A 454259-nucleotide genomic window follows, 5' to 3' on the forward strand; every position below is an offset into this window, starting at 1 on the left:
CGCTCGCCCGGCAGGAACCATGTGGGCAGCGCGCCCAGTTCGCCGGGCACATCGACGTCGGCGCATTCCAGGCCGAGCGCGTCGGAGGGGTTGCCGAGGTACACCTGCGGGGTGAGCCACACGTGTGTGCCGCGCCCGAGGGTGCCGTGGGTGACCCGCTCCAGGCGCCGGACGACGGTGTCCGCCTCGTGCGGCACGTCGTCGAGCACCGGGCCGACGACGGCGTGGCAGCCGCGGCCCGTCAGCCCGTACCGGCCCGGCCGCAGCGCGGACAGGCTGCGGGTGAGGGTGATCCGGTCGGCGGTGGTGGCGTGCACCGTCAGCCGCCCGTCGCCCGGCAACGGCCGGTCGGGGGCGGGCCGCAGGGCGACGTCGCTGGCGTACCGGCCGGCCGCGAGCGCGGCCGCACCGGTACCGATCACAGTGGTGACGGCCGCTGCCGCCGCGGTACCCAGGCGCACCCTCCCCAGTCTGGGGAGGGCAGCGGCCCGTGGCCAGTGGGCCCGCGCGCCCGAGTGACGGAACGGCCCGGCCGTGACCGGAGGGGCGGCGCGCCGCCCCTCCGTCGCGCGGGGTCAGCTCCGCTGTCCGTATCCCCGCAGCCGTTCGGCCACCTCGGCCAGCTGGCCCTCGGAGAGCAGGGACGGCGTGCGTCCGGGGACGGAGGAGGCGGTCAGCCAGAGCCGGCACATCCATTCCAGCTGCGCCGTGCGGTCGTACGCCTGGTCGAGGGTGTCGCCGTAGGTGAGCGTCCCGTGGTTCTGCAGCAGCACGCCCGTGCGGTCGCGCAGCGCGTGCAGCATGTTGTCGGCCAACTCCTGGCTGCCGTACGTCGCGTAGGGGGCGACCCGGACGGTACCCCCGAGGGCCGCGGTCATGTAGTGCACCGGCGGGAGCTCCGGGACCAGTGTGGACACCGCGGTGGCGTGCACCGCGTGGGTGTGGACGACAGCGGTGGCGCCGGTGTGGCGGTACACCGCGAGGTGCATCGGCAGCTCGCTCGTCGGCCTCAGCCCACCGGCCACCTGCCGCCCGTCCGCCGGGTCCACCGCCACCAGGTCGTCCGGGCCCAGCCGGTCGTACGGGACGCCGCTGGGCGTGACGAGCACGAGCCCGCCGGCGCGCACCGACACATTGCCCGACGTGCCGACCACCAGTCCGTCCGTCACCGTGCGCCGCGCGGCGGCCACCAGCGCCGCCCACGCCTCCGCCACCTCTTCCGCCGGTCCCGGCCCGCGATCCGTCATGCCGCCCCGCTCCCTCCTGGAACCCCCGCGCTGCGCACCGTACCGGGGGTACCCCGCGCAGCCGCCGCACTGTAAGGCGGACCATTCCCCTTCGGTATCCCCCAAAGCGGAGCATTTCGGCTTTGGCCAGTGATTGGCCGGAGCTGATCCGGCATCTCGGGATCTTCCCCTAGCCTCTGGATGATTTGTCATGCACGTCGCCATCCGGGGGGAATCATGGCTCGTGACCGCAAACCGACCTCCACTACCCGTACCAGCGACCCCGCACCCAGCGATCCGACACCCGGTGCGCCGCGCCGGCGGCGCCGTCCGGCCTCCGTCGCCGCCGCATCGGCCCTCGCGCTGGCCGCGCTGGCCGGCACGGCGCTGACCGGGCTCGCCAGCGCGAGCCCCGCCGCGGCGGCCGGCGTGCCGCACGGCCACGACGTCTCCTCGCACCAGAAGGAGGTCGACTGGGACAAGGCCCGCGCGAAGGGCGCGCGCTTCGTCTACGTCAAGGCCAGCGAGTCGACCGACTACACCAATCCCTACTTCGGCCAGCAGTACGACGGCGCCCGCGGGGCCGGCCTGCTGCGCGGCGCGTACCACTTCGCGGTGCCCAACCAGTCCTCCGGCGCGGCCCAGGCCCGGTACTTCCTGCGCAACGGCGGCGGCTGGACGGCGGACGGCTGGACGCTGCCGCCGGCCCTGGACATCGAGCACAACCCGTACAGCAAGAAGCACAAGTGCTACGGCGTGAGCAAGAAGAAGATGGTCGCCTGGATCTGGGACTTCAGCGACGAGATCAAGCGGCAGACCGGGCGCCGGCCGGTGATCTACACGACCACCCGCTGGTGGAACACCTGCACCGGCGGCAGCGGCGCCTTCGCGCAGAGCCATCCGCTGTGGCTGGCATCCTGGCACGGCAGGCCCGGGAAGCTGCCGCAAGGATGGTCCTTCCTGAGCATCTGGCAGTACTCGAACAAGGGCGCGCTGCCGGGCGATCAGAACGCCTGGAACGGCTCCTACGGACAGCTCCGCAGGTTCGCCGGCGGCTAGGCCGGAGCCGTGCCACAAGCACCTCAAAGGCACCACGGAATGAACCTCGAGTGACGGGTGAGACGCCTCCGCACGAAAACGGCGGGGGCGTCACCACCAGGCCCGTTGGTGTTCATCTCCCGTTCACCCACCCTCCGTACGGTCGCTCGCGTCACTGACCATCGAACTGATTGCCTGGGTGAATGGAACACATCACGCTTCTCATCGGGATCGTGATCGTCACGGCCTTGGTGTTCGACTTCACGAACGGCTTCCACGACACGGCCAACGCCATGGCCACCACCATCTCCACCGGGGCGCTGAAGCCCAAGACAGCGGTGGCGATGTCGGCGGTACTGAATCTCGTCGGCGCGTTCCTCTCCGTGGAGGTCGCCAAGACCATTTCCGGCGGAATCATCGACGAAGGCGCCGGCATCAGGCCAGAGGTGATCTTCGCCGGGCTCGTCGGTGCCATCGTCTGGAACCTCCTGACCTGGCTCGCCGGTCTCCCCTCCAGCTCCTCGCACGCCCTCTTCGGAGGCCTGATCGGCGCGACCCTGGTGTCCGTCGGCACGAGCGGGGTCAACGGGGACGCCGTCGTGATGAAGGTCCTCATCCCGGCCGTGGCCGCGCCGATCGTCGCGGGCCTCGCCGCGACCTTCGCCACCCGGCTCACCTACCGGCTGGCCCGCAACCGCGCCGAGCAGGACACCGCCAAGGGCTACCGCGCCGGGCAGATCGCCTCGGCCGCCCTGGTCTCCCTCGCCCACGGCACCAACGACGCCCAGAAGACGATGGGCGTCATCACCCTCGCGCTGATCACCGGCGGCGCGCTCGCCCCGCAGGCCGACCCGCCGATGTGGGTCATCGCCTCGGCCGGCCTCGCCATCGCCCTCGGCACGTACCTGGGCGGCTGGCGGATCATCCGCACGATGGGCAAGGGCATCACCGACATCCAGCCGCCGCAGGGCTTCGCCGCCCAGACCGGCGCCGCCGTCACGATCCTGGCCTCCTCGCACCTCGGCTTCGCGCTCTCCACCACCCAGGTCTGCTCCGGCTCGGTCATGGGCTCGGGCCTGGGCAAGAAGGGCGGCGTCGTGCGCTGGTCGACCGCGGGCCGCATGGTGATCGCCTGGGGTCTGACCCTGCCGGCCGCCGGCCTGGTCGCCGCGGGCGCCGCCTTCCTGGCGGGCCAGGGCACCTGGGGCGTCACCACCGTCGCCGTGCTGGGCCTCGCGATCTGCGGTGCCATCTGGGCCGCCTCGCGGCGCAAGCCGGTGGACCACAGCAACGTCAACGACGTGGAGCCCATCGAGCCGGCCGGTGTCGTCACCACCGCGCTCCAGACGGTCTCCCCGCCGCCCGCGGGCGCGACCACGGCCGGAGCCGGCACCATCGACGGCATCCCGGCGCAGTCCGCCAAGCGCTCCCCCGCCACCACAGCCGTCCGCTGACCGCGGCCGCTCGCGTTAAGGAAACGACGCCATGAACATCGACTGGGCTGCACTCGGCCAGGTCTTCGGCACCACGCTCGTGGTGACCGTCGGCATGGTGGGCCTGTTCACCCTGGGCATCGTGGGGACGTCCCGCAAGACCGCGCAGGAGGGCGAGGCGGGCGCCACCGCGGTCGCCGCCGGCGGCTCCTCGGCCGTCGCCCGCGCCGGCGGGTACGCCTGCTTCGCGCTCTGCCTCGCGGCCGTCGGCTACGGCATCTTCCTGATCGTCGCCGGCTGACCCCGCACCGCGCCCAAGGCGCCCGGCGCCGCGTACTCCGCGGCCGCCGGGCGCCTTTGCGTGTCCCCGTCCTGTGGTGTCGGCCACATGGTCTGCCATACGCCTGCGTCGCAGGTCAAGGGTGAGTTGACGGCATTCGCGGCACGTGGTGGACTGCCCGGTGCCATTCGGCGACAGATGAGGAAGTCCGGTGAGAATCCGGCGCGGTCCCGCCACTGTCACCGGGGAGCGCTCCTCCAGGAGAAGCCACGGCCCGCCACAGGCACGGGCTGGAAGGCCGGGGGAAGCGTCGATCCGGGAGCCAGGAGACTCTCGTCGCCGGTCACGTCGAGCCAGGGCGCGGACCCTGAGTGAGGACACACGCCATGCCGGGCTCCGAGCCGAGACCCCTGCCCTCCGCCGTACGCCCGGCACGCGACCGCGGCCGGCCGTTCCGCCGAGGCACGACGGCGGGCTGATCCGACGATGCGTGCCGGACACGCCACCTATGCGTGCGGCGCGGCTCTGGGCTTTCTCGGCGACCTGGCCGTGGGCGATCCCCGCCGCGGTCACCCGGTGGCCGCCTTCGGGCGGGCAGCGGCCGCCGTGGAGCGCGGGCTGTGGCGCGACCACCGCGGATACGGCGCGGCGCACACCGCGCTGTGCGCCGGTGGAGCTGCCCTGGGCGCCGCCCTGCTCTCCCGCTCCGTACGCCGCTGCGCCCCCGCCCGCATCGCGCTGACCGCCGCCGCCACCTGGGCCGTGCTGGGCGGTACGACGCTGGGCCGCGAAGCGCGCGCCATCGGCGGCGCGCTGGAGGCCGGCGACCTCGACGTGGCACGCGAGCGGCTGCCGCACCTGTGCGGCCGCGACCCGCAGTCGCTGGACGGGCCGCAGATGGCCCGCGCCGTCGTGGAGTCCGTCGCCGAGAACACCTCCGACGCGGTCGTGGGCGCGCTGGTCTGGGGCGCCGTCGGCGGCGTGCCGGGCCTGGTCGCCTTCCGCGCGGTGAACACGCTGGACGCGATGGTGGGGCACAAGTCCGACCGCTACCGCCGGTACGGCTGGGCCTCTGCCCGGCTGGACGACGTGGCGGGCTGGCCGGGAGCACGGCTGACCGCCCTGCTGGCCACCGCCGCCGGGCCCGACCCGCGCGGCGCGTGGCGCGCCTGGCGGGCCGACGGCAAGCGGCACCCGAGCCCCAACGCGGGCCCGGTGGAGGCGTCGTTCGCCGGGGCGCTGGGCGTACGGCTGGGCGGCACGCTGGCGTACGCGGGGCGGGTCGAGCACCGCCCGGTGCTCAACGGCGGTGCCCGCGCGGTCGAGGGGGCCGACATCGCGCGTGCGGTGCGCCTCTCGCGCCGGGTGAGCGCGCTGGCGCTGGCGACGACGGTCGGGGCGCGGATCGCCGTGGGCGCGGTGCGCGCGGCACGAAGGACGAGGAGGCCGCGGTGAGCGGAGCGCGGGAAAGGCTCGGCGGCGGACTGCTGGTCGCGGGGACGACGTCGGACGCGGGCAAGAGCGTGGTGACGGCGGGCATCTGCCGCTGGCTGGCGCGCAAGGGCGTCAAGGTGGCGCCCTTCAAGGCCCAGAACATGTCGCTCAATTCGTATGTGACGCGCGAGGGCGCGGAGATCGGGCGGGCGCAGGCCATGCAGGCCGCGGCGGCCCGGGTCGAGCCGACCGCGCTGATGAACCCGGTGCTGCTCAAGCCCGGCAGCGACCGCAGCAGCCAGGTCGTGCTGCTGGGCAAGCCGGTGGGCGAGCTGAGCGCGCGGGGGTACCACCAGGGGCGGCAGGAGAAGCTGCTCGGCACGGTCACCGACTGCCTGACCGAGCTGCGCCGTACGCACGACGCGGTGATCTGCGAGGGCGCGGGCAGCCCGGCGGAGATCAACCTGCGCCGGACCGACATCGTGAACATGGGCCTCGCGCGCGCCGCGGGCCTCCCCGTGGTCGTCGTCGGCGACATCGACCGGGGCGGCGTCTTCGCGTCCTTCTTCGGTACCACCGCGCTGCTCTCCGAGGCCGATCAGGCACACCTCGCGGGGTACGTGGTGAACAAGTTCCGCGGCGACGTGACGCTGCTGGAGCCGGGGCTGGACATGCTCAGGAAGCTGAGCGGCCGGCCGGCGCTGGGCGTGCTGCCCTTCCGGCACGGGCTCGGCATCGACGAGGAGGACGGCCTGCGGGTGTCGCTCCGCGGCGCGGTGCGCGAGAGCACGGTCGCGGCGCCGCACGGCGACGACATCCTGCGGGTCGCCGTCGCGGCCGTGCCCCTGATGTCCAACTTCACCGACGTGGACGCGCTCGCCGCCGAACCGGGCGTCGTGGTGCGCTTCGTGGACCGCCCCGAGGAGCTGGCCGACGCCGACCTCGTCGTGCTGCCCGGCACCCGCGGGACCGTACGGGCGCTGCGGTGGCTGCGCGAGCGCGGGCTCGCCGACGCCATCGTGCGCCGGGCCGCCGAGGGCCGCCCGGTACTGGGCATCTGCGGCGGCTTCCAGATGCTCGCCGAGCACATCGAGGACGAGGTGGAGTCGCGGGCCGGCGCGGTCGACGCGCTCGGACTGCTGCCCGTACGCGTACGGTTCGCGGCGGAGAAGACCCTGGCCAGGCCCGAGGGCGAGGCGCTGGGCGAGCCGGTGGCGGGGTACGAGATCCACCACGGCGTCGCCGAGGTCCGCGAGGGCGACGAGCCCTTCCTGGACGGCTGCCGCGTCGGCTCCGTATGGGGCACGCACTGGCACGGCTCCCTGGAGAGCGACGGCTTCCGGCGCGCGTTCCTGCGCCGGGTGGCGGCGGATGCGGGGCGCGCGTTCGTGCCCGCGCCGGACACCTGCTTCGACGCGCTGCGCGAGGAACAGCTCGACGCGCTGGGCGACCTGATCGAGGAACACGCGGACACGGAGGCGCTGCTGCGCCTGATCGAGAACGGCGTCCCGAAGGACCTGCCGTTCGTACCACCGGGGGCGCCATGACCGACGACCGATTCCCGTATGCAGACCCGAAGCCACTCGAAGGAGTGATCAGCACGTGAGCACCCGGTACCCGTTCACCGCCGTCGTCGGCATGGACGACCTGCGGCTGGCGCTGCTGCTCAACGCCGTCAGCCCGGCGGTGGGCGGCGTCCTGGTACGCGGCGAGAAGGGCACCGCCAAGTCGACGGCGGTGCGTGCGCTGGCCGACCTGCTGCCCGGCGTCCCGGTCGTCCCCGGCTGCCGGTTCAGCTGCGACCCCGCGGCGCCGGACCCGCAGTGCCCCGACGGGCCGCACGACGCCGGCCCCGCCGAGTCCCGCGCGGCCCGCATGGTCGAACTCCCCGTGGGCGCCTCGGAGGACCGTCTCGTGGGCGCCCTCGACATCGAGCGGGCGCTGTCGGAAGGCGTCAAGGCGTTCGAGCCCGGCCTGCTCGCCGACGCGCACCGCGGCATCCTCTACGTCGACGAGGTCAACCTCCTCCACGACCACCTGATCGACCTGCTGCTGGACGCCGCGGCCATGGGCTCCTCGTACGTGGAGCGCGAGGGCGTCTCCGTGCGGCACGCGGCGCGCTTCCTGCTGGTCGGCACGATGAACCCCGAAGAGGGCGAGCTGCGGCCGCAGTTGCTGGACCGCTTCGGCCTGACCGTGGAGGTCGCCGCCTCCCGCGAGCCCGACCAGCGGGTCGAGGTCGTCCGGCGGCGGCTGGCGTACGACGCCGACCCGGTCGGCTTCGCGGCGCGCTGGGCCGCCGAGGAGGAGGCGCTGCGGCAGCGGATCGCCACGGCCCGCGCGCTGCTCCCGGACGTCGTGCTCGGCGACGCTGCGCTCCGCCAGATCTCGGCGACCTGCGCGGCGTTCGAGGTGGACGGCATGCGCGCCGACATCGTGATGGCCCGTACCGCGACGGCGCTCGCCGCCTGGGCGGGCCGGGACGAGGTCGCCGAGGAGGACGTGCGGCAGGCCGCGCTCCTCGCGCTGCCGCACCGGCGCCGCCGCAACCCCTTCGACGCCCCCGGCCTCGACGAGGACAAGCTCGACCAGACCCTGGAGGAGTACGGCCCGCGGGACGACGAGCCGGACCCCGAGCCGGAGGGTCCGGACGACGGTCCGGACGGGCCGGACGGCGGAGGCCCCGACGGGGGCGGCGGGCAGCCGCCGCAGGACGGCCCGGACGACGCGCCGCGGCCGTCGGGTGCGGACGCGGGCCCCGAGCAGCCGTCCGTACCGGACCAGCGCTCCGAGGGCGGTCGTGAGGAGCAGCCCGCGCAGCCTCAGGGCGAGGCTTCTCCGGAGCCCTCCGAGGGCGGCGCGGCTCCGGAGAAGCCCGCCGTCGGCGCCACCGAGCCGTTCAAGACCAAGCGGCTGGACGTGCCGGGGCTCGGCGAGGGCGCCGACGGCCGGCGCTCCCGGGCCCGTACCGCGCACGGCCGCACCACCGGTTCCCGCCGTCCGCAGGGCGCGCTGGGCAAGCTGCACCTGGCCGCCACCGTGCAGGCCGCGGCGCCGCACCAGAAGCGGCGCGGGCGCAGCGGTACGGGGCTCGTCGTCCGCCGGGACGATCTGCGGGAGGCGGTGCGCGAGGGCCGCGAGGGCAACCTCGTGCTGTTCGTCGTGGACGCCTCCGGCTCGATGGCCGCGCGGAAGCGGATGACGGCGGTGAAGGGCGCGGTGCTGTCGCTGCTGCTGGACGCGTACCAGCGGCGCGACAAGGTCGGCATGATCACCTTCCGGGGCGCGGACGCCGCGCTCGCGCTGCCGCCCACGTCCTCGGTCGAGGCGGGCGCGGCCCGGCTGGAGCAGTTGCCGACCGGCGGCCGGACGCCGCTGGCCGCGGGCCTGCTGAAGGCCCATGAGGTGCTGCGGGTGGAGCGCATGCGGGACGCCTCGCGCCGCCCGCTGGTGGTCGTGGTCACCGACGGCCGGGCGACCGGCGGCGTGGAGCCGCGGCCGCGCGCTTCGAAGGCCGCGCGGCTGCTGGCCTCCGAGGGCGTCGCCTCGGTGGTCGTGGACTGCGAGGCGGGCCCCGTCCGCCTCGGTCTGGCCGGGGAGCTGGCCCGCGATCTGCAGGGCACCGCCGTCACCCTCGACGAACTGCGCGCGGACAGCGTCTCCGCGCTCGTACGCAACGTCACCGACACCACCCACCGGAGGGCCGCCTGATGCCGCAGGGACAGCCGACCGTCGTACCGAACGACGGCCTCACCACCCGCCAGCGCCGCAACCGCCCGCTCGTCTTCGTCCACACCGGAACCGGCAAGGGCAAGTCCACCGCCGCGTTCGGCCTCGCGCTGCGGGCCTGGAACCAGGGCTGGCCGGTCGGGGTGTTCCAGTTCGTGAAGTCCGCCAAGTGGAAGGTCGGCGAGGAGCGTGCGCTGCGCGTCCTCGGGGAGACCGGCGAGGGCGGCACGGTGGCCTGGCACAAGATGGGCGAGGGCTGGTCGTGGGTCCAGCGCGACATCGAGTCCAGCGAGGAGGCGGCCCGCGAGGGCTGGGAGCAGGTCAAGCGGGACCTGGCGGCCGAGACGTACAAGCTGTACGTGCTGGACGAGTTCGCGTACCCGATGCACTGGGGCTGGATCGACACCGACGAGGTGATCGAGGTGCTGCGGAACCGTCCCGGCACCCAGCATGTGGTGATCACCGGCCGGAACGCGCCGGAGAAGCTGGTGGACTTCGCCGACCTGGTCACCGACATGACCAAGGTGAAGCACCCGATGGACGCGGGCCAGAAGGGCCAGCGGGGCATTGAGTGGTGAGTACCCGGTGGTGACCGGAGACGAGTGCCCGGTGGCGACCGGGGAGACGAGCACGTGGTGAACATCCCGCGCCTGGTGATCGCCGCGCCCTCCTCGGGCGCCGGCAAGACCACCGTCGCCACCGGTCTGATGGCGGCGTTCCGCGAGGCCGGTCTCGCGGTGTCCCCGCACAAGGTGGGCCCGGACTACATCGATCCGGGCTACCACGCGCTGGCCACGGGGCGCCCGGGCCGCAACCTCGACGCGTACCTGTGCGGTCCGGAGCGGGTCGAGCCGCTGTTCCTGCACGGCGCGGCGGGCGCTGACCTGGCGCTCGTCGAGGGCGTCATGGGCATGTTCGACGGCGCGTCCGGCATGGGCGAGCTGGGGTCGACGGCGCAGGTGGCGAAGTTGCTGCGGGCGCCGGTCGTGCTGGTCGTGGACGCGTCCTCGCAGTCCCGGTCGGTGGCGGCGCTGGTGCACGGCTTCGCGTCCTGGGACCCGGAGGTACGGCTCGCCGGGGTGATCCTCAACAAGGTGGGGTCCGACCGGCACGAGGCGCTGCTGCGCGAGGCGCTGGGCGGCGCGGGCGTGCCGGTGCTGGGCTGTCTGCGGCGCGCGCCGCGGGTCAATACGCCCGCCCGGCACCTGGGCCTGGTCCCGGTCGCGGAGCGGGCCCCGGAGGCGGTGGACTCGGTGGCCGCGCTCGCGGAGCAGATCCGGGCGGGCTGCGACCTTCAGGGCCTGCTGACGCTGGCGCACAGCGCGCCGGAGCTGACCGGGCCCGCCTGGGCGCCGCGGGCCCCGGAGACGCCCGCCCCGGGCCGCCCGGTCGTCGCGGTGGCGGGCGGCGCGGCGTTCACGTTCTCGTACGCCGAGCACGCCGAGCTGCTGACCGCCGCCGGCGCCGAGGTGGTCACCTTCGACCCGCTGCGGGACGAGAAGCTGCCCACGGGCACCTCGGGGCTGGTGATCGGCGGCGGCTTCCCCGAGGTGTACGCGCCGGAGCTGTCGGCGAACGAGCCGCTGCGCACGGCGGTCGCCCGGCTGGCGGCCGCGGGCGCGCCGGTCGCCGCGGAGTGCGCGGGCCTGCTGTACCTGTCCCGGTCGCTGGACGGGAAGCCGATGTGCGGCGTGCTGCCGGCGGACGGGCGGATGTCGGAGCGGCTGACGCTGGGCTACCGGGAGGCGGTGGCGGTCGGCGACAGCGCGCTGGCGGCGGCCGGTACGCGGGTACGCGGCCACGAGTTCCACCGCACGGTCCTGGAGCCGGGCACGGGCGAGAGCCCTGCGTGGGGTTTCGTGCGCCCCGAGCGGCGTACCGAGGGCTTCGTCCGGGACGGCGTGCACGCCTCGTACCTGCATGTGCACTGGGCCGCCGAGCCGTCGCTCGCGCACCGGTTCGCGGCGAGCGCCGCGGCGTGGGCGGCGAGCGCCCGGTGAGCGCCGCGGCGTCCGGCTGCCGGGCCTCAGCCCGACACGCCGACCACCAGCCACATGAAGCCCACGCCCGCGGCCGTGCAGGCCAGCGTCGAGAGCGCCGGGTGGTCGTGGTGGGCCTCGGGCAGGATGTCGGAGGTCGCGAGGTACAGCAGGACGCCGCCGAAGAAACCCAGGTAGAAACCGAGCGGTTGCTCCGGCAGGGTGACCAGGAGGGTCGCCGCGGCGCCCACCAGGGGGGCCAGCGCGTCCGCGCAGAGCAGCAGCAGGGCCTTGCGCCGGGCGTTCCCGTAGAGGCTGGCGATGGTGTACGTGTTGAAGCCGTCGGCGAAGTCGTGGGCGATCACGGCGACCGCGACGGCCACCGCCATCTCGCTGCCGACCTGGTAGGCCGCGCCGATCGCGAAGCCGTCCATCAGACTGTGCACGACCATCGCGGCGGCGGCCGTCAGCCCCACCTGCGGCACCCGTTCCTCCGGGTCCATGCCGTGCGCCGCCTTCCGTACGGCCAGCAGGCGTTCGGCGGCGTGCGCGGCGAGGAAGCCGAGCACGAAGCAGAGCAGCGCCGCGGGCACCCCGAGGAGCTGCACACCGGCCGCTTCGAGGGCCTCCGGCAGCAGGTCGAGGCCGACGACGCCGAGCATCAGTCCGCCGGCGAGGCCGAGGATGAGGTGGCGGCGGTCGGTGACCCGGTGAGCGACCCAGCCCCCGATGAGGGTCATCAGGAACGCGCCGACCGCGATGACCACTGGCACTGTGCCGCCCCTCTCGCCGACGGTTCCGGACCGGTACCGCTGGCGGTACCCGTGTCCCCTGCTTACTGATCCCCGGCCGGTCCCGCATGTCCTGTTCCGCTGTCCTCCCCTTTGCCCTCCCCCGCCGAAAGGACTCCTCATGACCGACGGGGCCGCCGGCGACGGGCGGGCGCCTGACCTGGTGGTGGGGGTCGGCGCGCGGCCCGGGGTGCCGGCGGCGGAGGTGACGGCGCTGATCGCGGACGTGCTCGCGGCGGCCGGGCTGGCCCCTGCCGCCGTGTGCGCGCTGGCCACCGTGGACGTCAGGGCCGGGGAGCCGGGGCTGCGGGCCGCCGCGGCGCTGCTGGGGGTACCGCTGCGGGCGTTCCCGGCCGAGGTGCTGGCGGCCGTGCCGGTGCCTCACCCGTCCGAGGCGGTGCGGGCCGCCACGGGGACGCCGGCCGTCGCGGAGGCCGCCGCGCTGGCCGCAGCGGGCCCCGGTGCCACGCTGGCCGTCCCCAAGCGGAAGGCCGCGCCCCCGGCCGGGGGCGCTTCCCGCGCCACCTGCGCGGTCGCCCGCCGGGCCGTGATGCCCCCGGCCCGTTCGCAGACGCACGTACGCACGCACGAGGAGACGACGCCGTGACCACCCCTCCCGACCTGCGCCACCACGGGGACGCCGAGATCCGCGGCGCGGCGGACCTGACCGACCTCGCCGTCAACGTCCGTACCGGCACCCCGCCGGCCTGGCTCAAGGCCCGCATCGCCGCCTCGCTGGACGGGCTGGCCGCCTACCCGGACGGCCGGGCCGCGCGCGCGGCGGTCGCGGCGCGGCACGGGCTGCCGCCTTCCCGGGTGCTGCTCACGGCCGGTGCGGCCGAGGCGTTCGTGCTGCTCGCGCGGGCCGTACGGGCCGAGCGGCCGGTCGTGGTGCACCCGCAGTTCACCGAGCCGGAGGCGGCGCTGCGGGACGCCGGGCACGAGGTGCACCGCGTGCTGCTGTCCGAGGGGGACGGCTTCCGGCTGGCTCCGGAGGCGGTGCCGGAGGACGCGGACCTGGTCGTGATCGGCAATCCGACCAACCCCACCTCCGTGCTGCACCCCGGGGAGGCCGTCGCGACGCTGGCCAGGCCCGGGCGCACGCTGGTGGTGGACGAGGCGTTCATGGACGCGGTGCCGGGCGAGGCGGAGTCCCTCGTCTCCCGTACGGACCTGCCGGGCCTGGTGGTGCTGCGCAGCCTGACCAAGACCTGGGGGCTGGCCGGGCTGCGCATCGGATACGTGCTGGCGGGCCCGGAGATCATCGAGTCGCTGGAGCGGGTCCAGCCGCTGTGGCCGGTCTCCTCGCCCGCGCTGACCGCGGCGGAGGCCTGCTGCGGGCCGGAGGCGCTCGCGGAGGCGGAGGCGGCGGCCGCGGACATCGCTACCGACCGCGCGTACCTGATCGCCCGGCTGGGCGGCTTCCCGGCGGTCACGGTGGCGGAGCCGGCCGCCGGGCCGTTCGTGCTGATCCGGCTGCCGGACGCGGCGGCCGTACGGGAGCGGCTGCGGCAGCTGGGCTTCGCGGTCCGGCGCGGCGACACGTTCCCGGGCCTGGGGACCGACTGGCTGCGGCTGGCGGTCCGGGACCGGGACACCACCGACCGCTTCGTGACGGCGCTGGCCAAGGCGGTCTGAGCGCCGGCCGGAGGCGGTCTGAGCGCCGGTCGAAGGCGGCCCGGTGGCGCGTCCACCATCCGGAACCCCGTTGCCCGCTACACGTAAGGTCGCCGTAAGGTGCGGCCGTGACGAACGAGCAGACGAACCAGAAGCCAGCGGCAGCCCCTCCTCAGGAGACCGGCGACCTCCCCGCGTCCGACCGCGCCGCGCGGCGCGCCGTCACGCTCTTCCCGCTGCTCGTGATCGTGGCCGGGCTGATCGGCCTGTTCTGGCCGTCCCACTTCACCGGCTGGGCCCCGGCCGTGCCGTGGCTGCTCGGCGTCGTGATGTTCTCCATGGGCCTCACGCTCACCGTCCCGGACTTCGCCGCGGTCGCCAAGCGGCCGTGGGCGGTCGGCCTGGGCCTGGTGGCGCACTACGTGATCATGCCGGGACTGGGCTGGCTGGTGGCCACCGTGCTGGACCTGCCGCCCGCGCTGGCGGCCGGCGTGATCCTGGTGGGCTGCGCCCCGAGCGGCACGGCCTCCAACGTCGTGACGTACCTGGCGCGCGGCGACGTCGCCCTGTCGGTGTCGGTGGCCACGGTCTCGACCGTGGTCGCGCCGTTCGTGACGCCGCCGCTGACCTACCTGCTCGCCGGACAGTTCATGCACGTGGACGCCGGGGTGATGGTGACCGACATCCTCAAGACCGTGCTGCTGCCGGTCTTCGCCGGCCTGCTGGTCCGGCTGGTCGCCGGCCGCTTCATCGACCGGCTGCTCCGGGCGCTGCCCTGGCTCTCGGCGCTGACCATCGCGGTGATCGTGCTGGTCGTGGTGGCGGGCAGCGCGGCCCAGATCAAGGACGCGGCCGCGCTGGTGCTGCTCGCCGTGGTGCTGCACAACGGGCTGGGCCTGGCGCTGGGCTACGGGGCGGGCTCGCTGGCCCGACTGGGCCGCCCGGCGAGCCGCGCGATGGCCTTCGAGGTCGGCATGCAGAACTCCGGCCTGGCGGCCTCCCTGGCCACGGCCCACTTCAGCCCCGCCGCCGCCCTCCCCGCAGCGGTCTTCTCGGTCTGGCACAACATCTCGGGCGCGGTGGTCGCGGCCTGGATGGCACGGAGCGCCCGGAGGCACGGCGCGTAAGCGCCCGTCCTCAGGGGCGCGGGGAACTGCGCGCCCGGCCACGACGGCGCCGCGCCGGGCCACCGGGCAACGCCCCAGCGGCGCTCAGCTCACCACCTTCCCCCGCAGCACCACCCTCCGCGGCGTACCGAGCACGCGTACGTCTTCCCGAGGATCCGCCTCGTACACCACCAGGTCGGCGGACGCGCCCTCGGTGAGCCCGGGACGCCCCAGCCACTCCCGAGCGCCCCACGCGGTCGCCGAGAGCGCCTCCAGGGGCGGGATACCGGCCTTGACCAGCTCCGCCACCTCCTGGGCGACGAGACCGTGCGCGAGCGCCCCGCCCGCGTCCGTACCGACGTACACCGGCACCCCGGCGTCGTACGCCGCCCGTACGGTGTCGTAGCGGCGCTCGTGCAGCCGTCGCATGTGGTCGGCCCAGCGCGGGTACTTCCGCTCGCCGCCGGCCGCCAGCTGCGGGAAGGTCGCGATGTTCACGAGCGTCGGCACGATCGCGACGCCGCGCTCGGCGAAGAGCGGAATGGTCTCCTCGGTGAGGCCCGTCGCATGCTCGATGCAGTCGATGCCGGCCTCCACGAGAGGCGCGAGGGACTCCTCGGCGAAGCAGTGGGCCGTGACGCGTGCCCCCAGCCGGTGCGCCTCGGCGATCGCGGCGGCCACCGCGCCGGGCGGCCAGCAGGACGACAGGTCGCCGGTCTCGCGGTCGATCCAGTCGCCGACGAGCTTGACCCAGCCGTCGCCCCGCCGCGCCTCCTGGGCGACGTACGCCACCAGGTCCTCGGGCTCGATCTCGTGCGCGTAGTTGCGGATGTAGCGGCGGGTGCGCGCGATGTGACGCCCGGCGCGGATGATCCGCGGCAGGTCCTCCCGGTCGTCGATCCACCGGGTGTCAGCGGGCGAACCGGCGTCCCTGATGAGCAGCGTGCCCGCCTCGCGGTCGGTGAGCGCCTGCTTCTCGCTGGTCGCCTCGTCGACCGCGCCGTGCGCGTCCAGGCCCACGTGGCAGTGGGCGTCGACCAGGCCCGGCAGCGCCCATCCCTCGATGGTGTCGATCTCCCGTGATCCGGCCGGTCGGGTGAACGTGACACGCCCGCCGACGACCCAGAGGTCCTCGCGTACGTCGTCGGGCCCGGCCAGGACCCTCCCCTTGATGTGCAGCACCGCGCTATCGGTCATGCACGCACTGTACGAGCCGGGCCCCGCGGCCTGGACGGGGCGGCCCCGGCAGAAGAATCACGGAAACCCCATGGCGCTCCGGGGTTTTCTTGCTGTACACCTGTTACCGGAGAATTTCCAATTCTTCAGGCGCGCAGCTTCCCGTATTCTTCTGCCCGCTTTTCCGCAGCTCAAACGCGTCGATTCAGGTGACCCGCAAGGCCCGTAATTCGGACGGATCTCGCGGCCGTTACGCACATGTGACCGACCACACAAGCTGGTCGCTTTGCCCCATATTTTCCGGGCAAACCGAGACATCCCAGAGGTCCGTCGTGCGCCCGTGCGCCCCCGCGCGATAACACAGAACCCCCCGCCTCCGTAACCCCAACCCGCGATGCATTTTCCAATTTCCCTCGGTAAATTTAATTCCCATGACCGCCGCACAAGCAGACCTTGCACGTGCCCGAAGCGAATTCAGAGAAATGCCGGAGGGCTTCAAGCTCGACGCCCCGCGAGTGGAGGACGGGGCGGCCATCTGGCGCATAGCCCGGGACTCCGGAACGCTGGACCTCAACTCGTCCTACAGCTACCTGCTGTGGTGTCGTGACTTCGCCGCCACCTCCGTCGTCGCCCGCGACACGGAGGGCGAGTCGGCCGCCTTCATCACCGGCTACATCCGGCCCGCCCGCCCCGAGACCCTCGTCGTCTGGCAGGTCGCCGTCGACGACGCGCACCGGGGCCGCGGACTGGCCGCAGCTCTCCTGGACGGCCTCGCCGGCCGTGTCGCGCAGGAGCAGGGCGTCACTCGCCTCGAGACCACGATCTCACCGGACAACGCCGCGTCGAACCGGCTGTTCGCCTCCTTCGCCGAGCGCCACAGGGCCTCCGTGGAGCGCGAGGTCCTCTTCGACGCCGGGCTGTTCCCCGAGGAGGGCCACGAGCCCGAGGTGCTGCACCGCATCGGTCCCCTCGCCCCGCCTGCTCAGCGCTGAGCACACCCCAAGACTTCCCCCTCCCTGTCACACCCCACATCTCCCAGGAGCATGCTGTGACCATCACCCAGCCGGACCTGAGCGTCTTCGAGACCGTCGAATCCGAGGTGCGGAGCTACTGCCGCGGCTGGCCCACCGTCTTCGACCGGGCGCAGGGCAGCCGCATGTACGACGAGGACGGTCACGCGTACCTCGACTTCTTCGCCGGCGCCGGGTCGCTGAACTACGGCCACAACAACCCGGTACTCAAACGGGCCCTGATCGACTACATCGAGCGGGACGGCGTCACCCACGGCCTGGACATGTCCACCACGGCCAAGCGGGCGTTCCTGGAGTCCTTCCAGAACATCATCCTGCGCCCGCGTGACCTGCCCTACAAGGTCATGTTCCCGGGCCCGACGGGCACCAACGCGGTCGAGGCCGCGCTGAAGCTCGCCCGCAAGGTCAAGGGCCGCGAGTCGATCGTGTCCTTCACCAACGCCTTCCACGGCATGTCGCTGGGCTCGCTCGCGGTCACCGGCAACGCCTTCAAGCGCGCCGGCGCCGGCATCCCGCTGGTCCACGGCACCCCGATGCCGTTCGACCACTACCTCGACGGCCGCTACCCGGACTTCCTCTGGTTCGAGCGGCTGCTGGAGGACCAGGGCTCCGGCCTGAACACCCCCGCCGCCGTGATCGTCGAGACGGTCCAGGGCGAGGGCGGCATCAACGTCGCCCGTCCCGAGTGGCTGCGCGCCCTGGCCGACCTGTGCGAGCGCCGCGACATGCTGCTCATCGTCGACGACATCCAGATGGGCTGCGGCCGTACGGGGGCCTTCTTCTCCTTCGAGGAGGCGGGCATCGTGCCGGACATCGTCACCGTCTCCAAGTCCATCAGCGGTTACGGCCTGCCGCTGGCGCTCACGATGTTCAAGCCGGAGCTGGATGTCTGGGAGCCGGGCGAGCACAACGGCACCTTCCGCGGCAACAACCCGGCCTTCGTGACCGCCGCCGCGACCCTGGACACCTACTGGGCCGACGGCCAGATGGAGAAGCAGACCATCGCCCGCGGTGAGATCATCGAATCGCACCTGCGCGCCATCGCCGAGGAGCACCCGCGGGCCGGCGTGGACTACCGCGGCCGCGGCATGGTCTGGGGCATGGAGTTCGCCGACAAGACCCTGGCGAACAAGATCTCCAAGCGGGCCTTCGAGCTGGGCCTGCTCATCGAGACTTCGGGTCCGGAGAGCGAGGTCGTCAAGCTGCTGCCGGCGCTCACCACGACCCCCGAGGAACTGGACGAGGGTCTCCGCATCCTCGCCCGCGCGGTCCGCGACTGCGCCTGACAGGCGTGATGGGGCCGGCCGGCGTAACCGGCCGGCCCTCTTTCGGACCTCACCACCCGCAGAAAAGAAAGGCACAAACCACGTGATCGTTCGCTCGTTCAAGGACATCGAGGGCACCGACCGCCACGTCAAGTCCGCTTCGGGGACCTGGGAGAGCAAGCGCATCGTGCTCGCCAAGGAGCGCGTCGGTTTCTCGCTGCACGAGACCATCCTTTACGCGGGCACCGAGACCGACATGTGGTACGCGAACCACATCGAGGCCGTACTGTGCGTAGAGGGCGAGGCAGAGCTCGAGAACCGGGAGACCGGCGAGAAGCACTGGATCGAGCCCGGCACGATGTACCTGCTCAACGGCCACGAGAAGCACACCCTGCGGCCGAAGACGGACTTCCGTTGCGTGTGCGTCTTCAATCCGCCGGTCACCGGTCGCGAGGACCACGACGAGAACGGCGTGTACCCGCTGCTCACCGAGCCCGAGGCGAGCTGACGCCGCTGGAATCAGGCCCGCTGCCCCGTCCGGCAGTTGAGGAAGGCACGTACGAGAGGAGAGGAAGGCAACACCATGACCACCGCACCCGAGCGCATCGCCGACCTGTACCCGACCCGTGGGACCACCGAGGTGATCACCCCGCGGCAGGACCCGGTGGTGTGGTCGCAGCCCGGCACGGCAGGCCCGTTCCAGCCGGCCGAGCTGAGCGACTTCGAACGCGACGGCTTCTTCGCCATCGAGGAACTCATCACGGCGGACGAGGTCGCGGTGTACCGCGCCGAACTGGACCGGCTCACCCATGACCCCGAGGTCAAGGCCGACCCGCGCTCGATCGTCGAGGCGAAGTCGGACAAGGTCCGGTCCGTATTCGAGGTGCACAAGATCAGCGAGGTGTTCGCCAAGCTGGTCTCCGACCCGCGCGTAGTGGGACGCGCCCGTCAGATCCTCGGCTCGGACGTCTACGTCCACCAGTCGCGGATCAACGTCAAGCCGGGCTTCGGTGCGTCCGGGTTCTACTGGCACTCGGACTTCGAGACCTGGCACGCCGAGGACGGCCTGCCGAACATGCGCACGGTGTCCGTCTCGATCGCGCTGACCGAGAACTACGACACCAACGGCGGCCTGATGATCATGCCGGGGTCGCACAAGTACTTCCTGGGGTGCTCGGGCGAGACGCCCGTGGACAACTACAAGAAGTCGCTGCAGATGCAGGACGCGGGCACGCCCTCGGACGAGGCGCTGACCAAGCTCGCCGGCCAGTACGGCATCAAGCTGTTCACCGGCAGGGCCGGCTCGGCGACGTGGTTCGACTGCAACGCCATGCACGGTTCCGGCGACAACATCACGCCGTACCCGCGCAGCAACGTCTTCATCGTCTTCAACAGCGTGGAGAACACCGCCGTGGAGCCGTTCGCGGCCCCGGTGCGGCGCCCGGAGTACATCGGCGCCCGGGACTTCACCCCGGTCAAGTGACGCACGACCCCGTGGTGTCCTCTCCCTCGTGAGCAGGAGCCCGGTTCCGGGCCGGGGGGTCTTGGGTTCCGCCCAGGGGTCCCCGGCTCACAACCAGGCCAGTGACGCGGCCGTCGCCAGCACGTGCTGAGCGGCGGCCGCGTCGCCTGCCTGGCCCCGGCTCACCTCCTGCGGGGTGAGCCGGCCGCCCACCAGCAGGCAGAGGTCGACCGCGTCCAGCACCAGCTCGGCGGCGACCGGCTCGGCGGCCGGGCCCAGCACCCAGTCGCCGCCCGCCGCGCCCTCCACCCCCAGCAGCACGGGCCGGGTGCCGTCCCCCAGCGCCAGGTCCACGATCCGCACCGCGAGCGCCACCAGTCGCCGCAGGTGCACGGGCGGTGGCGGAGGCACGGTCAGCCCCAGCGCCCGCCCGATGTCCCGGGTGTGGATCCACGTCTCGAACGCCCGAATGACGTAATGGTCGGCGACCGGCAGCCGCTTCCCCATCAGCGCCGTGGGCAGCGCGGCCGGCTCCTCCTCCCGGGCCTCCGGCAGGTCCAGCAGGCCGTGCGCCTGGGTCCGCCACGCCTCGGCCGTCTCGGCCGGCGGCCGGGTGTGCTCGTACGCCACCACCTCCTGCGTACGCGCCGCCCAGCGCACCTCCCACGGCGCCGCGTCCCCGGTGCCGCCCGCCTCGGCCCGCGTCACCGGCAGCATCCCCAGCCGCTCGGCCAGCGGCTCGTCCGCCGCGATCAGGTGCGCGACCGTGCCCTGCACGTCCCAGTCGTGCACCACCGGCGTGCCCCAGCGCGCCGGCTCGCCGTCCAGCTCGCGCAGCAGCGCCTCCAGGCTCGCCACCGCGGCGGCGTACGGGGCGGCGTGGGCGGCCGGCGCGTCGTGCCCCGTGCGCGCCGCCCGGGCCGCCGCCATCAGCCGCCCGCGGCCGACCTTGTCGGCGCCCCGGCGGGTGCCCTTGGCCGGCGCGGCGGGCGGCCCGTCCAGCCGGTGCACCGCCTCCCGCAGCCGCACCAGCTCCTCCGCGCACTCCGCGCAGTCCTCGACGTGCGCGCGGATGCGTTCCGCGTCGCCGGACATCACGGCGTCCAGCGCCCAGGCGGCGAGCAGCTCGGCGATCTCGGGGTGCTCCTCCGCGGGATCCCAGCCCATCAGGTGCCCTTCTCGACGGCCGGATCCGGCGGGTCGGCCAGCCGGTCGGCGAGGCTGCGCAGCGCCACGCGGAGCCTGGTCTTGGCGGTGCCCTCGGGAATGCCCAGTTCCACCGCGGCCTGGCGGTAGGTGCGCCCGGCGAAGTACGCCAGGTGGAGCACCTGGCGCTGGGCCAGCGGGAGTTCGGCGAGCGCGGTGTGCGGCAGCAGCGCGACGCCGGCCGGGAGGGCCCGCTCCTCGGCGTCGCACATCCGGTCCACGGCCCGCCGGTGGGCCCGCATGCTGAGCCAGGCCCGCAGCGAGCCGCGTGCGGGGTCGAACGTGTAGGGGCGGGCCCACAGCTGGGTGAGGATCTCCTGGACGACCTCCTCCGCGGCGTTCGTGCTGCGCGTGACGCGGCGGGCCACGGCGTGTGCCAGCCCGCCGAAGGCGTCGTACACCTCCCCGAGAGCGGACTCGTCGCCGTACACCAGTCGCCGGTGCAGGTCCTCGTCGCGCGGCGGAGTTGATGTACTTGCAGCTCTCCGGTCCACCGGCACCACCTCGTGAGGTCGTGCTGCCATTCCTAGCCGCCCGCGCCGCCGCGCGGTAGCCGTCCGCCCGGCCGAATTGCCCGGCGCGCCCCGGAGGCTAGCCTGACCTGGCGCCGTCCCGGCAGGGAACAAGCGGACACACCCGAACGACTCGAACCGAGGGAGCGCCATGACCGTCGACCGCCGCCCGGGGGTCGTCCTGACCGATCACGTCCTGCGGGTCCCGCTGGACCACGCGGCGCCCGACGGCGAACGGATCGAGGTGTTCGCACGGGAGGCGGTGGCCGCGGGCCGGGAGCGGGAGCGGCTGCCGTGGCTGCTGTATCTGCGCGGCGGCCCGGGGCTCGCGACGCCCCGTCCGCTCGCCCGCGGCTCCTGGCTGAACCGCGCGCTGCGCGACTACCGCGTGCTGCTCCTGGACCAGCGGGGCACGGGGCGTTCCACGCCCGCGACCCGGCAGACCCTCGCGCGCCGCGGCTCCCCTCAGGAACAGGCCGACTACCTCGCCCACTTCCGCGCCGACTCGATCGTCCGGGACGCCGAGCTGTTCCGCCGCCGTCTGATCGGTGAGGAGCGGTGGAGCGTACTGGGGCAGAGTTTCGGCGGCTTCTGCACGGTCCACTACCTCTCGTACGCCCCCGAGGGGCTGCGCGAGGCGTTCGTGACCGGCGGCCTGCCGGGCCTGGACGTGAGCGCCCGGGACGTCTACCGGGCGGCGTATCCGCGTATCGCGCGCAAGAACGCGGCCCATTACGCGCGTTATCCGCAGGACGTGGCGTCGGTCCTGCGGATCGCCGCGCACCTGCGGGAGCGGGAGGTGCGGCTGCCGGGCGGCGGGCTGCTGACGGCGGAGGCGTTCCAGGGGCTCGGGATGATGCTGGGCGCCGGCAGCGGCTCGTACGCGCTGCACGACATCCTGGACGAGGCGTGGGTGACCGGGGTGTCCGGGCCCGAGCTGTCGGACGCGTTCCTGGAGCGGGTGCGGGCGCGGCTGTCGTTCGCCGAGGCCCCGATGTTCGCCGTGCTGCACGAGTCGATCTACGGCCAGCGGTCGGTGGACGCGAAGGGCACGGGCTGGGCGGCCGAGGCGGTGCGCGGCGAGTTCCCGCGGTTCGACGTGGACCGGGCGCTGGCGGACGGCGGTCCGCTGCACTTCACGGGCGAGACGATCTACCCCTGGCTCTTCGACACCGACCCGGCGCTGCGGCCGCTGAAGGACACCGCCCACGCGCTGGCCGAGCGCACCGACTGGCCCGACCTCTACGACGCGGAGCGGCTGGCGGCGTGCGAGGTGCCGGTCGTGGCGGCGGTGTACGCGGACGACATGTACGTGGACGCCGGGCACTCGCTGCGTACCGCGGAGCGCATCCGCGGCCTGCGGGCGTGGGTGACCAACGAGTGGGAGCACGACGGGCTGACCGTCAGCGACGGCGCGGTCCTGGACCGGCTGCTGCGCATGGTGCGCGGCGAGGTCTGAGGGCCGGCCGGCGCGGGACCGGGCGGATGGCCGTAGGGCGCGGCCACCCGCCCGGGGTTTCACGGGGAGTCAGCCGGTCAGCGCCGGGTAGTCCACGTAGCCGCTGTCGTCGCCGCCGTAGAAGCTCTCGCGCACCGGCTCGTTGAACGGGCCGCCGGCCGCGAGGCGCGCGGGCAGGTCGGGGTTGGCGAGGAAGAGCCGGCCGTACGCCAGCAGGTCGGCCTCGCCCTCCTCGATCAGGGACAGCGCCTCGGGGCCGGCGGAACCGCCGTCGGTGGCGGGGTTCAGCACGAACGTGCCGCCGAAGCGCTTCCGCAGCCGGGCCAGCAGCTCGGCGTCCCGTACGTCGCAGGCGTGCAGGTAGGCCAGGCCGAGCGGGGCGATCTCCTCGACCAGCGCGGTGTAGGTGGCCTCCGGCTCGGGCGCCGTCATGCCGTTGAAGGGGTTGCCGGGCGAGATGCGCAGGGCGGTGCGGCGGGCGCCGATCGCCGCCGCGACGGCCCGGACGACCTCGACGGCGAACCGGGCGCGGGCCTCGTCCGAGCCGCCCCACTCGTCGGTGCGCAGGTTGCTCCCGGGCGAGAGGAACTGGTGGATCAGATAGCCGTTGGCGCCGTGGATCTCCACGCCGTCGAAGCCGGCCTCGATGGCGTTGCGCGCCGCGGTCGCGAAGTCCGCGATCGTCTCGCGGATCTCGTCGCCGGACAGTTCGCGCGGGACGACGCAGTCCTTCATGCCGTCCTCGGTGAAGACCTGCTGTTCGGCGGCGACGGCCGAGGGCGCGACCGGTATCAGACCGTCCGGCAGCACGGTGGGGTGGCCGATCCGGCCGCCGTGCCACAGCTGAGCGAAGATCGTGCCGCCCGCGGCGTGCACGGAGTCGGTGACCTCGCGCCAGCCCGCGATCTGCTCGGGGGTGTGCAGCCCGGGGGTGAGCGGGTAGCCGCGGCCCACCACGTTCGGCTGGGTGGCCTCGGTAATGATCAGGCCGGCCGAGGCACGCTGCGTGTAGTAGCGGACCATGGACGGGGTGGGGACGCCGTCGGCGGTGGCGCGGTTGCGCGTCATCGGTGCCATGACGAGACGGTTGGCGAGCGGCAGCCCGGCCAGGTCGACGGGGTCGAAAGCAGTGGTCAAGAGTTCCCCTTCACGAGGTCCGGTGGTTCACCGGACCCAACGTCCACCGCCGCCACGGCATTCCCGCTCCCCCGTCACCGTGTCAACTCCGGGGCAGATCGAGCCGCTTGAGGAGCGCCAGCAGCCGGTCGACGTCGTCCGCCGTGTTGTACAGGTGGAATCCGGCCCGCAGCTTCCCGGCCCGGACGGCCACCAGGACCCCTTCCCGGGCCAGCGGTTCGTGCGCCTCGGCCAGGGCGGGGACGGTGACGATCGCCGACCCGGGCGCGGGCAGCGGCGCGTACCCCAGTTCGGCGAGCCCGGCGCGGTACCGCTCGGCCAGCGCGGTGTCGTGGGCGTGTACCGCGGCCACCCCGACCTCTTCGAGGAGCGCGAGGGAGCACTGGGCACCGACGTGGACGAGGTGGCCGTGCGGCTCGTCGTACCGGCGGGCGTCCTCGGCCAGGCGTGCGACCGGACCGTAGTTGGCCTCGCCCGGGTCGGCACCGGCCACCCAGCCCGCGTGGAAGGCGGGCGGCTGCGGCGCGTCCTCGGCCACCACCAGGAACGAGGTGCCGCGCGGGCACAGCAGCCACTTGTACGCGCCGCACACGGCGTAGTCGTACTGCCCGGCGTCCAGCGGCAGCCAGCCCGCGGCCTGCGTCATGTCCAGCAGGGTGCGGGCACCGTGCGTACGGGCCGCCTCCCGGACGGCCGCGAGGTCGGCGATCCGGCCGTCCAGCGCCTGCACCGCGCTGCAGCCGACCAGCGCGGTGCCCGGCCGCACGGCGTCGGCCAGCCCCTCCAGCGGTGCGGTGCGCAGGCGCAGCCCGGCGCGGACGGCGAAGGGATTGACCAGCGAGCTGAAGTCGCCCTCGGGGAGCAGCACTTCGGCGCCTTCGGGCAGCGAGGCGGCGATCAGCGCGGTGGACACGGCGACCGAGCTGCCGATGGCGACCCGGTCCGGGGCGGCGCCCACCAGCCGGGCGAAGGAGGCCCGGGCGGCGGCGGCCGGGCCGAAGTAGTCCCGGCCCATCGAGCCGTACGAGGCGGACGCCACGGCCTCGTCCCGCAGTGCGTCGATGGTCCTGGCGGGCAGCAGGCCGCTGCCCGGAGTGTTCAGGTACGTCGTCTCGGGCGCGAACTCCGCGCCGGCCAGTCGCTCCATCCGCCCACTGTGATCGCCCGCGGTCCGGCCGTCCATCCCGCCTCGCCTTGGAGGCTCCCCAAGGACGCCTTGGGGGTGCCGTCCGGAGGAGGCCGCCCGATGGCCGTCGCGGCGCGGCAGGAGGGTTCACTTTTGCCCAACCATGGTCGGTTTTCCGCTGTCCTCGCCCGCCCGCCGATGCACTTGCCGTGCATTCGGCCGTCAGCGCCGCCACGCCCCGGTACGGTCCGCACATGAGGACGCCGCAGGAACGTCTCGGCTCATGGGAGACAGCCGGGGCCGCCACCACCGACAGCCACCCCTTCGACCCCGCGGTCCTGTGCGCGCAGCTGGCGCCGGGCGCACGGATCCTGGACCACGGCTGCGGCCACGGCAGGCGGGTCGCGGAGCTGGTGCGGCTGGGGTATGCGGCCGAAGGCGTGGACGGCGCGCGGACGCCGGTCGAGCACGGGCGGCGGGAGCACCCCGGGCTGCGGCTCACGCACTGTCCCCGGCTGCCGCTGCCCTTCGAAACGGGCCGCTACGCGGCGGCGCTGCTCTTCGGAGTGCTCACCGGCATGCCGGAGGACGCGGAGCAGCGGGCGGTCCTCGGGGAGCTGGCACGCGTGGTGCGCCCCGGCGGGCTGCTGCATCTCAGTGACGTGCCGCTGCAGACCGATCCGCGCTCACGGGCCCGGTACGCCGCGTACGAGGACGAGTTCGGGGCGTACGGGGTGTTCCGCACCGAGGACGGCGCGGTGGTCCGGCACCACGAGCCGGAGCAGCTGCGGCGGCTGCTCCGGATGCACGGCTTCGCCGTGGCCGAGGAGCGCACCGCCGTTGTCGGTGCGCTGCACGGTCATTCCGTACGCCGGGTGCAGCTCATCGCGCGCCGGGAGTCAGCGTGAGCAGCAGGCCGAGGTGCGTGGCATCGGGGGCGGGGCGGCGGGTGTCGTCCGGCAGCCAGCCGTGCCGGGCGTAGAAGTCCCGAGCCCGGCGGTTGTGCCAGTACACCTGGAGACGGGCGGTGGCGTGGCCCGCGGTACGCCAGGCGGTGACGCAGGCATCGTGCAGCGCGGTGCCGACGCCGCTGCGCCAGTGGGCGGGGTCGACGTGCAGCTGGTGCAGTACGACGCCGTCCGGCAGCGCTCCCTCCTCGCGGCGGAAGGACGCGACGCCCACGGCCGTACCGGCGCGTTCCGCGCACAGCACGGTGCCGTCCGGCCGCTCGACGGCCGCGGCCCATGCCTCGCGCCACCGGGCCTGCTCCGCCGGGTCGTCCAGGAGCGCGTCGGGCAGCCGCCCCCGGTAGTAGGAAGCGCGGGCCCGGCCGTGCAGCGCGAGGATCGAGTCCAGGTCCCCCGGCACGGCGGCCCGGACGGTGAGATCCGGGCCGCTCGCGGTGTGGGGCACGGCCGTCACGCCTCGCGCACGCCGTCGACCCGGCGCGGCAGTCCCAGCGGGTTCTCCTCGCGCAGCTCGGGCGGCAGCAGCGCGGGCGGGGTGTCCTGGTAGGCCACCGGGCGCAGCCAGCGCTCGATGGCCGTGCCGCCCACGGAGGTGGAGGTGGACGTGGTCGCCGGGTACGGGCCGCCGTGGTGCTGGGCGGGGGCCACGGCGACGCCGGTGGGCCAGCCGTTGACCACGACGCGGCCGGCGAGCGCGGTGACCTCGGCGAGCAGCTCGCCGCCCCGGCCCTCGCCCGCGCCCTCGGCGCCGGAGAGCTGGAGGGTGGCGGTGAGGTTGCCGGGCAGCCGGCCGAGGACGGCGGTCGCCTCGGCCTCGTCGGCGTACCGCGCGACGACGGTCACCGGGCCGAAGCACTCCTCCAGGAGCAGGTCGTGCGGGCCCTCTGCGGCCAGCCGGGCCGCGGGGAGGGTGAGGAAGCCGGCGGACACGGTGTGCTCGCCGCCCGCGCCGGGCGTCACCGGCGCTTCCACCTCGGGGAGTTCGGCGCGCGCCTGCACGCCCGCGAGGAAGGCGTCCCGCATCCGGTGGTCGAGCAGCACGCCGGCTTCGGTGTCGCTGACCTTGGCGGTCAGCTCCTTGACGAGCCCGTCACCGGCCGCGCCCTCGGGGACCAGCACCAGGCCGGGCTTCACGCAGAACTGCCCGACGCCCAGCGTCATCGCGCCGGCCAGGCCCGCGCCGATCTGCTCGGGGCGCTCCTCGGCGGCCTCGCGGGTGACCACGACGGGGTTGAGGCTGCCCAGCTCGCCGTGGAAGGGGATCGGCTGCGGGCGGGCCGCCGCCGCGTCGTAGAGCGCGCGGCCGCCGCGTACGGAGCCGGTGAAGCCGGCGGCGGAGACCAGCGGGTGGCGGACCAGCTCGACGCCCGCGTCGAAGCCGTGCACCAGGCCGACCACGGCCTCGGGCAGGCCGGACTCGGTGGCGGCACGGCGCAGCAGGGCCGCGCACAGCTCGGAGGTCGCGGGGTGGTCGGGGTGGGCCTTGACGACGACCGGGCAGCCGGCGGCCAGGGCGCTGGCGGTGTCGCCGCCAGGCACCGAGAAGGCGAGCGGGAAGTTGGAGGCCGAGTAGACGGCGACCACGCCGAGCGGGATCTTGTAGCGCCGCAGGTCGGGGCGGGGCGGGGCGAGCTGCGGGTCCGCGTGGTCGATGTGCACGTCCAGGAAGGCGCCCTCGTCCACGATGTCCGCGAAGGCGCGCAACTGGTAGGTGGTGCGGGCCAGTTCACCGGTGAGCCGGCCGGGGCCGAGCGCGGTCTCCGCGTCGGCGGCCTCGATGACCGACTCGCCCGCCTGGTCCAGCAGATCCGCGGCGCGGCGCAGGAAGGCGGCACGTACGGTCCGGTCGGCGAGGGAGCCGCGTGCCTCGTGCGCGGCGCGTACGGTCGCGTCCACCTCCTCGGCTGTGGCCTCGGCCGCAACCTCCTCCCGCTGCTTCCCGCTGCGGGGGTCGACGCTCCAGACTGGTGCTGCCACCGTGCATTCCTCCCGGGCCGAGTACTTGCTGCACACCGGGACTTGTTCGATATACTGAACTCCGTCCCGGAGTGTGAACACCGGTGACTCTATGACTGTCCGAACTGAGGGGTCAAGGGCGATGGCGGCTGCCGAGACCGGGGGATCACAGGTCAAGTCCGCAGTGCGGACGGTCGAACTGCTGGAGTACTTCGCGGGCCGTCCCGGGATGCACAGCCTCGCCTCCGTGCAGGAGGCCGTGGGGTATCCGAAGTCCAGTCTCTACATGCTGCTGCGCACGCTCGTCGACCTCGGCTGGGTCGAGACGGACGCCACCGGCACGCGGTACGGCATCGGGGTGCGTGCCCTGCTCGTCGGCACGTCCTACATCGACGGCGACGAGGTCGTGGCCGCAGCGCGGCCGACGCTGGACCGGCTCTCGGACGACACCACCGAGACCATCCACCTCGCCCGCCTGGACGGCACCAACGTCGTCTACCTGGCCACGCGTCAGTCGCAGCACTACCTCCGCCCGTTCACCCGGGTCGGCCGCCGGCTGCCCGCGCACTCCACCTCGCTGGGCAAGGCGCTGCTCGCGACCCACTCCGACGAGCAGGTCCGCAAGATGCTCCCCGAGACGCTGCCCCCGCTCACCGAGCACACCACCACCGACCGCGAGCGGCTGATCGAGGAGCTGCACACGGTGCGGGAGCAGGGGTACGCGGTCGACCGCGAGGAGAACACCCTCGGGCTGCGCTGCTTCGGCGTGGCGATCCCGTACCGCACGCCGGCCCGCGACGCCATCAGCTGCTCCGTGCCGGTCGCCCGGCTCACCCCGGCGCACGAGCAGATGATCAAGGACGCCCTCTTCGACGCGCGCGACCGCCTGACACTGGCGACGCGCCGCCTCTAGGAAGCTACGGCGCGGCACTTCCGGGGGCCGGTGACGCGGCACTTCCGGGGAACGGCGCGGCCGACCCCCTCAGGCGCCGGAGCCGCTCAGCTCCGTGAGCGCCGTACGTACCGCCTCCAGGTCCACGTCCGAGGCCAGCCCCGCGTGGTACAGCCGCAGTTCATCGGCGCCGGACGCGGCCGCGTGTGCGGCGTCGGCGGCGAGCGTCTCCGGACTGCCGCCCATCCCCCGCACCACCGTGAAGTTCGCCGCCCGAACGCCGCGCCCCTCGAACGGCGCCAGCGCGGCGGCCCGTCCCGTCGCGCTCCCCGTGCACGGCACGACCACGCCGTCCGCGTAGGAGAAGACCTGCCGGGGGGAGACACCCGCGTTCGCGCCGCAGCGGTGCGGGGCCGGGTCGGCGTGCAGCAGGACGCGGAAGTCCGGCCCTGCGGCGGCCCGTACGGCGGCCACGGCCGCGCGCCGCAGCTCCCCGGCGGCCCGGTTCCGCCAGTCGGCGACGGTGTGCGCGTACTCCTCGCCCAGCGCCTCGACGACCTCGGCCCACTCCCCCTCGCGGTCCCCCGCTCCCTCACCGCCGTGGCCCGCCCACACCGGCTCCAGGGCGCGCACCACGGCGCGCCGCAGTCCCTCGGGGTCGGCGCCCAGCGCCGCGTACCCGTTGCGGCACTCGCCGCAGAAGCACAGCGACATCAGGTACTGCGCAGCGCCGCTCAAGGAGGCGCCGCCGATCTTGTCGTGTCCGTGCAGGTGCGCGAGGCCGTACCAGCCGCACGACTCCAGCTCGGTGCCGCGGGTGTGCGGCCGCACGGCGGCCTCGGCGGCCAGTGTCACCAGATACTCGTGCACCTCGGGACGGGCGATACAGGGGGCCCAGGGGTAGGCGTCCCCGTAGGCGTTGCGGACGACGGACTCCGGGTGCTCGGCGCCCAGCCGGGAGTTGTGCGCGAGCACCACCCAGGAGTGCACCTCCAGACCCGCGTCCGTGAGCGCGCGGGCGGCCTCCGCGTACGGGTCGGACTCCGGGAGCCAGTCCTGCGTGTACGGGCGCAGCGCGCGGCCCGCCCAGCGCTCGGGAGCGGACGGGTAGAGGACGGCGGAGTGCCGGGCGGTGACGACGCGGTGCCGGGGGTGGCGCGGGGTGAGGGCCCGGGTGGAGTGGTAGGCGGAGGCGAGGGTGACCTGCGCGACCCCGAGCCCGGCGATCCGGCGCGCGGCGTCCGGGTCCCCGACGACGTCCCAGGGGTAGAGGAAGGCGGCGGCGCGCATCGTGCTCCCTTCGAAGAACCACGTCCGGAACACGCCCGGAACCACGTCTTCAGAAACGTATCCATGGCCAGTGTCCATATGAGTGAACGCGATGACGCTAAGACAGCCCGTCTGGCGGGTCAAGAGCCGTTCCACGTCCACCATCTTGACCACGGCAGCGCGCTTCTTTACGTTGACCGCCATGACCGCACCCCGCACCGTTCTGCTGACCGGCGCCGCCGGCGGCCTCGGCACCCTGATGCGAGAACTGCTGCCCCCGTACGGCTACCGGCTGCGGCTCTTCGACAGGCTGCCCATCGAGGGCGAGCCGGACGCGATCGTCGCCGACCTCGCCGACCGGGACGCGCTGCGCAAGGCCGTGGAGGGCGTCGACGCGGTGATCCACCTGGCCGGCATCTCCCTGGAGTCCACCTTCGAGAAGATCCTGGCCGCGAACATCGAGGGCACGTACCACCTCTACGAAGCGGCCCGCGAGGCAGGCGTGCGGCGGATCGTCTTCGCCTCCTCCAACCACGCCGTGGGCTTCACCCCGCGCCCCGAGGACGGTTCCGGCGCCATCCCGCTGAACACCCCGCGCCGCCCCGACACCTTCTACGGGCTGTCCAAGGGCTTCGGGGAGGACCTGGCGTCGCTCTACTGGGACCTGCACGGCATCGAGACCGTCTCCGTGCGCATCGGCTCCTGCTTCCCGCGGCCCACGTCGGTGCGCATGCTGTCGATCTGGATGAGCCCCGCCGACGGCGCCCGGCTGCTGCACGCGGCGGTCACCGCGAAGGACGTCGGCCACACCGTCGTCTACGGCTCCTCCGCCAACACCCGGCTGTGGTGGGACCTCTCCAGCGCCCGCGCCCTCGGATACGAGCCGCGGGACGACTCCGAGGTGTACGCCGCCGAACTCCTCGCCGAGCAGGGCCCCCTGGACCCGGACAACCCCGAACACGCGCACCTCGGCGGCGCCTTCTGCACGGACCCGCCGGTCTGGCCGCACTGAACACCGGCCGGCGTACGGCCGGCACGCGGCCGACGTGCACCGATGGTGGTATACGGCACGGAACTCCGGGCAGCCTCCTCGCGTCCTTGAAGACGTAACAACCCCTTGCAGGAACGAGGAACACCATCATGGGCATCGTCAGCTGGCTCGTACTGGGGCTGATCGCCGGCGTCATCGCCAAGATCCTGCTGCCCGGACGGGACCCGGGCGGCCTGGTCGGCACGACGCTGACCGGCATCGTGGGCTCGTTCGTCGGCGGCTGGCTCTCCACCAAGCTCCTCGACCGTCCGATACCGAAGGACTTCTTCGAGCCGTCCATGTGGATCGCCTCCATCGCCGGCGCCCTGGTCCTGCTGATCATCTACCGGCTGCTCTTCGGCAACTCCCGCGAACGGCACTGACGGCGGGCGACCGAAGCCCTTCCGCGGCGGGCGGCAGATGAGCGAGCGCACGGTCGGCACATGATCGAGTGGGTAATGGAACCGTAAAGCGGTGCCGGTCGTTACCCACAACATGACCGCTATGACTCCCGGCTCGAACCTCCCGCTCTCCGCAGCGCGGGTGGCGGTGGACGTCACCGCGCCCGTGCGGCTGGACGTCTCGGGCCTGCTGCTGACCGCCGACGGCAAGGTGCGCTCGGACGACGACTTCGTCTTCTACAACCAACCGAGCGGCCCCGGCGTGACCCACACCGCGGGCGGGGGCGGCAGCGGCGACACCATCACGGTGGACACCGCCGCCGTGCCGGCCGGCATCGAGAAGATCGTCGTCACGGCCAGCCTGGACGCGCCGGGCGCCACCTTCGCGGGCACGGAGCCGACGGCCACGGTGCGCAGCGCCGACGACGGCAGCGTGATCGCCACGTTCACCCCGCCCCAGCTGGGCGCCGAGACCGCCCTCGTGGTCGTCGAGGTCTACCGCCGCAACGGTGCCTGGAAGGTCCGCGCGGTCGGCCAGGGCTACGCCAACGGCCTGGCCGGCATCGCCACGGACTTCGGCGTCTCCGTCGAGGAACCCGCGGCGCCCGCCGCGGCCCCCGCGCTGCAGCAGCCCGCCACGCCGCCCGCGCCGCCGCAGCCGGGTGCGCCGGCCGCCGGCCAGTGGGGCCCGCCCACCGGCTCCCCCGCCCCGCTCGCCCCGCCGACCGCCGTCCCCGGCGCGCCGGGCTCCATGGGCACGCCCACGCCGCCGCCCGCGGCCCCGCCGGCCCCGGCCCCCGGCGCCGGGAAGATCAACCTCGACAAGGGCCGCGTCAGCCTCCAGAAGAACCAGACCGTGTCCCTGGTCAAGGGCGGCCGGCCGCTGCTGTCCTCGGTCCGGATGGGCCTCGGCTGGGAGCCCGCCTTCCGCGGCAAGAGCGTCGACCTGGACGCCTCGGTCATCGCGTACGGCCCGGACCGCAAGAAGATCGACAACTGCTTCTTCGGCAAGCTCACGATCCTCAACGGCGCGATCCAGCACTCCGGGGACAACCTCACCGGCGAGGGCGCGGGCGACGACGAGGCGATCACGGTCCACCTCGGCGGCCTCCCCCCGGAGGTCACCGGCCTGGTCTTCACGGTGAACAGCTTCTCCGGCCAGAAGTTCACCGACGTCGCCAAGGCCTACTGCCGTCTGCTGGACGCCCAGTCCGGCGAGGAACTGGTCCGCTTCGACCTGACCGGCTCGGAGAAGCGCACGGGCGTCCTGATGGCCAAGCTCATCCGCCAGTACAGCGGCGAATGGGAAATGACAGCCCTCGGCGACTACGTCGACTCCCGCACGGTCCGCGGCATGGTCAAGCCGGGCGCGCAGGCGCTCTGACGGACGCGCCGGGGCGGCGGACATCCCGTCACCCCGGCGCGGCTCGCCGGTCCGCTACGCCTCCACGCCGAGCAGCCGCTCCGCCCGGAGACCGGCGACCAGGGCCGCCTCTCCGACCGCGTGCGCCAGGTACTGAACAGCCGTACGCAGCTCCGCCACGGACGCCGCCGGGTCACCGGCCAGGGCCCGCCCCCCAGGAGGCGTCGGCCTCCGCCGCGACGAGCATCTCGGCCTCCATGAGGTCGGCCAGATGATTCACGATGCCGTCCCCCGGCGGGACGTAGGCCGCCCGGCCTTCTTCGGTCCAGGGCAATCGTCGTAGGGTCTCCATGTCGGCACTCCTTTGCAGTGTCGGCCACGCCCCGGGGCCGGGTCCGATCCGGCCGCCGGGGTTTCTCACGCCCAGACTACGCACACTGTGCGCGCTGTGCACAGTGTGCACAGTGTGCGCCCCATAGCGCGGAGCGCACGGTGTGCGCAGACACTGGAGCACGTGGAAATCGTCTACGAGTACGTCCGTGTCGCTGAGGATCTCGCCCGTCAGATCGAGGCCGGGGAGATCCCGAGGGGCGGCCGCATGCCGAACGAGCGGGAGCTGGCTGAGGTCTACCGCGTCTCCGCCGGTACGGTCCGCCGCGCTGTCCAGGAGCTGCGCGCTCGGGGGCTGGTGGCGACCCTCGCCGGGAAGGGCACGTTCGTCATCGCCGGAGCGGATGACGAGTCATGAGCGAGATGCCGCGCTATCGGTACGAAGAGCTGGCCGACCGGATCCAGGAGGAGGTCCGGTCGGGCAAGCTGGCGAAGGGCGCCGCCCTGCCCGCTGAACGCCGGATGACGGAGGTCTACGGGGTCAGCATCGGCACCGTGCGCCGCGCCGTCGCGCTGCTCCGGGACCGCGGCGTGGCGGCGACACTGCCCGCGAAGGGCACGTTCGTGCTCGGCCCCGGCAGCTAGGTCACTGGCCGAGACCCGCCACCGCCGCCAGTCTCCGGTAGGAGTCCAGCTGGGCGGCACGGTCGTACGTGCTGGTGGTGACCAGCAGTTCGTCGGCGGAGGTCGCGTCGAGCAGTTCCGCGAGGGCCGTGCGGACCTCTGCCTCCGTGCCGTGGATCTGGCCGCGCAGGGCCGCCTCGTAGAAGTCCCGCTCCTTCGCGGTCATGGCCGGCTCCCGGGCGAGCACGTCCTCGACCGGCTCCAGTGGCGGGAAGACGCCGCGCGTCCGGGAGTACGCCATCGCCCAGGCCTCCGGGAGCAGCAGCCGGCGGGCCTGCTCCGTGGTGGCGGCCACCGCGACGGTCGCGGAGACGACGACGTACGGGCGGTCCCACAGCGCCGAGGGCCGGAACCCGGCGCGGTAGCGCCCAATCGCGCGCAGCAGCGCGTCGCGGCCGCGGACTTCGCCGATCACCAGGGCCAGTCCGGCGTCCGCCGCGATCTCCGCGCCGGAGCCCGTGGCCAGTACGAAGGCGGGCACGGTCAGGCCCTCGGCAGGCCGCGCGTGCACCTGCGGGTGGGCGGTCTGGGTGCCGGTGAAATAGCCGGTCAGCTCGGCGAGCTGCGCGCCGAAGTCCTCGGCGGCGTCCTTCTCCGTCCCCAGCGCCCGCCGGATGCCGTCGGTGAAGCCGACCGAGCGGCCCAGGCCCATGTCGATCCGGCCGGGGAAGAGCGAGGCGAGCACGCCGAACTGCTCGGCGACGACCAGCGGCCGGTGGTTGGGCAGCATCACCCCGCCCGTGCCGACGCGGATGCGGTCGGTCGCGGCGGCGACGGCAGCGGCGAGCACGGTGGGCGCGGAACCGGCCACGCCGGGCACGCTGTGGTGCTCCGACACCCAGAAGCGGTGATAGCCGAGCCGCTCCGCCTCCCGGGCGAAGCGCACCGTCTCCTGGAGGGCTTCGGCCTCCGGCCGTCCCACTCTGGTGCGGGAGCGGTCCAGGACCGAGAATCGTGGGGCCGCTGTCGTGGAGTTCACCTTCCGTACAACGTTCTGGGGCGCACGGGATTCCACACCGGTCTCCCAGACCCCGCCGAGCAGCGAGGAGCCCCGGATGCCCGCCGACCAGCCGCCCACCGTCCCCTCCGTGGACGAGATCTACGGGGAGTTCGACCTCAGCACCGTCCCCGCGTTCGCCGGCGGGTTCATCAACTTCGGCTACTGGGCGGACGCGCCGTCCGGCCGCCCGCTGACCGAGGCCGACCGGATCGCCACGGAGCAGGCGCTGTACCGGCTGGTGCTGCGCGAGCTCGGCCGTACCGAGGGGCGGGACGCCGTCGAGGTCGGTTGCGGGCTGGGCCTCGGCTCGGCGCTCGCGCTGAACGAGTACGGCTTCGGCTCGGTCGTCGGCCTGGACGTCCACCCCGACCAGGTCGAACGGGCCCGTCGGCGGAACGCCGACGCGCGGGCCGCGCACCCGGACCGGCTGGACTACCGGCGCGGCGCGGCCCAGCGGATGCCGCTGCCGGACGCCTCGGTGGACTGCCTGTTCTCGGTCGAGGCGGCCCAGCACTTCCCCGACATGCCGGGCTTCGCGCGCGAGGCGGCGCGAGTGCTGCGCGCGGGCGGCCGGCTGGCGCTGACGACGTTCTTCGCCACCGGCCAGCAGGCCGCCCGCGCGCTGCCCGGACTGCTGCCCACCTACGCCGACGGCCTCGACCTCGCTCACGTGGCGGACGAGGTGGCCGCCGAGCTGGCGGCGGCCGGGCTGTCGGACGTGCGGATCCGGGCGATCGGGGAGTCGGTGTGGGCCGCGTACGACCGGTATCTCGCTCAGGTGCCCGAGCTGCGTGAGCTGTGGCCGCGCCGGTTCCTGACCGCGTACGAGAAGGGGCTGCTGGACTACTACGTGCTCACCGCGGTCCGGCCGGGCTCTGTCTGATCCGGCCGGGCTCCCCCTGAAACCTGATTCCGACCGGGCTCCCCCTGGGACCGGCCGGTTCCCCCGATCCGGCCGGTCCCGCGGAGCGTCAGCGCCCCGTCAGCCCTGCCGCCGCCAGGGGCCGGTGATCGCGAGCATGATCCCCGGGTCCTGGATGTTGGCGAACAGCGTCTGCCCGTCGGGCGAGAAGACCGGGCCGGTGAACTCGCTGTACTCCGGCTCCTCGGCGGTGCCGATGTTCAGCTCGTTGCGCGCGACCGGGTAGGTGCGGCCGTCCTCGGTGGCGCCGAAAAGGTGCTGCACGCCCTCGCCGTCCTCGGCGATGATCAGTCCGCCGTACGGCGAGACGCTGATGTTGTCCGGGCCGTCCAGGGCGCCTTCCTTCGAAGGGTCGGCGTTGACGCCGAAGCGGACCTTCAGGGTCAGCGTGCGGCGGGCGGGGTTGTAGAACCACACCTGGCCGTCGTGCTGGACCGGGCTCTCCTCACGGGCGTAGGACGACACGACGTACGCGCCGCCGTCCGCCCACCACATGCCCTCCAGCTTGCGGGCGCGGGTGACCTCACCGTCCTTGAACTGCTTGCGGACGGAGGTCGTACGGGCGTCGCGGTCCGGGACCTCGACCCAGTCCACGCCGTACACGGTGCCGGGCTCGGTGGCCCGGGAGAGGTCGTCGACGAACCGGCCGCCGGAGTCGAAGCACTTGAACGCGGCGAGCACACCCGCGTCGTCGGCGAGGGTGCGCAGCTGCCCGCGGCCGTGCCGGAAGCCCTGCGGCGGGGTCCAGCGGTAGAGCAGGCCGTTGGGGGTGTCGGCGTCCTCGGTGAGGAAGACGTGGCCGCGCTTGGGGTCGACGACGACGGCCTCGTGCGGGTAGCGGCCGAACGCCTTGACCGGCCTGGGGTCGCGGGCCGCCCGGTGGTCGCGCGGGTCGACCTCGAAGACGTAACCGTGGTCCTTGGTCATGCCGTTCTGGCCGGCCTTGTCCTCGGTCTCCTCGCCGCTCAGCCAGGTGCCCCAGGGAGTGCGTCCGCCGGCGCAGTTGGTGGAGGTACCGGCGACGCCGACCCACTCGCTGACGTGCTCGCCGTCCTTGGAGACCTCGACGACGGTGCAGCCGCCCGCCGCCGCCGGGTCGTAGACCAGGCCCTCGGCGAGCGGGACCGGGTGCTCCGCCTTGCTGCGCGCCCCCTTGATCTCGTGATTGTTCACGAGCAGGGTCGCGCCGCGCGAGCCCTCGAAGGTGGCCGTGCCGTCGTGCTTGGCGGGCGTGTATTCGCCGCTCTCCAGCTTGGTCACGCCGGTACGGGTGATGATCTTGTAGCTGAAGCCGGCGGGCAGCGCGAGGATGCCCTCCGGATCGGCGATCAGCGGGCCGTAGCCGAGCTGCCGCTTCCCGTCGTCACCGGCGGCCTGTCCGGCCTCCTCGCCGATGGCCCCGGGGGCCGTGGCCAGCACCCCGACGCTGCCGGCGAGCGCCACTCCGGCGCCGGTGTACGTCGCGCGCTTGGCGAAGTCCCTGCGGGTGAGGGGCATGGTCATCTCCTGGCTGGCTGGATTCTTTCCGCGCTTCCGCGCGACAGGCTGGCGGGCCCGCCCGAATTCCAGTTGAACGGGGCACGACGTCCAGGAAGCGTTTTTCCCGGCGCTACGTCCCCGTGGCGAGGACGGAAACGGCCCGCCGCCCCTGCACGTGCGCACGGGCGACGGGCCTTTCCTGCCGGGGAACCGGCGGCTAGCCGTCCTTCTTGGAGCGCGCCTTGAAGGCCGCCTTGCGGGCCTCCTTCGCCGCCTTCTTGTCCGGGTGGAGCCGGCCCATGGCCTCCAGGACGTCGGCGGTCGCCGGGTGGTCCACCCGCCAGACCGCGTCGAAGAAGCCCGCGTGCTGGCCCACGAGTCCCTCGATCAGGTCCCGCAGCTCGGCCGTGTCCTCGTCGGCGGTGCCCAGCTGCGCGGCGAGGGTGTCCACGGTGAGCCAGAAGATCATGTCCTGGGACGGCTCGGGGATGCCGGGCGCGCCGTGCTCGGCCAGCCACACCCGGGCCAGCCCGCCCAGCTGCCGGTCGTCGAGCACCTCGCGCAGCGCGGGCTCGGCCTCCGCTCCGACCAGCGACAGCGTCTGCTGGCAGGCGAGCCGGCGCTGCGGCGCCCGCTCGTCGTCGCCGCGCGCGGCGGACAGCAGGTCGCGCGCCGCGGAGAGGGCGTCGCGGGCCGCGAGCCACTGCTCGGACTCGGCCTGCGCGAGGTTCTCCGGGTAGCCGGGCAGGGCGGCGAGCAGCACGTCGGCGCCCTTGTCGGCGAGGTCACCGACGGCGGGCGCCTCGACGCCCGCGTCCAGCATCCGCGCCCGGACCGCGTACATGCCCAGCGGGGTGAGGCGGACCATGCCGTACCGGCTGACGTCCTCCTCCTCCAGCGGCTCGGCGATGGGGGTCCCCCCTGAACCGGAGCCTGTCGAAGGTTCTTGGGGGAGAACGGTCTCGCCCTCCTCGTCCAGCTCCTCGATGAGCGCCTGGTCCACCGGCTGGTACGCGACCAGCCCGATCGGCTCCAGGACCCGGAACTGGTCGTCCAGGCGCATCATCGCCTCGGAGACCTCTTCGAGGATGTCGTCGGTGGGCTCGTCCATGTCGGCCGGGACGATCATCGAGGCGGCGAGGGCCGGCAGCGGGACGCTCTGCTCGGGGTCCTCGGCCAGCGCGCAGAGCATGTAGAGGTTGCCGAGGATGCCGTCCAGCAGCTCGGCCTCGTCCTCCGGATTCCAGTCGATGGAGTCCAGGTCCAGCTCGCCGCCCTCGGCGATCTGCTCGACGATGTCACTGAGGTCGGGCGCGGCCGCGTCGGCCAGCACGGTCTCCATGCCGCCGAGCCAGATCGCCAGCACGTCCTGCGGGCTGCCGCCGGTCAGCAGGCGCAGCTCCTCGCCGGGCGCCGCGGTGCCGGCCGGGGCGCCGTCGGGCAGGTCCTCGTCCTCGCCGGCCTGCTCCTCGATCTCGACCAGGCCGGTGTCCACGGCCAGCTGCCAGGCCTCGGCGGCGTAGCCGGTGCCGTCCTCGTCGACGGCCAGGCCGAGGTGGGCCGCGGCCTCGGCGAGCTGCTCGTCGAGGAGGTCACCGCCGACGCCGACCGGTACCTCGCGCTCGGCCCAGCGGGCGAGCTTCGCCGCCCGGGCGAAGAGGGGCGCGCTCAGTGCGTCCCTGGCCAGCTCCGCTTCGGGGTGCAGCCGCACCGGGGGAAGGGTGGGGCGCTCGTCGGACATCTACGGTTCAGCTCCTCGGGCGGACTACAGCTGGTGCGCCGCCCAGCGTAGACGGAATCGTGACCATCCCGGGCGGTTCACCGCCCCGTCCGCCGGTGTCCACCGGACGAGCCTTGACAACTTCCGTGCGCACACAAGAGATTGACGCGCGTAGCGGACCGTCCTCCGATACGTCGTTCCTCCCTCGTTTCCCCACGCTCCCGGAGGCCACCATGCCGTCCCGCCGTACGCTCCGCAGGCCGCTCACGCTCTCCGCGGCGGTCGCCGCCGCCCTCGCCGCAGGGCTGCTCGCGGTCCCGCAGTCCGCCTCGGCCGCGGACGCCAGGATCCACGACATCCAGGGCTCCACCCGGATATCCCCGCTGGCCGGGAAGCAGGTCACGGGCGTGCCGGGCGTGGTCACCGCCGTACGGTCCTTCGGCTCCGCACGCGGCTTCTGGCTGCAGGACCCGCGCCCGGACCGCGATGCCGCCACCAGCGAGGCGATCTTCGTCTTCACCGGCAAGGAGACCCCGGACGTCGCCGTGGGCGACGCGGTGGAGGTGGCCGGCACGGTCAGCGAGTACTACCCCGGCGGCAAGGACTCGGGGCTCCAGTCCGTCACCGAGATCACTGGCGCGAAGTGGACGGTGACCTCGGCGAAGAATCGTCTCCCCGCGGCCTTCCGGCTGACCCCTTCGTCCGTGCCGAATCGATACGCCCCGGACCACGGCGGCAAGGACATCGAGCCGCTGAAGCTGCGGCCCGGCTCCTACGCGCTGGACCGCTACGAGTCGCTGGAGGGCATGCGGGTCGCCGTCTCCGACGCGCCGGTCGTCGGCCCCACGACGTCGTACCACGAGCTGTGGGTGACCGCCGAGCCCAAGCACCGGCGCACCGCACGCGGCGGCACGCTCTACAGCTCGTACGCCGATCCGAACGCGGGCCGGCTGAAGGTCACCTCGCTGATCCCGTTCGCCGAGCGGCCCTTCCCCGTGGCGGACGTCGGTGACGCACTGAAGGGCACCACGGCCGGGCCGCTGGACTACGACAACTTCGGCGGCTACACGATCGAGGCCACGGACCTGGGCGAGCTCGCCGACCGCGGGCCGGAGCGCGAGACGACCCGCAAGCAGTCGGCGGACGAGCTGTCGGTGGCCACGTACAACGTCGAGAACCTCTCGCCGAAGACCGCGCAGGCCAAGTTCGACCGGCTGGCCGAGGCGCTGGTGAAGAACCTCGCCTCGCCCGACGTCGTCGCCCTGGAGGAGGTCCAGGACGACAACGGGGCGACGAACGACGGGGTGGTGTCGGCGGGCGCCACGCTCAAGAAGCTCACCGACGCCATCGCGAAGGCCGGCGGCCCCGCGTACAAGTGGGCGCAGATCGACCCGGCCGACGACCAGGACGGCGGCCAGCCGGGCGGCAACATCCGCGTCGCCTTCCTCTACGACCCCGGCCGGGTCTCCTTCGCCGACATCCCCGGCGGTGACGCGACGACCCCGGTGAAGGTCGAGAAGAAGGACGGCCGCGCCGCCCTCTCCGCCTCCCCCGGCCGCATCGACCCGGGCAACGCGGCGTGGAAGGACAGCCGCAAGCCGCTCGCGGGCCAGTTCTCCTTCCGCGGCAAGCCGGTCTTCGTGGTCGCCAACCACTTCAACTCCAAGGGCGGCGACCAGGGCCTGGACAGCCGCTTCCAGCCGCCGGCCCGCACCTCCGAGACCCAGCGCACCGCGCAGGCCGAGGCCGTGCACGGCTTCGTGACCGACGTCCTCGCCGCCGACCCGAAGGCGGCCGTGATCGTCGCGGGCGACCTGAACGACTACCAGTTCTCCCCGGCGCTCAAGAAGCTCACCGCGGGCGGCGTCCTCACCGACCAGGTGAACCGGCTCCCGAAGGCCGAGCGCTACGGCTACGTCTACAACGGCAATTCCCAGGCCCTGGACCACATGCTCACCAGCCCGGCCCTGGCCCGCGCCGACTACGACATCGTCCACCTCAACGCCGAGTTCGCCGACCAGGCCAGCGACCACGACCCGCAGGTGCTGCGCGTGAAGCCGTAGCGGCCACCTTGTAGCGCAGCAATGCTTAACGGTTGCGCCAGTACGACTAAGTAGACCTGAAATAGCGGTGGGGCCACACCGCCGTGCACGAGCCCTGTGGCCCCACCGCCCTTCGGCCGCCCCGCGGCAGCGATGATCACCCCGTTCACCGCCGACCACGCCCTCGACACGGACGGCGCCCAGCGGCCGGCCGTCCGGCCGACCGACGAGGGCTGCGACGCGGGCGACCCCGCCGGGGCCACCCGCCGCCACCTGCGCCGCGTACCGCTCATCGAAGCGATGATGGCCACGGGGACGCCCGGCACCGTCACCGCCAAGACCCTTCTGGCCACGCTCGGCCTTCCGGGCGGCCCGCCCGGCCACCTCTGCTGCCCGCGGACCCCGCGCTCACATCGCAGCCGGCGGAGGTCCTGCGAGCGGTCCGGGAGCGGTAGCCCCGTACCCGTCCTGGCCCGGGGCCGCCGCATCCGTCCCGTCCGGCGCGTCCGACACGAGATCCCGTACCAGCAGCGTCGCGCCCGCGACCGCGCCCGGCATCAGGACGACGGCGATGAACGGGACGAGGAAGAGCAGGACGAGCGGGGTGCCGAAGCCGACGGCGAGCGCCTTGCGGCCGCGCAGCAGGCGCATCCGCTCCCGTACGGGGACGCCGCGGCGCTGCAGGGCGACGGAGGTCAGCTCGACGGTGAGGAAGAAGCCGGAGACACAGAAGCCGATGGCCGGGATCACGGTCTGGCCGATGACCGGCACGAAGCCGAGAACGAAGAAGAGCAGGCCGAATCCGGCGGCGCGCAGCAGGACGTACACACTGTCCTTGACCGCGATCCACACCTCCCGCCACAGCGACAGGTCCGGGCCCTCCGGGCACTCCCCCTCGGACTCCTCCACCTTCTCCGACAGCGACTCGTAGAACGGGTCGCCGATCACCAGCGTGACGGCGGTGAAGGTGAGGACCGACAGCAGCAGGCCGCCCGCGACGAGCAGCGCGACGAACAGTCCCCGCAGCAGCCCCTGCCAGGGCGAACCCCAGCCGTCGGCGAACGGGGTCGCCCGGGCCGCGATGTTGTCCGCCCAGAAGAAGAAGACGGTCAGCGCGACCGCGTACAGCACGAGGGTGACCAGCGCGGGCAGCAGCCCGAACCCCCACCACCGGCCGTGCCGCGCGACCCAGCGCTGCCCCTTGCCCCAGTAACCCAGCCCCGCCACAAGATCACGCATACGGTCACCCTATCGGGGCAGCGCGGCACGTCCCAGCCGTACGGGGACGGCCCGTGCGCCCCGGACGGAATCCGGGGCGCACGGGCCGTTCCGCGGTGCCGTGGACGTGCGGCTCAGTTGTGGTGCAGCACGTCGTTCAGGCCGCCCCACTCCGCGTTGTTCGGGCGGGCCTCCACCACGCCGGTGGTGGAGTTGCGGCGGAAGAGGATGTTGTCGGCGCCGGACAGCTCGGCGGCCTTGACGATCTGCCCGTCGGGCATCGTCACGCGGGTACCGGCGGTGATGTAGAGCCCCGCCTCGACCACGCACTCGTTGCCCAGCGCGATGCCGACACCGGCCTCGGCGCCGACCAGGCTGCGCTCGCCGATGCGGATGCGCTCCTTGCCGCCGCCGGAGAGGGTGCCCATGGTGGACGCGCCGCCGCCGATGTCGGAGCCGTCGCCGACCACGACGCCCTGGCTGATGCGGCCCTCGACCATGGAGGTGCCCAGCGTGCCGGCGTTGAAGTTGACGAAGCCCTCGTGCATGACGGTGGTGCCGGCCGCGAGGTGCGCGCCCAGGCGGACCCGGTCGGCGTCGGCGATGCGGACGCCGGACGGGGCGACGTAGTCGGTCATCCGCGGGAACTTGTCGACACCGAAGACGGCGAGGTGCAGGCCCTCGGCGCGGGCGTTCAGCCGCACGGTCTCCAGCTTGTCCACGGCCACCGGGCCGAGCGAGGTCCACGCGACGTTGGCGAGCAGACCGAACAGGCCGTCGAGGTTCTGGCCGTTGGGCCGCACCAGACGGTGGCTGAGCAGGTGCAGACGGAGGTAACCGTCGTGCGCGTCCAGCGGCTTGTCGTCCAGGGAGGAGATGACCGTGCGCACGGCCACGATCTCCACGCCGCGGCGGGCGTCGGGGCCGAGCGCCTTGGGCGCGGCCTCGCCGAGGAGTTCGGCGGCGCGCTCGGCGGTCAGCCGCTCGGTGCCGGCCGGACCGGGCTCGGCGACGAGCTCGGGCGCCGGGAACCAGGTGTCCAGGACGGTGCCGTCGGTGGTGACGGTGGCGAGTCCGGCGGCGACGGCGCCGGTCGTACGTGCGGAGGCTGCTGCTTCGGTCATGCGGAAAACCTAACCGGCGCGGCCCCGGCCTGGCGAACCGGTCTCAGCCGTCAGACGTGCGAGGACTCGGCGCCGGCTCCTCGCCGACCACCCGCGCCACCTCGGCCCGTACCGCGTCCCGGTCGAACGGCCGACCGGTGAGCAGCAGCTGCAGCAGCATGCCGTCGATGAGGGCGCTGAGCGTGCGGGCGGTGCCGGGGTCGGTGTACCGGGAGAGCACGTCCAGCGTGCTGTCCAGCCACTCGGCGGCCACCGGGCTCAGCGCGGGCCGCCGCAGCGCCGCGAGGTACAGCTCGTACTCCATCCGCACCCGCCCGCCCGTCGCCCGGCCACCGCCCCCGGCGGACGCGCTGCGCGCGGCATCGCTGTCGCGGCTCTCGTCCATGTACGCAGCGAGCAGGTCGGCGATGCGGTCCGCGAGCGGCGCGTCCCGGTCCAGGTACTCCGTCCAGCCCTCGACCGTGGTGCCCGCCTCGCCGCAGACCTGCCGCAGCGCGGCCACCAGCAGGTCGTCCAGGGACGCGAAGTGGTACGTGGTCGAGCCCAGCGGCACGTCCGCCGCGCGGGCCACCACGCGGTGGGTGAGTGCCCCGATGCCCTGCTCCTCGGCCACCCGGATCGCCGCGTCGATGATCCGCTGCCGCCGCTCGGGGTCGTAGCGCCGGGGCATCAGTGCGCCGCCCCGCCGAGGTTCAGCATGACCACGCCGCCGATGATCAGCGCGATGCCGATCAGCCGTGCCGCGTTGGCCGCCTCCCCGAGGAACAGCATCCCGATGGCGGCGATCACGGCGGTCCCGGCCCCGGACCAGATCGCGTACGTGGTGCCCACGCTCATCGTCTTCAGCGTCTGCGCGAGCAGCACGAAGGCGACGAGGTACCCCACCGCGGTGCCGAGCGAGGGCCACAGCTTCGTGAACCCCTCGCTGTACTTCATCGCGGTGGTGGCGAGCACCTCCACCAGTATCGCCGCGCCGAGCGTCACATAAGCCATACGTACAAGCGTACACAACGATGCGTACGGCCGTACACAAAGAGAGGTCCGCACCGGTTCAGTCCAGCAGCGTCCGCTTCGGCCGCAGGACGCAGAACTCGTTGCCCTCCGGGTCGGCGAGCACGGTCCAGGTGACGTTCGTGCCCTGCCCGACGTCCACGCGGCGGGCGCCGAGCCCGATGATCCGCTCGACCTCCGCCTCCTGGTCGTCCGGGGTGAGGTCGAGGTGGAGACGGTTCTTGCCGGCCTTCGCCTCGGGAACGGGGAGGAAGACGATGCCCGGCAGCGCCTCCGCATTCGCCCCGATGATCACCTCGTCCGGCTCCTCGAAGACGATCTGCCAGTCCAGGACGTCCGCCCAGAAGCGGGCCATCAGCGGAAGATCATGGGCGTCGACGGCGATCTGGTACAGAGAAGAGGCCATGCCCGCCAGTGTGCCTGGCGGGCATGGCCTCTTCACGCAATGGCGACGGTGGTTCTCAGACGTTGAACCCCAGCGCGCGCAGCTGCTCGCGGCCGTCGTCGGTGATCTTGTCGGGGCCCCACGGCGGCATCCAGACCCAGTTGATCTTCAGCTCGTTGACGATGCCGTCCGTGGCGGACTTCGCCTGGTCCTCGATGACGTCGGTCAGCGGGCAGGCCGCCGAGGTGAGCGTCATGTCGATGGTGGCGATGTTGGCGTCGTCGATGTGGATGCCGTAGATCAGGCCGAGGTTGACCACGTCGATGCCCAGCTCGGGGTCGACGACGTCGTACAGGGCCTCGCGGACCTCTTCCTCGGTGGCCGGCTTCAGGGCGGCTGCCCCGGCCGGCGCCTCCGTGGCGCTTGCGTTCTCGGTCATGCGGTCTTCGCCTCCTCGGAGAGGGCCTTGGCGGTCGCGTCCTTCCACGCCATCCAGGACAGGAGGGCGCACTTGACGCGGGCGGGGTACTTCGAGACGCCGGCGAACGCGACGGCGTCCTCCAGCACCTCCTCCATGGCGTCGTCGGGCTCGATCTGGCCCTTGGACTGCATCAGCTCCAGGAAGGTCTCCTGGATCTTCTGCGCCTCGCCGAGCTCCTTCCCGACCAGGAGTTCATTGAGGACGGACGCGGAGGCCTGGCTGATCGAGCAGCCCTGGCCTTCGTACGACACGTCTTCAATGGTCGCGCCGTCCAGGCGGACGCGCAGGGTGATCTCGTCACCGCAGGTCGGGTTGACGTGGTGCACCTCGGCGTCGCCGTCCCGCAAGCCCCGGCCGTGCGGGTGCTTGTAGTGGTCCAGGATGACGTCCTGGTACATGGAATCCAGCTTCACGGGTCAGTCAGTCCTCGTCCTCATCCGAAGAAATTACGGACGTGCTCCAGGCCCTCGACCAGAGCGTCGACCTCGGCCGGCGTGGAGTACAGATAGAACGACGCTCGTGTCGTCGCAGGAATTCCGTACCGCAGGCAGACCGGGCGGGCGCAGTGGTGGCCGACCCGGACCGCGATGCCCTGCTCGTCGAGCACCTGTCCCACGTCGTGGGGGTGGATGTCACCGAGCGTGAAGGAGATCGCGGCGCCCCGGTCCTCGGCCGTGGTGGGGCCGATGATCCGCAGGTCGGGGACCTCCAGCAGCCGCTTGACCGCGTACTCGGTGAGCGCGTGCTCGTGCGCGGCGATGTTCTCCATGCCGATGGAGTTGAGGTAGTCCACCGCCGCGCCGAGGCCGACGGCCTGGGCGATCGGGGGCGTACCGGCCTCGAACTTGTGCGGCGCCGGGGCGTAGGTGGAGGAGTTCATCGAGACGGTCTCGATCATCTCGCCGCCGCCGAGGAACGGCGGCAGGTCCTCCAGCAGCTCCTGGCGGCCCCACAGCACGCCGATGCCGGTCGGGCCGCACATCTTGTGGCCGGTGAAGGCCACGAAGTCGGCCTGGAGCGCCTGGACGTCCAGCGGCATGTGCGGCGCGGCCTGCGAGGCGTCGAAGCAGACCAGCGCGCCGACCTCCTGGGCCTTGCGGACGATGGTCTCGACCGGGTTGACCGTGCCCATGAGGTTGGAGACCAGGGTCAGGGAGACGACCTTGGTCTTCTCCGTGATGATCTCGTCGATGTCGGAGAGGTCGAGCCGGCCGTCCTCGGTCAGCCCGAACCACTTCAGCTTCGCGCCCGTGCGCTGCGAGAGCAGCTGCCACGGCACGATGTTGGAGTGGTGCTCCATCTCCGTGATGACGATCTCGGTCTCGTGGTCCACGCGGTAGGGCTCGTCGGCCCAGCCCAGCATGTTCGCGACGAGGTTGAGCGACTCCGAGGCATTCTTGGTGAAGATCACCTCGTCGCGGCTCGGTGCGTTGATGAACTCGGCGACCTTGTCGCGAGCGCCTTCGTACAGCGCCGTGGCCTCCTCGGCGAGCACATGCACGCCGCGATGGACATTGGCGTTGTAGCGTTCGTAGTACTCGCTCAGCACGTCGATGACCTGGCTGGGCGTCTGCGAGGTCGCGGCGCTGTCCAGGTAGACGAGCTTCTTCCCCTCGTGAACCTCGCGGCCCAGAATCGGGAAGTCCTTACGGATCGCCTCTGTGTCGAGGAGGCCCGGCAGCTGTGTCACGCGGTTGCGCCACCCTTCACGTACGCCTCGTAGCCCTCGGCCTCCAGCTTGTCCGCCAGCTCCGGGCCACCGGACTCGGCGATCCGGCCGTTGGCGAACACGTGGACGTGGTCGGGCTTGATGTAACGGAGGATCCGCGTGTAGTGGGTGATCAGCAGGGTGCCGACCTCACCACCCTCACGGACCCGGTTCACGCCCTCGGAGACGATGCGCAGCGCGTCGACATCCAGGCCGGAGTCGGTCTCGTCGAGGATCGCGATCTTCGGCTTGAGCAGCTCCAGCTGGAGGATCTCGTGGCGCTTCTTCTCACCGCCGGAGAAGCCCTCGTTGACGTTGCGCTCGGCGAACGCCGGGTCCATGCTGAGGCGCTCCATGGCCTCCTTGACCTCCTTGACCCACGTCCGCAGCTTGGGAGCCTCGCCGCGGATCGCGGTGGCGGAGGTGCGCAGGAAGTTGGAGACGGAGACACCGGGGACCTCGACCGGGTACTGCATGGCGAGGAAGACGCCGGCACGGGCGCGCTCGTCGACGGACATCTCCAGGACGTCCTCGCCGTCGAGGGTGACGGTGCCGCCGGTGATCGTGTACTTGGGGTGACCCGCGAGCGAGTACGCGAGGGTGGACTTGCCGGAGCCGTTGGGGCCCATGATGGCGTGCGTCTCGCCCTGCTTCACGGTCAGGTCGACGCCCTTCAGGATCTCGCGCGGGCCGTTCTCGGCCTCGACGGAGACGTGCAGGTCGTGAATCTCAAGCGTTGCCATGGGGAACTCAGGACTCCTGGGTGACGGAGACGAGCACGTCGTCCCCTTCGATCTTTACGGGGTATACGGGGACGGGCTGCGTCGCGGGAAGGCCGGACGGCTTGCCGGTGCGGAGGTCGAAGCTGGAGCCGTGCAGCCAGCATTCGATGGAGCAGTCCTCCACCTCGCCCTCCGAGAGGGAGACGTTCGCGTGCGAGCAGATGTCGTTGATCGCGAACACCTCGCCCTCGGTACGGACGACCGAGACAGGGGTGCCGTCGAGCTCGACCCGCTTGGGCGTGTCGTCTTCGAGCTCGCTCAGCCCACAGGCTCGTACGAAGGTGGCGGTCATGCTACGGACGCCTCCAGCTCTTCATCGATCTTGGCGATGAGGCGCTCCTCGACGTCCGGCAGGCCGATCTGCTGGACCAGCTCGGCGAAGAAGCCGCGGACCACCAGACGGCGGGCCTCCTCGGCCGGGATGCCGCGCGCCATCAGGTAGAACAGCTGCTCGTCGTCGAAGCGGCCGGTCGCCGAGGCGTGGCCGGCGCCGACGATCTCGCCGGTCTCGATCTCCAGGTTCGGCACCGAGTCCACCCGCGCGCCGTCGGTGAGGACGAGGTTGCGGTTGAGCTCGTAGGTGTCCGTGCCGGTCGCCGCGGCGCGGATGAGCACGTCACCGATCCAGACGGCGTGCGCGTCCTCGCCCTGGAGGGCGCCCTTGTAGACGACGTTGGAGCGGCAGTTGGCCGCCTCGTGGTCGACGAAGAGGCGGTGCTCCTGGTGCTGGCCGTTGTCGGTGAAGTACAGACCGTAGAACTCGGCCTCGCCGCCGGGCGCTGCGTACGTCACGCGGGGGTTCAGCCGGACCAGGTCGCCGCCGAAGGTGACGACCACGGACTTGAAGGAGGCGTCCCGGCCGACCAGGGCGTTGTGCTGGCCGGCGTGGACCGCGGTGTCGTCCCAGTCCTGGACGGAGACGACGGTGAGCTTCGCGCCGTCGCCGAGGAGGTAGTCGACGTTGGCGGCGAGGGTGGCGTCACCGGTGTGGTCGATGACGACGACGGCCTCGGCGAAGGCTCCCAGCTCGATGACCTGGTGGCCGTAGGCGACCCCGCCCTCGCCGTGGACGGCGATGCGGATGGGCTCGCCGAGCACGGTCTCCTTGGGCACGGAGACCACGGAGGCCTTCTCGAAGGAGCTGTAGGCCTGCGCGGCGATGCGGTCGATGGGCTTGCCGGCCTTGCCGACCCGCGCGTCGTCCCGGTCCACGGCCTCGACCGTCACGCCCTCCGGCGCGTTGATCTCGACCGAGACGCCGCCGGTGGCGGTGGCGGTGCCGTCGTGGAGGCCCTTCAGTCGCTCCAGCGGCGTGAACCGCCACTCCTCCTCGCGGCCGTGCGGCACCGGGAAGTCCGCCACGTCGTAGGACGGCGGGGCGCTCATCCGGGTGGCGACGGTGGACTCGGCGGCCACCGCGATCGAACCGGCGGTGGAGGAGCCTGCCGGGATGTTCTGAGCCTCAGCCATGGCTGTCGTAGTGCTCACTTTCTGGGTCAAGAAGTTTGCTGCGGACGGGAGGGGCCGGGCTGCCCGGCCCCCCGGGGACGGTCGGTCAGCCGACCGAGCCCTCCATCTGCAGCTCGATCAGCCGGTTGAGCTCCAGCGCGTACTCCATGGGCAGCTCGCGGGCGATCGGCTCGACGAAGCCGCGCACGATCATCGCCATGGCCTCGTCCTCGGAGAGGCCGCGCGCCATCAGGTAGAAGAGCTGGTCGTCGCTGACCTTGGAGACGGTCGCCTCGTGGCCCATGGACACGTCGTCCTCGCGGACGTCCACGTAGGGGTAGGTGTCCGAGCGGGAGACGGTGTCCACCAGCAGGGCGTCGCAGAGCACGTTGGACTTGGAGCCCGCGGCGCCCTCGCCGATCTCGACCAGACCGCGGTAGGAGGTCCGGCCGCCGCCTCGCGCCACCGACTTGGAGACGATGTTGGAGGAGGTGTTCGGCGCCATGTGGACCATCTTGGAGCCGGCGTCCTGGTGCTGGCCCTCGCCCGCGAAGGCGATGGACAGGGTCTCGCCCTTGGCGTGCTCGCCCATCAGGTAGACGGCCGGGTACTTCATCGTCACCTTGGAGCCGAGGTTGCCGTCGACCCACTCCATGGTCGCGCCCTCGTAGGCCACGGCACGCTTGGTGACCAGGTTGTAGACGTTGTTCGACCAGTTCTGGATCGTCGTGTAGCGGCAGCGGCCGCCCTTCTTGACGATGATCTCCACGACGGCGGAGTGCAGCGAGTCCGACTTGTAGATCGGCGCGGTGCAGCCCTCGACGTAGTGGACGTAGGCGTCCTCGTCGACGATGATCAGCGTCCGCTCGAACTGGCCCATGTTCTCGGTGTTGATCCGGAAGTAGGCCTGCAGCGGGATGTCGACGTGCACGCCCGGGGGCACGTAGATGAACGAGCCGCCGGACCACACCGCGGTGTTCAGCGAGGCGAACTTGTTGTCGCCCGCGGGGATCACCGTGCCGAAGTACTCCTTGAAGAGCTCCGGGTGCTCCTTGAGCGCGGTGTCGGTGTCCAGGAACAGGACGCCCTGCTCCTCCAGGTCCTCACGGATCTGGTGGTAGACGACCTCGGACTCGTACTGCGCGGCGACACCGGCGACGAGGCGCTGCTTCTCCGCCTCCGGGATGCCGAGCTTGTCGTACGTGTTCTTGATGTCCTCGGGCAGGTCCTCCCAGCTGGCGGCCTGCTGCTCCGTGGAACGCACGAAGTACTTGATGTTGTCGAAGTCGATGCCGGAGAGGTCCGAGCCCCAGTTCGGCATGGGCTTCTTGTCGAACAGCTTCAGGCCCTTGAGGCGAAGCTTGAGCATCCACTCCGGCTCGTTCTTCTTCGCCGAGATGTCGCGGACGACCTCCTCGGAGAGGCCGCGCTTGGCGGACGCGCCGGCGACGTCGGAGTCGGCCCAGCCGTATTCGTAGTTGCCCAGACCCTCGAGCTCAGGGTGAGCAGTCTCCGTAGGGAGCGTCATGCGGGGTTCCTCCCGGCCGTACTTGCAGATGCGGTGGTGGTCTTTGTGATGCGGTGATCGGCCTTGCCGGTGGCCTTCGGCGTGCGCGGCGGGCCCTGGGCCTTGGGGGCGCCCTGGGCGGTCGCCTTCGGTACGAAGGTCGTGCAGACCCCGTCGCCGTGGGCGATGGTGGCAAGACGCTGCACATGGGTCCCGAGCAGGCGCGAGAAGACCTCGGTCTCCGCCTCGCACAGCTGAGGGAACTGCTCGGCCACATGGGCGACCGGACAGTGGTGCTGGCAGAGCTGTTCACCTTGCTGCAGATGGGGGGCGCTGCGCGCCGTAGCAGCGTACCCGTCCGCGGTCAATGCCTTCGCCAGGGCCGTCGTGCGCTCCTCGGGGGGCGCGGCCTCGATGGCCGTGCGGTACTCCGCCGCCTGCGCCTCCAACCGGGCGCGGGCGAATTCCGCGACCGCGGCCTCGCCGCGCTCACCGCCGCCCGCGGCCTGCGCGATCCAGCGCAGGGCGTCGGAGGCCAGGCTGTCGTACGCCTGGTCGAAGGCGTCCCGGCCGCAGTCCGTCAGCGCGAACGCCTTGGCGGGGCGGCCCCGGGAACGCGTGCCGTACACCCGCTTCTCGCGGGGCTCCACGACACCCTCGGCCACGAGGGCGTCGAGATGGCGGCGTACGGCGGCCTGCGTCAGCTCCAACCGCTGCGCCAGCTCGGCAGCGGTGGACGGGCCGTGGTCCAGGATGGAGCGGGCGACGCGATTGCGCGTGCCGTGCGCTTCCTCCTGGCCGGTGACCTGCGCAGAAGCTGAGGTCACCGGCCCGGCGGCCGGGGTGGCCGCGGGCTCCTGTCGATCCTCGCTCGCGTATTTCACAACGCCATTGTTGCGTAATTCTTCAGACCAGGACAAGCCTCGCCCGAGCCTTCGCGTGGTGGCCTCTATCACTTAGGTATGCCTAACTGCAAGGCCGCATCGCGCCGGGACGCGGGAGCCCCCGTGGGAGCGGCGGGGCGCCCCTTCGTAGACTGCCGGTCATGCGCAGCACCTCCCCGGGGGACGCCCCCCGGACCCACGGGCGAGAGCCTGCCGTCGAGGTCACGGGCCTGGTCAAGCGGTACGGCGCCAAGACCGCCGTGGACGGCCTCGACCTCACCGTCGCCCGCGGCGGCATCACCGCCGTCCTCGGCCCGAACGGCGCCGGAAAGACCACCACCGTCGAGACCTGCGAGGGTTACCGCCGCCCCGACGCCGGCACCGTCCGCGTCCTGGGCCTGGACCCCGTCGCCGACGCCGCCGCGCTGCGCCCCCGTATCGGCGTGATGCTCCAGTCGGGGGGCGTGTACCCGGGTGCCCGCGCCGAGGAAATGCTGCGGCACACCGCCTCGCTGCACGCCCACCCCGTCGACGTCGACCTCCTGATCGAGCGACTGGGCCTGGGCTCCTGCGGCCGTACGAACTACCGGCGGCTCTCCGGCGGCCAGCAGCAGCGCCTGGCGCTCGCGATGGCCGTCGTCGGCCGCCCCGAGCTGGTCTTCCTGGACGAGCCGACCGCGGGCCTGGACCCGCAGGCCCGGCACGCCACGTGGGACCTCGTGCGCGAGCTGCGTACGGACGGCGTCAGCGTGGTGCTGACCACGCACTTCATGGACGAGGCCGAGCAGCTCGCCGACGACGTCGCGATCATCGACGGGGGCAAGGTCATCGCCCAGGGCAGTCCAGAGACGCTGTGCAAGGGCGGCGCGGAGAACACGCTGCGCTTCACCGGGCGGCCCGGCCTGGACCTCGCCTCGCTCCTCAAGGCGCTGCCCGCGGAGTCCGCGGCGGCCGAGCTGACGCCCGGCGCGTACCGGGTCACCGGCACGATCGACCCGCAGCTGCTCGCCACCGTCACCTCCTGGTGCGCGCAGAACGGCGTCATGCCGGACCGCATAGCGGTGGAGCGGCACACCCTGGAGGACGTCTTCTTGGAGCTCACGGGGAAGGAGCTGCGCGCATGAGTACGACCGCCTCGACGGGGGTCTTCGCCCCGAAGCCGGGCGCTGCGCCGCTCCCCCGGATGATCCGCGCCCAGGCCCTCCTCGAAACGAAGATGCTGCTGCGCAACGGGGAGCAGCTGCTGCTCACCGTCATCATCCCGACGCTGCTCCTGGTGCTGTTCTCCGCCGTCGACATCGTCGACACAGGATCGGGAAAGTCCGTGGACTTCCTGGCCCCCGGCATCCTCGCGCTGGCCGTGATGTCCACCGCCTTCACCGGGCAGGCCATCGCCACCGGCTTCGAGCGGCGCTACGGCGTGCTCAAGCGGCTGGGCGCCTCTCCGCTGCCCCGCTGGGGGCTGATGACCGCCAAGACCTGCTCCGTGCTGGTCACGGAGGTCCTCCAGATCGTGCTGCTCACCGTGGTCGCCTTCGCGCTCGGCTGGTCCCCGCACGGCAACCCCGTATGGGTCGTGCTGCTGCTGGTCCTCGGTACGGCGGCCTTCTCCGGCCTCGGCCTGCTCATGGCCGGCACGCTCAAGGCCGAGGCCACGCTCGCCGCGGCCAACCTGGTCTTCCTGCTCCTGCTGGTCGGCGGCGGCGTCATCGTGCCGCTGGAGAAGTTCCCCGGCGCGGTGCAGTCCGTGCTCCAGCTGCTGCCGATCTCGGCGCTCTCGGACGGGCTGCGCGACGTCCTCCAGCACGGCGCGGGGCTCCCCCTGGCCGACCTCGGCATCCTCGCCGTGTGGACGGTGCTCGGGCTGGGCGCGGCGGCGAAGCTCTTCCGCTGGGAGTGACCCGTAGGCCACGCGGAGTACGAGGTACGCACCGTTTCGCACCCCTCGTGGCCGTGTCCCCCCGGGGAGCCGACTCCCCCGGCCCCCCTCGTGAAAAGACGCACAAGCCGCCGCCTACGATGAGCCCGTGCCGAATTCGCTGAACCCCCTAGAGCAGATCGCCCGCCGCTGGCAGCCGTCCGCGGCCTTCGTGCGACGTGCCGCGCTCGCCACGGTCGTCATGGCCGTCGTCATCGTCGTGACCGGCGGCGCGGTCCGGCTGACCCAGTCGGGTCTGGGCTGCTCCACCTGGCCCCAGTGCACTCCCGGCAGCCTGACGCCGACCCACGAGATGGGCATCAACGGCCTGATCGAGTTCGGGAACCGGCTGCTCACCTACGTGCTGTGCGCGGTCGTCGGCCTCTTCATCATCGCCGCCCGCGCCCGCCACCCCCGGCGCCGCTCCCTCACCCGCCTGGGCTGGGCCCAGTTCTGGGTCGTCATGGGCAACGCCGTGGTCGGCGGCATCACCGTGCTGACCGGTCTGAACCCGTACATCGTCAGCGGACACTTCCTGGTGTCGACCGTGCTGCTCACAGTCGCGGTGATCACGTGGCGGCGAGCTTCCGAGGGCGATGACGCGCCGCGCGACCTGGTCGCCAGGCCGGTCCGGCAGCTCTCCTGGCTGCTGGTGCTGGCCACCGCGGCGCTCACCCTGATCGGCACGGTGGTCACCGGCGCCGGCCCGCACGCGGGCGACGCGCGCAAGGTGCACCGCATCCCGCTGGACTGGCAGGAGATCACCCAGCTGCACGTGGACTTCGTGTACATCGTGGTCGGCCTGAGCGTCGCCCTGTGGTTCACGCTCCGTGCGGTCAAGGCGCCCGCGGCGCCGCGGCGGATGCTCCTGGAGCTCTTCGCCTGTCTCGCCTTCCAGGGCGTCATCGGCTACGTCCAGTACTTCCTGCACCTGCCGGAGCTGGTCGTCGGCATCCACATGTTCGGCTCCACGCTGGTGTGGATCTGCGTCCTGCGGGTCTTCCTCTCGCTGCGCGAGCGCGGCCCGCTGCCCACCGTTCCGGCGCCTGCCGGGGACCAGGAGCCGGTCGGGGCCGCCAAGGCCACCACGGCGGCCTGAGGCCCCGTCCCGCACGTACGGCAAAGCCCGCCGGCCATGGTCATCGGACCGTGGCCGGCGGGCTTCTGCGTGCTCCGGGCCGGCGCGGCTCCTGCGTACGAGGGCCCGCGGCACCGGGTCAGTCGTTCGACGGTCCGCCCAGCTGGATGCCCGCCATCCGCGACCACTCGTAGCGGCCGGTGCGCACCTTGGCGGCCAGGTCGCCGTCGAAGTCGTCGTGGAGGGTGATCCCGGCCTGCTCCGCGGCCTTCTGGGCGGCCGCGTGCGAGCGCGCCACGAGGTTGCCCCACTCGCCGTTGGCGCCGACCAGGGCGACACGGGTACGGCCGCGGCCGATGTGCGCCAGCTGGCCCTCGGCGCTGCCGCCGTGGCTCTTGGCGAAGGCCTGCATCTCCCGGGCGAGCCTGGCGGCCTGCTTCTCGGAGCGCTTGTCCAGCCGCTCGTCGCGCTTGTCCGGCTGCTCGTCCGCCTGCGTGGTGTCTGCCATGAGCCGCATGCTACCCGTCGGTAATAGAACGTGGAAGAGGCCGCCGCCGAACGGCCTCACGGCCACCGGCGCACGGCCTCCACGGGAGTGCGAGGGTCAGAAGCGCAGGAACGGGTCCACCGCGACCGCCACGAAGAGCAGCGACACGTAGGTGATCGACCAGTGGAAGAGCCGCATTTCCTTGAGCTTGGCGCCGGTGATCTCGGCCTTGGCGCGGGCCTGCAGGCCGTGCGCCTCCTTCAGCCAGAAGGCGCCGCACAGGACGGCCACGATCGTGTAGAACCAGCCCGTGTAGCCCAGCGGCTGCAGCAGCAGCGACACGGCGACCATCACCCAGCTGTACGCAACGATCTGCCGCGCGACCACCTTGTTGGAGGCGAGGACGGGGAGCATCGGCACGCCCACGCGCGCGTAGTCGTCCTTCACCTTCATGGACAGCGGCCAGTAGTGCGGCGGCGTCCAGAAGAACATCACCATGAAGAGGATGACCGGGGCCCAGGACATCGAGTTGGTCACCGAGGACCAGCCGATGAGGACCGGCAGGCAGCCGGCGATGCCGCCCCAGACGATGTTCTGGGAGGTGCGGCGCTTCAGGATCATCGTGTAGACGACCACATAGAACAGCAGTGCGCCGAGCGAGAGCCAGGCCGAGAGCCAGTTGACGGTCAGTCCGAAAAGCAGCGTGGAGACGACCGCGAGCGAGATGCCGAAGACCAGGCACTCGCGCGGGCTGACCATGCCGGTGACCAGCGGACGCTGCGACGTGCGCTCCATGAGCGCGTCGATGTCCCGGTCGATGTACATGTTCAGCGCATTGGCGCCGCCCGCGGAGAGGTACCCGCCGATGCAGGTGAGAAGCACCAGCGTCAGGTCGGGAACGCCCTGTTCGGCAAGGAACATCACCGGCACTGTGGTGATGAGCAGCAGCTCGATGATCCGCGGCTTGGTCAGTGCCACGAATGCCATGACCCGGGCCCCGAACGGCCGGTTCACGGGACCGGGATTCCCGGGGCTCCGAGAGAGCGCCCCCGCAGGACGGGATTCGACGGCCGTCACGCACACCCCTGGAAAGTAACTTCTGCGGCTCGTTCACCGCGGAGAGAAAGGCCAGCAAGCTCAGCCGGGCGATGAAGGCCCGGTGAAGACTTGCGCGTACCACGCCACTCTAGACGTTGCGGGTAGCGCGATCTTCGCGGGGGTGGGGTCGTGTTGGCACCGCCCCGGCCGGAAGGAAGGGCACCCGAGTGCCCGGACACGCGGACGATCAGCGGGCGAAAGGGGTCGCCGGACGGCACTCTGAAAGCAGGGCCGACACCCCCTGTCTCCTGGGCGTTCACCTGCTCATTCGGGCGCTCGTTCGGGGTTCTGAAAACTCATGTGTTGCAGGTGACGCCGACCGGGGTTCCGGCGGAAAATTGCGCCTCCCGCGCAGGTAGGCTCGACAGCGTCCGAGGGCATTTCCGACCCCCGGCATTCGACATGTGGAGAGGAGCCCTGACCCAGGGTGAGCACCAAGCCGACCACCACAGGTCTTGAGTGGACCGAAATGGACCAGCGGGCCGTCGATACCGTCCGCGTTCTGGCAGCAGATGCCGTGCAGAAGGTCGGTAACGGCCACCCGGGCACGGCCATGAGCCTCGCTCCTGCCGCCTACACCCTTTTCCAGAAGGTCATGCGGCACGACCCCGCCGACGCGGAGTGGACCGGCCGCGACCGGTTCGTGCTGTCCGCCGGGCACTCGTCCCTGACCCTCTACATCCAGCTGTACCTGGCCGGCTTCGGCCTGGAGCTGGACGACCTCAAGGCCTTCCGCACCTGGGGCTCGAAGACCCCCGGCCACCCGGAGTACGGCCACACCACGGGTGTCGAGACCACCACCGGCCCGCTGGGCCAGGGCGTGGCCAACGCGGTGGGCATGGCGATGGCCGCCCGGTACGAGCGTGGCCTGTTCGACCCGGAGGCGGCCGCCGGCACCTCGCCGTTCGACCACTACATCTACGCGATCGCCGGTGACGGCTGCCTTCAGGAGGGCATCTCCGCCGAGGCGTCGTCGATGGCCGGGCACCAGAAGCTCGGCAACCTGATCCTGCTGTGGGACGACAACCACATCTCGATCGAGGGCGACACCGAGACCGCGATCTCCGAGGACACCGAGAAGCGCTACGAGGCCTACGGCTGGCACGTCCAGCGCGTGGAGCCCAAGGCCGACGGCGACCTGGACCCCGAGGCGCTGTACGCGGCGATCGAGGCGGCCAAGGCCGTGACGGACCGTCCGTCCTTCATCGCGATGCGCTCGATCATCGCCTGGCCGGCCCCCAACGCCCAGAACACCGAGGCCGCGCACGGCTCGGCGCTGGGTGCCGAGGAGGTCGCCGCCACCAAGCGCGTCCTGGGCTTCGACCCCGAGAAGGACTTCGAGGTCTCCGACGAGGTCCTGGCGCACACCCGTGCGGCGCTGGATCGCGGCCGTGACGCGAAGGCCGAGTGGGAGAAGGCGTTCGGCGAGTGGCGTACCGCCAACCCCGAGCACGCCGCCACGTTCGACCGCGTCCGCGCCGGCGAGCTGCCCGAGGGCTGGGAGCAGCACCTGCCCGTCTTCGAGACCGGCAAGGCGGTGGCCACCCGTGCCGCCTCCGGCAAGGTCCTGCAGGCGCTGGGCGCCGTCGTCCCCGAGCTGTGGGGCGGCTCCGCCGACCTGGCGGGCTCGAACAACACCACCATCGACAAGAACTCCTCGTTCCTGCCGGTGGGCAACCCGCTGCCGGAGGCGGACCCGTACGGGCGTACGATCCACTTCGGTATCCGTGAGCACTCCATGGCCGCGGAGATGAACGGCATCGCGCTGCACGGCAACACCCGCATCTACGGCGGCACCTTCCTGGTGTTCTCCGACTACATGCGCAACGCCGTCCGTCTGTCGGCCCTGATGCACCTGCCGGTCACGTACGTGTGGACGCACGACTCGATCGGTCTGGGCGAGGACGGCCCGACCCACCAGCCGGTGGAGCACCTGGCCTCGCTGCGCGCCATCCCGGGCCTGAACGTGGTCCGGCCGGCCGACGCCAACGAGACGGCGCTGGCCTGGGGCGAGATCAACAAGCGCTGGACCAAGGAGTTCGGCAAGGGCGCCCCGCACGGTCTGGCGCTGACCCGCCAGGGCGTGCCGACGTACGAGCCGAACGCCGAGGGTGTCGCCAAGGGCGGCTACGTCCTGTTCGACGCCGAGGGCGGCGAGCCGCAGGCCGTGCTGATCGCCACCGGCTCCGAGGTGCACCTCGCGGTCGAGGCGCGCGAGCAGCTGCAGGCCGCGGGCGTCCCGACCCGGGTCGTCTCGATGCCGTGCGTGGAGTGGTTCGAGGAGCAGGACCAGGCGTACAAGGACTCCGTCCTGCCGCCGGCCGTCAAGGCCCGTGTCGCCGTCGAGGCCGGCATCGGTCTGACCTGGCACAAGTACGTGGGCGACGCCGGCCGCATCGTGTCGCTGGAGCACTTCGGCGCCTCCGCCGACGGCAAGGTCCTCTTCCGCGAGTTCGGCTTCACGCCCGAGAACGTGGCCGCCGCCGCGCGGGAATCGATCGACGCCGCCGCGCGCTGACGTCCATAGACGACAAGTAGGAGATGCAATTCCCATGACAGACGCACTCAAGCGCCTTTCCGACGAAGGCGTTGCGATCTGGCTGGACGACCTGTCGCGCAAGCGCATCACGTCCGGCAACCTCGCCGAGCTGATCGACCAGAGCCACGTGGTGGGTGTCACCACCAACCCGTCGATCTTCCAGAAGGCGATCTCCTCGGGTGAGGGCTACGAGCAGCAGGTCTCCGACCTCGCGGCCCGCAAGGTCACCGTCGAGGAAGCCATCCGCATGATCACCACCGCGGACGTCCGGGACGCGGCCGACATCCTGCGGCCGGTCTTCGACGCCACCGACGGCCAGGACGGCCGGGTCTCCATCGAGGTCGACCCCCGTCTGGCCCACAACACCAAGGCGACCGTCGCCGAGGCCAAGCAGCTGGCGTGGCTGGTGGACCGCCCGAACACGCTCATCAAGATCCCGGCGACCAAGGCGGGCCTGCCCGCGATCACCGAGGTCATCGGCAAGGGCATCAGCGTCAACGTCACGCTGATCTTCTCGCTGGAGCGCTACCGCGAGGTCATGGACGCCTACCTGGCCGGCCTGGAGAAGGCCAAGTCGCTGGGTCTGGAGCTGGACAAGATCCACTCCGTGGCGTCCTTCTTCGTGTCCCGCGTGGACACCGAGATCGACAAGCGCCTGGACGGCGTCGGCTCCGACGAGGCCAAGGCCCTCAAGGGCAAGGCCGCGCTCGCCAACGCCCGCCTGGCGTACCAGGCGTACGAGGAGGTCTTCTCCTCGGACCGCTGGGCCGCCCTGGAGAAGGCCGGCGCCAACAAGCAGCGTCCGCTGTGGGCCTCCACCGGTGTGAAGGACCCCGAGCTCAAGGACACGCTGTACGTCGAGCAGCTGGTCGCGCCGAACACGGTCAACACCATGCCGGAGGCCACCCTGGAGGCCACCGCCGACCACGGCGACATCACGGGTGACACCGTGAGCGGCGGGTACGAGCAGGCACAGGCCGACATCGACGCGCTCGCGAAGTTCGGCGTCTCGTACGACGACGTCGTGCAGGTGCTGGAGGACGAGGGCGTCGACAAGTTCGAGAAGTCCTGGGAAGACCTGCTCAAGTCGACCGAGGCGGAGCTGAAGCGCCTCGCTCCTTCGGAGGGCTGAGACTCTTGTCAAGCAGCAATCCGCTGCGTGACGCCGCGGACCGACGGCTCCCGCGTATCGCGGGGCCGTCGGGCCTCGTCATCTTCGGCGTCACGGGCGATTTGTCACGTAAAAAGTTGATGCCGGCGGTTTATGACCTGGCCAATCGTGGCCTGCTGCCGCCGGGCTTCTCGCTCATCGGCTTCGCCCGCCGCGACTGGGAGAACGAGGACTTCGCCCAGGTCGTGCACGACGCGGTCAAGGAACACTCGCGGACCCCGTTCCGCGAGGAGGTCTGGCAGCAGCTCAGCCAGGGCATGCGCTTCGTCCAGGGAACCTTCGACGACGACCAGGCCTTCGAGACGCTCAAGTCCACGATCCAGGACCTGGACAAGGCCCAGGGCACCGGCGGCAACTTCGCGTTCTACCTCTCGGTGCCGCCGAAGTTCTTCCCCAAGGTCGTCCAGCAGCTCAAGCACCACGGGCTGGCGGACCAGAAGGCCGACTCCTGGCGCCGCGCGGTCATCGAGAAGCCGTTCGGCCACGACCTGGAGAGCGCGCGGGAGCTCAACCGCATCGTGCACGAGGTGTTCCCGCCGGAAGAGGTCTTCCGGATCGACCACTACCTCGGCAAGGAGACGGTCCAGAACATCCTGGCGCTGCGCTTCGCCAACACGATGTTCGAGCCGCTGTGGAACCGCTCCTACGTGGACCACGTACAGATCACGATGGCCGAGGACATCGGCATCGGCGGCCGGGCCGGCTACTACGACGGCATCGGCGCAGCCCGTGACGTGATCCAGAACCACCTCCTCCAGCTGCTCGCGCTGACCGCCATGGAGGAGCCCGCCTCCTTCGACGCGGACGCGCTGGTCGCGGAGAAGGCCAAGGTCCTCGGCGCGGTCAAGCTCCCCAGGGACCTGGGCAAGGAGACCGTACGGGCGCAGTACGCGGAAGGCTGGCAGGGCGGCGAGAAGGCCGTCGGCTACCTCCAGGAGGACGGCATCGACCCCAAGTCGAAGACCGACACCTACGCCGCGGTCAAGCTGGGCATCGACAACCGCCGCTGGGCGGGCGTGCCCTTCTACCTGCGTACCGGCAAGCGCCTGGGCCGCCGCGTCACCGAGATCGCGGTCGTCTTCCAGCGCGCCCCGCACTCCCCCTTCGACCACACCGCCACCGAGGAGCTGGGGCAGAACGCCCTGGTCATCCGGGTACAGCCGGACGAGGGCGTCACCGTGCGGTTCGGCTCGAAGGTGCCGGGCACCTCGATGGAGGTGCGGGACGTCTCGATGGACTTCGCGTACGGCGAGTCCTTCACGGAGTCCAGCCCCGAGGCGTACGAGCGCCTGATCCTCGATGTCCTCCTCGGCGACGCCAACCTCTTCCCGCGCACGGAGGAGGTCGAGCTGTCCTGGAAGATCCTCGACCCGATCGAGCAGTACTGGGACACGCACGGCAAGCCCGCGCAGTACCCGGCGGGTACCTGGGGCCCCGTCGAGGCGGACGAAATGCTCGCACGAGACGGACGGAGCTGGCGTCGGCCATGAAGATCGATCTCACCGAAACCACGGCCAGCAAGATCAACAAGGCGCTGGTCCAGGGCCGCCGGGCCATCGGTACCCCCGCCGTCGGCATGGTGCTCACCCTCGTCATCGTCACCGACGAGGAGAACGCCTACGACGCGCTCAAGGCCGCCAACGACGCCTCGCGCGAGCACCCCTCGCGCACCCTGGTCGTCATCAAGCGCGTCAGCCGCTCGCCGCGGGGCCGCGCCCAGGCCCGCCTCGATGCCGAGGTACGGGTCGGCGCGGACGCCGGCACCGGCGAGACGGTCGTGCTGCGGCTGTACGGCGAGGTCATCGACCACGCCCAGTCGGTCGTGCTGCCCCTGCTGCTGCCGGACGCCCCCGTGGTGGTCTGGTGGCCGGTCGGCGGCCCGACGGAGCCGGCCGCCGACCCGCTCGGGACGCTCGCCCAGCGCCGTGTCACCGACACCTACGCCGCCGAGCAGCCCGTCCAGGAGCTGGCCGCGCGCGCCGAGAAGTACACCCCCGGCGACACCGACCTGGCCTGGACCCGCATCACGCCCTGGCGTTCGATGCTGGCCGCCGCGCTCGACCAGCAGCCGAGCGAGGTCACCTCGGTCACGGTCGAGGGCGAGGAGTACAACCCCAGCTGCGAGCTGCTCGCCATGTGGCTCGCCGACCGGCTGCACGTCCCCGTCCAGCGGACCCTCTCGGCCGGCCCCGGCCTGACGGCCGTCCGGATGGAGACCAAGAGCGGCCCGATCGTGCTGGACCGCGCCGACGGCGCGCTCGCCACGCTGTGCATGTCCGGCCAGCCGGACCGTGCGGTGGCGCTGCAGCGGCGGGAGACCGCCGAGCTGCTCGCCGAGGAGCTGCGCCGGCTCGACCCGGACGACACCTACGCGTCCGCGCTGAAGTACGGCGTGGAGCGGCTGGGTGCGTACAAGGACGGGCTCCCGGGCGAATCGGCGAAGACCGCCGAGGACGCCGAGCGGGAGGCCGAGGCGCAGGCCGCCGAGGAAGCCCCCAAGGGCAAGGCAGCGGCGAAGAAGGCGCCCGCGAAGAAGGCGGCCGCCAAGTGAGCGCGCCGCAGGTCGTCGTCCACCGCGACAAGGAGCTGATGGCGAAGGCCGCGGCCGCCCGGCTGATCACGAAGATCGTGGACGCCCAGGCGGCGCGCGGCTCGGCCTCCGTCGTCCTGACCGGCGGCCGCAACGGCAACGGGCTGCTCGCGGCCCTCGCCGAGGCGCCGGCCCGGGACGCGGTCGACTGGTCCCGGCTGGACCTGTGGTGGGGCGACGAGCGGTTCCTGCCCGAGGGCGACCCGGAACGCAACCACACCCAGGCCCGCGAGGCGCTGCTGGACAGCGTCCCGCTGGACCCGGCGCGGGTGCACGTGATGGCGCCGTCCGACGGCGGGTACGGCAACGACGCGGACGCCGCGGCCGAGGCGTACGCCGCCGAACTGGCCGCAGCCGCGGGCCCGGAGGACCACGGTCCCGTCCCGTCCTTCGACGTCCTTCTCCTGGGCGTCGGCCCGGACACCCACGTCGCCTCGCTCTTCCCCGAGCACCCGGCGGCGCGGGAGACCGAGCGGACGGTGGTCGGCGTGCACGGCGCGCCCAAGCCGCCGCCCACCCGGATCTCGCTGACCCTGCCCGCCATCCGCGCGGCACGCGAGGTCTGGCTGCTCGCCGCGGGTGAGGACAAGGCGAACGCGGCCGCGATGGCCCTCTCCGGCGCGGGCGAGATACAGGCCCCCGCCGCGGGCGCGTACGGCCGCAGCCGCACGCTCTGGCTCCTGGACGAGGCAGCCGCCTCCCAGCTGCCGCGGGACCTGTACCCGCCGGCCTCTGCCTGAGCCGTCACCGCGAGGGGCCCGCACCGGACACCGGTGCGGGCCCCTCGCGTCGTCGGTCCCGGGCTGCGCGTACGGTCGGTCCCGGGCTACGCGTACGGATTCGGGGCCGGGCCCCGCCGCGGCGGGTGCCCGGCCCGGGGCGGTGCCCCGGGATGGTCCCGCAGCCGTATGCCGTGGAAGCGCCGCAGCCGGCGCATCTCCAGCAGGGCGATCAGGGTGACCAGGACGGGCGCGCCCAGGATGAAGACGGTGCCGAGCCGCGCCCCGAGGCCGTGCAGATCGCCGGTGGCCAGGTCGGGCAGCGCCATCAGCCACGAGGTGACGGCCGCCAGGACCGGCGGCAGGCAGCGGTGGACGGCACCGGTGCCGAAGAAGTTGCCGTTCACCCGCAGGGCGGCCTGGATCATGAAGCCCAGCAGCCAGAGGACCACCGGGAGCAGCACCACGACGCCGCCCTGCTGCGTGAAGTACACACACAGCAGGACCGTGCCGGCCAGCGCCCCCACGAACCCCACCAGCAGCTTCAGGCAGCCCAGAAGCGTGTGCCGCAGCGGCCGCAACGGCCCGCCGCGCCGCCAGACCAGCAGCATCACGCCGACCGTCAGCGGGGTGATGAGCAACAGGACCAGGCCGGCGACCGCGATGTTCTCCACGGCCTGGGTGAGGTCGAAGTCGTGGGCCACGAAGGTGTAGACACCGAACGACACGAGCAGGCCGGCGAGGACACGGATGCGCTTGAGCCGCTCCACGGCCGGGTCGTCCGCCTCCGGCACCCACTCCGGATGGAAGAGCCGCCAGGCCGCGTGCTTGGGGTCGGCCATCCCCCACCGGGACCGATGCCGCCCGCTTCCTCCGCCCCACAGCCAGCGCCACAGCATGCGCGTATCCCCCGAACGAACGCGGTACCGATGATCGTCCGGGGGATATTAGCCGACAGCCTGCGCACCGTACGGCGAACGGCGGCTCAGCAGGTCACTGCTGCCGCTCCCGTTCCTGGCGCACCATGGCGTTGGCCAGGTGCGCCGGGTCCTGGAGGTCGCCCACCGCGACGCCCTCGACGTCCTCGTCGAGGGTGTTGTACGGGCCGAGACCGGCCTCCTTGTCGCCCTGCTCCACCTCGAGGTGGCGGGCGGCCACCTCCTGCTGCTTGGCCGCCGGCTGGGCCGCCAGCCACTCGCGGTTCTCCGGCGTCAGCAGGTTCAGAAAGCTCAAGAGCGCGTCCTCGTGCACCGGGATCAACGCCCCCGCATCGTGCGGTAGGTGGCCACGAGCGACTTCGTCGAGGCGTCCAGCCCCTCGACCTCGGCGCCCTCGGTGAGCGCCGGCTCCACGCGCTTGGCGAGGACCTTGCCGAGCTCCACGCCCCACTGGTCGAAGGAGTCGATGTTCCAGACGGCGCCCTGGACGAACACCTTGTGCTCGTAGAGGGCGATCAGCTGGCCCAGCACCGACGGGCTGAGCTCCTTGGCCAGGATGGTGGTGGAGGGGCGGTTGCCCTTGAACGTCTTGTGCGTCACCAGCTCCTCCGGCACGCCCTCGGCGCGCACCTCCTCCGGCGTCTTGCCGAAGGCCAGCGCCTGGCCCTGCGCGAAGAGGTTGGCCATCAGCAGGTCGTGCTGGGCGACCAGGCGGGGCTGGAGGTCGTCCACGGGCTGCGCGAAGCCGATGAAGTCGGCCGGGATCATCTTCGTGCCCTGGTGCAGCAGCTGGTAGTACGCGTGCTGGCCGTTGGTGCCCGGCGTGCCCCAGACCACCGGGCCGGTCTGCCAGCTCACCTCGTCGCCGTCACGGCCCACATACTTGCCGTTGGACTCCATGTCCAGCTGCTGGAGGTAGGCGGTGAACTTGGAGAGGTAGTGGCTGTACGGCAGCACCGCGTGCGACTGCGCGTCCCAGAAGTTGCCGTACCAGACGCCCAGCAGGCCGAGCAGCAGCGGTGCGTTCTCCTCGGGCGGCGCGCACCGGAAGTGCTCGTCGACCAGGTGGAAGCCGGCCAGCATCTCGCGGAAGTGCTCCGGGCCGATCGCGAGCATCAACGACAGGCCGATGGCCGAGTCGTACGAATAGCGGCCGCCGACCCAGTCCCAGAACTCGAACATGTTGGCCGTGTCGATGCCGAACTCGGCGACCTTCTCGGCGTTGGTGGACAACGCCACGAAGTGCTTGGCAACAGCTTCGTCGCCCGCGTTCAGACCCCTCAGCAGCCACTCGCGGGCCGACTTCGCGTTGGTGATCGTCTCGATGGTGGTGAAGGTCTTCGAGGCGATGATGAACAGCGTCTCGGCCGGGTCCAGGTCGCGCACGGCCTCGTGCAGGTCCGCGCCGTCGACGTTGGAGACGAAGCGGAACGTCATCTCGCGGTCGGTGTACGCGCGCAGCGCCTCGTACGCCATGGCCGGGCCCAGGTCGGAGCCGCCGATGCCGACGTTGACGACGTTCTTGATGCGCTTGCCGGTGTGGCCCTTCCAGTCACCGTTGCGGATCCGGTCGGTGAACACCTGCATCTTGCGCAGCACGGCGTGCACGGCGGGGACGACGTTCTCCCCGTCGACCTTGACGACCGCGGACTCCGGCGCGCGCAGCGCGGTGTGCAGCACCGCGCGGTTCTCGGTGATATTGATCTTCTCGCCGCGGAACATGGCGTCCCGCAGCTCGGTGACCTTCGTCGCGGCGGCCAGCTCACGCAGCAGCAGCAGCGTCTCGTCGGTCACCAGGTGCTTCGAATAATCCAGGTGCAGGTCGCCGACCTGGAGCGTGTAGCGCTCCGCGCGGCCCGGGTCCTGGTCGAACAGCTCGCGCAGATGCGTGCTCGCGAGTTGTTCGCGGTGCTTGCCCAGGGCCGCCCACTCGGACGTCTGGTCGAGCCTGCTGCGGCCATCTGCGTTCATCTCGGACATCAGCCTTCTTTGGTCTCGTATCGGCCCCGCCACCCTCCAACCTAATTGATCAGGGGAGGAGATGAGATGTCCGCCCGCGGTCGATCGGCTGACGCCCGTGTGTCCGTACCGGATTCACCTGCGAGGCCACTCCAACAGCGGAACGCGACCGGCCCGGCAGGAAGGCCAGAACCTTCCGGCCGGGCCGGTAACCACTCTTCTCTTCGTCCGTACCGCCGCGCGCGAGGCGTCGTCAGATCTCGCCGCGGAGCTTGGCGAGTGCCTCCGCGAGAATCGCCTCACCGTCCGCGTCCGTGCGGCGCTCCCGTACGTACGCCAGGTGCGTCTTGTACGGCTCGGTGCGCGGCGGGTCCGGCGGGTTGTCCCGGTCCTTGCCTGCGGGGAAGCCACAGCGCGGGCAGTCCCAGGTGTCAGGAATCTGCGCGTCGCCGGCGAAGCTGGGCTGTGTCTCGTGCCCGTTGGAGCACCAGAAGGAGATGCGGATGCGCGGCGCGGACTCGCCCCGCTCGGCCTCCCCCATCGGCCCCGCCCCGACCCGACTTCCTCGGATCGCGTTGCCACTTGCCACGGTCGTAACTCCCTGCGTCATGGTGCTGCGAAGCATCGACGGGATTCTTCGCTGCGGAGCGCCCCAGTCTACGTAAGGCCCAACGCGCGTCCAGTGACAGGAGTTACCCGGCCACGGAAGGACGCCGCACTCATGATAAGCCGCGCCCCCGACGGTATGTCAGTTGTCCAGCTTCATCAGGATGCCGAGAACGACGATGCAGGCGAACCAGAGGAGGCCCACGACGATGGTGATGCGGTCGAGGTTCCGCTCGGCCACGGAGGAGCCGCCGACCGAGGACTGCATGCCGCCACCGAACATGTCGGACAGGCCGCCGCCCTTCCCCTTGTGCATGAGCACCAGCATCATCAGCAGCGCGCTGAAGACGATGAGGGCGATCGAGAATCCCATGACCACGGCTGGACCAACTCTCTAGGACTGACGGACGGGAAGTGCGGTTGTGATGCGGAGGGGGCCGGGTCGGCATCGTGTGACACCGGTCCCGGCCCCGACAGCCTACGACGGGCCGGGCCCGCCGTCATAGCCGCTGCTCACAGTGGTACGGAGCGCGGCCGTGACCGTTACTGGTCGCGGAATCGAACGATCTTGACGAACTCGTCCGGGTCCAGCGCCGCACCGCCGATCAGGGCGCCGTCGACGTCCGGCTGCGCCATGATCGCGGCGACATTACCGGACTTCACCGAGCCGCCGTACTGGATCCGCACCTTGTCGGCGAGCTCCTGGCTGTACAGCTCCGCGAGGCGGCCGCGGATCGCACCGCAGACCTCCTGCGCGTCCTCGGGCGTGGCGACCTCGCCGGTGCCGATGGCCCACACCGGCTCGTAGGCGATGACGATCGTCTCGGCCTGCTCGGCCGGGACGCCCTCGAGGGCGCCGTCGACCTGGGCGAGGGTGTGCGCGACCTGATTGCCGGCCTTGCGGACGTCCAGGCCCTCACCGACGCAGAGGATCGGGGTGATGCCGTTCTTGAAGGCGGCCTTGACCTTGGCGTTGCAGACGGCCTCGTCCTCGCCGTGGTACTGGCGGCGCTCGCTGTGGCCGACGGCCACGTACGCGCACTTCAGCTTGGCGAGCATGGAACCGGAGATCTCACCGGTGTAGGCACCGGAGTCGTGCGCCGAGACGTCCTGGGCGCCGTACTTGATCTTCAGCTTGTCGCCGTCGACCAGCGACTGCACCGACCGCAGGTCGGTGAAGGGCGGCAGGACCGCGACCTCGACGGCCTCGTAGTCCTTGTCGGCGAGTGCGAAGGCGAGCTTCTGGACGTGGGCGATGGCCTCCAGGTGGTTGAGGTTCATCTTCCAGTTGCCCGCCATCAGCGGGGTGCGTTCCGTCACGGTTCTTCAGTCCTCCAGAGCGGCGAGGCCGGGGAGCGTCTTGCCTTCGAGGTATTCGAGGCTGGCGCCGCCACCGGTCGAGATGTGGCCGAAAGCATTCTCGTCGAAACCGAGCAGACGTACGGCAGCGGCCGAGTCACCGCCGCCGACGACCGTGAACGCGTCCGAGTCGAGCAGGCCCTTCGCGACGGCCTTGGTGCCGTTCGCGTAGTCGGGGTGTTCGAAGACGCCCATCGGGCCGTTCCAGAAGACGGTGGCCGCGTCCTTGAGCTTCTCGGCGTACAGCTCACGGGTCTTCGGGCCGATGTCCAGGCCCTCCTGGTCCGCCGGGATGGCGTCGGCGGCGACCACGGTGGGGTTGGCCGGGGCCTTGGTCTTCAGGTCCGGGAATTCGGCGGAGACCAGCACGTCGACGGGGAGGACGAACTCCACGCCGCGCTCGTCGGCGCGCTTCATGTACTCCTGGACCGCCGGGATCTGGTCCTCCTGGAGGAGCGAGATGCCGACCTCGTGGCCCTGGGCCTTGAGGAAGGTGTACGCCATGCCGCCGCCGATGAGGATGCGGTCGGCCTTCTCCAGCAGGTGGTCGATGACACCGAGCTTGTCGGAGACCTTGGCACCGCCGAGCACCACCGCGTAGGGGCGCTTGACGTCCTCGGTGAGCTTCTTCAGAACGGTGACCTCGGCGGCGATCAGGTCGCCCGCGGCGTGCGGCAGACGGGCCGGCAGGTCGTACACCGAGGCGTGCTTGCGGTGCACGGCGCCGAAGCCGTCGCCCACGTAGAGGTCGGCGAGGGCGGCCAGCTCGTCGGCGAACGCGCCGCGCTCGGCGTCGTCCTTGCTGGTCTCGCCCGCGTTGAAGCGGAGGTTCTCCAGGACGGCCACCTCGCCGTCGCCCAGGCCCGCGACAGTGGCCTTCGCGGACTCGCCGACCGTGTCGGTGGCGAACGCGACGGGCCGTCCGAGCAGTTCGCCCAGCCGCTCCGCCGCCGGGGCGAGCGAGAAGGTCGGGTCCGGTGCGCCCTTGGGGCGGCCCAGGTGCGAGGCCACGACCACCTTGGCGCCCGCCTGCGCGAGCTTGGCGATGGTCGGCTGCACGGCGCGGATGCGGCCGTCGTCGGTGATGGTGGTGCCGTCCAGCGGCACATTCAGGTCGGCGCGGACGAAGACCCGCTTTCCCGCTACCTGAAGGTCGTCGATCGTCTTCATGGTGACTCCGTGGCTCTGTTCGGAAAGTCAGTCATAGCACGGGGCCCGTACGACGCTTCATCGCGTCGTACGAGCCCCGTCCTCACATCTCGCTGGTGCTGCCCTGCGGGTCAGGCAGGGATCAGAGCTGGCCGCCGACGAAGACGGTCAGGTCGACCAGACGGTTGGAGTAGCCCCACTCGTTGTCGTACCAGCCGACGATCTTGACCTGCTTGCCCTGGGCCATGGTGAGGCCGGAGTCGAAGGTGCAGGACGCCGGGGTGTTCACGATGTCCGAGGAGACGATCGGGTCCTCGGTGTACTCCAGGATGCCCTTCAGCTGGCCCTCGGAGGCCTTCTGGAAGGCGGCGTTGATCTCGTCGGCGGTGACCTCGCGGTCCAGCTCCAGGACGAGGTCGGTGACCGAGCCGGTGGGCACGGGCACGCGCATGGCGATGCCGTCCAGCTTGCCCTTGAGCTGCGGGAGGACCAGCGCGGTGGCCTTGGCGGCACCGGTGGAGGTCGGGATGATGTTCTCCGCGGCGGCGCGGGCGCGGCGCAGGTCCTTGTGCGGGAAGTCCAGGATGCGCTGGTCGTTGGTGTACGCGTGGACCGTGGTCATCATGCCCTTGACGATGCCGAAGTTCTCGTCGAGAACCTTGGCCATCGGCGCCACACAGTTGGTGGTGCAGGAGGCGTTGGAGATGACGTGGTGGTTGGCCGCGTCGTACTTGTCCTGGTTGACGCCCATCACGATGGTGATGTCCTCGTCCTTGGCCGGAGCCGAGATGAGGACCTTCTTCGCGCCACCGGCGATGTGCTTCTCGGCGTCGGCCTTCTTGGTGAAGATGCCGGTCGACTCGATCACGATGTCGACGCCGAGGTCGCCCCAGGGGATGTCCGCAGGGTTGCGCTCGGACAGCACCTTGATGGTGTGGCCGTCGACGGTGATGGTGTCCTCGGTGTGCGACACCTCGGCCTTGAGGCGGCCCAGGATGGTGTCGTACTTCAGGAGGTGCGCGGTGGTCGCGGTGTCACCCAGGTCGTTGACAGCCACGATCTCGATGTCCGCACCCTGCTCCAGCAGCGCGCGGAAGTAGTTACGACCGATGCGGCCAAAGCCGTTGATGCCTACGCGGATCGTCACGAAACCGATCTCCTCGTTGGTACGGCGGTTTGTGCACCGCCGAGCTGTATGGGATGTCCCCGACCGCCTCCGACCCTACCCCCTGTACGAGACGTACGTGACATTGACATGGGGCCCTCCTTCTGCTCAGGTGAGCACCCCTGAGCCCCTCTGACGCCCTTGTGCACGGGCCCCACGTCAGTACGCATGCGCCCCCGGCACCCAGTGCGGGTATCGGGGGCGTGTACTGACAAGTAGCGATCCGGTTCAGCCGACCATGCCCTCCGCGAGGTCGTCGGCGAGATTGGATTCCGTACCCGGAATGCCGAGATCCTGTGCGCGCTTGTCGGCCATCGCGAGCAGCCGGCGGATCCGGCCGGCGACCGCGTCCTTGGTGAGCGGCGGGTCGGCGAGCGCGCCCAGCTCCTCCAGGGAGGCCTGCTTGTGCTCCATGCGCAGCCGGCCCGCGGCCGCGAGGTGCTCCGGCACCTCCTCGCCGAGGATCTCCAGCGCGCGCTGCACACGGGCGCCGGCGGCGACCGCGGCCCGCGCCGAGCGGCGGAGGTTGGCGTCATCGAAGTTGGCGAGGCGGTTGGCCGTGGCCCGCACCTCGCGTCGCATTCTGCGCTCTTCCCAGGCCAGTACCGATTCGTGCGCGCCGAGCCGCGTCAACAGCGCGCCGATCGCGTCACCGTCACGGACCACCACCCGGTCCACGCCGCGCACCTCACGGGCCTTGGCCCCGATGCCGAGCCGGCGGGCCGCGCCGACCAGCGCGAGCGCCGCCTCCGGGCCGGGACAGGTCACCTCCAGGGAGGAGGAGCGGCCGGGCTCGGTGAGCGAGCCGTGGGCCAGGAACGCGCCGCGCCAGGCGGCCTCCGCGTCGCAGGTGGCCCCCGAGACCACCTGCGGGGGCAGGCCGCGGATGGGACGGCCGCGGCCGTCCACCAGGCCGGTCTGGCGCGCGAGCTGGTCGCCGCCGGCCACCACCCGGACGACGTAGCGGCTGCCGCGGCGCAGTCCGCCGGGCGCCATCACCACGAGGTCCGAGGAGTGCCCGAAGATCTCCAGGATGTCCTTCCGGAGCCGCCGGGCCGCGATGCCCGTGTCCAGCTCCGCCTCGATCACGATCCGCCCGCTGACCAGGTGCAACCCGCCCGCGAACCGAAGGATCGACGAGACCTCCGACTTCCGGCAGCAGGTCCGGGTGACGGGGAGCCGGGAGATTTCGTCCTTCACCGCTGCCGTCATCGCCATGGGCCGATCCTTCCATGCATCCGAAAAATACGGTCGTACGCGGCCGCCAGCAGCTCGGGGTCGTGCCGAGGAGAACCGCCCCCGGGCATTCCCTGGGAGGCTTCGCCTTGAGCGGCCACGGCCGCCAGCTCGACCTCGCTGCCGAAGAGCTCCTTGGCCACTCCGGACAGGCTTTCCCGGTCGGGCACGGCGTCCTGATCGGCCAGCACCACGTCGAAGGCGAGTTTAGGGGCGTGTCGGGCCAAAACCTCCAAATGACGCTGCGGGGAAAACCCGTCCGTTTCCCCCGGCTGGGGTGCGAGGTTCAACGAGAGAACCTTACGTGCCTTGGTCTCCTCCAGCGCCTCGCGCAGCTGCGGCACCAGGAGGTGCGGGATCACGGAGGAGAACCAGGACCCGGGGCCGAGCACCACCCAGTCCGCGTCCCGGACCGCCTCGACGACCTCCGGGACGGCCGGCGGGGCCTCGGGAACGACGTGTACGGACTGCACCTCGCCGCGGGTGAGGGCGACCGTGGCCTGGCCGCGGACGGTGGAGATCTCGTCCGGACGGCTTTCGTGATGGCCCTTGACCAGGGCCTGGAGCTCCAGCGGCACGGCGGACATCGGGAGCACCCGGCCGTGCGCGCCCAGCAGCTTGCCGACCAGGTCCAGCGCCTGGACGTGATCGCCCAGCTGTTCCCACAGGGCGACGATCAGGAGATTTCCCACAGCGTGGTCGTGCAGCTCGCCGCCGCTCTGGAAGCGGTGCTGGATCACCCGGGCCCAGGTCTGGCCCCAGTCGTCGTCGCCGCACAGGGCCGCGAGGGCCTTGCGCAGGTCGCCCGGCGGCAGGACGCCCAGCTCGTCGCGGAGCCGGCCGCTGGAGCCGCCGTCGTCGGCGACGGTGACCACGGCGGTCAGATCGCGCGTGATGCGGCGCAGTGCGGCAAGCGAGGCGGACAGGCCCATGCCGCCGCCCAGGGCGACGACCTTCGGAGTGGCGCCCTTCGGCGAGCTGCCCCGTACGAGCCGGCGTACGCGGCGCATTCGGGGCGCGCGGCTGGTCACTCGCGCCCCATGTCCCGGTGGACGACGACCGTCTCGACTCCTTCGGAGACCAGGCGGCGGGCGAGCTTCTCCGACATGGCGACGCTGCGGTGCTTGCCGCCCGTGCAGCCGACCGCGATGGTCACGTACCGCTTGCCCTCGCGGCGGTACCCCTCGGCGACGATGCGCAGCAACTCGGCGTAGCCGTCCAGGAACTCCTTGGCGCCGGGCTGGCTGAAGACGTAGTTGGACACCTCTTCGTTCAGGCCGGTGTACGGGCGCAGCTCCGGGACCCAGTGCGGGTTCGGAATGAAGCGGCAGTCCACCACGAGATCGGCGTCGACCGGCAGGCCGTACTTGAAGCCGAAGGACATCACCGTGGCCCGCAGCTCGGGGACCTCCTCGCCGGCGAACTGGGCGTCCATCTTGGCGCGCAGCTCGTGGACGTTCAGGCTGGAGGTGTCGATCACCAGGTCGGCGTCGCCACGCAGCTCGCGCAGCAGGTCGCGCTCGGCCGCGATGCCGTCGACGATGCGGCCGTCGCCCTGCAGCGGGTGCGGGCGGCGGACCGACTCGAAGCGGCGGACCAGGGCCTCGTCGGAGGACTCCAGGAAAACGATCCGGCGCTTGACGTGCGCGGCGTCCAGCGCGGCCAGGGACTCCTTGAGGTTGTCGAAGAAGCGCCGGCCGCGGACGTCGACGACCACCGCGATACGGGCGACGTTGCCCTGGGAGCGGGCGCCGAGGTCGACCATCGGCGGAATGAGCTCCGGCGGGATGTTGTCGACCACGAACCAGCCCAGGTCCTCCAGGCACTTCGCCGCCGTGCTCCGCCCGGCCCCCGACATCCCGGAGATGATCACCAGCTCGGGGATCGCGGGGCTGCGGTCCTGGTCGTCGCGGATCGGCGCCGCACCCATCTGCGCGCCTTCTCTCTCGGTCTGCTGCTCGGGGCTGCTGTCGCTCATCGTTCCTGTCCCTGTTCTGAAGGCAACGCGGCCTGCGGTGCCCCCTCATCTTCAATGATCTCTCCGGTGGCGGTGTTGACCGCCGGGGCGGCCGGAGCGGCCTGGGCCAGGGTCGCCGCGACGGTCTCGGCGGTCTTGCGGCCGACGCCGGGCACCTCGCAGATCTCCTCGATCGTCGCGGCCCTGAGTTTCTTCAGGGAGCCGAAGTGCTTCAGGAGGGCCTGGCGGCGACTCTCGCCGAGGCCGGGCACGGTGTCCAGGGGGCCCGCCGTGAGTCGCTTGCCGCGCTTGTTGCGCTGATAGGCGATGGCGAAGCGGTGCGCCTCGTCGCGGACGCGCTGGAGGATGTACAGCCCCTCGCTCGTACGGGGCAGAACGACCGGGTCCTCCTCGCCGGGCACCCAGACCTCCTCCAGGCGCTTGGCCAGCCCGCAGACCGCGACGTCGTCGATGCCCAGCTCGTCCAGCGCCCGCTGCGCCGCCGCGACCTGCGGCCGGCCGCCGTCGACGACGACGAGCTGCGGCGGGTACGCGAACCGCTTGGGGCGGCCCTCCTCGTCCTTCGGACCCGTCGAGGGCCCGTCGAGGCCGCCCGTCTCCGGGGCGGGCCCGGAGAGGTCCGCCGGTCCCGGCGCGGGTCCGGAGACCGGTCCGGCGGCGTCCGGTCCGGTCTCCTCCTCCCATTCGCCGGTCTTCTGCTTCTCCGCCAGGTACCGCTTGAAGCGGCGGGAGATCACCTCGTGCATCGACCGGACGTCGTCCTGGCCCTGGAAGGTCTTGATCTGGAAGCGTCTGTACTCGCTCTTGCGGGCCAGCCCGTCCTCGAAGACGACCATGGAGGCCACCACGTCGTCGCCCTGGAGGTGGGAGATGTCGAAGCACTCGATGCGCAGCGGCACCGAGTCCAGCTCCAGCGCCTCGGCGATCTCCTCCAGCGCCCGGGAGCGGGTCGTCAGGTCGGAGGCGCGCTTGGTCTTGTGCAGCGCCAGCGCCTGCTGGGCGTTGCGCTCGACCGTGGCCATCAGGTCCTTCTTGTCGCCGCGCTGCGGGATGCGCAGCGAGACGTTCGACCCGCGGCGCTCGGTCAGCCACTGCTGTACCGGCTCTACGGGGTCGGGCAGCGCCGGGACCAGGACCTCCTTGGGCACGGCGTCGCCGCGCTCCTCCCCGTAGAGCTGCTGGAGGGCGTGCTCCACGAGGGCCCCGCTGTCGACGTTCTCGACCTTGTCGGTGACCCAGCCGCGCTGGCCGCGCACCCGGCCGCCGCGCACGTGGAAGATCTGGACCGCGGCCTCCAGCTCGTCCTCGGCGAGGGCGATGAGGTCGGCGTCGGTGGCGTCGGCGAGCACGACGGCGCTCTTCTCCATGGCGCGCTTGAGCGCCTCTATGTCGTCGCGCAGCCGGGCCGCCCGCTCGTACTCCATCTCCTCGGCGGCCTCGCCCATCAGCCGCTCCAGGCGGCGGATGTACGCGCCGGTGCGGCCGGCCATGAAGTCGCAGAACTCGTCGGCCAGTTCGCGGTGCTCCTCGGCGGAGACCCGGTCCACGCACGGGGCCGAGCACTTGCCGATGTACCCCAGCAGGCAGGGGCGGCCGATCTGGCGGGAGCGCTTGAAGACGCCGGCGGAGCAGGTCCGGACGGGGAAGACCCGCAGCATCAGGTCGACGGTCTCGCGGATGGCCCAGGCGTGCGCGTACGGACCGAAGTAGCGCACGCCCTTCTTCTTGGCGCCGCGCATGACCTGGACCCGCGGGAACTCCTCGTTGAGGGTGACCGCGAGGTACGGATAGCTCTTGTCGTCGCGGTACTTGACGTTGAACCGCGGGTCGAACTCCTTGATCCAGCTGTACTCCAGCTGGAGCGCCTCGACCTCGGTGGAGACGACGGTCCACTCCACGGCCGCGGCGGTGGTGACCATCGTGCGCGTGCGCGGGTGGAGATTCGCGAGGTCCTGGAAGTAGTTCGACAGGCGCTGACGCAGGCTTTTGGCCTTGCCTACGTAGATCACCCGCCGGTGCTCGTCCCGGAACTTGTAGACCCCCGGCGAGTCGGGGATCTGTCCCGGCTTGGGTCGATAGCTGCTGGGGTCTGCCATGTCCGCCACCCTACTGGTGACCACTGACAACCCGGGCACAGGCGAGGACACCGGCCGGCACGCCTGGCAGGCCCCGGCCCGCGGCGGAACGCGTCGCCGGGGGCCGGGGCCGGTGTGGGGGGTGGCGCTGTGGAGCCGCCCACGGAAGCCGCTGGGAGCGGCTGCGCAGGCCGTGGATCAGCGGCGCAGGCTGCGGGAGACGAGCGCGCCGCCGACCGCCAGCACGAGCACGGTGCCGAGGGCGGTCAGCACCGCCACCAGCGGCCCGCTGCCCTCGGAGGCGGCCGCCGCGACCGGCTGGGCGGCCTGCCCGGCGGCCGGGCGGTCCGCCGCGGCGCCGGAGGGCCGGGCGGCCGCTCCGTAACCGCCGGCCTCGCCGCGCCGGTCGTACGCCGAGCCGGGCAGCTTGTCGCCGTAGGCCGCGCGCACCCGCTTCCCGTACGCGGCGACCGTCGTCCCGGCCGTGCCGACCGCCCGCCGCGCGTCCGCGTCCAGCGGCCGGATGCGGTCCCCGCGCAGGACATACCAGGCGTCGATCTGCGGCTCGCGGAAGAGCGTGCCGCCCGCGGCCCCGGCCTTGGCCGCGTACGTCGTCTCGTCCGCGCCGGTGGCGATGTTCACCACCCGCCAGTCCTCCGCGCCCTTGGGACGTACGGTCCACACCGACGCCTCCTGGCCGTCGGCGGAGACGGCCTTGCTGGCGAGGAAGTCGAGCTTCGCCACGGGGGCGCCGGAGCGGCCGCGCACGAAGTCCGGCGAGAGCACGTAGACGGGCACGGTGGCGCCCTCGATGCGCGGCGCCGCCGCCTTGACGCCCACCTTGCCGTCGCGGGCGAAGAAGCGGGCGAGGGTCTTCAGTGTGTCCGGCGCGGTCGCCGCCTCGTGGGCGGCCGCCACGCTCGCCGCGGCCGGCTTCCCGGGCGGCGCGGGGGTCTCGGCCGCCGACGCGGCCTGCGGGGCGAGCGCGGCGAGCGCGGTGGTCAGCGCCGCGGTGACGGCGCCCCGCTTCACGTTCCTGTGCGTCATCGCCTCAGGCTCCGATCCGGTAGAGGGAGTGCGTCCAGGAGAACTCGCTGCCGTTGACGTAGTAGCGGTAATCGCCCCAGTTGTAGCGGTTGTTGTCCGGCCAGGGGTCGCCCCAGTACACCCAGTTGTTGGCGGTGTCGAAGCCGTGGAGGACGTGCATGTGACCGCCTCCGGAGGACCACTGGATGCGGGTCTCCACGGGCCTGTTGGCGTTGATCTCGCTCTGCACGGTGCTGTAGTTCAGGTAGCCGCTGACGTAGCTGCCGGGGTTGACCCCGGCCCAGTCGAGGCCGTTCTGCACGTCCCCCAGGGTCGCCTGGCTGTTGGGACAGGTGGTCCCCTGCTGCCGCCCGAAGGAGGCGTTGCAGAACTGGTTCTGGCTGTAGTTGCGGCCGAACCAGGTGGCGATGGTGTTGCCGGAGGCCGCCCAGCACCAGTTGCTGTTCTGCTGGGCCTGCATCGTGATGTTCAGCTTCTTGCTGCCGAGGGCGGTGTCGGGGGCGGCCGTCGCCGTCGCGGCGGGGAAGCCGGTGAGGACGGCGGCGACGGCCGCGATCAGGGGCCATCTGCGGCGCGTTGCGCGGGTACGGCACGAGCGTGTGCCGCGGGACGGTCGGTGCATGGCGGTCCTCCCGAGGGGGGTGGGAAGAGGGAGAGGAACGCATCCGGATGATGCTGAGGAGCATCGGGTGTTGTCCGGGGCAGGTCAACACGCTTCAATGCGAGATGACGCGGGGGTGTGGACGGACGGTCCCTGGTGTGAACGTCCCCTGCCCGGCGATCTGCGAGGAACGGACAGCGCCAGCGGGACGTGTGAACTCCGGTTGTGAACGTTCACCCCGCGCACCGGAGGGTTGGCAATGGCACAGGACACCGCCGCATCGGACGTGCTGGCACAGGTGCTGCGCACCGGGCCGTTCCACCTGGCCCTGCGGGCCGCACTGGCCGAACGCGGCCTGGCCCTGCACCGCGTGCAGTACAAGCTCGCGCAGCGCGGCATCAAGGTCGGCGTCACCAGCCTCAGTTACTGGCAGCAGGGCGCCCGCCGCCCGCAGCGCCCCGAGTCGCTGCGCGCGGTGACCGCCCTGGAGGAGGTGCTGGAGCTGCCGGCCGGCTCCCTGACCCGGCTCCTGGAGTCCCAGACCCCGGTGTTCCCGGACGTGGAGCGGCCCACGGGCCGGTCGTACCGCACCCTGACCGAGGCCTCCGACGTGGTGCGCAAGCTCCTCGCCGACCTGGGAGCGCCCACGGACGGCGGGCTGCACACCGTGGGGCAGTCGGAGCGGGTGCGCATAGGGGCGCGGCGCGAGCTGCTGGACCGCGAGTCGCAGCACGTGGTGCGCGCGCACCGGGACGGCATCGACCGGTACGTCGCCATCCACTGCGGTGACGAGGGCGCCGATCCGGCGCGGATGGCGGTGCGGGCCACGGAGAACTGCCGGGTGGGCCGGGTGCGGTACGACCCCGAGGCGCCGCTCGTGGTCGCCGAGCTGCTCTTCGACACCCGGCTGCGGGCCGGCGAGACGTACGTCTTCTCCTACGGGTTCCACGACGGGACCGCGGGCGAGAGCACGGAGTACCTGCGCGGCTTCCCGTTCCCCGGCGGGCAGTACGTCCTGCAGATCCGCTTCGACGAGGCGGCGCTCCCCGTGCGCTGCGGCCGCTTCGCCCAGGCCACGATGGCCGCGCCCCGCACGGCCCGCCAGGACCTGACCCTCACGGGACAGCACCGCGCCGTCCACCTGGTCGACCAGTCGGTACGCCCGGGCCTGCTCGGCATCGAATGGGACTGGGGCTGAGCCCTACGGGGCGTGGAGGCGCAGTCCTTCGGGACGCGGAGGCGCAGCCCTTCAGGGGTGGCGGAAAGGCAGCCCTACGGGGGCGCCGAAGCGCAGCCCTACGAGCCCGCGATCAGCTTGCCGCCCTTGACCTTGACCGGGATCTCCTCCAGCGGCGTGGTCGCCGGCCCGTGCACGGGCTTGCCCGTGGCCACGTCGAACCGGCTCCCGTGCAGCGGGCAGGTCGCCACTTCCTTGTCGAGCCTGTTCAGTACCGCGCCGGCGTGCGTGCACACCGAGCTGAAGCACTTGAACTGTCCCTCGGCCGGCTGCGAGACGACCAGCTTCTCCTCGGGGTAGAGCTTGGCGCCGCCGACCGGTATCTCGGCGGCAGCGCCCAGCTCCGTCTCCTGCGTGGGCGCCTTCGGGGCCGAGCCCGACCCCGAACCGCCCGCGGAGCACGCGGCGGCGCCCACGCAGGCGATGCCCGCGAGCGCGGCCCCTCGCAGCACGGTACGGCGGTGGAGGGGCTCGCTCATGGTCATGACTCCTGCGTTCCGGGGGCGGGATGCTGTCCCCGGGGTGCGCGCCCCCTCGCGGGACGCGCGCGCTCTCAGGGGCCGACGCTGCTTCCCGACGATACCGGGACGGAATCCGTGCCCCCGGCCGGGTCCGCCGGATCGCTCGCCGTCCTCCGCAGCAGGTCCTGTTCGATCTCCTCCAGGCTGCGCCCCCTGGTCTCCGGGAGCAGCTTCCGCACGAACACGAAGGCGAGGAACGTCATCACCGCGAAGAAGAGGAAGTTGGCACCCGCCCCGAAGGTGTCTAGGAGCGAGGGGAACACCAGCGCGACCGCCATGTTGAACAGCCAGTTGAAGATCACGCACAGGCCGACCGCCGCCGCCCGCAGCCGCATCGGGAACAGCTCGGGCAGCATCACCCACTGCACCGGCCCCCAGGAGACGGCGAACGACGCGATGTAGAGGCCGATCCCGAAGAGCGTGAGGACGGACAGCAGCGCGCCGTACCCGAGTCCGCTGAGGTTCGTGACGGCCAGCAGCACCATCGCGGCGCACATGCCCAGCGCGCCCCACAGGAGCAGCGGCTTACGCCCCTTGCGGTCGATCAGCCGCATCGCGGGCAGCGTCATCAGCATGTTCAGCGCGCCGACGCCCATCGTGGCGATGATCGCGCCGCTGTCCCCGAAGCCGACGTTGGTCAGCAGCCGGGGCGCGTAGTAAATGATCGTGTTGATGCCGACGAAGTTCTGGAAGAACACCAGCAGCATCCCGACCACGAACACCGGCCGCAGCTTCGGCGACAGCAGGTGCCGGAAGGTCAGGCTCTCGGTCTGCTCGCGCTCGGTCCGTACCGTCTCCTCGATCTCGGCCAGTTCGGCCCGGGCCGCCTCGCCCTCCCCCCGCAGCTGGAACAGCACCCGTCGCGCCTCGTCGCCACGCCCCTTGCCGACGAGCCAGCGCGGGCTCTCCGGCTGCGTGATGATGCCGACCGCCAGCACCGCGGCCGGCACGACGCCGAGCCCGATCATCCAGCGCCAGGCGCCGGAGTCGTGGAAGACGTAGTCGGTGACGTACGCGAGGAAGATGCCGACCGTGACCAGCAGCTGCATCAGTGAGGCCAGCCCGCCGCGTACGTGCTTGGGCGCCAGCTCGGTCAGGTACAGCGGCACGACGACGGATGCGATGCCGACGCCGATGCCGAGGACGAAGCGGAAGGCGATCAGCGCCCAGACGTGCGTGGCGAGCGCCGCGCCGAGCGTGCCCAGGATGAAGACCCCGGAGGCGGCGAGGATCAGCCGCCGGCGGCCCCAGGAGTCCGACAGCCGCCCGGACAGGCCGGCGCCCAGCATCGCGCCGACCAGCAGCCCGGAGACGACCATGCCTTCCAGCAGCGGGGTCATCGGGATGTCCCGCTTGATGTAGAGCAGCGCCCCGGAGATCACGCCGGTGTCGTAGCCCCACAGGATGCCGCCGAGGGCGCCGAAGACCCAGATCAGCCCGTTCTTGAGGCGAGAGGCCCGCTGTGTCGCGGGGGCCGCGGTTGCCATCTGCTTCACCCCTCGTCCGGCGCGATGTGGATCTTGCGGCCGGTGCCGGCCTTGAAGCGGGCGACGGCTTCGTCGAAGTCCTCCAGCCCGAACACGTCGCTGACCAGCGGATCCAGGTCGAGCCCTGAGGCGAGCACATCGATGGCGGGCTGGAAGCTGTTGTGCACGGCCATCGAGCCGATGATGTCGATCTCGCTGTTGTAGACGAGGTACGGCGAGAACGCGGCCTTCCGGGACGGGTCCGCCACGCCGAACTGCAGGAACGTACCGCCCTTGCGCACGCGGCCGAGCCCGTCCTCGATGGCGGGCACGGCGCCGGTCGCGTCCACGACCACCTCGAAGCCCGGCCTCTTGCCGCGCCCGAGCTTGTCCGCGCTGGTCACGGCCGCGTCCAGGCCGAACGACTCGGCGAACTCCAGCCGCTCCTCGTTCAGGTCGACCACCGAGACGGAGGCGGCGCCCGCCGTCCGTACGAGCGCGGCCATCATCAGGCCCATCGTGCCCGCGCCGTAGATCAGGTAGTGCTCGCCGGGGCGGCGCGGCAGCCGGTTCAGCCCGTGCACCGCGCAGGACAGCGGCTCGATCAGGCCGGCCGCGGCCTCGGAGAAGGACGCCGGGATCACGTAGCAGCAGCGCGTCGGGACGGCCACCTGCTCGGCGAAGCCGCCCGCCTGCGTGACGCCGATCGCCCGGTAGTCCTCGCAGAGGTTCCCGCGGCCGATCCGGCAGTAGTGGCAGGCGCCGCACGGCATGTTGGGGTCCACGGCCACCCGGTCGCCGACGGCCGGTACGGCGACGCCCTCGCCGACCGCGATCACCTCGCCGGTCAGCTCGTGCCCGGGGACCACCGGGTACGTCACCGGCGGCAGCTCGCCGCCGAGGATGTGCATGTCCGTCCCGCACAGGCCGCACGAGGAGACGCGGACGACGACCTCGCCGGGTTCAGGCCGGGGGTCCGGCACGTCGGCCGGGGCGGCTCGCCCCGGCTCGGTGACCACGACAGCGCGCATATCGCGCCTCCACTTCGTTGTGCTGCGGCTTCTGGGTACTGCGGCTGGTGCTGGTGCGGCTGCGCCGCTTCCCGCCCCGAGGCTCCGCGCGGGGGCTCCGTCGCGCCTCGGTTCCGTGGGGCTTCGCCGGCCCTCGGTTGCCGGGAGGCTAGCTCGCACGTAAACGCTTACGCAAGCGTTTACGGCACGCTTCCCATGCGTTACGGTTTCCCCACAATCACGCATGCCGTCGGTCACGTCGGCCACGTCGGGGAGGACGGCACCGTATGGCGACCATGGTGGATGTCGCACGCCGCGCGGGCGTCTCCGTGGCGACGGTCTCGCACGTCCTGAACGAGACCCGGCCCGTCCGCCCCGACACCCGCAAGTCCGTGCTGGAAGCGATCGACGAGCTGGGGTACACCCACAACACGCTCGCCCGCTCCCTCGTGACCTCGCGCACCCGCTCCATCGGCCTCGCGGTCTCCGCGATCAGCAACCCGTACTTCACCGAGATCCTCCAGGGCGTCGAGGCCGGCGCGCTGGAGGCCGGATACAGCCTGCTGATCGCCGACCCGCACGACGACCCCGCGCACGAGCGCAAGGTCGTCCAGCTGCTGCACGAGCGCCGCGTGGACGGCATGATCGTCGCCCCGTCCGCCGAACCCGCCGCGCTCGTCGAGTACGTCACCAAGCGCGAGGTCCCCACGGTCTTCCTGGACCGGCTGGTCGGCGACGCGTACGACCAGGTGTGCGCCGAGAGCACGGGCCCCGTGCGGCAACTGGTCGAGCACCTGGCCGACCTGGGCCACACCCGTATCGGCCTGGTCGCGGGCCTCCCCGGCCTGAGCACGACCACCGAACGCGTCGCGGGCTACCGCGAGGGGCTGCGCTCCCGCGGCCTGCCGTTCGCGCCGGAACTGCTCGCGGGCGGCAACTCCGAGGCGGAGGGCGCCGAGGACGCCACCCGGCACCTCCTCGCCGCCCCCGAACCGCCCACCGCCGTGATCACCGCCAACAACGTCATGACCATCGGCGCTCTGAAGGCCCTCGGCGAGCTGGGCATCCGGGTGCCGCACGACATCGCGCTCGCCTGCTTCGACGACTTCTCATGGGCGGACCTCTTCTCCCCCCGGCTCACCGCGATCTCCCAGCCCAGCCGCGAGATCGGCGCCGCCGCCGTCGACCTCCTCCTGGACCGCCTCCGGACCCCGGACCGCCCGCCCCGCACCGTCCGCCTCCCCTGCACCTTCATCCACCGCACCTCCTGCGGCTGCGGGGAGTGAGCCGCAAGTGCGAGCCACGGAGGGGAACAGTGGTGGGGTGACTCACGCGGGGATGCGCCGTGCGGCATCCACCCCCGTACCCCGACTCCCCCGCACACCGCGGACCGCCCCCGCGGCCGCACCTCGGATCGTCCGCGTACAGCGGGCCGTTCCCGCACCCCGGACCGCCCCCGGAAAGGACCTCTCGTGATCGTCGTCGCCGGCGAAGCCCTCATCGACCTCGTCCCCACGAGCGCCGCGGACGGCGAGCCCGCCCCCGCGGACAGCGCGGCGGCGCTGCCCGCGCTGTCGCCGCGCCGGGGCGGCGGCCCGTACAACACCGCGGTCGCCCTCGGACGGCTCGGCTCGCCGGCCGCCTTCTGCTCGCGGATCTCCACCGACTCCTTCGGCGCGTCCCTCCTGGACGGCCTGCGGTCGGCGGGCGTCGACACCGCGCTGGTCCAGCGGGGCACGGAGCCCACCACGCTCGCGCTGGCCGACATCAGCCCCGACGGCTCGGCCGGCTACGGCTTCTACGTCGACGGCACCGCCGACCGCCTCTTCACCCTGCCGCCCGCCCTCCCCGACGGCGTACGCGCCCTCTCCCTGGGCACCTGCTCCCTCGTCCTGGAACCGGGCGCCAGTGCGTACGAGGCGCTGATGCGACGCGAGGCGGACCGCGGGGTGTTCACCGCGCTGGACCCGAACATCCGTGCCGGCCTGATCCCCGACCCGGACGCCTACCGCGTCCGCTTCCGCTCCTGGCTCCCGCACGTCGCGCTGCTCAAGCTCTCCGAGGAGGACGCGCACTGGCTGGCCGGTGCCGACGACCTGCCGGAGGAGGCGGCTGCCGACGCGGTGGCCGGTGCGGTGAAGGAGTGGCTGGCCGCAGGGCCGGCGGCCGTCGTACTCACCCGGGGCGGCGACGGCCTGACCGTCGCGACCGCCTCCGGCGAGGTCTCCGTACCGGGCGAACGCGTCGACGTCGTGGACACGATCGGCGCGGGCGACACGGTCAACGCGGCGCTCCTGCACCGGCTGGACGCGCACCACGCCCTCTCCCCCGCCGCGCTCGCGGCGCTGGGCGAGGACTCCTGGCGCGACATCCTCGGCTACGCCGCGCGGGCCGCGGCCGTCACCTGTTCCCGCCCCGGCGCGGAACCCCCGTACGCCGCAGAACTGGCCTGAGCGGCCGCCGACCGGTCGACAGGCCCGGGGTGTGTCCCGATCACCCCAGGCAGTCGCCCCGGCGGCTCACCCCAGGAAGGCGGCCCAGCGGCTCACGCGGGGCAGTCGCCCCGACGGCGGGTGCCCCGGCCGCTCGCCGGGCTCACGCCAGCGACAGGAACAGCTTCTCCAGCTTGGCGCGCATCTCGTCGCGCTCCATCTCCGGCCCCGTTCCGTCGTCCGTCAGGCAGTGCTCCAGGCCCGTGGCGATGATCGCGAAACCGGCCCGGTCCAGGGCGCGGGAGGCCGCGGCGAGCTGTGTGACGACCTCTTCGCAGGACCGGCCCTGCTCGATCATCCCTATGACCCCGGAGATCTGCCCCTGGGCCCGGCGCAGCCGGTTGACCGCGCCCTTCAGTTCTTCTGCTGGCAGCTCCACGGCCGTTCCTTTCCACGAATACCCCCGCGGGTATGGTAGCGCTGGTCCTTGCACCCGCATTCCCGGTACGTCTGCGAGAGGACCCCCATGGCCACCCCCGCCGCTCCCCTGTCGGTCGAAGAGCTCCGCCCCCGCCTTCCGGAGCTGACGCTCATCGACGTCCGCACGCCCGGGGAGTACGCCTCGGGACACATCCCCGGCGCGCTCAACGTCCCCCTCGACCAGCTCGACCGCGCCGTACCGGTCCTGCGCTCGGTCACCGCGCGGGGGCCGCTCGCCGTGGTCTGCGCGGGCGGCAACCGTTCCGCCACCGCCTGCGACCTGCTCGCCGACGCCGGGGTCACGGCCGCCTCGGTGACCGGCGGCACGAGCGCCTGGGCCGCCGTCGGCCAGCCCCTGGAACGCCCGGCCGAGGGCCGCGCCGTCTGGCCCATGGAGCGCCAGGTACGGCTGGCCGCCGGATCGATCGTGCTGGCCGGTGTACTCGCCGACCGCGTCCTGCCGGGTGCGAAGTACCTCTCCGCCGCCATCGGCGCCGGCCTGGTCTTCTCCGCCGTCACCGACACCTGCGGCATGGCGAGGGCCCTGGCCAAGCTCCCCCACAACCGCCGCCCCGCCACCACCCCGTCCCTCGCAGCCACCCTCCAGACCATGGAGAACTGACCCCACGGCCCTCACGGCCGCGGCCGTGAGGGCCGGCACTGCGTGGGTGACGGCCGTGGGCGGGCACGGCGCGCCCCACCGCCTCCGTCGTGACGGCCTAAGAGGTGGTCATAGGGGCGGCCATCAGTGCAGCCAACTGTCACTGCCCCTCGTCCGCCCCGGCGCCGCCGGGCCCGGCTCCCCCACCAGGCCCGGCCACGCCCTCCGCCTCACCCCGCGGCCTTCCCCTTCGCGCGGGTCGTCTTCGGCTTGACCGCCTTGGTCACCGTCTTCTTCTTGGGGGACTTCTCCGCGGCCACCGTCTTCTTGGCCGCGGCCTTCTTCGCCGCAGTCTTCTTGGCCGGCGCCTTCGCCGCGGCGGACGTGGACTTCTTCGCCACCGCGCGCTTGGCCGCCGTCTTCTTCGACGGGGTGGCGTCGCTGACCCGGTCGCCGAGGATGTCCCGCAGGAACTTGCCGGTGTGGCTGGCCGGGACCGCCGCGACCTGCTCCGGCGTGCCCTCGGCGACGACGAGGCCACCGCCGCTGCCGCCCTCCGGGCCCATGTCCACGAGCCAGTCGGCCGTCTTGATCACATCGAGGTTGTGCTCGATGACGATCACGGAGTTGCCCTTGTCGACCAGGCCGGACAGCACGCGGATCAGCTTGCTGATGTCCTCGAAGTGCAGACCGGTCGTCGGCTCGTCCAGGACGTAGACCGTGCGGCCCGTCGAACGCTTCTGCAGCTCCGACGCCAGCTTCACGCGCTGCGCCTCACCGCCGGAGAGCGTCGGCGCGGGCTGCCCGAGCCGGACGTACCCGAGGCCGACCTCGTGGAGCGTCTTCAGGTGCCGCGAGATGGTCGGCACGGCCTCGAAGAAGTCCAGCGCCTCCTCGATCGGCATGTCCAGCACCTCGGCGATGGACTTGCCCTTGTAGTGCACCTCCAGCGTCTCGCGGTTGTACCGCGCCCCGTGGCACACCTCGCACGGGACGTAGACGTCCGGCAGGAAGTTCATCTCGATCTTGATCGTGCCGTCGCCGGAGCAGTTCTCGCAGCGGCCGCCCTTGACGTTGAAGGAGAACCGGCCCGGCAGATAGCCGCGCACCTTCGCCTCCATCGTCTCCGCGAACAGCTTGCGGACGTGGTCGAAGACGCCGGTGTACGTCGCCGGGTTCGACCGCGGCGTACGGCCGATGGGCGACTGGTCCACGTGCACGACCTTGTCGACCAGGTCGTCGCCCTCGACCCGGGTGTGCCGGCCGGGCACCGACTTGGCGCCGTTCAGCTCGCGCGCCAGGTGGGTGTAGAGGATGTCGTTGACCAGCGTCGACTTGCCGGATCCGGAGACGCCCGTGACGGCGGTCAGCACGCCCAGCGGGAAGGAGACGTCGATGTCCTGGAGGTTGTTCTCCTTCGCCCCGTGCACCGTCAGGCGGCGCTCGGGGTCGACGGGCCGGCGCACGTCCGGCGTCGGGATGACCTTCTTGCCGGCGAGGTACTGCCCGGTCATCGACTCCTCGTTGGCCAGCAGCTCCTTCAACGGGCCGCTGTGCACGACCTTGCCGCCGTGCTCACCGGCGCCGGGGCCGATGTCCACCACCCAGTCCGAGGTCTTGATGGTGTCCTCGTCGTGCTCGACGACGATCAGGGTGTTGCCGAGGTCCCGCAGCCGGACCAGCGTCTCGATGAGGCGGTGGTTGTCCCGCTGGTGCAGGCCGATCGACGGCTCGTCGAGCACGTACAGCACGCCGACCAGCCCGGAACCGATCTGGGTGGCGAGCCGGATGCGCTGGGCCTCGCCGCCGGACAGGGTGCCGGCCGCGCGGTTCAGCGAGAGGTAGTCCAGGCCGACGTCGACCAGGAACCGCAGCCGCTCGTTGACCTCCTTGAGCACCCGCTCGGCGATCTTCTTCTGGCGGGCGTCCAGCTTCATGTCGCGCAGGAAGTCGGCGCAGTCGCTGATCGACATGGCCGCGACGTCGGCGATGGACTTGCCCTGCACGCTGACGGCCAGCACGATCGGCTTCAGGCGCGTGCCCTCACAGGTCGGGCAGGGCACCTCGCGCATATAGCCCTCGAAGCGCTCACGGCTGGAGTCGCTCTCCGCCTCGGAGTGCCGCCGCCGCACGAACGGCAGGGCGCCCTCGAACGGCGTGGTGTACGCCCGCTCCCGGCCGTAGCGGTTGCGGTAGCGCACCTCGATACGGGTCCGGTGCCCGTTGAGCAGGGCCTTCTTGGCGCGCTGCGGCAGCCCGGCCCACGGGATGTCGGTACGGAAGCCGAGCGCGTCGGCGAGCGCGTCGATCAGCCGGCCGAAGTACTCCCTGTTGTGGCCGTGCGACCAGGGGTGGATGGCACCCTCGTCGAGCGACTTGTCCTCGTCCGGGACGATCAGCTCGGGGTCGACCTCCATGCGCGTACCGATACCGGTGCACTCGGGGCAGGCGCCGAACGGCGAGTTGAAGGAGAAGGAGCGCGGCTCCAGCTCCTCGAACGACAGGTCGTCGTACGGGCAGTAGAGGTGCTCCGAGTACATCCGCTCGCGCTGCGGATCGTCGGCGTCGAGGTCCACGAAGTCGAGGATGACCATGCCGCCGGAGAGGCCGAGCGCGGTCTCGACGGAGTCGGTCAGCCGCCGCTTGGCGCTGTCCTTGACGGTGAGGCGGTCGACGACCACCTCGATCGTGTGCTTCTCCTGCTTCTTGAGCTTGGGCGGCTCGGAGAGCTGGATCGTCTCGCCGTCGACCCGGGCCCGGCTGTACCCCTTGGTCTGCAAGTCGGAGAAGAGGTCGACGAACTCGCCCTTGCGCTCGCGTACCAGCGGCGACAGGACCTGGAAGCGGCTGCCCTCGGGCAGCTCCAGCACCTTGTCCACGATGGCCTGCGGCGACTGGCGGGCGATCGGGCGGCCGCACTCGGGGCAGTGCGGCTTGCCGATGCGGGCGAACAGCAGGCGGAGGTAGTCGTAGACCTCGGTGATCGTGCCGACCGTCGAGCGCGGGTTGCGCGACGTCGACTTCTGGTCGATGGAGACCGCCGGGGAGAGGCCCTCGATGAAGTCCACATCGGGCTTGTCCATCTGCCCGAGGAACTGCCGGGCGTACGAGGACAGCGACTCGACGTAGCGCCGCTGGCCCTCGGCGAAGATCGTGTCGAACGCGAGCGAGGACTTGCCCGACCCGGAGAGACCCGTGAACACGATGAGGGAGTCACGGGGGAGGTCGAGCGAGACGTTGCGGAGGTTGTGCTCGCGAGCGCCACGGACGATGAGACGGTCTGTCACGCCGGTCGGCACCTTTCGTGAGAGGGGCGGGGTGCCGCGCACCCCCGCCCCAGGGTATGGGGGCCGCCGCGGCAATGTCTGTTCAGAGTCGGTTCGATGCCACACACGAGCCTATAGCACGTGCATTCGATTTATGGTGTCCGCCGGTCGGGTTCACCCGAAGGTGTGGCCGGACGGCGGGCCACTGACGCAAAGGCGCCGGTGGCCCGGCACGCGAGCGCCGGACAGCCTGCTGCACGGTGGTTTCGACCGCCTGGCGGCGCCGTGCCGAGAACCTGCTCACGGACGCGCCGGGCGGCAGAGTCCACCGCGTCATTCACCGTACTGCCGGGGTCTGACAACGCCTGGTCCCGAACCGCTCGCACGGCTTCTGACCTGCACCTACCCGTTCGAGGGACCGAACCCGTCGGGTGCCGGCCCCGCACCGCCCCGATCCGGACGGCCTCCTCCCACAACACCGCGGCCGCCCGATCCCTTCCGCCGTGGCGCGTGCCCCGGCACTCGTGCGCTCCCGGCTGGCGACGCGCGCCGACTCCCGCAGGCACGGTGGCGGCGCTAGCTTCGGTTCATGACCGACATCGCACAGGAATTCGCGTACGACGCGGCAGCCGTCCACGCCGCCACCGACCGCCTGCTGGTCTCCGTCGGCAAGCTCGACGACGAGGCCGTCGGCGAGCCCTCCCTGCTGCCCGACTGGACCCGCGGCCATGTGCTCGCCCACCTCGCGCGCAACGCCGACGCGCTCGTCAACCTCCTCACATGGGCGCGTACGGGCACGCCCACGCCCATGTACGCCTCCCCCGCCGCCCGCGACGCCGACATCGAGCGGGACGCCGACCGCCCGCTCACGGCCCACCTGGAGGACCTGCGGTCAGCCGCCGAGCGCTGGGAGGCGGCCTGCCAGGCCCTCGGCCCGGAGCGCTTGGCGTACGAGGTGGAGATGCGGAACGGCGTCGTCGAGCGGGCCGGGCGGCTGCCCTTCCGCCGCCTCGCCGAGGTCGAGCTGCACCACGTGGACCTCGGCGTCGGCTACACCATCGACCACCTGGCCCCGGAGTACCTGGACGCCGAGCTGGCCTTCCTCGCGGAGCAGCGGCTGAAGGGCCGCTCCGAGGTCGCCGCGCTGGAGCTGCGCGCGGACGACGGCCGGAGCTGGCGTACCGGCCGCGCGGACGGCGCCCCGCTCACCGTCAGCGGCTCCCCGGCCGCGCTCGTCGGCTGGCTCACCGGCCGTACCGCGGGCACCGACCTCGCCACCGACGGGGCTGCCCTTCCGGAGCTGCCGGAACGCTGATCCCGGTACCGAGCCGGGCGCGGTCGCACGGGCCGTACGCACCCGCTGCTTCCCCGGGCCCGGCCAGTAGGCTGCGGGCATGGCGTACACCGGAGCAGTCAAGGTCGGCGGACCCGCCGACGTACACGAGCTGACCGACCTGATCATCTCCAAGATCGCGGTCGGTCCGATGAACAACAACGCCTACCTGCTGCGCTGTCGCGCAACCGATGAGCAGGTGCTGATCGACGCCGCGGCGGAGCCGGACACGCTCCTCGGGCTGATCGGCGAGGGCGGCATCTCCTCGGTCATCACCACGCACCAGCACGGCGACCACTGGGGAGCGCTCGGCGAGGTCGTCGAGCGGACCGGCGCACGGACCTTCGCCGGCCGCGACGACGCCGCGGGCATCCCCGTACCGACGGACGTACTTGTCGACGACGGCGACACCCTCAGCGTCGGACGGGTCACGCTCACCGCCCGTCATCTGAAGGGCCACACGCCGGGCAGCATCGCCCTGGTCTACGACGACCCGCACGGCCACCCGCACGTCTTCACGGGCGACTGCCTCTTCCCCGGCGGGGTCGGCAACACCCACGGCGACGCCGCGCACTTCACCAGCCTCATCGACGACGTGGAGAGCAAGCTCTTCGCGCAGCTGGCGGACGAGACCTGGGTCTACCCGGGCCACGGCGCGGACACCACCCTCGGCGCCGAGCGCCCGCACCTCGCGGAGTGGCGCGAGCGCGGCTGGTAGAGCCGGCGAGAACGACGACGCGCGGTGTGCGGGCGGGGGCCCGCACACCGCGCGTGTGCGTTCGGCGTCAGGCGCCTATCGACTTCTTCTCGTCGTCCTGCGCACCGGCGGCCGCCTCGGCCTGCGCCTGCTTCTTCGAGGCCCGCAGGCTGGTGATCGTCGTGATGATCAGCACGGCGCAGATGACGCCCAGCGAGACCGGGATGCTGATCTCCGGGACGTGCACCCCCGACTCGTGCAGCGCGTGCAGCACCAGCTTCACGCCGATGAAGCCGAGGATGATCGACAGGCCGTACGAGAGGTGGACCAGCTTCTTCAGCAGTCCGCCGATGAGGAAGTACAGCTGCCGCAGACCCATCAGGGCGAAGGCGTTGGCGGTGAAGACGATGTACGGGTCCTGGGTGAGACCGAAGATCGCGGGGATCGAGTCCAGCGCGAAGAGGACGTCGGTGGTGCCGATCGCCAGCATGACGATCAGCATCGGCGTCATCAGGCGCTTGCCGTTCTCCACGATGAACAGCTTCGTGCCGTGGTACTTGTCGGTCGACGGGAAGCGCCGCTCGACCATCTTCAGGAAGCGGTTCTCCTCGAACTCCTCGTCCTGCTCCTCGGCCCGCGCCTCCTGGATGAGCTTCCAGGCCGTCCAGATGAGGAAGGCGCCGAAGATGTAGAAGACCCAGGAGAAGTTGGCGATGATCGCCGCGCCGGCGCCGATGAACACGGCCCGCAGTACGAGTGCGATCAGCACGCCGATCATCAGCACCCGTTGCTGGTATATCGACGGCACCGCGAACTTCGCCATGATCAGGACGAAGACGAAGAGGTTGTCGACGCTCAGCGACTTCTCGGTGATGAAGCCTGCGAAGAACTCACCGGCCGGCTGGCCGCCGGCGAAGAGGAGAAGTCCGAGCCCGAAGAGGGCAGCGAGCGCGATCCACACGCCGGTCCAGATGCCGGCTTCCTTGATCGATACATCGTGCGGCTTGCGGCCGCCGATGAAGAAGTCGGCGGCGATGAGGGCACACAGACCGAGAATGGTCAGCAGCCACATGGTCAGGGAAACGTCCACTGCACTCCTCCGGCAGGTTCGTAACAACACCACAGCGTCGTCGCTGCCGGAGGTCTCTTCCGCCCCGGGATCGCGCGCCGTGCTCCGCGACACCGATGGGGCCGACGCCCCGGGATCTCCATTCGATCCGTGATGACGGGTACGTCGCAGCAGGGAATACTCCCCTCCGCACCATCGAGAGTAAAGGAACCCCATGAATAAGTAAAGAGATATGCAAAACCGCAGTTCGGAAGCGGTTCAAGGGGACGTCCCGCCTTCCTCTCGACATGTCGGTAGGCGCACGGGCCGCGCCCGTACGCCTACCGTTCTGCCCGTTTCGCCGCCTACTTCAGCCCTGCCTCCCTCATCTGGCGCAGCTCCTTCTTGAGCTCCCCCACCTCGTCACGCAGCCGGGCGGCGACCTCGAACTGCAGCTCCGCCGCGGCGGCCCGCATCCGCTCCGTCATCTCCTCGATCATCTCGGCGAGCTCGGCGGCGGGCCGGTCCGTCGGGGTGGCGGCGGCCTTCTTCTTGCCGCTCTTGCCGCCCTTCTCCGCCGCGCCGCCCAGGTCGGGCACCGGTGCCTTGCCCTTGCCGTCGGCGCCCTTGCGATAGCCCGTACCGAGCAGCTCCTGGGTGTCGACCTCCTCGCGCGCGATCGTCGCGACGATGTCGTTGATCTTCTTGCGGAGCGGCTGCGGGTCGATGCCGTGCTCCTTGTTGTACGCGAGCTGCTTCTCGCGGCGCCGGTTGGTCTCGTCGATGGCCTTGGCCATCGCCGGGGTGACCTTGTCGGCGTACATGTGCACCTGACCGGAGACGTTGCGCGCCGCACGGCCGATCGTCTGGATCAGGGACGTGCCCGACCGCAGGAAGCCCTCCTTGTCGGCGTCGAGGATCGCCACCAGGGAGACCTCGGGCAGGTCCAGGCCCTCCCGGAGGAGGTTGATGCCGACCAGCACGTCGTACTCGCCGGCCCGCAGCTCGCGCAGCAGCTCCACGCGGCGCAGCGTGTCCACGTCGCTGTGGAGGTAGCGCACCTGGATGCCGAGCTCCAGGAAGTAGTCCGTGAGGTCCTCGGCCATCTTCTTGGTGAGCGTGGTGACCAGGACGCGCTCGTCCTTCTCGGTGCGCGTACGGATCTCGTGGACCAGGTCGTCGATCTGCCCTTCGGTGGGCTTGACCACGACCTCGGGGTCGACCAGGCCGGTCGGGCGGATGATCTGCTCCACGTGGCCGTCGCCCCGCGAGAGCTCGTACTGGCCGGGCGTCGCGGAGAGGTAGACGGCCTGCCCGATCCGCTCCTGGAACTCCTCCCACTTCAGCGGGCGGTTGTCCAGCGCCGAGGGCAGCCGGAAGCCGTGGTCGACCAGGGTCCGCTTACGGGAGGCGTCGCCCTCGTACATGGCACCGATCTGCGGCACCGTGACGTGCGACTCGTCGATGACCAGCAGGAAGTCCTCGGGGAAGTAGTCGAGGAGGGTGTTCGGCGCGGTGCCCGGCTCGCGGCCGTCGATGTGCAGCGAGTAGTTCTCGATGCCGGAGCAGGTGCCGATCTGGCGCATCATCTCGATGTCGTACGTCGTACGCATCCGGAGCCGCTGGGCCTCCAGCAGCTTGCCCTGCTTCTCCATCTTGGCGAGCTGGTCGGTGAGCTCGGCCTCGATGCCGGCGATGGCCTTCTCCATGCGCTCGGGGCCCGCCACGTAGTGGCTCGCGGGGAAGACGTACAGCTGCTGGTCGTCGCTGATGACCTCGCCGGTGAGCGGGTGGAGCGTCGACAGCGCCTCGATCTCGTCGCCGAACATCTCGATGCGGACGGCGAGCTCCTCGTAGACCGGGAAGATCTCGATGGTGTCGCCGCGCACCCGGAAGGTGCCGCGCGTGAAGGACACGTCGTTGCGGGTGTACTGGATGTCGACGAAGCGGCGCAGCAGCTGGTCGCGGTCGATCTCCTCGCCGACCTTCAGGGGGACCATCCGGTCGACGTACTCCTGGGGCGTGCCCAGGCCGTAGATGCAGGACACGGACGAGACCACGATCACGTCCCGCCGGGTGAGCAGCGAATTGGTCGCGGAGTGGCGCAGCCGCTCGACCTCTTCGTTGATCGAGGAGTCCTTCTCGATGTACGTGTCGGACTGCGGGACGTACGCCTCGGGCTGGTAGTAGTCGTAGTACGAGACGAAGTACTCGACGGCGTTGTTCGGCAGCAGCTCACGGAATTCGTTGGCGAGCTGGGCCGCGAGGGTCTTGTTGGGCGCCATGACGAGGGTCGGGCGCTGCAGCTTCTCGATCATCCACGCGGTCGTCGCCGACTTGCCGGTGCCGGTCGCGCCCAGCAGGACGACGTCCTTCTCACCGCCGCGGATGCGCTGCTCCAGCTCGGCAATGGCCGCCGGCTGGTCGCCGCTGGGCTGATACGGGCTGACGACCTCGAAAGGCGCCACCGTACGTTCGATGTGGGAAACGGGCCGCATGTCACCCACCGTACGGCCCCCCACTGACAACCGGCGGCCGTGACGCCGGCGGCGACGGACCGGAAGCGCCCGGACACCCCGCGTCACGGCACCCGCTCCCGCCCCCACGGACCGGCCACCACCTCCGACCCCTATTCGAGGCAACGGCGGCGCGTAAGGAACGAACCAGCCAAACCCGCCGATCGATGAAAAGGCGACGATCTGCCACCGGGTGCCGTCGAACGCCGGTCAACCGGCGGTTTCCCGGCTCGGGCCAGGACTCCCGTTGCGCGGCCAGGCCACACGAATCCACCCCGGACGGTCCCAAACCCAGGACACACGACACTTCTCGTTCAATTTATGTCCATCTCTGACCTATCTTCCAGTACACCCCCGCTGGGAACCTGCCGCCGACCACCCCCCGCCGACGACGATTCCGAGGAGCCCGTATGCACATTCGGCCTGTTGCCGCCGTTACCGGCGCGCTCGTGGGGCTGACGGCGTTCAGCCTCCCCGCTGCCGCCGCCCAGGCCGCCGACCACCACGACAGACCGGTCACCGTCGCACACCGAGGAGCCTCGGCGTACGCCCCCGAGAACACCATCGCCGCGGTCGACGCGGCGCACCGCATGGGCATCGACTGGGTGGAGAACGACGTCCAGCGCACCAAGGACGGCAAGTTGGTCGTCATGCACGACACGACCCTCAACCGCACCACGAACGTCGAGGAGCTGTACCCGAACCGCTCTCCGTGGAAGGTCGCCGACTTCACCCTCGGGGAGATCCGGAAGCTGGACGCCGGAAGCTGGTTCGACGCGAAGTTCAAGGGCCAGCGGGTTCCCACGCTGGAGCGCTACATGGACGCGGTCACCCGCAACCACCAGAAGCTGCTCCTGGAGCTGAAGTCCCCGGAGCTCTACCCGGGCATCGAGGCGCAGACCATCCGTGAGCTGCGGCGCGAGGGCTGGACCGACCGGCAGCACGTGAAGCGCCGGCTGATCATCCAGAGCTTCAACGGTGACTCGGTCAAGAAGGTGCACGAGCTGCGGCCGGACATCAAGACGGGCTTCCTCGGCACCCCGGCCGTCGCCGACCTGCCCAAGTACGCGCAGTTCGCCGACCAGATCAACCCGAGCCACACGACCCTGAGCATGGCCTACGTCGCGGCCGTGCACGCCTTCGAGGGGCCGCACGGGCGCCCGCTGGAGGTCTACACCTGGACCGTCAACGACGCGGCCACGGCCAAGAAGGTCGCGGGCTGGGGCGTGGACGGCATCATCACCAACAAGCCGGACGTCGTCCGGGACGCCGTGAAGAGCGCCGGATTCCAGGTCCCGGCCGCATAGGGCCCGGACCTCGCACCGGGGCCGCAGGCCCGTGCCGTCGGGAGCGGTGGCAGCATCTCCGCTCCCCACGGCACTTGTCGGTGGGCGGCCCTAGGCTGAGGCCGTGACGATTTCCGAGGAACGCGAAATCCCCGCAACGGCGGCTGCCGAAGCGACCGCCGCCGAGCCCGCCGGCACGGCCACGACACCCGCGCGAGACGGTGCGCAGACCCCGGCCCGGCCACCGCGCGCATGGGCCTGGCGCATGCTGGACACCCCCATCGGACCGCTCCTGCTCGCCGGGACCGACACGGGCCTGGCCATGGTCGTCTTCCACGCCGACGAGCGGGCCCGGGCCAGGTCGCTCGCCCGGCTGCGCGGCGCGTTCGGCCCCGAGCCGGTCGCCGCGATACCGGCGGTGGACACGGCCGCCGCGGAGCTCGTGGCGTACTTCGCCGGTGAGCTGCGGGACTTCACGGTCCCGCTGGACTGGTCGCTGTCCTCGGGGTTCAACGAACGGGTGCTCCGCGAGCTGGCCGCCCACGTCCCGTACGGCACGGTCGTCGGCTATCAGGACCTGGCGGACCGGGTCGGGGAGCGCGGTGCCGCGCGTGCCGTCGGCGTCGCGATGGGTTCCAATCCGCTGCCGGTCGTCGTGCCGTGCCACCGCGTCGTCGAGAGCGGCGGCGGACTGGGCGGCTTCGGCGGGGGTCTGGAGACGAAGCGGCAGCTCCTGGCGCTGGAGGGGGTGCTCCCGCAGCCGCTGTTCTGAGCCGTCCGCCGCATGCGTCCCGCCCGGCTCCCGCTCCTTTCACGAAAGGCCCCGCTCATGTCCCGCCAGGTCGCCCTCCTCCGCGGCATCAATGTCGGAGGGCACAAGAAGTTCCCCATGGCGCAGCAGCGCGCGCTCATGGCGGAGCTGGGCTTCCGGGACGTCACCGTCCTCCTCCAGACCGGCAACATCGTCTTCGCCGACCCCGGCACCCCGCCGGGGGAGACGGCGCGCACCCTGGAGGCCGGGTTCGCGGCCGCCCTGGGCTTCTCCGTACCGGTCATGGTCCGCACCCGCGACGACATCGCCGCAGCCGTGGCGGCCAACCCGTTCCCGGAGGCCGCGGCGGAGCCCAAGACGCTGCACCTGACGTTCCTGTCGGAGCCGCCCTCCGACACGGCCCCGCTGGACGCCCTGGACCCGGCCGGGTATGCGCCCGACACGTTCCGGCTGGTCGGCCGCGACCTGTACCTCTGGTGCCCGGGCGGCATCGGCCGTTCCCAGCTGGCCGCGGCCGTCACCGCGGCGAGCGTCAAGCTGGGCGTCACGGCCACCGCCCGCAACTGGAACACGGTTCTCAGGGTTTTGGGGGCGGCGGAGGGCGGGTGAGGCCCAGGGCGGCTGAGGCCCAGGGGCCTCCGCTGCCGGCGGCATCGGTCGTATCGACGGGATCCACCGAGCCGTAGTCGCTCAGCGCCAGCCGTACCGCTCCCGCAGCCGGTTCACGACCAGGTTGAAGCGGCCGCGGTCCAGCGCGCAGGCCTCGCGCCGCATCCCCTCCGGATGCACCCGCAGCACCCTGTCCAGATCGACCCACGAGGGCCGTCCGGCGCGGTCCCAGGGCCCGGCGCCGATCGCCACCCACTCGTGGTCGTCGTGCCGCTTGCTGGACAGCTGCACGGCGAGCAGCGTGCCCGCCGGTTCCCGGGCGACGACCAGCACGGGCCGGTCCTTGCCGCGCCCGTCGTTCTCCTCGTACGGCACCCAGGTCCACACGATCTCGCCGGGGTCCGGATCGCCGTCGTGATCCGGCGCGTACAGCGTCCGGACCGCGCCGACCGTCCGAGGGTGCGCCTCCGCGGTCGCCGTCCGCCCGGCACTGCCCGGCAGCACCGTCTGTTCGCCCACTTCATCCATTGCCATGGGCTTCACGGTATCGGCCAGTGGATCAAGGAAAGGTGAGGGCTGCGGCTGAGCGCGGGTTCGGGCGCCGGGCCGCGCGGGTTCGGGCGCCGGTTACGGGAAGGCGCGGGCTCGTACGCCGGGTCCCGCGCGGGCTCACGCGCTCCCGCTACCGCCCGCCGATGCCGCCCCACGCGGGGCGCCGCGGGTCGTCGGCCCGTACGACCACGTCGGCCACCTCCCGGGGCGCGACCTCCGCCTCGTACCGTTCGAACGCCGGCAGCGTCCACCGCTCGCTCTCCTCCGTACGCCGCTTCAGCGCGCCCTCGGAGAGCCCCAGATGCACGGTCAGGTCGAACGGGAACCACTGTCCGAGCAGCAGCGGGCCGTGCAGCAGCAGGACGCCGCCGGGCGGCAGCCGGACGTACGGGCTGCGCGTCGCCCGGTCGCGCTCGGGGTCCCACAGGTCCGGGAGGACTCGGCCGCTGCCCTCGGGCTCCAGCGGGTTGAACACCTCCCGCCAAAGTGCCTGCCGGTCGAACCACTCGTCGTAGTACGCGTCCGGATCATGCCGCCCGTACTCCAGCCGCAGCGACGCCGGCCGCAGGAACCCATGGACGCTGTTCGTCTGCACGGACCGGCCGCGCAGCCGCAGCGCGTCGGTGAGCCGCCCGGCCAGCTCACCGGGGCGCGCCGCCGGGGCCGCGTCGATGCCCACGCGCAGCCACGGGCTGCCGTCGTGGGCCGTCCTGCCCGCCGCCTCTTCCGCGAGCGCTTCGGTCAGCCGTTCCCATGTGATCGCTTCCAGCCGCACCCGGCCATTCTGCAGGAGCGGCCGGCCGGGAGGGCACGTCGTTGACCTCCCGCCCCGCTTAGTTGATCATGACGTGGGAGTCTCTCCGGCCGCACGGACAGCCGGCCGGAGGGGCTCCCACCCCTCCCTTCACTCCCCCGCCCCCGCCTCCACGCCCTTCCTCACTCCGGCGGGTTCTCCAGCAGCCGCCGGGCCACGGCGAGCGGATCTGCGGGCTTCCGGAGCGGCGCCCGGCTGCGATGGGTCGGCGCGCGTTCGACGACGGTCGTCCCGGTCTCGGCTTCGAGGGCCGGGGCGTAACCGGCCGCCCGCAGCGCCTCCAGCGTGGGTCCGGGCTCCCGCGCACTGACCAGCACGGTCGGCGCGATGGCCCGCAGCCCCAGGTCACGCAGCGCCCGATGGGCGGTCAACTCCGCCACGAGGGCCGTGTCGTCGGAACGGATGCAGCAGCCGGCGCGTACGACCCGTACGCGCCCGTGCGTGCGCGCCGTGTCCTTGATCAGGTACGTGAGCGGATGCGGCAGCGGCCCCGTGGCGGACACCGCGGTGAGCTCCTCGATCAGCGCGTCCGCCGTGCGGCCCGCGTCCAGTGCCCGCCGGACGGACGCGCCGCTGAACCGCCACGCGGTGGCGCTGTCCTCGGACTCGCGGTCGGCGGCGAGCGCGAGCAGCCCGGACAGCGCGGTGGACGGCGGGCCGGGCACGACGGCCGTCAGGTCCCCCTGGAAGAGAGCCTGTTCGAGCGGGGGCGGAAGCAGCGACCGTAGGGCCGCGCGCAGCGGAGCCGGATCGACATCCGTCTCCGTACGCAGCAGGGCCCGGCCGAGCGGGGTGAGCGTCCCGTACGCGACGAGCCCGAGGAAGGCGGCCTCGTCGAGGGTGTGCGCTGCGCGTTCCAGGATCAGCGGTTCGTCGGCGACGGCCAGCGGGCGGTGCCAGGCCGTGACCGCGACCAGCGGCCGCAGCGCCTCCAGCGACGGGGCGTCCGGTGCCGGGATCGGCACCCCGGGCTCGCCCTCGGCAGCGCAGGTGGCGAGCGCGGCGAGCAGTCCGTGGCGCAGGGCGGGCGCACGGCGGTCGTCGCCGCGCTCCAGAGCCGTCGGGGTCTCCCCGAACGGCGTCCACGTCGCGATCGCCCAGTGCCCGGTCCACGCGGTGAGCACGGGCAGCAGCCGCTCGCCGGGCGGCAGCGCGAGCCAGTCGTCGTAACCGCTGGTGGGCAGCGCCACGGTCCCGGTGGGCGTGCGGGTCAGCGCGAGCAGATCGGCCGCGAGCAGCAGGTCGAGGAGGAGCCGGGTACGCGGCTCGGAGGTGCCGGCCGCCTTCGCCAGCCGCTTGATCTCCCGTACGGCGGGCCCGCCCGACTTGCGCAGCGCCGCCGGCTGCACTGCGAGCGCCGCGAGCAGCCGCTCCGCCGCCGCGGCAAGCCCGGCAGCCGCAGCCTGCGACTCCCCGGTCAGCACGCGCTCCTCGACCGGCGCAGGACGCGCACCCGCACTCGCACCCGTGCCCGCCTCCGCTGCCCCCTCAGCATCCATCCAAGCGTTCGCCCCGTAGTGAGGCGCAGCCTCGAAGACACCCATCTCATGTCCGCCGATCAACTGCGCCGTACGCGGCGGCACCACGACCCGGCCGTCCTCCGTCGGCGCGGCGAGCGCCACCTCGTACAGCCCCTCCAGCGCCGCCCCGATGGCCTCCCGGTCCGCGTCGCCCCCGTGCCCGGCCGCCGCCAGCGCCGCGTACACGTCCGCCACCGGCACCGGCTCCGCCGCGAGATCCGGAAAGGCCAGGCGGTGCGCCATCAGGGACTGGTAACCGGCCCCCGGCTCGGGCGCGGCCGGCCCGTGCGCGGCCTCCCGGGCCCGCTCCTGACTGAGCCGCGCGGTCACGGCCAGCACGTGCAGCCCCGGCTTGTCGAGCCCGAGCACCACTTGGTGGAGCGTCTCGTACGACCACAGAGCGGCAGCCAGCTCCCGGAGCCGCCCCGCAGCCGGCCGACGCGACAGCGGCTCGGCATGCCGGGCAAGAAGCACAGCAAGCCCCTCGGGCGTCCGCCGCGCCAGGGCACTGGTGAGTGTGTCTAGGCCTTCCACGGGGTGACCTTAACGGGCACCGAAGGGGGGCCTGGAAATCCGGGCCGGGTCAGTGCACGCGACACGGGGCTCCCGCCGCTACGGCTGCCGGGCGACCACCGTCATGGGGACATGGTCGGGGTGGACCATCGCGGACGTGGCCTTGCGGGGGGTATGGCCCGGGACCGGGCTGAGCGTGTAGCGCTGGAGGATGGTGGCGATGGCGATGATGGCCTCGGTCCAGCTGAAGCTGTCGCCTATGCACATCCGGTTGCCCTGCCCGAAGGGGAAGAAGGCCTCGCGCGGGATGTCGTCGCGCGCCCACCGGCCGGGATCGAATGTGTCGGGGTCGGCGTACAGCTCCGGGTGCCGGTGCACGGCGTACAGAGAGAACGCGACCTCCGCGTCCGCGGGGATACGGTAGACGTCCTCGGTGCCGTCGGGGCGGGTGTCCTGCAGTTCGACCGGCTCGGTGGTCCGGCGCATCAGCAGCGTGACGCCGTACAGGCGGATCACCTCGTCCAGCACCCGCCGGACGGCGGTCAGCCGGGGGACGTGCTCGATGGTCACCGGCCCGTCGCCGACCACCGCGTCGACTTCGGCCAGCAGTTCCTTCTCCACCTCCGGGTGCTGCCCCAATTCGTGAAAGGTCCAGCTCAGCGTGGACGCGGTGGTCTCGGTTCCGGCGAAGAGGATCGTGACGAGCTCGTCGCGCACCTCCGCGTCCGTCAGGGCCTGGCCGGTGTCCGCATCGCGCGTGGCCAGCAGGACCGACAGCAGATCGGGCTGATCGGCGTCGGTGGTGCGGCGGGTGTCGGCGATCACTTGGTCGATCACTTCGCGCATGGCGCGCGCAGCCGCGTCGAACTCCCGGTTGGGCCGGATCGGCAGCCGGTCCAGGAACGCCGGTGAGGCGGCCCGGAGCAGCATGTTCTTCAGGATGACCGGAAGGTTCGCACGTACCGCCTCCACGGCCGGCCGGCCGAGATCGGCGGAGAACATCACCTCGGCCAGGGTGCGGATCGTGAACTCGCCCATGACCTGTTCCAGGGCGAGCTGTTGCCCCGGTGCCCAGGAGTCGACCAACGCGCGCGCTCGGTCGCTCATCACCTCCGCGTACCCCGCGATCCGGGACCGGTGGAACGCGGGCTGCATCAGGCGCCGGTGGCTGCGGTGGACCTCGCCGCTCGCCGTGGCCAGCCCCTTGCCCACGAGCGGCTCCACGCGAGTGTACAGCCGTCCCTTGACGGTCTTGGAGGCGTGTGTGGTGAGCAGGGAACGGATCAGGCGGGCGCTGGTGGGGACGTAGACGGGCATGGTGCCCAGGCTGATACGGACGACCGGGCCGGTCTGCGGCAGTGCCTGGAGGAACGGCAGTGGCCCTCGGGCGAGACGCAGGGCATGCCCGATCAGGGGCAGGCCGCCGGGGGCGCGGGGGATGTCGCGTACGACGGTCACGGGAGGCCTTTCGTCAGGCGGACGACACGGGCAGGGACAACACGGGGCGGGCGACGACCGACAGCGGTCGTCGCGCGGTAGGTCATGTGAGGTCAATGCCTGGGCGGCCCGGGTCCCACCTCCGGGTGGCCGTCGCGAGTCCGGTGACCCGGGTCGCACGTCCGGTGGGCGGAGCCACGGTGGAGCTGCTCGTCGGGGGCGTCACGGGCGTCAGCGTCGACTTGGTCGAGCGGTGCGTCTCGGTCGCGGCAGTCGTCGGCGGGGGTCGGGGTGCCGTCCGGTGGGGCTGTGAGCGGACTCATGGAGCGGGCCCTCCTGATGCGGTTCGGTCACTCCCCCGGGGTGCTCCGCATGCACCCAGCGTGATCAACTGGATGGCATGGTATGCGCCACTCCGTAGCGATCAATACGACTGATCTCACGCTTGCGAACCGCCGGAGCTGGGCAGGCCGCCCCGTGAGGAAAGGGCACTGACCGGCGGTTTTCCTCCCCAATCAGTACGACCCCGCACCCACGGACGAGTCCGGGAGGCACGGGGCCGACGCGCGATCGTTGGCTGAGTGGTGACCGTCGGACGAGGGATCGTCAGGCGGTGCTGGCCCACACATCGGACGAGGGGGTGGGGGCGGGAGCGGAGGCGCCGTGGGGGACCGGGCAGCCACCCGCCGCACCCAGGGCGGCACCCGCCCTGCGGGCAGTACCTCGCGTGGAGCCCAGCGCCACCCGCGGGCGTGCCTGGAACTCGACCGGCAGCCGGCTCAGCCGCTTGGAAAGCAGCACGTGGTGCCAGTCGAGCTCCGCCTGCGGCACCGCCAGCCGCAGGTCGGGCAGCAGGGCCATCAGGGTGTCGATGCCGGTGTCGGCGATGGCCCGCCCCAGGTCGTCCCCCGGGCAGCGGTGCGGCCCGGCGCTGAACGCCAGGTGAGAGCGGTTGCCGTGCACCGGGACGGACAGGTCCGGCCGGATCTCGGGGTCGACATTGGCGGCGCCGGGGCACAGCAGCAGCATGTCGCCCCCCTCGATGCGCCAGCCGCCCAGCTGGGTGTCGCCGGTCGCCCAGCGGCCGGGGACGGTGGACAGGGGCGGCTCGTCCCACAGCACGCCGTCCAGCGCGTCGGGCAGCGTCATCTGACCGCCCGCCAGGTGCGCACGGAAGCGGCCGTCGGTCAGCACTCGCTCCAACGTGTTCGCGATCAGGTTCGCCGTGGTCTCGTTCGCGGCGATCAGCGTCAGCCGCAGGTGGCTGAGGAGCTCCGAATCCTGGAGCCGCGACTCGTGCGCGATCAGCCGGCTGGCGAAGTCCCGCCCGGGGCGGGCCTTCTTGGTCGCGATCAGCCGCACCAGCGTCTGCTTGATCAGCTCGTTGGAGGCGACCGCCGTGTCACTGCCCCGGATCAGGTCGCGGGCGGCGTCGGCGAGCCGCGGCCCCTCCGCCTCGTCCAGACCGAGCAGCCGGGTCATCACGAGCATGGGCAGCCGCTCCGCGTACTCGCTGATCAGGTCCGCGTGCCCCCGCTCGATGACGAGGTTGACCAACTGCTCGGTGTAGCGCTTCACGTAGCGGCGGATGCCGGCCCGGTTCTCCGCCGCCAGGCCCGCGACGATCGCCGCCCGGGTGCGCTCGTGCTCCTCGCCGTCACTGAAGACGACGCTGGGCTCCCATTCGACCATCGGCCGCAGCGGCCAGTCGGCCGGCACCTGGCCCGCGCGCAGGAGGTTCCATCGCCGCGAGTCACGGCTGAAGCGGGAAGGGGTACGCGCCACATCCAGGTTCGCGCGATGGCCGAGCACGAGCCACACCGGCAGATCCCCGGGCAGCATGACCGGCGATACCTGGCCGTCCCGGGCGCGGAGCCGCGCGAACAGTTCCTGGGGGCGGGCGGCCTCGGGGCCGTACAGGCGGGGCAGCCCGTCCGAGCCGTCCACGGCGGGTCGGCCAGTGTAGGAGCGCAGGCTGAACGCTGCGCGGGCGTGCTGGGGGATGGTCACGGTCACTCCGGGGAGGTCAGAAGCTGGGGCGGAAAGGGCGCCGACACGGCGTCTGAGGGCTTGTGTGAGAACCGGATGGGCCCGGCGGGACGCTACGGCCGGAGTCAGCTCCACAGCCCGCGCCCCTCCCCAGGTGACACCGATATGAGCCGCCGGACACGAACGGCGCACGCATGATCCATTGCGTCAGGCTAACAGCCCCTGCCTGGCCGCCCGTTCACTCGCTCGGCCGGGGCTGCACGGTGGCCGTCGGGCGTGGGGCTGCGCGGTGGCCGTCGCCCGACGACCATGCGGTGGCCGCTGGGCGGGCGCTCGGCGGGCGGCTGCCGGGTCGGGGCCGCGGCGGTGGTTGCCGGGGCAGCGCTCGGCCGGTGGTAGCCGGGGCGGTGCTCGGCCCGGTGGCCGCCGGGGTGGTGCTCGGTCGGTAGCCGCCCGGGGGTCATTGCTGAGGCTGCGTCAAGTGCAGCGGGTGGGCGGAAGGTCCATGGGGAACGGACAGACCCGCGGGGAGCGAACAGGCCAGCCGGGGGCGGACAATCCCCCTATTCCGTCGCCAGCAGCAGGGGTGAGGGCACCCACGGGGTCGGCGTCGGCGCGCCCGGTGGGCCACCAGTCCTCCGTCCCGGGGTCGGATTCGTACGGGTACCAGCGGCCGTCGCGGCCGAAGCGGAGCTGTATGCCGCGGTCGGCGTCGGTCAGGTGGTTGTGCCGGGGCCGCAGCGTGGGGAGGTCCGCTGCCGACAGGGCGCTGCGGGCGCGGTCGAAGTCACCGGCCGGCGGTTCCCATGTCGACTCCAGGAGGTCGAGGCCTTCGGAGCCGCCCTGCCGCCAGGCGGCCACGGCCCGCGCGACCTCGTTCACCGGCCGGCCGGTGGCCTCGGCGACGCCGCGGTAGATCTCCCGGGTGCTGGCGGTCAGCCCGGAGGTGGGGTGCGCCCCCGCGACCAGCCGGATCGCGTCCTCCCAGAGAGTACGGGCGGGGAACGGCGAGAGTGCGTCCTCCCGAGAGGCGATACCGGTCTGCCTCGGGGCGGCGACGGCAGCCTGCGCGGCGGCCAGACAGGCGCGGGCCCGGGCGGCGGCGTCGGCGGCCAGCAGTTCGACGGCGGCCGGGTCGATGGCGGGGTCGTCGGCCGTCGGCAGCACCGGAGGCCGACCGGTGTGCTCCGGTACGGACAACGGGGGCGGCAGCGGCGGAAGTTCCCGTGCGTGCAGCGCGGCACGAGCCGGGACCGCGGGAAGCGTCGCGCGCGCCGCTCGTTCGGTGCCGGCGCTGTGCGTGGCATTGCGCCGCGAGAGCTCGTCGAGCAGCTCACGCTCGCCACGTCCGCGCATGAGGAGCAGCACGAACGGATCGGCGTCCAGCAAGCGCGCGGCCTGGAAGCACAGAGCCGCGGCGTGCTTGCAGGGATGCCCGCGGTCGGGGCACGAACAGCGCGGTACGAGGTCCCCAGGGCCCGGCAGCAACCGGACGCCCGCCTCCTCCTCACGCTCGGCCAGCGCGCGCGGCAGCGTCCTGCCCAGCAGCGCCGCGAGGTGAGCGGGCCGCGCGGCAACGTCGTCGAGGAAGGCTTCCCACACGGCGTCCGGGAAGGGCCGCAGGCGGAGTTCGGCCCGGTAGGGGTAGGGCCGGCTGCCCGTCACGGGCGCGGAGATGCGCCCGGGGGCCACGGTGATCCGACCCACATGCCCGCCGCTCGCGTAGTCCCGCCCCCGGGCAAGCCGCGCCGTGTCGAGCGCCGTGCTCTCCAGCGCGTCGAGCCACGCCCGGCCCCACCAGGTCTCGGCGAACTCCTCCCCGTCCGCACCGCCGACCGCCACCGCAGGAAACACCCGGGCCCGCCCCGCAACCCGACCCGCCGCTGCGGCTTCCTCCTCCGCGGCACTCGCAGCGCCTCGTTCGCCCTCGTCTTTGCCCTCGCCTTCGCTTGCGCCTCCCAGGGCGTCCCCTACGCGCCGGAGGCCCGCTTGCGCGAGCTTCGGAGCTGATCGTGGCGCCCGCCGCGCGGACTTCGAGGCTTCCTCGAAGCGGCTCACCTCGGAGCGACTCGCCTCGGAGCGGATCGCCTCAGCATGCGGCGCGTCGAGGTGCCCTTTCGCGTTCGCCGCGGCGGGGCGGCTTCCCTTCGTGCTGCGGGTGTCCTCCGTACCGAAGGACTGCTGTTCCTGCTCCTCTGTGCCGGGGCGCCTGTCCTCGGATGTGCCGGGGCGCCTGTCCGCGGAAGGGTTCGCACCGGCGGAGTCCGCTCCGGAGCGCTCCCCGTGGCCCCGCTCCTCACGGCCACGGTCCTCGTAACCCCGCTCCTCATGGCCACGGTCCTCATCGGGACGTGTCCTGGTCCGCCCAGGGCGGGCCACCGCTTGGCGGGCGCGTTCCGCGGCTGCGCTCCGGCGCACGGCCTTCTGCTCCGCGCCGTTCTCGGCGGCCTCCGCGTCCTGCTGCGGCTCCCGGGCGGGTGGCCGGGAGGCTTCTTCCCGGGCGCGCCTCGCTTCGGGGGCCGCCCGCTTAAGGGCTTGCCGGGCTTCCTCCGCTGCGCGACTCCGGCCCGTGCCCGCTTCGCCGCTGGTTCCAGCCGACGACAGCCCGTCGCCCGCTTCGTCCTCGGCGTTCGGGCCCGCTTCCCCGGCCTCGCGAGCGGGGCTGTTCCGCGGCCCCTCCCCCGTACGCCGCACCGCCCGTCGCGCGCGCTCGGCCGCCTCGCTCCGCCGCCCGGCCCCGGGCGCCCGCCCACTGCCGCTCTCCCCAGCCGCGTCGGCCGCATGGGCCGGGTCGACCAGGTCGCTCTGCGGCGTACGGTCGTCCCCCGCGTGTGGCTCACCCGCACCGCGACCGGTGCCGTCCTCTTCGCACGCGGCGCCGTCCGCTTCGAGGGCAGCGTCTTCGTCCGGCCCCGGCCGCCCGTCGGCCTCCCGAGCACGGATCGCCTCCGCCGCGGCCTCACGCGCCCGCGCCATGGCCCGCCCACGCTCCAGCTCCCGACGGACCTTCTCCAGCCCCTCACCCATGGCGACCGACGCCGACTCCTCCTCGTGCGCGCCGTACTGCCCGTCCGCGTCGTACTGCACGTGCTCGCCGTACTGCCCATGCACGTCACGCTGTCCGTGCTCGTCGTGGTCGTGACCGGTCATGCCGTCCTCCTCAGCGTGACGAGGTCGGCGAGCTCCGCGTCGGTGAGTTCGGTCAGTGCCGCCTCGCCTCCGGTGAGCACGGCCTCGGCCAAGGAACGTTTAGCTGTGAGCAGTTCGGCGATCCGGTCCTCCACCGTGCCCTCCGTGACCAGCCGGTGGACCTGGACGGGCTGCGTCTGCCCGATCCGGTAGGCGCGGTCGGTCGCCTGCTCCTCCACGGCCGGGTTCCACCAGCGGTCGTAATGGATCACATGGCCGGCCCGGGTGAGGTTCAGGCCCGTGCCCGCCGCCTTCAGCGACAGCAGGAAGACCGGCACTTCCCCGGCCTGGAAGCGGTCCACCATCACCTCTCGCTGGGCTACCGGCGTTCCACCGTGCAGCAACTGCGTGGGGACGCCACGGGCACCGAGGTGCTCTTCGAGGAGGCGCCCCATCTCCACGTACTGCGTGAAGATCAGCACCGAACCGTCCTCCGCGAGGATGGTGTCCAGCAGTTCGTCGAGCAGTTCGAGCTTTCCGGAGCGCGCGGTGAGGCCCGGCGCCGTCTCCTTCAGGTACTGCGCAGGGTGGTTGCAGATCTGTTTGAGCACGGTGAGCAGCCTCATCACCAGTCCGCGCCGCGCCATGCCGTCGGCTGCCTCGATGCGCGCGAGCGTCTCGCGGACCGCCGCTTCGTAGAGCGCCACCTGCTCGCGGCCGAGTGGCACCGGATGGTCGGTCTCCGTCTTCGGCGGCAGTTCGGGTGCGATGCCGGGGTCGGATTTCTTCCGCCGGAGGATGAAGGGCCGGACGAGCCGGGCCAGGCGTTCCGCGGCCCCCGGCACCTCGCCGCCCTCGATGTCGCGGGCGTGCAGGGCCCGGAAGGTCTTGAGCGGCCCGAGCAGTCCCGGGGTGGTCCAGTCGAGCAGCGCCCACAGCTCGGAGAGGTTGTTCTCCACGGGTGTGCCGGTGAGGGCCACCCGTGCGGGCGCCTTGATCGTGCGCAGCGCTTTGGCCGTGGACGACTGCGGGTTCTTCACGTGCTGCGCCTCGTCGGCGACGACCAGCCCCCAGGAACACTCGGCCAGCCTCTTCGCGCTGCTGCGCATCGTGCCGTACGTGGTGAGGACGAAGCCGCCCTTCTGCAGGTCCGCCAGGCTGCGGCCCGTCCCGTGGAAACGCCGTACGGGCACGCCGGGCGCGAACCGTTCGATCTCCCGCTGCCAGTTCCCGAGCAGCGAGGCCGGGCAGACCACGAGGGTCGGGTCGGGGTGGTCGCGGTGAAGGTGCAGGGCGATGGTGGTGACGGTCTTGCCCAGCCCCATGTCGTCGGCGAGACAGCCGCCGAGCCCGAGGGCGGTCATGCGGTCCAGCCACGCCAGGCCACGGAGCTGGTAGTCCCGGAGGGTGGCCTGGAGCCCGGCGGGCTTCTCCAGGGGCGCGACGTCGGTGGTGAGGCGCGTGCGCAGGCCGGCGAGCGCTCCGAGCGGTACGACCTCGACGCGCTCCCCGTCGACATCGGTCTCGCCGGCGAGCGTCACGGCGAGCGCTTCGGTCGGATCGAGGTACCCGAGCTCGCGCTTGCGGGCCTTGCGTACGAGTGCGGGATCCACCAGTACCCACTGGTCGCGCAGCCGTACGAGGGGGCGGTGCGCCTCGGCGAGCACGTTCATCTCCGCGTCGCTCAACGGGACTCCGCCGAGGGCCATCTGCCATTCGAAGCTCAGCAGTCGCTCGGCATCGAAGAACCCGAACCCGTCGGCCGCCGATCCCGGGGACGGCCGTAGGACAGCGCTCGCGGTCAGCCCCCGGGCCAGCTCCTTCGGCCAGTGGACGGCGACGCCTGCGGCCTTTAGGCGCGGCGCAGCGTCTCCCAGCAGTTCGTACAGCTCTTCTTCGTCGAGTGACAGCACATCGGGCACGTCACGGTCGAGCAGCCGGCCGAGCGGTGGCCAAACGCGAGCAGCCCGGCGCAGGGCGAGCAGCGTGTCCACCTGCGCGCGTGGCCCGAACCCGTCGGGCGCCTCCCCTTCCCACAGCTGCCGGGCGTCGGCGACCAGCGTCGGATCGGTGAGATGGCTGACCTGCAGCACAGCAGCCGCCGCCCCGGCCCTGCCACTTGTCTCCGCCGTTTCCCCCGCTGCTTCGGCCGCTTCCAATGCATCCGGACTCTGCCGCGCCTGCGACGTCTCCGGTGCTTCGGCCTCCGCCGACATGTCGAACAGTTCGTGCGCTGCCAGATCCAGGCGCAGGGAGATCCGTACGCCGCTGTCCACACCCGCCGCGACCTCCGCGGCCCAGTCCCGCGCTCCGGGCAGCCGCTGCGGCTCCGCCGCGGCGAACGGGGCGCCCGCCACGTCCGCCGCTGCCGGCGTGCGCGGCAGGGCGTCGACGACGGCATCGATAAAGGCACGGACCAGTGCGTTCGGTGCGTGCAGTTGGAGGGGCTTGCTGTCCGGCACGGGGACGGCGTACGCCTCGACAGGCATGGCGGCGGCGATCGCCCGCACCTGCGCGGCGTCCTCGGCGTCCAGCGGGCCGGCTCGCCAGGCATCCACATCACCGGCGGTGAGTCCCGGGAGCATCCGGCCGCGCGCCGCGAGGTGCAGCGCCTGCAAAGCCGCGGCGCCCCAGCAGGCGGATGCGGGATGCGCCGCCGGGTCGTGACGCGCCTGAACGAGCAGTGGCAGAGCTTCGGCGACGGTCAGCCGCAGCGCGGGAACCGTACGGCTACGCACGGAGTTGCCGTGCCGCCGCACGACCTTCAGGTCCGTCCTCTCCGCCGCACCGGCGGGCTCGGGCAGCGGCAGACCGTCCGGACTCCAGAAAGCGATCTTCCCGGCCCGCGGCGGCTCGTCGGGCAGGAACACAGCGGCGTACCGAGCCGCGTCCGGCGACGCCACGGCCGATGCGGATGATGCGGCGTCGGTGGACCAGGGCTCCCCGGCCTCGTCCCGCGCGCTCATCTCCCACCGTCTTGCCATGCCGTTCCGTTCGTGTCGTGCTCCGTCTCGTGAGTCTACGGTCGCCTCCATTTGATCCCCCCTTGCCTCCGCCGGGCGACCGCGGCGGCGATGCCGCGACCCAGCGTGAAATCCATGGAAGCAGATGGCACTGACAATGCCCGACGATCTCCCCGCCGCCGAGTTATCCACAGGCATAACCGCTGGTCAAGAAATTTTCCCCCACACCCCACCGCGATCCGCTAACGTTCCCATGTCGATAACTCTCCGTAGTTATCGACGTGCGGCGAGCAGGCATTCAGCCCCCGGCCGAAGCTTGCTCGCCGCCGATGACCGCCCCACTAGATCACGCAGGAGCAGACGCATGTCCGACCAGTCCCACGCACTCACCACGACCACGCCCCGCACCCTCACCGCCTCCTCTGCGCCCGGAACCTCACCCCCTCCCCGCACCCCACGCAACCGGAGCCGGCCGCCCGACGCGCAGCCTGACCATGGCCGGGGAGAAGCCACTCACCACTCCCCCACCGGCGAGCAGCTGGCCGCCGCCGACGCCTTCCACGCGGGCGATCATCTAGCGATCCAGGCCGGAGCGGGCACGGGCAAGACGGCAACCCTGGCCATGCTCGCCCGCAGCACCCGCCGCCCCGGCCGATACCTGGCCTTCAACAAGGCCATCGCGCAGGACGCAGCCCGGCGCTTCCCCGCTCACGTCACGTGCAGTACGGCGCACTCACTGGCGTACGAGGCCGTCGGCCATCGGTTCCAACGGCGGATGAGCGCACCACGCCAGGCAGGCTGGCGAACCGGCGCCGCTCTGGGCATCGACCCAAAATTCTGGCTCCGCCTCGGCACACGAGCACTGACCAGCAAGGCCCTCTCGTACTCCGTCCTGGGCACCGTCACCGGCTACTGCCGCTCCGCCGCCCCGACGCTCACCGCCGCTCACGTGCCACGACTGCGCGGTGCCGAGTCGGACGCACTGCACGACCAGCTGGCGCAGATCGTCCTCCCGTACGCCCGCAAGGCATGGGCCGATCTGCAGGATCCGGACCGAGGTGCCGTCCGCTTCGAGCACGATCACTACCTCAAGATGTGGGCGCTGAGCGCACCGGTCATCGAGACGGATTTCTTACTTCTGGACGAAGCCCAGGACACCAACCCCGTGGTCGAGCAAGTCTTCAACGCCCAGCGCTCGCACGCTCAGCTCGTCCTCGTCGGCGACTCCGCCCAGGCCATCTACGGTTGGCGAGGCGCACGCGATGTGATGACCGGGTTCCGCGGCAGACAGCTGACGCTCTCCCGCTCGTTCCGGTTCGGGCCCGCGCTGGCAGCGGAAGCGAACCGCTGGCTGGCCATCGTCGACGCCCCCGTCCGGCTCACCGGATCACGACTGCTCGACACCGAGCTGGCCCCCGCGCCCCTCTCTGATGCGGTGCTCTGCCGGTCCAACGCCGGCGCGATGGCAGAGGTCATGAGGCTGCTGTCGGAGGGACGCAGAGTCGCACTGACAGGTGGTGGCGAAACGCTGACCGCACTGGCCCGAGCCGCGCATGATCTCCAGGGCGGCAGACGGACCGCCCACCCGGAACTGATGCTGTTCCCGTCCTGGGAGGAGTTGCGGGAGTACGCCGCCTCCGACCCGTCCGGCCGAGACCTGCTGCCGCTGGTCGAACTCCTCGATGAACACAGCGCCGACAGCGTCCTTCGAGCCCTGCGCTGCCTGTCGAGCGAGGAGACGGCGGAGATCATGGTGTCGACCGCCCACCGCGCGAAGGGGCGGGAGTGGCCGAGCGTGCGCATCGCTGACGACTTCACGGAGCCGGAAGAGCTGGAGGACACCGACGAGCACGGCGAACCGTTGCCCGGTCCGATCGATCTCGCTGAGGCGCGGTTGGCGTACGTGGCGGTCACCCGGGCCCGGAAGCGCCTCGACCTCGGCGGACTGTCCTGGATCAACAGCCACCCGGCGGGAGACATCGGAACGGTGACGTCGGGGCGCTGGCGTCGGGACGATGACGTATGAACTCGTCCCGCACGCCCACAGGCCTACACGCCCACACGCTCGGACGCTCGGGTGCGAGCACGGACGGTAGCCATCCCCCCATTCTGAGCCCTCTCACGAGTTATCCACAGGCCCAACCAGGGACGTGACGGACAGCCCGAACCGGAGGATCCTTGAGAAGAAGGTCGAGGAGAGCACGAGTCGCTAGTGCTGGATAAAGCCCCAGTTCAGCGGGCTGGAGTACGCCAAGAAGGGAGGGAGCCGGCCGACCGGAACCTGCGGTGAGCCGAGGTGGGTGAACGGCGACGAGGCGGGGGTGAGTGGTGAGGAGAGATGCGTACGGGCAGTGAGCCTGTCGAAGCGCGGAGCGTGCTGAAGACGCGTCGGGCGCTCGCGCTGTGGGGGCTGGTCTGGGCGGCCGCCGGAGTGGCCGCCTTCCTGATCGCCGAACGCCCCGGGTGGGCTGCAGCTTGTGCGGTGGTGGCGGCGCTGGCCGCTACCGACCTTGTGATCGTGTGCCGGCACATACGCCAAGGGCCGCACTACCAGCCCGGCAAAGACGTACCTCCGTACGAACCGGACAGGGGCCGCAACACCGGGTACGGCCCTGGTGGCGGCGACCGTGCCCGCGGGAGTCACGGGGGCCGAGACGACGGCGATGGCAGGAGCAAAGGCGACGGCAACCGCAACAGCGGTGCCGATGGCCGCTGAGCAGAAACAGATGACATATAGGGGCGGGGAGGGGGAGGCGGGGTGGGGGCGGGGGGGGGTGGGGCCCCCTCGGAGCAGAGCGGGCAAAGGAGGCCAGAAGCTTCCCCGACCCCGCCACGCCCCCAGCCCTCCCGTCCCTCAGCCCCCCTCACGCCCGCCCCTCCCGCTCGCACTCCAACCCCACTCGCGCCCCAACCCCACTCGCGCCCCAACCCCGCTCGCACCCCAGCCCCGTTCGCACCCGCCCCCCGCCGCTCACTCCCCCAAGTCGTCCGGCCGCAGCGGGAATCGTGCTGCTTCGATGAAGTCCGGGCGGGGGTCCAGCGCGGCGGCCAGGCGGAAGTGGCGCAGCGCCTCGTCCGGGCGGTTGGCTCGCTGGAGGGTGCGGCCGAGCGCGAAGTGGGCGAAGGCGTTGTCCGGCTCACGTTCGAGGACGACCTGGAACTCCAGCTCGGCAGGGCGCAGTTGCGCCGCCAGGAAGAAGGCCCGGGCGCGCAGCAGCCGGGCGGCGGTGTTCTCCGGGTGGGCGGCGATGACCGGGTCCAGGAGCTGGACAGCACCCCGCGGGTCGCGCGCGGCCAGCAGTTGTTCAGCCGCGCGGAAGTCGATGACATGCGTCTCGGGGGTGCGTTCGGTCACGGCCGCCTCCTCTCCGACGCGTACGGGCAATTCACCTCGTACGGACGGGCACTCGCCTTGTCCCGGGTACGGACACGGGCACCCGCGCCGTACCGGCGGCCGCCACGTTCAGGCGGCTCGCCGCCTGCGCGCAGCCCGGAACGCCGACCGCCCGGTCGTTACGTAAGCCCCAACAAAGCCGCCCGCCACCACATTCCCCGCCCTGGCCCCAGACCCGGCCGCCTTCTCAAGCCACCCGCTCATCCGCCGCCCCGACCTCAGCCGCGCCCCACCCCCAGCCCACCCCCAGCCTCAGCCCGAACCCCAGGCCTACAGGGGCCCACGGGACCACCCGAGGCCCCACAACTCCCCGCCCCTACAGCGTGATGTGGTAAGCCTTCCGAAGCGTCTCGTGGACCGTCCACCGCGTCCGGTCGCCCTCGCGCAGGAAGCATGCGTCGCCGGGGCCCACTTCAAGGGTCGAACCGCCCTCGACCTCGATGGTGGCTCGGCCGGACACGACCACGAACAGTTCGTTGGCCTCCACGTCCGTCACGACGCCCGGTGTGATCTGCCAGATGCCGCGGAGCTGCTTGCCGTCCGGGGACTCCCAGTACGTCTTGCCGGTGACGACGGGATCGCCGGAGACGATCTGTGACGGGTCCAGCGGCTCGGGTTCCAGTTCGGCGTCCGGGACGCCGGGTATGTTGACGACGAACGACGCGGGGCCAAGATCGGTAGCTGTCATGGCGTGAGGCTACCGCCGGCCTCAGCGGGTCCGCAGCCGCTCCCAGACCTCGCGCACCTGCGGCTCGAGGGCTTCCAGCGGACCGTCGTTGTCGATGACGTGGTCCGCGATCGCGAGGCGCTGCTTCCGGTCGGCCTGCGCGTTCATACGGGCCTTCGCCTCGTCCTCAGTCATGCCGCGCAGCTCCACCAGGCGCCGCAGTTGTGTCTCGGGGGCGGCGTCGACCACGACGATCACGTCGTAGAGAGGGGAGAGGCCGTTCTCGGTCAGCAGGGGCACGTCGTGGACGACCACCGCGTCCGCGCCGGCCGCGGCCTCCAGCTCGGCGGAGCGGGCGCCGACGAGGGGGTGCACGATGGCGTTGAGCGCCTTGAGCCTGTCGGGGTCGGCGAAGACGAGGGCGCCCAGCTTGGGCCGGTCCAGGGTGCCTTCCGGAGTCAGTACGTCCGAACCGAATGCCTCGACGACGGCGGCGAGGCCGGGCGTACCCGGCTCGACGACCTCTCGTGCGATCTTGTCCGCGTCCACGATCACCGCACCGTACGACGCGAGCAGCCGCGACACCTCGCTCTTGCCTGCACCGATGCCGCCTGTGAGCCCCACCTTGACCATGCGCCCCACGCTATACGGCGGTCCGGCTCCAGCACAGCGCCGGGCGGCCACTGTCCTCAAGGCAAGATCCGGCGAGGTTCCCAGCCGAACTCATCAGCCTCCCCGGTCTCCCCCCTCAAGGCCATTCCCCACTCCCCCACTCCCCCGCGAAGCGCCTGCTCAGGCACTCCCCTCCCCCAGGTCGCGCTCGCGGTCGGCCAGGAAGCGTTCCAGCTCGCGGCCGATCTCCTCGGCCGAGGGCAGCTCGGCAGGCTCGGCCACGAGGTTGCCGCGGCTCTCGGCGCCGGCCACCGCGTCGTACTGGTGCTCAAGGCCGCTGACCAGCGCAACCAGTTCCTCATCGCCCTCCGAGATCTGCCGCTCGATCTCTTCCTGCGTGCGCAGCGCTTCAGTACGCAGCGCGTGCGCGGCACTGGGCAGGACCAGGCCGGTCGCGGCGGTGACCGCTTCCAGTGCGGTCAGCGCGGCGTCCGGGTAGGCGGAGCGCGCGACGTAGTGCGGTACGTGGGCGGCGACGCCCAGTACATCGTGGCCGGCTTCCGCGAGCCGGTACTCGATCAGCGCCTCGACGCTGCCGGGGACCTGCGCCTGCTCGAAGAGGTCGCGGTGGCCCGGGGTCAGGTCGGTGCGGTTGCCGTGCGGGGTGATGCCGACGGGGCGGGTGTGCGGGACGCCCATCGGGATGCCGTGGAAGCTGACCGAGAGACGTACGTTCAGCCGCTCGACCATCTCGCGTACCGCGGCCGTGAAGCGTTCCCACTCCACGTCCGGCTCGGGTCCGGAGAGCAGCAGGAAGGGGGCGCCGGTGGCGTCGTGGACCAGGCGCAGTTCGATGCTGGGCGTCTCGTACGAGCTCCAGCGGCCGTGGTCGAAGGTGAGCATCGGACGGCGGGCCCGGTAGTCCACGAGACGGTCGTGGTCGAAGCGGGCGACGACCTCGTTCGGCAGCCCCTCCAACAGGGACTCGACGATCTGGTCGCCGGTCTCGCCGGCGTCGATGTAGCCGTCCAGGTGGTACAGCAGCACCAGCCCGGCGGAGTCGCGGGAGGCGATCGCGTCGACCGCCGCGAGCCCGCTCGGCTCCCATTCGTACAAACCCTGGGGATCCAACACAGTGACCGCTCCTCCTCGATGTCCGCCCGGAACAACGCGGTGCGGGGCACATGCATTCCCGCTCCGCGGGCTGTCGCCCCCGCATGCGGACGTCAAAGGCCCTGCGGACCGCCCGCCGTTTGGGACCGCTCCCGCGAACACCCCTGCCCCGTCCCGGGCTTACGGAAGCCGCCTTACCGGCACAGCGAACCGGTGCGCCGGTACTGGCGACACCGCACTCGCGAGCGACCCGAGCAAGCACTCGGCCCGCGGACGCGAAAGCCACCCGCCCAAGGGATTGACGACCACCCCATTCGCCTCTACTTTCACGGAAGCCCAGAGTGTTCACGTAGTAACTCACAGTCCATGCATGTGGACGTGTACGTAACGCACTCGCGGAACCCCCACGCACCACCCCATCTCCCCGTCTTCCCATCTCCCCGTCTTCCCTCCCCCACTCGCAGGAAGGCCCCAGGATGCGCACCCCCCGACCTCTCCTGGCACTCCACGCCCGGCCGCTGCTGCTCCTACCGGTCGCCGCCCTGGTAGCTGCAGGCACCCTCTTCGCCGTCTCCGCCACGGCGGACGCCACGAATTCCAACGCCGCGAACGCCAACGCCTCCGGTGCCACAGACGCCACACAGACCCCTGCCCCCGCCGCCACCCGCGGCGTCATCGACGTCTCCACCGCCGCCCAGCTCAAGGACGCGATCAGCGCAGCGCGCCCCGGCGACACGATTCAGCTGGCCGACGGTACGTACCGTGGCAACTTCAAGACCTCCGTCGCCGGCAGCGCCTCGTCCCGCATCACCCTGACCGGCTCTTCGAAGGCCGTACTGACCGCGAGCGGCGGCTACGGGCTGCACCTGAACGGCGCCTCGTACTGGACGGTGAAGGGCCTCACCGTCACGGGCGGGCAGAAGGGGATCATGGCTGACGCCGCCCGGGGTGTCGTCATCGACTCCGTCACCGTGCACGGGCTCGACATGGAGGGCGTCCACTTCCGCCACTCCAGCAAGGACGGCGTGATCAAGGATTCCCGGATCTACGACACCGGCAGAGACGGCCGCGGCATGGGCGAGGGCGTCTACGTGGGCGGTGCGGGGGATCTCGGCGACAACAGTGACAACGTCGAGATACGCGGCAACACGATCGGCCCAGGTGTCGGCGGCGAGAACATCGACATCAAGGAAGGCACTACGGGCGCGAAGATCATCGGTAACACGTTCGACGGGAGCGGGCTCACCGGAACCCACTACGACGACTCCTGGGTCGACGTGAAAGGCAACGACGTCCTGGTCGAGAACAACACCGGTACGCATACGACCAACAACGGCTACGAAACGCACACGCAGCAGTCGGGCTGGGGTTGCGGAACGGTCTTCCGCGGCAACGAATCCGACCTCAGCGACGCCTCGGGCTCCGGCCGCTACGGGTTCAACATCACCAACTACGACGCGGCGGACTGCCCGGTCACGATCACCGGCGACAACACGGTGACGGGTGGCCGCGGCATCGCCAACCCGGGCGTACCCGTGCACTTTGCCCCACCCGCTGAACCCGCGAGCTGAGCTACTGAGCCGCGAGGCGCAACAGCACGGAGGCCCGCCCCCCGAAGAGGGGACGGGCCTCCATCGCTATCGGCTAGCGACTGGCGCTAGCGCGGTGAGCGCTTGCTCAGCTCTGGCCGCCGGCCAGCTTCTCGCGGAGCGCGGCCAGCGCCTCGTCCGACGCCAGGGCGCCGGAGTTGTCCGCCGACTCCGAGGAGTACGAGCCGCCGGAGACGTTGCCGCCGCCGCCACCCTGGCCACCGGCCGCCGGCGCCGCAGCGCCCTCGGCCGCAGCCTGCTCGTCGGCCTCGCGGGACTTGATGACCTGCGCCTGGTGCTGCTCGAAGCGCTGCTGGGCCTCGGCGTACTGGTTCTCCCAGGCCTCGCGCTGGGCCTCGTAGCCCTCCAGCCAGTCGTTGGTCTCCGGGTCGAAGCCCTCGGGGTAGATGTAGTTGCCCTGGTCGTCGTAGGACGCGGCCATGCCGTACAGGGTCGGGTCGAACTCGACCGCCGTCGGGTCGGCACCGAAGGACTCGTTGGCCTGCTTCAGCGAGAGGCTGATGCGGCGGCGCTCGAGGTCGATGTCGATGACCTTGACGAAGATCTCGTCGTTGACCTGGACGACCTGCTCCGGGATCTCCACGTGGCGCTCGGCCAGCTCGGAGATGTGGACCAGGCCCTCGATGCCCTCGTCGACGCGGACGAACGCACCGAACGGAACGAGCTTGGTGACCTTACCCGGGACGACCTGACCGATCTGGTGGGTCCGGGCGAACTGCTGCCACGGGTCTTCCTGGGTCGCCTTGAGCGACAGGGACACGCGCTCGCGGTCCATGTCGACGTCCAGGACCTCGACCGTGACCTCCTGGCCGACCTCGACGACCTCGGACGGGTGGTCGATGTGCTTCCAGGACAGCTCAGAAACGTGGACCAGACCGTCGACGCCACCCAGGTCCACGAAGGCACCGAAGTTGACGATGGAGGAGACGACGCCGGAGCGCACCTGACCCTTCTGGAGGGTGGTGAGGAAGGTCTGGCGGACCTCGCTCTGGGTCTGCTCCAGCCAGGCACGGCGGGACAGGACCACGTTGTTGCGGTTCTTGTCCAGCTCGATGATCTTGGCCTCGAGCTCCTTGCCCACGTAGGGCTGCAGGTCGCGGACGCGGCGCATCTCGACCAGGGAGGCGGGAAGGAAGCCGCGGAGGCCGATGTCGAGGATGAGACCACCCTTGACGACCTCGATGACGGTACCGGTGACGATCCCGTCCTCTTCCTTGATCTTCTCGATGGTGCCCCAGGCACGCTCGTACTGGGCGCGCTTCTTCGAGAGGATCAGGCGGCCTTCCTTGTCCTCCTTCTGGAGAACCAGGGCCTCGATCTCGTCACCGACGGCGACGACCTCGTTCGGGTCGACGTCGTGCTTGATGGAGAGCTCGCGGCTGGGGATGACGCCTTCGGTCTTGTAACCGATGTCGAGCAGGACCTCGTCCCGGTCGACCTTCACGATGACGCCGTCGACGATGTCGCCGTCGTTGAAGTACTTGATCGTCTCGTCGATCGCGGCGAGGAAGGCTTCCTCGTTACCGATGTCGTTGACCGCTACCTGCGGGGTGGTGGCGGTGGTCTCGGTGCTGCTCGTCATGTGGGAAAGGGCTCCGGTACGGACATTGAAGTCGTAGGTACTGCTACGCCGAGAGCCTTTGTCGCTTCTGCAGAAGTCGGACAGCAATGAGGCGCGCCCTCCGGAACTCCGGAGAATCCGGTCAGCGCCTCGAAACCGAGGGGACATGCAACAGATGCGAGCGCGACCTGCTCCGTCTGAGGTGCGCAGGCCCGCAGCGCAACTTGTAGCATACGGGGGCAGCCGGACACGGTCAATGCGCGAAGGCGCACACCGCGGGCGGATCGCCCCATAACCGGCACACGCCGGATACGAGAGAGCCGCACAGCCTTGCCGTTGCAGGCCACGGGGGCCTGACCAAGTCCATCGCGGGGCTGTGACCAGCCAGGCTCAGCGGCCCCACGAACCTCAGAAAACTACAAGCTTCGGCGAAGGATACGCGACGGGCTCGATGAACCACTACGACGACTCCCCCGACACCCGCCTCACGGGCGCCCACGACACCCACCTCATGGGAGCCGAGGCCGGCGTGGACGACGACTCCGTGGCCGTACGGCGCAGCGCCGGGGACGCGGAGAGCAGCCGGGCCAGCCGTGGCTGGTGGGACCGCAACGCCGATGAGTACCAGATCGAGCACGGCGGCTTTCTGGGTGACGACCGCTTCGTGTGGGGTCCCGAGGGGCTGGACGAGGCGGAGGCCGCGCTGCTGGGTCCTGCGGCCGAGCTCAAGGGCCTGCGGGTCCTGGAGATCGGTGCGGGCGCGGCACAGTGTGCGCGCTGGCTGGCGGCACAGGGCGCGCATCCGGTGGCGCTGGATCTCTCGCACCGGCAGTTGCAGCACGCCCTCCGGATCGGCGCCGACATTCAGGCGCAGGGCCAGGCGCAGGATTCCGCGGCCCCGGAGGTGGCGCTGGTGGAGGCGGACGCCGGGGCGCTGCCGTTCGCGGACGGCAGTTTCGATCTCGCCTGCTCGGCCTACGGGGCGGTGCCCTTCGTCGCCGATCCGGTACGGGTCTTCCGCGAGGTGCACCGGGTACTGCGGCCGGGCGGCCGCTGGGTCTTCTCGGTGACCCACCCCATCCGCTGGGCCTTCCCGGACGAGCCCGGCCCCGAGGGCCTGTCGGTCGCGGCGTCCTACTTCGACCGCGTCCCCTATGTGGAGCAGGACGAGCGGGGCGAGGCGGTGTACGTGGAGCACCACCGCACCCTGGGTGACCGGGTACGCGACGTCGTGGCGGCCGGCTTCCGCCTGGAGGACCTGGTGGAGCCGGAGTGGCCCGCCTGGAACACTCAGGAGTGGGGCGGCTGGTCCCCCCTCCGGGGCGGACTGATCCCGGGCACCGCGATCTTCGTATGCCGCCGGGATCCGTGAACGGCTGACCGGCCACTGGTCACGGGTCGCCGGTTCGCCGGTTCGCCGGTCGTCGGTTCACCGGTCACCGGTGAACCGATGCCGCCCCCGCGGGCAGCCGCCACCCCTCATTGGGGGGGAGATCAGCCGGCGCCCCCTAAGGACACCCCGGGGCATAGCGCCGAATTAGCCGCTTGTGTACGTGCGTTGCGTCGGCAGCCCCGGGCGGTGGTGAACTCCTCACCGACGGAGACGGATACGGGGCGAGTGGTGCTGTTGGGGCGGCCGAGGTACACGGGACCGGCCGGGTTAAGCTCAGCTGCTCAACTGACCAGTAACAACAGCGCGATGCGCAGTGCGGGACATCCGCCGCGCCGCGCTTGGAAAAATGGGGGAACGTCTTGCGACAGTCTCTGCTCGGGCGAGGAATGATCACTCTCGCCGCGACCGCGGTCCTGGCCGGCGGCGCGGTCGTCACGGCCCCGGCGGCCAGTGCCGTCGGCAGCTCGAAGTGCAACTGGGACTTTTCCAACGCCCAGTTCGACGTGGTGCAGAAGGCCGCCCTGCGCACCGGCCCCGGCACCAAGTACTCCTCGAAGGGAACCTTGTCCAAGGGGACGAAGTTCTACTACTACTGCGAGTACAAGAAGGGCTCCACGACCTGGATCTACGGCAAGGTGCAGTCCGGTGCCCACAAGGGCGCCAAGGGCTGGGCCTACGGCAAGAAGATCGGCCTGCTGAAGTAATCGCTGATCGCGGCGTGGATACACCCGAGGGGCCGGCGGCCAGGTCGCCGGCCCCTCGCGGGCTTCAGGCACCGACCGGGACGAGGCGGCGCGCGTGCCCCGTACCCAGGAGTCCCCTGCCGGCAGGGGAAAAGCGCATATGAGCCCCGTTGCTGGCGCGGGCACGGTCACCGATCACCGTGTCGGCCGTTCTCCGCCGCTCGTCACGCGGCCCCTGGGCGGATCGCTTCGCGCCACTGCCCGGTAGGGTTACGCCGAATCGAGCCACCCCGGCGGCCACGGACGCCGCCCGGTCGCCCAGAAGGAGCCCCGGCCCCATGACACGCAGGTCGCCGTTCCGGGCGCCCGTCGCGATGATGACCGCGACCGCGGCGCTGCTGACGCTGAGCGGATGCATGACCGTCCACGGTGAACTGGCCGTGATCCCGGCGGTCTCCGCCAAGGCCGACGCCGACAAAGCCGTGAAGCAGTTCGTCGCCGGGTACAACGAGGCCAACGCGGCCCACGACCCAGCGGTGACCACCAGCTACGAAACGGGCGCGCTGCAGGACATCGACGAGGCGTCCATCAAGGTCGACCGCCAGCACGGCCGGGGCTTCCAGCCGCTGAAGCTGAGCGACACGAAGATCGTCATCCCCAGGATGGCGGGCTGGCCGAAGTTCTTCCTCGCCGACGCGCGCAGCAACAAGTCCGGACGCTGGCTCCTGGCCTTCACCCGCAACAGCCCGCAGGAGAAGTGGAAGGCCGCCTACCTCCTGCCGCTGCCGGCAGGCGGACTGCCGCAGTTCGCCACCGACAAGGACGGCTACGCCAAGGCCATACCGGCCGGCAAGGGCTCCGCCGGGCTGGCCATCGACCCCGGCAAGCTCGGCAACGCCTACGCCAAGTACCTCAAGACCGGCAGCGGCGACCTCTTCGCCCCCGGGCCGCACACCGACCGCCTGCGGCAGCAGCGCACGACCGCAGCCAAGCAGGTGGGGCAGCGCACCGAGACCATTGACCAGGCGTACAAGTTCCCGGCAATGGCGCTGCGCACGAAGGACGGCGGCGCGCTGGCCTTCTTCGCGACGCGCTCTTTCCAGCGGAAGACGCTGCCCGCCGGCCACTCGTTCAACATCACTCCTGAGATCCAGGCTGTCCTGGACGGGCCGAAGAAGCAGACCAACAAGATGACCTTCACGTCCGTCTCCGAGCAGATGGTGAAGGTGCCGGCCAAGAAGAACGGCGGCCAGGTGGTCTTCCTGCAGCGGCTGCCCAAGCAGACGGCCGCCAAGGCCGAGTAGCGGTTACCGCAGCAGGCCGGGCCGCCCGCAGCTCCGCCGTCGGACCGAGGGTGTCCCGGCCGCCGGACCGAGGGTGTCCCGGCCGCCGGATTGAGGGTGTCCCCATGAAGAGCGGCAGCGGCGATGTGGCCCCCTGAGGCGGCCCGCTGCCCCGCGAGACACTGGTCGGGTGATCCGCCGTGATGAACTCGATGCTCTGCCCGTACGGTCCGCGCTGCCCGCGCTCCATGAGGCTCTGGAGGGTGCCGGGACCGCCGTTCTGTGCGCGCCTCCGGGTACCGGCAAGACGACCCTCGTGCCGTTGGCGCTGGCGGGGCTGACGGAGGGCGGTGCGCCCGTACGCAAGGTGCTGGTCGCGGAGCCGCGGCGGATCGCGGCGCGTGCGGCGGCCCGGCGAATGGCGTGGTTGCTCGGGGAGCGCGTGGGTGAGCGGGTGGGTTTCACCGTGCGCGGGGAGCGCTCCGTGGGGGCGCGCACTGTCGTGGAGGTGGTGACGACAGGCGTGCTGCTCCAGCGGCTCCAGCGTGATCAGGAACTCACCGGCGTGGACATCGTTGTACTGGACGAGTGCCACGAGCGGCATCTGGACGCGGATACGGCGGCCGCGTTCCTGATGGACGTACGGGAGACGCTGCGGCCGGAGCTGCGACTGGTGGCGGCGTCGGCGACGACGGACGCGGAGGGCTGGTCGCGGCTGCTGGGGGACGCGCCGGTGGTGGCGGCGCAGGGGGTGTCGCATCCGGTGGAGACGGTGTGGGCGCCGCCGGAGCGGCCGGTGCGTCCGGCACACGGGATGCGGGTGGATCCGGCGCTGCTGGCACATGTCGCCTCGGTGGTGCGACGTGCGCTGCGCGAGCGGGAGGGGGACGTGCTGTGTTTTCTGCCGGGCGTGGGGGAGATCGCCCGGGTGGCCGGGCAGCTGGCCGGTCCGGCGGGTGCCGGGGTCGCGGTGCTGCAGGTGCACGGCCGGGCGCCGGCGGCGGTGCAGGACGCGGTGCTGGCCGGTGCGGGTGACCAGCGGCGGGTGGTGCTGGCGACGTCGGTGGCGGAGTCGAGCCTGACGGTTCCCGGAGTGCGGGTGGTCGTCGACTGCGGCCTGGCGCGCGAGCCGCGGATGGATCATGCGCGGGGGCTGAGCGCGCTGACGACGGTACGGGCGTCGCAGGCGACGGCGCGGCAGCGGGCGGGCCGCGCGGGGCGTGAGGCGCCCGGTGCTGTCTATCGCTGCTGGTCGGAGGGGGAGAACGGGCGGCTGCCGCGCTTCCCGTCCCCGGAGATCAAGGTCGCGGACCTGACGGCGTTCGCGCTGCAGGCCGCGTGCTGGGGCGATCCGGACGCGTCGGGCCTGGCACTGTTGGATGCGCCGCCGGGCGGTGCCATGGCAGCGGCACGGGACGTGCTGACGGCGGTGGGTGCGGTGGACGCGGCCGGCCGCGCGACGGAACGGGGCGTACGGATGGCCCGGCTCGGCCTGCACCCGCGGCTGGCGCGCGCCCTGCTGGACGGTGCGGCACAGGTGGGTACGCGGCGGGCGGCGGAGGTCGTGGCGCTGCTGAGCGAGGAGCCGCCGCGCGAGTACGGCGACGATCTCGCCGATGCCTGGCGCACGGCCCGCCGTGGGCGCGACGCGTACGCCGGCCGCTGGCGTCAGGAGTCTCGTCGACTGGCCTCCGGACTGGCCTCCGCCCTGCCCGGTGCCTCGGGGAAGTCCGGCACTTCGGAGACGTCCGGCGCCTCGGAGGCGGCCGCGTCGTCCGGGGAGAGTGACGACGTGGTGGCGGGGATCGTGGCGGCGCTGGCGTTCCCCGAGCGGGTGGCCCGTAAGCGCGGTGCGGGTGCGTACGTGATGGCGTCGGGGACCGGTGCCGAGGTCGGCGACGGGTCGCGGCTGCGGAGTGCCGAGTGGCTGGCGGTGGCCGTTGCGGACCGGCCGGTGACGGCGGCGTCGGCGCGGGTGCGGCTCGCGGCCGTGGTCGACGAGGAGACGGCGCGGGCGGCGGCAGGGGCCCTGTACGCCGAGGCCGAGGAGGTCGGCTGGGCGGACGGCGACGTGGTCGCGCGGAGTGTGGCACGACTCGGCGCGATCGAGTTGGTGTCCCGGCCCCTGCGGGACGCGGATCCGGCGCTCGTAAGGGAGGCGCTGGTGGACGGTCTGCGCAGGGAAGGGCTCGGGCTGCTGCGCTGGCCGGACGGTGCGCGGTCGCTTCGGGAGCGCATGGCGTTCCTGCACCGGGAGCTGGGAGATCCGTGGGCGGACGTCGCGGACGACGCGCTGCTGGCGCGCCGGGACGAGTGGCTGGAGCCGGATCTGAGCCGGGCGCGGCGGCGGGCGGACCTGGCGCGGATCGGCGCGGGGCAGGCGCTGTCGCGGCTGCTGCCGTGGGCGAGCGGTGATTCGGCACGCTTCGACGAACTGGCTCCGGAGCGCATCGAGGTACCCAGCGGCTCGCGCATCCGGGTGGACTACGGCGGTGATCAGCCGGTGCTGGCGGTGAAGTTGCAGGAGATGTTCGGGCTGCGGGAGTCGCCGCGGGTGGCGGGCGGCCGGGTTCCGGTACTGGTGCATCTGCTGTCGCCGGCCGGGCGGCCCGCCGCCGTCACCGCCGACCTGGCGTCCTTCTGGCAGGACGGCTACCGCTCCGTACGGGCGGAGCTGCGCGGCCGGTACCCGAAGCACCCGTGGCCCGAGGACCCGGCGACGGCCGAGCCGACACGTCATACGACGGCCCGCATGCGGCGGGGGTGAGGCCGCGTCGGCCGGGTTCTGAAAGCCGTGCGGCCGGCGCCGCCGTACAGCTGAAGCTCCTAAGACGCGTGCTCTGGGGCGCCCATCGTCCCATGCGCCCCCGCCGCCCCACCCGACGCAGCCGTCTCCCGCCCTGTGCGCGGACGCCGCCCGCGTGCCTCCAGATACAGGCTCAGGGCCAGTAGTACGGCGCCCGTGCCGAGGAGGCCCCAGGGCAGGTACGTGGTGAGCAGCAGGACGAGGGTGCGCTGGGAGGACACCAGAGCGACCGTGGCGTCCAGGTAGTCGGCACGCATCTTCACGTGTCCGGCGAAGGCGGTGACCTTGCCGCCGCCGGGCAGCAGGTCGCCGCCGCGCAGCTCCTCCTTGTGGATCTCCTCGCCGTTGACGGGCGCGCCGGTGACCGGGTCGACCCAGAACATCCGCTTGGTGGTGTACCAGCGGGTGGTGCCCATCTTCTCGACGGCTTCCGGGGTGACGCCCTTGACCGGCATCTTCTTGGGGAGCGGGACCTTGGTCCAGGGGATGGTCTGCTCGAAGTAGTAGACGTCCAGGCCGTGGAAGCGGCGGGTGCCCTTGTAGTGGATGGGCGCGGAGGTGCGGGTCTGGGCGTCGAAGTAGGTGTAGTCGCGCTTCTCGGTGAGGAAGGGCCACTTGTACTCGATGCCGTCGCGGCGGACCGGTTCGCCGTCGACCGACTCGCCCGCGGCGTGCACGGGTTCCTGGCTGTGCGCGTCGAAGATGTAGCGCTCGGGGATCTCGGAGACCATCTTGCCGTCGGGCCCGGCGACATAGGACAGCGCGTCCCAGACGACGACGTCGCGGCCGGCGGTGCGTTCGACCTTGTCGGCGGCTTCCACGTTGCCCTTCAGCGTCTGGACGATGCTGACCTTGGGGACCTTCTCGGCCTTCATCGTGCCGTAGTCGACGAGGGTGGCGGGGCTCGCCTCCAGGACCATCGACTGGTACTGGCTCGGCGGGATCTTGGCGAGCCGGGGGAAGGCGTACCACCGCATCAGCGGGGAAAGGGCCGTGCAGAAGACGGCGAAGGCGAGCAGGACGAGGCTGGCCTTGCGGCGCATGACGGCGGCCTCCCTCGGGTGCGGCGGTGTGATGGTCGGCGGTGCCTCAGGGGTGCTCGGGGACGGTGGTCAGCAGCGGCTCGGGGGACGTCTTCCCGTCGGGGGCGCCGACGGCGGTGATGGCGAAGACCAGGGCGAGGGCGGCGGCCAGCCCGATCGCGGCTGCTGTGAGGGCACGCATGCTCGGCCTCCCGTTCGGCTGCGGACCTCCCCACCGACACCGACGGAACTGATGGACCGTCAGCAGGTGAGGCTGGGGCACCGTAGCAACGGGCGGCGCAGATGAGAACACGTTGCGCCGGCTCGGGATGCGAGACCGCATACGAAGTCGGGATGCGGGGCGCTTACGAAAGGGGCGCGACGCCCGCGCGTCACGCCCCTCCGCCGCTTAACCAGTACGGGCGTCAGCCCAGCGCGTACCGGTACCGGAAGCCGGCCCGCTGCGTACCGGTACCGGGGTCAGCCCACTGCATACCGGTACCAGTACCGGCGATCAGCCCACCTTGAGGTCCACCAGGAGCACAGCGCCCCCGGCCGTGGTGAGCCTCAGCCGGTACGTGCCGGGGTGGCTGTCGGTGAAGATCTGCGGCAGCTTCAGCAGGCCGTCGGCGTCGGTCTTCAGGCCGGCGAGGGTGCGCAGCGGCGCGCCCTTGGCGTCCTTGAAGTACGGGCCTTCGGTGCTCTGCTCCGCCTTGGCGGGGTCGGCAGCGTCCCCGGCGATCATCGTCGCGGTGACCGCCACGCCCGCCGCGGCCTTGCCGTGCCAGGTCGCCTTCCCCTCGACGGCGTCGGCGTAAGAGGCACCCGACTCGGCCTGCAGCTTCTCGTCGGAGGTGCGAGCCAGGGCGTCGGCCTGCGGCCTGGCCTTGACGGTGGCGGTGAAGTCGGTGGCCGGCACGGCGCGGCCGACCGCCGTCGCACGGACGGTCCAGGTCCCCGCCTTCTCACCCGCGATCAGGGCGGGGGCGGTGGCGATGCCGTCCTTGTCGGTGGTGACGGTGGCCTTGGCGGCGCCGCCCTTGAAGCGGGTGTCGCCGTCGCCGCGTATCTCGTACTGCACGCGCACGCCGGAGACGGTGCGGTCAGCGGTGTTCTCCGCGCGGACCTGCAGCGGATCGGCGAACGTCTCGCCGGCGGTGGCGCTCCGCTCCTTGTCCCCGACGCGTTCGAGGGAGGCGAGGGGGGCGGGCTCGTCGGGCGCCGGGGGCTTCGTGGGCGTCTCGTTGCCGCTGCCCGGCGTCGTGCCGGGGGTCGAGCCGTCGTCGGAGCCGCTGCCGGACTCGGATCCCGGCTGAGAGCCGCCGTCGCCGTCGGGTGCGGGGGTCGGGTCGGGCCTCGTGGTGTCGCCGCCGGTCCCCGAGCCGTCGGTGTCCTTGTCGGAGCCGGACTCCTTGCCGCCCCCGGAGCCGTTGTGCGCGTCGGAGTCCTTGTCGGACCCGGAGTTGTCGGACCCGGAGTTCTTCCCGGGATCGGTGTCCTTCCCCGAACTCCCCCGGCCCTTCTCGCCGCTCTGCTTGCCGCCGGTGTTCCCCTTGCCGGCTCCGCTGCCTGAACCGCCGGTGCCCGCACCGGAGTCGTTCGTGCGCGGTCCGGTCGGCAGGACGCCGGCGCCGTCGGGCACCTCGTGCGTGCCCTTGCGGTAGTACTCGTACCAGGACAGCACCGTGCGCAGGTACTCCTCGGAGTGGTTGTAGCCGAGGATCGCGCGGTTCATGTCCGCCTGCACCGACAGGTCGCGGCCGGCGGCGCAGAGGTAACGGCCGGCCGACAGGGCCGCGTCGTAGATGTTGTTGGGGTCGCTCGCGCCGTCGCCGTTGGCGTCCGTGCCCCACCTCGCCCAGGTGGACGGGATGAACTGCATCGGGCCGACCGCGCGGTCGTGCGTGGTGTCGCTGTCGAAGCGGCCGCCGTCGGTGTCGGTGATCCGCGCGAAGCCGTTGCCGTTGAGCTGGGGGCCGAGGATGGGCTTCAGCGTCGTGCCGTTCGCGTCGACCGCGCCGCCGCGGGCCTGCCCCGACTCGACCTTGCCGATCGCGGCGAGCAGCTGCCAGGGCAGCTTGCAGCCGGGGTTGCTCTGCGCGAGGGAGGCTTCGGCCTTCTTGTACGCGGCGAGCACGGTCGCCGGTATGCCGGACTCCATGGGGCCGGTGGCTATGGGGCCGTCCCCGCCCTTCTCCTTGCCTGGCCGTGGACCGGCGAGCGGTGGGAGGTCGGTGTAGTACGAGGAGTCACCGTCGATGGGGGTGTCGCCCCGGGGAACGTCCCGGGAGCTGCCCACCGTCTTGGCGGCGTCCGGCGCCTGCGAGGCCGTGAGCGCGGCAACGGCCAGCGCCGCGACCACACCGGAGGCCGCTCCCCTGCGGAGCCGTCGGCCGAACTTGGCTGTCATACGCCCTACTCCCCCTCCGCGTCGAACCACCGTGCTGGATGCACGGCGTTGCGCTCTCGGCGCTCCAACGCACGCGACACTACGACAACTCCCCGCGCGCAGCTACCGTTCCCGGCTCACCATCACTGTCCGCCCACATCCGGCATACTGCCTCGAACCGATCACTCGATCAGGTACAGCGATCGGGTCCGGTCAGGAGGGGGATCATGCCGTTCACACTCAGCCATGCCGCTGCGGTGCTGCCCGCGGTGGGCCGCAACGGCACGGCGCGCGGCCCGCTGCTCGCGTCGGCGCTCGTCGCCGGTTCGTTCGCGCCGGACCTGACGTACTTCGCGGACACGGTCGTGCCCGGTGCGATGGCGTTCGGAGAATTCACGCACGCGCCGTCCGGTGTTCTCACCGTGGACACGCTGTGCGCCGCGCTTCTGGTCGGAGTGTGGCTCCTGCTGCGTGGTCCGCTGCTGGCCGTGCTGCCGCGGGCGTGGCGGGGCCGCGCGTGGGCGCTGTTCCGCGGCCGGGACTGGCGGGAGCTGTCGCACGGGCAGCTCGTGATGCGCTTCTGGTGCTCCGCGGTGATCGGCGCGCTCACGCACGTGGTGTGGGACGCGTTCACCCATCCCGGACGATGGGGTGTCCGGCTGCTGCCCGTACTGCAGGAGTACGTCGCCGGGTGGCCCGTGTACGCGTACGTGCAGTACGGCACGTCGGCGGTGGCGCTGGTGGCCCTGGCCTGGTTCGTGCGGTCCGCGCTGCGACGGTCGCCGCGCGACGCCGCACCCGAAGCGCTGCCCTCGCTCGGCAATCGGGCGCGGGCGGGGTGCGGCGTGCTGCTGACGGCGTGCGTACTGCTGGGCGCCGGGCACCGGGTGGTGCGGGCGCACACGGTGTACGGCGGGTCGGCGACGTGGTTCGACTACGTGCCGACGGTGCTGTTCGGCGCGGGCGCCGGACTGGGGGTGGGCCTGCCGGTGTGGGCGGCGGCGGTCCACCTCCTCGGCCGACGGCGCCGACGGCTGCGGGCCGCCGCTCCGGCGGAAGAGGCGACGGCCGGGAGCTGATCCGAACGGATCGCCCCCGGCCGCCTTCCGCACTCGGGTGCGGCAATGCCTGCCGTGATCAGTGCGCGGCCGACTCCCAGTCCCCGCCCGAGCCGACGGAGACGTCCAGCGGGGCACGCAGCTCGACGGCGCCGGCCATCTCGCGCCGCACCAGCTCCTCGACCTGCTCCTGCTCGCCGGGCACCACCTCGACCACGATTTCGTCGTGGACCTGGAGCAGCATCCGGGAGCTGAGCCCGGCCGCGGTCATGGCCTCGTCGACGCGCAGCATCGCGATCTTGACGATGTCCGCCGCGGTGCCCTGGATGGGGGCGTTGAGCGCCATCCGCTCGGCCATCTCCCGGCGCTGGCGGTTGTCGCTGTTGAGGTCGGGGAGGTAGCGACGGCGGCCGAGCATGGTCTCGGTGTAGCCCGTGGCGCGGGCGCGGTCGACGACGTGCTGGAGGTAGTCCCGGACGCCGCCGAAGCGCTCGAAGAAGTTGTCCATGAGCTTGCGGGCCTCGTCCGGGCTGATGCTCAACTGCTGGGACAGGCCGAACGCGGACAGGCCGTACGCCAGCCCGTACGACATCGCCTTGATCTTGCGGCGCATCTCGGGGTCGACGTCGGTCTTCGGCACCGAGAAGACGTGCGAGGCGACCGTGGTGTGCAGGTCCTCACCGGAGGTGAACGCCTCGATGAGGCCCTCGTCCTCGGAGAGGTGCGCCATCACGCGCAGCTCGATCTGGCTGTAGTCCGCGGTCAGCAGCGTCTGATAGCCCTCGCCGACCACGAAGCCGCGGCGGATGGCGCGGCCCTCGTCGGTGCGTACGGGGATGTTCTGCAGGTTGGGGTCCGTGGAGGACAGCCGACCGGTCGCGGCCACCGTCTGGTTGAAGGTGGTGTGGATGCGGCCGTCCGCGGCGATGGTCTTGATCAGGCCCTCGACCGTCGTGCGCAGCTTGGCCTGCTCACGGTGGCGCAGCATGATCACGGGCAGCTCGTTGTCGGTCTGCGCCGCGAGCCAGGCGAGGGCGTCCGCGTCGGTGGTGAAGCCGGTCTTGGTCTTCTTGGTCTTCGGCAGGCCCAGCTCGTTGAAGAGCACTTCCTGGAGCTGCTTGGGCGAGCCGAGGTTGAACTCGTGTCCCGCGGCGGCGTGCGCCTCGGTGACGGCTTGCTGCACGGCGGCGGCGAACTGCTGCTCGATGCGCTCCAGCCAGCCCCGGTCGGCGGCGATGCCGGAGCGCTCCATACGGGCCAGCAGCGCGCTGGTGGGCAGCTCGATGTCGCGCAGCAGGTCGGCGGCGCCGACCTCTTCGAGGCGCGTCTCGAAGGCGGCTCCGAGGTCGAGGACCGTACGGGCCGTGGCCATCAGGGCCTCGGCCTCCGCCTGCTCGTCGGCACCGAAGGCCAGCTGTCCGTCACCGGCCGCGGCGGGGGCCAGGTCACGACCCAGGTACTCCACGGAGAGCGCGTCGAGGGCGAAGGAGCGACGGCCGGGCTTGACCAGGTAGGCGGCGAGGGCGGTGTCCATGGTGACGCCGTCGATGTGCCAGCCGTGCTCGGGGAAGATCCGCATCAGGCCCTTGGCGTTGTGCATCACCTTCGGGCGCTGCGGGTCCGCGATCCACTCGGCGAAGGCCTTGTCGTCGGCCTCGTCCAGCTCGGTCGGGTCGAAGCGGACGGCGGGCCCCTCGGCACTGGCCAGGGCGACCTCGGCGACCGAGCCGCTGCCCAGCTTCCAGGAGTCGACCGTGGCGACACCGAGGAGGGCGCTGCCGTGCTCGGCGAGCCAGGGGGCGAGCTGTCCGGCGCCCGCGACGAGGCCGTCGATCTCGACGCCCGGCAGCGGCTCGGCGGGGGCCGCTGCCTCCGCGCCGGGGTCGACGGCCAGGAGGCGGTCGCGCAGGCCCTGGTTGCGGATCTCCAGCCCTTCCAGGAAGACAGTGAGGGCCTGCCGGTCGTAGCCCTCGCGCACCAGCTCGGCGGGGCCGCAGGGCAGCTCGACGTCGCGGATCATCTCCGTCAGGCGGCGGTTGAGCTTCACGGCGTCCAGGTGGTCGCGGAAGTTCTGCCCGGCCTTGCCCTTGACCTCGTCGGCCCGCTCGCACAGCTCCTGGAAGGAGCCGAACTGGTTGATCCACTTCGCGGCGGTCTTCTCGCCGACGCCGGGAATGCCGGGGAGGTTGTCCGACGGGTCGCCGCGCAGGGCGGCGTAGTCCGGGTACTGGGCCGGGGTGAGGCCGTACTTCTCGAACACCTTCTCCGGGGTGAAGCGGGTCAGCTCGGAGACGCCCTTGGTGGGGTACAGCACCGTGACGTCGTCGTTGACCAGCTGGAAGGAGTCCCGGTCGCCGGTGACGATGGAGACCTCGAAGCCCTGCTCGGTGGCCTGCGTGGTGAGCGTGGCGATGATGTCGTCCGCCTCGAACCCGTCGGTGGCGAACCGCTTCACCTTCATGGCGTCCAGGAGCTCACCGATCAGCTCCACCTGCCCCTTGAACTCGTCAGGGGTCTTGGAACGGTTGGCCTTGTAGTCGGGGAACTCCTCCGACCGCCATGTCTTGCGCGAGACGTCGAAGGCCACCGCGAAATGGGTGGGCGCCTCGTCGCGCAGGGTGTTCGCGAGCATCGAGGCGAAGCCGTACACGGCATTCGTCGGTTGCCCCGTGGCGGTGGTGAAATTCTCCGCGGGCAGGGCGAAGAACGCCCGGTACGCCATGGAGTGCCCGTCCATCAGGAGCAGCCGGGGGCGCCCGCCGCCCGTCGTCTCGCTGCCGGTCGTTTCGCTCTTCTTCGCTGCCTTTGCTGCCACGCCCCCGATCCTGCCACGCCCCACTGACATTCCCCGACGCGACGGCCGCGGGACCGCCCCCGCGTGCTGCCGGCCGGCTGTGGAACCGCTCCCGGCATGCCGGTCCGTCGACCGTGGAACCGCTCCCGCGCGTCGGCTGTGGACAACTTCGTCACCCTCGACGCCCGGCACATTCGCCACGACGCCCTGTGGACAACCGGCCGACGGCCGGTCGCACGTGCCAGGATCGATGGCAGCCGGAGGACCACGCGAGGACCATTCCATGCATGATCCGGACGGCTGAATGGTGATATACAGAACGGCTGCTCGCGCACGGCAGCGCAGCGGCATCGGCACCCAGGAGACCGCCATGGCAGGCAAAGCACCCGAGTCGGACCCGGTACAGGACGCCCCCGAGGTCAGCGCCCGCAAGCACTCGGCCGTCGGCCTGCCCGCGATCACCAACGCCCTGCGCATCTCCCGTCAGCAGATGGGCGTGAAGCGCACGGCGCTGACGCTGCTGCGCGTCAACCAGAAGGAAGGCTTCGACTGCCCCGGCTGCGCCTGGCCCGACCCGGACCGCCGGCACGCCGCGGAGTTCTGCGAGAACGGCGCCAAGGCCGTCGCCGAGGAAGCCACCCTGCGGCGCGTCACGCCCGACTTCTTCGCCGCCCACTGCGTCGCCGACCTCGCGAAGCGCAGCGGCTACTGGCTCGGCCAGCAAGGCCGCCTCACCCGGCCGATGTACCTCGCCGAGGGCGCCGACCACTACGCCCCCGTGTCCTGGGAGCGGGCCTTCGACATCGTCGCCGAGGAGCTGACCGGCCTCGGCTCCCCCGACGAGGCCGTCTTCTACACCTCCGGCCGTACGAGCAACGAAGCGGCGTTCCTGTACCAGCTCTTCGCCCGCGAGTTCGGCACGAACAACCTCCCCGACTGCTCGAACATGTGCCACGAGTCCTCCGGCTCGGCCCTCACCGAGACCATCGGTATAGGCAAGGGCAGCGTCTCGCTGGAAGACCTCCACAAGGCCGACCTGATCATCGTCGCCGGCCAGAACCCGGGCACCAACCACCCCCGTCAGCTCAGCGCCCTGGAGAAGGCCAAGGCCAACGGCGCGAAGATCATCTCGGTCAACCCGCTGCCCGAAGCCGGCCTGGAGCGCTTCAAGAACCCCCAGACCCCGCGCGGCCTGGCCGGTGGCGGCACCGCGCTCACCGACCTCTTCCTCCAGATCCGCCTCGGCGGCGACCAGGCACTCTTCCGCGCGCTGAACCACCTGCTCCTCACGACCGACGGCGCGCTCGACGAACACTTCATCCGGGAGCACACGCACGGCTTCGAGGAGTTCCGGGAGGTCGCGCGCGACGAGCTGGACTGGGACGAGACCCTGCGGGCCACGGGCCTGACGCGCGCCGAGATCGACCGCGCACTCGACATGGTCCTCGCCTCGAAGCGGACGATCGTGTGCTGGGCGATGGGCCTCACCCAGCACAAGCACTCCGTCCCCACCATCCGCGAAGTGGTCAACTTCCTGCTGCTGCGCGGCAACATCGGCCGCCCCGGCGCCGGCGTCTGCCCCGTACGCGGCCACAGCAACGTCCAGGGCGACCGCACCATGGGCATCTTCGAACGCCCGGCGCCCGCCTTCCTGGAGGCCCTGGAGAAGGAATTCGGCTTCGCACCGCCCCGGGAGCACGGCTACGACGTCGTACGGGCCATCCGGGCGCTGCGCGACGGCCGGGCCAAGGTCTTCTTCGCCATGGGTGGCAACTTCGTCTCCGCCACCCCCGACACCGACGTCACCGAGGCCGCCGTACGCCGGGCGAACCTCACCGTCCACGTCTCCACCAAGCTCAACCGCTCGCACGTCGTCACCGGCGCCCGCGCCCTGATCCTGCCCACCCTCGGACGCACGGAGAAGGACGTCCAGGACAGCGGCGAGCAGTTCGTCACCGTCGAGGACTCCATGGGCATGGTGCACGCCTCCCGCGGCCGCCTGGCGCCCGCGAGCCCGCACCTGCTCTCCGAGCCCGCCATCGTCTGCCGCCTCGCCCGCCGGGTGCTCGGCGAGGACAGCCGCACACCGTGGGAGGAGTTCGAGCAGGACTACGCCGCGGTCCGCGACCGCATCGCGCGCGTCGTCCCCGGCTTCGAGGACTTCAACACCCGCGTCGCGAGCCCCGGCGGCTTCGCGCTGCCGCACGCCCCGCGCGACGACCGCCGCTTCCCGACCGCCACCGGCAAGGCGAACTTCACCGCCGCCCCGGTGGAGTACCCCGACGCCCCCGAAGGCCGGCTGCTGCTCCAGACGCTGCGCTCGCACGACCAGTACAACACCACGATCTACGGCCTGGACGACCGCTACCGCGGCATCAAGAACGGCCGCCGCGTGGTCCTGGTCCACCCCGAGGACGCCCGCGCCCTCGGCCTCGCCGACGGCGCGTACACCGACCTCGTCAGCGAGTGGACCGACGGCGTCGAACGCCGCGCACCCGGCTTCCGCGTCGTCCACTACCCCACCGCACGCGGCTGCGCCGCCGCCTACTATCCCGAGACCAACGTCCTGATCCCCCTCGACCACACGGCCGACACCAGCAACACCCCCGCCTCCAAGTCGGTGGTGGTGAGGCTGGAACGGACGACGCTCTGAGGGGTGGGAGCAGCTGGCGGGGCGGGGTGCTGCGGGTACGCCGGACGCCGCGAGGTCGGCGGCGCGCGGCGGCACGCCCAGGACGCCGCGAGCGCCGCGGCGAGCACGCGCCGGGGCGCGGCGCAGCGCCGGGGGAACGCCGGGGGCCGGCGGGCACACCGCCCCCGACCAGGCCCTCGCCCCCCGCAGTGACGAGCCGCACAGCGTTCCGGACCCCGAACTGAGCGCTCGCTCAGTAGCCTGAGGGCGGCACGACGCCCGCCTCGGCCCGGCCCGCGGCCCACACCGCCGGCTCGTACGCGTACGGCCAGTGCACCGGCACACCACGACGAACAGCGTCACCAAGAACAGCGTCACAACGAACAGCGATCACGACGAGCAGCGCGAGCGAACGGAGCCGCACGCCATGGGCGAGCAGACCACGACCACGTTCCCCCAGGAAGTCCTCGACCAGTGGGCCGGGCAGGGCCTGGACCTGCCCGCCCTGTTCTCCGCCGGCCACCTCGGCACGCGGATGAGCGTGCAGGTCGTGGAGGCCTCCCCGGAGCGGGTCGTCGGCACCATGCCCGTCGAAGGCAACACCCAGCCCTACGGCCTGCTGCACGGCGGCGCCTCCGCCGTGCTCGCCGAGACCCTCGGCTCCGTCGGCGCCATGCTGCACGGCGGCCCCGGCAAGCTCGCCGTCGGTGTCGATTTGAACTGCACCCATCACCGCGGCGCGCGCACCGGACTGGTCACCGGCGTCGCCACGCCCGTGCACCGCGGCCGCTCCACGGCCACGTACGAGATCGCCATCACCGACGAGCAGGGCAAGCGCGTCTGCAGCGCGCGGCTGACCTGCCTGCTGCGCGACACCGAGGCCCCGGCGCAGCCGTCCTGAACCGACCGGCGCAGCCTCCTGAAACGACCGGCACACCCCTGCTGACCTGGCACGATCAGTTCGCATCGCGGCCCCGCTCCGGCATCCTCGGAGCGGGGCCGCGGCGCGTCCGCGCCCCGGGCGATCCGGTGCACGGACACGCCGCCATCCGCACGCGTGCCGTACGTATCCCGCGCGCATTCCGCACCGGCGGACGCCCTCGCCGCCCGTCGCCCGTCGCCCGTCGCCCGTCGCCCTAACGCTGTGTAACGCACACGTACTTTGCCTCCGCCGCGCCTCCCAGGGCTGTCGCGGCGCCGCTCCCGTACCGCCGCCCGCACCGCATTCCGGACGCCTCTGGGGCGCCACGCGACAAACTCCCTCGTAGAAGTGCGAGTTGACGCTCCGCCTGCCGTACACCCCTCAGCGGTAAGGACCATCCGCACGAAACGCTCATCGAAGGTCATAACAAGAGCGTCACATCCTCGTCGGCGCCGGTACCCCCACCGTTGGGGCAGCTCTACCATCACCGCCAGTCACCGCGCCGCCGGGCGCGCTGTACCAGCACGGCCTGTATCACCCCGTACAGCCCGGCGCGCGAACGGTCACGCAGTGGCGTGACCGAGCCAGGGGAAAGGACTGATCGTGCGTCACCGTTCCTTGCTGATACTCACCACCACGGTAGCCGCCGGCGCCCTCACGCTCTCCGCGTGCGGCTCCCGCGGCGAAGACAAGAGCGGCGACGGCTCCAAGGCCACCGTCGTCATCGGCCTCGACGCCCCGCTCACCGGCGAACTCTCCGCACTGGGCCAGGGCATCAAGAACTCCGCCGACCTCGCCGTGAAGAACGCCAACAAACAGAACGAGGTCGAAGGCGTCACCTTCGAACTGCGGCCCCTCGACGACAAGGCACTGCCCAACGCGGGCCAGCAGAACGCCACCAAACTGGCCGGCGACAAGGAAGTACTCGGCATCGTCGGCCCGCTGAACTCCGGCGTCGCCCAGTCCATGCAGCAGGTCGCCCAGTCCAACGGCGTCACCCTCATCTCCCCTGCCAACACCACGCCCGACCTCACCCAGGGCAAGAACTGGAAGAAGAACGACCGCAAGCGGCAGTTCTCCACCTATTTCCGCACCGCCACCACCGACGAGGTCCAGGGCGCGTTCGACGGCCAGTACGCCTACGAAAAGATGAAGGTCAGGACCGCCTACGTCATCGACGACCAGAAGACCTACGGCGTCGGCCTGGCCTCCTCCTTCAAGGACCAGTTCACCAAGCTCGGCGGCAAGATCGTCGGCACCGAGCACGTCAGCCCCGACGACCGCGACTTCAAGGCCGTCGTCGCCAAGGCCAAGGGCGCCAAGCCCGACCTCGTCTTCTACGGCGGCGAATACCCCGCCTCCGGACCGCTCAGCCAGCAGCTCAAGGACGGCGGCGTCGACGTACCCCTCATGGGCGGCGACGGGATGTACAGCGGCGACTACATCGAACTCAACAAGAAGGCACAGGGCGACTACGCGTCCTCCGTCGGCAAGCCCGTAGAGCAGCTGGACTCCGCCAAGAAGTTCATCGCCGACTACAAGGACGCCGGCTACAAGGACGCCTACGAGGCCTACGGCGGCTCCACCTACGACGCCACCTGGTCGATCATCCAGGCCGTCAAGCAGGTCGTCCAGGACAACAACGGCAAGCTCCCCGACGACGCCCGCAAGAAGGTCGTCGACGCCATGAACAAGGTCTCCTTCGAAGGCGTCACCGGCAAGGTCTCCTTCGACAAGTACGGCGACACCACCAACACCATGATCACCGCCTACCAGGTCGACAACAAGAAGTGGGCAGCCCGCTTCAGCGCCGAGTTCAAGAAGTTCGACAAGAGCTGACCGGCACCACCTCTGCCCCCTCACCGGGCCGCGCCAGCAGGACACCAACCCCTGGCGCGGCCCGCGGCACACCGCACACCCCCCGCAAGCACGGCCCACCGGTACCTTCCCACCCCACGGAGGCCCTGCGGTGAACGAACTGCCGCAACAGCTGGCCAACGGACTCATCCTCGGCGCGATGTACGGACTCATCGCGATCGGCTACACGATGGTCTACGGCATCGTCCAGCTCATCAACTTCGCACACGGCGAGATCTTCATGGTCGGCGGCTTCGGCGCGCTCACCGTCTACCTCGCCCTCCCGTCCGGCCTGCCCCTCATGGCAGCCCTCCCCCTCATGCTCATCGGCGGCATCCTCGTCTCCGTACTCGTCGGCGTCGCCGCCGAACGCTTCGCCTACCGCCCCCTGCGCGGCGCACCCCGCCTCGCCCCCCTCATCACCGCCATCGGCCTGTCCATCGCACTCCAGCAAGCCGTCTGGAAGTGGTACCCCGACGCCAAGAAGGCCCGGGTCTTCCCCCAGTTCAAGGGCGACGCCTTCGACATCCTCGGCGCCACCGTCCAGCGCGGCGACCTCTTCGTCCTCATCGCCGCCCCGCTCTGCATGCTCGCCCTCGGCTACTTCGTCTCCCGGACCCGCAGCGGCCGCGCCATGCAGGCCACCGCACAGGACCGCGACACCGCCGCACTCATGGGCATCAACACCGACCGCATCATCGTCCTCGCCTTCGCCATCGGCGCGGCCTTCGCCGGCGTCGCCGCCGTCGCCTACGGACTGCGCACCGGCGAGGTCCAGTTCCGCATGGGCTTCATCATGGGCCTGAAGGCCTTCACCGCCGCCGTACTCGGCGGCATCGGCAACATCTACGGCGCCATGCTCGGCGGCCTCGTCCTCGGCGTCGCCGAAGCCCTCGCCACCGCCTACGTCGAGTTCATCCCCGGCATGACCCAGTTCGGCGGCGGAGCCTGGAAAGACGTCTGGGCCTTCGTCCTCCTCATCCTCGTACTGCTCCTGCGGCCACAAGGCCTCCTGGGCGAACGCGTCGCGGATCGGGCGTGATAGCGATGACCACCACCCCCATCACCAAGACCCCCGCCACGGACACACCCCCAGCGGGCCTCCTCCCCCTCCCCGCACGCGCCGCCCGCCTCCTCACCGCAGCCGGCGCCCTCCTCACCGCCGCCTCCACCGGCCTCGCCTGGACCTGGAGCAGCGAATTCCCCGGCGACCTCACCTACTACGGCTCCCCCGCCGGACTCCAGCTCATCACCCTCGTCGGCGCCCTCCTCACCCTCGCCTTCGCCCTCGCCGGCCTCGGCATCCGCGGCCTGACCGCACTCACCCCCGGCGGCCGCAACGCACCCCTCCTCTTCGCCGCACTCGCCACCTTCGCCACCACGTGGTTCACCCTCGGCGCCATCGCCGTACAACTCGGCGGCCTGATCAACCTCGAACCCGGCGGCTTCATCGCCGGCATCACCGCACTGATCACCCTCCTCGGCGCCCTCGGCCTCCCCGCCGACCGCACCCCCTCCACACCACCGCACGGCCCCTGGCAGCGCTTCACCAACAGCTGCGCGGCCGTCCCCACCCCGCGCCCCGCCAAGCGACTCCCCTCCTGGGCCGAGATCCTTCTCATCGCCGTCGCCTTCGGCATCGCCCTCTTCGCCTTCACGTACGGCATCGACGCCGAAGACGGCCCTCCCTTCGTCGGCTACCTCCTCTTCGTCGCCCTCGCCGTCCCCGCACTGCACCGCGCCGGCCTCATCGACCGCCTCACCGCACTCACCCGCCGGCACCGCGGCATCGCACTCGCCGCCGCCTTCATCGCCGCGGCCGCCTTCCCCTTCACCCAGGACACCGACGAGTACACGATCATCGGCGCCAACATCCTGATCTTCGCGACCGTCGCCCTCGGCCTGAACGTCGTCGTCGGCCTGGCCGGCCTCCTCGACCTCGGCTACGTCGCCTTCCTCGGCGTCGGCGCCTACGCCGCGGCCCTCGTCTCCGGCTCCCCCGACTCCGCCCTCGGCATCCAACTCCCCTTCTGGGCAGCGCTCCTCACCGGCGCCGCCGCAGCCCTCGTCTTCGGCGTCCTCATCGGTGCCCCCACCCTGCGACTGCGCGGCGACTACCTCGCCATCGTCACCCTCGGCTTCGGTGAGATCTTCCGCATCGCCATGCTCAACCTCAACGGCACCACCGGACCCGACGTCACCAACGGCGCCATGGGCATCCCCAACGTCCCCAACCTGGAGATCTTCGGCTTCAACTTCGGCGAACCCCACACCATCCTCGGCGTGCCCATCGCCACCTACGGCAACTACTACCTCCTCATGATCCTCGTGACGGCCTTCGTCGTCCTCGTCTTCCGCCGCGCCGCCGCCTCCCGCATCGGACGCGCCTGGATCGCCATCCGCGAGGACGAAACCGCCGCCATCGCCATGGGCATCAACTCCTTCCGCCTACGCCTCCTCGCCTTCGCACTCGGCGCCGCCCTGGCCGGACTCGCCGGAACCGTCCATGCACACGTAGTAACGACCGTCACACCCGAGCAGTTCCAGTTCGCCGGACCGCAGCCGCCCAACTCCGCGTTCCTCCTCGCCGCCGTCATCCTCGGCGGCATGGGCACCCTCAGCGGACCCCTCGTCGGCGCGGCACTCCTCTTCCTCATCCCCGCCAAACTGGACTTCCTCCAGGACTACCAGCTGTTCCTCTTCGGCCTGGCCCTCGTGCTCCTCATGCGCTTCCGCCCCGAAGGACTCATCCCCGACCGCCGCAAGCAGCTCGAGTTCCACGAGACCGGCCAGCTCGACGTACCCGACGTACCCGAACCGCGCCTCAACGAGGACACCACCGGCGCCACCAAGGCAGGGGCGTGAGGACACCATGACCACACCCACGACCGTCACGAAGAGCAACGGGGCCGTCCTCGAAGCAGCCGGCGTCACCATGCGCTTCGGCGGCCTCACCGCCGTACGCGCCGTCGACCTCACCGTCTCCCCCGGCGAAATCGTCGGCCTCATCGGCCCCAACGGCGCCGGGAAAACCACCTTCTTCAACTGCCTCACCGGCCTCTACACCCCCAGCGAAGGCACCGTCAGCTACAAAGGCACCCGCCTCTCCCCCAAACCCCACCTCGTCACCCAGGCCGGCGTCGCCCGCACCTTCCAGAACATCCGCCTCTTCGCCAACATGACCGTCCTGGAGAACGTCCTCGTAGGCCGCCACACCCGCACCAAAGAGGGCCTGTGGTCAGCGCTCCTACGAGGCCCAGGCTTCAAGAAAGCCGAACGCGGCAGCGAAGCCCGCGCCTTGGAACTCCTCGAATTCACCGGCCTCGCCGCCAAACGCGACCACCTGGCCCGCAACCTCCCCTACGGCGAACAGCGCAAGCTCGAAATCGCCCGCGCCCTCGCCAGCGAACCCGGCCTCCTCCTCCTGGACGAACCCACCGCCGGCATGAACCCCCAGGAGACCCGCGCCACCCAGGACCTCGTCCTCGCCATCCGCGACCAGGGCACCGCCGTCCTCGTCATCGAGCACGACATGCGCTTCATCTTCAACCTCTGCGACCGCGTCGCCGTCCTCGTACAGGGCGAAAAACTCATCGAAGGCACCGCCGACGTCGTCCAGGCCGACGAACGCGTCGTCGCCGCCTACCTCGGCACCCCCTTCGAAGGCGCCCCCGGCGCGGAAGAAGCCGCCGAGGTCGACGCGGCAGAAGCGCAGGCAGCCGCCGAGACGCGACCGGCGCCGGGCCCCGCGCCCGACGAGAACACCGCTCCCGACGAGAACCCCCCGAACGGAGACGCGCGATGACCGCCCTGCTCGAAGTCGAGGACCTCCGCGTCGCCTACGGCAAGATCGAAGCCGTCAAGGGCATCTCCTTCAGCGTCCCGGCCGGCCAGGTCGTCACCCTCATCGGCACCAACGGCGCCGGCAAGACCACCACCCTCCGCACCCTCTCCGGCCTCCTCAAACCACTCGCCGGAAAGATCACCTTCGACGGCCAGGTCCTCAACGGCGTCGGCGCCCACAAGATCGTCGAACGCGGACTCGCCCACTCCCCCGAAGGCCGCCGCCTCTTCCCCCGCCTCACCATCGCCGAAAACCTCCAGCTCGGCGCCTTCCTCCGCAAGGACAGCAACGGCATCGAACGCGACATCCAGCGGATCTACGAGCTCTTCCCCATCCTCGGCGAACGCCGCAAACAAGCCTCCGGCACCCTCTCCGGCGGCGAACAACAGATGCTCGCCATGGGCCGCGCCCTGATGTCCCGCCCCAAACTTCTCATGCTCGACGAACCTTCCATGGGCCTCTCCCCGATCATGATGCAGAAGATCATGGAGACCATCATCGAACTCCGCTCCCAGGGCACGACGATCCTCCTCGTCGAACAGAACGCCCAGGCCGCGCTCTCCCTCGCCGATCACGGACACGTCATGGAGATCGGCAGGATCGTTCTCTCCGGTACCGGAGAACACCTCCTCCACGACGAGTCCGTCCGCAAGGCCTACCTCGGCGAGGACTGAAGCCGCGGCGAGCAGGCAGGACGCCGGTACGCAACACGGCGAGGGCCGCACCATGATCATGGTGCGGCCCTCGCCGTACGCGGAAGCGCCCCGCCTCTGCCACCGCCCGGAGCCGCCACGCGGCCCGGGACGACCGGCTACTCGGAGGCCGTGTCCTTCTCCTTCTGCTTCTTCTCCTCGGCGTCCTCGATGACCGCCTCGGCGACCTGCTGCATCGACAGCCGCCGGTCCATCGACGTCTTCTGGATCCACCGGAACGCGGCGGGCTCGGTCAGCCCGTACTGCGTCTGCAGAATGCTCTTCGCCCGGTCCACGAGCTTGCGCGTCTCCAGCCGCTGGGTGAGGTCCGCGACCTCCTTCTCCAGCGTCCGCAGCTCCGTGAACCGGCTCACGGCCATCTCGATCGCCGGCACGACATCGCTCTTGGAGAACGGCTTGACCAGGTACGCCATGGCACCGGCGTCCCGCGCCCGCTCGACCAGCTCACGCTGGGAGAACGCGGTCAGCATCAGTACCGGGGCGATGCTCTCCTCGGCGATCTGCTCTGCCGCGGAGATGCCGTCGAGGACGGGCATCTTCACGTCGAGGATCACCAGGTCGGGACGGTGCTCACGGGCCAGCTCCACGGCCTTCGCGCCGTCACCGGCCTCGCCGACGACCGTGTAGCCCTCCTCCTCCAGCATCTCCTTCAGGTCCAGGCGGATGAGCGCCTCGTCCTCGGCGATGACGACGCGGGTGGTCTGCGGCGGGACGTGCGACTGCTCGTCGGCGACGGGCTGCTCGGGCTCGGCGGCGCTCACGTGACTCCTCGTTCCAGGCAGGTGGTGCCCCACGAGCCTACCTATCTCCTGTATGTTTGGAGAACGGCGGGTCGCCGCTCGCCTTTCTTTCGAAGGAAGCCCCGGTAGCCCAGCGGCAGAGGCGATGGTCTCAAACACCATGTAGCGTGGGTTCGAATCCCACCCGGGGCACTTTACCTTCATTTCGAAGACGCTGCACCTGATCGACGATCTTCACTCCCTACGGTGAACATCCCTTCGATCCGACCTTCGATGGTAAAGATCACGCCACGATCTTTGATGTGTACGACATCGCGACGCGCGAGCGTGTCCTCGCCCTCGTTTCCGAAGGCCGCAGTCTCAACTCCGTCAGCAAAGCAACCGGCATATCCCGCGCCGCGATCCGCCAGTGGCAGGTACGGATCGAGCCGATCTCCCGAGCCGGTGAGTGTTCTCGGCCTGATGACCTCCCCGCCTACTCGTACCTGCTGGGTCTCTACCTCGGTGACGGCTGCCTCAGCAGACACCCACGGGGTGGCTACGCCTTACGCATCGCCTGCGCCGACGCATGGCCCGGACTCATCTCCGCATGCCGCGACGCCATCTTGCGCGTCCGCCCCGCAAACAGCGTTTGTCTCGTCCGCAAGCAGGGCTGCGTCATGGTGACCAGCTACAGCCGCCACTGGCCGTGCCTCTTCCCCCAGCACGGCCCCGGTAGGAAGCACGAGCGCCGCATCGCCCTCGAACCCTGGCAGCAAGAAATCGTCGACGCCTACCCCTGGGAACTCATACGCGGGCTGATCCACTCCGACGGATGCCGGATCACCAACTGGACGACCCGCATGGTCGGCGGCGTACGGAAGCGCTACGAGTACCCGCGGTACTTCTTCACGAATACCTCCGCCGACATCGTGCGGCTCTACACCGACACCCTGGACTCGCTCGGCGTTGAGTGGAAGCCCGCCCGGCAGTCGCGCCAAGCCGAGAGCATCTCCGTCGCCCGTCGGGCGTCCGTGGCGCTCATGGACGCCCACGTCGGGCCGAAATACTGACCTACTTCGGGGAGTCGTCCTCGCCGATGTGGTGGACGCGGACCAGGTTCGTGGAGCCGGGGACGCCGGGGGGTGAGCCGGCGGTGATGATCACTACGTCACCGGGGCGGCAGCGGCCGATACGGAGGAGCTGCTCGTCGACCTGGGCGACCATCTCGTCCGTGGAGTCGACCGTCGGGCCGAGGAACGTCTCGACGCCCCAGGTGAGGTTGAGCTGGGAGCGGGTGGCCGGCTCCGGCGTGAAGGCGAGGAGCGGGATCGGCGAGCGGTAGCGGGAGAGCCGGCGGACCGTGTCGCCGGACTGCGTGAAGGCCACGAGGAACTTCGCGCCCAGGAAGTCGCCCATCTCGGCGGCGGCGCGGGCGACGGCACCACCCTGCGTACGGGGCTTGCTGGTCTCGGTGAGGGGGCGCAGGCCCTTGGCGAGGATGTCTTCCTCGGCGGCCTCGACGATGCGGCTCATCGTGCGGACGGTTTCGGTGGGGTGCTTGCCGACGGAGGTCTCGCCGGAGAGCATCACCGCGTCCGTGCCGTCGATGACGGCGTTGGCCACGTCGGAGGCCTCGGCGCGCGTGGGCCGGGAGTTGTCGATCATCGAGTCAAGCATCTGTGTGGCGACGATGACCGGTTTGGCGTTGCGCCGGGCCAGCTTGACCGCGCGCTTCTGAACGATCGGGACCGTTTCGAGCGGCATTTCGACGCCGAGGTCTCCGCGGGCGACCATGATGCCGTCGAACGCGGCGACGATGTCCTCGATGTTGTCGACGGCCTGCGGCTTTTCGACCTTGGCGATGACGGGGAGGAAGCGTCCTTCCTCCTGCATGATGCGGTGGACGTCCTCGATGTCGCGGCCGCTGCGTACGAAGGACAGGGCGATGACGTCGGCGCCGGTGCGCAGTGCCCAGCGGAGGTCGTCCTGGTCCTTCTCGGAGAGGGCGGGGACGGAGACGGCGACGCCGGGGAGGTTGAGTCCCTTGTGGTCGGAGACCATGCCGCCTTCGATGACGCGGGTGCGGACCTCGGGGCCGTCGACGCCGATGACTTCGAGGGTGACCTTGCCGTCGTCGACGAGGATGCGTTCGCCGGTGGTGACGTCGGCGGCGAGCCCTTCGTAGGTGGTGCCGCAGACGTTGCGGTCGCCTTCGGTGTCCGGTTCGACGGTGATGGTGAATTCGTCGTCGGTTTCGAGGAGGACGGGGCCTTCTCGGAATCGGCCGAGGCGGATCTTCGGACCTTGAAGGTCGGCGAGTACGCCGACGCTGCGTCCGGTCTCGTCGGATGCCTTGCGGACCCGCTCGTAGCGCGCCTCGTGGTCGGCGTAGGTGCCGTGGCTGAGGTTGAAGCGGGCCACGTCCATTCCGGCTTCGACGAGGGCTTTGATCTGCTCGTACGAATCTGTGGCGGGTCCCAGGGTGCAGACGATCTTTGCTCGGCGCATGGGTCGACCCTATGACTTACCGGCCGGTAGAGACTTGTGGAGAAGTGACTGCCCAACGTCGGTGCGGTGAAAGGCTCTTGACAAGTATTGCAATGTGCGAGCACCCGCTCCTATGAGCAGTATTCGAGCCTTGCACGTGCACTCGTACATACGTCCGCACAAGCTGCTCGACGTCCGCACGAGCCGCTCGCTGTTTGCGCGGTCGCCTCGTACGCATGTCCGTGTGTGACACCGCCAGTGCGTGCGGCACTGTCAGGGCGTGCGGCACTGTCACCGCTCGCGGCATCGTCAGAGCGTGGGGCGCGTCATCGTGAAGCGTGCGTTGACGTGTGCGTAGACGGTCTGTTGCTGGGGTTCGAGGTCGAGCGCGGGGGCGGTCTCCTCGTGGGCGGCGCCTCCGTAGGCGGCACGGGAGCGGAGCATGGGGTTGCCGGCGGGTGCGGGGGCTTCGGCGCCGATGTCGGCGAGTTCCAGGAGGGCGTCGAGGCGGGCGCCGAGCGCTTCGGCGTATTCGCGGGCGCGCTGGACGGCTTCACGTACGGCCTGCTGGCGGGCTTCGCGGTGGGCCGGTGAGTCGGGGCGCAGGTCCCACCAGGGGCCGGCGACGCGGGTGAGTTCGTGGTCGGCGAGGCGGGTGGCGAGTTCGCCGAGTGCACTGAAGTCGGTGACGGTGGCGGTGAGGTGGACGCTGCCGTGGTAGGCGCGGACGCGTTCGCCGCGGCCCTTGTGGGTGAGCTGGGGAGTGACGGTGAAGGCGCCGGTGGCGAGCTTTTCCACCGCTTCGCCGTAGCTCTTGACCAGGTCGATGACTTCGGTGTTGCGGCGGGTGAGGTCCTGGAGGGCGGCGGCGCGGTCGGTGCCGCGGGCCTGGACGGTGATGCCGATGCGGGCGATTTCGGGGTCGACTTCGAGGCGCGCTTCGCCGCGTACGGCGACGCGCGGGGCGTCGGGGGTGCCGTACGGGAGGGCGGGCTCGGGGTGCCCGGCGGTGGTGAAGGGGGTGGGCGCATCGGTCATGGGGCGGGGGGCTCCTTCGGGTGGCGCGACGCGGTGGTGTGCCGGGTGGTCGGGGCCGCGTGGTCTCCGGGCAGGCCTCGCACAGTTTCCGTGGAGAGCCTCGCACGGTGGCGGGGGTTTGTCAGGCGAGTGCGGGAGTGGTGGGCGGCGTGGTGGTCATCCGATCGCAACCTGTGAGGGGTGTTGCGGGAGTTGCGCCTGCGCCAGAATCTACGCGCGTTGTTCCGCTGTACGTCCAGTTGTACGACCAACGGTTCGCAGGGTTGCGGACGGTCAAGGAGAGTCATGCCGCTCGATCGCAGAACGTTTCTCGGGAGTTCCGTCGCCACGGGCGCCGGGGTGGCGCTGACGGGTGCGGGGGCGCCGTCCGCCGCGGCGGAGGAGCCGGCGGGTGCTCCGCTCGCCGCCGGTCGCGGGCCGGGGCACGGTCATTCCGGCAAGCGGTACGCGTTCACCGTGATGGGGACGACCGATCTGCACGGCAACGTCTTCAACTGGGATTACGCGACGGACGCGGAATTCGACGACGCGGCGCACAACGATGTCGGGCTGGCGAAGATTTCGACTCTCGTGAACGAGGTGCGTGCCGAGAAGGGCCGCCGTAACACGCTCCTGATCGACGCGGGTGACACCATTCAAGGGACACAACTGGCGTACTACTACGCCAAGGTGGATCCGATCACCGGGGTGGGCGGTCCGGTCCATCCGATGGCGCGGGCCATGAATGCCATCGGTTACGACGCCGCGGCGCTCGGCAATCACGAGTTCAATTACGGCATTCCGGTGCTGCGCAAGTTCGAGGAGAGCTGCGATTTCCCGCTGCTGGGCGCGAACGCGGTGGATGCGAAGTCATTGCGTCCGGCGTTTCCCCCGTACGTCATCAAGCGTCTGCGTACCCCGCACGGCCGGGATGTGCGGGTCGGCGTTCTGGGGCTGACGAATCCCGGCATCGCGATCTGGGACAAGGCGAACGTGCAGGGGAAGATGGCTTTTCCGGGTCTGGAGGAGCAGGCCGCGAAGTGGGTTCCCCGGTTGCGGGCGCGGGGCGCGGACGTGGTGATCGTCGCGGCGCATTCGGGGTCGAGCGGTACGTCGTCGTACGGCGATCAGCTGCCGTATGTGGAGAACGCGGCGGCTCTGGTGGCGCAGCAGGTGCCGGGTATCGACGCGATTCTTGTGGGGCATGCGCACACGGAGATCGCGGAGTACCGGGTGAAGAATGAGCGGACGGGCCGTGAGGTGGTGCTTTCGGAGCCGTTGAAGTGGGGGCAACGGCTGACGCTGTTCGACTTCGAGCTGGCGTGGGAGCGCGGACGTTGGTCGGTGGATGCGGTGTCTGCTCGGGTGCTGAATTCCAGTGCGGCGGCGGAGGACGAGCGTATTTCCGGGCTGCTGCGTGATGCGCACGCGAAGGTGGTGCGGTATGTGAACCAGGTGATCGGCCGGTCGACCGCGCGGCTGTCGGCGGCGGAGGCGCCTTACAAGGACACTCCGGTGCTTGATTTCATTGCTTTCGTGCAGGCAGAGGTGGTGCGGAAGGCGCTGGCCGGTGGGGAGTACGCGGATCTGCCGGTGGTGTCGCAGGCGTCGTGTTTCTCGCGTACGGCGGAGGTGCCGGAGGGGGAGGTGACGATCCGCTCGATGGCGGCGCTGTATCCGTTCGACAACACGCTGGAGGCGCGGGTGCTGACCGGCGCGCAGCTGAAGGATTACCTGGAGTTCTCGGCCCGGTATTACGTGCGGACGCCGGCGGGCGGTGAGGTGGATCCGTCGAAGCTGACGAATGCGGACAACATCCCGGATTACAACTATGACGCGGTGAGCGGGGTGTCGTACGAGATTGATATCGCGAAGCCGGCGGGTCAGCGGATCGGGAAGCTCCAGCTGAATGGCGAGGCGTTGGATCCGGCGGCCCGTTTCGTGCTGGCGGTGAACAATTACCGGGCGAGCGGTGGCGGGAATTTCCCGCATGTGGCGAAGGCGAAGCAGGTGTGGGCGACGTCGGACGAGATCCGGAATCTGATCATTGAGTGGGTGAAGCAGTCGGGTTCGATCGATGCGTCGCGGTTTGCGTCAGTGGACTGGAAGCTGGCGCGGGACGGCGTTCCGGTCTTCTGACGGGCGGGGGGTGGCGGGCGGCTGGTGCTGGAGCCGCCGTCCGCCGGCGGTCTGCGTGGAGCGCGGCTGTGGTGCCAGGCCGAAGGTGGTGAAGGCGGTGCGGTCGGGGAGGGGGTAGGGCCTGGTGCCGGTGAGGTGGTTGAGGATGACGGCGCTGCGCCAGGCGGCGAGGCCGAGGTCGGGTGCGCCGACGCCGTGGGTGTGGCGTTCGGCGTTCTGTACGTAGACGGAGCCGGTGACGCGGGCGTCGAGGTCGAGCCGGTGGTGGGTGTCGATGCGGGGGCGGCCTGCGGTGTCACGGCGGAGATAGGGGTCGAGGGCGCCGGTGAGGGCGTCGAGGCTGCGTTCGCGGTAGCCGGTGGCGAGGACGACGGCATCGGTGGTGAGGCGGCTGCGGGTCTGCTGGTGGGCGTGTTCCAGGTGGAGTTCGATGGTGTGGGCGCCGATGCGGCCGGCGGTGCGGACGGTGACGCCGGGGGTGAGGACGGCGTCGGGCCAGCCGCCGTCGACGGTGCGTTCGTAGAGCTCTTGGTGGATGGCGGCGATGGTGTCGTGGTCGATGCCCTTGTAGAGCTGCCATTGCTGGGGGACGAGGGCGTCGCGGGTGGCTTCGGGGAGGCCGTGGAAGTAGCGGGTGTGGTCGGGGGTGAACTGTTCCAGGCCGAGTTTGCTGTATTCCATGGGCGCGAAGGCGGGGGTGCGCGCCAGCCAGTGCAACCGTTCGTTCCCTGCGGGGCGGTTGCGGAGCAGGTCGAGGAAGACTTCGGCGCCGGACTGGCCGGAGCCGATGACGGTGATGTGGTCAGCGGCGAGCAGGCGTTCGCGGTGGTCGAGGTAGTCGGCGGAGTGGAGGACGGGGAGGGCGGGGGCGTCGGCGAGCGGCCGGAGGGGGTCGGGGACGTGAGGTGTGGTGCCGATGCCGAGGACGACGTTGCGGGCGTAGGTGCGGCCGAGCGCCTCGGCTTCGCCCTCGGCGTCGAGCTGGGTGTGGTCGATCTCGAAGACGGTGTGTTCGGTGTTCCAGCGGAGGGCGTCGATCTGGTGGCGGTAGTGGAGGCCGGGGAGGTTTTCGCTGACCCAGCGGCAGTAGGCGTCGTATTCGGCGCGTGGGGCGTGGAAGCGTTCGGCGAAGTAGAAGGGGAAGAGCCGTTCGCGGTGCCTGAGGTAGTTCAGGAAGCTCCAGGGGCTGGTGGGGTCGGCGAGGGTGACGAGGTCGGCGAGGAAGGGGACTTGGAGGGTGGCGCCTTCGATCATGAGGCCGGGGTGCCAGTGGAAGGCGGGGCGCTGGTCGTAGAAGGCGCAGGTGAGGCCTGCGAGGGGCTGGGCGAGGGCGGCGAGCGAGAGGTTGAAGGGGCCGATGCCGACGCCGACGAGGTCGAGGGGGGTGCGCGGGTCCGGGGCGGTGGCGGTGGTCATCGGGGGGTGTGGCCTTCCACTAGGTCGAGCAGGGAGTGCAGGTCGTCGGGGTGGGCGTGGGGGTTGAGGAGGGTGGCTTTCAGCCAGAGGCCGGTGGGGGTGGTGGCGCGGCCCAGTACGGCGCGGCCGTCGTGGAGGAGGCGGCGGCGGATGGTGGCGATGGTGGTGTCGTCCGCGCCGGTGGGGCGGAAGAGGACGGTGGTGAGGGTGGGGTGTGAGTGGAGTTCGAGGGCGGGGCGGGCTTCGACGAGGTCGGCGAGGGTGCGGGCGGCGGTGACGGTGCGGTCGACGAGGTCGGCGAGGCCGCGGCGGCCGAGTGCCTTGAGGGTGACGGCGATCTTGAGGATGTCGGGGCGGCGGGTGGTGCGCAGTGAGCGGCCGAGGAGGTCGGGGAGGCCGGCTTCGGTGTCGTCGTCGGCGTTGAGGTAGTCGGCGCGGTGGTCGAGGGGGGCGAGGTCGCGCGCGTCGGGGACGGCGAGGAATCCGGCGGCTACCGGCTGCCAGCCGAGTTTGTGCAGGTCGAGGGTGACGGTGTGGGCGCGGTCGAGGCCGGTGAGCAGGTGCCGGTGGGCGTCGCTGAAGAGGAGCGGGCCGCCGTAGGCCGCGTCGACGTGGAACCGGGCGCGGTGGGCGGCGGCGATGTCGGCGAGTGCGGGCAGCGGGTCGATGGCTCCGGAGTCGGTGGTGCCGGCGGTGGCGACGACGAGGAGTGGCCGGCCTGCGAGGCGTTCGAGGGTGGCGGCCAGGTCGGTGGGGGCGAGCGTCCCGTCGGGGGTGGGGACGGTGACGGGGGCGGGCAGTCCGAGCAGCCAGGCGGCGCGGTGGACGCTGTGGTGCGCGTTGGCGCCGCAGACGACCTGCAGGGATGGTCCGGCGGGGGTGGACGGTGCGGTGTGGGGCGGGTGCGGATGGGTGGTGGTGTGGGGGTGGGTGCAGGTGTGGGGGCGGCCGGGGTGATCGGGGCCGTGGCCGGACCGGTCGCAGGGGCGGTGCGGATCTCGCTCGCCGAGGGGCGTGCCGGGTTGTCCGCCGGTGTGCCGGGCGGCGTGGTCCCGGCCGGCCTCGTGTGTGGTGCCGTGTGTCCGGCCGGCGTGTTCGCGTACGGTCTCGCGTTCCCGTGCGGCGTGCTCGGGGGTGTTCTCCCGCTCGCGTACGGTGCGCTCGCGGGTCTCGTGCTCCCGGGCGGTGTGTTCTTTGGCTGCGTGTTCCCGGGCGAGGAGGACGGCGAGCTGGTTGGACTCCGTGCCGCCGGTGGTGACCAGGGCGTCGGCGTCGGGCCCTTCGGGGTGGACGAGGTGGGCGAGGGTGCGGGTGGTCAGGGCTTCCAGTTCGGAGGCGGCGGGGGCCTGGTCCCAGGAGTCCATGGAGGGGTTGAGGGCCGAGGCGGCGAGGTCGGCCGCGGTGGCCAGGGCGAGCGGCGGGCAGTGCAGATGGGCCGCGCAGTGCGGGTCGGCGGGGTCGGCGGCGCCGGCGGCAAGGGTGCGGACGATCGTGTGCAGGGCGGCGTGCGGGCCGGTGCCGGTGTCCGGGAGGAGGGGGGCGCAGGCGTGGTGCACTGTCTCGGCGACGCTTCCGGGGCCGCCGGCGGGCAGTGGTCCGCCGCGCTCCGCGGCTCCGGTGTGCAGGGCGTCGAGCACGGTGTGGAGCAGGGGTCGCAGCGCTTCGGGGCCCTGGGGTCCGCCGGCCAGCTCGGGGGTGGCGAGGGAGGGTTCGGGGGCCGCGGCGGGTGCGGGGGTGGGAGCAGGGGTGGCGGCCGCGGGAGCCGGAACGGTTGGCCGGGTGGGGCCGGTGGTGGCGGCGTCGAGGAGAGCGGTGGTGACCGCCGGTGCCGGGGCCTGACTCGCGTGGTGGTTGACCTGGTCGTCTGCTGCCGGTGTCGTGTCGCCTCCTGTCGTGTGGGGGTCGGGTGGGGTCCTTTCGGGGTCGAGAGGGCCGGGGGTGCGATCGCCTGGGGCCGGGGTGCCTGGGGCGGGCACAGGCATGGATGTGCCCTTCTTGTCGGGGATTTGATCGGTTTAGGGCGACCTAAGTTACTTCCGGTGTCGAGCCCTTCGCCGAGATGCGGGCGGAGTCCACTCTCACGAGGGACACACGTGCGGGTTGAGGCGCGCGGATCTGCTATGGGCTCCGCGACGCCCCCTCCCATCCCCGGCCCTGACCTGCTACGCGACAGTCGTGTGGCGGTCCGTGGGCATCACCCCTGACCGTTTTGGACGGCCAGCGCGCGGCGCAGGTCGTCGAGTTGGTCGGTGAGCTTGCGCCGGAGGGCCGGGGTGGGCGCTTCGTCGCGCAGGCACGCCTCGCCGGCCCGCAGGGTGTCCGGTTCGACGAGCACCGCGGGGAAGCCGTACCGGCCTGCGGCTTCGGCCAGGGCGGGGCCGCGGCGGTCGGCGAGGGGGACGGCGTCGGTGAAGTACCGCTCCACGTAGGGGCGTACGAGGTCGGCCTGTTCGGGTGCCCAGAAGCCGGTGGCGGTGGCCGTGAAGAGGTAGGCGGACAGGTCGTCGGCCGGGTCGGTGGTGAACATGGCCTTCCAGGCGGTCTTCTTGGCGGCCGGGTCGGGGAGCGCGGCGCGGCAGCGTGCCGCGCCTTCCTTGCCGCTGGCGCTGGGGTCGCGGGTGGCTTCGGCGTCGATGGCGGCCGGGGTGGTGGCGCCGAGGACGGCGAGGCGGCCGAGGATGCGCCAGCGCAGTTCGGGGTCGAGGGCGGGTCCGCCGGGCACGCTGTCGCCGTCGAGCCAGTCCTGGATGCCCGCGGGGGTGGTGGCGCTGTCGATGAAGGTACGGACGGCGGCCAGGCGCAGGCCCTGGCGGTCGCCGTGCTCGCTGCCTTCGGTGCGGCGCAGGATGTCGCGGCAGAGGTCGGAGAGGGTGGTGAGGGCCGCGGGGCGGTCGGCGGCGGGGAGGTAGCGGTCGGCGATCTGAGTGCGCGCGAAGGCCAGTACGCCTTGGACGACGGCGGTGTCGGTCTCGTGCGGGAGGTGGGTGCGGACGGCTTCGAGGTAGGCGGCGGCCGGCAGTTCGCCGTCGCGGACCATGTCGCGTGCCGCGTTCCACACCACGGCGCGGGTGAGGGAGTCGGGGAGGCCGGAGAGGGCGGCCTGTGCGGTGGCCCAGGAGGTGGGGTCGAGGCGGACCTTGGCGTAGGTGAGGTCCCGGTCGTTGAGGAGGACGAGGTCGGGGCGGCGGCCCGGGAGGGTGTGGGTGCCGCCTTCGGGGAGGTCGTGGGTGAGAGGGGCGCGGGGGACGAGACGGGCCGGGTCGGTGGGGTCCTGATCGTAGAGGCCGATGGTGAGGTGGTGGGGGCGGTCGCCCTGGTGGGTGACGGTGAGGGTCCAGGAGCCGTCGGTGGTCTCGACGACGGGGGTGAGGATGTCGACTCCGGTGGTGCGCAGCCACTGCTCGGCCCAGGCGTGGACGTCGCGGTCGGTGGCGCGGGCGAGGGAGTCGGTGAAGTCGGCGAGGGTGGCGTTGCCGAAGCGGTGCCGGGCGAAGTGGTCGTTGATGCCGGCGAGGAAGTCCTTCTCTCCCATCCAGGCGACGAGTTGGCGCAGTGCGGAGGCGCCCTTGGCGTAGGAGATGCCGTCGAAGTTGAGGAAGGCGGAGGCGGTGTCGGGGACCGCGTCGGGTGCGGGGGCGACGGGGTGGGTGGAGGGGCGCTGGTCGGCGTCGTATCCCCAGCTCTTACGGGCGACGCCGAAGTCGGTCCAGGTCTCGGTGAAGTGGGTGGCTTCGCTGAGGACCTGGTAGCCCATGTACTCGGCGAAGGACTCGTTGAGCCAGATGTCGTCCCACCAGGCGAGGGTGACGAGGTCGCCGAACCACATGTGGGCCATTTCGTGGGCGATGACCATGCCGCGGGTCTGGCGCTCGGTGTCGGTGACGGCGGAGCGGTAGACGAATTCGTCGCGGAAGGTGACCAGGCCGGGGTTCTCCATGGCGCCGGCGTTGAATTCGGGGACGAACGCCTGGTCGTAGGAGTCGAAGGGGTAGGGCTCGTCGAAGAGCTGGTGGTAGCGGTCGTAGCAGCGGCGGGTGATGTCGAAGATCTCTTCGGCGTCGGCGTTGAGATAGGGGGCCAGGGAGCGGCGGCAGTGGATACCGAACGGGAGGCCGGCGTGCTCGGTGCGGACGGAGTGCCAGGGCCCGGCGGCGATGGCGATGAGGTAGGTGCTGAGAGGCGGGGTGGGGGCGAGGGTCCAGTGGCCTTCGGGGGCCCGGGTGGCGCGGGAGTTGCCGAGGACGGTCCAGCCGTCGGGGGCGGTGACGGTGAGGGCGAAGACGGCTTTGAGGTCGGGCTGGTCGAAGGCGGGGAAGACGCGCTGGACGTCTTCCATGAACAGCTGGGTGTAGAGGTAGGTCTCACCGTCGGCGGGGTCGGTGAAGCGGTGCATGCCTTCGCCGGTGCGGGAGTAGCGCATGGTGGTTTCGATGCGCAGTTCGTGTTCGCCTGCGGTGAGGCCGGTGAGCGGGAAGTGGTTGTCCGCCAGGTCGGCCGGGTCGAGGGGGGTGCCGTCGAGGGTGATGCTGCGGAGTTCCTCGGGCTTGAGGTCGAGGAAGGTGTCGCCCGGGGTGCGCGCGCTGAAGCGGATGGCCGTGCGGGAGGTGAAGTGCTCCTCGCCGGTGGTGAGGTCGAGGTCGATGTCGTAGTGGTGGACGTCGAGGATGCGGGCTCGGGTTTGCGCTTCATCGCGCGTCAATGCGGGCATGGCGTCATGCTGCCGCAGGCCGGCGGCTCCGCGCACCCATGCCTTGCTGCCTGTGGAAAACTCGGTCGGGCGGGTTCGCCGGTGCGGGCCGGGGCCGGCTGGGCGGGTGCTCAGCGGCGGAGTCGTGCCGTCTGCCCGAGCGGGGCGAGCCGTGCGCCTGGGCGGTCCGACCGTTAAGCGGCCCGGCTTCTCAGGGCTAAGATTTCTGATGGATCACGGCCGGGAGCCCGGCCCGATGGGCGAGCCCCGGGGAGGGTGCCGAGATGGCGAGGAAGACAGCGGCGCAGGACGCGGTTGCCGGGATCATCGAGGACTGGCAGCGGGAACGCCCGGAGCTGGACACCTCGCCGCTGGAGGTGCTGGCGCGGCTGCACCGTACGTTCCTGCGGTACAGCGCGAAGCTGACGGCTTCGGTGGAGGCGCACGGGCTGTCGGTGGCCGGTTTCGACGTGCTGACGGCGCTGCGCCGGGCGGGGAAGCCGTTCAAGCGCACCGCGGGTCAGCTGGCCGATTCGGGGCTGATCTCGTCGGCGGGTGTGACGCTGCGCATCGACCGGCTGGAGAAGGACGGGCTGATCGTCCGGGAGCGGGACCCGGAGGACCGGCGGGTGGTGCGGTCGCGGTTGACGGAGGAGGGGCTGGCCAAGATCGACGAGCTGTTCGCCGAGCACTTGGAGAACGAGCGGCGGATGCTGGCCGGCCTCTCCCCCGCAGAGTGCCGTCAGCTGGCGCGGCTGCTGTCCAAGCTGGAGCGGTCCATCACGGAGTCGGGTGCGGCGGAGCCGGAGTCGCCGTCCGGGGCATGAGCCGCCCGTCGGTGGCGGCCGGGCCCGGGCCGGGGCGGAGCAGGAGCCACGCCCCGCACACCAGCGTGATGGCCTGCGCGCCGATCAGCAGGGCGTAGCCGGCGCCGAAGCCGTGCCCACCGCCGAGGGCGATGGCCGCTCCCATGGCGGTGGGCATGAAGGCGGAGACGAGGTTGCCGACGCCGTTGACCACTCCGTACGCGCTGCCGACCGTGCCGGCGGGTGCGTGCCGCTGCACGAGGGTGGGGATGGCCGGGCCCTGCAGTCCCCAGAAGCCGCCCGCGAGGACGAGTCCGGTGGCGGCGAGCCAGGCGGCGTCCGCGGTGATCACCAGCAGGACGCAGCTCCCGGTGCCGAGCGCACCGATGACGAAGAGCAGGGGCAGCCGCCGGGCGGGCAGCTTGTCGATGAGGTGCCCGCCGAGGAAGCCGGAGGCCAGGCTCATCAGGAAGGGCAGCGCGGAGACGGTCCCCATCTGTGCGAGGGAGAAGTGGCGTTCCTGGAGGAGGTACGCCGGCAGCCAGGAACTGCTTCCCCACAGGTAGGCGAGGGTGGCGATCTCGATGAGGAGGATGCAGCCCAGGCGCGGGGTGCGCAGGGCTTCCCGAAGGGTCGCCGCGACGCCCCGCCGCGCTTCGGAGGGCGCGTGTTCGCCCCTCCCCTGTGCTGCGTGCCGGCGGCCCCGTATGAACAGCGCGATGAGCGGCAGCCCGATTGCCGCGTTGAGGAGCGCGAGGAGCACGAAGGAGGTGTGCCAGTCGTAGCGGTGCACGAGGTAGGTGATCAGCGGCAGTCCGAGAGCGGTGCCCAGGGAGACGCCCATGGAGCTGACCGCGTTGGGCCGGCCCACCTCGTGGGGCGCGAAGTGCTCCTTGACGTACATCGTCTTGAGCGAGAACAGCGGCCCTTCGGACGCGCCCAGAAGGAAGCGGACCGCCACGAACATGAGGGCGCCGAGCGCGTACGGGGACAGCAGGGTGAGTGCGGCCCACAGGCCGACGCTCAGCAGAAGGCCGCGCCGTGCGCCCAGGGCGGATTCGTACAGCGGCGTGAGGAAGAAGGCGGCGAGTCCGTACCCGATGAGGAAGACGGTCATCAGGGCGCCCTGGAGGACGCGGTCGCCGGTCATGCCGAAGTGGTCGGTGAAGGCCCGGTCGGTGATCAGTACGGAGACGTTGACGCGGTCGATGTAGGAGATCAGGACGACGGCGAGCAGGCTGAGGACGCCCGCCCACCGCCGCGGGGAGGCCGCGGCGGTGGGCGGTACGGCGGTCGGCGCCACGGTGTCAGCGGCCGGCGGGGGCGGTCGTAGCGGGCTCCGGGGCGGCGAGCGCGGCGGCCTGCTGTTCGGCCGCTGTGCGGTAGAGGCGGCGCAGCCGTACGACTCCGAGGTCGTGCTGGTAGAGGTTCTCGGCCTGGTCCGCGTCGTGCGGCATGGCCTCCAGCATCACGCGGTCCTGTTCGAGGACCTCCCAGTGTCGCTTCTCGATGAGGGTGCGGTACAGGAAGCGCCAGGTGTCGCGCTGCCAGCCCTCGACGTTGCGGTAGCGCCAGAAGAAGACGCCACTGCGGCGCGCGTCCACGGGGCAGATCATGCCGACGATCCCGAAGGGGCCGCCGGGGCCCGCGGACGGCGGGTACGGGATGGACAGGTCGACCCAGTCCACTCCGGTGCGGCACAGCTCCACCCAGTCGAAGTTGACGCCGCGCTGGTCGGTCTTCTCGAAGAAGTAACCGCGGTCGGTCTCCCGGATGCGGAACTTGGCGGTGGTGTCGCCGTCGAACATCGTGTGCGAGTCGTGGTGGAGGAACTGGCCGTGCATCGGGTCGAGGAGGTTCTCCATGCCGAACCGCCACGGCACGTTCCACTCCGCGTAGCAGAGGATGGCCTCCGTACCGGGGGCGGTGAGCGGTTCGGGGAGCGTCAACTCGCACGGCTCCGGGTGCTGCTCGTCTCCGAAGTACGCGAGGATCGCCCCGCCCACCTCGCGTACGGGGAGGCTGGTGACGAGCTTCTTGCCCTCCAGGTTGCAGCCGGGCAGGCCGGGCACTGAGGAGACGGTGCCGTCGCCCTCGACCTCCACGCCGTGGTACCAGCAGGCCACACGGTCCCCGAGGTGCTTGCCGAGGGAGAGCCGGGCGCCCCGGTGGGGGCAGCGGTCGGCGAGCATGTGGAGGGTGCCGTCGCCGCGGCGGAAGAGGAGCCAGTCCTCCCCCAGGGCGGTGACCTTGCGCATGCCTCCGGGGGTGACGAAGTGGGAGGGCACCACGGGGTGCCACTGGTTGCGCAGTCCGGTGGCGTAGATGTGGTCCGCGGTGGCGGTGTGTCCGGTGATGTCCGGTCGGGTGAGGGTCATGTCAGGCTCCCAGGCGGTGCATCTCGGCGCGGAAGGTGTCCTCGGTCCAGGGGGTGCCGTCGGGGGCGTGCACCTGGCGGGAGTTGAGGCCGCGGATGACGTCGGCGAGTTCGTGGCCCTCCTTGGTGAAGACCTCTTCGAGGGTCGCGGCGAGCTTGTACTCGTACGGGGTGGGCTCGTGCGTACGGGACTGGTGGACGTCCAGGTACGGCCATGGGGTCATCGGTGCCTCCGGGTTCACAGGCGAGCGGGTGGCTTACAGGTCGAGGACGAGGCGGTCGGAGGCACAGCGCGAGACGCAGATCATCATGGTCGCGTTCGCCGCGTGCTCGGCCTCGCTGAGGAGGAAGTCGCGGTGTTCGGGGACGCCTTCGAGGACGCGGGTCTCGCAGCTGCCGCAGATGCCGTCCCGGCAGGAGTTCTCGGCCGGTACGCCGGCGGCCTCGGCGGCTTCGAGGATCGAGGTGTCGGCGTCGACGCTGAGCGTCACTCCGGAGCGGCGGCACTCCACTTGGAAGGCGCTGTCGTCTCCGCTGCGCTCCACCGTGGGCGCGGCGAACCGCTCCACCCGGAGCTGCGCCGCGGGGCAGCGTTCCTCGACGGCGACGAGCAGGGGTTCCGGCCCGCAGCAGTACACGAGGGTCTGCGCGTCGAGGCCGTTCAGGGCGGCGTCGAGGTCGATGTGTCCGTGCTCGTCCTGCGGGTGGAGGACGAGTTCGCCGGGCCCTTGTGCGGCGAGGTCGGCGAGGTCGGTGCCGAAGGCCATCGAGGCGCGCGTGCGGCCCCCGTGGACGAGCCGCCAGGGCACGCCCCTGCGGGTGGCTTCGCGGGCCATGGCAAGCAGCGGGGTGATGCCGATGCCGCCGGCGATGAACAGGTACGCGGGTGCGTCGGCGAGCGCGAAGTGGTTACGGGGGCCCACGACGGTGACGGTCTGGCCGGGGCGCAGCCGGTCGTGGACGAAGCGGGAACCTCCGCGGGAGGTCGGTTCGTTGAGGACACCGAGGCGGTAGCGGCTGGTGTCGTGGGGGTCGCCGCACAGGGAGTACTGCCGGGTGTGGCCGCCGACGTGCAGGTCGAGGTGGGCGCCGGGCTGCCAGGCGGGCAGGGGCTTGCCGTCGGGGTGGACGAGGTCGACGGAGAGCACACCGTCGGCTTCCCAGGTCATGCGGTGGACGAGCAGGTCGAGGCGGGCCTCGCCGGCCGTGGCCTGGTCGGGAGTGTCCGGCTGGGCGTCGTTGCTGGTCATGGCGTCGGCCTCCTCACGCGGTGGGGATCTTGACGGGCGGGGTGAAGGGGTTCTTCATGGGGCCGAGGGCGGTCAGGTCGACCTCGACGAGGGTGGGGCCGCCGGATGCGACGGCCTCGGCGAGGACCGGCGCGGCGTCGGCCTCGGTGGCGATCCGGGCGTAGGGCAGGCCGCAGGAGCGGGCCAGGAGGGAGAAGTCGGGGGTGGCGAGGTCCACTCCGGAGCGGCGTTCGCTGTAGCGGTCCTGCATGTTGCGGAGCACGCCGTAGCCGCCGTCGTTGAAGACGACGAGGGTGAGGGCGGGGCGCTCCTGGGCGAGGGTGAGGAGCTCTCCGAGGTGCACGGCGAGGCCGCCGTCCCCGGCCATGACGACGGTGGGTTCGCCGGGCCGTGCGAGGGCGGCGCCGATGCCCATGCCGAGGCCCTGGCCGATGCCGCCGCCGCGCGGGAAGACGTTGTCGCGGGGGGCGTAGATCTCCAGCAGGCGGTTGCCCCAGCTGCTGGAGGGGATGGTGACGTCGCGGGCGACGACGGCACGGCGGGGCAGGGCGGCGCGCAGCGCGTCGCAGACGGCGGCCTGCGGCCCGATGGCGTCGTGCAGCGCGGCACGCACCTCCGCGCGTACGGAGGCGACGCGGACCGTCCAGGCGGACTCGGCTCCCTCGGTGGCTTGCTCGGTGCCTCCAGTGGCTTGCCCGGCGCTCGCGGCGGCCGGCTCACTGCCCTCGGTCGCGGCGCTGTCGTCGGGAGCCGGGACCGCGGCGGGCAGGCGGGCGAGCAGGGCACCGAGCACGGCGTCCGCCTCGCCCTGCAGCGCATGCCGCGCCGCGTAGACACGTCCCAGGGCGGCGGCGTCGACATCGATCTGGATGTGCGCCTCGGGCAGGGCCAGCGAGTAGTCGCCGGTCTCGTTGGAGCGGAAGTGCGTGCCGATGGTGAGCAGGACATCGGCGTCGGCGAGCAGCGCTCGGCCCGTCGGCGTGGTGGCGAAGTTGCCGATGACCTGCGGGTGGTCCTCGGGTACGGCGCCGCGGCCGGAGTTGGAGGTGAGCAGGCCGGCGCCGGTGCGCGCCAGCAGCTCCGCGAGCCGGTCGGCGGCGCCGCACGCCCCTCCCCCGGCCCAGACGAGGGGCCGACGGGCCCCGGCCAGCAGACACGCGGCGGCGTCCAGTGCGGCGTCGTCCGGGTGGGGTGTCGCCGACTCCGGGGCCACGGCGTCGTCGTCCTGCTGCGCCGCGTACTGCAGGTCGATCGGCCACTCGACGCTCGCGGGGCCACCAGGTGCGCGCAGCGCGGCGCGCGCCGCCTCACGAAGGATGCGACCGGCGGCCTCCGTGGAGGGCACGGTCGCCGCGTACGTGGAGACCGCCCGCAACATGCCGAGCTGGTCCTTGGTCTCGTGGATGAACCCGCGGCCGCTGCCCAGGTACTGGCTTTCGACCTGCCCCGTGACGTGCAGAACTCCCGTACCGGCACTGAGCGCTTCGATGAGCGAGCCGGCCGCGTTGCCCGCGCCGGTCCCGGTGGAGGTCAGGGCACAGCCCAGGGAGCCGCGGGCGCGCCCGTAGGCGTCGGCGGCGTTCACGGCGGTGGCCTCGTGGCGTACGGGCACGAAGCGCAGCTCACGGTCGACGGCTTCGACGAGCGGCAGGTTGTGGACGCTGACGATGCCGAAGACGGTGTCGATGCCGAGTTCGCGCAGGACGGCGACGAGGAGGTCGCCTCCGGTGGGGTGGTGCGTCATGGAGGCTCCTCAGAGGATGCCGCGGCCGACTCCGCCGCAGACGTCGATGCTGGTTCCGGTGATGTAGGAGGCGCGCGGGGAGAGGAGCGCCAGGACCGCGTAGGCGACCTCCTCGGCGCGGCCCAGGCGGCCGAGGGCGATGCCGCGGTCGGCGGCCAGTTCCGCCTGCCACTCCTCGTAGCTCAGCCCGCTGTCGGCCGCGGCGTGCCGGCGCGTCCACTGCCCGGTGTCGATCAGGCCGAGGCAGACGGAGTTGACGCGGATGCCGTCGGGCGCGAGTTCCCGGGCGAGGTTCGCGGAGAGGTTGAGGATGCCGGCGCGGGCGGCGCTGGTGGTGATGAGGCGCGGCTCGGGCTGCTTGGCGAGTACGGCGTTGATGTTGACGATGCCGGCGGCGTCGGAGGCGCGCAGGTGCGGGAGGGCGGCGTGCAGCGGGTTGAGCACGCCGGCGAACTTCAGCTCCAGCTCGTCGCGCCAGTCCTCCTCGGTGGTCTCCGCGAGCCGCTTCATGCGGGACTGTCCCGCGTTGTTGACCAGGCCGTCGAGGGAGCCGAAGTGGTCGGCGGTACGGGTGACGAAGTCGCGTACGGCAGCGGCGTCCCGTACGTCGCAGGCGCCGGTCAGCAGCCGGTCGTCGCCCGCTCCGAGGCGGGCCGCGGCCTTGTCGAGGCGGTCGGCGTCACGGCCGCAGGTGGCGACGCGTGCGCCTTCGTCCAGGAGGGCGCGGACCGTGGCCAGGCCGACGCCCGAGCTGCCTCCGGTGACCAGTACGGTGCGGTCGGCGAGGCCCAGGTCCATGGGGTGTCCTTCGTCTTTCGGGTGGTGAGCGGTTCGGTGTGGCGAGCGGTTCGATGAGCGGTACGGGGTGCCCGGGGCGGGAGGCTGCGACGTCGGGCGAGCCGGTGCCGGTGCAGGGCGATCGGGGCCAGTGCAGGGCAGCCGGGGTCAGTGCATGGTGAAGCCGCCGTTGACGGCGAGCACCTGTCCCGTGAGGTAGCGGGACTCCTCGCCGAGCAGGAAGGAGACGACCCCGGTGAGGTCGTCCGGCTGCTGGGCCCGGGAGATGGCCCGGTTGAGCCGGTAGAGCTCGTGCCGCTCGGCGGGCACGTTCTCGGTCGCCTCGCACTCGGTGATGCCCGGCGCGACCGCGTTGACGGTGATGCCGCGATCGCCCAGCTCACGTGCCATGGCCCGGGTGAGGGCGATGACGGCCCCCTTGGAGGCGATGTAGTGGGCCAGTCGCGGCGAGCCGTACAGCGCTGCGTCGGACGCCAGGTTGACGATGCGGCCGCTGCCCGCGGCGAGGAGCTGGGGCAGCAGGGCGCGGGCGACGAGCCACGGCCCGCGGGCGTTGACCATCATGATGCGGTCCCACGCCTCGATGCCGATGTCCTGGAACTCCCTGCCGCCCACGCCGTTGGCGAGCCCGGCATTGTTGACCAGGCCGTGCAGCGGCCCGAGCCCGGCGACCCGTTCCGCCATCGCGTCGACCGACTCCGGGTCGGCCACGTCACACGGCACGAAGTGGGCTTCCCGGCCTTCGGCGCACAGCTCGTCGGCGACCCGCTTGCCGCGCTCGGCGTCGAGTTCGGCGAGTACGACGCGGTGGCCGTCCGCCGCGGCCCGGCGGGCCATGGCCTCCCCGAGGCCACGGCCGGCGCCGGTGATGACGACGGTGCGCATCAGTCGCGGGTGACGCCGTGCATCGGCGAGTGCTCGGGGTAGGTCGGGATCTGCGGCTTCCGCGTGCCGATGATGACGCAGAAGAGGGCGTCGGTGTCGCCTTCGTTCTTCAGGCTGCGGGCCACTCCCGCCGGCACGACGATCATGTCCCGGTAGCCGAGCGTGCGGTACTCGGCCTCGCCCTCGCCGCGGTGGATACCTACCCTGACCTTGCCCTCCAGTACGAAGAAGGCTTCCTCGACGTCGTGGTGGGTGTGCTCGGGGCCCTCCGCGCCGGGCGGCAGCAGCATGTTGGAGAAGGTGAAGCCGCCGGAAGGCAGGATGCGGTTGTCGCCGTCGTGGTTGCCGGTCGCGCCGGAGCCGACGTACCGGATCTGGGCGCGACGGTACTGGTCACCGGCCTTGGCCTGGAACGCCAGGGTGTCCCAGTCGGGGTCGCGAGACTCCTTGGTGGCGATCAGGGAGTCGGTGTAGCGGGCGAGGTCGCCGCCGTTGTCGTAGTCGGTGGTGGTGATGGGCATAGCACTGCCGTCCTTTTGTCGTACGAATGGGCAGGGGCTGTGGACAGTCCTCAACAGCCTCCGGCGATCCCTGCTGAGATTCGGAGGTGGGCGAAAACCCACGCGTCGAAGGCCTCGGGCTGTTCCTGGTTCGCGAGGTGACCGGCGTCCTTGACGATCACGAACACGGAGGAATGGAGGTCTGCTGTGAGCATCTGGCTCGCGTCGATCCCGGTGACCCGGTCCTGGTCCCCGCACAGCACGAGCGTGGGCGCGGTGACCGCGGAAAGGTCCGCGATACGCAGGTCGGTGGCGGCCATCGACTCGGTCGAGTAGCGGTAGCCGGGCAGCCGCAGAGACCCGGCCATGGTGTCGGTGACGCGCTGAACGAGAGCTTCTGGAGCGGCATCGGAGACCAGACGCGGACCGCGCCGCTCGGCGAAGGCACGCGGACCGACCTCGGCCAGTTCGTCGGCGCGCGCCCGCATCGCCTCGGCCTTCACCGGGTCCGTACCCGACCCGGCACTGGAGTCGGCAACGATCAGAGAGGAGACGAGTTCGGGGTGGCGAGCGGCGAGCCGCAGCGCGATCACCCCGCCCCAGGAAACACCGAGCACATGGGCGCGGCCGCCACGCTGCCGGATGAGCGCGGCGGCGGTATCGGCGAAGTCGTCCAGCGTGAACGGTCCCGTCGGATCGGCGGACTTGGCGTACCCGGGAGCGTCCCAGGCCACCACGCGCACGTACCGGCTCAGCGTGGCGAACTGCGGGGCGAACGCGGCGGAGGAGGAACCGATCCCGTGCAGACACAGCAGCACGGGCCCCGCGTCACCGGCCTCCTCCACGTGCAACCCCGCAAGGTCGAACGGCGACGACTCGGAGGACGAGTCCTCGGCCTCGCGCACGGACGCGAGAGCGGACGACGAAGACGGAGACGAAGAAGCAGGAGAAGGAGAAGAGGAAGGGGGAACGGATGCCGAACGCGCAGACGCAGACGCGGTCGAAGGCGACGGCGAAGGCGAAGGCTCGGGAGAAGGCGAGGAGACCGGGTCGGGGTGAGCGGCGGTGGCCACGGGGCCGGTCACAGGATCTGCCCCCTCCGGCCGGCCAGCGCACCGAGGCTGCGCAGCACCGCATACGGAACGACCTGGCTGGTGGCGGGGTTACCGGGGTCCGGGAGGTGCTGCACCTCGAAGCGGTACACGCCGTGGCTGCCGGACGCCTCGATGACGTGCCGGGTGTGCTGGGCCGCCGGGTCGGCGACGACGTGGACACGTACGGCGTCCAGGTCACCGGCGGCCAGCGCGACGGAGGCGGCGACGTTCGTCGACTTCGGGAACTTCACCGGTACGTCCCGGGCCGTGCCGCGCATGACCTCGACCGGACCGGAGGCCGTGCGCATCCGGTGCAGCAAGTCCTCGCCCATCCAAGGCTGTTCGAGGGTACTGGGCAGCTTGGTGGTGGTGAGTGTGACGTCCGTGAGCGGGCCGAGGGAGCGCACGGCCTGCAGCAGATCGAGGCCGCCGACGGCACCGCCGGTGAAATACACCCGCCCCGGGCCGGCGGCGAGAAGAGCGGCGGCGAGGTCCTCGTCGGTGAGCGCGCCGGTCGATGCGACAAGGAGGTCGGTACCGGACTTCAGGACGCGCTCGCCCCACTCGCGGACGACGCTCTGGCCCGCCGCTTCGACGATCAGGTCGCAGTTGTCGAGGGCGTCTTCGAAGGACAGCTGCGGGGCCGGTGCGTCACCGAGGACGCGGTTGTCGACGACGCAGACCAGTTCGGCGCCGGGGACGCCGCCCTCGGCCAGTGCGGTGCCGACGACGCGGCCGATCGCACCCCAGCCGACGAGACCGACCTTGCGCGGGGCAGGAGCGGAAGACGAGGAGGGCGCCGAGGCGACGGACGGTGAGGCGGTGGTGGTCTGGGCGGTCATGCGGAGATCTCCTGTGCGGCCGGGTGGGTGAGTGGTCCGGGGTCGGGGCGCCCGGCCATGTGGGAGCGGATCTCCGCTGACGGCGGCCCTGCGGTGCCCCACAGGTCCGACAGTTCCGGAACACGGCGCCAGACACGGGCGATCCAGGCGTCCTCGACGATCTGGGCGACCTCGGAGGTGTATTCGCAGACGAGACCGGAAGGGTCGGTGAAGTAGGAGAAGGTGTTGTTGCCGGGACCGTGCCGGCCCGGGCCCCACTGCGGGGTGATGCCGTGGTGGCGCAGCCGGCCCAGCCCCCGCATGAAGTGGTCGACCGAGCTCATCTCGTAGGCGACGTGGTTGAGGGAGGCCCACTCGGCCTGGTTGAACGCGATGCAGTGGTGGTCCGCGTTGCAGCGCAGGAACGCCATCTGGTGCTCCGACCAGTCCGAGACCCGCAGACCCAGGACGTCGCAGTAGAAGGCGACGGCGGCGTCGATGTCGGCGGTATTGAGCACGGCGTGGGTGACGCCGACCGGGACCGCACCGTCCCGGCCGCGCGGGGCGACGGCCTCGACCTGGGCGCTGATCTCGATGAGCCGGTGCTCGGGGTCGGTGAAGCGGAGCCCGTAGCCGCCGCCCACCTGGTCCAGCGGGCCGGGGCCGGCGACGGGGGTGATGCCGCGGGCGAGCAGCCGGCGGGCGGCTTCGTCGACCTCGGCGGGGGTAGCGACGGCGAACGCGATGCGGCCGAGACCGGTGCGGTCGGCGCGGGTCAGCTGGAGAACGTGGTGCTCCTCGCCGGTGCCGCGCAGCCAGCGTGCGCCCCCGTCGCCCTCGACGGTCTCCAGGCCCCAGACCTCCTGGTAGAAGTCGGCGGCTTCGGTGAACGCGGGGGTGAACAGTTCGACGCACCGCAGCGAGCGCAGGCGCGCGATGGGCTGCTGCGGCGGAGGCTGGTGCGGGGAGCGAGGCATCGCTGTCTCCAGACGTACGGGGCGGGGCGGCACGGGGTCGGGGTGGGCGCGGGGTGGGGGCGGCTGGGGTGGAGGAGGTGGGGGGCGGGGGGGGCGGGCCCCAGGTGAACGGGGCCCGGGGAGAACGACCCGGGGTAGCCCTCCTCACTGGGCGAGGCGGCACAGGGTTGGGGGTGGCGGCGGCTGGGGTGGAAGAGGTGGGTGGGTCGGAAGAGGTGGGTGGGGGCCTGGGGCGCGGGTCTGGGGGGCGCAGCCCCCCCGGGGGGGAGGGCCTGGGGCCAACCGGGAGCGGGTCCCCCAGAGGCAGTCCCTCGGGGAGCAGGGCCACCCCCTCGGAGGCCACCCCCTCGGGGCCCCCTCGGAGGCGCCCCCCGGAGGGGGTGGCCCCCTCCGGGGGGCGGGAGCCAGGGCAGGCTCCGAGGCGAACGGGCGGCGGACCGGGGCGAACGGGCGGCCGGGGCGAACGGGCGGCGGACCGGGGCGAACGGGCGGCGGGCCGGAGTGGACGGGCGGCGGGCCGGAGTGCTCCCCCCCACCGAACTGACCGGAGTGCCGCTCGCGCAGGGAGCCGACGGGGCCCGGCGGGTGTCAGGTGGCCCAGGGGTGGGGGGTGGGGGATGTGTTCCAGTAGAGGGACTTTTGGCGTTGGTGGGCTCGGATGCCGTCGCGGCCCTTTTCGCGGCCCAGGCCGCTGTCCTTCATGCCGCCGAAGGGGGTGGAGATGCTGAACTGCTTGTACGTGTTGATCCAGACGGTTCCGGCGTCGATGCGTCGGGCGAGGCGCCAGGCGCGGGCGGCGTCCTTGGTCCACAGGCCGCAGGCGAGTCCGTAGACAGTGTCGTTGGCCTGGGTGACCAGGTCGTCCTCGTCGTCGAAGGGGAGGGCGACCAGAACGGGGCCGAAGATCTCTTCCTGGCAGGTGCGGGCGGAGTTGGGCAGGCCGTCCAGGACGGTGGGCAGGTAGTACGCGCCGTCGCGGTACTGCTCGCCTTCGGGGGCCGAGCCGCCGCACAGGACGCGGGCGCCATCCTGGCGGGCGAGGTCGACGTACGCGGCGACGGCGTCCCGGTGCTTGTGGTGGACCAGGGGCGCGACCTGGGTGGCGGGGTCGGTGCCGGGGCCGATGCGGAGTTTCCTCGTGCGGGCGACGAGTTCGGTGAGGAAGCGGTCGTACAGGGGGCGGGCGATGAAGAGTCGGGAGCCGGCGATGCAGCTCTGGCCGCTTGAGGAGAAGATGCCGAACATGACGCCTGCCAGGGCCTGTTCGATGTCGGCGTCCTCGAGGACGACGGTGGGTGACTTGCCGCCGAGTTCGAGGGATACGGGCATCAGCTTGTCGGCGGCGGCGTGTGCGAGGGTGCGGCCGGTGCGGGTGCCGCCGGTGAAGGTGACCTTGCCGACCGCGGGGTGGCGGACGATGGCGTCGCCGATGACGCGGCCGGGGCCGGGGAGTACGGAGAGCAGGCCGGTGGGCAGTCCGTGCTCGGTCAGGGCCCGGTGGATGATGCGGCCGAGCGCGAGGGAGACCAGTGGGGTCCACTCGGCGGGCTTGAGGAGTACGGCGTTGCCTGCGGCGAGGGCCGGGGCGAGTTTCTGGGCGTCGCTGGCGATGGGCGAGTTCCACGGGGTGATGGCGCCGATGACGCCGATGGGCTCGTGGGTGCTCATCGTGACGTACGGGCCGCGGGCGGGGGTGAGGGTGTCCTCGGCGGTTTCGAGGGCTGCGGCGGTGTAGCGGAAGGTGCCGGCGGCACTGTGCACCAGGGCCCGCGTCTCGGTACGGGACTTGCCGGTGTCGGCGGTCTGCAGTGCGGAGAGGACTTCGGCCGCGTCTTCGATGAGGGCGGCGATGTGGTGGAGCAGGCGGGCGCGTTCGTGGGGCGGCAGGTCGCGCCAGGCGGGGTCGGCGGCGGCCTGTGCGGCGCGCTCGGCGGCTTCTTCGACGTCGGCGAGTGAGGCTCCGCGGAGGGTGGTGAGGGTGGCGCCGGTCGCCGGGTCGATGGTGGTGATCGGGTCGCCGCGGCCGGGGCGCCACTCCCCTGCGACCAGCACCTCGTCCTCGGGGAGCGGCACCTCGCCCACCGGCACCTCGCCCACCGGGGCCTCGGCCTGCGGGGCCTCGTGCGTCGGGGCCTCGCGCTTCGGGGCTTCGTGCGTCGGGGTGAGCGGTGTGGCGGGCGGCGGGGGTTTTGGAGTCGAAGGCATCGGTGGGTTCCCAGGCGTTGGCGGGGTCGTGGCACGGCCCGTGGGCGAACGGACGAGTGGGCGGGTGGGGGCGGGGTGGACGGGCACGGCGCCGGGCGGTACGGCGGGACGGGGCAGAGCGGGCGGAGCGGGCAGGTTGCGCCCCGAGGGGCTGAAGGGGCCCGGAAGCGGACCGTTGGGAGGCAGGCCGGCCAGAGGCGGGCCGGCCGGAGGTGAGCTGTCCGAGGGTGCGTTGTCCGGGGTCGGGCCGGGCGTGGGTGGGGCTCGGGTGCGGTGGGGCGTCGGGGAGGTGGTGGCTGCCGTACGGTTGCGGCGGCTCCGGGCCTTCTTCGCCCTCCGGGTCTCTCAGTGCCAGAAATCTAAGGGCTTAAATATTTACCCGCAAGGGTCGCCGCGGAAAAATTTGTCGGCGTCGGACCCCTTGACGTCCACACCCTATGAGTCGGTAGAACTTAAGCCCTAAGAAACTTGGCGCTTACGTACGGACGTACGGGACTCCCCCAGCTCCCTGTCGACCGCGCGCCCCTCCCCCTCCCCCTGTCCCTCGCCCGCGCCCTTCGCGGGTATGGAGGAATCCCGGATGAGCCTCGACGCCTCCCCGGGCCGTGACACCGACGCCGTACGCGCCGGAATCGCTGCTCGGTTCGAACGTCTCCCCCTGTCCCGCTGGCACGTCACCGTCCGCATCGTCATCGGTGTGGTGACCTTCTTCGAAGCCTTCGACCAGCTGCTGATCGCGTACGCCATGCCGGAGCTGCGCCAGGAGTGGCACCTCACGGACGGCGACGCCACCGCCGTCCTCACCATCGGCTCCCTGGGCATGCTGATCGGCGCGCTCTTCTCGGGACGGATGGCGGACCGCATCGGGCGCGTGAAGATCATCGCGATCTGCATCGGCGTGTCCGGGGTGGCCTCGCTCGCGCTGGCGGCGAGTCCGTCACCGTCGCCCTTCATGCTGCTGCGCTTCGTGCAGGGCCTGGCGATCGGGGGTGAGGTACCGGTTGCCGCGACGTTCATCAGCGAGATCACCCGCAGCTTCAAGCGCGGTCGCTTCGTCCTGCTCTACGAACTCGTCTTCCCCGCCGGGCTCACCCTCGGTGCACTGGCCGCAGCCTGGATCGTGCCGGCACTGGGCTGGCGGTGGATGTACGTCGTGGCCGCCGTGCCGGGACTGCTGTGCGTCCTCGTGCAGCGCACCGTTCCCGAGTCGCCGCGGTGGCTCGCCGACCGCGGCCGGTTGCAGGAGGCCGCGGCGACGATGGATCTGATCGAGGCGAAGGTCGTCGCAGCGACCGGGGCTCCGCTGCCGCCGGTCCCCGCCTTCGCCGGAACGCCGGAACCGGCCGCCACCCCCGCACCCGATCCCGCCCCCGCACCCGATCCCGCCCCCGTCGCCGGAACGCCGGAGCCGGCCGTCGCCGGAACCTCGGCACCGGCCCCGGCGCCGGCCCCAGCCCCAGCCCCAGCCCCAGCCCCGAGCTCGGCTCCCCTCCCCGCGCGCCCCGCGCAAGGCGACCGGGCCTTCACCCCCGCGACTCCCGCCGAGGCTGCCGCGACCGGGGTGAAGGGGCTGTTCACCGGTCGGTACCGCCGTCGGACGCTGGTCATCGGGACGCTGTGGTTCACCGGGTACTTCGTGAACTACGGCATCACTTCCTGGCTGCCGACGATCTACGGCAAGCAGTACGGGCTGTCGCTCTCCGACTCGCTGCTGTACTCCACCGTCACCTCGGTCGCCGGTTTCCTCGGGTGTCTGCTGGTCGCGCTCACGGTCGACCTGATCGGGCGGCGCAAGGTGTTCGCGGTCTTCCTCGGTGGCGCGGCAGTGCTGCTGAGCGTGCTGGCCGCGCTCGGTGCGAGTACGCCGGTACAGGTGCTGGTGTGGACCTCGCTCGCCGCGGTGTGCTTCTTCGGCTCCAACATCTGTCTGTACCTGTACACGCCCGAGCTGTACCCGACGCGGATGCGGGCGCTGGGGTGCAGCGTCGGCGGGGCGCTCAACCGGCTCGGGGTGATCCTCGGCCCGATCCTGGTCGGTGCGATCTACGCGGGCGGCGGGCAGGTCTCCGCGGTGTTCATGACGCTGGGCGGGGTCGCTCTCGTCGGGGCGCTGGCCGCCGCGTTCTTCGCCGAGGAGACCACCGACCGCCCGCTCGAAGAGGTCTCACCCTGAGGAATCAGGGCAAGGGCCCGAGGGATCAGGTCCCTGAGGAATCAGGGCCCGAGGGATCAGGTCCCTCAGGGACCGAGGGGCGGACGCCCGGTCTCGCCCGTGCCGACGCCCGCGTGTCCGGCCGTCATCCCAGGCGGTCGAGCACGCGGGCGGCCTGGCGGGCGAGGGTGCCCGGTGGGTTGCGGGGGTGGGCGGACCGGGCGTCCTGCCGGAGGAGGAAGAGCCAGACGGCGGTCAGGAGGCGGCGGGCGGTACGCAGCCGGGCGGTCTCGGCGGGGGTGAGGTCGAAGTGGGCGAGGAGGGCGTCGGCGGGGAGCTGGCCGTCGACCCATACGGAGACGTGTTCGGTGATCTCGGCGAGTTCGAAGGCACGGTCGCTGCGGCCGCTGTCCTCGAAGTCGACCAACCGCACGCACCCGTATCCGCGCCCGCGCCCGCCGCCGCGTCCGCCCCCGTCCACTTCCCCGCATTCGCACCCGCGTCCGCACCCGCCCTCATCCCACAGATAGTTGGCGAGGTTGCCGTCGGCGAAGCCGAGTACGGGGCGGGGGGCGGCGGCGGCCAGCCGGTCCGGGTCCGGGCCGGCGAGCCAGCGGGTGGCTGTCGCGAAGGCCTGTTCCACGAGGGAGTCGGGGTGCGGGCCGGGGCGGCTGTCATACCAGGTCCGGAGCGTGGCCGTGGTCTCGGCGGCGTACGAGGGCCTGGGCGGTACGGCGGTGAGGACGTGCCGGGGCAGCGCTTCGTGGAGGCGGGTCACGGCGGTGGCGACGGCCGCGGTCCGGACGGCGTCCAGGCGGGTGCCGCGCAGTGAGGTGCCGGGGAGCCGGGTCATGGTGATGACCGGTGGTTCTGCGGTGAGGTCGGCGGTCAGCGGCCGGGGTGCGAGGCCGGGTGCGTACTCGGCGAGCAGGGTCAGTCCGCGCCACTCACGTTCGTGTTCGCCGCGGTCCCAGCTGGTGAAGCGCTTGATGACGCGGTCCGGCCCGAGGGTGAGGGCATGTCTCGTGGTGAGGTCGGCCATGACGGCATCGTTGCGTATCGAACGTCGGGCCGCCCGGATGTCGAGCCGGTCGGGTATCGGGCCCGTCGGACGGCGAACCGCCCGCAGGGACGAACCGACCGGAGGGGCGTGCCCGCGGACTCAGCCCGTCCCGCTGACCAGAGGTGGGTTGTCCGGGTCGGGGATGCGGGTGGACCAGCCGCCCGGTACCGCGCGGCCCTGTTGGTGGCGGAAGCGTACGGGGGCGGTGCCGACTCTGCGGGTGAACAGGCGGCTGAAGTAGGCCGGGTCGTCGTAACCGACGCGGCGGGCGACGGCGGCGACGGGGAGTTCGGTGGCGGCGAGGAGTTCCTTGGCGCGGCCGAGGCGGATGCCGAGGAGGTAGTCCTTGGGGCTGCAGCCGGCGCCGCGGCGTACGGCGGTGCGGAGTTCGGCGGGGCTCATGCCGTGTCGGGCGGCGTGTTCGGCGACGGAGAGCGGCAGGAAGGCGTCCCGGGCGAGGGCCTGGAGGACGGGGTCGCCGTCGGCGTCGGTGTCGGCGCGGGCGCGGCGGAGTGCGACGAGCAGTTCGTGGACGGCGGCGGAGGTCTCGACTTCGAGGAGGGGGTTGCCGCGGCGGGCGGCGCGGGCGATGCGGCTGATGGCGGCGCGGGCGGCGGCGGTGTCGGCGAGAGGGACGAGGGGGCGGTCGGGGGTGGGTTCGATGTAGCCGAGTTCGGTGTAGGTGGTGGCGGCCGGGCCGGTGAAGTCGACGAAGCTCTCGTCCCAGCCGGTGTCGGGGTCGGCGCCGTAGTGGTGCGGGGTGCCGGGGGTGAGCCAGAGGAGGGCGGGAGCGGTGACGGGGTGGCGGGTGCCGTCGGGGGTGGCGTACCAGCCGCTGCCCGCGTGGACGATCACGGCGACGTGGTGGTCGAGGGTGCGGGGGCCGACGGCGGGCAGGGTGCCGTGCTGAAGGCCGACGCCGAGGCAGACGAGGCCGAGTCGGTGGTGGACCGGGCTCGGCGTGAAGTAGCGCATCCAGGTGTGGTACATGCGGTGTCCTCCCGTTCGCCGCCGTCTTCCCGTGCCGCCCGGCCACCTTCCGTACGGACCTCCGGTGTGTACCGGGCCTCCGGTGTGTACCGGGCCTCCGGTCCACGGAACTCCGGTGCCCGGGCGTTCCGCCACCAGGCCTTCCGTGCCCGGGCGGTCCGTGCCCGGGCACGGAACGCCCGGGCGGTCCGCCCCCGGCATTCCGTCCAAACAATGCCGATCTTTGTCCATGGACCCGCTCTGCCGCCAGGGGGTGTGCTGGACCGGGCGGGGGAGGGCGGATGCGAGGGGAAGGACGGCGCGGTGGCGGATACGGCCGGGGATGCGGAGCGTGCGGCGGGGCGGCGGCGGTTCGTCGTCGGGGAGCGGGAGTTCGAGCTGGACGGGCGGCCGGTGCGGCTGCTGTCGGGGGCTCTGCACTACTTCCGGGTGCACGAGGGGCACTGGGACCACCGGCTGGCGATGCTGCGGGCGATGGGCCTGAACTGCGTGGAGACGTACGTGCCGTGGAATCTGCACGAGCCGCGTCCGGGTGAGTTCCGGGGGCTGGCGGCGCTCGGCCGGTTCCTGGACGCGGCGCATCGGGCGGGGCTGCTGGCGATCGTCCGCCCGGGGCCGTACATCTGTGCCGAGTGGGAGAACGGCGGGCTGCCGCACTGGCTGACCGGGCCATTGGGGCAGCGGGTGCGGACGCGTGACGCGCGGTACCTGCGGGCCGTGGACGGGTGGCTGGCGGCGGTGGCGCCGCAGGTCGTGCCGCGGCAGTGCGACCGCGGCGGTCCGGTGGTCATGGTGCAGGTGGAGAACGAGTACGGCTCGTACGGGTCGGACGCGGTGTATCTGGCGTGGCTGGCCGACCGGTTGCGGGCGTGGGGGGTGACGGTGCCGTTGTTCACCTCCGACGGGCCGGAGGATCACATGCTGACGGGCGGGAGCGTGCCGGGGCTGACGGCGACGGTGAACTTCGGGTCGGGGGCGCGGGAGGCGTTCGCGACGCTGCGCCGGCACCGGCCGGACGGGCCGTTGATGTGCATGGAGTTCTGGTGCGGCTGGTTCTCGCACTGGGACCCCGGCGCGGTCGGCACGGGCCGGGACGATGCGGCCGCGAATGCCGGAGAGGGGACGGGCGAGGGCGAGGGCGGGAGTGCGGAAGGGAGCGAGGGCGGGATACGGGATGCCGAGGACGCCGCGGCGGCGCTGGCCGAGATTCTGGAGTGCGGGGCGTCGGTGAACCTCTACATGGCGCACGGCGGGACGAGTTTCGGCGGCTGGGCGGGGGCGAACCGGGGCGGTGCGCTGCAGGACGGTGCGCTGTTGCCGGCCGTGACGTCGTACGACTACGACGCGCCGGTGGACGAGCGGGGCCGACCGACGGCGAAGTTCTGGCGGTTCCGGGAGGTGCTGGCCCCGTATGCCGCCGGGCCGTTGCCGGAGCTGCCGGCTCCGCTGCCGGTGCTGGGCGGGGCGGCGGAGGCGCGGCTGACGGGCTGGGTGTCGATGGACGCGGTGGTGGACGGGCTGGGCGGGCCCGAGGTGTGGTCCGGGGTGCCGCCGACGTTCGAGGAGCTGGACGTGGACCGCGGGGTGGTCCGGTACCGGCTGTCGGTGCCGGGGCCGCGCGGCCCGTACGACCTGCGGGTGCTGGGGCTGCGGGACCGGGCGGTGACGTTCGTGGACGGGGCGCCCGGGCCGGTGCTGTGCGACGAGGCGTACGGAGGCCCGGATACGGCCGGAGCGGTGGCCGGGCGGGACGACGCGGGGCTGCTCGGGCCGGTGGCGGGGCCGGCGGAGGTCGAGCTGTGGGTGGAGTCGTTGGGGCGGGTCAATTACGGGCCGCGGCTGGGTGAGCCGAAGGGGATCACCGGCGGGGTGCTGCACGAGCGGCAGTATCTGCACGGCGTACGGGCGCGTGGGCTGCGGCTGGACGCGGTGGAGGACGCGGGGGCGGTGGCCGGGCTGGCGTTCGGGGCGCCGCGGGCCGGAGCGCGGGGGCTGCACCGGGGGTCGGTGGTGGTGCCGGCGAGCGGCGTCGGGGACGCGCTGCTCGAACTGCCGGGCTGGACGCGGGGGTTCGTGTGGGTGGGCGGTTTTCCGCTGGGGCGGTACTGGTCGGCGGGCCCGCAGCGGTCGCTGTACGTGCCGGGCCCGTGCCTGCGGGAGGGCGCGAACGAGCTGCTGATCCTGGAGCTGGAGGGAGCCGCACCGGGCACGGACGGACCGCCCGCGGAGGCACCCCGCCTGATCCCCTGAGCCCCCGGCTCCGGCCTTTCGGCTCCGGGCTTCCGGCTCCGGACTTCCGGCTCCGGACTTCCGGCTCCGGACTTCCGGCTCCGGGCTACGTCACTCCACCCCCCGGCCGCCCCTCCCCCGCGTACACCCCGAACTCCTCCATCAGCTCTTCCTCCTGGAGGAGCGTGGCGCGTACCTCGTGGCCTCGGAGCTGGGCGACGCCGGCCGCCAGGGCCTGGACGAGCGAGGTGAACGCGGTCACCGAGCGCAGGACGGAGGGGCCGGCGGCGTCCACGTAGAAGGCCTGCTGCGCGGTGGCGGCGAGTGGGGAGGAGGGATTGTCGGTGAGGGCGATGCAGTGGGCGCCGCGGTCGTGTGCCCAGGCGGCGGCGCGTACGGTCTGGGCGCTGTAGCGGTGGATGGAGACGGCCACGAAGCAGTCGCCCGGGCGGACCCGGCGCAGGTCGTCGGTGAGGGTGCCGGTCCCGGGGGTGACGGTGGCGACGTCCTCGCGCAGCATGCGCAGCAGGTAGCCGAGGAGGTACGCGGGGGCGTGGCACTTGCGCAGGCCCATGACGTGGACGCGCGGGGCCTCGGCCAGTGCTCGTACGGCGGCGTCCCAGGTGTCCTGGGGGATGCGGGCGAAGGTGCGGGCGATGTTGGCGCGGTCCAGGGCGACGGAGCGTTCCAGGAGGTCGCCGTCGTCGGTGCCGAGTTGTTCGAGGTTGTCGTAGCGGCGGAGCAGCTGGGCCTGTTCGCGGAGGTGGGCGCGGCAGAGGCGGGTGAGGCCCGGGTAGCCGTCGAGGCCGAGGCCCGCGGCGAAGCGGACGACGGTGGCTTCGTTGACGCCGACGGCCGAGGCGAGTTCGGAGACGGTCATGAAGGCGACGCCTTCGGGGTCGGCGAGGAGCCGGTCGGCCAGGAGGCGCTGGGAGCGGGTGAGGGTGTCCGTTCGGCGCTGCAGTTCGGCGACGAGTTCGCCGTAGGTCTGCGGTGGGTGCGAGGGGCGGGACGGTGCGGGGGCCATGGCAGGGATTCTCTCGTACGGGGCCGCGCCGGCCGGGGCGACGGGCACGGCAGACACAACAGGCCGCCCGGGCCGGGCACGGGTCCGGGCGCCACCCGGGCACTCAGACGAGGTCGCCCCGGGCGTAGGCCGGCAGCGGCAGGGTGGCCGTGCGTCCGTCGGTGCCGCGTACGGTGATCCGGTCCTCGGTGAGGTCGGCGACGGCGGTGCAGAGGGTCATCAGGGGGTCGGTACCGGCGGCGGTGCGGTGCACGCCGTGCGGCAGGGGCGCGCCGGTCAGGACGTCGAGGAACCAGTCGGCGCCGGGTTCTTCCTCGGGGACGGCGAGCCGGTCCAGGACCGCGCCGCGCGCCACGCTCTCCTCGTACTGGCCGAGGCTGCGGGCGGCCCGCGCGGCGTCACCGCTCACAAAGGCCTCGCGGGTCCCCGCAGGGGCATCGCCGGTCGCGAGAGCGGTACCGGTCGCAGGGGCGTCGCCGGGGTTGTCCAGTGCGGCAGGCAGGCGGCGGAGGTGGTTGGTGTGCCACTGAAGTGGTGCGCGGGGGCCGACTTCGTGGGCGGCGGTGCGGCCTGCGACGCTCTCGACGATCACGACGCGGCCGGTGGCGGCTTCGCCGAGGGTGTAGGCGAAGCCGCCGGCGGCGGGGTGGGTGGTGAGGTGGTGGAGGGCTTCGTCGAGGGTGCGGGCCTGTTGCAGGGCGCGGGCGACGAAGTGGCGGCCGGGTGCGTCGGCGGGGGTGGTGGCCTGGAGGTGGTTGATGCCCCAGACGAGGCCGTGGCCGGTGGCGGTGAAGGTGTTGGCGGGCAGGAAGCCCGGGTACCACTGGACGGTGACCGGTGCTTCGCCGTCGATGCGCAGGGTGAGGAGCATCAGGCGGCCGTCGAGGGCGGGGGCGCCGTCCTCGTTGTGGGCGACACGGGAGCGGGTGCGGCGCCAGCCGAGGTCGGTGCAGCCGGTGCCGTCGTCGGTACCGAGGTCACCGCGGAGGTTGGCGAGGAGCAGGTCGTGGAAGGGCACGCCGGCGCCGGCGGCCAGTTCCCGGAGTTCGGCGAGCTGGACGGGCCAGTGTTTCTCGGTGCGGCGCAGCAGGCGTTCGGCGCGTGCGCGGCCGGGGCCGTCGGCGGTGCGGGCGCGGAGTGCGGCGCGTTCGGGCAGGGCGTCCTGGACGGCGCGGATGTCGGCGCGGGTGGTGTCGCCGAGGGTGCGGAAGACGGCGGACCGTTCACCGGCCAGGACCAGCCATCGCAGTCCGGCGAGCTCCTGCTCCCTGACCTCCGCACCCATCGCGCGCCCACCTCTCGTGACGTAATCAGAATTGCAAAGTCATTAGCCTACGCAATCTCTATTGCACCGCGCCGCTTGCCCCCGCCCCTCACACCTCCCGCCTCTCATACCTCCCGCACCTCACACCTCCCGCACCTCGAACCCGTCCAGGACGCATTCCGCCGTCCCGTCCTCCCCCGTCTTCCGGAGCCCCACCCACGCCTCGCCCTCCCCCGGCGCGGTGAACTCGTAGGAGAGGACGGTGGGCCGGGTGGCGACGGGCAGCGGCTCGCTGCTCAGCTCCCGCGCCGCCGGCACGTCGACGGCGGTGATCCAGGCGTACTGGTCCGCCTTCTCGTTCTCGTACCGGAAGGTGACCCGGTAGCGGCGGCCCGGCGCGAAGCGGACGGTGTGCGGCACCGTGCGGTACACCAGTCCCTTGTTCTCGCCGCGCGACTTCAGCGACTGGCTGCCGTCGATCACGTCGTCGACGGCCTTACCGTTCCAGCCGCGCTGGGTGTAGGGCGCGTGGCGCTGGGCGATGTGGGTGCGCGGGTCGTTCGCGCCGCCCGCGTCGCCCTTGACGAAGACGCCCCAGCCCTGCGGTACGTGCTCGAAGTCCTCGTATGCGAGGGTGCCGGGCTTCGTCGTGTGGACGGCCGGGACGACGCGTACGTTGTCGAAGCGGACGCGGGCCCGGCCCGCCGCGGCCTTCAGGGACAGCGTCACGGGGCCGCCGCCCTCGGGGACGGTGAAGCGGGTGAACATCCGCTGGAAGCGGGTGCCGTGCTTGCGGTCGGCGCCCACGAAGTTGCCTGCCGTGGAGGTCTCGGTCCAGTTGACGGCGGTGACCCCGTCGGCGGTGCGTACGGCCAGTTCGGCCCGGCGCCGCTCCCCCGCCTTCTCGCCGACCTCGACCTGGACGGATGCCGCGTACGTGCCGGGCGCGAGGCGGTGCAGGCGGCGGGCCACCGTGGCGGCGGTACCGGCCCCGATGACCAGTTCGTAGTCGCCCGGCGCGCTCGCGCGTACCGCCGCCGGGCCGGTGACCTGCCAGCCGTCGAGCGTGCCGGAGTGGAAGCCGGGGTCGGGCAGGGGCGTGCCCTCGCCCCAGCCGGGCGCCTCCTGCGCCGCGGCCCGCCGCTGGTGGACGACGTAGGGGGCGCCGGCCGCCGCGTCGAGGGTGATCTTGCCGCCCGTGACCGGCAGCCGCCGCTCGTCGGCCCGGCCCTGGTCGGTGAGGCGGTACAGGTACACCGTGCCGGTCCGCCAGCCGCGCGGCAGGGTCCAGGTCGTCGTGCCGCCCGCGGGGTTGTAGTGGTAGAGCTTCTGCGGGTCGGTGGCGCGGCGCGGTTCCCACGGCAGCAGATAGGTGCCGTCGTCGTACACCAGCCGCCCGTCCGTGGTGATCCGCCGCTTGCCGCCGTCGGCGTCGGAGACGGCCGTACGGGTCGGACCCTCGAAGGTGATCTCGTGCTCGCCCCAGGTCCTGACGGGGTACGCCTGGAGGTACTTGGCGGGCAGCGCGTCCCGCCAGATGATCTCGTAGAAGGCGTGCCAGTCGGTCTTGCCGACCCAGCCTTCGAAGTTGCCCATGCGGGGTGCGCCCAGGAGGGTCGGCCACTTGTCGGCGAAGACGTCCTTGTGGTGGTTGCGGAGGAAGCGGATCAGCTTGCTGTTGATGCCGCGGGAGGTGTCGCCGCCGTAGTCGGTCTCGTTGGCCCAGTGCGACCAAAGGGAGGAGCGTTCCAGGCCGTGGCCCCATTCGGTGGTGATCTGCCAGCCCTGGTCGCGGAGGTGGCGCTGGAGGCGGTCGGAGTTCCAGCCGGACTCGCGGAAGACGTCGATGTAGAGGGTGTTCAGGGCCGGGTCGGTCTCGTCGCGCAGCTGCTGGAAGCGGGCGGCGATGTCGCCGGAGACCAGATCGCGGCGGGCGTCGATGCGGTACGACTGGTCGAGCCAGTCCCACTGCTCGTCCGTCTTGTCCACCAGCTTCTCGGAGAAGGCGTGTGCGACCGGGTAGGACTCGGTGGCGTTGACGTGCACGGCGAAGTCGCTGTTCCACTTCTTCCCGGCGCGGACCAGCGCGTTGAGGTCCTTGAGGCCGCCGGCCCGTTCGTTGTGGTTGCCGCCGTAGTCGGGGTGCGCGGAGTCGTGACCCTCGGACTGGTAGCCCTTGAGGAGGGTGAACTGCCGCAGCCCGTCCGTGGCGAGGGAGATCCGCTTGACGTGGTCGAGGGTGGCGAGGAACGGGTTGGTGGCCTGGCTGGCGAAGTTGAACGGGATGTGCGGGACGACGCGGAGGTGCTGCTCGTCGGCGCCGAGCGGCTCGACCATGATGTCGCGCAGCGCGATGGCGGCGTCCTGCCAGTCGACGCGGCCGTCGCCGTTGCGGTCGCGGGTGAGGATCACGGTGGCGTACGGCAGCGGTTCGGTGGCATCGACGGGGGCGGTCGCCGCGCGGTGCGTCCACTGGCCGCAGGCCAGGCGCGCCTCGGTGTGGCCGTCGCGGCGTACGGTCTGCCGCCACAGTCGGCCGTTCTCCCAGGTGGTGGCGCCGGTGGGCTGGTCGTACACGGTGTTGGTCTCCAGCGCCGCGGCGAGCTCGTCGGTGGCGACGACGGCGTACGCGCAGCCGAGGGGTGCGGGGTCGGCGGGCGTGGCGTCGGTGACCTGGACGAGGGTGTCGCCGCTCTTGGCCTTGTCCAGTTCGACGCGGGCCGCGAGGAGGGTGGCGCCGGGCTGGTCGCTGCGGACGCTGAGGAGCGCGAGCGCGGGGATCTGGAGGGTGCCGACGCGCAGCGCCGCGGTGTCGGCGATCCGCGTGACGCGCCAGTCGACCTGCCATCCGTCGACGGTGACCGTCACGTCGATCTCGGTGCCGCCGTCGAAGGCGAGGGTGTAGGCGATGCGGTCAGCGGAGGGCCGGGCAGTGACCTTCGGCGTCCGGGCGGTGCCGTCGATGACGATCTCGGTCAGCGGCTCGGTCTGGCCGTGCAGGACGGCGCCGGTGCCGGTGTCGGTGTAGGCGATGACGCGGGGGAAGGCGGTGTCGACGCGGACCTGGAGGCGGTCGGAGCGGAGTACGGCCTCGCCGGCGCGGGGTGCCGCGTGGGCGGTGCCGGCGCCGAGGGGCAGGGCGGTGCCGAGGGCGGCGAGGGCGGTGGTGGCGACGACGGTCCTGCGGCTGGGCCCGTGCCCGTCACCTGTGTGTCCGTTCACGCGCACTGTCCTCCTTCGCACCGGCGGTCCTGTCGCGCACAGCGTGCTGCCCGTGCGTCGGGTGCGCCCATGGACAAAGGAGGGACAGGTGTTGGACTAACGGAGGGACGGCGTGGGGCAGCGGAGGGGCGGAGCCGGGACGGATGGGGGCGGGACGGCGGAGAGGCGGAGGCGGACCGCAAGGGCCGGGAGCGGCGGAGGGGCGGTGCCGCCGCACGCGGCACCGCCCCGGGCAGCGGCGTGGTCAGCCGCCGAGCTCGCCCGCGCCCTTCTTTATGTCCGCGGCGAAGGCGCTCACCTCGGTGTAGACGCCGGGCTTGCCGGGACGTGCGCAGCCCTCGCCCCAGCTGACGATGCCGACCTGGATCCAGTCACCGGCGTCGTCCTTGCGGAACATCGGGCCGCCGGAGTCGCCCTGGCAGGTGTCCACGCCGCCGGTGTCCAGCTTGCCGGCGCACAGCTCGTCGCCGGGGGTGAGGTCGGCGCCGTACGCCTTCTCGCAGGTGGCGTCGTCGATGAACGGCACCTCGGCCTTGAGGAGGTAGCGCTGCTGGGAGCCGCCCTCCTTGTCGGCGCCCCAGCCGGCGATGGTGAAGTCGCCGGTGTTGTAGGTGTCGTTCTCGGCGATCTTCAGGGTGGGGATGTTCTCGATCGGCTTGGCGAGCTTGATCAGGGCCCAGTCCTTGCCCTTGCCGTTGTAGCCCGGGGCCTGGAGGACCTCGGTGGACTTCACCTTCACGGCGGCGGAGTCCTTGAGGTCGACCACGCCGGCGGTCGCGGTGATGGAGGTGTCCTTGCCGCTGCCGTCCACGCAGTGCGCGGCGGTCAGCACGACGTCCTTGGCGTACAGGGCGCCGCCGCAGCCCATGGACAGGCGGATCATGAAGGGGAACTCGCCCTGCTGGGCGCGGGTGCCGCCGACGACCTTGGTCTCGTTCCCGCCGTCACGGGCGGGGGTGGCGGCGCCTGCGGTGCCGGGCTGGAGGCTGACGGCCGCGAGGGCCACGGCTCCGACGGCTGCGGCTCTCTTGAGGTGCTTCAGGTAGCTCAACGGGCTTCCTTTCGTGGGGGGTTGCGCGCCAAGACGGCTGTCAATGACGGGCCCATGCCAACACCGGAGCCGGTGTCCGCCGCCGGGAGGAACATCTGCGGAATCAATGGCGGCGCACGGAAAGGCGTCCGGACCCAGTGGGGGTGAGCCCGTAAAGCGCCCTGCGATTATGTGGAACGAGAGACAAGGGTGACAAGGGCATCCAACCGCTCAATTCCGTTGTACCCGGGGGCAGTACGCCCCATACCGCCCGGTCCCTCCTGCTCGTAGAGTGGTGGAGTGGCAGTGGGAGGCACCGGGCGTCCGGGCGGTCCCGGCAGCCCGGGCCGGTCGGCCGGCCCCGGCAGCGAGGTCGTGCACGGCTACCCGCATCTGGAAACGGTCCGCTCGGCCGTCACCGCGCTCTACAAGCGCCTGTCGTACGACACGGTGCGCACCTTCGACATGGCGGTGCCGCCCGTCGACGCGGCGTTCGCCGCCCAGGAGGACCTGCACCTGGGCGTGCAGCGGGTGGCCCGCACGATGGTGGCGCATCTGCGGCTGCCGGACGCCCGCATGATCGTCTCCTTCCGGACGATGCGGCACGCCGCCCACGTCGAACTGACCGCGGGCCCCGAGTACTTCATTGAACTCAACGACCGCTTCCGGAACCACCGCGAGGACATCGCCGCCGCCCTCGCCCACGAAGTGATGCACATCTACCTGCACCGCCTGGGCCTGTCCTTCCCCGGTACGCACGCCAACGAGATCCTCACCGACACCGCGACCGCCTACCTCGGCGCCGGCTGGCTGCTGCTGGACGCCTACCGGGAGCACGGCACCGCCTCGCAGAAGCTGGGGTACCTCACCCCCGAGGAGTTCGGGTACGTCCTCGCCAAGCGGGCGTTCTTCTTCGGCGAGGACCCCGCGCCGTGGTTCACCAGCCCGCAGGCGTACGACGCGTACCGTGCGGGGCGGCTGCGGGCGCTGCGGGACACTCGGCAGCCGCCGCTGGCCGCCGCCGGCCGGTCCGAGCGGCGGCGGTACGCCAAGGACCGGCGTGCGGCGCGCGTGCCGCGCGGCGCGCCCGGCCGACCGCCGGACGCCGGGTACGTCTTCGACGGGCCGGGGCCGCTGCGCGTCATCTTCCCGTGCCCGGTCTGCCACCAGCGCGTCCGGCTGCCGGTGCGCGGCCCGGTCCGCGCCCGCTGCTCGCTGTGCCGCACGGAGCTGGAGTGCGACACGTAGCGGTCGGCAGCGGGCCGCCCGCCGCGGCTGCAGCCAGTCGGTGTCCGGGGTGGCGGCGCGCAGGACCGCCGCCGCGTCCCGCAGCACCGGCTCGCCGTGCGGTACGCACACCGTCTCCAGCGGCATGAGCGACGCCAGCCGCCGGAAGGAGGTGACGGCCTGCTCCCGGTCGGCGGTATTCAGTCCTGCTGTCGTGGGCGGAGCACCGGGCGGAGGGCTTCCAGGACGGCGGGGTCCTCGACGGTGGCGGGGACCGGCTCGTCCACGCCGTCGGCGAGGGCGCGCATGCTGCGGCGCAGGATCTTGCCGGAGCGGGTCTTGGGAAGCGCGGGCACGATCACGGCCTCCTTCAGGGCGGCGACCGCACCGATCTCCCGGCGTACGGACTGCACCAGCTCGGCGGCGATCCGGTCGTGGTCGTCCGCGGCGCCGGCCTTGAGGACCACCAGGGCCCGCGGCACCTGGCCCTTGAGCGCGTCGGCGACGCCGATGACGGCGCACTCCGAGACCGCCGGGTGGCTCGCGAGGACGGCCTCCATCGCGCCCGAGGACAGCCGGTGTCCGGCGACGTTGATCACGTCGTCGGTGCGGCCCATGATGAAGACGTAGCCGTCCTCGTCGACGTATCCGCCGTCGCCGGTCGCGTAGTGGCCGGGGAACCGCGAGAGGTACGAGGAGACGTACCGTTCGTCGTCGTTCCAGAGGGTGGGCAGCGAGCCCGGCGGCAGCGGCAGCCGCAGCGCGACCGAGCCGTCCTGGCCGGGGGCGCACGGCTCCCCGTTCTCGTCCAGGACCCGCAGGTCGTAGCCGGGGACCGGCACGGTCGGCGAGCCGGGCTTGACCGGCATCGGGTCCAGTCCGCGCAGGTTGGCGGCGATCGGCCAGCCGGTCTCGGTCTGCCACCAGTTGTCGATCACGGGCACGTCCAGCACCCGGCTCGCCCAGTGGTACGTCCCCGGGTCCAGCCGCTCCCCCGCCATGAAGAGCGTGCGCAGCGAGCCGGTGTCGTGGCCGGCGAGGAGCGCGGCTTCGGGGTCCTCCTTGCGGACGGCGCGCAGTGCGGTGGGGGCGGTGAACAGTGCCTTGACGCGGTGTTCGGCGATCACCCGCCAGAAGGCGGCCGCGTCCGGGGTGCCGACGGGTTTGCCCTCGTACAGGACGGTGGTGGCGCCGGTCAGCAGGGGGGCGTAGACGATGTAGGAGTGGCCGACGACCCAGCCGACGTCGGAGGCCGTCCACCAGACGTCGCCGGGGCCGATGTCGAAGACGTTGGCCATGCTCCAGGTGAGGGCGACGGCGTGGCCGCCGTTGTCGCGGACGACTCCCTTGGGACGCCCGGTGGTGCCGGAGGTGTAGAGGATGTAGAGCGGGTCGGTGGCGGCGACGGGGACGCAGGCGGCGGGTGCGGCGGCCGCCATGGCTTCGTCCCAGTCCAGGTCGCGCTCGGTCATCTCCGCGCGTTCCTGCGGCCGTTGCAGGATGACGCAGTGGTCGGGCGTGTGCTCGGCGATGCCCAGCGCCTCGTCGAGCATCGGCTTGTACGGGAGGACGCGCTTGCCCTCGATGCCGCAGGACGCGGAGACGACGACCTTGGGCCGGGCGTCGTCGATGCGGACGGCGAGCTCCCGCGGCGCGAAGCCGCCGAAGACGACGGAGTGCACGGAGCCGAGGCGGGCGCAGGCCAGCATCGCGACAACGGCCTGCGGGACCATCGGCAGGTAGAGGACGACGCGGTCGCCTCTGCCGACGCCCAGGGAGCGAAGGACGCCGGCGAAGCGGGCCGTACGGTCCAGGAGTTCGGCGTAGCTGAAGTGCTCCTGCGTGCCGGTGACGGGGCTGTCGTGGATCAGCGCGGTGCGGTCGCCATGGCCGGCGGCGACGTGCCGGTCCAGGGCGTTGTAGCAGGTGTTGAGCTCGCCGTCGGGGAACCAGCGGAAGAACGGCGGGCGGTCCGCGGCCAGTACGCGGCCGGGTTTCCTCGTCCAGGTCACCGCCTCGGCCGCGGCTCCCCAGAAGCCTTCGGGGTCGGTGATGCTCTGTTCGTGCGCCGCACGGTAGGCACGCATCGTCGCGCTCACTCCTCGTCTCGGCCGACCGGCCGCGCAGGTCTCCGCTCACCCGCCCTGCCGGCGTCCTGGTCGGTCTTCGGGCGTCCACTGTGTCCTGTACGGAGCGCCGGAGGAAGAGGGGCGCACGGGCGGGTGGGGCGGGTGTGCGGTCGTACCGGTGCGGCGGCGGCCGGGACCGGTCGCGGCGGTGGGGCTTGGAGCGCACTCCAGCGCCTAGGCTCCCCGTTATGAGTCCTTCCATCGCCACCAACACCACCGTCGAACTCGCCGAGCTGCTGGAATTCGTCCGCCCCCGGCACCGCGCCATCCTGCTGACCCGCCGGTCGGACGGCACCCCTCAGGGCTCGCCGCTGACCTGCGGCGTGGACGACTCGGGCCGGATCGTCATCTCCACGTACCCCGAGCGCGCCAAGGTCCGCAACGCCCGCCGCGCGCCGTCCGTCAGCGTCATCGTCCTCTCCGACGACTGGAACGGCCCGTGGGTGCAGGTCGACGGCGAGGCCGAGGTCATCGACGCCCCGGACTCGGTCGAGCCGCTGGTGGAGTACTTCCGCAACATCTCCGGCGAGCACCCGGACTGGGACGAGTACCGCGCCGCGATGATCAAGCAGGGTAAGTCGATCATCCGCATCACCCCCCGCCGCTGGGGCCCCATCGCCACGGGCGGCTTCCCGGCGCGGCTGGTGGAGGACGAGGAGAGCTGAGCCGGGCCCGGGCCCGGCGGCGGCCCGGCCCGCCCGCGGCACACTGCGGCGCCTGCCCTCACCGGTCGGGGAAGGGGCAGGCGCCGCGTTTGTTCCGTACGTCGTTGTACGGGACATCTGGGGGCCGTCAGGACGACACGGGCGTTATACGGCCAGTGCGCGGTCCGTCGGCTTGATGGGGGCGGGCAGGGAGGACGCGCCGGTCAGGAAGCGGTCCACGCCCTTGGCCGCGGAGCGGCCCTCGGCGATGGCCCACACGATCAGCGACTGGCCGCGGCCCGCGTCACCGGCGACGAACACGCCGGGGACGTTGGTCTCGAACTCGGCGTCGCGGGCGATGTTGCCGCGCTCGTCCAGCTCCAGGCCGAACTGCTCGACCAGGCCGTTCTCCTTGTCGGTGCCGGTGAAGCCCATCGCGAGGGTGACCAGCTGGGCGGGGATCTTCCGCTCGGTGCCGGGCTTCTGCTCCAGCTTGCCGTCCTTGAACTCCACCTCGATCAGGTGCAGCGCCTGGACGTTGCCGTCCTCGTCGCCCTCGAAGTGGGTGGTGTTCACGGAGTAGATCCGCTCGCCGCCCTCCTCGTGCGCGGAGGTGACCTTGTAGAGCATCGGGAAGGTCGGCCAGGGCTGGCCCTCGTTCCGCTCCTCGCCCGGCTTGGGCATGATCTCCAGCTGGGTGACGGACAGCGCGCCCTGCCGGTGGGCCGTGCCGACGCAGTCGGCGCCGGTGTCGCCGCCGCCGATGACGACGACGTGCTTGCCCTCGGCGGAGATCGGGGCGACGGTCAGGTCGCCTTCCTGCACCTTGTTCGCGAGGGGGAGGTACTCCATCGCGAAGTGGATGCCCTTGAGGTCGCGGCCGGGCGCCGGCAGGTCGCGGGAGGTGGTCGAGCCCGCGGCGATCACGACGGCGTCGTACCGGCGGCGCAGCTTGGCGGCGTCGATGTCGCGGCCGATCTCCACCTCGGTGCGGAACTTGGTGCCCTCCGCGCGCATCTGCTCGATGCGGCGGTTGATGTGGCGCTTCTCCATCTTGAACTCGGGGATGCCGTAGCGGAGGAGACCACCGATACGGTCCGCGCGCTCGTAGACGGCGACGGTGTGCCCGGCGCGGGTCAGCTGCTGGGCGGCGGCGAGACCCGCCGGGCCCGAGCCGATGACGGCGACGGTCTTGCCGGACAGGCGCTCGGGCGGCTGCGGGGTGACGTCCCCGTTGTCCCACGCCTTGTCGATGATGGAGACCTCGACGTTCTTGATGGTCACCGGCGGCTGGTTGATGCCCAGCACGCAGGCGGCCTCGCACGGCGCGGGGCAGAGGCGACCGGTGAACTCCGGGAAGTTGTTGGTCGCGTGCAGCCGCTCGCTCGCGGCCTCCCAGTCCTCGCGGTACGCGTAGTCGTTCCACTCGGGGATGAGGTTCCCCAGCGGGCAGCCGTTGTGGCAGAACGGGATACCGCAGTCCATGCAGCGCGAGGCCTGCTTGCTGATGATCGGCAGCAGGGAGCCGGGCTGGTAGACCTCGTTCCAGTCCTTGACGCGCTCCTCGACGGGACGGGTCTTGGCGACCTCGCGGTCGTGGTTCAGGAAGCCCTTGGGGTCAGCCATTGGTCGCCGCCTCCATCATCTTCTCGTGGGTCTCGGACTCGGAGAGTCCGGCCTGCTCGGCGGCTTCCTTGGCGGCGAGCACTGCCTGGTACGTGGGCGGGATGACCTTGCTGAAGCGCGCGGCCGCGCCATCCCAGTCGGCGAGGAGCTTCCCGGCGACGGTGGAGCCGGTCTCCTCCTGGTGGCGGCGCACCACGTCGTGCAGCCACTGCTTGTCGGTCTCGTTGAGCGGGTTGACCGCGGACACCAGGTCCTTGTTGACGTTGGCCGGGTCCAGGTCGATGACGTACGCGAAGCCGCCGGACATACCGGCCGCGAAGTTGCGGCCCGTCTCGCCCAGGACGACCGCGTTGCCGCCGGTCATGTACTCGCAGCCGTGGTCGCCCACGCCCTCGGAGACCACCGTGGCGCCGGAGTTGCGGACGCAGAAGCGCTCGCCGACCTTGCCGCGCAGGTACAGCTCGCCGCCGGTGGCGCCGTAGGCGAGGGTGTTGCCCGCGATGGTGGAGTACTCGGCCAGGTGGTCGGCGCCGCGGTCCGGGCGGACGACGACGCGGCCGCCGGACAGGCCCTTGCCGACGTAGTCGTTGGCGTCGCCCTCCAGGCGGAGGGTGACCCCCTTCGGCAGGAAGGCGCCGAAGGACTGGCCGGCCGAGCCGGTGAAGGTGATGTCGATGGTGTCGTCGGGCAGACCCGCGCCGCCGAACTTCTTCGTCACCTCGTGGCCGAGCATGGTGCCGACCGTGCGGTTGATGTTGCGGATGGCGACCTGGGCCCGGACGGGCTCGGCCTGCTCCGCGGTGTCCGCGTTCAGGGCGTCGGCGGCCAGCTTGATGAGCTGGTTGTCCAGCGCCTTCTCCAGACCGTGGTCCTGGATGGCGATCTGGTGGCGGACGGCGCCCTCGGGCAGCTCGGGCACGTGCAGCAGCGGGGCCAGGTCCAGGCCCTGCGCCTTCCAGTGGTTCACCGCGCGGGTGGTGTCCAGCAGCTCGGCATGGCCGACGGCCTCCTCCAGGCTGCGGAAGCCCAGCTCGGCGAGGAGCTCACGGACCTCCTCGGCGATGAACTGGAAGAAGTTGACGACGTACTCGGCCTTGCCGCTGAACCGCTCGCGCAGCGTCGGGTTCTGGGTGGCGATGCCGACCGGGCAGGTGTCCAGGTGGCAGACGCGCATCATGACGCAGCCGGAGACCACCAGCGGGGCGGTCGCGAAGCCGTACTCCTCGGCACCCAGCAGGGCGGCGATGACCACGTCGCGGCCGGTCTTCAGCTGACCGTCGGTCTGCACGACGATGCGGTCGCGCAGGCCGTTGAGGAGCAGCGTCTGCTGGGTCTCGGCGAGGCCGAGCTCCCAGGGGCCGCCGGCGTGCTTCAGCGAGGTGAGCGGCGAGGCGCCCGTACCGCCGTCGTGGCCGGAGATCAGGACCACGTCCGCGTGCGCCTTGGAGACACCCGCGGCGACCGTGCCGACGCCGACCTCGGAGACCAGCTTCACGTGGATGCGGGCCTGCGGGTTGGCGTTCTTGAGGTCGTGGATCAGCTGAGCCAGGTCCTCGATGGAGTAGATGTCGTGGTGCGGCGGCGGGGAGATGAGCCCGACGCCCGGCGTCGAGTGACGCGTCTTGGCGACCCACGGGTAGACCTTGTGGCCGGGCAGCTGGCCGCCCTCGCCGGGCTTGGCGCCCTGGGCCATCTTGATCTGGATGTCGTCGGAGTTGACCAGGTACTCGGACGTCACACCGAAGCGGCCGGAGGCGACCTGCTTGATGGAGGAGCGGCGCGCCGGGTCGTACAGGCGCTCCGGGTCCTCGCCGCCCTCACCGGTGTTGGACTTGCCGCCCAGCTGGTTCATGGCGATGGCGAGGGTCTCGTGCGCCTCCTGGGAGATGGAGCCGTACGACATGGCGCCGGTGGAGAACCGCTTGACGATCTCGCTGACCGGCTCGACCTCCTCGATCGGGATCGAGGGCCGGTCGGACTTGAAGCCGAACAGGCCGCGCAGCGTCATCAGGCGCTCGGACTGCTCGTTGACCCGCTCGGTGTACTTCTTGAAGATCTCGTACTTGCCCGAGCGCGCGGAGTGCTGCAGGCGGAAGACGGTCTCCGGGTCGAACAGGTGCGGCTCGCCCTCGCGGCGCCACTGGTACTCGCCGCCGATGTCCAGCGCGCGGTGCGCCGGGGCGATGCCGGAGGCCGGGTACGCCTTGGCGTGCCGCTGGGCGACCTCCTTGGCGATGACGTCCAGGCCCGCGCCGCCGATCTTGGTGGCGGTGCCGTGGAAGTACTTGTCGACGAAGGCCTCGTCCAGGCCGACGGCCTCGAAGACCTGCGCGCCGCGGTAGGAGGCGACGGTGGAGATGCCCATCTTGGACATGACCTTCAGGACGCCCTTGCCGAGCGCCTTGATCAGGTTCTTGATGGCGGTCTCGGCCTCGACGCCGGGCAGGAAGGTGCCGGCGCGGACCAGGTCCTCGACGGACTCCATGGCCAGGTACGGGTTGACCGCGGCGGCGCCGTAGCCGATCAGCAGCGCGACGTGGTGGACCTCGCGGACGTCACCGGCCTCGACGAGCAGGCCCACCTGGGTGCGCTGCTTCGTGCGGATGAGGTGGTGGTGGACGGCGGAGGTGAGCAGCAGCGACGGGATCGGCGCGTGCTCGGCGTCGGAGTGCCGGTCGGAGAGGACGATCAGGCGGGCGCCGTCCTCGATGGCGGCCTCGGCCTCGGCGCAGATCTCGTCGATGCGGGCCGCGAGGGACTCGCCGCCGCCGCTGACGCGGTAGAGGCCGGAGAGGGTCACGGCCGTCATGCCCGGCATGTCGCCGTCGGCGTTGATGTGGATGAGCTTGGCCAGCTCATCGTTGTCGATCACCGGGAACGGCAGCGTGACGCTGCGGCAGGAGGCCGCGGTGGGCTCCAGCAGGTTGCCCTGGGGGCCGAGCGAGGAGATCAGCGAGGTGACGAGCTCCTCGCGGATGGCGTCCAGCGGCGGGTTGGTGACCTGCGCGAACAGCTGGGTGAAGTAGTCGAACAGCAGCCGGGGGCGCTCGGAGAGCGCGGCGATCGGCGAGTCCGTACCCATCGAACCGATGGGCTCGGCACCGGCCTTGGCCATCGGTGCGAGGAGGACGCGCAGCTCTTCCTCGGTGTAGCCGAAGGTCTGCTGGCGGCGGGTGACCGAGGCGTGGGTGTGCACGATGTGCTCGCGCTCGGGGAGGTCCTCCAGCTCGATCTCGCCGGCCTCCAGCCACTCCGCGTAGGGGTGTTCGGCGGCGAGGGCGCCCTTGATCTCGTCGTCCTCGACGATGCGGTGCTCGGCGGTGTCCACGAGGAACATCCGGCCGGGCTGGAGGCGGCCCTTGCGGACGACCTTGGCGGGGTCGATGTCCAGGACGCCGACCTCGGAGGAGAGCACGACGAGGCCGTCGTCGGTGACCCAGTAACGGCCGGGGCGCAGGCCGTTGCGGTCCAGGACCGCGCCGACCTGGGTGCCGTCGGTGAAGGTGACACAGGCCGGGCCGTCCCAGGGCTCCATCATCGTGGAGTGGTACTGGTAGAAGGCGCGCCGGGCCGGGTCCATGGAGGGGCTGTTCTCCCAGGCCTCCGGGACCATCATCAGCACGGAATGCGGCAGCGAGCGGCCGCCGAGGTGGAGCAGCTCCAGGACCTCGTCGAAGGACGCGGAGTCCGAGGCGTCCGGCGTACAGACGGGGAACAGGCGCTCCAGCGTCTCGGTGGCGTCGCCGAAGAGCTTCGAGCCGAGCTGGGACTCGCGGGCGCGCATCCAGTTGCGGTTGCCCTTGACCGTGTTGATCTCGCCGTTGTGCGCGACGAAGCGGTACGGGTGGGCCAGCGGCCAGCTCGGGAAGGTGTTGGTGGAGAACCGCGAGTGGACCAGCGCGATGGCGGTGGCGAAGCGGCGGTCCGAGAGGTCCGGGAAGAACGGCTCCAGCTGACCGGTGGTCAGCATGCCCTTGTAGACGATCGTCCGGGCGGAGAGCGAGGGGAAGTACACGCCGGCCTCGCGCTCGGCGCGCTTGCGCAGCACGAAGGCCTTGCGGTCCAGGGCCAGCCCGGTGTTCTCCCCTCCCCCAGAGACGAAGATCTGGGAGAAGGCGGGCATGGTGGCGCGGGCACCGTTGCCGAGCAGCTGCGGGGCGACGGGGACGACGCGCCAGCCGAGGACGTTCAGCCCTTCCTCGGACGCGATCGTCTCGATCTTCGAGACGGCGGCCTGGGCCTCCTCGGCGTCCGAGGGGAGGAAGGCGATGCCCGCGGCGTAGGCGCCGGCCTCGGGCAGCTCGAAGGTGACGTTCTCGCGCAGGAAGGCGTCGGGAATCTGCAGGAGGATGCCCGCACCGTCGCCGGAGTCGGGCTCGGAGCCGGTGGCGCCGCGGTGTTCGAGGTTCCGCAGAACAGTCAGGGCCTGCTCGACCAGCGCGTGGCTCGCCTCACCGGTGAGGGTCGCGACAAAGCCGACGCCACAGGCGTCGTGCTCGTTGCGCGGGTCGTACATCCCCTGCTGGGCGGGGCGCCCGTCCATGGGCGACCAGGCGGCGCTGGTAGCGCTGCCGGTGGTCGCGGAGTGCGTGGACGCGGAACGCATCGGCTCTCCCAACGTCGTCGTGGCATGTGCAGTGCCGAGGGACGACGTTGGCCCTCCGCGAATTTTGCGTGCAGGTTACAGGATGACCTCGATCTCGCGAATCGGATAGAGGCTTCCAGCATGCGGACACCGCTCAGGGCGGTGGATCGAGAACGCAGTGGGACAGCGCATCGTCCGACAGCGCGGGTCGCCGGCAAGCGACGTTGCCTCCGGCGTCAGTGCCTTATGCCCGCTGGTCATTTTCTGAAACCGCGAGGTAACACGTTAATTATGCGCCTGCACGCATAGGAAGTCACCCTACGGCGGTTCCGAACAGTGCGCCCAGGACGTACGTCACACCTGCGGCGGCACCGCCGAGGGCCAACTGGCGCAACCCGCTGTACCACCACGAACGCGCCGTCACCCGAGCCACCACCGCACCGCAGCCGAAGAGTCCGAGCAGCGCCAGGATCACCGCGGGCCACAACGCGGAGGCACCCAGAAGGTACGGCAACACCGGCAGCAGCGCACCCAGCGCGAAGGACCCGAACGAGGAAACGGCGGCGACGAGCGGGGAGGGCAGGTCCGACGGATCCACGCCCAACTCCTCGCGCGCGTGAATCTCCAGGGCCTGCTCCGGATCCTTGGAGAGCTGCGCCGCCACCTCGCGGGCGAGGGCCGGCTCCACACCGCGCGACTCGTACAGGGCGGCCAGCTCAGCCTGCTCGTCCTTGGGGTGCTTGCGCAGCTCACGGCGCTCCACGTCCAGCTCCGCCTGGACCAGCTCCCGCTGCGAGGCCACCGAGGTGTACTCACCGGCGGCCATCGAGAAGGCGCCGGCGGCCAGCCCGGCCAGCCCCGTGATGACGATGGTCTGCTGCGACACCGAGCCGCCGGCCACGCCCGTCATCAGGGCGAGGTTCGACACCAGGCCGTCCATCGCACCGAACACCGCCGGGCGGAGCCAGCCGCCGTTCACGTCACGGTGGGTGTGGTTGTCACGGTGGGCAATGTGCGTAGGAGCCGACGCGTCCATGACATCTGTGACGGACATAAGGGACCTCTTCCTCCCTCACGAGGTGTGGGCCGATGAGCGGCACTTCCCCCTGGAACACTTCCGAAGTTATGCGGCCCACACCCCTCCGCGCTAGCAAGGAAGGCCGTACTTACCGCTCTGACCTGCGACTTTACCGAGACGATCATCGCGTGATCCGGATCACAGCGGCTGTTCACCGGCGGCCTGGATCCGGCCATCGCGACATCGATCCGATCCGGCCTGATGTCCCCCCATTCGCGGCAAACCGGCCCTACGATCCCTCCCACTCGTACGGACCCGGGACCGGTCGGCGGAAGGGCACGCACATGAGCACACCGCACGCCCCCTCGCCCGTCCCTCTCACCCCGGGTGACCGCACCGCCGATCCGCGCGACCGGGCCCGCGGCTCCCTCCTGGGCCTCGCCGTCGGCGACGCGCTCGGCGCCCCCGCCGAGAACATGAAGCCCTCGCAGATCCGCCGCAGGTGGGGCCGCATCGAGGGCTTCGTCGCCGACGACCCCGCCGGCACCGACGACACCGAATACGCCATCTTCTCCGGGCTGCTGCTGGCCGAGCACGGCGCGGCGCTCACCGTCGCGCACGTCGAGGCCGCCTGGCACCAGTGGATCGCCGACCTGGACGAAGGTCCCTTCCGCGGCGCCGGATTCAGCGAGCGCGGCACCCTGGAGAACCTCCGCAGGGGCCTCGCCGCACCGATCTCGGCCCAGCACCGGCATGCCTGGAGCGACGGACTGGCGATGCGGGCCGCCCCCTTCGGCGTACACGCGGCGGGCCGGCCGGCCGAGGCCGCCCGCCTGGTGGCGGTGGACGGCACCGTCAGCCACGACGGCGAGGGCATCTACGGCGGCCAGGCCGTGGCCGCCGGGGTCGCGGCCGCGATGGTCGCCCGGACCACCGACGCGGTGATCGCCGCCGCGCTCTCCGTCGTCCCCGAGGACTCCTGGACGGCCCGCTCGCTGCGCCGCGCCGTGGCCGCCGCCCAGCGCTCCCGCCTGGACCCCGGCATCACCCGGCTCGGCACCGAACGCGCCGTCCGCTCCGCCGTGGTCATCGGCGGCTATCCCTGGACCGACCTGGCGCCCGAGGCGGTCGGCCTGGCCTTCGGCGCGTTCGCCGCGGCGGCCGGCGACTTCCGCGGCGCGGTGCTGACCGCCGTCAACATGGGCCGGGACGCCGACACCACGGCGGCGGTCGCCGGTGCCCTGGCCGGCGCGCTGGGCGGCCTCGCCGCCGTCCCCGAGGACTGGGCCCGGGTCATCGGCCCGGTACGCGGCAGCTGCCTGCCGTCCATGGCGGGCTACCACGTCCTCGATATCGCGGACATGCTGACGCCCCCGGGCCGGGTGACGTCATGACCGCCTCCGGCCCCGACGGCGGCGCTGCCGGGGCCGCCCCCGGCCGGCCGCGGGCGACCGCCGCACCGCCGGGGCCGTTCGCGCAGTTCCCCGCGGCCCCGATCGCCCTCCGGGCTCGTCCTCAAACGCCGGACGGGCTTGCCGTCCCACCCAGCCCCACCCGCATCGAGGGCCTCCTCCTGGGCCTCGCCGCCGGGGATGCCGCGGGCTGGCCCGCGGCCCGGCACCGCGCCGCCCGGATGCCCGAGTGGACCCGCCGCCTCACCCGCGAACTGGACACCTTCGCCGAACAGAACGCCACCACCACGCTCCCCGTCCCCATCGCCCTCAACCAGCCCCCCGAGCCGCTCCGCCTGGGCCCCTCCGACGACGCCGAGTGGGCCGCCTTCACCGCCGGCTCCGTGCTCACGGCCGCCGGCGCCTTCCTCTCCGACCTGGGCCGGGACCGGAGGATGCGGGCCGCCCTCGACCTCGCCTGGAACGCGCTGGCCTGCGAGGTCGCGGCCGCCGCCGACCGCGCCCCGGAGGTCGAGTCGGCGGTGCTGCCGCTGCGCGCCCGGATCTCCGTACGCGCCGGGCTCGGCAACCTCGCCGCCGGGCTGCGGCCGCCCGCCACCGGCCACGACAACCCGCACTTCTTCGACGACGCGGCCTGTGTGCGCGCCGCCGTACTCGCCGTCGTCCACCCCGGCGACCCCGCCTCGGCGGCCGGGCTCGCCGAGTTCGACGCCCGGTACACCCAGGACGGCGACGGCGTGCACGGCGCCCGCGCGATGGCCGCGGCGGTCGCCGCCGCGCTCGGCGGCACCGGCGTCGCCGCGTGCGTCGAGGCCGCCCTCGCCCAGCTCCCCGAGGGCACCGAGATCCGCCGCAACGCCCTGCACGCCGTGCACCTGGCCGAGGCCACCGCCGACGGCAGCCCCGGCGCCGCGTTCGCCCTCGTCCCCACCCTGGAGCACGAGATCGTCGACCACGTCTACAGCTACGGCATCGCCGCCGCCGAGACCGTGCCGGTCGCCCTCGCACTGGCCCTCGCCGGCGGTGGCCGGACCGCCGAGGCGGTGCCCGCCGCCGCCTGCCTCTCCCGCGTCGCCGACTCGGCCCCCGCCCTCACCGGCGCCCTGACCGGCGCGCTCGGCGGCGCCGCCGCGCTGCCCGCCGCCTGGCGCGCCACCTGCCGCACGCTCTCCGGCTGCGCGCTGCCCCGGCTGGCCGGCACCGACCTGGTCGAGCTGGCCGAGCTGCTCGCGGGCACCGAACTGACCACTCCGCAGACGCCCCCGGCCACTCCGCAGGCGCCCTTGATCAGCCCGCAGACCCCCTTGGCGAAAGGACCGGCCGAGCCATGACCGACACCGCGGCACCACCCACCACCACGGCGTGCCCGAGCCTCGCCGACCGCACGGCCGGCGCGCTGGCCGGGGCCGCCGTCGGCGACGCGCTCGGCGGTCCGGTCGAGGGCTGGAGCCCGGAGCAGATCCGGGAGCGGCACGGCGGACCGGTCCGCGGCATCGTCGGCCCCTGGCACGAGGACTGGCGCACAGCGCGCCCCCTCGCGCCGTACCACAAGGGCGACGGCCACGTCACCGACGACACCCTCATGACCCACGCGCTGATCAGGGTGTACGAGAAGGTCCGCGACCACCTCGACGCCTACGCAGTGGCCGACCACCTCGTCCCCGAACTGATCACCGAGCCCCGCTGGATCCCCGAGCTGGAGGCCGAGGCGCTGCCCCTGCAGCGGGTGTTCCTCGCCGAGAAGTGGCTCGTCACCCGGCTGCACTACGGGCACGCCGACCCCCGCGAGGCCGGCGTCGGCAACATCGTCAACTGCGGCGCCGCGATGTACATGGCCCCGGTCGGCCTGGTCAACGCCGGTGATCCGCGCGGCGCTTACGCCGAGGCGCTGGACGTCGCGGGCGCGCACCAGTCCTCGTACGGGCGGGAGGCGGCCGGTGTCCTCGCCGCCGCGGTGGCCGCGGCCTGCGTCCCCGGCGCCACCCCCGCCTCGATCGTCGACGCGGCGCTCGCCCTTGCGAAGGACGGCACCCGCACGGCGATCGAAGCGGTCTGCGAAGTGGCGGTGAAATACGACGAGTTCGAGCCCGCGCTGACGTCGTTGCGGGGCGCGGTCTCGCCGTTCGACACCGTCGGGCCCGAGTACCGCCGGCCCTCGCTGGGCGCCCGGCGGCCCTCCCGGCTGCACGCCGTCGAGGAACTGCCCGTCGCGCTCGGCCTGTTGCTGATCGGCGGCGGCGACTACCGCGAGACGGTCCTCGGCGCCGTCAACTACGGCCGCGACTGCGACTCCATCGCCACCATGTGCGGCGCCCTGGTCGGCGCGCTCGGCCGGCCCGTGCCCGCGGAGTGGACCGCGGCCGTCACCGAGGCCAGCCGCCTGGACCTCCGGGGCCCGGCCGCCGCGCTGACCGCCGTCGCGCACGAGATCCACCACCGCGACCTGTCCCGCCGCCGCGCCCACGAGGCCGCGTTCGCCGCCCTCACGGAGAGCCGATGACGTACCCCCCGGCCCCGCTGCGGGTCACCTGGGTCCAGCCGGAGGACCTGATCGGGCACGAACTGCGCCAGGCCGCCGAGGACGGCCGGGACGCCACCGTGATCCGCCGCCGCTGGCTCACCGCGGGCGGCACCCCCGCGCCCGACCGGGCCGGCGCCTCCCCCACGCCCGCGTCCCCCCGGCTCCGCGCCCTGGCCACCGCCCTCCTGGACGACCTGGCCACCCTGCCCTGTCCCACGGCCGCCGACGAACCCACCGACCTGGCGGCCGTCCGGGCCGCGGCCCCCGGGCCCCCGCCCGGCCCCGTCGCCGCCGGTCTCCTCCCCCGGCTGGAGGCCGCCTGGCTGGGCCGCGCCGCCGGCTGCCTGCTCGGCAAACCGGTGGAGAAGCTGCCGCTGGCCGGCATCCGGGAGATCGCCCGGTCCACCGCCAACTGGCCGCTGCACACCTGGTTCACCGAAGCCGGGCTGGACCCCGCGACCGCCGCCCGGTACACCTGGAACCGCCGCAGCCGTGCCACCTCGCTCGCCGAGAACATCGACGGCATGCCCGAGGACGACGACCTGAACCACCCCCTGCTCGCACTGCTCCTGCTCCGCCGCCACGGCCCCGGCTTCACCACCGCCGACCTCGCCCGGCTCTGGCTGGAGGAGCTGCCGGCGGGCCGTACGTTCACCGCCGAGCGCGTCGCGTACCGCAACCTCCTCGACGGCCTCGAACCGCCGGAGACCGCCCGCTTCCGCAACCCCTTCCGCGAGTGGATCGGCGCCCTGATCCGCGCCGACGTCCACGGCTGGACGCACCCCGGCGACCCGGCCGGGGCCGCCGCTGCCGCCTGGCGCGACGCGGTGCTGACCCACACCGCCAACGGCGTGTACGGGGCGATGTTCGCCGCCGCCGCGCTGGCCGCGGCAGCGGGCGGCACCGCGGACGTGCACCAGTGCCTGTCGGCCGGCCTGGCCGTCGTGCCGCCCCGCTCCCGGCTCGCGCGGGCCGTGCGCTTCGGGATCGCGGCCGCCCGGGAGGCGCCCGATCCCACACCCGGCGGCTTCGAATCCGTCGTGGACCGGCTGCACGCCGCCTACGGCTGGCACCACTGGGTGCACGTACTGCCCAACGCCGCCCTGCTGGCCGCGGCGCTCACCCACGCCGACGGCGACTTCACCGGGTCCGTCTGCCGCGTCGTCTCCGGCGGCTGGGACACGGACTCCAACGGCGCCACGGCCGGTTCTCTCACCGGTCTGCTGGCCGGTGCGCCGGACGCCCTGCCCGCCCGCTGGACGGCACCGCTCGCCAACCGGCTGACCACCTCCGTCGGCGGCCTGGACGGCATCGGCTTCGATGCGCTGGCCCGGGAGACGGCCGCCCTCGCCGTCACCGGAACTGCCGCCGCTCCGGAGCCGGCGGGCGCTGTCCTCGGCTGACACGGCAGCGGGCCGCGGCCCCCGAAGGGACCGCGGCCCGCTGCACCGCGTGACGCGGCTAGGACTTCTTCTCCCCTGCCCCGGCGGGCTTGTCCGCCGCACCGGCCTCCGCCGTGTCCTCGGCGTCCTCCGAGCCCGCGGCCTTCGGGGCGGCCTTCTCCGGGGCGGTCTTCTCCGGGGTGGCGTCCGCCGCGTCGGAGTCCTCCGTATCGGCGTCCTCCGCGTCGGCGGTCTCCTGCTCCACCGCGGCCGGCTCGACGACCGCCTCCCGGCCGGGGGACCGCTTCGCCGACAGCACCATGTAGACCACCGCGAGGACCAGCACGATCAGCGCCGTCCAGACGTTCAGCCGCAGGCCCAGGATGTGGTGGGCCTCGTCGACCCGCATGTACTCGATCCAGGCGCGGCCCGCGCAGTACGAGGCGACGTACAGCGCGAACGCCCGGCCGTGCCCCAGCTTGAAGCGCCGGTCCGCCCAGATGACCAGGATCGCGACACCGATGCACCACAGGGACTCGTACAGGAACGTCGGGTGGTACGTGCCGCCCACACGGCCGATCGACGGGTCGGAGGTGATCTTCAGCGCCCACGGCACGTCCGTCGGGCGGCCGTACAGCTCCTGGTTGAACCAGTTGCCCCAGCGGCCCATCGCCTGCGCCAGCGCGATGCCCGGGGCCACCGCGTCCGCGTACGCCGGGAGCGGGATGCCCCGGCGGCGGCAGCCGATCCAGGCACCCACCGCGCCGAGGGCGATCGCGCCCCAGATGCCGAGGCCGCCCTCCCAGACGTAGAACGCCTTGATCGGGTCGCCGCCCGCGCCGAAGTACGGCTCGTACGTCGTGATGACGTGGTAGAGCCGCCCTCCGACCAGGCCGAACGGCACCGCCCACACGGCGATGTCGGCGACCGTCCCGCTCTGGCCACCGCGCTGCACCCAGCGCTTGTTGCCGAGCCAGACGGCGATGAAGACGCCGATGATGATGCAGAATGCGTAGCCGCGCAGCGGGATCGGGCCGAGATGCACGACTCCGGTCGACGGGCTGGGAATGAATGCGAGGTCCATGGCAGCCCCGACGCTACCGCGCCGGGCGGGCCGGGCGGCAACCCACCCGGCAACGGCTCAGTAACGACCCCCGGACGGCACTTCTACGCCCTGTCTTCTTGCCTCGCTTCTTGCCCTACTTCTTCTTGTTCGCCTCCTGGACCATCTGCTTCAGCTTCTGCGGGGTCATCTGCGCGTTCTGGTCGGCGAAGATGTTCTTGCCGTTGAGGATGACGCTCGGGGTGCCCTGGAGGCCGGCCTTCTGGAACGCCTCGTTCGACTTCTGCACGAAGGCGTTGTACGTGCCGTCGTTCACGCAGGAGCGGAAGTCCTGGGTCACCAGGCCCGGCACCTTGCCGGCAAGCTTGATCAGGTAGTTCTTGTCGGCGTACCGGTCCTGCTGTTCGGCGGGCTGGTTGGCGAACAGCACGTCGTGGTACTCGCGGAACTTGCCGGCGTTCTGCGCGCACAGCGCGGCGTTGGCCGCGTTCAGCGAGCCCTTGCCGCCCATGTTGCCGTCGATGAGCAGGGCGAGGTGGTAGTCCGTACGCAGCTCACCGGCGTCCTGGAGCTCATGGAGCGTCGAGCGGAAGCCCGTCTCGAACTGCTTGCAGGCGGGGCAGCGGAAGTCCTCCCACACCTGGAGCGTGGACGGTGCGCTCTTCTGTCCGACGGTCACCGCCGGCTTGTCCCCGCCGGTGGCGCCCTTCGGCGCGGCGACCGGGGTGTTCTTGTCGTCGCCCGTGGAGGACGCCCAGACCGCGATGCCGGCGGCCACCGCCAGGACCGCCACCACCACCGCGGCGACCTTCGCCTGCCTGCCGCGCCGGGCGCGGGCCTTTTCCTTGTCGCGCTGTGCCTGCAGCCGCTCGCGTGCGGTGCCTTCGGCTCGGGTTTTCTGGCTCACACCGCTGAAAAACGAGGCGGAGGGACGCCACTGCGCCCCTCCGCCCCGGATTTCGCCCTATCGAGGGACCTCGGCGGTACCGGCTTTACGCCCGTACGCCCTTGGCCAGATCCCCGGCCAGCTCCCGTACGCCGGCGAGCCCGGCCTCCAGGTCGCCCTCGTGCGCCAGCAGCCGCTTCACGAACGCGGAGCCGACGATGACCCCGTCGGCGAACTGCGCGACCTCGGCGGCCTGCGCGGCGTTGGAGACGCCCAGGCCCACGCAGACCGGCAGGTCGGTGGTGGCCCGGGTGCGGCTGACCAGGTCCTGGGCCTCCTGGCCGACGGACTCGCGGGTGCCGGTGACGCCCATCAGGGACGCCGCGTACACGAAGCCCGAACCGGCCGCGGTGATCTTGGCGAGCCGCGCGTCCTTGCTGCTCGGCGCGACCACGAAGACCGTGGCCAGGCCGTGCTCCTCGGCGGCCTTCCGCCACACCTCGGACTCCTCGACCGGCAGGTCCGGCAGGATGCAGCCGGCGCCGCCCGCGGCGGCCAGGTCGGCGGCGAACCGCTCCACGCCGTACGCGTCGACCGGGTTCCAGTACGTCATGCACAGCACCGGCGCGCCGGTGGCGGCGTGCGCCTCGCCGACCGTGCGGATCACGTCGACGATCTTGACGCCGCCGCGCAGCGCGATGTCGTCGGCGGTCTGGATGACCGGGCCGTCCAGGACCGGGTCGCTGTGCGGCAGGCCGACCTCGACGACGTCGCAGCCGCCCTCGATCATCGCGGTGACGGCGCGCACGCCGCCGTCCACGGTCGGGAAGCCCGCCGGGAGGTAGCCGACCAGGGCCGCGCGGCCCTCGGCCTTCGCGCCGGCCAGTACCGAGCTGAGCAGTTCGACGTTGCCCGCCATCACTTCGTCCCCTCGTGGTGCGCGCCGAGCGCGGTGTCCGTGGCGTCGGTGTCGTCCGCCTCGACGGCGTCGTCGGAGGCCTCGTCGTACAGCCCGAAGTACCGCGCGGCCGTGTCCATGTCCTTGTCGCCGCGGCCGGAGAGGTTGACCACGATGAGGCCGTCCTTGCCCAGCTCGCGGCCGACCTCCAGGGCGCCGGCCAGCGCGTGCGCGCTCTCGATGGCCGGGATGATGCCCTCGGTCTCGGAGAGCAGCCGCAGCGCCTGCATGGCGGCGTCGTCGGTGACGGCGCGGTACTCGGCGCGGCCGACGTCCTTGAGGTAGGAGTGCTCGGGGCCGATGCCCGGGTAGTCCAGCCCCGCGGAGATCGAGTACGGCTCGGTGATCTGGCCGTCCTCGTCCTGCAGGACGTAGGAGCGGGAGCCGTGCAGGATGCCCGGGGTGCCCTCGGTGAGGGTGGCCGCGTGCTCGCCGGTCTCCACGCCGTGGCCGCCCGGCTCGCAGCCGATCAGGCGGACGCTCTCGTCGGGCAGGAAGGCGTGGAAGAGGCCGATGGCGTTGGAGCCGCCGCCGACGCAGGCCACGGCCGCGTCCGGCAGCCGGCCCGCACGCTCGATGATCTGGCGGCGGGCCTCGACGCCGATGACGCGGTGGAAGTCGCGTACGAGGGCGGGGAAGGGGTGCGGGCCCGCGACCGTGCCGAAGAGGTAGTGGGTGCGGTCGACGTTGGCGACCCAGTCGCGGAACGCCTCGTTGATCGCGTCCTTCAGCGTGCGGCTGCCGGACTTCACGGCGATGACCTCGGCGCCGAGCATCCGCATGCGGGCGACGTTGAGCGCCTGCCGCTTGGTGTCGACCTCGCCCATGTAGATGGTGCATTCGAGGCCGAAGAGGGCGCAGGCGGTGGCGGTGGCGACGCCGTGCTGGCCGGCGCCGGTCTCGGCGATGACGCGGGTCTTGCCCATGCGCTTGGTGAGCAGCGCCTGGCCCAGCACATTGTTGATCTTGTGCGAGCCGGTGTGGTTCAGGTCCTCGCGCTTGAGGAAGATCCGCGCGCCGCCGGCGTGCTCGGCGAACCGCGGCACCTCGGTGAGGGCGCTGGGCCGGCCGGTGTAGTTGACCATCAGGTCGTCGAGCTCGCGGGCGAACTCGGGGTCGGCCTTGGCCTTTTCGTACTCCTCGGCGACCTCGTCGACCGCGGCGACCAGGGCCTCGGGGATGAACTTGCCGCCGAAGGCGCCGAAGTAGCCCTCGGTGCTGGGCACCTGGCCCTCGGGGTCCGGAATGAAGAAGTCAGACGACATCCGACGTACTCCTCACCGGGGCGCGCGCAGGCACCCCGGAAGTCTCGATGTAGCGAAATACGGGCATCAAGCTACGTGCGCGCGGCGCGGCCCCGGGTGTCACACACTGCCGGAGCACCCGTACGGACAGGCGTCCGCCGGGGAGGTCCGGTCAGGCGTGGGAGCCCGCGCGCGGCGCGGCACGGCGCCATCGGCTGCCGTTGATCTGGCCGGGCTCCGCGCCGATGTGGTAGCGGACGCGCCGTCCGTGCACGCGGCGCGCCGGGGCCCGGCAGCCGCGATGCCATGGGGGCAGCGCGCAGCGCTTCGACTCGGGGCGGTGGCGGGAGACGGGCGGGCACCCTCGTCCCAGGGCCGCGTGCGGCAGGCGCGCGGCACCGGCCGCGGCCGGGTGGTGGCCCGGGCGCGGCTGCTGGAATCGGGTGGCGGCGGTCATGAGAGGCGGTCTTCTCGGTCCCGTCAGTCCCGGCCGTGCCGGATGGCGGGGTGGGAGCCGGCGGCGACGAGGTCGGCGACGGCGGTCTTCGGGTCCTTGCCGGTGACCAGCGACTCGCCGACGAGCACGGCGTCCGCGCCCTCGTTGGCGTACGCGATCAGGTCGTGCGGCCCACGGACGCCGGACTCGGCGACCTTGACGATGTGGTCGGGGATCTCCGGGGCGACCCGGCCGAAGTTGCCGCGGTCGACCTTGAGGGTCTTCAGGTCGCGGGTGTTCACGCCGATGATCTTCGCTCCGGCGGCCACCGCACGCTCGACCTCTTCCTCGTCGTGCGCCTCGACCAGCGGGGTCAGCCCGATCGACTCGGCCCGCTCGATGAGCGAGACCAGCGCCTCCTGCTCCAGCGCGGCGACGATCAGCAGCGCCAGGTCGGCGCCGTACGCGCGGGCCTCCCACAGCTGGTAGGCGCTGACGATGAAGTCCTTGCGCAGGATCGGGATGTCGACCTTGGCCCGGACGGCTTCGAGGTCGGCCAGCGAGCCGCCGAAGCGGCGCTGCTCGGTGAGGACGGAGATGACGGCGGCGCCGCCCGCTTCGTAGTCGGCGGCGAGCCCGGCCGGGTCGGCGATGGCGGCCAGCGCGCCCTTGGACGGGCTGGAGCGCTTGACCTCGCAGATCACCCGGATGCCGTCGCCCTTGAGCGCGGCCACGCCGTCCTTGGCGGGGGCGGCCTTCTTCGCCCGCTCCTTCAGCTCGTCGAGGCTGACGCGCGCCTGTCGCTCGGCGAGGTCGGCGCGGACTCCGTCGATGATCTCGTCGAGCACACTCACGCGAGCGGCCTCCTTCTAGAGCGGTGGAGGAAATCTGTCGCCTTCGGGGGCGCGGTGCGCTCCCAGCAGGCACTCCGATGGTATCCGGCCAGGGGCTCCGGCCCCGCATCCGGCTGTCCGCAGTCCCACAACATGGACAGATACCGATACATACCGGCCGCGTTCGGGCGCTCCGGAAGCGGCGGGAAAGGGCCGCTCACGGCGCTCACGGCGCTCACGGGGCGAGAACCGATCCGGCGGGGAGGTTGCGTACCACGGTGAACAGCAGCACAGCGCCCCCGATCAGCCACCAGTGGACGGGTCTCGGCCGCGGCCCGGCGGCCGGCAGCCCGCGCCCGGCCCGCGCCAGCCAGCCGGCCCAGAACAGCGCGAACGCGGCGTAGCCGAGCACTGCCAGGGCGTTGGCGCCGAGGGCTGCGCCCAGGTCGCCGTGCGCGACCGCGTGGGCGCTGCGCAGCCCGCCGCAGGCCGGGCAGTACAGGCCGGTGAGCCGCAGCAGCGGGCAGACGGGGTAGTGGCCGGCCTCGTTGGGGTCGACGGCGCCGACGTACGCGAAGGCCGCCAGGACCGCCGCGAGGGCGCCCAGCGGGGCGGCGAGGCGGCGCGCTGCGCCGCGCCGGGCCGCGGAGGGCGGGCCGTCCGGGGTACGCGCCACGGGTTCCGTCACGGGACCGATTCTCCCCCGGTACGGACGAAGGCGCAGCTTCCCTGCCGCCGCACGGGCCACTCCGCGCCATGAGCGCGGGGCGTGCGGAACGGCCGGGAAGCCGCGCCTTCGTCGAGCACGGGGCCGCAGCGGGCCCGGGCCGGGGCCGGACCGGTGTCCGGCCGCCGGGCGGTCAGCTCTGCTGCGGCTGCGGGGTGCCCTTGGCGCGCTTCGGGGCGGAGCCCAGGCCCATGAGGTGCATGATGCCGCCCACTACGGCGCCGGCCAGGATGAGGACCACGCCGGCCCAGAAGCCGGGCACGTTGGCGACCACCATGAAGGCGCCCGCGACGCAGAAGCCGATGAACGAAATGATGACGCCGGTCCAGGCAGCCGGGGTGTGTCCGTGGCCGTGGCCATTGCTCGACATGAGTGCTCCTCGTTGCTTTCTCGCGCCTGGGTCGGGGCGCGGCGTTCGCTCGGAATCATTGTCCCTGATGCGCGGGGTGGGCCCGCCATCGGGTCGGTAGGGGCCGGTGCCGGCCACCGCCTAGGTGGTGGGGTCCTCGCCCCGGTCCAGCGACTTCCAGATCTCCTCCGGGCGGTCCAGGTCCGGCTTCGCGGCGGCGCGGCGCGGCCCGCGGGTGGCGCGGGGGCCGCCCGTCGCGCGCTCGTAGCGCCCGGACATCGCGGGCCAGCGCCGGCCGTAGACCAGTGCCAGCAGCCCGGCGATCAGCAGGAGCGCGCCGCCGCCGGCGGCCACCCAGGGCCAGGCGGTGTGCGCGACGTGGTGGACGCTCGCGTCGCTCATGCCGGTGGCGGTGGCGGCCTTGGCCTTCAGCGCGGCGGTGTCGGCGTTGCCGAGGAGGGCGCCGGCGAGGGTGCCGGCCCCGCTGAGCGCCAGCAGCGCGGAGACGGCGAGGCGGCCGGCGCCGCGTACGGCGAAGACCGCGACCAGGGCGGCGAGCCCGACGACGGCGAGCGCGCCGGGTACGCCGGTGATGTCCTGGCCCGACGCCTTCTGCGGCAGCTCGCCCTGGGCGACCACGGCGGAGGCGGTGGCCCAGGTGCGGCCGGAGGAGAGCAGGGCCAGGGCGGCGCCGAGCGCTCCGAGGAGGAGGGCCAGGGCGAGGGGCTTGCGCGCGCTGCCCCGGCCGCCGCCGGCGGCTGGGGCTGCGGCGTCGGCCGTCGCGGCGTCGGTGCGGGGCGGGGGTACGGCACTCACCCTTCCACTATCCCGTACGCCGTCGGCTGCACGCTCGTCCGGGGTGGCCGGCGGCCATCGGCGGCGGTGTCCTCACAGGCCGGAGGGGCCTTCGAGGTGGTTGGCGGTGTGGACCGCGCGCAGCACCGCCGCCGCCTTGTTGCGGCACTCCTGGTCCTCGGCGTCCGGGTCGGAGTCGGCGACGATGCCGGCGCCGGCCTGGACGTACGCCGTGCCGTCGCGGAGCAGGGCGGTGCGGATGGCGATGGCGGTGTCGGAGTCGCCGGCGAAGTCCAGGTAGCCCACGCAGCCCCCGTAGACGCCGCGCCGGCTGGGCTCCAGCTCCTCGATGATCTGCAGGGCGCGCGGCTTCGGGGCGCCGGACAGCGTGCCGGCGGGGAAGCAGGCGGTGAGCACGTCGAAGGCGGTGCGGCCGTCCGCGACCTTGCCGGTGACCGTGGACACGATGTGCATGACGTGGCTGTAGCGCTCGATGGACATGAAGTCGACGACCTCGACGCTGCCGGGCTCGCAGACCCGGCCCAGGTCGTTGCGGCCCAGGTCGACCAGCATCAGGTGCTCGGCGCGTTCCTTGGGGTCGGCCAGCAGCTCGTCGGCGAGGGCCTGGTCCAGCTGCGGGGTGCCGCCGCGCGGCCGGGTGCCGGCGATGGGGTGCAGCATCGCCTGCCCGTCCTCGACCTTGACCAGCGCCTCGGGGCTGGAGCCGACCACATCGAAGGGGAGGCCGTCGCCGCCCTCGAAGCGGAAGAGGTACATGTACGGGCTGGGGTTGGTGGCCCGCAGCACCCGGTAGACGTCCAGCGCGGAGGCCGTGCACGGCGTCTCGAAGCGCTGCGAGGGCACGACCTGGAAGGCCTCGCCGGCCCGGATGCGCTCCTTGATGTCCTCGACGGCGTCCTTGAAGGCCTCGCCGCCCCACTTCTCGGTGTACTCGGGCAGCTCGGAGGCGGGGAGGGCTGCGGCGTTCGAGGGGGCGGGGCGGCTCAGGTCGTACGCCATGGTGTCGAGGCGGGCCACGGCGTCCGCGTACGCCTCGTCGACGCCGGTGTCCAGGTCGTTGTGGTTGATCGCGTTGGCGATCAGCAGGACCGTGCCGTTCCAGTGGTCCAGTACGGCCAGGTCCGAGGTGAGCAGCATGGTCAGCTCGGGCAGCCGCAGCTCGTCCTCGGTGCTGTCGCCGATCTTCTCCAGGCGGCGCACGATGTCGTACCCCAGGTAGCCGACCATGCCGCCGGTGAAGGGCGGCAGGCCCTGGCCCTCGATGAGGTCGCGCGGGGTGTGCAGGGTCTCGACGGTCTCGCGGAGCGCGGCGAGCGGGTCGCCCTCGGTGGGCACGCCGACCGGCGGGGTGCCGAGCCAGTGCGCCTGCCCGTCGCGGGCGGTGAGGGTGGCGGCGCTGCGGACGCCGATGAAGGAGTAGCGGGACCAGCTGCGGCCGTTCTCCGCGGATTCCAGGAGGAAGGTGCCGGGGCGCTCCGCCGCGAGCTTGCGGTACAGGCCCACCGGGGTGTCGCCGTCCGCGAGGAGCCGCCGGGTGACCGGGATGACCCGGCGGTCCTTCGCGAGGGTGCGGAAGTTTTCGAGGTCCGGAGTGGCGGTGCCGGTGGTTCCCGTGGTCATGCCAGCGGATCCTAGTGGCGATCAGCGGCGGGGGCCGGGCGTGTCCGCGTACTGATCGGCGCAGCGGACACCCGGCGGGTCACTCCCCGGCGAGCAGGACGTCCTCGTCGAAGCAGGTGCGCGCGCCGGTGTGGCAGGCCGCGCCGACCTGGTCGACCTTGACCAGGACGGTGTCCGCGTCGCAGTCCAGGGCGACGGACTTCACGTGCTGGACGTGGCCGGAGGTGTCGCCCTTGACCCAGTACTCCCGGCGGCTGCGGCTCCAGTAGGTGCAGCGGCCGGTGGTCAGCGTGCGGTGCAGCGCCTCGTCGTCCATCCAGCCGAGCATCAGCACCTCGCCGGTGTCGTACTGCTGGGCGATGGCGGGGACCAGCCCGTCGGGGGTGCGCTTGAGCCGGGCGGCGACGGCCGGGTCCAGGGAGGTGCCGGCGGGCGCTGCTGCCTGTGCGGCCGGGGCCGAGGGCTCGGGGGACGGGGTGGCGGGACTGCTGCTCATGCCCTCCATTGTGCCGTGCGGCATCATGCGGGCATGAACGACCGGTATCCGCCCCCGGACGACGACCGGGCGGCCAAGGTGGCGACGATCGTGCTGTGCGCGGTCTTCGTGGCGGCCGTGGTGGTGATGGCGGTGATCCTCGTCCAGGGGTGACGCGGGGTGCGGAAGTGACCGCGCGGCGTCGTGGCACGGGCGGCGGGCCGGGCCGTAGGGTGAGGCCATGTCGACCCATGCCAAGCGTGAACGACTTCTTCTCGCCGACCTGTTGGAGGGCGCGGGGCCCGAGGCCCCGACGCTGTGCGAGGGCTGGACCGCGCGTGACCTGGCCGCCCATGTGGTGGTGCGCGAGCGGCGCGCGGACGCGGCCGGCGGCCTGGTGCTCAAGCCGCTGGCGTCCCGGATGGAGCGGGTGCGGAGCGAGTACGCCGCCAAGCCGTACGAGGAGCTGATCCGGCTGATCAGGACCGGGCCGCCGCGCGTCTCGCCGTTCGGTCTGAAGCAGATCGACGAGGCGTCGAACACCGTGGAGTTCTTCGTGCACGCCGAGGACGTGCGGCGGGCCCAGCCGGACTGGACGCCGCGCGAGCTGAGCTCCGGCTTCGCCGACGCCCTGTGGTCCCGGATCGAGCGGATGGCCCGGGTGCTGGGGCGGAAGGCCCCGGTGGGCCTGGTGCTGCGCCGCCCGGACGGCCGGACCGCGGTGGCGCACCGCGGCACGCCGGTGGTGACCGTCACCGGCGAGCCGGGCGAGCTGACGCTGTTCCTGTTCGGGCGGCAGGGTGCCGCCAAGGTGGAGCTGGACGGCGACAAGGAGGCGGTGGTCCGGGCGCAGGAGACCAAGCTGGGGCTGTAGCCCCGGGCGGCGGGCGTCTCCGGGCGGGGGCGCTCAGGCCGGGCGGCGGGCGTCCGGCCCGCCCGTCCCGGCCTCCGTCCCGTACAGGTCCGTCTCCTCCAGCGCGCGCAGCCGCCGGTAGTCGGCCTCGATCTGCCGCGGGTCGTCGTGGAGCAGGTAGCAGATGCCGGGTGAGGTGGCCGCGTCGACGGTCGGCACCAGGTGGTCGCCGACCGCGACGGCCAGGTGGTGCCCCGCGTACGAGGGCAGCGCGCGGACCTCGGTGAAGCGGTCCAGGGAGACCAGCCGGCCGGCGCGCGGGGCGATCAGCGAGACATAGCGCAGAGGCGTGCGCGGCTGCGCCCTGCGGTCCGTGAGCGCCATGAAGGCGGCCGGATCGGCGCAGGCCAGAGCGGTCAGCGCCACGTGGTCGGTGCCGAAGCAGCGGCTCACCACGTCGGGCAGGATGCTGCCGGCGAGCCGGGCGCCGGTCTCGATCAGTACCGGGCCTTCGCCGGTGAGCATGATCTCGGAGTGCGCGGGCCCGTTGCGCACGCCGAGGGCGTCCAGGACGCCGAGGACGTACGGGCGGAGCACGGCGGTGGCCGGGTCGCGCGCGGGCACCGGCTCCTCGTAGTCGTAGACCGGGGCGCCGCCGCGGCCGGGGCGCTTGTGGTAGCGCCAGATCTCGGCGATGTGGTGGCGGCCGGCCACGCTGACGGTGTTGGCGAAGTACTCGGTGCCGGTCAGGTGTTCCTGGACGACGACCGTGCGGTTGCGGGCGCCGGCGAAGTTCACCGAGCGCAGGATGTGGTCGAAGGCGGTGCACAGCTCCACGGGGCCGGCGCAGAAGAAGACGTTGTCGGTGCCGGCGCTGTCGGCGGGCTTGACCACCACGGGCCAGCGGCCGCGGGCGCGGGTCCAGGCGAGGGCCGCGTCGAAGCGGTGGGTGCGCAGCGTGTCGGGCGCGCGCAGTCCGTGGGTCCGTACGGCCGCGGCCATCTCGTACTTGTCGCGGCGCACGCGGCGGCCGTCGACGACGTTGCCGGGCAGGCCGAGCCGCGCGGAGAGGGCGTCGGCAAGATCCACGCCGGTCTCGTTGCCGGGGAGGACGCGCGCTGCCGCGTACGGGCGTACCGCGGTGACCAGGGCGTCCAGGTCGCCGCGGTAGGTGAGCCGGCCGGCGCACGTGCCGGGCGGGCAGGGCGCGCCGACGAGGCGGTCGCCGATGCCGGGGGCGCTGTCGATGTGGACCGTCCCGATGCCGTGCGCGGCCAGCGCTGCGGGCAGGAAACGGCCGGTGGAGTAGGCGTCAACCACCAGGCAGTGCATGAGTCTTGGTACCTTCCCGGGCCGCAGCGGCCGGGGGCGCGCCCCGGCGGGCGAGCAGCCCGCATCCGATGAGGACGGTGATCAGGGCGATGCCGAGCGCCGACGGCACCGAGAACGCCAGCCGGGAGTCGGCCAGTTGGAGCAGCAGGGTCAGCGCGGGCGCGAGGGCGCAGATCATGGAGGCGGTCACCGGGGTGGTCCGGCGGACGCCGATCTGGACGAGGACGGCCGGCACGCCGACGCCGATGACGGCGACCACCGCGCCGGGGAGCAGCGCCGCGCCGAGCCGCCCGGTGTCCCCGGTGGCGGCGAGCAGCCAGCCGGCCGCGGCGACGAGGCCGAAGCGCAGCCCCATCACGGTCGGCACGTCGACGCCGGCCGCGCCCAGCCGGGCGGAGAAGACGACGTTGGCGGCCCCGCCGGCGCCGGAGGCGACCGCGGCGCACACGCCGAGTGCCATGGTCGCTGCCGCCCGGTCGCCGACGCCGCTGCGGCCGTCCAGCGAGGCCCAGACCAGGCCGGCGAGGGCGAGGACGATGCCGAGCGCGGAGAGCAGTTCGCCGGGCAGTACCCGGTCCTGGCGCCACCACAGGTACTGGAGCAGCACGGTGCAGGCCGGGCCGATGGCAATCGAGACGACGTTGGCGACGGCCGGTTCCATGAGCTTGAGCGCGTACAGCAGCGACAGCCAGGTGACCGCGGTGGTGAGGTTCAGGACGAGCAGGTCGGCGGCGTGCGCCCGGACGACGGCGAGCAGCCGTGCCGGGCGCGTCCGCAGCAGCGTCAGGCCGCAGAAGAAGGCTCCGGTGAGGGTGAAGGCGACCGCGGCGACGCTGCCGGGGTCGAGGTGCTGGAGCCGGTGTGCGGCGAACACGTCCACCAGCGCGGAGAACAGGGCGAAGACGAACAGGGCGGGCACGGCGTGCCTAGCGGGTGCCGGGCGGGCCGCCGGCGCGCCGCGGCCGGGGCCCGAAGAGCGCCCGGCCCACCCTGATCACGGTCGCGCCCTCCGCCACCGCCGCCTCGAAGTCCTCGCTCATGCCCATGCTCAGCCCGGACAGGCCGTGCGCGGCGGCGAGCGAGCGGAGCAGCCGGAAGTGCGGACGCGGGTCGCGGCCGGCCGGCGGCAGGCACATCAGGCCGACGACGGGCAGCCCGTGCACGTCCCGGCACTCCTTGAGGAAGGCATCGGCGCCGTCCAGGGGCACGCCGCTCTTCTGCGGTTCGTCGCCGGTGTTGACCTGGACGAAGCAGTCGGGCCTGCGGCCGGTACGGGCCATGGCGGCGGCGAGCGCGGCGGCCAGCGGAGGGCGGTCCACGCTGTGCAGCGTGTCGAAGCCGGTGACGGCCGCCGTCACCTTGTTGGTCTGGAGCGGGCCGACGAGGTGCAGCCGGACGCCCGGGTGGCGGGCGCGCAGCTGCGGCCACTTGGCGCGGGCCTCCTGGACGCGGCTCTCCGCGAAGTCGCGCTGGCCCGCGTCCAGCGCGGCGGCGACGGCGTCGCGTGAGCGGTACTTGCTGACCGCGACGAGCGTCACGGAGCCGAGCGGGCGGCCGGCGCGCCGGCACGCCTCGTCCAGGCGGCGGGTGAGGGCGGCCAGGCGCGCCGCGGGATCCGGGACGGGCCCCGGCTCCGGGCGATGGCTGTCCGACGGCCTGTCGCGGGGTGCGGTGCGGTCGGGTGCGGTGCGGTCGGTTTCGGTGCGGTATTCGGTGGTGCGTTCCTCGTTCATGGCGGTCAGTCCGCCCTTTCGGTCTCGTACGGCGCGTCGTCGGTGGCGTACTGCGTGTACCGGCCGTCCCAGACGCTGAAGTACTTCCAGGCGGAGTCGAACAGGACGGTGAGCACGACGGCTTCCGGCGGCAGCCGGCGCGCCAGGCGTTGTGCGGCGAAGACATTGCCGCCGGCGGTGGGCCCGACGTACAGGCCCTCCTTCTCGATCAGTCGTTTCATGGCCGTCCAGCCGTCGTCGCCGCTGATCAGCTCGACGTCGTCGACCAGTTCCTCGCGCAGGTTGGCCGGTACCTTGCCGGGCCCGAGGCCCATCAGGTTGTGGGTGCGGTGCGCGAAGGGCAGGCCGTGCCGCTTGGCGTACAGGGCGGCCGAGCGGTCGACCTCGACGGCGGTGGTGCGCAGTCGGGGGTACGCGGCCTTGAGGACGTCGGCGATGCCGGTGAAGGTGCCGCCTGTGCCGACGGAGCAGAGGAAGTGGTCGGGGACCAGGCCCAGCGCGTCCAGCGCGGTGACGATCTCCGTGCCGCAGGAGCGCCAGGCGCGCCAGTTCAGCTCGTTCGTGGACTGGTCCAGGAAGTGGCTGCCGGGGTGCTCGGCGACGTACCGGCGGGCCGCCTCCTCGCCTTCCAGCAGGAAGCCTTCCGGGGAGGTCTCGACGACCGCGCCTCCGAAGGAGGCGATCTGCTTCCGACGTTCCTCGGTCATGCCCGCGGGCATGACGATGACGACGCGGTAGCCGCGGTCCCGGCCGACCCGGGCGAGCGCCGCGCCGCCGTTTCCGGTGGAGCATTCGACCAGGGTCATTCCGGGGGCGAGTGTGCCGGCCCGTTCCAGTTCGTCGAGCATGAAGGTGAAGACCCGGTCCTTGTGGCTGCCGGTGGGATTACGGAACTCGCACTTGGCGAATATCCGCGCGACACCTTCCTCGGCAGTTTCCCGTAGTTCGTACAATTCCGTGTGACCGATACCGGCACCATGCGCCGATGCGTTCATGTGCGGCTCCCCCGAACCGTGCTGGACAGCATGCGGAAATACGTGAAGAGGAAATGCCCGGACCGCGTCGGGCCGACGGCCGCGACGCGTGGGACCGGCGGGTGCGCCCGATCTCGGAGCCGGACGACAGCGGGTGTCAGGGCAGGACGACGGCGCGTCCGGTCCGCTCGTCGACGGTGATCCGGATGACGGACTTGACCGTGATGCCGAAGCGCTCGGCGACCTTCCGGCAGCCGCCGTTGGCCGCCTTCTCCACCGCCACCACGACCTCGCCGACCCGGGCGCCGGCCGCCTGCACCGCCTCGATCAGGGCGACCATGGTGCCGCCGGTACTGATCGTGTCGTCGACGAGGGTCAGCCGGTCGCCCGGCTCGACGCCGTTGACGTAGAGCGTGCCCTGGAAGTACTCGCTGTCGACGGGCACGGCGACGGACCGGCCGCCGAGGCCGTAGGTGTACCAGCGGGCGACCGCGAGCGGCAGGCCGGCGGCGAGCGAGAGCGCCCCGCCGAGAATGGCGCCCTTGTCCTCCTCGACAAGAATCTTGTCGGCGTCGAAGTTCCCCAGCGCGAGCATCCGGCCGGTGGCTTCGGCAAGGACTTCCGGGCGCAGCGCGGGCGTCTGGTCCGTGAATTCGTTCACGGTGGTCCGATGGCGTCCCGACTTTACGGTGGGCGCGCCCGCGTAGACCTCTTCGAGCAGCATGGTGATGTGTCCCCCGTCCATTCCCCCGATTGCCTTCCGCATAGCGCCGGAAGGCAAGTGAGGCATTGGTACACCGACGGCCGCGGGACGGGCAATGGAGTTCTGGAAGTGTGCGTGGAAACCGCCGGTCGCGGAGCGCGCGGATGCGCCGCGGGCGCCGCGCGGCCGTCCGTCACCAGGCAGGGCCGCCCCTGCCGCCGTACGGCAATATCGCGACGTTCTGGCCGGAAAACACCCTTTTACGGCAGGGGCCGCGGGGGCGGGATCAGCCGTCAGCCGCCCCGGGCGTCAGATGGCGGACGAGGATCCGCTGCAGCTCGCGGGCCGCGCGGGGCGGCGAGACGTCGGCGCGGTGCGCGACGGAGATGTTGCGGTGCAGCCCGGGCGCGGCGAACGGGGTGGCGCGCAGCCCGGCGCGCTCGGCGACCATGACGGGCACGACGGCGATGCCGAGCCCGGCCCGTACGAAGCCGAGGACGGCGTCCATCTCGCCGCCCTCCACCGTGAACACCGGCTCGAAGCCGGCCGCCCGGCACGCGGCGACGGTGAACTCCCGCAGGTCATAGCCGCGCCGGAACATCACCAGCGGGCGGTCGCGCAGGTCCTCGACGCGGATGTGCGTACGGCGCACCGGGGGCGGGGCGTCCGGCGCGGAGATCACTACCAGCTCCTCGCGCAGCAGCTCGGCGGTGGTCAGCGCGGGGGCCTGGACGGGCAGCGGGGTGATGACCAGGGCGAGGTCCAGTTCGCCCGCGGCCAGTACCCGTACCAGGTCCTGCGAGCCGCTCTCGTGCACCTGGAGGTCGACGCCCGGGTAGCGGTCGTGGAAGGCGCGCAGCACGTCCGGGACGACGGAGGCGCAGAGGCTGGGCGGGGCCCCGAGGCGCAGCCGGCCGCGGCGCAGCCCGGCGACCTCCTGGACCTCGCGCCGCGCGGTGTCGGCGTCGGCGAGGATCCGGCGGGCGAACGGCAGCAGCGTCTCGCCGGCGTCGGTGAGCGTGATGTGGCCGCGCGCCCGGTGGAACAGCTCGGCGCCCAGTTCGCGCTCCAGGGAGCGGATCTGCTGGGAGAGCGAGGGCTGGGCGACGTGTTCCTGCTCGGCGGCGCGGGTGAAGTGCCGGGTGTCCGCGACGGCCGCGAAATAGCGGAGCTGCTGGAGCTGCATGCGGCCAGGGTAGTGGCTTGATAGCCAATGCCTATGGAGATGAGGTCCACCATGTCTTGGACTGATGGCTTACGGCGTCCCTACCGTCGTGCCCATGGCAGTGGACACCCGGACGGACCGACGACCGTCCTCCTATGCGGGCATCCTGTGGCACTCGACCGTCGGCAAGAAGACGGCGATGGCCGTCAGCGGCATCGTGATGCTGCTGTACTTGGTCGCCCACATGCTGGGCAACCTCAAGATCTTCTTCGGGGCCGTCGAGTTCGACGGATACGCCCACTGGCTGCGCACCATCGGCGAGCCCTTCCTGCACCACGAGTGGTTCCTGTGGATCGCCCGGATCGTGCTGCTGGCCGCGGTGATCGTGCACGCGGTCGCCGCGTACCAGCTGAGCCGCCGCGACATCGCGGCCCGCCCGGCCAAGTATGCCCACCCGTCGCCCGGCCGCCGCCCCTCACGGAGGCGCTTCGCGCCGCAGCTTCTCTTCAAGAAGCGCGCCAGCTACGCCACCCGCACCATGCGCTGGGGCGGGGTCATCCTGGGCCTCTTCATCGTCTGGCACATCCTGGACCTGACGACCCTGACGGTGAACCCGCACGCCGCCGCCGGACACCCGTACGCCAATGTCGTCGCCACCTTCTCCACCTGGTACGGCAACGTCATCTACATCGTCGCGATGCTCGCGCTCGGCCTGCACATCCGGCACGGCTTCTGGAGCGCGGCACAGACCCTGGGCGCCAACCGGCCGACCCGCGACCGGGTCCTGAAGGCCGTCGCCAATGTGCTGGCGCTGGTCCTCACCGTCGGCTTCCTCGCCGTCCCCGTATCCGTGATGACCGGAGTAGTGAGCTGAGATGAGCACGTACGCGGAGTACGAGGTCGGCGCGCCGGTCGTCGACACCAAGGCCCCCGAAGGGCCGATCAACGAGCGCTGGGACCGCCGCCGCTTCGAGGCGAAGCTGGTCAACCCCGCCAACCGGCGCAAGCACACCGTCATCGTCGTCGGCACCGGGCTGGCCGGCGGCGCGGCCGGCGCCACCCTGGCCGAACAGGGCTACCACGTCGTGCAGTTCTGCTACCAGGACTCGCCGCGCCGGGCCCACTCCATCGCCGCCCAGGGCGGCATCAACGCGGCGAAGAACTACCGCAACGACGGCGACTCCGTCCACCGCCTCTTCTACGACACGGTCAAGGGCGGTGACTTCCGGGCGCGCGAGTCCAACGTGCACCGGCTCGCCCAGGTCTCCGTGGAGATCATCGACCAGTGCGTGGCCCAGGGCGTGCCCTTCGCCCGCGAGTACGGCGGCCTGCTCGACACCCGCTCCTTCGGCGGCGTCCAGGTCTCCCGTACCTTCTACGCCCGCGGCCAGACGGGCCAGCAGCTGCTGCTCGGCGCGTACCAGGCGCTGTCCCGGCAGATCGCGGCCGGCACGGTCGAGATGCACCCGCGCACCGAGATGCTCGACCTGATCGTGGTCGACGGGCGGGCCCGCGGCATCGTCGCGCGCGACCTGCTCACCGGCCGGATCGACACCTACTTCGCGGACGCGGTCGTGCTGGCCAGCGGCGGCTACGGCAACGTCTTCTACCTCTCCACCAACGCCAAGAACTCCAACGCCACCGCGATCTGGCGGGCGCACCGGCGCGGCGCGTACTTCGCCAACCCCTGCTTCACCCAGATCCACCCCACCTGCATCCCGCGCTCCGGCGACCACCAGTCCAAGCTGACGCTGATGAGCGAGTCGCTGCGCAACGACGGCCGCATCTGGGTGCCGAAGGCCAAGGGCGACACCCGGCCGCCGCACGAGATCCCCGAGGACGAGCGCGACTACTACCTGGAGCGCATCTACCCCGCCTTCGGCAACCTCGTACCCCGCGACATCGCCTCCCGCGCCGCGAAGAACGTCTGCGACGAGGGCCGCGGCGTCGGCCCCGGCGGCCAGGGCGTCTACCTGGACTTCGCGGACGCCATCGCCCGGATGGGCCGCAAGGCGGTCGAGGAGAAGTACGGCAACCTCTTCGACATGTACGCACGCATCACGGCGGAGGACCCGTACACCACGCCCATGCGCATCTACCCGGCCATCCACTACACGATGGGCGGCCTCTGGGTCGACTACGACCTCCAGACGACCGTGCCCGGCCTCTTCGCCATCGGCGAGGCCAACTTCTCCGACCACGGTGCGAACCGCCTCGGCGCCTCCGCCCTCATGCAGGGCCTGTCCGACGGCTACTTCGTGCTGCCGGCCACCATCAACGACTACCTGGCCCGGCACCCCCACGACGAGGTACCCGACGACCACCCGGCCGTCGTCGAAGCGGTCACCTCCGTCACCGACCGCCTCTACCGCCTCCTCTCCAACAACGGCGACCGCACCCCGGACTCCTTCCACCGGGAGCTGGGCGAGCTGCTGTGGGAGGAGTGCGGCATGGCCCGTACCGAGTCCGGGCTGCGCAAGGCGCTGGACCGCATCCCCGAACTCCGCGAGGAGTTCTGGCGCCGCATCAAGGTCCCGGGCTCCGGCCAGGACCTCAACCAGTCCCTGGAGAAGGCCAACCGGATCGCCGACTATTTCGAGCTCGCCGAGCTGATGTGCCTCGACGCACTGCACCGCGCCGAGTCCTGCGGCGGCCACTTCCGCGAGGAGAGCCAGACCGGGGGCGGCGAGGCCGAGCGCCGGGACGAGGAGTTCTCCTACGCCGCGGCCTGGGAGTTCACCGGCAGCGGCGAGGCGCCCGTGCTGCACAAGGAGCAGCTCGACTTCGAGTACGTCCACCCCACCCAGCGGAGCTACGCGTGAACCTCACCCTGCGCATCTGGCGCCAGTCCGGCCCCGACGACGCGGGCCGCATGACCGAGTACGACGTACGGGACATCTCCCCCGAGATGTCGTTCCTCGAAATGCTCGACACCCTCAACGAAGAGCTGATCCTGCGCGGTGAGGAGCCGGTCGCCTTCGACCACGACTGCCGCGAGGGCATCTGCGGCGCGTGCGGCATGGTCATCAACGGCGAGGCGCACGGCCCCGAGCGGACCACCACCTGCCAGCTGCACATGCGGCACTTCGACGACGGCGACACGATCGACATCGAGCCGTGGCGCGCCTCGGCGTTCCCCGTCGTGAAGGACCTGGTCGTGGACCGCGGCGCCTTCGACCGGATCATCGGGTCCGGCGGGTACGTCTCCGTCCCGACCGGCGCCGCGCCGGACGCGCACGCCACGCCGGTGCCCAAGGCGGCCGCCGACACCGCGTTCGAGCACGCGGAGTGCATCGGCTGCGGCGCCTGTGTCGCGGCCTGCCCGAACGGCTCGGCGATGCTCTTCACCTCCGCCAAGGTCGTCCACCTCAACTCCCTGCCGCAGGGCGCCCCGGAGCGCGAGTCCCGGGTCCTGGACATGGTCGGGCAGATGGATGCCGAGGGCTTCGGCGGCTGCACCAACACCGGTGAGTGCGCGACGGCCTGCCCGAAGGGCATCCCGCTGTTCAGCATCACCAAGATGAACCGCGAATTCGTACGGGCTGCCCGCAAGGCCTGACAGACCAGGGTCCGGGCTCCCCATGCCTCCGGGAGTCCGGACCCGCCGTACCGGCGCCGCGGCGGCAACCGACGCTCCGCGGCCGCGGCGCCCCTCAGACCGCGGCGGTCCCGATGAGACCCTCCCGGGTGACCAGCCGGGCGAGCGCTTCCTCGCCCAGCCCGTCCGTGCCATCGGGCCGCCGCGGCAGCACCATGTAGCGGCTCTCCGCGCTGGAGTCCCAGACGGTGATGCGGACGTCGTCGCCGAGCGTCAGCCCGAACTCCCCGAGCACCGACCGCGGATCGCGCACCACCCGGGACCGGTACGCCTCGCTCTTGTACCAGGACGGGGAGGGCCCCAGCAGCCCGATCGGGTAGCACGAACACAGCGTGCACACCAGCACGTTGTGCCGGTACGCCGTATTCGCCACCACCTTCAGCCGCTGCTCCTGGATACCGCCTGCCATCGACAGCCCGACCTCCGGCAGCGCCGCGTTGGCGTCAGCCAGCAGCCGCTCCCGGAAGCCCGGGTCGGTCCAGGCCCGCGCGACGATCCGCGCACCGTTGACGGGCGAGGCCCCGTTCAGCACCTTCGTCAGGATCGCATCCAACTGATCGTCTTCGACGATCCCGGCCTCGACCAGCCGCTCCTCCAGACGCCGCACCCGCACCGCCACCGTGCTGCTCGCGTGCTCCCCGCTCATACCCGCTCCTCCTCCGCCCGTTCCAGGTACGACTCCCAGAGGTCCACCGTGACCTCGTGCGTGCCCTCGCCCCACAGCTCCCGGGCCGGGAAGGCGACGGTGTAGACGGTCTCCACGCGCGGCTCGGCGGTCCCGGCGGCCCGGTCGTCGGCCAGCGGCCACTGGCCCTGGGCCTCCACGATCCGCCCGACATGGCCGCGGATGTAGCGCGGAGCGCGGGTGTGCCCGGCAGGGTCCACGGGCCTGACCCGCACGGTGTGCCCGGCCGTGAAGCTACTCATCCCCGAGCACCTTCCGCTCGACGACCAGCGTCTCGATGGCGTGCAGCCACCGCTCGTAGTACGAAGCCGCCAGATACTCGGCGGGCGCCATCCGCTCGACGGCGTCCCGGAACTCGTCCAGCGTGTAGACCCCGCCGCGCACCAGCGCCATGTTCAGCGCGTACACCCGCGCTTCCCAGTCCGCGTGGAACGGCGGCTCGTCCGCTTCGATCCGCAGCGCGCCGAAGCCGGTCTGCCCGCCCACGTCGTTGACTCGACTCATGAGCCGAGCCTACGGCGGTGGCACGCCGCTGACCAGGAGGTATACCGGGCCGCTTCAGCGGACCGGACGCCCCGCCTCCCGGAGGGTGTTCTTCACCTCTCCGATGCGGAGGTCGCCGAAGTGGAAGACGGAGGCTGCCAGGACGGCGTCGGCGCCGGCGTCGACGGCCGGGGGGAAGTCGGTGAGCTTGCCGGCGCCGCCCGAGGCGATGACCGGGATGGTCACGTGCTTGCGGACGGCGGCGATCATCTCCGTGTCGTAGCCGTCCTTGGTGCCGTCGGCGTCCATGGAATTCAGGAGGATCTCGCCGGCGCCGAGGTCGGCGGCGCGGTGGGCCCACTCGACCGCGTCGATGCCGGTGCCACGGCGGCCGCCGTGCGTGGTGACCTCGAAGCCGGAGGGGGTGGTGGTGCCCTCGGGCGTGCGGCGGGCGTCGACCGAGAGGACCAGGACCTGGCGGCCGAAGCGCTCGGCGATCTCCCGGATCAGCTCGGGGCGGGCGATGGCGGCGGTGTTGACGCCGACCTTGTCCGCGCCCGCCCGCAGCAGCTTGTCGACGTCCTCGGGGGTGCGGACGCCGCCGCCGACGGTCAGCGGGATGAAGACCTGCTCGGCGGTGCGGCGGACCACGTCGTAGGTCGTCTCGCGGTTGCCGGAGGAGGCGGTGATGTCGAGGAAGGTCAGCTCGTCCGCGCCCTCCTCGCCGTAGACCTTGGCCATCTCGACGGGGTCGCCGGCGTCACGGAGGTTCTGGAAGTTCACGCCCTTGACGACCCGGCCGTTGTCCACGTCCAGGCAGGGGATGACTCGGACCGCGAGGGTCATGAGGGAGAGGCTCCTTCGATGGGTGCGCGGAGGCCTTCGGGGCCTGCGAAGGCTTCCAGTTCTACTTGGACCAGGATCCGCGGGTCGACGAAGCCCGAGACCACGACGACCGTGGTGGCGGGCCGGACCGCGCCGAACAGCTCCTGGTGGGCCCGCGCCGCCTCGTCGAGGTCACGGGTGTGGGCGAGGTAGAGACGGGTGCGGAGGACGGAGGCGGCGTCGAGATCGAACTCCGCCAGGGCGTCGACGGCCCGGGTGAGGGCGACCCGGGTCTGTTCGTACGGGTCGCCCTCGCCGTACAGCACCGTGCCGTCGAACGGGGTCGTGCCGGAGACCAGCACCCGGTCCCCGGCGGCGACGGCGCGTGCCGCGCCGAAGGCCTCTTCCCAGGGGCCCTCACCAGGTACGCGCCGTACACCGCTCATCGCACTGCCTCCGTTAGCGAGTGGCCTCCAGGGCCTCTTCCAGGGTGAACGCCTTGGCGTACAGGGCCTTGCCGACGATGGCACCCTCCACACCCTCGGGCACCAGCGAGGCGATGGCCCGCAGGTCGTCCAGGGAGGAGACGCCGCCGGAGGCCACGACGGGCCGGTCGGTCGCGGCGCAGACGTTCTTGAGCAGCTCCAGGTTGGGGCCCTGGAGGGTGCCGTCCTTGTTGATGTCGGTGACGACGTACCGGGCGCAGCCCTCGGCGTCCAGCCGGGTCAGCGTCTCGTACAGGTCGCCGCCGTCGCGGGTCCAGCCGCGGCCGCGCAGGGTCGTGCCGCGCACGTCCAGGCCCACCGCGATCTTGTCACCGTGCTCGGCGATGATCTTGGCGACCCACTCGGGGTTCTCCAGGGCCGCGGTGCCGATGTTGACGCGCTTGCAGCCGGTGGCGAGCGCCGCGGCCAGCGAGTCGTCGTCGCGGATGCCGCCGGACAGCTCGACCTTGATGTCCATGGAGCGGGCCACCTCGGCGATCTGCGCGCGGTTGTCGCCGGTGCCGAACGCGGCGTCCAGGTCGACCAGGTGCAGCCACTCGGCGCCCGACTGCTGCCAGGCCAGCGCGGCCTGGAGCGGGTCGCCGTAGGAGGTCTCGGAGCCGGACTCGCCGTGCACGAGGCGGACGGCCTGGCCGTCGCGGACGTCGACGGCGGGCAGCAGTTCGAGCTTGTTCACAGCACTCACAGGACTCTCAGCACTCACAGGGTTTCGATCCAGTTGGACAGGAGCTGGGCGCCGGCGTCGCCGGACTTCTCGGGGTGGAACTGGGTGGCCCACAGCGGGCCGTTCTCCACGGCGGCCACGAACGGCTCACCGTGCGTGGCCCAGGTGACCTGCGGGGCACGCATGCTGGGGTTGGTGACCTCCAGCTCCCAGTCGTGCACCGCGTAGGAGTGCACGAAGTAGTAGCGCGCGTCGGCGTCCAGGCCCGCGAAGAGCCGCGAGTCCTGCGCCGCCTCGACGGTGTTCCAGCCCATGTGCGGCACGATGTCGGCCTTGAGCGGGCCGACCGTGCCGGGCCACTCGTCCAGGCCCTCGGTCTCCTCGCCGTGCTCGATGCCGCGCGTGAAGAGGATCTGCATGCCGACGCAGATGCCCATCACCGGGCGCCCGCCGGCCAGCCGGCGGCCGACGACCCAGTCGCCGCGCGCTTCGCGCAGGCCCTTCATGCACGACGCGAAGGCACCGACGCCGGGGACGAGCAGCCCGTCGGCGTTCATGGCGGTGTCGTAGTCGCGGGTCACCTCGACGTCGGCACCGACGTGGGCCAGCGCCCGCTCGGCGGAGCGGATGTTGCCGAAGCCGTAGTCGAAGACGACGACCTTCTTGCGCGGCGCGCTCAATTCCATACCTCCAGCCGCACGACGCCGGCGGCCAGGCAGAGCACCGAGCCGATGGCGAGCAGCACGATCACGCTCTTGGGCAGCTGCTGCTTCCAGAAGGAGTAGACCCCGCCGAGCAGGAAGAGGCCCACGAGGATGAAGACCGTCGACAGACCGTTCACAGCGCGCCCTTCGTGGAGGGCAGGATGCCGGCGGCTCGCGGGTCCCGCTCGGAGGCGTACCGCAGCGCCCGGGCCAGCGCCTTGAACTGGCACTCCACGATGTGGTGGGCGTTGCGCCCGTACGGCACGTGGACGTGCAGGGCGATCTGCGCCTGCGCGACGAAGGACTCCAGGATGTGCCGGGTCATCGTCGTGTCGTAGGTGCCGATCATCGGCGCGATGTTCTCGGGCTCGGTGTGGATCAGGTACGGGCGGCCCGAGAGGTCCACGGTCACCTGGGCGAGCGACTCGTCCAGCGGGACGGTGCAGTTGCCGAAGCGGTAGATGCCCACCTTGTCGCCGAGGGCCTGCTTGAAGGCGGCACCCAGCGCGAGGGCCGTGTCCTCGATGGTGTGGTGGGTGTCGATGTGCAGGTCGCCGTCGGTCTTCACGGTGAGGTCGAACAGACCGTGCCGGCCGAGCTGGTCGAGCATGTGGTCGTAGAAGCCCACGCCGGTCGAGACGTCGACCTGTCCGGTGCCGTCGAGGTCGATCTCGACGAGAACCGAGGTCTCCTTGGTCTTGCGCTCAATGCGTCCAATGCGACCCTCGCGAGTCATGCGCCTGTCTCCTTCATGATCGCGCGCACCGCATCGAGGAACGCGTCGTTCTCCGCCGGGGTGCCGGCGGATACCCGCAGCCAGCCCGGCACTCCGTTGTCACGGACCAGGACGCCCTGGTCGAGAATGGCCTGCCAGGCCGCGTGCTGGTCCTCGAACCTACCGAACTGCACGAAGTTGGCGTCGGAGTCGACGACCTCGCAGCCGATCGCGCGCAGCTCGTCGACGATGCGGTCCCGCTCCGCCTTCAGCTGCTCGACGTACTTCAGCAGGGTGTCGGTGTGCTCCAGGGCCGCCAGCGCGGTGGCCTGGGTGACCGAGGAGAGGTGGTACGGCAGGCGTACCAGCTGTACGGCATCGACCACGGCCGGGTCGGCGGCGAGGTAGCCCAGGCGCAGTCCGGCCGCGCCGAACGCCTTGGACATCGTCCGCGAGACGACCAGGTTCGGCCGGCCCTCGATCAGCGGCAGCAGCGACGGGCGGTGGCTGAACTCGCCGTACGCCTCGTCGATGACCACCAGCGACGGCTTGGCCGCCTGCGCCGCCTCGTACAGCGCGAGCACCGTTTCCGCTTCCACGGCCGTACCGGTGGGGTTGTTCGGCGAGCAGACGAAGACCACGTCGGGGCGGCGCTCGGCGATGGTCTTCTTCGCGGCCTCGACGTCGATGGTGAAGTCGTCGTTGCGCGGCCCGGAGATCCAGTCCGTGCCCGTGCCGCGCGAGATCAGGCCGTGCATCGAGTACGACGGATCGAAGCCGATGGCCGTGCGTCCCGGGCCGCCGAAGGTCTGCAGCAGCTGCTGGATGACCTCGTTGGAGCCGTTGGCCGCCCAGACCTGGTCCTTGGTGACCTCGTGCCCGCCGGTGCGGGAGAGGTACCGGGCCAGCTCCGTGCGCAGCTCGACCGCGTCCCGGTCCGGGTAGCGGTTGAGGTCGCGGGCCGCCTCGGTGACCCGCTCGGCGATCCGCTGGACCAGCGGCTCGGGGAGCGGGTAGGGGTTCTCGTTGGTGTTCAGCCGTACCGGCACGTCCAGCTGCGGAGCGCCGTAGGGGGACTTGCCGCGGAGCTCGTCCCGGATGGGGAGCTCGTCCCAAGGGGACGAAGAGGGGTTCCTGGTCACTTGGACTGCGGGACCTTCCAGTCGAACCTTGCCTTGATGGCCGCGCCGTGTGCCGGGAGGTCCTCGGCCTCGGCGAGGGTCACCACGTGGTGGGCGACCTCGGCCAGTGCGTCGCGGGTGTAGTCCACGACATGGATGCCGCGCAGGAACGACTGCACCGACAGCCCCGAGGAGTGGCACGCGCAGCCGCCGGTGGGCAGGACGTGGTTGGAGCCCGCGCAGTAGTCGCCGAGCGAGACCGGGGCGTACGGGCCGACGAAGATCGCGCCGGCGTTGCGGACCCGGGCGGCCACCGCAGCGGCGTCCGCGGTCTGGATCTCCAGGTGCTCGGCGCCGTAGGCGTCCACCACCGTCAGGCCCTCGTCCACGCCGTCGACCAGGACGATCGCGGACTGACGGCCGGCCAGCGCGGGGATGATCCGGTCTTCGATGTGCCGGGTCGCGCGGACCTGCGGCTCCAGCTCCTTCTCGACCCGCTCGGCCAGCTCCGCCGAGTCCGTGACCAGGACGGCGGCGGCCATCGGGTCGTGCTCGGCCTGGCTGATCAGGTCGGCCGCGACGTGCGCCGGGTCGGCGGTGCCGTCGGCGAGGATGGCGATCTCGGTGGGGCCGGCCTCGGAGTCGATGCCGATCCGGCCCTTGAGCAGGCGCTTGGCGGCGGCGACATAGATGTTGCCGGGACCGGTCACCAGATTGACCGGAAGGCAGTCCTCGGTGCCGTACGCGAACATCGCGACGGCCTGCGCGCCGCCGGCCGCGTACACCTCGTCGACACCCAGCAGGGCGCAGGTGGCCAGGATGGTGGGGTGCGGCAGACCGCCGAACTCGGCCTGGGGCGGCGAGGCGATCGCCAGCGACTCGACGCCGGCCTCCTGGGCCGGGACGACGTTCATCACCACGGACGAGGGGTAGACCGAGCGGCCACCGGGCACATACAACCCGACGCGCTCGACCGGCACCCACCGCTCGGTGACGGTGCCGCCGGGCACGACCTTCGTCGTCACATCCGTACGCCGCTGCTCACGGTGGACGGTGCGGGCCCGCTTGACGGACTCCTCCAGCGCGGCCCGGACCTTCGGGTCCAGCTCTTCCAGCGCGGTGCGCAGCGCCTCGGCGGGCACGCGTACCTGCTCGATCTCGACCCGGTCGAACCGATGGGCGTACTCGATCAGCGCAGCCGTGCCACGATGGCGCACGTCCTCGCAGATGGGCCGCACCTTCTCCAGGGCGGCTTCCACGTCGAACTCGGCACGGGGCAGCAGGTCGCGCAGGGCGCCACCCTCGGGGAGGGCGTCACCGCGCAGATCGATTCGGGAGATCACTCCTCCAGTGTCTCAGACGTGCTGCCGGTGCCCGCCGCCCGTATCAATCGGTGATACGCACTCCCCGGGGTGATCCTGACCACTGGCGTTCACCCGGTCGCCCAGCGGGAATGGGGAGCCGAGGGGGTCGCAGCGGTACGTGTGGGGCGCCCGGTACGCATGGAGAAGACGGCGGCGCCCGGGCGGCGCGGCCGGGAACGAGAGGGGGATGCCGCGGTGAGTGACCCCACCGACGGCGACGCGCCGGCCGACCTGGACCTGAGCCCTGCGGAATGGGCCCTGTGGCAGTCGTACCGCAACGGCAGCACATGCGATCTGCGCACCGACGACCCGGCGCGCAACGATCCGCACGGCCGCCACACGTGGGGCGCCGAGCGCACGGTGCGTGCCCGGATCGTCGCGCTGCTCCTCCTGGACGGCCCGCCGGCCCAGCCCGGCCGGGTCTCCGCGCTGAAGCTGACCGGCGCCTACATCAGCGGCTCCCTCGACGTCGCGGGGGGCACGATCGAGCCATTTGTGGAACTGCGCGACTGCCGCTTCGAGCGCGAGGTCACGCTCCCCGAGAGCCGCTTCACGACGCTGCGGCTGGTGAACTGCGCCATCCCGCGGCTGGAGGCGGCCCGCCTGCACACCGAGGGTGACCTGCACCTGCCGCGCTGTGTCGTGCAGAACGGCATCCGGCTCACCGACGCGCACATCGGCACGGACCTCATGCTCAACCAGGCCGTGGTGCACAAGGACCGGCGTGGCCGGTCCATCACCGCCGACGGCCTGACCGTGGCCCAGGACCTCCAGGCCGAGATGATGGAGTCCTACGGCGAGCTGACGCTGCGCGGCGCGACCGTCGGCGTGTCGCTGAGCCTGCGCGGCAGCCGGCTGAGCAATCCGTACGGCCGCCGGGCACTGAACGCCCCGCAGCTCACCGTCGAGCGCACGCTCTACCTCACCGCCGCCGGGCTCACCGGCTCGGTCGCCGGCAGTGCCACTCCCCCGTACGGCATCACCGCCACCCCGGCGCGCGGCACCCGCATGCAGCGCTTCGAGTGCGAGGGCGGCATGCGGCTGGACGACGGCCGCTTCGGCGACGCCGTCGACCTGGACCAGGCCCGCTTCGTCCTGGAGTCCGACCAGGAGCTGTCGATGCGCCGCATCCAGACCCCTGAGCTGCGCTTTCTCGGCGAGCGTCCGCAGCGCGGCCGGGTCATCCTCTCCGGAGCGCGGGTGGTGAACCTGGTCGACAAGTCGACCAGCTGGCCCGGTCTGGGCGGCCTGTGGATGGCCGGTTTCGCATACGAGACGCTGATCCCCCGCGGCCACTTCCCGCTCTCGCTGCGCCTCCAGTGGGTGGCCGCGGCCACCCCGGAGTACGCCCCCGAGCCGTACGAGATGCTCGCCGCGGCGCTCCGCAGCAGCGGCGAGGACGCCGACGCGCGCGAGGTCCTCCTCGCCAAGCAGCGCAGACGCCGGGAGACGCTGCCCCTCGCGGGCAAGTCGTGGGGCTTCCTCCAGGACTGGACGGTGGCCTACGGGTACCGGCCGGGCCGCGCCGCCGTGTGGATGGCCGTCCTGTGGGCGGTGGGCACGGTCTTCTTCTCGCAGAATCCGCCGCACGCCCTCAAGCCCGGCGAGACGCCCCTGTGGAACCCGTATCTGTACTCCCTCGACCTCCTGCTGCCCGTCATCGACCTCAACCAGGACAGTTACTGGCGGCCCGAGGGCGGCTCCCAGTGGGTCGCCGCGCTCATGATCCTGGCGGGCTGGGTGCTGGCCACCACGGTCGCCGCCGGCGCCTCGCGGCTGCTGCGGCGCCAGTAGTCCACGGGGCCGGGAAACACTCCTGTGACGCCCGGCCCCTCCCGGGACGCCGCCGACCATTTAGGCTTACGGGCTGTGACCTCCGTGCGCCTACCGCTCTTCCCGCTGAACTCGGTGCTGTTCCCGGGACTCGTGCTCCCGCTGAACGTGTTCGAGGCGCGGTACCGAGCGCTGATGCGGGACCTGCTCGACCTCCCGGAGGACGAGCGCCGCTTTGGCGTCGTCGCGATCCGCGACGGGCGGGAGGTCGCCGCGACCGCCCCGGGCATGCCCGACAGCACCGCCGTCCCCGACCAGGGCGCGGCGGCCGGCTTCGGTGACGACCCCATGCGCGCCTTCCATCCGGTCGGCTGCATCGCGGACGCGGCGACGATCCAGGAGAAGAGCACGGCGGCGGGCCCGGCCCCCGAGGGCAGCGACGAGAACACCGCCTTCGAGGTGCTGACCACCGGCACCACCCGCTTCCGGCTGCTCTCCGTCGACGCCTCGGGGCCCTACCTCACCGGCGAGATCGAGCCGTTGGAGGAAGAGGAGGGCGACGGCGCGGGCGCGCTCGCCACCGGCGTGGAGCGGGCGTTCCGCATGTACCAGAAGAAGTTGGCCTGGGCGAACGAGCGCACGGTGACCAGCTCCCAGGAGCTGCCGGACGATCCGGCCGTCCTCTCCTACCTGGTGGCAGCGGCGACCGTGCTGGACGTCCCCCGCAAGCAGCAGCTCCTGGAGGCGCCGGACACCGCCAACCGGCTCGCGCAGGAGCTGAAAATGCTGCGCCAGGAGACCGCGGTGATCGGTAAGCTCCCGTCGCTGCCGGCCGTGGACCTGACCCGGCAGCAGACCCACCCCAACTGACGAGGCCGAAACGTTGGCGAAGAAGTCCAAGAACGGCAAGCAGGGCGGCACCCCGGCGACGGTGGCCCTGACCCGCGCGGGCGTCCCCTTCACCACGCACGCCTACGAGCACGACCCGGCGGCCCCCTCGTACGGCGAGGAGGCCGCCGAAGCGCTGGGCGTGTCGCCCGACCAGGTCTTCAAGACGCTCGTGGCGGACGTCGACGGCGTACTCACCGTGGCGGTCGTGCCCGTCTCCGGCTCGCTGGACCTCAAGGCGCTGGCGGCGGCGGTGGGCGGCAAGCGCGCCGCGATGGCCGACCCCGCCCTCGCCGAGCGCACCACCGGCTACGTACGCGGCGGCATCTCGCCGCTGGGCCAGCGCAAGAAGCTGCGTACGGTCCTGGACGCCTCGGCCGAGGGGCTGCCGGCCGTCTGCGTCTCGGCGGGCCGCCGCGGGCTGGAGATCGAACTGTCGCCGGAGGACCTGGCAGCGCTCACCGACGCGGTCCTCGCGCCGATCGGCCGGGCCTGACCGACGGGACCCCTTTACGCCCTCCTCGGCCGCGACTAGTACCCGTAGGGACCGACCGAGGAGGTCCCTGTGTCGAAGAAGACCCGCAAACGGAAGTGGCGCGTCAAGAAGGGCCGGGCCAACCACGGCCGTCGGCCGGCGTGACCGGCTGAGGACGGCGCTCCCGGGTGGCCGGCACGCGTGGGCGGGTCACCCGGTACGTCAGTCCCGGGGCGGCTGCGGCGCGTGCCAGTCCGGCACGAACGGCTCCGGGTCGCGCGGGCCGAAAGCCCCGGTCAGCAGGAGATTCGCCAGCGCGGCCCCGATCGGCCAGGCCAGCAGCGCGCCCTTGGCCTGGAGCCGCAGCGGCGCGTCGAAGGCGATGCCCTTGCCGGCCGCCTTGGCCTGCGCGACCACGTCCCGCTCCGGCCCGAGCAGCATCCCGATCCGCCAGGCGAGCACCGAGGCCAGCAGGCCGCCGACGACCAGGGCCACCACGAGCGGCACGCCGCCGCGCCGCCGCCACAGGAAGACCAGCGCGGCGCTCACCACGCCCAGGCCCAGCCCGAGCAGCAGGAACGTGCCGTCGGCGCCGATCGACTCCTCGCCCTCGGCGTTCTTCAGATAGACGGCCTTGCCGTCCGAGATCAGCGGAACGTGCGGCGCCAGCCATGCCCACAGCACCCCGAACAGCGCCCCGCACACCGTCGTGACCAGCACGATCAGCAGGGCCTCGCGCAGCTCGACGCGCAGGCCCGGGCCGCCGTCCCCGTCAAGGGGGCGGGCGTCGGACCCGCCGTACTCCTGCGGGGACGTCGGCACGTGGTCCTCCTCGGTCGCGGGCCGGGCCCACGGGTCACGGGTGTCCCCCGGCTGCTGGTTCGACGGGCGGTCGGGCGGTGTCAGCGGTGCACTCACCCCGCCATCGTGCCAGGTCCCGGCTCTCCCACCGGCGGCAGGACGCTCCTCCGGGCCGGTCGCCCCGCTCCGCCCGGTCACCGTACTGCCGCCCGGCGGTACGCCCAGGTCGCCACGGACAGCGAGAGCACGCCGACGGCCGCGCACACACCGAGGTCGACACCGATCAGCAGCCAGTCCGGGTGCGCGTCGAAGCTGTGCGCCAGCGCCTCCACGCCGTACGTGGAGGGCAGCAGGTCGCGCGCGTAGCCGATGACGGCGGGCAGCCGGCCGGCGGGCAGCACGCCGAGCAGCAGCGCCGCCGACATGCCCAGCTGGCCGAGGAGTGTGGCCAGCTCCTGGCGGGGCGCCAGCAGCCCGAGCGCGGCGCCCAGGCCGGACAGCGCCGCGCCGGAGAGCGGGATGACGGCGACGAGCACCCAGAGGTTGGCCAGCGGCAGCTGGAAGAGGACGCTGCCGGCCACCGCGGTGACCACGGCGCCGGGGACGGTGAAGGAGGCGTACGCGCCGGCCGCGCCCAGCACCACGGCGGCGGGCGGCACCGGCAGCGTGGCGTAGTGGTCCAGGCCGCCGCAGGCCCGCAGCTGGCCGAAGTACTGCGCGAGCAGGTTGAGCGCCACGAACGCCACGACCAGCACGCTGGACCCGGCGACCACGGCCCGTGCCTCGTCGGGGCCGTCCGCCACGCCGCGCATCAGGACCATGATCCCGACGGACTGGAAGGTGGCGACGAACAGCAGCGGGATGCGGGCCACCCGGGCCCGGGAGAGCTGTGCGCGGTAGACGGCGGCCAGCGCCGGGCGCAGTCGTGCGCGCGGCGCCAGTTCGGCCGCCGCCGGGACGTCGCGGGCCCCGGTGCCGGCCCGCTTGCCGGTCACCGCCTCCGCAGGAACCACTGTCACGCCGCGCCGCTCCTCTTCCGTTCCGGCCGGGCCGCCCTCACGCCTTCACCAAGCCTTCCTCAGTCCGCCCGCCCAGGGCGAGGTAGACATCCTCCAGGCTGGGCGTGGCAAGGGTGAAATCGTCCAGCGCGGCGAACGCGGGGCCGCCGGTGACCGCGGCCACCGCGGCACGCGCCTCGTCCGGCGCCATCCGCAGCGTCCAGCGCCGGCCGCTCTGCCGCGCGTGCTCGCCGAGCCGGGCGACCTCGGGTACCTCCAGCGGCGGGCGGTCGCGCCAGACCAGTTCCACCCGTACCTCCTGGCCCACCAGTTCTTTCAGCCCGCCGGGCGTGTCGCAGGCGATGACCCGGCCGCGGTCGATCACCGCGACCCGGTCCAGCACGGTCTCCGCCTCGATGACGTTGTGGGTGACGAGCAGGACGGTGGCTCCGCGCTCGGCGCGCCGCCGGTCGACGGCCGCCCACACGGCGCGCCGCGCCAGGGGGTCCATGCCGGTCGTCGGCTCGTCCAGGACGAGCAGCGGGCGTTCGCCCACGAGGACGGTGGCGAAGCAGGCCAGCCGCCGCTGTCCGCCGGAGAGCTTCTTCAGCGGTCGCCCGGCGATGCCGCCGAGGTCCAGCTCGTCGAGGACGGCGTCGCGCTCGGCACGCGCGGCCCGGGTCTCCAGCCCGCGCAGCCGCCCGGTGGTCTCCACCGCGAGCGCCACGGTCATCTCGTCGAGCGCGGTGGTCTCCTGGCCGAGGTAGCCCAGCAGCCGGGCGGCGCGTTCGGGGTGGCGCACGATGTCGTGGCCCAGCACGGTCACACTGCCGGAGTCGGGCCGCAGCAGGCCCGTGAGCTGGCGTACCAGGGTGGACTTGCCGGCGCCGTTGGGCCCCAGCAGGCCGAAGATCTCGCCGCGCCCGATGTCCAGCGCGATGCCGTCGCTGGCACGTACGGCGGGCACGTCGGGGGCGCCGCGGCGCCCGCGCACCGCGGGATACGTCTTGACCAGATCCCGCACGGCCACCACGGTCCCGCCGTCCGCGGCCCGTCGTGTGCCCGTCTGTGTGCCCGTCCTCACGAGGAACGAGGGTACGCGCCCGCCGCGGGCCCGAAGTCCGCGGGGCGTCCGGCGGGCGGCCCGGTCAGTCGGCCGCTGGGGCGTGCTCGGCGGCCGTCCGCAGGTCGACCTCGCGCCAGAACCCGGCCCGGATGGCGTACCGGTCGTGCTCGTCGATCTGGTCGTCCTTGTGCGCCAGCAGCCCGAACCGGGCGGCGTAGCGCAGCAGCTCGCCGTCGATGCGGTGCGGGATGCGCGGGTACTCCGTGGAGAGCTGCTGGAGGTGTGCGGTGTCGCTGAGCCGTTCGGTCCAGCGGCGGGCGAAAACCTGGCCGACCTCGAAGGGGTCGCCGCCGACCGCGGTGATGTCCTCCTCGCGGTCGGCCCAGCGCTGCTCGGGGCTGGTCAGCTGGGCGAGTGTGGGCAGCGAGGCGGTCTCCGGGGGTTCGCCGACCGGCCCGCCGGTCCGTTCCATCCAGCCCTTGTCGGAGGACCAGCGCAGCGTCGCGGCGGCGGGCACCGGCGTGCCGGCGGGCGGCGTGTGGTTCTTGCCGAGGCCCGCCAGGTCCTTGGGGGTGGGCACGCCCCTGCCGCCCGCGCCGGCCGCCGCCTCCTCGTTCCGGTCCACCACGCAGGCACCGTCGGCGCCGACCGGGGCGGCGGCCGCCGCGCCGTCGGGCGCGCCGGAGCGCGGGATGGGGCCCGGTCGGGCGGTGCCGTTGCGTTCGGGGCGGTCGCCGGGGTCCCGGTCGGCAGCGGAGGCGGCCGCTGCCGCGGCGACGGCGGACTCCGGGAGCGGCGCGGAGAGGATCGCGGCGATCTCGGTGCGCGGTACGGACGCGGGGGTGCAGACTCCGCTGATGTCCTTGGCGCGGACGGCGCGGGTGATCCAGGCGCGGTCCAGTACGCGGCGTTCGTCGGCCTCGGCGACCAGGTCCTCGGACTGGTTGTAGTCGCCGTCGGCGGCCTGGACGGCCCAGAGGTGGACGGCGACGCCGTGCTCCTTGGCGGACATCAGGCCGGGCAGCAGATCGCCGTCGCCGGTGACCAGGACGATGTCGGAACAGGCGCGGTTACGGGCCAGCTCGGTCAGCTCGGCGTGCATGGCGGCGTCCACGCCCTTCTGTGCCCAGCGGCCGTCGCTGCGGGTCAGGGCGCCCAGCCGTACGGTGACCCGGGGCATCACGCGCAGCCTGCGGTGCTCGGGCTGCGGCACCCGGTCGGGGGCGCCGTCGAACCAGTAGATGCGCAGCAGCTGCCGCTCGGTGTCGGCCTCCGCGCGCTCCCGCAGGCCCTGGATGAGGGCGGCGTGGTCGACGGTGATCCGGGACCGGGCGGGCTCGCCGGCCAGCAGGCTCGCGGCGGCGCCGAGCAAGTATCCGGCGTCCACCAGGACGACGCAGCGATCCACGTTGCACCCTCTTCCCTTGAGGTCCTGCAGTCCGGTCGCCCCCCGGCTCGGCCTGATGGCTGAGGTGTCTTCGGCTTTCTTCGAGTCTGCCCGACCGGGCGGGGGTTATCTGCCGGAACTCGATCATCGGCGTGGCGCTTTACGCCGCCGGCACCCGGATCTCGCCGCCGACACTCCGCCTCACCCAAGAGAATTGCCCGAAATGCAGCCTTTTGCCCGGCGTGTAACTCTGGCTTCGGCCCCGATCCCAGGATTCCCCTTCAGGAGGCACGGACATGGCCAAGAACAAGAACCGTGACCGCAGTCAGAAGTCCGGCGCCGCCCAGGCCGAACGCGGACAGCAGCAGGCGCAGAAGTCGGCGATGGAGGCACAGGCGAAGTCGGCCGTCGAGGCGACCCCGGGCGACGTGGCCCGCAAGCACCGGGAGCGCCGCTTCGGGCACAACTGACGCGGCCGCGGTGCGGCGGTAGCGCGACAGAAAGGGGCGCGCCCGGGAAAGCTCCCGGGCGCGCCCCGTGCGTACGGTCCGCCGGCCGCTCAGCCGGTCAGGCAGGAGGCGCCGAGCAGCACCTTCAGGTCGCCGAAGAGCGAGGGGTCGGCGGTGACACGGTGCTTGTCCAGGCGCAGCACGGTGGTCTTGCGGGTGCCCTGGAGCTTGATCCGCACCTCCGTGGAGCCGCGGTGCTGGTTCAGCACGTCGCCGAGCTTCTCGACCAGCGGCGGGGTGACCTTGAGCGTCGGGATGGTGATCGTCAGGGGCGCGTTCGTCCCGGCGTCCGTGAGATCGGGGATCATCATCTCCATCGCGACCAGGCGGGGGACGTCCTCGCGCTTGTCCAGGCGGCCCTTGACGAAGACGATCGCGTCCTCGACGAGCTGGGTGGAGACCAGCTGGTAGGTGGCCGGGAAGAACATGCAGTCGATGGAGCCTGCCAGGTCCTCGACCGTGGCGATGGCCCAGGCGTTGCCCTGCTTGGTCATCTTGCGCTGGAGGCCCGAGATGATGCCGCCGATGGTGACGATCGAGCCGTCGGAGTAGTCGCCGCCGGTGAGCTGCGCGATCGCCGCGTCCGCCTTGTCGGACAGTACGTGCTCCAGGCCGAACAGCGGATGGTCGGAGACGTACAGACCCAGCATTTCGCGCTCCTGCGCGAGCAGGTAGGTCTTGTCCCACTCCACGTCGGAGAACTCCACGTCCAGGCCGAAGCCGGGGCCGCCGTCGTCCGCCTCGTCGCCCATACCGCCGAAGAGGTCGAACTGTCCCTCGGCCTCCTTGCGCTTCACCTGCACGACGTTGTCGATCATCGTCTCGTAGTGCGCGGTGAGGCCCTTGCGGGTGTGGCCCATCTCGTCGAAGGCGCCGGCCTTGATCAGCGACTCGGTGGTGCGCTTGTTGCAGACCACGGCCTCGACCTTGTCGAGGTAGTCGGGGAAGGAGGAGAACTTCCCCTTGGCCTTGCGGCTGCGGATGATCGCGTCGACGACGTTCGTGCCGACGTTGCGGACCGCGGAGAGGCCGAAGAGGATCACGTCGTCGCCCTGGGCGGCGAAGTTCGCCTCGGACTCGTTGACGTTCGGCGGCAGGACCTTGATACCCATCTTGCGGCACTCGTTCAGGTAGACCGCCGACTTGTCCTTGTCGTCGCGCACCGAGGTGAGCAGCGCGGACATGTACTCGGCCGGGTAGTTCGCCTTGAGGTACGCGGTCCAGTAGGTGACCAGGCCGTACGCGGAGGAGTGCGCCTTGTTGAACGCGTAGCCGGCGAACGGGACCAGCACGTCCCACAGCGCCTGGATGGCCTCGTCCGAGAAGCCGTTCTTCCGGGCGCCCGCCTGGAAGAGGACGAAGTTCTTCTCCAGCTCCTCGGGCTTCTTCTTGCCCATCACGCGGCGGAGGACGTCCGCCTCGCCGAGGGAGTACCCGGCGACGATCTGGGCGGCCTTCTGGACCTGCTCCTGGTAGACGATCAGGCCGTAGGTGAGGCCCAGGACCTCCTTGAGCGGCTCCTCCAGCTCCGGGTGGATCGGCGTGATCTCCTGGCGGCCGTTCTTCCGCTCCGCGTAGTTGGTGTGGGAGTTCATGCCCATCGGGCCCGGCCGGTACAGGGCCGAGACGGCGGAAATGTCCTCGAAGTTGTCGGGCTGCATCTGGCGCAGCAGCGACCGCATCGGACCGCCGTCGAACTGGAAGACGCCGAGCGTGTCACCGCGGCAGAGCAGCTCATACGTCTTCGGGTCGTCCAGCGGGATCTCCAGGAGGTCCAGCTTGACGCCCTTGTTGGCCTCCACCATCTTCCGGGCGTCGTCCATGATGGTGAGGTTGCGCAGGCCCAGGAAGTCCATCTTCAGCAGGCCGAGCGACTCGCACTGCGGGTAGTCCCACTGCGTGATCGTCACGCCGTCGGTGTGCCGCGTCCACAGCGGGGCGTGGTCGACGATCGGCTCGCTGGACATGATCACGCCGGCCGCGTGCACACCCATCTGCCGGACCAGGCCCTCGACGCCCTTGGCGGTGTCGATGACCTTCTTCACGTCCGGCTCGTTCTCGTACATCCCCCGGATCTCGCCCGCCTCGCTGTAGCGCGGGTGCTCGGGGTTGGTGATGCCGTCCAGGTCGATGCCCTTGCCGAGGACGTCGGCGGGCATGGCCTTGGTGAGGCGGTCACCCATCGCGTACGGGTAGCCCAGCACACGGGCCGAGTCCTTGATCGCGTTCTTCGCCTTGATCTTGCCGTACGTACCGATCATGGCGACCTTGTCGGCGCCGTACTTCTCGGTGACGTACCGGATCACTTCGACGCGCCGACGCTCGTCGAAGTCGATGTCGACATCGGGCATGGAGACACGCTCGGGGTTGAGGAACCGCTCGAAGATCAGCCCGTGCTCGATCGGGTCGAGGTCGGTGATGCCCATGGCGTACGCGACGATCGAGCCGGCCGCGGAGCCACGGCCCGGGCCCACCGCGATGCCGTTGTTCTTCGCCCACATGATGAAGTCCGCGACGACCAGGAAGTATCCCGGGAACCCCATCTGCAGGATGATGTCCATCTCGTACTCGGCCTGCCGCTGCCGGTCCTCGGGGACGCCGCCGGGGAAGCGGCGCGCCATGCCCCGGCGGACCTCCTCCTTGAACCAGGTGACCTCGGTGTAGCCCTCGGGGATGTCGAACTTCGGCATCAGGTCGCGCTTCTCGAACATCCCGGTGGTGTCGATCATGTCGGCGATCAGCCGGGTGTTGTCGCAGCCCTCCTGCCATGCGTCGGAGGAGTCGATGGCGTACATCTCCTCCGTCGACTTCAGGTAGTAGCCGGTGCCGTCGAAGCGGAAGCGGTCCGGGTCCGACAGGTTCTTACCGGTCTGGATGCACAGCAGGGCGTCGTGCGCGCTCGCCTCGTGCGAGTAGGTGTAGTGCGAGTCGTTCGTGACCAGCGGGGGAATCCCCAGCTCCTTGCCGATCTTCAGCAGGTCCTCGCGGACCCGGCGCTCGATCTCGATGCCGTGGTCCATCAGCTCCAGGAAGTACCGGTCCTTGCCGAAGATGTCCTGGTACTCGGCCGCCGCCTTCTTCGCCTCTTCGTACTGCCCCAGGCGGAGCCGGGTCTGCAGCTCACCGGAGGGGCAGCCGGTGGACGCGATCAGGCCTTCGGACCACTGGGAGATGGTCTCCTTGTCCATCCGCGGCCACTTCTGCAGCCAGCCCTCGGCGTAGGCGTCGGAAGTGAGCTTGAAGAGGTTGTGCAGACCGGTCTTGTTCGCCGCCCAGATCGTCTTGTGGGTGTAACCACCGGAACCGGAGACGTCGTCACGCTTCTGGTGCGGCTGGCCCCACTGGATCTTGCGCTTGGTCCGCCGGGACTCCGGGGCGACGTACGCCTCGATGCCGATGATCGGCGTGACGTCCGCCTTCTGCGCGGAGTGGAAGAAGTCGTAGGCACCGTGGAGGTTGCCGTGGTCGGACATGGCGACGTGCGTCATGCCCATTTCATTGGCGGCCTTGAACATGTCCTTGAGCCGCGCGGCACCGTCCAGCAGCGAGTACTGGGTGTGAACGTGCAGGTGCGTGAACGGCGGCTTGGCCACGGCGGAGGACCTCCGGGAGCTTCGACGGAAGAGGGGTGGACGGTCTGGAAGTCTACGACTCCGGGCTGACAATCGAGGCGTTCGGAATCGGACCGGCGGCGCGTCAGCGCCTCGATGAGGGGTGGTGGTCGGGCGACGGGCGGGCACGCGCAGGTAGCCTCGCGCGTTGTCAGTCACGGAACATCCGTCCGAAAACAGATGGCCCCCGCACGGGCCCCAGGAGGCAGCCAGCGATGTCGACCCAGCACGCCCCGGCGCAGGACGCCGCCCAGCGCGGCGAGGAGATACTCGCCGTCTTCGACACCGCCTTCGGGGAGCTGCTGGCCGCCGACCCCGCGGCCTTCCGTGTGAAGTTCCGCAAGATGGCCGCCTCCGCGTTCGCCTTCTACCGCGGCACGGCCTGCCTGTTCTACAAGGACCTGGAGAAGGGCAAGGACACCGGCCCGTACCTGGACGAGCGGACCTCCCGGGTGTGGATCCACGGCGATCTGCACGCGGAGAACTTCGGCACGTACATGGACGCCACCGGCCGGCTGATCTTCAACGTCAACGACTTCGACGAGGCCTATGTCGGCCCCTTCACCTGGGACCTCAAGCGCTTCGCCGCCTCCGTGGCGCTCATCGGGTACGCCAAGGCGCTCAGTGACGAGCAGATCACCGACCTGGTGCGCACCTACGCCGCCGCCTACCGGGAGCGCATCCACGCCCTGGCCGCCGGCGTCAAGGACGACGAGGTCCAGCCCTTCACCCTGGACACCGCCCAGGGTCCGCTGCTGGACGCGCTGCGCGACGCCCGCTCGCTCACCCGCTTCGCGCTGCTGGACTCGATGACGGAGATCCGCGAGTTCGAGCGGCGCTTCTCCCCCGGCGGCGGCGCCATCGAGCTGGACGCGGCGACCCGCTACAAGGTCCTCGCGGCGTTCGACGGCTATCTGGAGACGCTGCCGGAGTCCAGCCTCGCCCGCCCGGACTCCTACCGCGTCAAGGACGTGGTGGGGCGCCGCGGCATCGGCATCGGCTCGGCGGGCCTGCCCTCGTACAACATCCTGCTGGAGGGCAACAGCGACGCTCTGGAGAACGACGTCGTGATCTACATGAAGCAGGCACAGACCCCGGCGGTCTCCCGGCACGTCACCGACCCCGAGGTGCGCGGCTACTTCCAGCACGAGGGGCACCGCACGGTGATCTCCCAGCGCGCGCTGCAGGCCCACGCCGACCCGTGGCTGGGCTGGACCGAGCTGGACGGCAGCGGCCAGCTGGTCGCCGAGGTCTCGCCGTACGCCGTCGACCTGGACTGGTCCGACATCGACGAGATCGACGAGATCGCGGCGGTCGTCGCCGACCTGGGCCGCGCGACGGCCGCGATGCACGCGGCGGCGGACGACGAGAGCGGCCACTCGCTCGTGCCGTTCTCCACGGAGCGCGCGATCGACGCGGCCATCGCCGCCGACGAGGAGGGCTTCGCCGAGCTGCTGGTGGACTTCGCGCACGGCTACGGCTCCCGGGCCCGCCGCGACCACCAGATCTTCGTCGACCTCTTCCGCAACGGCCGCATCCCGGGTCTGTGATCCGCGGGGCCCGGTCCCGGGCCCCGATTCACAGAACCCCCTTAAGCGGCGCTTACTCCGCCCCATGGCAGACTCGATTTCGATGGACATTTCGGCGGCACACCTGAGGGCACTGCGTGCGGCGCTCTTCACGGCGCTGTGCGTCACGCTGTCCACCGCCTCCCATGTGCTGCTCTCCCGGATGCCGCTGCCGCTGACGACGGTGGCCGCGCTCGCCGCCGTCGTCTTCGTGCTCGCGTACGCGCTGGCGGGCCGGGAGCGCCGCTTCGGGCCGATCGCGGCCCTGCTGGTACCGCTGGAGCTGGCCGCCGACACGGTCTTCAGCGTCGGCCAGCACGCCTGCTACGGCATGGCCGGCGGCCCCGTCGCAGGCCCGCTCCGCTCGCTGGGCGTGGACCTGCTCTGCCGCGGCGGCGACGTCGGCACCCCGCTGGCCCGGGCCACCGGCCACCACCCGGCCCCCGCCGCCACCTGGCTGCTGCTGCTCGCCGCGCACGTCGCGGTCGGGCTGCTGGCCGCCGCCTGGCTGCGGCGCGGCGAGGCCGCGCTGGAGCGGCTGCTGGGCTCGCTGGCCGTCTTCGCGCTGCGGCCGCTGCTGGTCGCGGTCGCGGTGCTCGGCGCCGGCCGCGCCCCGCGCCGCCGGGCCGTACCGCCCGTGAGGGCCGCCGCGCCCCCGCGCTCCCTCCCCCTGCTCGTGCACTGCGTCGTCCGCCGGGGACCTCCGGCCTGCTCCCTCGCGGCCTGACGCCGCGAGCCACCGGTCCCCTCCCCTTTCCGTACGGGGCACGGCACGCCGTCTCCGGCGCCGCCCCGGTACAGCAGACCCCAGGAGCAACCCGATCATGAGCAACCGCAACAGCCAGGCCAACAAGCAGGCAGCGCGTGAGCGGCTGCGCGCCGAGCGCGAGCGGCAGGCCAAGAAGGACAAGGTGCGCCGTCAGCTGACGGTCGGCGGCGCGATCGTCGTGGTGCTGGCCATCGCCGGCGGCATCGGCCTGGCCGTCGCCAACTCCGGCGGCGGTGACGACGGCAGCCCGGAGGACACCTGGGCCAAGGCCAAGAGCGCCAAGCTGGTCAAGCCGGCGAACACCTCCGGCGCCGACGGCACGACCGTCACCATCGGTGAGAAGGGCGCGAAGAACACCCTCGCGCTGTACGAGGACCCGCGCTGCCCCGGCTGCGCCAACTTCGAGCAGAACGTCGGCGAGACGGTCGAGAAGGACATCGCCGACGGCAAGTACAAGGCCACCTTCCACCTGGGCACGTTCCTGGACGACAACCTCCAGGGCACCGGCTCCAAGAACGCGGTGAGCGCCCTGGGCGCCGCGCTGAACAAGAGCCCCGAGGCGTTCCTGAAGTACAAGTACGCGCTGTACTCGAAGAAGTACCACCCCGAGGAGACCGGCCCGGACAAGTTCGCCGACGACGCGTACCTGATCAAGGTCGCGGACACCGTGCCCGAGCTCAAGGGCGACAAGGCGTTCCAGAAGGCCCTGAAGGACGGCACGTACGACCGCTGGGCGCTGACGATGTCGGACGCGTTCAACAACGCGAAGGACGTCCGGAGCACGCCCACGATCAAGCTGAACGACAAGCTGCTCTCCGCCGACGGACAGAGCGCGCCGTCCACGGCTGCCGTCTTCAACTCCCTTGTGGAGAAGAACCTCAAGAAGTAGCGGACGCACCGGTGACGGCCGGCGGAGGCACGGGCGGCATACGTCCCGTACGTCCGCCGGCCGTTGCCGAATCTTGACCTCGCGCCGGCCGGCCCCCGTGGCAGACTCCCCGCCATGGAGGGGACCGCATGAGCAACCGCAACAGCCAGGCCGCCAAGTCCGCAGCCCGGGAGCGCATACGCGCGGAACGGGAGCGGGAGAAGAAGCGCGCAAGGCTCCGCCGTCAGCTCGTCGTGGCGGGCGGTGTGCTCGGCGTCCTGGTGATCGCCGGCGGCATCGGCTACGCCGTGATGAAGGCCAACGAGCCCACCGGCTGGGAAGCCGCCAAGGAAGCGAAGCTGGTGCGGCCCGCGCACACCCAGGGCAAGAACGGCACCGAGATCGTCATCGGTGACAAGGGCGCGAAGGACACCCTGGAGGTGTTCGAGGACATCCGCTGCCCGGCGTGCGCCGCCTTCGAGCAGTCCACCGGCAAGGTGCTCCAGAAGGACATCGACGACGGCCGCTACAAGGCCCGCTTCACGATGTACGCCTTCATCGACGACATGGGCGGCGGCGAGGGCTCCAAGAACGCGCTGAGCGCGCTGGGCGCCGCGCTGGACAAGAGCCCCGAGGCGTTCCTCCACTACAAGGAGGCGCTGTACTCGCTGAAGAACCACCCCGAGGAAAGCGTGGACACCTACGCCAAGGACTCCGCGCTGCTGAAGGTCGCCGGCCAGGTGCCCGAGCTCAAGGGCGACGCGAAGTTCGAGCGGGCGGTCAAGGACGGCACGTACGACCGCTGGGCGATGGAGATGGCCGGGCTGTTCGGCCGCAAGGGCGTCAAGGGCACCCCGACCTTCATGCACGGGGACAAGAAGCTGACGATGGCGCCGATCCCCCAGCAGCAGATGACGCAGGAGCAGTACAACAAGCTCGCGCAGGCCAACTTCAAGAAGATGATCGACGAGGAGTTCGGCCCGGCGGAGAAGTGACGCGCCGCCTGCGGTGACCAGGGGCGCGGGTTCATGAATTCGATGGAATCCGTACCCCTGAAGTCACTTACCAGCCAGTAGGGTGATCGGCCGTGACCGATCATGACCAGATCTCGCGCCGTACCGCCGTCACGGCCGTAGCCGCCACCGCCGCCCTGCTGCCCCTCGGCACCGCCGCCACCGCGCGCGCCGCCGACCGGACCGACAGGGCCGCCGCGGTGGCCCCCTTCCAGCACGGCGTCGCCTCCGGCGACCCGCTGCCCGACGGCATCCTGCTGTGGACCCGCGTCACCCCCGCCGCCGACGCCCTGCCCGGTTCGGGCAAGGGCCCGGCCGTCGAGGTGGGCTGGCAGGTGGCCGCCGACAAGGGCTTCACCGACGTGGTCGCGCGGGGCACCGCGACCGCCTCGGCGGCCACCGACCACACCGTCAAGGCGGACGTACGAGGCCTCTCGCCCGCCACCACCTACTGGTTCCGCTTCACCACGCTCGGCATCCACTCCCCCGTGGGCCGCACCCGCACCGCGCCCGCCGCCGGCTCCGCGGTCCGCAACCTCCGCTTCGGCGTCGTCTCCTGCGCCAACTGGGAGTCCGGGTACTTCTCGCCGTACCGGCACCTCGCGGCCCGCACCGACCTGGACGCGGTGCTGCACCTCGGGGACTACCTCTACGAGTACAAGACCGGCGAGTACCCGGCCCTGAAGTACGTGGTCCGGCCGCACTCCCCCGGCCACGAGATCATCAGCCTGGCCGACTACCGCATCCGGCACGGCGTCCACAAGGCCGACCCGGACACGCTGGCGATGCACGCCGCGCACCCGGTGATCGCGATGTGGGACGACCACGAGTTCGCCGACAATGCCTGGAAGGGCGGCGCGGAGAACCACACGCCGGACACCGAGGGCGACTGGGCGGCGCGGATGGCCGCGGCCAAGCAGGCGTACTTCGAGTGGATGCCGGTGCGCCCGTCCACCGCCGGCACCACCTATCGCCGCCTCCAGTTCGGCACGCTCGCCGATCTGCACCTGCTGGACCTGCGCAGCTTCCGCGACGAGCAGGCGCCGATCGGCAGCGGCCGGGCCGACGACCCGAGCCGCACGCTCACCGGCCGGGCACAGCTGGACTGGCTGAAGGCCGGGCTGGAACGGTCGGCCACGGCCTGGCGGCTGGTCGGCACCTCCGTGATGATCTCGCAGGTGGCCTTCGGCTCCGTACCGGCCCATCTGCTGGAGCCGCTCGCCGAGGTGCTGGGCCTGCCCAAGGAGGGGCTGGCCATCAACACCGACCAGTGGGACGGCTACACCGACGACCGGCGCGAGCTGCTGACGCACCTCAGCGACCGGTCCATCGGCAATACCGTCTTCCTCACCGGCGACATCCACATGTCCTGGGCCAACGACGTGCCGCTCAAGGCCGCGACGTACCCGTCCCAGGCACCGGTGGCCACCGAATTCGTCGTCACCTCGGTCACCTCCGACAACCTCGACGACACCCTGCACGTCGCGCCGCACACGCTGTCGCTGCCCGCCGCCGCGGCGGTCCGGACCGCCAACCGCCATGTGAAGTGGGTGGACATGGACAGCCACGGCTACGGCGTCCTCGACGTCACGGCCGAGCGCACGCAGATGGACTACTACGTCGTCTCCGACAAGGCGGACCGGAACGCCACGACGTCACTGGCGCGCTCGTACCGCACGCTCAGCGGCACCCAGCGCATGGAGCGGGCCGACGGGCCGGTCGCCTGAGCGGGAGCCCGTGCACGGCCGCCGGCGGCGCCCCGGGGCTCAGAGGCCGGCGAGGAAGCCCAGCCCGACCTTCCAGGCGCCCTCGGCGGCCTCCTTGTCGTGGTCCGGCAGCCCGTCGTCGGTGAAGAGGTGCCCGGCCCCCGGGTAGCGGTAGACCTCGACGTCGGCGCCGGCCCGCTGCATGCGGAGGTACCAGGCGTTCAGCCAGTCGTGCGGCTCGAAGGGGTCGGGGTCGGCCACGTGCAGCTGCACCGGCAGGTCGTCCACGGCCGCGTCGTCGGCGATGTCGGAGGTGCCGTGGAGCAGCAGCAGGCCGCGCGCCTTGGCGTCGGCCAGCGCCAGGTTCTGCGCGACGGAACCGCCGAAGGACAGGCCCGCGTAGACCAGGCCGCGGTCGGAGTACGGGGCCGCGGCCACCACCGCGCGCCGCAGCAGCTCGTCCTTGCCGATCTCGTCCTTGATCTCGATGCCGTCCTCGATGGTGTCGGCGGTGCGCCCGTCGAACAGGTCGGGAACGATCACTTCATGCCCTGCGGCACGCAGTCGCTCGGCACCCGCCTGTACGGCCGGCCGCAGCCCGTACACAGAATGGAACAGAATGACGGTTTGAGTCGCCGCGGAGCCGGTCACTGGTTTCACTTCCCTGTCGATGGATCGCACTCCTCCCATCGTGCCAGTTACGGTCGACAGGAAGCGGACCCCGACCAGGAGGGATCACGTGTCCATGGAGGACGTACTGCGTCCGCTGACCGTCGTGGGCGGCTCCGTCGCCCTCACGCTCGCCCTGGGGTGGGCGGCCGACCTGGCGATGCGCCGGGCCGATGCCGCGCGCCCGGACACCCCGTTGTGGGGCCTGCTGCGGCGCTGCCGGATCCCGCTCCAGGTGGTGCTCCTGACGGCGCTGCTGCGCGGCACCTTCGACCGCACCAAGCTCAAGATCATCGATGAGCACAGCGCCGGAATCGGCCAGCTGCTGTCCCTGGTCCTGATCGCCGCCACCGCCTGGCTGGCGATCCGCGTCTCGGCGGCGATCGTGGAGTCCTCGTACTCCCGGTACGCGGCGGGCGCCCGGGACGCCGCCCGGGTCCGCCGGGTCCGTACGCAGGTCACGCTGATCCAGCGGGTGGTCACCGCGGTGGTCGCGGTGGTCGCCGTCGCCGCGATGCTGCTGACCTTCCCCGCGATGCGGGCGGTCGGCACCTCGATGCTGGCCTCGGCCGGTGTACTGGGCATCGTCGCCGGTGTCGCGGCCCAGTCCACTCTCGGCAACCTCTTCGCGGGCCTGCAGATCGCCTTCGGCGACATGGTGCGGATCGGCGACACCGTCGTGGTGGAGGGCGAGTGGGGCACGGTCGAGGAGATCACCCTGACCTTCCTGACCGTACGGACCTGGGACGAGCGCCGGATCACCATGCCGGTCTCCTACTTCACCAGCAGCCCGTTCGAGAACTGGTCGCGCGGCGGCGCGCAGATGACCGGCACCGTCTTCTTCCAGCTCGACCACCGCGCGCCCGTCGAGGAGATGCGCGAGAAGCTCCAGGAGATCCTGAAGAACTCCGACTCCTGGGACGGCCGGGCGCAGACCCTGGTGGTCACCGACACCACCCCCAGCACGATCGAGGTGCGGGCGCTGGTGACCGCCCGGGACGCGGATGCGATCTGGACGGTCCGCTGCGAGGTGCGCGAGCAGATGATCACCTGGCTGCGGGACGCGCACCCGTACGCGCTGCCGCGCATCTCGACCGCGGCAGCACCCGTGCTGGAGGAGCCCGTCCTGGAGGAGCCCGCAGACGGGCGGTCCCGGCCCACGCTGGACAAGTAGCGTTTCTCCAGGGGCCGCTCAGGAAGGCGTGCGCAGGCTGCGGACGTCGAGATGGCGCAGCACCCGGTCGACGACCTCCGGGTCCGAACCGGGCTCGCTGCGAGCCGCGAGCACCTCGTGGCGCGCGGCCGACAGCAGCTCGCTCTGGATGCGCTGGACCTTCTTCACGCGGGCGATGCGCTTGTCGTAGCCCTCGCGCCGCTCGTCGTCCACGATGTCCGGCGAGATGCGGGCGCCCATCTCGTACGTGCTCCGGGACAGCCGCTCGACGACCTCGTCGGACAGCTCCTCCTCCGACACGATCTCCTTCAGCCGCCGCTTGGAGGCCTTGACCACGCGGACCGCGAGCTCGCGCTCCAGCGCGTCCTCGGCGTCCGTGTCGGCCCGCACCCCCAGCCGCTTGACCAGGAACGGCAGCGTCAGACCCTGCACGACGAGGGTGGCCAGCACCACCGCGAAGGCGATGAAGAGGATCTCGTCGCGGGCCGGGAACGGCCCGCCGCCGTCGACCTCGAACGGGATGGCCAGCGCCAGCGCCACCGACGCCACCCCGCGCATCCCGGACCACCACATGACGATGGTCTCCCGCCAGCTGGTGGGGATCTCCTCCGCGATCCGGTGCCGGTGCAGCCGCTGCGCCAGCCACGCGGCGGGCAGCAGCCACAGCAGCCGCAGGCCCACCACGACCCCGATGACGGCGGCGCAGGCGCCCAGCAGCTGCTGCCAGTGCCCGGCGGCGGTGCCGAAGATGTTGTGCAGTTCCAGGCCGATCAGGCCGAAGGCGACGCCGGTGACGAGGGTGTCGACGACCTCCCAGAAGGTGTGCCCCGCGAGCCGGCCCATCACGTCGTCGGCGTCCGCGGCGTAGTGCGCGAGGAAGAGCGCGGCGGTGAGCACCGCGAGCACGCCCGAGCCGTGCAGCTCCTCGGCGAGCACGTACGCCACGAACGGCACCAGCAGCGTCAGCCCGACCTGGAGCGTCGCGTCGTCGACCACTTCCATCAGCTTGTTCGCCAGCCAGCCGAGGACCACGCCGACCGCTATGGCCACCACGGCCGAGAGCAGCAGCTGGCCGACGGCGGAGGGTGCGGAGAACTCGCCGGAGACCGCGGCGGCCAGCGCCACGTGGTACAGCACGATCGCGGTGACGTCGTTGAAGAGACCCTCGCCCTCCAGGATCGACACCAGACGGCGGGGCAGGCCGAGCTTGCCGGCGACGGCGGTCGCGGCGACCGGGTCCGGCGGCGCCACCAGCGCGCCGAGCGCCACGGCGGCGGCCACCGGCAGGCCGGGGACGACGCTGTGCGCGACGGCGGCGACGGCGGCGGTGGTCGCGAAGACCAGCGCCACCGCGAGCAGGAAGATCGGCCTGATATTGGCGGTGAACTGGCGCCAGGACGTGCGCTGCACCGCCGCGTACAGCAGGGGCGGCAGCAGCAGCGGGAGGATGAACTCCGGCGGCACCTGGACGTTCGGGACGAACGGCAGCAGGGCCAGCACGGCGCCCGCCAGGGTCATCAGCACCGGTGACGGGAGTCCCAGCCGGTCGCCGAGGGGCACCATGAGCACGGCCCCCAGCAGCAGGACGAACATCAGGGCCAGCTGGTCCACGGCAGGCACGCTCCGGAGCTTCGAAATCAGTCGATCACTGATCAAGCCTGCCATGAACTCCGGGAAACGCCCGTCGGCGGGACCGCCGGGGGCGGCCGCACCGGCCGGCCGCCGGCCTCAGGCGCTCTCGGCCCGCACCCGGTCCAGGGCCCGCTGGAGGTCCTCCGGGTACTCGCTCTCGAACTCCACCCATCGGCCGTCCCCGGGGTGCTCGAAGCCCAGCCGCACGGCGTGCAGCCACTGCCGGGAGATGCCCAGGCGCTTGGCGAGGGTGGGGTCGGCGCCGTAGGTCAGGTCGCCGACGCAGGGGTGGCGGTGCGCGGACATGTGCACCCGGATCTGGTGCGTACGGCCGGTCTCCAGCTTGATGTCCAGCAGGCTGGCCGCGCGGAACGCCTCGACCAGGTCGTAGTGCGTGACGGACGGCTTGCCGTCGGCGGTGACCGCCCACTTGTAGTCGTGCTGCGGGTGACGGCCGATCGGGGCGTCGATCGTGCCGCTGAGCGGGTCCGGGTGGCCCTGGACGAGCGCGTTGTACCGCTTCTCGGGGACGCGCTCCTTGAACTGCCGCTTCAGGGAGGTGTAGGCCCGCTCCGACTTCGCCACGACCATCAGGCCCGACGTACCGACGTCCAGGCGGTGCACGATGCCCTGGCGCTCGGCGGCGCCGGAGGTCGAGATGCGGTACCCGGCGGCGGCCAGGCCGCCGATGACGGTCGTGCCGTTCCACCCCGGGCTGGGGTGCGCGGCGACGCCGACCGGCTTCATGATCACGACGATGTCGTCGTCGTCATGAACGATCTCCATGCCCTCCACGGGCTCGGCGACGATCTCCACCGGCGCCGCGGCCTGCGGCATCTCGACTTCGAGCCAGGCGCCGCCGTGCACCCGCTCGGACTTCATCACCTCGGCCCCGTCCACCCGGACCTTGCCGGCGGCGGCCAGCTCGGCCGCCTTCGTACGGGAAAAGCCGAACATCCGGGCCAGCGCGGCGTCGACGCGCTCGCCCTCCAGGCCGTCCGGTACGGGCAGGGTGCGGATCTCGGGAATCGTGCTCACCCCACGAGTATGGCAGTCCCGCAGGACGCTCCCGTCGGCCCCGCCCCCGCCTGTGGAAAACCCTGCCCGGACGCGGCGTCGGTCCTTGTGGCCGGACCGTAGATCCTCGTGGCCGGACGCGGCGTCAGTCCTTGTGGAGCGTCCCGTCCGGGTCCAGGCCGCGGAAGGAGAGCAGCACGATCAGGATGCCGCCGCACACGATCCCGGAGTCGGCGAGGTTGAAGACCGCGAAGTGCGCCGGGGCGATGAAGTCGACCACCGCGCCCTGGAAGACGCCCGGCGAGCGGAAGAGCCGGTCGGTGAGGTTGCCGAAGGCGCCGCCGAGCAGCAGGCCGAGGGCGATCGCCCAGGGCAGGCTGTAGAGCTTGCGGGCGACCCGGAAGATCACCACGATCACCGCGACGGCGATCAGGGTCAGGAAGATCGTCAGCGCCTCGCCCATGCTGAAGGCGGCCCCGCGGTTGCGGATCACCTCGAACTGGAGCAGCGTCCCGATCACCTGGACCGGCGCGTGGTGCTCCAGCTTCGCCACCACCAGCAGCTTGCTGCCGAGGTCCAGCAGGTACACGATCAGCGCGACGACCAGCAGCGCGGTGATCCGCCGCCGCTTGGGCTGCGTCGCCGTGGCGCCCGCCTCCGCCGCGCCCCGCTCGGTCTCTCCGCCGTCCCCCTGCCCGGGCTCCGGCCCGGATTCCGGCGTACCGGTGATGCGCTCCGCCTCTGCCACGTGTGAGTCCCTCGGCCCGTCGTTTCCCCGGCCAGGCCGCGCCTGGCTGAGGTTCGAGGGTACGGCACGGAGGTCGGCCGCAGGCGAGTACGGGGTACCCGGGGCGGTACGGACGCGGGGCCGGGGCACGAAGGCCCCGGCCCGGCCGCTAGCGGCGCTCGGTCTTCTGCTTGCACTCCACACAGAGCGTGGCCCGCGGGAACGCCTGCATCCGGGCCTTGCCGATCGCCTTGCCGCAGTTCTCGCAGAGGCCGTACGTGCCGGCGTCCAGCCGCTCCAGCGCCCGCTCGGTCTGCAGCAGCATCTCGCGGGCGTTCGAGGCCAGCGCCATCTCGTGCTCGCGGGTGATGTTCTTCGAACCGGTGTCGGCCTCGTCGCCCGTGCTGTCGCTGGAGTCCCGCATCAGCCCCGCGATGGCGTCCTCGGACGACCGGATCTCGTTGCGCAGCCGGTCCTGCTCCGCCCGCAGCATCGACCGGGCCTCCTCGGCCTCGGCCTCCGACCACGGGTCCTCGCCCGGCCGTACGGGCAGCTCGGCGGCGGACGCCGGGCCGCTACGCGCCTTGGGCAGGGCCGTCCCGCCGGCCGTCTGCTCGCTGTCGTCCAGCGCAGCGGCCGGGGCCCCGCCCGGAGTCTTCTTCGCCACCACCGTCTTGGCTCCCGTCTTCTTCGCGGGCACCGCCCCCTCTGGCGGTGCAGCCTTCCTGGCCGTGCTCGTGCCGGCGGACGTGTCGGCCGCGGCGTCCTCCGCCGCGGCCTCCGCTGCCGCTGTGCGTCCCGCCGCGGTCTTCTTCGCGGCGGCCTTCTTCGCCGTCTTCTTGGCCGCCGTCCTCTTGGCGGCTGTCTTCTTCGCCGTTGCCTTCTTCGACGCCGTCCGCTTCGCGGGCGCCGCACCGGAAACGGTCTCCTCCGGCGGAGGGTTCCCGGTCGCGGTCTTCTTCGTCCCGGCTTCTCTCACGGGCGGCCCCGTACCCGACTCCGCCGCGCCCTCACCGGCCGGAGGATTACCGGTCGCCGTCCGCTCCGCCGCGGCCCCCTCGGCGGACGTCCCGCCGTCCGGCACGTCCCGCCCGGGCCCCGCCGTGCTGTCGTGCGCGGCGGTCTCTTTCGCCACCATGGCCGCGGTCCCTTCACGTATGTGATCATGCTCGCGAATCGTGACCGGAACGATAAATCGACTCACAGCACGCGGCAACGGGACGCACCGCCCTCCACCGTCCGGCTCCCGCCCCGGGAGCCCGGCCTGCATCCGTTGTGCCCCGCTCCCGGGCCCATAATCCGGCGTCATCGGACGCCCGACAGGGGGTGTCGCGGCACCGCCGTACGCCTGTCGCATTCCGCCGCGTTGCGTATCGGCATTCGGGTCAAGGTTCCCGGCGCCGGTACCTCGGTCGGCGCAGCGGGAAAAGCGGTCGGCCGCCGCGGCGCGCGCCCCGTACACTGGCCAGAGCGAAAAGCGTGGATGGGACGAGTAGCGCCGCACGCAGCCAAGAGCGACCCGGGGACGGTGGGAGCCCGGGGGTGTGCGCGACGTGAAGATCACCCCGGAGCCGCCGGAAGAACGCCCCAGGACCCCTGGGTGCCAGTAGACCCGGCATCGCGACCCCAATGAGGGGGCCGAGGAGTTACGCCTCGGCCAAGGAGGGTGGTACCGCGGGAGCAGCCGGCTCTCGTCCCTCCGGTCGGAGAACGCAAGCGGTGTCCGCCGGAGGAAGCCCCCGATGAGTTCCACACCCCAGTACAACCAGGTGCCCGCGCAGGTGGACCTGCCAGCCCTTGAGCATGCCGTGCTCGACTTCTGGCAGGAGCAGAAGGTCTTCGCGCGCACTCTCGACCAGTCCGAGGGGCGCCCGGAGTGGGTGTTCTACGAGGGCCCGCCCACGGCGAACGGCATGCCGGGCGCGCACCACATCGAGGCCCGCGTCTTCAAGGACGTCTTCCCTCGCTTCCGCACCATGCAGGGCTACCACGTCGGCCGGAAGGCCGGCTGGGACTGCCACGGCCTGCCCGTGGAGCTCGCCGTGGAGAAGGAGCTGGGCTTCAACGGCAAGAAGGACATCGAGGCGTACGGCATCGCCGAGTTCAACGCCAAGTGCCGCGAGTCGGTGACCCGCCACACCGACGCCTTCGCCGAGCTGACCACCCGGATGGGCTACTGGGTCGACCTCGACGACGCGTACCGCACGATGAACCCCGAGTACATCGAGTCGGTGTGGTGGTCGCTGAAGGAGATCTTCAACAAGGGCCTGCTGGTCCAGGACCACCGCGTCGCCCCCTGGTGCCCCCGCTGCGGCACGGGCCTCTCGGACCACGAGCTGGCCCAGGGGTACGAAACGGTCGTCGACCCCTCGGTCTACGTCCGCCTGCCCCTCACCTCCGGCCCGCTGGCCGGCGAGGCGGCGCTGCTGATCTGGACGACCACGCCGTGGACGCTGGTCTCCAACACCGCGGTCGCCGCGCACCCCGACGTCACCTACGTCGTCGCCACCGACGGCAACGAGAAGCTGGTCGTCGCCGAGCAGCTCGTCGAGAAGGCGCTGGGCGAGGGCTGGACGACCACGGGGCAGACCTTCACCGGCCGCGAGATGGAGCGCTGGGCATACGAGCGCCCGTTCGGCCTGGTCGAGCTCGAAGGCGCCAACTTCGTCGTCAACGCCGAGTACGTCACCACCGAGGACGGCACGGGGCTGGTCCACCAGGCGCCCGCCTTCGGTGAGGACGACCTCAAGACCTGCAAGGGCTACGGTCTCCCGGTGGTCAATCCGGTCCGTCCCGACGGCACCTTCGAGGAGGACCTCGCCCTGGTCGGCGGGCAGTTCTTCAAGAAGGCCGACGAGGCGCTGGTCGCCGACCTCGACGCGCGCGGCCTGCTCTTCCGGCACGTCGCCTACGAGCACAGCTACCCGCACTGCTGGCGCTGCCACACCGCGCTGCTGTACTACGCCCAGCCGTCCTGGTACATCCGCACGACCGCGGTCAAGGACGCCCTGCTGCGGGAGAACGAGAAGACCAACTGGTACCCGGAGTCGGTCAAGCACGGCCGCTTCGGCGACTGGCTGAACAACAACATCGACTGGGCGCTCTCCCGGAACCGCTATTGGGGCACCCCGCTGCCCATCTGGCGCTGCGAGGAGGACCACCTCACCGTCGTCGGCTCGCTCGCCGAGCTGTCGGAGCTGACCGGCACCGACCAGACCGGCCTGGACCCGCACCGCCCGTACATCGACGACGTGACCTTCGACTGCCCGGAGTGCGCGGCGGCGGGCACCACGGCCACCGCGACCCGCGTCCCCGAGGTCATCGACGCCTGGTACGACTCGGGTTCGATGCCCTTCGCGCAGTGGGGCTACCCGTACCGCAACAAGGAGATCTTCGAGCAGCGGTACCCGGCGCAGTTCATCTCCGAGGCCATCGACCAGACCCGCGGCTGGTTCTACACGCTGATGGCCGTCGGCACGCTCGTCTTCGACAAGTCGTCCTACGAGAACGTCGTCTGCCTGGGCCACATCCTGGCCGAGGACGGCCGGAAGATGTCCAAGCACCTGGGCAACATCCTCCAGCCGATCCCGCTGATGGACCAGCACGGCGCGGACGCGGTCCGGTGGTTCATGGCCGCCGGCGGCTCCCCGTGGGCCGCGCGCCGGGTCGGTCACGGCACGATCCAGGAGGTCGTCCGTAAGACGCTCCTGACGTACTGGAACACCGTCGCCTTCCAGGCGCTGTACGCCCGTACGACCGGCTGGGCGCCCACCGCGTCCGACCCGGCCCCCGCGGACCGCCCGATCCTGGACCGCTGGCTGCTCGGCGAATTGAACTCGCTGGTCGAGGGCGTCACGGAGGCGCTGGAGGCGTACGACACCCAGCGCGCCGGCAAGCTGCTGTCCGCCTTCGTCGACGACCTCTCCAACTGGTACGTGCGCCGCTCGCGCCGCCGCTTCTGGCAGGGCGACGCGGCCGCGCTGCGCACCCTGCACGAGGTCGTCGAGACGGTCACCCGCCTGATGGCACCGCTCACCCCGTTCATCACCGAGCGGGTCTGGCAGGACCTGGTCGTGCCGGTCACCCCGGACGCGCCGGACTCCGTGCACCTGTCGAGCTGGCCGGTGGCGGACGCCTCCGCGATCGACCCGACGCTCTCCGCGCAGATGGTCCTGGTCCGCCGGCTGGTCGAGCTGGGCCGCGCCACCCGTGCCGAGTCCGGTGTGAAGACCCGGCAGCCGCTGTCCCGCGCCCTGGTCGCCGCGTCCGGCTTCGAGACGCTCTCCGACGACCTGCGCGCCCAGATCACCGAGGAGCTGAACGTCACCTCCCTGGCGTCGCTCTCCGAGGTGGGCGGCTCGCTGGTCGACACGACGGCCAAGGCCAACTTCCGCGCCCTGGGCAAGCGGTTCGGCAAGGGCGTCCAGGCGGTCGCCAAGGCCATCGCGAACGCGGACGCCGCCGCCCTGTCGACGGCCCTCCGCGAGGGCACGGCCTCGGTCGAGGTCGACGGCGAGACGGTCACCCTGGCGCCGGACGAGGTCATCATCACCGAAACCCCGCGCGAGGGCTGGTCGGTGGCGTCCGACTCCGGCGCCACGGTCGCCCTGGACCTGGAGATCACCCCGGAGCTGCGCCGCGCGGGCCTGGCCCGGGACGCCATCCGCCTGATCCAGGAGGCCCGCAAGAACAGCGGCCTGGACGTCGCGGACCGGATCGCGCTGCGCTGGCGCTCGGAGGACGAGGAGGTCCGTACGGCCCTGGCCGACCACACGGCCCTGATCTCCGACGAGGTGCTGGCCGTCGACTTCGCGCCGGGTGACGCGGACGACGCCTACGGCGAGCCGTTCACGGACGAGGCACTGTCCCTGACGTTCCGCCTCCGCAAGGCATAACCCGTACGTACGAAACACCGAGGCCCCCGGTTCGAGCGAACCGGGGGCCTCGGTGTACCTGTTCCTCGCTGTCGACCGTGGTGGATCAGGCGCCCCGTAAGGGGCGCGGGGAACTGCGCGAGCAACTCCAACGGCGCCGCGCTCCGCCGTGGACCGTCCCGCCCACGACGAGCATCGGCCCACGCCGAAGGCGAAAAACGTCGGCTGACACCGAACGGCGAAAGGGCCGGGCCCCCGGGGAAAACCCCGGGGGCCCGGCCCTGATTGCCGACTATGCCCGCCGCACCGACCGTCCTGTGTCGGACACCCGGCGCGACAGCGCCTAGTTGTCGTCCTCGTCGATGAGGAACCCACGCATCGGCGAGGGCGCCTGCTGCATCTGCTGCTGGCCCTGCGGCCGCACCGGCGCCATCGGCTGCGTCATGGCCGGCGACATCTGCTGCTGGCTGCCGTACGACGGGGCGTTGCTGCCGTTGGAGCCGCCGTGACCGCCCATGGACTGGTTGCCGCCCATGGTGTGGCTGGAGCCGCCGCCCATGGAGCCGGCACCGGCCGACGCCATCGACGGGGACGCCGGCAGCGAAGCGGCAGCCGGGGTCCGCGGCGGGGCGAGCGAGTCGTCGGACTGGTTCTCCAGCTGACGCAGCTGGCTCTCCAGGTACGACTTCAGACGCGTGCGGTACTCGCGCTCGAAGCCGCGCAGGTCCTCGACCTTGCGCTCCAGCGTGGCGCGGGCGGACTCCAGGGAGCCCATCGCGACGCGGTGCTTCTCCTGCGCGTCCCGCTCCAGCGCGTCGGCCTTGGCGCGGGCGTCCCGCTCCAGGCCCTCGGCGCGGCTGCGCGCCTCACCGACGATCTTGTTGGCCTCGGAACGGGCCTCCGCGATCGCCTGGTCGGCGGTCTGCTGCGCCAGCGACAGCACGCGAGCGGCGCTGTCACCACCGGGGCCACCCTGGCCCGGCTGCGGCAGCTGCGGGCCACCGCCGGGGCCGCCCATCGGGCCACCCATGGGACCGCCGGGGCCCATCTGACCGCCGTGCGGACCCTGCGGACCGGGGCCGTGGCCACCGGGACCTGCGGGCAGCTGCGGTGCACCGCCGGGCAGCTGGGGCGGTCCGCCCATCCCCTGCTGCTGACCGGGCGGGACCGGCTGCGGACCGGATATGGCAGCGGGCACAGGGGCACCGGGCCGCTGCTGCTGCTGCGGCGGGCCGTCCTGTTCCTGCTGCTGCTTGCGCATCCCCTGCTGCTGCTGGTTCTGCGCGGCAGCACGGGTCGCCGCGGCCAGCTTGGCGCGCAGGTCCTCGTTCTCCCGGAGCAGACGGGTCAGTTCTGCTTCGACCTCATCGAGGAAGGCATCGACCTCGTCCTCGTCATAGCCTTCTCGGAGGCGGACGGTCGTGAACTGCTTGTTCCGCACGTCCTCGGGGGTCAACGGCATCTCTTCTTCACCTCAACGTAGTCGTCGGCAATCGGCAAGACCGTATCGTTCACAACTTGCTCACGACGTTGCTCACGACGGTGATCAGGATGTAGACGATGATCATCAGTACGAAGAAGGACAGATCGAGCGCCACGCCCCCGAGACGCAGCGGCGGTATGACTCGCCGCAGAAGCTTGAGTGGCGGATCGGTAACAGTGTAAGTGGCCTCCAGTACGACCACCATCGCCTTGCCGGGTTGCCATGAACGGGCGAACTGGAAGACATAGTCCATCACCAGCCGGAAGATCAGCACAACGAGGAAGCAGTACAGCGCGATATAGATCACCTGCAGTGCGATGCCCATCTCGCGCTTCCCTCTCCCCTTGCCTGTGTGGCCCTACGGCCGGTGTGCCCGGTGTTGCGTCTCAGCTCTGGTTGAAGAACCCGCCCTCTGCGATACGGGCCTTGTCCTCCGCCGTGACATCGACGTTAGCAGGAGACAGCAGGAACACCTTCTGTGTCACCCGCTCGATGCTGCCGTGCAAACCAAACACCAACCCGGCCGCAAAGTCGACAAGTCGCTTCGCGTCCGTGTCGTCCATCTCCGTCAGATTCATGATCACCGGAGTGCCCTCACGGAAGTGTTCCCCGATGGTACGGGCCTCGTTGTAGGTCCGGGGGTGCAGCGTAGTGATGCGGTAGGGCTCCCGCTCGGACACAACCTTGGGCATGATCACCGGTGCGTTCTTCTCCAGGTTCGGGCGTTCGGGTGTGATGGACGCCACGGGGGCGATTCGGGCGGGTCGTCCGTTTTCCGTGGCCGGCGGCGGGGACTCGCGCTGCGCCGGCGGCTGGACGACTCGTACCGATTCATCCCGTTCGGGGCGTGCCTCGGTGGGCGGCTGGTGCTGCTGCCGCCTCTCGGGCTCGGGCTCCGGGTCGAGTTCGGGCTCGAAGTCGTCGTCGGGGTCGAAGCCCCGGCCGTCGTACCCATCGTCCTCCACGAGGCCGAGGTAGACCGCCATCTTGCGCATCGCGCCGGCCATTCTCTGCGTCCTCCGCTCTGTGGTGGATCGGCTCCGTCACCGGTCGCCTTGGATCCACTCGGCCTGCCCGCCTTTTGACGGTAATGACCATATTTTGTGCTGTGGTCCGACTTGCTTCGCGACGTTACCCGAGCCGTGGTCGGACTCCGAGTACCGCAGTGCCGACGCGTACATGTGTCGCACCGGCGGCCACCGCGTCCTCGAGATCCGAACTCATTCCCGCTGAGACCATTTTCGCAGCAGGATGACTCGCGCGCAGGCCGGATGAGATTTCCATCAGCCGGTCGAAAGCCGCACGTTGGCGGCCCGCGAACGGCCCGGCCAGCGGGGCGACCGTCATCAGGCCCCCCAGCCGCAGCCCCTCGGCCGCCGCCACCGCGTCGGCCAGCGCCGCGACCCCGCCCGGACCCACGCCGCCACGGTCGCCGCGCGCGTCCGACTCGGCGTCGAGCGCCACCTGGATCAGGCACTCCAGCTCACGTCCGGAGCGCACCGCTTCCTTGGAGAGCGCGGTGACGAGCTTGGCCCGGTCCACGGACTGCACGATATCCGCATAACCAGCTACAGACCGGACCTTATTTGTCTGCAATTGACCGACGAAATGCCAAGTAAGGGGCAAATCGGAGCAGGCCTCTGCCTTGGGTGCAGCGTCCTGGTCCCGGTTCTCCGCGACGTGCCGGATGCCCAATTCCGAAAGGATACGGACATCGCTGGCCGGGTATGTCTTTGTGACCACAATCAGGGTGACATCGTCACGATTACGACCGGCTTCGGCACAAGCGGCGGAGATACGGTCCTCCACCCGGGCCAGGTTCTCGGCCAGTTCCGTTCTACGGTCCGTCACAGCTCAGCCGTCCAGCCATACATAGCTCGCGAGCCGCCCCGTGGTGCGGTCGCGCCGATAGGAGAAATGATCCGCCGACTCCAGCGTGCAGATGTGGGAATGTTCACGCATCCGCACACCGCACCGGGCGAGTTGGGCGGCCACCCCGGCCCCCACGTCGACCGCGGGGGTCCCCCACGTGGTGGTCGCGTACGCCTCGGGCACCGCGGCGGCCACGTCGGCGCGCATCGCCTCGGGCACTTCGTAGCAGCCGCCGCAGACAGCGGGGCCGGTACGGGCGGTGATCCGCGCGGGATCGGCGCCCAGAGCGGTCATCGCCTCGACGGTGGCCGGAACGACGCCGGCGACCAGGCCGGGGCGTCCGGCGTGCGCGGCTCCCACCACCCCGGCGACCAGGTCGGCGAGGAGGACGGGGGTGCAGTCGGCGGTGAGGACCGCGAGGGCGAGGCCCCGACGGGCCGTCACGACCGCGTCCACACAGGGCACGTCGGCCGCGTCCCGCCACGGTCCGTCCACGACTGCCACGTCGCGCCCGTGCACCTGGTTCATCCAGACCACATCGGCCGGATCCAGCCCCAGGGCCTTCGCCGTCAGCTCACGATTGGTCCGTACCGCCTGCGGGTCGTCGCCCACGGCGCCGCCGAGGTTGAGCTCGGCATACGGAGCGGCGCTCACCCCGCCCCACCGGTCGGTGAAGGCGAAGTGCGCGCCGCTCGCGTCGTCCGTCAGCACAGAGTGCTGCTGTCCTATCACTGCTGGGTCTTCGGCTACTTCAGGAAGTCCGGGACGTCCAGCTCCTCGGCCGTGGTGTCCGTGTACGGACGGGCCGGGGGGACCTGCGGGGTGACCGGGGGCGCCGGGGCCTCGCTGACCGGCGCGGGCTCGGCCGGGGCCGGCTCCTCGTCGCGCACCGGGACGGAGCCGAGACCGCCGAAGGCCGGGCGGGGCTCCGGGGGCGCGGCCGGACGGCTCGCCGGGGCGGCCGGCTCCTCGCGCTTGCCGGAGGAGGAGCTGATCACGTTCTCGCGGCGGGCCGGCGGCTGACCGCCGTCGAAGCCCGCGGCGATGACCGTCACGCGGACCTCGTCGCCCAGCGCGTCGTCGATGACGGCACCGAAGATGATGTTGGCTTCCGGGTGTGCCGCCTCGCTGACCAGCTGGGCCGCCTCGTTGATCTCGAAGAGGCCGAGATCGGAGCCGCCGGAGATGGACAGCAGCACGCCACGGGCGCCGTCGATGGACGCCTCCAGCAGCGGCGAGGAGATCGCCATCTCGGCCGCGGCCACCGCACGGTCGTCGCCGCGCGCGGAGCCGATGCCCATGAGAGCCGAGCCGGCCTCGGACATCACGGACTTCACGTCGGCGAAGTCGAGGTTGATCAGGCCCGGGGTGGTGATCAGGTCGGTGATGCCCTGGACACCGGACAGCAGCACCTGGTCGGCGGACTTGAACGCGTCAAGAACGCTCACCTGGCGGTCCGAGATGGACAGCAGCCGGTCGTTCGGGATGACGATGAGCGTGTCGACCTCTTCGCGCAGCTGCGCGATGCCGTCCTCGGCCTGGTTGGCGCGACGGCGGCCCTCGAAGGTGAACGGCCGGGTGACCACACCGATCGTCAGGGCGCCCAGGGAGCGCGCGATGTTGGCGACCACGGGCGCGCCGCCCGTACCGGTGCCGCCGCCCTCGCCCGCGGTCACGAAGACCATGTCGGCCCCCTTGAGGACCTCCTCGATCTCCTCGCGGTGGTCTTCGGCCGCCTTGCGGCCCACGTCCGGGTTGGCGCCGGCGCCGAGGCCACGCGTCATCTCACGGCCGACGTCGAGCTTGACGTCGGCGTCGCTCATCAGCAACGCCTGCGCATCGGTGTTGATCGCGATGAACTCGACGCCCTTGAGCCCGACCTCGATCATCCGGTTGATGGCGTTCACGCCACCGCCGCCGATGCCGACGACCTTGATGACTGCGAGGTAGTTCTGCGGTGCTGCCACGTCGAAGGCCTCTCGCCTCGAGTTACGTGTCGGTGCCTCACTTGTGCTGCGGGCAACGACTGATGCCGATGGGACGGTCCGTATTGCCGACCCGAACCCTAACGTTGAAGTTTAGGGTTACCAGTGCCTGTGTTCCCTGGGTTCTTTGGAACGAGACACTAAGTCGACAAGCGGCGCACGTTCAACGAACACGCCGAACCTCCCGTTTTTCTTTTCACCCTATGTGATCACCCTTAGTGGTAGCCATCCAGGGTGCTGGCCTGCGCGTACGTACGTCAACTACCGGACGCGGCGGGCGCACTGGGGACGCTCACATCGAAGTGGCGCGCATCACGCGCCGCTTTCAGCAGCGCGACGAGTACCTTGGCCTTTTCTGTGCCGCGTTCCTCGCTGCCCCACTCGACCCGGCGTCCGCCGGTCAGCTCCAGGGTGATCGAGTCGTACGAACGTACGCGGATGACGCGCACGTCCTTGCTGACGGTATCGGGAAGCGCGGTGGCGACCTTCACCGCCGCGCGGTTCAGTGCAGGGATACCGAAACGGCGCAGGCTCGGCGAATCCGCCGCGTCCATTTCCAGCCGGGGTACATCGCGGGGCGCGGTACCGACCGTGGCGAACCGTACGCCTCGGTCGTCCACTTCAATGAATTTTCCGCCCTTTTGGACGAGCAGAACGGGCTGCCGCTCCGTCACGGTCAGGGAGACCGTGTCCGGCCAGGAGCGCGCCACATCGACCGACTTGATTCGGCGGAGCCGGTCACCCAGCCTCGCGGTGATGCCGTCCGTGTCCACGGAGGCGAGGGGCGCGCCCAGGGGCACCTCGGCCGCGGCCCGCACCTCACGCTCCGTCAGGACATCGGTCCCGTGCACCTGCACATGCTCGGCCCGGAGCCAGTCCGAGCCGTACAGCGCCCAGGTACCAAAGCCGCCCAGCAGCGCTATAAGGACCGTGCCCGCGATGAGGGTGCGGCGGCGGGGACGGCCGGAACGGCCCGCCCCCGGCCGCGGCAGCCGCAGCCGCCGGAACCGGGAGCCGTGCCGCTCGTCCACCTCTTCGGAGGAGTCGGGCGGGCCGGCCGGCACGTGCCGCTGCTGCTCACTACGGCGACTGGTCGTCGGTCCGGCCACGCTCCCTCTCCTTCCGGCCGCCTCAGCCGCGGCGGGAGGCGATCGCTTCGTAGACCATGCCGACGAGCAGTTCGTCGGCGTCTCTGCGGCCGAATTCGGCGGCCGCGCGGGACATCTCGTACAGCCGGTGCGGGTCCGAGAGCACCGGCAGGACGTTGCCCTGCACCCACTCGGGGGACAGCTGCGCGTCGTCGACCAGCAGGCCGCCGCCGGCGTTGACCACCGGCTGGGCGTTCAGCCGCTGCTCACCGTTGCCGATGGGCAGCGGGACGTACGCGGCGGGCAGCCCGACGGCGGACAGCTCGGCGACGGTCATCGCGCCCGCGCGGCAGAGCATCATGTCGGCCGCGGCGTACGCGAGGTCCATCCGGTCCACGTACGGTACCGGGACGTACGACGGCATCCCGGGCATGTTGTCGACCTGCGGCAGTTCGTTCTTCGGACCGACCGCGTGCAGCACCTGGATGCCGGCGCGCTGGAAGGCGGGCACGGCGGCCTGGATGACCTCGTTCAGCCGGCGGGCGCCCTGCGAGCCGCCGGAGACCAGCAGCGTGGGGAGGTTCGGGTCCAGGCCGAAGGCGGCACGCGCCTCGGGGCGGACCGCGGCCCGGTCCAGCGTCGCGATCGTGCGGCGCAGCGGGATGCCGACGTAACGGGCGTCCCGCAGCTTGCTGTCCGGGGTGCTGACGGCGACGAACTTGGCGTACCGCGAGCCGATCTTGTTGGCCAGGCCCGGCCGTGCATTGGCCTCGTGCACGACGATCGGCACGCCGAGCCGCTTGGCGGCCAGGTAGCCGGGCAGCGCCACGTAACCGCCGAAGCCGACGACGCAGTCCGCCTTCGTGCGCTCCAGGATCTGCTCGGCGGCCTTGATGGTGCCGCGCAGCCGCCCGGGGACGGTGATCAGCTCGGGGGTGGGCTTGCGCGGCAGCGGAACGGCCGGGATCAGCCCCAGTTCGTAACCGCGTTCCGGTACCAGCCGGGTCTCAAGTCCGCGCTCCGTGCCCAGTGCCGTGATCCCCACGGTCGGGTCCTGCCTCCGCAGGGCGTCCGCGAGGGCGAGCGCGGGCTCGATGTGGCCGGCGGTCCCCCCACCGGCGAGTACGACATGCACCGAAATTCACCGCTCTCCGGACGGCCGCTTCTTGACGCGCCGTCTCATCGTCTTCCGTCTCACCCCAGCCGGCATTCTCGCGAATACCGGCTGCCGCATGGCCAGCGCCGCCCGCGCCGCGGGCTCGTCACGCGCGAAGGCGATCAGAAGTCCGACGGCGAACATTGTCGGCAGCAGGGCGGAGCCTCCGTAGGAGAACAGCGGGAGCGGGACACCGGCGATCGGCAGCAGGCCGAGCACCGCACCGATGTTGACCACGGCCTGGGCCGTGATCCAGGTGGTCACGCCACCCGCGGCGTACCGTACGAAGGGATCCTCCGTGCGTCCGGCCACGCGGATACCCGCATAGCCTAGAGCCGCGAACAGGGCGAGCACCGACAGCGTCCCCGCCAGTCCCAGTTCCTCCCCGGTGATGGCGAAGATGAAGTCGGTGTGCGGTTCAGGGAGTTCACCCCATTTTTCCATACTCGCGCCGAGACCGGATCCGAAGAATCCGCCGGACGCGAGAGCGTATATCCCGTGCACGGCCTGCCAGCACTGGTCGCCGGGGCCCGGGTCGGTCGCGCCGATGCACGCGAGCCGGGACATCCGGTTGGCGCTGGTCTTGATGAGCAGCGCCCCGATGGCTCCGGCCGCTGCCAGCACGCCGACGAAGAGCCGGGTGGGCGCCCCCGCGAGCCACAGCAGGCCGAAAAGAATTGCCGTGAGAATGATCGCGGTGCCCATGTCGCCGCCGAGCATGATGAGCCCGAGAAGCAGGAAAGCGGCCGGAATCAGCGGGACGAGCAGATGCTTCCACTGCGTCAGCAGCCGCCGCTCCTGCTTGCGGGCGAGCAGGTCGGCGCCCCACAGGACCAGGGCCAGCTTGCCGAACTCGCTGGGCTGGAGCTGGAAGGGGCCGCCCAGCGAGATCCAGTTCTGGTTGCCGTTGACCGCGACGCCTATCCCCGGCACCTGGACCAGGCACATCAGGAACACGGAGCCGGCCAGCAGCGGGTACGCCAGGGCGCGGTGCGCGCGGACGGGCAGCTTGGTCGCCACCACCATCAGCCCGCCGCCCAGCACCGCCGCCAGCAGCTGCTTACGGAAGAAGTAGGCCGGGGCGAGCCCGGACTGCAGGGCCTTGATCTGCGAGGCGGAGTAGACCATGACCAGGCCGAGCACCGTGATCAGCAGACTGCCGCCGAGGACGATGTAGTACGCCGTCAGCGGCCGGTCCCAGGCCCGCTTCAGGCGCGTGTAGAAGGCCGGCGGCCCGGCCGGACCGACGGGCCTCGGCTTGCCCGGTAGGGCCGTCATCCTCGTCCCCTCCACAGTTGCGCAGCGCCGCGCGTCCACGACGCGGGCGGGGACGCCCGGCCCTACCGGTCCCGCGCGGCCAGGCCGCTGACCGCTTCGGCGAAGGCGTCGCCCCGCTTGTTGTAGTTCAGGTACATGTCCATCGAGGCGCAGGCCGGTGCCAGCAGGACCGTGTCGCCCGGCCGGGCCAGCCGCTGGGCCTCCCGTACCGCCTCGGACATCGCCCCAGTGTCGGTCCGGTCGAGGTCGACGACGGGCACATCCGGGGCGTGTCGCGCCAGCGCTTCGGCGATCAGCGCACGGTCCCGGCCGATGAGGACGGCGCCGCGGAGCCGCTCCGCCGACTTCTGGACCAGCTCGTCGAAGGTCGCGCCCTTGGCGAGCCCGCCGGCGATCCACACGATGTGCTCGTAGGCGGCCAACGAAGCCTCGGTGGCGTGGGTGTTGGTGGCCTTGGAGTCGTCCACGTAAGAAACGCCGTCGACGTCCGCGACATGCTGGATGCGGTGCGCGTCGGGGTGGAAGTTGCGCAGGCCGTCGCGTACGGAAGCAGGCTGGACGCCGAACGCGCGTGCGAGCGCCGCGGCGGCGAGCGCGTTGGCGATGTTGTGCGGCGCCGGCGGGTTCACATCGGTGACCTCGGCCAGCTCCTGGGCCTGCTTCTGCCGGTTCTCGACGAACGCGCGGTCGACGAGGATGCCCTCGACGACGCCGACCTGGCCGGGACCGGGGGTGCCGAGGGTGAAGCCGATCGCCCGGCAGCCCTCCTCGACGTCGGCCTCCCGGACCAGGTCCTCGGTGGCCTTGTCCGCGACGTTGTAGACGCAGGCGACGGTGTTGCCCTCGTAGATCCGGCCCTTGTCGGCGGCGTACGCCTCCATGGAGCCGTGCCAGTCGAGGTGGTCGGGGGCGAGGTTCAGCACGGCCGCGGAGTGGGCGCGCAGCGAGGGCGCCCAGTGCAGCTGGTAGCTGGAGAGCTCGACGGCGAGCACGTCGTACTCGCCTTCGAGCACCACGTCGACGATGGGCGTCCCGATGTTGCCGACGGCCGCGGTGCGCAGCCCCTCGGCGGCCAGGATCGACGCCAGCATCTGCGTGGTGGTCGTCTTGCCGTTGGTGCCCGTGACGGCGAGCCAGGGGGCGCTGTCGGGGCCGCGCAGCCGCCAGGCGACCTCCACGTCCCCGATGACGTCCACGCCCGCCTCGGCGGCGGCCGCGAAGAGCGGGCTGGTGGGCTTCCAGCCCGGGGAGGTGACGACGAGGTCGGTGCCCTCGGGCAGCGTCTCGCCGTCGCCGAGCCGGACCTCGATCCCGGCGGTCCGCAGCTCGGCCGCGGTGGCCCGCTGCTTCTCGCCGTCGCCGCCGTCCACGACGGTGACGTGGGCGCCGAGCCCGGCCAGGGCGCGCGCGGCGCTGATGCCGCTCACGCCCAGACCGGCAACGGTAATGCGCTGTCCGGTGAATTCCTCGCCGGTCACTTGGCCGCCTGCCAGCCGCCGTAGAAGATGCCGAGGCCGACGATCACGCACATGCCCTGGATGATCCAGAACCGGACCACGACAAGGACTTCGGACCACCCCTTCAGTTCGAAGTGGTGCTGGAGTGGCGCCATCCGGAAGACCCGCTTGCCGGTGAGCCGGAAGGAGCCGACCTGGATGACCACCGACATGGTGATCAGGACGAAGAGGCCGCCGAGGATGGCCAGCAGCAGCTCCGTACGGGAGCAGATCGCCAGGCCGGCGAGCGCGCCGCCGAGGGCGAGCGAGCCGGTGTCACCCATGAAGATCTTCGCCGGCGAGGTGTTCCACCACAGGAAGCCGAAGCAGGCGCCCATCAGGGCCGAGGCCACGACCGCGAGGTCCAGCGGGTCGCGTACCTCGTAGCAGCCGGGGCCCGCGGTGATCTGGTTGGCGCAGGACTCCTGGTACTGCCAGATGCCGATGAAGGTGTACGCGCCGAAGACCATCACCGAGGCGCCGGTGGCCAGGCCGTCGAGGCCGTCGGTGAGGTTCACGCCGTTGGACATCGCCAGGATCATGAACAGCGCCCAGATCACGAAGATCACGGGGCCGATCTGCCAGCCGAAGTCCTGGGTGAAGGAGAGCCGGTCCGAGGCCGGGGTCTGTCCGCGCAGGTCCGCGAACTGCAGGGACAGCACTGCGAAGGCGATGCCGACGATCAGCTGGCCCGCCATCTTGGCCTTGGCCCGCAGACCGAGCGACCGCTGCTTGACGATCTTGATGTAGTCGTCGAGGAAGCCCACCAGACCCATGCCGGCCATCAGGAACAGCACCAGCACACCGGAGAAGGTGGGGTCGCTGCTCGTGATCACCTTGGTCAGCGCGTACGCGATGATCGTGGCGAGGATGAAGGCGATACCACCCATGGTGGGGGTACCGCGCTTGCTGTGGTGGTCCCGCGGTCCGTCGTCGCGGATGAACTGCCCGTAGCCCTTCCGGGCCAGCAGCTTGATCAGCAGGGGGGTGCCGATCAGGGTCAGGAAGAGCCCGATCATTCCGGAGAAGAGGATCTGCTTCATCGTGTTCATCGGGCGACGGCCCCGCCCTCAGCAGCGTTGCCTTCGTCCAGCAATGCGGACGCGACCCGCTCCAGCCCCTCCGACCTGGACGCCTTCACCAGCACCACGTCTCCCGGCTGCAGTTCACTGCGCAGCAGGTCGACCGCCGCCCGCGCGTCGGACACGTGCACCGACTCCTCACCCCACGAACCCTCGTTATAAGCGCCCATTCGCAGCCAGGCGGCTTCCCGGCCCCCTACTGCCACGAGCTTGCTGACGTTGAGCCGGACGGCGAGCCGTCCGACAGCGTCGTGCTCGGCGAGTGCGTCCTCGCCGAGCTCGGCCATCTGACCGAGCACCGCCCACGTACGCCGCCCCTTGCCCATCGCCACGAGTGCGCGCAGCGCAGCCCGGGTGGACTCGGGGTTCGCGTTGTAGGCGTCGTTGACGACCGTCACGCCGTCCGCGCGCTCGGTGACCTCCATGCGCCAGCGGGAGAGCGTGCCTGCCTCGGAGAGCGCGGACGCGATCTCGTCAGCGGGCATGCCCGACTCATGGGCGACGGCGGCCGCGGCGAGCGCGTTCGACACGTGGTGCTCACCGTACAGCCGCAGGGTCACGTCGCTGCACCCGGAGGGTGTGCGAAGCGTGAAGGCGGGGCGACCGTCGTCGGTGAGCCGGACGTTCTCGGCACGGATGTCGGCTTCGGGGGACTCGCCGAAGAAGACCACACGGGCCTTGGTGCGCGACTCCATCGCACGTACGTACGAGTCGTCGGCGTTGAGGATCGCGATGCCGCCCTCGCTCGCGTCGGGCAGCGACTCGACCAGCTCGCCCTTGGCCTCGGCGATCTTCTCGCGGCCGCCGAACTCGCCGATGTGCGCACTGCCCACGTTCAGGACCAGCCCGATACGCGGCGGGGTCAGCTCGGTGAGGTAACGGATGTGGCCGACTCCGCGGGCACCCATCTCCAGGACGAGGTGCCGGGTGCCCTGCTCGGCGCGGAGCGCGGTCAGCGGCAGGCCGATCTCGTTGTTGAGGTTGCCCTCGGGCCACACCGTCGGGCCGCTGCGCTGCAGCAGCTGCGCGATGAGGTCCTTGGTGCTGGTCTTGCCCGCCGACCCGGTGAGCGCGACGACGTCCACGCCCAGCCGCCGGACGACCTCCCGGGCCAGCGCGCCGAGCGCCGCCACGACGTCGTCCACGACGATCGCGGGCACGCCGACGGGGCGGGCGGCCAGGACGACCGCCGCGCCGGCCTCGATGGCCTGGGCCGCGAAGTCGTGCCCGTCGACCCGCTCGCCGGCGAACGCGGCGAACAGCGCGCCGTCGGTCACGGCCCGCGAGTCGAGCACGGCGGGTCCGGTGACCACGACCGAGTCATCCGGTATGTCGTGCGGCCGCCCGCCGACGATGCCGGCGACCTCGGCGAGGGACAGGGAGATCACAGGTCACCTCCGGCCGGGGGCAGGAGATGGCGAGATGGGGGTTGTGCGCGCATGGCGGTGTGTCATCCCTGGTGATCGTGGTGCTGCGATTTCAGTGAGCTCTCGATGGCCTCGCGCAGTACCTGGCGGTCGTCGAAGGTGCGTACCACTCCGGCGATGTCCTGGCCCTGCTCGTGGCCCTTGCCGGCGACGATGACGGTGTCGCCGGGCTCCGCGCGGGCGACCGCGGCGGCGATGGCGGCGGCCCGGTCCTCCTCGACCAGTACCGTGCCGCGCTCGTGGGACGGCACGTCGGCGGCGCCCGCGAGCATGGTGGCGAGGATCGCGAGGGGGTCCTCGCCGCGTGGGTTGTCGCTGGTGAGGACGGCGGTGTCGGCGAGGCGGGCGACGGCGGCGCCCATCGGCATGCGCTTGGTGCGGTCGCGGTCGCCGCCGCAGCCCAGCACCGCGTGGATCTTGCCCTCGGTGACCTTGCGCAGCGCGCGCAGGACCGATTCGACAGCGTCCGTCTTGTGCGCGTAGTCGACCACCGCGAGGTAGTCCTGGCCCGCGTCCACCCGCTCCAGGCGGCCGGGGACGCCCGGTACGGCGGCCACGCCGTCGGCGGCGGTCTGCGGGTCCACGCCGGCCGCCACGAGCGCCACGATCGCGGCCAGCGCGTTGGCGACGTTGAACGGACCGGCGATCGGCGAGGCGGCCTGCACGGTCACGCCGTCCGGGCCGTGCACGGTGAACGTCGAACCCAGCGTGCCGACCTCGACGTCGTCGGCACGCCAGTGGGCGTCCGGGTGGCCCTCGGCGGAGAACGAGGTGACCGGCACCTCGGACTCGCCCTCGATGAGCCGGCGCCCGAACTCGTCGTCGAAGTTCACCACGCCGGCCCGGGAGCGGGCCTTGGTGAACAGCTGCGCCTTGGCCTGGAAGTAGTCCTCCATGCCCGTGTGGAAGTCCATGTGTTCCGGGCTGAGGTTGTTGAAGACCGCCACGTCGAACACGCAGCCGTCGACCCGGCCCAGCACGAGTGCGTGGCTGGAGACCTCCATGGCGACCGACTTGACGCCGCGCTCGCGCATCACCGCGAAGAGCGCCTGCAGATCGGTGGCTTCGGGCGTGGTCCGCTCGGACTTCAGCCGCTCGTCGCCGATCCGGGACTCGACCGTGCCGATCAGGCCCGTCAGGCCCACCCGTCGCCCGCCACCGCCCTCCAGCGGAAGCGCTTCGCGCTGCTCCTCCTGACTGGCCTTCACGGCCGCGGCCCGCAGGCCGCCGTCGATCAGGTACGCGGTGGTGGTCTTGCCCGAGGTGCCCGTGATGCCGATCTGCAGCAGCTCGGCACCCGGGTCGCCGTAGATCGACACGGCCAGCGCGCCCATCCGGGCCCGCGGGTTGTCGACCGTGAGGACCGGCAGGCCCGTCGCGGCGGCCCGTTCGGTGCCGGCGGGGTCGGTCAGGATCGCGGCGGCGCCCAGCTCACGGGCCTGCGCGGCGAAGTCGGCACCATGGAGGCGGGCGCCCGGCAGCGCCGCGTAGATGTCACCGGGGCGTACCGCGCGGGAATCGTGCGTGATGCCGGTGACCGCGGCCTCCGCCGCCGGCACGGCCGTGCCCAGCTGGTGTGCCAGGTCCGCCAGCGGGATCGGGCGGACGCGCTCGGGGCGGGGCGGGCCGGGGTGTTTGCCGGGGCCGTCCTGCTGGGCATTGGGGGACTGATCAGCATGTGACACGGCGGTGAGCGTACCGGGCCCATGGGCCTCGGGGCGAAGTGAGGGACGCGGTCGTGGGCGGTTCCCCACGTCCGGAGTGATGGTCATCACGAATCACCTCATCCGCCCGGCTTGAAGGCGACCGGCAGCCGCGGCGCCTCGGCACCGGTCGGCGGCACCTGGAGCGTCTTCAGCGCGAACTGCATGACCTGCTTGTAGATCGGGCCGCAGACCTGGCCGCCGAAGTAGCTGCCCCTGGTCGGATTCTGTACGGCGCAGTAGACGGTGATGCGGGGCTTGTCGGCGGGCGCGAAGCCGGCGAAGGAGGCCGTGTACCCGTGGTACCGGCCGGTCTTCGGATCCACCCGGTTGGAGGTGCCGGTCTTGCCGCCGACCCGGTAGCCGGGGATCTTCGCGGCGGTGCCGGTGCCCTCCTGGTCGTCGACCACCGATTCGAGCATCCGGGCGAGCGTCTTCGCGGTCTTCGGGCTCACCACGCGGGTCTTCTCCGGCTTGGGCCCGGCGACGTACCGGCCGTCGGGGCCCTTCGTGCCGCGGACGAGCGAGGGCGCGATCCGCTCGCCGCCGTTGGCGATGGTGGAGTACACGGAGGCGGCCTGCACGGCGTTGAGCGAGAGGCCCTGCCCGAAGGGGATCGTGTACTGCTGCGAGGTGCTCCAGTCCTGCGGCTTCGCCAGGATGCCCGCGGTCTCGCCGGGGAAGCCCAGCCCGGTCGGCTGTCCGATGCCGAACTTCCGCAGGTAGGAGTGGAGCACCTGATTGGCCTCGCGCTGGGTCTTGCCCAGCTGTTCGACGGACAGGATGGTGCCGATGTTGCTGGATTTGGCGAGCACGCCGTTGAGCGTGAGGTGCCAGGTCGGGTGGTCGATGTCGTCGGCGAAGAGCCGGTCGCCGCGGTGCAGCCGGTTCGGGACGGTGACGTGCGTGGAGGGGGTCGCGGCGCCCTCCTCCAGTACGGCCGCGAGCGACATCAGCTTGCTGGTCGAACCTGGCTCGAAAGCATCGCTCAGGGCGGCGTTGCCGAGCGCGTCGGCGTCCGAGCGGGAGATGTCGTTCGGGTCGAACGCGGGGGCGTTGGCCAGCGCCAGGAGCTCGCCGGTCTTCGTGTCCTGCACGACGACGTAGCCGCGGTCGGCCTTGGACTTCTCGACCTGCTCGGTGATGGCCTGCTGCGCGGCCCACTGGATGTCCCGGTTCAGGGTCAGTTCGACGTCCGAACCGGGCACCGCGGGGTGCTCCTGGGTGTCGGCCGTCGGCACCCGCCGGCCGCCGGACTGGGCGTACACGAGCTTGCCGTCCTTGCCCGCCAGCTTCTTGTCCAGCATGGCCTCCAGGCCGCCCGCGCCCTTGCCGTCGGAGTTCATGAACCCCAGCACTCCGGAGGCCAGCTCCTTGTTCGGGTAGACCCGCTTGCTGTGCTCGTCGGCGAAGATCCCGAGCAGGACGTTGGGCCGCGGCCGGCTCTTGGGCGCGGCCTGCGCCTTGACGTCCAGCGCGTTCCGCAGGTCCTTGATCTGCTTCCAGACCTGGGGGCTCCGGCGGTGCGCGAGCAGGACGTAACGGGAGCGGGACTTGGAGAGCTTTTCGGCCAGTTCCTTCTGGGGCTCGCCGAGGATCGGCGCGAGCAGCGCGGCGGCCTTCTGCGGCGCGTCATCGATCTTGATCTTGTCGGGCGCCAGCAGGCTGGGGTCCGCGGTGATGTCGTACGCGTCCACGCTCGTGGCCAGGTCCACGCCGTCCCGGTCGGTGATCGCGCCGCGCTCGGCGGCGAGGGTGACCGGCACGTACCGGTTGACGTTGGCCTTGGCCGCGTACGTGTCGGCGTTCACCGCCTGCACCTGGAACAGCCGTACCGCGAAGACCAGCATGACCAGCGTGAGCGCGACGGCCACCAGCCGGAGCCGCGGCCGGGGGCTGCCGAGGCGGATGGCGGCCGGCGCCCCGTTTCGGGGGCGGGGCGGCCGCGGCGTCGCGGGGCGCTTCTTGGCGGCGGGGCGCTGCTGCGCGGCGGGCCGCTTCTGCGGGGCGGGGCGGCCGTCGGCGGAACGGGCCGCGGACGGGGCGCGCTTCGGTTCGCGCCGGGCGTCCGAGGGGCGCTTGGCGGCGGCCGGGCGCCGGTCGGCCGGACGGGGGACGCCACGGCCTTCAGCGGCCGCACGGCCGTCTGCGGAGCGTCCGCCGGACCGGCCGGACGCGCCACGGCCCGCCGTGCCCTGTGCGGGGCGCGGGACGCGGCGCGGGCCGGCGTCGGCGGGGCGGGCCGGGCCGCGGCGGGCGCGCTGCTCGCGCCGGTTCTCGGGGTCCCTGGGGTCCCTCGGTTCGCTCACTGCTCCCCCTCCGTCTCCGTCCGGTCTGCGAGCGATGCGTCCACGGGGGCGGCGTCGTGCCTCACGGGCTCACCCGCCGGAGGCCGTCGGTGCGGGCTTCGGGGAGGCGGTGCCGGACGGACTCCCGGACGGCTTGTCCGACGGCTCACCGGAGGGCTGGTCCGACGGCGTACCGGAGGGCTGATCCGACGGCGTACCGGACGGCGTGGGCGTCCCGGAGAGGGCCGGCGGGAGGCTCTCCTTGGCCCCCATCGGCACGGGCTGCCCCGTGGCTTCGGAGGGCACGCCGCGCACCGTGCCGTCCGGGTTCAGGAAGGCCGGGTCACCGCCGGGCACCATGCCCAGCCGGCGGGCCCGCTTCTCCAGGGAGCCGGGCGCCGAGTAGCCGTCCACCTCCTGCTGGAGGGCCTGCTGTTCGTCCGTCAGCTCGGTGGTGCGCTTCTCCAGCTTGCTCAGCTCGAAGGAGCCCTGGTTGAGGGCGGAGTTGAGCAGCAGCAACGTGATCAGGCCGGACCCGAGCAGCACCACGACCAGCAGCACGAACGGCGTACGCGCCGCAGTGCTCGCACCGGAGGGGAACAGGGCGGCCAGCCGCTCGCCCCCCGTACCGCGGAGCCGCCCGGGTCCGGTCACGCGTTGTCCTCCCGGATGCGTTCGGCACCGCGCAGCCGGGCCGGCGCCGCCCTGCGGTTCTCCGCGATCTCCGCCTCCGTGGGCAGCTCGGCACCCCGGGTCAGCAGCTTCAGACGCGGCTGGTACTGCTCCGGCACGACCGGCAGTCCGGGCGGCGCCGTGTTGGCGGCGCCCGTCGCGAACACCTGCTTGACCAGCCGGTCTTCGAGCGAGTGGTAGGACAGGACGGCGATCCGGCCGCCGACGGCGAGCGCCTTCACGGCGTTCGGCACGGCACGTTCGAGCACCGACAGCTCGCCGTTGACCTCGATGCGCAGCGCCTGGAACGTCCGCTTGGCGGGGTTGCCGCCGGTGCGCTTGGCGGCCTGCGGCAGCGCGTCCCGGATCAGCTCGACCAGCCGCGCGCTGTTCGTGAACGGCTCCTTCTCGCGCTCCCGCACGATCGCCGAGACGATCCGCTTGGCCTGCTTCTCCTCGCCGTAGGAGCGCAGGATCCGTACGAGCTCGCCCGGTGCGTAGCTGTTGAGGACCTCGGCCGCGCTCATGCCGGTCGTCTGGTCCATCCGCATGTCCAGCGGCGCGTCCTGGGCGTACGCGAAGCCGCGGTCGGCCTCGTCCAGCTGCATCGAGGAGACGCCCAGGTCGAACAGGACGCCCTGGACGCGGGGCACGGACAGCCGGGCCAGCACCTCCGGCAGCTCGTCGTAGACGGCGTGCACGAGGGTCGCGCGGTCCCCGAAGGGGGCCAGGCGCTCCCCCGCGAGCTTGAGGGCCGAGGGGTCGCGATCCAGGCCGATCAGCCGCGCGGCGGGGAACGTCGACAGCAGCGCCTCGCTGTGTCCCCCCAGTCCGAGCGTGCAGTCGACGACGACCGCACCGGGCTCGGCGAGCGCCGGGGCGAGCATGTCCAGGCAGCGCTGGAGCATGACGGGGACGTGGCGGGTGTTGCTGCTGTTCATGCGCCTTCCGATGAGGAGGGCGGCGGATACCGCCCCCTCGGGGGAAGGTGCCCACCTGCCGTTGGCCGACGGAGGCCGTGGTTCCCCGCGCGCGGGACTTTCGGGATCCAAGGAGAGTCTCACGCCTCCCACTTCGCGTCACTTTAGTCCACTCATCCCTTCGGTCAACCAACTGGTCGGGCGCGTCCTGAAGCCGCCGCCAGGGGGCTGCGGAACGCCGTCGTCCGGGTGTTGGGAAGCGTGCGGATTCACTCGTACAGGGGAAGGTCAGTCAATCTTGTGGGTTACCTCACAGGAATGGCCCGTTGACCCGCTATGCCCGTCCTCACAAGGGGTGCTCCGGCTCCGCAGCGACTACTTTTATGGCTATGTCGATATCCGCGTCGCAGGCACAGTCCCCGTCCGATGACCATGGCGCCGCTTCGGGCGGTTCGGTCATCGATCACATCGTCGAAGCCAACGCCCGGTACGCAGACAAGTTCGCCGACCCGGAGCTGAGCGCCCGGCCCGCCCAGAAGGTCACCGTCGTGACCTGCATGGACGCCCGGCTCAACCTTCCCGAGGCGCTGGGGCTGGAGGTCGGCGACCTCCACACCCTGCGCAACGCCGGCGGTGTGATCACCGATGACATCATCCGCTCCCTGACCATCAGCCAGCGCGCGCTGGGCACCCGTTCCGTCGTGGTCATCCACCACACGGGCTGCGGCATGCAGACCCTGACCGAGGACTTCCGCCAGGAACTCGCCGACGAGGTCGGCCAGCGCCCGGCCTGGGCGGTGGAGTCCTTCAAGGACGTGGACGTCGACGTACGCCAGTCGGTGCAGCGCCTCCGTACCTCGCCGTTCCTGCTCCACACGGACGACATCCGCGGCTTCGTCTTCGATGTGACGACGGGTCTGCTCCGTGAGGTGGACCCGCAGGGCTGAGCCCACCGGTCCCCGTTCGCCGGCGCGTCGTCGACGCGCCGGCGAACGTGCTTTCCGGCCATCGCCCCTGCCGGTGACCGGTGCCCACGGTTCCGAGTTATCCACAGCCCATGACGCGAAGCCGCGCCAACGGCAAGAATGCGTAAGTGACGTCGTGTCCGGCCCAGCCGGTCACGATGCCGCACGGGGTGGGCCGGACCAGGAAAGAGGCGCCGGCCCGGAAACAGGGGAAGCCCCGCTCCACCCGAGCGCGGGAAAGGGCCGAGGAGGGCCGGGTGACGACCTATGACGAGCCAGCGAGCCTCAGAGATCTGACCGCCACAGCCGAGCGTGTCCGCCGGTCGGTGGAGGGCGTGATCGAGGGCAAGCCCGAGGTCGTACGCCTCGCGCTGACCGTGCTGCTCGCCGAGGGCCACCTCCTCATCGAGGACGTGCCGGGTGTCGGCAAGACCATGCTGGCCAAGGCGCTCGCCCGGTCCGTCGACTGCTCGGTGCGGCGCATCCAGTTCACCCCCGACCTGCTGCCCTCGGACATCACCGGCGTCAGCGTCTTCGACCAGCGGCAGCGCGACTTCGAATTCAAGCCGGGCGCCGTCTTCGCCCAGGTCGTCATCGGCGACGAGATCAACCGCGCCTCCCCCAAGACCCAGTCCGCGCTCCTGGAGGCCATGGAGGAGCGCCAGGTCACCATGGACGGCCGGACGTACGCCCTGCCGAGCCCCTTCATGGTGGTCGCCACGCAGAACCCCCTGGAGATGGAGGGCACCTACCCCCTCCCCGAGGCGCAGCGGGACCGCTTCCTGGCCCGCGTGTCCATCGGCTATCCCGGCCCCGAGGCCGAGCTGCAGATGCTGGACGTGCACGGCGGCAGGTCCCCGCTGGACGACATCCAGCCGGTCGCGCACGCGCACGAGATCGTGAAGATGGTCGAGGCGGTGCGGACGGTGCATGTCGCGGACCCGGTGCGCAGATACGCCGTCGAGCTGGTCTCCGCCACGCGCAACCACCCCGACCTGCGGCTGGGCGCCTCCCCGCGGGCGACGCTCCATCTGCTGCGCGCCGCGAAGGCCGCGGCCGCCCTCGCCGGACGGGAGTACGTCCTCCCGGACGACCTCCAGTCGCTGGCCGTCGCGGTCCTCGCGCACCGGCTGCTGCCCACCGCGCAGGCCCAGCTGAACCGCCGCTCCGCCGAACAGGTGGTCCTGGAGATCCTGCACCACACGCCGGTGCCCGACCCCGCGGCCCAGTGGCCCCCGGCCTCACGGAGTTACTGATGCCGACCGCGAGCGGGGGGACCGAGGGGCCGCCGGCCGGCCGGTCGTACGGGCCGCCCGGCGCGCCGGAGGACGGCGGCTCCGCGGCCCCGGGCCTGCCGGCCGGGAGCGGACTGCGGGCCGCGCTGGGCGGGCTGACGACCCGCGGGCGGTCGTTCCTCGCGGCCGGTATCGCCGCGGCGGCCTGCTCGTACGTCCTGGGCCAGGCCGACCTGCTCCGGGTCGGCCTGCTGCTGGCCTCGCTCCCCCTCGTCTGCGTGGCCGTGCTGCACCGCACCCGCCATCGGGTGGCGGGCAGCCGCGCCCTCTCCCCCGCGCGGATCTCCGCGGCCTCCGAGACCCGGGTCCGGCTGCACGTCGAGAACGTCTCCCGGCTGCCGACCGGCGTCCTGATGCTCCAGGACCACGTGCCGTACGTCCTCGGGCCGCGGCCGCGCTTCGTCCTGGACCGGGTGGAGGCGGGCGGCCACCGGGAGCTGTCCTACCGCGTCCGCTCGGACCTGCGCGGCCGCTATCCCCTCGGGCCGCTCCAGCTGCGCCTGTCCGACCCCTTCGGCATGTGCGAGCTGACCCGCTCCTTCAGCGCGCAGGACGTCCTCACGGTGGTGCCCCGGGTCGAGCCGCTGCCCCCGGTGCGGCTGGCCGGCGACGCCTCCGGGTACGGCGACGGGCGGCACCGCGCGCTCGCGCTGGCGGGCGACGACGACGTGATCCCCCGCGGCTACCGCCACGGCGACGACCTGCGCCGGGTGCACTGGCGCTCCACCGCGCGCCACGGCGAGCTGATGGTCCGCCGCGAGGAGCAGCCCCAGCAGGCCCGCTGCACGATCCTGCTGGACACCCGCGGCGCGGCGCACCGGGGCTCCGGCCCGGACTCCCCGTTCGAGTGGGCGGTCGCGGGCGCCGCGTCGGTCGGGATGCACCTGCTGGAGCACGGCTTCTCCGTACGCCTGCTGACCGACGCCGGCAGCTCCGTGCCGGGTACGGACGGCGCGGGCGGCTTCTCCGGCGGCGCGGCCGACGCGGCGGGACTGCTGCTGGACACGCTGGCCGTCGTCGACCACTCCGAGGAGCCCGGCCTGTCCCGCGCGTACGACGTGCTGCGCGGCGGCAACGAGGGCCTGCTGATCGCTTTCCTCGGTGACCTGGACGAGGAGCAGACCGTGCTGGCGGGGCGGCTGCGCCGAAGCAGCGGGGCGGCGGTGGCCTTCGTGCTGGACGGCGACGCCTGGAGCGGCGCCGCGGCGGACGGCCCCGAAGCGGCGCCCGCGCTCCCCCTGGCCGACCGGCTGCGCCTGCTGGGCGACGCCGGCTGGACGGCACTCCCGGTGACCCCGCGGGACACGCTCCCCGCCCTGTGGCGACTCGCCGACCCCGCCCGCACACCCCGGACTCCGCCGCAGAATCCTCCCGGTACGGCAGCGCCCCACGGGCCGGCGGACGGGCCCCCTGGACGGCCGGGCGGCGGACAGGGACCGGCCGGGCCGTACGGATCGGGCGGGGCGTACGGGACAGGTAGTGCGTACGGACCGGGCGGGGCCTACGGGCCGGGGGCGGCGCCTCGGGGCGACGGCCGGAAGGGGGCGGGACGATGAGCGGCCGTGCGCGGCTCGCGGTGTGCGCGATGGTGGCGACGCTCAGCGCCGCGTGCGCGCTGCTGCCGCTGGTGGAGCCGATCGGCTGGATGTTCCAGGCGGCGGCCCTCCTCGGGCTGGTGATCGTGGCCGGCGCGCTGGCCCGCCGGGTTCCGCTGGCCCGCCCGCTGACCGTCGCGGCCCAGGCCGTGACCGGGCTCCTGCTGCTCACCCTGCTGTTCACCCGCGGCCAGGCGGTCGCCGGGGTGCTGCCCGGCCCCGACGCCTTCCGGGAGTTCGGCCAGCTCCTCCAGGAGGGCGCGTCCGACGTCGGCCGGTACGCCATCCCGGCCCCGGTCACCACCGGCATCCGGCTGCTGCTGGTCGGCGGTGTCCTGGTGATCGGCCTGATCGTGGACGCGCTCGCCGTCACGTACCGCAGCGCGGCGCCCGCCGGCCTCCCGCTGCTCGCGCTGTACTCCGTCGCCGCCGGGCTGGCCAAGGACGGCGCGGGCTGGCTGTGGTTCCTGGTGGCGGCCGCCGGGTACCTCCTCCTGCTGCTCGCCGAGGGCCGCGACCGGCTGTCCCGATGGGGCAGGGTGCTCGGCGGCGGCCCGACGACCGCGGGCCGCCCGTACGCCACCGGGCCCGTGCCGCCCGGTGGAGCCGCGCCCGCCCCGATCCGCACGGGCCGCCGGATCGGCGCGCTCGCCCTGGGGATCGCCCTCGTCGTCCCGGCCGTGCTGCCCTCGCTGAGCGGGGGCCTGCTGGACATGAGCGGCCGCGGCGGGGCCGGCTCCGCCGGCGGCACGATCTCCGCGGTGAACCCGCTGGTGTCCCTCCAGGACAGCCTCAACCAGCCCGAGGACCGCGAGGTCCTGAACTACCGCACGACCACGCCCGACACCCGCGATCTGTACCTGCGGATCGTCGCCCTGGACCAGTTCGACGGGGCGGCCTGGAAGCCGTCGCAGCGCACGGTCGTGGACGTGCCGGACCAGCTGCCCGACCCCCCGGGGCTGGCCCCGGACGTGGACACCACCGCGGTGAACACCTCGGTGTCCGCCGCCCAGTGGTACGCGCAGAACTGGCTCCCCATGCCTTATCCCGCCTCCCGGGTCGACATACCCGGCCGCTGGCGCTTCGAGCCGGAGGGCCGCACCCTGGTCGGCGACCGCGGCCAGAACACCCGCGGGGCCCGGTACCAGGTGGAGAGCCTGATCGTGCGCCCGACGGCCCGGCAGCTGGCCGACGCGCCGCGGCCGCGGCCCGCCCTGCGGCGCGAGTACACCCGTGTGCCCGGCTCGCTGCCCCCGGTCGTCGAGCGGACGGCGCGACAGGTGACGCGGGGCGCCCGCTCGGACTACGCCAAGGCGGTCCGGCTGCAGGACTGGTTCGCGCTGCGGGGCGGCTTCACGTACAACACCGAGGTCCGGGCGGGCAGCGGCACCCGGGCCATCGAGCGCTTCCTGCAACAGAAGCAGGGCTTCTGCGTCCACTTCGCCTTCTCGATGGCGGCGATGGCCCGCACGCTGGGCATCCCCGCGCGGGTCGCGGTCGGCTTCACCCCGGGCGGCAAGCGGGCCGACGGCTCGTACTCGGTAGGCCTGAAGGACGCGCACGCCTGGCCCGAGGTGTACTTCGAGGGGGTCGGCTGGACGCGCTTCGAGCCGACGCCCAGCCGGGGCAGCGTGCCGGACTACACCGTCACCGCGGACGCCCCGGACGAGGCGGACCCGGGCCGCGCCGAGCCGCTGCCGGGCCGGACCGCCGCGCCGGAGCCCGCGCCGTCCACGGACGGCGGGACCTGCCCGCCGGACCAGCGCCGGGTGGCCGAGTGCGGGGCGCTGCCCCAGGCGTCCGGCGGCGGTCCGGCCGACGACGGGCCGGCGCCGGGGGCCGTGGCGGCCGGCGCGCTCGCCGCACTGCTGGTCCTGCTGCTGCCGGCGGTACCACTCCTCTGGCGCATCCGCAGCCGCGCCCGCCGCCTCGCCAGGAGCCGCGCCGCTCCCCCGGGCTCCGCGCACAGCGCCGCGGGGTTCCCGCGATCGTCCCGGCCGTCCTCCCGGCCGCGCGATGCCCGCGCAGGCGGCTCCGGGCCGCTGACAGGTGCGGCCGCCACCGGGTCGGCCGGTGCCGGTTCCCCGCCCGGAGGCGCCGACCCGCGCCCGGCCGTGCTCGGCCCCTGGCGGGAACTGGTGGATTCGGGCTGGGACTACGGCATCGTCCCGGACGACGCGCTGACGCCGCGGAAGGCGGCCGAGCGGATCGTACGCGTGGGTGAGCTGACGGGCCCGGCGGCGGAAGCGGCGCACCGGGTCGCCGGCGCCGTCGAGCAAGCCCTTTACGCGCCGCGTCCCGAGGTCACGCCGGGCCTTGCCGACGACGTACGCCGGGTCCGCACCGGCCTGCACGCCGCCGCCTCCCGGGCCCAGCGCCTGCGCGCCCTCCTCGCCCCGCCCTCCGCGGTCCGCCTCCTGTGGTCCGTCTCCGCCCGCGCCTCCGCCCTCGTGGGACGACTCCGCACGGCGGCACCGGGGAGGTCGGCGGCTCGGTAGCCGGCCCGGTGGACAGCCCGGCAGACGCGGCCCTGCGGGCATACGGAGAGCGCAGACATACGGAAATTGCGGGCATACGGAAAGGGTGTGGCCCGGCCCCAGTGGTACCTGGGGGCCGGGCCACACCCTTGAAAAACTTGTGGCCTCCCGTCGGAGCCCCATAGGCCCCGTGAGTCTGGGGCCGTGCGCCGGAGCCCGTGCGCCGGACGCATTGCCGGGTTCAGCAGGTCCGGCGACGGTAAGCAGGCGCGCGTGCGAGGGAGACGGGACGGGGACGACGTACGACGGCACCGGAGGCGGGCGACAGCGGGCGCCGGGAGGACGACAGGCCCCCGCTGGACGGCCCGCGTCGCGGAACCGCACGCGGCCGGGAGGGCACGCAGGCGTGCTCCACCGGCCGACCGGGGGCGGAGGGGGTCAGTGGCCCTGTTCGTCCCTGCGGCGCTGCCAGCGTTCTTCGATGCGCTCCATCATCGAGCGCCGCGACCGGGACGTACGGCGGGACTGTCCGCCCCCGCCACCGCCTCGGGCGGCCCCCGCTCCGGTCTGCTGCTGCTCACCCGGCTTGGGTGCCTTGCGCCAGCTGGTGACGGCCAGGACCGCGCAGCCGAGCATCACGAGGAAGCCCACCACGCTGATCCAGATCTGCTGTGCGACCATTCCGGCCATGAGGAGCGCGATACCTACCAGGAAGCCCACGACCGCTTGGTAGACCCGTCGCCGGGTGTACGTACGCAGCCCGCTTCCCTCAAGCGCTGTCGCGAACTTCGGATCTTCGGCGTACAGCGCTCGCTCCATTTGCTCGAGCATGCGCTGCTCGTGCTCCGAGAGCGGCACGGAGTCCTCCTACTCGTCGGTCGCGGGGGGCGACCGGGTGCGACCCTTTCAGGATAGGCAGGGAATCGCCCCCGTGAAACCCGCCCCTCTACGCCAATTCACTGTCCGCGCCACCATGGTGGCCGGTGGTGATGCACCCTGCATTCCCCAACCGCCCTCACGCCATGCCGGACGTTGTACCTCCGATCATACGGGGCGAAGCGGCTGATCGGGGGGCCTGTGGCCGACTGCACCTGCCGACCGGTGTCCGCCCCGGGGCGAGCGACCGGCCGGTGCGGGTGCCGCGGCCCGTCAGCCGCGCTCGGCGAGTACGTGCAGCTGGGTGGCGACGGAGTGGAAAGCGGGCAGCTCCGCGGCCGCCGCCTCCAGCTTGAGCAGGGCGTCCATGGCTCCCGGCTCGGTGTCCACGAGCACGCCGGGGACCAGGTCGGCGAAGACCCGTACGCCGTGCACCGCGCCGACCTCCAGGCCGGTACCCGTGACCAGCTCGGTGAGCTGCTCAGCGGTGAAGCGGCGCGGCACCGGGTCGCCGTCGCCCCAGCGACCCGCGGGGTCGCTCAGGGCGCGCTGCGCCTCCGTAAAGTGACCGGCGAGGGCGCGGGCCAGCACCGCGCCGCCCAGGCCGGCGGCGAGCAGGCTCAGCGTGCCGGCGGGGCGCAGCGCTTCGACTGCGTTGCGGACGCCCTCGGCGGGGTCGTCGACGTACTCCAGGACGCCGTGGCAGAGCACCGCGTCGTAGCCGCCGCGCTCGACGACCTCGAAGAGGCCGTGCGCGTCCCCCTGGACGGCGCGCACCCGGTCGGCCACGCCCTCCTCGGCCGCCCGGCGCTCCAGGGCGAACAGGGCGTTCGGGCTGGGGTCGACCACGGTGACGCGGTGGCCGAGGCGGGCGACGGGCACGGCGAAGTTGCCGGTGCCGCCGCCGGTGTCCAGGACGTCGAGGGCGTCATGCCCGGCGGCCTTGGCCCGGCGCTCCAGGGCGTCCTTCAGGACCTCCCAGACCACGGCGGTACGAAGGGATGCGCGCGGGCGCAGCGGGTCAGACACGGCGGGTGGCTCCTCGCGAGGACATGTACTGATGAGGCGCCTCCCACCCTATGGGGTCGCACCGCCTCCGCCACGACCGAGCACGGCCGAACCCCTCCGGAGGCCCGTCGGAAGCCCGCTCCCGGCCTTTCCGGACCGCCCGCATCGGCACGCACCCGCCGCCTTCCCCGCTTGCGCGCCCCGGAAAGCTCCGCGACACTCCGGCCGGCCCCCCGGATTCACCGGGTGTCCGGGGAGAGACCGAGAGGGAATGCGGCCGGGAGCGCCCCGGGCAGAACCGGCCGGGAGGGAATTCCCTTCGGCTGCCGCCGCGGAAAGCGGGCGCCCGTCGGCGCGGGGCGAGGAAGTCGTCCTCCGCCCCGGAGGGGGAAGGAAAGCCCGCGGCGGGAATCGCACGGCACGGAATGCGCTCCGCCTCGGTCCCTTCCGGTGGGCATGCTCGGGTGAGCATGTTCCGGTGGACAGGCTCCGGTGGGTGGGAAAAGCGCCCGGCATTTCACGGAAACCGCCTCCCTGGAGCGGGCCCCGCTCCGCCTTTCCCGCGCCGGTCGCCGCCGTCGCTCGTACCGGAACTCGACCCCGGCCCCGGTCCCGACCCCAGCTCCGGCCTCCGATGGTCACCCCCTCACCCCGCCCGGGACCGCGGTGGCGGAAGGAGGGGCTGGAGGGCGAGGAGGCGCTCTATCAGGCGGAGGAAGTGGGCGGTGGCGCGGAGGAGGTCGTCGGCCTCGCGGGGGCCGGCCGCGCCGGGTATGCCGGCCTCCGCGCGGGCCCGGCGCTCGGCGCCGGCCTCGAACAGGGCGCTCCACTCGGCTAATTCGGGCGCGACCTCGGGCAGCACCTCCCAGGCGCTGCGGATGCGCTGGCGGCGGCGGAGGGTGGGCTCGGGCCGGCCCCGTACGGCGAGGACGGCGGCCGCGCCGCGCAGGGCGGCGAGGTGGGCGGTCGCGAAACGCTCGTTGGGGGTTTCCAGGGAGGCGGCCTCTTCCAGGCCGCGCTGGGCCTTGGCGAGCAGCTCCAGGGCGGCGGGCGGGGCACCCGTCCGGCGCAGAACGGGATGGACATCGCTCGGGGGACCGTACGCAGCGGAACCTGTCCCATGGGGACGAGTTGCCATGACGAACCTCCTGTCGTCGCATAACGGTTCGGAACCGCTCACACCATCGTGAGGCACACCACTGACAATCGGCCTGACCTGGACTTTCCCCCTGTAGCCGAGATCACGCCCCGGAAACACCACGAAAACCCCCGGCCGACTTGCGCGCACCCCGGCACCGTGCGGCATACTTTTTGAACTGACTGGTCAGTTCAAGAGGGAGGGAACGTGGACAGCACCCCGCACGGGGCGGCGGTCAAGGCCCAAGGACTCGGGGTCAAGGGACCTCGCGGCTGGGCGTTCCAGGACGTCGACATCACGGCCGAGCCCGGCGCGCTGATCGCAATCGAGGGGCCGTCCGGCTCGGGCCGTACGTGTCTGCTGCTCGCGCTCACCGGACGCATGAAGACCGCGGCGGGCAAGGCCCGCGTGGCCGGCCTGTCACTGCCGAAGAAGATGGCCGCCGTACGGGGCGTCACGTCGCTGGCCCATGTGCCCGGCGTCTCCGAGCTCGACCCGGCCTTCACGGTCGCCGAGCACCTGCACGAACGCGCCCTGCTGGAGCGCCGCTTCGGTGGCCCCGTACGCGCGCTGCTGCGCCCGCGCCGTGAGCGCCGGGCCGAGGCCCGGGACCGGATCGACACCGCACTGGAAGCCGCGGGCCTCGACCCGGAGACGCTGCCCAAGGGCGTACGGACCTCCGTACGGGACCTGGAGCGGCTGGAGGCGCTGCGGCTGTCCGTCGCGCTGGCGCTCATCGGCTCGCCGCGGCTGCTGGCCGTGGACGACACCGACATGAAGCTGTCGGACGAGGAGCGGGTGCAGGCCTGGGCGATGCTCCGCGGGCTGGCGGAGGCCGGCACGACGGTACTGGCGGTGTGCAGCCAGGCCCCCGAGGACGCGGTCGTGGTCTCCACGGCGCGCCGCCCGGAGAAGCCGCGGACCGAGCAGGCCGAGCAGGCACCGAACAATTCGGCGGCCGGGCCGGACGCGCCCGAAGCCACGGAGAGCGGCACGGAGAAGCCGGACGCCGCTACGGGCACCGAGAAGAACATGAAGAACGAGGAGGGGGCGGCGGATGCGCTCGCCGAAGCTGGCCGCGCTTGAGCTGAAGCGGTTCGGCAGGGGGAAGTTGCCGCGTGCGGCGCTGGTGGCCCTGCTGTTGCTGCCGCTGCTCTACGGGGCGCTCTACCTGTGGTCCTTCTGGGACCCGTACTCGCGCCTGGACAAGATCCCGGTCGCGCTGGTCAACTCCGACCGGGGCGCCTCGGCGGAGGGCAAGCAGGTCAACGCCGGTGACGACCTGGTCGACGGGCTCAAGGAGAGCGACACCTTCGACTGGCACCCCGTCAGCGCCTCCGACGCCTCCAAGGGGCTGGAGTCCGGCGCGTACTACCTGTCGCTGACCGTGCCCGACGACTTCAGCAAGCGCATCGCGTCCAGCTCCGGCGACGACCCGGTGACCGGCGAGCTGAAGGTCCGCACGAACGACGCGAACAACTACATCGTCGGGCAGATCTCCCGGTCGGTCTTCTCCGAGGTGCGCGCGGCGGCCTCGGCGAAGTCCTCGCGCACCTTCCTCGACAAGATCTTCGTGTCCTTCTCCGACCTGCACGACAAGACGAAGGAGGCGGCCGACGGCGCCTCCGAGCTGAAGGGCGGCATCGGGAAGGCAAAGAAGGGCACCGGTGACCTGAAGGACGGTCTGGACACCGCCAAGAAGGGCAGCGGCGACCTGGCCGACGGCGTGGACACCGCCAAGAAGGGCAGCCACGACCTGGCGAACGGCCTGAAGGACCTGGACTCCGGGGCCGGCAGGCTCGACACGGGGGCCGGCAAGCTCTCGACGGGCGCGGGCCGGGTGGCCGACGGCACCCAGCAGCTCGCCGACAAGGTCAACGCGGCGAACAAGGAGTACGGCCCGTTCGTGCGCGCGCACGGCAAGGAGATCGGCAACGCCGCGCGCCTCGTGGCCGACGGCTCGCAGGCCGTACGGGACAACCTCGACAAGCTCCCGAAGGCCGCCTCCGACGGCGCCACGACCTCCCGTGCGCTGGCCAACCAGGTGGCGACCTTCTACAAGCTGCGCTGCGAGAAGCCCCTGACCGACCGCGACCCGTCCTGCACCACGCTCAAGGACATGCGCGACAGGTCCGACGCGGCGGCCGACAAGGCCGAAGAGGTCAGTGGGCTGGTCAAGAACGAGAAGAACCTCGCCCAGCTCAACAAGGACCTGGGCACGCTGCACAAGCTGGCCGTCACCCTGGCCGATCACGGCCCCACGCTGGGCAAGGACCTGGACGCCGCCGTCCAGCAGATCAACCAGCTCAACAAGGGCGCGCACACGGTGGCATCCGGAGCCGACAAGCTGGCCGCCGGAGCGGGCGACCTGCACAAGGGCACCGGCACCGCCAAGCAGGGCGGCAGCGACCTGGACAGCGGTCTGGGCAGGCTGCAGACCGGCGCCGGCGACCTCGACGAGGGCGTGGGCAAGCTCAAGAACGGCGCCGACACCCTCAACGGCGGCATGTTCAAGCTCTCGGACGGCTCCTCGAAGCTGTCCGACGGGCTGCACGACGGCGTCAAGAAGATCCCGGACTACGACAAGGACCAGCGGGACTCGCGGACGAACGTGATGTCCGACCCGGTGCAGCTCGCCTCGGACTCGGCCCACAAGGCGCCCAACTACGGCACGGGCTTCGCCCCGTACTTCATCCCGCTGTCCCTCTGGGTCGGCGCGATGGTCGCCTACATGCTGATCCAGCCGCTGAACCGGCGTGCGCTGGCCGCCGGCGCGAGCGCCTGGCGGACCGCGGTGTCCGGCTGGCTCCCGGTGTTCGCCATCGGGGTGCTGCAGATCGCCGCTCTGATGTCCGTGCTGCACTTCGGACTGGGCCTGGAGATGATGCACGCGGCGGGCACGATCGGGTTCCTGGTGCTGGCCACGGCCTGCTTCTCGGCGATCGTGCAGTGGCTGAACGCGCAGTTCGGCGCGGCGGGCCGGATCCTGGTCCTGGCGCTGCTGATGCTCCAGCTGACCTCAGCGGGCGGTACGTACCCCGTGCAGACCAGCCCCGGGTTCTTCAACGCGCTCCACCCGTACCTGCCGATGACGTACATCGTCGGGGGCCTGCGCCGCCTCATCACGGGCGGTGACCTGACACCCGTGTGGCAGGGCAGCATCGTGCTGGCGCTCTTCACCGTGGGCGCGCTCGCGCTCACCACGTGGACCGCGCGCGGCCGGCAGGTCGTACGGATGAAGGACCTGCACCCGGAGCTCAGCCTGTGAGCGCGCGCACCGCGGCGTCGGGGTCCCGGGCGGCGACGTCCGGGGCCCGGCGGGTCACCTCCGCGTCACGTCCCGTGAGGGCGGGCGCCGCGGTGCCGCCCGCAACGGGCACAATCGCCTCCATGGACAGCTCCAACACGCGTCGTGAGGCGACCCGGCGCAAGCTCTTCGAGGCCGCGGTGACACTCATCGCCGAACAGGGTTTCTCCTCCACCACGGTGGACGAGATCGCCGAGCGGGCGGGCGTGGCGAAGGGCACGGTCTACTACAACTTCGCGAGCAAGAACGTGCTCTTCGAAGAGCTGCTGCGGCACGGCGTGGAGATGCTGGCAGGCTCGCTCCAGAACGCCGCCGACGAGGTGGCCGAGCGGGGCGGCTCCCGGATCGACGCGCTGGACGCGATGATCCACGCGGGGCTGTACTTCATCTCCCAGTACCCGGCGCTCACCCAGCTCTACGTGGCCGAGCTGTGGCGCACGAACCGGACGTGGAACACCACGCTGATGATGGTGCGGGAGCGGGCCGTGTCCGTGGTCGCCGAGGTCATCCGCGAGGCGGTGGCCGCCGGCGAGCTGAGCGAGGAGATCGACATCCCGCTGACCGCCTCCGCGCTCTTCGGGATGGTGCTGGTGGCCGCGCTGGACTGGCAGTCCTTCCAGCCCGACCGGTCGATCGACGACGTGCACGCGGCGCTCTCCCGCCTCCTCCAGGGGCGGGTGAGCGGTCATCAGGGCGAGGGCGGCGCAGGCCCCGTGGCCGCTCCGGGCCCGTCCTGAGGATGAGCACCCAGCCCTGAGTACTCGTACTCAGTGGAGGAGATGAGTAGGTACGCGGATGGGCCGCGACCTGCGCGGACGAGAGAGTGGAGACCACGGAGGGGAAGCCGGCACCGGGACCGCCGACACGGGGCGGCGGAACGGTGCGGCCTCCCCGACGTGGCAGGGGGAGCCACGGGGGACACGGGGCTCCACGGGGGGTCACGGGGGAACGGGGCTCCACGCTCCGCGGGGGAACACGGGGGAAGCACGGGGGCCCCGGGAAACCCGGGGAGTACGGGGGAAGCACGGGGGACGCGCTGTCCTGGTCGGATCGAAGGGGGAACGATCCGTGCCAGGGCAGCGCGCTTTTTCGTGCCCGGGTTCTTGTGCCCGGGCTTTCGTGCCCGGATTTTCGTATCCGGGTTTGTTGCCCGGGTTTATTGCCCGGGTTTGTTGTCCGGCCCCGGCGCGGGAGGCCGCCCGGCGGCGTTGTCAGTGGTCGCCGATAAAGTCACGGACATGGCACGGATTGCGATGATCGGCGCCGGGACGGGCGCGATGGCGGCCGCCGCCCGGCTGGCCGTCGCGGGCCACCGGGTGGCGGTGTGGGAGCGCGGCGGGACCTACGGCGGCTCGCTGGGGCGGTTCGAGCGCGCCGGTTTCGGCTTCGACACCGGCCCCGGGCTGCTGCATCTCCCCGCCGTGCACCGCGACCTCTTCGTCAAGACCGGCAAGGAGCCGCTGGAGGACGTCGTCGACCTGGTGCAGGTCGACCCGGCGAGCCGGCACGTCTTCCCGGACGGCACGGACGTCGCCCTGCCGAACGCCTCACGGGCCGGGGTCACCGAAGCCCTGGACCGCGCGCTGGGCGCGGGCGGCGGCGAGCGCTGGAGCGAACTGCTCGGCCGCGCGCGGGAGGCCTGGGACCGGACCCGGCGGCCGCTGCTGGAGGAGCCGCTGTGGTCCGACTGGCAGGTGCTGGGGCGCGAGCCGTACCCCGCCGTGGGCCGCAAGGGCCTGCTCAAGCGGCGCCCGGCGCGCACCCTCGCCGAGGTCGCGGCCCTGGAGCTGAAGGACCCGCGGCTGGTCGCGCTGCTGGAGAGCCACGCGCTGGCGTACGGCTTCGATCCGCGCGAGGCCCCCGCGAGCGCCACGGTCCTGCCGTACATGGAGCAGACCTTCGGCACGTGGTACGTCGGCGGCGGCATGCGCGCGCTGGCCACCGCGCTGTACGAGCGCTGCCTGGCCCGCAAGGTGGAGTTCACTTTCGGGGCCGAGGTGCGGCGGCTGGTGCGCAAGGACGGCCGGGTGGCCGGGCTGGAGCTGGCCGACGGGAGCGTCGAGGACGCCGATGTGGTGGTCGCGGGCGTCGACCCGTGGACGCTGGCCCGGCTGACCGGCGACTCCCCCGGCGCCGCCGGGCAGGTCCGCGGCACCGGCGACGTGCTTCCGCCGGCGGCGCCCCCGAGCGGGCGGTTCAGCGTGCTGCTGGCGCTGCGCGGCGGCCGGCCGGCGGACGCGGCGCACCGTACGGTCGTGCACGCCGCGGACCGGGAGGCGGAGCTGACGGCCGTCTACGGGGGCGGCGGGCTGCCGCAGTCGCCCACGGTGACGGTGCTGCGCCCCGACGACCCGGCCCAGCGGCCCGATGACGGCCACGAGGCGGTGACCCTGACGGTCACGGTCCCGGCGCACGCGGCGGGCGGTGCCGGCGGGGTGGACTGGACGGCGGCCGGCGTGGCCGAGGGGTTCGCGGACCGGGTCATTGCCGCGGCCGGCGCCGCGGTGCCGGAGTTGCGGGACCGGATCCTGTGGCGCGAGATACGGACGCCGGCGGACACCGCCGCCGATACGGGCGCGGCGGGCGGCGCGGTGCCGGGTCCGGCGCTGGCCGGGCTGGACGGCCGTGCCCTGGTCCCCGCCAATGGCACGCGGATACCGGGGCTGTACACCGCGGGCGGCTGGTCCCACCCCGGCGGCGGCCTGGCCCATGCGGGCATGTCCGGCGCGCTGGTGGCGGGCCTCGTCGTGCACGGCGACGACTGGCACGGCTCTCAGTAGCGGCGACACGCGGCAGCGGGCACCTGCCGGGCGGTGGGGAGCCGGCCCCGGGATCACCGGGCAGTCGCCGGCAGGCGGCGGGCCCGATCGGACCGGGGCGGCCGACGCGTCAGTAGCGGTACTGCTGCCCGTCGTACCCCTGCTGGGGCGGGTAGCCGTAGCCCTGGTGCTCCGGCTGGTACTCGGGCTGCTGCGGGGGCTGTTCGGCGCCCGCGCGCTGCTGGGGGACCCAGACGCCGCCGGGCGGGGTGTCGGGGCCCGCTCCGTAGTACTGGTCGTCGTAGCCCCCGCCGTACTGCGGAGGGACCTGGCCGCCGTGGCCGTACGGGTCGTGCCCGCCGTAGGGGTCGGAGGCGCCGCCGTAGGGGTCCTGCTGCGCGTACGGGTCGGCGTAGCCACCGTGGCCGTCGCCGTAGCCGCCGTAGGGGGCGTCGTAGCCGTCGTGGGCTGCGGCGGGCTCGTAGTAGCCGCCGTACGGGTCGTGCTGCGGGTGGCCGGGCCGGGCATCGGTGCTGTAGATGCCGTACTGGCCGGTCTCGTCGGGCATCGGCTCCGGGGCGTAGACCGGCGTGACCCCGGTGGCGTCGGCGTACGGATCGGCGTAGCCGCCCGGGTGGGCGTCGTAGGCGTCCGCGTACGGCGCTGCCGCGTCGGGGGCGTGGCCCGCGGGACCGTCGTACCCGCCCGGCATCCCGTCGGCATCATCGCCGTGGCCCGCCGCGTTCTCCTGCGGGCCGTCGTAGCCGTCGGCCGGGTCCGGGCCGGTCTGCGGCGCGGAGGCGTCCGGGGCGGTGCCGGCCGCGGCCGGGGAGCCGCCGCGCCGGCGGCGGCCGACCTTCGGTCTCCCCGCGGCCAGCGCCCAGCCCATCGTGAAGCCGCGGCGGAAGGAGAGCGTGACGTAGGTCTGGCCCACCGCGAAGGCCGCGGCGCCGATCGCGATGACCACGATCGACGGCAGCACCACGCCGATGACGACGCCGAGGAAGCCGGTGAAGGCGAGCAGCCGCCAGCGCAGCCGGGCCTTGTACTGGAGCAGTACCTCGCTCAGCAGCCAGAGCGCCACGATGCCGAACGCGATGTAGAGGATCGTCCAGCCCATGTACGCCCCTGTTTCCGCCGCTGCGGGCACGTGGTCAGGTCTGCTGGTGCAGACCCAGATTCTCGTAGATTTCCAGCGTCGCCGTGGAGTGGTTCAGGGTAATGAAGTGCAACCCGGGAACGTCCTCGGCGGTCAAGCGTGCACACAGCTCCGTGGCGTACTCGATGCCAATGGAGCGTACAGCCGCCGGATCGTCCTTGACCGCAAGGATGCGATCCGCCAGCTCCGGCGGGAATGCCGCATTGCTGAGCTGGGCGAACCGCTCGATCTGCCGGACGTTCGTGACGGGCATGATCTCCGGGATGATCGGCGTTTCGCAACCGGCGGCGGCCACCCGGTCACGAAGGCGCAGATAGTCCTCTGCGTTGAAGAACATCTGGGTGATCGCGAAGTCGGCGCCCGCTCGGCACTTGTCCACGAAGTGCCGGATGTCGGTGTCCCAGTCGGTGGAGCGCGGGTGCATCTCGGGGAAGGCCGCGACGCCGACGCAGAAGTCGCCGGACTCCTTGATCAGCCGGACCAGCTCGGCGGCGTACTCGATGCCCTCGGGGTGGCGCACCCACTCACCCATCGGGTCGCCGGGCGGGTCGCCGCGCAGCGCGAGCATGTTGCGGATCCCGGCACCGGCGTACTGGCCGATGATGTTCCGCAGGTCGGCGAGGGAGTGATTGACCGCCGTCAGGTGCGCGACCGGGGTGAGGGTGGTGTCCGTGGCGATCCGCTCGGTCGCGCGGACGGTGCCCTCACGGGAGGTGCCGCCGGCGCCGTACGTCACGGACACGAAGGTCGGCGCGACGGCCTCGATCCGGCGAATGGCCTTCCACAGAGTCCGCTCGCCCTTCTCGGTCTTGGGGGCGGCGAACTCGAACGAATAGGACCGCTTGCCCGAAGCGAGCAGTTCACGCACCGTACGCGCGCGGTCAGTCCTGGTGGAAGGGGTACCTAGGGCCATACCGGCAGGTTAACCACCGGCCTGGCAGGCCCCCAACCACGCCTGGCGGAATGCCCAGGTTTGCCGGGCTCCTGTTCACCAGTCGGACACTTCACGTCAGACCACTGCTCACCGCCCCGGGGTTCGTGACGCTCCGTATGCGCGCGGCGTCACTCCGGGTGCGCGTCGCGCTCAGGCGTCGTACGCGCGGATCCGCTTCGCCAGCGCGGCCGTGGCGGCGCCGGGGTCCTCCGCCTCGGTGATCGCGCGCACCACCACGACGCGGCGGGCGCCTGCGGCCAGCACCTCGTCCAGATTGTCCGCGTCGATGCCGCCGATGGCGAACCAGGGGCGGGCGGGGCTCTGCGCGGCGGTGTAGCGCACGAGGTCCAGGCCGGGGGCGTGCCGCCCGGGCTTGGTGGGGGTGGGCCAGCAGGGGCCCGTGCAGAAGTAGTCCACGCCCGGCGCGGTCAGGGCGGCGTCGACCTCCGCCTCCGCGTGCGTGGAACGGCCTATGAGCACGTCGTCGCCGAGGACGGCGCGGGCCGCCGGGACCGGCAGGTCGCCCTGGCCGAGGTGGAGCACGTCGGAGCCGATGGCGTGCGCGACGTCCGCGCGGTCGTTGACCGCGAGCAGCTTGCCGTGCCGCTTGCAGGCGTCGGCGAAGACCTCCAGGTGGGTCAGCTCCTCGCCGGCCTCCATGCCCTTGTCGCGCAGCTGCACGATGTCCACGCCCGAGGAGAGCACGGCGTCCAGGAACTCCGGCAGATCGCCCTGCTCCTTGCGTGCCCCCGTGCAGAGGTACAGCCGGGCGTCGGACAGGGCCTGTCGTGCGGTGCTCATCGGGTGCTCCCCCAGTCCGGGCGTACGGACCGGATCTGCCGGTCCGTACGCCCTGCGGTTACGGCGGTGATGACGGGTGTGTCAGACGGCGAGCGCCTGCGCCCGGCGCTTCACCTCCGTGCCGCGATTCTCGCGCAGCGCCTGCGCCGGCGTCCCCGGCAGGGTCTCATCGGCGGTGAACAGCCACTCCAGCATCTCCTCGTCGGTGAAGCCGTCGTCCCTGAGGAGCGTCAGCGTCCCCACCAGGCCCTTGACGACCTTTCCGTCCTTGATGAACTCGGCCGGCACATGGAGGGCCCTGTTCTCACCGCGGCGCACCGCGATCAGCTGGCCCTCCTTGACCAGCTGCCGGACCCGCGTCACCTCGACGCCGAACTCCTCGGCGATGTCGGGAAGCGTGAGCCAGGCGGAAACCAGTCCATCGATCTTTGCGTCAATCTCGGTCACACCCCAAGCGTGCCATCCCCCACTGACAGTCGGTAGCCGGGCATCGCCATCAGTGCACACCACCGGCCACACCAGGGGTCGGACCGCCCCTCAGAGCCCGGACAGCGCAGCCGACTTCAGCGGCACCGAGGCGTCGGCGGCGCGTGCCCGGTCCAACCGGGCGCCGCGCTCGATGAGTTTGCGGCCCTGCGCCAGATCGCGCGGCCGGCCCACCGCCAGCAGCGCCACCAGCGCGCCCTCCCGCAGCCACAGCGCCGTCCACGCCGCGCTCTCCGGGTCACCGCGCCAGATCAGCTCGTCGGCGACCGGGCTGTACCCGGCGCACTGCACGAAGCGGCCGAACTGCTCCGACCAGAAGTAGGGCACGGGGTCGTACACCGTGCCCTCCGCCTCGCACCGGGCGATGTTCGTGGCGACCGTGCGCGGCCCCTGAAGGGCGTTGTCCCAGTGGTGCACGAGGAGGCGGCGCCCGTAGCGCGCGGACGGGAAGGAGGCGCAGTCGCCGACCGCGTACACATCGGGCAGCGAGGTGCGCAGCCGCTCGTCGGCCCGTACGGAGCGGTCCTCGCACAACTCGACGCCCGAGCCGGCCAGCCAGTCCGTGGCGCACCGCGAGCCGATGCCGATCACCACGGCGTCCGCGGGCAGCGACGTGCCGTCCGCGAGCACGACGGCGCCCTCCTTCACCGCGGCGACCCGGGTGCCCGTACGGAGGACGGCGCCCGCGTCGGCGTACCAGCGGGCCATGTGCGCTGCGACCTCCTCGGGCAGCGCGCCTGCCAGCGGGCGGTCGGCCGCCTCGACGACGGTGACCGCGCAGCCGGCCTCACGGGCGGCGGTGGCGAACTCCGCGCCGATCCAGCCGGCGCCGACCACCACGACGCGCTGCTGCGCCGAGAGCACCGGGCGCAGCCGCTCGGCGTCGTCCAGGGTGCGCAGCACGTGGACGCCCGGGACGTCCTCGCTCCCGGGGAGGGTGATCGCCTCGGCCCCCGTGGCAATGACCAGGCGGTCGTACGGAACGGGGCCGGTGTCCGTCAGCACCTCGTGGGCGTCGGCGGCGAGTCCGGTGACGCGCCGCCCGAGCTCCAGGTCGATGCCGAGGGAGGCGAAGTCGACGTCGAAGGCCGAACCGTCCGCCTTGCCCAGCAGCACCGCCTTGGAGAGCGGCGGCCGGTCGTAGGGCGGGTGGGGTTCGGCGCCGAGCAGGGTGATCGTGCCGCGCCAGCCCTGTTCGCGCAGGGCAACGGCGGTCTGCACGCCCGCCATCCCCGCGCCGACGATGACGACGCGGCGCGAGCGGTCGGGGGTCCGCGAGTACTTGCTCTGCTGGCTCACTCGATCACTCTAGGACGCGGTCCTTCGACTGGCTCAGCACCGCGCGACGAGATCTCTGACACAGGGTCACGGTCCGGCCGCGCAGAGCACCCTTACGACGCGTCGGGCACGCGTACTACTCTGACGGCACTTGTACTCGCGGGAGCCCGGACGCACCGGGCTGAGAGGGAGGCTGCGGCGGCCTCCGACCGTACGAACCTGATCCGGGTCATGCCGGCGAAGGGAGGGGCTGGACACTCATGCATCCACCTGCAGGTATGTCGCCGGGGACGGCTTCCGGGCACCCCGACGTGGTGATCGTCGGGGGCGGTCTGGCGGGGCTCGTGACGGCCTGGCGCGCCGCCCAGCGGGGGCTGCGCACGACGGTCGTGGATCCGGCGCCGGGCGGCGGTGCGGCACGCGTCGCGGCCGGCATGCTGGCCGCCGTCACCGAGCTGCATTACGGCGAAGAAACGCTCCTTGGGCTGAATCTCGACTCTGCCGCGCGCTACCCGGTGTTCGCCGCCGAGCTGGCCGAGGCGAGCGGCCAGGAGCTGGGGTACCGGCGGTGCGGCACGCTCGCCGTGGCCCTGGACGCCGACGACCGCGCCCACCTGCGCGAGCTGCACGCGCTGCAGCGCCGCTGCGGCCTGGACTCGGAGTGGCTGACCGGCCGCGAGTGCCGGAAGCTCGAACCGATGCTCGCGCCGGGCGTGCGTGGCGGACTCCGGGTGGACGGTGACCACCAGATCGACCCGAGGCGGCTCGCGACGGCCCTGCTGACGGCCTGCGAGCGGGCCGGGGTGGCGTTCGTGCGGGACCGGGCCGGACAGCTGTCCGTCGCCGACGGCCGGGCCACGGGCGTCGAGCTGGCGGACGGCACGGCGCTGCCGGCGGGGCAGGTCGTGCTGGCGGCCGGCAGCTTCAGCGGGCTGCTGGCCGGGGTGCCGGAGCACGTGCGGCCGCCGGTGCGGCCGGTCAAGGGCCAGGTGCTGCGGCTGAAGATCCCCGCCGCGTACGGTCCGTTCCTGTCCCGCACCGTGCGTGCCGTCGTACGCGGCGGCCCGCTCTATCTGGTGCCGCGCGAGAACGGCGACATGGTCGTCGGCGCCACCAGTGAGGAGCTGGGCTGGGACACCACGGTGACCGCGGGCGGCGTCTACGAGCTGCTGCGCGACGCGCACGAGCTGGTGCCGGGCATCACGGAGCTGCCCCTGGTCGAGACGATCGCCGGGCTGCGTCCGGGCTCGCCCGACAACGCGCCGCTCCTCGGGCCCAGCGCGCTGCCCGGCCTGCTGATGGCCACCGGCCACTTCCGCAACGGTGTGCTGCTCACCCCGGCCACCGGCGACGTCATGGCCCACGCGCTGACCACCGGCGAGCTGCCCGAGGAGGCGCGCCCCTTCACGCCGCTGCGCTTCGGGCCCGCGATCGCCTCTTCCCCCTCTTCGTCGGCGCGCCCCGCACTTCAGGAGCAGACCTCATGACCCTCCAGCAGGCACCCGAAGCCGCCTCCGGACCGGCGCCCGTGACCGTCTCCGTGAACGGCGAGCCCCGCGAGATCCCTGCGGGGCTGCCGCTCGACCGGCTCGTGGCAACGCTGACCACCGCCGCCAGCGGGGTCGCCGCGGCCGTCAACGAGGAGGTCGTGCCGCGCGGCCAGTGGCCGGCGACCCCGCTCGGCGCCGGGGACCGCGTCGAGGTGCTCACCGCGGTACAGGGAGGCTGATCCGTACAGATGACCGAAACGCACACCCTCGAAGAGACGGCCGCCCCCGAGGCGGCGAACGACGCGGCCCCCGAAGCGGACCCGCTGGTCATCGCCGGTACGGCCTTCCGCTCCCGGCTGATCATGGGGACCGGCGGCGCGCCGAGCCTGGACATCATGGAGCGCTCACTGCTCGCCTCGGGCACCGAGCTGACCACCGTGGCGATGCGCAGGCTGGACCCGACGGTGCAGGGTTCGGTGCTCTCCGTGCTGAACAGGCACGGCATCCGGACACTGCCGAACACCGCGGGCTGCTACACCGCCGGCGAGGCCGTGCTCACCGCCCGGCTGGCCCGCGAGGCGCTCGGCACGGACTGGGTGAAGCTGGAGGTCGTCGCCGACGAGCGGACCCTGCTGCCGGACCCGGTGGAGCTGCTGGACGCAGCCGAGACGCTGGTCGACGACGGGTTCACCGTCCTGCCGTACACCAACGACGACCCGGTGCTGGCGCGGAAGCTGGAGGACGTGGGGTGCGCGGCGATCATGCCGCTGGGCTCCCCCATCGGCTCCGGGCTCGGCATCCGCAACCCGCACAACTTCCAGCTGATCACCGAGCGGGCCGGGGTGCCGGTCGTCCTCGACGCCGGTGCGGGCACCGCCTCGGACGCCGCGCAGGCCATGGAGCTGGGCTGCGCCGCGGTGATGCTGGCCTCGGCGGTGACCAGGGCGCAGGAGCCGGTCCTGATGGCGCACGCCATGCGGCACGCGGTCGAGGCGGGCCGGCTGGCGTACCGGGCGGGCCGGATCCCGCGCCGCCACTTCGCCGAGGCGTCCTCGCCGACCGCGGGCCTGGCCGAGCTGGACCCGGAGCGGCCCGCCTTCTGAGCGATCTGCGCCAGGGGCGTGAGGCGGGTGGACGGCTGCTCGTAGACTCGTCTGCCGTGGACACCACCCTTCAGGACCCCCTGGTCGGACAGCTGCTCGACGGCCGTTACCGCGTAGAGGCGCGGATCGCCGCCGGCGGGATGGCGACGGTCTACCGCGCCGTCGACACCCGGCTGGACCGGGTGCTCGCCCTGAAGGTGATGCACCCGTCCCTGGTGGCGGACGCCTCCTTCGTCGAGCGCTTCATCCGGGAGGCGAAGTCGGTCGCCCGGCTGTCGCACCCGAACGTGGTCGGCGTGTTCGACCAGGGCACGGACGGTTCGTACGTGTACCTCGCGATGGAGTACGTCGCGGGGTGCACCCTGCGGGACGTGCTGCGCGAGCGCGGCGCCCTGCAGCCGCGCGCCGCGCTGGACATCCTGGAGCCGATCCTGGCGGCGCTGGGCTCCGCGCACCGCGCCGGCATGATCCACCGCGACATGAAGCCGGAGAACGTCCTGATCGGGGACGACGGCCGGGTCAAGGTCGCCGACTTCGGGCTGGTCCGGGCGGTCGACACGCACACCACGGCCTCCACAGGCACGGTCCTTGGCACCGTCGCCTACCTCGCGCCCGAGCAGATCGAGGACGGCGGCGCGGACACCCGCGCGGACGTCTACGCCTGCGGCGTGACCCTGTACGAGATGCTCACGGGCAGCAAGCCGCACGACGGCGGCACCGCGGCCCAGGTGCTCTACCAGCACCTCCACGAGGACGTGCCGGCGCCGTCCGCGCTCGTGCCGGGGCTGCCGCCGGAGCTGGACGATCTGGTGGTCGAGGCGACCGCGCGCAACCCCGAGGTACGCCCGCAGGACGCGGTCACGCTGCTCGCGCTGGCCAGGAACGCCCGCGCGGCGCTCACCGAGGAGCAGCTGGACGCGGTGCCGCCGGGCGCGAAGCCGGCGACCGGCACGGCGGGCTCGGAGGACCGCACGAGCGTGATCCAGCGCGCCGCCGCGGTACAGCTCTCGCTGCCCGGTACGGACGACGCCGACGACGCCGCGGGGCACACCAGCCTGCTGCCGACGGCGGCCGGCGCGAACGCGCGGACCGACCGGCTGCCCACGGCGGGCGGCGCGCGACGTGCCGGTCCCGCCCGCGTGCCGCGCCGCAGGACGCTCACCGTGGTGCTCGCGGTGCTGGCGGCGCTGCTGCTCGGCACGGGCGCCTGGTACGTCACCACGGGCCAGTTCACGACCGTGCCGGCGGTGCTGGACATGACGCAGGCCAAGGCCGAGCGGACGCTGCACGACGCCGGGCTGGACATGAACGTGGCGCACGCCTACAGCTCCACCGTGGAGCGCGGGCACGTGATCTCCACCGACCCGGAGAACGGCAAGCGCATCCGGGGCACCGGCACGGTCACCGTCACCCTCTCCAAGGGCCCGGACATCGTCTCCGTGCCGGACCTGTCGGGCACCCCGGTGGCCGACGCGCGGCGCAAGCTGCGCGACCGGGGGCTGACGCCGGGGACCGAGCGCAAGACGTTCAGCGACGAGGTGGCCAAGGGCTCGGTGATCCGTACGGACCCGGCCGCGGGGGCGAAGCGGCGGCCCGATACGGCGGTGGCGCTGACCGTGAGCCGGGGCCGCGCGATCGACGTGCCGGACGTGGTCGGCGACGAGCGGGCCGACGCGGCGGACGAGCTGCGCGAGGCCGGCTTCCGGGTGAAGATCGCCGCGCAGCCGGTGTACTCGCCCGAGGACAAGGGCACGGTCGCGCGGCAGTCCCCGGGTGAGGGGAAGACGCTGGGCGAGGGCGACACGGTGACGCTCACGCTGTCCAAGGGTCCGCAGCTGGTCGAGGTGCCGGACGTCGAGGGCGAGAAGGCCGCCGACGCGAAGAAGACGCTGGAGGACGCGGGCTTCGAGGTCGAGGTGAAGAAGCCGTTCCTCTTCCCGTCGGACACGGTCGACAGCCAGTCCGTCGACGCGGGCGACACCGCCCCGAAGGGCAGCACGGTCACGATCACGCTGGACAGCAAGCTGTGAGGCGTACCTGACAGCCGCAGGCGCCCGGCCGCCTGGCACCCTTGACGGGTGAGCACTTCCCCGCAGCGCGCCCGTGAGCGCAATCCGATCGGCGGCCACGTCCCGGTGGCCGGCGGTCTCGCCAAGGTCGGCATCCCGTACGCACAGGACATCGGCGGCGAGGCCGTCCAGGTCTTCGTCGCCAACCCGCGCGGCTGGGCCACCCCGCCCGGCAACCCGATGCAGGACGAGGCGTTCCGCGCGGCCTGCGCGGAGCGCGCGATCCCGGCGTACGTGCACGCGCCGTACCTGATCAACTTCGGTTCGCACACCCCGGCGACGGTCGAGAAGTCCGTGGAGTCGCTGCGGCACTCGCTGCGCCGCGGCCGGGACATCGGGGCGCTCGGCGTCGTCGTGCACACCGGCTCGGCGACCGGCGGACGGGAGCGGGCCACGGCGCTGGCGCAGGTGCGCGAGCATCTGCTGCCGCTGCTGGAGGAGCTGACGCACGACGACGACCCGTGGCTGCTGCTGGAGTCGACCGCCGGGCAGGGCGCCTCGCTGTGCTCGCTGGCGGAGGACCTGGGCCCGTACCTGGACGCACTGGACCGGCACCCGAAGGCCGGGCTCTGCCTGGACACCTGCCACGCGTTCGCCGCCGGGCACGACATGGCGGCGCCGGGCGGCACGAAGGCGCTGCTGGACGAGCTGGTGGCGGTGGCCGGCGAGGGCCGGCTGAAGCTGATCCACGCCAACGACTCCAAGGACGTGGTGGGGGCGCACAAGGACCGCCACGAGAACATCGGGTCCGGCCACATCGGCGCCGAGCCCTTCGGGGAGCTGTTCCGGCACCCGGCGACCGCGGGCGTCCCGCTGGTGATCGAGACCCCGGGCGGCAAGGAAGGCCACGCGGCGGACGTGGCACGTCTGAAGGAGCTGCGGGACGGCGGAGAACTTCCCGAGACCTCTTGAGGAATACCCTAGGGGGGTATACGGCGGTTCCCGCCTTTGGCGGGAACCGTTCCTTCTGAACGGAGGTCTCCATGCAGCACCAGCACGCACCCGCCGGACAGCACGCGCACGACCACGCCCCGGCAGGCTGGGCGATGGCCGCGAAGGCCACCCTGCACTGCCTCACGGGGTGCGCCGTCGGCGAGATCCTCGGCATGGTGATCGGCACCGCGCTGGGCTGGCACAACGTGCCGACGATGGTCCTCGCCATCGCCCTGGCGTTCGTCTTCGGCTACTCGCTCACGCTGCGCGGCGTCCTGCGGGCCGGGCTGGGCTTCCGGGCCGCCGTCAAGGTCGCGCTGGCCGCCGACACCCTCTCGATCGCGGTGATGGAGCTGATCGACAACGGCGTGATCGCTCTCGTACCGGGCGCGATGGACGCCCACCTGTCGGAGGGGCTGTTCTGGGGAACGCTGGCGTTCTCGCTGGCCATGGCGTTCCTGGTGACCACGCCCGTGAACCGCTGGATGATCGGCCGCGGCAAGGGGCACGCCGTGGTGCACCAGTACCACTGAGGCGGCCGGGTATCGCGGGAGTGCCGAGGGCGTACGGCTCAGAGTTCCGGGCCGTCGCCCGGTACCTCCTGGTAGGAGTAGCGCTGCTCGCGCCACGGGTCGCCGAGGTTGTGGTAGCCGCGCTCTTCCCAGAAGCCGCGGCGGTCCGCCCTCATGTACTCGATGCCGCGGACCCATTTCGGGCCCTTCCACGCGTACAGGTGCGGCACGACGAGCCGTACGGGGAAGCCGTGCTCGGCGGTGAGCAGCTCACCGTCCCGGTGGCTGGCGAACAGGCAGCGCTCGTCCGCGAAGTCCGCCAGCGGGATGTTGGAGCTGAAGCCGTACTCGGCCCAGACCATCACATGGGTGACATCGGGGTCGGGCGGCGCCAGATCGAGCACCGTACGCGTCAACACCCCGCCCCATTCGGCACCCAGCATGCTGAATTTCGTCACGCAGTGCATGTCGGCGACGACGGTGGCATACGGCAGCGAGGTGAATTCCTCGTGCGTCCAGCAGTGCTTGTCCCCGTCGGCCGTGGCGCCGAAGACCCGGAATTCCCAGCGTTCGGGGCGGAATTTGGGCACGGGTCCGTAGTGTGTGACCGGCCATCCGCGCTGCAGTCGCTGCCCCGGAGGCAGCTGAGGAAGCTCCTCTTCGCGGCTATCCGGCTGACCCATGTCTCCATGGTGTCAGACCGGAAGGGGTGCTGATGACCAGGGCGGGACCGATTCGGGCAACTCACACTAAGCGTGCACTTACTGGACGCTCCATGCACCCCGGTGCAAGGATGCCCGGCACCTGTCCAGTCGTCGCGTGGAAGGAGCCTTGCAGTCATGCAGGGAGATCCCGAGGTCATCGAGTTCCTGAACGAGCAGCTGACCGCCGAGCTGACCGCGATCAACCAGTACTTCCTGCACGCCAAGCTGCAGGATCACAAGGGCTGGACCAAGCTCGCCAAGTACACACGCGCGGAGTCCTTCGACGAGATGCGCCACGCGGAGGTGCTCACCGACCGCATCCTGCTCCTCGACGGCCTGCCCAATTACCAGCGGCTCTTCCATGTCCGCGTGGGGCAGACGGTGACCGAGATGTTCCAGGCCGACCGGCAGGTCGAGGTCGAGGCCATCGACCGGCTGCGGCGCGGCATCGAGGTGATGCGGAACAAGGGCGACATCACGTCCGCCAATGTCTTCGAGGCGATCCTCGCCGACGAGGAGCACCACATCGACTACCTGGACACCCAGCTGGAGCTGATCGAGAAGCTCGGCGAGGCGCTCTACCTGTCCACGGTGATCGAGCAGACGGCACCGGACTCGGCGGCGTGACCGTACACGGGCGGCTCCGTCGCCCGGCGGGCCGCTAGGCGGCCTCGGGCAGCTCCGCCGGCGCGGGCGCGCCCCGGTCGGGCAGCTCCTCCAGCGCGGGGGCACCCTTGTCGGCCAGCTCGCGACGGGGGCAGGCGCCACGGCCCAGCAGGGCCTGGATGCGCTTCACGCAGCCGCCGCAGTCGGTACCGGCCTTGCAGGCGGACGCTATCTGGCGCGGGGTACAGGCGCCGGTGTCCGCGTGTTCGCGCACCTTTTCCTCAGTGATTCCGAAGCACGAGCAGACGTACACGCGGTCACCCCCGTCCTTCCCCGTAGCTTCGGATGATCTTGAGTGAGGTTACCCTTACCTTACCCGCCATCGCGGGCACTTAACAACGCAGTGGGGCGCGGATCACAGAATCCGCGCCCCACGTTGCGTCTACGCGCCCGTCTACTGGTCCCGGTACATCTCCGCGACCAGGAATGCCAGGTCCAGCGACTGGCTGCGGTTCAGCCGGGGGTCGCAGGCCGTCTCGTACCGCTGGTGCAGGTCGTCGACGAAGATCTCGTCGCCGCCGCCGACACACTCGGTGACGTCGTCACCGGTCAGCTCGACGTGGATGCCGCCGGGGTGCGTGCCGAGCGCCTTGTGGACCTCGAAGAAGCCCTTGACCTCGTCCAGCACGTCGTCGAAACGGCGCGTCTTGTGGCCGGAGGCCGCCTCGTAGGTGTTGCCGTGCATCGGGTCGGTGATCCACGCGACCTGCGCACCCGAAGCGGTGACCTTCTCCACCAGCGTGGGCAGCTTGTCGCGGATCTTGTCCGCGCCCATGCGGGTGATGAAGGTCAGCCGGCCCGGCTCGCGGTCCGGGTCCAGCCGGTCGATCAGCGCGAGGGCGTCCTCGGGCGTGGTCGTCGGGCCGAGCTTCACACCGATCGGGTTGTTCACCTGGGCGGCGAACTCGATGTGCGCGTGGTCCAGCTGCCGGGTGCGCTCGCCGATCCACAGCATGTGGCCGGAGACGTCGTACAGCTTGCCGGTACGGGAGTCCGTACGGGTCAGCGCCGTCTCGTAGTCCAGCACCAGCGCCTCGTGCGAGGCGTAGAACTCGACGGTCTTGAACTCCTCCGGGTCCACCCCGCAGGCGTTCATGAAGTTCAGCGCCCGGTCGATCTCGCGCGCCAGCGCCTCGTAGCGCTGGCCCGAGGGCGAGGACTTCACGAAGTCCTGGTTCCAGGCGTGCACCTGGCGCAGGTCGGCGTAGCCGCCGGTGGTGAAGGCGCGCACGAGGTTCAGCGTGGCGGCGGAGGCGTGGTACATCCGCTTCAGCCGCTCGGGGTCCGGGATCCGGGCCGCCTCGGTGAACTCGAAGCCGTTGACGGAGTCGCCCCGGTACGTCGGCAGGGTGACGCCGTCGCGGGTCTCGGTCGGCTTGGAACGCGGCTTGCTGTACTGGCCGGCGATCCGGCCGACCTTCACGACGGGCACGGACCCGGCGTAGGTGAGGACGGCGCCCATCTGGAGCAGCGTCTTGAGCTTGTTGCGGATGTGCTCGGCCGACACCGCGTCGAATGCCTCGGCGCAGTCGCCGCCCTGCAGCAGGAACGCCTCTCCACGGGCGACTGCTCCCAGGCGCTCGCGCAGCTGGTCGCACTCGCCCGCGAAGACGAGCGGCGGATAGGACTCGAGCTCCGCGATCACATCGCGCAGAGCCTCTTGGTCCGGCCAGTCAGGCTGCTGCGCCGCGGGCAGGTCTCGCCAGGTGTGGCCACCGGCGTGGATTTCAGCGTTCACGGTCACCTCGTCAACATTACGGGGTCTTCGGGGCCGTCCAGTACGCCGACCGCAGTATGAGACAGGACCCACAGAGCCCACCGTGCCATCGGGTAGGCTGCAGGCCATGTTCGCGCACACACCCATGAACTGGTGGTGGACCGCTCATCCGGCGGCCCACTGATTCGCGCGTACACCACTGACTGCGAAGGCCGCCCGAGGGGCGGCCTTCGGTCTTTCCGGCTCCGGTCCGTCCCTCTCCCCCAGCCCCCTGAGTGAGAAGGACGAGATCATGCACCTTGCCGAGCTGCTCGCCGACGACCGGCCCTTCGCGCTGCTGCGCCGCCGCACCCCCGGCCGCGACCACGACACGGTCGAGGTGCTGATCGGCCCGGTCGCCACGTACGAACGGCTCGCCGACCTCCCCGAGGGCCTGGCCATGGTGCCCTTCCGGCAGATCCGGGAGCGCGGCTTCGACGTGCGCGACGACGGCACGCCGCTGGCCGCACTGGTCCCCGAGGAGCGGTACGAGCTGCCGCTCTCCGACGCGCTGGCACAGCTCCCCGACCACGCGGTGGCGGTCACGGACGGCGACTTCGACGTGACGGACGAGGAGTACGCCGGGATCGTCGGGCGGGTGCTGGACGAGGAGATCGGCCAGGGCGAGGGCGCGAACTTCGTCATCCGGCGGACGTTCCGGGGCGGGATCCCGGACTTCGGACGGGCCGACGCGCTCGCCCTCTTCCGGCGGCTGCTGACCACGGAGCGCGGCGCGTACTGGACCTTCGTGGTGCACACCGGCGAGCGCACCCTGGTGGGCGCCAGCCCCGAGGTGCACGTGCGGATGAGCGGCGGGACCGTGGTCATGAACCCGATCAGCGGCACCTACCGCTACCCGGCCGGCGGCCCCACCGCCGACGACCTGCTGGACTTCCTCGCCGACGGCAAGGAGATCGAGGAGCTCTCGATGGTCGTCGACGAGGAGCTCAAGATGATGTGCACGGTCGGCGACATGGGCGGCGTGGTGATCGGCCCGCGCCTGAAGGAGATGGCGCACCTCGCGCACACCGAGTACGAGCTGCGCGGCCGGTCCTCCCTGGACGTGCGCGAAGTGCTCAAGGAGACGATGTTCGCGGCCACCGTCACCGGCTCGCCCGTGCAGAACGCCTGCCGGGTCATCGAGCGGTACGAGCCCGGCGGGCGCGGCTACTACGCGGGCGCGCTGGCGCTGATCGGGCGGAACGCCGGGAGCGGTGGGCGGGAAGGGGAGGTCGGCGCCCAGACGCTGGACTCGCCGATCCTGATCCGTACCGCGGACATCGACGCGGGCGGGGAGCTGCGGGTGGCGGTCGGCGCGACGCTGGTGCGCGGCTCGGACCCGGCGAGCGAGGTGGCCGAGACGCACGCCAAGGCCGCCGGGGTGCTCACCGCGCTGGGCGTGCGGGAGGCACCGGCCCGCCGCACCGCCGCCGAGCCGCCGCGGCTGGCCGAGGACCCGCGGGTGCGGGCCGCGCTGGACGCGCGCCGCGCCGATCTCGCGCCGTTCTGGCTGCGGATGCAGACCACCGCGCCGACCGCGGCGCTGGAGGGCCACGCGCTGGTGATCGACGCCGAGGACACCTTCACCGCGATGCTGGCGCACCTGCTGCGCACCTCGGGGCTGGAGGTGACGGTACGGCGGTACGACGAGCCGGGGCTGCGGGAGACCGCGCTGGCGCACGAGGGGCCCATCGTGCTGGGCCCGGGGCCCGGCAACCCCTCCGACGCGGCCGACCCGAAGATGCGGGCGCTGCGGGGGCTGGCGGCCGAGCTGCTGCGGGAGCACAAGCACGGGCCCGCCCGTCGCCCGACCACCACCCCTCATCGAGGCCCTTCGGGCCCGGCCCTTCTCGGGGTCTGCCTGGGGCACGAGCTGATCGCTGCCGTGCTCGGCCTGGAGATCGTCCGGAAGGACGTGCCGTTCCAGGGGGCGCAGGAGCGGATCGACTTCTTCGGACGCGAGGAGACGGTCGGTTTCTACAACACCTTCACCGCGCGCTGCGACGAGACGACCGTCGAGGAGCTGGCCATGCACCGGGTGGAGCTGAGCCGGGACCCGGAGAGCGGGGACGTGCACGCGCTGCGCGGCCCGGGTTTCGCGGGCGTCCAGTTCCACCCGGAGTCGGTGCTGACCCTGGACGGGGCCGCGCTCATCTCCCAGCTGCTGGCCGCTGTCCTGGTGTGACGAGGAAATTGCCGCCCGCGCGGCCGGCCAGATAGTCCTCGACATTGGCGACAGTGGTGTCGACGATCTGGCCGACCGCGTCCTCGGTGAAGTACGCCTGATGCGAGGTGACCAGCACGTTTCCGAAGGTCATCAGGCGGGCGAGGGTGTCGTCCTCGACGACTTCGAGCGACTTGTCGAAGAAGAAGAGCCCGGCCTCCTCCTCGTAGACGTCCAGCCCGACACCGAGGAGCCGGCCGGCCTTGAGCGTCTCCACGAGGGCCGCGGTGTCCACGAGGCCGCCGCGGCTGGAGTTGATCAGTAGCGCGTCGTCCTTCATCATCGCCAGCGCCTTGGCGTCGACGAGGTGCCGGGTGTCCGCCAGCAGAGGGACGTGCAGGCTGATCAGGTCGGACTCGGCGAACAGCCGCTCCCGGTCCACGTACGTCATGCCCAGCTCGGTGCAGGCCGGGTTCTCGGCGATGTCCCAGCCGAGCAGCCGCATGCCGAAGCCGTGCGCGATACGGGTGAACGCCTCGCCGATCTTGCCGGTGCCGACCACGCCCACGGTACGGCCGCGCAGGTCGCGGCCCATCAGGCCGTCCAGCCGGAAGTCGAAGTTCCGGGTGCGGTTGGCGGCGCGTACGATCCGCCGGTTCACCGCCAGCGCGAGCCCCCAGGCGAACTCGGCGACGGAGTACGGGGAGTAGGAGGACACCCGGGCGACGGTGAGGCCGAGGTCGGCGGCGGCCCGCAGGTCGATGTTGTTGTAGCCGGTGGAACGCTGGGCGATCATCTTCGTGCCGCCCACGGCGAGCTCCTGGAGCACGTCGGCGTTCAGCTCGTCGTTGACGGCGGTGCTGACGATCTCGTAGCGGGCCGCGATGGGTGCGGTGTCGCCGTTGAGGAAGACGTCCAGGCTGCGGATCTGGTGCCGGCCGTCGAAGGCCCGCTCCAGCAGCGGGCGCTCATCGACCTGCACGCCGAATGCCAGGATTTCCACGCTTACTCCTACGGCTTCCCGTATTGGGCATCTTGTGGCGATGGGCCGAATATACGGCCCATCGCCCGGCCCTGCCGTACGGGACGGGCGGCGCGCCGCCACCGGCGCGCGCCCGCCGCGTCAGCTGTCAGCCGAAGAAGACCCCGGCCTCGGAGTACAGCTTCGGGTCCACCGTCTTCAGCTTCGCGGTGGCCTCGGAGATCGGCACCCGGACGATGTCCGTGCCGCGCAGCGCGACCATCTTCCCGAAGTCGCCGTCGCGCACGGCGTCGATGGCGTGCAGCCCGAAGCGGGTGGCCAGCCAGCGGTCGAAGGCGCTGGGCGTGCCGCCGCGCTGGGTGTGGCCCAGTACGGTCGTGCGCGCCTCCTTGCCCGTGCGCCGCTCGATCTCCTTGGACAGCCACTCCCCCACGCCCGAGAGCCGGACGTGCCCGAAGGAGTCGGTGGAGTCGTCCTTCAGGACCATCTGTCCGTCCTTGGGCATGGCGCCCTCGGCGACGACCACGATGGGCGCGTAGCGGACCTTGAAGCGGGACTCGACCCAGTCGCAGACCTGGTCGATGTCGAACCGCTGCTCGGGGATGAGGATCACATTGGCGCCGCCGGCCAGGCCGGAGTGGAGCGCGATCCAGCCCGCGTGCCGCCCCATGACCTCCACGACGAGGACCCGCATGTGCGACTCGGCGGTGGTGTGCAGCCGGTCGATGGCCTCGGTGGCCACGCCCACGGCGGTGTCGAAACCGAAGGTGTAGTCGGTGGCCGAGAGGTCGTTGTCGATGGTCTTGGGGACGCCCACGCAGGGCACGCCGTGCTCGTCCGACAGGCGCGCGGCGACGCCGAGGGTGTCCTCACCGCCGATCGCGATCAGCGCGTCGACCTCGTTCTTGGCGAGGTTCTCCCGGATCCGCCGGACCCCGTCGTCCTGCTTGAACGGATTGGTGCGCGAGGATCCCAGGATCGTGCCGCCGCGGGGGAGGATGCCGCGCACCGCGGGGATGTCCAGCGGCACCGTGTCGCTCTCCATGGGCCCGCGCCAGCCGTCCCGGAAGCCCACGAAGTCGTACTCGTACTCCTGGGTGCCCTTGCGGACCACCGCCCGGATGACCGCGTTCAGACCGGGGCAGTCGCCGCCACCGGTAAGCACTCCGACCCGCATCGCTACTTCCCTTCACCCGTGATGGACCGACGCGGGTCACGCTAATGGTGATCCAGGTCACTCAGGAGAGGGGCGAGGGGCGGATTCCGGTGATTTTCGGGGGTGTTGGCGCACTGCCGTTCACTCGTACGAGCGTTTCCCGAAACGGCGCAGGCCACCGCTCCGCCGTCAGGGCGTGTCCAGGCCGCGCTCTATCGCGTACCGGACCAGCTCCACCCTGTTGTGCAGCTGGAGCTTGCCGAGGGTGTTCTGGACGTGGTTCTGCACCGTGCGGTGCGAGATGACCAGCCGCTCGGCGATCTGCTTGTACGACAGCCCCTTGGCGACGAGGCGCAGCACCTCGGTCTCGCGGTCGGTGAGCTGCGGCGCGCCGGGCTCGTCCGCGGTGGCCGGGGCCGGCTCGGTCGCCAGCCTGCGGTACTCCCCCAGCACCAGCCCGGCCAGGCCGGGCGTGAACACCGGGTCGCCGTCGGCGGTGGAGCGGACCGCCTCGATCAGCTCCGCCGTGCTCGCGGACTTCACCAGATAGCCCGTCGCGCCGGACTTCACGGCCTCCAGGACGTCCGCGTGCTCACCGCTCGCGGACAGCACCAGGACCCGCAGCCGGGGGTTGCCGCCGACCAGTTCGCGGCAGACCTCGACGCCGGGCAGGCCGGGGAGGTTGAGGTCCAGGACCAGCACGTCGGGGGCCGCGGCCCGGGCCCTGCGGACCGCCTGCGGGCCGTCGCCCGCGGTCGCGACCACCTCGAACCCGGCCTCGGCGAGGTCCCTGGCCACCGCGTCCCGCCACATCGGATGGTCGTCGACCACCATGACCTTCACGCCCTGCGGCTCGCTCATACGCCTGCCTCCCCCCGTCGTCCGCCCCCGGGCGTACCGCCCTTGGGCACCGTCAGCTCCACTTCCGTGCCCTGGCCCGGGACGGAGATCCACTCGGCGCTGCCGCCGAGGTCCCGCAGCCGTCCGCGGATGGACAGCGCGACCCCGAGCCGGCCCTCGCGCTCGGCGTCGGCGAGCCGGCCCTCCGGGATGCCGGGACCGTCGTCCCGCACCGTCACGATCACTGCCTCCGGCTCGTCCTCGACCAGGATCCACGCGTGGGCCCCGTCCCCCGCGTGCACCCGCACATTGTCCAACGCGGCACTGACAGCCGCGGCCAGGTCCGCGGCACGGGACGCCGGGAGCAGCACCGGGGCGCCCGGCTCGGAGAAGGTCACCCCGGCGCCCGCGTGCGGCGCGAGCAGCGCCCGCACGTCGCAGGGCTCGTCCGAGAACTCCTCCCCCTCGGGCACGCAGTTGTCGCCGTACGAGGGCCCGTCGGCCTCGCCGTCCTCGTGCGCCGCGGCCGCCCCGCCCGGGGGCGGCACGGGCCGCTGCGCGGGCACCAGGCCGCTGGAGACCAGCGTGCGCAGCGCGACCTCCTGCTCGCCCGCCATCCGGCCCAGCTCCGCGGCCTCGCCGCCGAGCGCGGCACCGCGCCGCTGCACCATCGCGAGCACCTGGAGCACGCTGTCGTGGATGTCGCGGGCCAGCCGCTCGCGTTCACGGGTGGCCGCCTCGATCTGCAGGGCGCGCGCGAGGGTGCGCTCACTCGCCCTGGCCACCTCGACGACGTAACCGATCGCCACGCTCGCCACCCACACCAGCAGCACGTTGTGGACGGTGTCCCGGGCGAACTCCTGGCGCTCCACGAGGTTGGCGACCGCCACCACCGAGGAGGCGCCCGCCGCCCAGCGCCAGCCGCCCTTGATCGCGAAGCCCAGCGCGGCGCCGGCCGTCCATATCGACGGCAGCGTGGGCGCGCCGCCCGCCACCCGCGCATGGGTGTCGACGAGCGGGGTCAGCAGGATGCCGGTGACCGCGAAGGCGAGGTCGCCGAGGAGGAAACGGCGGGTGCAGCGCTCGGCGGAGGTGGTGCAGCGCCAGGTCAGCACCATCCATACGGTGAGCGCGGCCATGTACGCGGCGCCGCCCAACGGGTGCGCGTACTCGGTGTAGTTGAGCGAGAAGATCGCCACGGCGTAGACCAGGGTGAGCACGCGGTACCCCGTCAGCGCCCGCCACAGCGGGAGTTCGACGGACATCCGCAGCACCCGGGGCTGCCCGGGCCGCCCCCTGGCCGCCTGCTCCGTGGCCGCCGCCGTGCTCGCCGGCCCCACCACAGCGGGTATCCGGTCCTCCGATGTCATCTGGCCCCCCTCGCCGGGCTACTGGCCGCCGGGCCCGGACTTCTTCGCCGCCTTCTCCGCCTCGGCCTGCTTCTTGGCGGCGTCGGCGATCTGCCGCTTGGCCGCGGTCGCGTAGATGTCCACGTACTCCTGGCCGGACAGCTTCATGATCTCGTACATGACCTCGTCGGTGACCGACCGCAGGATGAAGCGGTCGCCCTCCATGCCGTGGTACCGGCTGAAGTCCAGCGGCTTCCCGATCCGGATGCCGGGCCGGATCATCTTCGGCACGACCTTGCCGGGCGGCTGCACCTTCTCCGTGTCGATCATCGCCACGGGGATCACCGGCGCGCCGGTGGCCAGCGCCACCCGGGCCAGGCCGCCGGGCTTGCCGCGGTAGAGCCGGCCGTCGGGCGAGCGGGTGCCCTCGGGGTAGATCCCGAACAGCTCGCCGCGCTCCAGCACCTCGATACCGCTCTTGATCGCCGCCTCACCGGCACCGCGGCCGCCGGAGCGGTCCACCGGCAGCTGGCCGACGCCCTTGAAGAACGCGGCCGTCAGCTTGCCCTTGACGCCGGGCGAGGTGAAGTACTCGGCCTTGGCGATGAAGGTGACCTTCCGGTCGAGCACCGCGGGCAGGAAGAAGGAGTCCGAGAACGACAGGTGGTTGCTCGCCAGGATCGCGGGGCCCTCGGCGGGGATGTTCTCCAAGCCCTCCACCCAGGGACGGAACGCGAGCTTCAGCGATCCGCCGATGGAAAACTTCATTGCGCCGTAGATCAACGCCACTCCTTCTGTGTCCGACGCAAAGACCTTAACCCGCGGGGCGGCACGCGCCCTCACCGTGCGCGACGCCGCCGCCCCGCCGCACGGCACACCCTCCCCTGCGGACCTATCCGGGCGGCTGAGCTTTGCGTACCCTGCAGTTACCAGCTCTCGCCGCAGGCCGGCGCTTCCCCTTTACCGAACGGAGTCCTCCGGTGCCGCTCCTTCCCGGGGCCGAGCCGTTCCGCCATGAAGGCGGTCAGGTCGGTGTCCTCGTCTGCCACGGCTTCACCGGCTCCCCGCAGTCCGTCCGCCCCTGGGCCGAGTACCTCGCGGCCCGCGGGCTCACCGTCTCGCTGCCGCTGCTGCCCGGCCACGGCACCCGCTGGCAGGACCTCCAGATCACCACCTGGCAGGACTGGTACGCGGAGGTCGACCGCGAGCTGCGCGCGCTGACCGCCCGCTGCGACCAGGTGTTCGTCTGCGGTCTGTCGATGGGTGGCGCCCTCACCTTGCGGCTCGCCGCGCGGCACGGCGACGCGATCAGCGGCATGGTCGTGGTCAACCCCGCGAACAAGGTGCACGACGCGGCCGCCCCGCTGCTGCCGGTACTGCGCCACCTCGTCCGCACCACCAAGGGCCTGACCAGCGACATCTGCCAGGCGAACGCGATGGAGACCGGCTACGACCGGGTCCCACTGCACGCCGCGCACTCCGTACGGCAGTTCTTCCGGCTGGTCGACGCCGAGCTGCCGCAGGTCACCCAGCCGCTGCTGGTGATGACCAGCCCGCAGGACCACGTCGTGCCGCCGGCCGACTCCGAACGCATCATGAGCCGGGTCTCGTCCAAGGACCTGCGGCAGAAGCTGCTGGAACGCAGCTACCACGTCGCGACCCTGGACCACGACGCGGAGCAGATCTTCGAGGACACCTACGACTTCATCGCCCGCCTTGCACCGGTCGTGAAGGGGGAGGGGACGACCACCAGTGGTGGAGCGTGACCCGCGCGATCCTCTCGACGAGGACGCCGCCTGGGCCGAGATCGTGGCCTCCTACGGCGAGGAGCCGGCCTTTCCCGCGCCGGAGGACCGGCCGTCCGCGCCGGTCTCCGGAGAGCCGGAGCGCCCGGTGACCGACCTGGACCTGGAGAAAGGCCTGGCCAACTGGGAGAAGGAGCTGGGACTGGAGAAGGGCCCGGTGGAAAAGGGCCCGCTGGACAAGCCGGACGGGCCCCTGGGCACGGAGCCGGAGAAGGGCGCGGCAGCCGGGCGGGAGACGACGGCCGAGGCGCGGCCGGACGCCGGGGAGGCCGCGGGTGACGCACCGCCCGCCGAGCGGCCGGAGAGCGGTGGAGCCGACCGGCCCGGCGGCTCCGGCGACCGGCCCGGCAGCTTCGTCGTGTTCGCGCCGGGCGTCGGTCCGCGCGACTGGTCGGCCGCCGAGCCCTCCGACGACGACCTCGACGAGGACGACGAGGGGCACTTCACCCCGCCCGAGCCGCCGCCGCTGCCGCAGGCCGACGTGACGACCAAGTTCGCGTGGATCGCGCTGCTCGGCGGGCCGCTGCTGCTCATCCTGGTACTGGTCTTCCAGCAGCCGGTGACGTGGTGGATCACCACGCTGGGCATCGGCGGTTTCCTGGGCGGCTTCGTGACGCTCGTCGCCCGGATGAAGGACGATGACGACGAGGACCCCCGGCCCGGGGGCGGCGCGGTCGTCTGAGGACGCCGGGCGCCGCCCGCGGCCGGCCGCTCAGGAAGCGGCCGGCACCCGCAGCGCCGCCAGCACCGGCAGATGATCGGAGGCCGCCAGCAGGTCGGCCTCCTCGACGCCCGGCAGGTCGATCGGTACGCCGCAGCCCAGGACCGCCACGCCCGGGGTGGTGAACACCCCGTCGATGCGCTGGTGCGGGTCGTGCGGGGTCGAGGTGTACTCACCGCCCCACGGCGCGGCCTCCCAGGCGTCCGTCAGCGCCCCGGCCAGCCGCCGGAAGCTGCGTCCCTTCGGCCGGTCGTTGATGTCGCCGCCGGCCACCGCGTGCGGCGCGTCCAGCAGCGCGAGCCGCTCCAGGAGCAGCCCCGCCTGCTCGTACCGCTCCGCCGCGCTCAGGCTCAGGTGGGCGCTGAGCACCCCGAGCCGGGCGCCGGGACGCCGCCCGGCCGCCGCCTCCGGCGAAGGCTCCTCCGTAGCCGTCCCGCCGAACCGCAGCACCGCCGTCGCGAAGCCGCGCCGGTGCAGGCCGGGGGTCTTGGGGAGCAGGACGTCCTCGGCGCGCTCCACGTGGGCGCGGAGCGAGGTGAGGATCATCGGGCCGCAGGCCGTAGCGCCGCCGGTGGCGTACACCAGCCCCGACTCCCGGGCCAGGGCCGCGGCGGCCTTCCGCCAGCGGAAGAAGCGCGGCGCCTCCTGGATGAGCGCGACGTCGGGAGCGCATGCCCTGATGACCCTGGCGAGCGCCGCCCGGTCGTCCCGCATGGAGCGGATGTTGTAGCTGAGCACCCGGACGACGGCCGACCCGTCGGACTCGGTGCGGGACTCGGGAAACATGCTCAAGGCGCCAAGATCCTCTCGCCGGACTCCGGGACGTCACGCGGGCACATGCGGCCACAGACTAAGGCAATGCCCGCCACGTCCGAGAAGACGCAACGGGCAGAACCCACCACCGCAACCATCAATCGAGCAACCCCCACAGCGCCCGGCCGCCTCCGCGACAGCGGCGCCGGTTCAGGCGCAAGGAGGCGCGCCCCTAGCCCTGGCGGGCCAGGTCGGCCGCGCCGACGAGGCCGGCCTTGCCGCCGAGCTGGGCCGCGAGGACCTGCGCGTGCGGCCGCCACTGGTTGCCGACCAGCCAGCGGCGGAAGGACTTGCGGATCGGGTCCAGGACCAGCTCGCCCTCGTCGGAGACGCCGCCGCCCACGATGAAGGCGGAGGGGTCGAAGAGCGAGGCGAGGTCGGCCAGGCCCGCGCCGGCCCAGCGGGCCAGTTCACGGAAGGAGTCGACGGCGACGGGGCAGCCCTGCCGGGCGGCCTCGCTGACGTGCCGGCCCTCGATGCCCTCGGAGGTGCCGTCGCCCAGGCCGAGCAGGATCCCGGCGTTCTCCGGGGTGGCGAAGGCGCGCTGCCGTGCGTACCGGAGCAGAGCGCGCCCGGAAGCGTACTGCTCCCAGCAGCCCTGGCTGCCGCAGCCGCACAGCAGGCCGTCGGGCACGACCCGGATGTGGCCGAACTCGGCGGCGACGCCGAAGCGGCCGCGGCGCAGCTTGTTGCCGATGATGATGCCGCCGCCGAGGCCGGTGCCGAGCGTGATGCAGATGACGTCGCTGTGCCCCTGGCCCGCGCCGAACTTGTACTCGCCCCAGGCCGCGGCGTTGGCGTCGTTCTCCACGACGACGGGCAGGCCGACGCGCTGCTCGACGTTGTCCTTGAGCGGCTCGTGGCGCCAGTTGATGTTCGGGGCGAAGAGCACCGTGGCGCGCTTCTCGTCGACGTAGCCGGCGGCGCCGATGCCCACGGCCTCCACCTGGTGGTCGGCCCCGACGGTGCGGACCGCGTCGGCGATGGCCTCGGTCAGTGCCTCGGAGGTCGGCGGGGTCGGCACCTTGCACGTCTCAAGGATCGTGCCCTCTTCGTCGACCACGCCGGCCGCGATCTTCGTGCCGCCGATGTCGACGCCGATGGTGAGTCCCATGTGTCCCTCAGTTTTCCGGTCGAACCCCGCCAACGGACAACCGTACCGGAGCCGGGGGGCGACCGGAGGCCGATGGATCATCAGCCGGGCACCTCACGCACCGGAGGCGGCCCGGCGGGCTCGCCCCGGGGCGGCCCTAGTCGAGGTCGATGCGCTCGCTGCCGGACGTGCCCGCCGGGCCGTCGTCGTCGCGCCCGCCGTCGGAGCCCTCGGCGGTGTCCGCGTGCGGACCGCGGGCCGTGGCGTCCCGGCCGTCGGCGGCGTCGCGGGTCCAGCGGCGCTCGCCCGCCTCGACGGCGGAGCGGTAGGCGGCGAGCAGCTCGGAGCCGGCCGCAGCGAGGTGGTCGAAGACCTCGGGGTTGCGCTCGACGACCGGCTCGACGGCGGCCCTGGCCTGCTGGATGAGGTGGTTGACCGCGCCCTTGGCGGCCATGCCGCCGACCGCGCCGGGCAGCTGGATGCCCGCGATCCGGTCGCCGACCGCCTCGGCGAGCTTGCGCAGCTCCTCGGCGGCGCTGCCGGGCTGCCGGCCGTACTCGGCGCGGCGGCGGGCGCGCTCCCCTGCCAGGTCCTCGGCGCAGGCCTGCTCCCAGGCGTCGTCGTCCGTCCGGGAGGTGTGGTCGGCGGGGCGCTCGGTGTCATCGGTCATGACGGGCTCCTGGCGGCGGTACGTCGGAGGGCGGGCACTTTCGACGTTACCGGAATGGCGGTACCCGCACGCCCCTCAGCCCGGACCTGCACGGATTCCGTACGTACGGGCCGCGCACGGCACGGCCGCGCGCCCCGGGTCACCGCTCGCGGGGCCACAGGTCCGGGTCGGGGGTGAAGCGGACGTGCAGCGCCCCGTCGCGCAGCCCGGCACCGGAGACGGTGCAGCGGCGCAGTACGGAGGGGAGCGTGCGGATGCGCCGGAACGGGCCGACGGTGACGATCAGTTCGTCGCCGCGGCGGACCAGGCCGAGCGCTTCGCGGGTGGCACCGGGCAGCGGCAGCCGCCAGATCAGCAGCCCGTCCTCGGCGAGGCGGTCCTCCACGGTCCCCGCGGTGTCCGCCGCGGCGCTCTCCCCCGCGTCCGCGCTCCCGTCCGACGATACGTCGAGCAGCGCGGCCAGGTCCTCCGGGCCCTGCGGATCGCGGCCCAGGTGCGGCACCTCGTGCACCGGTACCCCGGCGAAGTCCTCCCGCAGCGCCTTGAGCGCGACCTGCTGCCGGCCGGAGAGCCCGGCCAGGAAGGGGTCGGCGGAGCCCACGGGCAGCAGCCGGTTGGCGACCACGGCGTCCAGCCGGTGGCCGAAGAGGGCCAGGCCAGCGCGGGCGGCGCGCAGGCCGGCGGCGCCCGTCGAACCCGGCTCGGCGACCAGCCGGACGGTCGTGCCCGGGGCCTCGATGACGGCCTGGACCGCGGCCAGTTCCTGTTCCCAGCGCGCGGCGGTCTCGTACACCTTCTGCGCGGGCATCGGCACCCCGGCGAGCTGCGCGAGCACCGGGCGGAGCGCGCGGGCGGCCTGGCGTTCGACGGGCAGCAGCCGGCCCAGCCCGCGGCGTGCCTGCTCGGGCAGGGCCAGCAGCCGGACGGCCCGGTCGGCGGGCGGCAGGTCGACGACGATCAGGTCCCAGCCGCCGGTTTCGTGGGCGGCGCGCAGCGCGTGCAGCAGCGCGAAGATCTCCGCGCCGGGCAGCTCGGTGAGCTCGTCCTCGTCCAGCGGGGTCGCGCCGAGCAGGTCGAGTGCGGCGGCGGCGCGGTCCTGGAAGGCCAGGAACTCGCGGCGGAAGTGCTCGGCGGTGTCGACCCTGGCGGCCGTGAGGCCGGGCGCCGCTTCGACGGGACCACCGGAGAGCGACGTGCCGAGCAGCGCTTCGGGGGCGCCGCTCTCCAGGGTGAGGAAGAGGGTGCGCCGCTGCCGCCGGGCCGCCGCGAGGGCGGTGGCGGCGGCGACGGTGGTGCGGCCCGCGCCGCCGGGACCGGTGACGAGGACCGTACGTGTCATCAGGGACGCGCGGCCTCGTCGGAGCCCGCGGCGCCGCCCTCGACACGGTTCTTCAGGCCGGCGAGCGCGCGGTCGATGATGACCTTCTCGGCCTTGCGCTTGATCATGCCGAGCATCGGGATCTTGACGTCGACGGTGAGCTGGTACGTGACCTCCGTACGCGCTCCGCCGTCCTGCGGCGCGAGGCGGTAGGAGCCGTCCAGGGCGCGCAGCATCTGGGACTTCACGAGCGACCAGCTGACCTCGTGCTCGCCGGTCCAGGTGTAGGCGAGGGTGTGGTCGTCCTTGATCGCGCCGGCGTCCAGCACCAGCCGGACCTGCCGGGCGCGGCCCTGGTCGTCCTTCTCCAGCACCTCGGCCTGCTTGACCTCTCCGGTCCATTCCGGATAGCGGTCGAAGTCGGCGATCACTCCCATCACATCGGCGGGTGCCGCCTTGATCGTGATGCTAGAGCTGGTGTGTTCGGCCATCGCCGTGACTCCTCCATGCCGATTCATGCCGGTACGCCGACTCGTGGGGGCCGGGGCCCGACGGTGCGGGAACCGGGGCCGACCCTGCTGCTGAAGGCTACCGCGCGGGCGGGGCCGCTCCGACCCGCGGGCCGGGGGCGCGGGGCGGGACGGCACGGGTGCCGGCGGGCGCGGTGGGTACCGGCGGGCGCCGGGGGGTCACCACTCCAGCGCGAACGGCGTCCCAGTGGCGTTGAAATGCCCGACATTGATGCACTCCGTCCGACCGATCCGCATCCGCCGGGTGAGCGGCTGATGGACGTGACCGAAGAGGGAGTAGCGCGGCCGGGTGCGGTGGATGGCTTCGAGGAGGGCGCGGCTGCCGCGTTCGAAGCGGCGGGCGACGGTGTCGTAGCAGAGATCGGCGACGTCCGGCGGGATGTGGGTGCACAGCACGTCCACCTCGCCGACGGCCTCGATCTTGGCGGCGTACTCCTCGTCGCTGATCTCGAAGGGGGTGCGCATCGCGGTGCGCAGGCCGCCGCCCACGAAGCCGAAGACCCGGCCGCCCATCTCCACCCGCTCGCCGTCCAGGACGGTGGTGCCGGGACCGGCGAACTCCGGCCAAAGACGGGGCAGATCGACATTGCCGTAGGTGGCGTACGTAGGAGTGGGGAACGCGGCGAACATCTCGGCGTACTGCTTGCGCACCGCGCCTTCGATGGCGGCGTTCTTGTCCATCCCGTCCCACAGGCTCCGCCCCAGCTCACGGGCCTCCTCGAAGCGGCGGGCCGTGCGCAGCTCGACCAGCCGGTCGGCGTTCTCGGTGCCGAAGAGGTCGGGGAAGATGCCGCGCGAGTGGTCGGCGTAGTCCAGGAAGAGGACCAGGTCGCCGAGGCAGACCAGGGCGTCCGCCCCCTCCCCGGCGGCGGCGAGGTCCCGGGCGTTGCCGTGTACGTCACTGACCACATGTACGCGCATACGACTCAGATTAGGCCCCGGAGGCCGGTGCCGGGAGACCCCGCCGACCTGCGGTTACTTCCGAGTCACCGGAGGCCTCGACTACGCTGCGCGTGAGCCGTCCCGGCATGTGTGACGCATAAAACATCTGGGCGGGACCCCCTATCCCCGAAGGCATACCGATGGGTAACGTCCGGGCAGTCCAATCCCCCCTGCCTGATCATGGACCGCAGCCGGCCTGACGCACCGCGTGGTGACGCCGGCGGCCACCGAGGAGCAGCAGTCTTGCGCGAGTTCAGCCTTCCGGCCCTTTACGAGGTCCCCGCGGACGGCAATCTGACGGATCTCATCCGCCGGAATGCCGCGCAGCACCCCGATGTCGCCGTCATCGGCCGCAAGGTCGCCGGCCGGTGGCAGGACGTCACCGCCGCCGCTTTCCTCGCCGAGGTGCGCGCCGTGGCGAAGGGGCTCATCGCCTCCGGCGTCCAGCCGGGCGACCGCATCGGCCTGATGTCCCGCACGCGGTACGAGTGGACGCTGCTGGACTTCGCCATCTGGAGCGCGGGCGGCGTCACCGTCCCCGTCTACGAGACCAGTTCGCCCGAGCAGATCCAGTGGATCCTGGGCGACTCCGGCGCGGTGGCCTGCGTGGTCGAGACACCCGGGCACGAGGCCGCGGTGGAGTCGGTGCGCGACCGGCTGCCGGGGCTGGCCAACATCTGGCAGATCGAGCGGGACGCGATAGCCCGGCTGCACGCCGCGGGCGACGGGCTCTCCGACGACGAGGTGGAGGCGCGCAGCGCCCTCGCCGACGCCGACTCCCCCGCGACCATCGTCTACACCTCCGGCACGACGGGCCGCCCCAAGGGCTGTGTACTCAGCCACCGGGCGTTCTTCGCCGAGTGCGGCAACATCGTCGAGCGGCTGCGCCCCCTCTTCCGTACCGGCGACTCCTCGGTCCTCCTCTTCCTCCCGGTCGCGCACGTCTTCGGGCGGCTGGTCGAGGTCGCCTCCGTGATGGCCCCCATCAAGCTCGGGCACGTCGCGGACATCAAGCACCTCACCGACGAACTGGCCGCGTTCCGGCCGACGATGGTGCTCGGCGTGCCGCGCGTCTTCGAGAAGGTCTACAACACGGCGCGGGCCAAGGCGCAGGCCGACGGCAAGGGCAAGATCTTCGACAAGGCCGCGGACACCGCGATCGCCTACAGCCGCGCGCAGGACACCCCGGCCGGCCCCTCGATGGCCCTGCGGCTGAAGCACAAGGTGTTCGACCGGGTCGTCTACAGCAAGCTGCGGTCCGTCCTCGGCGGCCGCGCCACGCACGCGATCTCCGGCGGCGCGCCGCTGGGCGAGCGGCTGGGCCACTTCTACCGCGGCATCGGCTTCACCGTCCTGGAGGGCTACGGCCTCACCGAGTCCTGCGCGGCGACCGCCTTCAACCCCTGGGACCGGCAGAAGATCGGTACGGTCGGCCAGCCGCTGCCCGGCTCGGTCGTCCGGATCGCCGACGACGGCGAGGTCCTGCTGCACGGCGAGCACCTCTTCACGACGTACTGGAACAACGAGCAGGCCACCGCCGACGCGCTCTCCGACGGCTGGTTCCACACCGGTGACCTCGGCACCCTGGACGAGGACGGCTACCTCGCCATCACCGGGCGCAAGAAGGAGATCCTGGTGACGGCCGGCGGCAAGAACGTCGCTCCCGCCGTCATCGAGGACCGCATCCGGGCGCACGCGCTGGTGGCCGAGTGCATGGTCGTCGGCGACGGCCGTCCCTTCGTCGGCGCGCTGATCACGCTCGACGAGGAGTTCCTGCCGCGCTGGGCGACCGAGCACGGCAAGGTGGGCAAGGGCCCCGAGGAGCTCGCCCAGGACCCGGAGCTGCTGGCGGCGGTCCAGCGCGCGGTGGACGACGGCAACGCGGCGGTCTCGCGCGCCGAGTCGGTCCGCAGGTTCCGCGTCCTGCCGACCCAGTTCACCGAGGAGTCGGGCCATGTCACCCCGTCCCTGAAGCTCAAGCGCAACGTCGTCGCCAAGGACTTCGCCGAGGACATCGAGGCCCTGTACCGTGGCTGAGCGCTCCCGCACGACATAAAGCCGGCCGGGCCCCCGGAGAGGGGCCCGGCCGGCTTCGTGCGGCCGCGAGGGCCGTCAGAGCAGGGTGCGCAGGCGTTCCGCGAGAAGGTCCCAGCGCCACTTCTCCTCGACCCAGGCGCGGCCGCGCTCGCCCATGCGGCGGCGCAGCGCGGGGTCCTGGAGGAGCGGGACGATGCGGTCGGCCGCGGCCGCCGGGGAGCCGCCGGGCACCACCCAGCCGGTCTCGCCGTCCAGGACCGCGTCCGGGGCGCCGCCGGAGTCGCCCGCGACGACCGGCAGGCCGGTGGCGGACGCCTCCAGGTAGACGATGCCCAGCCCCTCCACGTCCAGGCCGCCGCGCCGGGTGCGGCAGGGCATCGCGAAGACGTCGCCGGCGCCGTAGTGCGCGGGCAGCTCCTCCCACGGGACGGCACCGGTGAAGTGCACGGCGTCCCCGACACCGCGGGCCTCGGCGAGCGCGCGCAGGTCCTTCTCGTACGGGCCGCCGCCGACGATCAGCAGGGCCGCGTCCGGGACCTCGGCCCGGATCCGCGGCAGGGCCTCGATCAGGGTGTCCTGGCCCTTGCGCGGGACGAGCCGGGACACGCACACCACGACCGGGCGGTCGGCCAGCCCGAGACGGGTGCGGACGTCGTCGCCGCCCGAGCCGGGATGGAAGGTCTTCTCGTCCACGCCGGGCGGCAGCTGCACCATGCGGCCGGCGGCCGCGGGGGTCAGCGCCCGCGCGATCCGGGAGCGGGTGTACTCGCCGAGGTAGGTGATCGTGTCGGTGCCCTCGCCGATCCGCCGCAGCAGTTCGCGCGCGCCCGGCAGCTGCGCCCAGCCCGCCTCGTGGCCGTGCGTGGTGGCCACGATCCGGCGCGCGCCCGCCTTGCGCAGCGCGGGCGCCATCAGGCCGAGCGGCGCCGCCGCGCCGAACCACACCGACGTACAGCCGTGTTCCCGCAGCAGGTCGACGGCGCGCCGGGTCACCCGCGGGGTGGGCAGCAGCATCGTGGTGCGGTCCCGGACGACGGGGTACGGCTGCTCGGCGTCGAAGGCCGCCGTGGCCGCGATGCCCTCCGGGGTGCGCTTCCAGGTCGACGCGTAGACGACGACCTGCTCCGGGTCGAGCCGCAGCGCCATGCTGTGCAGAAAGGCCTGGATGCCACCGGGACGGGGCGGGAAGTCGTTCGTGACGATCAGGGTCTTGTCCATCGGGGCCGACAGTAGCGCGTACCCACCCGGCGACACGGCCCAGGTACGCGGTCGCGCCGGCCGGTCGTCCGGTGGTCAGCCCAGGACACGGGCCACGTACGTACGCCAGCGCTCGGTGAACTGCGCCGCCGAGAGGTGCAGTTCCTCGCGGAGCGCGCGGTCCAGGGCCCCCGGGCCGTTCGGCGCCGTGCCCACCGCCCGGTAGAAGGAGACCAGGCGGCCCTCGCCCCACGTGTCGGCGATCATGCGGCAGGCCAGCCAGCCGCCCTCGTACGCGCGGTTCAGCCGGTCGGCACCCGCGTCGAAGCCGAAGTCCGCCGCGGTCGGCAGCCGGTCCGGCAGCCGGCCCGCGGCCACCGCGCGGGTCAGTTCGGGCGCGGCGGCCCGCGGCGTGCGCTGCGCGGTGCGGTACGCGGTCCAGTCGGCGAACCCCTCGGAGAGCCACAGCGGAGTCTCGGCCGTCGTCGTGGTGCGGGTGGCGACATGGGCCGTCTCGTGGGTGAGGACGATCCGCCGGCCGAGACCGCTCAGCTCCCCGTAGGCGCGCGGGTTCACGATCACCCGGTCCGCCGGGGCCCGGTTCGAGGCGCCCGCCTCGCCCGTGGTGACGGCCGCTATCCCCTCGTACGCGGAGTCGTCCGGGGAGCCCAGCAGTTCGGCCATGCCGCGCACCGAGTCCGGCGCCTCGACCACCACCTCGCGCGACCAGCGCCCAGGCCAGGCGTCGGCGACGGCCGGCACCGCGTCGTCCGCGCGCCGGGCCAGTTCGCGCAGCCTGGCCCCGGTCTGTCCCGTGCCCAGCACCAGGCTGTGGTCGCCGCGCACGACCTGTACCCGGCCCTGGTCCCACAGCTGGCGGGCCGTCCGCTTGCCGTCGGCCGCGCCGTCGGAGTCCGAACTGATCCGCCAGTGGCCGTCGCGCCGGGTGAGGGTGAGGTACTGGACGGCGCCGACCGGCGCGGTGTCGTACCCCGCGAGGCGGTAGCTCAGCCGGGCCTCGACGGCGATCCGCGGGCCGCCGCCGGCCGCCGCGGGGAGCGGGAAGGCGCCGGTCCGTACGACGCGGTAGCGCCAGTCGGCGAGCGGCACGCCGCGCAGGCTCGCGAACATCCGCCGCTGCCGGTCGCGGAATCCGTCGGCGGCCGGGTCGACGGACGCGAGGAAGGCGTCGGCGTCCCGGTCGCGGACGGCGGCCGCGCGGGCGTCCAGCACGCGCTGGACGGCCGCGGGGCCGGTCCGCTCGGTCGCCGGGCCCCCGCAGCCCGTCAGTGCCGTCAGCAGCCCGGCCAGACCGCCCGCCGTCCAGGTCGCCGCCGTGTGCCGCCGGTACGGCCGCCGCTTTTCCGCCACGCGGCAAATCGTATGCGTGAGCGGATGCGGACGGGCAACATCCGGCCGCTGGTCACCGGATCGTGCGCCCGGCGCGCGGCCACGCGCCCGCGCCCGCGGTCAGACCCGGGTCACCCCGGACACCGGCATCATCCCGACCGGGTCGTACCGCACCTGGGCTCCCGGGTGCGGGGCGTGGACGACCTGGCCGTTGCCCACGTACATCCCGACGTGGCTGGCGTCGGAGCGGTAGATGACCAGGTCGCCGGGGCGGGCCTGGGAGAGCGGCACCTGCCGCCCGGCGGACCGCTGCTGCTGCGACGTGCGGGGCAGCGAGACGCCGGCCCTGGCGTACGCCCACTGCATCAGCCCGGAGCAGTCGAAGGAGCGCGGCCCGGACGCGCCCCAGACGTACGGGGCGCCGACCGCGGACCGCGCGGCGGCCACCGCCAGCGAGGAGCGGCCGGAGGCGCCCGCCAGTTCGGTCAGCTCCGGGAGGGAGCCGGGCCGGTCACCGCGCGAGGCACGCGAGTACGCCGCCCGGTCCCGTTCGGGCAGCGCGTCGAGCAGCCGCTTGGCGGCCGCGAGCTTGTGCTCGACCGCGTCCTTGTGGCGGGCGACGGCCCGGCGCGCCTCCTCCAGCCGCGTCAGCCGGCCGGCGGCGGCGCGGCGTTGCCGGTTCAGCACCCGCTCGGCGTCCACCAGCCGGTTGAGCCGACTCGCCTGGGCGGTGCCGAGCCGGCTGAGCGTCTGCGCCTTGTCGAGGTAGTCCGCCGGCCGGGCGGAGAGCATCAGGGCGAGCGAGGGATCCACGCCGCCCGCGCGGTACTGGGCGGCGGCCATGGCGCCGAGCCGGTCGCGCAGCCGGTTCACCCGTTCCTGGGCGCGGGCCGTGCGGTCTTGGAGCACGCCCACCTGCTCGTGCAGTTCGGCGGTGCGCTCCTTGGCGCCGTTGTACTTCTCGGTGGCCCGCTCGGCCTGGGCGTAGAGCGCGTCGACGCGTGCGGTGAGTTCCGCGCGCCCGGCGGCCCGGCCGGTGCCGGGGTCGGCGGTCGCGGGGACCGCGGTCAGCGCGGCGGCGGTGGCCGCCGCTGCGGCCGACATCAGCGTGATCCGTGCCGGGCCCTGCGGACCGGACGGCGAGGAACGGCGGTGGGACGCCACGTGAGGCCGCACTCCCTTCCCGTGCAGCCCCTGCCGCCCGGGGCGGGCGGTCGTTGACCGGCGACTGCGAGGGCAGACAGTAATCGCGGCGGTACACCCCGGCCAAAGACCTCGGAGCCCGCACAAAAAAGCGCCTCGCCGGTGACTCCGCAGGTCACCGGCGAGGCGATAAGTCAGCGGCGGCTGCCGCAATTCCCCCGATCGGGCGGCGCGTCCGGATGCCCTCGGCGTGTCGGGCCCGGCCGCGGTCAGCCGGCGTCAGACGCGGACGCCGTACATGAAGGGCATGTTGTCCATCGGCTCGAAGCGCACCGCGGCACCGGGCTTGGGCGCGTGCAGCACCTGGCCGTTGCCCGCGTACAGGCCGATGTGGTGCAGGTCGTCGTAGAACATGACCAGGTCGCCGGGCTTGAGCTGGCCGCGGCCGATCTGGGTGCCGGCGGTCGCCTGCTCCTGCGAGGTGCGCGGCAGCGACTGTCCCGCCTGCTGGTACGCCCACTGGGTCAGGCCCGAGCAGTCGAACGAGGAGGGGCCGGTGGCGCCCCAGACGTAGGGCGATCCGATCTTCGTCTTTGCGGCGGCGAGGGCCGCGGCGGCCCGCTGCGAGCTGGGGACGGCGGTGCCGAGGTCGACCCGGCTGTTGGCGCGGTTGGCGCGCTCCTCCTTGGCCTCTAGGGCCTCGCGCTCCTTGGCGGTGAGGGTGTTGAGCAGCTCCTGCGCCTTGGCGAGCTTGCCCTGGATCTCGTCCTTCTTGTCGCCCAGCGCCTTGCGGGTGTCGGAGAGGTCCTTGATCTTGCCGGCGGCCTCTTCGCGCTCCTGCGACAGGGTGCGCTGCTTGTCCGCGATGACCTTCAGCTGCGACGCCTGCTTACCGCTCAACTGGTCGAGCGTGGAGGCCTTTTCCAGGTAGGTGTCCGGGTCGCCGGAGAGGAAGAGCTGCACCGAGGGGTCGATGCTGCCGCTGCGGTACTGGCCCGACGCCACGGCCCCGATGCCCTTGCGGAGCGAGTTCAGCTCCTCCTGGCCGCGGGCGACCTTGTCCTGGAGGCGGTCGACCTCCTTCTGCAGCTCCTGCTGGTCCTCCTTGACCCCGTTGTACTTCTCGGTGGCCGCCTCGGCCTCTTCGTAGAGCTTGTCGACCTTGGACTTGACTTCTTCCTTGGTCGGCTTCGGGGCGGCCTGGGCGGACCCGGCCTGGGAGGAGAGAGCGACGGCCGCCGCTGCGGTCGCGGTGAACACGGTGACGCGAGTGCGGCTCGGCTGCTTGGGTCGACGGTGGGACGCCACGGAGGCGAGCTCCTTCTTCCTTCAGCCGCCTACCGGGTTGATGGGGGGACTGGGCTCCCCGGCTCCGCGTGAACGCTGCGGACTCGGCGGTTCCTTCACTGTTCATCCCGGTTGGATGATCAACTGCATGAAGGTTCGAGGCCTGACCTTAGTAACCGAGTTGTGATCGCTTCAAATCTTCACGGGAAAAAACTTGGCCACACGAGCATCCTTTACCAATAGCGCACCGCGCGTAGCTGGGAATTGACGCTCAGGCACCGGCGAAATGCAGCCGGAGTGTTCTATCCCACACGGCGCGCGGGAGGGTCCGCACGCCTTCAGGTACGGGCAAGTCGCTTGAGGAGCAGGGCGGATGCGACGGGACGGGCTCCCGCCTTCGCCACTCCGTCGGCCACTTCGCGGTCGGTGGAGACCACCACGACCGGACGGCCGGGCGGTTCGGCACGTACGAGCTGACGAATCAACTCATCGGCCGTTACGCCCGGTTTGCTGAAAAGAACCCGAACGCCCCGAGGTGGGGCGAGGAGTACCGGCGCGGCAAGCTCCGCGCCGTCGAAGACACACGTCATCTCCGCGCCGGTCTGTGCGGCGAGCACGGCCAGTCCGCCCAGCAGCCGCAGCCGCTGCTTGTCGAGCGGCATCGTCGGATAGCCGGTCTTGGTGACGTTGTAGCCGTCCACCACCAGGTGGGCCTGCGGCAGCGCCAGGAGCTGGTCGAGCAGCGCCGGGTCCGTCTCGGACAGCGCGCGGGTGGCGACGTCCTTCGGTGTCATCCGGCCCGGCTCCACCGCGTCCACGGTGTCGGCGGGGTGGACGTTGGCGGGCGGCAGCGCCAGCTCTCTGCGCAGCCCCTGGGCCGCGTCCAGCACGGTGTCCAGGAGCAGTCGCAGGCGCATGTCCTCCACACTGCGCCCCTCGCGCGCGGCGCGGCGGCCGGCTTCGAGCGCCGCCTCCGCCTCCGCGACCCGGGCCTTCAGCCGCCGCGTCTCACTGTCGGTGGCCGCCTTCTCCGTGGCCGCCGCCGAGCGCAGCGACTCGGTCTCGGCGTCCGCCTTGCGCGCCGCGGCCTGGGCGCGCTTGACGTCGCTGAGCGCGCTGCGCAGCTTGCGCTGGAGTACGTCGTTCTCCTTGCGGGCCGCTTCGAGGTCGCCTCTGGCCTTGTCGGCCTCGGCGCGGGACGCCGCCCGCGCCTCGGCCAGCTCCTCCCGCAGCCGGGCGAGCTCCCGCTCGGTCTCCTCGTCGGCCCGCTGCTCGTCGGCGCGCCGGACCTCCTCGCCCGCCGCGGCGACCAGCTTCGCCCAGCCCGGCGGGCGCAGCACGTACGCCGCCGCCGCGACATCCTGCGGGTCGGCGGCGGCGGGCGGGGTGCCCTGCTGGAGGGCGTCGGCCAGCTCCTGCTGGGTCTCGCGGAGCCGGGCCGCGATCCGTTGCCGGAAGACCGGGTCGCTCTCCAGCGCGGCGGCCATGGCGTTGCCCGCGAACTTCAGCCGCCGGGACGGCGTGAACCGCGCGTACTGGCGCAGCGGCGGCGGAAGTTCGGCGACCGTCAGGCCGCCGAAGGACTCCGCGGTGAGCGCCACGACACGGCGCCGCACGCCCTCGGGCAGGGGCCGGTCGAGCACTTCGTCGGCCGCACCGGCCTCCGGGTCGCGCTCTTCCCCCTCATACCCCGCTGGACGCTCCACCACTGCTGCACCGCTCCGATCTCAGGCGTCCGCGCCGGGCCGGTCCACCAGCTCGATCTGGTCGACCGCGTTGCACCAGCGGCAGCGGACGGACTCGATGCTCTCACTGAGCACCTCGCGCTCCTCGACCTTGGGCTCACCGGCCAGGTCGAGGTGGACGTACTCCACCACCTTGGACCGGCGGGTGACGTCGAAACGCGTGAGGTTGCCGCACAGGGTGCAGCGCCACCGGGTTTCGGCCGTCGGCAGGGGAACAGCCATTGTGTCGTCCTCTTTCGTCAAGCTCGTGCGGTTGTGCGGGTTCACGCGGTGCGCCGTCGAACTGCGGAAGTACGGAAAGTACTGCCCGTAACCCTACGGCCTGGCGGCGGCCCGGCGCCGTCCGTGCCCGGCTGCCGGAACACGGCGAGGCACTCTGTCCCCTTTATGGTCATTACGGCATGATCACTTCATGTCGGCCTCGATCCCGTCCCCGCGGACCGTGTTCTCCCGTATGACCAACGTCCTGATCGGCATCTGCTGCGTGGTCTTCGTCATCGGCCCGGCATCGGGACTCAACGGGATATACGGCACGGGCGAGTCGCTCCTCCAGGCGCAGAGCGCGTACTTCGCCCGCTGGGGCGTCATCCCGCGCGATCTGTGGAGCGGCGACCCGAAGGCGCTGCTCACCCCGCTCACCGCGCTCTTCGTGCACGGCAGCTGGCTGCACCTGCTGGGCAACATGCTCTTCCTCTACGTCTTCGGGGGCATGGCCGAGGCCAGGATGGGCCGGCTGCACTTCCTGGTGTTCTACGTCCTGACCGGCTACGTGGCCCTGCTGGGCTACGCGGCGGCGCACGCCGAGTCGGGCCAGACCCTGGTCGGCGCGTCCGGATCGATCTCCGGCGTGCTCGGCGCCTTCCTCTACCTCTTTCCCCGCGCGCGAGTGACCAGCCTCTTCCCGTTCCTCTTCTTCCTGCCGCTGCGCTTCCCGGCCTGGGCCGTACTGATCTTCTGGTTCGTGCTCCAGTGGCTGGCGGCGCAGCGCGCGGTCAACGGGCCCGGCGTCGCCTATCTGGCCCACGTCGTGGGGTTCCTGCTGGGCCTCGTCCACGCCTGGGTGCGGTACCGCGCACCGGACGCTCCACCGCAGGCCGTGCCGGGGCTCCCCGGTAGGGTGGGGCCCACAGAACGGCCGACCGAGGGAGAGAGCCAACCGTGATCACTTCGATCGTGCTCATCAAGACCAGCGTGGACCAGATCCCGGAGATCGCCGAGAAGATCGCGGCCCTCGACGGCGTCAGCGAGGTCTACTCGGTCACCGGGGCGCACGACCTGATCGCGATGGTCCGGGTGGCCGACCACGACGAGCTGGCCGACGTCATCCCCGGCCGGATCAGCAAGGTCCCCGGCGTCGCCTCCACCGAGACGCACATCGCGTTCCGCACGTACTCCCAGCACGACCTGGAAGCGGCGTTCGCGATCGGGCTGGATGCCTAAAACTCAGCCTGTCCGGCGGTTGAGGACAGGCCCGTAGGCAAACGGCCACCGGCCGGCAGCGGTCCCCCAGCAGGACCACCACCGGCCGGTTCCGACGACGCGGCTCAGCCGCGATCCGGCACGCAACGCCCCTCCTCGGTCCGGTAGGACCACCGCGCGCCGTCGGAGACCAGTTCCTTGACCGCCCGCACGAACCGCTCCACGTGCTCGTCGGGCGTACCCGCCCCGAAGCTCACCCGGATGGCGTTCAGCGACCTCCCCCAGCCTTCGGCCGGGGGGACCCCCACCTCGCTTCGCTCCCCCGGCGCCCCTTCGGGTGCACCGCAGGCCCCCGGGTCCTGCGGGTCGCTGCCCAGCAGGGTGCGCACCAGCGGGTGGGCGCAGAAGAGACCGTCCCGTACGCCGATGCCGTACTCGGCGGACAGCGCGGCCGCGAAGTGCGAGCTGTTCCAGCCCTCGACGACGAAGGACAGCACGCCCACCCGGTCGGCGTCGTCGCCGAAGAGCGAGAGCACCTTCACCTGGGGCACCTCGGCCAGCCCGGTCCGCACCTTCGCGATCAGCTCCCGCTCCCGTGCGACCAGCGCGTCGAAGCCCGCCTCGGTCAGCACCTTGCAGGCGGAGGCGATCGCGTAGACGCCGATCACGTTCGGGGAGCCGGCCTCGTGGCGGGCTGCGGTGGTGTGCCACTCGACCGCCACGCCCCCGTCCTCGCGGCGGGCGACCGTCCGGCTGGCGCCGCCGCCGGCCAGGTAGGGCTCGGCCGCCTGGAGCCAGTCGGCGCGGCCGGCCAGCACACCGGCCCCGAAGGGCGCGTAGAGCTTGTGGCCGGAGAAGGCGACCCAGTCCACGTCCAGGTCGGCGATGTCGACGGGGTGGTGCGGGGCGAGCTGAGCGGCGTCCAGCACGATCCGCGCGCCGTGCGCGTGGGCCGCGGCGGCCAGTTCGCGCACCGGCCACAGCTCGCCGGTCACGTTCGACGCGCCCGTCACGCACACCAGCGCCGGGCCGTAGGGCTCACGGCCGGCCAGCGCCTTCTCCAGCGTGTCGACCGCCTGCTGCGGGGTGCGGGGGGCGTCGAGGTAGGTGACGGTCAGGTCGCCCCGCTGCTCCCAGGGCAGCAGCGAGGCGTGGTGCTCGGTCTCGAAGACGAACACCCGGGTGCCCGCGGGGAGCACGCCCGCCAGCAGGTTGAGCGAGTCGGTGGTGGACCGGGTGAAGACCACCTGGTCCGCCTCGCGGCAGCCGAGGAACTCCGCGACGGTCTGCCGGCTGTTCTCGAAGAGGTCGGTGGAGAGCTGGGAGAGGTACCCGGCGCCGCGGTGGACGCTCCCGTAGTACGGCGCGTACGCGGCCACGTCGTCCCACACCCGCTGGAGCGCCGGGGCGCTGGCCGCGTAGTCCAGCGCGGCGTAGGTGACCTCGCCGCCGGTGACGAGCGGGACGCTCACGTCGCGGCCGAGCACGGGGAGCGGCGCGGCGGCGGCGCAGGCGGGGTCGGCGTCGGCGGTGGTGGCGGCGGTGGCGGTGGCGGTGTCAGGGCGCACGGACATGACGAAGTCTCCCGGAGGCGTAACACCGTACGAGAACGTACGGAGTGAGCGAATGACACGCACGAGGCGTGAAAGGAACCCGCGGGCGCCGCGCACACGGAAAGGAAAAGGGGGCGCCTCTGGCGGGGTGTTCGGAGAAAGGGGCCGGCCGGCCCTATCGCATTCGCTGCATCACGGAAAGGCTCCCTCGATAACCAGGATCCCTGGCGAGGGATCCGCGCTTGCCGCGGGCCTTGCTGCCTGCGGCCTGGTCATCACCCGGGGCACCCCGCCACGGACGGAGGGTTGCCGGACAGCGGGCCGGGGCCTATTCGCTGTCGCTCGTGACCTGCCGAGAATCATGCCACATGATCGCGTCGGCGCAAGAGGTGTCCGTATGACGGACGCCGCGCCCGGCATCCGGGGAGGCTCAGCTCCTCGTGTGCCGGGCGCGGCGCCGCTGTGGCTGGTCGCGCCCACGCGGCGGAGCCGCATACCGACACGTCCCGCGCCCCTGAGGGGGCTACGCCTGGGAGGCGGCCACCCAGCGGGTCAGGACGTTCTGGGCCGTGCCCGAGTCGATGGACTCGGCGGCGCGGGTGATGCCTGCCGCGATCTGGTCGGTCAGGGGTGCGTCCGTCGGCTCCAGCGCGACCAGCGCCGCCGCGGAGTTCAGCAGGACCGCGTCCCGTACGGGGCCCCGCTCGCCGGCCAGGAGGCGCCGCGCGACGTCCGCGTTGTAGGAGGCGTCAGCGCCGCGCAGCGCCTCCACAGGGACCAGTTCGAGGCCGACGTCCCGCGGGTCGAAGGACTCCTCGCGGACCGCGCCGTCACGCACCACCCAGACCCGGGAGGTGGTCGTCGTCGTCAGCTCGTCGAGGCCGTCGTCACCGCGGAAGACCAGCGAGGAGTGGCCGCGCTCGGCGAAGACGCCGGCCACGATGGGCGCCATCCTGGCGTCGGCCACGCCGACCGCCTGGGCGCGCACCTTGGCGGGGTTGGTGAGCGGACCGAGGAAGTTGAAGACCGTCCGGATGCCCAACTGGCCGCGCGCGGCGCCCACGTGCCGCAGCGCCGGGTGGAATTTCACCGCGAAGCAGAAGGTGATGCCCGCCTCCTCGGCGACCTCCACCACCCGCCGCGGGGTCAGGTCCAGGTTCACGCCCAGCTTCTCCAGGACGTCGGAGGCGCCGCTGGCGGAGGACGCGGCGCGGTTGCCGTGCTTGACGACCTTCGCGCCCGTGCCGGCCACCACGATCGAGGACATCGTGGAGATGTTCACGGTCTTGGCGCCGTCGCCGCCGGTGCCGACGATGTCCACGCCGGGCCCCGGTACCTCGATGAGGTTGGCGTGCTCGTACATGGCACGGACCAGTCCGGAGATCTCCGCGACGGTCTCGCCCTTGGCCCGCAGCGCCACCGCGAAGCCGGCGATCTGCGCGTCGCTGGCCTCGCCGCGCATCATCCGGTCCATCGCCCACTCGGTGGAGTCGGCGGAGAGGTCACGGCCTTCCAGGAGGGCGTTCAGCACGCCCGGCCAGGTGCGGGCCGCCACGCTGCCGCCGTCATCCGGGGTCACAACGTTCATGGTCCACACTCCTGGTTCATGTCAACTGCTTCACGGCGAGCCTATCGGGCCTGCAGACACGCCGGAGGGCCCCGTCCAATCGTCGGACAGGGCCCTCTGGGTGGCGTGCTCTGCTACGTGCTCGGGGTCACGGTGCGGGCACCGCTCCCCCGTGGAGATCAGTGGTGGCCGTGGCCGCTGGTGATCTCCTCGTACTCCTCCACCGTCGGCTTCGGAATGACGTTGTCCTCGCCGTAGTAGCTCTTGGAGAGCTTGGCGCGCAGCTTCTGCGAGCGCGGGATCTTGCGCTTGACACCGTTCTCGTCGACCTCGGGGCCGAGCTCGAGCGGCTTGGGCTGCTCGTGCGAGGTGAGGTGGTGCAGCTGCTCCTGGCCGAGCGGCTCGTGCACCTCGATGAACTCACCGTGCGGCAGCCGCTTGATGATGCCGGACTCGCGTCCGTGCAGCACCTTGTCGCGGTCGCGCCGCTGCAGGCCCATGCAGATCCGCTTGGTCGCGATGAAGCCGAGCACCGGCCCGACGAAGAACGCGATCCGGACGAACCAGGTGATCGAGTTGATCGACAGGTGGAAGTGCGTGGCCCACAGGTCGTTACCGCCACCGATCAGCATGACGAAGTACGCGATCAGCCAGGCCACACCGAAGCCGGTGCGGGTCGGGGCGTTGCGCGGGCGGTCCAGCAGGTGGTGCTCACGCTTGTCGCCGGTGACCCAGGACTCGATGAACGGGTAGACCGCGATGGCCGCCAGGACCAGCGGGAAGATGATGATCGGGATCAGCACACCGAAGTTGACGGTGTAGTGACCGGCGATGTCCCACTCCCAGCCGGGCATGACACGGACCAGACCCTCGGCGAAGCCCATGTACCAGTCGGGCTGGGCGCCGGTGGACACCTGGTCCGGGCGGTACGGGCCGATGGCCCACACCGGGTTGATGCTCGCGATCGCGGCGATCACCGAGATCACACCGAAGACCAGGAAGAAGAAGCCTCCGGCCTTGGCCATGTAGACCGGCAGCAGCGGCATGCCGACGACGTTCTTCTCCGTCTTGCCGGCACCCGGGAACTGGGTGTGCTTGTGGTAGAAGACCAGGATCAGGTGCGCCACCAGCAGGCCGAGCATGATGCCCGGCAGCAGCAGCACGTGCACCGAGAAGAACCGCGGAATGATGTCGTGGCCGGGGAACTCCCCGCCGAAGATGAACATCTGCAGGTACGAGCCGACCAGCGGCATCGCCAGGATGACACCCTCGATGAACCGGACACCGGTACCGGACAGCAGGTCGTCCGGGAGCGAGTAGCCGGTGAAGCCGGTGAACATGCCGAGCACCAGCAGCAGGAAGCCGAACAGCCAGTTGACCTCGCGCGGCTTGCGGAAGGCGCCGGTGAAGAACACCCGCATCATGTGAACCATCATGCCGGCGACGAACACCAGCGCGGCCCAGTGGTGGATCTGCCGGATCAGCAGACCGCCGCGGACGTCGAAGCTGATGTCCAGCGTCGACTCGAAGGCCTGGGTCATCCGGATGCCGTGCATGGGCACGTAGGAGCCGTGGTAGACGACCTCGGCCATGCTCGGGTGGAAGAACAGCGTCAGGTAGACGCCGGTCAGGATGATGATGATGAAGCTGTAGAGGCAGATCTCGCCCAGCATGAAGGACCAGTGGTCCGGGAAGATCTTCCGCATGTTGGACTTGGCGAGGCTGTAGATGCCCAGCCGGCCGTCCGCCCAGTCGGCGATCCGCTCGCCCCGCGGCGCCTGGCCGCGACGCGCGTTGGTCGCGCTCGTTTCGTTACTCATCCGCGCTCCCAGAAGCTCGGGCCGACGGGCTCCGCGAAGTCGCTGACGGCTTCGAGGTAGCCGTCCTTCACCGTGATGTGCAGCTGCGGCAGGGCGTGGCCCGCCGGGCCGAAGATCACGCGGCCACCGTCGGAAAGGTCGAAGGTGGACTGGTGGCAGGGGCAGAGCACGTGGTGCGTCTGCTGCTCGTACAGGGAGATCGGGCAACCGACGTGGGTGCAGATCTTCGAGTACGCCACGATGCCCTCGTGCGACCACTCAAGTTCCTGCTTGTCCTTGATGTTCTGCGGCTGGATCCGCACGAGCATCAGGGCGTCCTTGGCAATCTTCTGGTTGAACTCGTGGTCGTCCTCCTCCAGGCCCTCGGGCTTGGCGAAGGTGAGCGAGCCGACCGCGATGTCCTCGGGACGCAGCGGGAGGTTGGTGGACTGGTTGACCAGGCGGATGCCCTTCTTCCAGCCCGTGGTGCGGAGCTTCTTCTCCGGCAGCGGACCGAGGTCGCGCAGCAGCACCACACCGGAGAGCGGCACCAGGGCCAGCGCACCGAACATGGTGTTGCGGATCAGCTTGCGGCGGCCCATGCCGGACTCCGCGGCGCCTTCCCGGAAGTCGGCCATGACCTTGGCCTTGACCTCGGGCTCGGCCTCGATCGGGTGCCGCTCCTGGGCGACCTCCACGTCGGACATCAGCGTGCGGGCCCAGTGGACCGCGCCGGCGCCGATGCAGAACAGCGCCACGCCGAGCGTCAGGCCCAGCGCGAAGTTCAGCGCGCTGATGTGGCCGAGCGGCCAGACGTAGATGATCTTGTCGATCGGGAAGATCACGTACGAGGCGATGAAGCCGATCGTCGCGAGCATGGACACCACGAAGAGCAGTGCCACGGCACGCTCGGAGCGCTTGGCCGCCCGCTCGTCGATGTCCTGGATGCGGTGCTCGTGGGGGGGCAGGCCCGGGTCGGCGAAGGGGTTGCTCTTCGTCGCCACGTCACCGTGAGCACCGTCGCGCTCACTGGGCAGGTTTTCTTCTGGCACGTCTGCGTGTCGTCCAGTCTCACTCATGACTTCTTGGCCTTCGCTGTCCGGGCTGCGACCCAGATGGCGACCGCGACCAGCGCGCCCAGGCCGAAGATGTAACCGAAGAGGCCCTCGCTGACCGGGCCGAGACCACCGAGGTCCATGCCGCCGGGGCTCGCGGTCTTGTCGCCGTTGACCTCACCGAGGTACGCGACGATGTCCTTCTTGTTGGCCTTGGAGAGGCTGCCGTCGCCGAACGAAGGCATGTTCTGCGGGCCGGTCTCCATGGCCTCGTAGATGTGCTTCGGGTCGACCCCGTCCAGCGCCGGTGCGAACTTGCCGTTGGTCAGGGCGCCGCCCTTACCGGTGAAGTTGTGGCACTGGGCACAGTTCGTACGGAAGAGCTCACCGCCCTTGCCGATGTCGGCGCCGTCGGCGCTGTAGTCCTTCTTTTCCGGCACGGACGGACCGGCGCCGAGCGACGCGACGTACGCCGCCAGCTGGTCGATCTCGGCCTGGCTGTAGATGTTCTTCTTCCGCGGTACCTGGGCGCCCGGCTGCTGCGCCGGCATGCGGCCGGTGCCGACCTGGAAGTCGACGGCGGCAGCGCCCACGCCGACCAGGCTCGGGCCGTCGGAGGTGCCCTGACCGCCGGTGCCGTGGCAGCTGGCGCAGCCGACGGCGAAGAGCTTCTTGCCCTCCTTGATGGCAAGAGACTGGGCGGTGTCATCGGCCTGAGCCTTGTCCGCCGGCGCGAACGCGGCGTACAGCCCCCCAGTGACCGCCAGCGCGAAGAGTAGGACGACGAGCGCCGCCAGCGGATGGCGCCGTCGTGCGGAGAGCTTTTTCACGGATTACCCCGGTGTCAGGATCTTCTGCGTCGATGCTTCTGGACTGTGTCTGTCTGAACTGCGGGTCCGGTCGGGGACCGGACTGCCTACTTGATCAGGTAGATCGTGGCGAAGAGGCCGATCCAGACGACATCGACGAAGTGCCAGTAGTAGGACACGACGATGGCCGCGGTGGCCTGTTCGTGGGTGAACCTCTTGGCCGCGTACGTCCTGCCCAGGACCAGCAGGAAGGCGATCAGACCGCCTGTCACGTGCAGTCCGTGGAAGCCGGTGGTCAGGTAGAACACCGAGCCGTACGGGCCGGACGAGAGCGAGAGCCCCTCGTGCTTGACCAGCTCCGTGTACTCGTAGACCTGACCGCCGATGAAGATCGCACCCATGACGAAGGTGATCACGAACCAGGCCCGGAGCTTCTTGACGTCGCCACGCTCGGCCGCAAAAACACCGAGCTGGCACGTCAGAGAGCTGAGCACCAGGATCGTGGTGTTCGTCGCGGAGAACGGAAGATTCAGCGCATCGGCGGATTCCTTCCAATACTCGGCTCCGGTCACCGATCGGAGGGTGAAGTACATCGCGAAGAGGGCCGCGAAGAACATCAGCTCGGAACTCAGCCAGATGATGGTTCCGACGCTGGTGAGGTTCGGCCGATTGACCGACGGGTGCGCGTGCCCGGTTTCTACTGCTGTTGCTGTCGCCACGACCGACATTATGTCGGTCGCTTATCTTGCGCTCACTCCGGGGGGTGCCGTTCGGTGTGTCAAGGGGGTGTGCCCTGCCCGTACGGTCCAGTGGAGGGGTCCCCCGAAGGGGGGAAGCACACCTTCCGCACCCCCCTGACGCCCCCGCTCCGACCAGTCCTGACGGGTCGTCGGGCGGATCTTCGTCCGGTACGGACCCTCCTCCACGGGGCCTTCCGGGCAGTAGCATCCGCTGAACGGGACCGGCCCCCGAGGTGCTCCCGTGAACGGTGCTCCCCCAAAAGCGTGGAGGAACGATGCAGGCGACTGCCACGGTGCTGGTCTACAGCGACGACTCGGGCACCCGCGAGCAGGTACGCCTCGCGGCCGGCCGGCGCCCCGCCGCCGATGTGCCGCAGGTGGAGATTGTGGAGTGCGCGACACTCCCGGCCGTCCTCGCGGCCCTGGAACAGGGCGGCATCGACGCCTGTGTCCTGGACGGCGAGACCGCGCCGGCCGGCGGCATGGGCGTGTGCCGGCAGATCAAGGACGAGATCTTCCACTGCCCGCCGGTGCTGCTGCTGATCGGCCGTCCCCAGGACTCCTGGCTGGCGACCTGGAGCCGGGCCGACGCCGCGGTGACCCATCCGATCGACCCGGTGGCGTTCGCCGACGCGCTGGCGGGGCTGCTGCGCCGCCGGCTGCTCGCGGAGGCCTGAGCAACACCGGCCGCACGACGTACGGCGCCCCGTCCGGGCGGAGCAGCCCGGACGGGGCGCTGTGTGCCGTTCTGCGGGCTTCTCAGACCCGCGGGCGCAGTCTGGCGGCGTCGGCGGGGCCCGAGGCCTTCTCGCCGCTGTCCGCGCCGCTCATACCGCCGCCGAGGGCGCTGCCGGCACGCCACTTGTCCCAGGACATGTTCCAGTCGCCGAACCCGTTGTCGAACGGGGTCATGGCGTCGCCCTTGCTGTGGACCACCTCGACGAGGTCGCCGACCCGTACGTGCTCGAAGAACCAGCGGGCGTCGGCGGTGGACATGCCGGTGCAGCCGTGGCTGACGTTGGCCGCGCCCTGCGACCCCACGGACCAGGGGGCCGCGTGCACGTATTCGCCGCTCCACGTCACGCGGGTGGCCCAGTGGACCGGCAGGTTGTAGGACTCCGAACTGCCGCGCGCGATGCCCACGGTGTTGCTGTTCATCCGGACGAAGGCCTCCTTGCCCAGCACGACCTTGATGCCGTTGCGGGTGTCGAAGCCGGGCTTGCCGGTGGTGACGGGCAGGGTCTTGATCACCTTGCCGTTGCGCCGGACCGTCATCCGGTGGGCCGCGGCGTCCGTGCGCGCCTCGACCCGGTCGCCCGTACGGATCCTCACGGGCTTGCCCGGCCCGCCGTACAGCCCCTTGGCGATCTTCAGGCCCTGGAGGTTGCTGTACGCCTCGACGGTGGCGTGCGCGGGCCAGTACGAACGCGGGCGGTAGTGCAGGGTCTTGTCGTCCGCCCAGTGCCAGGAACCCAGCACGCGCGGGCTGCTGTCGACCTTCAGGGCGCCTTCCACGAGCGCCCTGGCGCGCTTGCCGTGCACCGGCCGGCTGAGTTCGGCGGTGAGCGGCTGGCCGACGCCGTACGTGCCGCTGTCGGGCCCGAAGGTCACTCGCAGCCGCCGGTCGCCGTTGCCCTCGGTCTCCGTGTGCAGGACCTTGCGGCCCGGCTTGCCGTCGCTGTCCTCGGTGCTCACCCGCACGGTGTAGCGGGTGCCGGCGGCGAGCGGCACGGTGCTGCGCCAGCGGGTGCCGTCGGCGGTCAGGCGGCCGCGGATGTAGCGGCCGGCGGCGTCCGTGGCGGTGACATCGGTGATCCTCGCCTCGTCGCCCTTGGTGGTCACTTCCAGCGGCTTGTCCGGATCGGCCTTCTGCTCGCCCGCCGGGGCGTTGGCCGCGATCTGGCCGGCCGCATCGTAGGGCTGGGCGGCGAGCGGATCCGGCGACGCCCCGCCGCACCCGGTGACCCCCGCCGCGAGCGGCAGCAGCAGGAGCGCTGAGCTGAGCACCGTCCGGGATCGTGGCATGTGGCTCATAGCAACAAAATAGGAAAAACCTCCCCCGTACGGCGCGTTGGAGGAGGCCAAATGGGTCGGGCCCGGCCACTCCGTGGAGTGGCCGGGCCCGGCCCGTCGGTGCGGATCCGCGCTTACTGCGTGCGGTTCTCGCCCCGGTAGTACTCGAACACCCAGCCGAACAGGCCGACGAGGATGATCGGAGCGGAGAAGTACAGCAGCCACCAGCCGAAGACGACGCCCAGGAAGGCGAACGCTCCGCCGATGCCCAGCGAGAGCGGCTGCCAGCTGTGCGGGCTGAAGAAACCCACCTCGCCGGCGTCGTCCGCGACGTCCGCGTCCTTGCGGTCCTGCGCACCCGCGTCCACTCGCCGGGCCGTGAAGGCCAGGTAGTAGCCGATCATGATGCAGAGACCGAACGCCAGGAACAGCGCGGTGGTGCCCGCCGGCTCCTTCGACCAGACGCCGTAGACGATCGCCATGGCGAGGACGAAGACGGAGAGCCAGATGAACATCTTGCCCTGGATCTTCACTTGCCGGCCTCCTTCTTGCCGCCCATGAGCGCGGAGTCCTTCTGCTCGTCATTCTCGAGCGCGTCGAGAGCGGCGATCTCAGGGTGGTGCAGGTCGAACGCCGGGGATTCCGAGCGGATGCGCGGCAGCGTGAGGAAGTTGTGCCGCGGCGGCGGGCAGGAGGTCGCCCACTCCAGCGAGCGGCCGTAGCCCCACGGGTCGTCGACCTCGATCTTCTTGCCGTACTTGGCCGTCTTCCAGACGTTGTACATGAAGGGCAGGATCGACAGGCCCAGCAGGAAGGAGCTGATCGTCGAGATCGTGTTCAGGGCGGTGAAGCCGTCGGCCGCCAGGTAGTCGGCGTAACGACGCGGCATGCCCTCGGCGCCCAGCCAGTGCTGGACCAGGAAGGTGCCGTGGAAGCCGATGAACAGCGTCCAGAACGTGATCTTGCCGAGCCGCTCGTCCAGCATCTTGCCGGTGAACTTCGGCCACCAGAAGTGGAAGCCGGCGAACATCGCGAAGACGACCGTACCGAAGACGACGTAGTGGAAGTGCGCCACGACGAAGTACGAGTCGGAGATGTGGAAGTCCAGCGGCGGCGAGGCCAGGATGACGCCGGTCAGACCACCGAAGGTGAAGGTGATCAGGAAGCCGACCGCCCAGAGCATCGGTGTCTCGAAGGACAGCGAGCCCTTCCACATCGTGCCGATCCAGTTGAAGAACTTCACACCGGTCGGAACCGCGATGAGGAACGTCATGAAGGAGAAGAACGGCAGGAGTACTCCGCCGGTGACGTACATGTGGTGCGCCCACACGGTCACCGAAAGGCCCGCGATCGAAATCGTCGCCGCGATCAGACCGATGTAACCGAACATCGGCTTCCGCGAGAAGACCGGAATGACCTCGGAAATGATGCCGAAGAACGGCAGCGCGATGATGTACACCTCTGGGTGTCCGAAGAACCAGAAGAGGTGCTGCCAGAGCAATGCGCCGCCATTGGCCGCATCGAATACATGCGCCCCGAACTTACGGTCCGCCTCCAGGGCGAACAGCGCGGCGGCCAGCACCGGGAAGGCCAGCAGGACCAGCACACCGGTCAGCAGGACGTTCCAGGTGAAGATCGGCATCCGGAACATCGTCATGCCGGGGGCACGCATGCAGATGATCGTGGTGATGAAGTTGACCGAGCCGAGGATGGTGCCGAAGCCGGAGAAGGCCAGACCCATGATCCACATGTCGGCGCCGACACCCGGCGAGCGGACCGCGTCCGACAGCGGGGAGTAGGCGAACCAGCCGAAGTCGGCCGCACCCTGCGGGGTGAGGAAGCCGGCCACCGCGATCAGCGAGCCGAAGAGGTACAGCCAGTACGCGAACATGTTCAGCCGCGGGAACGCCACGTCGGGCGCGCCGATCTGCAGCGGCATGATCCAGTTGGCGAATCCTGCGAACAGCGGCGTCGCGAACATCAGCAGCATGATCGTGCCGTGCATCGTGAACGCCTGGTTGAACTGCTCGTTCGACATGATCTGCGTGCCGGGACGAGCCAGTTCGGCGCGCATGAAGAGCGCCATCAGGCCGCCGATGCAGAAGAAGGCGAACGACGTCACCAGATAGAGCGTGCCGATCGTCTTGTGGTCGGTGGTCGTCAGCCACTTCACCACGACGTTGCCGGGTTGCTTCCTGCGTACGGGTGGTGCTGCCGAGGCCGATGCGGCGGCGGCACCCTGAGGTTCGTTGAGGATGCTCACTTGTTCTTCGTCTCCGCGTTCCTGGCGTGGTCGGTCTGCTCGATACCGGCCGGCAGGTAACCGTTCTGGCCCTTCTTCGCCAGGTCCTTCAGGTGCTCCTGGTACCGCTCGGGAGACACGACCTTGACGTTGAAGAGCATCCGGGAGTGGTCAACGCCGCAGAGCTCGGCGCACTTGCCCATGAAGGTGCCCTCCTTGTTCGGAGTCACCTCGAAGACATTGGTGTGACCCGGGATGACGTCCTGCTTCATCAGGAACGGCACCACCCAGAAGGAGTGGATGACATCACGCGAGGTCAGGATGAACTGGACGGTCTCACCCTTCGGCAGCCACAGCGTGGGGCCGGGGTTGCCGTTCTGCGGGTTCCGCTCGCCCGGCGTGCCCTGGTCGTAGACGCCCTCGGCACCCTGGGGCGCCGACTTCTTCCACTTGTCCGGGATCGCGGAGAGTTCCTTGGAGTCGATGTTCGTGGTCGACTTGTCGCCGTCCACGTTCTCCATGTAGTTGAACGCCCAGCTCCACTGGAAGCCCACCACGTTCACGACGTGGTCCGGCTTCTTGGAAGTCTTGAGGAGTTCGTTCTCATCGCGCGCGGTGAAGTAGAAGAGCACCGCGATGATGATGAACGGGACGATGGTGTACAACGCCTCGATCGGCATGTTGTACCGGGTCTGTGCAGGGACCTCCACCTTGGTCCGGCTGCGGCGGTGGAAGATCCAGCTCCAGATGATCAGGCCCCACACCAGCACGCCCGTTGCGAGGGCGGCGGCCCAGGAGCCCTGCCAAAGGGAGAGGATCCGCGGCGCCTCGTCGGTGACGGGCGTTGGCATGCCGAGGCGGGGGAAGTCCTTGTATGTGCAACCGGTCGCGGTCAGCAGGACCAGGCCCGCAGCCAGCACCTGCGGCAGCTTCCGCCGCATCGGGCGCCGCGACGAGCGGTCGGAGCCGTTGGGACTCACGTAGCGCCTTCCCGAGAGTCTCGCCCGCGGACCGGCTGCGGCCGTCTCAGCTGGTCGGTCGCCGGCCCTGTCACGGGCAGGGGTTTGGATGTTTATGCGGACCAAACCCTACTGGACGCTATTTGGCGTCGCGCGGGGAGGGTGCCCAACGCGGCGCGTCACCCCCCGAAGGGGTGGCCCGGCCCCCTCACTGGCCCCCCGGAACAACCGGATTCCCCGCTTCTGCCCGGCATCTGACGCCGCGCCGCCGGTCCGGTCCGGCGCACCGGAGGGGTCACCGCCCGAACGCGTTAGCGTTTCGCCGTGTCCTACTTCGATGCCGCGTCCTCCGCTCCCCTGCACCCGGTCGCCCGCGAGGCGCTCCTCGCCGCGCTCGACGAGGGGTGGGCCGACCCGGCCCGGCTGTACCGGGAGGGGCGGCGCGCCCGGCTGCTGCTGGACGCCGCGCGCGAGGCCGCCGCCGAGGGGGTCGGCTGCCGCCCCGACGAGCTGGTCTTCACCCCGTCCGGCACCCGGTCCGTGCACTCGGGCGTGGCGGGCGCGCTGGCCGGCCGTCGGCGTGTCGGCACCCGGCTGGTCCACTCCGCCGTCGAACACTCCTCCGTACTGCACGCGGCGGAGACGCACGAGGCGGCCGGCGGCACCGTGGCCGTGGTGGGCTGCGACCGTACGGGCCGGGTGGCCGCCGAGGAGTTCGCCGCGGCGCTCACCCCGGACACCGCGCTGGCCGTCCTGCAGTCCGCCAACCATGAGGTGGGCACCGAACAGCCGGTGGCCGAGGCGGCCGAGGCGTGCCGCGCGGCGGGCGTGCCGCTGCTGGTGGACGCCGCCCAGTCGCTCGCCTGGGGAGCGGTGGAGGGCCCCTGGTCGCTGCTGGCGGGCAGCGCGCACAAGTGGGGCGGCCCGGCCGGGGTCGGCCTGCTGGCGGTACGCAAGGGCACCCGCTTCGCGCACCGGGGCCCGGCGGACGAGCGCGAGTCGGGCCGGGCGCCCGGCTTCGAGAACATCCCGGCGGTGGTGGCGGCGGCCGCGTCGCTGCGTGCCGTGCGCGGGGAGGCCGTGGCCGAGGCGGCGCGGCTGCGCGGTCTGGTGGACCGGATCCGCTCCCGGGTGCCGGAGCTGGTGCCGGACGTGGCGGTGGTCGGCGATCCGGTCCGGCGGCTGCCGCACCTGGTGACCTTCTCCTGCCTCTACGTCGACGGCGAGACGCTGCTGCACGCGCTGGACCGGGCGGGCTTCTCCGTCTCCTCCGGCTCCTCCTGCACCTCCAGCACGCTGACGCCCAGCCACGTCCTGAAGGCGATGGGCGTGCTCTCCGAGGGCAACGTACGGGTGTCGCTGCCGACCGGGACCGACGAGGCCGAGGTGGACCGCTTCCTGGCGGTGCTGCCGGAGGCGGTGGCCGGGGTGCGGGAGCAGCTGGGCGCGCCCGCTGCGCGCCCCGCGCGGGCCCCTGAGGGCGCGTCCGGCGACGTGGTCGTGGACGCGCTCGGCGCGCGCTGCCCGGTGCCGGTGATCGAGCTGGCGAAGGCGGTCGCCGGGGTGGCCGTCGGCACGACGGTGACCGTGCTGTCGGATGACGAGGTGGCGGCGCTGGACATCCCCGCGTGGTGCTGGACGCAGGGCCAGGAGTACCTGGGGGAAGCCGCCGGGCCCCCGGAGCGCGGCGCCGCGTACGTGGTGCGGCGCCGCGTCTAGTCCGTGCCGGGTCTCAGTCCAGGTACTGCTGGATCTCGGCGGCGGCCTCGTGGCCGTACGCCTTGGTGAAGCGGTCCAGGAAGTGGCTGCGGCGCAGCTCGTACTCCTGGGTGCCGACCGTCTCGATGACGAGGGTGGCCAGCATGCAGCCGACCTGCGCGGCGCGCTCCAGGGAGACGCCCCAGGCCAGGCCGGAGAGGAAGCCGGCGCGGAAGGCGTCGCCGACGCCGGTCGGGTCGGCCTTGGCCTTCTCCTCGGGGACGCCGACCTCGATGACCGGCTCGCCCTCGCGCTCGATGCGGACGCCACTGGCACCGAGGGTGGTGACGCGGGTGCCGACCTTGCCGAGGATCTCCTCGGCGGTCCAGCCGGTCTTGGACTCGATGAGGCCCTTCTCGTACTCGTTGGAGAAGAGGTAGGCCGCGCCGTCCATGAGGGTGCGGATGTCGTCGCCGTCCATCCGCGCGATCTGCTGGGAGAAGTCGGCGGCGAAGGGGATGGAGCGGGTACGGCACTCCTCGGTGTGCCGGATCATCGCCTCGGGGTCGTCCGCGCCGATCAGGACGAGGTCCAGGCCGCCCACGCGCTCGGCGACGTGCTGGAGCTCGATCAGCCGGGCCTCGCTCATCGCGCCGGTGTAGAAGGAGCCGATCTGGTTGTGGTCGGCGTCGGTGGTGCACACGAAGCGGGCGGTGTGCAGCACCTCGGAGATCCGTACGGAGGCGGTGTCGACGCCGTGCCGGTCCAGCCAGGCGCGGTACTCGCTGAAGTCGTTGCCGGCGGCGCCGACCAGGATCGGCGCGGTGCCGAGCTGGCCCATGCCGAAGCAGATGTTCGCGGCGACGCCACCGCGCCGCACGTCGAGCTGGTCGACCAGGAAGGAGAGGGAGACCGTGTGGAGCTGGTCGGCGACCAGCTGGTCGGCGAAGCGTCCGGGGAAGGTCATCAGGTGGTCGGTGGCGATGGAGCCGGTGACTGCGATACGCACGGCGATTCGCTCCTGCGGGGAGGCGTGGGGCGGTGACGGACGTGACCCAACGCTACCCGTTCGGGACGACCCTTCCGACCTGGCGAAACTACCCGATAGTAGGTCTTCTTTCGCGGTGTGAAGGGTGCGTACGGTGCGCATATGACCCCACATGTGAAGCCCGTCACAACAGATCGCTCCACCGGCCGTCACCCGGACGGAGCCGCGCACGACTCGATGGAGCAACTGCTCGGCGACTGCGCCCGCATGGCGCCGCACTGGCGGAGCGACGGCCACTTCGCCGCGCCGCCGCGCCCGGCCGCCGAGCTCCGCGGGATCACGGTGCCCGCCACCTCTGCGAAACTGCTGGACGGGATGTCCGAGTACGGCGACTGAGTACGGCGAGCCACTCCTCCACCGCTCTTCCACGGGCCGTCAGCGGCCCGTTCGGGCCGCGGGCGGAACCGTCCGCGGCCCGGCTCCGTCCAATCGGCGTCCCCCTCACGGAGGATGGCGCATCAGTTGTTCAGCGGAGCCGAAGGAGCGATGCGGTGAGCACCGAGGACACTCCCCCTGCCACCGGCAGCGGGAAGAATTCCACCGAGACCCCCACCACCCCGGGGCGGCGCGGGCGCAGCCCGCTGGTGGTCGCCTCGATGGCCGCCGCCGTGCTGTTGGCCGGCGGTGGCGCGGCGTACTGGGCATCGGGCGCTTCCGGCCAGGACGGCGAGGGCAGCGCCGGCGCGGCGGCCGACCCGCCGCCCCTGGCCCTGGAGGGCTACGGCCAGTCGCACAGCGGGAACAGCGGCAACAGCGGCATCGCGCCGGGCGAGCCGAACCCGCAGGGCGCGGGGTACCGCGCGGTCGGCGAGCTGCCGGACGGGCCGGCCGACGCGCCCGTCTACCGCCCGCAGGGCCCGGTCGGCAAGGCCGCGGTGGCCCGGCTGGCCAAGGCGCTGGACGTCTCGGGCCAGGTCCGCTCCGAGGGCGGCACCTGGAAGGTCGGCGGCCAGGACAAGGACTCCCGCGGGCCCGTGCTCCAGGTGGCCAAGGCCGGCACCGGCTCGTGGACGTTCGCGCAGTACGGCACCCCGGGCGGGGTCAACTGCGCGCTGCCCGCCGCGCCCAAGGGCGAGGCGGCGGACGCGAAGACGGGCCACTCCTCCGACGGGCCCGGCTGCCCCTCGTACCGCGGCCGGGAGGCCAGCACGGAGGACGACGGCAGCGGCAAGGGCGCGGTGTCGCAGAACGAGGCGAAGCAGGCGGTGCAGCCGGTGCTCGCGGCGCTGGGGCAGCAGGACGCGAAGCTGGACGCCGGCGGGCTGTCCGGCGCGGTGCGGATCGTCTCCGCGAACCCGACGTTCGGCGGCCTGCCGACGTACGGCTGGCAGAGCGACCTCCAGGTCGGCTCGGACGGCCGGGTCGTCGGCGGCAGCGGCCAGCTCGCGCGGCCGGTCAAGGGCGACACCTACCCGGTGCTGAGCGCGGGGAAGACCCTTGACCACCTGAACGGCGGGGCCGGCTCCGCCGAGGGCAAGGGCAAGGAGAAGTGCGCGACGCCGTTGCCGGACAAGGGCGAGAAGGACGAGAAGGCCGACGGCAAGGGCGACAAGGGTGTCGCGCCGTGCGAGCCGGCGCCCGGGAAGCCTTCGCCCGCCGAGGTGACCGGCGCCCGGTTCGGCCTGTCGGTGCAGTTCGTGAACGGCAGCCAGGCGCTCGTGCCCTCGTGGATGTACGAGGTGCGGCAGCCCGGCTCGCCCGGCGGCAAGGACGCCGGCACGACGGTCGCGCACCCGGCGGTCGACCCGAAGTTCGTGGTGGACCGGAACGCCGGTGACGCCGCCACCCAGCGGCCCGCGCAGCCGCCGCAGGGCGGCAAGGAGGGCCAGAAGGGTGCGCAGAGCCTGGAGTCGTACGCGGTCTCCAAGGACGGCAAGAAGCTGACGCTGCACTTCTGGGGCGGCGTGTGCAGCAACTACTCGGCCAGCGCCGATCAGTCGGGCACGGCCGTGACCGCGCAGGTCACCGGCAAGGAGAAGAAGCCGGGCGGGGTCTGCGTGAAGATCGCCAAGCAGTTCAGCAAGACGGTGACGCTGGACTCCCCGCTGGACGGCCGGGAGGTCATCGACGCCTCCAGCGGTGAGACGGTGCCGCAGAAGTGACGGCGGGCCGCCGCGAGCCGGAGGTTCGAGGGCGGCCATGACGAAGGCGGCGTTCCCCGCGGGGAACGCCGCCTTCGTCATATGTCTCCGTGTGCCGGAGCCGGCCGGCTCAGCTGAAGGAGTCGCCGCAGGCGCAGGAGCCGGTGGCGTTGGGGTTGTCGATCGTGAAGCCCTGCTTCTCGATGGTGTCGACGAAGTCGATGGAGGCACCACCCAGGTACGGGGCGCTCATCCGGTCGGTGACGACCTTCACGCCGCCGAAGTCCTTCACGACGTCGCCGTCGAGCGAGCGCTCGTCGAAGAAGAGCTGGTAGCGCAGGCCGGAGCAGCCACCGGGCTGAACGGCCACCCGCAGCGCGAGGTCGTCCCGGCCTTCCTGCTCCAGCAGGGTCTTGACCTTCGACGCGGCTGCGTCGGACAGGATGATGCCGTCGCTGACGGTGGTCTCGTCCTGAACGCTCATCTACATCTCTCCCGGGTTGTACGGACCCCTTGCCCTCGGCAGTAACCGACGGGGCCCCGGATTCATTCCGGGCGGGCTCGAAGTTCTGGGGAATTTTCCACCCCTCTTCATGCTCGCACACCCCGCCGCGAAGGTCAGCGACTGCCGGGGTACGGCCGGCCGGGTGATGCGTCACATCGACACAATGCCCATCGTCAAACTGACGTGAAGCGACTATGATAGATAACGTCATTTCGACGAGAAGTAACCCCGGTGCCCACCAGCACCGGCTCCACTGGAGCGGCCCTGCCGCCCTGATCGATTACGAAGAGAGGGTGCGTGTCGTGACCACCGCCCAGTCCCGTCAGGACCTCGACGTGCAGCCCACGCCGCTCGCGCTGCTCCTTCTCGGCCGGGAGGCCGACCCGAAGAGCGAGCGGGGCGTGGAGTGCCCGGGCGACCTGCCCGCGCCCTCCGACCCCGACCTCGTGGAGCGGGCCCGCGCGGCCAAGGAGAAGCTCGGGGACAAGGTCTTCGTGCTCGGCCACCACTACCAGCGCGACGAGGTCATCCAGTTCGCGGACGTCACCGGCGACTCCTTCAAGCTGGCGCGGGACGCGGCCGCGCGGCCGGACGCCGAGTACATCGTCTTCTGCGGCGTGCACTTCATGGCCGAGTCCGCCGACATCCTGACCACCGACGACCAGAAGGTCGTCCTGCCCGACCTGGCCGCCGGCTGCTCGATGGCCGACATGGCCACCGCCGAGCAGGTCGCGGAGTGCTGGGACGTGCTGACCGACGCCGGCGTCGCCGAGCAGGTCGTACCCGTGTCGTACATGAACTCCTCGGCGGACATCAAGGCCTTCACCGGCAAGCACGGCGGCACGATCTGCACGTCGTCGAACGCCAAGCGGGCCCTGGAGTGGGCCTTCGAGCAGGGTGAGAAGGTGCTCTTCCTGCCCGACCAGCACCTGGGCCGCAACACCGCGGTGCGCGACATGGGCATGTCGCTGGACGACTGCGTGGTCTACAACCCGCACAAGCCGAACGGCGGCCTCACCCCCGAGCAGCTGCGCGCCGCGAAGATGATCCTGTGGCGCGGGCACTGCTCGGTGCACGGCCGCTTCTCGCTGGAGTCGGTCGAGGACGTCCGGGCACGCATTCCGGACGTGAACGTGCTGGTGCACCCGGAGTGCAAGCACGAGGTCGTGGCCGCGGCCGACCACGTGGGCTCCACGGAGCTCATCATCAAGACCCTGGAGGCGGCGCCCGCCGGGTCGAAGTGGGCGATCGGCACCGAGCTGAACCTGGTCCGCCGCCTGGCCAATCGTTTCGCTGCCGAGGACAAGGAGATCGTCTTCCTCGACAAGACGGTCTGCTTCTGCTCCACGATGAACCGCATCGACCTCCCGCACCTGGTCTGGGCCCTGGAGTCCCTGGCGGACGGCAAGGTCGTCAACCGGATCGAGGTGGACAAGGAGACGGAGGACTTCGCCAAGCTCGCGCTTGAGCGGATGCTGGCGCTGCCGTAGCCGTCACACATGTGGGGCCCGTACCGGACTTCGGTACGGGCCCCACGTGCTGTGCGGGTCAGACGCCGGCGGGCTCCGGCGTACGGTCCCCCTCCGGCGCGGCGGAACCGGACCGCTTGGCGGCCTTCTTCGCCGCCCGCTTCTCCTTGCGGAGCTCGATGATCGCGTAGAGCGTCGGCACGAGCAGCAGGGTCAGCAGGGTGGAGGTGATCAGGCCGCCGATCACGACGACCGCCAGCGGCTGGGAGATGAACCCGCCGTCACCGGTGACCGAGAGGGCCATCGGCAGCAGGGCCATGATCGTTGCGAGGGCCGTCATCAGGATGGGCCGCAGCCGGTGGCGGCCGCCCTCGACGACCGCCTCGACCACGCCGTACCCCTGCGCCCGGTACTGGTTGATCAGGTCGATCAGCACGATCGCGTTGGTGACGACGATGCCGATGAGCATCAGCATGCCGATCATCGCCGGGACGCCCAGCGGGGTGCCCGTGGCGACCAGCAGGCCGATCGCGCCGGTCGCCGCGAACGGGATCGACACCAGCAGGATCAGCGGCTGGATCAGCGATCGGAAGGTCGCCACCAGCAGCATGAAGACGATCGCGATGGCCGCCAGCATGGCCAGGGCGAGCGAGGAGAACGCCTCGTCCTGGTCGGCCGAGACGCCGCCGATCTCGGCGGTCGCGCCCTTGGGCAGGTCCAGGTCCTTCAGCTCGGACGTCAGCTGCGTGGTGACCGCGCCGGTGTTGTCACCGGTCGGCTTGGCCGTGATGGTGGCGGACCGGGCACCGTCGATGCGGGTCATCTGCACCGGGCCCGCCACCGTCTTCACCTCGGCGATGTCGCCGAGCCGCACCATGCCCGACGGGCCGGGCAGCGTCAGCTTCTTCAGCTGCGCCACGGTGGTGGCCGGGTGCGCCGACTTCACCACGACGTCCCGCTCCGCGTCGTCCAGCAGCGCCTTGCCGCTGGTGGTGCCGCGTACCGCCTGGCCGACGGCCTGGCCGAGGGTGGCCTGGGTGTAACCGGCGGCCGCGGCCTTGTCGTTCGCGGTGACGGAGATCCGGGGCACGCTCTGTGCCAGGTCGCTGGTGACGTCGGTGACGTCGTCCAGGCCGGCGACCTTCTTCCGTACCTGCTCGGCCGCGTCCTTCAGCACGTCCCCGTCGGCGGCCTTCACGACCACGCTCAGGTCCTGGTTGCCGAAGGCCTGGCCGGCCGAGACGGTGGTGTCGCCGATGTCCTCGCCGAGCTTCTTCAGCCCGTCCCGGATGTCCGCGACGACCCGGTCGGAGTCGTCGGCGTTCGCCAGCTTGACCTGGTACGACGCCTGGTTGGCGCTGGCGCCGCCGCCGAAGGCCGCCATCATGCCCGACGAGCCGACGGTGACCTGGTAGTCCTGCACGCCGTCGGTGTCCGCGAGCAGCTTCTCGACCCGCTTCGCCTGCTTGTCGGCGGCGCCGAGGCTGGTGCCGGGGGCCAGCTCCTGCTGGATGGAGAGGGTGTCCTGCGTGCCCTGGTCGAAGAAGTTGGTCTTCAGCAGCGGGCCCATGCCGAAGGTGCCGATGAGGATGACCACGGCGATGACGAGGCTGGTGGCCCGGCGCCGGGTCGCGAAGCGCAGCACCGGTACGTACAGCCGCTGCAGGGCGCTGCGGCTCTCCTTCTCCTCGGCGGCCTTGCGCAGCGCCTCCGGGTCGCTGCCCTCGACGGCCTTCGGGGCGCGCAGGAACCAGTACGAGAGGACCGGTACGACGGTGAGGGAGACCAGCAGCGAGGCCAGCAGGGCCACGGTGACGGTGATCGAGAAGTCGCCGAAGAGGGCGCCCACCATGCCGCCGACCACGCCGATCGGCAGGAAGACCGCGACGGTGGTGAGGGTGGAGGAGGTGATCGCGCCGGACACCTCGCGGACGCCGGTGAGGATGGCGTGCTTGCGCTCCTCGCCGTAGCCGAGGTGCCGCTTGATGTTCTCCAGGACGACGATGGAGTCGTCCACGACCCGGCCGATGGCGATGGTCAGCGCGCCCAGGGTCAGCATGTTCAGCGACAGGTCGCGGGTCCACAGCACGATGAGCGTGATGACGACGGACAGCGGGATGGACACCGCGGTCACCAGCGTCGAGCGCAGGCTCAGCAGGAAGACCAGGATCACGATCACGGCCATGACCAGGCCGAGCAGGCCCTCGGTGGTGAGGGACTCGATGGACTTGGAGACCTGCGGGCCCTGGTCGGAGACGACCGTGACGTCCGCGTCCTGGCCGAGGTCGGCGCGGATCTGCGGGAGCTTGTCCTTGACCGCGTCGGAGATGGCGACGGCACTGCCGTCCTGGTCCATGGTGATCTGGACCGCGAGGCTGGGCTTGCCGTTGGTGCGGGTGAGCGAGGTCGGGGTGGCCGACTCCTGCTTCACGGTGGCGAGGTCGCCGACGCGTACCGGCGCGCCGGCCCCGCCCTTGCCCGCCGCGGCACCGGCCGCCGCCGGGGAGACGGTGAGGTCCTTGATCTGCTGGAGCGAGGTCCAGCCGCTGCCGACCTGGACGGTGCGGCTCTTGCCGTCCTCGGCGAAGGAGCCGGCCGGCACGGAGGCGCCGCCGGCCTCCAGGGCCTGGCCGAGGGCTGCCGGGGTGAGCCCCGCCCTGGCGAGCTTGGCGTCGTCGGGGGTGACCGCGACGACCCGGTCGCGGACGCCGTTGACGCTGACCTGGCCGACGCCGTCGATGTCCTTCAGGGCCGGGACGACGCTGCGGTCCAGGCGGTCGGCGAGGGCCTGCTGGTCCTGCCCGGAAGAGGCGACGGCCAGCACCGCGGTCGGCAGGTCGTCGGTGCCGCCGGCCACGACCTGCGGGTCGACGTCGTCGGGCAGCGTGGCGCGGGCCCGGTTGACGGCCTGCTGGACGTCGGCGACCAGCGTCTTGGAGTCGTTGCCGTAGTCGAACTCGGCCATGACCACGGCCGAGCCCTCACTGGCCGTCGAGGTCACGCCCGTGATGCCGTCGACCGCCTGGATGCCGTCCTCCAGCGGTTCGACGACCTGCTTCTCGACGACGTCGGGCGAGGCGCCCTGGTACGGCGCCACGACGGACACCATGGGCAGATCGATGGAGGGCAGCAGCTGCTGCTTCAACTGTGGGATCGCGATGGCCCCGAAGACGATCGCCACGATCGACATCAGTGCTATCAGGCCCCGTTGTGCGAGGCTGAGTCGGGACAGCCTGAACATGGGTGGGGTCTCTCTCTTTTGTTCTGAACGCTTCCGGCAACGGCCCATGGCGGGCCCGCTTACACCATCCGGCACGCGCAGCGCGGTTTCCCTAGCACCCAGGTCCATTTCCGGGGCCGGGGCGTACCGCGTCCGCAGTACGCCCCGCTCCACCCGCTGCTACACCCGCGGGCGGACGAGTCCGGTTTGGTACGCAATGACCACCAGCTGTGCCCGGTCGCGGGCGCCCAGCTTGGCCATCGCCCGGTTCACATGCGTCTTGACGGTCAGCGGACTGACGGACAGCCGCTCGGCGATCTCGTCGTTGGACAGCCCGCCCGCGACCAGCACCAGCACCTCGCGCTCCCGGCCGGTCAGCGTCGCCAGCCGCTCGGCGTCCGGGCCCGCCGCGCCGTCCTCGCCGTCGCCCTGGGCGAGGAACCGGGCGATCAGCCCCTTCGTGGCCACCGGGGACAGCAGCGCCTCCCCGGCCGCCGCGACCCGGATGGCGCTCAGCAGTTCGTCCGGCTCGGCGCCCTTGCCGAGGAAGCCGCTGGCGCCCGCCCGGAGCGCCTGCACCACGTAGTCGTCGACCTCGAAGGTCGTCAGGATCACCACGCGCACCCCGGCCAGCTCCGGGTCCTCGCTGATCATGCGGGTGGCGGCCAGCCCGTCCACGCCGGGCATCCGGATGTCCATCAGGACCACGTCGGGCGCCGTGGCACGGGTCTGTTCGTACGCCTCGGCGCCGTCCGACGCCTCGGCCACCACCCGCATCCCGGGCTCGGAGTCCACCAGCACCTTGAACGCGCTGCGCAGCAGCGCCTGGTCGTCCGCGAGCAGCACCTTGATCGTCATGTTGTCTCCCCCGTGCGTGCGGTCTGCAGCGGCAGCCGTACCCGTACCTTGAATCCGCCGGCCGGGCGCGGCCCGGTCTCCACCGAGCCGCGCAGCGCGGCGACCCGCTCCCGCATCCCGATCAGGCCGTGCCCGCCGCCGTCCGTACGGTCCGCCGGCTCCTGCTGTTCACCGGGGCGCGGGCGGGGCCGGGCGGGTCCGCCGCCGCCGTCGTCCAGCACCGTCAGCGTCAGCGCCTCGGCCGAGCGGACGATGCGCACCGTGGCGCGTGCGCCCTCCCCCGCGTGCTTGTGCACGTTGGTCAGCGCCTCCTGGACGATGCGGTACGCGGTCAGGTCGACGGAGGCGGGCAGGCCCTCGGGACTGCCGGGCGGCAGCTCCAGCTCGACGGGGAGCCCGGCGCGTACGAACCCGTCGATCAGCTGGTCGAGGACGCCGAGCCCTGGGGCCGGTTCGGTGGGGGCCTGCGGGTCGTCGGACTGGCGCAGCAGGCCGACCGTGGCGCGCAGCTCCTCCAGGGCCGAGCGGGACGCCTCGCGGACGTGGGCGAGGGCCTGCTTGGCCTGGTCGGGGCGGCTGTCCATGACGTGCGAGGCGACCCCGGCCTGCACGTTGACCAGCGCGATGTGGTGCGCGACGACGTCGTGCAGCTCGCGCGCGATGCGCATGCGCTCCTCTGCGACCCGGCGCCCGGCCTCCTCCTCGCGGGTGCGTTCGGCCCGCTCGGCCCGCTCCCTGATCGCGTCGACGAAGGCGCGGCGGCTGCGGACCGCGTCGCCGGCCGCGGCCGCCATGCCGGTCCACGCGAAGATCGCCAGGTTCTCCTGGGCGTACCAGGGGCGGGTGCTGGTGAGCATGGCGGCGGCGGTGAGCACCAGCACGGTGAGCGCGCCGATCCGCCAGGTGGTGGGGCGGTCGGTGCGGGCGGCGACGGTGAAGACGGCGATGACCGAGGCGGCGGCGACCGGGCCGCGCGGCTCGCTGGTGGAGGTCATCAGCTCGGCCAGCGTCATGGCGCCCGTGAAGGCGAGGACGGTGCGCGGGTAGCGGCGGCGCAGCACCAGCGCGCTACAGGCCAGCGTCGCGAGGAGGACCGTGGACGCCTCCAGCGGCCGGTCGCCGAAGCGCGGCCCGTACCGGCCGTGCGGGCCGGCCGCGGCGCCGGTCAGGATCACCGCGAGCACGGCCGCCGCCAGGACCGCGTCGAGCGCGACGGGGTGGGCGCGGAGCCGGGCGAGCAGCGCGGGCCCGGGCCGCGTGCCCTGTCCGGTGGCGAGGGGAGTCACGAGGAGAAACGGTAGCGCCCCGGTCACCGGCCGCGGCCCGCCGAGGGTGTTCGGCGGACGGCGGGGCCGGTGGCCGGGGCGCGTCCCTGCTGGAAGAAGCCGGGCGGTCACGGTCCCGTACGGGACGGGGCCGGATCGCCGGGGCCGGGCCGGGTCAGCCCGGGATGAGGCCGTCGTCGCTGAGCATCTGGCGGACCTCGTCGAGGGTGGCGTCGGGGGCGGGGAGGATCAGCTCCGAGGGCTCCAGGGAGTCGTCGGGCAGCGGCTCGCCCAGCCGGCGCACCGCGTCGAGCAGCGCGCCCAGGGTCCGCCGGAAGCCGTCCGTGTCGCCGCTCTCCATCTCTTCGAGCAGCTCGTCGTCCAGCTTGTTCAGCTCGACGAAGTGGCTGTCCTCGACCTTTACCTGCCCCTCGCCCATGATCCGTACGATCATGACGTCTCCTCTGGTCCGGTCCGGCGTCCCGACGAGGCTATCCGCGTCCGCCGGTCACTGCTTGTCGAAGCGCGGCTGGTCCTGCTGCGGGGCCTGCTGAGCTTGGCCGCCCTGCCCCCCTTCGATGGCCTGCTGCCCGGCGGAGGAGCCCCCGGCCAGCTCGGCCTTCATGCGCTGCAGCTCCAGCTCGACGTCGCCGCCGCCGGAGATCCGGTCCAGCTCGGCCGTGAGGTCGTCCTTGGCCATGCCGGTCGGGTCGTCGAGCGCGCCGGACGCCAGCAGCTCGTCGATCGCACCGGCCCGGGCCTGCATCTGCGCGGTGCGGTCCTCGGCACGCTGCACGGCCAGGCCCACGTCGCCCATCTCCTCGGAGATGCCGGAGACGGCCTCGCCGATCCGGGTCTGCGCCTGGGCCGCGGTGTAGGTGGCCTTGATGGTCTCCTTCTTCGTACGGAAGGCGTCCACCTTGGCCTGGAGGCGCTGCGCCGCGAGGGTGAGCTTCTCCTCCTCGCCCTGCAGCGTCTGGTGCTGCGTCTCCAGGTCGGTGACCTGCTGCTGCAGTGCCTGACGGCGGGAGAGCGCCTCGCGGGCCAGGTCCTCGCGGCCGAGCGCGAGCGCCTTGCGGCCCTGGTCCTCCAGCTTGGAGGACTGGCCCTGGAGCTGGTTGAGCTGGAGCTCCAGGCGCTTGCGGGACGTCGCGACGTCGGCGACGCCGCGCCGCACCTTCTGGAGCAGCTCCAGCTGCTTCTGGTAGGAGTAGTCGAGGGTCTCGCGCGGATCCTCGGCCCGGTCCAGGGCCTTATTGGCCTTCGCGCGGAAGATCATCCCCATCCGCTTCATGACACCGTCGCTCATGGGCCTCGCGCGCCCCCTTCTCACCGAGTTACTTCGGGCTTCGGCTCCAGCACATCTACAGACCCCACAGTACGGGCCCCGGTTCCATTACCGCACTGGTTGGACCCGGATGTGCTCCTCCTGCAGGACGATCACGCAGCTCCTTTTCTCAGGCGCAGGGAGTAGGCGTAGTACGTGTACCCGCCCCGGCCGTTGCCGGATCGTTCCCCTCAAGCTCTGGCTCACGGAGGGCGACCGCGTACCCTTGGGTTCTGTGTTCCGAAGCCGTTCGAAGGAAGAGCAGGCCGCGACCTCCAAGGTGACCGCGGACCAGCCCCAGCAGCCCCGCGACCCGCAGGCCCCCAAGGGCCGCCCGACGCCCAAGCGCAGTCAGGCGCAGTCCCAGCGCCGCTCCCGCGCGCAGTCGGCGCCGGCCAACCGCAAGGAGGCCGTCAAGGCCCAGCGGGAGGCACGCCGCGCCGACATGGCCAAGCAGCGCGAAGCGCTGGCCAACGGTGACGAGCGGTACCTCCCCGTACGGGACAAGGGCCCCGTCCGCCGTTTCGCGCGCGACTACGTCGACTCGCGCTGGTGCGTCGCGGAGTTCTTCCTCCCGGTGGCCGTGATCATCCTCGTGCTGACCATGGTCCGGGTGCCGCAGATCCAGAGCATCGCGCTCATCCTGTGGCTGGTCGTGATCCTGCTGATCGTGCTGGACTCGATCGTCGTGTGGACCGGCCTGACCAAGCGCCTCAAGCAGCGGTTCCCGAACGAGAACCTCAAGGGCGTCAAGCCCTACGCCCTGATGCGCACCCTCCAGATGCGTCGACTGCGGCTGCCCAAGCCGCAGGTCAAGCGGGGAGAACGGCCCTGAGCACCGGTTCCTCCGGCTTTGCCGGAGGGGCCGAGCCCTGGCTGGACGAGCTGGGGGGAATCCGGAACACCGTCCGGCAGGAGCTGGTGGCCCGGCAGCTGGAGGAGCAGATCTCCGCACGGTTCCCGGTGGGCCAGCGACTGCGCGTCCTGGACGTCGGCCTCGGCCAGGGCACCCAGGCACTGCGCCTGGCCCGCGCCGGGCACAAGGTCACAGGCCTGGAGTCGGACCCGAAGATGCTCGCCGCGGCCCGCACCACGCTGGCCGGCGAGCCGGCCGGCATCCAGGAGCGGGTCCGGCTGGTCGAGGGCGACGGCCGGGAGACCGGCGTGCACTTCCTGCCCGGCACTTTCGACGTGGTGCTCTGCCACGGCGTCCTGATGTACGTCGAGGAGCCCGACCCGATGCTGGCCGGGCTCGCCCGGGTGCTGGCGCCCGGCGGCCTGCTCTCCGTCCTGGTGCGCAACGCCGACGCGCTGGCGCTGCGCTCCGGGCTGTCCGGCGACTGGGACACGGCGCTGTCGGCCTTCGACTCGCCGCGCTACAAGAACCGGCTCGGCCTCAGCGTGCGCGCCGACCGGCTGGCGGCGCTCACCACCACCCTCGCGGGCATCGGCGCCCCGCTGCACGCCTGGTACGGCGTACGGCTCTTCACCGACCTCGCGGCCGACGACGCGGTGCCGCTGCCCGTCGAGGAGCTGACCCGGCTGCTGGCCGCCGAGGAACGCGCCGGGCGCACCGACCCGTACCGCGCGGTGGCGGCCCTGCTGCACGTCTGCGGCGTACGCGGCTGACACACGGCGACGAGGGGCGGCGGGCCCGGAAGCCCGCCGCCCCTCGTCCGTGCCGGCACGGCGCTCAGGCCTCGGCGGCCTCCGTGCCCTCGCTGTCCTCGGCGTGCAGGCTCATCGGGCCGTAGATCTTCTTCCCGTCCTCGAACAGGGTCGCCTGGTCGACGCCGCAGTCCACGAGCGACTTGAAATACTCGCCGATCCAGGACTCCGCGTCCCCCTGCGTGGAGAAGTCCTCCGGGGGGTTCTCCCCCGGAGCGGCCTCCGTACCGTCGGCCTTCTCGAACCGCCACGTCCACGCCATGTCCGCCTCCTGGTCCCACCGGGTACGTGCTTGCTCGTGCTGGTGCCGTGCAGTGGTCATGCCCTGTTCTGCCGCTCAGGTGTCATGTCCCGTGGTACTGATCAGCAGCCTAACGGCCGTGTCGAGACGTCCCCCCGCGCGCCCGGCGGCCGCGGACAGGAGAAAATCGGCGCGTGGAACTGACACTGCTCGGCACCGGCGCCCCCGAGGGGCTGCCCCGCCCCGGCTGCCCGTGCGCGTCCTGCGCCGGCGCCACGGGCGGCGCGGCGCGGGCGGCGACCGCACTGCTCCTGGACGGCGCACTGCTCCTCGACCTCACCCCGGGGGCCGCCTTCGCCGCGGCCCGCGCGGGCCAGTCACTCACGGGGGTGCGCCAAGTGCTCCTGACGCACCCGCACGAGGGACCCGCCGTCGAGGTCCCGACCGGAATCCCCCAGCCGGGCCGGGTCGCGGACGGGCGGGAGCTGGCGCTGCTGGACGGGCACCGGGTCCGGGCGGTGGCGGTGGACGTGCCGGGCACCGGGTACGAGATCGGCGGCCCGTACGGCGAGCGGCTGCTCTACCTGCCGCCCGGTGCCGCGCCCGCCGGGGCCTCCGAGGGCAAGGGGCCCTACGAGATGGTCGTGCTGGACGTGCTCGGACGGCCCGACGCGCTGGCCCGGCTGCGGGCGAGCGGCGCGGTGGACGCGGCGACCGACGTGCTCGCGGTGCATCTCGACCACGACACCCCGCCCGGCGCCGAGCTGCACCGGCGGCTGGCGGCGCTGGGCGCCCGCGCGGTACCGGACGGCACGTCGCTGCTGGTCGGCGAGTACCACGCGGTGCCCGACCTGCCGCGCAGGACGCTGGTGCTGGGCGGCGCGCGCAGCGGCAAGTCCGTCGAGGCCGAGCGGCGGCTCGCGGCCTTCCCCGACGTGCTGTACGTCGCGACCGGCGGGCTGCGGAACGGCGACGAGGAGTGGGCGGCGCGGGTCTCCCTCCACCGCGAGCGCCGCCCGGCCTCCTGGCGGACCGCCGAGACCTGCGACCTGGTGCCCCTGCTGGCGGGCGAGGACGAGGCCGAAGACGGGCCCGGCACGGAGAAGACCGCCGCCTCCCCGCTGCTGATCGACTGCCTGTCCCTGTGGCTGACGCACGCCATGGACGACGTCGGCGCCTGGGACGACGAGACCTGGGCGGGCGGCGGCGAGCGGGCGCTGCGGGCGCGGACGGACGAGCTGGTGGCCGCGGTGCGCGCCACCCGCAGGCCGCTGGTCGCGGTCAGCAACGAGGTCGGCTCCGGGGTGGTGCCCGCGACCCCCGCCGGGCGCCGCTTCCGGGACGAACTGGGCCGCCTGAACGCCGCGTTCGCCGCCGAGTGCGAGCACGTCCTGCTGGTCGTCGCGGGGCAGGCCATTACGCTGCGCGGGTGACGCGCGCGGGCGCCCGCCCGTGTCCCGCTTGCCGGACGGCGCTCCGTACCGTCATCTGACGCCATGACACCGTCCCGCGGCGGCATGGCACCGCCCTCCGACGGCGGCCGGTTCGACGACGCGGTCCGCCGGTACCTGCGCGACCGCCCGCAGGCCACGGTCGTGGCGCTCGGCGAGGGCCTGGACCCCGGATTCTGGCGGGTGGACAACGGGCAGTTGCGCTGGCTGACCGTCGAGGAGCCGGCGACCGCGGCGCTGCGCCGCATGCTGCTGCCGGACGGCCCGCGGTGGCGCACCCTCACCGGGCGGCCCGCCGGGCCCCATTGGCCCGCCGCCGTCGCCCGTCCCGCGCTCGGTGTCCTGGTGCTCGCCTTCGGGCCGCCCGCCGCCGGTGTGCTGCACGAGCTGTGCGCGCTGTGCGCCCGCCGGCTGCCCGGCGCGACGCTGCTGCTGGACGCGCCGCTCGAACGCCTCGCGGCCGCCGGCCGGCCGGGCCGCGCCAAGCCGCCGCGGCGGACCGCGGCGCCGGCCCCCACCGAATTCCGCTTCTGAGGCCGCCGCCAGCCCCTGCGCCGACCGCCCGCGCACCGAGTGGCGCGTTGCCGGTAACCTGCGCCGAATGAGCGCCCTGAACCTCGATGACTTCGCGAACCTGATCGAGCGTCCCGACGGCGGCCGGCGCCGGGACGCCGAGGAGCGGCGGGAGCGCCGCCTCGTCCAGCCGGCAGCCCTGGGCCGCCTCGACGAGCTGGGCGACTGGCTGGCCGCCGTACAGCAGCAGGTCCCGGTCCGGCCCCTGGACCGGGTCCGTACGGTGCTGTTCGCGGGCGACCACGGCGTGGCGGAGCTGGGCGTCTCCGGGCGCGCCGCCGGCAGCGCCACCGGCCTGGCGCGCGCCGTACTGGACGGGACGAGCCCGGCGGCGGTGCTGGCGCGCCGGTTCGGCGCCGCGCCGCGCGTGGTCGACATGGCGCTGGACTGCGACGCCGGGGAGCTGCCCGAGGACGTCACCAAGCACCGGGTGCGCCGCGGCTCGGGCCGGATCGACATCGAGGACGCGCTGACCGCGGAGGAGGCCGAGCAGGCGTTCCGCGCGGGCATGGCAATCGCCGACGAGGAGGCGGACGCCGGTACGGATCTGGTGGTGCTCGGCGACCTGAGCGTGGGCGGCACCACGGCGGCGGGCACGCTGATCGCCGCGCTGTGCGGCACGGACGCCTCGGTGGTCACGGGGCGCGGCGGCGCCGGCATCGACGACCTGGCCTGGATGCGCAAGTGCGCGGCGATCCGCGACGCGCTGCGCCGGGCCCGGCCGGTGCTCGGCGACCAGCTCGCGCTGCTGGCCGCCACCGGCGGCGCCGACCTCACCGCGGCCACCGGCTTCCTGCTGCAGAGCGCGGTCCGCCGGACGCCGGTGATTCTGGACGGCGTGGTCTCGGCGGCGTGCGCGCTGGTGGCGCAGCGGATCGCCTTCCGCGCGCCGGACTGGTGGCTGGCCGGCCAGGCCAGCGGCGAGCCCGCGCAGGCCAAGGCGCTGGACCGGATCGCGCTCACGCCGCTGCTCGACCACGGCGTGACCGCCGGCGAGGGCACCGGCGCCCTGCTGGCCCTTCCCCTGGTCCAGGCGGCGGCGGCGCTGGCGGCCGAGCTGCCGGTACGGGAGCCGGCGGACGCGAAGGACGAGGACGCACCGGAGAAGGACGCCGCGGAGGGCTGATCCCCCGACGGCGCGGCGGCCGAGGCGGAGATCACTCGGCCGCCGGATGAACTTCCGGCCGCGAGGACGGGTCTACAGGGACGGTGCGCGGCCGGCGCGCACCCGGTGCCGCCGACGGGGCGGGCGCCGCCTGTCCTCACCCTCTGGCGGTGTCCCATCGAATCGCACTTCCGCGCCCGCGCCAGACGTGCCGCGCGTGCCGAGTGGGGCCCGCTGCTGGCGGCCGTGCGGGAGGCGCGGGCCGGCCGGACGTGGCGGGCCGTCCCGATGACGCTCGCCGCCGTGGCCCTCACCGCGTTCTGCCAGCTCGCGCAGAACCAGCACTGGGGCTACGGGATCATCCAGCAGCTGGGCTGCGTCCGCGCCGCCGACCCGCTGTGGGCCGCCCTGCTGCGGACGCCGCTGTCCCTGTTCGTACCGGCCCTGGACCTGCCGGTGTGGGGCGCGCTCGCACAGATCCTGGTGGTCTTCGGGATCGCGGAGCTCGTCCTGGGCCGCCGCCGGACGCTGCTGATCGCGTACACGGCGTCGCTGGCCGGCACGCTGTACGCGCGCCTCGGCGTGGCCATCGGCCCCGGCTTCCCCCTCGGGCTGCCCGCCGCCGACGCGCAGGTCGTCGACACCGGCCCCTCGGCGGCCGTGGTCGGCCTCGCCATGGCCGTGTGCTGGCGCCACCGTGCGTGGCTGACCGGCGCGCTGGTCGCGGCCCTGATGATCGCCGAGGTCCTCGTGAAGGCCAACCTCGCGGGCAAGGAGCACCTCGCGGCCATCGTGGCGGTGCTCGCGCTGTGCGGCGCCGCCGAACTCCGGCGGCAGGCCGGGTACGGCCGGGTACGGGCCGCCCCGGACGGCGAGGGGGCATGGGAGCCGGGTTAGCCTGCCGCGATGAGCGCCACCCCCACCGAGTCCCCCGCCGGCCCCCCGACCGTCGCCGACGCGCTGCGGTTCGCCTTCGGGACGCTGACCGTGCTGCCCGTACGGCTGACCCGCTGGGACCGGGCCACGGCCCGCGGCGGCATGCTCTGCGCGCCGGTCGCCGGGCTGGTCGTCGGGGGGTGCGCGGCGGCGCTCGGCACGGTCCTGCTGCTGCTCGGCGGCGGCCCGCTGCTGGCGGCCGTCGGCACGGTCGCGGTGCCCGCTGCGCTCACCCGCGGCCTGCACCTGGACGGGCTCGCGGACACCGCCGACGGGCTGGGCAGCGGCAAGCCGGCCACGGACGCGCTGCGCATCATGAAGCAGTCCGACATCGGCCCGTTCGGCGTGATCGTCCTGCTGCTGGCCCTGCTCGCGCAGGTCGCCGCCGTGTACGAGCTGTACGCGGCGGGCCGCCCGGCGGGCGCGGTGGCGGCGGTGGCCGGGGCGGTCACCGCCCGCCTGGCCCTCACCCTCGCCTCCCGCACCGGCGTACCGGCGGCCCGCCCGGAGGGGCTGGGGGCCGCGGTCGCCGGGACGGTCTCCCCGCGCGCTGCCGCCGTCGCGGGCGTCCTGGTGGCCGCTCTGGCAGCGGCTGCCGGGTACGGGACGTACGGCGGAGCCCTCGGGGCGCTGCACGTCGTGCTCGCGGTGGTTCTCGGCCTGGGCGCCGCCGAGCTGCTGCTGCGGCACTGCCGGCGGCGGCTCGGCGGCGTGACCGGGGACGTCTTCGGCGGGCTCGCGGAGACCGCCGGGCTGGTGACGGTCGTGGTGCTGGCCCTCGGCTGACGCCCCGGCTCAGCCGGTCAGCAGGTGCGCCGCCAGGCCGTCAGGTCCATCTTCTTCTCCAGCGAGCTGAGCTTCAGCTTCCGGGAGGTGGCGCAGAAGCGGTCCGTCGGCAGCTCGTACTCCACGTGGAAGACGGCCTTGCCCGCGCGGATGAACGGGGTGAGCCGGTCGCACTCGCCGTACTGCGCGCACTGCTCGTTCACCGCGAAGTCGAAGTCCTTCACCAGCTGCGGGATCTGGTCGAGGTCGTTCTTCAGGCCGACCGCCATGCCGCGCTCGTGCGCGAGCCGGGCCACCATGCGGTTGAACCTCAGCTGGTCGGCGGCGGTGAGGGGGAAGCCGGAGCGGTTCGCGTAGCCGTCGACGTTGTCCGGCTCGATGGCGTCGTAGCCCCGGTCGCGGCACATGTCGAAGCGCTTCGCGAGCAGCGGCTCCAGGACGTCGAGCTTCCTGATGTCCAGCCAGCGCTCGCCCTTCCAGCCGTTGGACCGGCCGATGACGGACTTCGGGAAGTCACCGGCGTCGGGCCGCCAGTCCTCCCAGGCGCCGACGCTGAGGTAGCAGATCACCCTGCGGCCGTCGCGGTGCAGCCCGGCGACGGTGGCCTTGCCGTGGTCGAAGCCCTCGATGTCGTAGACGGGCGCGTCGACACCGCGGTCGAGCCGGCCGGTCAGCTGCCACTGCCAGTCCGTACCGGGCTCCGGCTGCCACCGCTCCCCCGCCCGGTCCTTCGTGGCTCCTCCCTCGTTTCCTCCGCCTCCCCCGTCCCCGGACGGCGCCGGGCCGCAGGCCGTGGTGAGGGCGAGCACCAGGCCCGCCACGCCGAGCAGGAGGGGCGCCCGGCGGGGGCGGCGGAGCAGCAGTCTTCGGGGGGAGGCCGGTCGTTCCACTGAGGGGTTCTCAACTTTCCTGTCGTGCAGCCGTGCGCGCGGGTGCGCGTCCGTCCTGGGGGACGGTGACCGGCGCCGGACGGTTGCCCCGGCACGGCGCCATGCCCTCCGGAGCAATTCGCCACAACACCCAGATGTCGCCCAAGTAACGGTAAAAACAAAAGAGTTCGTCACCGCGTACGGCATTTCGACCGGTCAGCCGGGGGAACGGGTATGGCATCGCGCGGGACCCAGCAGGGCCCCCAAGCGTAGGCTCGGCGCCAGCGGCGCCACGAGCGCTCATGGATTCCCCGGACGGAACAGGACCTTCAATACCGTGACTGCACTGACCCTCAGTACTTCTTCCGCCGCCACACTGCGCGCGGACGCCGTCGTCATCGGCCTGGCCAAGGGCGACAAGGGACCCGTCCTGGCGCCCGGCGCCGACGCCGTGGACGCGGCCTTCGACGGCAAGCTGGCCGACGTCCTGGAGACCCTGGGCGCGAGCGGCGCCGAGGGCGAGGTGACCAAGGTCCCGGCCGGCTCCGGACTCAAGGCGCCGGTCGTGCTGGCGGTCGGCCTGGGCGAGACACCGGCCAAGGGCGAGGGTTACGACAACGAGGCGCTCCGCCGCGCCGCCGGTGCCGCGGCCCGCGCACTGACCGGCACCAAGAAGGCCGCCTTCGCGCTGCCGGTCGAGGACGCCGACGCGGTGGCCGCGGTCTCCGAGGGCGCGCTCCTGGGCTCGTACAGCTTCACCGCCTACCGCAGCAACAACGACGCCAAGAAGGGCGCGGCCGACAAGTCCGCGCCGCTGGCCGACGTCGCCGTCCTGGGCGCCAAGCCGCGCGACAAGGCCCACAAGGCCGCCGCCGAGCGCGCGCAGGCCCTGGCCGCGGAGATCAACCGCGCCCGCGACCTGATCAACACCCCCTCCAACGGCCTCACCCCCAAGACCTTCGCCGCCGAGGCGCAGGCCGCGGGCAAGGAGTACGGCCTCAAGGTCGAGGTGCTGGACGAGAAGGCGCTGAAGAAGGGCGGCTACGGCGGCCTCATGGGCGTCGGCCAGGGCTCGGAGAACCCGCCCCGGCTCGTGAGGATCAGCCACACCCACGCCAAGGCCAAGAAGAACCTGGCGCTGGTCGGCAAGGGCATCACCTACGACTCGGGCGGCATCTCCCTGAAGCCGGCCGGCCACAACGAGACGATGAAGTGCGACATGAGCGGCGCCGCCGCCGTCCTCGCCGCCGTCGTCACCGCGGCGCGGCTGGACCTCCCGGTCAACGTCACCGGCTGGCTCGCGCTGGCGGAGAACATGCCGTCGGGCTCGGCCACCCGCCCCGGCGACGTGCTGACCATGTACAGCGGCAAGACCGTCGAGGTCCTGAACACCGACGCCGAGGGCCGGCTCGTGCTGGCCGACGCGATCACCCGCGCCTCCGAGGAGACCCCGGACGCGATCGTCGACGTCGCGACGCTGACCGGCGCCATGGTGCTCGCCCTGGGCAACCGCACCTTCGGGATCATGGCCAACGACGACGCCTTCCGCACCTCGGTCCATGAGATCGCGACCGAGGTGGGCGAGCAGTCCTGGCCCATGCCGATGCCCGCCGAGCTGCGCAAGGGCATGGACTCCCCGGTCGCCGACATCGCGAACATGGGCGAGCGGATGGGCGGCGGCCTGGTCGCCGGCCTCTTCCTCCAGGAGTTCGTCGGCGAGGGCATCACCTGGGCGCACCTGGACATCGCGGGCCCGGCCTTCCACGAGGGTGCGCCGTACGGCTACACCCCCAAGGGCGGCACCGGCTCCGCGGTCCGCACCCTGGTCCGGCTGGCCGAGCGCACCGCGGCGGGCGACCTGCTCTGACCTGCGGCGCAGGCCGATTTTCGGGAGGCCCCGGGCGCTGCGCCCGGGGCCTCCCGTGCGCGCGGACGCCGCTGTTCGCTCTCGACGAAATCCGCACGGTCGTGCGGCTGGGTACGCGGCCCGGGCAGCCGATCGACGGGCCCTGAGCCCGGCCCGCCGTCCCGTCCGTGTTCAACAAGTGCGAAGATGGGGCCTGGCAGGACAGGGCCCCCCTTACCCAGGGCCGAAGTACTAGCGGCCGAACAACAGCCGCCGTCCGGTCATCGGAGACCGGCTCCGGCGTACCCATGCATGGAGGACGTGACGTGGCGAACGACGCCAGCACCGTTTTCGACCTAGTGATTCTCGGAGGCGGTAGCGGCGGCTACGCGGCTGCCCTGCGCGGTGCGCAGCTCGGCCTGGACGTCGCCCTGATCGAGAAGAACAAGCTCGGCGGCACCTGCCTGCACAACGGCTGCATCCCCACCAAGGCGCTGCTGCACGCCGGTGAGATCGCGGACCAGGCCCGTGAGGCCGCCCAGTTCGGTGTCAAGGCCTCCTTCGAGGGCATCGACATCGCCGGGGTCCACAAGTACAAGGACGAGGTCATCTCGGGCCTGTACAAGGGTCTGCAGGGCCTGGTCGCCTCCCGCAAGGTGACCTACATCGAGGGCGAGGGCCGGCTGTCCTCCCCCACCTCCGTCGACGTGAACGGCCAGCGTGTCCAGGGCCGCCACATCCTGCTGGCGACCGGCTCCGTGCCGAAGTCGCTGCCGGGTCTGGAGATCGACGGCAACCGCATCATCTCCTCGGACCACGCGCTGACGCTGGACCGCGTGCCGGAGTCCGCGATCATCCTGGGCGGCGGCGTCATCGGCGTCGAGTTCGCCTCGGCGTGGAAGTCCTTCGGGACCGACGTCACGGTGATCGAGGGCCTGAAGCACCTCGTCCCGGTCGAGGACGAGAACAGCTCCAAGCTGCTGGAGCGCGCCTTCCGCAAGCGGGGCATCAAGTTCAACCTCGGCACCTTCTTCGAGAAGGCCGAGTACACCGACAACGGTGTGAAGGTCACCCTCGCCGACGGCAAGACCTTCGAGTCGGAGGTGCTGCTGGTCGCGATCGGCCGCGGCCCCGTCTCGCAGGGCCTCGGTTACGAGGAGGCCGGGGTCGCCATGGACCGCGGCTACGTCCTCGTCGACGAGTACATGCGGACGAACGTGGAGACCATCTCCGCGGTCGGCGACCTCGTTCCCACGCTCCAGCTCGCGCACGTCGGCTTCGCCGAGGGCATCCTGGTGGCGGAGCGGCTGGCCGGTCTGAAGACCGTGCCGATCGACTACGACGGCGTGCCGCGCGTGACGTACTGCCACCCGGAGGTCGCCTCCGTCGGCATCACCGAGGCGAAGGCCAAGGAGCTGTACGGCGCCGACAAGGTCGTCGCCCTGAAGTACAACCTCGCGGGCAACGGCAAGAGCAAGATCCTCAAGACCGCGGGCGAGATCAAGCTCGTCCAGGTCAAGGACGGTGCCGTGGTCGGCGTCCACATGGTCGGTGACCGTATGGGCGAGCAGGTCGGCGAGGCCCAGCTGGTCTACAACTGGGAGGCACTGCCGGCCGAGGTTGCGCAGCTCATCCACGCGCACCCCACGCAGAACGAGGCGCTCGGCGAGGCCCACCTGGCGCTGGCCGGCAAGCCCCTCCACTCCCACGACTGACCCCCAGTCCGGGCGCGACCACATCCGCACCATTCGTTAGGAGCAACAGAAACCATGGCGGTTTCCGTAACCCTTCCGGCGCTCGGCGAGAGCGTCACCGAGGGCACCGTCACCCGATGGCTCAAGGCCGAGGGTGAGCGCGTCGAGGCCGACGAGCCCCTGCTGGAGGTGTCGACCGACAAGGTCGACACCGAGATCCCCGCCCCCGCTGCCGGCGTTCTGGCGTCCATCAAGGTCGCCGAGGACGAGACCATCGAGGTCGGCGCCGAGCTGGCCATCATCGACGACGGCTCCGGCGCCCCCGCCGAACAGCCCGCCGCCGCCGAGGCCCCGGCCGAGCAGCCCGAGCCCGCCCCCGCTGCCGAGGCTCCGGCCCCGGCCGCCGAGGCCCCGGCGGCTCCCGCCGCCGGTGGTGCCGAGGGCACCGACGTCGTGCTGCCCGCGCTGGGCGAGTCGGTCACCGAGGGCACCGTCACCCGGTGGCTGAAGGAGGTCGGCGAGTCCGTCGAGGCCGACGAGCCGCTGCTCGAGGTCTCCACCGACAAGGTCGACACCGAGATCCCCGCCCCCGCTGCCGGCACCCTGCTGGAGATCGTGGTGGGCGAGGACGAGACCGCCGAGGTCGGCGCCAAGCTCGCCGTCATCGGCGCTGCCGGTGCTGCCCCCGCGGCCGCCCCGGCCGCTCCGGCGCCCGCCGCCGAGCAGCCCGCCCCGCAGGAGGCCCCGAAGCAGGAGGCGCCGAAGCAGGAGGCCCCGGCCCCCGCTCCGGCCCCGCAGCCGGCCGCCCCGGCGCCGGTTCCGGCCCCCGCCGCGCAGCCCGCGCCCGTCACCCCGGCCCCCGGTGCAAGCACCGGCTCCACCGGAGCGGCCGGCGCCGCGCAGCCTGCTGGTGAGCCCGACGGCGCCTACGTCACCCCCCTGGTCCGCAAGCTGGCCCAGGAGAACGGCGTGAACCTGGCCTCGGTCCAGGGCACCGGCGTCGGTGGCCGCATCCGCAAGCAGGACGTCATCGCCGCCGCCGAGGCCGCGAAGACCGCTGCCCCGGCTGCTGCCGCCCCGGCCACCTCCGCCGCGCCCAAGACGCCGGCGCTGGAGGTCTCGCCGCTGCGTGGCCAGACCGTCAAGATGCCGCGGATGCGCAAGGTCATCGGCGACAACATGATGAAGGCCCTGCACGGCCAGGCGCAGCTGACCTCCGTGGTCGAGGTGGACATCACCAAGATCATGCGGATGCGCGAGAAGGCCAAGGCCGGCTTCGCCGCCCGTGAGGGCGTCAAGCTGTCCCCGATGCCGTTCTTCGTCAAGGCCGCCGTCCAGGCGCTGAAGGCCCACCCGGTCATCAACGCCCGGATCAACGAGGACGAGGGCACCATCTCCTACTTCGACTCCGAGAACGTCGGAATCGCGGTGGACAACGAGAAGGGCCTGATGACCCCGGTCATCAAGGGCGCCGGCGACCTGAACATCGCGGGCATCGCCAAGAAGACCGCCGAGCTGGCCGCCAAGGTCCGCGAGAGCAAGATCAGCCCGGACGACCTGTCCGGCGCCAGCTTCACCATCAGCAACACCGGCTCGCGCGGTGCGCTGTTCGACACGGTCATCGTGCCGCCGAACCAGGTCGCCATCCTGGGCATCGGCGCCACCGTCAAGCGCCCGGTGGTCGTGGACCACCCGGAGCTGGGCGAGACCATCGCGGTCCGCCACATGACGTACCTGTCGCTCTCCTACGACCACCGTCTGGTGGACGGCGCGGACGCCGCCCGCTACCTGACCACGGTCAAGCAGATCCTGGAGGCCGCCGAGTTCGAGACCGAGATCGGTCTCTGATCCCGCCCGGTCGTCAGCAGGTGTGACGAAGGGGACGGCCCCGGTTCGTACGAACCGGGGCCGTCCCCCGTTGCGCTTCCGCAGATAATGAAACGCTGGCCCGCCCGTCCCGTGCGCCGGCCCGTCCGCCGCTAAGGAGCACCCGCATGACCCCACCCGTCGTCCACTCGCTGCGCGAGCAGATCCGCGAGCACATCCTCGAGGGGATCGTCAGCGGCCGCTGGCAGCCGGGCGAGCGGATCGTCGAGCGGCGCATCGCGGTGGAGCTGGAGGTCAGCCAGACGCCCGTACGGGAGGCCCTGCGCGAGCTGGAGAGCCTCCGTCTGATCGAGTCGGCCCCGAACAAGGGCGTGCGCGTACGGAACCTGACCGCGGCCGACCTCAAGGAGAGCTATCCCGTCCGGGCGGGGCTGGAGCAGGTCGCGGCGGAGCTGGCGGCCGGCCGGCTGGCGGACGACACCGCGGCCCTGGAGCGCGAGGTGGCGGCGCTCACCACGGCCGACGCCGCGGCGGACGGCGAGGCGCAGGTGCGGCACACGGTGGCCTTCCACCGTGAGATCATTCGGGCCGCGGAGAACGGGGTGCTGCTGCACACCTGGGAGTCGCTGGGCGTGGAGGTGTGGACGACGCTGTCGATCCGCTGGTTCTCGCCCGACCCGCGGTCGCACGCCCAGGACCACCAGGAGATCGTCGACGCGTTCCGGCGGCGCGACCCCAAGATCGGGGAAATCCTGCGAACACACGTCCTGAGCTGCGCACCTCGCGTCTGAGGGGGTCCGGAGAGGTCCGGAGGGGACGCTGACGGACGTACCGGAGTGAGCCTCCGGGGGCTCATCTGAGCCTGGCACGCGGTGCCCAAATTGGCGACACCCCGTGCCGACCTGGGGTTTTTCCGCCCATGAGCGTTGATCGATCATCGATCAGGGGCGTATCGTCGGTCAGCGGGGCGCGACACCTGCCTGCCAGCACAACCTCGCACCCTCCCTCCCTCCGTCCGGAAAGGGGCCACCCATGCCCGATCCCGTACGCCCCGCGTACAGCCAGCTCGACCAGCTCCCGGACAGGGACCCGCAGGAGACGGCCGAGTGGCGCGAGTCGCTGGACGCCGTCACCAAGGCAGCGGGCCCGCAGCGCGCGGATTACCTGATGCGTCGCGCTCTGGAGCACGCCTCGCAGTCCGAGGGATCCACCCTCCCCGGTCTGCTGGAGACCGAGTACGTCAACACCATCCCCACCGCCGACGAGCCGGAGTTCCCCGGTGACGAGGCGATGGAGGCCCGCATCACCGCCTGGAACCGGTGGAACGCGGCGGCCATGGTGACGCGCGGCTCCAAGGACGGCCTCGGCGGCCACATCGCCACCTTCGCCTCGGCGGCCTGGCTCTACGAGACCGGTTTCCAGCACTTCTTCCGCGGCAAGGAGGGTGACGGCTCCGGCGACCAGCTCTACATCCAGGGCCACGCCTCCCCCGGCATCTACGCCCGCGCCTTCCTCGAAGGCCGGCTCACCGAGGACCACCTCGACCACTTCCGCCGCGAGGCCGGCGGCGAGGGCCTGCCCTCGTACCCGCACCCGCGGCGCCTCCCCTGGCTGTGGGAGTTCCCCACCGTCTCCATGGGCCTCGGCCCGATCTCCGCGATCTACCAGGCGCGCTTCAACCGCTACCTGGAGCACCGCGAGATCAAGGACACCTCGAACTCCCACGTCTGGGCCTTCCTGGGCGACGGCGAGATGGACGAGCCCGAGTCGACCGCCGCACTCGCGCTGGCCGGCCGTGAGGGCCTGGACAACCTCACCTTCGTCATCAACTGCAACCTGCAGCGTCTGGACGGCCCGGTCCGCCCGAACTTCAAGATCGTGCAGGAGCTGGAGGCCCAGTTCCGCGCGGCCGGCTGGAACGTCATCAAATCCCTGTGGGGCCAGGCCTGGGACGAGGTCTTCGCCCAGGACGCCGACGGCTCCCTGGTCCGCCGCCTCCGGGAGACCCCGGACGCGCAGTTCCAGACGTACGCCACCCGCGACGCGGCCTACATCCGCGACCACTTCTTCGGCGCGAACGACTCCCTGAAGCGCATCGGCCAGAGCCTGTCCGACGCCAAGATCATCGAGCTGTTCCAGACCTCCCGCGCCGGCCACGAGCCGCGCAAGGTCTACGCCGCGTACAAGGCCGCCGTCGAGCACAAGGGCGCGCCGACCGTCATCCTGGCGCAGACCGTCAAGGGCTACACCCTCGGCGCGGGCTTCGAGTCCCGCAACGCCAACCACCAGATGAAGAAGCTGACCGGCGAGGAGTTCCGCGCCATGCGGGACCTCCTGGAGCTGCCCATCCCGGACAGCGCGCTGGACGACAAGCTGGTGCCGTACTGGCGTCCCGCCGAGGACTCCCCCGAGATGGAGTACCTCCGCAAGCGCCGCGCCGAGCTCGACGGCCCGGCCCCGGCCCGCAAGGTCACCCCGAAGCCGCTGCCGATGCCGTCGGAGAAGGCGTTCGACGCGCTGAAGAAGGGCTCCGGCAGCCAGGAGATCGCCACGACGATGGCGTTCGTCCGCCTGGTCAAGGACCTGATGCGGGACAAGGAGACCGGCAAGCGCTGGGTCCCCGTCGTGCCCGACGAGGCCCGCACCTTCGGCATGGAGTCCCTCTTCCCGTCCGCCGGCCTCTACTCCCCTGTGGGCCAGACGTACGACCCGGTCGACCGTGACCAGCTCCTGTACTACAAGGAGGCCAAGAACGGTCAGATCCTGAACGAGGGCATCACCGAGGCCGGCGCGCTCGCCGACTTCACCGCCGCGGCCACGGCCTACGCCACCCACGGCGAGCCGATGATCCCGTTCTACATCTTCTACTCGATGTTCGGGTTCCAGCGGACCGCCGACCAGTTCTGGGCGCTCGCCGACCAGCTCGGCCGCGGTTTCGTCATCGGCGCGACCGCCGGCCGTACGACGATGACCGGTGAGGGCCTCCAGCACGCCGACGGCCACTCCCACCTCATCGCGTCCACCAACCCGGCGGCGCTCTCCTACGACCCCGCGTTCGCCTTCGAGGTCGCGGTGATCGTCAAGGAAGGCCTCCGCCGGATGTACGGCGAGAACGCGGAGGACGTCTTCTACTACCTGACGGTCTACAACGAGACCAAGGTGCAGCCGGCCATGCCCGAAGGCGTGGAGGAGGGCATCCTCAAGGGCCTGTACCGCTTCAAGCAGGCCGAGGGCGCCACCGACGAGGCCCCGAAGACCCAGCTGCTGGCCTCCGGCACCGCGATCCACTGGGCCCTCGAAGCGCAGCGGATGCTCGCCGAGGAGTGGGACGTGGCGGCCGACGTCTGGTCCGCGCCGTCCTGGACGGAGCTGCGCCGCGACGCGCTGGAGTGCGACGCCGCGCGCTTCAAGGGCGAGGACCGCGTGCCGTACGTGACCCGCGCGCTGGCCGGCGCCGAGGGTCCGGTCGTGGCGGTCAGCGACTGGATGCGGGCCGTGCCCGACCAGATCGCCCCCTGGGTCGAGCAGGACTGGGTCTCCATCGGCACCGACGGCTTCGGTCTCTCCGACACCCGTGAGGCCGCCCGCCGCTACTTCGGCGTCGACCCGCAGTCCATCGTCGTCCAGGTCCTCGCGGCGCTCTCCCGGCGCGGTGAGGTCAAGGCGGAGACGGTCAAGGAGGCCGCCGAGAAGTACGGCCTGTGAGCCGTATCCCCGTACGGCCCGAGTGCCGTACCCGCAGGACGCCGGGGCCGTAGCGCTCCGGTCAGCACCGGGACCGTGCCTCCCGGTGGGGGGGGGGGGCGGGGGGGGGGCCCCCCCCCCCCCCCCCCCGCCGGGGCCCCCCCCCCCCCCCCCCCCCCCCCCCCCCCCCCCCCCGCGGGCCCCCCCCCCCCCCCCCCCCCCCCCCCCCCCCCCCCCCCCCCCCCCCCCCCCGCCGCCGGGGCGGTCCCACCCCCCCCCGCCCGCCCCGCCCCCGGCCAACCTGGGCCCCGGGGGGGGGGGGCGGGGGGCCCCCCCCCCCCCCCCGGCTGTCAGTGGCGGGCGGCATCATGACCTCATGCGTGCTGCCCGGCTGATCAAGATGGTGCTGCTGCTCCAGTCCCGGTCCTCGATGACGGGGGCCGAGCTGGCGCGCGAGCTGGAGGTCTCGGAGCGCACGGTCGCCCGGGACGTCCTCTCCCTCTCCGAGGCCGGCATCCCCGTCTACGCCGACCGCGGCCGGACCGGCGGTTATCGCCTCGTCGGCGGGTACCGCACCCGCCTCACCGGCCTGGGCCGCAGCGAGGCCGAGGCCCTCTTCCTCGCCGGCGTGCCCTCCGCGCTGCGCGAGCTGGGGCTGGCCGACGCCGCCTCCGCCGCACGCCTGAAGGTCTCCGCCGCCCTCCTCCCGGAGCTGCGGGACGCCGCGACCGGCGCGGCGCAGCGCTTCCACCTGGACGCGCCCGGCTGGTATCAGGAGCCGAGCACCCCCGAGCTGCTGCCCACGATCGCCGAGGCGCTGTGGGACGACCGCGTGCTGACCGCCCGTTACGACCGCAAGGGCACCGAGGTCGACCGCGTCCTGGAGCCGTACGGGCTCGTCCTGAAGGCGGGCGTGTGGTACCTGGCGGCCGACGCGGCGGACGGCCGTGCCGGTACGGGTGACCGCGCCGGTACGGGTGATCGGTCCGGTACGGGTGACCGCGACGGTACGGGGGACCGTGCCGGTGACAGCGGCCGCGACGGTGGCGGTGGCCGCGGCGGGGCCCGTTGCCGGGTCTACCGAGTCGACCGCTTCCGTTCCGTCGCCGCCGGCGCGGACCGCTTCGTCCGCGACCCGGACTTCGACCTGCCCGCGTTCTGGGAGGAGCGCGCCGCCCAGTTCGCCCGCTCGATCCTGCGGGACGAGGTGACCGTACGGCTCACGCCCGCGGGCGCCCGCCGGCTGCCGCACGTCACCGACCGCGTGGCGGCCCGGGAGGCCCTCGACGCGGCGCCGGACCCCGACGGCCAGGGACGGATCACCGTCACGCTCGCCGTCGAGTCCCCCGACGTCGCCTGCTCCCAGCTGCTCGGCCTCGGCCCCGAGGCCGAGGTCCTGGCCCCGCCGGAGCTGCGCGCCCGCTTCGCGGAGGCGGGCCGGCGCATGGCGGAGCTGTACGGACCGTGAGACCGGTGACCGTGAGACCGGTGGTCTACCGGTAGCCCGTCACATCCGCCGGCTTGCCCGGCCGCTCGACCTCCGCGATGTACCGCCAGGCGTCCGGCGCCGAACCGTCCACGTCCGTGAAGCCGTACTCCCCCGCCAGCCCGCCGCTGGACAGCGACCGCCCGTTCCACCGCGCCACATCCGGATCGGTGGCCAGGGCCGCCAGCGCCCGCCCCACGAACACCGGCGACTCCGAGATCGCGAAGTGCGGGTTCTGCGCGCAGCCGTCCAGCCAGCTCTCCTCCGGCACCTTGAAGTACGTGTCGAGCATCGCCTCCGAACGCAGCCACCCCGGCGTGAGGCAGAGCGCCGTGCAGCCGTACTCCGCCAGCTCCTCCGCGAGGTCCTGCGCGATCCTGATCGGCGCGCTCTTCGCGAGGTCGTAGTAGAGCGGCTTGCGGTACTCGCGGTTGGACTCGGCCGTCCCGTCCGTGACCTCCACCAGCAGCCCGCCGCGCCGCCGGATCAGCAGCGGCAGCGCGTACCGGCTGGTGATCAGGTGGCTCTCGACGCCGAGCCGCAGCACCCGCAGCCCCTTGTCGAGGTCGTGCTCCCATGCCTTCTTGTCCCACTCGACGTGCCGGTCGCCGCCCCACAGGTCGTTGACCAGCACGTCCAGCCGCCCGTGGTCCCGCTCGATCCGCTCGACCAACGCACGCACCTGGTCCGGCTCCAGATGGTCGACCGGTACGGCGATGCCGGTGCCCCCGGCCTCGGTCACCAGTTCCGCCGTGCCCTCGATCGTCTCGGTGGCCCGGCCCACCTCGCTGACGTGGTCCCGTGTCGTACGCCCGGTGACGTAGACGACCGCACCGGCCCGCCCCAGCTCCACGGCCATCGCCCGGCCCGCGCCCCGGGTGGCCCCGGCGACCAGCGCCACCTTGCCGGCCAGCGCCCCGGATCCTGCCGCCGTACCGCCGGCGGCCTCCGCCGCGATGCCCGTGGCACCGGTGGCCTCCGCAGTGGTGCCCGTGGCACCGGTGGCCTCCGCCGTGGTGCCCGTGGCCTCCGCCGCGCTGCCGCTGCTCCCCGTCGCTTTTGCGCCCACTTCCGCTCCCTCTTTCCTTCGCGTGACCCGACTTTCGCACCGCATCCCGTCACCTCCTGTCCGGTTTTCCGTGGAATTCCGTGTCGGTAACGACCCGGACGGATGCCCGCGCTCCGCGTGCGTCGCCGGGCGGCAGGCTGGATGCTGGACCCTGTGATGGACGAGACGGAGTTCTGGGAGCTCATCGACGACTCCCGCGAGGCCGCCGGGGGCGACCCCGAGGAACAGGCCGATCTGCTGGTCGAGCGGCTGATGCGGCGCGACCCCGACGCCGTGATCGACTTCGCCCGGCACTTCGAGGCCCGCTACAACCGCGCCTACTCCTGGGACCTGTGGGCCGCCGCCGCCATCCTGCTGGACGGCGCGAGCGACGACGCCTTCGACTACTTCCGCTGCTGGCTCATCGGCCAGGGCCGCGAGGTCTTCGAGGGCGCGCTGCACGACCCGGACCGGCTCGCCGACCTGCTCCCGGAGTTCGACGAGGAGGAGGACGGCGACGCCGAGGACCTGGGGTACGCGGCGGACGAGGCGTACGAGCGCCTCACCGGCGCCGTGATGCCCGACCTCGGCATCGCCCCCGCCCCCAGGGAACCGCTCGGCACCGTGATCGACTTCGAGGACGACGCCGCCCTGGAGGAACGCTTCCCCGCCCTCTGGGAACGCTTCCGCGACACGTCGTGGTGAGGGTGCGGCCAGTGGTGAGGCGGCCAGTGGCCCTCAGCCGCATGCCCGGGCCGCTTCGGGCCTGACCCGGGGCACGGCGGTGGTGACGGTGGCCGGTGCCCCGTGACTCGTGTTCCCGCCCCGTGACCCGTGGCGCCCGTGGTCCCGCGCCCCTCAGCCGATGGCCCGTGGTCCCGCGGCCCCTCAGCCGATGGCCCGTGATCCCGCGGCCCTCAGCCGATGGCCCGTGATCCCGCGGCCCTCAGCCGCCCACCTCCACCCCGTCCCCCTCCCCCTCCCGATCCCCATCCAGACTCCGCCCCATCAGCACGTCGTCCACGTACTGCCCCTCCAGCCGGAACTCCCCCGGCAGCACGCCCTCCACCCGGAACCCCGCCGACTCGTACAGCCGCCGGGCCGGCGCGTTGTGCCCCAGCACCCGCAGCGTCATCCGCTCCGCGCCCTCCGCCACCGCCCGGTCGACCGCCGCGGCCAGCAGCGCGCGGGCCACCCCGCGCCCGCGCACCCGGTCGTCCACCGCCAGCCCCTGTATCTGCCGCACATGGGCATTGCAGTCCAGCGGCGTCGGCCGCACCAGGCGCAGATAGCCCGCGATCCGCCCGTCGGCCACCGCCACCAGGAAGTCGTCCGGCACGTGCCAGGCGTCGAAGAACGGGTCGTACGGCGGCTCCGGCCGCGGCTGGACGGAGTGCAGCGGCGACCAGGTACGTCGGTCCAGGGCACCCAGCGCAGCCTCGTCGGCGGGCACGGCGGTACGTACGATCAGCTCGGACATGCGGGTCACTGTGCCACGCACCCGCCACGACCGGCAGTATGGGGACCATGCGGATCGCGATCACCGGCTCGACCGGTCTCATCGGCACGGCGCTCCTGCAATCACTGCGCGCGGACGGGCACGAGGTGCTGCGCCTCGTCCGGCGCGCGCCACGCGCCACGGACGAAGTCGCCTGGGACCCCGAACGCCAGACCGTCGACGCCGCGTCGCTCGCGGGCTGCGACTCCGTCGTGCACCTCGCCGGCGCCGGCGTCGGGGACCACCGCTGGACGGCCGCGTACAAGAAGCAGATCCGCGACAGCCGGGTCCTGGGCACGGCCACGATCGCCGAGGCCCTCGCCTCCCTCGACACCCCGCCGCGCTCCTTCGTGTGCGGCAGTGCGATCGGCTACTACGGCGACACCGGGTCGCAGCGCGTCGACGAGGACGCCCCGCCCGGCGACGGCTTCCTCGCCGGGGTCTGCGTCGACTGGGAGGCCGCGGCCGAGCCTGCCGTCGAGGCCGGGGTCCGTACCGCCTTCGCCCGCACCGGCCTGGTCGTCTCGCGCTCCGGCGGCGCCTGGGGCCGCCTCTTCCCGATCTTCAAGGCCGGGCTCGGCGGCCGGCTCGGGAACGGCAGCCAGTACTGGTCGTTCATCTCCCTCCACGACCACATCCGCGCCCTGCGCCACCTCATCGACGACGCCACGCTCTCCGGCCCGGTGAACCTCACCGCGCCGGAGCCCGTCACCAACCGCGAGGCGACGGCCGCCATGGGCAAGGTCCTGCGCCGCCCCACCCTCTTCACCGTCCCGCCCCAGGCGCTCCGCCTGGCCCTCGGCGAGTTCGCCGAGGACGTCCTCCAGAGCCAGCGCGTCGTCCCCACCCGCCTCCAGGACTCCGGCTTCACCTTCACCCACCCCACCATTACCTCAGCCATCAGGGCAGCCGAGCGCAACTGAGGGCTGCGGGGCGGCTACTCGGCAAGGCCCGCGGCACGGCCGCGCATCCGGCTTCGGGCCACCGGCACGAGAAGTGCCGCCGCGCACCCGAGCCACGCCAGGAAGCAGCACCACAGTCCGAGGGTTTCGAAGCGGATGAGACTGGCGGCGCCGTCGGTGAAGACGCAGTCGACGACCGGCGGCACCACGCTCCGGTCGGCTCCTACGATCTCCCCGCCCGGCGCTGTGTGCAGATGCCTGACCTGCCACGTGAAGCACTCATTGTCGAGGTCGGTGGACGACAGTCCCATCAGCCGGTCGACCCGGGTGATCCAGATCGTGGCGCCGACCGCAGGCGCCACGATGACGCCCCCTCTCGCCCAGTGCGGCGTACGCGAGGGCCGGTCGATCGCCCAGGCAGCCGCGCCCGCCACCAGCAGGGCGGCCCCGCACCACATCGCCCACCCGCCCGCGGCGGTGGGGTGGGTCGGTCCGAACGTGCCCGAGTCCGTCCAGTAGCACGCCAGGCGCGGCGGGAACATGTCGACACGGACGCCGGTCAGCGGAAAGTCGTCGTCGAACGTCCGCCGGCCGCACACCGTCTCCGGCCGAGTCAGCGCGAACCCGTACGCGAGCGTGTGCGCGTACCCCACGGCCACCGCACTCGCTCCCAGCACCAGCCACCGCCGGTGCCGCGCCGGACGCCGCCGAAGCTTCCAGACCACGTAACAGGGCACCCCGACCACCAGCCACCCCCCGACGGCCAGCAACAACCCGATCCCCACCAACACGCCCCACCCCTCCTCACCCCCGGCGCCGCCCCAAGACCGACACCCCCACCGCACCACCAGAGGCAAACCACCGCCCACCGGTTCCCTCCGCCGACGCACTACGGGAGGGGGCGGTGGAGGCGATGGGTGCAGCCAGGCCCGGGCGGCGGGGCGGCCCGGGCGGCAGTGGTCGGGCCCGGCGGAGCGGGGCCGGGGCCGGGCGGGTGGCTGGGGCCCTCGGAGGGCTGCGGGCGGCGGGCCCCCAGCAGGGCCGGGGCCGGGCGGGAGCTCGGGCTCCCTCTGGAGGGGCCCCTCCCCTCTGGTGGGGCCCCACCCCCCTCCCCCCCTCCCCCACCCCCCTTCGTGTTGGTCTTTTGGGTTGTTGTGCGGGTTGCCTCTGGCACGCGCGGGGTGCATGGGCGGTGTGCGACCCCGTGTGCGTCGGTCCGGGTGCGGGGGTGGGTATCAGGGAGGCTCGCGAAGGGCATGAGACGTGGGCCGAAACCCCGGCCGACCCTGGGAGGGACACGTGCCGCGCACCCCCGCTTCCCGAACCCCCTCGCCCCAGCCGGCGCCTCCGCCGGACACCGTGGACGTCGTCATCATCGGTGGTGGAGTGGCCGGACTGGCCGCCGCGCACCACCTCACCCGCGCCGGCGCCACGGTCGCCGTCCTGGAGGCCGCCGACCGCGTCGGTGGCCGCGCGACCACCGAGGAGCTGGACGGCTACCGCCTGGACCACGGCAGCCAGTTGCTGGTCACCTCCTATCCGGAGCTGAGCGGCACCCCGGCCCTCGGCGACCTCGCGCTGCGGCCCTTCGCTCCCGGTATCTGCCTGCACAACGGGCGTCGCGCACAACGCATCGGCGCCGTACGGAGCACGAGGGTCGCACTCTCCACCGCGCGCGCCCTTTCGCGCGCCTCCGCACGCCCCGCGCCGCGCTCCGGCGTCCGTATCCCCTCGCTCCCCGGCCCCCGCCTGCCCTCGTCCAGAGCACCGCAGAGCGGAGCCTCCCGTCTCCCCTCACTCGTCACGCCCCGCCTGCCCACCCTCGGGCAGCTGGGCCCCATACGGTCGCTCGGCACCCTCGGCCAGCTGAGGCCGCTCGGCACCGCCCGCCTGCCGTCCCTGGGAGCGTCCCGGCTCCCCGGACTCGGTCTCGGCGCCCCCCGGCTGCCCTCGCTCGGCTCCTCCCGGCTCCAGGCGCCGCGCACTGCCCCGAGCGCGCAGCGAGCCTCGCGGACCGCCTCGGCCCCCGGCCGTGACCAGCCCGTCCACGATGTCCTCTCGCCCCGTGCGGCCGCGCTCCGGCCGCTGCTGACCGCCCTGCTCGGCGACCCCACGCTGCAGGGCTCCAGCCTCGGCGCGGCCCTCACGCTCATGGCCTTCGCGACCGGGCGGCTCTGTCTTCCGGCGGGAGGTGCGGCGAGCGTCCCCGAGCTGCTCGCCGCCTCGCTGCCGCCGGGCACCGTGCGCACGTCCGTCCGTGCCGTCTCCGTCTCCACCACGCTCGTCACCACCTCCGATCAGCGTCAACTGCGGTGCCGCGCGGCGCTCGTGGCCACGGGGGCACGCGATGCCGCGGAGCTGCTGCCGGGGCTCCGGGTCCCCGATTTCCATCCGGTGACCATGTTGCACCACACCGCCGACAGCACCCTGAGTTATCCACAGGCGCAGGACGCGACGCTGTTCCTGCCGACGGACGGACCGGTGGCGTACAGCTACGTCGCGAGCGCGGTCGATCCCTCGCGCACGCCGCCCGGCCGGTCGCTGATCACCACGGCGGTGCTCGGCTCCGCCGCGACGCTCCCGGCCGGAGCGCTCGACAAGACGGTCCGTCCGCAGCTGGAGCGGCTGTACGGCACCACGACCGACGGCTGGCGGCTGCTCGCCGCGCACCACGATCCGTACGCCGTGCCGGCCATGCCCGCGCCGCACGATCCGCTGCGGCCGGTACGCGTACTGGCCGGGCTGTACGTCTGCGGCGACCACCGCGACACCGGCACCGTCCAGGGCGCGCTGCATTCAGGCCGCCGGGCCGCCCGCGCGCTGCTGCAGGACTTCGGGATGGCGATGGCGGACGATGCCGTCCCCGCCCTGTTCGACGCCGCCTGAGAGCCACCGGAGCCCGACGTCCGGCGTCCGGCCACCGCCGAAGCCCCCGGTCCGCGGCACAGCCCGGCCACCGCCCGCAGGCCCGGTTCCGTGGGCCCCAGTCCCGGCCCCCACGCGGCGGGGCCGGGACGGCACCCTCGCCGTTCCGGCCCCGCCTTCCGATCCTGCGTCCCGGCCCGCCGCGCCCCGGACCCTCCCGCGCCGGGCGGCGACCCGGTACTCAAGGCAACCCGGTACTCAACCCAGCGCGGTCACCTTGTCCCGGTAGCCGCGTACGGCTGCGGCGTCCCGGTACGGCTCCAGTCTGCGTTCGAAGTCCCGTACGTACTCATGCACCCGTACGGAACGCATCTCCGCGGCCTGTACGGCGGCCTCCGCGCCCAGCGTGCACGCCTGTTCCAGTTCGCCGAGGCCGAGCCGGGCGGTCGCCAGGACGATGCGGCAGAGCAGCCGGCTGCGGGCGTAGCCGGCGCCGCGGAGCTGCAGTGAGCGTTCGGCGTGCTGGGCCGCCGCGCGGTACTGCTGGAGGTCGCGGTGGCAGTGCCCGAATTCGTCCGCGAGCTGCGCTTCGTCGAAGAGGCGTGCCCAGTGCGGCACCTCGTCCCCGGGCCGCGCGGCCTCCAGGGCCCGTTCGGCGCGGGCCAGGGAGGCGGTGCAGGCGCGTACCTCGCCCAGTACGGCGTGGCCGCGGGCCTCCGCGGCGTGCAGCAGTGTCTGCACCAGGGGCGGCGGCCCGCTGCCGATGCCCTGCTGGGCCACGCGGGCGAGCTGGACCGCCTCCCGGCCGTGGCCCAGGTACACCGCCTGGCGGCTCATCGTGATGAGGACGTAGCTCCCGTAGGCACGGTCGCCCGCCGCCTGGGCCAGCCGGAGCGCCTGCACGAAATAGCGCTGCGCGAGTCCGTGGGCGGTGATGTCGTACGAGGTCCAGCCGGCGAGCCGGGTGAGGTCGGAGGTGGCGGAGAAGAGCCGGCGTCCGGTGGCCTCGCTGTACGAGCCGCGCAGCATGGGCTCGGCCTCGTGCTCCAGGTAGCGCACGAGGGCCTGGCGGGCGTGGCCGCCTCCGTAGGCGTGGTCCAGCGTCCTGAAGAGCTCGCCGACCGAGCGCAGGGCGGCGATGTCACCGCCGGACACGCGGTAGCCGTGCGCCGGGTCCGGGCGCTCCGTACGGTCGGGGCGGCGCTGCCGGGGCACTCCGGCGCGGATCTGCGCCGGCACCCGGGGCTGCCCGGCGGGTCCGGGCAGCCCCGCCTCGGAGACCGGTTCGCCGCGCGCGACGCGTTCGTCGGCGCGGCCGATGAGCCAGTCGCGGCTGGGGACGACCAGGCCGGCCGGGGTGAACGCGATCTTCCGCAGTTCGGCGTGGCTGCCGGAGTCCTTGCGCCACAGGCCGCTGACGATGTCCACCGCTTCGGTGGGGGTCGCGGCGAACTCCAGCCCTGCGTACACGGGTGCACAGGCGTCCAGTCCCAGGTCCTGTGCCGACAGCCGGCGCCCGAGGCGGCGGGTGAACACCTCGGCGATCAGCGCGGGGGTGGTGCCGCGTGGCTGCTGGCCGCGCAGCCATCTGGTCACCGATGTCTTGTCGTAGCGCAGGTCGAGCCCGTGTTCCAGCCCCAGCTGGTCCACCCGGCGGGCCAGACCGGCATTGGAGAAACCCGCCTCGGCGATCAGCGCGGCGAGTCTGCGGTTGGGTGTGCGTTGCGGCGATCCCTCAAGCTGTGGGCCTGGGTCGGGTCGTTCCGTCATCAGCTTTACGGTCTCCTGCCTTCCGGGCCGCGCCGCCCGGGCCCGGTCGACACCGTCCGGCGCTTTCGCCCTCCTGGAACGGCGTGAATGTAGCGGCCCAAGGAGGACTTCCGGCCACGATTCGTCCGCGTTCATCCGATCGTGTGAGCACAGCTCCGCAGGCCGACGTGGCTCCCCGCGGTCCACACCTGGTGTCCGGTTCCGCGCTCCCTCTTGACGCCCCGCCCAGCCGCACCCCGGCGCCTGCCCCGCCTCGCCCCTGAGAGCCCGCCGCCGCCCCTCGTGGCGACCGCCGCCCCGCGCACCGACGCACACCGGAGGGCTGGCCACATGCACATCGGACGGCCTCCCGCACGCACAGTGGAGGACGATCACCCACACGCGTACCGGACCGCCTCCACAGCCACTCGTGGCAGCGCGCACCGGAACCCCACGGCGGGACGAGCGCCGTGCGCGCGGGGAGTGGGGAGGTGCGGCGGCCTCCGCGCGCGTCCGCACCGGCCGTACCCCCCTCGGCGTCCCGCGTCCGGCCCCCGCACCCTCCCGTTACCGGCCCCCGCACCGCCCCGCAGCCCGCCCCCGTACCGCCTCGTAACCGGCCGCCCGACGTGCTTTTCGGGCACGGCCGTACAGTGGGGTCGGGCGCGAAGGTTGCGATAAGAGGAGCCGCCATGAGTGAGCTGCGCTTTGTCCGGATGGGCTTCGGCGCCGACGCCGTGGAGTACCAGACGGCGTGGCAGGAGCAGCGCCGGGTGCACGCCGCCCGGTTCGCCGACGAGATCCCGGACACCTGCCTGCTGCTGGAGCACCCGCCCGTGTACACGGCGGGCCGGCGTACGGCGGAGAACGAGCGCCCGCTGGACGGCACCCCCGTCGTCGACGTGGACCGCGGCGGGAAGATCACCTGGCACGGCCCGGGCCAGCTGGTCGGTTACCCGATCCAGAAACTGCCGCGCCCGGTGGACGTGGTGGCGCACGTACGCCGCCTCGAAGAGGCACTGATCCTCACGGCGGCGGAGTTCGGCGTGGCGACCACCCGTATCGAGGGCCGCAGCGGCGTGTGGGTGCTGGGCGACCCCGTGGAGCAGCGCGCGGCCCTGGGCGGCCTGAACCTCGACTTCGACCCGCGCGTGAACGACGAGCTGTTCGACCCGCGGCTGAACGGTCCGGAGTACGCCCCGTCCAACGCCGGGCAGCGCCGTGAGGACCGCAAGCTGGCCGCGATCGGGATCCGGGTGGCGAAGGGCGTCACCATGCACGGCTTCGCGCTGAACGTGAACCCGGACAACACCTCGTTCGACAAGATCGTGCCGTGCGGCATCCGGGACGCGGGCGTGACTTCTCTCTCGTACGAACTGGGCCGTGAGGTCACCATCGAAGAAGTACTGCCGGTCGCCGAGAAGCACCTGGCGGACGTGCTGGAGAACGCCGAGCTCCTGCCCCGCGCCGTCTGACCCGGCCCGCCGGCGCCTCCCACGAGCGGGCCCGGCGGAATGCAGCCCGGCGGTAGCGGGTTGCGCAGCACGTAAAGACGTGCGAATCAACGGGCGTACCCTGGGTACGCCGAAGAAACGAAGCTTAGGGAGCCGGAGTGTCCGCTGTCGCACCCGACGGACGCAAGATGCTGCGCCTGGAGGTCCGGAACAGCCAGACCCCCATCGAGCGCAAGCCCGAGTGGATCAAGACCCGGGCGAAAATGGGCCCCGAGTACAACCAGCTGCAGGGCCTGGTGAAGAGCGAGGGCCTGCACACGGTCTGCCAGGAGGCGGGCTGTCCCAACATCTTCGAATGCTGGGAGGACCGCGAAGCGACCTTCCTCATCGGCGGTGACCAGTGCACGCGCCGCTGCGACTTCTGCCAGATCGACACCGGCAAGCCGCAGGAGCTGGACCGCGACGAGCCCCGCCGCGTGGCCGAGAGCGTCCAGACCATGGAGCTGCGCTACGCCACGATCACCGGCGTCGCCCGTGACGACCTGGACGACGGCGGCGCCTGGCTGTACGCCGAGACCGTCCGGCAGATCCACGGCCTGATGCCCGACACGGGCGTGGAGCTGCTGATCCCGGACTTCAACGCGGAGCCCGACCAGCTCGCCGAGGTCTTCTCCTCGCGCCCCGAGGTGCTGGCCCACAACGTGGAGACGGTGCCGCGGATCTTCAAGCGGATCCGTCCGGGCTTCCGTTACGAGCGGTCCCTGAAGGTCATCACCGAGGCCCGCAAGGACGGCCTGGTGACCAAGTCGAACCTGATCCTGGGCATGGGCGAGACCCGTGAGGAGATCAGCGAGGCGCTGCAGGACCTGCACGACGCGGGCTGCGAGCTGATCACGATCACCCAGTACCTGCGCCCGTCGGTGCGGCACCACCCGGTCGACCGCTGGGTGAAGCCGCAGGAGTTCGTCGAGCTGAAGGAGGAGGCGGAGGAGATCGGCTACAAGGGCGTCATGTCCGGGCCGCTGGTCCGCTCCTCGTACCGGGCCGGCCGGCTCTACCAGCAGGCGATGGACAAGCGCGCGGAAGAGGCGCAGCGCCCGGCGGTCTGAGCACGCCCTCGGGGAGGGGCCCGGCGGTGCGAGCACACTGTCGGGCAGCCCGCGGTGTGATCACCATCGGGAAGCGCCCGCATGGTGGACGGGGCGCCGTCGCACCACGTCGATCACCTTCGGGCGCGGCCCATCCGCATGATCATTAGTGAATTCTTTGCATTCGTGAGCGCTCGTTTCGGGCCCCGGGGATGTGAATCCCGGCACACGCCGGACGGTGCGGCCCGCACTTCTCCCAGGCTGGAGGGGTGCGGGCCGTACGGACGTTTCATGGGCGTTTGACCGTGCGGTCATCCGTTGGTAACACCGTTCCGTAAGGCTTTCAGTGACGATGGATGCACGCACCGCTCACACCCCCGTTGTTCCCACCACCCCGAAGGGGACTCACGCCATGCAGGCCGCGCCCGTCCGCGACACCGCTGCTCTGCCGATCCCGGCTGCTCTGCCGATCCCGTCCGTCACCGGCGCCCTGCGCGCCGTGGAGTCGCTGCTGATGCGCAACGGTCAGCGCACCGCCCGCCGAAATGCCTGGACTGCCGTCCTTGAGGACCGGCGCCGGGCGGAGGACCGGCGTGCCGCCCAGTACGTACTGGAGGCCGCGGCGACCCGGAGCACCTCGGCCACGTAAACTTTCGTACATGGCGAGGAAGGAAAACGCAGACACTGCGAACCAGGGGCGACTCAAGCAGATCGCCCTGACCTACAAGATGACCCGTCGGGTCGACTCCAAGGTCGGTCTTGTCGTCGCGGGCGTGGGCATCGTCGTATTCGGCGTTCTCCTTGCCATCGGCTTCCTGATCGGCCACCCCGTGTACGCCGGCATTCTGGGCTTCCTGCTGGCCTTCCTGGCGATGGCGATCATCTTCGGCCGGCGCGCCGAGAAGGCCGCCTTCGGTCAGATGGAGGGCCAGCCGGGTGCCGCGGCGGCGGTACTGGAGAACATCGGCCGCGGCTGGTCGGTGACGCCCGCGGTCGCGATGAACCGCAACCAGGACGTCGTGCACCGTGCGGTCGGCAAGCCCGGCATCGTGCTCGTCGGCGAGGGCAACCCGAACCGGCTCCGTGGCCTGCTGGCCGCGGAGAAGAAGCGGATGGCCCGTACGGTCGCCGACGCGCCGGTCCACGACTTCGTGGTCGGTGACGGCGAGGGCCAGGTCCCGCTGAAGAAGCTGCGCACGACGCTGATGAAGCTGCCGCGCGTACTTCCGGGCGCCCAGGTGACGGCCACCAACGACCGGCTGAAGGCGCTCGGCGACCTGATGAGCAACATGCCGGTACCGAAGGGGCCGATGCCCAAGGGCATGCGGATGCCGAAGGGCGGCCGGATGCGGTGACGCCTCCGGCGTCCCTGTGACGACACGTTCTCGTGACGACACAGCCTTGTGACGACACGGCTGCGGCCCGGGACCTCACGGTCCCGGGCCGTTCTCGTGCGTATGCGTCCGCTCTCGCGCGTATCCGTCCGCGCGCCTCAGATGCCTACTTGTACGGACGCCTCAGATCCGTACCTGTACGGACCGGGCCAGGCGGTCGTGGAGGCCGCGGCCGTCGCGGTCCCAGATCGCGGCCGGGATGACGATCATCAGCGCGATCGTCCGGGCCAGCACCCGCGGCAGCGAGAGCCGGCCGCCGCCCTCGGCGACGACCCGCAGGCCCAGCAGCCGCTTCCCGGGCGTGAAGCCGACCGTGCCGACGGTGAGCAGGCTCAGGACGAGGAAGACCAGCAGCGCCCAGTTGCTCGCCGCGTTCGCCTTGCCGCCGCTGAGGAGCCCGTACGCGATGAGCATGCACAGCGCCCAGTCGACGAGGAGGGCCACGATCCGGCGGCCCGGCCGGGCGATCGAGCCGGGTCCGTGCTCGGGCAGCCCCAGCTGCTGGCCCCGGTAACCGAAGTCGATGCCCATGTCCTCGGCCGCCGCGCGGGGCCCGGAGAGCCACGATCCCATTGCTTGCCTGTTGTCCACCCGTCCACGGTACTGCGACCGCATACATTTCCCGCGGGGCGGGGCGCCCGGAACGGGGTGCGGGGGCCGCCCCGCGGTACGGCGCCGCACTGCTGTACCGGTACGTGGCACGGCCGCCGCGAAGGGCCACGGCCGCCCGATACGGCGGGCCACGGCCACCGCGCGCCGGTTAACCTGAGCGAAACAAATGGGTCATGCTTGGGAAATCCCGCCTACCTAAGGTCGGGCGAGCGCGCCACCGCACATGGTCGCGATCCGAGGAGCAACCCCGAGCCGCCGACCGGTGACCGGGCTAGGAGGAGTTGGATGTTCCAGAACGCCGACGAGGCCAAGAAGTTCATCGCGGATGAGGACGTCAAGTTCGTCGACGTCCGGTTCTGCGACCTGCCCGGTGTGATGCAGCACTTCACGGTGCCCGCGGAGGCGTTCGACCCGACGGAGGAGCTGGCGTTCGACGGCTCCTCGATCCGCGGGTTCCAGGCCATCCACGAGTCCGACATGGCGCTGCGCGCTGACCTGTCCACGGCGCGGGTCGACCCGTTCCGCCGGGACAAGACCCTCAACGTCAACTTCTTCATCCACGACCCGATCACCGGCGAGCAGTACAGCCGTGACCCGCGGAACGTGGCGAAGAAGGCCGAGGCGTACCTCGCCTCCACCGGCATCGCCGACACCGCGTTCTTCGGCCCCGAGGCCGAGTTCTACGTCTTCGACTCGGTCCGCTTCGAGACCTCCGCGAACCGCTCGCTGTACGAGATCGACTCCGAGGCCGGCGCCTGGAACACCGGCGCGGTCGAGAACAACCGCGGTTACAAGGTCCGCTACAAGGGCGGCTACTTCCCCGCCCCGCCGGTCGACCACTTCGCCGACCTGCGCGCGGAGATCTCCCTGGAGCTGGACAAGCAGGGCCTGAAGGTCGAGCGCCAGCACCACGAGGTCGGCACCGCCGGCCAGGCCGAGATCAACTACAAGTTCAACACGCTGCTCGCCGCGGCCGACGACCTGATGCTCTTCAAGTACATCGTGAAGAACGTCGCCTGGCGCAACGGCAAGACCGCGACCTTCATGCCCAAGCCGATCTTCGGTGACAACGGCTCCGGCATGCACGTCCACCAGTCCCTGTGGTCCGGTGGCGAGCCCCTCTTCTACGACGAGCAGGGCTACGCCGGCCTCTCGGACACCGCCCGCTACTACATCGGCGGCATCCTCAAGCACGCCCCGTCGCTGCTGGCCTTCACCAACCCGACGGTGAACTCCTACCACCGCCTGGTCCCCGGCTTCGAGGCCCCGGTCAACATGGTGTACTCGCAGCGCAACCGCTCCGCGGCCATGCGTATCCCGATCACCGGCTCGAACCCGAAGGCCAAGCGCGTCGAGTTCCGCGCGCCGGACCCGTCCTCCAACCCGTACCTGGCCTTCTCGGCCCTCCTCCTCGCGGGCCTGGACGGCGTCAAGAACAAGATCGAGCCGGCCGAGCCGATCGACAAGGACCTGTACGAGCTGGCTCCCGAGGAGCACGCGAACGTCCAGCAGGTCCCGACCTCGCTCCCCGCGGTCCTCGACGCCCTGGAGGCGGACAACGAGTACCTCCAGCAGGGCGGCGTCTTCACCTCGGACCTGATCGAGACCTGGATCGACTACAAGCGCACCAACGAGATCGCCCCGATCCAGCTCCGCCCGCACCCCCACGAGTTCGAGCTGTACTTCGACCTCTAAAGAGCACCGCTGAAGAGCACCGCTCGTACGGCCGAGGGCCGGCACCCCGTGAGGGGTTGCCGGCCCTCGGCCGTTTCCGGTGCTCCCGCTCCGGCTTCAGGCGCTTCCGCTTGCCGCTTGCCGCTTGCCGCTTCAGGCGATCCGTCCCGAGACGCAAGGGTCCTCGTTGCGGTAGCCGAGGCGGTCGTAGAGGCGTTCGGCGGGGGTGTTGTCGGTGAGCTGCCAGAGGGTGCAGAAGCCGTGGCGGCGTACGGCGTAGCGGGTGAGCCAGGAGGTGAGGGCCGCGCCGAGGCCCTGGCCGCGGAGGGCTGCGTCGGTCGCGACGGAGGCCATCAGCGGGGCGCCGCTGTCCCGGAGGCTGCTCAGGGCGCCGCAGGCGACGAGCCGGCCGTCCGTGTCGCGGATGCCGGCCCACAGGCTGACGCCCTCGGCGCCGGGGCCGGTGGAGTGGGCGGGGCTGTGCGCGTTGAGGAAGGCGAGCAGCTCGTCGTGGTGGGACTCGTCGAGGGCGACGACCCGGTCCTCGCCGCGCTGGACGGGCGGCTCGTCCATCGTCCAGCGGAAGATCCACTCGACGATCCCGGTCACCGGGAGGTGGCGGCCGACCAGGGTCTCGGTGCCGCGGGGGCCGGTGAACTCCCGCACCCGGTCGGGCAGGCCCAGGGCCGCGCGCAGGACGAGTCCGGCGGCGGCTTCCGGTTCGCCGACGCTCCACACATGGCCGCGGGCGTCGTCGAGCCAGGCGGCGGCGCCGTCGCCGGTCCAGCCGGGCCGGCCGGCCGGTCGCTGCCGCGCGGCACCGAAGCGCAACAGGGCCGAGCCGGTGCGGCTCTCCAGGCCCTGGTCGAACAGGTCGGCGGTCCGGGGGACAAGAGTCGTTGCCAGCATCGCTCTCTGAGGGGAGGTAGGGACAGGAAGATGCGCAGACTCCGACATTCCGGGCACGTGGCAGGCGCGACCGGAAGGCTCGTCTGAGATAGGGGGTTTCCCGGCAGCGGCAGCGCACGCGCGCGCCCGGCCCACCAGGACGGCCCACTGTGACATACCGCCCCGGGGCCGGGGCAAATCCGGCCCCACCAGCACATTCATGAGTGATACATCCATGAGGGCCGCCACCCCGATCCGGGTGAGTACCGGTTCGGTCGAACCACTGCGCTCCGGCGTGTCGTCGGGGTAAGAACGTGATGCCGACGCACATGCTCCGGGCGGGGCGGTCGAGCAGGCATCGAAGCAGGGGGACGTGAGTGGCGACTTCGCAGCAGCCCCATGACCCGGTCGTCACCGGGCAAGCGGGATCACCAGCGGACGCGGTGGGCGAACCGGACGGGACGTCCACCGCCGAACCGGCGGGCGGGCCCGCGGGGCCTGCCGCCACAGCTCCGTCGCCGTGGGCGGTCGTGGGCCCGAAGATGCTGCACTGGCTGTTCTTCGGTGTCGGCTTCGGCGTCCTGCCGATCGGCCTCGGCTACGTCATGAATTCCTTCACCCACCGCGGGGTCGGTCTGTCGGAAATCCTCAGCCGGGGTGAGCTGTTGATCGTCACCACCGGTCTCGCCGCAGCGGCTGCGGGACAGATCATCACCCGCTCGGGCTCGGGCCTGCGGAACATCGTCGGGTTCCTGGCGTTCTCGAACATCGCCATGGCGTGCGTGACAGCGGGCCTCTTCGCCTTCGTCACCTCGGCCCCGCAGGTCAGCCAGAAGCTGGACCAGGGATCCGTTACCGGGTCGTCGCTGGTCCTCTTCATCGCGACCTTCGTCACCGCCGGCGCGAGCACCTTCATCGCAGAATGGGAGCAGGCCTGATGTGGGCACTCATCCCTGAGATCGCGGCCGGGCTCGGCACGGGCATCAGCGCCGTGGCCGCGTCCATCGCCTTTCGGCTGTGGCGCGGAAAGCGGGACCAGCAGCCCGATGTCGTGGTGACCCGGCAGAGCGGCGACGTACGCATCACGCTCTCCGGAGCGGATGAGGAACAGGTACTCCGGCTACTGGCGAGCCTGGACCGGGAGGCTGGTGAGGGCGCGGACCGCGCGACCGGGGACGACCCGCAGTCCGCAACGCCCCGGGAACAGTGAGGCCCGCAGGCCGGCACGGCCGCCGCTCCGGGTGCGGGGCGGCGGCCGTACGGTGATCGAAAGTGCCCGCTACTCCCCCGCCAGCAGTTCCCTGAGTTCGGTTACCGCTGTGCGGAGATGGGTGGCGAAGGCGTGCATCTGGTCGGCCACCGGGCGGGGGGTGCTCAGGTAGAGGTTGAAGCGGTCGGGGAGGAGGACGTACGCGATGCCGATGCAGCGGCTGCTGGTGGAGCCGAAGCCGAAGAACTGGATGTTCTCGGACGGGGCCGAGCTGGTGCTCAGGTAGTCGTCGCGCATGGTCAGCCAGCCCGGGGAGCGGTAGAGGGCGGGCTGTTCGGTGATGCCCAGCTCGGTGCCGCGGCGGCGCTGGATGAGTTCCAGCTCCCAGAGGTGCTGTTCGGGGGCGTCCCCGGCCTGGCACTCCTTCGCCCGGGTGACGTGCGCGGTGGCGGCCGCGCGGAAGGCCGCCCGGCGGGTCCCGGCGTCGGTTTCCGGGTCCTCCATGGCCGCCACGAACGCCTGGATCTCGGGGGTGACGACGCGCATGGCCTCGGTGCGGCCGCGCCGCCACTGCCGGGTGGCGATCGATTCGTACGTGGCTCCAAGCCTGCCCTTGGCTCGCTGGTGGGCGAGCTGGTACGCGAGCTGCACGAACGCGTCGGGCGAGACCCGCAGCGCCTTGGCCGCCGTGGAACCGAAGTCCTCGAAGGAGACGGTCTGCGTGGCGGTGTCCGCGCCGTACTGGGCGAAGGCCTCGGCGGCGGCGCGGGCGCGCGCCCGGAGGGCGTCGTCCAGGTGCCAGGTGAGCGCGGAGAACTCCGGGCGGCCCTGGGAGCGGGCGCCCGACTCCCGGGACTGCTCCTCGGCCGGCGTGCCGAGGAGGGTGTCGACGAAGCTGAGGATCGTCGTGCCGTCCAGGCCGCAGTGCTCGACGTTGATGCCGGCCCGGCCGTCGGCGAAGACGACGAAGGAGACGGCCTTGTCGAACCAGCGGTTGCCGCGGTCCCCGTAGAGGAGTTCGTCGCAGGTCTCCTGGGTGTCGGCGGGCGCGAAGTCCTCCAGGCAGACGCAGAAGAGGGCGGTCTCGATGTCGTCCAGGGCCGCCGCGTTGCCGGGGTGGTGCGCGCGCAGCGTCTCGCGGGTGGCCGCCCAGTCGGCGCGGGCCATGGTGGTGAGATGGCCGACGGAGGTGTCCCGCTGCGCCGGTTCCGCGCCCGCCTTCATGACGGCGGCCAGTCCCGCCTCCAGGTCGGCGGGGGTGTGCGGGATGCCGTCGGCGCCCAGGACGTCCATCCGGTACATCGCGCCCCGGAAGAACACCACGACGTGGCGCGCGTCGGACGGGCCCGGCCACTCCGCCGAGTACGGGTGGCGGACCGTGTCCTGCTGAGCGCCCGGGATGCGGGTGGTGGAGAAGAGGTACTTGTTCTGCTCCATCGTCTGCGGCGCGCCGCGCAGCAGCACCGGCGGGATCTCCTCCCGGTCCAGCCGCCGCTTGTAGGCGACGGCCGAGGCGATCAGCCCGGCCGCCCGTTCCAGTTGCGGCAGCCCGGTGTCCTGGAAGAGGAAGAAGAAGTTGGCGTTGAGGGCGATGCGGTCCCGGCGGCCGAGGTAGCGGTACGGCCAGAAGGTGTCGAGCCAGCTGTGCACGCCGGGGGTGCGGTCGTACTCCTCCAGCGCCGCCTGGAGTGCCGGGCCGGGTCCGTCCGGACCGCTGAAGGCGGCCACCTCCGCCTCGGTCGCCGCCCGCTCCTCGGGGGTCAGCAGCGGACCGCACCATTCGAGGAACCGCGTACAGCTGTCCGCCAGCGTCGGCAGCGGCACCCGCGGCAGGGTGTCCTCGTGGGCGAAGGTGGACGGGGGTGCGGAGACGGACGGGGCGGCGCTGCCCGAGGGGGCGGTGGCCGTGGACCGACTGGGGTTCAAAGCTGCTCTCGATTCGGGTCGTGACGATCAAGGGACCTGGTGCGTCCGAGGGGCCTGGCGCGTCCTGCCGGGCCGTACGGGCGGGAGACGTAGAGCTGTGCGTAGAGCCAGCCTTCCGCCTCCAGCCCGGTGGGATCCACTCCGGCCTCCGACATGGTGTCCAGGACGAGCGTCTGTTCCTCCGGAGAGGCGAACCGCCGCTGTTTGAACATCCCGTCGACGCGGGTGGTCTCGTAGCCGAGGGCCGCCAGTGCGCGCTCGACCGGGTCGAAGGGGAACATCCGCAGCACGAAGTGGGCCATCCACGGCCGGTGGGCGCCCTGCGCGCGGACGACGCGGGTGAGCGTGCGTTCGGTGACGTAGCCGACGCAGCCGGTGGAGAACACCAGGTCGGCGCCGGCCATCCGGGCGCGCTGGTCCGGCGTGGGGTCGTCGTTCTCCAGGTCGGCGTGGACGGTGTCGTCGAGGAAGCCGGCCTCCCGCGCGTACGACAGCGCGTTCTCGGAGGAGTCCAGGCCGACGACGCGGGTGGGTTGCGCGGGCCGGCGGGCGCGGGACAGCTCGCGGTCGCGGGCCAGCAGTTCCTCGCGCGTGAGACCGGCGGCCGCTTCGTCGCCGTAGCGCGCGTACAGCTCGTCCATGCCCACGTCGTACTTCAGCAGGGCGGCGTTGATGCCGTACGAGCAGCCGATGTCGACGACTTTCGGTGCCGCCACGCCGCGGGCCTCGCGGTACTCCTTGACGAGCTTGGCGAAGTACGGCTTGGCGAGCTGCGGCACGCAGTAGTCCAGCGTGCGCAGCACGGTGAAGTACGCACGCGGGTCGGGCTGCGTGTAGATGTGGTCGAGCGAGACTTTTCCGGTCGTGTCGAAACGCACGGGGTTGCTCCTCCGTGGATCGCGAATGGGAAAACGTCCTGCGGGTCGGTCCTGCGGATCTCCTGCGGTGTGCGGCGGGGCGCTCTGTCGTACGGAGGATGCCCCGTGGCGGGTCAGTCCAGCAGTCGGTCGCCGCGCACGGCGCGCTTCTCTGCCGCGGCGAGGTGTTCGGGGAGCACCCGGCCGAAGAGCTGGCGGGTGCGGGCCACGCTGCCGATGACGCCGGGGCGCTCGCTGTACGCGAAGATCGCCGAGTGCCGCGATGTGCCGCCCGCCACGGGGCTGACGCGGTGCAGGGAGTAGCGGCCCTTGAAGAGCTGGAGGTCGCCGGTGTGCAGCGGGAGGCGGCGGACCAGCCGGTCGCCCCGCCCGGAGAGGACGTCGCGGACGTCGTCGAAGTTCTCGTCGTCGGCGGAGCGGATGCCGGGGCAGTACTCGAAGGCGCCGCCGGTCTCGGCTTCCTGGGTGAGCATGCTGACGGTGAACTCGTTGGTGTCGAAGTGCCAGGGGTGTTCCCGGCCCGGCTCGACGACGTTGAGGACCAGCCCGGCGAGCGGGTCGGCGAGTTCGTGCAGCTCGGCGAGGCCGAAGCAGCGCGCGATGAACGTGCGGAACGCCTCGTGGGTGTAGAGCTGGCTGATCAGCGCTGCTTGCGGGATGCGGTCCCGGGCGACGAAGGCGTTCCCCCGCTCGAAGGGGATGCGGCCGGGATGGTCGGCGGGCAGCGAGTCGTCGACCGCGATGTTGTAGACGTTGACCGTCTCGACGTCGTAGTGCGCCCGGGGCGCCAGTGCGGAGCATTCCTGCCGCAGCAGGTCGCGCAGGGCCGGCTGGACGAAGTCCGGCAGTACGGTGCAGCCGACCTCGGCCAGGTCCCGGCGGGCCCGGTCGATCACGGCCCGGCCCTCGGCTCCGTCCAGTGCCGTCAGGGGATAGCGGGTCGTGTCGACCACCTGGTCGAGCGTCAGGGCTTCCAGAGTGCTCATGCGATCCTCTCCACGCGGGGCGGACGCCCCAACTCTACGGATGAGTAACGCAGTTGAGGTATCACAGTCGCAAAGTGCGACTGTGACACGGCACACGGCCCCGGCAGGCATGTCCGGGGGCGCGGAGGGGGAGCATCCGGCGGCCGGCCGGCGCGGTCGGGTCGACCGAAACCGGAGTCGGCCGCAGCCGGGTCAGTCGCAGCCGGGGCCGTCGAGGGCGGCGGCGTCGAGGGTCTCCGTCAGGGCGTTCAGCCGGCCGCGGAGATCGGCCAGTTCGGCGAGGGGGAGGCCGGTGGCGCCGGCGATCCGGCGGGGCACCTCCTCGGCCCGGGTACGCAGGGCCGCGCCGTCGGCGGTGAGCCGGACGGTGACGGAGCGCTCGTCGGCCGCGCTGCGCTCCCGGCGCACCAGGCCGGCCGCCTCCAGCCGCTTGAGCAGCGGGGAGAGGGTGCCGGAGTCGAGCCGCACATGGGCACCGATCTGCTTCACGGGCATCTCGCCGTGCTCCCAGAGGACCAGCATGACCAGGTACTGGGGGTAGGTGAGGCCGAGGTCGCGCAGGGCGGTGCGGTAGAGGCCGCCGAAGGCGCGGGTCGCCGCGTGCAGCGCGAAGCAGATCTGCTGGTCGAGTCGGAGATAGTCCTGCGGCGCGGTCTCCGCCGCCGCTCCCGCGTCCGCCTGCCCGGCCTTCTTCTCCTCCATACGCCCAGCCTACCTGCCGCTTTGCGCACACTCTTATCGCACACGGCCTGACCGTGCACAGCTTTATATCGTACGTCACAGTGGCGCGCATTTAAGTTGTGCGTAATTTAATTGTGTGCTGTAGTGGCAGCACGATCAGGGAGACCGGGGCCGGACGGACGGCCGACCGGCCCCGTATCTCGGAGAGGGATGGTTCTGATGAGTGCTCTGTACACCGCCGCGGCCACCGCCAACGGACGCGACGGCCGGGCCGTGAGCTCCGACGGGCAGCTGGACCTGGCGCTGGCCATGCCGCCCGCGCTCGGCGGCGACGGCGCGGGCACCAACCCGGAGCAGCTGTTCGCGGCCGGGTACGCCGCCTGCTTCGCCAGCGCGCTGGGGCTGGTCGGCCGGCAGGCGAAGGTGGACACCAAGGACGTGTCGGTGACCGCGGAGGTCGGCATCAGCTCCGACCCGGCCGGCGGCTTCGGCCTCTCCGTCACACTGCGCGTGGAGCTCCCGGACACGCTGGCCGACGGGACCGGCGCCCGCCTGATCGAGCAGGCGCACGAGGTCTGCCCGTACTCGAAGGCGACCCGCGGCAACATTCCCGTGGAGATCGTCGTCGAGTGACCGGGGCACTATGCCCCTTTATCACCGCGAACGCCCTGCCCCCTCCGGGGTGGGGTGCGTCACGGTAGGGCCCGGGTAACACGGGGTTCACATTCGAGCAATGGCCGGGAAACGGCTCATTGCCAGGGTGCATGAGTACGCCCGCACGCGTATTCGTACTGCCCCGCAGGAAGGCAAGCCCCCGTGACCATCAAGGCCGAGTACATCTGGATCGACGGCACGAAGCCGACGGCCAAGCTCCGCTCGAAGACCAAGATCCTCGCTGAGCGCACCGAGCTCGCCGACCTGCCGCTGTGGGGCTTCGACGGTTCCAGCACCAACCAGGCCGAGGGCCACGCCTCCGACCTCGTACTGAAGCCGGTCTTCTCCTGCCCGGACCCGATCCGCGGCGGCGAGCACATCCTCGTGCTGTGCGAGGTGTTCAACACCGACATGACGCCGCACTCCTCCAACACCCGTGCGCTGCTGCGCCCGCTCGCGGAGAAGTTCGCGGACCAGGAGCCGATCTTCGGCATCGAGCAGGAGTACACCTTCTTCGAGGGCACCCGCCCGCTCGGCTTCCCCGAGGGCGGCTTCCCCGCCCCGCAGGGCGGCTACTACTGCGGCGTCGGCGCCGACGAGATCTTCGGCCGCGACGTCGTCGAGAAGCACCTGGACAACTGCCTCGCCGCGGGCCTGGGCATCTCCGGCATCAACGCCGAGGTCATGCCGGGCCAGTGGGAGTTCCAGGTCGGCGCGCTGCCGCCGCTGGAGGTCTCCGACCACATGTGGGTCGCCCGCTGGCTGCTGTACCGCACCGCCGAGGACTACGGCATCTCCGCCACCCTGGACGCCAAGCCGGCCAAGGGTGACTGGAACGGCGCGGGCGCGCACACCAACTTCTCCACCCGGGCGATGCGCGAGGGCTACGACGCGATCATCACCGCGTGCGAGTCGCTCGGCGAGGGCGACAAGCCGCTGGAGCACGTGAAGCAGTACGGCACCGGCATCGAGGACCGCCTGACCGGCGCCCACGAGACCGCCCCGTGGGACGAGTACAGCTACGGCGCGTCCGACCGCGGCGCCTCGGTCCGCATCCCGTGGCAGGTCGAGCGGGACAAGAAGGGCTACATCGAGGACCGCCGCCCGAACGCGAACGTCGACCCGTACGTGGTCACCCGCCTGATGGTGGACACCTGCTGCACCGCGCTGGAGAAGGCCCTCCAGGTCTGATCCGGGCCCGGCCGGGCGACGGGCCAGGCCGCGCAATTCCCTTGAGGGGCGCCCCGCTTGATGCGGGGCGCCCCTTGCGCATGCCGGTCCGTATGACGGGCGGACGAAGGACAGATCACGTCCGGTCTGGTTCAATGGGGGGCATGGCCAGCTTCCACGACAACGCGACAGGTCGCACCGACCTGGAGCCGTTCTGGCCGTCCCGGCAGGATCACCTCTTCGACCGTCTGTGTTGCCGCGCGCATTGAGCGCGGGCCCGCAACGCACCTGAAGCGGCAGCCCCGCGCACGACGACGTCCCCGACGCCCCTCTGCGCGAAAGAGCTGACCCTCATGACGAACGTCCGAACCCTTCCTGCCACTCCTCCGACGGCCACCGTTCCCGCCCCGCCCCGATTGCGTGCCGTGACACCCGGCGAGGTACCGCCGGTCGCCGACCTGCTCGGTGCCGACGCCACCTGGCTGCCGGCTCCCCCGCACACCCTGCCCGAGCTGCCGGGCCGGCCCCCGATGGTCGGCTACCTCGTGCTCGTACCGGCCGCCGAGAAGAAGCGGCCCGAGCCCGAGGCCCCGGCCGTCCCCGCCACCCCGGCGGCCATCTACGGCGAAGGGGGCGTCCAGGTCGACCCCGAGCGCCGCACCGTCCACGTCGAGGGCCGTCAACTGGAGCTCACCTTCCTGGAGTTCGAGCTGCTGGCCCACCTGGTGGCGCACCCCCAGCGGGTGCACACCCGCGACCAGCTGGTGACGACGGTGTGGGGCTACGGCCATGTCGGCGACGGCCGCACGGTCGACGTCCACATCGCCCGGCTGCGCCGCAAGCTGGGCGCGGCGCACCGCTCGTCGATCGTCACGGTGCGACGGGTCGGCTACAAGTACGTGCCGGTCTCCTGACCGCGGGCCGTGGGGCCCGGCCGCACCGGCCGGGCCCCACGGGTCTCCTTACGTAACGCCGGGTTCAGGCGGCCCGTGCGCGCCGCCGGGCCAGTGCCCCGGCACACACGTCGAGCAGCAGGAAGCCGGCCAGCGGAATGCCGAACAGCGGCATGAACCAGCCCAGTACGGCCGTCGCCGCGGCCAGCGGCAGCAGTACCGTCACCGGCACCCGCCGCCAGGCCCCGCGCGGGTGGGCGCGGCCGCCCCGGAGTCCGGCGTCCCGGCGCGGACGGCGCTGCCACCACATCCGGTAACCCCAGACGATCAGCAGGATCAGCGCGATCATCAGGGCGGCCAGCGCCACCTGGTTGGCGAGGCCGAACAGCAGGCCCATGTGGAGGTCGATGCCCCACCGGGTGGCCTTGGCGAGCAGCGGGTAGTCGGCGAAGTCGAGCCGGTCGGTGACCCGGCCGCTCGCCGGGTCGACCGCGATCGAGTCCAGGTGCGCGGGCCACTCCTTGTCGGTCTGCTGGACGACGAAGGCGGGTGCCGAGGCGGTCGGTACGCGTATCTCGACGGGCCCGGACAGGCCCTCCTGCCGCGCCGTGCGCAGGGTGGCGTCGAGGCCGGCGAGCGGCCGGTCCGCGGCGCCGCCGTGGCCCTCATGACCGGCATGCCCCTCGTGTCCGGCGTGGCCTTCGTGTCCGGCGTGCGCGCCGTCGTCCATGCCCGGCATCTCCGTGGCGGCGCCGGGGACCCGCGTCGACACGGCGGGGGTGGCGCCGCCGAGCGCGTCCTGCAGCCGGCCGATGTGCTCGCCCGCGTACGCCGACCAGGTCAGGCCCGTGGCCGACAGCGCGACCAGGCCCACGGCCGACCACAGGCCGACCGTGCCGTGCCAGGACAGCGTGCGCCGCCGCCCCGTCGTGCCGCGCAGCCGGCGTGCGGAGCGCCGCCGCCCGAGCCACAGCAGGACCCCGCCGAGCGCGACCACCCACAGCCAGCTGGCGGCCAGTTCGCTGTAGAGCCGGCCGGGCTCGCCGAGCAGCAGGTCGCGGTGGAGGTGGTCGATGGTGGCACGCAGCGGCAGCGCGCCGGAGCTGCCGTAGCTCTCCAGCGCGCCGCGCACCTCGCCGGTGTACGGGTCGACGAAGACGGCCAGGGAGTTGTCGTCCTTGAGGCCCGGCGCGTCGAGGATCACCCGGGTCGTGGCGTCCGGGCCGTCGGGCGGCCGGACCGCCGTCACCGTGCCCTCGGGGTGCGCGCGCAGCGCGGCGTCGACCTGGCGGGAGAGCGGGAGGGCGGTACCGCCGGGCTCGGTGCGGAGTTCGTGCGCGTACACGAACTTCTCCGCCTGGAGGGAGCCGGCGTAGAGCAGGCCCGTCGCGGCGGCGACGAGCAGGAACGGGGCGATGAGCAGCCCCGCGTAGAAGTGCAGCCGCAGCACGAGCGGGCGCAGCGCGGGCCATCCGGTGGCCCGGGGTGGTGACTCGGCGACCGCGGGTGTGCGGACAGGGGTGGGTAGGGACATGGTGATGCCTTCACCTTTCAGCGGCGGACATGCGGAATGTCCGCGCCGCGGCCGTGTCCCGGCCCGGTCGTCAGCGGGGCAGGGGCGGTCCGGCGGGCGCGGTGATACGAAGCACCGCGCCCGGAGGCGGGCCGCGCCGGCTGACGGCATCGGCGATCAGTTCCCAGCGGGGCACGCGCGGCCGGGTACGTGCCGGGACGCGCGTGCGGCGTTCCGGCGCCGGGCCGCGGCAGATCACGACGAGCAGCCGCAGCGCACGGAAGGCCAGCGCCGCCACGCACCGCAGCAGCTGGAAGAAGGCGGCCTCGCCGTAACGGAGCCAGAGCGCGCAGAGCAGGGCGGCGAGGAGATGCGCGGCCGTCATGCCGGCGGACATACCGCCCGCCATGTCGTGCCCGGCGCCCATGGCCGCGCCGCCACCGGACATGCCGGCCATGTCATGACCGGCATGCATGCCCGTCACGCCGTGCGCGCCCGTCATCCCGTGCATGCCTGACGCGCCGTGCGCATCCGCGGCGCCGTGCATGCCCGTCGCGCCGTGCGTCCCGGCCCCACCGGACATGCCGCACGCCATCGGGACACCGGCCCCGGAGCCCTGCGCCGCGGCGAAGGCCAGGTGCAGGGCGGCCTGTACGGTCAGCACGCCGCCGGCGATGGCGGGCAGGCCGCGCTGCCGGCCCGCGGCGAGCCAGGCCGCCGCGCCGACAACGGCGAGAGCCGCGCCCAGCACCCCGGGCGGGATGCCGTGCCCGGACATGACCGCGTGCCCGGCCGCCGCCAGCGTCACGCACACGGCCGCGAAGAGCGCGGCGCGCACGGCGCGGAACGGCGGGCGGGCATCGGAGGTCACGGGCGGCAATCCTGTCACCCGGGAGGGGCCCGCCGGCCCCCGGGTGGGCCGTACCGGGCGGCGTCACGCGGGGCGGGCCGGCTCCCGGTGCCGTCGGCCGAGCACCACCGCCTGGGCGGCCGCCGCCAGTTCCCGCCGGTCCCGCCCGTCCGGCAGCAGCGGCGGGTGCACCGTGACCCGGGCGGTGAGCCCGCCCGCCGCGAGCACCCGGCGCAGCGAGGACGCCAGGTCCTCCTCGCCGACGAAGGAGGCCACCGTCGAGGGCGCGCCGTGCTGGAGGTACCGGACGGTGACCGGCCGTACCGGCGCGCCCGCGTCGACGGCCGCCTGGAACGTGGCCCGCCGGAAGTCCCCGCCGGTCGCCGAACACCAGGTCGTGGCCTGCGGATAGACCACCATCGACCGGCCGCCGCGCAGCGCCGCCGCGAGGTCGGCCACCGCGAGCGGCAGGGCGCGCGGGCTGCCGCGGTCGAGGAAGCGGGTGCCGGCGCGCCGGGCGAGCGGTCCCATGACGGGCCATCCGGCGACCTCGCGCTTGGCGAGCATCGGGACGGGCTCGACGGCGAGCAGCGCGAGGATGTCGAGCCAGGAGATGTGGTTGGCGACGACGAGCGTGCCGGTCCCCGCGCTGCCGCCCGCTTCCTCCGGTGCGACCGTCAGCAGCGGGCCGTCGTGGTCGAGTACCACCTCCAGCGCGCCGAGTGCGGCGCGGGCGTGGCGTCGCAGCCGGCCGGGTTCGGCGAGCCGGTCCCGGTCGGCGGCGGCCCGCAGCAGTACGTGGGCGAAGGACGCGGCGCGGCGCGCGGTCCCGGCGAGCGGCACCCGGGGCGCGCCGTGCGCGATGCAGCCGGACGTGCAGGTGGAGAGGGTGTCCCAGACGCCGGGCCGGACGGCGGCGGGGGCCGCGCTGTGCGCGCTCACCGCTGGTCGCCCAGGAAGAACCGCCGGTACCGGTCGCTGAGCCGGTCCATGTCCAGGACGACGAAGAAGTCGGCTACGTCGAACTCGGGGTCGTGCGCGGGCGCCCCGCAGACCCACGCGCCCACCCGCAGGTAGCCGCGGAGCAGCGGCGGGAGTTGCGCGTAGGCGGCGGCTCCGCCGGTGGTGGCGGTGCCGGCGTCCGGGAGCCAGGGGCGGAGCGGCCGGACGCGCAGCTCGTCGGGCGCGGCGTGCTTGGTGCGGCCCAGCTCCCAGGCGGCCCGGGCGCACTGTCCGCCGTCGGCGAGCGGGACGGAGGCGCAGCCGGCGAGGTAGCGGTGGCCGGAGAGCAGGGTGTAGCGGGCGAGGGCCGCCCACATCTGGTTGATGACGGCGCCGGTGCGGTGGTCGGGGTGGACGCAGGAGCGGCCGGCCTCGATGAGCGAGGGGCGGATTTCGGCGAGTGCGGAGAGGTCGAACTCACCGTCGGAGTAGAGCCGTTCACTGCGGCCGGGCGGCAGCAGCCGGTAGGTGCCGACCACGTCGCCCGTCGCGGTTTCGGTCACGATCAGGTGGTCCACGAGGTCGTCGTACGCGTCGATGTCGTGGCCGGGCAGCGGGGAGTGCAGCGTGGCGCCCATCTCCTCGCCGAAGACCCGGTGGCGCAGCCGTTGTGCGGCGCGGATCTGTGCGGTGGAGTCGGCGATGGCGGTGGTGTACGCGGCGGGGGCGGGCGGGGTGGGCCGGCCTTGCGGGTACGGCGTCGTCGTCGGAAGAGATGTGGACATGACAGCTCCGATCCGGTTGAGCGGGGTCCGCCCGGCCGACTGTCCCCCCGCCCGCCGCCCCGTCGCGTGAAGCCCAGAAGGAGCGCGGGTAAGAAACCGCCGAACACTGGCCCCCGAAGGGCCGGGGCAACGCCCGGCGCCGTCGCCACGAGGGTGTCCGGGAACATGCCGACCCCCTCTCACTCCACTGGTCCACAGCAGCGACATTCGGCGCGTTCTGGTCGTATCAGCATCCTTGGTTACGAGCTGATCGACCGTTAGCGTTTCCCCTCGCACGTAACCGTTGATACTGCCGAGCAGTGGGGGCATGTGTGAGCCACGTCACGAGACGCAACGTGTTGGGTACCGCCGGCGCCCTGGGTGTCGCCGCGGCGGTCGGCGGGCATACCCCCGCCATGGCCGCCTCCGCCGTACCGGGGCCGGCACGCCCCGCGGGCCCGACGGGCTCCCCCCTCGCAGCTCCCTTCGACTCCGCACCGGCGCGCGCCGCGCTCCAGCGCCTCCTCCCCCGGCACGCCGACCAGTTCCGACTCATCCCCCAGAAGCGCGCCGCCGGCACCGCCGAACGGTTCCGCGTCACCGGCTCCCCCGGCCGCATCGAGGTCACCGGCACCAGCCCGGCCGCGATACTGACCGGCGTCAACTGGTACCTGAAGTACGTCTGCCGGGCCCATATCTCCTGGGCCGGCGAGCAGCTGAACCTCCCCGCGAAGCTCCCGGCGCCCAAGGCGCCGCTGGAACGCGCCACGAAGCTCCCCCACCGTTTCGCGCTCAACGACACGCACGACGGGTACACCGCGCCGTACGCCGACTGGGCGCACTGGGAGCGGACCATCGACGTCCTCGCGCTGCACGGCGTGAACGAGGTGCTGGTCACCGCCGGTTCGGAGGCCGTGTACCACCGGGTGCTGAAGGACTTCGGGTACTCCGACGCCGAGGCGCGGGCCTGGCTGCCGGCCCCGACCCACCAGCCGTGGTGGCTGCTGCAGAACATGAGCGGCTACGGCGGCCCGGTCAGCAAGGAACTGCTCGCCAAGCGCACCGACCTCGGCCGCCGGATCGCCGACCGGCTGCGGTCGCTGGGCATGCACCCGGTCCTGCCGGGCTACTTCGGCACCGTCCCGGACGGCTTCGCGAAGCGCAATCCCGGCGCCGAGGTCGTTCCGCAGGGCACCTGGTCGGGCCTGAAGCGCCCGGACTGGCTGGACCCGCGCACCGCGGTCTTCACGAAGGTGGCGCGGTCCTTCTACCGCCACCAGAAGGAGATCTTCGGGACCGTCCGGCACTTCAAGATGGACCTGCTGCACGAGGGCGGCGACCCCGGCAAGGTTCCGGTGCCGGCCGCGGCGAAGGCCGTGGAGCGGGCGATGCTGGCCGCGCACAAGGACGCCGTCTGGGTGATCCTCGGCTGGCAGGAGAACCCGCGGCGCGACCTGCTGGACGCCCTCGACCCCGCGCACCTGCTGATCGTGGACGGCCTCTCCGACCTGGAGACGGTCAAGGACCGGGAACAGGACTGGGGGAACGTGCCGTACGTCTTCGGCTCGATCCCGAACTTCGGCGGCCGGACGACCATAGGGGCCAAGACCCACATGTGGGCCGAGCGGTTCACCACATGGCGGGACAAGAAGGGCAGCAAGCTGGTCGGCACGGCGTACATGCCCGAGGCCGCCGAGCGGGACCCGGCGGCGTTCGAGCTCTTCAGCGAGCTGGCCTGGCGGGACGACCCGGTGGACCGCGCGGCGTGGTTCGACGGGTACGCGGACGCGCGGTACGGCGGCCGGGACGCCAAGGCCCGGGCGGCGTTCGCGGCGCTCCGGAAGAGCACGTACGAGATCAGCAGCAAGGACGGCCGACCGCACGACTCGATCTTCGCGGCGCGCCCGTCGCTGTCGGCCCGGTCCGGCACGCACTACGCCACGCACACGCCCGCGTTCGACCTGGCACGGTTCGACGTGGCGTTCGCCGCGCTGCTGGACGTCCGGCCCGCGCTGCGCAACAGCGACGCCTACCGCCTGGACCTGACCGACCTGGGCCGGCAGGCGCTGGCGAATCGTTCCTGGCAGCTGATCCCGCAGCTGGAGGACGCGTACAAGCGCAAGGACCTCGACGCCTTCCGCACCCTCGCCAAGCTGTGGCTGCAACTGATGCGGCTCAGCGAGGACATGACGGGCGCGCACCGGCACTTCCTCCTCGGGCCCTGGTTGGACGCCGCCAAGCGGATGGGGACCGGCGACAAGGAGAAGGCACAGCTGGAACACTCAGCGCGGGCCCTGATCACCACCTGGGCGGACCGGCCCACCGCGGACGGTGGCAAGCTCGCCAACTACGCCAACCGCGACTGGCACGGCCTCATCGGCGACTTCCACCTCCCCCAGTGGCAGCGGTATCTCGACGAGCTGGAGGACGCGCTCGCCGCCGGCCGCAAGCCGAAGACCTTCGACTGGTACGCCCTTGAGGAGCCGTGGACGCGGGAGCGCAAGGACTACCCGCTGCGGCCCACCACCGACGCGCACCGCACCGCGCAACGGGTGCACGACGTGCTCGCCAAGGCCCCGTACCAGGGGCGGGTCGTCGTCGCCGCCGAGCCGGCCACCATGGAGCCGGGCGGCGCGACCACCCTCACCGCGACCCTGCACAATCTCAGCGGGCTGCGGGACACCGGCCGGGTGGACTTCGCGCTGAGCGGGCTGGACGCCGAGGACCGCGGCCCCGTCTCGCTGCCGTCGATACCGGCCGGCGGCAAGGGAGACGTCGACTGGCGGGTCGCGGCCCCCGCCGAGCCACTGACGTCGCCGCTCAAGCCGATGCCGTACGAACTGACGGTGAGTTACGGGCCGAAGGGCGAGACGGCGGTCTCGGCGGTGCAGTCGGGCTCGCTCTTCGTGGCCGGGCCGCTGGACAAGGACCTGCGCACGGTCACCACCAACGAGGCGGTTTTCGGTCAGCTGGACGGGCGGTTCGCCATCGACGGGGCGGGCACCGACCTGTGGAAGGCCACCGCCGAGTTCGGCGCCGTCTACCGTCCGCAGGCGCTCCGCGCGGGCGGCTCGGTGACGGTGAAGGTCACCGGGCAGTCGGCCACCGGGCCCTGGGCACGGGCCGGGATCGCCGCCCGCAACAGCCTGAGCGCCGGGGGCTCGGCGGGCTTCGTGAACCTCTCCGTCACGCCGGACAACGGTGTCGCGCTGTCCTACGACACCGACGGCGACGGCACGCTGGACCGCTACGAGCGCGTGACGGGCGTCAAGGCGCCGGTGACGCTGCGGCTCTCCCGGGAGGCGGGCGGCGCGTTCAAGGGCGAGTACTCCACGGACGACGGCGCCACCTGGCGCACCGTGGCCACCGCCACCGTGCCCGGCGCGGCCGCCGCGCAGGACGCCGGCCTGCACATGTCGGCGGCCAACGGCGGCTCGGGCGCCCGCGGCCGGGTGGAGTTCAGCGACTGGCGGACGGACTGACGCGACGCGGTGGCGAGGCGGCGGCCCCGGACGGTGCGGCACTGTCCGGGGTCGTCCGTTCGCTCCCCGTAGCCGCTCCGCTCGGCGTACGCTGACCTCCGTACCGTCCCGGCTATCGCGAGGAGTGCACCGCATGAGCGCCGCAGCTGAGAAGGAGTGGCTCTACGCCCTCGACATCTCCGATGCCGTCTGGCAGCGCGCCCCCGGCGACTCCGAGGAGGCCGTGGAGATCGCGTTCCTTGAGCGCGGCGCCGTGGCCATGCGCAACTCCACCGACCCCGACGTGGTGCTGCGGTACACCGAGGGCGAGTGGCGCGCCTTCGTCCTGGGCGCCCGGGACGGCGAGTTCGACCTCGACCGGCAGCGCTGACCCACCGGATGGTCAAAGTGACCATCCCATGAATCACTCGTTCTACGGAACGTGGAGCAGCAGCAGGCAATAACCCCGCCACCGGACCGCACCTCCCCGCTCGGCGTCATCGACGTCGAGCAGGCGGAAGCCGCGCTCGTGGAGCACTATCCCCGGCTGGTCCGGCTGGCCTATCTGGTCCTGCCGCCCCGCCTCGGCCGCAATCGCCGCGTGCTCACCGCGCACGCCGTCGCCCAGCGGGCCCTCCCCCGGCACCGCACCGCCGCCGCGGAGACCGTGCTGCCCGCGCAACGCGCCGACGGCCGGCCCGCGCCGGACCCGGGATACGCTTTCGTGCGGCAGCGGGTGCTGCGCGCGGCGCTCGCCGCCGACCGCCCGGCGCTGCGCTTCGGGCGCCTGCGGCTGCCGCTCCCCCAGCTCCCGCCGCCGCTCCCCCAGGTGTGGGGGCTGCGGCTCTTCCCGCGCTCGGGCGGCGCCGACGAACTCGCCCTGGACCAGGCGCTCTCCGCGCTGTCGGCCCCGGCCCGCGCGGCGTACGCACTGCGCGGCCTGGAGGGCATGAGTGACCGCGAAGTACGGCGGGTGCTGGCGGCGGTGGGCATCACCGAACCGCGTGAGGCGCTGGCCGAGGCGGACGGCGCCCCGGCCCCGTCGGGCAGCCGGGACGGCTCGCTGCTGGACTCCGGCGAGTTCGACCCCTGCTCGCTCCAGGCACGGCCGACGGACCTCATCCGGCGGCGCCAGCACGTACGGGTCGCGCTGGCCGCGGGCGTCGCCGCTGTGGTGTGCGGGGCGCTGCTGGCCCTGCCGGGCGACGGCTGGGGGCGGGACGGCGCGGCGGCGCCTCCGTACGCGCGCAACGCCGCGGCCGAAGCGGCCCTGAAACCGGGCGAGTTGACCCGCGCCCCGGCCGACGCCTGGCGGACCGCGGCGCGGGAGGACTTCTCGGTCTGGCCGGCGCGCGGCGGCCGGACGCACGACACGGCCCTGCTGCGCCGCGCGCTGGCGGCCTGGGCCCGCCCCGGCGACCGGGTGCAGGTCTCCACGACGCCCGGCACGCCGTCCGGGCCCGCCGCCGGGCCTGCGCAGCTGCTGTACGCGGGCCAGGTGGACCGGGCGGCGGTGGTGCTGCTGTACGACGGGCTGCGCGCGGTGCGGTACGCGGAGTCGGTGGACGGGCCGGGCGGCGGCGCCGTGCTGGACTTCGCGCGCACGGACGGCGCGGACGCGGCCGGCGCGGCGGCGCTGGTGGTCAGCCGTACGGACGGCAACGTCCGCTATCTGACGGCTCCTTGGGTGCGTGAGGTGACGTTCGCTGACCTGACCGGCGGCCCGGAGGAGCGGGCGGCGGCGCTGCACCGCGCGGCGGACGGCGTGACCGATCCGGCCCCGGCACCCGGACGCGGCCCGTCCTGCACCCGCTGGCCCGCGCTGACGATGGCCGGGCGGCTCTACACCGACCTCGGCGAGCTGACCCCGGCCCGGCTGACGTACGGCGAGCCGGGCCGGGCGGGCGAGCCGGCGGGGCGGGACGCGCGGACCGCGTGGGCGCGGACGGCCTGCCAGCTGCCGGCCGTCCGGGCGCTGGGCGTGCGGGAGGTGAACGCCTGGGAGTACGCACGCCAGGAGCTGCCGGAGCGCGGCGGGACGGCGACCTGGCTGTGCACGCGCGCCGAGACCTGGCGGGGCTCGGGGAGCCGGGCGATGGCGCAGTTCCAGGCGCCGGTGGCGGGCGACGGCGACGGGCCGGGCGCCCGCCGGTACCCGCCGGGTGCGGTGGCGGCCCGTACGGAGGGCGGCCGGGCCTGCGGGCCGCGGTCGCCGCACGCGCTGGCCGGGGTGCTGTGGAAGTCGGCGGCCGGGCACTGGTGGCTGGTGGCGGCGGGCAGTGCGGAGGTGCGCGGGGTGGCCGCGGGCGGCGGGGTGTCCGGCCGTACGAAGGGCCGGCTGCTGGCGGTGCGGACGAAGGCGGGCGCGCACGCGCGGCTGACCGCGCGGCTGCCGGACGGCGGCAGGTTCACGGCGCTGCACTGAGGACGGGCGGGTGCGGGGGTCACGGGTGCGTCCCGTGGCCCCCTTTCGCCTGCCGGCGGGAAATCCTCCGCAAGGGGCTGTCGCTCCTTCTTACCGCCCAGTACATTGACGCCATGTCTAACAAGGCCCCGTTGCGGCCCGCGCCGGTCGCCTCGGAACACACTCCGCTGAAGGCTCGCAACGTCGCTTTCGACTGGAGCGGGACGCCCCTGCACTGGGTCCCCGGCGACCCGTCCACCACCCACACCATCAACGTGCTGCACCTCCTGCTGCCGGCCGGCGAGCGCTGGTTCGTGCACGTCTACAAGCAGGTGCTGCCGTACATACGCGACGAGCAGCTGCGCGCCGACGTCATCGGGTTCATCGGCCAGGAGGCGATGCACTCCCAGGCGCACGACGACGTACTGCCGCACCTCAAGGCACAGGGCCTGGACCCCACGCCCTACACGGCCCAGGTCGACTGGCTCTTCGAGAAGCTGCTCGGCGACCGCACCCTGCCGCCGGGCCGGGCCCGGCACTGGTGGCTGCTGGAGCGGGTCGCGCTCATAGCGGCGATCGAGCACTACACCGCGTTCCTCGGCGACTGGGTGCTCAACGCCGAGGCGCTGGACGCCAAGGGCGCCGACCCGACCATGCTGGACCTGCTGCGCTGGCACGGCGCCGAGGAGGTCGAGCACCGCTCGGTCGCCTTCGACCTCTTCGTGCACCTCGACGGCGGCTACCGGCGCCGCACGCGCACCTGGGCCACCGCCTTCGCCGCGCTGGTCTTCCTGTGGCAGCGCGGCGTGCGCTTCTTCATGACGAACGACCCCACGCTGCTCGACGGCAAGGCCTCCTTCAAGGAGTTCTTCCGCGCCGGGCGGCAGGGCGTCCTGCCGACCACCGGCGCCGTGGTCCGCACGATCCCGCAGTACCTGCACCGCACGTACCACCCCTCGCAGTACGGCAGCACGACGCAGGCCGCCGCCTACCTCGCCGACTCCCCCGCCGCGACCGCGGCCGACGCCCGCACCCGTGGAGCCGCCTGACATGACCGCCGTCCTCCGCTCCCGCCGCGTCCGCGCCGCCGTGGTCACCGCCGGCGCCGCCCTGCTGGTCGGCCGGGCCCTGCGCCGCCGGGTCAAGGACTCCCCGCTGTGGCCGTTGCCGGCCCTGGAGGAGCCGATATCCGGCACCGGCCGCCCCGGCAGCGGGCGCCGCGAACTCCTCGTCGTCGAGCGCGCCGAGGAGGCCGAGGGCGTCGTACGGCTGCGCCTGGAGGGCGACTCGCTGCCGGGCTGGGAACCGGGCGCCCATATCGACCTGGTGCTGCCCTCGGGAACGGTGCGCCAGTACTCCCTCTGCGGCGACCCCGCCGACACCGCGACGTACACCATCGCCACCCGGCTGATCGAGGACGGCCGGGGCGGCTCCCGTGAGGTGCACGAGCAGCTCCAGGAGGGCACCGTCGTGGAAGTGCGCGGGCCGCGCAACCGCTTCCGACTGGACGAGTGCCACGCCTACCTCTTCGTCGCGGGCGGCATCGGTATCACGCCGATCCTGCCGATGCTCCGCCGGGCCGAGCGCGAGGGCGTGCCCTGGCGGCTGGTGTACGGCGGCAGGTCGCGCGCCTCGATGCCGTTCCTCGCCGAGATCGAGAAGCTGGCGGGGGCGGGCGGGGACCGGGTGACGGTCGTCGCCGAGGACGAGGACGGGCGGCCGGACCTGGCCGCAGCCCTCGCCGAAGCGCCGCCGCACTCCGCCGTCTACTGCTGCGGCCCGCAGCCCCTGATGGACGCGGTCGCCGAACTGCTGCCGGACGGGCTGGAGCTGCGCACCGAGGCGTTCGCACCGGCGGCCGGGGGCGCCGGCACGGCGGGCGGCGCCTTCGAGGTGGAGCTGCGGCGCACCGGCCGTACGGTCGCGGTGGGGAAGGACCAGAGCATCCTGCGGGCCATCCGCGAACAGGCCGTGCCGGACCTGCCGTACAGCTGCGAGCAGGGCTTCTGCGGGACCTGCCGGCAGAACGTGGTCGAGGGCGACATCGACCACCGCGACGAGCTGCTGACCGACGCCGAGCGCGACGGCCAGATGCTCATCTGCGTCTCGCGGTGCCACGGCACACGCCTGGTGCTCGACCTGTAGCCGGAACCGGCGCGGGTCCGGCCGGTCACCGACGGTGGCATACCGCTGCCGCACCCCGGTCGTTAGGGTGTTCGTATGACGACCGGGGTGCGCCGCAGGATGGGTGTCGAGGAACGCCGTGAACAGCTGATCTCCGTGGCTCTGGGCCTCTTCAGCCACCGCGCCCCGGAGGACGTCTCCATCGACGAGATAGCCGAGGCCGCGGGCATCTCGCGGCCGCTGGTCTACCACTACTTCCCCGGCAAGCAGAGCCTGTACGAAGCGGCGCTGGGCCGGGCCGCCGACGAGCTGGCCGCGCGCTTCGTCGAGCCGCGCGAGGGACCGCTGGGCGAGCGGCTGCTGCGGGTGATGGGCCGCTTCTTCGACTTCGTCGACGAGCACGGCCCCGGCTTCTCGGCGCTGATGCGCGGCGGCCCCGCGGTCGGCTCCAGCCGCACCAGCGCGATGATCAACGGTGTCCGGCAGTCCGCCTACGAGCAGATCGTCGACCACCTGGGCCTGGCGGTCCCGGCGCCGCGCATGGAGCTGGTGATCCGCTCCTGGATCTCGCTCGCGGAGTCCACCGCGCTCCAGTGGCTGGACGGCAAGCACATCCCGCGCGCCGAGCTGGAGCGGCAGCTGGTGCACGACTTCGCCGCGCTGGCCGCGGTGAGCGCCGCGTACGACGAGGGGATGGCGGAGACGCTGCGGGCGATCCTCGCCGCCGAGCCGATCGACGGCCCCTTCGCAGACCTCGCGGCGCGGCTCCTGTCCCTGGTACCGACCGACGCCTGAACACCGCCTCAACCACCCCGGCCTTCGAAAACGACCGGCTGGGCGTCACTCGTCGACACATCCGACCGCTGCGCGATCGGCTCTCACCACCTTCTTGCATTCGCTTTCGTCGCCGTCTGCGGCGATGCCAAAGTGGCCTTCCCACGGGGCTGCGTGGGAAGGACGTGAAGTGACCGGCATGGAGTTCATGGGCACGCTGCTCGTATACGGCTGCGGCTTCGCCTCCGGCCTGGTCTGCGGTCTGTTCACCGTACGGCGCTTAGGGAACTCCCGCCGGGGCACCGCCCCGGCCCCGCTCCCGTCCCCGCCTCCCCCGCTGCCCGCGGCCCCGGACGCCCGCGACGCGCACGAAGCCGCACTGGTCGCGGTCGCGCAGAGCACGCAGCAGGCGCTGCTGCGGCCACTCTCCGGTGACCTCGACGGCATCAGCGTCGCCGCCCGCTATCTCCCCGCCGCAAAGAACGTCCTGGTCGGCGGCGACCTGCTGAACACCGCCCATACCCCGTACGGCCTGCGGGTGCTGATCGGTGACGTGCGCGGCCACGACCTGGAGGCGGCACGGCTCGCCGCGATCACCATCGGCTGCTTCCGCGACCACGCCTTCACCACGCCGGACCTGGTCGGGCTGGCCGGCCTCCTGGACACCCGGCTCGCCGCCGAGCTGGACGCCGAGGGGTTCGTCACGGCCGTGCTCGCCGAGTTCGCGCCGGGCGAGGTGCGGCTGGTCAACTGCGGTCATCCGGCGCCGCTGCGGATCGGCGACCGGATGACGTCGCTGGACCCCGACGAGCCCGGCCTGCCGCTCGGCCTGCATCCCACCCCGTTCCGGCAGCGGGTGCGGCTGGCCTCCAACGAGCGGCTGCTGTTCTACACCGACGGGCTCATCGAAGCGCTCGACGCGCAGGGTGAGCCCTTTCCGCTCGACGAGCGGGTCCGCGAGGCGCTGACCCACCCCACGCTCGACGACGCGCTGGAGGAGCTGCACGCCCTGCTGATGACGCACACGGCGGCACCGCTCCGGGACGACCTGGCGATGCTGCTGTGCCAGCCGGGCGTCCGGGTCGTGCTGCCGTCCGTTCCCGCGATATGTGGACCGAGGGAACGGACGGGCGAGCGGGCCTGAGCCGGGTCTGGACGCCGGGCGCCGGGTCAGCCGCGGGTGAAGACCGCGACCGTACGCGCCGGGACGGTGAAGGTCCCGGACTTCGCGTCGTACGAGGAAGTGCGCACCACCGGGTCGGCGCCGCGGGCCTGGACCGGGTGCAGCGCGTACGGTGCTCCGGCCGCGGCCGGTACGGTCTGCCGCTGCTGCTCGGGGGTGGCGTTGAGGACCACGACCAGCCGGCCCAGCCGCATGGTGATCACCCCGGGGGTCTCCCCGGCCCCGGACAGCGGGAAGGACAGCGCCTGCTGCACCTCGCCGGTGGTGGCCAGGCCGAAGTCCGGTTCGGTGGCGCGGATGCGGGTGAGGTCGCGGTAAGCGGCGGAGGCGGCGGTGATCGCGTCGCAGCCGGGGCGCAGCGCGGGGTCGGCGAGCAGCGGCCGGGCGTAGGGCCACTTGTCCTTGTTGTCGGCGGCGGGCGGCAGGCCGCGGCCGAAGCCGTTGCCGTCGGCGCAGTTCCAGTGCAGCGCGTTGAACCAGTCGCCGCTGTCGAAGGAGTTGCGGTCCAGCGACTTGGAGCGGAGCAGGTCGCTGCCGGCCTGGGAGAGCGCCGGGCCCTGGGAGAGGGTGGCGGTGGCCATCGCGAGCACCTGCATACGGGCCCGGTCGGCGGCCTTCGTGCCCTGCGGGAGCTTGTAGGCGAGGACGTCGAAGAGGGTCTCGTTGTCGTGGGCGTCGGCGTAGGCGAGCGCGTCGCCGGGGGCTGCCGCGTACCCGGCGGGTGCGCCGTTGTAGTCGACCTGGGAGCCCTTGACGGTACGGCCCGAGGAGTCCGTGAAGGTGTAGTCGGCGAGGCCGCCGGTCAGCCCGACCTTGATCAGGTCCTGGTAGTGCAGCAGCCGGGCCTTCTGCTCGTCGCGGGTGCCGTTGGCGGGCGAGGAGTTGGGGTCGGTGAACAGGCCGGAGGCGAAGCCCTGGACGCGCGGGTCGGCGTCGAAGGGGCCACCGCCGCGGACGGCGTCGCGGGCACGGTCGTCGAAGGTGGCGATTCCGGTGCCCGCCATGTTCTGCTGTGTGGCCTGCACGAAGCGGGCGTCGTCGGCGACCTCGCCGAAGTTCCAGCCCTCGCCGTAGAGGACGACCGCCTTGCCGTCCACCCCGTCCTTGTGCACGGTCAGGGCGTCCAGGGCCTTGCGCACGGCGAGGATGCCGGCCTTGGGGTGGTGGCCCATCAGGTCGAAGCGGAAGCCGTCGACCTTGTACTCCTTCGCCCAGGTGACGATCGAGTCGACGACGAGCTTGCCCATCATGGTGTGTTCGGGCGCGGTGTTGGCGCAGCAGGTGGAGGTGGCGACGGTGCCGTCGTCCAGCAGCCGGTGGTAGTAGCCGGGCACGATCCGGTCCAGTACGGACTTCGGGTCCTGGCCGCTCGCGACGGTGTGGTTGTAGACGACGTCCATGACGGTGCGCAGGCCGGCGCCGTTCAGTCCCTGCACCATGCTGCGGAACTCCCGGGTACGGGCGGTGCCTCCCCCAGCCTGGCGGCCGGGGGGTGCCCCCGGATCAGAGGCGTACGAGCCCTCGGGCACGGTGTAGTGCAGCGGGTCGTAGCCCCAGTTGTAGGCATCCTTGCCGGCCGTCTTCGCTACGCACTCCTGCTGCTTCTCGGAGTCCGGCGGGTAGGCGGCGAGGTCGCAGTCCGGTGCGGCCTGGTCGGCGCGCTTCTCGGGGATGGTGCCGAGGTCGAACGCGGGCAGGAGGTGGACGTGGCTGGTGCCGGTCCGGGCGAGCTTCCGCAGGTGCTGCATGCCGTCGGAGGACCGGTCGGTGAAGGCGAGGTACTGGCCGGGGTGCTTCGAGGTGCGGTCCGCGACCGAGAAGTCGCGGATGTGCAGCTCCTGGATGCGGGCGTCGCGGAGCGGGACGGCCGCGGGCTTCTTCAGCCGGTCCCAGCCCTTGGGGGCCAGGCGCGGGTCGGCGAGGTCGGTGACCAGGCTGTACTCGGAGTCGGCGGTGAGGCCGGTGGCGTAGGGGTCGGTGACCTTGTTGGTGACGGTCTTCCCGGCCGCGGGCGCGAAGACGGTGACGGCGTAGCGGTACGGCTTGCCGGTCCAGCCGCGCTCGCCACGCACGCTCCACACCCCGGTCCGGTCGTCGCGGGTCATCGGCACGGTGCGGCCGTCGAGTTCGAGGGCGACGGTGCGCGCGGTGGGGGCCCAGAGGGCGAGGGTGGGGCGGCCGTGGTCGAAGACCGGGCCGAGCCGGGCGCGGGAGGCGGCGGCGTAGAGGTCGTCCAGGACGCCGGGGAGCTGCACGCCGGTGGTCTCGCGAAGGCTGCCGTCGGCGGCCCGGCGGGTGGCGACGAGCCGGTCGCGGAGCGCGGGGGCGGCCTCGGCCCGGTCGCGCGGGTCGACGGTGAAGGCGGGGAAGTCCTTCAGGTGCGGGTACTTGGCGCGCTCGGCGGGGGTGAGGGTGCCGGGGGCGAGGCGCAGCCGCCGGTCGCCGTCGGGCCCGGATTCGAGCTGGAGGGTGCCGCCGGCCGGGTCGGGCGCGCCCTTCCAGACGACGGTGTCCCGGTCGATCCACTGGGCTTCGGCCTTGGCCGGGTAGGGCGGCGGCGCCGCTTGTGCGGGGGCGGCGCCGGGCAGGGCGGCGGCCGCCGCGGCGCAGAGCGCCGCGGCGATCGCGGTGACGGTTCGGCGGAGGGTGCCGGTCACGTCGTGGTTCTCCTTCAGAGGGTCAGCCGCAGCTGCGGGCGCCGGTGTGCAGGGCGAGGGCGGTGTTCGGGGCGAGCGTGGCGGTGAACCGTCCCGACCCGTCGACCGTGACGGTCCGGCCGCTCTGGACGTCGCAGTAGTTCCCGGCGGGCAGCGCACTCTGGAACGTACGGTTCAGGTCGGATCCCTCGTGGTTGATCGCGACGTACGCCTTGTCGCCGCGGCCGAAGGCGATCGCGTCGTTGCCGTTGTCCCACCAGTGGGTGACGGCCGTCCCGGCGGCGGTGTTGCGGAGGGCCACCATGGACTTGATCTCGGGCCACTTGTGCTGGCACTTCCAACCGTCCTGCCAACAGGCATTCACCGTGCCCCCGTTGGGCGGGCCGGCGTCGTTGTCGGAGAACTCGTAGCCGGAGTGCACGTCCGGGGAGCCGTACGGCCAGGCCAGCATGAAGACGTTGGCGAGGGTGTAGTCGGCGCCGTTCTTGTAGTTCAGCGTGGAGCCGTTGCGCTCGGTGTCCCAGTTGTCGACGAAGACCCCGGACTTCCCGCTCGCCATATAGCCCCAGCCCTCGCCGAAGTTGGTGAGGTAGGCCAGCTTCTCGTTCTGGAAGACCCGCTTGAGGTCGCGGCCGTAGCGAAACTCCTGGACGTCCCCGGTGTTGAGGTACTCGGTCGGTGAGACAGCTTCGCCCGCGCCGTGGATGGCCTCCTGTTTCCAGTACACGCCCGGGTTGCTGAGCTGCCCCTTGATCGCGGCGAGGTCCGCCGCGGGCATGTGCTTGGCGGCGTCGATGCGGAAACCGTCGACGCCGAGCGAGAGCAGGTCGTTCAGGTACTGCGCGATGCGGGAGCGGACGTAGGGCTCGCCGGTGTCCAGGTCGGCCAGGCCCACCAGTTCGCAGTTCTGGACGTTGCCGCGGTCCTGGTAGTTGCTGATCTGGGCCGTGCAGTCGTCCATGTCCTGCGGCTGGTAGATGCCCGGGTAGGTGTACTTGCTGTACGAGGAGCCGCCGGTGCCGGTGCCGGAACCGGCGGACATGTGGTTGATGACGGCGTCGGCGACGACCTTCACGCCCGCCGCGTGACAGGTGTCGACCATGTTCTTGAAGGCGGTGCGGTCGCCGAGCCGGCCGGCGATCCTGTAGCTGACCGGCTGGTACGAGGTCCACCACTGGCCGCCCTGGATGTGCTCGGTGGCCGGGGAGACCTCGACGTAGCCGTAGCCGGCCGGGCCGAGGGTGTCCTTGCACTCCCGGGCGACGGAGTCGTAGCGCCACTCGAAGAGTTCGGCGGTGACGTCCTTGGTGCCGGGCGGTGCGGCGTTCGCGGGGGTGGCGAGGCCGGCCGTGGTGAGGGTGACGGCGGCCGCCGCGCACCAGCGGGCGAGGGATCTGCGGTGGGGCATGGTTCCTCCTGAGGGGGTGGAAGGCCTTGCCCGGCAACGCGCCATGCCCGTAAGGCCGTTGCAGTTGTAGCCCGGACACTCCACTGTTGCAAGGCCTTACGCAAGACATTGCAACGGTGTTACCTTCAGACCCGCAAGCTCCGGTCCGGCCGGCCGGGGGTCCGCTGTCACGCTGACCCCACGCGCCCGGCCGGCCGGGCCGGTTCCCTCGGGACCGGCCCCGTCGAGCCCCGCACCACCAGCTCCGGCTGGAAGACGAACTCCGTGTGCTGCACGGGGTTCCCCTGGATCTCCTCGATCAGCGCGCCGACCGCGGCCGTCGCCATCGCCTGTACCGGCTGGCGCACGGTGGTCAGCGGCGGATCGGCGAAGGCGATCAGCTGGGAGTCGTCGAAGCCGACGACCGACAGCTGCCCCGGCACGGCGATCCCGCGCTGCCGGGCGGCCCGTACGACGCCCAGCGCCATCAGGTCGCTGCCGCACACCACCCCCGTGCAGCCGGCGTCCAGCAGCGCGGCGGCCGCCGCGTGCCCGCCCTCGACGCTGAACAGCGTGTGCTGGACGAGCCGTTCGGCCTCTCCCCCGGACAGGCCGAACAGCTCGTCCATGGCCGCGGCGAACCCCTCCGCCTTGCGCCGGGACGGCACGTACCGGGACGGGCCGACGGCCAGCCCGATCCGCGTGTGCCCCAGTGCGGCGAGATGGGTGACGGCCATCCGCGCCGCGGCCCGGTCGTCGGGCGAGACGAACGGCGCCTGGACGTGCGCGTTGTAGCCGTTGATCAGGACGTACGGCACGCCGCGCGCGGTGAGCCGGGTGTAGCGGGACGGGTCGGCACCGGTGTCCGCGTGCAGGCCGGAGAGGAAGACGATGCCGGTGACGCCGCGCGCCTCCAGCTGCTCGACCAGCTCGTCCTCCGTGGCGCCGCCCGGCATCTGCGTACAGAGCACGGGCGTGTAGCCGTGCCCGGCCAGCGCCTGCTCGATGATCTGCGCGAACGCCGGGAAGATCGGGTTGGTCAGCTCCGGGATGACCAGCCCGACCAGGCCCGCGCTGCGCCGCCGCAGCCGCACCGGACGCTCGTACCCGAGCACGTCCAGTGCGGCCAGCACCCGCTGCCGGGTGGCGACCGCCACTCCGGTCTTCCCGTTGAGCACCCGGCTCACGGTGGCCTCGCTGACCGCGGCCTGCGCCGCGATGTCGGAGAGCCTCGGGGGCAGCGTCACTCCGCCCACCACACGGCCGTATCGGCCGCCAGCTCGTACGTGTCCGCGCTGCCGGGGATCTCCTCCGGGAGCACGCCGCTGGACAGCACCGGGCGGCCGGGCACGGTGAGCCGTACGGGCTCCGCCGTGGTGTTCACCGCGCAGGTGAAGCCGCCCGCGCGGCGGAAGTGGAGCACGCCCTCGGGCGCGGGCCGCCACTCCACCGCGTCCCCCGCGCCGAGCGCCGGATGCTCCCGGCGGAGCCGGAGCGCCGTGCGGTACAGCTCCAGCGTGGAGTCCGGGTCGCCGGTCTGCGCCGCGACGCTCAGCTCCGCCCACTCCGCCGGCTGCGGCAGCCAGCTGCCACCGGTCCCGAAGCCGTACGGCTCTTCGGTACCGGACCACGGCAGCGGCACCCGGCAGCCGTCCCGCAGGCCCTCCTGCCCGTTCTCCTTGAAGAAGGAGGGGTCCTGGCGGACCTCGTCGGGCAGCTCGGTGACCTCGGGAAGGCCCAGCTCCTCGCCCTGGTAGACGTACGCGGAGCCGGGCAGCGCGAGCATCAGGAGGGCGGCGGCGCGGGCGCGCGGCAGGCCGCCGCCGAGCCGGGTGCGGTGCCGGACCACGTCATGGTTGGAGAGCACCCACGTGGTCGGCGCGCCCACCGGGCGCATGGCGTCCAGGGACTCGTCGATGGCGGTGCGCAGCTCCGCGGCGCTCCACCCGGTGTTGAGGTAGTGGAAGTTGAACGCCTGGTGCAGCTCGTCGGGGCGCAGGTACAGCGCGGTGCGGTCGGCGCTGGGCGTCCACGCCTCGGCGACCGCGATCCTCTCCCCCGAGTACTCCTCCAGGACCTGCCGCCAGGAGCGGTAGATCTCGTGCACGCCGTCCTGGTCGAAGAAGGGCAGCACCTGGCTGCCGAGCAGCTTGAGCTGTTCGCCGTGGCCCATGTCGGGCAGGCCTTCGGCCTTGACCAGACCGTGCGCCACGTCGACGCGGAAGCCGTCGACGCCGAGGTCCAGCCAGAAGCGCAGGATGGAGCGGAACTCGTCGTGTACGGCGGGGTGGTCCCAGTTGAAGTCGGGCTGCTCGGGGGCGAAGAGGTGGAGGTACCACTCGCCGTCCGGGAGCCGGGTCCAGGCCGGGCCGCCGAAGATGGACTCCCAGTCGTTGGGCGGCTCCTCGCCGTTCTCGCCGCGGCCCTTGCGGAAGTGGAAGCGGTCGCGGAGCGTCGAGCCGGGGCCCTCGGCCACCGCACGGCGGAACCATTCATGCTGGTCGGAGCAGTGGTTGGGGACGATGTCGACGATGATGCGCAGGTCGAGGCGGTGGGCCTCGTGGATCACGGCCTCGGCGTCGGCGAGGGTGCCGAACATCGGGTCGATGGCGCGGTAGTCGGCGACGTCGTAGCCGGCGTCGGCCTGCGGCGAGGCGTAGAAGGGGCTGAGCCAGACGGCGTCGACGCCCAGTTCCTTCAGGTGGGGCAGGCGGGCGCGGATGCCGGCCAGGTCGCCCATGCCGTCGCCGTTGCCGTCGGCGAAGCTGCGCGGGTACACCTGGTAGATCACCGCGTCGCGCCACCAGCCGGTGGCGGGCGCTGCGGCAGGGGTGGCGGTGGCCTTGTGCTGCTGGGTCATGTCATCCCTTGGTCGTGGTCAGCCCTTGGTCGTACCGGCGGTCAGTCCGGCGACGAGGTGGCGTTGGGCGAAGGCGAAGACGAGGGCGGCGGGCACCGCGACGATCACGGCGGCGGCGGTCATCGACCCCCAGTCGTTGTTGTACTGACTGACGAAGGTCTGCAGGCCGCCGGCGAGGGTGAGGTTCTCCTCGCCGGTCATGAAGGCCGACGCGTAGGCGACCTCGGCCCAGGCCGTGACGAAGGTGTAGAAGCCGGTGACGGCGAGCCCCGGACGGGCCAGCGGCAGCACCAGCCGCCAGAAGGTGCCGAAGGGGTTGAGCCCGTCGACCCGGCCCGACTCGTCGATCTCCACCGGGATGGTGTCGAAGAAGCCCTTCATCATCCAGGCACAGAACGGCACGGCGATGGTGAGGTAGGTGACGACCAGGCCGGCCGGCTGGTTGAGCAGGCCCAGGCCCGCCAGCAGGTTGTAGAGCGGCACGATCAGCACGGCCACCGGGAACATCTGGGTGATCAGCAGCAGCCACATCAGCGGGCGCATGCCCGGGAAGCGGAAGCGGCTGACGGCGTAGCCCGTGGTCGCGGCGAGGAAGACGCCGAGGACGGTGGTCACGCCGACGACCACCACGGAGTTCCCGAACCAGGTCAGGAACGAGGTCTCGGCCAGTACGTGGGTGTAGTTGCCGAAGGTGAAGTGGGTGACCGGCGCGGTGGTGAAGGCGTCGTTCTTCGGCTTGAAGGAGGTCACCAGCAGCCACAGCGGCGGGAAGACGGCGATGACGGCGGCCACGATCAGGGTGGCGTGCAGTCCGGTGGAGGCCAGGGGGCTCCGCTTCTTGTCGCGCATCGTCACCACACCTCTCCCTGCTTGCGCAGCGCGCGGCGGTAGACCACCGCGACGGCCGAGAGCAGCAGCAGGATCAGTACGCCCCAGGCGGCGGAGGAGGAGAAGTTGCGCGGGCTGTCGACGAAGGAGAGCCGGTAGGCGTACGTCACGAGGATCTCGGTGGCGTCGCCGGGCCCGCCGCGCGTCAGCAGGAAGATCACCGGGAACATGTTGAAGGTCCAGATCGTGCTGAGCAGGATCACCGTGCTGGACACGGAGCGCAGGGACGGCACGGTGATGTGCCGGAACCGCTGCCAGGCGCTGGCGCCGTCCATCTCGGCGGCCTCGTACAGCTCGCCGGGGATGGACTGCAGCCCGCCGAGCAGCGCGACGAGCATGAACGGTACGCCGAGCCAGACGTTGACGGCGATGACGGAGAGCTTCGCCCAGGTGGGGTCGTTGAGCCACGGGATCGCGTCGATGCCGCCGCCCTGGAGCAGCTTGTTGAGCAGGCCGTGCTTCTCGTTGTAGAGCAGCCGCCAGGTGAAGACGGAGATGAACGCCGGGATCGCCCAGGGCAGGATCAGCGCGAGCCGGTAGAAGGTACGGCCCCGCAGTTTCCGGTTGAGCAGGTTGGCGAGGGTCAGGCCGAGCGTGAAGGTGATGCCGACGCAGGCGACGGTCCACGTCACGGTCCAGCCGAGCCGGCTCCAGAACACGCCGTCGCTCAGCACGGACGTGTAGTTGTCCAGGCCGACGAACTGGTACGTCGCCGGGATGTGGTTCATGCCGATGTCGCGGGCGACATTGGCCTCGGTGGCGTCGGTGAGCGAGAGGTACAGGCCGCGGACCAGCGGGTAGCCGATGATGACCGCGATGACGATCACGACCGGGGCGACCATGGTCCAGGCGTACCAGTGGGTGCTCAGTGCCCGGCGCACCCGGCCGGGCGGCGCGGGGGGCGCCGCCTTGCCCTGGGGCTTGGTGGGTGCGAGCGTCGTCACTTGTAGTCCTTGAGCAGCTTCCGGTAGGCGTCGCCGGTGGCCTTGGCGGCCTGGTCGGGGGTGGCGCTGCCGGTCAGGACCCTGTTCATCTGGACCTTGATCGGCTCGAAGAGGGAGTTGCCCTCGGCGATCCAGGGGCGCTCGACCGCCTTCTCGACGGCGGGCCGGAAGAACTTCACCATCTCGTTGTTCTTCACGGACGGCACGTCGTAGACCGACGTACGGGTCGGCAGCAGGCTCAGCTTCTCGGTGGTCTGCTGCTGGACCTTGGCGGAGCTCATGTACTTCACGAACTCGTAGGAGGCGTCGAGGTTCTTGGACCCGGCGTAGACGGAGAGGTTCCAGCCGCCCTGCGGGGAGCCCTGGGCCTTGCTGCCGCCGGGCACGGGGGCGACGCCGAGGTTGGCCCTGTCCTTGAACTCCTTGCCGGCCAGCGCGCCCTCGATGTCCCAGGGGCCGTCGATCGCCATCGCGACGTCGCCGTCCTTGAGGGCCTTGAGCTGGTTCTCCTGGCCGTCGGTGGCGTCGGTGACGGCTGCCTTGGAGTCCACCAGGTCCTTGAGCGTCGCGAAGGCGCGGGCGCCGGCGGCGTCGTCGATGCGGACCTTCTTGCCCTTGGCCTCCACCATGTCGCCGCCCTCGCCGTAGAGGTAGGGCAGGAACCAGTACGGGTCGTCACCGCGCAGGTAGAGCGCGGTGGCGCCGGTCTTCGACTTGATCTTCTTGGCGGCGGTCTTCAGCTCGTCGAAGGTCTTGGGGACCCCGACCCCGGCCTCCTTCAGCAGCTTCTTGTTGTAGAAGAGGCCGAGGGTGTCGATGACCTGGGGCGCGGCGTAGGTCTTGCCCTTGAAGCGGGTGCTGCCGGCGGCCTGCTCCAGGTAGTCCTCGTTCTTGTCCAGCGCGGGGGTGTTGTCCAGCGGCGCGAGGTAGCCGAGGTTGGCGAAGTCCGCGGTCCAGGCGACCTCGGTGCGCATCACGTCGGGGGCGCCGGAGTTGCCGCCCGCCGCGTTCTTGAACTTGGCGTTGGCCTCGCCGAAGGGCACGTTCACGTACTTGACGTCGACCTTGGGGTGCTCCTTCTCGAAGCCCTCGGCGAGCTGCTTGTACGTGGCCTTCTCCGCGTCGTTGGAGGTGTCCCAGAAGGTGACGGTGCCCGACAGCTCACCCCCGCTCTGCTGCTCGCCGCCGCCGTCGCCGCCGCACGCGGTCGCCGTCAGTGCCAGACCCGCGACCAGCGCGGTGGCCGCTATGCCACGTCGCATGTGAACTCCTTCTGGAAAACGCCGAGATAAGCACGAGATGCACAGGGATTCGCCCGAGAGGGCGTCAGGAACGTAACAGCGGCGAAAAGAAACCGAAAGAGCTTGCGGCAAATTTCTGCAAGTACACCGGAAGATGTTGCAGCCCGGTTACCTCGGCCCGTCACCCCGGGGCCTGTCCGGGCGTTGATCTTCCTGTAGCCCGATCGACCGAAGGACGGCCGATGACCGATGAGCTGACCTTTCCCGCACCCACCGCGCCGCCGGCACCCGACCGGCCCGGCACGGGCTGGTGGCGCGACGCCGTCATCTACCAGATCTACGTGCGCTCCTTCGGGGACGGCGACGGGGACGGCGTCGGGGACCTGCCCGGCGCCCGCGCGCGCCTGCCCTATGTGAAGGAACTGGGCGCCGACGCGGTCTGGCTGACCCCCTTCTACGCGTCACCGCAGGCCGACGGCGGCTACGACGTCGCCGACCACCGCGCCGTCGACCCGCTGTTCGGCACCCTCGACGACGCCCAGGCGTTCCTGGACACCGCCCACGAGCTGGGCCTGCGCGTCATCGTCGACATCGTCCCGAACCACACCTCCGACCAGCATCCGTGGTTCCGCGACCCGGACCTCGCCCGCGAGCGGTACGTCTTCCGGGCGGGCCGCGGCCCCCACGGCGAGCTGCCGCCCAACGACTGGGAGTCGGTCTTCGGCGGCCCGGCCTGGACCCGCACCGACCGCGGCGACTGGTACCTCCACCTCTTCGCGCCCGAACAGCCCGACCTGGACTGGGACCGCCCCGAGGTGCACGCGGAGTTCGACGCGATCCTGCGGTTCTGGCTGGACCGCGGCGTCGACGGCTTCCGCATCGACGTCGCACACGGCATGGTCAAGGCGCCGGGGCTGCCCGACGTCGGCCGTCGGCAGCAGGCCCGCCTCATCGGCACCGACGTACTGCCCTTCTTCGACCAGGACGGCGTGCACACCATCCACCGCCGCTGGCGCCGGCTGCTGGACGACTACTCCCGGGACGCGCGGCCGGGGGCGCTCCCGGGCGAGCGGATCGGCGTCGCCGAGGCCTGGGCCCCCGACGCCCGCCGGCTGGCCCGGTACGTACGCCCCGACGAGCTGCACCAGGCCTTCAACTTCCACTTCCTCCAAGCAGAGTGGGACGCCGACGCGCTCCGCACCGTCATCGACGACTCGCTCGCCGCCACCGAGCTGGTCGGCGCGCCCACCACCTGGGTGCTCTCCAACCACGACGTCGTCCGCCACGCCACCCGGCTCGGCGGCCGCGACCGGGCCCGCGCCGCTGCCCTGCTCATGCTGGCGCTGCCCGGTTCGGCCTACGTCTACCAGGGCGAGGAGCTGGGGCTGCCCGAGGTCACCGAACTCCCCGACGCGGTACGCCAGGACCCGGCGTTCTTCCGCGGCGACGGCCAGGACGGCTTCCGCGACGGCTGCCGGGTGCCCCTCCCCTGGTCCGGTACGGAGGCACCGTACGGCTTCGGCCCCGGCGGCAGCTGGCTGCCGCAGCCGGCGGACTGGGCCGAGCTGAGCGTCGAGGCACAGACCGGCGACCCGGCCTCCACCCTGGAGCTGTACCGCGCCGCCCTCGCCTGGCGCCGCGCCCTGCCGGGCCTCGGCGACGGCCCCATGACCTGGCTGGACGCACCGGACGGGGTACTGGCCCTGCGCAGACACGGGTTCCTCTGCGTACTCAACGCCCGTACCCGGCCGGTGGAACTGTCGGCCGAGGGCGAACTGCTGCTCGCCAGCGCGCCGCTCCACACCGAGGACGGCCGGGTATGCCTCCCCGGCGAATCCTGCGCGTGGTGGGCAAGCCGGACCCCGACCGGTAAGGTCGCGTTCCATGACCGCGCGCCTGGCTGACATCGCAGTACAGGCGGGTGTCAGCGAGGCCACCGTCAGCCGGGTGCTCAACGGCAAACCCGGCGTCTCCGCCACCACCCGCCAGTCCGTACTCGCCGCACTGGACGTCCTGGGCTACGAGCGCCCGGTACGCCTGCGGCAGCGCAGCGCCGGGCTGGTCGGGCTGATCACGCCCGAGCTGGAGAACCCGATCTTCCCGGCGTTCGCGCAGGTCATCGGCCAGGCCCTGACCCGCCAGGGGTACACCCCCGTGCTCGCCACGCAGACGCCCGGCGGCTCGACCGAGGACGAGCTGACCGAGATGCTGGTGGACCGCGGGGTGGCCGGCATCATCTTCGTCTCCGGTCTGCACGCCGACACCACGGCCGACACGGGCCGGTACGAGGCGCTGCGCGGCCAGGGCGTGCCGTTCGTTCTGATCAACGGCTTCTCCGACAAGGTGCAGGCGCCGTTCATCTCGCCGGACGACGGGGTGGCGATCTCCCTCGCGGTCACCCATCTCGTGGCGCTCGGCCACACCCGCATCGGCCTCGCGGTCGGCCCGCGCCGCTTCGTGCCGGTACAGCGGAAGATCGAGGGCTTCGTGCGCAGCATGCGCGAGCAGCTCGGCATGGCTCCGGCCGAGGCCGGTGAGCTGGTGCAGCACTCCCTCTACACGCTCGAAGGCGGGCAGGCCGCGGCGGGCGCGCTGCTGGAGCGCGGCTGCACGGCGGTGGTCTGCGCGAGCGACATGATGGCGCTCGGCGCGATCCGGGCGGCCCGGCAGCGCGGCCTGGAGGTGCCCGACGACGTCTCGGTGGTGGGGTACGACGACTCCCCGCTGATCGCGTTCACCGACCCGCCGCTGACCACGATCCGGCAGCCGGTGCAGGCCATGGGGCAGGCCGCGGTGCGGGCCCTGCTGGAGGAGGTCGGCGCCGATCTGCCGGAGGGGCCGCAGGAGTCCTCGCGGGCGCCGCTGCGGAGCGAGTTCGTCTTCCATCCGGAGTTGGTGGTGCGGGGTTCGACGGCCTCGGCGCGGCGTACCGGCCCCGACGCGAGCGGGGGGATACCCTCCCCCTCCAGGGCGAGACGGGCTGTCCAGGACCCGACTCCGGGATGATCCGGTCTATCCTGCTTTCTGGCAAACTGTCGCACTATGGGTGATGCCAAGGCGAGGACTCTGGAGGGCCGGAGAAGCACACCGCCGGCACCGTCGCAGCGCACCGTACCGGCGCGCGGACGAGTGGCCGCGGCCCGGGTGCGCGGCGTGGCCAGGCCTCGGCTGTGGTTCGAGATCCTGCTGATCGCGGTCAGCTACTGGACGTACTCCCTGATCCGCAACGCCGTGCCCGAGCAGAAGGCCGAGGCGCTGAGAAACGCCGACTGGGTGTGGCGCACCGAGCACAGCATCGGCATCGCGGTCGAACAGACCGTCAACCACGCGATGAACGCCGTGACGTGGCTGATCGTGGCGATGAACTACTACTACGCCACGCTCCACTTCATCGTGACGGTCGGCGTCCTGGTCTGGCTCTACCGCCGGCACCCCGGCCGCTACGCCGCCTCCCGGCTGGTCCTCTTCCTCACCACAGCGGTGGCCCTGCTCGGCTACTACTTCTTCCCCCTCGCGCCGCCCCGCCTGATGCCGGGCGGCGGTTTCATCGACACCGTGCTGGTGCACGACACGTGGGGCTCGATGGCCTCGGGCAACCTGGCGAACATGTCCAACCAGTACGCGGCGATGCCCTCGATGCACATCGGCTGGTCCCTGTGGTGCGGCGTCACCATCGCGTTGCTGGCGCGGGCCACCTGGGTGCGGGCGCTGGGCGTCCTGTACCCGGTACTGACGCTGGTGGTCATCATCTCCACCGCCAACCACTTCTGGCTGGACGCGGTGGGCGGTGTGCTCTGCCTGGCCTTCGCCTTCACGGTCGCCCGCCTCTGGTACGGCACGTCCCTCGCCCGGCTGCCCCGGCCGGGCCCGGCCCCGGCCCGTCCGTCGGAACCGAGCCCGTCCGGGGCGTGAGGGCACCAGAATCAAGCCCGTCCTGGGGCACCTCCCAGCGGCAGCCGGGGGAGAGTAGGACAGCCCGGCGACAGCCGGGCCCGGTGGCTCAGCCCACGCCGCGGTGCACGACGACACCACCGGTCATGGTGAGAGCTACGGGCGCCTCCCCCAGCTCGTCGGCCGGGGCCGTCACCGGGTCCACCCCCAGCGCGGTGAGGTCGGCCCGGAACCCGGGCGCGATGCGGCCCGCGTACGCCTCCTCGCCCACCGCCAGCGCCGCGTGCGACGTGCAGCCCTCCAGCGCCATCTCCCCTGTCAGCGCCTGCTCGGCGGTGACCGGTGCGGTGTCCGGTGCGCCGGCGGGGCGGCGCAGCCGGGCGGTGGCGAGCACGCCCCGCGGGTCGTAGTGCGCGATCGGCCAGTCGGAGCCGAGGACCAGCACGGCGCCCGCGTCCCGCAGGTCCCGGCACCGCCACGCCCGGCCGGCCCGCTCCTCGCCCACCCGCTTGGACCACTCGTCGGTGTGGTCGGCACGGGTGTACGCGGTGTGGGTGGGCTGCATGGAGGCGGCCACGCCGAGCGCGGCGAACCGCGGCAGCTGCGCGTCCGGCACGGTCTCGATGTGCTCGATGCGGTGCCGCCCGCGCTGTCCCGGGTCGGCCAGCGCCTCGACGGTGTCCAGCACGTGCCGGACCGCGGCGTCCCCGATGGCGTGCGTGGCGGTGCGTACGCCGGCCCGGGCGAGGCGGTGGACGGCGCGGGTGTACGTGGCGGGGTCCGGCCAGAAGGCCTCGGTGCCCTGGCCGTGGCAGTCGGCGTGTTCCAGCCAGGCGGTGCCGCCCTCGACGGTGCCGTCCATGAAGAACTTCACGCCGCCCACCTGCCAGTGCCGCCCGGCCCGCTTCTGAAGGGCGATCAGCTCGTCCAGGTCCCCGGTGTCCGCGCCCGGCATGCACCAGGGGGCGATCCGCAGCCGTACGGGGAGGTCGCCGCCGTCCTCGATGCCGGTGAGCAGGTCCAGTACGTCCGTGCCCTCCAGGTCCATGACGTGCGCGCCGGTCAGGCCGGTCGCGGCCATCCCGCCCAGCAGGGTGAGCAGCCGGGCGCGCCGCTCGGCCGCCGTCGGGCGGGGCAGCACGGGGCCCATCAGGTCCATCGCGGCGTGCTCGACGAGGTGCCCTGTGGGCCGCCCGTCCGGGTCGCAGACGACCTCGGCCCGCTGCTCGAAGGCGCGCGGCCCGTCGATCCCCGCTGCGGCCAGCGCGGGCCCGCTGGCCAGCGCGGAGTGCCCGTCGTACAGGCGGATGAAGGCGGGTACGCCGCCGAGCGCGGGCTCGATCAGCTCGCGGTGCACGGGCCTGCCGCCGAAGACGTTGTGGTCCAGGCCCCACGCCAGGACCCAGTCGCCGCGGCCGGCCGCACGCGCCGCGGCGGACAGCGCGTCCCGCAGCCCGGCCAGGTCGCGGCAGCCGGAGAGGTCGAGTCCGGCGGACATCTCCACGCCCCAGACGGGGTGGCTGTGCCCGTCGACCAGGCCGGGGGTGAGGGTGGCCCCGGCCAGGTCGATCACCTCGGTGTGCGCGCCGCGCCAGTCCCGTACGTCGCGCTCCTCGCCGACGGCCGTGATCAGGCCGCCCTTGACCGCGACGGCGGATGCCCAGGGCCGTTCGGGATCGAGCGTACGGACGTGGGCGCCGGTCAGGACGGTGTCGGCGGCGGCAGGGAGGGGCTGGGACACGACGGTTCTCCTTACGGGAGGGCGGTGGTGCGGGAGCGGTACGGGCGGCGGCCGTCAGCCGGCCGGGGGCCGGGCCGGAGCCTCCGCCGCGGCCGGCTCGGGCTGCTCGGAGGGCTCGGCCGGCTCGGGCTGCTCGGCCGCTTCCGGCGGCTCGGCGGCGAACTCTTCGTACACCCGGGGGCGGCTGCGGCGGATCCGGAGGGCGAGCAGCACGCCGACCGCGAAGGCGGCGGGGACGGTGAGGACCAGCGCGGTGTTGGTGGCGAGGGGCGCCGCGGTCATCAGCCCGATCTTCGCGACGACCAGCCAGAGGGCGCCCGCCATCAGCACGGTCGCGGCGGCCGGCGCGACCCGGGTGCGCCAGCGCCCCTCGGTGTGCCGGACGCGGCGGAAGAAGAAGGGCACCGCCACGGCGGTGAGCGCCTGGAGCGTCAACAGGCCCAGCATTCCGGGGGTGTTCATCCACAGCAGGAGCTGCTGGTACGGGTCCGCGCCGGCGAGCGCGAAGCCCGCGACGACCAGCAGTGCGAGGACGCTCTGCAGCGCTCCGGCGATGTACGGGGAGCGGTGCTTGGCGTGCACCCTGCCCAGGAGGGGCGGCAGCACGCCCTCCTGGGAGAGCGAGAGTCCGTAGCGGTTGATCGCGTTGTGGAAGGCCAGCTGGGAGGCGAGGATGCTGGTGACGATGAAGACGTGCATCAGGTCGGCGGCCCAGGCCCCGACGTAGTGCGTGGTGGCGGTGAAGAAGAGGCCCGCCGGGTCGGTGGCGGCCGCCTTCAGCACCTGCGTGCTGCCGAACGCCTGGATGACGATCCAGACGCTGAACGCGTAGAAGAGGCCGAGGAAGCCGACGGCGATGTAGGTGGCGCGCGGGATGGTGCGGCCCGGGTTGCGGGCCTCCCGGCGGTAGATGGCGGTGGACTCGAAGCCGGTGAAGGCCGCGAAGGCGAAGGCCAGGACGGCGCCGGTGCCGGGCACGAGGACGTGGCCGGGCGTGAAGGAGTCCAGGGCGAGGCCGTCCGCGCCGCCGTCCAGCAGCACCCCGCCGGCCAGCAGCACGAGGATGCCGGTCTCGGCGACCAGCAGGACGCCGAGCACCTTGGCGCCGAAGTCGATGGAGCGGTAGCCCAGGTACCAGATGACGAAGACGCCGCCGAGCGCGATCGGCGGCCAGGGCACATGGACGCCCCACAGGGCCTCCAGCGCGTCCTGGGTGCCGGTGGCGAGCAGGCCGTACACGCCGATCTGCATGCCGTTGTAGGCGAGCAGGGCCAGCGTCGCGGCGCCGAATCCGGCGGGGCGGCCCAGGCCGCGGGTGATGAACGCGTAGAAGCCGCCGCCGTGCCGGACGTGCCGGGTCATCGCGGTGAAGCCGACCGCGAAGAGGGCGAGGGTGGCGCCGGCGAGGAGGTAGCCGACCGGGGCTCCGATGCCGCCGATGCCGATGGCGAGCGGCGCGACGCCGGCCATGACAGTGAGCGGGGCCGCGGCGGAGACCACGAAGAAGGCGATATCGGCGACGCCGAGGGTGCCCGTGCGCAGCGCGTGGGCGCCCTCGCCGGGTGGTGGTGCGGTGTGCTGCGGCGCCCCGTCACGGGCTCCGGACTCTACGGCCATGCGCTCTCTTGCCCTTCTGCTGCGGGAGAGGGGTGAAGCGGTCCGGCACGAACACGGGTGGGACGGCAGCTCGACCGCGGGCGAAAAAAACCTAAAGCCTTTCGGTTTCGGCAATGTAGTCGCCGCCGTACGATTCGGGAAGACCTCACGGGCGGGAGATCAGAAGATGGGGCGGCCGCGGAAGGCCCTGCTGGACCGGGAACGCATCGGTGCGACGGCGCTCGAACTCGTCGACGAGAAGGGCGACTTCAGCGTGCCGGAGATGGCCCGCAGGCTCGGCGTGCAGACCGCCTCGGTGTATCACCATGTGGACGGCCGGGCCGGCGTGATCGAACTGCTGCGGGAGCGGGTCACCGACGCGATCGACACCGGCACGCTGGACGGCGTGCCCTGGGACGCGGCCCTGGAGCAGTGGGCTCGCTCCTACCGTGCGGCGTTCGCCGCCCATCCACGTGCCATCCCGATGCTCATGACCTCACCGGTGCGCGCGCCGCAGGTGCTCGCGCAGTACGAGGCCGTGGCCGGACTGCTGCTGGCGGCGGGCTTCGCCCCGTCCCTCGTCCTGCCGATGATCACCGGCCTGGACAACATCGTGCTGGGCTCGGCCCTGGACATGTCGGCACCGGACACGATGTGGGAGGTCAGCGAGGGCACCGAGGCGCCCCGGCTGGCCGCGGCGCAGGCCGCCACGGGCGCGGCCAGGGCGGACCAGGCGTTCGACCTGACCCTGGCCGGCTTCCTGGCGCACTGCCGAGAGCTGCTGAAAATCAGCCCGTCCGGCGTGTGAGTACCGGGGCCCGGGGGCAGAGCCCCCGGGCAACCGGCCCTCGGCCGGCCACGGCACCCGGGCACACCTCACGCCCCGTAGAAATGCTCCTCGACCACGCCGCGCGCCCGCCGCGTGCACCGCCGGTAGTCGTCCAGCATCTCCCCGACGTGCCCCTCCTCATACCCGAGGTAGCGCCCCACCGCCGCCAACTCCCGGGCATCGCCCGGAAACGTGTCGCCGGGCCGGCCGCGTACCAGCATCACCGCGTTCCGTACGCGGGTGGCCAGCACCCATGCCTCGTCCAGCGTCCGCGCGTCCTCCTCGCCGATCAGCCCGGCGGCGCGCGCCGCGGCCAGCGCCACCCGGGTCCGGGTGGTGCGCAGCTCCGGCAGCTCGTGGCCGTGCCGCATCTGGAGCAGCTGGACGGTCCACTCCACGTCGCTCAGGCCGCCGCGCCCCAGCTTGGTGTGCATCGTCGGGTCGGCGCCGCGCGGCAGCCGCTCGGACTCCATCCGGGCCTTGAGCCGGCGGATCTCGCGCACCGCGTCCTCGCCCAGCCCCTCGCGCGGGTAGCGGAGCGGGTCCACCAGTTCGATGAAGCGCTGCCCGACCCCGGCGTCGCCGGCGACCGGCTCCGCCCGTAGCAGTGCCTGCGACTCCCAGGTCAGCGACCAGCGCCGGTAGTACGCGGCGTACGAGGCGAGGGTGCGGACCAGCGGGCCGGTCTTGCCCTCCGGGCGCAGGTCCGCGTCGATCATCAGCGGCGGATCGGAGGAGGGCAGCTGGAGCAGCCGGCGCATCTCGTTGGCCACCGCGAACGCGGCCTTGGCGGCCTCCTGCTCGTCGGCGCCCTCGCGCGGCTCGTGCACGAACAGCACGTCCGCGTCCGAGCCGTAGTTCAGCTCGTGCCCGCCGAAGCGCCCCATGCCGATCACCGCGAAGCGGGTCGGCAGGGTGTCGCCCCACTGTTCGCGCACCGCTGCCCGCAGGGCGCCCGCGATCGTCGCGGCGTTCAGGTCGGACAGCGCCGAGCCCACGGCGTCCACCGCCTGCCCGTGGTCCTCCGCGGCCGGGCTGGACTCCGTGCCGTACGCACCGATCAGGTCGGCGGCCGCGGTACGGAACAGCTCGCGGCGGCGCACCCCGCGGGCCGCCGCCACCGCCTGCTCCGCGCCGTCCGCGCGGCCGACGGCGGCCAGGATCTCCTGTTCCAGCGCGGCCCGGCCGCGCGGCTGGAGCCCGTCGGTCGCGCCGAGCAGCGCGACCGCTTCGGGGGCGCGCAGCAGCAGGTCGGGGGCGAGGCGGCCGGCGGACAGCACCCGGGCGAGGTTCTCGGCGGCCGCGCCCTCGTCGCGCAGCAGCCGGAGGTACCAGGGGGTCTTGCCGAGCGCGTCGGAGACCTTGCGGAAGCCGAGCAGCCCGGCGTCCGGGTCTGCGGAGTCGGCGAACCAGCCCAGCAGCACCGGCAGCAGGGTCCGCTGGATGGCGGCCTTGCGGGTGACGCCGGAAGCCAGCGCCTCCAGGTGGCGCAGCGCGGCGACCGGGTCCTCGTAGCCCAGTGCCTCCAGTCGCTGCCCGGCGGCCTTCGCGGAGAGCCGGATCTCGCCCGGCTCCAGCACGGCGACGGCGTCCAGCAGCGGGCGGTAGAACAGCTTCTCGTGCAGCCGGCGCACCTCGCGGGCGTGCCAGCGCCACTCCTTGCGGAGGGTGTCGACCGGTTCGGTGCGCATGCCGAGCGAGCGGGCGAGCCGGCGCAGGTCCGGCTCCTCCTCCGGCATCAGGTGCGTACGGCGCAGCTTGTGCAGCTGGATGCGGTGTTCCAGGGTGCGCAGGAAGCGGTAGGCCGCGTCCAGCGCGGTGGCGTCCTGGCGGCCGACGTATCCGCCGGCGGCGAGCGCCTTCAGCGCGTCGAGGGTGGTGGCGCTGCGGAGCGTGGCGTCGCTGCGGCCGTGCACCAACTGCAGCAGCTGCACGGCGAATTCCACGTCCCGCAGGCCGCCGGGGCCGAGCTTGAGCTCGCGGTCCACCTGGCCCGCGGGGATGTTGGCGACGACCCGGCGGCGCATGTGGCGGACGTCGGTGATGAAGTTCTCGCGCTCGGCGGCCTGCCAGACCAGCGGGGTGACGGCGTCGACGTACTCCTGCCCCAGCTGCGGGTCGCCGGCCACCGTGCGGGCCTTCAGCAGCGCCTGGAACTCCCAGGTCTTGGCCCAGCGCTGGTAGTACGCGAGGTGGCTGCTGAGGGTGCGCACGAGGGGGCCGTTGCGGCCCTCGGGGCGGAGGTTGGCGTCGACGGGCCAGATCGTGCCCTCGGGGGTGACGTCGGAGCAGACGCGCATCATGCGGGCGGCGAGCCGGGTGGCGGCCTGCATCGCGTCGTGCTCCTCGACGCCGTCCTTGGGCTCGGCGACGAAGATGACGTCCACGTCGGAGACGTAGTTCAGCTCGTGGCCGCCGCACTTGCCCATGCCGATGACGGCGAGCCGGCTGACGGCCGCGTCCCCGGGCTGCTCCTCGGAGGCGATCTCCAGCGCGGCCCGGAGCGTGGCGGTGGCCAGGTCGGCCAGCTCCGCCGCGGTCTGCGCCACGTCCGTCGTGCCGCACACGTCACGCGCCGCGATGCCCACCAGCGCCCGGCGGTACGCGGCCCGCAGCGCGTCCTCGCGGGAGAGCTCGGCGCCCCGCTCGCCCCAGATGCCCTCGGCGAGCGCCTGCTCGAACTCCGGCGTGGTGGGGTGCAGGTCCACCGACTCGTACGTGGCCAGCGTCTCCCAGTCCCCGGGGTGCCGGACGAGATGGTCGGCGAGCGCCTCGGAAGCGCCCAGCACGCCCAGCAGCCGGTCCCGCAGCGGCTTGGCGGTGACCAGGGTGGACAGCAGCCGCTGCTGGTCCTCCTCCGGCTGCGCCTCGGCCAGCCGGACCAGTCCTCTGAGCGCCTGGTCCGGATCAGCGGTGGCCCCGAGCGCTTCGAGCAGCACCGAGTCGGACCGGACGGAAGACAGTTCGGGGGCGTCCAGCAGCTTCCCGGCTGCCTGCGGATCGGTGAAACCGTGCCGCAGCAGCCGGGTGAACGTGCTGCTCCGCCGTCCCTGCGGAGCGGGAAGTGCCATCGGGCGGTTGCCTCTCGGAGAACCTGCCGGATCGGTTTTTCAGATGAACGTGCCGCGCCTGCGCCGTTAAAGCACCGGCAGCATCTTGCGCAGCTCGAAGGCCGTGACCTCCGAGCGGTACTCCTCCCACTCCTGCTTCTTGTTGCGGAGGAAGAAGTCGAAGACGTGCTCGCCGAGGGTCTCCGCGAGCAGTTCGCTGCGCTCCATGAGGGAGATGGCCTCGCCGAGGTTCTGCGGCAGCGGCTCGATGCCCATCGCGCGCCGCTCGGCATCCGACAGGGCCCACACGTCGTCGTCGGCGCCCGCGGGGAGTTCGTACCCCTCTTCGATGCCCTTGAGTCCGGCGGCCAGCAGCACCGCGTACGTCAGGTACGGGTTGGCGCCGGAGTCGATGGAGCGCACCTCGACCCGCGTCGAGCCCATCTTGCCGGGCTTGTACATGGGGACCCGGATCAGTGCCGAGCGGTTGTTGTGGCCCCAGCAGATGTACGAGGGCGCCTCGCCTCCGGCGCCCGCCGGGCGGTTGGCGCCGCCCCAGATCCGCTTGTAGGAATTCACCCACTGGTTGGTGATCGCGGAGGTCTCCGCGGCGTGCCGCAGCAGGCCCGCGATGAAGGACCGGCCGACCTTGGAGAGCTGGTACTCGGCGCCCGACTCGTGGAAGGCGTTGCGGTCGCCCTCGAAGAGCGAGAGATGGGTGTGCATGCCGGAGCCGGGGAACTCCGAGAACGGCTTCGGCATGAACGTCGCCTGTACGCCCTGCTCCAGCGCGACCTGCTTCATGACGAGCCGGAAGGTCATGATGTTGTCGGCGGTCGAGAGCGCGTCGGCGTAGCGGAGGTCGATCTCCTGCTGCCCCGGGGCACCCTCGTGGTGGCTGAACTCCACCGAGATGCCCATCGACTCCAGCATCGTGATCGCCTGGCGCCGGAAGTCCATGCCGACGTTCTGCGGGGTGTGGTCGAAGTAGCCGGAGGAGTCCGCGGGGGTCGGCCGGCCGCCGTCCACCGGCTTGTCCTTCAGCAGGAAGAACTCGATCTCGGGGTGGGTGTAGAAGGTGAACCCGAGGTCGGAGGTCTTGGCCAGAATCCGCTTGAGGACGTAGCGCGGGTCGGCGTACGACGGGGAGCCGTCCGGCATCAGGATGTCGCAGAACATCCGGGCCGTGCCGGGGGCCTCGGCGCGCCACGGCAGGATCTGGAAGGTGCCGGGGTCCGGCTTGGCGATCATGTCGGACTCGTAGACCCGGGCGAAGCCCTCGATGGCCGAGCCGTCGAAACCGATGCCCTCGTCGAAGGCCTGTTCCAGCTCAGCGGGGGCCACCGCGACCGACTTCAGGAAACCGAGCACATCGGTGAACCACAGCCGTACGAAGCGGATGTCGCGCTCCTCCAGCGTGCGGAGCACGAACTCCTGCTGCTTGTCCATGTTCACCAATCCTTGCAGGTCGAACGGCCTGTCCACGCCCTTGCCCCGGAGCGGGGCGCGGCACGCCAGTATCGCGTGCGGGGGTTACCGTCACATTACGTTGTCGCGGCCCCTTCGGGCAGGCCCGGGGGACGCACGGGGTTTCGTGGTTCCCCCGCCGTTCCGGCCAAACCCTTGACGCGCTCCTGACAGCGAAGCCGGGGCGGTGGGACCCTGCCTCTGCACGGCGTCGTACATCCGCACCGCCCGCTCCGCTCCGGGCCGCCGGCCGGCGGCCCGTACGTCGTGGCCCGCGGCACCCGCGCGGCCATCGCATCAGGGGGTACGCGTGAGACACACCGACCTGCGCACCGGCACCGCCCGGCGCCACCGCTCCCGCACGTCCGCCCGAACGGCCCGCAGAACCGTTACGGCACTGCTCGCCGCCGGCACGCTCGGCGCCACGGCGCTCGCGGCACCGGCCGTGGCCGCCGACCGGTCCGGCACCGCACCGGCCGCGTCCGCCCAGGACGCGCAGCAGCCCGCGGCGAAGAAGCACGACGCGAAGAAGGCGGCCGCCTACTGGACCGCCACCCGTATGCGCGCGGCGAAGCCGCTGGACCTGCTGTCGCGGGCGCGGCAGCAACTCTCCGAAGCGGCGTCCCGCTCCACCACGGACGCGGTACCGCGCGGCAGGGCGGCGGCCGTCGCGCCCACCCTGCCACTGCCGTCCCTGCCGCTGCCGTCGCTGCCCGGACTGAAGGCCTTCCCGCAGGCCGGCGCCCCGTGGACCGGCAACGGCCAGGTCGTGAAGACGACCGGCCGGGTCTTCTTCACCTACCAGGGCCGCCAGGCCTCCTGCTCCGGCGACGCGGTGACCAGCCAGAACGGCAGTACGGTCCTCACCGCCGGGCACTGCGTGAAGCTGGACGGCGCCTGGCACACCAACTGGGTCTTCGTGCCCGGCTACAAGGACGGCGCTGCCCCGTACGGCAAGTGGGCGGCGACCAGGACCCTCTCCACGCCGCAGTGGACGGCGAGCGAGGACATCAACTACGACGTCGGCGCGGCGGTCGTCGCCCCGCTGAGCGGCAAGCGGCTCACGGACACCGTCGGCGGCCAGGGCGTCTCCTTCAACTCCGGCTACAACCAGAAGATGTACGCGTTCGGCTACCCGGCGGCCGACCCGTACGACGGCAGCAAGCTCATCTACTGCAGCGGCAACACCACCAAGGACCCGCTGCTCACCAAGGACCACGCGCTGGCCTGCAACATGACCGGCGGCTCCAGCGGCGGCCCGTGGTTCCGGACGTTCGACGAGAAGACCGGCACCGGGCTCCAGGCCTCCGTGAACAGCTTCGGCTACACCTTCCTGCCCAACACGATGTTCGGGCCCTACTTCGGCGACGACGCCAAGAAGCTGTACGACCAGGCGCAGGGGAGCTGAACCCCGGACACGCTCCGATACCCCGCGGGGGTAAGGTGCTGAGGTAACCCTCGACCGTACGCCTGCCCCCGTGGGAGACCCGATGCGCGCACAGCGGAAGGCCGCCGCGTGGTGCGGCCGGCTGCTGCTGTTCGCGGCGCTGGTGGCGGGCATCGTCACCATGCACACCTTCGGGCACCCCATGCAGGGCGAAGGGCACGCCACCGCCGCGCGGACGACGGCCGCCGCCCCGGCGGGCCACGTCGCGGCGCACGCCCTCTCGGACCACGCCCGGCCGGCCCACGCCCCGGCGGCCGATGCCCCAGCGGCCCGCACCCCGGTGGCGCAGGCCCCGCCGCACGACGGCCACCGGCACGCCGCCGCACCCGGTCCGCACGGCTTGGACCCCGGCTCGGTCTGCCTGGCCGTGCTCTCGGTCTGGCCGCTCGCGCTGCTGGCCGCCGCCGGGCTGCTCGTCCGGCGCCGGCGTCCCGGACTCTCCGCCGCCGCCCTGGCCCGCCTGCTGCGCGCCCTGTGGCCGATCCCGCCGCCCCTCCCCCGGCAGAGACGCCTCGCCCGTCTCGCCGTGCTGCGCGTATAGCAGCGCCCGGCCGCCGACGCGTACCGGCACCTCGCCGTACCCGTCACCGGTCCACGTGCCCTGCTCCTTCACCCGCACCACATCACGAGGTGTTCCCATGCGTACGCACACCCGCCGCGCCGTCCTCGGCGCGGGCGTCGCCGCCGCCGGCGGCAGCCTGCTCGCCGCCTGCTCCTCCGGCACCGCCGGCACATCGGGCCAGGACCACGCCGGCCGGACCGTCGGCCGCCCCGAGGGCCCCGGTGGCTTCGTCTCCCCCGAGGGCGCCGAGGTCGCCGCGGCCGAGAAGGCCCGGGCCACCAAGGGCGGCACCCTCCGGGAGGTCGCCCTCACCGCCGCCGCCACCCGCCTCGACCTCGGCGGCCGCACGGTCCGCAGCTGGGCCTACGGCGACGCGCTGCCCGGCAAGGAGGTCCGGGTCACCGCGGGCGACACCCTCGCCCTCACCCTGGCCAACCACCTTCCGCAGGCCACGTCGATGCACTGGCACGGCCTCGCCCTCCGCAACGACATGGACGGGGTCCCGGACCTCACCCAGCGCGCCGTCAAGCCGGGCGCGTCGTTCACGTACCGCTTCACCGCGGCCCACCCCGGCACGTACTGGTTCCACCCGCACTCCGGCACCCAGCAGGACCGGGGCCTGTACGCCCCGCTGATCGTCGAGGACCCCAAGGAGCCGCTGAAGTACGACAAGGAGTGGGTGGTCGTCCTGGACGACTGGGTCGACGGGGTGGACGGCTCCACCCCGGACGCCGTGCTGGCCGAACTCCGCAAGGGCATGGGCGGCATGGACCACGGGGGCGGCGGCATGGACCACGGCGAGGGCGGCATGGACCACGGCGACATGGGCCACGACATGTCGAACATGTCGATGACGACCGCGGCGAAGCCGGCTTCGGGCGGCCCCTCCCGGATGATGATGGGCGCCACCAGCAAGCTGCTCGGCGGCGACGCGGGCGATGTGGCGTACCCGTACTACCTGGTCAACGGCCGTACGCCGACGGACCCCGAGACGTTCCGGGCCCGGCCGGGCGACCGGATCCGGATCCGCCTGATCAACGCGGGCGGCGACACCGCCTTCCGGGTCGCGCTCGGCGGCCACGCGATGACCGTCACCCACACCGACGGCTTCCCCGTGCGCCACCGGGACACCGACGCGCTGCTGCTGGGCATGGGCGAGCGCTACGACGTGCTGGTCACGGTCAAGGACGGCGCCTTCCCGCTCACCGCGGTCGCCGAGGGCAAGAAGCGTGCCGGTCTCGCCGTGCTGCGCACCGGCGGCGGCGCGGCGCCCGACGCCTCCGTACGCCCGTCCGAGCTGTCCGGCAAGCTGCTCACCGCGGACCGGCTGACGGCGGATCCCGCCGTGCGGCTGCGCTCGCGCAGGCCGGACCGCACCGTGACGTTCGACCTCACCGGCTCGATGGCGAAGTACGACTGGGCGCTCAACGGCCGGCCGTACGACCCCGGCCAGCGTTACCCGGTCCGTTCGGGGGAGCGCGTACGACTCTCCTTCCGCAACACGACGACGATGTGGCACCCGATGCACCTGCACGGCCACACCTTCGCGCTGGGCAGCGGCAGCGGTCCGCGCAAGGACACCGCGATCGTGCTGCCCGGAAAGACCGTGCACGCCGACTTCGACGCCGACAACCCCGGCCTGTGGATGATCCACTGCCACAACGTCTACCACTCGGAGTCCGGGATGATGACCGTACTCGGCTACCGGAAGTAGCGCCTCCCGCACGGGAATCGGGCCTCCGGCACCCGCCGGGGGCCCGTCCCGGAACGGCAACGCTCCCGAAACACGTCCGCCGCACCGCACGTCACCTCCGCGCCTACACTCGGCCGCGTGCCTCGACTCCGCCTCGCTCTGCACCAGGCCGACTTCTGGGTGGGAGATCTCGCCCGGAACGCCGAAACGATCGTGCGCCGGACCCGGGAGGCGGCCGGACGCGGCGCGCGACTGGCCGCGTTCCCCGAGATGGCGCTGACCGGCTATCCCGTGGAGGACCTCGCGCTGCGCCCCTCCTTCGTGGCCGCGAGCCGCGACGCGCTGCGCGCCCTCGCCGCGCGCCTCGCCGACGAGGGCCTCGGCGAGACCGTCGTCGTCACCGGCTACCTGGACCGCTGCGAGCACGCCGAGCCGCGGTACGGACGCCCGGCCGGCGCCCCGCAGAACGCCGCCGCCGTGCTGCACCGCGGCCGGGTGGCGCTCACCTTCGCCAAGCACCACCTGCCGAACTACGGCGTCTTCGACGAGTACCGGTACTTCGTGCCCGGCGACACCCTGCCCCTCGTCCGGGTGGACGGCGTCGACATCGCCCTCGCCATCTGCGAGGACCTGTGGCAGGACGGCGGCCGGGTCCCGGCGGCCCGTACTGCGGGCGCGGGCCTGCTGCTCTCCGTCAACGCCTCCCCCTACGAGCGGGACAAGGACGACACCCGGCTGGAGCTGGTGCGCAAGCGCGCCCAGGAGGCCGGCTGCACGACGGCGTACCTGGCGATGACCGGCGGCCAGGACGACCTGGTCTTCGACGGCGACTCGATCGTGGTCGACGCGCACGGCGAGGTGCTGACCCGGGCCCGGCAGTTCGGCGAGGAGTGCCTGCTCCTCGACCTCGACCTGCCGGCCGCCGCGGACCGGCCGCCGTCCGGCGTCGTCGACGACGGTCTCCGCATCGATCACGTCACGCTCTCCGCCGATCCCCTGCCGCCGTACGAGCCGCTGCCGGTGCCGGCACCGGCACCGCGCCTGGACGCCGCCGAGGAGATCTACGGCGCGCTGGTCATGGGCCTGCGCGCGTACATCACCAAGAACGGTTTCCGCAGCGTGGTGATCGGCCTCTCCGGCGGCATCGACTCGGCGCTGGTCGCGGCCGTCGCCGTCGACGCCCTGGGCGCCGCCAACGTGTACGGCGTCTCCATGCCGTCCCGCTACTCCTCCGGGCACTCCAGGGACGACGCCGCCGAACTGGCCCGCCGTACCGGCCTGCACTACCGCACGGTCCCCATCGGGCCCATGTTCGACGCGTACATGGGGTCCCTGGCGCTCACCGGCCTGGCCGAGGAGAACCTCCAGTCCCGCATCCGCGGCACGACGCTGATGGCCATCTCCAACCAGGAGGGCCACCTCGTACTGGCCCCCGGCAACAAGTCCGAGCTGGCCTGCGGCTATTCGACCCTGTACGGCGACTCCGTGGGGGCGTACGGCCCGATCAAGGATGTCTACAAGACGGTCGTTTTCCAGCTCGCGAAGTGGCGCAACCGGTCGGCGGCGGAGCGCGGCGAGACACCGCCCATCCCGGAGCGCTCGATCACCAAGCCGCCGAGCGCTGAACTGCGGCCGGGCCAGGTCGACACCGACTCGCTGCCCGACTACCCCACCCTCGACGCGATCCTGGACCTGTACGTCGACCGCGACCTCGGCCATGCCGAGATCCTCGCCCGCGGCTACGACCCGGAGCTGGTCACCCGGGTCCTCCGGCTGGTCGACGCCGCCGAGTACAAGCGCCGCCAGTACCCGCCGGGCACGAAGATCTCCGCCAAGGGGTTCGGCAAGGACCGCCGGCTGCCGGTGACCAGCCGGTGGCGGGAGGGCGGGGAGCCCCTCTCCCGCTGACACCCGGCCGGGCTTGACCTCAACCAAACTTGAGGGAGCAGGCTCGGACCATGACCACGACACCGGATCACACCGAGATCTCCCTGCTCGTCAGCGGCTTCTTCCGCGCGCTGGACGCCCGTGAGTTCGACGCGGGCTGGGCCGGCGCGTACCTCACGGACGACATCAGTGTGGTGACGCCCATCGGCCCGGCCGAGGGCGCGGCCGCGGTGCGCCACACCGAGGAGGCGATCGGGCGGTTCGCGCGCACCCAGCACGTCTCCAGCGATCTCCTGCTCGCCACCGACCCCGCCACGGGAGAGGTCACCGCGTCCTGGAACGCGCTGATGACCCACGTGCACCACCCGGCCACACTGGAGCGGCGCGGGCCCGGCGCCGACCCCCTGTTCACCGTCGGCGGCCGCTACGAGGCGCGGCTGCGCCGCACGGACGCCGGCTGGCGGATCTCCCGGATGACCGTCGAGGCGATCTGGACCACGGGGCAGCCCCCGGACCTGCCCGAGGGCGTACGCGCCGGGGCCGGCGCCGAGGTACGGCCGCCGGAAACGGCAACGGCCGGCCGGGCGCCGCGCGGGCGCCGGGCCGGCCGTCGGGACCGGGCGGTTCAGCCGAGCCGGGCGGGCTCGTGCCGGACCTTGTCGTCGCTGGCGGCGACGATGCGGGAGCGGGTCGGGGTGCGGTCCAGCAGGCCGGCCGTCACCGCGATGGCGAGGCCGACGACCGCCAGGACCGCGCCGACCAGGGTCGGGGAGGTCCAGCCCCAGTGCGCGGCGATGGCGACGCCGCCGAGCCAGGCACCGCCCGCGTTCGCGAGGTTGAACGCGGAGTGGTTGGAGGCGGAGGCGAGCGTCGGGGCGTGCTCGGCCTTGTTCATCACCAGCATCTGGAGGGGTGTGGTGGTCATGAAGCCGACCGCGCCCAGCACCACGACGGTGACCAGGGCCGCCCACTGCACGTGAACGGTGAAGTGGAAGGCGACGAGCGCGACGGCGAGGGCCGCGAGCGAGCCGTACAGTGTCGGGCGCAGCGCCCGGTCGGTCAGCGGGCCCGCGGCGAGCGCGCCGAGGGTCATGCCGATGCCGAAGAGGGCCAGCACGACGGGCACGGTCCCCTCGCTGAAGCCGGTGACCTTGGTCATCATCGACGCGAGGTAGCTGTAGACGGCGAACACGCCGGCGAAGCCGAAGACGGCGGTGAGCAGGCCGAGCAGCACCTGGCGGTTGCCGAGGGCGCGCAGCTCGTGCTTCACACCGCTCTGCTCGTCACGCGGTACGTACGGGACGAGCTTGGCCAGCGAGGCCATGGCGATCAGGCCGATCGCGGCGACGACCAGGAAGGTCGCGCGCCAGCCGAGGTGCTGGCCGAGCAGGGTCGCGGCGGGCACGCCGACGATGTTGGCGACGGTCAGGCCGAGGAACATCGTGGCGACCGCGCGGGCCTGGCGGCCCTCCCGCACCAGGCGGGCCGCGACGACCGCGCCGACGCCGAAGAACGCGCCGTGCGGCAGCCCCGCCAGCAGCCGGCCCGCGATGAGCAGGCCGAAGTTCGGGGCGAGCGCGGACGCGAGGTTGCCGGCCGTGAAGACCGCCATCATGAGCAGCAGCATCCGCTTGCGTGGGATGCGCGAGCCGAGTGCGGTCAGCAGCGGGGCGCCGATGACGACGCCGAGAGCGTAGGCGGAGACGAGGTAGCCGGCGGTGGGCACGGAGGTGCCCAGGTCGTTCGCGACGTTGGGCAGCAGGCCCATCATCACGAACTCGGTGGTGCCGATACCGAAGGCCGAGATCGCGAGCGCGAGCAGAGCCAAGGGCATGAGTGACCTTTCAGGATCAAGGGGGTGGCGCGCCCGCAGTGGCGCGCGCGAGACAGGGACAGCCTTAAGTTCTCTTCCGGAACAAAGTGTCGCAGCCATTTCATTCCCGCACGCGAACAGGGCGTTACAGGGACAAGTCCTGACCCCGGAAGAGGGGAAATTGAGGGAAACACGGTGGGGCGGGGCCACTTCCGTGCCCCCGCCCCACCGCATCGGTGCCGTGCGGCCGCCGTACGCTCCCGCGCCCCGGCGGCTCAGATCGTGACGGACCGCCTCAGATCTTGAAGGACGCGGCCAGCGGCAGATGATCACTGCCGGTCGACGCCAGCGTCCACGCCGAGGCCGGATCCACGCCCTTGACCATGATCTGGTCGATCCGGGCCATCGGGAAAGCGGCCGGCCAGCTGAAGCCGAAGCCGTCGCCCGCCGCACCCTGCGCCGACCGCATCTGCGCGGTGACCGGGGCGAGCGAGCGGTCGTTCATCGTGCCGTTCAGGTCGCCGAGCAGTACGACCTTGGACAGCGACTCGTGCGCGATGGCCTCACCGAGCGCCGCGGCGCTCCGGTCCCGCTGGTTCGCGGTGAACCCGGCCTTGACCTTCACCCGGACCGACGGCAGATGCGCGGTGTAGACCGCGACCCGCTCCCCGTCGGGCGTGGTGACCGTGGCGCGCAGGGCCCGCGTCCAGCCCATCTTGATGTCCACGGGCCGCGCGTCGGAGAGCGGGTACTTGCTCCACAGGCCGACCGTGCCCTGGACCGAGCGGTACGGGTACTTCTTGGCCAGCGCCGACCGGTACTCGGGCAGCGCCTCGCCGGTCAGCTCCTCCAGCGCGATCACGTCGGCCCCGGAGGCCGCGACCTTGCGGGCGGTGCCTGCCGGGTCGGGGTTCTCGGCGTCGACATTGTGCGTGGCGACCGTCAGATTGCCCTCGCCGCCGGACTTGTCGGTGAGCTGCCCGGCGAAGAGGTTCGCCCAGACGACCGTCGGCAGCACCAGCGCGACCAGCGCGATCGCCGAGCGCCGCAGCAGGGCCGCGACGAGCAGTACGGGGATGCCCAGCCCCACCCACGGCAGGAACGTCTCCAGCAGGCTGCCGAGGTTGCCCACCGAATTGGGCACGTCGGCGTGGAGCACCATCAGCAGGCCCAGCAGTACGGCGAGCACGGCCAGCACGATCCCGCGCCGCCACATGCCCTCACGACGCCACCAGCCGGTCACGCGGCCCGTCCGGCGGCCGGTCCCGCCGGGGCCCGCGCCCCGCCCCGCCTCCGACATGTACGCCTGCGTCATCCCGATGCCCTCACTGCCGTGCTCGTGCGCCCCGCCTGGCCCCTGGTTTCCGTGCCCTTGACCATAGGCGATGCTCAGCCTGTGCTGTCCCCTCAGGGGACGATGCACGGATGGCCGTGAGTTCCGCGGGCACCCGCGCCGACAGGTGCTGTGACAGAACGGGCATGAACCGCTCATCGAGCGGTCGGAATCGGGCGACGGGAAGATCATTCTGCCTGCCGCCACGGACGGGCCGCAAACGTCGCCCGACCGCCCCCGGCGCGGGCTCAGGCGCGCGGCCGGACGCCCTCCAGGACCGTGTCGACGATCTGCTCGGCGAGGCCCTCGGGCAGTTCCTTCCACTCGTGCAGCAGCGCCCGGGAGAGCATCGGCGCCGCGAAGAGGTCGGCGAGGACGTCGATGTCGCAGTCGCCGCGCAGCTCGCCGCTCGCGATGCCCCGCCGCAGGACCGCCAGCAGCGCGTCCCGGCGGGTCTGGACGACCGTGTCGTGGTACTCCCGCCACAGCTCGGGCTGCGCCTTGACCTGGGTGATCACCGTCCGCATCAGCGCGGAGTTGCGCTTGGCCAGGCCGCGGCGGCGCAGGAACTCCAGCAGCGAGACCAGGTCGTCCCGTACCGACTCCCCGGCCAGCTCGGGGTTCTCCTCCTCCAGGGAGCGCATGACGTCGAGCATCAGGCCGGACTTTCCGGACCAGCGCCGGTACACCGTGGCCTTGCCCACGCCCGCCTCCCGGGCGATGCGCTCCATCGACAGGTCGGCGAGCGGGACGTCGCGCTCCAGGAGGTCCAGCACGCTCTCGATGATCGTGGACTCCAGCGCCTCGTTCCGCGGCCGCCCGGGCCGCCGCCCGGCCCCTGAGGGCCCGGCCGCGGCGGGGGACCCGGCGGCGGGGGGCTCCGAGGCGCGAGACTCGGCTGCGCGCGCGGACGGCTTCCCCGCGGAAGGCCCGGAGGCGTCCGTGGACGGCCCGGCGGCGTCCGTGGACGGCTCGGCCGCCGCGGCCTCTCGCGGCCGCCGTGCCCCCTCGGCCGGTGTCCCGTCCCGTTTCCCGCGCGTCACGCCTGGTCCGCCTCTCGTTCGTACCGCCCTGCCCGGAGCACCGCCGGCCGTTACGGCCGCCGCCCCGCGGGAGAAGTCTCTCGCGGCGCCTCCTGGGCCGGTCCGGCAGGCCGGGCGGCCGCCTTGCCGGGCAGGAACAGCCCGACGACCAGCGCGCCGAGGACGGCGACGGCGGCGGAGCCGAGCGCCGTGACGTGCATGGCGTGCACGAACGCGTCGTTCGCCGCGGCGGCCAGCTGCCGGCCGGCGGGCCCCAGCCGGTCGGCGACGCCGAGCGTGGCCTCGATGGACTCGCCCGCCGCGTGCCGCGCCGCGTCCGGCAGCCCCGGTACGGCGTTCAGCGTGCCCTCGATGTCGTTGCGGTACGTCGCGGACAGCACGGAGCCCAGTACGGCGACCCCGAGCGTGCCGCCGACCTGCCGGAACGTGTTGTTCAGCGCCGAGCCGGAACCGGCCTTCTCGCGCGGCAGGGACTGCATGATCGAGACGGTGACCGGCGGCATGATGTGCGCCATGCCGGTGCCCTGGATGAAGAAGAGCACCTCCAGCACGACGATCGGGGTGTCGGTGCCCATCAGCACGAAGCCCGACATCGTGACGGCGACCAGCAGCATGCCGACCGTGCAGACGGCCTTGGCGCCGAAGCGGTCGACGACGTGCCGGGCCCGCGGCGCGAAGATCATCTGGGCGGCGGCCAGCGGCAGGAGCAGCAGCCCCGCCTGGAGCGGGGAGAAGCCGCGCACGCTCTGGATGTAGAAGACCATGAAGAACGTGACGCCCATCAGCGCGAAGAAGACCAGCGCGATGGCGGCGACGGCCGCGGAGAAGGCGGGCTTGCGGAAGTGGCCGATGTCGATCGACGGGTGGTCGATGCGCTTCTCGTAGAGCACGAAGCCGGCCAGGACGAGCAGACCGCCGAGGACCGTACCGACCACCTGCGGGTCGGTGAAGTCCGCGAGCTGGCCGCCCTTGATGATCCCGTAGACCAGCAGGACGAGGCCGACGACGGACAGCACCACGCCCACCGGGTCGAGTCGGCCGGGCCGCGGGTCCTTGCTGTCCGGGACCAGCAGCACCATCGCGACCAGCGCGATCAGCACGATCGGCACGTTGACCAGGAAGACCGAGCCCCACCAGAAGTGCGAGAGCAGCAGGCCGCCGGCGATCGGGCCGATCGCGATGGCGAGGCCGACGCCGCCCGCCCAGATGCCGATGGCCTTGGGCTGCTCGTCGCGCTCGAAGACGTTCATGAGGACGGCGAGGGTCGCCGGCATGACCAGCGCGCCGCCGAGCCCCATCACCGCGCGGAAGGTGATCAGCTGGCCGGGCGAGCCGGACACGGCGGCCAGCACGGAGCCGAGCCCGAAGATCACCAGACCGGTCAGCAGGACCTTCTTGCGGCCCAGCCGGTCACCGAGGAGCCCCGCGGTGAACAGCAGTCCCGCGAAGACCAGGGTGTAGGAGTTGATCGCCCACTCCAGCTGGCTCTGGCTCGCGCCGAGGCCGGTGGGGGCAGGGGTGGCGATCGTCTTCATCGCCACGTTCAGGATCGAGTTGTCCAGCACCACGATGAGCAGGCTGAGCATCAGCACCGCGAGGATCACCCAGCGGCGGCGGTGGATGTGCTCGGGGACCTGGCGGGCGGCGGCGGTCGCGGGTATGCCCGCGCCGGACGGAGCGCCGGCGGCCCCGCCGCCGGGCGAAGATTCGGATGAACGTGCCATAAGAACCAGCGTACGCCACTTTCGATACGGCACCGTTCCGTATCGCTGGTTGTATCGGGCACGCACCCGCTTCGGGTCCTCTTCCACCACTCCGCACCGGCGTGTCAGCATGGGCAATGAGTCCGGGGACGCCGTCAGGGCGCCTCGAGATGACCTGAAGGAGCCGTCGTCATGACGCAGATTTCGCCTGCCCAGAAGCAGGACGAGCAGCAGGGCGCGCAGGGCCGGAACTCCGGCACCGCGGCGACGCCCGGCACGAAGCCCGCATCCGACAAGTCGCTGTACGGCGGCACCCGGTCCCGCCGCGTCACCGTCCGCGACATCGCCGCCGCCAAGGCCCGCGGCGACAAGTGGCCCATGCTCACCGCGTACGACGCGATGACCGCGTCCGTCTTCGACGAGGCGGGCATCCCCGTCCTGCTCGTCGGCGACTCCATGGGCAACTGCCACCTCGGGTACGAGTCGACCGTCCCGGTCACGATGGACGAGATGACGCTGCTGTCCGCCGCCGTCGTACGCGGCACGGAGCGCGCCCTCGTCGTCGCCGACCTGCCCTTCGGCGCGTACCAGGAAGGCCCCGTCCAGGCGTTGCGCAACGCCACCCGGCTGGTCAAGGAGGCCGGTGTGGGCGCGGTGAAGCTGGAGGGCGGCGAGCGCTCGGCCGAGCAGATCAAGCTGCTGGTCGACGCCGGCATCCCGGTGATGGCCCACATCGGGCTCACCCCGCAGTCGGTCAACGCCTTCGGCGGCTACCCGGTGCAGGGCCGCGGCGAGGAGGCGGCCCAGCAGCTGCTCCGGGACGCCAAGGCCGTGCAGGACGCGGGGGCCTTCTCGGTGGTGCTGGAGGCCGTACCGGCCGAGCTGGCCGCCGAGGTCACCCGCTCGCTGCACATCCCCACCGTCGGCATCGGCGCCGGCCTGGAGTGCGACGCGCAGGTCATGGTCTGGACGGACATGGCCGGGATGACCAAGGGCCGGGTACCGCGCTTCGTGAAGCAGTACGCGGAGCTGCGGAAGGCGCTGGGCGGCGCGGCGAAGGAGTTCGCCGAGGAGGTCGTGGGCGGCACCTTCCCGGCGGAGGAGCACACCTTCCGCTGAGGGCTCGCCCCAGCGTTTTCAGGGGCGCCGGCAGTCCGTGCCGGCGCCCCGTCGCCGAGCGGGCGGGCCGGGCACTCGGCGCCCCTGTCGGTGATCTGTAGGCGCGCCGCCACCGCCCGGCCAGGGCTGTCGGCGCTCTGTCGGAGCGTTGTCAGTGGTGCCTGCCACTGTGGACCCATGACGCAGAAGACACACTCCGCCGGCGGCCGCCCGGCCGTCCAAGTACGTGGCCTGGTAAAGCACTTCGGCGACGTGAGGGCCGTCGACGGGGTGGACCTGGACGTGCGGGAAGGCACGGTCATGGGCGTGCTCGGGCCGAACGGCGCGGGCAAGACCACCCTCGTCCGCTGCCTGTCCACGCTCCTGGTGCCGGACGCCGGCACGGCCGTCGTGGCCGGGTACGACGTCGTGCGCCAGCCCCGCGCCCTGCGGCGCACGATCGGTCTGACGGGCCAGTACGCCTCCGTGGACGAGAAGCTCTCCGGCCGGGAGAACCTCTACATGATCGGGCGGCTGCTCGACCTCTCCCGCAAGGACGCCCGGGCGCGCACCGACGAGCTGCTGGAGCGGTTCTCGCTCACCGAGGCCGCCAAGCGCGCCGCCGGCAAGTACTCCGGCGGCATGCGGCGCCGGCTCGACCTGGCCGCTTCGATGATCGGCAAGCCGTCCGTGCTGTATCTGGACGAGCCGACGACCGGCCTCGACCCGCGCACCCGCAACGAGGTCTGGGACGAGGTCAACCGCATGGTCCGCGACGGCGCCACGGTGCTGCTGACCACGCAGTACATGGAAGAGGCCGAGCAGCTGGCCGACGAGCTGACGGTCGTCGACCGCGGCCGGGTGATCGCCGAGGGCCGGGTGGACGAGCTGAAGGCCAAGGTCGGCGGGCGCACGCTGCAGATCCGCCCGGCGGTCCGCGACGAGCTGGACCGCATGGTCGGCGCGATCGCGCAGGCCGGTCTGGACGGCATGGCGGGGGCCACGGCGGACCACGAGGACGGCGTGGTGAACGTCCCGATCGTCAGCGACGAGCAGCTGACCGCGGTGGTCACCGTCCTCGGCGAGCGCGGCTTCGCGCTCGCCGGCATCAACACCCATCTGCCCAGCCTGGACGAGGTCTTCCTGGCCATCACCGGCCAGAAGACGTCCGAGGCCGACGCGGCCGCCGAGCCGGCGGACGCCCAGTACGAGGAGGTCGCGGCATGAGCGCCGCAGTGATCACGGCGCCGGCCGCGAAGCCCGGAGCCGACGAGGGCCGGATCGGCCTGCGGGCCAATCTCCGCCACATCGGCGCGCTGGTCCGCCGCAACGCCCTGCAGATCAAGCAGGACCCGGAGTCGATGTTCGATGTCCTGCTGATGCCGATCATCTTCATCCTGCTGTTCGTGTACGTCTTCGGCGGCGCGATCGCCGGCAAGGGCAACCAGCAGGAGTACGTCCAGTACCTGGTCCCCGGCATGATGGCGATGATGGGCATGAACATCGCCATGGCGGTCGGCACGGGCGTCAACGAGGACTTCCGCAAGGGCGTGATGGACCGCTTCCGCACGATGCCCATCGCGCGGTCCTCGGTCCTCATAGCCAAGATCGTCGTCGAGATCGGCCGGATGCTGATCGCCACCGCGATCCTCCTGGGCATGGGCTTCCTGCTCGGCCTGGAGATCAGGGGCTCGGTGCTGCAGTTCGTCGCGGCGATCGTGCTGTCGACCGTCTTCGGCGCGGCGCTGATGTGGATCTTCGTCCTGCTGGGGCTGACGGTGAAGACGCCGCAGGCCGTGCAGGGCATGGCGATGCTGGTGCTGATGCCGCTCCAGTTCGGCTCGTCGATCTTCGCGCCCACCGCGTCGATGCCCGGCTGGCTGGAGGGGTTCACGAAGGTCAACCCCCTCTCGAACCTCGCCGACGCCGCCCGCAGCCTGCTGGGCGGCCAGGGCCCCATCGCCCACCCGGCGCTGGTCACCCTGGCCTGGGCCGTGGCCATCACAGCCGTCACGATGCCCCTGGCGGTACGGAAGTTCCGCTCGAAGACCTGACGGGAGAAGACCTGACGGGCGAAGACCGGAGAGGGACAGGCCCCGTCGGCGCCCGGGGGTTCGAGCCCGGGGCCCGGGGATCCTGCGCCCGGGGGTCCGGGCCCCGGGGTTCGGGCCCCCGGGGTCAGATGAGCGAGAGGGCCTCGTCGAGGGTGAGGGTGGCACCCTCGGCGTGGGCCGATACGTAGTCCGCCTCGCCGAGCACGGCGCGTACGGCCTCCTCCGCCGCCGTGCGGGAGTGCCGGGTGATGCGCGGCGCGTGCGGCCGGGGTGCGCGCAGCGCGTCGAACGAGCCGATCAGCCGCGCCCCGTCCGCCGCCCCGGCGGGCCCGCCGGTGACGGCCAGCGCCCGGGCCGCGACGAGCAGCTGGGACAGCAGGGCGTCGGGGGCGATGGCCCGGGTGAGCCGGTCGTCCATCATGGCGACGGCTCCGCGCACGGCCTCCAGCACGCCGTCGTACCGCCCCTCGTCCGCATCCAGCGCGGCCAGCGATCCCTCGACCACGCCGAGGAACAGCTGCGGCGTCGAGCGGTCGGCGAACTCCGCGCGCACCTGCCGCAGATGCTCCCGGGACTCGGCGGTCCGGCCGGCCGTCGCCAGCCAGGTGGCCAGCTGGATCCGGGCGAACGGCACGGCGTCGCGGTTGCTGTGCTGCCCCTCTTCCAGTACCTCGCGCAGCAGCCGTTCCCCCGTGTCCTCCTCGCCCGCCTCGATGAGCACACCGCCCAGCCGGACCTTGAGCAGCGGGAGCTGGCCGTGCGCGCCGAGGTCAGCGGCGTAGCGCATCGCGGCGCGGTAGTCGTCGGCGGCCGGGCCGTACTCCCCGTGGTTCTCGCGGGACTCGCCGCGGCCGGCCAGGGCCTCGGCAACGCCCCAGGCGTCGCCGATCCTTTGGAAGATCTCCAGCGCTTCGTCGACGTCGCGGGCCGCCTGCGGCAGGCCGCCGGGCCGGTCGTTCTGGATCTTCGCCCGCAGCTGGAGGACGAACGCCAGCTCCCAGTCGTAGCCGAACTCCCGGCAGCCGCGCACGGTCTCGTCGATCAGCTCGGTCAGTTCCTCGAACCGGCCCGTCAGCATGACGGCGTAGAACCACATCACGCCCGGCACCCGGCAGGTCTGCGGCAGCCCGCCACGGTAGACCGCGGCGACCCCGCGCAGCTCCTCCTGCTGCTCGGGCTCCAGCAGCGTGTCCATGTCGCTGTCCCGGCCGGCCAGCGCGACGAGCCGGACCTCCCGGCGCGCCTCCAGGAGCTGTTCGGGCGGCAGCGGCGGCGGGGCGTCGATGGGGCGCGCCGGCAGCGGCGGGGCGGGCACGGCCGGCGGCAGGAAGGGGTTGGGGCCGAGTTCGGCAGCGGCCATGGACCAGGTGCGGGCGTCGGCGCGGTGGTCGCGCAGCGTCCAGAACCACTGCAGGGCGAGGACGAGGCAGAGCGCCTCGTCCTCGTCGCGGGCGGCGACGGCGCGGCGCAGGGCGGTACGCAGGTTGTCGTGTTCCTGCTCCAGCCGGTCCAGCCAGTGGCACTGCTGGGGGCCGCGCAACAGCGGTTCGGCCGTACGGGCCAGCTCCCGGTAGGCCACGAGGTGCCGCCGCTCGGCCGCGGCCCGCTCGCCCGCCTCGTCCAGCCGCTCCCCGGCGTACTCCCCGACGGTCTCCAGCAGCCGGTACCGCATCTCCCCGTCCGCCGAAGGGCCTGCCACCACGAGCGACTTGTCGACAAGCGACCCGAGCAGCGGCGCCACGTCCCCGGGCACGACGAGCGGCGACACGGTGCCGCGGGGGCGGGCCGCCCCGGTCGGCACAGCCGGATCGGCCGGATCGGCCGGATCGGCCTGCCCGGCCGGCGTGGCCGGGGCGGTGGGGTGCGTCGAGTCGGCTGCCCGCGTGTCCGCGCAGACGGTTTCCGCCGCGGTGAGGTCCGCGCCGCCGGAGAAGACGGAGAGGCGGCGGAGGACGGCGCGTTCCGAGGCGTCGAGCAGGTCCCAGGACCAGTCGACGACCGCCCGGAGCGTCTGCTGGCGCGGCAGTACCGTACGGCTGCCGCTGGTCAGCAGCCGGAAGCGGTCGTCCAGGCGGTCCGCGAGCTGCCGCGGCGACAGCGACCGCAGCCGGGCCGCGGCCAGCTCGATGGCCAGCGGCAGGCCGTCCAGCCGGCGGCAGATCTCGGCGCACGCCTCCGGATCGTCCTCGATACGGAAACCGGGCCGCGCCGCGGCGCCCCGGTCGGCGAGCAGGCGCAGCGCGACGGGGTCGGGCAGCGGTTCCACCGGCCGGACCAGCTCGCCGGGGACCGCGAGCGGCTCCCGGCTGGTGGCCAGCACGCTCACGTCCGGGCACTCGGCCAGCAGCCGTTCCGCCAGCAGGGCCGCCGCGTCGATGACGTGCTCGCAGTTGTCCAGCACGAGCAGCATGCGGCGGCCGGCGCAGTGCTCGGCGAGCTGCGCGAGCGGGTCGAAGGCGAGCGGGTCGGCGGCGGCCCGCAGCCCCTCGGCGGCGCTGCCGCGTACGACGGTCTCGCGGGCGCCGAGTGCGGTGAGTACGGCTTCCGGCACGGTGCCGGGGTCCTGGACGGGGGCCAGTTCCGCGAACCACACGCCGTCCGGCCACGCCTCGGGCGCACCGGCCGCCGCGGCCTCCGCGCCTTCCTGCGAGAGCCGCGTCTTCCCGGCCCCGCCGGGCCCGAGCAGCGTCACGAGGCGGTGCGCCGTCAGGTCGTCGCGCAGATCCCACAGCTCCCGCTGCCGCCCGACGAACGACGTCAGCCGCGCCCGCAGATTCCCGGCCCGCCGCGTCTGCCCCTGCCCGGACCGCCGGTCCTGCACCTGCCCGGGCTGCCGGTCCTGCGCCTGCCCGGGCTGCCGGTCCTGCGCCTGCCCGGACCGCTGATCCCCGGATGCCCCGGCCGACCGCGGCTCGTCGAGTGGTTTCGGGTCTGCGCCCGGCCGCGCATCCACGTCCGCTGAACCGGCGCCCGGTGACCCGGCCCCCGAGCGGGGACCCGACGACGCCCCGGCCGCCGGACCGTCAACGGGACCGGCGGACGGGCCCGGCGCGGGAGCCGACCCGACGTGCGCCGGCCCAGGCATGCGGGCCCGTCTCGCCACGCCCGCCGCGTCCGCCAAGCCCGCCGCGTCCCCCGCGTACCCCACATCCCCCGCATCGTGGGCCCTCAGGAGATCCGCGTGCAGGGCGCGGAGGGACGGGGACGGGTCGGTGCCGAGGCGGTCGGCGAGGTCGGCGCTGAGGTGGGCGTACGCGTCCAGTGCCTCGGCCGTGCGGCCGGTGTCGCGCAGGGCGCGCAGCCGCAGCTCGTGCAGCGGCTCGTCCAGCGGATGCCGGTGGCAGAGCGCGGTGAGGGCGGGCAGCGCCTCGTCAGCGCGGCCGAGCGCGAGGTCGGCGGCGAGCCGGGCCCGTCGCGCCTCAAGGTGCAGCCGCTCGGCCCCGGCCGCCTCCGCGACCGCGTCCGGGAGATCGGCGAGGGCAGGGCCGCGCCACAGCGTCAGCGCGTCGTCCAGCAGGGCGGCGGCCTTCCGGGGGTCGCCGTCCGCGAGCGCGCGCTCGCCCTCGCCCGCCAGCCGCTCGAAACGGTGCAGGTCGACGTCATCGGCGTCGGCCGCCAGGTAGTAACCGCCGGTCACGGAGACGACCGCCGCGTGGCCGAGGGCCCGTCGCAGCCGCCCGACGAGCGCCTGGAGCGCCGCGCCCGCGTCCCTCGGCAGGCCGCCGCCCGCCGCCCCGTCCGGCGTCGCGTACCCGTCCGGCCCCGTCCCCCAGACGTCCGCGATCAGCGTGTCGGGCGTACGGGGGCGCCCCGGCGTCAGCGCGAGGGCGGCGAGGAGTGCGCGCAGGCGGGCGCCGCCGAGGGCGACGTCGGTGCCGTCGTCCCGGCGTGCCTGGGTCGTCCCGAGGATTCCGTAGCGCACCGGCCCATTGTCGTCCACGGCCCGGGCGCCTCGCCCCTCCCCCACCACTGTCCGCTCCCCCGTCATTCTCTGTCAGCCCCCCGGCCCCCGTCCGTGCCCGCCGGACCCGTTTCCCCGTTCACCGCCGCCGCGCGCCTGCACCGCCCCGGCCGCCCGGCGGCGGTACCTCCAGCTCCACCAGGACGCCACTCTCCGCCATGCGGTGTTCGGGGCGGCCGGCCGGTTCACCGCCTCGCCCGTCGGCGAACCATTTGGGGCACTTACGGACCGGGCGAAGGTCGCGCTCGCCGGGCACCGGCTCGTACGTACGGGAGCCCGCCGGCCGGCGGTAGCCCTCGGTCACCACCCGGATCGAGCGGACCAGGCCGGTGACCGAGGCCGGGTCGTCGGGCCCGGGACCGTGGTTGTTCACCGTCCAGTCCCACATCGGGTCCGTCGTGGGGTTCAGCGCCCAGGTGACCCGGTCGCCCACGGAGAAGGGGGTGCCGCAGCACTCCATCTCCCAGTCCTCGTAGAACACCCGCCGCACGTCGGGGCCGCCGGCCTCGCCGGGGCATGCATCGTCGGCGGTGTTCTGGGGAGAGACGTTCATGCCGGCTCCTGGTACGGGCCCTGGTGCGTGTTTCGGTGCGTGTGCCGGATCGGGTTCTGACGCGCGTCGGGACATGGCACCAGGCTGCCTGGAACCACCGGCATCCCGCTCGTCGTTTTCCGGGTACGATCCGCCGCCCCGCGGGACCCGGACCCCGCGAGCGTTTCCCCCCGTCCCGCCGTACCCCACCCCTCAGGAGCACCGCACGATGACCACCGCAGTCCGGCGCGCGGATCAGCGCGTCAGTCCCGTCTTCCTCGCGCTCGTCGCCGTCATGGCGGTCTCGGGCTGGGCCGTATGGACGGGGAGGCTGGCCGCGAACACCGGCTTCGCCGTGTTCCTGTTCGTGGTCTCGGGGTGGATCGTCTCGCTGTGCCTGCACGAGTACGCGCACGCCCGTACGGCGCTGCACAGCGGCGACATCTCGATCGGCGCCAAGGGCTATCTGACGCTCAACCCGCTCAAGTACACGCACGCGCTGCTCAGCATCGTGCTGCCGGTGATCTTCGTGATCATGGGCGGCATCGGGCTGCCGGGCGGCGCCGTCTTCATCGAGCGCGGGCGGATCCGGGGCCGCTGGCGGCACAGCCTGATCTCGGCCGCGGGCCCGCTGACGAACATCCTGTTCGCGGCCGTCGTGACCGCGCCCTTCTGGCTGGGCGCGATGGACGGCGTGCCGAAGCCGTTCCGGTACGCGCTCGCGTTCCTGGCGCTGCTGCAGGTGACGGCGGCGATCCTGAACTTCGTGCCGGTGCCGGGGCTGGACGGGTACGGCGTGATCGAGCCGTGGCTGCCGTACGGCGTGCGGCGGCAGGTCGAGCCGTTCGCGCCCTTCGGGCTGATCGCGGTGTTCGGGCTGCTGTGGGTGCCGGGGGTGAACCAGGTGTTCTTCGAGGCGGTGCACGCGATCCTGGGCGCGCTGGGCGTCTCGGACCTGGACTCCTACCTCGGGCAGGAGTTCTTCCGCTTCTGGCAGGGCGAGCCGCAGGTCTTCTAGCGGGTACCGGCGAGCGCGTCCTAGCGGGGCGCGTCTTCCGTGGCCTGCGCCTCGGCGGCAGCCCGCGCCTCGGCGGCGGCCCGCTCCTGCTTGGCCCTGCGCAGGTAGAACCACGCCATGTTGCTGGAGATACCGGCCATCAGCACCCACGCGATGCCGATGAGGTTGCCCGACACGAAGGACACGACGGCAGCGACGACCGCCAGCACGCAGACGACGAGGGCGAAGACGGCGAGGCGCCGGGCCGGGCCGGACGGGGGCAGGGCGGGCATGAGACGGGGCTCCTGTCGGGGTACTGCGTACTGCGGTCCCCTCCAGTGTCCCCCATGCCCCGCTCCGTCCGTCTCCGGCCCGCCACCCGGCCCGGAGGCAGAGCCCGCCGCTCGCCGCCGGGCCCCGCGGCCCTCGCCGGAAGAGCGCCGGCCCTCACACGTCCGTGAGCCGCAGTCCCGCGTGTGCCTTGTAGCGGCGGTTGGTGGAGATCAGGTTGGCGACCAGGGACTCGACCTGGTGGGCGTTGCGGAGCCGGCCGGCGAAGACGCCGCGCATGCCGGGGATGCGGGCGGCCAGCGCCTGCACCACGTCCGTGTCGGCCCGCTTCTCGCCGAGCACCATGACGTCCGTGTCGATCTCCGCGACCTCCGGGTCCTGCAGGAGGACGGCGGAGAGGTGGTGGAAGGCGGCGGTCACCCGGGATTCCGGGAGCAGCGCGGCGGCCTGCTCGGCGGCGCTGCCCTCCTCCGGCTTCAGCGCGTAGGCGCCCTTCTTGTCGAAGCCGAGCGGGTTGACGCAGTCGACGACGAGCTTGTCGGCCAGCTCGGCGCGGAGCGATTCGAGGGTCTTGGCGTGGCCCTCCCACGGCACGGCCACGATCACCACGTCGGCGCGGCGCGCGCAGTCCGCGTTGGCCGCGCCCTCCACACCGTGGCCGAGCTCGTCCGCCGCCGCCTGCGCCCGCTCGGCGGCCCGCGAGCCGATGATCACCTTGTGGCCCGCCCGGGCGAACCGGTAGGCCAGCCCCCGGCCCTGGTCCCCGGTGCCGCCGAGTACGCCGATCACGAGCCCGGACACGTCCGGCAGGTCCCAGGGGTCCCGCTTGAGCGCCTTCTTGGCCTCGGTCGCGACATTCACGGGAGTCGTGGGCTGCGCATCGTCAGGAGTAGTCATGACAGCGATACTGGCACGCCCCGTCCGCACCGGGCAGCGGCGCGCGGCGTGCCGATGATCACGGTCCCCCGCCTGATCACGCCTTGACGCTGCCCTCGGTGAGCCCGGTGCGCCAGTACCGCTGGAGCACCGTCATCAGGACCATCAGCGGCAGGACGGAGAGGAACGCGCCGCCGACCGTGTACTGGTACAGCTCGGGCTGCCGGTCGGCGTAGCCGGTCCAGGACGTCAGGCCCAGCTGGATCGGGTAGAGGTCGGAGTCGGAGAGCATCACCAGCGGCAGGAAGTAGTTGTTCCAGATGTGTACGAACTGGAACAGGAAGACGGTGACGAGCGCGGGGACCATCAGCCGCAGGCCGAGGCCCGAGAAGATGCGCCACTCCCCCGCGCCGTCGATCCGGGCCGCTTCCAGCAGCGAGTCGGGCACCGCGGCGGCCGCGTAGATCCGGCAGAGGTAGACGCCGAACGGGCTGACCACGCTGGGGATCAGCACGGACCAGTAGGTGTTGGACATGCCGAAGCCGCTGAACAGGAAGTACAGCGGCAGGGCGAGCGCCGTGCCGGGGATCAGCACGCCGGCCAGGATGATGTTGAAGAGGGCTTCCCGGCCCGGGAAGGGAAACTTCGCGAGCGCGTAGCCGGCCGCGGCGGACAGCAGCGTCGCGGCGAGCGCGCCGACGCCCGCGTAGAGCAGGGAGTTGGCGAACCAGCGGACGTAGATGCCGTTGTCGTACGTCAGCACATCGCCGAGGTACTGGAGCGGACGCGGGTTCGCGAACCAGAAGCCGAAGCTGCCGAAGAGGTCGCCGCTGCTCTTCGTGGCGGAGACCACCAGCCAGTAGACCGGTACGAGGAAGTAGACGGCGAAGACGGTCAGCAGGGCGAAGGTGATGATGCGGTGGCGGAGCGCCGAGGGGGTCACCGGCCGTCCCCCTTCCCCCGCTGTCCGACCAGCCGCAGGAAGCCGAACGACAGGACGCAGGCGACCAGCGCGAGCAGGACCGCCTCGGCGGCGGCGAGGTGCTGGTTGTTGCCGACGAACGCCTCGCTGTAGGCGTGCAGGTTGGGTGTGTAGCCGGAGTCGATGGAGGAGGCGAGCGGCCGCAGCACCATCGGCTCTGCGAACAGCTGGAGCGTGCCGATGATGGAGAAGACGCAGGTCAGGACGAGTGCGGGGCGGATGAGCGGGATCTTGATGTGCAGGGCGACCTGGCGGGCGTTGGCCCCGTCGATGCGTGCCGCCTCGTACAGCTCCTGGGGAACGGCCTTGAGCTGGGCGATCAGGACGAGCATGTTGTAGCCGGTGAACTGCCAGGTGACGATGTTGGCGATGGACCACAGGACGGTGCCGCGGGAGAGGAAGTCCACGTCCCAGCCGACCGCTTCGGCCATCTTCACCAGCGGGCTGATGCCGGGGACGTACAGAAAGCCCCAGAGGATCGAGGCGATCACACCGGGCACACCGTACGGCAGGAAGAACGCGCTGCGGAAGAACGTCACCCAGCGGGCGCTCGCGCTCTCCAGGAGCAGCGCGAGGACGGTCGCCAGCACGATCATCAGCGGGATCTGCACGGCACCGAAGAGCAGCACCCGGCCGAAGCCGGCGAGGAAGCGGTCGTCGGCGAGGGCCTGCGCGTAGTGGGACAGCCCGGTGAAGACCTCGCGCTCCGCGCCGCCGAGGCCCAGCGGCCCGGTGCGCTCGGTCTTGTGCAGGCTCTGCCAGACCGCATAGACGATGGGCGCGATGAAACAGAGGAGGAAGAGCGCGAGGAAGGGCACGAGGAAGCCGGCGGCCGCGCGGGCGTTGCGGGCTTCCGTACGGGTCGGCCGTCTCACCCGCCGCTCTCCACCTTCAGGCCCTTGCCCTTGAGGTCGCTCACGGTCTGCGCCTGGACCTTCTTCAGCACGGAGCGGAAGGAGTCGCCGCTGCTCAGCGCCTCGGTGAAGGCGTCGCCCAGCCGCTGGTAGAGGGTGTCGACGCCGGGGCCCCACTGCCAGCTGGTGTCGACGTGGTCGCCGGCCTCCTTGAAGACCTTGCTGTACGCCTGGCCGCCGAAGAACTCCTGGTGCACGTCCAGGTCGGTGGTCCGGTAGCCGGTCTTCGCACTGGGGAAGCCGTAGCCGCCCTCGATGAGCAGCTTGATCGCCTCGGGGTCGGTGTTGAGCCAGACGGCGAAGTCCAGCGCGTCCTTGGGGTAGGCGGCACCCGCGAACACCGCGGTGGTCGAGCCGCCCCAGTTGGCCTGCGCGTCCGCGCCCTTCGTCCACTGCGGCAGCGGTACGGCGCGCCACTTGCCCTTGGTGTCCGGCGCGTTGCCGACGAGCAGCGCGTCGCCCCAGCTGGCGCCGAGCCAGGCCGGGATGGCGCCGGTCTGGATGTCCTTGTACCAGGCGTTCTGACGGTCCGGGATGGTCTTGATCAGCTTCTGCTTGACCAGGCCCTCCCAGTAGTCGGCGACCTTGCGGGTGGGTTCGTCGTCGAGGGCGACGGTCCAGGTGTCGCCGTCGGCGGCGTACCACTTGGCACCGGCCTGCCAGGCGTATCCGGCGAACCGGTTGCCGTTGGTGGGCGCGAACGTCTCGATCCAGGCGCCCTTCTTCCGGATCTTCCTGGCCGCGGCCTCGTACGCGTCCCAGGTGGCGGGTGGCTCGATGTCCCACTTGTCGAAGAGGTCCTGCCGGACGAAGAGTCCCATGGGGCCGGAGGCCTGGGGTACGGCGTAGACGCCCTTGCCGAAGACGGACTGCTGCCACTGCCAGCCGACGAACTGCTTCTTGTACCGCTCGCCGCCCACGGTCGTCAGGTCCAGCAGCCCGTTGTCCAGCAGGAAGCTGGGGACGACGGGGAACTCGATCTGGCCGAGGTCGGGCGGGTTGCCGGCCTTGATGGCGGCGTGCATCTTGGCGTACTGGGCGCCGTTGACCGCCGAGACCTTCTCGACCTGGACCTGGACCTCGGGGTTCTTGCTGTTCCACAGGTCGACGGGCTTGTCGATGCCGGGGACCCAGGACCAGAACGTGAGGGTGATCTTCTGGCCCTTCTTGCGCTCCTTGGGCGCCGCCTTCTCGTCGTCGGTGCCGTCTCCGCACCCGGCCAGCGCGAAGCCGGCGGCCACGGCCGCCGCGCCGCCGAGCACGGATCTGCGGCGGGTGCCGCCCGAAGGGGTCGTGTCGTTCGTCCTCATGCCAGCTCCTCCACGGGGATGCGGCGGAAGGTGATCGTCGAGTAGGCGCTGAAGTCGCCGGTTTCGTAGAGCAGTCCGACGGTGTCGGGATCGATCCGCACGAGGTCGGAGTAGGCGGCCGGCAGGCCGCTGACGGTATGCGCGTCGTACCAGGTCAGGCCCCGGTCCCGGCTGGCGCGTACGGTCATCAGGGCGCGCGACTCGCGGTCGGCCGGGGCCGAGAAGAGCAGCACGTCCGGCGTGCCGAGGTGGAGCACGCTGCCCTCGACGACGGGGGCCGCGAGGCCGGCCTGGGACCGGAAGGACTTCTCCAGGCGTGCGCCGCCGTCGGCGGAGTAGGCGTCGACGCGGGTGCCGGGCGCGTCGGAGTCGTTGCGGGCGTTGAAGTAGAGGCGGCCGTCGGGGAGTTCCGCTGCGGTGGTCTCGTTGGTGTTGATGTAGCCGTTGGGGTTGGAGTCGGTGTAGCCGATCCGCCAGTTCTCGCCGGAGTCGTCGCTGAGCAGCGCGTGGCCGCCGTCGTAGCGGCCCTCGGCCCCGGTGTCGCCGGGCACGGTGGGAGCGAGGGAGTGGTTGCCGGGGACGACCAGCCGGCCGGCGTACGGGCCGTGGCGCAGCTGGAGCGCGTGCCCGGGCGTGGTGGCGTACCACCGCCAGTCCGCGCGCTTGGTCTGTGCGGTGATCTCGCGCGGGGTGCTCCAGGTGGTGCCGTCGTCGTCGCTGTGCTGGATCCAGACCCGGCGGCCGTCGGCGGCGGACACCTCGCCACGCCGGATGGCGCTCTCGGTGGCGGTGCCCGCGTTGCGTACGTGGACCAGGACGGTGCGGCCGGTGTGCGGGCCGCTGTGCAGCACGACGGGGGCCGGGTTGCCCGCGGTGCCGGTGCCGTTGCCGTCGACGACGGTCAGCGGGCCCCAGGTGCGGCCGCCGTCGGCGGAGCGTCTGAGGACGAGGTCGATGTCGCCGGTGTCGGACGCCGAGGCGACGCGCCCCTCGGCGAAGGCCAGCAGGGTGCCGGCCCCGGTCACGACCACGGCCGGGATGCGGAAACTGGCGTAACCGCCGGTACCGGCCCGGAAGGGTTGCGAAGTCTCGTACGCCACGGCAGCCCCTAACGGCCGGATGCAATGACCAGACGTAGGACGTCCCTTGTCTTGCGGCGACCATAGGGAGCGCCCAACGGGGCGTCAAGGCACCCGACATGGCCCGTGTCGCCCGCCTCGCGCGGATGCCACATCGAGGGGAACTGCGGGTGAACCACG

Annotated in this window: 388 protein-coding genes, 1 tRNA gene, 2 pseudogenes and 3 riboswitches (1 of these 394 running past the window's edge); of the genes and pseudogenes, 157 read left to right on the top strand and 234 right to left on the bottom strand. The window is 72.2% G+C overall.

The window, feature by feature from the left end; all coding sequences use genetic code 11:
- Both ACIGQF_RS10070 and ACIGQF_RS10075 read right to left on the bottom strand, forming a co-directional pair.
- A protein-coding gene (locus tag ACIGQF_RS10070; RefSeq protein WP_399707738.1) for an alpha/beta hydrolase crosses the window boundary here: on the bottom strand, positions 1–461 show its beginning. 667 nt of this gene lie to the left of the window's left edge; only the first 461 of its 1128 coding nucleotides appear in the window; it begins with the start codon at positions 459–461; its stop codon lies off the left edge, out of view.
- 114 nt (positions 462–575) lie between these two features.
- A complete protein-coding gene (locus ACIGQF_RS10075) occupies positions 576–1247 on the bottom strand; it encodes a class II aldolase/adducin family protein (protein ID WP_399707740.1) in 672 nt (223 codons plus the stop codon).
- 216 nt (positions 1248–1463) lie between these two features.
- Here ACIGQF_RS10075 and ACIGQF_RS10080 point away from each other — a divergent pair, with 216 nt between their 5' ends.
- From ACIGQF_RS10080 to ACIGQF_RS10115, 8 genes are all read left to right on the top strand, one after another.
- Positions 1464–2285: a lysozyme gene (locus ACIGQF_RS10080; protein WP_399707741.1), complete on the top strand. Its 822-nt coding sequence runs from the start codon at positions 1464–1466 to the stop codon at positions 2283–2285.
- A gap of 182 nt (positions 2286–2467) precedes the next feature.
- The gene (locus ACIGQF_RS10085) at positions 2468–3718 is read left to right on the top strand and encodes an anion permease (RefSeq protein ID WP_399707743.1); all 1251 of its coding nucleotides are present in this window, start codon (positions 2468–2470) and stop codon (positions 3716–3718) included.
- 31 nt (positions 3719–3749) lie between these two features.
- Positions 3750–3998, top strand: coding sequence for a hypothetical protein (locus ACIGQF_RS10090; protein WP_399707745.1), 249 nt, complete (start codon positions 3750–3752; stop codon positions 3996–3998).
- Positions 3999–4175: 177 nt separating this feature from the next.
- Positions 4176–4310, top strand: a riboswitch (cobalamin riboswitch).
- Between the two features lie 153 nt (positions 4311–4463).
- On the top strand, positions 4464–5432 hold the full coding sequence (locus ACIGQF_RS10095; protein ID WP_399707747.1) for a cobalamin biosynthesis protein: 969 nt from the start codon (positions 4464–4466) through the stop codon (positions 5430–5432).
- A complete protein-coding gene (locus ACIGQF_RS10100) occupies positions 5429–6958 on the top strand; it encodes a cobyric acid synthase (protein WP_399707749.1) in 1530 nt (509 codons plus the stop codon). The genes ACIGQF_RS10095 and ACIGQF_RS10100 overlap by 4 nt, the downstream gene beginning before the upstream one ends.
- 55 nt (positions 6959–7013) lie before the next feature.
- Positions 7014–9122, top strand: a complete 2109-nt coding sequence (locus ACIGQF_RS10105) for a putative cobaltochelatase (RefSeq protein ID WP_399707751.1) — start codon at positions 7014–7016, stop codon at positions 9120–9122.
- Positions 9122–9718, top strand: a complete 597-nt coding sequence (cobO, locus tag ACIGQF_RS10110; protein WP_399707753.1) for a cob(I)yrinic acid a,c-diamide adenosyltransferase — start codon at positions 9122–9124, stop codon at positions 9716–9718. Before ACIGQF_RS10105 ends, cobO begins: the two co-directional genes overlap by 1 nt.
- Before the next feature lie 54 nt (positions 9719–9772).
- Positions 9773–11140 (top strand): cobyrinate a,c-diamide synthase, encoded by a 1368-nt coding sequence (locus ACIGQF_RS10115; RefSeq protein WP_399707755.1) that lies wholly within the window; start codon positions 9773–9775, stop codon positions 11138–11140.
- A 26-nt stretch (positions 11141–11166) separates the two neighbouring features.
- Here the strand turns inward: ACIGQF_RS10115 and ACIGQF_RS10120 are convergent, their stop codons facing one another.
- Complete coding sequence (locus ACIGQF_RS10120; RefSeq protein WP_399708568.1) at positions 11167–11859, bottom strand: ZIP family metal transporter; 693 nt, start codon at positions 11857–11859, stop codon at positions 11167–11169.
- Positions 11860–12031: 172 nt separating this feature from the next.
- Between ACIGQF_RS10120 and ACIGQF_RS10125 the strand changes: the two genes are divergently transcribed.
- From ACIGQF_RS10125 to ACIGQF_RS10135, 3 genes are all read left to right on the top strand, one after another.
- On the top strand, positions 12032–12517 hold the full coding sequence (locus ACIGQF_RS10125) for a cobalamin biosynthesis protein (protein WP_399707757.1): 486 nt from the start codon (positions 12032–12034) through the stop codon (positions 12515–12517).
- Positions 12514–13548 (top strand): Rv2231c family pyridoxal phosphate-dependent protein CobC, encoded by a 1035-nt coding sequence (cobC, locus tag ACIGQF_RS10130; protein ID WP_399707759.1) that lies wholly within the window; start codon positions 12514–12516, stop codon positions 13546–13548. Before ACIGQF_RS10125 ends, cobC begins: the two co-directional genes overlap by 4 nt.
- Before the next feature lie 107 nt (positions 13549–13655).
- A complete protein-coding gene (locus ACIGQF_RS10135) occupies positions 13656–14654 on the top strand; it encodes a bile acid:sodium symporter family protein (RefSeq protein ID WP_399707761.1) in 999 nt (332 codons plus the stop codon).
- 84 nt (positions 14655–14738) lie between these two features.
- Here the strand turns inward: ACIGQF_RS10135 and ACIGQF_RS10140 are convergent, their stop codons facing one another.
- Positions 14739–15830 carry an amidohydrolase family protein gene (locus ACIGQF_RS10140; protein WP_399707763.1) on the bottom strand — a complete coding sequence of 364 codons (1092 nt, stop codon included), beginning with the start codon at positions 15828–15830 and terminating at the stop codon, positions 14739–14741.
- Between the two features lie 410 nt (positions 15831–16240).
- Between ACIGQF_RS10140 and ectA the strand changes: the two genes are divergently transcribed.
- From ectA to thpD, 4 genes are all read left to right on the top strand, one after another.
- Positions 16241–16801, top strand: coding sequence for a diaminobutyrate acetyltransferase (gene ectA / locus ACIGQF_RS10145; protein WP_399707764.1), 561 nt, complete (start codon positions 16241–16243; stop codon positions 16799–16801).
- Between the two features lie 56 nt (positions 16802–16857).
- Entirely contained in the window at positions 16858–18126 is a 1269-nt protein-coding gene (gene ectB / locus ACIGQF_RS10150; RefSeq protein ID WP_399707766.1) for a diaminobutyrate--2-oxoglutarate transaminase, read from the top strand.
- Positions 18127–18208: 82 nt separating this feature from the next.
- Positions 18209–18613 carry an ectoine synthase gene (locus tag ACIGQF_RS10155; RefSeq protein WP_399707768.1) on the top strand — a complete coding sequence of 135 codons (405 nt, stop codon included), beginning with the start codon at positions 18209–18211 and terminating at the stop codon, positions 18611–18613.
- 75 nt (positions 18614–18688) lie between these two features.
- Complete coding sequence (gene thpD, locus ACIGQF_RS10160) at positions 18689–19588, top strand: ectoine hydroxylase (RefSeq protein ID WP_399707769.1); 900 nt, start codon at positions 18689–18691, stop codon at positions 19586–19588.
- Between the two features lie 87 nt (positions 19589–19675).
- On the opposite strand, the gene ACIGQF_RS10165 is transcribed toward thpD, so the two are convergent.
- Together ACIGQF_RS10165 and ACIGQF_RS10170 are read right to left on the bottom strand one after the other, a co-directional pair.
- Positions 19676–20734 carry a maleylpyruvate isomerase family mycothiol-dependent enzyme gene (locus tag ACIGQF_RS10165; RefSeq protein WP_399707771.1) on the bottom strand — a complete coding sequence of 353 codons (1059 nt, stop codon included), beginning with the start codon at positions 20732–20734 and terminating at the stop codon, positions 19676–19678.
- The gene (locus ACIGQF_RS10170) at positions 20734–21297 is read right to left on the bottom strand and encodes a sigma factor (RefSeq protein WP_399707773.1); all 564 of its coding nucleotides are present in this window, start codon (positions 21295–21297) and stop codon (positions 20734–20736) included. The genes ACIGQF_RS10165 and ACIGQF_RS10170 overlap by 1 nt, the downstream gene beginning before the upstream one ends.
- 139 nt (positions 21298–21436) lie before the next feature.
- On the opposite strand from ACIGQF_RS10170, the gene ACIGQF_RS10175 reads away from it, so the two are divergent.
- Positions 21437–22744: an alpha/beta fold hydrolase gene (locus ACIGQF_RS10175; protein ID WP_399707775.1), complete on the top strand. Its 1308-nt coding sequence runs from the start codon at positions 21437–21439 to the stop codon at positions 22742–22744.
- Positions 22745–22813: 69 nt separating this feature from the next.
- Here the strand turns inward: ACIGQF_RS10175 and ACIGQF_RS10180 are convergent, their stop codons facing one another.
- Complete coding sequence (locus ACIGQF_RS10180) at positions 22814–23881, bottom strand: alkene reductase (RefSeq protein WP_399707778.1); 1068 nt, start codon at positions 23879–23881, stop codon at positions 22814–22816.
- Positions 23882–23963: 82 nt separating this feature from the next.
- Positions 23964–25028: an aminotransferase class V-fold PLP-dependent enzyme gene (locus tag ACIGQF_RS10185; protein ID WP_399707779.1), complete on the bottom strand. Its 1065-nt coding sequence runs from the start codon at positions 25026–25028 to the stop codon at positions 23964–23966.
- A 233-nt stretch (positions 25029–25261) separates the two neighbouring features.
- Between ACIGQF_RS10185 and ACIGQF_RS10190 the strand changes: the two genes are divergently transcribed.
- Positions 25262–25915 (top strand): class I SAM-dependent methyltransferase, encoded by a 654-nt coding sequence (locus ACIGQF_RS10190; protein WP_399707781.1) that lies wholly within the window; start codon positions 25262–25264, stop codon positions 25913–25915.
- Here the strand turns inward: ACIGQF_RS10190 and ACIGQF_RS10195 are convergent.
- Together ACIGQF_RS10195 and ACIGQF_RS10200 are read right to left on the bottom strand one after the other, a co-directional pair.
- Entirely contained in the window at positions 25890–26420 is a 531-nt protein-coding gene (locus tag ACIGQF_RS10195; protein ID WP_399707783.1) for a GNAT family N-acetyltransferase, read from the bottom strand. The genes ACIGQF_RS10190 and ACIGQF_RS10195 overlap by 26 nt on opposite strands.
- A gap of 5 nt (positions 26421–26425) precedes the next feature.
- Complete coding sequence (locus ACIGQF_RS10200) at positions 26426–27952, bottom strand: aldehyde dehydrogenase (NADP(+)) (protein ID WP_399707785.1); 1527 nt, start codon at positions 27950–27952, stop codon at positions 26426–26428.
- A 121-nt stretch (positions 27953–28073) separates the two neighbouring features.
- On the opposite strand from ACIGQF_RS10200, the gene ACIGQF_RS10205 reads away from it, so the two are divergent.
- Complete coding sequence (locus tag ACIGQF_RS10205) at positions 28074–28844, top strand: IclR family transcriptional regulator (RefSeq protein WP_399707787.1); 771 nt, start codon at positions 28074–28076, stop codon at positions 28842–28844.
- 69 nt (positions 28845–28913) lie between these two features.
- Here the strand turns inward: ACIGQF_RS10205 and ACIGQF_RS10210 are convergent, their stop codons facing one another.
- Entirely contained in the window at positions 28914–30113 is a 1200-nt protein-coding gene (locus ACIGQF_RS10210) for a hypothetical protein (RefSeq protein ID WP_399708571.1), read from the bottom strand.
- A gap of 181 nt (positions 30114–30294) precedes the next feature.
- Between ACIGQF_RS10210 and ACIGQF_RS10215 the strand changes: the two genes are divergently transcribed.
- The 3 genes from ACIGQF_RS10215 (at position 30295) to ACIGQF_RS10225 (ending at position 32907) form a co-directional block, all read left to right on the top strand.
- Positions 30295–31104: an NAD-dependent epimerase/dehydratase family protein gene (locus ACIGQF_RS10215; protein ID WP_399707788.1), complete on the top strand. Its 810-nt coding sequence runs from the start codon at positions 30295–30297 to the stop codon at positions 31102–31104.
- Between the two features lie 128 nt (positions 31105–31232).
- Positions 31233–31505, top strand: coding sequence for a GlsB/YeaQ/YmgE family stress response membrane protein (locus ACIGQF_RS10220; protein WP_361560175.1), 273 nt, complete (start codon positions 31233–31235; stop codon positions 31503–31505).
- 121 nt (positions 31506–31626) lie between these two features.
- Entirely contained in the window at positions 31627–32907 is a 1281-nt protein-coding gene (locus tag ACIGQF_RS10225; protein WP_399707791.1) for a TerD family protein, read from the top strand.
- Between the two features lie 172 nt (positions 32908–33079).
- Here ACIGQF_RS10225 and ACIGQF_RS10230 read toward each other — a convergent pair whose 3' ends face one another.
- Entirely contained in the window at positions 33080–33238 is a 159-nt protein-coding gene (locus tag ACIGQF_RS10230) for a hypothetical protein (protein WP_399707793.1), read from the bottom strand.
- Positions 33239–33400: 162 nt separating this feature from the next.
- Here ACIGQF_RS10230 and ACIGQF_RS10235 point away from each other — a divergent pair, with 162 nt between their 5' ends.
- Complete coding sequence (locus ACIGQF_RS10235) at positions 33401–33634, top strand: winged helix-turn-helix domain-containing protein (protein ID WP_399707795.1); 234 nt, start codon at positions 33401–33403, stop codon at positions 33632–33634.
- Positions 33631–33861: a winged helix-turn-helix domain-containing protein gene (locus tag ACIGQF_RS10240; RefSeq protein WP_399707797.1), complete on the top strand. Its 231-nt coding sequence runs from the start codon at positions 33631–33633 to the stop codon at positions 33859–33861. The genes ACIGQF_RS10235 and ACIGQF_RS10240 overlap by 4 nt, the downstream gene beginning before the upstream one ends.
- A gap of 1 nt (position 33862) precedes the next feature.
- Here ACIGQF_RS10240 and ACIGQF_RS10245 read toward each other — a convergent pair whose 3' ends face one another.
- Positions 33863–34879, bottom strand: coding sequence for an MsnO8 family LLM class oxidoreductase (locus tag ACIGQF_RS10245; RefSeq protein ID WP_399708574.1), 1017 nt, complete (start codon positions 34877–34879; stop codon positions 33863–33865).
- Between the two features lie 76 nt (positions 34880–34955).
- Between ACIGQF_RS10245 and ACIGQF_RS10250 the strand changes: the two genes are divergently transcribed.
- Positions 34956–35783: a class I SAM-dependent methyltransferase gene (locus ACIGQF_RS10250; protein WP_399707799.1), complete on the top strand. Its 828-nt coding sequence runs from the start codon at positions 34956–34958 to the stop codon at positions 35781–35783.
- 99 nt (positions 35784–35882) lie between these two features.
- On the opposite strand, the gene ACIGQF_RS10255 is transcribed toward ACIGQF_RS10250, so the two are convergent.
- Both ACIGQF_RS10255 and ACIGQF_RS10260 read right to left on the bottom strand, forming a co-directional pair.
- Positions 35883–37319: an alkaline phosphatase PhoX gene (locus ACIGQF_RS10255; RefSeq protein WP_399707801.1), complete on the bottom strand. Its 1437-nt coding sequence runs from the start codon at positions 37317–37319 to the stop codon at positions 35883–35885.
- A gap of 199 nt (positions 37320–37518) precedes the next feature.
- Positions 37519–39042 (bottom strand): hypothetical protein, encoded by a 1524-nt coding sequence (locus ACIGQF_RS10260; RefSeq protein WP_399707802.1) that lies wholly within the window; start codon positions 39040–39042, stop codon positions 37519–37521.
- A gap of 212 nt (positions 39043–39254) precedes the next feature.
- Here ACIGQF_RS10260 and ACIGQF_RS10265 point away from each other — a divergent pair, with 212 nt between their 5' ends.
- Positions 39255–41084 (top strand): endonuclease/exonuclease/phosphatase family protein, encoded by a 1830-nt coding sequence (locus ACIGQF_RS10265; RefSeq protein WP_399707804.1) that lies wholly within the window; start codon positions 39255–39257, stop codon positions 41082–41084.
- 387 nt (positions 41085–41471) lie between these two features.
- Here the strand turns inward: ACIGQF_RS10265 and ACIGQF_RS10270 are convergent, their stop codons facing one another.
- From ACIGQF_RS10270 to ACIGQF_RS10330, 13 genes are all read right to left on the bottom strand, one after another.
- A complete protein-coding gene (locus ACIGQF_RS10270) occupies positions 41472–42302 on the bottom strand; it encodes an EI24 domain-containing protein (RefSeq protein WP_399707805.1) in 831 nt (276 codons plus the stop codon).
- A 113-nt stretch (positions 42303–42415) separates the two neighbouring features.
- Positions 42416–43405, bottom strand: a complete 990-nt coding sequence (gene dapD / locus ACIGQF_RS10275; RefSeq protein WP_399707807.1) for a 2,3,4,5-tetrahydropyridine-2,6-dicarboxylate N-succinyltransferase — start codon at positions 43403–43405, stop codon at positions 42416–42418.
- A gap of 43 nt (positions 43406–43448) precedes the next feature.
- Positions 43449–44075, bottom strand: a complete 627-nt coding sequence (locus tag ACIGQF_RS10280) for a TetR/AcrR family transcriptional regulator (RefSeq protein ID WP_399707809.1) — start codon at positions 44073–44075, stop codon at positions 43449–43451.
- Positions 44075–44398: a DMT family transporter gene (locus ACIGQF_RS10285; protein WP_399707811.1), complete on the bottom strand. Its 324-nt coding sequence runs from the start codon at positions 44396–44398 to the stop codon at positions 44075–44077. Before ACIGQF_RS10285 ends, ACIGQF_RS10280 begins: the two co-directional genes overlap by 1 nt.
- Positions 44399–44456: 58 nt before the next feature.
- Positions 44457–44822 carry a VOC family protein gene (locus ACIGQF_RS10290; RefSeq protein ID WP_399707813.1) on the bottom strand — a complete coding sequence of 122 codons (366 nt, stop codon included), beginning with the start codon at positions 44820–44822 and terminating at the stop codon, positions 44457–44459.
- A gap of 55 nt (positions 44823–44877) precedes the next feature.
- The gene (locus ACIGQF_RS10295; protein ID WP_399707814.1) at positions 44878–45240 is read right to left on the bottom strand and encodes a metal-sulfur cluster assembly factor; all 363 of its coding nucleotides are present in this window, start codon (positions 45238–45240) and stop codon (positions 44878–44880) included.
- The gene (sufU, locus tag ACIGQF_RS10300; RefSeq protein ID WP_052868330.1) at positions 45237–45695 is read right to left on the bottom strand and encodes a Fe-S cluster assembly sulfur transfer protein SufU; all 459 of its coding nucleotides are present in this window, start codon (positions 45693–45695) and stop codon (positions 45237–45239) included. Before sufU ends, ACIGQF_RS10295 begins: the two co-directional genes overlap by 4 nt.
- 20 nt (positions 45696–45715) lie before the next feature.
- The gene (locus ACIGQF_RS10305; protein WP_399707817.1) at positions 45716–46972 is read right to left on the bottom strand and encodes a cysteine desulfurase; all 1257 of its coding nucleotides are present in this window, start codon (positions 46970–46972) and stop codon (positions 45716–45718) included.
- Positions 46969–47733 (bottom strand): Fe-S cluster assembly ATPase SufC, encoded by a 765-nt coding sequence (gene sufC, locus ACIGQF_RS10310; RefSeq protein ID WP_399707819.1) that lies wholly within the window; start codon positions 47731–47733, stop codon positions 46969–46971. Before sufC ends, ACIGQF_RS10305 begins: the two co-directional genes overlap by 4 nt.
- A gap of 7 nt (positions 47734–47740) precedes the next feature.
- Complete coding sequence (locus ACIGQF_RS10315) at positions 47741–48064, bottom strand: non-heme iron oxygenase ferredoxin subunit (RefSeq protein ID WP_361560226.1); 324 nt, start codon at positions 48062–48064, stop codon at positions 47741–47743.
- Positions 48061–49242 carry a Fe-S cluster assembly protein SufD gene (gene sufD / locus ACIGQF_RS10320; protein ID WP_399707822.1) on the bottom strand — a complete coding sequence of 394 codons (1182 nt, stop codon included), beginning with the start codon at positions 49240–49242 and terminating at the stop codon, positions 48061–48063. The genes ACIGQF_RS10315 and sufD overlap by 4 nt, the downstream gene beginning before the upstream one ends.
- Before the next feature lie 85 nt (positions 49243–49327).
- Positions 49328–50749, bottom strand: coding sequence for a Fe-S cluster assembly protein SufB (gene sufB / locus ACIGQF_RS10325; protein ID WP_399707824.1), 1422 nt, complete (start codon positions 50747–50749; stop codon positions 49328–49330).
- The gene (locus ACIGQF_RS10330) at positions 50746–51612 is read right to left on the bottom strand and encodes a helix-turn-helix transcriptional regulator (RefSeq protein WP_399707826.1); all 867 of its coding nucleotides are present in this window, start codon (positions 51610–51612) and stop codon (positions 50746–50748) included. The genes sufB and ACIGQF_RS10330 overlap by 4 nt, the downstream gene beginning before the upstream one ends.
- 161 nt (positions 51613–51773) lie before the next feature.
- On the opposite strand from ACIGQF_RS10330, the gene ACIGQF_RS10335 reads away from it, so the two are divergent.
- The 3 genes from ACIGQF_RS10335 to ACIGQF_RS10345 all read left to right on the top strand — a co-directional run bounded on the left by ACIGQF_RS10335 (position 51774) and on the right by ACIGQF_RS10345 (position 54629).
- Positions 51774–52736: an ABC transporter ATP-binding protein gene (locus tag ACIGQF_RS10335; protein WP_399707828.1), complete on the top strand. Its 963-nt coding sequence runs from the start codon at positions 51774–51776 to the stop codon at positions 52734–52736.
- On the top strand, positions 52733–53512 hold the full coding sequence (locus tag ACIGQF_RS10340) for an ABC transporter permease (RefSeq protein ID WP_399707830.1): 780 nt from the start codon (positions 52733–52735) through the stop codon (positions 53510–53512). The genes ACIGQF_RS10335 and ACIGQF_RS10340 overlap by 4 nt, the downstream gene beginning before the upstream one ends.
- A gap of 127 nt (positions 53513–53639) precedes the next feature.
- Positions 53640–54629, top strand: a complete 990-nt coding sequence (locus ACIGQF_RS10345; protein ID WP_399707832.1) for a heme A synthase — start codon at positions 53640–53642, stop codon at positions 54627–54629.
- A gap of 118 nt (positions 54630–54747) precedes the next feature.
- Here ACIGQF_RS10345 and ACIGQF_RS10350 read toward each other — a convergent pair whose 3' ends face one another.
- Both ACIGQF_RS10350 and ACIGQF_RS10355 read right to left on the bottom strand, forming a co-directional pair.
- Positions 54748–55116, bottom strand: coding sequence for a hypothetical protein (locus ACIGQF_RS10350; protein WP_399707834.1), 369 nt, complete (start codon positions 55114–55116; stop codon positions 54748–54750).
- A gap of 96 nt (positions 55117–55212) precedes the next feature.
- Positions 55213–56178, bottom strand: coding sequence for a heme o synthase (locus tag ACIGQF_RS10355; protein WP_399707836.1), 966 nt, complete (start codon positions 56176–56178; stop codon positions 55213–55215).
- Positions 56179–56620: 442 nt separating this feature from the next.
- On the opposite strand from ACIGQF_RS10355, the gene tkt reads away from it, so the two are divergent.
- The 5 genes from tkt to pgl are packed head-to-tail and all read left to right on the top strand — an operon-like array spanning position 56621 to position 63233.
- Positions 56621–58711, top strand: a complete 2091-nt coding sequence (tkt, locus tag ACIGQF_RS10360; protein WP_399707838.1) for a transketolase — start codon at positions 56621–56623, stop codon at positions 58709–58711.
- Positions 58712–58745: 34 nt separating this feature from the next.
- Positions 58746–59864, top strand: a complete 1119-nt coding sequence (tal, locus tag ACIGQF_RS10365) for a transaldolase (protein WP_361560254.1) — start codon at positions 58746–58748, stop codon at positions 59862–59864.
- A gap of 5 nt (positions 59865–59869) precedes the next feature.
- Entirely contained in the window at positions 59870–61393 is a 1524-nt protein-coding gene (gene zwf / locus ACIGQF_RS10370) for a glucose-6-phosphate dehydrogenase (protein ID WP_399707840.1), read from the top strand.
- Positions 61390–62454 carry a glucose-6-phosphate dehydrogenase assembly protein OpcA gene (gene opcA / locus ACIGQF_RS10375; RefSeq protein ID WP_399707842.1) on the top strand — a complete coding sequence of 355 codons (1065 nt, stop codon included), beginning with the start codon at positions 61390–61392 and terminating at the stop codon, positions 62452–62454. Before zwf ends, opcA begins: the two co-directional genes overlap by 4 nt.
- A complete protein-coding gene (gene pgl / locus ACIGQF_RS10380) occupies positions 62451–63233 on the top strand; it encodes a 6-phosphogluconolactonase (RefSeq protein WP_399707845.1) in 783 nt (260 codons plus the stop codon). The genes opcA and pgl overlap by 4 nt, the downstream gene beginning before the upstream one ends.
- An 86-nt stretch (positions 63234–63319) precedes the next feature.
- On the opposite strand, the gene ACIGQF_RS10385 is transcribed toward pgl, so the two are convergent.
- The 14 genes from ACIGQF_RS10385 to ACIGQF_RS10450 all read right to left on the bottom strand — a co-directional run bounded on the left by ACIGQF_RS10385 (position 63320) and on the right by ACIGQF_RS10450 (position 77346).
- Positions 63320–64054 carry a hypothetical protein gene (locus ACIGQF_RS10385; RefSeq protein WP_399707847.1) on the bottom strand — a complete coding sequence of 245 codons (735 nt, stop codon included), beginning with the start codon at positions 64052–64054 and terminating at the stop codon, positions 63320–63322.
- 151 nt (positions 64055–64205) lie between these two features.
- On the bottom strand, positions 64206–64445 hold the full coding sequence (locus ACIGQF_RS10390; RefSeq protein WP_399707849.1) for a hypothetical protein: 240 nt from the start codon (positions 64443–64445) through the stop codon (positions 64206–64208).
- Between the two features lie 23 nt (positions 64446–64468).
- A complete protein-coding gene (gene pgi / locus ACIGQF_RS10395) occupies positions 64469–66121 on the bottom strand; it encodes a glucose-6-phosphate isomerase (protein WP_399708577.1) in 1653 nt (550 codons plus the stop codon).
- Positions 66122–66362: 241 nt separating this feature from the next.
- Positions 66363–66698 carry an RNA polymerase-binding protein RbpA gene (locus tag ACIGQF_RS10400; RefSeq protein WP_078600932.1) on the bottom strand — a complete coding sequence of 112 codons (336 nt, stop codon included), beginning with the start codon at positions 66696–66698 and terminating at the stop codon, positions 66363–66365.
- 159 nt (positions 66699–66857) lie between these two features.
- Entirely contained in the window at positions 66858–67088 is a 231-nt protein-coding gene (gene secG, locus ACIGQF_RS10405) for a preprotein translocase subunit SecG (protein WP_199896898.1), read from the bottom strand.
- 170 nt (positions 67089–67258) lie between these two features.
- Positions 67259–68035 carry a triose-phosphate isomerase gene (tpiA, locus tag ACIGQF_RS10410; RefSeq protein WP_399707852.1) on the bottom strand — a complete coding sequence of 259 codons (777 nt, stop codon included), beginning with the start codon at positions 68033–68035 and terminating at the stop codon, positions 67259–67261.
- Positions 68036–68041: 6 nt separating this feature from the next.
- Positions 68042–69244, bottom strand: coding sequence for a phosphoglycerate kinase (locus ACIGQF_RS10415; protein ID WP_399707853.1), 1203 nt, complete (start codon positions 69242–69244; stop codon positions 68042–68044).
- Between the two features lie 121 nt (positions 69245–69365).
- Positions 69366–70370, bottom strand: a complete 1005-nt coding sequence (gene gap / locus ACIGQF_RS10420) for a type I glyceraldehyde-3-phosphate dehydrogenase (protein WP_399707855.1) — start codon at positions 70368–70370, stop codon at positions 69366–69368.
- A gap of 246 nt (positions 70371–70616) precedes the next feature.
- On the bottom strand, positions 70617–71606 hold the full coding sequence (whiA, locus tag ACIGQF_RS10425; RefSeq protein WP_031065284.1) for a DNA-binding protein WhiA: 990 nt from the start codon (positions 71604–71606) through the stop codon (positions 70617–70619).
- Positions 71597–72655, bottom strand: coding sequence for a uridine diphosphate-N-acetylglucosamine-binding protein YvcK (gene yvcK, locus ACIGQF_RS10430; protein ID WP_399707857.1), 1059 nt, complete (start codon positions 72653–72655; stop codon positions 71597–71599). The genes whiA and yvcK overlap by 10 nt, the downstream gene beginning before the upstream one ends.
- Positions 72652–73554, bottom strand: a complete 903-nt coding sequence (rapZ, locus tag ACIGQF_RS10435) for an RNase adapter RapZ (RefSeq protein ID WP_361560895.1) — start codon at positions 73552–73554, stop codon at positions 72652–72654. The genes yvcK and rapZ overlap by 4 nt, the downstream gene beginning before the upstream one ends.
- Before the next feature lie 44 nt (positions 73555–73598).
- A complete protein-coding gene (uvrC, locus tag ACIGQF_RS10440) occupies positions 73599–75698 on the bottom strand; it encodes an excinuclease ABC subunit UvrC (protein ID WP_399707858.1) in 2100 nt (699 codons plus the stop codon).
- Positions 75699–75875: 177 nt separating this feature from the next.
- Entirely contained in the window at positions 75876–76724 is an 849-nt protein-coding gene (locus tag ACIGQF_RS10445) for a hypothetical protein (RefSeq protein ID WP_399707859.1), read from the bottom strand.
- Between the two features lie 4 nt (positions 76725–76728).
- Positions 76729–77346, bottom strand: coding sequence for a papain-like cysteine protease family protein (locus ACIGQF_RS10450; protein ID WP_399707861.1), 618 nt, complete (start codon positions 77344–77346; stop codon positions 76729–76731).
- Positions 77347–77584: 238 nt separating this feature from the next.
- On the opposite strand from ACIGQF_RS10450, the gene ACIGQF_RS10455 reads away from it, so the two are divergent.
- A complete protein-coding gene (locus ACIGQF_RS10455; RefSeq protein WP_399707862.1) occupies positions 77585–78523 on the top strand; it encodes a hypothetical protein in 939 nt (312 codons plus the stop codon).
- A gap of 98 nt (positions 78524–78621) precedes the next feature.
- Here the strand turns inward: ACIGQF_RS10455 and ACIGQF_RS10460 are convergent, their stop codons facing one another.
- The 3 genes from ACIGQF_RS10460 to ACIGQF_RS10470 all read right to left on the bottom strand — a co-directional run bounded on the left by ACIGQF_RS10460 (position 78622) and on the right by ACIGQF_RS10470 (position 81580).
- The gene (locus tag ACIGQF_RS10460; RefSeq protein ID WP_399707864.1) at positions 78622–79041 is read right to left on the bottom strand and encodes a Rieske (2Fe-2S) protein; all 420 of its coding nucleotides are present in this window, start codon (positions 79039–79041) and stop codon (positions 78622–78624) included.
- A 74-nt stretch (positions 79042–79115) separates the two neighbouring features.
- Entirely contained in the window at positions 79116–80570 is a 1455-nt protein-coding gene (locus ACIGQF_RS10465) for a sugar porter family MFS transporter (protein ID WP_399707865.1), read from the bottom strand.
- Positions 80571–80575: 5 nt separating this feature from the next.
- Positions 80576–81580 carry a zinc-dependent alcohol dehydrogenase family protein gene (locus ACIGQF_RS10470; protein WP_399707867.1) on the bottom strand — a complete coding sequence of 335 codons (1005 nt, stop codon included), beginning with the start codon at positions 81578–81580 and terminating at the stop codon, positions 80576–80578.
- A gap of 266 nt (positions 81581–81846) precedes the next feature.
- On the opposite strand from ACIGQF_RS10470, the gene ACIGQF_RS10475 reads away from it, so the two are divergent.
- Complete coding sequence (locus ACIGQF_RS10475) at positions 81847–82845, top strand: LacI family DNA-binding transcriptional regulator (protein WP_399707869.1); 999 nt, start codon at positions 81847–81849, stop codon at positions 82843–82845.
- Between the two features lie 186 nt (positions 82846–83031).
- Complete coding sequence (locus ACIGQF_RS10480) at positions 83032–84012, top strand: carbohydrate kinase (RefSeq protein ID WP_399707871.1); 981 nt, start codon at positions 83032–83034, stop codon at positions 84010–84012.
- A 142-nt stretch (positions 84013–84154) separates the two neighbouring features.
- On the opposite strand, the gene ACIGQF_RS10485 is transcribed toward ACIGQF_RS10480, so the two are convergent.
- Positions 84155–84424 (bottom strand): metal-sensitive transcriptional regulator, encoded by a 270-nt coding sequence (locus ACIGQF_RS10485; protein ID WP_361560897.1) that lies wholly within the window; start codon positions 84422–84424, stop codon positions 84155–84157.
- A gap of 93 nt (positions 84425–84517) precedes the next feature.
- On the opposite strand from ACIGQF_RS10485, the gene ACIGQF_RS10490 reads away from it, so the two are divergent.
- Positions 84518–85093, top strand: coding sequence for a rhodanese-like domain-containing protein (locus tag ACIGQF_RS10490; RefSeq protein ID WP_399707873.1), 576 nt, complete (start codon positions 84518–84520; stop codon positions 85091–85093).
- Between the two features lie 209 nt (positions 85094–85302).
- Here ACIGQF_RS10490 and uvrA read toward each other — a convergent pair whose 3' ends face one another.
- Positions 85303–88359 (bottom strand): excinuclease ABC subunit UvrA, encoded by a 3057-nt coding sequence (uvrA, locus tag ACIGQF_RS10495; RefSeq protein ID WP_399707875.1) that lies wholly within the window; start codon positions 88357–88359, stop codon positions 85303–85305.
- Between the two features lie 568 nt (positions 88360–88927).
- Here uvrA and ACIGQF_RS10500 point away from each other — a divergent pair.
- A complete protein-coding gene (locus ACIGQF_RS10500) occupies positions 88928–89653 on the top strand; it encodes a maleylpyruvate isomerase family mycothiol-dependent enzyme (protein WP_399707877.1) in 726 nt (241 codons plus the stop codon).
- A 79-nt stretch (positions 89654–89732) separates the two neighbouring features.
- Positions 89733–90389 carry an MBL fold metallo-hydrolase gene (locus ACIGQF_RS10505; RefSeq protein WP_399707879.1) on the top strand — a complete coding sequence of 219 codons (657 nt, stop codon included), beginning with the start codon at positions 89733–89735 and terminating at the stop codon, positions 90387–90389.
- A 67-nt stretch (positions 90390–90456) separates the two neighbouring features.
- On the opposite strand, the gene ACIGQF_RS10510 is transcribed toward ACIGQF_RS10505, so the two are convergent.
- Positions 90457–91458 (bottom strand): TerC family protein, encoded by a 1002-nt coding sequence (locus tag ACIGQF_RS10510; RefSeq protein ID WP_399707881.1) that lies wholly within the window; start codon positions 91456–91458, stop codon positions 90457–90459.
- Between the two features lie 323 nt (positions 91459–91781).
- The gene (gene uvrB, locus ACIGQF_RS10515) at positions 91782–93914 is read right to left on the bottom strand and encodes an excinuclease ABC subunit UvrB (RefSeq protein WP_399707883.1); all 2133 of its coding nucleotides are present in this window, start codon (positions 93912–93914) and stop codon (positions 91782–91784) included.
- Positions 93915–94342: 428 nt separating this feature from the next.
- Here uvrB and ACIGQF_RS10520 point away from each other — a divergent pair, with 428 nt between their 5' ends.
- The 3 genes from ACIGQF_RS10520 to ACIGQF_RS10530 all read left to right on the top strand — a co-directional run bounded on the left by ACIGQF_RS10520 (position 94343) and on the right by ACIGQF_RS10530 (position 96599).
- Positions 94343–95239, top strand: a complete 897-nt coding sequence (locus tag ACIGQF_RS10520; protein WP_399707885.1) for a glycerophosphodiester phosphodiesterase — start codon at positions 94343–94345, stop codon at positions 95237–95239.
- A 244-nt stretch (positions 95240–95483) separates the two neighbouring features.
- Positions 95484–95990 carry a methylated-DNA--[protein]-cysteine S-methyltransferase gene (locus ACIGQF_RS10525; protein ID WP_361560899.1) on the top strand — a complete coding sequence of 169 codons (507 nt, stop codon included), beginning with the start codon at positions 95484–95486 and terminating at the stop codon, positions 95988–95990.
- Positions 95991–96047: 57 nt separating this feature from the next.
- Positions 96048–96599 (top strand): DUF1697 domain-containing protein, encoded by a 552-nt coding sequence (locus ACIGQF_RS10530; protein WP_399707887.1) that lies wholly within the window; start codon positions 96048–96050, stop codon positions 96597–96599.
- Positions 96600–96680: 81 nt separating this feature from the next.
- Here the strand turns inward: ACIGQF_RS10530 and ACIGQF_RS10535 are convergent, their stop codons facing one another.
- From ACIGQF_RS10535 to ACIGQF_RS10565, 7 genes are all read right to left on the bottom strand, one after another.
- A complete protein-coding gene (locus ACIGQF_RS10535; RefSeq protein ID WP_399707889.1) occupies positions 96681–97133 on the bottom strand; it encodes a type II toxin-antitoxin system PemK/MazF family toxin in 453 nt (150 codons plus the stop codon).
- 148 nt (positions 97134–97281) lie between these two features.
- A complete protein-coding gene (locus ACIGQF_RS10540; protein ID WP_399707891.1) occupies positions 97282–97926 on the bottom strand; it encodes a uridine kinase in 645 nt (214 codons plus the stop codon).
- A gap of 161 nt (positions 97927–98087) precedes the next feature.
- Positions 98088–100019 (bottom strand): helicase-associated domain-containing protein, encoded by a 1932-nt coding sequence (locus ACIGQF_RS10545; RefSeq protein ID WP_399707893.1) that lies wholly within the window; start codon positions 100017–100019, stop codon positions 98088–98090.
- 78 nt (positions 100020–100097) lie between these two features.
- On the bottom strand, positions 100098–101456 hold the full coding sequence (locus tag ACIGQF_RS10550; RefSeq protein ID WP_399707895.1) for a cytochrome P450: 1359 nt from the start codon (positions 101454–101456) through the stop codon (positions 100098–100100).
- 585 nt (positions 101457–102041) lie between these two features.
- Complete coding sequence (locus ACIGQF_RS10555) at positions 102042–103445, bottom strand: cytochrome P450 (RefSeq protein WP_399707897.1); 1404 nt, start codon at positions 103443–103445, stop codon at positions 102042–102044.
- A gap of 456 nt (positions 103446–103901) precedes the next feature.
- Entirely contained in the window at positions 103902–106574 is a 2673-nt protein-coding gene (locus tag ACIGQF_RS10560) for an SWIM zinc finger family protein (RefSeq protein ID WP_399707900.1), read from the bottom strand.
- Entirely contained in the window at positions 106571–109537 is a 2967-nt protein-coding gene (locus ACIGQF_RS10565; protein ID WP_399707902.1) for a DEAD/DEAH box helicase, read from the bottom strand. Before ACIGQF_RS10565 ends, ACIGQF_RS10560 begins: the two co-directional genes overlap by 4 nt.
- A 343-nt stretch (positions 109538–109880) precedes the next feature.
- Here ACIGQF_RS10565 and ACIGQF_RS10570 point away from each other — a divergent pair, with 343 nt between their 5' ends.
- Positions 109881–111542: a UvrD-helicase domain-containing protein gene (locus ACIGQF_RS10570; protein ID WP_399707904.1), complete on the top strand. Its 1662-nt coding sequence runs from the start codon at positions 109881–109883 to the stop codon at positions 111540–111542.
- 312 nt (positions 111543–111854) lie between these two features.
- A complete protein-coding gene (locus ACIGQF_RS10575) occupies positions 111855–112232 on the top strand; it encodes a DUF6343 family protein (RefSeq protein WP_399707906.1) in 378 nt (125 codons plus the stop codon).
- A gap of 255 nt (positions 112233–112487) precedes the next feature.
- On the opposite strand, the gene ACIGQF_RS10580 is transcribed toward ACIGQF_RS10575, so the two are convergent.
- The 4 genes from ACIGQF_RS10580 to ACIGQF_RS10595 all read right to left on the bottom strand — a co-directional run bounded on the left by ACIGQF_RS10580 (position 112488) and on the right by ACIGQF_RS10595 (position 115323).
- Complete coding sequence (locus tag ACIGQF_RS10580) at positions 112488–112871, bottom strand: tetratricopeptide repeat protein (protein WP_399707908.1); 384 nt, start codon at positions 112869–112871, stop codon at positions 112488–112490.
- Between the two features lie 355 nt (positions 112872–113226).
- Positions 113227–113598, bottom strand: a complete 372-nt coding sequence (locus tag ACIGQF_RS10585; RefSeq protein WP_399707910.1) for a cupin domain-containing protein — start codon at positions 113596–113598, stop codon at positions 113227–113229.
- A gap of 21 nt (positions 113599–113619) precedes the next feature.
- On the bottom strand, positions 113620–114210 hold the full coding sequence (gene coaE, locus ACIGQF_RS10590; RefSeq protein ID WP_399707912.1) for a dephospho-CoA kinase: 591 nt from the start codon (positions 114208–114210) through the stop codon (positions 113620–113622).
- 159 nt (positions 114211–114369) lie between these two features.
- Positions 114370–115323, bottom strand: a complete 954-nt coding sequence (locus ACIGQF_RS10595) for a PAC2 family protein (protein ID WP_399707914.1) — start codon at positions 115321–115323, stop codon at positions 114370–114372.
- Between the two features lie 455 nt (positions 115324–115778).
- On the opposite strand from ACIGQF_RS10595, the gene ACIGQF_RS10600 reads away from it, so the two are divergent.
- Positions 115779–116873 carry a nitrous oxide reductase family maturation protein NosD gene (locus ACIGQF_RS10600; RefSeq protein ID WP_399707916.1) on the top strand — a complete coding sequence of 365 codons (1095 nt, stop codon included), beginning with the start codon at positions 115779–115781 and terminating at the stop codon, positions 116871–116873.
- 106 nt (positions 116874–116979) lie between these two features.
- Here the strand turns inward: ACIGQF_RS10600 and rpsA are convergent, their stop codons facing one another.
- Entirely contained in the window at positions 116980–118494 is a 1515-nt protein-coding gene (gene rpsA / locus ACIGQF_RS10605) for a 30S ribosomal protein S1 (RefSeq protein ID WP_361560379.1), read from the bottom strand.
- 490 nt (positions 118495–118984) lie between these two features.
- On the opposite strand from rpsA, the gene ACIGQF_RS10610 reads away from it, so the two are divergent.
- The 4 genes from ACIGQF_RS10610 (at position 118985) to hrpB (ending at position 124599) form a co-directional block, all read left to right on the top strand.
- Positions 118985–119845 (top strand): class I SAM-dependent methyltransferase, encoded by an 861-nt coding sequence (locus ACIGQF_RS10610; protein ID WP_399708582.1) that lies wholly within the window; start codon positions 118985–118987, stop codon positions 119843–119845.
- Positions 119846–120252: 407 nt separating this feature from the next.
- Positions 120253–120570, top strand: a complete 318-nt coding sequence (locus tag ACIGQF_RS10615; protein ID WP_399707918.1) for an SH3 domain-containing protein — start codon at positions 120253–120255, stop codon at positions 120568–120570.
- A gap of 317 nt (positions 120571–120887) precedes the next feature.
- Complete coding sequence (locus ACIGQF_RS10620; protein WP_399707920.1) at positions 120888–121853, top strand: hypothetical protein; 966 nt, start codon at positions 120888–120890, stop codon at positions 121851–121853.
- A gap of 169 nt (positions 121854–122022) precedes the next feature.
- A complete protein-coding gene (gene hrpB, locus ACIGQF_RS10625; protein ID WP_399707922.1) occupies positions 122023–124599 on the top strand; it encodes an ATP-dependent helicase HrpB in 2577 nt (858 codons plus the stop codon).
- 59 nt (positions 124600–124658) lie between these two features.
- Here hrpB and ACIGQF_RS10630 read toward each other — a convergent pair whose 3' ends face one another.
- The 3 genes from ACIGQF_RS10630 to ACIGQF_RS10640 all read right to left on the bottom strand — a co-directional run bounded on the left by ACIGQF_RS10630 (position 124659) and on the right by ACIGQF_RS10640 (position 128070).
- Positions 124659–125681: a DUF3068 domain-containing protein gene (locus tag ACIGQF_RS10630; RefSeq protein ID WP_399707924.1), complete on the bottom strand. Its 1023-nt coding sequence runs from the start codon at positions 125679–125681 to the stop codon at positions 124659–124661.
- A gap of 46 nt (positions 125682–125727) precedes the next feature.
- Positions 125728–125862 carry an SPW_0924 family protein gene (locus tag ACIGQF_RS10635; protein WP_361560391.1) on the bottom strand — a complete coding sequence of 45 codons (135 nt, stop codon included), beginning with the start codon at positions 125860–125862 and terminating at the stop codon, positions 125728–125730.
- Between the two features lie 312 nt (positions 125863–126174).
- The gene (locus ACIGQF_RS10640) at positions 126175–128070 is read right to left on the bottom strand and encodes a lytic murein transglycosylase (RefSeq protein WP_399707927.1); all 1896 of its coding nucleotides are present in this window, start codon (positions 128068–128070) and stop codon (positions 126175–126177) included.
- A gap of 206 nt (positions 128071–128276) precedes the next feature.
- Here ACIGQF_RS10640 and ACIGQF_RS10645 point away from each other — a divergent pair, with 206 nt between their 5' ends.
- Positions 128277–129128, top strand: coding sequence for a DUF4184 family protein (locus ACIGQF_RS10645; RefSeq protein ID WP_399707929.1), 852 nt, complete (start codon positions 128277–128279; stop codon positions 129126–129128).
- Between the two features lie 58 nt (positions 129129–129186).
- Here the strand turns inward: ACIGQF_RS10645 and polA are convergent, their stop codons facing one another.
- Positions 129187–131844, bottom strand: a complete 2658-nt coding sequence (gene polA, locus ACIGQF_RS10650; RefSeq protein WP_399708585.1) for a DNA polymerase I — start codon at positions 131842–131844, stop codon at positions 129187–129189.
- A 427-nt stretch (positions 131845–132271) separates the two neighbouring features.
- Between polA and ACIGQF_RS10655 the strand changes: the two genes are divergently transcribed.
- The 7 genes from ACIGQF_RS10655 (at position 132272) to ACIGQF_RS10685 (ending at position 141830) form a co-directional block, all read left to right on the top strand.
- Positions 132272–134554, top strand: coding sequence for an FdhF/YdeP family oxidoreductase (locus ACIGQF_RS10655; RefSeq protein WP_399707931.1), 2283 nt, complete (start codon positions 132272–132274; stop codon positions 134552–134554).
- 406 nt (positions 134555–134960) lie between these two features.
- Complete coding sequence (locus ACIGQF_RS10660) at positions 134961–135434, top strand: PaaI family thioesterase (protein WP_399708588.1); 474 nt, start codon at positions 134961–134963, stop codon at positions 135432–135434.
- Between the two features lie 639 nt (positions 135435–136073).
- Positions 136074–137294: a branched-chain amino acid ABC transporter substrate-binding protein gene (locus ACIGQF_RS10665; RefSeq protein WP_399708591.1), complete on the top strand. Its 1221-nt coding sequence runs from the start codon at positions 136074–136076 to the stop codon at positions 137292–137294.
- Positions 137295–137424: 130 nt separating this feature from the next.
- The gene (locus ACIGQF_RS10670) at positions 137425–138354 is read left to right on the top strand and encodes a branched-chain amino acid ABC transporter permease (protein WP_399707933.1); all 930 of its coding nucleotides are present in this window, start codon (positions 137425–137427) and stop codon (positions 138352–138354) included.
- Positions 138355–138359: 5 nt separating this feature from the next.
- A complete protein-coding gene (locus tag ACIGQF_RS10675; protein WP_399707935.1) occupies positions 138360–140177 on the top strand; it encodes a branched-chain amino acid ABC transporter permease in 1818 nt (605 codons plus the stop codon).
- Between the two features lie 7 nt (positions 140178–140184).
- On the top strand, positions 140185–141117 hold the full coding sequence (locus ACIGQF_RS10680) for an ABC transporter ATP-binding protein (RefSeq protein WP_399707937.1): 933 nt from the start codon (positions 140185–140187) through the stop codon (positions 141115–141117).
- Positions 141114–141830, top strand: a complete 717-nt coding sequence (locus ACIGQF_RS10685) for an ABC transporter ATP-binding protein (RefSeq protein ID WP_399707939.1) — start codon at positions 141114–141116, stop codon at positions 141828–141830. Before ACIGQF_RS10680 ends, ACIGQF_RS10685 begins: the two co-directional genes overlap by 4 nt.
- A gap of 137 nt (positions 141831–141967) precedes the next feature.
- Here the strand turns inward: ACIGQF_RS10685 and ACIGQF_RS10690 are convergent, their stop codons facing one another.
- Positions 141968–142630: an ANTAR domain-containing response regulator gene (locus ACIGQF_RS10690; RefSeq protein ID WP_399707941.1), complete on the bottom strand. Its 663-nt coding sequence runs from the start codon at positions 142628–142630 to the stop codon at positions 141968–141970.
- A 98-nt stretch (positions 142631–142728) separates the two neighbouring features.
- Between ACIGQF_RS10690 and ACIGQF_RS10695 the strand changes: the two genes are divergently transcribed.
- Positions 142729–142801: transfer RNA gene (locus ACIGQF_RS10695), tRNA-Leu, on the top strand.
- Between the two features lie 110 nt (positions 142802–142911).
- Complete coding sequence (locus ACIGQF_RS10700; RefSeq protein WP_399707942.1) at positions 142912–143661, top strand: hypothetical protein; 750 nt, start codon at positions 142912–142914, stop codon at positions 143659–143661.
- A gap of 1 nt (position 143662) precedes the next feature.
- On the opposite strand, the gene pyk is transcribed toward ACIGQF_RS10700, so the two are convergent.
- Together pyk and ACIGQF_RS10710 are read right to left on the bottom strand one after the other, a co-directional pair.
- Positions 143663–145099: a pyruvate kinase gene (gene pyk / locus ACIGQF_RS10705; RefSeq protein WP_399707944.1), complete on the bottom strand. Its 1437-nt coding sequence runs from the start codon at positions 145097–145099 to the stop codon at positions 143663–143665.
- Between the two features lie 288 nt (positions 145100–145387).
- The gene (locus ACIGQF_RS10710) at positions 145388–146116 is read right to left on the bottom strand and encodes an SIMPL domain-containing protein (protein WP_399707946.1); all 729 of its coding nucleotides are present in this window, start codon (positions 146114–146116) and stop codon (positions 145388–145390) included.
- Positions 146117–146401: 285 nt separating this feature from the next.
- Here ACIGQF_RS10710 and ACIGQF_RS10715 point away from each other — a divergent pair, with 285 nt between their 5' ends.
- Positions 146402–148234 (top strand): bifunctional metallophosphatase/5'-nucleotidase, encoded by a 1833-nt coding sequence (locus ACIGQF_RS10715; protein WP_399707948.1) that lies wholly within the window; start codon positions 146402–146404, stop codon positions 148232–148234.
- On the opposite strand, the gene ACIGQF_RS10720 is transcribed toward ACIGQF_RS10715, so the two are convergent.
- From ACIGQF_RS10720 to pepN, 3 genes are all read right to left on the bottom strand, one after another.
- Positions 148190–149650, bottom strand: coding sequence for a lysine N(6)-hydroxylase/L-ornithine N(5)-oxygenase family protein (locus ACIGQF_RS10720; protein ID WP_399707950.1), 1461 nt, complete (start codon positions 149648–149650; stop codon positions 148190–148192). The two genes, ACIGQF_RS10715 and ACIGQF_RS10720, sit on opposite strands and share 45 nt — an antisense overlap.
- The gene (locus ACIGQF_RS10725; RefSeq protein WP_399707952.1) at positions 149647–151632 is read right to left on the bottom strand and encodes a pyridoxal phosphate-dependent decarboxylase family protein; all 1986 of its coding nucleotides are present in this window, start codon (positions 151630–151632) and stop codon (positions 149647–149649) included. Before ACIGQF_RS10725 ends, ACIGQF_RS10720 begins: the two co-directional genes overlap by 4 nt.
- 212 nt (positions 151633–151844) lie before the next feature.
- Entirely contained in the window at positions 151845–154358 is a 2514-nt protein-coding gene (gene pepN, locus ACIGQF_RS10730) for an aminopeptidase N (protein ID WP_399707954.1), read from the bottom strand.
- Between the two features lie 263 nt (positions 154359–154621).
- On the opposite strand from pepN, the gene ACIGQF_RS10735 reads away from it, so the two are divergent.
- Positions 154622–155164 carry a MarR family transcriptional regulator gene (locus ACIGQF_RS10735; RefSeq protein WP_361560443.1) on the top strand — a complete coding sequence of 181 codons (543 nt, stop codon included), beginning with the start codon at positions 154622–154624 and terminating at the stop codon, positions 155162–155164.
- On the opposite strand, the gene ACIGQF_RS10740 is transcribed toward ACIGQF_RS10735, so the two are convergent.
- The 12 genes from ACIGQF_RS10740 to ACIGQF_RS10795 form a co-directional block, all read right to left on the bottom strand.
- Positions 155118–156446: an MFS transporter gene (locus ACIGQF_RS10740; RefSeq protein ID WP_399707956.1), complete on the bottom strand. Its 1329-nt coding sequence runs from the start codon at positions 156444–156446 to the stop codon at positions 155118–155120. The two genes, ACIGQF_RS10735 and ACIGQF_RS10740, sit on opposite strands and share 47 nt — an antisense overlap.
- A 4-nt stretch (positions 156447–156450) precedes the next feature.
- A complete protein-coding gene (locus ACIGQF_RS10745; RefSeq protein ID WP_399707958.1) occupies positions 156451–157521 on the bottom strand; it encodes a Rieske 2Fe-2S domain-containing protein in 1071 nt (356 codons plus the stop codon).
- A gap of 1 nt (position 157522) precedes the next feature.
- Positions 157523–157744 carry a recombinase-like helix-turn-helix domain-containing protein gene (locus ACIGQF_RS10750; RefSeq protein WP_052869760.1) on the bottom strand — a complete coding sequence of 74 codons (222 nt, stop codon included), beginning with the start codon at positions 157742–157744 and terminating at the stop codon, positions 157523–157525.
- 33 nt (positions 157745–157777) lie between these two features.
- Positions 157778–158770, bottom strand: a complete 993-nt coding sequence (locus ACIGQF_RS10755) for a PDR/VanB family oxidoreductase (protein WP_399707960.1) — start codon at positions 158768–158770, stop codon at positions 157778–157780.
- A 13-nt stretch (positions 158771–158783) separates the two neighbouring features.
- The gene (locus tag ACIGQF_RS10760; protein ID WP_399707962.1) at positions 158784–160514 is read right to left on the bottom strand and encodes a thiamine pyrophosphate-binding protein; all 1731 of its coding nucleotides are present in this window, start codon (positions 160512–160514) and stop codon (positions 158784–158786) included.
- A gap of 9 nt (positions 160515–160523) precedes the next feature.
- Complete coding sequence (locus ACIGQF_RS10765; protein WP_399707964.1) at positions 160524–161312, bottom strand: SDR family oxidoreductase; 789 nt, start codon at positions 161310–161312, stop codon at positions 160524–160526.
- Between the two features lie 147 nt (positions 161313–161459).
- Entirely contained in the window at positions 161460–162197 is a 738-nt protein-coding gene (locus tag ACIGQF_RS10770) for an SDR family oxidoreductase (protein WP_399707966.1), read from the bottom strand.
- Complete coding sequence (locus tag ACIGQF_RS10775) at positions 162197–162718, bottom strand: cupin domain-containing protein (protein ID WP_399707968.1); 522 nt, start codon at positions 162716–162718, stop codon at positions 162197–162199. Before ACIGQF_RS10775 ends, ACIGQF_RS10770 begins: the two co-directional genes overlap by 1 nt.
- Before the next feature lie 50 nt (positions 162719–162768).
- The gene (locus tag ACIGQF_RS10780; RefSeq protein ID WP_399707970.1) at positions 162769–163602 is read right to left on the bottom strand and encodes an alpha/beta fold hydrolase; all 834 of its coding nucleotides are present in this window, start codon (positions 163600–163602) and stop codon (positions 162769–162771) included.
- Between the two features lie 176 nt (positions 163603–163778).
- Entirely contained in the window at positions 163779–164633 is an 855-nt protein-coding gene (locus ACIGQF_RS10785) for an aspartate dehydrogenase domain-containing protein (RefSeq protein ID WP_399707971.1), read from the bottom strand.
- Positions 164630–165589 carry a VOC family protein gene (locus ACIGQF_RS10790; RefSeq protein WP_399707973.1) on the bottom strand — a complete coding sequence of 320 codons (960 nt, stop codon included), beginning with the start codon at positions 165587–165589 and terminating at the stop codon, positions 164630–164632. Before ACIGQF_RS10790 ends, ACIGQF_RS10785 begins: the two co-directional genes overlap by 4 nt.
- 588 nt (positions 165590–166177) lie before the next feature.
- Entirely contained in the window at positions 166178–167794 is a 1617-nt protein-coding gene (locus ACIGQF_RS10795) for an aldehyde dehydrogenase family protein (protein WP_399707975.1), read from the bottom strand.
- Between the two features lie 580 nt (positions 167795–168374).
- On the opposite strand from ACIGQF_RS10795, the gene ACIGQF_RS10800 reads away from it, so the two are divergent.
- A complete protein-coding gene (locus ACIGQF_RS10800; protein WP_399707977.1) occupies positions 168375–169967 on the top strand; it encodes an MFS transporter in 1593 nt (530 codons plus the stop codon).
- Positions 169968–170091: 124 nt separating this feature from the next.
- Here the strand turns inward: ACIGQF_RS10800 and ACIGQF_RS10805 are convergent, their stop codons facing one another.
- Together ACIGQF_RS10805 and ACIGQF_RS10810 are read right to left on the bottom strand one after the other, a co-directional pair.
- The gene (locus tag ACIGQF_RS10805) at positions 170092–170988 is read right to left on the bottom strand and encodes an aminoglycoside phosphotransferase family protein (protein WP_399707979.1); all 897 of its coding nucleotides are present in this window, start codon (positions 170986–170988) and stop codon (positions 170092–170094) included.
- 120 nt (positions 170989–171108) lie between these two features.
- Positions 171109–171999, bottom strand: a complete 891-nt coding sequence (locus ACIGQF_RS10810; protein ID WP_399707981.1) for a helix-turn-helix domain-containing protein — start codon at positions 171997–171999, stop codon at positions 171109–171111.
- 303 nt (positions 172000–172302) lie between these two features.
- Here ACIGQF_RS10810 and ACIGQF_RS10815 point away from each other — a divergent pair, with 303 nt between their 5' ends.
- On the top strand, positions 172303–174249 hold the full coding sequence (locus ACIGQF_RS10815; protein WP_399707984.1) for a beta-galactosidase family protein: 1947 nt from the start codon (positions 172303–172305) through the stop codon (positions 174247–174249).
- Between the two features lie 85 nt (positions 174250–174334).
- Here the strand turns inward: ACIGQF_RS10815 and ACIGQF_RS10820 are convergent, their stop codons facing one another.
- The 4 genes from ACIGQF_RS10820 to ACIGQF_RS10835 all read right to left on the bottom strand — a co-directional run bounded on the left by ACIGQF_RS10820 (position 174335) and on the right by ACIGQF_RS10835 (position 180792).
- Positions 174335–175255: a MurR/RpiR family transcriptional regulator gene (locus ACIGQF_RS10820; RefSeq protein WP_399707986.1), complete on the bottom strand. Its 921-nt coding sequence runs from the start codon at positions 175253–175255 to the stop codon at positions 174335–174337.
- A gap of 103 nt (positions 175256–175358) precedes the next feature.
- A complete protein-coding gene (locus tag ACIGQF_RS10825) occupies positions 175359–176540 on the bottom strand; it encodes a C45 family autoproteolytic acyltransferase/hydolase (RefSeq protein WP_399707988.1) in 1182 nt (393 codons plus the stop codon).
- 120 nt (positions 176541–176660) lie between these two features.
- The gene (locus ACIGQF_RS10830) at positions 176661–179741 is read right to left on the bottom strand and encodes an endo-alpha-N-acetylgalactosaminidase family protein (RefSeq protein WP_399707990.1); all 3081 of its coding nucleotides are present in this window, start codon (positions 179739–179741) and stop codon (positions 176661–176663) included.
- Positions 179742–179985: 244 nt separating this feature from the next.
- Entirely contained in the window at positions 179986–180792 is an 807-nt protein-coding gene (locus ACIGQF_RS10835; RefSeq protein WP_399707993.1) for a S1 family peptidase, read from the bottom strand.
- A gap of 285 nt (positions 180793–181077) precedes the next feature.
- Between ACIGQF_RS10835 and ACIGQF_RS10840 the strand changes: the two genes are divergently transcribed.
- Complete coding sequence (locus ACIGQF_RS10840) at positions 181078–182019, top strand: hypothetical protein (protein ID WP_399708594.1); 942 nt, start codon at positions 181078–181080, stop codon at positions 182017–182019.
- A gap of 179 nt (positions 182020–182198) precedes the next feature.
- Here ACIGQF_RS10840 and ACIGQF_RS10845 read toward each other — a convergent pair whose 3' ends face one another.
- Complete coding sequence (locus ACIGQF_RS10845) at positions 182199–184085, bottom strand: propionyl-CoA synthetase (protein WP_399707995.1); 1887 nt, start codon at positions 184083–184085, stop codon at positions 182199–182201.
- 230 nt (positions 184086–184315) lie between these two features.
- Here ACIGQF_RS10845 and ACIGQF_RS10850 point away from each other — a divergent pair, with 230 nt between their 5' ends.
- Positions 184316–184792, top strand: a complete 477-nt coding sequence (locus tag ACIGQF_RS10850) for a PPOX class F420-dependent oxidoreductase (RefSeq protein WP_399707997.1) — start codon at positions 184316–184318, stop codon at positions 184790–184792.
- 144 nt (positions 184793–184936) lie between these two features.
- Here the strand turns inward: ACIGQF_RS10850 and ACIGQF_RS10855 are convergent, their stop codons facing one another.
- The 3 genes from ACIGQF_RS10855 to ACIGQF_RS10865 all read right to left on the bottom strand — a co-directional run bounded on the left by ACIGQF_RS10855 (position 184937) and on the right by ACIGQF_RS10865 (position 192036).
- Positions 184937–186397 (bottom strand): glutamate synthase subunit beta, encoded by a 1461-nt coding sequence (locus tag ACIGQF_RS10855; protein ID WP_399707999.1) that lies wholly within the window; start codon positions 186395–186397, stop codon positions 184937–184939.
- A complete protein-coding gene (gene gltB, locus ACIGQF_RS10860; RefSeq protein ID WP_399708001.1) occupies positions 186390–191003 on the bottom strand; it encodes a glutamate synthase large subunit in 4614 nt (1537 codons plus the stop codon). Before gltB ends, ACIGQF_RS10855 begins: the two co-directional genes overlap by 8 nt.
- A 292-nt stretch (positions 191004–191295) precedes the next feature.
- Entirely contained in the window at positions 191296–192036 is a 741-nt protein-coding gene (locus ACIGQF_RS10865; RefSeq protein ID WP_399708003.1) for a VIT1/CCC1 transporter family protein, read from the bottom strand.
- A gap of 308 nt (positions 192037–192344) precedes the next feature.
- On the opposite strand from ACIGQF_RS10865, the gene ACIGQF_RS10870 reads away from it, so the two are divergent.
- The 4 genes from ACIGQF_RS10870 to ACIGQF_RS10885 are packed head-to-tail and all read left to right on the top strand — an operon-like array spanning position 192345 to position 197336.
- Positions 192345–193394, top strand: coding sequence for an ADP-ribosylglycohydrolase family protein (locus ACIGQF_RS10870; RefSeq protein WP_399708005.1), 1050 nt, complete (start codon positions 192345–192347; stop codon positions 193392–193394).
- Positions 193391–194743 carry an ADP-ribosylglycohydrolase family protein gene (locus tag ACIGQF_RS10875; RefSeq protein ID WP_399708007.1) on the top strand — a complete coding sequence of 451 codons (1353 nt, stop codon included), beginning with the start codon at positions 193391–193393 and terminating at the stop codon, positions 194741–194743. Before ACIGQF_RS10870 ends, ACIGQF_RS10875 begins: the two co-directional genes overlap by 4 nt.
- Positions 194740–195912 carry an ADP-ribosylglycohydrolase family protein gene (locus ACIGQF_RS10880; protein ID WP_399708009.1) on the top strand — a complete coding sequence of 391 codons (1173 nt, stop codon included), beginning with the start codon at positions 194740–194742 and terminating at the stop codon, positions 195910–195912. The genes ACIGQF_RS10875 and ACIGQF_RS10880 overlap by 4 nt, the downstream gene beginning before the upstream one ends.
- Positions 195909–197336, top strand: coding sequence for an ADP-ribosylglycohydrolase family protein (locus tag ACIGQF_RS10885; protein WP_399708011.1), 1428 nt, complete (start codon positions 195909–195911; stop codon positions 197334–197336). Before ACIGQF_RS10880 ends, ACIGQF_RS10885 begins: the two co-directional genes overlap by 4 nt.
- Positions 197337–197394: 58 nt before the next feature.
- Here the strand turns inward: ACIGQF_RS10885 and lgt are convergent, their stop codons facing one another.
- From lgt to hisI, 11 genes are all read right to left on the bottom strand, one after another.
- Positions 197395–198399, bottom strand: a complete 1005-nt coding sequence (gene lgt, locus ACIGQF_RS10890; protein WP_399708013.1) for a prolipoprotein diacylglyceryl transferase — start codon at positions 198397–198399, stop codon at positions 197395–197397.
- A gap of 115 nt (positions 198400–198514) precedes the next feature.
- Positions 198515–199285: a DsbA family protein gene (locus tag ACIGQF_RS10895; protein WP_399708015.1), complete on the bottom strand. Its 771-nt coding sequence runs from the start codon at positions 199283–199285 to the stop codon at positions 198515–198517.
- A gap of 85 nt (positions 199286–199370) precedes the next feature.
- Positions 199371–200183 (bottom strand): tryptophan synthase subunit alpha, encoded by an 813-nt coding sequence (gene trpA, locus ACIGQF_RS10900; RefSeq protein ID WP_399708017.1) that lies wholly within the window; start codon positions 200181–200183, stop codon positions 199371–199373.
- Positions 200183–201487, bottom strand: a complete 1305-nt coding sequence (gene trpB, locus ACIGQF_RS10905; protein ID WP_399708019.1) for a tryptophan synthase subunit beta — start codon at positions 201485–201487, stop codon at positions 200183–200185. Before trpB ends, trpA begins: the two co-directional genes overlap by 1 nt.
- 151 nt (positions 201488–201638) lie before the next feature.
- Positions 201639–201923 carry a tryptophan biosynthesis modulator TrpM gene (gene trpM / locus ACIGQF_RS10910; protein WP_399708021.1) on the bottom strand — a complete coding sequence of 95 codons (285 nt, stop codon included), beginning with the start codon at positions 201921–201923 and terminating at the stop codon, positions 201639–201641.
- Between the two features lie 23 nt (positions 201924–201946).
- Positions 201947–202756, bottom strand: coding sequence for an indole-3-glycerol phosphate synthase TrpC (gene trpC / locus ACIGQF_RS10915; RefSeq protein WP_052865883.1), 810 nt, complete (start codon positions 202754–202756; stop codon positions 201947–201949).
- A gap of 214 nt (positions 202757–202970) precedes the next feature.
- Positions 202971–203423 carry a DUF2752 domain-containing protein gene (locus ACIGQF_RS10920; RefSeq protein ID WP_399708024.1) on the bottom strand — a complete coding sequence of 151 codons (453 nt, stop codon included), beginning with the start codon at positions 203421–203423 and terminating at the stop codon, positions 202971–202973.
- Between the two features lie 172 nt (positions 203424–203595).
- Complete coding sequence (locus ACIGQF_RS10925; protein ID WP_361560550.1) at positions 203596–203832, bottom strand: HGxxPAAW family protein; 237 nt, start codon at positions 203830–203832, stop codon at positions 203596–203598.
- Between the two features lie 120 nt (positions 203833–203952).
- Positions 203953–204627, bottom strand: a complete 675-nt coding sequence (locus tag ACIGQF_RS10930) for a TIGR02234 family membrane protein (RefSeq protein ID WP_399708026.1) — start codon at positions 204625–204627, stop codon at positions 203953–203955.
- Positions 204628–204699: 72 nt separating this feature from the next.
- Positions 204700–206247, bottom strand: coding sequence for an anthranilate synthase component I (locus ACIGQF_RS10935; protein ID WP_399708028.1), 1548 nt, complete (start codon positions 206245–206247; stop codon positions 204700–204702).
- A 79-nt stretch (positions 206248–206326) separates the two neighbouring features.
- The gene (hisI, locus tag ACIGQF_RS10940; RefSeq protein ID WP_399708030.1) at positions 206327–206743 is read right to left on the bottom strand and encodes a phosphoribosyl-AMP cyclohydrolase; all 417 of its coding nucleotides are present in this window, start codon (positions 206741–206743) and stop codon (positions 206327–206329) included.
- A 220-nt stretch (positions 206744–206963) separates the two neighbouring features.
- Here hisI and ACIGQF_RS10945 point away from each other — a divergent pair, with 220 nt between their 5' ends.
- The gene (locus tag ACIGQF_RS10945) at positions 206964–207596 is read left to right on the top strand and encodes a TIGR03085 family metal-binding protein (protein ID WP_399708032.1); all 633 of its coding nucleotides are present in this window, start codon (positions 206964–206966) and stop codon (positions 207594–207596) included.
- 33 nt (positions 207597–207629) lie between these two features.
- Here the strand turns inward: ACIGQF_RS10945 and ACIGQF_RS10950 are convergent, their stop codons facing one another.
- The 6 genes from ACIGQF_RS10950 to ACIGQF_RS10975 form a co-directional block, all read right to left on the bottom strand.
- Entirely contained in the window at positions 207630–208907 is a 1278-nt protein-coding gene (locus tag ACIGQF_RS10950) for an ATP-grasp domain-containing protein (protein ID WP_399708034.1), read from the bottom strand.
- Positions 208888–209826: a DMT family transporter gene (locus ACIGQF_RS10955; protein ID WP_399708036.1), complete on the bottom strand. Its 939-nt coding sequence runs from the start codon at positions 209824–209826 to the stop codon at positions 208888–208890. The genes ACIGQF_RS10950 and ACIGQF_RS10955 overlap by 20 nt, the downstream gene beginning before the upstream one ends.
- 7 nt (positions 209827–209833) lie before the next feature.
- Positions 209834–210640: a YggS family pyridoxal phosphate-dependent enzyme gene (locus tag ACIGQF_RS10960; RefSeq protein ID WP_399708038.1), complete on the bottom strand. Its 807-nt coding sequence runs from the start codon at positions 210638–210640 to the stop codon at positions 209834–209836.
- Between the two features lie 5 nt (positions 210641–210645).
- Entirely contained in the window at positions 210646–211635 is a 990-nt protein-coding gene (locus tag ACIGQF_RS10965) for a PLP-dependent cysteine synthase family protein (protein WP_399708040.1), read from the bottom strand.
- Between the two features lie 136 nt (positions 211636–211771).
- Complete coding sequence (locus ACIGQF_RS10970; protein WP_399708042.1) at positions 211772–212359, bottom strand: adenine phosphoribosyltransferase; 588 nt, start codon at positions 212357–212359, stop codon at positions 211772–211774.
- 244 nt (positions 212360–212603) lie between these two features.
- On the bottom strand, positions 212604–213503 hold the full coding sequence (locus ACIGQF_RS10975) for a LysR family transcriptional regulator (protein WP_399708044.1): 900 nt from the start codon (positions 213501–213503) through the stop codon (positions 212604–212606).
- A 94-nt stretch (positions 213504–213597) separates the two neighbouring features.
- On the opposite strand from ACIGQF_RS10975, the gene ACIGQF_RS10980 reads away from it, so the two are divergent.
- The 3 genes from ACIGQF_RS10980 to ACIGQF_RS10990 are packed head-to-tail and all read left to right on the top strand — an operon-like array spanning position 213598 to position 217041.
- Positions 213598–214356 (top strand): succinate dehydrogenase cytochrome b subunit, encoded by a 759-nt coding sequence (locus ACIGQF_RS10980; RefSeq protein WP_399708046.1) that lies wholly within the window; start codon positions 213598–213600, stop codon positions 214354–214356.
- Between the two features lies 1 nt (position 214357).
- A complete protein-coding gene (locus ACIGQF_RS10985; RefSeq protein ID WP_399708048.1) occupies positions 214358–216304 on the top strand; it encodes a fumarate reductase/succinate dehydrogenase flavoprotein subunit in 1947 nt (648 codons plus the stop codon).
- Entirely contained in the window at positions 216301–217041 is a 741-nt protein-coding gene (locus ACIGQF_RS10990; RefSeq protein WP_399708050.1) for a succinate dehydrogenase/fumarate reductase iron-sulfur subunit, read from the top strand. Before ACIGQF_RS10985 ends, ACIGQF_RS10990 begins: the two co-directional genes overlap by 4 nt.
- Positions 217042–217135: 94 nt before the next feature.
- On the opposite strand, the gene ACIGQF_RS10995 is transcribed toward ACIGQF_RS10990, so the two are convergent.
- From ACIGQF_RS10995 to hisD, 11 genes are read right to left on the bottom strand one after another with little or no spacing between them, the layout of a single operon-like run.
- Positions 217136–217726 (bottom strand): nitrile hydratase subunit alpha, encoded by a 591-nt coding sequence (locus tag ACIGQF_RS10995; protein WP_399708052.1) that lies wholly within the window; start codon positions 217724–217726, stop codon positions 217136–217138.
- Positions 217723–218007, bottom strand: coding sequence for an SH3-like domain-containing protein (locus tag ACIGQF_RS11000; RefSeq protein ID WP_399708054.1), 285 nt, complete (start codon positions 218005–218007; stop codon positions 217723–217725). Before ACIGQF_RS11000 ends, ACIGQF_RS10995 begins: the two co-directional genes overlap by 4 nt.
- Complete coding sequence (locus ACIGQF_RS11005) at positions 218000–218269, bottom strand: hypothetical protein (RefSeq protein WP_399708056.1); 270 nt, start codon at positions 218267–218269, stop codon at positions 218000–218002. The genes ACIGQF_RS11000 and ACIGQF_RS11005 overlap by 8 nt, the downstream gene beginning before the upstream one ends.
- A 54-nt stretch (positions 218270–218323) precedes the next feature.
- On the bottom strand, positions 218324–219094 hold the full coding sequence (gene hisF, locus ACIGQF_RS11010) for an imidazole glycerol phosphate synthase subunit HisF (RefSeq protein ID WP_399708058.1): 771 nt from the start codon (positions 219092–219094) through the stop codon (positions 218324–218326).
- A complete protein-coding gene (locus ACIGQF_RS11015; RefSeq protein ID WP_399708060.1) occupies positions 219091–219519 on the bottom strand; it encodes a Rid family hydrolase in 429 nt (142 codons plus the stop codon). Before ACIGQF_RS11015 ends, hisF begins: the two co-directional genes overlap by 4 nt.
- A gap of 13 nt (positions 219520–219532) precedes the next feature.
- A complete protein-coding gene (gene priA / locus ACIGQF_RS11020; RefSeq protein ID WP_361560909.1) occupies positions 219533–220255 on the bottom strand; it encodes a bifunctional 1-(5-phosphoribosyl)-5-((5-phosphoribosylamino)methylideneamino)imidazole-4-carboxamide isomerase/phosphoribosylanthranilate isomerase PriA in 723 nt (240 codons plus the stop codon).
- Between the two features lie 23 nt (positions 220256–220278).
- The gene (gene hisH / locus ACIGQF_RS11025) at positions 220279–220929 is read right to left on the bottom strand and encodes an imidazole glycerol phosphate synthase subunit HisH (protein ID WP_399708063.1); all 651 of its coding nucleotides are present in this window, start codon (positions 220927–220929) and stop codon (positions 220279–220281) included.
- The gene (locus tag ACIGQF_RS11030) at positions 220920–221084 is read right to left on the bottom strand and encodes a hypothetical protein (RefSeq protein WP_399708065.1); all 165 of its coding nucleotides are present in this window, start codon (positions 221082–221084) and stop codon (positions 220920–220922) included. The genes hisH and ACIGQF_RS11030 overlap by 10 nt, the downstream gene beginning before the upstream one ends.
- Positions 221081–221683: an imidazoleglycerol-phosphate dehydratase HisB gene (gene hisB / locus ACIGQF_RS11035; RefSeq protein WP_031057003.1), complete on the bottom strand. Its 603-nt coding sequence runs from the start codon at positions 221681–221683 to the stop codon at positions 221081–221083. The genes ACIGQF_RS11030 and hisB overlap by 4 nt, the downstream gene beginning before the upstream one ends.
- Entirely contained in the window at positions 221680–222804 is a 1125-nt protein-coding gene (locus tag ACIGQF_RS11040; RefSeq protein WP_399708067.1) for a histidinol-phosphate transaminase, read from the bottom strand. Before ACIGQF_RS11040 ends, hisB begins: the two co-directional genes overlap by 4 nt.
- Positions 222801–224126, bottom strand: a complete 1326-nt coding sequence (gene hisD / locus ACIGQF_RS11045) for a histidinol dehydrogenase (protein ID WP_399708069.1) — start codon at positions 224124–224126, stop codon at positions 222801–222803. The genes ACIGQF_RS11040 and hisD overlap by 4 nt, the downstream gene beginning before the upstream one ends.
- A gap of 216 nt (positions 224127–224342) precedes the next feature.
- On the opposite strand from hisD, the gene ACIGQF_RS11050 reads away from it, so the two are divergent.
- From ACIGQF_RS11050 to ybaK, 3 genes are all read left to right on the top strand, one after another.
- Positions 224343–225941 (top strand): oxidoreductase, encoded by a 1599-nt coding sequence (locus ACIGQF_RS11050; protein ID WP_399708070.1) that lies wholly within the window; start codon positions 224343–224345, stop codon positions 225939–225941.
- A 75-nt stretch (positions 225942–226016) separates the two neighbouring features.
- Positions 226017–226790 (top strand): LON peptidase substrate-binding domain-containing protein, encoded by a 774-nt coding sequence (locus tag ACIGQF_RS11055; protein WP_361560622.1) that lies wholly within the window; start codon positions 226017–226019, stop codon positions 226788–226790.
- 13 nt (positions 226791–226803) lie between these two features.
- Positions 226804–227304 (top strand): Cys-tRNA(Pro) deacylase, encoded by a 501-nt coding sequence (gene ybaK / locus ACIGQF_RS11060; protein WP_399708072.1) that lies wholly within the window; start codon positions 226804–226806, stop codon positions 227302–227304.
- 201 nt (positions 227305–227505) lie between these two features.
- Here ybaK and ACIGQF_RS11065 read toward each other — a convergent pair whose 3' ends face one another.
- The 4 genes from ACIGQF_RS11065 to ACIGQF_RS11080 form a co-directional block, all read right to left on the bottom strand.
- On the bottom strand, positions 227506–228201 hold the full coding sequence (locus ACIGQF_RS11065; RefSeq protein ID WP_399708073.1) for a DUF2567 domain-containing protein: 696 nt from the start codon (positions 228199–228201) through the stop codon (positions 227506–227508).
- A 77-nt stretch (positions 228202–228278) separates the two neighbouring features.
- On the bottom strand, positions 228279–229103 hold the full coding sequence (locus ACIGQF_RS11070; protein ID WP_399708074.1) for an ABC transporter permease: 825 nt from the start codon (positions 229101–229103) through the stop codon (positions 228279–228281).
- Positions 229104–229140: 37 nt separating this feature from the next.
- Entirely contained in the window at positions 229141–230166 is a 1026-nt protein-coding gene (locus ACIGQF_RS11075; protein WP_399708076.1) for an ABC transporter ATP-binding protein, read from the bottom strand.
- 64 nt (positions 230167–230230) lie between these two features.
- Positions 230231–231556 (bottom strand): NYN domain-containing protein, encoded by a 1326-nt coding sequence (locus tag ACIGQF_RS11080; protein WP_399708078.1) that lies wholly within the window; start codon positions 231554–231556, stop codon positions 230231–230233.
- Positions 231557–231831: 275 nt separating this feature from the next.
- Here ACIGQF_RS11080 and ACIGQF_RS11085 point away from each other — a divergent pair, with 275 nt between their 5' ends.
- Complete coding sequence (locus ACIGQF_RS11085; RefSeq protein ID WP_399708079.1) at positions 231832–232005, top strand: hypothetical protein; 174 nt, start codon at positions 231832–231834, stop codon at positions 232003–232005.
- Positions 232006–232094: 89 nt separating this feature from the next.
- Here ACIGQF_RS11085 and dnaE read toward each other — a convergent pair whose 3' ends face one another.
- Positions 232095–235637 (bottom strand): DNA polymerase III subunit alpha, encoded by a 3543-nt coding sequence (gene dnaE / locus ACIGQF_RS11090; protein ID WP_399708080.1) that lies wholly within the window; start codon positions 235635–235637, stop codon positions 232095–232097.
- Between the two features lie 233 nt (positions 235638–235870).
- Between dnaE and ACIGQF_RS11095 the strand changes: the two genes are divergently transcribed.
- From ACIGQF_RS11095 to ACIGQF_RS11115, 5 genes are all read left to right on the top strand, one after another.
- Complete coding sequence (locus ACIGQF_RS11095) at positions 235871–237205, top strand: DUF2252 domain-containing protein (RefSeq protein WP_399708082.1); 1335 nt, start codon at positions 235871–235873, stop codon at positions 237203–237205.
- Positions 237206–237287: 82 nt separating this feature from the next.
- On the top strand, positions 237288–237950 hold the full coding sequence (locus tag ACIGQF_RS11100; RefSeq protein ID WP_399708597.1) for a hypothetical protein: 663 nt from the start codon (positions 237288–237290) through the stop codon (positions 237948–237950).
- Positions 237951–238047: 97 nt separating this feature from the next.
- On the top strand, positions 238048–238881 hold the full coding sequence (locus ACIGQF_RS11105) for a thioredoxin domain-containing protein (protein ID WP_399708084.1): 834 nt from the start codon (positions 238048–238050) through the stop codon (positions 238879–238881).
- A gap of 128 nt (positions 238882–239009) precedes the next feature.
- Positions 239010–239855, top strand: a complete 846-nt coding sequence (locus ACIGQF_RS11110) for a thioredoxin domain-containing protein (RefSeq protein WP_399708086.1) — start codon at positions 239010–239012, stop codon at positions 239853–239855.
- Positions 239856–239947: 92 nt separating this feature from the next.
- Positions 239948–241600: an alkaline phosphatase D family protein gene (locus tag ACIGQF_RS11115; protein WP_399708088.1), complete on the top strand. Its 1653-nt coding sequence runs from the start codon at positions 239948–239950 to the stop codon at positions 241598–241600.
- A 39-nt stretch (positions 241601–241639) separates the two neighbouring features.
- Here the strand turns inward: ACIGQF_RS11115 and ACIGQF_RS11120 are convergent, their stop codons facing one another.
- Positions 241640–242230, bottom strand: a complete 591-nt coding sequence (locus ACIGQF_RS11120) for a dienelactone hydrolase family protein (RefSeq protein ID WP_399708600.1) — start codon at positions 242228–242230, stop codon at positions 241640–241642.
- Positions 242231–242324: 94 nt separating this feature from the next.
- On the opposite strand from ACIGQF_RS11120, the gene ACIGQF_RS11125 reads away from it, so the two are divergent.
- Entirely contained in the window at positions 242325–243422 is a 1098-nt protein-coding gene (locus ACIGQF_RS11125) for a mechanosensitive ion channel family protein (RefSeq protein WP_399708603.1), read from the top strand.
- A gap of 18 nt (positions 243423–243440) precedes the next feature.
- On the opposite strand, the gene ACIGQF_RS11130 is transcribed toward ACIGQF_RS11125, so the two are convergent.
- The 4 genes from ACIGQF_RS11130 to ACIGQF_RS11145 form a co-directional block, all read right to left on the bottom strand.
- On the bottom strand, positions 243441–245015 hold the full coding sequence (locus ACIGQF_RS11130) for a Na+/H+ antiporter (protein ID WP_399708606.1): 1575 nt from the start codon (positions 245013–245015) through the stop codon (positions 243441–243443).
- A gap of 135 nt (positions 245016–245150) precedes the next feature.
- Complete coding sequence (locus ACIGQF_RS11135) at positions 245151–246092, bottom strand: RluA family pseudouridine synthase (protein ID WP_399708090.1); 942 nt, start codon at positions 246090–246092, stop codon at positions 245151–245153.
- Between the two features lie 124 nt (positions 246093–246216).
- Positions 246217–246819 carry a signal peptidase II gene (lspA, locus tag ACIGQF_RS11140; RefSeq protein WP_399708091.1) on the bottom strand — a complete coding sequence of 201 codons (603 nt, stop codon included), beginning with the start codon at positions 246817–246819 and terminating at the stop codon, positions 246217–246219.
- Positions 246820–246967: 148 nt separating this feature from the next.
- Complete coding sequence (locus tag ACIGQF_RS11145; protein WP_399708093.1) at positions 246968–247936, bottom strand: TraR/DksA family transcriptional regulator; 969 nt, start codon at positions 247934–247936, stop codon at positions 246968–246970.
- Between the two features lie 604 nt (positions 247937–248540).
- Between ACIGQF_RS11145 and ileS the strand changes: the two genes are divergently transcribed.
- Complete coding sequence (gene ileS, locus ACIGQF_RS11150; protein WP_399708095.1) at positions 248541–251693, top strand: isoleucine--tRNA ligase; 3153 nt, start codon at positions 248541–248543, stop codon at positions 251691–251693.
- A 322-nt stretch (positions 251694–252015) separates the two neighbouring features.
- Here the strand turns inward: ileS and ACIGQF_RS11155 are convergent, their stop codons facing one another.
- From ACIGQF_RS11155 to rsmH, 16 genes are all read right to left on the bottom strand, one after another.
- On the bottom strand, positions 252016–253134 hold the full coding sequence (locus ACIGQF_RS11155) for a DivIVA domain-containing protein (RefSeq protein WP_361560668.1): 1119 nt from the start codon (positions 253132–253134) through the stop codon (positions 252016–252018).
- Between the two features lie 49 nt (positions 253135–253183).
- Complete coding sequence (locus tag ACIGQF_RS11160; RefSeq protein ID WP_223734728.1) at positions 253184–253480, bottom strand: YggT family protein; 297 nt, start codon at positions 253478–253480, stop codon at positions 253184–253186.
- A 61-nt stretch (positions 253481–253541) separates the two neighbouring features.
- The gene (locus tag ACIGQF_RS11165) at positions 253542–254162 is read right to left on the bottom strand and encodes a cell division protein SepF (RefSeq protein ID WP_399708098.1); all 621 of its coding nucleotides are present in this window, start codon (positions 254160–254162) and stop codon (positions 253542–253544) included.
- A gap of 124 nt (positions 254163–254286) precedes the next feature.
- On the bottom strand, positions 254287–255006 hold the full coding sequence (locus ACIGQF_RS11170; RefSeq protein ID WP_399708100.1) for a YggS family pyridoxal phosphate-dependent enzyme: 720 nt from the start codon (positions 255004–255006) through the stop codon (positions 254287–254289).
- Positions 255007–255009: 3 nt separating this feature from the next.
- Entirely contained in the window at positions 255010–255759 is a 750-nt protein-coding gene (pgeF, locus tag ACIGQF_RS11175; RefSeq protein ID WP_399708102.1) for a peptidoglycan editing factor PgeF, read from the bottom strand.
- Between the two features lie 14 nt (positions 255760–255773).
- Positions 255774–256994 carry a cell division protein FtsZ gene (ftsZ, locus tag ACIGQF_RS11180; protein WP_399708104.1) on the bottom strand — a complete coding sequence of 407 codons (1221 nt, stop codon included), beginning with the start codon at positions 256992–256994 and terminating at the stop codon, positions 255774–255776.
- A gap of 275 nt (positions 256995–257269) precedes the next feature.
- Positions 257270–258121 carry a cell division protein FtsQ/DivIB gene (locus ACIGQF_RS11185; protein WP_399708106.1) on the bottom strand — a complete coding sequence of 284 codons (852 nt, stop codon included), beginning with the start codon at positions 258119–258121 and terminating at the stop codon, positions 257270–257272.
- A 22-nt stretch (positions 258122–258143) separates the two neighbouring features.
- Entirely contained in the window at positions 258144–259235 is a 1092-nt protein-coding gene (gene murG / locus ACIGQF_RS11190) for an undecaprenyldiphospho-muramoylpentapeptide beta-N-acetylglucosaminyltransferase (RefSeq protein WP_399708108.1), read from the bottom strand.
- A 6-nt stretch (positions 259236–259241) separates the two neighbouring features.
- Positions 259242–260534, bottom strand: coding sequence for a putative lipid II flippase FtsW (gene ftsW, locus ACIGQF_RS11195; RefSeq protein ID WP_399708110.1), 1293 nt, complete (start codon positions 260532–260534; stop codon positions 259242–259244).
- A gap of 62 nt (positions 260535–260596) precedes the next feature.
- A complete protein-coding gene (gene murD / locus ACIGQF_RS11200; protein ID WP_399708112.1) occupies positions 260597–262012 on the bottom strand; it encodes a UDP-N-acetylmuramoyl-L-alanine--D-glutamate ligase in 1416 nt (471 codons plus the stop codon).
- The gene (mraY, locus tag ACIGQF_RS11205; RefSeq protein ID WP_030616760.1) at positions 262009–263073 is read right to left on the bottom strand and encodes a phospho-N-acetylmuramoyl-pentapeptide-transferase; all 1065 of its coding nucleotides are present in this window, start codon (positions 263071–263073) and stop codon (positions 262009–262011) included. The genes murD and mraY overlap by 4 nt, the downstream gene beginning before the upstream one ends.
- 5 nt (positions 263074–263078) lie before the next feature.
- The gene (gene murF, locus ACIGQF_RS11210; RefSeq protein ID WP_399708114.1) at positions 263079–264500 is read right to left on the bottom strand and encodes a UDP-N-acetylmuramoyl-tripeptide--D-alanyl-D-alanine ligase; all 1422 of its coding nucleotides are present in this window, start codon (positions 264498–264500) and stop codon (positions 263079–263081) included.
- A 62-nt stretch (positions 264501–264562) separates the two neighbouring features.
- A complete protein-coding gene (locus tag ACIGQF_RS11215) occupies positions 264563–266311 on the bottom strand; it encodes a UDP-N-acetylmuramoyl-L-alanyl-D-glutamate--2,6-diaminopimelate ligase (protein ID WP_399708116.1) in 1749 nt (582 codons plus the stop codon).
- A gap of 11 nt (positions 266312–266322) precedes the next feature.
- Positions 266323–268551 (bottom strand): penicillin-binding transpeptidase domain-containing protein, encoded by a 2229-nt coding sequence (locus tag ACIGQF_RS11220; RefSeq protein WP_399708118.1) that lies wholly within the window; start codon positions 268549–268551, stop codon positions 266323–266325.
- A 69-nt stretch (positions 268552–268620) separates the two neighbouring features.
- A complete protein-coding gene (locus tag ACIGQF_RS11225) occupies positions 268621–269184 on the bottom strand; it encodes a septum formation initiator family protein (protein ID WP_399708120.1) in 564 nt (187 codons plus the stop codon).
- Positions 269181–270143, bottom strand: coding sequence for a 16S rRNA (cytosine(1402)-N(4))-methyltransferase RsmH (rsmH, locus tag ACIGQF_RS11230; RefSeq protein ID WP_361560702.1), 963 nt, complete (start codon positions 270141–270143; stop codon positions 269181–269183). Before rsmH ends, ACIGQF_RS11225 begins: the two co-directional genes overlap by 4 nt.
- Before the next feature lie 368 nt (positions 270144–270511).
- Here rsmH and ACIGQF_RS11235 point away from each other — a divergent pair, with 368 nt between their 5' ends.
- From ACIGQF_RS11235 to ACIGQF_RS11250, 4 genes are all read left to right on the top strand, one after another.
- Positions 270512–271069, top strand: a complete 558-nt coding sequence (locus ACIGQF_RS11235) for a carbonic anhydrase (protein ID WP_361560705.1) — start codon at positions 270512–270514, stop codon at positions 271067–271069.
- A 275-nt stretch (positions 271070–271344) separates the two neighbouring features.
- Complete coding sequence (locus ACIGQF_RS11240; protein WP_361560708.1) at positions 271345–272343, top strand: MoxR family ATPase; 999 nt, start codon at positions 271345–271347, stop codon at positions 272341–272343.
- Positions 272343–273938: a DUF58 domain-containing protein gene (locus ACIGQF_RS11245; protein WP_399708123.1), complete on the top strand. Its 1596-nt coding sequence runs from the start codon at positions 272343–272345 to the stop codon at positions 273936–273938. Before ACIGQF_RS11240 ends, ACIGQF_RS11245 begins: the two co-directional genes overlap by 1 nt.
- Complete coding sequence (locus ACIGQF_RS11250) at positions 273935–276475, top strand: DUF3488 and DUF4129 domain-containing transglutaminase family protein (protein ID WP_399708125.1); 2541 nt, start codon at positions 273935–273937, stop codon at positions 276473–276475. The genes ACIGQF_RS11245 and ACIGQF_RS11250 overlap by 4 nt, the downstream gene beginning before the upstream one ends.
- Positions 276476–276892: 417 nt before the next feature.
- On the opposite strand, the gene ACIGQF_RS11255 is transcribed toward ACIGQF_RS11250, so the two are convergent.
- The 3 genes from ACIGQF_RS11255 to ACIGQF_RS11265 all read right to left on the bottom strand — a co-directional run bounded on the left by ACIGQF_RS11255 (position 276893) and on the right by ACIGQF_RS11265 (position 279476).
- The gene (locus tag ACIGQF_RS11255; protein WP_399708126.1) at positions 276893–277312 is read right to left on the bottom strand and encodes a DUF3040 domain-containing protein; all 420 of its coding nucleotides are present in this window, start codon (positions 277310–277312) and stop codon (positions 276893–276895) included.
- A 291-nt stretch (positions 277313–277603) separates the two neighbouring features.
- The gene (locus ACIGQF_RS11260; protein ID WP_399708128.1) at positions 277604–278359 is read right to left on the bottom strand and encodes a methyltransferase; all 756 of its coding nucleotides are present in this window, start codon (positions 278357–278359) and stop codon (positions 277604–277606) included.
- Between the two features lie 625 nt (positions 278360–278984).
- Positions 278985–279476, bottom strand: coding sequence for an SAV_6107 family HEPN domain-containing protein (locus ACIGQF_RS11265; protein ID WP_361560722.1), 492 nt, complete (start codon positions 279474–279476; stop codon positions 278985–278987).
- Positions 279477–279683: 207 nt separating this feature from the next.
- On the opposite strand from ACIGQF_RS11265, the gene ACIGQF_RS11270 reads away from it, so the two are divergent.
- Entirely contained in the window at positions 279684–280562 is an 879-nt protein-coding gene (locus ACIGQF_RS11270; protein WP_399708130.1) for an ATP-binding cassette domain-containing protein, read from the top strand.
- Positions 280534–282744 carry a YhgE/Pip family protein gene (locus ACIGQF_RS11275; RefSeq protein WP_399708132.1) on the top strand — a complete coding sequence of 737 codons (2211 nt, stop codon included), beginning with the start codon at positions 280534–280536 and terminating at the stop codon, positions 282742–282744. The genes ACIGQF_RS11270 and ACIGQF_RS11275 overlap by 29 nt, the downstream gene beginning before the upstream one ends.
- Here ACIGQF_RS11275 and ACIGQF_RS11280 read toward each other — a convergent pair.
- Positions 282734–282868, bottom strand: a complete 135-nt coding sequence (locus ACIGQF_RS11280; RefSeq protein ID WP_361560731.1) for a hypothetical protein — start codon at positions 282866–282868, stop codon at positions 282734–282736. The genes ACIGQF_RS11275 and ACIGQF_RS11280 overlap by 11 nt on opposite strands.
- Between ACIGQF_RS11280 and ACIGQF_RS11285 the strand changes: the two genes are divergently transcribed.
- Both ACIGQF_RS11285 and ACIGQF_RS11290 read left to right on the top strand, forming a co-directional pair.
- Positions 282867–283520, top strand: a complete 654-nt coding sequence (locus ACIGQF_RS11285; RefSeq protein WP_399708134.1) for a TetR/AcrR family transcriptional regulator — start codon at positions 282867–282869, stop codon at positions 283518–283520. The genes ACIGQF_RS11280 and ACIGQF_RS11285 overlap by 2 nt on opposite strands.
- A 501-nt stretch (positions 283521–284021) precedes the next feature.
- Positions 284022–285563, top strand: coding sequence for a phytoene desaturase family protein (locus ACIGQF_RS11290; protein WP_399708136.1), 1542 nt, complete (start codon positions 284022–284024; stop codon positions 285561–285563).
- Between the two features lie 109 nt (positions 285564–285672).
- Here the strand turns inward: ACIGQF_RS11290 and ACIGQF_RS11295 are convergent, their stop codons facing one another.
- From ACIGQF_RS11295 to ACIGQF_RS11315, 5 genes are all read right to left on the bottom strand, one after another.
- Complete coding sequence (locus tag ACIGQF_RS11295) at positions 285673–286662, bottom strand: hypothetical protein (RefSeq protein WP_399708138.1); 990 nt, start codon at positions 286660–286662, stop codon at positions 285673–285675.
- A 34-nt stretch (positions 286663–286696) separates the two neighbouring features.
- Positions 286697–287614 carry a methylenetetrahydrofolate reductase [NAD(P)H] gene (metF, locus tag ACIGQF_RS11300; RefSeq protein ID WP_361560743.1) on the bottom strand — a complete coding sequence of 306 codons (918 nt, stop codon included), beginning with the start codon at positions 287612–287614 and terminating at the stop codon, positions 286697–286699.
- Between the two features lie 171 nt (positions 287615–287785).
- Positions 287786–288436, bottom strand: coding sequence for a thiamine phosphate synthase (thiE, locus tag ACIGQF_RS11305; RefSeq protein ID WP_399708139.1), 651 nt, complete (start codon positions 288434–288436; stop codon positions 287786–287788).
- 81 nt (positions 288437–288517) lie between these two features.
- Entirely contained in the window at positions 288518–288883 is a 366-nt protein-coding gene (locus tag ACIGQF_RS11310; protein WP_346100301.1) for an Rv2175c family DNA-binding protein, read from the bottom strand.
- Between the two features lie 90 nt (positions 288884–288973).
- Positions 288974–290152 (bottom strand): NAD(P)/FAD-dependent oxidoreductase, encoded by a 1179-nt coding sequence (locus ACIGQF_RS11315; RefSeq protein WP_399708611.1) that lies wholly within the window; start codon positions 290150–290152, stop codon positions 288974–288976.
- 197 nt (positions 290153–290349) lie between these two features.
- Positions 290350–290463, top strand: a riboswitch (TPP riboswitch).
- On the opposite strand from ACIGQF_RS11315, the gene thiO reads away from it, so the two are divergent.
- The 6 genes from thiO to ACIGQF_RS11345 all read left to right on the top strand — a co-directional run bounded on the left by thiO (position 290461) and on the right by ACIGQF_RS11345 (position 296328).
- Positions 290461–291687, top strand: a complete 1227-nt coding sequence (gene thiO / locus ACIGQF_RS11320; RefSeq protein ID WP_399708142.1) for a glycine oxidase ThiO — start codon at positions 290461–290463, stop codon at positions 291685–291687. (Overlaps the previous riboswitch by 3 nt.)
- Positions 291684–291929 carry a sulfur carrier protein ThiS gene (gene thiS / locus ACIGQF_RS11325; RefSeq protein ID WP_399708144.1) on the top strand — a complete coding sequence of 82 codons (246 nt, stop codon included), beginning with the start codon at positions 291684–291686 and terminating at the stop codon, positions 291927–291929. The genes thiO and thiS overlap by 4 nt, the downstream gene beginning before the upstream one ends.
- Before the next feature lie 9 nt (positions 291930–291938).
- Positions 291939–292793: a thiazole synthase gene (locus ACIGQF_RS11330; RefSeq protein WP_399708146.1), complete on the top strand. Its 855-nt coding sequence runs from the start codon at positions 291939–291941 to the stop codon at positions 292791–292793.
- A gap of 56 nt (positions 292794–292849) precedes the next feature.
- Positions 292850–294823, top strand: coding sequence for a Stk1 family PASTA domain-containing Ser/Thr kinase (gene pknB, locus ACIGQF_RS11335; RefSeq protein ID WP_399708148.1), 1974 nt, complete (start codon positions 292850–292852; stop codon positions 294821–294823).
- 48 nt (positions 294824–294871) lie between these two features.
- On the top strand, positions 294872–295774 hold the full coding sequence (locus tag ACIGQF_RS11340; RefSeq protein WP_399708150.1) for a deoxyribonuclease IV: 903 nt from the start codon (positions 294872–294874) through the stop codon (positions 295772–295774).
- Between the two features lie 71 nt (positions 295775–295845).
- On the top strand, positions 295846–296328 hold the full coding sequence (locus ACIGQF_RS11345) for a DUF4396 domain-containing protein (protein ID WP_399708152.1): 483 nt from the start codon (positions 295846–295848) through the stop codon (positions 296326–296328).
- A gap of 38 nt (positions 296329–296366) precedes the next feature.
- Here the strand turns inward: ACIGQF_RS11345 and ACIGQF_RS11350 are convergent, their stop codons facing one another.
- On the bottom strand, positions 296367–296990 hold the full coding sequence (locus ACIGQF_RS11350; protein WP_399708153.1) for a sulfite oxidase-like oxidoreductase: 624 nt from the start codon (positions 296988–296990) through the stop codon (positions 296367–296369).
- Between the two features lie 156 nt (positions 296991–297146).
- On the opposite strand from ACIGQF_RS11350, the gene bfr reads away from it, so the two are divergent.
- Complete coding sequence (bfr, locus tag ACIGQF_RS11355) at positions 297147–297638, top strand: bacterioferritin (RefSeq protein WP_399708155.1); 492 nt, start codon at positions 297147–297149, stop codon at positions 297636–297638.
- 34 nt (positions 297639–297672) lie between these two features.
- Here bfr and ACIGQF_RS11360 read toward each other — a convergent pair whose 3' ends face one another.
- Positions 297673–297930 (bottom strand): bacterioferritin-associated ferredoxin, encoded by a 258-nt coding sequence (locus ACIGQF_RS11360; protein WP_399708157.1) that lies wholly within the window; start codon positions 297928–297930, stop codon positions 297673–297675.
- 141 nt (positions 297931–298071) lie between these two features.
- Entirely contained in the window at positions 298072–299421 is a 1350-nt protein-coding gene (locus ACIGQF_RS11365; RefSeq protein ID WP_399708159.1) for a class II 3-deoxy-7-phosphoheptulonate synthase, read from the bottom strand.
- A 100-nt stretch (positions 299422–299521) separates the two neighbouring features.
- Between ACIGQF_RS11365 and ACIGQF_RS11370 the strand changes: the two genes are divergently transcribed.
- Both ACIGQF_RS11370 and ACIGQF_RS11375 read left to right on the top strand, forming a co-directional pair.
- Positions 299522–299578, top strand: coding sequence for a trp operon leader peptide (locus ACIGQF_RS11370; RefSeq protein WP_399708613.1), 57 nt, complete (start codon positions 299522–299524; stop codon positions 299576–299578).
- Positions 299579–299686: 108 nt separating this feature from the next.
- Positions 299687–301618 carry an anthranilate synthase family protein gene (locus ACIGQF_RS11375; protein ID WP_399708161.1) on the top strand — a complete coding sequence of 644 codons (1932 nt, stop codon included), beginning with the start codon at positions 299687–299689 and terminating at the stop codon, positions 301616–301618.
- Here the strand turns inward: ACIGQF_RS11375 and ACIGQF_RS11380 are convergent.
- From ACIGQF_RS11380 to ACIGQF_RS11400, 5 genes are all read right to left on the bottom strand, one after another.
- Complete coding sequence (locus ACIGQF_RS11380; protein ID WP_399708162.1) at positions 301584–302600, bottom strand: 2-hydroxyacid dehydrogenase; 1017 nt, start codon at positions 302598–302600, stop codon at positions 301584–301586. The genes ACIGQF_RS11375 and ACIGQF_RS11380 overlap by 35 nt on opposite strands.
- A gap of 127 nt (positions 302601–302727) precedes the next feature.
- Positions 302728–303756, bottom strand: a complete 1029-nt coding sequence (locus ACIGQF_RS11385; RefSeq protein ID WP_399708164.1) for a 6-phosphofructokinase — start codon at positions 303754–303756, stop codon at positions 302728–302730.
- A gap of 168 nt (positions 303757–303924) precedes the next feature.
- Entirely contained in the window at positions 303925–304596 is a 672-nt protein-coding gene (locus ACIGQF_RS11390; protein ID WP_361560787.1) for a response regulator transcription factor, read from the bottom strand.
- Positions 304593–305840, bottom strand: a complete 1248-nt coding sequence (gene macS / locus ACIGQF_RS11395; protein WP_399708616.1) for a MacS family sensor histidine kinase — start codon at positions 305838–305840, stop codon at positions 304593–304595. The genes ACIGQF_RS11390 and macS overlap by 4 nt, the downstream gene beginning before the upstream one ends.
- A gap of 123 nt (positions 305841–305963) precedes the next feature.
- The gene (locus ACIGQF_RS11400; RefSeq protein WP_361560927.1) at positions 305964–306692 is read right to left on the bottom strand and encodes a lysophospholipid acyltransferase family protein; all 729 of its coding nucleotides are present in this window, start codon (positions 306690–306692) and stop codon (positions 305964–305966) included.
- A 212-nt stretch (positions 306693–306904) separates the two neighbouring features.
- Between ACIGQF_RS11400 and ACIGQF_RS11405 the strand changes: the two genes are divergently transcribed.
- Both ACIGQF_RS11405 and ACIGQF_RS11410 read left to right on the top strand, forming a co-directional pair.
- Positions 306905–307690 (top strand): alpha/beta hydrolase, encoded by a 786-nt coding sequence (locus ACIGQF_RS11405; protein ID WP_399708165.1) that lies wholly within the window; start codon positions 306905–306907, stop codon positions 307688–307690.
- Complete coding sequence (locus ACIGQF_RS11410; protein WP_399708167.1) at positions 307677–308411, top strand: hypothetical protein; 735 nt, start codon at positions 307677–307679, stop codon at positions 308409–308411. Before ACIGQF_RS11405 ends, ACIGQF_RS11410 begins: the two co-directional genes overlap by 14 nt.
- A 30-nt stretch (positions 308412–308441) precedes the next feature.
- Here the strand turns inward: ACIGQF_RS11410 and ACIGQF_RS11415 are convergent, their stop codons facing one another.
- The 6 genes from ACIGQF_RS11415 to ACIGQF_RS11440 all read right to left on the bottom strand — a co-directional run bounded on the left by ACIGQF_RS11415 (position 308442) and on the right by ACIGQF_RS11440 (position 313783).
- Positions 308442–309236: an endonuclease/exonuclease/phosphatase family protein gene (locus tag ACIGQF_RS11415; RefSeq protein ID WP_399708620.1), complete on the bottom strand. Its 795-nt coding sequence runs from the start codon at positions 309234–309236 to the stop codon at positions 308442–308444.
- Between the two features lie 199 nt (positions 309237–309435).
- Entirely contained in the window at positions 309436–310377 is a 942-nt protein-coding gene (locus ACIGQF_RS11420) for an ROK family glucokinase (RefSeq protein ID WP_399708169.1), read from the bottom strand.
- A gap of 136 nt (positions 310378–310513) precedes the next feature.
- A complete protein-coding gene (locus ACIGQF_RS11425) occupies positions 310514–311026 on the bottom strand; it encodes a DUF5304 domain-containing protein (protein ID WP_399708171.1) in 513 nt (170 codons plus the stop codon).
- A gap of 139 nt (positions 311027–311165) precedes the next feature.
- Entirely contained in the window at positions 311166–312365 is a 1200-nt protein-coding gene (locus ACIGQF_RS11430) for an ArsA family ATPase (RefSeq protein WP_399708172.1), read from the bottom strand.
- Positions 312365–312835, bottom strand: coding sequence for an SRPBCC family protein (locus tag ACIGQF_RS11435; protein WP_399708174.1), 471 nt, complete (start codon positions 312833–312835; stop codon positions 312365–312367). Before ACIGQF_RS11435 ends, ACIGQF_RS11430 begins: the two co-directional genes overlap by 1 nt.
- A gap of 198 nt (positions 312836–313033) precedes the next feature.
- A complete protein-coding gene (locus tag ACIGQF_RS11440) occupies positions 313034–313783 on the bottom strand; it encodes a metallophosphoesterase (protein WP_399708623.1) in 750 nt (249 codons plus the stop codon).
- Positions 313784–314059: 276 nt separating this feature from the next.
- On the opposite strand from ACIGQF_RS11440, the gene ACIGQF_RS11445 reads away from it, so the two are divergent.
- Positions 314060–315853 (top strand): AMP-dependent synthetase/ligase, encoded by a 1794-nt coding sequence (locus ACIGQF_RS11445; protein ID WP_399708176.1) that lies wholly within the window; start codon positions 314060–314062, stop codon positions 315851–315853.
- A 75-nt stretch (positions 315854–315928) separates the two neighbouring features.
- On the opposite strand, the gene ACIGQF_RS11450 is transcribed toward ACIGQF_RS11445, so the two are convergent.
- The 6 genes from ACIGQF_RS11450 to ACIGQF_RS11475 all read right to left on the bottom strand — a co-directional run bounded on the left by ACIGQF_RS11450 (position 315929) and on the right by ACIGQF_RS11475 (position 322797).
- A complete protein-coding gene (locus tag ACIGQF_RS11450; RefSeq protein ID WP_399708178.1) occupies positions 315929–317071 on the bottom strand; it encodes a glycosyltransferase family 4 protein in 1143 nt (380 codons plus the stop codon).
- A 75-nt stretch (positions 317072–317146) separates the two neighbouring features.
- Positions 317147–318421, bottom strand: a complete 1275-nt coding sequence (locus ACIGQF_RS11455) for a hypothetical protein (protein WP_399708180.1) — start codon at positions 318419–318421, stop codon at positions 317147–317149.
- A gap of 99 nt (positions 318422–318520) precedes the next feature.
- Positions 318521–319564, bottom strand: a complete 1044-nt coding sequence (locus ACIGQF_RS11460; protein WP_399708182.1) for an NlpC/P60 family protein — start codon at positions 319562–319564, stop codon at positions 318521–318523.
- Between the two features lie 258 nt (positions 319565–319822).
- Positions 319823–320851 carry an NlpC/P60 family protein gene (locus ACIGQF_RS11465; RefSeq protein WP_399708183.1) on the bottom strand — a complete coding sequence of 343 codons (1029 nt, stop codon included), beginning with the start codon at positions 320849–320851 and terminating at the stop codon, positions 319823–319825.
- 317 nt (positions 320852–321168) lie between these two features.
- The gene (locus tag ACIGQF_RS11470) at positions 321169–322536 is read right to left on the bottom strand and encodes an NYN domain-containing protein (protein ID WP_399708626.1); all 1368 of its coding nucleotides are present in this window, start codon (positions 322534–322536) and stop codon (positions 321169–321171) included.
- 21 nt (positions 322537–322557) lie between these two features.
- Positions 322558–322797 carry a hypothetical protein gene (locus ACIGQF_RS11475; protein ID WP_030616609.1) on the bottom strand — a complete coding sequence of 80 codons (240 nt, stop codon included), beginning with the start codon at positions 322795–322797 and terminating at the stop codon, positions 322558–322560.
- 190 nt (positions 322798–322987) lie between these two features.
- On the opposite strand from ACIGQF_RS11475, the gene ACIGQF_RS11480 reads away from it, so the two are divergent.
- Together ACIGQF_RS11480 and ACIGQF_RS11485 are read left to right on the top strand one after the other, a co-directional pair.
- The gene (locus tag ACIGQF_RS11480; protein WP_399708186.1) at positions 322988–323737 is read left to right on the top strand and encodes a rhomboid family intramembrane serine protease; all 750 of its coding nucleotides are present in this window, start codon (positions 322988–322990) and stop codon (positions 323735–323737) included.
- Positions 323734–324015, top strand: coding sequence for an Lrp/AsnC family transcriptional regulator (locus ACIGQF_RS11485; RefSeq protein ID WP_052865790.1), 282 nt, complete (start codon positions 323734–323736; stop codon positions 324013–324015). The genes ACIGQF_RS11480 and ACIGQF_RS11485 overlap by 4 nt, the downstream gene beginning before the upstream one ends.
- 104 nt (positions 324016–324119) lie before the next feature.
- Here the strand turns inward: ACIGQF_RS11485 and ACIGQF_RS11490 are convergent, their stop codons facing one another.
- The 6 genes from ACIGQF_RS11490 to ACIGQF_RS11515 form a co-directional block, all read right to left on the bottom strand.
- Positions 324120–325568 (bottom strand): aminotransferase class V-fold PLP-dependent enzyme, encoded by a 1449-nt coding sequence (locus ACIGQF_RS11490; protein ID WP_399708188.1) that lies wholly within the window; start codon positions 325566–325568, stop codon positions 324120–324122.
- A gap of 212 nt (positions 325569–325780) precedes the next feature.
- A riboswitch (SAM riboswitch) is annotated at positions 325781–325897 on the bottom strand.
- A 173-nt stretch (positions 325898–326070) separates the two neighbouring features.
- Entirely contained in the window at positions 326071–327135 is a 1065-nt protein-coding gene (trpD, locus tag ACIGQF_RS11495) for an anthranilate phosphoribosyltransferase (RefSeq protein ID WP_399708190.1), read from the bottom strand.
- Positions 327136–327293: 158 nt separating this feature from the next.
- Complete coding sequence (locus ACIGQF_RS11500; protein WP_399708192.1) at positions 327294–328934, bottom strand: cytochrome bc complex cytochrome b subunit; 1641 nt, start codon at positions 328932–328934, stop codon at positions 327294–327296.
- Complete coding sequence (locus tag ACIGQF_RS11505; protein WP_361560825.1) at positions 328931–329992, bottom strand: Rieske 2Fe-2S domain-containing protein; 1062 nt, start codon at positions 329990–329992, stop codon at positions 328931–328933. Before ACIGQF_RS11505 ends, ACIGQF_RS11500 begins: the two co-directional genes overlap by 4 nt.
- Positions 329989–330798, bottom strand: a complete 810-nt coding sequence (locus ACIGQF_RS11510) for a c-type cytochrome (protein WP_399708194.1) — start codon at positions 330796–330798, stop codon at positions 329989–329991. The genes ACIGQF_RS11505 and ACIGQF_RS11510 overlap by 4 nt, the downstream gene beginning before the upstream one ends.
- 86 nt (positions 330799–330884) lie before the next feature.
- Entirely contained in the window at positions 330885–331505 is a 621-nt protein-coding gene (locus ACIGQF_RS11515; RefSeq protein ID WP_361560829.1) for a heme-copper oxidase subunit III, read from the bottom strand.
- A gap of 287 nt (positions 331506–331792) precedes the next feature.
- Here ACIGQF_RS11515 and ACIGQF_RS11520 point away from each other — a divergent pair, with 287 nt between their 5' ends.
- Positions 331793–332194, top strand: a complete 402-nt coding sequence (locus ACIGQF_RS11520; protein ID WP_361560831.1) for a hypothetical protein — start codon at positions 331793–331795, stop codon at positions 332192–332194.
- An 82-nt stretch (positions 332195–332276) separates the two neighbouring features.
- Here the strand turns inward: ACIGQF_RS11520 and ACIGQF_RS11525 are convergent, their stop codons facing one another.
- From ACIGQF_RS11525 to coxB, 4 genes are all read right to left on the bottom strand, one after another.
- Positions 332277–333551: an Ig-like domain-containing protein gene (locus ACIGQF_RS11525; RefSeq protein ID WP_399708197.1), complete on the bottom strand. Its 1275-nt coding sequence runs from the start codon at positions 333549–333551 to the stop codon at positions 332277–332279.
- A 113-nt stretch (positions 333552–333664) separates the two neighbouring features.
- A complete protein-coding gene (locus ACIGQF_RS11530) occupies positions 333665–334063 on the bottom strand; it encodes a cytochrome c oxidase subunit 4 (protein WP_030616574.1) in 399 nt (132 codons plus the stop codon).
- On the bottom strand, positions 334060–335793 hold the full coding sequence (gene ctaD / locus ACIGQF_RS11535; RefSeq protein WP_399708199.1) for a cytochrome c oxidase subunit I: 1734 nt from the start codon (positions 335791–335793) through the stop codon (positions 334060–334062). Before ctaD ends, ACIGQF_RS11530 begins: the two co-directional genes overlap by 4 nt.
- On the bottom strand, positions 335790–336752 hold the full coding sequence (gene coxB, locus ACIGQF_RS11540) for a cytochrome c oxidase subunit II (protein WP_399708201.1): 963 nt from the start codon (positions 336750–336752) through the stop codon (positions 335790–335792). Before coxB ends, ctaD begins: the two co-directional genes overlap by 4 nt.
- Before the next feature lie 303 nt (positions 336753–337055).
- On the opposite strand from coxB, the gene ACIGQF_RS11545 reads away from it, so the two are divergent.
- Positions 337056–338450 (top strand): cysteine desulfurase/sulfurtransferase TusA family protein, encoded by a 1395-nt coding sequence (locus ACIGQF_RS11545; protein ID WP_399708203.1) that lies wholly within the window; start codon positions 337056–337058, stop codon positions 338448–338450.
- A 13-nt stretch (positions 338451–338463) separates the two neighbouring features.
- Here ACIGQF_RS11545 and ACIGQF_RS11550 read toward each other — a convergent pair whose 3' ends face one another.
- Positions 338464–339438, bottom strand: a complete 975-nt coding sequence (locus tag ACIGQF_RS11550; protein ID WP_399708205.1) for a carbohydrate kinase family protein — start codon at positions 339436–339438, stop codon at positions 338464–338466.
- Between the two features lie 141 nt (positions 339439–339579).
- On the opposite strand from ACIGQF_RS11550, the gene ACIGQF_RS11555 reads away from it, so the two are divergent.
- On the top strand, positions 339580–339813 hold the full coding sequence (locus tag ACIGQF_RS11555) for a hypothetical protein (RefSeq protein WP_399708207.1): 234 nt from the start codon (positions 339580–339582) through the stop codon (positions 339811–339813).
- A 155-nt stretch (positions 339814–339968) separates the two neighbouring features.
- Positions 339969–341579, top strand: a complete 1611-nt coding sequence (locus tag ACIGQF_RS11560) for a hypothetical protein (RefSeq protein WP_399708209.1) — start codon at positions 339969–339971, stop codon at positions 341577–341579.
- Between the two features lie 109 nt (positions 341580–341688).
- Here ACIGQF_RS11560 and ACIGQF_RS11565 read toward each other — a convergent pair whose 3' ends face one another.
- Positions 341689–342042 carry an iron-sulfur cluster assembly accessory protein gene (locus tag ACIGQF_RS11565; protein WP_361560848.1) on the bottom strand — a complete coding sequence of 118 codons (354 nt, stop codon included), beginning with the start codon at positions 342040–342042 and terminating at the stop codon, positions 341689–341691.
- A gap of 314 nt (positions 342043–342356) precedes the next feature.
- On the opposite strand from ACIGQF_RS11565, the gene nadA reads away from it, so the two are divergent.
- Positions 342357–343553 carry a quinolinate synthase NadA gene (nadA, locus tag ACIGQF_RS11570; RefSeq protein ID WP_399708211.1) on the top strand — a complete coding sequence of 399 codons (1197 nt, stop codon included), beginning with the start codon at positions 342357–342359 and terminating at the stop codon, positions 343551–343553.
- Between the two features lie 58 nt (positions 343554–343611).
- Here the strand turns inward: nadA and ACIGQF_RS11575 are convergent, their stop codons facing one another.
- The 5 genes from ACIGQF_RS11575 to ACIGQF_RS11595 form a co-directional block, all read right to left on the bottom strand.
- Positions 343612–346773, bottom strand: a complete 3162-nt coding sequence (locus tag ACIGQF_RS11575) for an efflux RND transporter permease subunit (protein ID WP_399708213.1) — start codon at positions 346771–346773, stop codon at positions 343612–343614.
- Between the two features lie 159 nt (positions 346774–346932).
- Positions 346933–347610 (bottom strand): response regulator, encoded by a 678-nt coding sequence (locus tag ACIGQF_RS11580; RefSeq protein ID WP_399708215.1) that lies wholly within the window; start codon positions 347608–347610, stop codon positions 346933–346935.
- Complete coding sequence (locus ACIGQF_RS11585; protein WP_399708217.1) at positions 347607–348896, bottom strand: sensor histidine kinase; 1290 nt, start codon at positions 348894–348896, stop codon at positions 347607–347609. The genes ACIGQF_RS11580 and ACIGQF_RS11585 overlap by 4 nt, the downstream gene beginning before the upstream one ends.
- A 154-nt stretch (positions 348897–349050) precedes the next feature.
- Complete coding sequence (locus ACIGQF_RS11590) at positions 349051–349329, bottom strand: hypothetical protein (protein ID WP_399708219.1); 279 nt, start codon at positions 349327–349329, stop codon at positions 349051–349053.
- Between the two features lie 54 nt (positions 349330–349383).
- Positions 349384–350184, bottom strand: coding sequence for a PspA/IM30 family protein (locus tag ACIGQF_RS11595; RefSeq protein ID WP_351599308.1), 801 nt, complete (start codon positions 350182–350184; stop codon positions 349384–349386).
- A 253-nt stretch (positions 350185–350437) separates the two neighbouring features.
- Here ACIGQF_RS11595 and ACIGQF_RS11600 point away from each other — a divergent pair, with 253 nt between their 5' ends.
- Positions 350438–351037: a DUF3043 domain-containing protein gene (locus ACIGQF_RS11600; RefSeq protein WP_361560862.1), complete on the top strand. Its 600-nt coding sequence runs from the start codon at positions 350438–350440 to the stop codon at positions 351035–351037.
- A 50-nt stretch (positions 351038–351087) separates the two neighbouring features.
- A complete protein-coding gene (locus tag ACIGQF_RS11605) occupies positions 351088–351831 on the top strand; it encodes a class I SAM-dependent methyltransferase (protein WP_399708630.1) in 744 nt (247 codons plus the stop codon).
- Positions 351832–351895: 64 nt separating this feature from the next.
- Here ACIGQF_RS11605 and ACIGQF_RS11610 read toward each other — a convergent pair whose 3' ends face one another.
- On the bottom strand, positions 351896–352132 hold the full coding sequence (locus ACIGQF_RS11610) for a hypothetical protein (protein WP_399708633.1): 237 nt from the start codon (positions 352130–352132) through the stop codon (positions 351896–351898).
- Between the two features lie 173 nt (positions 352133–352305).
- Here ACIGQF_RS11610 and ACIGQF_RS11615 point away from each other — a divergent pair, with 173 nt between their 5' ends.
- The 5 genes from ACIGQF_RS11615 (at position 352306) to ACIGQF_RS11635 (ending at position 356962) form a co-directional block, all read left to right on the top strand.
- Entirely contained in the window at positions 352306–353544 is a 1239-nt protein-coding gene (locus ACIGQF_RS11615) for a bifunctional adenosylcobinamide kinase/adenosylcobinamide-phosphate guanylyltransferase (protein WP_399708221.1), read from the top strand.
- Between the two features lie 63 nt (positions 353545–353607).
- Positions 353608–354096 carry a hypothetical protein gene (locus ACIGQF_RS11620; RefSeq protein WP_399708223.1) on the top strand — a complete coding sequence of 163 codons (489 nt, stop codon included), beginning with the start codon at positions 353608–353610 and terminating at the stop codon, positions 354094–354096.
- Positions 354097–354163: 67 nt separating this feature from the next.
- On the top strand, positions 354164–355261 hold the full coding sequence (locus ACIGQF_RS11625) for a nicotinate-nucleotide--dimethylbenzimidazole phosphoribosyltransferase (protein WP_399708225.1): 1098 nt from the start codon (positions 354164–354166) through the stop codon (positions 355259–355261).
- 225 nt (positions 355262–355486) lie between these two features.
- A complete protein-coding gene (locus ACIGQF_RS11630) occupies positions 355487–356137 on the top strand; it encodes a hypothetical protein (RefSeq protein ID WP_399708227.1) in 651 nt (216 codons plus the stop codon).
- A 9-nt stretch (positions 356138–356146) separates the two neighbouring features.
- Positions 356147–356962 carry an adenosylcobinamide-GDP ribazoletransferase gene (locus tag ACIGQF_RS11635; RefSeq protein ID WP_399708229.1) on the top strand — a complete coding sequence of 272 codons (816 nt, stop codon included), beginning with the start codon at positions 356147–356149 and terminating at the stop codon, positions 356960–356962.
- A gap of 17 nt (positions 356963–356979) precedes the next feature.
- Here the strand turns inward: ACIGQF_RS11635 and ACIGQF_RS11640 are convergent, their stop codons facing one another.
- The gene (locus tag ACIGQF_RS11640; protein WP_399708231.1) at positions 356980–357852 is read right to left on the bottom strand and encodes an endo alpha-1,4 polygalactosaminidase; all 873 of its coding nucleotides are present in this window, start codon (positions 357850–357852) and stop codon (positions 356980–356982) included.
- A gap of 316 nt (positions 357853–358168) precedes the next feature.
- Between ACIGQF_RS11640 and ACIGQF_RS11645 the strand changes: the two genes are divergently transcribed.
- From ACIGQF_RS11645 to ACIGQF_RS11670, 6 genes are all read left to right on the top strand, one after another.
- A complete protein-coding gene (locus tag ACIGQF_RS11645; RefSeq protein ID WP_399708233.1) occupies positions 358169–359698 on the top strand; it encodes a leucyl aminopeptidase in 1530 nt (509 codons plus the stop codon).
- 305 nt (positions 359699–360003) lie between these two features.
- Positions 360004–361392, top strand: a complete 1389-nt coding sequence (gene lpdA / locus ACIGQF_RS11650) for a dihydrolipoyl dehydrogenase (RefSeq protein ID WP_399708235.1) — start codon at positions 360004–360006, stop codon at positions 361390–361392.
- A gap of 54 nt (positions 361393–361446) precedes the next feature.
- Complete coding sequence (sucB, locus tag ACIGQF_RS11655) at positions 361447–363219, top strand: 2-oxoglutarate dehydrogenase, E2 component, dihydrolipoamide succinyltransferase (RefSeq protein ID WP_399708237.1); 1773 nt, start codon at positions 361447–361449, stop codon at positions 363217–363219.
- A 146-nt stretch (positions 363220–363365) separates the two neighbouring features.
- Complete coding sequence (locus tag ACIGQF_RS11660) at positions 363366–363989, top strand: GntR family transcriptional regulator (protein WP_399708239.1); 624 nt, start codon at positions 363366–363368, stop codon at positions 363987–363989.
- Between the two features lie 241 nt (positions 363990–364230).
- On the top strand, positions 364231–366903 hold the full coding sequence (aceE, locus tag ACIGQF_RS11665; RefSeq protein WP_399708241.1) for a pyruvate dehydrogenase (acetyl-transferring), homodimeric type: 2673 nt from the start codon (positions 364231–364233) through the stop codon (positions 366901–366903).
- A gap of 355 nt (positions 366904–367258) precedes the next feature.
- Positions 367259–368350 (top strand): helix-turn-helix transcriptional regulator, encoded by a 1092-nt coding sequence (locus ACIGQF_RS11670; RefSeq protein ID WP_399708243.1) that lies wholly within the window; start codon positions 367259–367261, stop codon positions 368348–368350.
- A 25-nt stretch (positions 368351–368375) separates the two neighbouring features.
- On the opposite strand, the gene ACIGQF_RS11675 is transcribed toward ACIGQF_RS11670, so the two are convergent.
- Positions 368376–369326: an SDR family oxidoreductase gene (locus tag ACIGQF_RS11675; RefSeq protein ID WP_399708636.1), complete on the bottom strand. Its 951-nt coding sequence runs from the start codon at positions 369324–369326 to the stop codon at positions 368376–368378.
- A 267-nt stretch (positions 369327–369593) separates the two neighbouring features.
- Here ACIGQF_RS11675 and ACIGQF_RS11680 point away from each other — a divergent pair, with 267 nt between their 5' ends.
- Positions 369594–370121: a DUF4240 domain-containing protein gene (locus ACIGQF_RS11680; RefSeq protein WP_399708643.1), complete on the top strand. Its 528-nt coding sequence runs from the start codon at positions 369594–369596 to the stop codon at positions 370119–370121.
- A 241-nt stretch (positions 370122–370362) separates the two neighbouring features.
- Here the strand turns inward: ACIGQF_RS11680 and ACIGQF_RS11685 are convergent, their stop codons facing one another.
- Positions 370363–370896: a GNAT family N-acetyltransferase gene (locus ACIGQF_RS11685; RefSeq protein ID WP_399708245.1), complete on the bottom strand. Its 534-nt coding sequence runs from the start codon at positions 370894–370896 to the stop codon at positions 370363–370365.
- Between the two features lie 38 nt (positions 370897–370934).
- Between ACIGQF_RS11685 and ACIGQF_RS11690 the strand changes: the two genes are divergently transcribed.
- Positions 370935–371837 (top strand): TIGR01777 family oxidoreductase, encoded by a 903-nt coding sequence (locus ACIGQF_RS11690; RefSeq protein ID WP_399708247.1) that lies wholly within the window; start codon positions 370935–370937, stop codon positions 371835–371837.
- A gap of 14 nt (positions 371838–371851) precedes the next feature.
- On the opposite strand, the gene ACIGQF_RS11695 is transcribed toward ACIGQF_RS11690, so the two are convergent.
- Positions 371852–372607 (bottom strand): hypothetical protein, encoded by a 756-nt coding sequence (locus tag ACIGQF_RS11695; RefSeq protein ID WP_399708249.1) that lies wholly within the window; start codon positions 372605–372607, stop codon positions 371852–371854.
- Between the two features lie 568 nt (positions 372608–373175).
- On the opposite strand from ACIGQF_RS11695, the gene ACIGQF_RS11700 reads away from it, so the two are divergent.
- Entirely contained in the window at positions 373176–374702 is a 1527-nt protein-coding gene (locus ACIGQF_RS11700; RefSeq protein ID WP_399708251.1) for an NAD(P)/FAD-dependent oxidoreductase, read from the top strand.
- 237 nt (positions 374703–374939) lie between these two features.
- Here the strand turns inward: ACIGQF_RS11700 and ACIGQF_RS11705 are convergent, their stop codons facing one another.
- On the bottom strand, positions 374940–376451 hold the full coding sequence (locus ACIGQF_RS11705; protein WP_399708253.1) for a regulator: 1512 nt from the start codon (positions 376449–376451) through the stop codon (positions 374940–374942).
- A gap of 671 nt (positions 376452–377122) precedes the next feature.
- Between ACIGQF_RS11705 and lipB the strand changes: the two genes are divergently transcribed.
- The 4 genes from lipB to ACIGQF_RS11725 all read left to right on the top strand — a co-directional run bounded on the left by lipB (position 377123) and on the right by ACIGQF_RS11725 (position 380327).
- Positions 377123–377905: a lipoyl(octanoyl) transferase LipB gene (gene lipB / locus ACIGQF_RS11710; protein ID WP_399708255.1), complete on the top strand. Its 783-nt coding sequence runs from the start codon at positions 377123–377125 to the stop codon at positions 377903–377905.
- A gap of 137 nt (positions 377906–378042) precedes the next feature.
- Positions 378043–378993: a lipoyl synthase gene (lipA, locus tag ACIGQF_RS11715; protein ID WP_399708257.1), complete on the top strand. Its 951-nt coding sequence runs from the start codon at positions 378043–378045 to the stop codon at positions 378991–378993.
- Between the two features lie 391 nt (positions 378994–379384).
- Positions 379385–379621 carry a hypothetical protein gene (locus ACIGQF_RS11720; protein ID WP_361565594.1) on the top strand — a complete coding sequence of 79 codons (237 nt, stop codon included), beginning with the start codon at positions 379385–379387 and terminating at the stop codon, positions 379619–379621.
- A gap of 10 nt (positions 379622–379631) precedes the next feature.
- Positions 379632–380327 carry a DUF4191 domain-containing protein gene (locus ACIGQF_RS11725; protein ID WP_361565597.1) on the top strand — a complete coding sequence of 232 codons (696 nt, stop codon included), beginning with the start codon at positions 379632–379634 and terminating at the stop codon, positions 380325–380327.
- Between the two features lie 162 nt (positions 380328–380489).
- Here ACIGQF_RS11725 and ACIGQF_RS11730 read toward each other — a convergent pair whose 3' ends face one another.
- The gene (locus tag ACIGQF_RS11730) at positions 380490–380957 is read right to left on the bottom strand and encodes an RDD family protein (protein WP_399708260.1); all 468 of its coding nucleotides are present in this window, start codon (positions 380955–380957) and stop codon (positions 380490–380492) included.
- A 306-nt stretch (positions 380958–381263) separates the two neighbouring features.
- Here ACIGQF_RS11730 and glnA (ACIGQF_RS11735) point away from each other — a divergent pair, with 306 nt between their 5' ends.
- Positions 381264–382673 carry a type I glutamate--ammonia ligase gene (gene glnA, locus ACIGQF_RS11735; protein ID WP_361565602.1) on the top strand — a complete coding sequence of 470 codons (1410 nt, stop codon included), beginning with the start codon at positions 381264–381266 and terminating at the stop codon, positions 382671–382673.
- Positions 382674–382805: 132 nt separating this feature from the next.
- Here the strand turns inward: glnA (ACIGQF_RS11735) and ACIGQF_RS11740 are convergent, their stop codons facing one another.
- Positions 382806–383561, bottom strand: coding sequence for a GNAT family N-acetyltransferase (locus ACIGQF_RS11740; protein ID WP_399708263.1), 756 nt, complete (start codon positions 383559–383561; stop codon positions 382806–382808).
- 356 nt (positions 383562–383917) lie between these two features.
- Here ACIGQF_RS11740 and ACIGQF_RS11745 point away from each other — a divergent pair, with 356 nt between their 5' ends.
- Positions 383918–384478 (top strand): hypothetical protein, encoded by a 561-nt coding sequence (locus ACIGQF_RS11745; RefSeq protein WP_399708265.1) that lies wholly within the window; start codon positions 383918–383920, stop codon positions 384476–384478.
- Positions 384478–384750, top strand: a complete 273-nt coding sequence (locus tag ACIGQF_RS11750; RefSeq protein ID WP_399708267.1) for a hypothetical protein — start codon at positions 384478–384480, stop codon at positions 384748–384750. The genes ACIGQF_RS11745 and ACIGQF_RS11750 overlap by 1 nt, the downstream gene beginning before the upstream one ends.
- Positions 384751–384819: 69 nt before the next feature.
- Here ACIGQF_RS11750 and ACIGQF_RS11755 read toward each other — a convergent pair whose 3' ends face one another.
- The 4 genes from ACIGQF_RS11755 to ACIGQF_RS11770 all read right to left on the bottom strand — a co-directional run bounded on the left by ACIGQF_RS11755 (position 384820) and on the right by ACIGQF_RS11770 (position 389242).
- On the bottom strand, positions 384820–386583 hold the full coding sequence (locus ACIGQF_RS11755) for a choline/carnitine O-acyltransferase (protein WP_399708646.1): 1764 nt from the start codon (positions 386581–386583) through the stop codon (positions 384820–384822).
- Between the two features lie 89 nt (positions 386584–386672).
- The gene (locus ACIGQF_RS11760) at positions 386673–387554 is read right to left on the bottom strand and encodes a class I SAM-dependent methyltransferase (RefSeq protein WP_399708269.1); all 882 of its coding nucleotides are present in this window, start codon (positions 387552–387554) and stop codon (positions 386673–386675) included.
- A gap of 113 nt (positions 387555–387667) precedes the next feature.
- Positions 387668–388540 carry an arpA protein gene (locus tag ACIGQF_RS11765; protein WP_399708271.1) on the bottom strand — a complete coding sequence of 291 codons (873 nt, stop codon included), beginning with the start codon at positions 388538–388540 and terminating at the stop codon, positions 387668–387670.
- Positions 388541–388732: 192 nt separating this feature from the next.
- A complete protein-coding gene (locus ACIGQF_RS11770; protein ID WP_399708273.1) occupies positions 388733–389242 on the bottom strand; it encodes a MarR family winged helix-turn-helix transcriptional regulator in 510 nt (169 codons plus the stop codon).
- Between the two features lie 198 nt (positions 389243–389440).
- On the opposite strand from ACIGQF_RS11770, the gene ACIGQF_RS11775 reads away from it, so the two are divergent.
- The 3 genes from ACIGQF_RS11775 to ACIGQF_RS11785 all read left to right on the top strand — a co-directional run bounded on the left by ACIGQF_RS11775 (position 389441) and on the right by ACIGQF_RS11785 (position 391959).
- Positions 389441–389854 (top strand): organic hydroperoxide resistance protein, encoded by a 414-nt coding sequence (locus tag ACIGQF_RS11775; protein ID WP_399708275.1) that lies wholly within the window; start codon positions 389441–389443, stop codon positions 389852–389854.
- Between the two features lie 183 nt (positions 389855–390037).
- Complete coding sequence (gene glnII / locus ACIGQF_RS11780; protein WP_399708277.1) at positions 390038–391066, top strand: glutamine synthetase; 1029 nt, start codon at positions 390038–390040, stop codon at positions 391064–391066.
- A gap of 332 nt (positions 391067–391398) precedes the next feature.
- Complete coding sequence (locus ACIGQF_RS11785; RefSeq protein WP_399708278.1) at positions 391399–391959, top strand: winged helix-turn-helix domain-containing protein; 561 nt, start codon at positions 391399–391401, stop codon at positions 391957–391959.
- Positions 391960–392023: 64 nt separating this feature from the next.
- Here the strand turns inward: ACIGQF_RS11785 and ACIGQF_RS11790 are convergent, their stop codons facing one another.
- From ACIGQF_RS11790 to ACIGQF_RS11805, 4 genes are all read right to left on the bottom strand, one after another.
- Positions 392024–393472, bottom strand: a complete 1449-nt coding sequence (locus ACIGQF_RS11790) for a PepSY-associated TM helix domain-containing protein (RefSeq protein ID WP_399708280.1) — start codon at positions 393470–393472, stop codon at positions 392024–392026.
- Between the two features lie 70 nt (positions 393473–393542).
- Complete coding sequence (locus ACIGQF_RS11795; RefSeq protein WP_399708282.1) at positions 393543–394322, bottom strand: hypothetical protein; 780 nt, start codon at positions 394320–394322, stop codon at positions 393543–393545.
- A gap of 63 nt (positions 394323–394385) precedes the next feature.
- On the bottom strand, positions 394386–395243 hold the full coding sequence (locus ACIGQF_RS11800; protein WP_399708283.1) for a lysophospholipid acyltransferase family protein: 858 nt from the start codon (positions 395241–395243) through the stop codon (positions 394386–394388).
- Complete coding sequence (locus ACIGQF_RS11805) at positions 395240–396028, bottom strand: GNAT family N-acetyltransferase (RefSeq protein WP_399708285.1); 789 nt, start codon at positions 396026–396028, stop codon at positions 395240–395242. The genes ACIGQF_RS11800 and ACIGQF_RS11805 overlap by 4 nt, the downstream gene beginning before the upstream one ends.
- A gap of 311 nt (positions 396029–396339) precedes the next feature.
- Here ACIGQF_RS11805 and ACIGQF_RS11810 point away from each other — a divergent pair, with 311 nt between their 5' ends.
- The 7 genes from ACIGQF_RS11810 to ACIGQF_RS11840 all read left to right on the top strand — a co-directional run bounded on the left by ACIGQF_RS11810 (position 396340) and on the right by ACIGQF_RS11840 (position 405914).
- Positions 396340–399489 (top strand): alpha-N-acetylglucosaminidase TIM-barrel domain-containing protein, encoded by a 3150-nt coding sequence (locus ACIGQF_RS11810; RefSeq protein ID WP_399708286.1) that lies wholly within the window; start codon positions 396340–396342, stop codon positions 399487–399489.
- A 133-nt stretch (positions 399490–399622) separates the two neighbouring features.
- On the top strand, positions 399623–399859 hold the full coding sequence (locus ACIGQF_RS11815; RefSeq protein WP_361565653.1) for a DUF397 domain-containing protein: 237 nt from the start codon (positions 399623–399625) through the stop codon (positions 399857–399859).
- A gap of 51 nt (positions 399860–399910) precedes the next feature.
- Positions 399911–401893 carry a hypothetical protein gene (locus tag ACIGQF_RS11820; RefSeq protein ID WP_399708288.1) on the top strand — a complete coding sequence of 661 codons (1983 nt, stop codon included), beginning with the start codon at positions 399911–399913 and terminating at the stop codon, positions 401891–401893.
- Between the two features lie 113 nt (positions 401894–402006).
- Complete coding sequence (locus ACIGQF_RS11825; protein WP_399708290.1) at positions 402007–402921, top strand: metal-dependent hydrolase; 915 nt, start codon at positions 402007–402009, stop codon at positions 402919–402921.
- A 1-nt stretch (position 402922) separates the two neighbouring features.
- The gene (locus ACIGQF_RS11830) at positions 402923–404017 is read left to right on the top strand and encodes a PDR/VanB family oxidoreductase (protein WP_399708292.1); all 1095 of its coding nucleotides are present in this window, start codon (positions 402923–402925) and stop codon (positions 404015–404017) included.
- A gap of 75 nt (positions 404018–404092) precedes the next feature.
- The gene (locus ACIGQF_RS11835) at positions 404093–404791 is read left to right on the top strand and encodes a TetR/AcrR family transcriptional regulator (protein ID WP_399708294.1); all 699 of its coding nucleotides are present in this window, start codon (positions 404093–404095) and stop codon (positions 404789–404791) included.
- A gap of 178 nt (positions 404792–404969) precedes the next feature.
- Complete coding sequence (locus tag ACIGQF_RS11840) at positions 404970–405914, top strand: PP2C family protein-serine/threonine phosphatase (RefSeq protein WP_399708649.1); 945 nt, start codon at positions 404970–404972, stop codon at positions 405912–405914.
- Positions 405915–405940: 26 nt separating this feature from the next.
- On the opposite strand, the gene pulA is transcribed toward ACIGQF_RS11840, so the two are convergent.
- From pulA to ACIGQF_RS11875, 7 genes and pseudogenes are all read right to left on the bottom strand, one after another.
- Positions 405941–408610: a pullulanase-type alpha-1,6-glucosidase gene (gene pulA / locus ACIGQF_RS11845; RefSeq protein ID WP_399708295.1), complete on the bottom strand. Its 2670-nt coding sequence runs from the start codon at positions 408608–408610 to the stop codon at positions 405941–405943.
- A gap of 28 nt (positions 408611–408638) precedes the next feature.
- Positions 408639–410018 (bottom strand): annotated as a pseudogene (locus ACIGQF_RS11850) (alpha-amylase family protein); the annotation flags it as partial.
- 167 nt (positions 410019–410185) lie between these two features.
- On the bottom strand, positions 410186–411253 hold the full coding sequence (locus ACIGQF_RS11855; RefSeq protein ID WP_399708297.1) for a LacI family DNA-binding transcriptional regulator: 1068 nt from the start codon (positions 411251–411253) through the stop codon (positions 410186–410188).
- The gene (locus tag ACIGQF_RS11860) at positions 411241–412857 is read right to left on the bottom strand and encodes a glycoside hydrolase family 13 protein (RefSeq protein ID WP_399708299.1); all 1617 of its coding nucleotides are present in this window, start codon (positions 412855–412857) and stop codon (positions 411241–411243) included. Before ACIGQF_RS11860 ends, ACIGQF_RS11855 begins: the two co-directional genes overlap by 13 nt.
- A gap of 18 nt (positions 412858–412875) precedes the next feature.
- A complete protein-coding gene (locus ACIGQF_RS11865; protein WP_361565673.1) occupies positions 412876–413706 on the bottom strand; it encodes a carbohydrate ABC transporter permease in 831 nt (276 codons plus the stop codon).
- Positions 413707–413708: 2 nt separating this feature from the next.
- The gene (locus ACIGQF_RS11870; RefSeq protein WP_399708653.1) at positions 413709–414587 is read right to left on the bottom strand and encodes a carbohydrate ABC transporter permease; all 879 of its coding nucleotides are present in this window, start codon (positions 414585–414587) and stop codon (positions 413709–413711) included.
- Positions 414588–414685: 98 nt separating this feature from the next.
- Complete coding sequence (locus tag ACIGQF_RS11875; RefSeq protein WP_399708301.1) at positions 414686–415951, bottom strand: extracellular solute-binding protein; 1266 nt, start codon at positions 415949–415951, stop codon at positions 414686–414688.
- A gap of 221 nt (positions 415952–416172) precedes the next feature.
- Here ACIGQF_RS11875 and ACIGQF_RS11880 point away from each other — a divergent pair, with 221 nt between their 5' ends.
- Genes ACIGQF_RS11880 through ACIGQF_RS11890 form a run of 3 tightly spaced genes read left to right on the top strand, consistent with a single transcriptional unit; the run spans position 416173 to position 419842 of the window.
- Positions 416173–417834 (top strand): glycoside hydrolase family 13 protein, encoded by a 1662-nt coding sequence (locus ACIGQF_RS11880; RefSeq protein ID WP_399708303.1) that lies wholly within the window; start codon positions 416173–416175, stop codon positions 417832–417834.
- The gene (locus tag ACIGQF_RS11885) at positions 417815–418936 is read left to right on the top strand and encodes a LacI family DNA-binding transcriptional regulator (protein ID WP_399708305.1); all 1122 of its coding nucleotides are present in this window, start codon (positions 417815–417817) and stop codon (positions 418934–418936) included. Before ACIGQF_RS11880 ends, ACIGQF_RS11885 begins: the two co-directional genes overlap by 20 nt.
- A 36-nt stretch (positions 418937–418972) precedes the next feature.
- Positions 418973–419842, top strand: coding sequence for a phosphatase PAP2 family protein (locus ACIGQF_RS11890; RefSeq protein ID WP_399708307.1), 870 nt, complete (start codon positions 418973–418975; stop codon positions 419840–419842).
- A gap of 88 nt (positions 419843–419930) precedes the next feature.
- On the opposite strand, the gene ACIGQF_RS11895 is transcribed toward ACIGQF_RS11890, so the two are convergent.
- Together ACIGQF_RS11895 and ACIGQF_RS11900 are read right to left on the bottom strand one after the other, a co-directional pair.
- Positions 419931–421562, bottom strand: coding sequence for an amidohydrolase (locus ACIGQF_RS11895; protein WP_399708308.1), 1632 nt, complete (start codon positions 421560–421562; stop codon positions 419931–419933).
- 54 nt (positions 421563–421616) lie between these two features.
- Positions 421617–423179, bottom strand: a complete 1563-nt coding sequence (locus ACIGQF_RS11900) for an APC family permease (RefSeq protein ID WP_399708310.1) — start codon at positions 423177–423179, stop codon at positions 421617–421619.
- 166 nt (positions 423180–423345) lie between these two features.
- Here ACIGQF_RS11900 and ACIGQF_RS11905 point away from each other — a divergent pair, with 166 nt between their 5' ends.
- Entirely contained in the window at positions 423346–423966 is a 621-nt protein-coding gene (locus ACIGQF_RS11905) for a TetR/AcrR family transcriptional regulator (RefSeq protein WP_399708312.1), read from the top strand.
- Positions 423967–424034: 68 nt separating this feature from the next.
- Here the strand turns inward: ACIGQF_RS11905 and ACIGQF_RS11910 are convergent, their stop codons facing one another.
- Positions 424035–427058 (bottom strand): bifunctional [glutamine synthetase] adenylyltransferase/[glutamine synthetase]-adenylyl-L-tyrosine phosphorylase, encoded by a 3024-nt coding sequence (locus tag ACIGQF_RS11910; RefSeq protein WP_399708313.1) that lies wholly within the window; start codon positions 427056–427058, stop codon positions 424035–424037.
- A 66-nt stretch (positions 427059–427124) separates the two neighbouring features.
- Positions 427125–428486, bottom strand: coding sequence for a type I glutamate--ammonia ligase (gene glnA / locus ACIGQF_RS11915; protein WP_030256929.1), 1362 nt, complete (start codon positions 428484–428486; stop codon positions 427125–427127).
- 328 nt (positions 428487–428814) lie between these two features.
- On the opposite strand from glnA (ACIGQF_RS11915), the gene ACIGQF_RS11920 reads away from it, so the two are divergent.
- The 5 genes and pseudogenes from ACIGQF_RS11920 to ACIGQF_RS11940 form a co-directional block, all read left to right on the top strand.
- On the top strand, positions 428815–429912 hold the full coding sequence (locus ACIGQF_RS11920; RefSeq protein WP_399708316.1) for a trypsin-like serine peptidase: 1098 nt from the start codon (positions 428815–428817) through the stop codon (positions 429910–429912).
- An 82-nt stretch (positions 429913–429994) separates the two neighbouring features.
- Positions 429995–430492, top strand: a complete 498-nt coding sequence (locus ACIGQF_RS11925) for a hypothetical protein (protein WP_399708317.1) — start codon at positions 429995–429997, stop codon at positions 430490–430492.
- Positions 430493–430589: 97 nt separating this feature from the next.
- Positions 430590–432227 carry a multicopper oxidase family protein gene (locus tag ACIGQF_RS11930; RefSeq protein ID WP_399708319.1) on the top strand — a complete coding sequence of 546 codons (1638 nt, stop codon included), beginning with the start codon at positions 430590–430592 and terminating at the stop codon, positions 432225–432227.
- A 117-nt stretch (positions 432228–432344) separates the two neighbouring features.
- The gene (locus ACIGQF_RS11935; RefSeq protein WP_399708321.1) at positions 432345–434114 is read left to right on the top strand and encodes an NAD+ synthase; all 1770 of its coding nucleotides are present in this window, start codon (positions 432345–432347) and stop codon (positions 434112–434114) included.
- A gap of 50 nt (positions 434115–434164) precedes the next feature.
- Positions 434165–434512, top strand: a pseudogene (locus ACIGQF_RS11940) (nuclear transport factor 2 family protein); the annotation flags it as partial.
- Between the two features lie 206 nt (positions 434513–434718).
- Here ACIGQF_RS11940 and ACIGQF_RS11945 read toward each other — a convergent pair.
- The 4 genes from ACIGQF_RS11945 to ACIGQF_RS11960 all read right to left on the bottom strand — a co-directional run bounded on the left by ACIGQF_RS11945 (position 434719) and on the right by ACIGQF_RS11960 (position 440006).
- Complete coding sequence (locus ACIGQF_RS11945; protein ID WP_399708322.1) at positions 434719–435927, bottom strand: MFS transporter; 1209 nt, start codon at positions 435925–435927, stop codon at positions 434719–434721.
- A 274-nt stretch (positions 435928–436201) separates the two neighbouring features.
- Positions 436202–437122 (bottom strand): endonuclease/exonuclease/phosphatase family protein, encoded by a 921-nt coding sequence (locus tag ACIGQF_RS11950; RefSeq protein ID WP_399708656.1) that lies wholly within the window; start codon positions 437120–437122, stop codon positions 436202–436204.
- Positions 437123–437487: 365 nt separating this feature from the next.
- Positions 437488–438015, bottom strand: coding sequence for a TetR/AcrR family transcriptional regulator (locus ACIGQF_RS11955; RefSeq protein WP_399708324.1), 528 nt, complete (start codon positions 438013–438015; stop codon positions 437488–437490).
- A gap of 317 nt (positions 438016–438332) precedes the next feature.
- Positions 438333–440006 carry an MFS transporter gene (locus tag ACIGQF_RS11960; protein WP_399708326.1) on the bottom strand — a complete coding sequence of 558 codons (1674 nt, stop codon included), beginning with the start codon at positions 440004–440006 and terminating at the stop codon, positions 438333–438335.
- Positions 440007–440177: 171 nt separating this feature from the next.
- On the opposite strand from ACIGQF_RS11960, the gene panB reads away from it, so the two are divergent.
- The 3 genes from panB to ACIGQF_RS11975 all read left to right on the top strand — a co-directional run bounded on the left by panB (position 440178) and on the right by ACIGQF_RS11975 (position 443137).
- A complete protein-coding gene (gene panB, locus ACIGQF_RS11965; protein WP_399708328.1) occupies positions 440178–441104 on the top strand; it encodes a 3-methyl-2-oxobutanoate hydroxymethyltransferase in 927 nt (308 codons plus the stop codon).
- Positions 441105–441281: 177 nt separating this feature from the next.
- Positions 441282–442310, top strand: a complete 1029-nt coding sequence (locus ACIGQF_RS11970; RefSeq protein WP_399708330.1) for an ATP-binding cassette domain-containing protein — start codon at positions 441282–441284, stop codon at positions 442308–442310.
- Positions 442307–443137: an ABC transporter permease gene (locus ACIGQF_RS11975; protein ID WP_399708332.1), complete on the top strand. Its 831-nt coding sequence runs from the start codon at positions 442307–442309 to the stop codon at positions 443135–443137. The genes ACIGQF_RS11970 and ACIGQF_RS11975 overlap by 4 nt, the downstream gene beginning before the upstream one ends.
- A 124-nt stretch (positions 443138–443261) precedes the next feature.
- On the opposite strand, the gene ACIGQF_RS11980 is transcribed toward ACIGQF_RS11975, so the two are convergent.
- Together ACIGQF_RS11980 and ACIGQF_RS11985 are read right to left on the bottom strand one after the other, a co-directional pair.
- Positions 443262–447059, bottom strand: a complete 3798-nt coding sequence (locus ACIGQF_RS11980) for an AfsR/SARP family transcriptional regulator (protein WP_399708334.1) — start codon at positions 447057–447059, stop codon at positions 443262–443264.
- Between the two features lie 118 nt (positions 447060–447177).
- Positions 447178–447651, bottom strand: a complete 474-nt coding sequence (locus tag ACIGQF_RS11985) for a DUF6578 domain-containing protein (RefSeq protein ID WP_399708336.1) — start codon at positions 447649–447651, stop codon at positions 447178–447180.
- 208 nt (positions 447652–447859) lie between these two features.
- On the opposite strand from ACIGQF_RS11985, the gene ACIGQF_RS11990 reads away from it, so the two are divergent.
- On the top strand, positions 447860–448648 hold the full coding sequence (locus ACIGQF_RS11990; RefSeq protein ID WP_399708338.1) for a site-2 protease family protein: 789 nt from the start codon (positions 447860–447862) through the stop codon (positions 448646–448648).
- 20 nt (positions 448649–448668) lie between these two features.
- Here ACIGQF_RS11990 and ACIGQF_RS11995 read toward each other — a convergent pair whose 3' ends face one another.
- From ACIGQF_RS11995 to ACIGQF_RS12020, 6 genes are all read right to left on the bottom strand, one after another.
- Complete coding sequence (locus tag ACIGQF_RS11995; protein ID WP_399708340.1) at positions 448669–448920, bottom strand: hypothetical protein; 252 nt, start codon at positions 448918–448920, stop codon at positions 448669–448671.
- A gap of 154 nt (positions 448921–449074) precedes the next feature.
- Entirely contained in the window at positions 449075–449815 is a 741-nt protein-coding gene (gene npdG / locus ACIGQF_RS12000) for an NADPH-dependent F420 reductase (RefSeq protein ID WP_399708342.1), read from the bottom strand.
- 76 nt (positions 449816–449891) lie between these two features.
- Positions 449892–450737 (bottom strand): carbohydrate ABC transporter permease, encoded by an 846-nt coding sequence (locus tag ACIGQF_RS12005; protein ID WP_399708344.1) that lies wholly within the window; start codon positions 450735–450737, stop codon positions 449892–449894.
- On the bottom strand, positions 450734–451651 hold the full coding sequence (locus ACIGQF_RS12010) for a carbohydrate ABC transporter permease (RefSeq protein WP_399708346.1): 918 nt from the start codon (positions 451649–451651) through the stop codon (positions 450734–450736). Before ACIGQF_RS12010 ends, ACIGQF_RS12005 begins: the two co-directional genes overlap by 4 nt.
- Entirely contained in the window at positions 451648–453000 is a 1353-nt protein-coding gene (locus ACIGQF_RS12015; protein WP_399708349.1) for an ABC transporter substrate-binding protein, read from the bottom strand. The genes ACIGQF_RS12010 and ACIGQF_RS12015 overlap by 4 nt, the downstream gene beginning before the upstream one ends.
- Positions 452997–454100 (bottom strand): exo-alpha-sialidase, encoded by a 1104-nt coding sequence (locus tag ACIGQF_RS12020; RefSeq protein WP_399708351.1) that lies wholly within the window; start codon positions 454098–454100, stop codon positions 452997–452999. Before ACIGQF_RS12020 ends, ACIGQF_RS12015 begins: the two co-directional genes overlap by 4 nt.
- Positions 454101–454259 lie beyond the last annotated feature (159 nt).

The sequence above is a fragment of the Streptomyces sp. NPDC053560 genome (assembly GCF_044544605.1).
Lineage (GTDB): Bacteria > Actinomycetota > Actinomycetes > Streptomycetales > Streptomycetaceae > Streptomyces.

What these genes read in the sequence shown, in the direction of transcription:
- gltB (WP_399708001.1), bottom strand. Translation starts at nt 191,003, where the DNA reads ATGCGTTCCGCGTCCACGCACTCCGCGACCACCGGCAGCGCTACCAGC.
- thiE (WP_399708139.1), bottom strand. Translation starts at nt 288,436, where the DNA reads ATGAGCACCGCACGACAGGCCCTGTCCGACGCCCGGCTGTACCTCTGC.
- ACIGQF_RS10335 (WP_399707828.1), top strand. Translation starts at nt 51,774, where the DNA reads ATGCGCAGCACCTCCCCGGGGGACGCCCCCCGGACCCACGGGCGAGAG.
- ACIGQF_RS11435 (WP_399708174.1), bottom strand. Translation starts at nt 312,835, where the DNA reads ATGGCCGAACACACCAGCTCTAGCATCACGATCAAGGCGGCACCCGCC.
- ACIGQF_RS11015 (WP_399708060.1), bottom strand. Translation starts at nt 219,519, where the DNA reads ATGAGCGGTGTACGGCGCGTACCTGGTGAGGGCCCCTGGGAAGAGGCC.
- ACIGQF_RS10750 (WP_052869760.1), bottom strand. Translation starts at nt 157,744, where the DNA reads ATGACCCCATGGCCGTACCTGGACGTCCACCAGTCCCGTACGCACGAG.
- panB (WP_399708328.1), top strand. Translation starts at nt 440,178, where the DNA reads ATGACGCAGATTTCGCCTGCCCAGAAGCAGGACGAGCAGCAGGGCGCG.
- ACIGQF_RS10530 (WP_399707887.1), top strand. Translation starts at nt 96,048, where the DNA reads ATGTCCCGCCAGGTCGCCCTCCTCCGCGGCATCAATGTCGGAGGGCAC.
- ACIGQF_RS11975 (WP_399708332.1), top strand. Translation starts at nt 442,307, where the DNA reads ATGAGCGCCGCAGTGATCACGGCGCCGGCCGCGAAGCCCGGAGCCGAC.
- rsmH (WP_361560702.1), bottom strand. Translation starts at nt 270,143, where the DNA reads ATGAACAGCAGCAACACCCGCCACGTCCCCGTCATGCTCCAGCGCTGC.
- ACIGQF_RS10255 (WP_399707801.1), bottom strand. Translation starts at nt 37,319, where the DNA reads ATGCCCCTCACCCGCAGGGACTTCGCCAAGCGCGCGACGTACACCGGC.
- ACIGQF_RS11415 (WP_399708620.1), bottom strand. Translation starts at nt 309,236, where the DNA reads ATGTTTCCCGAGTCCCGCACCGAGTCCGACGGGTCGGCCGTCGTCCGG.
- ACIGQF_RS10865 (WP_399708003.1), bottom strand. Translation starts at nt 192,036, where the DNA reads ATGTCCGTCACAGATGTCATGGACGCGTCGGCTCCTACGCACATTGCC.
- ACIGQF_RS11250 (WP_399708125.1), top strand. Translation starts at nt 273,935, where the DNA reads ATGAGCGGCCGTGCGCGGCTCGCGGTGTGCGCGATGGTGGCGACGCTC.
- ACIGQF_RS11520 (WP_361560831.1), top strand. Translation starts at nt 331,793, where the DNA reads ATGCAGGCGACTGCCACGGTGCTGGTCTACAGCGACGACTCGGGCACC.
- ACIGQF_RS10460 (WP_399707864.1), bottom strand. Translation starts at nt 79,041, where the DNA reads ATGAGCGAGCCCCTCCACCGCCGTACCGTGCTGCGAGGGGCCGCGCTC.
- ACIGQF_RS11905 (WP_399708312.1), top strand. Translation starts at nt 423,346, where the DNA reads ATGGGGCGGCCGCGGAAGGCCCTGCTGGACCGGGAACGCATCGGTGCG.
- ACIGQF_RS11885 (WP_399708305.1), top strand. Translation starts at nt 417,815, where the DNA reads ATGACCGCGCGCCTGGCTGACATCGCAGTACAGGCGGGTGTCAGCGAG.
- ACIGQF_RS11880 (WP_399708303.1), top strand. Translation starts at nt 416,173, where the DNA reads ATGACCGATGAGCTGACCTTTCCCGCACCCACCGCGCCGCCGGCACCC.
- pyk (WP_399707944.1), bottom strand. Translation starts at nt 145,099, where the DNA reads ATGCGCCGAGCAAAGATCGTCTGCACCCTGGGACCCGCCACAGATTCG.
- ACIGQF_RS10270 (WP_399707805.1), bottom strand. Translation starts at nt 42,302, where the DNA reads ATGCGTGATCTTGTGGCGGGGCTGGGTTACTGGGGCAAGGGGCAGCGC.
- ACIGQF_RS10805 (WP_399707979.1), bottom strand. Translation starts at nt 170,988, where the DNA reads ATGGCCGACCTCACCACGAGACATGCCCTCACCCTCGGGCCGGACCGC.
- ACIGQF_RS10985 (WP_399708048.1), top strand. Translation starts at nt 214,358, where the DNA reads ATGAGCACGTACGCGGAGTACGAGGTCGGCGCGCCGGTCGTCGACACC.
- rapZ (WP_361560895.1), bottom strand. Translation starts at nt 73,554, where the DNA reads ATGGGTGCGGCGCCGATCCGCGACGACCAGGACCGCAGCCCCGCGATC.
- ACIGQF_RS11825 (WP_399708290.1), top strand. Translation starts at nt 402,007, where the DNA reads ATGTCTAACAAGGCCCCGTTGCGGCCCGCGCCGGTCGCCTCGGAACAC.
- ACIGQF_RS11215 (WP_399708116.1), bottom strand. Translation starts at nt 266,311, where the DNA reads ATGACCATCACTCCGGACGTGGGGAACCGCCCACGACCGCGTCCCTCA.
- ACIGQF_RS10385 (WP_399707847.1), bottom strand. Translation starts at nt 64,054, where the DNA reads ATGGCCGACCCCAAGCACGCGGCCTGGCGGCTCTTCCATCCGGAGTGG.
- ACIGQF_RS11595 (WP_351599308.1), bottom strand. Translation starts at nt 350,184, where the DNA reads ATGAGCGACGGTGTCATGAAGCGGATGGGGATGATCTTCCGCGCGAAG.
- ftsW (WP_399708110.1), bottom strand. Translation starts at nt 260,534, where the DNA reads ATGACGGCCCTACCGGGCAAGCCGAGGCCCGTCGGTCCGGCCGGGCCG.
- coaE (WP_399707912.1), bottom strand. Translation starts at nt 114,210, where the DNA reads ATGGTCAAGGTGGGGCTCACAGGCGGCATCGGTGCAGGCAAGAGCGAG.
- ACIGQF_RS10210 (WP_399708571.1), bottom strand. Translation starts at nt 30,113, where the DNA reads ATGCGCGCCGCCGCCTTCCTCTACCCCTGGGACGTCGTCGGGGACCCG.
- ACIGQF_RS10775 (WP_399707968.1), bottom strand. Translation starts at nt 162,718, where the DNA reads ATGCCCATCACCACCACCGACTACGACAACGGCGGCGACCTCGCCCGC.
- sucB (WP_399708237.1), top strand. Translation starts at nt 361,447, where the DNA reads ATGGCGGTTTCCGTAACCCTTCCGGCGCTCGGCGAGAGCGTCACCGAG.
- tal (WP_361560254.1), top strand. Translation starts at nt 58,746, where the DNA reads ATGACAGACGCACTCAAGCGCCTTTCCGACGAAGGCGTTGCGATCTGG.
- macS (WP_399708616.1), bottom strand. Translation starts at nt 305,840, where the DNA reads ATGTCCGTCGAACTCCCGCTGTGGCGGGCGCTGACGGGGTACCGCGTG.
- ACIGQF_RS10725 (WP_399707952.1), bottom strand. Translation starts at nt 151,632, where the DNA reads ATGCCTGTGCCCGCCCCAGGCACCCCGGCCCCAGGCGATCGCACCCCC.
- thiO (WP_399708142.1), top strand. Translation starts at nt 290,461, where the DNA reads ATGCATCCACCTGCAGGTATGTCGCCGGGGACGGCTTCCGGGCACCCC.
- ACIGQF_RS10935 (WP_399708028.1), bottom strand. Translation starts at nt 206,247, where the DNA reads ATGACCACGGGAACCACCGGCACCGCCACTCCGGACCTCGAAAACTTC.
- ACIGQF_RS10520 (WP_399707885.1), top strand. Translation starts at nt 94,343, where the DNA reads ATGCACATTCGGCCTGTTGCCGCCGTTACCGGCGCGCTCGTGGGGCTG.
- ACIGQF_RS11575 (WP_399708213.1), bottom strand. Translation starts at nt 346,773, where the DNA reads ATGTTCAGGCTGTCCCGACTCAGCCTCGCACAACGGGGCCTGATAGCA.
- ACIGQF_RS11565 (WP_361560848.1), bottom strand. Translation starts at nt 342,042, where the DNA reads ATGAGCGTTCAGGACGAGACCACCGTCAGCGACGGCATCATCCTGTCC.
- ACIGQF_RS10635 (WP_361560391.1), bottom strand. Translation starts at nt 125,862, where the DNA reads ATGCGTGCCCTCACAGCAGCCGCGATCGGGCTGGCCGCCGCCCTCGCC.
- ACIGQF_RS10415 (WP_399707853.1), bottom strand. Translation starts at nt 69,244, where the DNA reads ATGAAGACGATCGACGACCTTCAGGTAGCGGGAAAGCGGGTCTTCGTC.
- ACIGQF_RS10470 (WP_399707867.1), bottom strand. Translation starts at nt 81,580, where the DNA reads ATGCGCGCTGTCGTGGTCACCGAGCCGGGGCGAGCCGCCCCGGCCGAC.
- pgi (WP_399708577.1), bottom strand. Translation starts at nt 66,121, where the DNA reads ATGAACGCAGATGGCCGCAGCAGGCTCGACCAGACGTCCGAGTGGGCG.
- ACIGQF_RS11425 (WP_399708171.1), bottom strand. Translation starts at nt 311,026, where the DNA reads ATGACCGATGACACCGAGCGCCCCGCCGACCACACCTCCCGGACGGAC.
- ACIGQF_RS10260 (WP_399707802.1), bottom strand. Translation starts at nt 39,042, where the DNA reads ATGTCCGACGAGCGCCCCACCCTTCCCCCGGTGCGGCTGCACCCCGAA.
- ACIGQF_RS12015 (WP_399708349.1), bottom strand. Translation starts at nt 453,000, where the DNA reads ATGAGGACGAACGACACGACCCCTTCGGGCGGCACCCGCCGCAGATCC.
- ACIGQF_RS11100 (WP_399708597.1), top strand. Translation starts at nt 237,288, where the DNA reads ATGGACATTTCGGCGGCACACCTGAGGGCACTGCGTGCGGCGCTCTTC.
- ACIGQF_RS10505 (WP_399707879.1), top strand. Translation starts at nt 89,733, where the DNA reads ATGGCGTACACCGGAGCAGTCAAGGTCGGCGGACCCGCCGACGTACAC.
- glnA (WP_030256929.1), bottom strand. Translation starts at nt 428,486, where the DNA reads ATGGACAAGCAGCAGGAGTTCGTGCTCCGCACGCTGGAGGAGCGCGAC.
- ACIGQF_RS10810 (WP_399707981.1), bottom strand. Translation starts at nt 171,999, where the DNA reads ATGTACCACACCTGGATGCGCTACTTCACGCCGAGCCCGGTCCACCAC.
- npdG (WP_399708342.1), bottom strand. Translation starts at nt 449,815, where the DNA reads ATGACTACTCCTGACGATGCGCAGCCCACGACTCCCGTGAATGTCGCG.
- hisB (WP_031057003.1), bottom strand. Translation starts at nt 221,683, where the DNA reads ATGACTCGCGAGGGTCGCATTGGACGCATTGAGCGCAAGACCAAGGAG.
- secG (WP_199896898.1), bottom strand. Translation starts at nt 67,088, where the DNA reads ATGGGATTCTCGATCGCCCTCATCGTCTTCAGCGCGCTGCTGATGATG.
- hisI (WP_399708030.1), bottom strand. Translation starts at nt 206,743, where the DNA reads ATGAGCAGCAGTCCCGCCACCCCGTCCCCCGAGCCCTCGGCCCCGGCC.
- ACIGQF_RS11280 (WP_361560731.1), bottom strand. Translation starts at nt 282,868, where the DNA reads ATGGAGGCGATTGTGCCCGTTGCGGGCGGCACCGCGGCGCCCGCCCTC.
- ectA (WP_399707764.1), top strand. Translation starts at nt 16,241, where the DNA reads ATGACCGCCGCACAAGCAGACCTTGCACGTGCCCGAAGCGAATTCAGA.
- ACIGQF_RS10125 (WP_399707757.1), top strand. Translation starts at nt 12,032, where the DNA reads ATGACCGACGGGGCCGCCGGCGACGGGCGGGCGCCTGACCTGGTGGTG.
- ACIGQF_RS11450 (WP_399708178.1), bottom strand. Translation starts at nt 317,071, where the DNA reads ATGGACAAGACCCTGATCGTCACGAACGACTTCCCGCCCCGTCCCGGT.
- ACIGQF_RS11610 (WP_399708633.1), bottom strand. Translation starts at nt 352,132, where the DNA reads ATGGCGTGGACGTGGCGGTTCGAGAAGGCCGACGGTACGGAGGCCGCT.
- ACIGQF_RS11870 (WP_399708653.1), bottom strand. Translation starts at nt 414,587, where the DNA reads ATGGTCGCCCCGGTCGTGATCGTCATCGCGGTCATCATCGGCTACCCG.
- ACIGQF_RS10715 (WP_399707948.1), top strand. Translation starts at nt 146,402, where the DNA reads ATGCCGCTCGATCGCAGAACGTTTCTCGGGAGTTCCGTCGCCACGGGC.
- ACIGQF_RS10075 (WP_399707740.1), bottom strand. Translation starts at nt 1,247, where the DNA reads ATGACGGATCGCGGGCCGGGACCGGCGGAAGAGGTGGCGGAGGCGTGG.
- ACIGQF_RS10095 (WP_399707747.1), top strand. Translation starts at nt 4,464, where the DNA reads ATGCGTGCCGGACACGCCACCTATGCGTGCGGCGCGGCTCTGGGCTTT.
- whiA (WP_031065284.1), bottom strand. Translation starts at nt 71,606, where the DNA reads ATGGCGATGACGGCAGCGGTGAAGGACGAAATCTCCCGGCTCCCCGTC.
- ACIGQF_RS10570 (WP_399707904.1), top strand. Translation starts at nt 109,881, where the DNA reads ATGTCCGACCAGTCCCACGCACTCACCACGACCACGCCCCGCACCCTC.
- ACIGQF_RS11145 (WP_399708093.1), bottom strand. Translation starts at nt 247,936, where the DNA reads ATGGTGGCGAAAGAGACCGCCGCGCACGACAGCACGGCGGGGCCCGGG.
- ACIGQF_RS10525 (WP_361560899.1), top strand. Translation starts at nt 95,484, where the DNA reads ATGCTGGACACCCCCATCGGACCGCTCCTGCTCGCCGGGACCGACACG.
- ACIGQF_RS10230 (WP_399707793.1), bottom strand. Translation starts at nt 33,238, where the DNA reads ATGGAGACCCTACGACGATTGCCCTGGACCGAAGAAGGCCGGGCGGCC.
- trpB (WP_399708019.1), bottom strand. Translation starts at nt 201,487, where the DNA reads ATGTCGTCTGACTTCTTCATTCCGGACCCCGAGGGCCAGGTGCCCAGC.
- ACIGQF_RS11390 (WP_361560787.1), bottom strand. Translation starts at nt 304,596, where the DNA reads ATGAGCGAGCCGCAGGGCGTGAAGGTCATGGTGGTCGACGACCATCCG.
- ACIGQF_RS11085 (WP_399708079.1), top strand. Translation starts at nt 231,832, where the DNA reads ATGGCCAAGAACAAGAACCGTGACCGCAGTCAGAAGTCCGGCGCCGCC.
- ACIGQF_RS11265 (WP_361560722.1), bottom strand. Translation starts at nt 279,476, where the DNA reads ATGGCAACTCGTCCCCATGGGACAGGTTCCGCTGCGTACGGTCCCCCG.
- ACIGQF_RS10790 (WP_399707973.1), bottom strand. Translation starts at nt 165,589, where the DNA reads ATGCCTCGCTCCCCGCACCAGCCTCCGCCGCAGCAGCCCATCGCGCGC.
- ACIGQF_RS11680 (WP_399708643.1), top strand. Translation starts at nt 369,594, where the DNA reads ATGGACGAGACGGAGTTCTGGGAGCTCATCGACGACTCCCGCGAGGCC.
- ACIGQF_RS10340 (WP_399707830.1), top strand. Translation starts at nt 52,733, where the DNA reads ATGAGTACGACCGCCTCGACGGGGGTCTTCGCCCCGAAGCCGGGCGCT.
- ACIGQF_RS11750 (WP_399708267.1), top strand. Translation starts at nt 384,478, where the DNA reads ATGTGGGCACTCATCCCTGAGATCGCGGCCGGGCTCGGCACGGGCATC.
- ACIGQF_RS10250 (WP_399707799.1), top strand. Translation starts at nt 34,956, where the DNA reads ATGCCCGCCGACCAGCCGCCCACCGTCCCCTCCGTGGACGAGATCTAC.
- ACIGQF_RS10630 (WP_399707924.1), bottom strand. Translation starts at nt 125,681, where the DNA reads ATGCGCCGCAAGGCCAGCCTCGTCCTGCTCGCCTTCGCCGTCTTCTGC.
- ACIGQF_RS10350 (WP_399707834.1), bottom strand. Translation starts at nt 55,116, where the DNA reads ATGGCAGACACCACGCAGGCGGACGAGCAGCCGGACAAGCGCGACGAG.
- ACIGQF_RS10215 (WP_399707788.1), top strand. Translation starts at nt 30,295, where the DNA reads ATGACCGCACCCCGCACCGTTCTGCTGACCGGCGCCGCCGGCGGCCTC.
- aceE (WP_399708241.1), top strand. Translation starts at nt 364,231, where the DNA reads ATGCCCGATCCCGTACGCCCCGCGTACAGCCAGCTCGACCAGCTCCCG.
- ACIGQF_RS10960 (WP_399708038.1), bottom strand. Translation starts at nt 210,640, where the DNA reads ATGAACGAGGAACGCACCACCGAATACCGCACCGAAACCGACCGCACC.
- ACIGQF_RS10560 (WP_399707900.1), bottom strand. Translation starts at nt 106,574, where the DNA reads ATGACCGGTCACGACCACGACGAGCACGGACAGCGTGACGTGCATGGG.
- ACIGQF_RS10445 (WP_399707859.1), bottom strand. Translation starts at nt 76,724, where the DNA reads ATGACGCACAGGAACGTGAAGCGGGGCGCCGTCACCGCGGCGCTGACC.
- glnA (WP_361565602.1), top strand. Translation starts at nt 381,264, where the DNA reads ATGTTCCAGAACGCCGACGAGGCCAAGAAGTTCATCGCGGATGAGGAC.
- ACIGQF_RS11000 (WP_399708054.1), bottom strand. Translation starts at nt 218,007, where the DNA reads ATGAGTAGCTTCACGGCCGGGCACACCGTGCGGGTCAGGCCCGTGGAC.
- ACIGQF_RS11995 (WP_399708340.1), bottom strand. Translation starts at nt 448,920, where the DNA reads ATGCCCGCCCTGCCCCCGTCCGGCCCGGCCCGGCGCCTCGCCGTCTTC.
- rpsA (WP_361560379.1), bottom strand. Translation starts at nt 118,494, where the DNA reads ATGACGAGCAGCACCGAGACCACCGCCACCACCCCGCAGGTAGCGGTC.
- ACIGQF_RS11840 (WP_399708649.1), top strand. Translation starts at nt 404,970, where the DNA reads ATGGAGTTCATGGGCACGCTGCTCGTATACGGCTGCGGCTTCGCCTCC.
- ACIGQF_RS11500 (WP_399708192.1), bottom strand. Translation starts at nt 328,934, where the DNA reads ATGAGTAACGAAACGAGCGCGACCAACGCGCGTCGCGGCCAGGCGCCG.
- ACIGQF_RS11625 (WP_399708225.1), top strand. Translation starts at nt 354,164, where the DNA reads ATGAGCGCCCTGAACCTCGATGACTTCGCGAACCTGATCGAGCGTCCC.
- ACIGQF_RS11430 (WP_399708172.1), bottom strand. Translation starts at nt 312,365, where the DNA reads ATGACACGTACGGTCCTCGTCACCGGTCCCGGCGGCGCGGGCCGCACC.
- uvrB (WP_399707883.1), bottom strand. Translation starts at nt 93,914, where the DNA reads ATGCGGCCCGTTTCCCACATCGAACGTACGGTGGCGCCTTTCGAGGTC.
- ACIGQF_RS11685 (WP_399708245.1), bottom strand. Translation starts at nt 370,896, where the DNA reads ATGTCCGAGCTGATCGTACGTACCGCCGTGCCCGCCGACGAGGCTGCG.
- ACIGQF_RS11095 (WP_399708082.1), top strand. Translation starts at nt 235,871, where the DNA reads ATGTCGACCCAGCACGCCCCGGCGCAGGACGCCGCCCAGCGCGGCGAG.
- ACIGQF_RS11165 (WP_399708098.1), bottom strand. Translation starts at nt 254,162, where the DNA reads ATGGCCGGCGCGATGCGCAAGATGGCGGTCTACCTCGGCCTCGTGGAG.
- ACIGQF_RS11285 (WP_399708134.1), top strand. Translation starts at nt 282,867, where the DNA reads ATGGACAGCTCCAACACGCGTCGTGAGGCGACCCGGCGCAAGCTCTTC.
- ACIGQF_RS10950 (WP_399708034.1), bottom strand. Translation starts at nt 208,907, where the DNA reads ATGCACTGCCTGGTGGTTGACGCCTACTCCACCGGCCGTTTCCTGCCC.
- ACIGQF_RS10925 (WP_361560550.1), bottom strand. Translation starts at nt 203,832, where the DNA reads ATGTCGAGCAATGGCCACGGCCACGGACACACCCCGGCTGCCTGGACC.
- metF (WP_361560743.1), bottom strand. Translation starts at nt 287,614, where the DNA reads ATGGCCCTAGGTACCCCTTCCACCAGGACTGACCGCGCGCGTACGGTG.
- ACIGQF_RS11985 (WP_399708336.1), bottom strand. Translation starts at nt 447,651, where the DNA reads ATGAACGTCTCTCCCCAGAACACCGCCGACGATGCATGCCCCGGCGAG.
- ACIGQF_RS11740 (WP_399708263.1), bottom strand. Translation starts at nt 383,561, where the DNA reads ATGCTGGCAACGACTCTTGTCCCCCGGACCGCCGACCTGTTCGACCAG.
- trpA (WP_399708017.1), bottom strand. Translation starts at nt 200,183, where the DNA reads ATGGCGGGCAACGTCGAACTGCTCAGCTCGGTACTGGCCGGCGCGAAG.
- ACIGQF_RS11900 (WP_399708310.1), bottom strand. Translation starts at nt 423,179, where the DNA reads ATGGCCGTAGAGTCCGGAGCCCGTGACGGGGCGCCGCAGCACACCGCA.
- ACIGQF_RS10975 (WP_399708044.1), bottom strand. Translation starts at nt 213,503, where the DNA reads ATGCAGCTCCAGCAGCTCCGCTATTTCGCGGCCGTCGCGGACACCCGG.
- ACIGQF_RS11130 (WP_399708606.1), bottom strand. Translation starts at nt 245,015, where the DNA reads ATGTTCGTCCTGCTGCTGGGGGCCGTGCTCATGGTGCCCCTCGGCGAC.
- ACIGQF_RS10880 (WP_399708009.1), top strand. Translation starts at nt 194,740, where the DNA reads ATGACCGACACCGCGGCACCACCCACCACCACGGCGTGCCCGAGCCTC.
- ACIGQF_RS10175 (WP_399707775.1), top strand. Translation starts at nt 21,437, where the DNA reads ATGACCGTCGACCGCCGCCCGGGGGTCGTCCTGACCGATCACGTCCTG.
- ACIGQF_RS10315 (WP_361560226.1), bottom strand. Translation starts at nt 48,064, where the DNA reads ATGACCGCCACCTTCGTACGAGCCTGTGGGCTGAGCGAGCTCGAAGAC.
- ACIGQF_RS11155 (WP_361560668.1), bottom strand. Translation starts at nt 253,134, where the DNA reads ATGCCGTTGACCCCCGAGGACGTGCGGAACAAGCAGTTCACGACCGTC.
- trpD (WP_399708190.1), bottom strand. Translation starts at nt 327,135, where the DNA reads ATGAACGTTGTGACCCCGGATGACGGCGGCAGCGTGGCGGCCCGCACC.
- ACIGQF_RS11330 (WP_399708146.1), top strand. Translation starts at nt 291,939, where the DNA reads ATGACCGAAACGCACACCCTCGAAGAGACGGCCGCCCCCGAGGCGGCG.
- ACIGQF_RS11105 (WP_399708084.1), top strand. Translation starts at nt 238,048, where the DNA reads ATGAGCAACCGCAACAGCCAGGCCAACAAGCAGGCAGCGCGTGAGCGG.
- ACIGQF_RS10165 (WP_399707771.1), bottom strand. Translation starts at nt 20,734, where the DNA reads ATGGGCTGGGATCCCGCGGAGGAGCACCCCGAGATCGCCGAGCTGCTC.
- ACIGQF_RS11555 (WP_399708207.1), top strand. Translation starts at nt 339,580, where the DNA reads ATGACCCCACATGTGAAGCCCGTCACAACAGATCGCTCCACCGGCCGT.
- ACIGQF_RS10500 (WP_399707877.1), top strand. Translation starts at nt 88,928, where the DNA reads ATGACCGACATCGCACAGGAATTCGCGTACGACGCGGCAGCCGTCCAC.
- ACIGQF_RS11345 (WP_399708152.1), top strand. Translation starts at nt 295,846, where the DNA reads ATGCAGCACCAGCACGCACCCGCCGGACAGCACGCGCACGACCACGCC.
- ACIGQF_RS11830 (WP_399708292.1), top strand. Translation starts at nt 402,923, where the DNA reads ATGACCGCCGTCCTCCGCTCCCGCCGCGTCCGCGCCGCCGTGGTCACC.
- ACIGQF_RS11945 (WP_399708322.1), bottom strand. Translation starts at nt 435,927, where the DNA reads ATGCCCTTGGCTCTGCTCGCGCTCGCGATCTCGGCCTTCGGTATCGGC.
- ACIGQF_RS11290 (WP_399708136.1), top strand. Translation starts at nt 284,022, where the DNA reads ATGGCACGGATTGCGATGATCGGCGCCGGGACGGGCGCGATGGCGGCC.
- polA (WP_399708585.1), bottom strand. Translation starts at nt 131,844, where the DNA reads ATGGACGGGCACTCCATGGCGTACCGGGCGTTCTTCGCCCTGCCCGCG.
- ACIGQF_RS10825 (WP_399707988.1), bottom strand. Translation starts at nt 176,540, where the DNA reads ATGGGTGCGGAGGTCAGGGAGCAGGAGCTCGCCGGACTGCGATGGCTG.
- ACIGQF_RS11910 (WP_399708313.1), bottom strand. Translation starts at nt 427,058, where the DNA reads ATGGCACTTCCCGCTCCGCAGGGACGGCGGAGCAGCACGTTCACCCGG.
- ACIGQF_RS11950 (WP_399708656.1), bottom strand. Translation starts at nt 437,122, where the DNA reads ATGTGGCGGCGCGGGATCGTGCTGGCCGTGCTCGCCGTACTGCTGGGC.
- ACIGQF_RS10535 (WP_399707889.1), bottom strand. Translation starts at nt 97,133, where the DNA reads ATGGCAATGGATGAAGTGGGCGAACAGACGGTGCTGCCGGGCAGTGCC.
- ACIGQF_RS11110 (WP_399708086.1), top strand. Translation starts at nt 239,010, where the DNA reads ATGAGCAACCGCAACAGCCAGGCCGCCAAGTCCGCAGCCCGGGAGCGC.
- ACIGQF_RS11160 (WP_223734728.1), bottom strand. Translation starts at nt 253,480, where the DNA reads ATGGGCATCGCACTGCAGGTGATCTATATCGCGCTGTACTGCTTCCTC.
- ACIGQF_RS10585 (WP_399707910.1), bottom strand. Translation starts at nt 113,598, where the DNA reads ATGACAGCTACCGATCTTGGCCCCGCGTCGTTCGTCGTCAACATACCC.
- ACIGQF_RS10850 (WP_399707997.1), top strand. Translation starts at nt 184,316, where the DNA reads ATGAGTCCTTCCATCGCCACCAACACCACCGTCGAACTCGCCGAGCTG.
- ACIGQF_RS11005 (WP_399708056.1), bottom strand. Translation starts at nt 218,269, where the DNA reads ATGAGTCGAGTCAACGACGTGGGCGGGCAGACCGGCTTCGGCGCGCTG.
- ACIGQF_RS11515 (WP_361560829.1), bottom strand. Translation starts at nt 331,505, where the DNA reads ATGTCGGTCGTGGCGACAGCAACAGCAGTAGAAACCGGGCACGCGCAC.
- ACIGQF_RS10800 (WP_399707977.1), top strand. Translation starts at nt 168,375, where the DNA reads ATGAGCCTCGACGCCTCCCCGGGCCGTGACACCGACGCCGTACGCGCC.
- ACIGQF_RS10995 (WP_399708052.1), bottom strand. Translation starts at nt 217,726, where the DNA reads ATGAGCGGGGAGCACGCGAGCAGCACGGTGGCGGTGCGGGTGCGGCGT.
- ACIGQF_RS10600 (WP_399707916.1), top strand. Translation starts at nt 115,779, where the DNA reads ATGCGCACCCCCCGACCTCTCCTGGCACTCCACGCCCGGCCGCTGCTG.
- opcA (WP_399707842.1), top strand. Translation starts at nt 61,390, where the DNA reads ATGAAGATCGATCTCACCGAAACCACGGCCAGCAAGATCAACAAGGCG.
- mraY (WP_030616760.1), bottom strand. Translation starts at nt 263,073, where the DNA reads ATGAAGCAGATCCTCTTCTCCGGAATGATCGGGCTCTTCCTGACCCTG.
- ACIGQF_RS11835 (WP_399708294.1), top strand. Translation starts at nt 404,093, where the DNA reads ATGACGACCGGGGTGCGCCGCAGGATGGGTGTCGAGGAACGCCGTGAA.
- ACIGQF_RS10190 (WP_399707781.1), top strand. Translation starts at nt 25,262, where the DNA reads ATGAGGACGCCGCAGGAACGTCTCGGCTCATGGGAGACAGCCGGGGCC.
- ACIGQF_RS10455 (WP_399707862.1), top strand. Translation starts at nt 77,585, where the DNA reads ATGGCACAGGACACCGCCGCATCGGACGTGCTGGCACAGGTGCTGCGC.
- lgt (WP_399708013.1), bottom strand. Translation starts at nt 198,399, where the DNA reads ATGGACCTCGCATTCATTCCCAGCCCGTCGACCGGAGTCGTGCATCTC.
- ACIGQF_RS10820 (WP_399707986.1), bottom strand. Translation starts at nt 175,255, where the DNA reads ATGGCCCCCGCACCGTCCCGCCCCTCGCACCCACCGCAGACCTACGGC.
- ACIGQF_RS11245 (WP_399708123.1), top strand. Translation starts at nt 272,343, where the DNA reads ATGCCGACCGCGAGCGGGGGGACCGAGGGGCCGCCGGCCGGCCGGTCG.
- ACIGQF_RS10240 (WP_399707797.1), top strand. Translation starts at nt 33,631, where the DNA reads ATGAGCGAGATGCCGCGCTATCGGTACGAAGAGCTGGCCGACCGGATC.
- ACIGQF_RS10680 (WP_399707937.1), top strand. Translation starts at nt 140,185, where the DNA reads ATGACCACACCCACGACCGTCACGAAGAGCAACGGGGCCGTCCTCGAA.
- ACIGQF_RS10610 (WP_399708582.1), top strand. Translation starts at nt 118,985, where the DNA reads ATGGGAGCCGAGGCCGGCGTGGACGACGACTCCGTGGCCGTACGGCGC.
- ACIGQF_RS10765 (WP_399707964.1), bottom strand. Translation starts at nt 161,312, where the DNA reads ATGGACCTGGGCCTCGCCGACCGCACCGTACTGGTCACCGGAGGCAGC.
- ACIGQF_RS11670 (WP_399708243.1), top strand. Translation starts at nt 367,259, where the DNA reads ATGCGTGCTGCCCGGCTGATCAAGATGGTGCTGCTGCTCCAGTCCCGG.
- ACIGQF_RS11930 (WP_399708319.1), top strand. Translation starts at nt 430,590, where the DNA reads ATGCGTACGCACACCCGCCGCGCCGTCCTCGGCGCGGGCGTCGCCGCC.
- ACIGQF_RS11970 (WP_399708330.1), top strand. Translation starts at nt 441,282, where the DNA reads ATGACGCAGAAGACACACTCCGCCGGCGGCCGCCCGGCCGTCCAAGTA.
- ileS (WP_399708095.1), top strand. Translation starts at nt 248,541, where the DNA reads ATGAGTTCCACACCCCAGTACAACCAGGTGCCCGCGCAGGTGGACCTG.
- ACIGQF_RS10655 (WP_399707931.1), top strand. Translation starts at nt 132,272, where the DNA reads ATGGCAGGCAAAGCACCCGAGTCGGACCCGGTACAGGACGCCCCCGAG.
- ACIGQF_RS11720 (WP_361565594.1), top strand. Translation starts at nt 379,385, where the DNA reads ATGCAGGCCGCGCCCGTCCGCGACACCGCTGCTCTGCCGATCCCGGCT.
- ACIGQF_RS11235 (WP_361560705.1), top strand. Translation starts at nt 270,512, where the DNA reads ATGTCGATATCCGCGTCGCAGGCACAGTCCCCGTCCGATGACCATGGC.
- hisH (WP_399708063.1), bottom strand. Translation starts at nt 220,929, where the DNA reads ATGGAATTGAGCGCGCCGCGCAAGAAGGTCGTCGTCTTCGACTACGGC.
- ACIGQF_RS11635 (WP_399708229.1), top strand. Translation starts at nt 356,147, where the DNA reads ATGAGCGCCACCCCCACCGAGTCCCCCGCCGGCCCCCCGACCGTCGCC.
- ACIGQF_RS10970 (WP_399708042.1), bottom strand. Translation starts at nt 212,359, where the DNA reads ATGGACGGGGGACACATCACCATGCTGCTCGAAGAGGTCTACGCGGGC.
- ACIGQF_RS10280 (WP_399707809.1), bottom strand. Translation starts at nt 44,075, where the DNA reads ATGCCCCGGCGCTACGACCCCGAGCGGCGGCAGCGGATCATCGACGCG.
- ACIGQF_RS11480 (WP_399708186.1), top strand. Translation starts at nt 322,988, where the DNA reads ATGTCGGCCTCGATCCCGTCCCCGCGGACCGTGTTCTCCCGTATGACC.
- ACIGQF_RS11785 (WP_399708278.1), top strand. Translation starts at nt 391,399, where the DNA reads ATGACGAACGTCCGAACCCTTCCTGCCACTCCTCCGACGGCCACCGTT.
- ACIGQF_RS11620 (WP_399708223.1), top strand. Translation starts at nt 353,608, where the DNA reads ATGACACCGTCCCGCGGCGGCATGGCACCGCCCTCCGACGGCGGCCGG.
- ACIGQF_RS10640 (WP_399707927.1), bottom strand. Translation starts at nt 128,070, where the DNA reads ATGACAGCCAAGTTCGGCCGACGGCTCCGCAGGGGAGCGGCCTCCGGT.
- sufC (WP_399707819.1), bottom strand. Translation starts at nt 47,733, where the DNA reads ATGGCAACGCTTGAGATTCACGACCTGCACGTCTCCGTCGAGGCCGAG.
- ACIGQF_RS10870 (WP_399708005.1), top strand. Translation starts at nt 192,345, where the DNA reads ATGAGCACACCGCACGCCCCCTCGCCCGTCCCTCTCACCCCGGGTGAC.
- ACIGQF_RS10760 (WP_399707962.1), bottom strand. Translation starts at nt 160,514, where the DNA reads ATGACGCACCACCCCACCGGAGGCGACCTCCTCGTCGCCGTCCTGCGC.
- hisF (WP_399708058.1), bottom strand. Translation starts at nt 219,094, where the DNA reads ATGACCCTCGCGGTCCGAGTCATCCCCTGCCTGGACGTGGACAACGGC.
- ACIGQF_RS10785 (WP_399707971.1), bottom strand. Translation starts at nt 164,633, where the DNA reads ATGACCGCCCAGACCACCACCGCCTCACCGTCCGTCGCCTCGGCGCCC.
- ACIGQF_RS10735 (WP_361560443.1), top strand. Translation starts at nt 154,622, where the DNA reads ATGGCGAGGAAGACAGCGGCGCAGGACGCGGTTGCCGGGATCATCGAG.
- dapD (WP_399707807.1), bottom strand. Translation starts at nt 43,405, where the DNA reads ATGACCGAAGCAGCAGCCTCCGCACGTACGACCGGCGCCGTCGCCGCC.
- ACIGQF_RS10755 (WP_399707960.1), bottom strand. Translation starts at nt 158,770, where the DNA reads ATGACCAGCAACGACGCCCAGCCGGACACTCCCGACCAGGCCACGGCC.
- ACIGQF_RS11960 (WP_399708326.1), bottom strand. Translation starts at nt 440,006, where the DNA reads ATGGCACGTTCATCCGAATCTTCGCCCGGCGGCGGGGCCGCCGGCGCT.
- ACIGQF_RS10855 (WP_399707999.1), bottom strand. Translation starts at nt 186,397, where the DNA reads ATGGCTGACCCCAAGGGCTTCCTGAACCACGACCGCGAGGTCGCCAAG.
- ACIGQF_RS10090 (WP_399707745.1), top strand. Translation starts at nt 3,750, where the DNA reads ATGAACATCGACTGGGCTGCACTCGGCCAGGTCTTCGGCACCACGCTC.
- ACIGQF_RS11505 (WP_361560825.1), bottom strand. Translation starts at nt 329,992, where the DNA reads ATGAGTGAGACTGGACGACACGCAGACGTGCCAGAAGAAAACCTGCCC.
- ACIGQF_RS10720 (WP_399707950.1), bottom strand. Translation starts at nt 149,650, where the DNA reads ATGACCACCGCCACCGCCCCGGACCCGCGCACCCCCCTCGACCTCGTC.
- ACIGQF_RS11385 (WP_399708164.1), bottom strand. Translation starts at nt 303,756, where the DNA reads ATGCGGGTCGGAGTGCTTACCGGTGGCGGCGACTGCCCCGGTCTGAAC.
- ACIGQF_RS10675 (WP_399707935.1), top strand. Translation starts at nt 138,360, where the DNA reads ATGACCACCACCCCCATCACCAAGACCCCCGCCACGGACACACCCCCA.
- thiS (WP_399708144.1), top strand. Translation starts at nt 291,684, where the DNA reads ATGACCCTCCAGCAGGCACCCGAAGCCGCCTCCGGACCGGCGCCCGTG.
- ACIGQF_RS10185 (WP_399707779.1), bottom strand. Translation starts at nt 25,028, where the DNA reads ATGGAGCGACTGGCCGGCGCGGAGTTCGCGCCCGAGACGACGTACCTG.
- ACIGQF_RS11815 (WP_361565653.1), top strand. Translation starts at nt 399,623, where the DNA reads ATGAGCGCCGCAGCTGAGAAGGAGTGGCTCTACGCCCTCGACATCTCC.
- ACIGQF_RS11275 (WP_399708132.1), top strand. Translation starts at nt 280,534, where the DNA reads ATGCGCTCGCCGAAGCTGGCCGCGCTTGAGCTGAAGCGGTTCGGCAGG.
- ACIGQF_RS11400 (WP_361560927.1), bottom strand. Translation starts at nt 306,692, where the DNA reads ATGAAGTTTTCCATCGGCGGATCGCTGAAGCTCGCGTTCCGTCCCTGG.
- ACIGQF_RS10685 (WP_399707939.1), top strand. Translation starts at nt 141,114, where the DNA reads ATGACCGCCCTGCTCGAAGTCGAGGACCTCCGCGTCGCCTACGGCAAG.
- ACIGQF_RS11890 (WP_399708307.1), top strand. Translation starts at nt 418,973, where the DNA reads ATGGGTGATGCCAAGGCGAGGACTCTGGAGGGCCGGAGAAGCACACCG.
- bfr (WP_399708155.1), top strand. Translation starts at nt 297,147, where the DNA reads ATGCAGGGAGATCCCGAGGTCATCGAGTTCCTGAACGAGCAGCTGACC.
- ACIGQF_RS10285 (WP_399707811.1), bottom strand. Translation starts at nt 44,398, where the DNA reads ATGGCTTATGTGACGCTCGGCGCGGCGATACTGGTGGAGGTGCTCGCC.
- ACIGQF_RS10965 (WP_399708040.1), bottom strand. Translation starts at nt 211,635, where the DNA reads ATGAACGCATCGGCGCATGGTGCCGGTATCGGTCACACGGAATTGTAC.
- ACIGQF_RS11580 (WP_399708215.1), bottom strand. Translation starts at nt 347,610, where the DNA reads ATGACGATCAAGGTGCTGCTCGCGGACGACCAGGCGCTGCTGCGCAGC.
- ACIGQF_RS10645 (WP_399707929.1), top strand. Translation starts at nt 128,277, where the DNA reads ATGCCGTTCACACTCAGCCATGCCGCTGCGGTGCTGCCCGCGGTGGGC.
- ACIGQF_RS11475 (WP_030616609.1), bottom strand. Translation starts at nt 322,797, where the DNA reads ATGGCTGTTCCCCTGCCGACGGCCGAAACCCGGTGGCGCTGCACCCTG.
- ACIGQF_RS10710 (WP_399707946.1), bottom strand. Translation starts at nt 146,116, where the DNA reads ATGACCGATGCGCCCACCCCCTTCACCACCGCCGGGCACCCCGAGCCC.
- ACIGQF_RS10615 (WP_399707918.1), top strand. Translation starts at nt 120,253, where the DNA reads ATGATCACTCTCGCCGCGACCGCGGTCCTGGCCGGCGGCGCGGTCGTC.
- lipB (WP_399708255.1), top strand. Translation starts at nt 377,123, where the DNA reads ATGAGTGAGCTGCGCTTTGTCCGGATGGGCTTCGGCGCCGACGCCGTG.
- ACIGQF_RS11420 (WP_399708169.1), bottom strand. Translation starts at nt 310,377, where the DNA reads ATGGGACTCACCATCGGCGTCGACATCGGCGGCACGAAGATCGCGGCC.
- ACIGQF_RS11770 (WP_399708273.1), bottom strand. Translation starts at nt 389,242, where the DNA reads ATGGAGGAGAAGAAGGCCGGGCAGGCGGACGCGGGAGCGGCGGCGGAG.
- ACIGQF_RS11315 (WP_399708611.1), bottom strand. Translation starts at nt 290,152, where the DNA reads ATGGCGGGCGTGCAGACCGCCGTTGCCCTGCGCGAACAGGGCTGGCGC.
- cobO (WP_399707753.1), top strand. Translation starts at nt 9,122, where the DNA reads ATGCCGCAGGGACAGCCGACCGTCGTACCGAACGACGGCCTCACCACC.
- trpM (WP_399708021.1), bottom strand. Translation starts at nt 201,923, where the DNA reads ATGACCGCCGCCACCCGATTCCAGCAGCCGCGCCCGGGCCACCACCCG.
- ACIGQF_RS10220 (WP_361560175.1), top strand. Translation starts at nt 31,233, where the DNA reads ATGGGCATCGTCAGCTGGCTCGTACTGGGGCTGATCGCCGGCGTCATC.
- pepN (WP_399707954.1), bottom strand. Translation starts at nt 154,358, where the DNA reads ATGCCCGCATTGACGCGCGATGAAGCGCAAACCCGAGCCCGCATCCTC.
- ACIGQF_RS10565 (WP_399707902.1), bottom strand. Translation starts at nt 109,537, where the DNA reads ATGGCAAGACGGTGGGAGATGAGCGCGCGGGACGAGGCCGGGGAGCCC.
- ACIGQF_RS10980 (WP_399708046.1), top strand. Translation starts at nt 213,598, where the DNA reads ATGGCAGTGGACACCCGGACGGACCGACGACCGTCCTCCTATGCGGGC.
- ACIGQF_RS11990 (WP_399708338.1), top strand. Translation starts at nt 447,860, where the DNA reads ATGACCACCGCAGTCCGGCGCGCGGATCAGCGCGTCAGTCCCGTCTTC.
- ACIGQF_RS11775 (WP_399708275.1), top strand. Translation starts at nt 389,441, where the DNA reads ATGAGTGCTCTGTACACCGCCGCGGCCACCGCCAACGGACGCGACGGC.
- ACIGQF_RS11765 (WP_399708271.1), bottom strand. Translation starts at nt 388,540, where the DNA reads ATGAGCACTCTGGAAGCCCTGACGCTCGACCAGGTGGTCGACACGACC.
- ACIGQF_RS10290 (WP_399707813.1), bottom strand. Translation starts at nt 44,822, where the DNA reads ATGGCCTCTTCTCTGTACCAGATCGCCGTCGACGCCCATGATCTTCCG.
- ACIGQF_RS11690 (WP_399708247.1), top strand. Translation starts at nt 370,935, where the DNA reads ATGGGGACCATGCGGATCGCGATCACCGGCTCGACCGGTCTCATCGGC.
- ACIGQF_RS11805 (WP_399708285.1), bottom strand. Translation starts at nt 396,028, where the DNA reads ATGTCCACATCTCTTCCGACGACGACGCCGTACCCGCAAGGCCGGCCC.
- ACIGQF_RS10795 (WP_399707975.1), bottom strand. Translation starts at nt 167,794, where the DNA reads ATGCCTTCGACTCCAAAACCCCCGCCGCCCGCCACACCGCTCACCCCG.
- ACIGQF_RS11705 (WP_399708253.1), bottom strand. Translation starts at nt 376,451, where the DNA reads ATGACGGAACGACCCGACCCAGGCCCACAGCTTGAGGGATCGCCGCAA.
- ACIGQF_RS10225 (WP_399707791.1), top strand. Translation starts at nt 31,627, where the DNA reads ATGACTCCCGGCTCGAACCTCCCGCTCTCCGCAGCGCGGGTGGCGGTG.
- ACIGQF_RS10085 (WP_399707743.1), top strand. Translation starts at nt 2,468, where the DNA reads ATGGAACACATCACGCTTCTCATCGGGATCGTGATCGTCACGGCCTTG.
- ACIGQF_RS10490 (WP_399707873.1), top strand. Translation starts at nt 84,518, where the DNA reads ATGGCCACCCCCGCCGCTCCCCTGTCGGTCGAAGAGCTCCGCCCCCGC.
- ACIGQF_RS11525 (WP_399708197.1), bottom strand. Translation starts at nt 333,551, where the DNA reads ATGAGCCACATGCCACGATCCCGGACGGTGCTCAGCTCAGCGCTCCTG.
- ACIGQF_RS11590 (WP_399708219.1), bottom strand. Translation starts at nt 349,329, where the DNA reads ATGATCGTACGGATCATGGGCGAGGGGCAGGTAAAGGTCGAGGACAGC.
- ACIGQF_RS10205 (WP_399707787.1), top strand. Translation starts at nt 28,074, where the DNA reads ATGGCGGCTGCCGAGACCGGGGGATCACAGGTCAAGTCCGCAGTGCGG.
- ACIGQF_RS11125 (WP_399708603.1), top strand. Translation starts at nt 242,325, where the DNA reads ATGGAGGACGTACTGCGTCCGCTGACCGTCGTGGGCGGCTCCGTCGCC.
- uvrC (WP_399707858.1), bottom strand. Translation starts at nt 75,698, where the DNA reads ATGGCAGACCCCAGCAGCTATCGACCCAAGCCGGGACAGATCCCCGAC.
- thpD (WP_399707769.1), top strand. Translation starts at nt 18,689, where the DNA reads ATGACCACCGCACCCGAGCGCATCGCCGACCTGTACCCGACCCGTGGG.
- ACIGQF_RS11375 (WP_399708161.1), top strand. Translation starts at nt 299,687, where the DNA reads ATGCACCTTGCCGAGCTGCTCGCCGACGACCGGCCCTTCGCGCTGCTG.
- ACIGQF_RS10575 (WP_399707906.1), top strand. Translation starts at nt 111,855, where the DNA reads ATGCGTACGGGCAGTGAGCCTGTCGAAGCGCGGAGCGTGCTGAAGACG.
- ACIGQF_RS11490 (WP_399708188.1), bottom strand. Translation starts at nt 325,568, where the DNA reads ATGTCCGTGCGCCCTGACACCGCCACCGCCACCGCCGCCACCACCGCC.
- ACIGQF_RS10450 (WP_399707861.1), bottom strand. Translation starts at nt 77,346, where the DNA reads ATGCACCGACCGTCCCGCGGCACACGCTCGTGCCGTACCCGCGCAACG.
- ACIGQF_RS11790 (WP_399708280.1), bottom strand. Translation starts at nt 393,472, where the DNA reads ATGTCCCTACCCACCCCTGTCCGCACACCCGCGGTCGCCGAGTCACCA.
- ACIGQF_RS10170 (WP_399707773.1), bottom strand. Translation starts at nt 21,297, where the DNA reads ATGGCAGCACGACCTCACGAGGTGGTGCCGGTGGACCGGAGAGCTGCA.
- ACIGQF_RS11725 (WP_361565597.1), top strand. Translation starts at nt 379,632, where the DNA reads ATGGCGAGGAAGGAAAACGCAGACACTGCGAACCAGGGGCGACTCAAG.
- ACIGQF_RS11350 (WP_399708153.1), bottom strand. Translation starts at nt 296,990, where the DNA reads ATGGGTCAGCCGGATAGCCGCGAAGAGGAGCTTCCTCAGCTGCCTCCG.
- ACIGQF_RS10295 (WP_399707814.1), bottom strand. Translation starts at nt 45,240, where the DNA reads ATGACCGAGAACGCAAGCGCCACGGAGGCGCCGGCCGGGGCAGCCGCC.
- ACIGQF_RS10080 (WP_399707741.1), top strand. Translation starts at nt 1,464, where the DNA reads ATGGCTCGTGACCGCAAACCGACCTCCACTACCCGTACCAGCGACCCC.
- ACIGQF_RS10140 (WP_399707763.1), bottom strand. Translation starts at nt 15,830, where the DNA reads ATGACCGATAGCGCGGTGCTGCACATCAAGGGGAGGGTCCTGGCCGGG.
- ACIGQF_RS10465 (WP_399707865.1), bottom strand. Translation starts at nt 80,570, where the DNA reads ATGGCAACCGCGGCCCCCGCGACACAGCGGGCCTCTCGCCTCAAGAAC.
- ACIGQF_RS11875 (WP_399708301.1), bottom strand. Translation starts at nt 415,951, where the DNA reads ATGCGACGTGGCATAGCGGCCACCGCGCTGGTCGCGGGTCTGGCACTG.
- ACIGQF_RS11860 (WP_399708299.1), bottom strand. Translation starts at nt 412,857, where the DNA reads ATGACCCAGCAGCACAAGGCCACCGCCACCCCTGCCGCAGCGCCCGCC.
- ACIGQF_RS10770 (WP_399707966.1), bottom strand. Translation starts at nt 162,197, where the DNA reads ATGCGCACCGTCGTCATCACCGGCGCCGGCCGTGGCCTCGGGGAGGCC.
- ACIGQF_RS10475 (WP_399707869.1), top strand. Translation starts at nt 81,847, where the DNA reads ATGGCGACCATGGTGGATGTCGCACGCCGCGCGGGCGTCTCCGTGGCG.
- ACIGQF_RS10620 (WP_399707920.1), top strand. Translation starts at nt 120,888, where the DNA reads ATGACACGCAGGTCGCCGTTCCGGGCGCCCGTCGCGATGATGACCGCG.
- ACIGQF_RS10875 (WP_399708007.1), top strand. Translation starts at nt 193,391, where the DNA reads ATGACCGCCTCCGGCCCCGACGGCGGCGCTGCCGGGGCCGCCCCCGGC.
- ACIGQF_RS11295 (WP_399708138.1), bottom strand. Translation starts at nt 286,662, where the DNA reads ATGGGCTGGACGATCCTCTACATCGCGTTCGGCATCGTGGCGCTCTGG.
- ACIGQF_RS10945 (WP_399708032.1), top strand. Translation starts at nt 206,964, where the DNA reads ATGTCGACCCATGCCAAGCGTGAACGACTTCTTCTCGCCGACCTGTTG.
- ACIGQF_RS10845 (WP_399707995.1), bottom strand. Translation starts at nt 184,085, where the DNA reads ATGCGTGCCTACCGTGCGGCGCACGAACAGAGCATCACCGACCCCGAA.
- ACIGQF_RS10885 (WP_399708011.1), top strand. Translation starts at nt 195,909, where the DNA reads ATGACGTACCCCCCGGCCCCGCTGCGGGTCACCTGGGTCCAGCCGGAG.
- ACIGQF_RS11865 (WP_361565673.1), bottom strand. Translation starts at nt 413,706, where the DNA reads ATGCGCGACAAGAAGCGGAGCCCCCTGGCCTCCACCGGACTGCACGCC.
- ACIGQF_RS10660 (WP_399708588.1), top strand. Translation starts at nt 134,961, where the DNA reads ATGGGCGAGCAGACCACGACCACGTTCCCCCAGGAAGTCCTCGACCAG.
- sufD (WP_399707822.1), bottom strand. Translation starts at nt 49,242, where the DNA reads ATGGCTGAGGCTCAGAACATCCCGGCAGGCTCCTCCACCGCCGGTTCG.
- ACIGQF_RS11660 (WP_399708239.1), top strand. Translation starts at nt 363,366, where the DNA reads ATGACCCCACCCGTCGTCCACTCGCTGCGCGAGCAGATCCGCGAGCAC.
- ACIGQF_RS10745 (WP_399707958.1), bottom strand. Translation starts at nt 157,521, where the DNA reads ATGACCCTCACCCGACCGGACATCACCGGACACACCGCCACCGCGGAC.
- ACIGQF_RS11925 (WP_399708317.1), top strand. Translation starts at nt 429,995, where the DNA reads ATGCGCGCACAGCGGAAGGCCGCCGCGTGGTGCGGCCGGCTGCTGCTG.
- ACIGQF_RS10120 (WP_399708568.1), bottom strand. Translation starts at nt 11,859, where the DNA reads ATGACCCTCATCGGGGGCTGGGTCGCTCACCGGGTCACCGACCGCCGC.
- sufB (WP_399707824.1), bottom strand. Translation starts at nt 50,749, where the DNA reads ATGACGCTCCCTACGGAGACTGCTCACCCTGAGCTCGAGGGTCTGGGC.
- ACIGQF_RS10265 (WP_399707804.1), top strand. Translation starts at nt 39,255, where the DNA reads ATGCCGTCCCGCCGTACGCTCCGCAGGCCGCTCACGCTCTCCGCGGCG.